Annotated in this window: 441 protein-coding genes, 4 tRNA genes, 1 other RNA gene, 4 pseudogenes and 1 riboswitch (1 of these 451 only partly in view); of the genes and pseudogenes, 306 read left to right on the top strand and 144 right to left on the bottom strand. The window is 65.2% G+C overall.

Features of this window, described 5'->3' with window-relative positions:
• The 3 genes from CH281_RS21695 to CH281_RS21685 form a co-directional block, all read right to left on the bottom strand.
• A protein-coding gene (locus CH281_RS21695) for a condensation domain-containing protein (RefSeq protein ID WP_094695477.1) crosses the window boundary here: on the bottom strand, positions 1–640 show its beginning. The gene continues 734 nt to the left of window position 1, outside the view; only the first 640 of its 1,374 coding nucleotides appear in the window; its start codon is at positions 638–640; the stop codon falls past the left edge of the window.
• Entirely contained in the window at positions 618–2,072 is a 1,455-nt protein-coding gene (locus CH281_RS21690) for a condensation domain-containing protein (protein ID WP_094695476.1), read from the bottom strand. The genes CH281_RS21695 and CH281_RS21690 overlap by 23 nt, the downstream gene beginning before the upstream one ends.
• 118 nt (positions 2,073–2,190) lie before the next feature.
• The gene (locus CH281_RS21685; RefSeq protein WP_032366281.1) at positions 2,191–3,639 is read right to left on the bottom strand and encodes a condensation domain-containing protein; all 1,449 of its coding nucleotides are present in this window, start codon (positions 3,637–3,639) and stop codon (positions 2,191–2,193) included.
• Between the two features lie 550 nt (positions 3,640–4,189).
• Here CH281_RS21685 and CH281_RS21680 point away from each other — a divergent pair.
• Positions 4,190–5,536 carry a hypothetical protein gene (locus CH281_RS21680; protein ID WP_094695475.1) on the top strand — a complete coding sequence of 449 codons (1,347 nt, stop codon included), beginning with the start codon at positions 4,190–4,192 and terminating at the stop codon, positions 5,534–5,536.
• Positions 5,537–5,541: 5 nt separating this feature from the next.
• Here the strand turns inward: CH281_RS21680 and CH281_RS21675 are convergent, their stop codons facing one another.
• Positions 5,542–6,819 carry a glycosyltransferase gene (locus CH281_RS21675; protein ID WP_094695474.1) on the bottom strand — a complete coding sequence of 426 codons (1,278 nt, stop codon included), beginning with the start codon at positions 6,817–6,819 and terminating at the stop codon, positions 5,542–5,544.
• A 142-nt stretch (positions 6,820–6,961) separates the two neighbouring features.
• On the opposite strand from CH281_RS21675, the gene CH281_RS21670 reads away from it, so the two are divergent.
• Together CH281_RS21670 and CH281_RS21665 are read left to right on the top strand one after the other, a co-directional pair.
• The gene (locus tag CH281_RS21670; RefSeq protein ID WP_094695499.1) at positions 6,962–8,335 is read left to right on the top strand and encodes a hypothetical protein; all 1,374 of its coding nucleotides are present in this window, start codon (positions 6,962–6,964) and stop codon (positions 8,333–8,335) included.
• 115 nt (positions 8,336–8,450) lie between these two features.
• Positions 8,451–8,894, top strand: coding sequence for a flavodoxin domain-containing protein (locus tag CH281_RS21665; protein ID WP_027496480.1), 444 nt, complete (start codon positions 8,451–8,453; stop codon positions 8,892–8,894).
• Between the two features lie 15 nt (positions 8,895–8,909).
• Here CH281_RS21665 and CH281_RS21660 read toward each other — a convergent pair whose 3' ends face one another.
• From CH281_RS21660 to CH281_RS21650, 3 genes are read right to left on the bottom strand one after another with little or no spacing between them, the layout of a single operon-like run.
• Entirely contained in the window at positions 8,910–9,578 is a 669-nt protein-coding gene (locus tag CH281_RS21660) for a Maf family protein (RefSeq protein ID WP_032408190.1), read from the bottom strand.
• 11 nt (positions 9,579–9,589) lie between these two features.
• On the bottom strand, positions 9,590–9,880 hold the full coding sequence (locus tag CH281_RS21655; protein WP_256983937.1) for an acyl-CoA carboxylase epsilon subunit: 291 nt from the start codon (positions 9,878–9,880) through the stop codon (positions 9,590–9,592).
• Between the two features lie 20 nt (positions 9,881–9,900).
• Entirely contained in the window at positions 9,901–11,541 is a 1,641-nt protein-coding gene (locus CH281_RS21650; RefSeq protein ID WP_032383493.1) for an acyl-CoA carboxylase subunit beta, read from the bottom strand.
• A 95-nt stretch (positions 11,542–11,636) separates the two neighbouring features.
• Here CH281_RS21650 and CH281_RS21645 point away from each other — a divergent pair, with 95 nt between their 5' ends.
• From CH281_RS21645 to CH281_RS21630, 4 genes are read left to right on the top strand one after another with little or no spacing between them, the layout of a single operon-like run.
• Positions 11,637–12,473 carry a biotin--[acetyl-CoA-carboxylase] ligase gene (locus tag CH281_RS21645; RefSeq protein WP_032390181.1) on the top strand — a complete coding sequence of 279 codons (837 nt, stop codon included), beginning with the start codon at positions 11,637–11,639 and terminating at the stop codon, positions 12,471–12,473.
• A gap of 47 nt (positions 12,474–12,520) precedes the next feature.
• The gene (locus CH281_RS21640) at positions 12,521–13,120 is read left to right on the top strand and encodes a PH domain-containing protein (RefSeq protein WP_027496483.1); all 600 of its coding nucleotides are present in this window, start codon (positions 12,521–12,523) and stop codon (positions 13,118–13,120) included.
• A 39-nt stretch (positions 13,121–13,159) separates the two neighbouring features.
• Positions 13,160–13,840, top strand: coding sequence for a response regulator transcription factor (locus CH281_RS21635; RefSeq protein ID WP_027496484.1), 681 nt, complete (start codon positions 13,160–13,162; stop codon positions 13,838–13,840).
• A 6-nt stretch (positions 13,841–13,846) separates the two neighbouring features.
• The gene (locus tag CH281_RS21630; RefSeq protein WP_027496485.1) at positions 13,847–15,166 is read left to right on the top strand and encodes a sensor histidine kinase; all 1,320 of its coding nucleotides are present in this window, start codon (positions 13,847–13,849) and stop codon (positions 15,164–15,166) included.
• Between the two features lie 12 nt (positions 15,167–15,178).
• On the opposite strand, the gene CH281_RS21625 is transcribed toward CH281_RS21630, so the two are convergent.
• Positions 15,179–15,733, bottom strand: a complete 555-nt coding sequence (locus tag CH281_RS21625) for a GtrA family protein (protein WP_032366285.1) — start codon at positions 15,731–15,733, stop codon at positions 15,179–15,181.
• Positions 15,734–15,900: 167 nt separating this feature from the next.
• On the opposite strand from CH281_RS21625, the gene CH281_RS21620 reads away from it, so the two are divergent.
• From CH281_RS21620 to CH281_RS21610, 3 genes are read left to right on the top strand one after another with little or no spacing between them, the layout of a single operon-like run.
• Positions 15,901–17,154 (top strand): 5-(carboxyamino)imidazole ribonucleotide synthase, encoded by a 1,254-nt coding sequence (locus CH281_RS21620; protein ID WP_027496486.1) that lies wholly within the window; start codon positions 15,901–15,903, stop codon positions 17,152–17,154.
• Positions 17,147–17,659, top strand: coding sequence for a 5-(carboxyamino)imidazole ribonucleotide mutase (gene purE, locus CH281_RS21615; protein WP_032391583.1), 513 nt, complete (start codon positions 17,147–17,149; stop codon positions 17,657–17,659). The genes CH281_RS21620 and purE overlap by 8 nt, the downstream gene beginning before the upstream one ends.
• Positions 17,656–18,045, top strand: coding sequence for a hypothetical protein (locus CH281_RS21610; protein ID WP_032372702.1), 390 nt, complete (start codon positions 17,656–17,658; stop codon positions 18,043–18,045). Before purE ends, CH281_RS21610 begins: the two co-directional genes overlap by 4 nt.
• 9 nt (positions 18,046–18,054) lie before the next feature.
• Here CH281_RS21610 and CH281_RS21605 read toward each other — a convergent pair whose 3' ends face one another.
• Complete coding sequence (locus tag CH281_RS21605; protein WP_094695472.1) at positions 18,055–18,765, bottom strand: TIGR03089 family protein; 711 nt, start codon at positions 18,763–18,765, stop codon at positions 18,055–18,057.
• Positions 18,766–18,820: 55 nt separating this feature from the next.
• Positions 18,821–20,251: an LCP family protein gene (locus CH281_RS21600; RefSeq protein ID WP_048320270.1), complete on the bottom strand. Its 1,431-nt coding sequence runs from the start codon at positions 20,249–20,251 to the stop codon at positions 18,821–18,823.
• A 195-nt stretch (positions 20,252–20,446) separates the two neighbouring features.
• Here CH281_RS21600 and CH281_RS26985 point away from each other — a divergent pair, with 195 nt between their 5' ends.
• The 4 genes from CH281_RS26985 to CH281_RS21580 all read left to right on the top strand — a co-directional run bounded on the left by CH281_RS26985 (position 20,447) and on the right by CH281_RS21580 (position 23,616).
• Positions 20,447–20,587 carry a hypothetical protein gene (locus CH281_RS26985; protein ID WP_155288785.1) on the top strand — a complete coding sequence of 47 codons (141 nt, stop codon included), beginning with the start codon at positions 20,447–20,449 and terminating at the stop codon, positions 20,585–20,587.
• A 143-nt stretch (positions 20,588–20,730) separates the two neighbouring features.
• On the top strand, positions 20,731–21,582 hold the full coding sequence (gene rfbD, locus CH281_RS21590; RefSeq protein WP_032370704.1) for a dTDP-4-dehydrorhamnose reductase: 852 nt from the start codon (positions 20,731–20,733) through the stop codon (positions 21,580–21,582).
• A 38-nt stretch (positions 21,583–21,620) separates the two neighbouring features.
• Entirely contained in the window at positions 21,621–22,532 is a 912-nt protein-coding gene (locus CH281_RS21585) for a glycosyltransferase family 2 protein (protein ID WP_027496493.1), read from the top strand.
• On the top strand, positions 22,522–23,616 hold the full coding sequence (locus CH281_RS21580; RefSeq protein WP_027496494.1) for a sugar phosphate nucleotidyltransferase: 1,095 nt from the start codon (positions 22,522–22,524) through the stop codon (positions 23,614–23,616). Before CH281_RS21585 ends, CH281_RS21580 begins: the two co-directional genes overlap by 11 nt.
• 40 nt (positions 23,617–23,656) lie before the next feature.
• On the opposite strand, the gene CH281_RS21575 is transcribed toward CH281_RS21580, so the two are convergent.
• Genes CH281_RS21575 through cofD form a run of 3 tightly spaced genes read right to left on the bottom strand, consistent with a single transcriptional unit; the run spans position 23,657 to position 26,577 of the window.
• A complete protein-coding gene (locus CH281_RS21575; RefSeq protein ID WP_032370706.1) occupies positions 23,657–24,205 on the bottom strand; it encodes an NUDIX hydrolase in 549 nt (182 codons plus the stop codon).
• Between the two features lie 6 nt (positions 24,206–24,211).
• Positions 24,212–25,564: a coenzyme F420-0:L-glutamate ligase gene (locus CH281_RS21570; RefSeq protein WP_032408195.1), complete on the bottom strand. Its 1,353-nt coding sequence runs from the start codon at positions 25,562–25,564 to the stop codon at positions 24,212–24,214.
• Positions 25,565–25,587: 23 nt separating this feature from the next.
• The gene (gene cofD, locus CH281_RS21565; protein ID WP_032408105.1) at positions 25,588–26,577 is read right to left on the bottom strand and encodes a 2-phospho-L-lactate transferase; all 990 of its coding nucleotides are present in this window, start codon (positions 26,575–26,577) and stop codon (positions 25,588–25,590) included.
• 778 nt (positions 26,578–27,355) lie between these two features.
• Between cofD and CH281_RS21560 the strand changes: the two genes are divergently transcribed.
• Positions 27,356–27,589, top strand: coding sequence for a WhiB family transcriptional regulator (locus tag CH281_RS21560; protein ID WP_027496498.1), 234 nt, complete (start codon positions 27,356–27,358; stop codon positions 27,587–27,589).
• 43 nt (positions 27,590–27,632) lie between these two features.
• Here the strand turns inward: CH281_RS21560 and CH281_RS21555 are convergent, their stop codons facing one another.
• Positions 27,633–28,118 carry a metallopeptidase family protein gene (locus CH281_RS21555; RefSeq protein WP_027496499.1) on the bottom strand — a complete coding sequence of 162 codons (486 nt, stop codon included), beginning with the start codon at positions 28,116–28,118 and terminating at the stop codon, positions 27,633–27,635.
• Positions 28,119–28,190: 72 nt separating this feature from the next.
• Between CH281_RS21555 and CH281_RS21550 the strand changes: the two genes are divergently transcribed.
• The 14 genes from CH281_RS21550 (at position 28,191) to secA (ending at position 46,968) form a co-directional block, all read left to right on the top strand.
• A complete protein-coding gene (locus CH281_RS21550) occupies positions 28,191–28,601 on the top strand; it encodes a DUF3499 domain-containing protein (protein ID WP_174557261.1) in 411 nt (136 codons plus the stop codon).
• Between the two features lie 205 nt (positions 28,602–28,806).
• Positions 28,807–30,189 carry a phosphomannomutase/phosphoglucomutase gene (locus tag CH281_RS21545; protein ID WP_052060877.1) on the top strand — a complete coding sequence of 461 codons (1,383 nt, stop codon included), beginning with the start codon at positions 28,807–28,809 and terminating at the stop codon, positions 30,187–30,189.
• Positions 30,190–30,260: 71 nt separating this feature from the next.
• Positions 30,261–31,403 (top strand): hypothetical protein, encoded by a 1,143-nt coding sequence (locus tag CH281_RS21540; protein ID WP_032408106.1) that lies wholly within the window; start codon positions 30,261–30,263, stop codon positions 31,401–31,403.
• Positions 31,403–32,638, top strand: a complete 1,236-nt coding sequence (gene manA, locus CH281_RS21535) for a mannose-6-phosphate isomerase, class I (protein ID WP_027496503.1) — start codon at positions 31,403–31,405, stop codon at positions 32,636–32,638. Before CH281_RS21540 ends, manA begins: the two co-directional genes overlap by 1 nt.
• A gap of 137 nt (positions 32,639–32,775) precedes the next feature.
• Positions 32,776–34,287 carry an amino acid permease gene (locus CH281_RS21530; protein ID WP_027496504.1) on the top strand — a complete coding sequence of 504 codons (1,512 nt, stop codon included), beginning with the start codon at positions 32,776–32,778 and terminating at the stop codon, positions 34,285–34,287.
• 299 nt (positions 34,288–34,586) lie between these two features.
• The gene (locus tag CH281_RS21525) at positions 34,587–35,690 is read left to right on the top strand and encodes an alkane 1-monooxygenase (protein ID WP_081371345.1); all 1,104 of its coding nucleotides are present in this window, start codon (positions 34,587–34,589) and stop codon (positions 35,688–35,690) included.
• A 120-nt stretch (positions 35,691–35,810) separates the two neighbouring features.
• A complete protein-coding gene (ahcY, locus tag CH281_RS21520) occupies positions 35,811–37,295 on the top strand; it encodes an adenosylhomocysteinase (RefSeq protein ID WP_027496506.1) in 1,485 nt (494 codons plus the stop codon).
• A 17-nt stretch (positions 37,296–37,312) separates the two neighbouring features.
• Positions 37,313–37,978 carry a dTMP kinase gene (locus CH281_RS21515; protein WP_032370710.1) on the top strand — a complete coding sequence of 222 codons (666 nt, stop codon included), beginning with the start codon at positions 37,313–37,315 and terminating at the stop codon, positions 37,976–37,978.
• A gap of 4 nt (positions 37,979–37,982) precedes the next feature.
• The gene (mtrA, locus tag CH281_RS21510; RefSeq protein WP_027496508.1) at positions 37,983–38,660 is read left to right on the top strand and encodes an MtrAB system response regulator MtrA; all 678 of its coding nucleotides are present in this window, start codon (positions 37,983–37,985) and stop codon (positions 38,658–38,660) included.
• On the top strand, positions 38,657–40,339 hold the full coding sequence (mtrB, locus tag CH281_RS21505; protein WP_032366296.1) for an MtrAB system histidine kinase MtrB: 1,683 nt from the start codon (positions 38,657–38,659) through the stop codon (positions 40,337–40,339). Before mtrA ends, mtrB begins: the two co-directional genes overlap by 4 nt.
• Positions 40,336–42,117 (top strand): MtrAB system accessory lipoprotein LpqB, encoded by a 1,782-nt coding sequence (gene lpqB / locus CH281_RS21500; protein ID WP_370878676.1) that lies wholly within the window; start codon positions 40,336–40,338, stop codon positions 42,115–42,117. Before mtrB ends, lpqB begins: the two co-directional genes overlap by 4 nt.
• A gap of 41 nt (positions 42,118–42,158) precedes the next feature.
• A complete protein-coding gene (locus CH281_RS21495) occupies positions 42,159–42,842 on the top strand; it encodes a ComF family protein (protein WP_032408108.1) in 684 nt (227 codons plus the stop codon).
• Between the two features lie 233 nt (positions 42,843–43,075).
• Entirely contained in the window at positions 43,076–43,744 is a 669-nt protein-coding gene (gene hpf, locus CH281_RS21490; RefSeq protein WP_027496511.1) for a ribosome hibernation-promoting factor, HPF/YfiA family, read from the top strand.
• Between the two features lie 320 nt (positions 43,745–44,064).
• Positions 44,065–46,968, top strand: a complete 2,904-nt coding sequence (gene secA, locus CH281_RS21485) for a preprotein translocase subunit SecA (RefSeq protein ID WP_032408109.1) — start codon at positions 44,065–44,067, stop codon at positions 46,966–46,968.
• Positions 46,969–47,013: 45 nt separating this feature from the next.
• Here secA and CH281_RS21480 read toward each other — a convergent pair whose 3' ends face one another.
• Positions 47,014–47,610, bottom strand: coding sequence for an Rv3235 family protein (locus tag CH281_RS21480; RefSeq protein ID WP_139278451.1), 597 nt, complete (start codon positions 47,608–47,610; stop codon positions 47,014–47,016).
• 174 nt (positions 47,611–47,784) lie between these two features.
• On the opposite strand from CH281_RS21480, the gene CH281_RS21475 reads away from it, so the two are divergent.
• The 5 genes from CH281_RS21475 (at position 47,785) to CH281_RS21455 (ending at position 53,804) form a co-directional block, all read left to right on the top strand.
• The gene (locus CH281_RS21475; protein WP_027496513.1) at positions 47,785–49,230 is read left to right on the top strand and encodes a WS/DGAT/MGAT family O-acyltransferase; all 1,446 of its coding nucleotides are present in this window, start codon (positions 47,785–47,787) and stop codon (positions 49,228–49,230) included.
• Positions 49,231–49,241: 11 nt separating this feature from the next.
• Complete coding sequence (locus tag CH281_RS21470) at positions 49,242–49,766, top strand: DUF6912 family protein (RefSeq protein ID WP_032366300.1); 525 nt, start codon at positions 49,242–49,244, stop codon at positions 49,764–49,766.
• 138 nt (positions 49,767–49,904) lie between these two features.
• Entirely contained in the window at positions 49,905–51,020 is a 1,116-nt protein-coding gene (locus CH281_RS21465) for a ferredoxin reductase (protein ID WP_027496515.1), read from the top strand.
• A 108-nt stretch (positions 51,021–51,128) separates the two neighbouring features.
• Complete coding sequence (locus CH281_RS21460; protein WP_032366301.1) at positions 51,129–52,424, top strand: fatty acid desaturase family protein; 1,296 nt, start codon at positions 51,129–51,131, stop codon at positions 52,422–52,424.
• A gap of 129 nt (positions 52,425–52,553) precedes the next feature.
• Entirely contained in the window at positions 52,554–53,804 is a 1,251-nt protein-coding gene (locus CH281_RS21455; RefSeq protein ID WP_032408110.1) for a fatty acid desaturase family protein, read from the top strand.
• Positions 53,805–53,852: 48 nt separating this feature from the next.
• Here CH281_RS21455 and rsgA read toward each other — a convergent pair whose 3' ends face one another.
• Genes rsgA through ybaK form a run of 3 tightly spaced genes read right to left on the bottom strand, consistent with a single transcriptional unit; the run spans position 53,853 to position 56,653 of the window.
• Entirely contained in the window at positions 53,853–54,887 is a 1,035-nt protein-coding gene (rsgA, locus tag CH281_RS21450; RefSeq protein ID WP_027496518.1) for a ribosome small subunit-dependent GTPase A, read from the bottom strand.
• Positions 54,839–56,155 carry a 3-phosphoshikimate 1-carboxyvinyltransferase gene (gene aroA, locus CH281_RS21445; protein WP_032408111.1) on the bottom strand — a complete coding sequence of 439 codons (1,317 nt, stop codon included), beginning with the start codon at positions 56,153–56,155 and terminating at the stop codon, positions 54,839–54,841. Before aroA ends, rsgA begins: the two co-directional genes overlap by 49 nt.
• Positions 56,156–56,161: 6 nt before the next feature.
• Positions 56,162–56,653 carry a Cys-tRNA(Pro) deacylase gene (gene ybaK, locus CH281_RS21440; RefSeq protein WP_032408112.1) on the bottom strand — a complete coding sequence of 164 codons (492 nt, stop codon included), beginning with the start codon at positions 56,651–56,653 and terminating at the stop codon, positions 56,162–56,164.
• A gap of 91 nt (positions 56,654–56,744) precedes the next feature.
• On the opposite strand from ybaK, the gene CH281_RS21435 reads away from it, so the two are divergent.
• Positions 56,745–57,521, top strand: a complete 777-nt coding sequence (locus CH281_RS21435; protein WP_027496521.1) for a sigma-70 family RNA polymerase sigma factor — start codon at positions 56,745–56,747, stop codon at positions 57,519–57,521.
• Between the two features lie 44 nt (positions 57,522–57,565).
• On the top strand, positions 57,566–57,853 hold the full coding sequence (gene rsrA, locus CH281_RS21430) for a mycothiol system anti-sigma-R factor (protein ID WP_027496522.1): 288 nt from the start codon (positions 57,566–57,568) through the stop codon (positions 57,851–57,853).
• Positions 57,854–57,922: 69 nt separating this feature from the next.
• Here rsrA and CH281_RS27575 read toward each other — a convergent pair whose 3' ends face one another.
• Positions 57,923–57,997: a 50S ribosomal protein bL37 gene (locus tag CH281_RS27575; RefSeq protein WP_370878772.1), complete on the bottom strand. Its 75-nt coding sequence runs from the start codon at positions 57,995–57,997 to the stop codon at positions 57,923–57,925.
• Positions 57,998–58,116: 119 nt separating this feature from the next.
• On the opposite strand from CH281_RS27575, the gene CH281_RS21425 reads away from it, so the two are divergent.
• Entirely contained in the window at positions 58,117–58,332 is a 216-nt protein-coding gene (locus tag CH281_RS21425; protein WP_027496523.1) for a biotin/lipoyl-binding carrier protein, read from the top strand.
• A gap of 21 nt (positions 58,333–58,353) precedes the next feature.
• The gene (locus tag CH281_RS21420) at positions 58,354–59,832 is read left to right on the top strand and encodes a sensor histidine kinase (RefSeq protein ID WP_027496524.1); all 1,479 of its coding nucleotides are present in this window, start codon (positions 58,354–58,356) and stop codon (positions 59,830–59,832) included.
• A gap of 151 nt (positions 59,833–59,983) precedes the next feature.
• On the opposite strand, the gene CH281_RS21415 is transcribed toward CH281_RS21420, so the two are convergent.
• Both CH281_RS21415 and CH281_RS21410 read right to left on the bottom strand, forming a co-directional pair.
• On the bottom strand, positions 59,984–60,238 hold the full coding sequence (locus tag CH281_RS21415; protein WP_032366305.1) for a WhiB family transcriptional regulator: 255 nt from the start codon (positions 60,236–60,238) through the stop codon (positions 59,984–59,986).
• A 266-nt stretch (positions 60,239–60,504) separates the two neighbouring features.
• Positions 60,505–61,458, bottom strand: coding sequence for a diacylglycerol/lipid kinase family protein (locus CH281_RS21410; RefSeq protein WP_027496525.1), 954 nt, complete (start codon positions 61,456–61,458; stop codon positions 60,505–60,507).
• A 124-nt stretch (positions 61,459–61,582) separates the two neighbouring features.
• Here CH281_RS21410 and CH281_RS21405 point away from each other — a divergent pair, with 124 nt between their 5' ends.
• Positions 61,583–62,014, top strand: coding sequence for a hypothetical protein (locus CH281_RS21405; protein WP_032408113.1), 432 nt, complete (start codon positions 61,583–61,585; stop codon positions 62,012–62,014).
• Here CH281_RS21405 and CH281_RS21400 read toward each other — a convergent pair.
• Both CH281_RS21400 and CH281_RS21395 read right to left on the bottom strand, forming a co-directional pair.
• Positions 62,011–62,487 carry a GNAT family N-acetyltransferase gene (locus CH281_RS21400; RefSeq protein WP_032372690.1) on the bottom strand — a complete coding sequence of 159 codons (477 nt, stop codon included), beginning with the start codon at positions 62,485–62,487 and terminating at the stop codon, positions 62,011–62,013. The two genes, CH281_RS21405 and CH281_RS21400, sit on opposite strands and share 4 nt — an antisense overlap.
• Positions 62,484–63,143, bottom strand: a complete 660-nt coding sequence (locus CH281_RS21395) for an acid phosphatase (RefSeq protein WP_052060878.1) — start codon at positions 63,141–63,143, stop codon at positions 62,484–62,486. Before CH281_RS21395 ends, CH281_RS21400 begins: the two co-directional genes overlap by 4 nt.
• A 196-nt stretch (positions 63,144–63,339) precedes the next feature.
• On the opposite strand from CH281_RS21395, the gene CH281_RS21390 reads away from it, so the two are divergent.
• Together CH281_RS21390 and CH281_RS21385 are read left to right on the top strand one after the other, a co-directional pair.
• Complete coding sequence (locus CH281_RS21390; protein WP_032408114.1) at positions 63,340–64,806, top strand: DHA2 family efflux MFS transporter permease subunit; 1,467 nt, start codon at positions 63,340–63,342, stop codon at positions 64,804–64,806.
• A 56-nt stretch (positions 64,807–64,862) separates the two neighbouring features.
• Positions 64,863–65,657, top strand: a complete 795-nt coding sequence (locus CH281_RS21385; RefSeq protein WP_027496529.1) for a ParA family protein — start codon at positions 64,863–64,865, stop codon at positions 65,655–65,657.
• 23 nt (positions 65,658–65,680) lie between these two features.
• Here CH281_RS21385 and CH281_RS21380 read toward each other — a convergent pair whose 3' ends face one another.
• Together CH281_RS21380 and CH281_RS21375 are read right to left on the bottom strand one after the other, a co-directional pair.
• Positions 65,681–66,934, bottom strand: coding sequence for an Rv3212 family protein (locus CH281_RS21380; RefSeq protein WP_032408115.1), 1,254 nt, complete (start codon positions 66,932–66,934; stop codon positions 65,681–65,683).
• Between the two features lie 9 nt (positions 66,935–66,943).
• Positions 66,944–68,500 carry a DEAD/DEAH box helicase gene (locus CH281_RS21375; RefSeq protein ID WP_238325164.1) on the bottom strand — a complete coding sequence of 519 codons (1,557 nt, stop codon included), beginning with the start codon at positions 68,498–68,500 and terminating at the stop codon, positions 66,944–66,946.
• A gap of 413 nt (positions 68,501–68,913) precedes the next feature.
• Here CH281_RS21375 and CH281_RS21370 point away from each other — a divergent pair, with 413 nt between their 5' ends.
• Positions 68,914–69,648, top strand: a complete 735-nt coding sequence (locus CH281_RS21370) for a ferritin-like fold-containing protein (RefSeq protein WP_032366312.1) — start codon at positions 68,914–68,916, stop codon at positions 69,646–69,648.
• A gap of 137 nt (positions 69,649–69,785) precedes the next feature.
• Entirely contained in the window at positions 69,786–70,013 is a 228-nt protein-coding gene (locus CH281_RS21365; protein WP_027496533.1) for a DUF3107 domain-containing protein, read from the top strand.
• Between the two features lie 83 nt (positions 70,014–70,096).
• Here the strand turns inward: CH281_RS21365 and CH281_RS21360 are convergent, their stop codons facing one another.
• The gene (locus tag CH281_RS21360; protein WP_027496534.1) at positions 70,097–70,750 is read right to left on the bottom strand and encodes a TetR/AcrR family transcriptional regulator; all 654 of its coding nucleotides are present in this window, start codon (positions 70,748–70,750) and stop codon (positions 70,097–70,099) included.
• Positions 70,751–71,086: 336 nt separating this feature from the next.
• Between CH281_RS21360 and CH281_RS21355 the strand changes: the two genes are divergently transcribed.
• From CH281_RS21355 to CH281_RS21345, 3 genes are all read left to right on the top strand, one after another.
• Positions 71,087–72,115 carry a DUF3152 domain-containing protein gene (locus CH281_RS21355; RefSeq protein ID WP_370878773.1) on the top strand — a complete coding sequence of 343 codons (1,029 nt, stop codon included), beginning with the start codon at positions 71,087–71,089 and terminating at the stop codon, positions 72,113–72,115.
• Between the two features lie 76 nt (positions 72,116–72,191).
• On the top strand, positions 72,192–73,358 hold the full coding sequence (gene moeZ / locus CH281_RS21350) for an adenylyltransferase/sulfurtransferase MoeZ (RefSeq protein ID WP_080729269.1): 1,167 nt from the start codon (positions 72,192–72,194) through the stop codon (positions 73,356–73,358).
• A 68-nt stretch (positions 73,359–73,426) separates the two neighbouring features.
• Positions 73,427–74,281, top strand: coding sequence for a TIGR02569 family protein (locus CH281_RS21345; protein WP_027496537.1), 855 nt, complete (start codon positions 73,427–73,429; stop codon positions 74,279–74,281).
• Here the strand turns inward: CH281_RS21345 and CH281_RS21340 are convergent.
• Positions 74,271–74,963: a FadR/GntR family transcriptional regulator gene (locus CH281_RS21340; RefSeq protein WP_027496538.1), complete on the bottom strand. Its 693-nt coding sequence runs from the start codon at positions 74,961–74,963 to the stop codon at positions 74,271–74,273. The two genes, CH281_RS21345 and CH281_RS21340, sit on opposite strands and share 11 nt — an antisense overlap.
• Positions 74,964–75,061: 98 nt before the next feature.
• Here CH281_RS21340 and CH281_RS21335 point away from each other — a divergent pair, with 98 nt between their 5' ends.
• From CH281_RS21335 to CH281_RS21310, 6 genes are all read left to right on the top strand, one after another.
• Positions 75,062–76,303, top strand: a complete 1,242-nt coding sequence (locus CH281_RS21335; RefSeq protein ID WP_027496539.1) for an MFS transporter — start codon at positions 75,062–75,064, stop codon at positions 76,301–76,303.
• A 224-nt stretch (positions 76,304–76,527) separates the two neighbouring features.
• Positions 76,528–77,931 carry a nitrate/nitrite transporter gene (locus tag CH281_RS21330; protein ID WP_032407092.1) on the top strand — a complete coding sequence of 468 codons (1,404 nt, stop codon included), beginning with the start codon at positions 76,528–76,530 and terminating at the stop codon, positions 77,929–77,931.
• A gap of 59 nt (positions 77,932–77,990) precedes the next feature.
• Positions 77,991–80,486 carry a nitrite reductase large subunit NirB gene (gene nirB / locus CH281_RS21325; RefSeq protein ID WP_094695471.1) on the top strand — a complete coding sequence of 832 codons (2,496 nt, stop codon included), beginning with the start codon at positions 77,991–77,993 and terminating at the stop codon, positions 80,484–80,486.
• A gap of 128 nt (positions 80,487–80,614) precedes the next feature.
• The gene (nirD, locus tag CH281_RS21320) at positions 80,615–80,992 is read left to right on the top strand and encodes a nitrite reductase small subunit NirD (RefSeq protein WP_032366318.1); all 378 of its coding nucleotides are present in this window, start codon (positions 80,615–80,617) and stop codon (positions 80,990–80,992) included.
• A 20-nt stretch (positions 80,993–81,012) separates the two neighbouring features.
• Complete coding sequence (locus CH281_RS21315) at positions 81,013–82,194, top strand: uroporphyrinogen-III synthase (RefSeq protein ID WP_094695498.1); 1,182 nt, start codon at positions 81,013–81,015, stop codon at positions 82,192–82,194.
• The gene (locus CH281_RS21310) at positions 82,191–82,925 is read left to right on the top strand and encodes a sirohydrochlorin chelatase (protein WP_080729270.1); all 735 of its coding nucleotides are present in this window, start codon (positions 82,191–82,193) and stop codon (positions 82,923–82,925) included. Before CH281_RS21315 ends, CH281_RS21310 begins: the two co-directional genes overlap by 4 nt.
• On the opposite strand, the gene CH281_RS21305 is transcribed toward CH281_RS21310, so the two are convergent.
• Genes CH281_RS21305 through CH281_RS21280 form a run of 6 tightly spaced genes read right to left on the bottom strand, consistent with a single transcriptional unit; the run spans position 82,882 to position 87,766 of the window.
• Positions 82,882–84,663, bottom strand: a complete 1,782-nt coding sequence (locus tag CH281_RS21305) for an NTP transferase domain-containing protein (protein ID WP_256983908.1) — start codon at positions 84,661–84,663, stop codon at positions 82,882–82,884. The two genes, CH281_RS21310 and CH281_RS21305, sit on opposite strands and share 44 nt — an antisense overlap.
• A 13-nt stretch (positions 84,664–84,676) precedes the next feature.
• Entirely contained in the window at positions 84,677–85,123 is a 447-nt protein-coding gene (locus tag CH281_RS21300; protein WP_228139195.1) for a PaaI family thioesterase, read from the bottom strand.
• Entirely contained in the window at positions 85,120–85,461 is a 342-nt protein-coding gene (locus tag CH281_RS21295) for an MGMT family protein (RefSeq protein WP_094695470.1), read from the bottom strand. The genes CH281_RS21300 and CH281_RS21295 overlap by 4 nt, the downstream gene beginning before the upstream one ends.
• The gene (locus CH281_RS21290; protein ID WP_032370927.1) at positions 85,462–86,238 is read right to left on the bottom strand and encodes an alpha/beta hydrolase; all 777 of its coding nucleotides are present in this window, start codon (positions 86,236–86,238) and stop codon (positions 85,462–85,464) included. It abuts the gene before it with no gap.
• 23 nt (positions 86,239–86,261) lie between these two features.
• Positions 86,262–87,038 (bottom strand): ABC transporter permease, encoded by a 777-nt coding sequence (locus CH281_RS21285; protein ID WP_094695469.1) that lies wholly within the window; start codon positions 87,036–87,038, stop codon positions 86,262–86,264.
• Positions 87,035–87,766, bottom strand: coding sequence for an ABC transporter ATP-binding protein (locus CH281_RS21280; RefSeq protein ID WP_094653065.1), 732 nt, complete (start codon positions 87,764–87,766; stop codon positions 87,035–87,037). The genes CH281_RS21285 and CH281_RS21280 overlap by 4 nt, the downstream gene beginning before the upstream one ends.
• A 136-nt stretch (positions 87,767–87,902) precedes the next feature.
• On the opposite strand from CH281_RS21280, the gene CH281_RS21275 reads away from it, so the two are divergent.
• Genes CH281_RS21275 through CH281_RS21260 form a run of 4 tightly spaced genes read left to right on the top strand, consistent with a single transcriptional unit; the run spans position 87,903 to position 96,457 of the window.
• Positions 87,903–89,024 (top strand): sensor histidine kinase, encoded by a 1,122-nt coding sequence (locus tag CH281_RS21275; RefSeq protein ID WP_167328709.1) that lies wholly within the window; start codon positions 87,903–87,905, stop codon positions 89,022–89,024.
• Positions 89,021–89,665: a response regulator gene (locus tag CH281_RS21270; protein WP_048320215.1), complete on the top strand. Its 645-nt coding sequence runs from the start codon at positions 89,021–89,023 to the stop codon at positions 89,663–89,665. Before CH281_RS21275 ends, CH281_RS21270 begins: the two co-directional genes overlap by 4 nt.
• Before the next feature lie 55 nt (positions 89,666–89,720).
• Positions 89,721–93,047, top strand: a complete 3,327-nt coding sequence (locus CH281_RS21265; RefSeq protein WP_094695496.1) for an ATP-dependent helicase — start codon at positions 89,721–89,723, stop codon at positions 93,045–93,047.
• Positions 93,044–96,457, top strand: a complete 3,414-nt coding sequence (locus CH281_RS21260; RefSeq protein ID WP_094695467.1) for an ATP-dependent helicase — start codon at positions 93,044–93,046, stop codon at positions 96,455–96,457. Before CH281_RS21265 ends, CH281_RS21260 begins: the two co-directional genes overlap by 4 nt.
• Here the strand turns inward: CH281_RS21260 and CH281_RS21255 are convergent.
• Positions 96,420–96,806, bottom strand: a complete 387-nt coding sequence (locus CH281_RS21255; protein ID WP_032407095.1) for a DoxX family protein — start codon at positions 96,804–96,806, stop codon at positions 96,420–96,422. The two genes, CH281_RS21260 and CH281_RS21255, sit on opposite strands and share 38 nt — an antisense overlap.
• 139 nt (positions 96,807–96,945) lie before the next feature.
• Between CH281_RS21255 and CH281_RS21250 the strand changes: the two genes are divergently transcribed.
• Positions 96,946–98,013 carry a potassium channel family protein gene (locus CH281_RS21250; protein WP_027496550.1) on the top strand — a complete coding sequence of 356 codons (1,068 nt, stop codon included), beginning with the start codon at positions 96,946–96,948 and terminating at the stop codon, positions 98,011–98,013.
• Positions 98,014–98,036: 23 nt separating this feature from the next.
• Positions 98,037–98,939: an NAD(+) diphosphatase gene (nudC, locus tag CH281_RS21245; protein ID WP_032391659.1), complete on the top strand. Its 903-nt coding sequence runs from the start codon at positions 98,037–98,039 to the stop codon at positions 98,937–98,939.
• 7 nt (positions 98,940–98,946) lie between these two features.
• Here the strand turns inward: nudC and CH281_RS21240 are convergent, their stop codons facing one another.
• A complete protein-coding gene (locus CH281_RS21240; protein ID WP_032407096.1) occupies positions 98,947–99,216 on the bottom strand; it encodes a mycoredoxin in 270 nt (89 codons plus the stop codon).
• A 112-nt stretch (positions 99,217–99,328) separates the two neighbouring features.
• On the opposite strand from CH281_RS21240, the gene CH281_RS21235 reads away from it, so the two are divergent.
• The 3 genes from CH281_RS21235 (at position 99,329) to CH281_RS26980 (ending at position 102,372) form a co-directional block, all read left to right on the top strand.
• On the top strand, positions 99,329–101,443 hold the full coding sequence (locus tag CH281_RS21235) for an ATP-dependent DNA helicase UvrD2 (RefSeq protein ID WP_032366325.1): 2,115 nt from the start codon (positions 99,329–99,331) through the stop codon (positions 101,441–101,443).
• A gap of 143 nt (positions 101,444–101,586) precedes the next feature.
• A complete protein-coding gene (locus CH281_RS21230; RefSeq protein ID WP_032366326.1) occupies positions 101,587–101,898 on the top strand; it encodes a hypothetical protein in 312 nt (103 codons plus the stop codon).
• 153 nt (positions 101,899–102,051) lie between these two features.
• The gene (locus CH281_RS26980; protein WP_027496555.1) at positions 102,052–102,372 is read left to right on the top strand and encodes a WhiB family transcriptional regulator; all 321 of its coding nucleotides are present in this window, start codon (positions 102,052–102,054) and stop codon (positions 102,370–102,372) included.
• Positions 102,373–102,406: 34 nt separating this feature from the next.
• Here the strand turns inward: CH281_RS26980 and CH281_RS21220 are convergent, their stop codons facing one another.
• The 3 genes from CH281_RS21220 to CH281_RS21210 form a co-directional block, all read right to left on the bottom strand.
• Positions 102,407–103,717, bottom strand: a complete 1,311-nt coding sequence (locus CH281_RS21220; RefSeq protein ID WP_032366327.1) for an ABC1 kinase family protein — start codon at positions 103,715–103,717, stop codon at positions 102,407–102,409.
• Between the two features lie 95 nt (positions 103,718–103,812).
• The gene (locus CH281_RS21215; RefSeq protein WP_032407098.1) at positions 103,813–104,700 is read right to left on the bottom strand and encodes a hypothetical protein; all 888 of its coding nucleotides are present in this window, start codon (positions 104,698–104,700) and stop codon (positions 103,813–103,815) included.
• A gap of 123 nt (positions 104,701–104,823) precedes the next feature.
• Complete coding sequence (locus tag CH281_RS21210) at positions 104,824–106,227, bottom strand: zinc-dependent metalloprotease (protein ID WP_032370729.1); 1,404 nt, start codon at positions 106,225–106,227, stop codon at positions 104,824–104,826.
• Between the two features lie 144 nt (positions 106,228–106,371).
• On the opposite strand from CH281_RS21210, the gene CH281_RS21205 reads away from it, so the two are divergent.
• Positions 106,372–107,397, top strand: a complete 1,026-nt coding sequence (locus CH281_RS21205) for a YlbL family protein (protein WP_032387460.1) — start codon at positions 106,372–106,374, stop codon at positions 107,395–107,397.
• A gap of 15 nt (positions 107,398–107,412) precedes the next feature.
• Here CH281_RS21205 and CH281_RS21200 read toward each other — a convergent pair whose 3' ends face one another.
• On the bottom strand, positions 107,413–107,979 hold the full coding sequence (locus tag CH281_RS21200; protein ID WP_094695495.1) for a PPA1309 family protein: 567 nt from the start codon (positions 107,977–107,979) through the stop codon (positions 107,413–107,415).
• Between the two features lie 288 nt (positions 107,980–108,267).
• Here CH281_RS21200 and CH281_RS21195 point away from each other — a divergent pair, with 288 nt between their 5' ends.
• Positions 108,268–111,228 (top strand): UPF0182 family protein, encoded by a 2,961-nt coding sequence (locus CH281_RS21195; protein ID WP_176458532.1) that lies wholly within the window; start codon positions 108,268–108,270, stop codon positions 111,226–111,228.
• Between the two features lie 143 nt (positions 111,229–111,371).
• Here CH281_RS21195 and CH281_RS21190 read toward each other — a convergent pair whose 3' ends face one another.
• Positions 111,372–111,941, bottom strand: a complete 570-nt coding sequence (locus CH281_RS21190; protein WP_032387187.1) for a transglycosylase family protein — start codon at positions 111,939–111,941, stop codon at positions 111,372–111,374.
• A 501-nt stretch (positions 111,942–112,442) separates the two neighbouring features.
• On the opposite strand from CH281_RS21190, the gene CH281_RS21185 reads away from it, so the two are divergent.
• Positions 112,443–112,519, top strand: a tRNA-Met gene (locus CH281_RS21185).
• A gap of 105 nt (positions 112,520–112,624) precedes the next feature.
• Positions 112,625–113,137, top strand: coding sequence for a putative immunity protein (locus CH281_RS21180; protein WP_032387188.1), 513 nt, complete (start codon positions 112,625–112,627; stop codon positions 113,135–113,137).
• Between the two features lie 2 nt (positions 113,138–113,139).
• Here the strand turns inward: CH281_RS21180 and CH281_RS21175 are convergent, their stop codons facing one another.
• Positions 113,140–113,760 carry a hypothetical protein gene (locus CH281_RS21175; RefSeq protein WP_218828718.1) on the bottom strand — a complete coding sequence of 207 codons (621 nt, stop codon included), beginning with the start codon at positions 113,758–113,760 and terminating at the stop codon, positions 113,140–113,142.
• Between the two features lie 5 nt (positions 113,761–113,765).
• Complete coding sequence (locus tag CH281_RS21170) at positions 113,766–113,954, bottom strand: hypothetical protein (protein WP_032366331.1); 189 nt, start codon at positions 113,952–113,954, stop codon at positions 113,766–113,768.
• Positions 113,955–114,027: 73 nt separating this feature from the next.
• Between CH281_RS21170 and CH281_RS21165 the strand changes: the two genes are divergently transcribed.
• Positions 114,028–114,567 (top strand): GNAT family N-acetyltransferase, encoded by a 540-nt coding sequence (locus CH281_RS21165; RefSeq protein WP_032387189.1) that lies wholly within the window; start codon positions 114,028–114,030, stop codon positions 114,565–114,567.
• On the opposite strand, the gene CH281_RS21160 is transcribed toward CH281_RS21165, so the two are convergent.
• The 4 genes from CH281_RS21160 to CH281_RS21145 all read right to left on the bottom strand — a co-directional run bounded on the left by CH281_RS21160 (position 114,540) and on the right by CH281_RS21145 (position 119,040).
• Positions 114,540–115,820 carry an RNA polymerase sigma factor gene (locus CH281_RS21160; RefSeq protein ID WP_032366332.1) on the bottom strand — a complete coding sequence of 427 codons (1,281 nt, stop codon included), beginning with the start codon at positions 115,818–115,820 and terminating at the stop codon, positions 114,540–114,542. The two genes, CH281_RS21165 and CH281_RS21160, sit on opposite strands and share 28 nt — an antisense overlap.
• Before the next feature lie 16 nt (positions 115,821–115,836).
• On the bottom strand, positions 115,837–116,181 hold the full coding sequence (locus tag CH281_RS21155) for a YciI family protein (protein ID WP_027496565.1): 345 nt from the start codon (positions 116,179–116,181) through the stop codon (positions 115,837–115,839).
• 184 nt (positions 116,182–116,365) lie between these two features.
• Complete coding sequence (locus CH281_RS21150; protein WP_032366333.1) at positions 116,366–117,586, bottom strand: acyl-CoA dehydrogenase family protein; 1,221 nt, start codon at positions 117,584–117,586, stop codon at positions 116,366–116,368.
• Positions 117,587–117,630: 44 nt separating this feature from the next.
• Complete coding sequence (locus CH281_RS21145; protein ID WP_032366564.1) at positions 117,631–119,040, bottom strand: acyl-CoA dehydrogenase family protein; 1,410 nt, start codon at positions 119,038–119,040, stop codon at positions 117,631–117,633.
• 144 nt (positions 119,041–119,184) lie between these two features.
• Between CH281_RS21145 and CH281_RS21140 the strand changes: the two genes are divergently transcribed.
• Complete coding sequence (locus CH281_RS21140; RefSeq protein ID WP_094695466.1) at positions 119,185–119,553, top strand: DUF1304 domain-containing protein; 369 nt, start codon at positions 119,185–119,187, stop codon at positions 119,551–119,553.
• Positions 119,554–119,598: 45 nt separating this feature from the next.
• On the opposite strand, the gene hisN is transcribed toward CH281_RS21140, so the two are convergent.
• Both hisN and CH281_RS21130 read right to left on the bottom strand, forming a co-directional pair.
• Complete coding sequence (gene hisN, locus CH281_RS21135) at positions 119,599–120,390, bottom strand: histidinol-phosphatase (protein WP_032387190.1); 792 nt, start codon at positions 120,388–120,390, stop codon at positions 119,599–119,601.
• Positions 120,391–120,449: 59 nt separating this feature from the next.
• Positions 120,450–120,941 (bottom strand): beta-class carbonic anhydrase, encoded by a 492-nt coding sequence (locus CH281_RS21130; protein WP_027496570.1) that lies wholly within the window; start codon positions 120,939–120,941, stop codon positions 120,450–120,452.
• Between the two features lie 202 nt (positions 120,942–121,143).
• Between CH281_RS21130 and prfB the strand changes: the two genes are divergently transcribed.
• The 19 genes from prfB (at position 121,144) to CH281_RS21035 (ending at position 138,889) form a co-directional block, all read left to right on the top strand.
• Complete coding sequence (prfB, locus tag CH281_RS21125; RefSeq protein WP_027496571.1) at positions 121,144–122,256, top strand: peptide chain release factor 2; 1,113 nt, start codon at positions 121,144–121,146, stop codon at positions 122,254–122,256.
• A gap of 3 nt (positions 122,257–122,259) precedes the next feature.
• Positions 122,260–123,159 (top strand): mechanosensitive ion channel family protein, encoded by a 900-nt coding sequence (locus tag CH281_RS21120; protein ID WP_027496572.1) that lies wholly within the window; start codon positions 122,260–122,262, stop codon positions 123,157–123,159.
• Entirely contained in the window at positions 123,156–123,605 is a 450-nt protein-coding gene (locus CH281_RS21115) for a hypothetical protein (protein WP_032387191.1), read from the top strand. Before CH281_RS21120 ends, CH281_RS21115 begins: the two co-directional genes overlap by 4 nt.
• An 86-nt stretch (positions 123,606–123,691) precedes the next feature.
• On the top strand, positions 123,692–124,381 hold the full coding sequence (gene ftsE, locus CH281_RS21110; RefSeq protein ID WP_027496574.1) for a cell division ATP-binding protein FtsE: 690 nt from the start codon (positions 123,692–123,694) through the stop codon (positions 124,379–124,381).
• Between the two features lie 66 nt (positions 124,382–124,447).
• Positions 124,448–125,353, top strand: coding sequence for a permease-like cell division protein FtsX (gene ftsX / locus CH281_RS21105; protein ID WP_032366335.1), 906 nt, complete (start codon positions 124,448–124,450; stop codon positions 125,351–125,353).
• Positions 125,354–125,436: 83 nt separating this feature from the next.
• Positions 125,437–125,910 carry an SsrA-binding protein SmpB gene (gene smpB, locus CH281_RS21100; protein ID WP_027496576.1) on the top strand — a complete coding sequence of 158 codons (474 nt, stop codon included), beginning with the start codon at positions 125,437–125,439 and terminating at the stop codon, positions 125,908–125,910.
• An 8-nt stretch (positions 125,911–125,918) separates the two neighbouring features.
• Positions 125,919–126,773 carry a DMT family transporter gene (locus CH281_RS21095; RefSeq protein WP_072692108.1) on the top strand — a complete coding sequence of 285 codons (855 nt, stop codon included), beginning with the start codon at positions 125,919–125,921 and terminating at the stop codon, positions 126,771–126,773.
• A gap of 31 nt (positions 126,774–126,804) precedes the next feature.
• Positions 126,805–128,265 (top strand): SDR family NAD(P)-dependent oxidoreductase, encoded by a 1,461-nt coding sequence (locus CH281_RS21090; protein ID WP_052057229.1) that lies wholly within the window; start codon positions 126,805–126,807, stop codon positions 128,263–128,265.
• Between the two features lie 65 nt (positions 128,266–128,330).
• Positions 128,331–128,701: a transfer-messenger RNA gene (gene ssrA, locus CH281_RS21085) on the top strand.
• Positions 128,702–128,817: 116 nt separating this feature from the next.
• Positions 128,818–129,510 carry an alpha/beta fold hydrolase gene (locus CH281_RS21080; protein WP_032387193.1) on the top strand — a complete coding sequence of 231 codons (693 nt, stop codon included), beginning with the start codon at positions 128,818–128,820 and terminating at the stop codon, positions 129,508–129,510.
• On the top strand, positions 129,489–130,775 hold the full coding sequence (locus tag CH281_RS21075) for an NAD(P)/FAD-dependent oxidoreductase (RefSeq protein WP_201010647.1): 1,287 nt from the start codon (positions 129,489–129,491) through the stop codon (positions 130,773–130,775). The genes CH281_RS21080 and CH281_RS21075 overlap by 22 nt, the downstream gene beginning before the upstream one ends.
• Positions 130,766–131,545 (top strand): DUF1365 domain-containing protein, encoded by a 780-nt coding sequence (locus CH281_RS21070; RefSeq protein ID WP_052057230.1) that lies wholly within the window; start codon positions 130,766–130,768, stop codon positions 131,543–131,545. Before CH281_RS21075 ends, CH281_RS21070 begins: the two co-directional genes overlap by 10 nt.
• A complete protein-coding gene (locus CH281_RS21065; RefSeq protein WP_032387195.1) occupies positions 131,542–132,843 on the top strand; it encodes an SAM-dependent methyltransferase in 1,302 nt (433 codons plus the stop codon). The genes CH281_RS21070 and CH281_RS21065 overlap by 4 nt, the downstream gene beginning before the upstream one ends.
• Positions 132,840–134,165, top strand: coding sequence for an SAM-dependent methyltransferase (locus CH281_RS21060; protein WP_052057231.1), 1,326 nt, complete (start codon positions 132,840–132,842; stop codon positions 134,163–134,165). Before CH281_RS21065 ends, CH281_RS21060 begins: the two co-directional genes overlap by 4 nt.
• 56 nt (positions 134,166–134,221) lie before the next feature.
• Positions 134,222–134,953, top strand: coding sequence for a DUF1295 domain-containing protein (locus CH281_RS21055; RefSeq protein ID WP_094695494.1), 732 nt, complete (start codon positions 134,222–134,224; stop codon positions 134,951–134,953).
• An 89-nt stretch (positions 134,954–135,042) separates the two neighbouring features.
• Positions 135,043–136,683, top strand: coding sequence for a phosphoglucomutase (alpha-D-glucose-1,6-bisphosphate-dependent) (gene pgm, locus CH281_RS21050; RefSeq protein ID WP_027496584.1), 1,641 nt, complete (start codon positions 135,043–135,045; stop codon positions 136,681–136,683).
• Positions 136,684–136,760: 77 nt separating this feature from the next.
• Positions 136,761–137,918: an MFS transporter gene (locus CH281_RS21045; protein WP_051365365.1), complete on the top strand. Its 1,158-nt coding sequence runs from the start codon at positions 136,761–136,763 to the stop codon at positions 137,916–137,918.
• 25 nt (positions 137,919–137,943) lie between these two features.
• Positions 137,944–138,690 carry a DsbA family protein gene (locus tag CH281_RS21040; RefSeq protein WP_032366341.1) on the top strand — a complete coding sequence of 249 codons (747 nt, stop codon included), beginning with the start codon at positions 137,944–137,946 and terminating at the stop codon, positions 138,688–138,690.
• A 126-nt stretch (positions 138,691–138,816) separates the two neighbouring features.
• Positions 138,817–138,889: transfer RNA gene (locus CH281_RS21035), tRNA-Ala, on the top strand.
• A gap of 114 nt (positions 138,890–139,003) precedes the next feature.
• On the opposite strand, the gene CH281_RS21030 is transcribed toward CH281_RS21035, so the two are convergent.
• A complete protein-coding gene (locus CH281_RS21030) occupies positions 139,004–139,348 on the bottom strand; it encodes a histone-like nucleoid-structuring protein Lsr2 (protein WP_027496587.1) in 345 nt (114 codons plus the stop codon).
• A gap of 549 nt (positions 139,349–139,897) precedes the next feature.
• Here CH281_RS21030 and CH281_RS21020 point away from each other — a divergent pair.
• Positions 139,898–140,983, top strand: coding sequence for an N-acetylmuramoyl-L-alanine amidase (locus tag CH281_RS21020; protein ID WP_256983894.1), 1,086 nt, complete (start codon positions 139,898–139,900; stop codon positions 140,981–140,983).
• 11 nt (positions 140,984–140,994) lie between these two features.
• Positions 140,995–142,053: a CobW family GTP-binding protein gene (locus CH281_RS21015; RefSeq protein ID WP_094695465.1), complete on the top strand. Its 1,059-nt coding sequence runs from the start codon at positions 140,995–140,997 to the stop codon at positions 142,051–142,053.
• Positions 142,054–142,058: 5 nt separating this feature from the next.
• Here the strand turns inward: CH281_RS21015 and CH281_RS21010 are convergent, their stop codons facing one another.
• From CH281_RS21010 to CH281_RS21000, 3 genes are read right to left on the bottom strand one after another with little or no spacing between them, the layout of a single operon-like run.
• Positions 142,059–142,472, bottom strand: coding sequence for a molybdenum cofactor biosynthesis protein MoaE (locus CH281_RS21010; protein ID WP_027496591.1), 414 nt, complete (start codon positions 142,470–142,472; stop codon positions 142,059–142,061).
• Entirely contained in the window at positions 142,465–143,472 is a 1,008-nt protein-coding gene (gene moaCB / locus CH281_RS21005; RefSeq protein WP_306903660.1) for a bifunctional molybdenum cofactor biosynthesis protein MoaC/MoaB, read from the bottom strand. Before moaCB ends, CH281_RS21010 begins: the two co-directional genes overlap by 8 nt.
• The gene (locus tag CH281_RS21000) at positions 143,469–144,659 is read right to left on the bottom strand and encodes a molybdopterin molybdotransferase MoeA (RefSeq protein ID WP_032372666.1); all 1,191 of its coding nucleotides are present in this window, start codon (positions 144,657–144,659) and stop codon (positions 143,469–143,471) included. Before CH281_RS21000 ends, moaCB begins: the two co-directional genes overlap by 4 nt.
• Positions 144,660–144,808: 149 nt before the next feature.
• Between CH281_RS21000 and moaA the strand changes: the two genes are divergently transcribed.
• Positions 144,809–145,891 (top strand): GTP 3',8-cyclase MoaA, encoded by a 1,083-nt coding sequence (moaA, locus tag CH281_RS20995; RefSeq protein ID WP_032372665.1) that lies wholly within the window; start codon positions 144,809–144,811, stop codon positions 145,889–145,891.
• 31 nt (positions 145,892–145,922) lie between these two features.
• Complete coding sequence (locus CH281_RS20990) at positions 145,923–146,168, top strand: MoaD/ThiS family protein (RefSeq protein WP_027496595.1); 246 nt, start codon at positions 145,923–145,925, stop codon at positions 146,166–146,168.
• 30 nt (positions 146,169–146,198) lie between these two features.
• Here the strand turns inward: CH281_RS20990 and nadE are convergent, their stop codons facing one another.
• The gene (gene nadE, locus CH281_RS20985; protein ID WP_032366345.1) at positions 146,199–147,044 is read right to left on the bottom strand and encodes an ammonia-dependent NAD(+) synthetase; all 846 of its coding nucleotides are present in this window, start codon (positions 147,042–147,044) and stop codon (positions 146,199–146,201) included.
• A 66-nt stretch (positions 147,045–147,110) separates the two neighbouring features.
• Between nadE and CH281_RS20980 the strand changes: the two genes are divergently transcribed.
• Positions 147,111–147,893 carry a fructosamine kinase family protein gene (locus tag CH281_RS20980; RefSeq protein ID WP_256983892.1) on the top strand — a complete coding sequence of 261 codons (783 nt, stop codon included), beginning with the start codon at positions 147,111–147,113 and terminating at the stop codon, positions 147,891–147,893.
• A 10-nt stretch (positions 147,894–147,903) separates the two neighbouring features.
• On the opposite strand, the gene CH281_RS20975 is transcribed toward CH281_RS20980, so the two are convergent.
• The gene (locus CH281_RS20975; RefSeq protein WP_027496598.1) at positions 147,904–148,503 is read right to left on the bottom strand and encodes a TetR/AcrR family transcriptional regulator; all 600 of its coding nucleotides are present in this window, start codon (positions 148,501–148,503) and stop codon (positions 147,904–147,906) included.
• Positions 148,504–148,607: 104 nt separating this feature from the next.
• On the opposite strand from CH281_RS20975, the gene CH281_RS20970 reads away from it, so the two are divergent.
• The 7 genes from CH281_RS20970 (at position 148,608) to nrdF (ending at position 154,862) form a co-directional block, all read left to right on the top strand.
• Positions 148,608–149,174: an NAD(P)H-dependent oxidoreductase gene (locus CH281_RS20970; RefSeq protein ID WP_027496599.1), complete on the top strand. Its 567-nt coding sequence runs from the start codon at positions 148,608–148,610 to the stop codon at positions 149,172–149,174.
• A 43-nt stretch (positions 149,175–149,217) separates the two neighbouring features.
• On the top strand, positions 149,218–149,340 hold the full coding sequence (gene ykgO, locus CH281_RS20965; RefSeq protein ID WP_027496600.1) for a type B 50S ribosomal protein L36: 123 nt from the start codon (positions 149,218–149,220) through the stop codon (positions 149,338–149,340).
• 402 nt (positions 149,341–149,742) lie between these two features.
• A complete protein-coding gene (locus CH281_RS20960) occupies positions 149,743–149,976 on the top strand; it encodes a redoxin NrdH (RefSeq protein ID WP_027496601.1) in 234 nt (77 codons plus the stop codon).
• A gap of 24 nt (positions 149,977–150,000) precedes the next feature.
• Entirely contained in the window at positions 150,001–150,462 is a 462-nt protein-coding gene (gene nrdI / locus CH281_RS20955; protein WP_027496602.1) for a class Ib ribonucleoside-diphosphate reductase assembly flavoprotein NrdI, read from the top strand.
• Between the two features lie 34 nt (positions 150,463–150,496).
• Complete coding sequence (gene nrdE / locus CH281_RS20950; RefSeq protein WP_032370748.1) at positions 150,497–152,662, top strand: class 1b ribonucleoside-diphosphate reductase subunit alpha; 2,166 nt, start codon at positions 150,497–150,499, stop codon at positions 152,660–152,662.
• A 91-nt stretch (positions 152,663–152,753) separates the two neighbouring features.
• A complete protein-coding gene (locus tag CH281_RS20945) occupies positions 152,754–153,848 on the top strand; it encodes a type IV toxin-antitoxin system AbiEi family antitoxin domain-containing protein (protein WP_094695462.1) in 1,095 nt (364 codons plus the stop codon).
• A gap of 48 nt (positions 153,849–153,896) precedes the next feature.
• On the top strand, positions 153,897–154,862 hold the full coding sequence (gene nrdF, locus CH281_RS20940) for a class 1b ribonucleoside-diphosphate reductase subunit beta (protein ID WP_027496604.1): 966 nt from the start codon (positions 153,897–153,899) through the stop codon (positions 154,860–154,862).
• A 24-nt stretch (positions 154,863–154,886) separates the two neighbouring features.
• On the opposite strand, the gene CH281_RS20935 is transcribed toward nrdF, so the two are convergent.
• From CH281_RS20935 to CH281_RS20920, 4 genes are all read right to left on the bottom strand, one after another.
• Positions 154,887–155,084 (bottom strand): hypothetical protein, encoded by a 198-nt coding sequence (locus CH281_RS20935; protein ID WP_027496605.1) that lies wholly within the window; start codon positions 155,082–155,084, stop codon positions 154,887–154,889.
• 3 nt (positions 155,085–155,087) lie between these two features.
• Positions 155,088–156,005, bottom strand: coding sequence for an SPFH domain-containing protein (locus tag CH281_RS20930; RefSeq protein WP_027496606.1), 918 nt, complete (start codon positions 156,003–156,005; stop codon positions 155,088–155,090).
• A gap of 98 nt (positions 156,006–156,103) precedes the next feature.
• Entirely contained in the window at positions 156,104–156,577 is a 474-nt protein-coding gene (locus CH281_RS20925) for an NUDIX hydrolase (RefSeq protein WP_094695461.1), read from the bottom strand.
• A 4-nt stretch (positions 156,578–156,581) separates the two neighbouring features.
• Positions 156,582–157,595, bottom strand: a complete 1,014-nt coding sequence (locus tag CH281_RS20920; RefSeq protein WP_094695460.1) for an iron-siderophore ABC transporter substrate-binding protein — start codon at positions 157,593–157,595, stop codon at positions 156,582–156,584.
• 373 nt (positions 157,596–157,968) lie between these two features.
• Between CH281_RS20920 and ctaD the strand changes: the two genes are divergently transcribed.
• The 4 genes and pseudogenes from ctaD to yczE form a co-directional block, all read left to right on the top strand.
• The gene (gene ctaD / locus CH281_RS20915; protein WP_027496609.1) at positions 157,969–159,759 is read left to right on the top strand and encodes an aa3-type cytochrome oxidase subunit I; all 1,791 of its coding nucleotides are present in this window, start codon (positions 157,969–157,971) and stop codon (positions 159,757–159,759) included.
• 149 nt (positions 159,760–159,908) lie between these two features.
• A complete protein-coding gene (gene serB / locus CH281_RS20910) occupies positions 159,909–161,135 on the top strand; it encodes a phosphoserine phosphatase SerB (protein ID WP_027496610.1) in 1,227 nt (408 codons plus the stop codon).
• On the top strand, positions 161,132–161,941 hold the full coding sequence (locus CH281_RS20905; RefSeq protein WP_094695459.1) for an aminoacyl-tRNA hydrolase: 810 nt from the start codon (positions 161,132–161,134) through the stop codon (positions 161,939–161,941). Before serB ends, CH281_RS20905 begins: the two co-directional genes overlap by 4 nt.
• Positions 161,942–162,016: 75 nt before the next feature.
• A pseudogene (gene yczE / locus CH281_RS27615) lies at positions 162,017–162,595 on the top strand (membrane protein YczE); the annotation flags it as partial.
• An 11-nt stretch (positions 162,596–162,606) separates the two neighbouring features.
• Here yczE and glgX read toward each other — a convergent pair.
• Positions 162,607–164,763 carry a glycogen debranching protein GlgX gene (gene glgX, locus CH281_RS20895; RefSeq protein WP_094695492.1) on the bottom strand — a complete coding sequence of 719 codons (2,157 nt, stop codon included), beginning with the start codon at positions 164,761–164,763 and terminating at the stop codon, positions 162,607–162,609.
• Between the two features lie 61 nt (positions 164,764–164,824).
• Here glgX and CH281_RS20890 point away from each other — a divergent pair, with 61 nt between their 5' ends.
• The 5 genes from CH281_RS20890 to CH281_RS20870 are packed head-to-tail and all read left to right on the top strand — an operon-like array spanning position 164,825 to position 169,655.
• Positions 164,825–165,646 carry an ABC transporter ATP-binding protein gene (locus CH281_RS20890; RefSeq protein ID WP_027496614.1) on the top strand — a complete coding sequence of 274 codons (822 nt, stop codon included), beginning with the start codon at positions 164,825–164,827 and terminating at the stop codon, positions 165,644–165,646.
• Between the two features lie 47 nt (positions 165,647–165,693).
• Positions 165,694–166,509, top strand: coding sequence for an NUDIX hydrolase (locus tag CH281_RS20885; RefSeq protein WP_094695458.1), 816 nt, complete (start codon positions 165,694–165,696; stop codon positions 166,507–166,509).
• A 24-nt stretch (positions 166,510–166,533) separates the two neighbouring features.
• Positions 166,534–167,313 (top strand): enoyl-CoA hydratase/isomerase family protein, encoded by a 780-nt coding sequence (locus tag CH281_RS20880; protein WP_032366354.1) that lies wholly within the window; start codon positions 166,534–166,536, stop codon positions 167,311–167,313.
• A 56-nt stretch (positions 167,314–167,369) separates the two neighbouring features.
• Positions 167,370–168,428, top strand: a complete 1,059-nt coding sequence (locus CH281_RS20875; protein ID WP_032370757.1) for a class I SAM-dependent methyltransferase — start codon at positions 167,370–167,372, stop codon at positions 168,426–168,428.
• Between the two features lie 54 nt (positions 168,429–168,482).
• Positions 168,483–169,655, top strand: coding sequence for a THUMP-like domain-containing protein (locus CH281_RS20870; RefSeq protein ID WP_094622406.1), 1,173 nt, complete (start codon positions 168,483–168,485; stop codon positions 169,653–169,655).
• On the opposite strand, the gene CH281_RS20865 is transcribed toward CH281_RS20870, so the two are convergent.
• Positions 169,643–170,971, bottom strand: a complete 1,329-nt coding sequence (locus tag CH281_RS20865; protein ID WP_094695457.1) for an outer membrane protein assembly factor BamB family protein — start codon at positions 170,969–170,971, stop codon at positions 169,643–169,645. The genes CH281_RS20870 and CH281_RS20865 overlap by 13 nt on opposite strands.
• A gap of 151 nt (positions 170,972–171,122) precedes the next feature.
• Here CH281_RS20865 and CH281_RS20860 point away from each other — a divergent pair, with 151 nt between their 5' ends.
• Entirely contained in the window at positions 171,123–171,884 is a 762-nt protein-coding gene (locus CH281_RS20860) for an acyltransferase (RefSeq protein WP_027496620.1), read from the top strand.
• Positions 171,885–171,937: 53 nt separating this feature from the next.
• Here CH281_RS20860 and CH281_RS20855 read toward each other — a convergent pair whose 3' ends face one another.
• Genes CH281_RS20855 through CH281_RS20845 form a run of 3 tightly spaced genes read right to left on the bottom strand, consistent with a single transcriptional unit; the run spans position 171,938 to position 175,559 of the window.
• A complete protein-coding gene (locus CH281_RS20855; RefSeq protein ID WP_094695456.1) occupies positions 171,938–173,185 on the bottom strand; it encodes a glycosyltransferase family 4 protein in 1,248 nt (415 codons plus the stop codon).
• Entirely contained in the window at positions 173,182–174,696 is a 1,515-nt protein-coding gene (locus CH281_RS20850) for a 1,4-alpha-glucan branching protein domain-containing protein (RefSeq protein WP_094695491.1), read from the bottom strand. Before CH281_RS20850 ends, CH281_RS20855 begins: the two co-directional genes overlap by 4 nt.
• A 23-nt stretch (positions 174,697–174,719) precedes the next feature.
• The gene (locus CH281_RS20845) at positions 174,720–175,559 is read right to left on the bottom strand and encodes a class I SAM-dependent methyltransferase (protein WP_032366359.1); all 840 of its coding nucleotides are present in this window, start codon (positions 175,557–175,559) and stop codon (positions 174,720–174,722) included.
• 173 nt (positions 175,560–175,732) lie between these two features.
• On the opposite strand from CH281_RS20845, the gene CH281_RS20840 reads away from it, so the two are divergent.
• The 10 genes from CH281_RS20840 to ligA all read left to right on the top strand — a co-directional run bounded on the left by CH281_RS20840 (position 175,733) and on the right by ligA (position 186,606).
• Positions 175,733–176,533, top strand: a complete 801-nt coding sequence (locus CH281_RS20840; RefSeq protein ID WP_094695455.1) for an electron transfer flavoprotein subunit beta/FixA family protein — start codon at positions 175,733–175,735, stop codon at positions 176,531–176,533.
• Between the two features lie 43 nt (positions 176,534–176,576).
• Positions 176,577–177,533: an electron transfer flavoprotein subunit alpha/FixB family protein gene (locus CH281_RS20835; RefSeq protein WP_027496625.1), complete on the top strand. Its 957-nt coding sequence runs from the start codon at positions 176,577–176,579 to the stop codon at positions 177,531–177,533.
• A 153-nt stretch (positions 177,534–177,686) separates the two neighbouring features.
• The gene (locus CH281_RS20830; RefSeq protein WP_032366360.1) at positions 177,687–178,505 is read left to right on the top strand and encodes a GNAT family N-acetyltransferase; all 819 of its coding nucleotides are present in this window, start codon (positions 177,687–177,689) and stop codon (positions 178,503–178,505) included.
• Positions 178,502–179,431: a lysophospholipid acyltransferase family protein gene (locus CH281_RS20825; RefSeq protein ID WP_179274249.1), complete on the top strand. Its 930-nt coding sequence runs from the start codon at positions 178,502–178,504 to the stop codon at positions 179,429–179,431. The genes CH281_RS20830 and CH281_RS20825 overlap by 4 nt, the downstream gene beginning before the upstream one ends.
• Before the next feature lie 82 nt (positions 179,432–179,513).
• Positions 179,514–180,752, top strand: a complete 1,239-nt coding sequence (locus CH281_RS20820; protein WP_072692098.1) for a cysteine desulfurase family protein — start codon at positions 179,514–179,516, stop codon at positions 180,750–180,752.
• Positions 180,752–181,840 carry a tRNA 2-thiouridine(34) synthase MnmA gene (mnmA, locus tag CH281_RS20815; protein WP_027496628.1) on the top strand — a complete coding sequence of 363 codons (1,089 nt, stop codon included), beginning with the start codon at positions 180,752–180,754 and terminating at the stop codon, positions 181,838–181,840. Before CH281_RS20820 ends, mnmA begins: the two co-directional genes overlap by 1 nt.
• Complete coding sequence (locus tag CH281_RS20810) at positions 181,837–182,856, top strand: methionine synthase (RefSeq protein WP_027496629.1); 1,020 nt, start codon at positions 181,837–181,839, stop codon at positions 182,854–182,856. Before mnmA ends, CH281_RS20810 begins: the two co-directional genes overlap by 4 nt.
• 155 nt (positions 182,857–183,011) lie before the next feature.
• Complete coding sequence (locus CH281_RS20805) at positions 183,012–184,199, top strand: GGDEF domain-containing protein (RefSeq protein ID WP_052053331.1); 1,188 nt, start codon at positions 183,012–183,014, stop codon at positions 184,197–184,199.
• A 25-nt stretch (positions 184,200–184,224) separates the two neighbouring features.
• Positions 184,225–184,407: a hypothetical protein gene (locus CH281_RS20800; RefSeq protein ID WP_027496631.1), complete on the top strand. Its 183-nt coding sequence runs from the start codon at positions 184,225–184,227 to the stop codon at positions 184,405–184,407.
• Positions 184,408–184,461: 54 nt separating this feature from the next.
• On the top strand, positions 184,462–186,606 hold the full coding sequence (gene ligA / locus CH281_RS20795) for an NAD-dependent DNA ligase LigA (RefSeq protein ID WP_370878680.1): 2,145 nt from the start codon (positions 184,462–184,464) through the stop codon (positions 186,604–186,606).
• A 30-nt stretch (positions 186,607–186,636) separates the two neighbouring features.
• On the opposite strand, the gene CH281_RS20790 is transcribed toward ligA, so the two are convergent.
• Entirely contained in the window at positions 186,637–187,287 is a 651-nt protein-coding gene (locus CH281_RS20790; protein ID WP_027496633.1) for an amino acid-binding protein, read from the bottom strand.
• Positions 187,288–187,579: 292 nt separating this feature from the next.
• Here CH281_RS20790 and gatC point away from each other — a divergent pair, with 292 nt between their 5' ends.
• From gatC to CH281_RS20775, 3 genes are read left to right on the top strand one after another with little or no spacing between them, the layout of a single operon-like run.
• Entirely contained in the window at positions 187,580–187,879 is a 300-nt protein-coding gene (gatC, locus tag CH281_RS20785) for an Asp-tRNA(Asn)/Glu-tRNA(Gln) amidotransferase subunit GatC (protein WP_027496634.1), read from the top strand.
• Positions 187,876–189,348: an Asp-tRNA(Asn)/Glu-tRNA(Gln) amidotransferase subunit GatA gene (gene gatA, locus CH281_RS20780; protein ID WP_032366363.1), complete on the top strand. Its 1,473-nt coding sequence runs from the start codon at positions 187,876–187,878 to the stop codon at positions 189,346–189,348. The genes gatC and gatA overlap by 4 nt, the downstream gene beginning before the upstream one ends.
• A gap of 6 nt (positions 189,349–189,354) precedes the next feature.
• Positions 189,355–190,437 (top strand): alpha/beta hydrolase, encoded by a 1,083-nt coding sequence (locus CH281_RS20775; protein WP_256983881.1) that lies wholly within the window; start codon positions 189,355–189,357, stop codon positions 190,435–190,437.
• Between the two features lie 16 nt (positions 190,438–190,453).
• Here the strand turns inward: CH281_RS20775 and CH281_RS20770 are convergent, their stop codons facing one another.
• The gene (locus CH281_RS20770) at positions 190,454–191,848 is read right to left on the bottom strand and encodes an alpha/beta-hydrolase family protein (protein WP_094695453.1); all 1,395 of its coding nucleotides are present in this window, start codon (positions 191,846–191,848) and stop codon (positions 190,454–190,456) included.
• Positions 191,848–192,489 (bottom strand): hypothetical protein, encoded by a 642-nt coding sequence (locus CH281_RS20765; RefSeq protein ID WP_032407037.1) that lies wholly within the window; start codon positions 192,487–192,489, stop codon positions 191,848–191,850. The genes CH281_RS20770 and CH281_RS20765 overlap by 1 nt, the downstream gene beginning before the upstream one ends.
• 220 nt (positions 192,490–192,709) lie before the next feature.
• Here CH281_RS20765 and CH281_RS20760 point away from each other — a divergent pair, with 220 nt between their 5' ends.
• From CH281_RS20760 to gatB, 4 genes are all read left to right on the top strand, one after another.
• Positions 192,710–193,897 (top strand): sensor histidine kinase, encoded by a 1,188-nt coding sequence (locus CH281_RS20760; protein ID WP_094695452.1) that lies wholly within the window; start codon positions 192,710–192,712, stop codon positions 193,895–193,897.
• Between the two features lie 10 nt (positions 193,898–193,907).
• Complete coding sequence (locus CH281_RS20755; protein WP_032391549.1) at positions 193,908–194,570, top strand: response regulator; 663 nt, start codon at positions 193,908–193,910, stop codon at positions 194,568–194,570.
• Between the two features lie 101 nt (positions 194,571–194,671).
• Positions 194,672–195,703: an ATP-dependent 6-phosphofructokinase gene (locus CH281_RS20750; RefSeq protein WP_032366581.1), complete on the top strand. Its 1,032-nt coding sequence runs from the start codon at positions 194,672–194,674 to the stop codon at positions 195,701–195,703.
• A gap of 70 nt (positions 195,704–195,773) precedes the next feature.
• A complete protein-coding gene (gene gatB / locus CH281_RS20745; protein ID WP_027496639.1) occupies positions 195,774–197,285 on the top strand; it encodes an Asp-tRNA(Asn)/Glu-tRNA(Gln) amidotransferase subunit GatB in 1,512 nt (503 codons plus the stop codon).
• Between the two features lie 72 nt (positions 197,286–197,357).
• Here gatB and CH281_RS20740 read toward each other — a convergent pair whose 3' ends face one another.
• Positions 197,358–198,506, bottom strand: a complete 1,149-nt coding sequence (locus tag CH281_RS20740) for a PQQ-dependent sugar dehydrogenase (RefSeq protein ID WP_048318244.1) — start codon at positions 198,504–198,506, stop codon at positions 197,358–197,360.
• A gap of 93 nt (positions 198,507–198,599) precedes the next feature.
• On the opposite strand from CH281_RS20740, the gene CH281_RS20735 reads away from it, so the two are divergent.
• The gene (locus CH281_RS20735; RefSeq protein WP_094695451.1) at positions 198,600–199,538 is read left to right on the top strand and encodes a DoxX family protein; all 939 of its coding nucleotides are present in this window, start codon (positions 198,600–198,602) and stop codon (positions 199,536–199,538) included.
• Positions 199,539–199,611: 73 nt separating this feature from the next.
• On the opposite strand, the gene ilvD is transcribed toward CH281_RS20735, so the two are convergent.
• The gene (ilvD, locus tag CH281_RS20730) at positions 199,612–201,453 is read right to left on the bottom strand and encodes a dihydroxy-acid dehydratase (RefSeq protein WP_032387209.1); all 1,842 of its coding nucleotides are present in this window, start codon (positions 201,451–201,453) and stop codon (positions 199,612–199,614) included.
• Between the two features lie 59 nt (positions 201,454–201,512).
• Positions 201,513–202,052 (bottom strand): PH domain-containing protein, encoded by a 540-nt coding sequence (locus CH281_RS20725; RefSeq protein ID WP_179274019.1) that lies wholly within the window; start codon positions 202,050–202,052, stop codon positions 201,513–201,515.
• Positions 202,053–202,309: 257 nt separating this feature from the next.
• Between CH281_RS20725 and CH281_RS20720 the strand changes: the two genes are divergently transcribed.
• The 5 genes from CH281_RS20720 (at position 202,310) to CH281_RS20700 (ending at position 208,666) form a co-directional block, all read left to right on the top strand.
• Complete coding sequence (locus tag CH281_RS20720; protein WP_032366369.1) at positions 202,310–204,268, top strand: acetolactate synthase large subunit; 1,959 nt, start codon at positions 202,310–202,312, stop codon at positions 204,266–204,268.
• Complete coding sequence (ilvN, locus tag CH281_RS20715) at positions 204,265–204,768, top strand: acetolactate synthase small subunit (RefSeq protein WP_008717436.1); 504 nt, start codon at positions 204,265–204,267, stop codon at positions 204,766–204,768. The genes CH281_RS20720 and ilvN overlap by 4 nt, the downstream gene beginning before the upstream one ends.
• 62 nt (positions 204,769–204,830) lie before the next feature.
• Positions 204,831–205,832, top strand: a complete 1,002-nt coding sequence (gene ilvC, locus CH281_RS20710) for a ketol-acid reductoisomerase (protein ID WP_170944858.1) — start codon at positions 204,831–204,833, stop codon at positions 205,830–205,832.
• Positions 205,833–206,016: 184 nt separating this feature from the next.
• A complete protein-coding gene (gene serA / locus CH281_RS20705) occupies positions 206,017–207,612 on the top strand; it encodes a phosphoglycerate dehydrogenase (protein WP_027496645.1) in 1,596 nt (531 codons plus the stop codon).
• Between the two features lie 43 nt (positions 207,613–207,655).
• The gene (locus CH281_RS20700; protein ID WP_032366372.1) at positions 207,656–208,666 is read left to right on the top strand and encodes a 3-isopropylmalate dehydrogenase; all 1,011 of its coding nucleotides are present in this window, start codon (positions 207,656–207,658) and stop codon (positions 208,664–208,666) included.
• Between the two features lie 83 nt (positions 208,667–208,749).
• On the opposite strand, the gene CH281_RS20695 is transcribed toward CH281_RS20700, so the two are convergent.
• Complete coding sequence (locus tag CH281_RS20695) at positions 208,750–209,985, bottom strand: MFS transporter (protein WP_032366583.1); 1,236 nt, start codon at positions 209,983–209,985, stop codon at positions 208,750–208,752.
• Positions 209,986–210,117: 132 nt separating this feature from the next.
• On the opposite strand from CH281_RS20695, the gene CH281_RS20690 reads away from it, so the two are divergent.
• Genes CH281_RS20690 through CH281_RS20680 form a run of 3 tightly spaced genes read left to right on the top strand, consistent with a single transcriptional unit; the run spans position 210,118 to position 213,431 of the window.
• Entirely contained in the window at positions 210,118–210,891 is a 774-nt protein-coding gene (locus tag CH281_RS20690; protein ID WP_032366373.1) for a fumarylacetoacetate hydrolase family protein, read from the top strand.
• Positions 210,892–210,898: 7 nt separating this feature from the next.
• On the top strand, positions 210,899–212,374 hold the full coding sequence (gltX, locus tag CH281_RS20685) for a glutamate--tRNA ligase (RefSeq protein ID WP_032366374.1): 1,476 nt from the start codon (positions 210,899–210,901) through the stop codon (positions 212,372–212,374).
• A 46-nt stretch (positions 212,375–212,420) separates the two neighbouring features.
• Complete coding sequence (locus CH281_RS20680; RefSeq protein WP_179274248.1) at positions 212,421–213,431, top strand: YihY/virulence factor BrkB family protein; 1,011 nt, start codon at positions 212,421–212,423, stop codon at positions 213,429–213,431.
• Here the strand turns inward: CH281_RS20680 and CH281_RS20675 are convergent.
• Complete coding sequence (locus CH281_RS20675; protein ID WP_032387212.1) at positions 213,383–214,954, bottom strand: bifunctional 3'-5' exonuclease/DNA polymerase; 1,572 nt, start codon at positions 214,952–214,954, stop codon at positions 213,383–213,385. The genes CH281_RS20680 and CH281_RS20675 overlap by 49 nt on opposite strands.
• A 240-nt stretch (positions 214,955–215,194) precedes the next feature.
• Between CH281_RS20675 and CH281_RS20670 the strand changes: the two genes are divergently transcribed.
• A tRNA-Gln gene (locus CH281_RS20670) sits at positions 215,195–215,266 on the top strand.
• 99 nt (positions 215,267–215,365) lie between these two features.
• Positions 215,366–215,438, top strand: a tRNA-Glu gene (locus CH281_RS20665).
• Between the two features lie 91 nt (positions 215,439–215,529).
• Here CH281_RS20665 and CH281_RS26975 read toward each other — a convergent pair.
• Both CH281_RS26975 and CH281_RS20655 read right to left on the bottom strand, forming a co-directional pair.
• Positions 215,530–215,697: a DUF5302 domain-containing protein gene (locus CH281_RS26975; RefSeq protein ID WP_157889886.1), complete on the bottom strand. Its 168-nt coding sequence runs from the start codon at positions 215,695–215,697 to the stop codon at positions 215,530–215,532.
• Positions 215,698–215,817: 120 nt separating this feature from the next.
• The gene (locus CH281_RS20655; RefSeq protein ID WP_057474109.1) at positions 215,818–216,546 is read right to left on the bottom strand and encodes an IclR family transcriptional regulator; all 729 of its coding nucleotides are present in this window, start codon (positions 216,544–216,546) and stop codon (positions 215,818–215,820) included.
• Between the two features lie 145 nt (positions 216,547–216,691).
• Between CH281_RS20655 and leuC the strand changes: the two genes are divergently transcribed.
• The 3 genes from leuC (at position 216,692) to CH281_RS20640 (ending at position 219,656) form a co-directional block, all read left to right on the top strand.
• Positions 216,692–218,146 (top strand): 3-isopropylmalate dehydratase large subunit, encoded by a 1,455-nt coding sequence (gene leuC / locus CH281_RS20650; RefSeq protein WP_032366379.1) that lies wholly within the window; start codon positions 216,692–216,694, stop codon positions 218,144–218,146.
• Between the two features lie 47 nt (positions 218,147–218,193).
• The gene (gene leuD, locus CH281_RS20645) at positions 218,194–218,811 is read left to right on the top strand and encodes a 3-isopropylmalate dehydratase small subunit (RefSeq protein ID WP_032366380.1); all 618 of its coding nucleotides are present in this window, start codon (positions 218,194–218,196) and stop codon (positions 218,809–218,811) included.
• A 149-nt stretch (positions 218,812–218,960) separates the two neighbouring features.
• Positions 218,961–219,656: an HU family DNA-binding protein gene (locus CH281_RS20640; RefSeq protein ID WP_027496655.1), complete on the top strand. Its 696-nt coding sequence runs from the start codon at positions 218,961–218,963 to the stop codon at positions 219,654–219,656.
• 120 nt (positions 219,657–219,776) lie between these two features.
• Here the strand turns inward: CH281_RS20640 and CH281_RS20635 are convergent, their stop codons facing one another.
• The 3 genes from CH281_RS20635 to cofC form a co-directional block, all read right to left on the bottom strand.
• Complete coding sequence (locus tag CH281_RS20635; RefSeq protein WP_032372640.1) at positions 219,777–220,712, bottom strand: NUDIX hydrolase; 936 nt, start codon at positions 220,710–220,712, stop codon at positions 219,777–219,779.
• A complete protein-coding gene (locus CH281_RS20630) occupies positions 220,712–222,832 on the bottom strand; it encodes an RNA degradosome polyphosphate kinase (RefSeq protein ID WP_228139401.1) in 2,121 nt (706 codons plus the stop codon). Before CH281_RS20630 ends, CH281_RS20635 begins: the two co-directional genes overlap by 1 nt.
• A 187-nt stretch (positions 222,833–223,019) precedes the next feature.
• Entirely contained in the window at positions 223,020–223,817 is a 798-nt protein-coding gene (cofC, locus tag CH281_RS20625; RefSeq protein ID WP_174557266.1) for a 2-phospho-L-lactate guanylyltransferase, read from the bottom strand.
• A 101-nt stretch (positions 223,818–223,918) separates the two neighbouring features.
• Between cofC and CH281_RS20620 the strand changes: the two genes are divergently transcribed.
• Together CH281_RS20620 and CH281_RS20615 are read left to right on the top strand one after the other, a co-directional pair.
• Positions 223,919–224,917: an NAD(P)H-dependent glycerol-3-phosphate dehydrogenase gene (locus CH281_RS20620; protein WP_027496659.1), complete on the top strand. Its 999-nt coding sequence runs from the start codon at positions 223,919–223,921 to the stop codon at positions 224,915–224,917.
• 73 nt (positions 224,918–224,990) lie between these two features.
• A complete protein-coding gene (locus CH281_RS20615) occupies positions 224,991–226,097 on the top strand; it encodes a D-alanine--D-alanine ligase family protein (RefSeq protein WP_032372639.1) in 1,107 nt (368 codons plus the stop codon).
• A 7-nt stretch (positions 226,098–226,104) separates the two neighbouring features.
• Here the strand turns inward: CH281_RS20615 and CH281_RS20610 are convergent, their stop codons facing one another.
• Together CH281_RS20610 and CH281_RS20605 are read right to left on the bottom strand one after the other, a co-directional pair.
• Positions 226,105–226,728 (bottom strand): DUF3515 domain-containing protein, encoded by a 624-nt coding sequence (locus tag CH281_RS20610; protein ID WP_032372638.1) that lies wholly within the window; start codon positions 226,726–226,728, stop codon positions 226,105–226,107.
• 3 nt (positions 226,729–226,731) lie between these two features.
• Entirely contained in the window at positions 226,732–226,980 is a 249-nt protein-coding gene (locus CH281_RS20605; RefSeq protein WP_032366384.1) for an Lrp/AsnC ligand binding domain-containing protein, read from the bottom strand.
• A gap of 233 nt (positions 226,981–227,213) precedes the next feature.
• On the opposite strand from CH281_RS20605, the gene CH281_RS20600 reads away from it, so the two are divergent.
• Genes CH281_RS20600 through CH281_RS20590 form a run of 3 tightly spaced genes read left to right on the top strand, consistent with a single transcriptional unit; the run spans position 227,214 to position 229,425 of the window.
• Entirely contained in the window at positions 227,214–228,173 is a 960-nt protein-coding gene (locus CH281_RS20600) for a thiamine-phosphate kinase (protein ID WP_371828214.1), read from the top strand.
• 38 nt (positions 228,174–228,211) lie between these two features.
• The gene (locus CH281_RS20595) at positions 228,212–228,736 is read left to right on the top strand and encodes a gamma carbonic anhydrase family protein (protein WP_032366386.1); all 525 of its coding nucleotides are present in this window, start codon (positions 228,212–228,214) and stop codon (positions 228,734–228,736) included.
• The gene (locus CH281_RS20590; RefSeq protein WP_032372637.1) at positions 228,733–229,425 is read left to right on the top strand and encodes a uracil-DNA glycosylase; all 693 of its coding nucleotides are present in this window, start codon (positions 228,733–228,735) and stop codon (positions 229,423–229,425) included. The genes CH281_RS20595 and CH281_RS20590 overlap by 4 nt, the downstream gene beginning before the upstream one ends.
• A gap of 5 nt (positions 229,426–229,430) precedes the next feature.
• On the opposite strand, the gene CH281_RS20585 is transcribed toward CH281_RS20590, so the two are convergent.
• Together CH281_RS20585 and rpmB are read right to left on the bottom strand one after the other, a co-directional pair.
• Positions 229,431–230,225: an enoyl-CoA hydratase/isomerase family protein gene (locus CH281_RS20585; protein WP_032366585.1), complete on the bottom strand. Its 795-nt coding sequence runs from the start codon at positions 230,223–230,225 to the stop codon at positions 229,431–229,433.
• Between the two features lie 145 nt (positions 230,226–230,370).
• Positions 230,371–230,562 carry a 50S ribosomal protein L28 gene (gene rpmB, locus CH281_RS20580; protein WP_008717389.1) on the bottom strand — a complete coding sequence of 64 codons (192 nt, stop codon included), beginning with the start codon at positions 230,560–230,562 and terminating at the stop codon, positions 230,371–230,373.
• Between the two features lie 283 nt (positions 230,563–230,845).
• Between rpmB and CH281_RS20575 the strand changes: the two genes are divergently transcribed.
• The 14 genes from CH281_RS20575 to smc all read left to right on the top strand — a co-directional run bounded on the left by CH281_RS20575 (position 230,846) and on the right by smc (position 248,316).
• Positions 230,846–232,513, top strand: coding sequence for a DAK2 domain-containing protein (locus CH281_RS20575; protein WP_082519306.1), 1,668 nt, complete (start codon positions 230,846–230,848; stop codon positions 232,511–232,513).
• A gap of 14 nt (positions 232,514–232,527) precedes the next feature.
• On the top strand, positions 232,528–234,807 hold the full coding sequence (gene recG / locus CH281_RS20570) for an ATP-dependent DNA helicase RecG (RefSeq protein ID WP_057474108.1): 2,280 nt from the start codon (positions 232,528–232,530) through the stop codon (positions 234,805–234,807).
• Positions 234,808–234,917: 110 nt separating this feature from the next.
• Positions 234,918–238,334, top strand: coding sequence for a pyruvate carboxylase (locus CH281_RS20565; RefSeq protein ID WP_032383422.1), 3,417 nt, complete (start codon positions 234,918–234,920; stop codon positions 238,332–238,334).
• Positions 238,331–238,903 (top strand): 16S rRNA (guanine(966)-N(2))-methyltransferase RsmD, encoded by a 573-nt coding sequence (gene rsmD / locus CH281_RS20560; RefSeq protein WP_027496669.1) that lies wholly within the window; start codon positions 238,331–238,333, stop codon positions 238,901–238,903. The genes CH281_RS20565 and rsmD overlap by 4 nt, the downstream gene beginning before the upstream one ends.
• A 27-nt stretch (positions 238,904–238,930) precedes the next feature.
• Positions 238,931–239,419 carry a pantetheine-phosphate adenylyltransferase gene (gene coaD, locus CH281_RS20555; RefSeq protein ID WP_027496670.1) on the top strand — a complete coding sequence of 163 codons (489 nt, stop codon included), beginning with the start codon at positions 238,931–238,933 and terminating at the stop codon, positions 239,417–239,419.
• A gap of 167 nt (positions 239,420–239,586) precedes the next feature.
• Positions 239,587–240,378: a DivIVA domain-containing protein gene (locus CH281_RS20550; RefSeq protein WP_045841865.1), complete on the top strand. Its 792-nt coding sequence runs from the start codon at positions 239,587–239,589 to the stop codon at positions 240,376–240,378.
• 91 nt (positions 240,379–240,469) lie between these two features.
• Positions 240,470–241,078, top strand: coding sequence for a YceD family protein (locus CH281_RS20545; RefSeq protein ID WP_027496671.1), 609 nt, complete (start codon positions 240,470–240,472; stop codon positions 241,076–241,078).
• Positions 241,079–241,261: a 50S ribosomal protein L32 gene (rpmF, locus tag CH281_RS20540; RefSeq protein ID WP_032397784.1), complete on the top strand. Its 183-nt coding sequence runs from the start codon at positions 241,079–241,081 to the stop codon at positions 241,259–241,261.
• Between the two features lie 26 nt (positions 241,262–241,287).
• A complete protein-coding gene (rnc, locus tag CH281_RS20535) occupies positions 241,288–242,070 on the top strand; it encodes a ribonuclease III (RefSeq protein WP_094695450.1) in 783 nt (260 codons plus the stop codon).
• A complete protein-coding gene (gene mutM / locus CH281_RS20530; RefSeq protein ID WP_045841863.1) occupies positions 242,070–242,936 on the top strand; it encodes a bifunctional DNA-formamidopyrimidine glycosylase/DNA-(apurinic or apyrimidinic site) lyase in 867 nt (288 codons plus the stop codon). Before rnc ends, mutM begins: the two co-directional genes overlap by 1 nt.
• Positions 242,937–242,985: 49 nt before the next feature.
• Positions 242,986–243,414: an OsmC family protein gene (locus CH281_RS20525; protein ID WP_027496674.1), complete on the top strand. Its 429-nt coding sequence runs from the start codon at positions 242,986–242,988 to the stop codon at positions 243,412–243,414.
• Positions 243,414–244,310, top strand: coding sequence for an SMP-30/gluconolactonase/LRE family protein (locus CH281_RS20520; RefSeq protein WP_057474107.1), 897 nt, complete (start codon positions 243,414–243,416; stop codon positions 244,308–244,310). The genes CH281_RS20525 and CH281_RS20520 overlap by 1 nt, the downstream gene beginning before the upstream one ends.
• Positions 244,307–244,582, top strand: coding sequence for an acylphosphatase (locus CH281_RS20515; protein WP_027496676.1), 276 nt, complete (start codon positions 244,307–244,309; stop codon positions 244,580–244,582). The genes CH281_RS20520 and CH281_RS20515 overlap by 4 nt, the downstream gene beginning before the upstream one ends.
• A gap of 59 nt (positions 244,583–244,641) precedes the next feature.
• On the top strand, positions 244,642–248,316 hold the full coding sequence (gene smc / locus CH281_RS20510) for a chromosome segregation protein SMC (protein ID WP_057474106.1): 3,675 nt from the start codon (positions 244,642–244,644) through the stop codon (positions 248,314–248,316).
• A 7-nt stretch (positions 248,317–248,323) separates the two neighbouring features.
• On the opposite strand, the gene CH281_RS20505 is transcribed toward smc, so the two are convergent.
• The gene (locus CH281_RS20505; RefSeq protein WP_032383417.1) at positions 248,324–248,956 is read right to left on the bottom strand and encodes an MSMEG_1061 family FMN-dependent PPOX-type flavoprotein; all 633 of its coding nucleotides are present in this window, start codon (positions 248,954–248,956) and stop codon (positions 248,324–248,326) included.
• A gap of 97 nt (positions 248,957–249,053) precedes the next feature.
• Between CH281_RS20505 and ftsY the strand changes: the two genes are divergently transcribed.
• The 12 genes from ftsY to trmD all read left to right on the top strand — a co-directional run bounded on the left by ftsY (position 249,054) and on the right by trmD (position 261,855).
• Positions 249,054–250,430: a signal recognition particle-docking protein FtsY gene (gene ftsY / locus CH281_RS20500; RefSeq protein ID WP_094695449.1), complete on the top strand. Its 1,377-nt coding sequence runs from the start codon at positions 249,054–249,056 to the stop codon at positions 250,428–250,430.
• 186 nt (positions 250,431–250,616) lie between these two features.
• Positions 250,617–251,921 carry an ammonium transporter gene (locus tag CH281_RS20495; protein WP_373453891.1) on the top strand — a complete coding sequence of 435 codons (1,305 nt, stop codon included), beginning with the start codon at positions 250,617–250,619 and terminating at the stop codon, positions 251,919–251,921.
• 72 nt (positions 251,922–251,993) lie between these two features.
• Positions 251,994–252,332, top strand: a complete 339-nt coding sequence (locus tag CH281_RS20490; RefSeq protein WP_019664269.1) for a P-II family nitrogen regulator — start codon at positions 251,994–251,996, stop codon at positions 252,330–252,332.
• Positions 252,322–254,853 carry a [protein-PII] uridylyltransferase gene (locus CH281_RS20485; RefSeq protein ID WP_027496681.1) on the top strand — a complete coding sequence of 844 codons (2,532 nt, stop codon included), beginning with the start codon at positions 252,322–252,324 and terminating at the stop codon, positions 254,851–254,853. The genes CH281_RS20490 and CH281_RS20485 overlap by 11 nt, the downstream gene beginning before the upstream one ends.
• A 226-nt stretch (positions 254,854–255,079) precedes the next feature.
• Positions 255,080–256,015, top strand: a complete 936-nt coding sequence (locus CH281_RS20480) for a M23 family metallopeptidase (protein WP_426376071.1) — start codon at positions 255,080–255,082, stop codon at positions 256,013–256,015.
• A gap of 153 nt (positions 256,016–256,168) precedes the next feature.
• Entirely contained in the window at positions 256,169–257,728 is a 1,560-nt protein-coding gene (ffh, locus tag CH281_RS20475; protein WP_032366589.1) for a signal recognition particle protein, read from the top strand.
• Positions 257,729–257,739: 11 nt separating this feature from the next.
• Positions 257,740–258,858 carry an amidohydrolase family protein gene (locus tag CH281_RS20470; protein WP_094695448.1) on the top strand — a complete coding sequence of 373 codons (1,119 nt, stop codon included), beginning with the start codon at positions 257,740–257,742 and terminating at the stop codon, positions 258,856–258,858.
• Positions 258,851–259,726: a CPBP family intramembrane glutamic endopeptidase gene (locus tag CH281_RS20465; RefSeq protein ID WP_080731228.1), complete on the top strand. Its 876-nt coding sequence runs from the start codon at positions 258,851–258,853 to the stop codon at positions 259,724–259,726. Before CH281_RS20470 ends, CH281_RS20465 begins: the two co-directional genes overlap by 8 nt.
• A gap of 171 nt (positions 259,727–259,897) precedes the next feature.
• Positions 259,898–260,377 carry a 30S ribosomal protein S16 gene (gene rpsP / locus CH281_RS20460; RefSeq protein ID WP_032372627.1) on the top strand — a complete coding sequence of 160 codons (480 nt, stop codon included), beginning with the start codon at positions 259,898–259,900 and terminating at the stop codon, positions 260,375–260,377.
• On the top strand, positions 260,374–260,616 hold the full coding sequence (locus tag CH281_RS20455; RefSeq protein WP_027496687.1) for an RNA-binding protein: 243 nt from the start codon (positions 260,374–260,376) through the stop codon (positions 260,614–260,616). Before rpsP ends, CH281_RS20455 begins: the two co-directional genes overlap by 4 nt.
• Positions 260,617–260,631: 15 nt before the next feature.
• Positions 260,632–261,171 (top strand): ribosome maturation factor RimM, encoded by a 540-nt coding sequence (gene rimM / locus CH281_RS20450; RefSeq protein WP_027496688.1) that lies wholly within the window; start codon positions 260,632–260,634, stop codon positions 261,169–261,171.
• Positions 261,172–261,174: 3 nt separating this feature from the next.
• Positions 261,175–261,855 (top strand): tRNA (guanosine(37)-N1)-methyltransferase TrmD, encoded by a 681-nt coding sequence (gene trmD / locus CH281_RS20445; protein WP_057474104.1) that lies wholly within the window; start codon positions 261,175–261,177, stop codon positions 261,853–261,855.
• Between the two features lie 5 nt (positions 261,856–261,860).
• Here trmD and CH281_RS20440 read toward each other — a convergent pair whose 3' ends face one another.
• Positions 261,861–262,817: a serine hydrolase gene (locus CH281_RS20440; protein WP_052057248.1), complete on the bottom strand. Its 957-nt coding sequence runs from the start codon at positions 262,815–262,817 to the stop codon at positions 261,861–261,863.
• A 68-nt stretch (positions 262,818–262,885) separates the two neighbouring features.
• Here CH281_RS20440 and CH281_RS20435 point away from each other — a divergent pair, with 68 nt between their 5' ends.
• From CH281_RS20435 to CH281_RS20345, 19 genes and pseudogenes are all read left to right on the top strand, one after another.
• Positions 262,886–265,237 carry a Tex family protein gene (locus CH281_RS20435; RefSeq protein ID WP_032366401.1) on the top strand — a complete coding sequence of 784 codons (2,352 nt, stop codon included), beginning with the start codon at positions 262,886–262,888 and terminating at the stop codon, positions 265,235–265,237.
• A 107-nt stretch (positions 265,238–265,344) separates the two neighbouring features.
• Complete coding sequence (locus CH281_RS20430) at positions 265,345–266,208, top strand: hypothetical protein (RefSeq protein ID WP_371828191.1); 864 nt, start codon at positions 265,345–265,347, stop codon at positions 266,206–266,208.
• A 133-nt stretch (positions 266,209–266,341) separates the two neighbouring features.
• Positions 266,342–266,683, top strand: coding sequence for a 50S ribosomal protein L19 (gene rplS / locus CH281_RS20425; RefSeq protein WP_027496692.1), 342 nt, complete (start codon positions 266,342–266,344; stop codon positions 266,681–266,683).
• Between the two features lie 184 nt (positions 266,684–266,867).
• Positions 266,868–267,659: a signal peptidase I gene (gene lepB / locus CH281_RS20420; RefSeq protein ID WP_032383412.1), complete on the top strand. Its 792-nt coding sequence runs from the start codon at positions 266,868–266,870 to the stop codon at positions 267,657–267,659.
• Entirely contained in the window at positions 267,656–268,417 is a 762-nt protein-coding gene (locus CH281_RS20415) for a ribonuclease HII (protein WP_082519304.1), read from the top strand. Before lepB ends, CH281_RS20415 begins: the two co-directional genes overlap by 4 nt.
• 37 nt (positions 268,418–268,454) lie before the next feature.
• Positions 268,455–268,760 (top strand): DUF2469 domain-containing protein, encoded by a 306-nt coding sequence (locus tag CH281_RS20410; protein ID WP_008717288.1) that lies wholly within the window; start codon positions 268,455–268,457, stop codon positions 268,758–268,760.
• A gap of 397 nt (positions 268,761–269,157) precedes the next feature.
• A complete protein-coding gene (locus tag CH281_RS20405; RefSeq protein ID WP_027496695.1) occupies positions 269,158–269,502 on the top strand; it encodes a histone-like nucleoid-structuring protein Lsr2 in 345 nt (114 codons plus the stop codon).
• A 351-nt stretch (positions 269,503–269,853) separates the two neighbouring features.
• On the top strand, positions 269,854–270,210 hold the full coding sequence (locus CH281_RS20400) for a YraN family protein (RefSeq protein ID WP_027496696.1): 357 nt from the start codon (positions 269,854–269,856) through the stop codon (positions 270,208–270,210).
• Positions 270,210–270,458, top strand: a pseudogene (locus tag CH281_RS20395) (magnesium chelatase domain-containing protein); the annotation flags it as partial. The gene CH281_RS20400 and the pseudogene CH281_RS20395, both read left to right, overlap by 1 nt.
• A gap of 29 nt (positions 270,459–270,487) precedes the next feature.
• Positions 270,488–271,891 (top strand): recombinase family protein, encoded by a 1,404-nt coding sequence (locus CH281_RS20390; RefSeq protein ID WP_094695447.1) that lies wholly within the window; start codon positions 270,488–270,490, stop codon positions 271,889–271,891.
• Between the two features lie 211 nt (positions 271,892–272,102).
• Positions 272,103–272,291: an excisionase family DNA-binding protein gene (locus tag CH281_RS20385; protein WP_094695446.1), complete on the top strand. Its 189-nt coding sequence runs from the start codon at positions 272,103–272,105 to the stop codon at positions 272,289–272,291.
• Positions 272,292–272,521: 230 nt separating this feature from the next.
• Positions 272,522–274,189, top strand: coding sequence for a phage/plasmid primase, P4 family (locus CH281_RS20380; RefSeq protein WP_179274247.1), 1,668 nt, complete (start codon positions 272,522–272,524; stop codon positions 274,187–274,189).
• Between the two features lie 349 nt (positions 274,190–274,538).
• The gene (locus CH281_RS20375; RefSeq protein WP_256983863.1) at positions 274,539–274,829 is read left to right on the top strand and encodes a WhiB family transcriptional regulator; all 291 of its coding nucleotides are present in this window, start codon (positions 274,539–274,541) and stop codon (positions 274,827–274,829) included.
• Positions 274,822–275,436 carry a hypothetical protein gene (locus CH281_RS20370; protein ID WP_094695444.1) on the top strand — a complete coding sequence of 205 codons (615 nt, stop codon included), beginning with the start codon at positions 274,822–274,824 and terminating at the stop codon, positions 275,434–275,436. The genes CH281_RS20375 and CH281_RS20370 overlap by 8 nt, the downstream gene beginning before the upstream one ends.
• Positions 275,437–275,552: 116 nt before the next feature.
• A complete protein-coding gene (locus CH281_RS27570; RefSeq protein WP_373453892.1) occupies positions 275,553–275,819 on the top strand; it encodes a helix-turn-helix domain-containing protein in 267 nt (88 codons plus the stop codon).
• Between the two features lie 21 nt (positions 275,820–275,840).
• A complete protein-coding gene (locus tag CH281_RS20360) occupies positions 275,841–276,464 on the top strand; it encodes a hypothetical protein (RefSeq protein WP_094695442.1) in 624 nt (207 codons plus the stop codon).
• A gap of 2 nt (positions 276,465–276,466) precedes the next feature.
• Positions 276,467–276,841 carry a capsid cement protein gene (locus CH281_RS20355; protein WP_094695441.1) on the top strand — a complete coding sequence of 125 codons (375 nt, stop codon included), beginning with the start codon at positions 276,467–276,469 and terminating at the stop codon, positions 276,839–276,841.
• Positions 276,842–276,857: 16 nt separating this feature from the next.
• Positions 276,858–277,736 carry a major capsid protein gene (locus tag CH281_RS20350; protein WP_094695440.1) on the top strand — a complete coding sequence of 293 codons (879 nt, stop codon included), beginning with the start codon at positions 276,858–276,860 and terminating at the stop codon, positions 277,734–277,736.
• A 14-nt stretch (positions 277,737–277,750) separates the two neighbouring features.
• The gene (locus CH281_RS20345) at positions 277,751–278,197 is read left to right on the top strand and encodes a phage protease (RefSeq protein ID WP_094695439.1); all 447 of its coding nucleotides are present in this window, start codon (positions 277,751–277,753) and stop codon (positions 278,195–278,197) included.
• Between the two features lie 387 nt (positions 278,198–278,584).
• Here CH281_RS20345 and CH281_RS20340 read toward each other — a convergent pair whose 3' ends face one another.
• Entirely contained in the window at positions 278,585–278,773 is a 189-nt protein-coding gene (locus CH281_RS20340; protein ID WP_094695438.1) for a hypothetical protein, read from the bottom strand.
• Between the two features lie 26 nt (positions 278,774–278,799).
• Positions 278,800–279,042 carry a hypothetical protein gene (locus CH281_RS20335; RefSeq protein ID WP_094695437.1) on the bottom strand — a complete coding sequence of 81 codons (243 nt, stop codon included), beginning with the start codon at positions 279,040–279,042 and terminating at the stop codon, positions 278,800–278,802.
• A gap of 103 nt (positions 279,043–279,145) precedes the next feature.
• Between CH281_RS20335 and CH281_RS20330 the strand changes: the two genes are divergently transcribed.
• From CH281_RS20330 to CH281_RS20290, 8 genes and pseudogenes are all read left to right on the top strand, one after another.
• Positions 279,146–279,370 (top strand): hypothetical protein, encoded by a 225-nt coding sequence (locus tag CH281_RS20330; RefSeq protein ID WP_094695436.1) that lies wholly within the window; start codon positions 279,146–279,148, stop codon positions 279,368–279,370.
• Between the two features lie 455 nt (positions 279,371–279,825).
• A complete protein-coding gene (locus CH281_RS20320; protein WP_179274246.1) occupies positions 279,826–280,407 on the top strand; it encodes a Panacea domain-containing protein in 582 nt (193 codons plus the stop codon).
• Complete coding sequence (locus CH281_RS20315; RefSeq protein ID WP_143544844.1) at positions 280,371–280,778, top strand: type II toxin-antitoxin system death-on-curing family toxin; 408 nt, start codon at positions 280,371–280,373, stop codon at positions 280,776–280,778. The genes CH281_RS20320 and CH281_RS20315 overlap by 37 nt, the downstream gene beginning before the upstream one ends.
• Positions 280,779–280,962: 184 nt before the next feature.
• Positions 280,963–282,228 (top strand): annotated as a pseudogene (locus CH281_RS20310) (YifB family Mg chelatase-like AAA ATPase); the annotation flags it as partial.
• Positions 282,225–283,346: a DNA-processing protein DprA gene (dprA, locus tag CH281_RS20305; RefSeq protein ID WP_057474102.1), complete on the top strand. Its 1,122-nt coding sequence runs from the start codon at positions 282,225–282,227 to the stop codon at positions 283,344–283,346. The pseudogene CH281_RS20310 and the gene dprA, both read left to right, overlap by 4 nt.
• Before the next feature lie 98 nt (positions 283,347–283,444).
• Positions 283,445–284,227 carry a siderophore-interacting protein gene (locus tag CH281_RS20300; RefSeq protein ID WP_094695432.1) on the top strand — a complete coding sequence of 261 codons (783 nt, stop codon included), beginning with the start codon at positions 283,445–283,447 and terminating at the stop codon, positions 284,225–284,227.
• A gap of 69 nt (positions 284,228–284,296) precedes the next feature.
• Positions 284,297–285,223, top strand: a complete 927-nt coding sequence (locus CH281_RS20295; protein ID WP_032366406.1) for a tyrosine recombinase XerC — start codon at positions 284,297–284,299, stop codon at positions 285,221–285,223.
• A 69-nt stretch (positions 285,224–285,292) separates the two neighbouring features.
• The gene (locus CH281_RS20290; RefSeq protein WP_373453890.1) at positions 285,293–286,648 is read left to right on the top strand and encodes a MinD/ParA family ATP-binding protein; all 1,356 of its coding nucleotides are present in this window, start codon (positions 285,293–285,295) and stop codon (positions 286,646–286,648) included.
• Positions 286,649–286,651: 3 nt separating this feature from the next.
• Here the strand turns inward: CH281_RS20290 and CH281_RS20285 are convergent, their stop codons facing one another.
• A complete protein-coding gene (locus CH281_RS20285; RefSeq protein ID WP_094695431.1) occupies positions 286,652–287,152 on the bottom strand; it encodes a M23 family metallopeptidase in 501 nt (166 codons plus the stop codon).
• A gap of 342 nt (positions 287,153–287,494) precedes the next feature.
• Here CH281_RS20285 and rpsB point away from each other — a divergent pair, with 342 nt between their 5' ends.
• The 6 genes from rpsB (at position 287,495) to CH281_RS20255 (ending at position 292,562) form a co-directional block, all read left to right on the top strand.
• Positions 287,495–288,385 (top strand): 30S ribosomal protein S2, encoded by an 891-nt coding sequence (gene rpsB / locus CH281_RS20280; RefSeq protein ID WP_094695430.1) that lies wholly within the window; start codon positions 287,495–287,497, stop codon positions 288,383–288,385.
• Between the two features lie 159 nt (positions 288,386–288,544).
• Positions 288,545–289,369: a translation elongation factor Ts gene (gene tsf, locus CH281_RS20275; RefSeq protein ID WP_027496703.1), complete on the top strand. Its 825-nt coding sequence runs from the start codon at positions 288,545–288,547 to the stop codon at positions 289,367–289,369.
• A gap of 164 nt (positions 289,370–289,533) precedes the next feature.
• Positions 289,534–290,262: a UMP kinase gene (pyrH, locus tag CH281_RS20270; protein ID WP_027496704.1), complete on the top strand. Its 729-nt coding sequence runs from the start codon at positions 289,534–289,536 to the stop codon at positions 290,260–290,262.
• 55 nt (positions 290,263–290,317) lie between these two features.
• On the top strand, positions 290,318–290,875 hold the full coding sequence (gene frr, locus CH281_RS20265) for a ribosome recycling factor (protein WP_027496705.1): 558 nt from the start codon (positions 290,318–290,320) through the stop codon (positions 290,873–290,875).
• A 36-nt stretch (positions 290,876–290,911) separates the two neighbouring features.
• Entirely contained in the window at positions 290,912–291,826 is a 915-nt protein-coding gene (locus CH281_RS20260) for a phosphatidate cytidylyltransferase (RefSeq protein ID WP_094695429.1), read from the top strand.
• Between the two features lie 16 nt (positions 291,827–291,842).
• Positions 291,843–292,562, top strand: a complete 720-nt coding sequence (locus CH281_RS20255) for a class I SAM-dependent methyltransferase (RefSeq protein ID WP_179274244.1) — start codon at positions 291,843–291,845, stop codon at positions 292,560–292,562.
• A 21-nt stretch (positions 292,563–292,583) separates the two neighbouring features.
• Here CH281_RS20255 and CH281_RS20250 read toward each other — a convergent pair whose 3' ends face one another.
• A complete protein-coding gene (locus CH281_RS20250) occupies positions 292,584–293,426 on the bottom strand; it encodes an HpcH/HpaI aldolase/citrate lyase family protein (protein WP_032366409.1) in 843 nt (280 codons plus the stop codon).
• A 90-nt stretch (positions 293,427–293,516) separates the two neighbouring features.
• A complete protein-coding gene (locus CH281_RS20245) occupies positions 293,517–293,957 on the bottom strand; it encodes a LapA family protein (protein ID WP_080732081.1) in 441 nt (146 codons plus the stop codon).
• A 166-nt stretch (positions 293,958–294,123) separates the two neighbouring features.
• Here CH281_RS20245 and rlmN point away from each other — a divergent pair, with 166 nt between their 5' ends.
• Positions 294,124–295,275 carry a 23S rRNA (adenine(2503)-C(2))-methyltransferase RlmN gene (gene rlmN / locus CH281_RS20240; protein ID WP_094622425.1) on the top strand — a complete coding sequence of 384 codons (1,152 nt, stop codon included), beginning with the start codon at positions 294,124–294,126 and terminating at the stop codon, positions 295,273–295,275.
• Positions 295,276–295,279: 4 nt separating this feature from the next.
• On the opposite strand, the gene CH281_RS20235 is transcribed toward rlmN, so the two are convergent.
• Complete coding sequence (locus tag CH281_RS20235) at positions 295,280–295,549, bottom strand: DUF2631 domain-containing protein (RefSeq protein ID WP_027496710.1); 270 nt, start codon at positions 295,547–295,549, stop codon at positions 295,280–295,282.
• Between the two features lie 217 nt (positions 295,550–295,766).
• On the opposite strand from CH281_RS20235, the gene puuE reads away from it, so the two are divergent.
• Entirely contained in the window at positions 295,767–296,666 is a 900-nt protein-coding gene (gene puuE, locus CH281_RS20230) for an allantoinase PuuE (RefSeq protein WP_032366410.1), read from the top strand.
• 1 nt (position 296,667) lies between these two features.
• Here puuE and CH281_RS20225 read toward each other — a convergent pair whose 3' ends face one another.
• A complete protein-coding gene (locus CH281_RS20225; RefSeq protein ID WP_032366411.1) occupies positions 296,668–297,189 on the bottom strand; it encodes a DUF1990 family protein in 522 nt (173 codons plus the stop codon).
• A 122-nt stretch (positions 297,190–297,311) separates the two neighbouring features.
• Here CH281_RS20225 and dxr point away from each other — a divergent pair, with 122 nt between their 5' ends.
• The 5 genes from dxr (at position 297,312) to CH281_RS20200 (ending at position 303,715) form a co-directional block, all read left to right on the top strand.
• The gene (gene dxr, locus CH281_RS20220) at positions 297,312–298,451 is read left to right on the top strand and encodes a 1-deoxy-D-xylulose-5-phosphate reductoisomerase (RefSeq protein WP_032407111.1); all 1,140 of its coding nucleotides are present in this window, start codon (positions 297,312–297,314) and stop codon (positions 298,449–298,451) included.
• 3 nt (positions 298,452–298,454) lie between these two features.
• Positions 298,455–299,666 carry a M50 family metallopeptidase gene (locus tag CH281_RS20215; RefSeq protein WP_032366412.1) on the top strand — a complete coding sequence of 404 codons (1,212 nt, stop codon included), beginning with the start codon at positions 298,455–298,457 and terminating at the stop codon, positions 299,664–299,666.
• A gap of 61 nt (positions 299,667–299,727) precedes the next feature.
• Positions 299,728–300,867 carry a flavodoxin-dependent (E)-4-hydroxy-3-methylbut-2-enyl-diphosphate synthase gene (gene ispG / locus CH281_RS20210; RefSeq protein ID WP_032370959.1) on the top strand — a complete coding sequence of 380 codons (1,140 nt, stop codon included), beginning with the start codon at positions 299,728–299,730 and terminating at the stop codon, positions 300,865–300,867.
• Between the two features lie 116 nt (positions 300,868–300,983).
• Positions 300,984–301,820, top strand: a complete 837-nt coding sequence (locus CH281_RS20205) for a GNAT family N-acetyltransferase (protein WP_032366413.1) — start codon at positions 300,984–300,986, stop codon at positions 301,818–301,820.
• A 104-nt stretch (positions 301,821–301,924) separates the two neighbouring features.
• Positions 301,925–303,715 carry a penicillin-binding transpeptidase domain-containing protein gene (locus CH281_RS20200; protein WP_094643009.1) on the top strand — a complete coding sequence of 597 codons (1,791 nt, stop codon included), beginning with the start codon at positions 301,925–301,927 and terminating at the stop codon, positions 303,713–303,715.
• Positions 303,716–303,737: 22 nt separating this feature from the next.
• On the opposite strand, the gene CH281_RS20195 is transcribed toward CH281_RS20200, so the two are convergent.
• Entirely contained in the window at positions 303,738–304,607 is an 870-nt protein-coding gene (locus tag CH281_RS20195) for a helix-turn-helix transcriptional regulator (protein WP_032370795.1), read from the bottom strand.
• A 139-nt stretch (positions 304,608–304,746) separates the two neighbouring features.
• Between CH281_RS20195 and map the strand changes: the two genes are divergently transcribed.
• Together map and CH281_RS20185 are read left to right on the top strand one after the other, a co-directional pair.
• Positions 304,747–305,622 (top strand): type I methionyl aminopeptidase, encoded by an 876-nt coding sequence (gene map, locus CH281_RS20190; protein WP_045841850.1) that lies wholly within the window; start codon positions 304,747–304,749, stop codon positions 305,620–305,622.
• A gap of 37 nt (positions 305,623–305,659) precedes the next feature.
• Complete coding sequence (locus CH281_RS20185) at positions 305,660–307,189, top strand: cobyric acid synthase (protein WP_094695428.1); 1,530 nt, start codon at positions 305,660–305,662, stop codon at positions 307,187–307,189.
• On the opposite strand, the gene CH281_RS20180 is transcribed toward CH281_RS20185, so the two are convergent.
• Genes CH281_RS20180 through CH281_RS20170 form a run of 3 tightly spaced genes read right to left on the bottom strand, consistent with a single transcriptional unit; the run spans position 307,173 to position 309,174 of the window.
• Entirely contained in the window at positions 307,173–307,868 is a 696-nt protein-coding gene (locus tag CH281_RS20180; RefSeq protein ID WP_027496720.1) for a hypothetical protein, read from the bottom strand. The two genes, CH281_RS20185 and CH281_RS20180, sit on opposite strands and share 17 nt — an antisense overlap.
• Entirely contained in the window at positions 307,865–308,815 is a 951-nt protein-coding gene (locus CH281_RS20175; RefSeq protein ID WP_094652998.1) for an ABC transporter ATP-binding protein, read from the bottom strand. The genes CH281_RS20180 and CH281_RS20175 overlap by 4 nt, the downstream gene beginning before the upstream one ends.
• Complete coding sequence (locus CH281_RS20170; RefSeq protein ID WP_176457871.1) at positions 308,812–309,174, bottom strand: GntR family transcriptional regulator; 363 nt, start codon at positions 309,172–309,174, stop codon at positions 308,812–308,814. Before CH281_RS20170 ends, CH281_RS20175 begins: the two co-directional genes overlap by 4 nt.
• Before the next feature lie 106 nt (positions 309,175–309,280).
• Here CH281_RS20170 and CH281_RS20165 point away from each other — a divergent pair, with 106 nt between their 5' ends.
• Entirely contained in the window at positions 309,281–309,847 is a 567-nt protein-coding gene (locus CH281_RS20165) for an alpha/beta fold hydrolase (RefSeq protein WP_032366419.1), read from the top strand.
• Between the two features lie 7 nt (positions 309,848–309,854).
• Here the strand turns inward: CH281_RS20165 and mtr are convergent, their stop codons facing one another.
• On the bottom strand, positions 309,855–311,240 hold the full coding sequence (mtr, locus tag CH281_RS20160; RefSeq protein WP_032400577.1) for a mycothione reductase: 1,386 nt from the start codon (positions 311,238–311,240) through the stop codon (positions 309,855–309,857).
• Complete coding sequence (locus CH281_RS20155) at positions 311,237–312,277, bottom strand: alpha/beta hydrolase (RefSeq protein WP_032383400.1); 1,041 nt, start codon at positions 312,275–312,277, stop codon at positions 311,237–311,239. Before CH281_RS20155 ends, mtr begins: the two co-directional genes overlap by 4 nt.
• 191 nt (positions 312,278–312,468) lie before the next feature.
• Between CH281_RS20155 and mqo the strand changes: the two genes are divergently transcribed.
• From mqo to CH281_RS20105, 10 genes are all read left to right on the top strand, one after another.
• A complete protein-coding gene (gene mqo, locus CH281_RS20150) occupies positions 312,469–313,989 on the top strand; it encodes a malate dehydrogenase (quinone) (protein WP_027496726.1) in 1,521 nt (506 codons plus the stop codon).
• 11 nt (positions 313,990–314,000) lie between these two features.
• Positions 314,001–314,477: a GNAT family N-acetyltransferase gene (locus CH281_RS20145; RefSeq protein WP_027496727.1), complete on the top strand. Its 477-nt coding sequence runs from the start codon at positions 314,001–314,003 to the stop codon at positions 314,475–314,477.
• 85 nt (positions 314,478–314,562) lie between these two features.
• A riboswitch (adenosylcobalamin-variant (AdoCbl-variant) riboswitch) is annotated at positions 314,563–314,655 on the top strand.
• 54 nt (positions 314,656–314,709) lie between these two features.
• Positions 314,710–316,647 (top strand): magnesium chelatase subunit D family protein, encoded by a 1,938-nt coding sequence (locus tag CH281_RS20140; RefSeq protein ID WP_373453889.1) that lies wholly within the window; start codon positions 314,710–314,712, stop codon positions 316,645–316,647.
• Between the two features lie 11 nt (positions 316,648–316,658).
• Entirely contained in the window at positions 316,659–317,279 is a 621-nt protein-coding gene (gene cobO, locus CH281_RS20135) for a cob(I)yrinic acid a,c-diamide adenosyltransferase (protein WP_027496729.1), read from the top strand.
• Positions 317,273–318,667 (top strand): cobyrinate a,c-diamide synthase, encoded by a 1,395-nt coding sequence (locus CH281_RS20130; protein WP_179274243.1) that lies wholly within the window; start codon positions 317,273–317,275, stop codon positions 318,665–318,667. The genes cobO and CH281_RS20130 overlap by 7 nt, the downstream gene beginning before the upstream one ends.
• The gene (locus CH281_RS20125; protein WP_052062837.1) at positions 318,658–319,047 is read left to right on the top strand and encodes a cobalamin biosynthesis protein; all 390 of its coding nucleotides are present in this window, start codon (positions 318,658–318,660) and stop codon (positions 319,045–319,047) included. The genes CH281_RS20130 and CH281_RS20125 overlap by 10 nt, the downstream gene beginning before the upstream one ends.
• 37 nt (positions 319,048–319,084) lie before the next feature.
• Complete coding sequence (locus tag CH281_RS20120; RefSeq protein WP_179274242.1) at positions 319,085–320,752, top strand: DUF7800 domain-containing protein; 1,668 nt, start codon at positions 319,085–319,087, stop codon at positions 320,750–320,752.
• Between the two features lie 72 nt (positions 320,753–320,824).
• Positions 320,825–322,507 carry an ATP-binding cassette domain-containing protein gene (locus CH281_RS20115; protein ID WP_032366426.1) on the top strand — a complete coding sequence of 561 codons (1,683 nt, stop codon included), beginning with the start codon at positions 320,825–320,827 and terminating at the stop codon, positions 322,505–322,507.
• 11 nt (positions 322,508–322,518) lie between these two features.
• Positions 322,519–323,754 carry a uroporphyrinogen-III C-methyltransferase gene (gene cobA, locus CH281_RS20110; protein WP_373453888.1) on the top strand — a complete coding sequence of 412 codons (1,236 nt, stop codon included), beginning with the start codon at positions 322,519–322,521 and terminating at the stop codon, positions 323,752–323,754.
• A 7-nt stretch (positions 323,755–323,761) separates the two neighbouring features.
• The gene (locus CH281_RS20105) at positions 323,762–325,249 is read left to right on the top strand and encodes an MFS transporter (protein ID WP_094695423.1); all 1,488 of its coding nucleotides are present in this window, start codon (positions 323,762–323,764) and stop codon (positions 325,247–325,249) included.
• 13 nt (positions 325,250–325,262) lie between these two features.
• Here the strand turns inward: CH281_RS20105 and mgtE are convergent, their stop codons facing one another.
• From mgtE to yaaA, 4 genes are all read right to left on the bottom strand, one after another.
• Complete coding sequence (mgtE, locus tag CH281_RS20100; RefSeq protein WP_048318325.1) at positions 325,263–326,609, bottom strand: magnesium transporter; 1,347 nt, start codon at positions 326,607–326,609, stop codon at positions 325,263–325,265.
• Between the two features lie 44 nt (positions 326,610–326,653).
• Complete coding sequence (locus tag CH281_RS20095; RefSeq protein ID WP_094695422.1) at positions 326,654–327,553, bottom strand: nuclear transport factor 2 family protein; 900 nt, start codon at positions 327,551–327,553, stop codon at positions 326,654–326,656.
• Positions 327,554–327,617: 64 nt separating this feature from the next.
• Positions 327,618–328,829 carry a DUF2786 domain-containing protein gene (locus CH281_RS20090; RefSeq protein ID WP_032407062.1) on the bottom strand — a complete coding sequence of 404 codons (1,212 nt, stop codon included), beginning with the start codon at positions 328,827–328,829 and terminating at the stop codon, positions 327,618–327,620.
• On the bottom strand, positions 328,826–329,569 hold the full coding sequence (gene yaaA, locus CH281_RS20085; RefSeq protein WP_027496738.1) for a peroxide stress protein YaaA: 744 nt from the start codon (positions 329,567–329,569) through the stop codon (positions 328,826–328,828). The genes CH281_RS20090 and yaaA overlap by 4 nt, the downstream gene beginning before the upstream one ends.
• A 70-nt stretch (positions 329,570–329,639) precedes the next feature.
• Here yaaA and CH281_RS20080 point away from each other — a divergent pair, with 70 nt between their 5' ends.
• Both CH281_RS20080 and CH281_RS20075 read left to right on the top strand, forming a co-directional pair.
• Entirely contained in the window at positions 329,640–331,391 is a 1,752-nt protein-coding gene (locus CH281_RS20080) for a proline--tRNA ligase (RefSeq protein ID WP_094695421.1), read from the top strand.
• 91 nt (positions 331,392–331,482) lie between these two features.
• Entirely contained in the window at positions 331,483–333,210 is a 1,728-nt protein-coding gene (locus CH281_RS20075) for an acyl-CoA dehydrogenase family protein (protein ID WP_032383392.1), read from the top strand.
• 3 nt (positions 333,211–333,213) lie between these two features.
• Here the strand turns inward: CH281_RS20075 and CH281_RS20070 are convergent, their stop codons facing one another.
• Positions 333,214–333,828 carry a TetR/AcrR family transcriptional regulator gene (locus CH281_RS20070; RefSeq protein ID WP_240933664.1) on the bottom strand — a complete coding sequence of 205 codons (615 nt, stop codon included), beginning with the start codon at positions 333,826–333,828 and terminating at the stop codon, positions 333,214–333,216.
• 83 nt (positions 333,829–333,911) lie between these two features.
• On the opposite strand from CH281_RS20070, the gene CH281_RS20065 reads away from it, so the two are divergent.
• Positions 333,912–335,369, top strand: a complete 1,458-nt coding sequence (locus CH281_RS20065; protein WP_094695420.1) for an MFS transporter — start codon at positions 333,912–333,914, stop codon at positions 335,367–335,369.
• Here the strand turns inward: CH281_RS20065 and CH281_RS20060 are convergent.
• Complete coding sequence (locus tag CH281_RS20060) at positions 335,332–335,772, bottom strand: ferritin-like domain-containing protein (protein ID WP_048318331.1); 441 nt, start codon at positions 335,770–335,772, stop codon at positions 335,332–335,334. The genes CH281_RS20065 and CH281_RS20060 overlap by 38 nt on opposite strands.
• On the bottom strand, positions 335,769–336,278 hold the full coding sequence (locus CH281_RS20055) for a hypothetical protein (RefSeq protein ID WP_032390115.1): 510 nt from the start codon (positions 336,276–336,278) through the stop codon (positions 335,769–335,771). The genes CH281_RS20060 and CH281_RS20055 overlap by 4 nt, the downstream gene beginning before the upstream one ends.
• 184 nt (positions 336,279–336,462) lie before the next feature.
• Here CH281_RS20055 and rimP point away from each other — a divergent pair, with 184 nt between their 5' ends.
• From rimP to CH281_RS20015, 8 genes are all read left to right on the top strand, one after another.
• A complete protein-coding gene (gene rimP / locus CH281_RS20050; protein WP_094695482.1) occupies positions 336,463–337,038 on the top strand; it encodes a ribosome maturation factor RimP in 576 nt (191 codons plus the stop codon).
• Positions 337,035–338,042, top strand: a complete 1,008-nt coding sequence (gene nusA / locus CH281_RS20045) for a transcription termination factor NusA (protein ID WP_027496745.1) — start codon at positions 337,035–337,037, stop codon at positions 338,040–338,042. The genes rimP and nusA overlap by 4 nt, the downstream gene beginning before the upstream one ends.
• Positions 338,043–338,138: 96 nt before the next feature.
• Positions 338,139–338,471 carry a YlxR family protein gene (locus CH281_RS20040; RefSeq protein ID WP_052053323.1) on the top strand — a complete coding sequence of 111 codons (333 nt, stop codon included), beginning with the start codon at positions 338,139–338,141 and terminating at the stop codon, positions 338,469–338,471.
• 97 nt (positions 338,472–338,568) lie between these two features.
• Entirely contained in the window at positions 338,569–341,502 is a 2,934-nt protein-coding gene (gene infB / locus CH281_RS20035; protein WP_032366434.1) for a translation initiation factor IF-2, read from the top strand.
• Positions 341,503–341,659: 157 nt separating this feature from the next.
• Complete coding sequence (locus CH281_RS20030; protein WP_027496748.1) at positions 341,660–341,950, top strand: DUF503 domain-containing protein; 291 nt, start codon at positions 341,660–341,662, stop codon at positions 341,948–341,950.
• 100 nt (positions 341,951–342,050) lie between these two features.
• Positions 342,051–342,539 carry a 30S ribosome-binding factor RbfA gene (rbfA, locus tag CH281_RS20025; RefSeq protein WP_027496749.1) on the top strand — a complete coding sequence of 163 codons (489 nt, stop codon included), beginning with the start codon at positions 342,051–342,053 and terminating at the stop codon, positions 342,537–342,539.
• A gap of 1 nt (position 342,540) precedes the next feature.
• On the top strand, positions 342,541–343,539 hold the full coding sequence (locus CH281_RS20020; RefSeq protein WP_032366435.1) for a DHH family phosphoesterase: 999 nt from the start codon (positions 342,541–342,543) through the stop codon (positions 343,537–343,539).
• A complete protein-coding gene (locus CH281_RS20015) occupies positions 343,536–344,864 on the top strand; it encodes an MATE family efflux transporter (RefSeq protein ID WP_032383385.1) in 1,329 nt (442 codons plus the stop codon). Before CH281_RS20020 ends, CH281_RS20015 begins: the two co-directional genes overlap by 4 nt.
• A 15-nt stretch (positions 344,865–344,879) precedes the next feature.
• On the opposite strand, the gene CH281_RS20010 is transcribed toward CH281_RS20015, so the two are convergent.
• From CH281_RS20010 to CH281_RS19995, 4 genes are read right to left on the bottom strand one after another with little or no spacing between them, the layout of a single operon-like run.
• Positions 344,880–345,974, bottom strand: a complete 1,095-nt coding sequence (locus CH281_RS20010; RefSeq protein ID WP_094695419.1) for a sulfate/molybdate ABC transporter ATP-binding protein — start codon at positions 345,972–345,974, stop codon at positions 344,880–344,882.
• Positions 345,971–346,780, bottom strand: coding sequence for an ABC transporter permease (locus tag CH281_RS20005; RefSeq protein WP_027496753.1), 810 nt, complete (start codon positions 346,778–346,780; stop codon positions 345,971–345,973). Before CH281_RS20005 ends, CH281_RS20010 begins: the two co-directional genes overlap by 4 nt.
• Positions 346,777–347,562: a molybdate ABC transporter substrate-binding protein gene (gene modA, locus CH281_RS20000; protein WP_032390121.1), complete on the bottom strand. Its 786-nt coding sequence runs from the start codon at positions 347,560–347,562 to the stop codon at positions 346,777–346,779. Before modA ends, CH281_RS20005 begins: the two co-directional genes overlap by 4 nt.
• 12 nt (positions 347,563–347,574) lie before the next feature.
• A complete protein-coding gene (locus CH281_RS19995; RefSeq protein WP_094695418.1) occupies positions 347,575–347,973 on the bottom strand; it encodes a TOBE domain-containing protein in 399 nt (132 codons plus the stop codon).
• 233 nt (positions 347,974–348,206) lie between these two features.
• Between CH281_RS19995 and CH281_RS19990 the strand changes: the two genes are divergently transcribed.
• From CH281_RS19990 to truB, 3 genes are read left to right on the top strand one after another with little or no spacing between them, the layout of a single operon-like run.
• Positions 348,207–349,130 carry a metallophosphoesterase family protein gene (locus CH281_RS19990; RefSeq protein ID WP_094695417.1) on the top strand — a complete coding sequence of 308 codons (924 nt, stop codon included), beginning with the start codon at positions 348,207–348,209 and terminating at the stop codon, positions 349,128–349,130.
• Complete coding sequence (gene npt / locus CH281_RS19985; protein WP_032370820.1) at positions 349,127–349,792, top strand: 4'-phosphopantetheinyl transferase Npt; 666 nt, start codon at positions 349,127–349,129, stop codon at positions 349,790–349,792. The genes CH281_RS19990 and npt overlap by 4 nt, the downstream gene beginning before the upstream one ends.
• Positions 349,793–349,827: 35 nt before the next feature.
• Entirely contained in the window at positions 349,828–350,760 is a 933-nt protein-coding gene (truB, locus tag CH281_RS19980; RefSeq protein WP_094695481.1) for a tRNA pseudouridine(55) synthase TruB, read from the top strand.
• A gap of 43 nt (positions 350,761–350,803) precedes the next feature.
• Here the strand turns inward: truB and CH281_RS19975 are convergent, their stop codons facing one another.
• The 4 genes from CH281_RS19975 to CH281_RS19960 are packed head-to-tail and all read right to left on the bottom strand — an operon-like array spanning position 350,804 to position 354,190.
• The gene (locus tag CH281_RS19975) at positions 350,804–351,556 is read right to left on the bottom strand and encodes a metal-dependent transcriptional regulator (RefSeq protein WP_370878688.1); all 753 of its coding nucleotides are present in this window, start codon (positions 351,554–351,556) and stop codon (positions 350,804–350,806) included.
• A 1-nt stretch (position 351,557) separates the two neighbouring features.
• Entirely contained in the window at positions 351,558–352,385 is an 828-nt protein-coding gene (locus CH281_RS19970) for a metal ABC transporter permease (RefSeq protein ID WP_205912357.1), read from the bottom strand.
• Between the two features lie 48 nt (positions 352,386–352,433).
• Positions 352,434–353,231, bottom strand: a complete 798-nt coding sequence (locus tag CH281_RS19965; protein WP_094695416.1) for a metal ABC transporter ATP-binding protein — start codon at positions 353,229–353,231, stop codon at positions 352,434–352,436.
• Entirely contained in the window at positions 353,228–354,190 is a 963-nt protein-coding gene (locus CH281_RS19960) for a metal ABC transporter substrate-binding protein (RefSeq protein ID WP_032370822.1), read from the bottom strand. Before CH281_RS19960 ends, CH281_RS19965 begins: the two co-directional genes overlap by 4 nt.
• Positions 354,191–354,293: 103 nt before the next feature.
• Here CH281_RS19960 and CH281_RS19955 point away from each other — a divergent pair, with 103 nt between their 5' ends.
• The 4 genes from CH281_RS19955 (at position 354,294) to CH281_RS19940 (ending at position 359,677) form a co-directional block, all read left to right on the top strand.
• Entirely contained in the window at positions 354,294–355,262 is a 969-nt protein-coding gene (locus tag CH281_RS19955; protein WP_027496763.1) for a bifunctional riboflavin kinase/FAD synthetase, read from the top strand.
• 136 nt (positions 355,263–355,398) lie between these two features.
• Positions 355,399–355,668 carry a 30S ribosomal protein S15 gene (rpsO, locus tag CH281_RS19950; RefSeq protein ID WP_027496764.1) on the top strand — a complete coding sequence of 90 codons (270 nt, stop codon included), beginning with the start codon at positions 355,399–355,401 and terminating at the stop codon, positions 355,666–355,668.
• A gap of 393 nt (positions 355,669–356,061) precedes the next feature.
• The gene (locus CH281_RS19945) at positions 356,062–358,323 is read left to right on the top strand and encodes a polyribonucleotide nucleotidyltransferase (protein WP_094695415.1); all 2,262 of its coding nucleotides are present in this window, start codon (positions 356,062–356,064) and stop codon (positions 358,321–358,323) included.
• A gap of 94 nt (positions 358,324–358,417) precedes the next feature.
• Positions 358,418–359,677 (top strand): M16 family metallopeptidase, encoded by a 1,260-nt coding sequence (locus CH281_RS19940; RefSeq protein WP_032390124.1) that lies wholly within the window; start codon positions 358,418–358,420, stop codon positions 359,675–359,677.
• Here CH281_RS19940 and CH281_RS19935 read toward each other — a convergent pair.
• Positions 359,658–360,230 (bottom strand): TetR/AcrR family transcriptional regulator, encoded by a 573-nt coding sequence (locus tag CH281_RS19935; protein ID WP_052067049.1) that lies wholly within the window; start codon positions 360,228–360,230, stop codon positions 359,658–359,660. The genes CH281_RS19940 and CH281_RS19935 overlap by 20 nt on opposite strands.
• 53 nt (positions 360,231–360,283) lie before the next feature.
• Between CH281_RS19935 and CH281_RS19930 the strand changes: the two genes are divergently transcribed.
• Positions 360,284–360,958 (top strand): lysophospholipid acyltransferase family protein, encoded by a 675-nt coding sequence (locus tag CH281_RS19930; protein WP_094695414.1) that lies wholly within the window; start codon positions 360,284–360,286, stop codon positions 360,956–360,958.
• Positions 360,955–361,752, top strand: coding sequence for an SDR family oxidoreductase (locus tag CH281_RS19925; RefSeq protein ID WP_094695413.1), 798 nt, complete (start codon positions 360,955–360,957; stop codon positions 361,750–361,752). The genes CH281_RS19930 and CH281_RS19925 overlap by 4 nt, the downstream gene beginning before the upstream one ends.
• 19 nt (positions 361,753–361,771) lie before the next feature.
• Here CH281_RS19925 and CH281_RS19920 read toward each other — a convergent pair whose 3' ends face one another.
• Positions 361,772–362,515: a polyprenol monophosphomannose synthase gene (locus CH281_RS19920; RefSeq protein ID WP_094695480.1), complete on the bottom strand. Its 744-nt coding sequence runs from the start codon at positions 362,513–362,515 to the stop codon at positions 361,772–361,774.
• Between the two features lie 86 nt (positions 362,516–362,601).
• Positions 362,602–363,369 carry a 2-phosphosulfolactate phosphatase gene (locus CH281_RS19915; RefSeq protein ID WP_094695412.1) on the bottom strand — a complete coding sequence of 256 codons (768 nt, stop codon included), beginning with the start codon at positions 363,367–363,369 and terminating at the stop codon, positions 362,602–362,604.
• Positions 363,370–363,439: 70 nt separating this feature from the next.
• On the opposite strand from CH281_RS19915, the gene CH281_RS19910 reads away from it, so the two are divergent.
• Positions 363,440–363,874 (top strand): hypothetical protein, encoded by a 435-nt coding sequence (locus tag CH281_RS19910; protein ID WP_094695411.1) that lies wholly within the window; start codon positions 363,440–363,442, stop codon positions 363,872–363,874.
• A gap of 125 nt (positions 363,875–363,999) precedes the next feature.
• Positions 364,000–365,457 (top strand): APC family permease, encoded by a 1,458-nt coding sequence (locus CH281_RS19905; protein ID WP_094622450.1) that lies wholly within the window; start codon positions 364,000–364,002, stop codon positions 365,455–365,457.
• 2 nt (positions 365,458–365,459) lie between these two features.
• Here the strand turns inward: CH281_RS19905 and CH281_RS19900 are convergent, their stop codons facing one another.
• Complete coding sequence (locus CH281_RS19900; protein ID WP_027496773.1) at positions 365,460–365,735, bottom strand: hypothetical protein; 276 nt, start codon at positions 365,733–365,735, stop codon at positions 365,460–365,462.
• Between the two features lie 100 nt (positions 365,736–365,835).
• Here CH281_RS19900 and CH281_RS19895 point away from each other — a divergent pair, with 100 nt between their 5' ends.
• Both CH281_RS19895 and CH281_RS19890 read left to right on the top strand, forming a co-directional pair.
• On the top strand, positions 365,836–366,471 hold the full coding sequence (locus CH281_RS19895) for an AMIN-like domain-containing (lipo)protein (protein ID WP_143544841.1): 636 nt from the start codon (positions 365,836–365,838) through the stop codon (positions 366,469–366,471).
• Between the two features lie 89 nt (positions 366,472–366,560).
• A complete protein-coding gene (locus CH281_RS19890) occupies positions 366,561–367,010 on the top strand; it encodes a hypothetical protein (RefSeq protein ID WP_094622525.1) in 450 nt (149 codons plus the stop codon).
• Between the two features lies 1 nt (position 367,011).
• Here the strand turns inward: CH281_RS19890 and CH281_RS19885 are convergent, their stop codons facing one another.
• Positions 367,012–367,725 carry an aquaporin gene (locus CH281_RS19885; RefSeq protein WP_218829789.1) on the bottom strand — a complete coding sequence of 238 codons (714 nt, stop codon included), beginning with the start codon at positions 367,723–367,725 and terminating at the stop codon, positions 367,012–367,014.
• A gap of 290 nt (positions 367,726–368,015) precedes the next feature.
• Between CH281_RS19885 and CH281_RS19880 the strand changes: the two genes are divergently transcribed.
• The 14 genes from CH281_RS19880 to nuoN all read left to right on the top strand — a co-directional run bounded on the left by CH281_RS19880 (position 368,016) and on the right by nuoN (position 383,653).
• The gene (locus tag CH281_RS19880; protein WP_027496775.1) at positions 368,016–368,375 is read left to right on the top strand and encodes an NADH-quinone oxidoreductase subunit A; all 360 of its coding nucleotides are present in this window, start codon (positions 368,016–368,018) and stop codon (positions 368,373–368,375) included.
• A 71-nt stretch (positions 368,376–368,446) separates the two neighbouring features.
• The gene (locus tag CH281_RS19875) at positions 368,447–369,001 is read left to right on the top strand and encodes a NuoB/complex I 20 kDa subunit family protein (protein WP_094695409.1); all 555 of its coding nucleotides are present in this window, start codon (positions 368,447–368,449) and stop codon (positions 368,999–369,001) included.
• Positions 368,998–369,702, top strand: a complete 705-nt coding sequence (locus CH281_RS19870; RefSeq protein ID WP_174557255.1) for an NADH-quinone oxidoreductase subunit C — start codon at positions 368,998–369,000, stop codon at positions 369,700–369,702. The genes CH281_RS19875 and CH281_RS19870 overlap by 4 nt, the downstream gene beginning before the upstream one ends.
• Positions 369,702–371,000 carry an NADH dehydrogenase (quinone) subunit D gene (gene nuoD / locus CH281_RS19865; RefSeq protein WP_032366449.1) on the top strand — a complete coding sequence of 433 codons (1,299 nt, stop codon included), beginning with the start codon at positions 369,702–369,704 and terminating at the stop codon, positions 370,998–371,000. The genes CH281_RS19870 and nuoD overlap by 1 nt, the downstream gene beginning before the upstream one ends.
• Positions 370,997–371,893, top strand: a complete 897-nt coding sequence (nuoE, locus tag CH281_RS19860; protein WP_094695408.1) for an NADH-quinone oxidoreductase subunit NuoE — start codon at positions 370,997–370,999, stop codon at positions 371,891–371,893. Before nuoD ends, nuoE begins: the two co-directional genes overlap by 4 nt.
• A 1-nt stretch (position 371,894) precedes the next feature.
• Positions 371,895–373,196, top strand: a complete 1,302-nt coding sequence (nuoF, locus tag CH281_RS19855) for an NADH-quinone oxidoreductase subunit NuoF (RefSeq protein WP_094695407.1) — start codon at positions 371,895–371,897, stop codon at positions 373,194–373,196.
• Positions 373,193–375,766, top strand: a complete 2,574-nt coding sequence (locus CH281_RS19850; RefSeq protein WP_094695406.1) for an NADH-quinone oxidoreductase subunit G — start codon at positions 373,193–373,195, stop codon at positions 375,764–375,766. The genes nuoF and CH281_RS19850 overlap by 4 nt, the downstream gene beginning before the upstream one ends.
• Positions 375,767–375,792: 26 nt before the next feature.
• The gene (gene nuoH / locus CH281_RS19845; RefSeq protein ID WP_032407118.1) at positions 375,793–377,073 is read left to right on the top strand and encodes an NADH-quinone oxidoreductase subunit NuoH; all 1,281 of its coding nucleotides are present in this window, start codon (positions 375,793–375,795) and stop codon (positions 377,071–377,073) included.
• Complete coding sequence (gene nuoI, locus CH281_RS19840) at positions 377,066–377,611, top strand: NADH-quinone oxidoreductase subunit NuoI (RefSeq protein WP_027496782.1); 546 nt, start codon at positions 377,066–377,068, stop codon at positions 377,609–377,611. The genes nuoH and nuoI overlap by 8 nt, the downstream gene beginning before the upstream one ends.
• The gene (locus tag CH281_RS19835) at positions 377,608–378,375 is read left to right on the top strand and encodes an NADH-quinone oxidoreductase subunit J (protein ID WP_032366452.1); all 768 of its coding nucleotides are present in this window, start codon (positions 377,608–377,610) and stop codon (positions 378,373–378,375) included. The genes nuoI and CH281_RS19835 overlap by 4 nt, the downstream gene beginning before the upstream one ends.
• On the top strand, positions 378,372–378,671 hold the full coding sequence (gene nuoK / locus CH281_RS19830) for an NADH-quinone oxidoreductase subunit NuoK (RefSeq protein ID WP_027496783.1): 300 nt from the start codon (positions 378,372–378,374) through the stop codon (positions 378,669–378,671). Before CH281_RS19835 ends, nuoK begins: the two co-directional genes overlap by 4 nt.
• A gap of 16 nt (positions 378,672–378,687) precedes the next feature.
• The gene (nuoL, locus tag CH281_RS19825; RefSeq protein WP_032407074.1) at positions 378,688–380,559 is read left to right on the top strand and encodes an NADH-quinone oxidoreductase subunit L; all 1,872 of its coding nucleotides are present in this window, start codon (positions 378,688–378,690) and stop codon (positions 380,557–380,559) included.
• Positions 380,556–382,094 carry an NADH-quinone oxidoreductase subunit M gene (locus CH281_RS19820; protein WP_032407075.1) on the top strand — a complete coding sequence of 513 codons (1,539 nt, stop codon included), beginning with the start codon at positions 380,556–380,558 and terminating at the stop codon, positions 382,092–382,094. Before nuoL ends, CH281_RS19820 begins: the two co-directional genes overlap by 4 nt.
• On the top strand, positions 382,091–383,653 hold the full coding sequence (gene nuoN, locus CH281_RS19815) for an NADH-quinone oxidoreductase subunit NuoN (RefSeq protein WP_045841815.1): 1,563 nt from the start codon (positions 382,091–382,093) through the stop codon (positions 383,651–383,653). Before CH281_RS19820 ends, nuoN begins: the two co-directional genes overlap by 4 nt.
• 11 nt (positions 383,654–383,664) lie before the next feature.
• Here the strand turns inward: nuoN and CH281_RS19810 are convergent, their stop codons facing one another.
• A complete protein-coding gene (locus CH281_RS19810; RefSeq protein WP_032370831.1) occupies positions 383,665–384,144 on the bottom strand; it encodes a DUF4188 domain-containing protein in 480 nt (159 codons plus the stop codon).
• A gap of 81 nt (positions 384,145–384,225) precedes the next feature.
• Between CH281_RS19810 and CH281_RS19805 the strand changes: the two genes are divergently transcribed.
• A complete protein-coding gene (locus tag CH281_RS19805; protein WP_027496788.1) occupies positions 384,226–384,819 on the top strand; it encodes a TetR/AcrR family transcriptional regulator in 594 nt (197 codons plus the stop codon).
• Here the strand turns inward: CH281_RS19805 and CH281_RS19800 are convergent.
• Positions 384,813–385,736 carry a YdcF family protein gene (locus CH281_RS19800; RefSeq protein WP_094695405.1) on the bottom strand — a complete coding sequence of 308 codons (924 nt, stop codon included), beginning with the start codon at positions 385,734–385,736 and terminating at the stop codon, positions 384,813–384,815. The two genes, CH281_RS19805 and CH281_RS19800, sit on opposite strands and share 7 nt — an antisense overlap.
• A 127-nt stretch (positions 385,737–385,863) precedes the next feature.
• A complete protein-coding gene (locus CH281_RS19795; RefSeq protein WP_032370974.1) occupies positions 385,864–386,118 on the bottom strand; it encodes a hypothetical protein in 255 nt (84 codons plus the stop codon).
• Positions 386,119–386,225: 107 nt separating this feature from the next.
• Here CH281_RS19795 and CH281_RS19790 point away from each other — a divergent pair, with 107 nt between their 5' ends.
• The 7 genes from CH281_RS19790 to CH281_RS19760 all read left to right on the top strand — a co-directional run bounded on the left by CH281_RS19790 (position 386,226) and on the right by CH281_RS19760 (position 397,278).
• The gene (locus CH281_RS19790; protein WP_032366611.1) at positions 386,226–386,741 is read left to right on the top strand and encodes a DinB family protein; all 516 of its coding nucleotides are present in this window, start codon (positions 386,226–386,228) and stop codon (positions 386,739–386,741) included.
• Positions 386,742–386,790: 49 nt separating this feature from the next.
• Positions 386,791–388,317, top strand: a complete 1,527-nt coding sequence (locus tag CH281_RS19785) for an aldehyde dehydrogenase family protein (protein ID WP_052060648.1) — start codon at positions 386,791–386,793, stop codon at positions 388,315–388,317.
• A gap of 24 nt (positions 388,318–388,341) precedes the next feature.
• Positions 388,342–389,853 (top strand): APC family permease, encoded by a 1,512-nt coding sequence (locus CH281_RS19780; protein ID WP_032407077.1) that lies wholly within the window; start codon positions 388,342–388,344, stop codon positions 389,851–389,853.
• 12 nt (positions 389,854–389,865) lie between these two features.
• Positions 389,866–391,413: a GMC family oxidoreductase gene (locus CH281_RS19775; RefSeq protein ID WP_032407078.1), complete on the top strand. Its 1,548-nt coding sequence runs from the start codon at positions 389,866–389,868 to the stop codon at positions 391,411–391,413.
• Positions 391,403–393,352: a putative nucleotidyltransferase substrate binding domain-containing protein gene (locus tag CH281_RS19770; protein WP_032407079.1), complete on the top strand. Its 1,950-nt coding sequence runs from the start codon at positions 391,403–391,405 to the stop codon at positions 393,350–393,352. Before CH281_RS19775 ends, CH281_RS19770 begins: the two co-directional genes overlap by 11 nt.
• 24 nt (positions 393,353–393,376) lie before the next feature.
• Positions 393,377–396,055 (top strand): MGH1-like glycoside hydrolase domain-containing protein, encoded by a 2,679-nt coding sequence (locus CH281_RS19765; RefSeq protein ID WP_238325087.1) that lies wholly within the window; start codon positions 393,377–393,379, stop codon positions 396,053–396,055.
• Positions 396,056–396,171: 116 nt separating this feature from the next.
• Positions 396,172–397,278 carry an alcohol dehydrogenase catalytic domain-containing protein gene (locus tag CH281_RS19760; protein WP_032407080.1) on the top strand — a complete coding sequence of 369 codons (1,107 nt, stop codon included), beginning with the start codon at positions 396,172–396,174 and terminating at the stop codon, positions 397,276–397,278.
• Positions 397,279–397,281: 3 nt separating this feature from the next.
• On the opposite strand, the gene CH281_RS19755 is transcribed toward CH281_RS19760, so the two are convergent.
• Entirely contained in the window at positions 397,282–398,070 is a 789-nt protein-coding gene (locus CH281_RS19755; RefSeq protein ID WP_032387271.1) for an ABC transporter ATP-binding protein, read from the bottom strand.
• 93 nt (positions 398,071–398,163) lie between these two features.
• Here CH281_RS19755 and dapB point away from each other — a divergent pair, with 93 nt between their 5' ends.
• Genes dapB through CH281_RS19740 form a run of 3 tightly spaced genes read left to right on the top strand, consistent with a single transcriptional unit; the run spans position 398,164 to position 399,850 of the window.
• Positions 398,164–398,922, top strand: coding sequence for a 4-hydroxy-tetrahydrodipicolinate reductase (gene dapB / locus CH281_RS19750; RefSeq protein ID WP_032387272.1), 759 nt, complete (start codon positions 398,164–398,166; stop codon positions 398,920–398,922).
• 50 nt (positions 398,923–398,972) lie between these two features.
• Positions 398,973–399,392, top strand: coding sequence for a hypothetical protein (locus CH281_RS19745; RefSeq protein ID WP_072692106.1), 420 nt, complete (start codon positions 398,973–398,975; stop codon positions 399,390–399,392).
• A gap of 5 nt (positions 399,393–399,397) precedes the next feature.
• Positions 399,398–399,850, top strand: a complete 453-nt coding sequence (locus CH281_RS19740) for a flavodoxin family protein (RefSeq protein WP_032366463.1) — start codon at positions 399,398–399,400, stop codon at positions 399,848–399,850.
• A 56-nt stretch (positions 399,851–399,906) separates the two neighbouring features.
• Here CH281_RS19740 and CH281_RS19735 read toward each other — a convergent pair whose 3' ends face one another.
• Positions 399,907–400,326, bottom strand: coding sequence for a hypothetical protein (locus tag CH281_RS19735; RefSeq protein WP_256983821.1), 420 nt, complete (start codon positions 400,324–400,326; stop codon positions 399,907–399,909).
• A gap of 170 nt (positions 400,327–400,496) precedes the next feature.
• Here CH281_RS19735 and CH281_RS19730 point away from each other — a divergent pair, with 170 nt between their 5' ends.
• Genes CH281_RS19730 through zwf form a run of 4 tightly spaced genes read left to right on the top strand, consistent with a single transcriptional unit; the run spans position 400,497 to position 404,727 of the window.
• Positions 400,497–401,867, top strand: a complete 1,371-nt coding sequence (locus tag CH281_RS19730) for an OFA family MFS transporter (protein ID WP_027496813.1) — start codon at positions 400,497–400,499, stop codon at positions 401,865–401,867.
• Positions 401,864–401,980 (top strand): MFS transporter small subunit, encoded by a 117-nt coding sequence (locus CH281_RS27610; protein ID WP_420030340.1) that lies wholly within the window; start codon positions 401,864–401,866, stop codon positions 401,978–401,980. Before CH281_RS19730 ends, CH281_RS27610 begins: the two co-directional genes overlap by 4 nt.
• Before the next feature lie 35 nt (positions 401,981–402,015).
• The gene (locus CH281_RS19725; protein ID WP_032366464.1) at positions 402,016–403,224 is read left to right on the top strand and encodes a winged helix-turn-helix domain-containing protein; all 1,209 of its coding nucleotides are present in this window, start codon (positions 402,016–402,018) and stop codon (positions 403,222–403,224) included.
• Between the two features lie 48 nt (positions 403,225–403,272).
• Positions 403,273–404,727 (top strand): glucose-6-phosphate dehydrogenase, encoded by a 1,455-nt coding sequence (zwf, locus tag CH281_RS19720; RefSeq protein WP_027496815.1) that lies wholly within the window; start codon positions 403,273–403,275, stop codon positions 404,725–404,727.
• A gap of 30 nt (positions 404,728–404,757) precedes the next feature.
• Here the strand turns inward: zwf and CH281_RS19715 are convergent, their stop codons facing one another.
• Positions 404,758–405,234, bottom strand: a complete 477-nt coding sequence (locus tag CH281_RS19715) for a hypothetical protein (RefSeq protein WP_032366465.1) — start codon at positions 405,232–405,234, stop codon at positions 404,758–404,760.
• Positions 405,235–405,360: 126 nt separating this feature from the next.
• On the opposite strand from CH281_RS19715, the gene thyX reads away from it, so the two are divergent.
• From thyX to CH281_RS19700, 3 genes are all read left to right on the top strand, one after another.
• Entirely contained in the window at positions 405,361–406,140 is a 780-nt protein-coding gene (thyX, locus tag CH281_RS19710) for an FAD-dependent thymidylate synthase (RefSeq protein WP_228139203.1), read from the top strand.
• Between the two features lie 99 nt (positions 406,141–406,239).
• Positions 406,240–407,148 carry a 4-hydroxy-tetrahydrodipicolinate synthase gene (gene dapA, locus CH281_RS19705; RefSeq protein ID WP_027496818.1) on the top strand — a complete coding sequence of 303 codons (909 nt, stop codon included), beginning with the start codon at positions 406,240–406,242 and terminating at the stop codon, positions 407,146–407,148.
• A 107-nt stretch (positions 407,149–407,255) separates the two neighbouring features.
• The gene (locus tag CH281_RS19700) at positions 407,256–409,007 is read left to right on the top strand and encodes a ribonuclease J (protein WP_032391499.1); all 1,752 of its coding nucleotides are present in this window, start codon (positions 407,256–407,258) and stop codon (positions 409,005–409,007) included.
• A gap of 3 nt (positions 409,008–409,010) precedes the next feature.
• On the opposite strand, the gene CH281_RS19695 is transcribed toward CH281_RS19700, so the two are convergent.
• Entirely contained in the window at positions 409,011–409,790 is a 780-nt protein-coding gene (locus CH281_RS19695) for a sulfite exporter TauE/SafE family protein (RefSeq protein ID WP_032366467.1), read from the bottom strand.
• A gap of 79 nt (positions 409,791–409,869) precedes the next feature.
• Between CH281_RS19695 and CH281_RS19690 the strand changes: the two genes are divergently transcribed.
• The gene (locus tag CH281_RS19690) at positions 409,870–410,493 is read left to right on the top strand and encodes a TIGR03085 family metal-binding protein (protein WP_032391498.1); all 624 of its coding nucleotides are present in this window, start codon (positions 409,870–409,872) and stop codon (positions 410,491–410,493) included.
• A 68-nt stretch (positions 410,494–410,561) separates the two neighbouring features.
• A complete protein-coding gene (locus CH281_RS19685; protein ID WP_174557253.1) occupies positions 410,562–413,252 on the top strand; it encodes a DNA translocase FtsK in 2,691 nt (896 codons plus the stop codon).
• Positions 413,253–413,338: 86 nt separating this feature from the next.
• Here the strand turns inward: CH281_RS19685 and CH281_RS19680 are convergent, their stop codons facing one another.
• Both CH281_RS19680 and CH281_RS19675 read right to left on the bottom strand, forming a co-directional pair.
• On the bottom strand, positions 413,339–413,623 hold the full coding sequence (locus CH281_RS19680; RefSeq protein ID WP_027496823.1) for a YciI family protein: 285 nt from the start codon (positions 413,621–413,623) through the stop codon (positions 413,339–413,341).
• 41 nt (positions 413,624–413,664) lie between these two features.
• Positions 413,665–414,252: an amino-acid N-acetyltransferase gene (locus CH281_RS19675; RefSeq protein ID WP_228139205.1), complete on the bottom strand. Its 588-nt coding sequence runs from the start codon at positions 414,250–414,252 to the stop codon at positions 413,665–413,667.
• A gap of 110 nt (positions 414,253–414,362) precedes the next feature.
• On the opposite strand from CH281_RS19675, the gene pgsA reads away from it, so the two are divergent.
• From pgsA to CH281_RS26970, 5 genes are all read left to right on the top strand, one after another.
• Positions 414,363–415,049 carry a CDP-diacylglycerol--glycerol-3-phosphate 3-phosphatidyltransferase gene (gene pgsA / locus CH281_RS19670; protein ID WP_370878690.1) on the top strand — a complete coding sequence of 229 codons (687 nt, stop codon included), beginning with the start codon at positions 414,363–414,365 and terminating at the stop codon, positions 415,047–415,049.
• Positions 415,050–415,268: 219 nt separating this feature from the next.
• Positions 415,269–415,610 carry a helix-turn-helix domain-containing protein gene (locus CH281_RS19665; RefSeq protein ID WP_032407083.1) on the top strand — a complete coding sequence of 114 codons (342 nt, stop codon included), beginning with the start codon at positions 415,269–415,271 and terminating at the stop codon, positions 415,608–415,610.
• 144 nt (positions 415,611–415,754) lie between these two features.
• Positions 415,755–416,564 carry a PspA/IM30 family protein gene (locus CH281_RS19660; RefSeq protein WP_027496827.1) on the top strand — a complete coding sequence of 270 codons (810 nt, stop codon included), beginning with the start codon at positions 415,755–415,757 and terminating at the stop codon, positions 416,562–416,564.
• A 45-nt stretch (positions 416,565–416,609) separates the two neighbouring features.
• Positions 416,610–417,479: a phage shock envelope stress response protein PspM gene (gene pspM, locus CH281_RS19655; RefSeq protein ID WP_236253812.1), complete on the top strand. Its 870-nt coding sequence runs from the start codon at positions 416,610–416,612 to the stop codon at positions 417,477–417,479.
• Between the two features lie 98 nt (positions 417,480–417,577).
• Positions 417,578–417,751 (top strand): hypothetical protein, encoded by a 174-nt coding sequence (locus CH281_RS26970; protein ID WP_027496829.1) that lies wholly within the window; start codon positions 417,578–417,580, stop codon positions 417,749–417,751.
• Positions 417,752–417,763: 12 nt separating this feature from the next.
• Here CH281_RS26970 and CH281_RS19650 read toward each other — a convergent pair whose 3' ends face one another.
• Positions 417,764–418,660, bottom strand: coding sequence for a diacylglycerol kinase (locus tag CH281_RS19650; protein WP_027496830.1), 897 nt, complete (start codon positions 418,658–418,660; stop codon positions 417,764–417,766).
• 268 nt (positions 418,661–418,928) lie between these two features.
• Here CH281_RS19650 and CH281_RS19645 point away from each other — a divergent pair, with 268 nt between their 5' ends.
• From CH281_RS19645 to CH281_RS19625, 5 genes are all read left to right on the top strand, one after another.
• Complete coding sequence (locus CH281_RS19645; RefSeq protein WP_032372827.1) at positions 418,929–419,510, top strand: TetR/AcrR family transcriptional regulator; 582 nt, start codon at positions 418,929–418,931, stop codon at positions 419,508–419,510.
• Between the two features lie 65 nt (positions 419,511–419,575).
• On the top strand, positions 419,576–420,748 hold the full coding sequence (locus CH281_RS19640; protein WP_032407123.1) for a glycosyltransferase: 1,173 nt from the start codon (positions 419,576–419,578) through the stop codon (positions 420,746–420,748).
• A 10-nt stretch (positions 420,749–420,758) separates the two neighbouring features.
• Positions 420,759–420,950 carry a DUF3046 domain-containing protein gene (locus tag CH281_RS19635; RefSeq protein WP_027496833.1) on the top strand — a complete coding sequence of 64 codons (192 nt, stop codon included), beginning with the start codon at positions 420,759–420,761 and terminating at the stop codon, positions 420,948–420,950.
• Between the two features lie 193 nt (positions 420,951–421,143).
• Positions 421,144–422,181: a recombinase RecA gene (recA, locus tag CH281_RS19630; protein ID WP_027496834.1), complete on the top strand. Its 1,038-nt coding sequence runs from the start codon at positions 421,144–421,146 to the stop codon at positions 422,179–422,181.
• Between the two features lie 12 nt (positions 422,182–422,193).
• The gene (locus CH281_RS19625; protein ID WP_032407084.1) at positions 422,194–422,745 is read left to right on the top strand and encodes a regulatory protein RecX; all 552 of its coding nucleotides are present in this window, start codon (positions 422,194–422,196) and stop codon (positions 422,743–422,745) included.
• Positions 422,746–422,841: 96 nt separating this feature from the next.
• Here CH281_RS19625 and CH281_RS19620 read toward each other — a convergent pair whose 3' ends face one another.
• The 4 genes from CH281_RS19620 to CH281_RS19605 all read right to left on the bottom strand — a co-directional run bounded on the left by CH281_RS19620 (position 422,842) and on the right by CH281_RS19605 (position 426,099).
• Complete coding sequence (locus CH281_RS19620; protein ID WP_027496836.1) at positions 422,842–423,714, bottom strand: amino acid ABC transporter permease; 873 nt, start codon at positions 423,712–423,714, stop codon at positions 422,842–422,844.
• Complete coding sequence (locus CH281_RS19615; RefSeq protein ID WP_027496837.1) at positions 423,714–424,391, bottom strand: amino acid ABC transporter permease; 678 nt, start codon at positions 424,389–424,391, stop codon at positions 423,714–423,716. The genes CH281_RS19620 and CH281_RS19615 overlap by 1 nt, the downstream gene beginning before the upstream one ends.
• A 96-nt stretch (positions 424,392–424,487) precedes the next feature.
• A complete protein-coding gene (locus tag CH281_RS19610) occupies positions 424,488–425,318 on the bottom strand; it encodes a glutamate ABC transporter substrate-binding protein (RefSeq protein WP_027496838.1) in 831 nt (276 codons plus the stop codon).
• A 52-nt stretch (positions 425,319–425,370) separates the two neighbouring features.
• Positions 425,371–426,099 carry an amino acid ABC transporter ATP-binding protein gene (locus CH281_RS19605; RefSeq protein WP_174557262.1) on the bottom strand — a complete coding sequence of 243 codons (729 nt, stop codon included), beginning with the start codon at positions 426,097–426,099 and terminating at the stop codon, positions 425,371–425,373.
• A 249-nt stretch (positions 426,100–426,348) separates the two neighbouring features.
• On the opposite strand from CH281_RS19605, the gene miaB reads away from it, so the two are divergent.
• Positions 426,349–427,899 (top strand): tRNA (N6-isopentenyl adenosine(37)-C2)-methylthiotransferase MiaB, encoded by a 1,551-nt coding sequence (miaB, locus tag CH281_RS19600; RefSeq protein WP_080733175.1) that lies wholly within the window; start codon positions 426,349–426,351, stop codon positions 427,897–427,899.
• Positions 427,896–428,483 carry an Rv2732c family membrane protein gene (locus CH281_RS19595; protein WP_027496841.1) on the top strand — a complete coding sequence of 196 codons (588 nt, stop codon included), beginning with the start codon at positions 427,896–427,898 and terminating at the stop codon, positions 428,481–428,483. Before miaB ends, CH281_RS19595 begins: the two co-directional genes overlap by 4 nt.
• A gap of 26 nt (positions 428,484–428,509) precedes the next feature.
• Here CH281_RS19595 and CH281_RS19590 read toward each other — a convergent pair whose 3' ends face one another.
• Positions 428,510–429,985 carry a DUF349 domain-containing protein gene (locus CH281_RS19590; RefSeq protein ID WP_230591205.1) on the bottom strand — a complete coding sequence of 492 codons (1,476 nt, stop codon included), beginning with the start codon at positions 429,983–429,985 and terminating at the stop codon, positions 428,510–428,512.
• Positions 429,986–430,137: 152 nt separating this feature from the next.
• On the opposite strand from CH281_RS19590, the gene CH281_RS19585 reads away from it, so the two are divergent.
• The 5 genes from CH281_RS19585 (at position 430,138) to CH281_RS19565 (ending at position 435,394) form a co-directional block, all read left to right on the top strand.
• The gene (locus CH281_RS19585) at positions 430,138–430,860 is read left to right on the top strand and encodes a class III extradiol dioxygenase subunit B-like domain-containing protein (RefSeq protein ID WP_045841803.1); all 723 of its coding nucleotides are present in this window, start codon (positions 430,138–430,140) and stop codon (positions 430,858–430,860) included.
• Entirely contained in the window at positions 430,853–431,794 is a 942-nt protein-coding gene (gene miaA, locus CH281_RS19580) for a tRNA (adenosine(37)-N6)-dimethylallyltransferase MiaA (protein WP_094622481.1), read from the top strand. The genes CH281_RS19585 and miaA overlap by 8 nt, the downstream gene beginning before the upstream one ends.
• Before the next feature lie 24 nt (positions 431,795–431,818).
• Entirely contained in the window at positions 431,819–432,688 is an 870-nt protein-coding gene (dapF, locus tag CH281_RS19575) for a diaminopimelate epimerase (protein WP_032372566.1), read from the top strand.
• A gap of 184 nt (positions 432,689–432,872) precedes the next feature.
• Positions 432,873–434,294 (top strand): GTPase HflX, encoded by a 1,422-nt coding sequence (gene hflX / locus CH281_RS19570; protein ID WP_051365137.1) that lies wholly within the window; start codon positions 432,873–432,875, stop codon positions 434,292–434,294.
• A 5-nt stretch (positions 434,295–434,299) separates the two neighbouring features.
• Positions 434,300–435,394, top strand: coding sequence for a hypothetical protein (locus CH281_RS19565; protein WP_032407087.1), 1,095 nt, complete (start codon positions 434,300–434,302; stop codon positions 435,392–435,394).
• On the opposite strand, the gene CH281_RS19560 is transcribed toward CH281_RS19565, so the two are convergent.
• Genes CH281_RS19560 through CH281_RS19545 form a run of 4 tightly spaced genes read right to left on the bottom strand, consistent with a single transcriptional unit; the run spans position 435,391 to position 439,529 of the window.
• Positions 435,391–435,648, bottom strand: a complete 258-nt coding sequence (locus CH281_RS19560) for an HPr family phosphocarrier protein (RefSeq protein WP_027496848.1) — start codon at positions 435,646–435,648, stop codon at positions 435,391–435,393. The two genes, CH281_RS19565 and CH281_RS19560, sit on opposite strands and share 4 nt — an antisense overlap.
• 43 nt (positions 435,649–435,691) lie before the next feature.
• Positions 435,692–437,746 carry a PTS fructose transporter subunit IIABC gene (locus CH281_RS19555; RefSeq protein ID WP_032366477.1) on the bottom strand — a complete coding sequence of 685 codons (2,055 nt, stop codon included), beginning with the start codon at positions 437,744–437,746 and terminating at the stop codon, positions 435,692–435,694.
• A gap of 8 nt (positions 437,747–437,754) precedes the next feature.
• On the bottom strand, positions 437,755–438,765 hold the full coding sequence (locus tag CH281_RS19550) for a 1-phosphofructokinase family hexose kinase (protein WP_032370129.1): 1,011 nt from the start codon (positions 438,763–438,765) through the stop codon (positions 437,755–437,757).
• Positions 438,762–439,529, bottom strand: a complete 768-nt coding sequence (locus tag CH281_RS19545; protein ID WP_027496851.1) for a DeoR/GlpR family DNA-binding transcription regulator — start codon at positions 439,527–439,529, stop codon at positions 438,762–438,764. Before CH281_RS19545 ends, CH281_RS19550 begins: the two co-directional genes overlap by 4 nt.
• A 242-nt stretch (positions 439,530–439,771) precedes the next feature.
• On the opposite strand from CH281_RS19545, the gene ptsP reads away from it, so the two are divergent.
• The 3 genes from ptsP (at position 439,772) to CH281_RS19530 (ending at position 444,027) form a co-directional block, all read left to right on the top strand.
• Entirely contained in the window at positions 439,772–441,439 is a 1,668-nt protein-coding gene (gene ptsP, locus CH281_RS19540; protein ID WP_032407126.1) for a phosphoenolpyruvate--protein phosphotransferase, read from the top strand.
• Between the two features lie 20 nt (positions 441,440–441,459).
• The gene (locus CH281_RS19535; RefSeq protein WP_032400221.1) at positions 441,460–442,731 is read left to right on the top strand and encodes a uracil-xanthine permease family protein; all 1,272 of its coding nucleotides are present in this window, start codon (positions 441,460–441,462) and stop codon (positions 442,729–442,731) included.
• A 153-nt stretch (positions 442,732–442,884) separates the two neighbouring features.
• Complete coding sequence (locus tag CH281_RS19530) at positions 442,885–444,027, top strand: acyl-CoA dehydrogenase family protein (protein ID WP_027496854.1); 1,143 nt, start codon at positions 442,885–442,887, stop codon at positions 444,025–444,027.
• Between the two features lie 79 nt (positions 444,028–444,106).
• Here CH281_RS19530 and lexA read toward each other — a convergent pair whose 3' ends face one another.
• Positions 444,107–444,790 (bottom strand): transcriptional repressor LexA, encoded by a 684-nt coding sequence (gene lexA / locus CH281_RS19525; protein ID WP_027496855.1) that lies wholly within the window; start codon positions 444,788–444,790, stop codon positions 444,107–444,109.
• Positions 444,791–445,189: 399 nt separating this feature from the next.
• Here lexA and CH281_RS19520 point away from each other — a divergent pair, with 399 nt between their 5' ends.
• On the top strand, positions 445,190–445,579 hold the full coding sequence (locus CH281_RS19520) for a hypothetical protein (protein WP_094652937.1): 390 nt from the start codon (positions 445,190–445,192) through the stop codon (positions 445,577–445,579).
• 99 nt (positions 445,580–445,678) lie between these two features.
• Complete coding sequence (gene nrdR, locus CH281_RS19515; RefSeq protein WP_094695404.1) at positions 445,679–446,125, top strand: transcriptional regulator NrdR; 447 nt, start codon at positions 445,679–445,681, stop codon at positions 446,123–446,125.
• Positions 446,126–446,155: 30 nt separating this feature from the next.
• Here the strand turns inward: nrdR and hrpA are convergent, their stop codons facing one another.
• Positions 446,156–450,052, bottom strand: coding sequence for an ATP-dependent RNA helicase HrpA (hrpA, locus tag CH281_RS19510; protein WP_094695403.1), 3,897 nt, complete (start codon positions 450,050–450,052; stop codon positions 446,156–446,158).
• Between the two features lie 97 nt (positions 450,053–450,149).
• On the opposite strand from hrpA, the gene CH281_RS19505 reads away from it, so the two are divergent.
• Positions 450,150–451,409, top strand: coding sequence for an aminotransferase family protein (locus tag CH281_RS19505; RefSeq protein ID WP_032391489.1), 1,260 nt, complete (start codon positions 450,150–450,152; stop codon positions 451,407–451,409).
• Here CH281_RS19505 and CH281_RS19500 read toward each other — a convergent pair.
• Positions 451,393–451,623 (bottom strand): hypothetical protein, encoded by a 231-nt coding sequence (locus CH281_RS19500; RefSeq protein ID WP_094652936.1) that lies wholly within the window; start codon positions 451,621–451,623, stop codon positions 451,393–451,395. The genes CH281_RS19505 and CH281_RS19500 overlap by 17 nt on opposite strands.
• Before the next feature lie 37 nt (positions 451,624–451,660).
• Between CH281_RS19500 and CH281_RS19495 the strand changes: the two genes are divergently transcribed.
• On the top strand, positions 451,661–452,335 hold the full coding sequence (locus tag CH281_RS19495; protein WP_027496861.1) for a hypothetical protein: 675 nt from the start codon (positions 451,661–451,663) through the stop codon (positions 452,333–452,335).
• Here the strand turns inward: CH281_RS19495 and CH281_RS19490 are convergent.
• The 7 genes from CH281_RS19490 to sthA form a co-directional block, all read right to left on the bottom strand.
• Positions 452,325–452,999 (bottom strand): PhzF family phenazine biosynthesis protein, encoded by a 675-nt coding sequence (locus CH281_RS19490; RefSeq protein WP_094695402.1) that lies wholly within the window; start codon positions 452,997–452,999, stop codon positions 452,325–452,327. The genes CH281_RS19495 and CH281_RS19490 overlap by 11 nt on opposite strands.
• A 96-nt stretch (positions 453,000–453,095) precedes the next feature.
• A complete protein-coding gene (locus CH281_RS19485) occupies positions 453,096–453,635 on the bottom strand; it encodes a carboxymuconolactone decarboxylase family protein (RefSeq protein WP_027496863.1) in 540 nt (179 codons plus the stop codon).
• Position 453,636: 1 nt separating this feature from the next.
• A complete protein-coding gene (locus CH281_RS19480) occupies positions 453,637–454,224 on the bottom strand; it encodes a peroxiredoxin (protein WP_032366622.1) in 588 nt (195 codons plus the stop codon).
• Between the two features lie 454 nt (positions 454,225–454,678).
• Positions 454,679–457,195, bottom strand: a complete 2,517-nt coding sequence (locus CH281_RS19475; protein WP_027496866.1) for a DEAD/DEAH box helicase — start codon at positions 457,193–457,195, stop codon at positions 454,679–454,681.
• Between the two features lie 65 nt (positions 457,196–457,260).
• Positions 457,261–458,301, bottom strand: a complete 1,041-nt coding sequence (locus CH281_RS19470; protein WP_027496867.1) for an alpha/beta fold hydrolase — start codon at positions 458,299–458,301, stop codon at positions 457,261–457,263.
• Between the two features lie 225 nt (positions 458,302–458,526).
• Complete coding sequence (locus CH281_RS19465) at positions 458,527–459,471, bottom strand: proteasome assembly chaperone family protein (protein WP_094695401.1); 945 nt, start codon at positions 459,469–459,471, stop codon at positions 458,527–458,529.
• Positions 459,472–459,652: 181 nt separating this feature from the next.
• A complete protein-coding gene (gene sthA / locus CH281_RS19460) occupies positions 459,653–461,068 on the bottom strand; it encodes a Si-specific NAD(P)(+) transhydrogenase (protein WP_032366488.1) in 1,416 nt (471 codons plus the stop codon).
• Positions 461,069–461,232: 164 nt separating this feature from the next.
• On the opposite strand from sthA, the pseudogene CH281_RS19455 reads away from it, so the two are divergent.
• Positions 461,233–461,373: pseudogene (locus CH281_RS19455) on the top strand (S-(hydroxymethyl)mycothiol dehydrogenase); the annotation flags it as partial.

Genomic DNA, 461,373 nt, shown 5'->3' with positions numbered 1-461,373 from the left:
CATGGCGATCCACTGCCGGCTCGGTTGCTTCGATACGGCAGTAGTCGACGAATCCTCCCACCGGACTCAGCTCGATGTTCGGATTCGACGGGCAGCGCCGGTACGTGTCGTACCAGGCGCGAACCTCGTCCACGGTCACCGCGATCGACAGCGCGTCGACGTTCGAGTGGTCGAATGCGCAGACCACCGTCGAGACGTCGGGCCGGTCGATCGCGACGCACGTGTACGACGGGAACCGTCGTGCGTCGCAACGTAACTCGAGTATTCGGCGGAGATGCTCACGTAGCTCGGTCGGGCAACCGAATTCGGTCCGGTTCGACACCGCGATCTCGACCGAACCGGGGCGATGGAGCATCCTGTCCAGGCCGTCGGTCGCCTGGACGAACGAGCTGCGCAGAGTGTCGTGTCGGTCGATCAGTCGAGCGAACGCCCACGCGAGAGCGTCGACATCGATGCGGCCGGGCACATCGAACGTGCCCGCGATCCATACTCGCCGAGCCTCGCCCAGATCGCCCAGATGAAACCGTTGATTGAACGACGGTGGAATCGGGGACCGTTGTGCATCCCCGGTGACGCCGGCAGTGAATTCGACGACGACACCGGCCGCGGGATGGTACTCAGTGATCGAGGTGACCCGCACCGACCCGCTCCTGAACCGAACCGGGCGTCAGGACGTAATCGCCTGTGCGCGCGATCTTTTCCAGTACCGATGCCAGGTGTGCGTGGTACCGCTCGACCGATTCGGCAGCGACGGCCGTGTCGGGGGTCTGCGCCACCAGATACAGATGCTCACCGTCGCGGTTGATCCACATCGACGCGTTGGAGGTCGCGCCCTCGCCGGTGAAATGCTTGGCACGAGTGTCCGCATCTCGCCCGACGCCGGGGAACCAGCGAAAGTCGATGTACGAGAGCATGTTCGGGCTCACGGCGAGTTCGCTTCCGAGCGTGCCGTCTGCGGCGAGAGCGCCGAGTACCGCATGGACCGGTGCTTCGGCGATCTGCTTGGCCCGCTCGAAACCCTCGTGTGCCGGGCCCGCGACGTCGGAGAAGCGCTCGTGACCGGCGATGTCGAACGCGACCGGCGCGAAGTTGACGAACCAACCCTGGGATTGTCCGTAGTCACCGTGGTGGCGAGTGCTCAGCACCGTGATTCCGAAGTACTCCGCGTTCCCCGCGAGCTCGAAGTCGGTGATGCCGACGGCGGCGAAGATTCCACTGCTCATCCGTGCGCCGGCGGCCTTGCACGCGGCATCGAACGCTGCCGTCAGTTCTCGGTCCAACAGGTGGCGTTCGACGATTCGGACCGGGGCGCGTTCGCCGGGTGCAAGCCCCAGATCGAGGGGGAACCGAGGCATACGGCCCTCGTGCCTGGTGAAGATGTCACGCCACGCGGCGATCTCGGGGGAGTCTGCACCGAACGTCGCAGCGCGGGCGCGCTCGTCGGCGGCGTACTCGAGGTGACTTCCCGCCGAAGCCGGTTGCGGAACATCCGCCCCGATCTCGATCGCGTACAGATCGGCCAGTTCGCTGATGACCAGAGCCTGTGAACCACCATCGGTGAACGCGTGATCGGCACCGTAGTACAACGTGAAGCTGCCCGGCCTCGATACCACTCCGACGACGAATCCCGGCCAGATGTCGGCGGTGGCCTCGGTCGAGAAGCGCTGCCGCACATAGTGTTGGAACTGCTCGTCGTCGGATGTCTCACCTGCGTCGACGGTATCGAAACGAGCAACTTCCTGGCCGCCGAGGTGTCGAACCACGTCGGTGCCGTCCACCTCGAACCAGCACCGCAGACCCTCGTGCCGCAGCACGTACGCAGTCAGCGCACGGCTCATCGCCTCGGTGTCGATGCCGCCGTCGATCTCGGTGGCCACCCCGGTGTACGCCGTGTGCACGTCACCACGTGCGCGCGCTGCCCACGATGCCTTCAGGTGGTCTTCCTGAAGAAACGACGGCGGAGTCGAATCGATCGGTGCCGCAGCGGCGCTCGCCTGTGCCGCCGCGGTGGGATGCCACTCGAGCAGTCGGCCGGGCGCGGGGTTCCAGCGGCCCATTGCGGTGATGATCATGTTCGCTTCACTCTTCCGGTCGGGGCGCAGTGGACGGAACGTACCGGCTGCCTACGCCGCCGTCTCCGTCCACTCCGCATCCACTTCTCCTGTGTGCACGCCTATTCTGCGTCCACGCTCATTCTGCGGCGACGACGACCGACGGCGGGGCCGCCGCGAGCACCGTATCGCTACCGCCGTCGGAGTCGATGACCGCCGTCAGAACCGCGACGAACTCGGTGATGAACCGATGGACATTGGTCGACGCGACATCCGAACTGGGGAAGCGGGCCGAGATGTTGAGCCCTTCGAGTGTGCGATTGACCCAGAAGTAGACCTCGTCGTCGGCGTGGCAGTTGCTCCTGAGCGCCCGCCCCTTGCGCCCCTGCCACTGGGCGGCGTCGGGCAGGAACCGCAGGTCGATGTACGAGACCACGAACCGGGGAATTTCGGTGGAGTCGAGGATCTTGGCGATCTTCGAGTACGGCATACGGGCCAGGCCCTTGTTCGCAGCGCCCGCGGTGGCCGCGGCCTCGAGTGCCTCGACGAAGGTGCAGGCGTTGTCGAGCTGGATCTCCATCGGAAGAATGCCGACGTACCACCCCACCGACGCGGCCCACTTCTGCTCGTCGCGGGTGTGCATCGGCATCACCGTGCGCAGAGACCGACTGCCGGACAGGCGAGCATTCGTCAGTGCGAGCGCCGCAAGAATTCCGGCCTGCATGTTGTAACCGGCGGCGCGGCACGCCGCATTGAAGCCGTCCGACTGTTCGGAGGTCAGAAGCCACGACGAGATGCTGCTCTGGGGCGCAGGGCCGGTGTCGGCGCGGGGCCGGTCGCCCGCCAACGGAAGCGGGAAAGCCGGGAAGCGGCCGTCCTCGACAGCGAGGAAGTCCTGCCACGTTCGCACGGCACCGTGATCCGCCGTCAGGGTGTCGCCGAGTGCCCGTTCGGACTGACTGAAGTCGACGTAACTACCCACCTCGGGCAATTCCGGGTCGATGCCGTCGAGGGCCTGCGCGTACAGCCGGTCGATCTCGTTGATCGCATAGATCTGGCTGTATGCGTCCATGACCGAATGATCGGCCGCGAAGGCGAGCAGGAACGATTCCTCGGGTCCACCGGCGAGAGTGCGGGACGCGTCGTCGGGTTCGATGGTGGCGAGAACGAAATGCGGCCATGCCGTCGGAGACACGGTGTCGCCGAACCACGACTGCAGATGGCCGAACACCTGCGTTTCCGATCGCGACTCCGCGTGTGGGCGATCTGTCACCTGCACGGCGTCGACCGGTGCGGTGAAGCGCTGCCACGAACCGGACTGCTCGTCACGACGAACCTTGGTTCGGAACGCCTCGTGCCGACCCATGTACGCGGCGATGGTGCGGCGTACGGCCTCGACGTCGTAGCGACGATGGATCTCGAATACCGTGCCGATCCAGGAGCCCGGCGCGCTGCGCTCGCAATGGTCCTCGTGCGTGAACGACAGCCCGCGGGGATCGAGAGCCCACTGGGCGTCGTCGACGCGGGGAACCCACTCGGTCAAGCGTCCGGCGGGAAGTGGATAGTCGGCGAGTTCGGTGTATTCCATGGTGTCCTCTTCCGTTCCGGGCTCGGCCAGCGGTATTCGGCAGTAGTGGTGTCTATCGGCATTCGATTACGGTCGAGTGGTGGATGTAACGGCGGAAGTCGTCGGTCCGGCTCGCTTTTATCGGGTGCACTCGCATTGCTTTCGACATTGAAAGAACAACTATTCGACGGATCGTGAAGTCGCCGTCCGGTCGACGTGAGTACGGCACTCACAATAGGGCGAAAGCGAAACTATTTCGCGACGCGTAAAAGTAATTCTTGTCACTGTCGAGGGGGTTGACCGACGGGTGGAACATCGGTCGGAAAACTGATTCTCGCACACGTCGGCATTGTGATTCCAGCGTAACCGCACGTCAGGGCCCGATGATTCGAGAGAGCCGATCCGGGTGACGGGTTCGGAACCCAGACCTCGGGCCGGACCGGCACCCCGAGACCGGAGTCACATTCGCGCGTCTGCTCGGTGGAATGGCACTTATTGCAAACATTGAATGAATCGCCCGACGAGAAACAGCACCACCTTCCCGTTTCTTTCGATGTAGTAGGTTCGGCGCGTGACTCGAATTGGATTTGCCGATCACCTTTTCTTGCGAATGCACCACGGCATCGGATTTCCCGTCTACAACCAGTTCCTGTGGTGGTTCGATGACGTCGTGCAGCGAGAAGACCTGGAAAGACTGCGTGACAACCTGTCCGACGGTCTGCTTGCGCGCAGGGTGGTGGCATCGGCAATTCCGACGGCCCGAGATCGGTGGGTGCCGTCGGCCGCCTCTCATTCACTGGATTTTCATCCAGAATTCATAGACCCGTCGATGGTGCGGCAATGGGCGGACGGCCGGATCGATCCCGATATCGATCCCGAGACCGGATTGGGTTGGCAACTCGCGGCGACGAGACTGAGCGACGGCGGCATGGTGCTGTCGTTGGTCGCCTCGCACATGGTCGCCGACGGTGGCGCCTTGATCGCTGCATTCCGTGCGGCGAACTCCGACTCCGTCGCGTCCCGTGTCGCCTCCGCCTCGGGCGGCCTCGCGACCCTCGCTTACGACGTCGGTGACGCCGTCGAGCAAATTCGGTCCGCGGGTGGATGGCTGGTGAACGCGGCGGTGCAGGCTCTGCCTCTGTCCGGACGCTCCGAGCCTGCCGGTGCCACCCAGTCGAGGCCGAAACCACACCGGGCAGCTCCCGAGCGAGCGGCTGCGGCGGACTGGACATCCCCGCACGTGGTTGCCGAGGTGGACGCCGATGCATGGCGATCGACTGCGGAACGCTGGGGAGGAACATCCAATTCGCTGTTCGTGGCGGTCCTGACTGCTGCGTCCGGACTTGCCGGCCGTGCTTCGGTGGGAGACACGGTGCAGTGGTCCCTGCCCGTCAGTGATCGCGGCGACGCATCCGACGCCCGGTCCAACGCCACCAAGATCGTCAAGATCGACGTGCCGATCGCCGACCCGACCGATCTGGACCTCCGCCCGATCCGCGCCGCCAGTAAATCGGCGTTCACGGCTTTCGCCGCTGCTCAGGCCGCCGGTGCCGCTCCGGGCGGCCTGTCCCAGGCACTCGTTCAAATGCTGCCCGACGCGGTGGTCGCACGAGTGCCGCAGCCCCGCGACGGTGCCGAAGGGCTGGCGTCGAACCTCGGTGCTCTTCCCGACGACTTCACGACGGTGGCGGGGATCGCCGCCCGGGCGGTGTCCGGTCGAGCGACGTTCGCCGGAGCCGACGCCGACTTCGCTCGTTCGCTCGACGGCGGTCTGACCGCATGGTCGAGCGAGACCGGCACCAGTGTGACCGTGACCGTCCACGCCATGGACCCCGACCGATGCCCGGACGAGCATGCACTGCGTGAACATCTGACCGAGGCGCTTCGGAGATGGGGACTCTCGGCACGCTTCTGGTGAGCGGGTCAGCGGTCGCGCGCTGCTGCTTCGGTGATGTCGGCGGCAGCGGCCGTCGCCGTTCGAGCAGGCGTCATCGTATCGGCTAGCGCTCGCGCGGCCAGCCGGGCGTCTTCGGTCATGAGATCGGAAATTCCCTGTTGTAGAACGGATTCGGTCAACGTCGAGAACTTCGTGCTCGACCCGGCTCCTACGCGCCGCAGCGCGGATCCCCAGAACGGTTGGTCGGCGCTGAACCAGCACACCAGGGTCGGCAGCCCGGCTCGTGCCGAGGCTGCAGTCGTCCCTGCGCCGCCGTGATGAACCGCGGCCAGACAGCGCGGAAAGACCGTCGCGTGATCGACCGATTTCACGACGAAGACGTTCGGGTTCGATCGATGGACGGCTGAATCGGACTCCAGCAGATCGCTCCAGCCCGCGCAGACCAGGGCGCGCACGCCCAATCGATCGGTGACGTTGTCGATCATGCGCATCAGTGCAGCCGGTTCGGGCACCGGCATGCTGCCGAAGCCGAAATACACTGGCGCAGTTCCTGCGTCGAGCCATCGGCGCAACGCGGGATCCGTCTCGGTGACTCCGTCGACCAGGCCGATGAAGCCGACGAACGGGCGTAGCGGGCCCCACTGTCGGGCAAGCCCGGGGAACAGCGCCGATTCGTAGGCCTGAATTTCGATACCGCCGTAGTGCGCCGACCTCACGGGCGTCGACTCCGTGGTGGGAGGCAAACCCAGTGATGCCCTCTGCGCGTTGTCGCGCTTCTTCATCGACTTCCAGCGCAGTGCCTCGAGGGCCGCCCACATCGACCGATTGACGACGGCAGGTGGGTTCACGCCCGGTGTGATCGACACTGCATCGTTGCGCCTGAGGGGGCAGTAGTGCAGGGACACAAACGCTGTGCCGTGCGCTTCGGCCACGTTCAGAGCCATCTCCTGACCGAGCGAGCCGGTGACGATTCCGTCGCACCCTGCCGCCATTCGGTTCAGCTCGGACGTCATGTCGTCCCAGCCGTGATGAGCCAGCTCGGACAGCGCAGCAAAGCGGGTCCGCGGGTTTCGAGACTTGATACGCACTCTGACCAGATCGGACTCCAACAGCTGCTGCGTGTCGGGCCCGAACGGTTGAACCTCGATACGTTCGGAGGATGCCGTGGCAGCCGACACGACATCGGTGAGATTGGGTGGGGCACCGAACAGCACGTCGTGCCCGCGATCTGCGAGTTCGAGCCCGAGAGCGATACCGGGGGTCACGTCGCCTCGGCTTCCGTTGAACGGCATCACGAACTTCACAGGCGCACTCGCAGACGTGTCGGCGTGGGGAACAGCCCCAACCTATCAGCACCGTCCGAACCGAGCCGATACGAAAACATATGGCGGGAAACACATTTGCGACCGTTCCACCTACGTGGGCGGGCAGGGATAGTCTCTCGTGGTGGAGAGATTGACGTACGACGACGACCTGTTCCTGCGCATGGAGTGCGTACTCGGAGTGCCGGTGGTCAATCAGATCGTGTGGCGGTTCGACTCGGCCGTCCCGCTCGACGCACTCGAATCCATGTGGCAGTTGCTTGCTACCGGCCCGTTGGATCGCTCCGTACGACGCTCGGCGGTGCCCGGTGCCCGCGATGGCTGGATCACGGCCCGCACGCCCGCCGCCCCGGTCGTCATCGGACACGCAATCGCCCGGGACGGCATCGATCTGTGGATCGAGAACGAGGCAGCAGTGACGCTGGACCCCATCGACGGACCTGCGTGGCGTTTGTCGGCGACCTCGGTCGACGGCGGCGGCACAGTGGTCTCTCTCGTCGGATCGCACGTGGTCGGTGACGGCGGTGCCCTGACCTCTGCGGCGGCAGCAGCTCTCGCCGGTCGGGCGACTCCGGACGACTTCGTTCGCGGCGGGCTCGACCACGATCCCCCGCGGTCGTCGGTACGCGCCGACATCGCGGACGGCGTCGGACAGATCGGTGCGGCATTGTCCGGGGTGGCGCGAGCGCTCGGACGTACCGCAGTGGACGCGGTACGTTCGCGAACCTCGTCCGACGAGGTAGCAACGTGCTCCACGGCACCCGGCCCGACGCCGAGCCGTGCCCTGGCCGTCACCGCGGCACGAGAAGGCAAGTGGGTACCGAGCACGGTGGTCGTCGACTGCGCATCGGGGGACTGGGCCGCGGCCGCAGCGAGCAGGGGCGGGAGCTCGAACAGTCTCCTTGTCGCGGTCGTGCTCGGCATTCTCACCGCGAGTGGACGCGTCGGTCCGCAGGACCGGGTACGGGTGGCCCTTCCTGTCAGCACCCGAACACCCGGCGACAGTCGCGCCAACGCGACGTCGGGGGTGTCCATTCACGTCGACGGGGGACAGGGCTACCGCGACGATCTGACGGCCATCCGCGCATCGAGCAAGCAGGCGTTCACCGACCAGGCCGACAGTACGGTGACATCGGTGTTCGAACTGCTCAAACCACTGATGCAGGTGTTGCCCGACGTCGTCGTCGCCAAGCTGGCGGCATCGGGCTCGGCACCGCTGTGCCTGTGCTCGAACCTCGGCGATCGCGGCAAGCGACTGCGCACCATCGGAGGCGTCGACGCCGCGGCAGTGGCGATGCGGTCGATCACCCAGAACACCGATGTGGCGTTGCTCCGTCGCACCGCCGGCGGGGTCAGTGCCTGGTGGAACGACTCGGGTGACCGCGCGACGCTGTGCGTCACCGGTCTCGACCCGGACGCGTTCCCCAGCAAAGAGCACCTGCGTGGGCTGGTCGAGGCCGAGTACACGAACTGGGGCCTGACTCCCGAATTCTGGTGACCTCGAGACAAATCACAACATCGGGCGTACGCGGATTTTCGGCGGGATCCCCGGTACGGCTATGCTTTTGCGACTGTTCGAGTGTTCGAGCGCATGTGAGAAAGGGGAGCGATCCATGGCAGTGGTCGTGTTGTTCGGGTCCGAGACCGGTACGGCCGAGGAGGTCGCCGACAAGATCGCGGACGTGCTCGGTGATCACGATGCCGAGGTGCGAGACATGCTCGAGTACGAGGTCTCCGACATCGACACGGACGACTTCCACGTCGTCATCTGCTCCACCTACGGCGACGGAGAGCTCCCCACCGGCGCGGAGCCGTTCTACGAGGCTCTCGTCGAGGATGCCCCCGACCTCGCAGGACTGCAGTTCGCAGTCTTCGGTCTGGGAGACAAGGTATACGAGGACACCTTCAACCGCGGCGGCGAGATCATCGCCGAAAAGCTCACCGAGCTCGGTGCGAAGCAGGTCGGCACCCATGCTCGGCACGACAGCTCGTCGAACATCAAGCCCAAGGCAATGGCCGAGGACTGGGCTCGCGAGCTGATCGATCTGTTGCCCTGAGGTAGGTCTCGCCGGTCAGATCCCGATGGGGTCGTCCGGCGAGCCGTCCCAGAGGGCGGCAAGCGACGTACCCACCCGCTCGAGAAGAGTACGAACCAGCGGCAAGCCGATGCCGATCACCGACGAGGGATCACCCTCGATGCTGTCGACGAACCAGCCGCCGAGACCGTCGAGCGTGAATGCTCCCGCGACCTGCAGCGGTTCGCCGGACGCCAGATACGCGTCGAGATCGACTGCAGACGGGGTTGCGAAACGAATCGTCGTCGAGCTGTGCGCTGCAGCCTGCGCCACCACGACTCCGGCGGTGACTCGCAGAACGGCATGACCGGTCAACAGCGCCCCGGTCGACCCGGCCATGGTCCGCCAACGCTCACGGGCCACCTCGACGGTGTGCGGTTTACCGTGCAGCTCACCGGCAATCGACAGCATCGAATCACACCCGACGATCACCAGATCCGCCGAAGAATCCGAGAACGTCTCGGCGACTGCGGCGGCCTTGGCCCGCGCGAGTTCGGTGACCACGGTGGCGGCGGACGCGGACGGCCCCAGTTCGGCCGTCACCGCGTCCTCGTCGACTCCCGACACCCGGACGATCGGCTCCACGCCGGCATTACGAAGAACTCCGAGGCGAGCAGGTGACGCCGACGCCAGAACGAGTCGTACCGAATCGGCCCGGGTCGTCACGGGCGGCACCGTCACCGCGAGTATCGGCCCGACGCGGCGTACGAATACGCCGACTGCGCCGCGAAGCCGCGGTGCATCGACGACGGTGCACCCCACAATTCCCGGGGCCGAGAATCCGCGCTCGATGCCGAATCGTTCTGCGCCGCAGTCAACACCGCCACCAGAGCCGCCACGTCCTCGTCGTCCGGATTGCCCTTGACGACCCGAATCGCCGCGGACATGCCTGAATCGGCAACGGCCTGACCGTCGTTCACGACGTCAGGACTCGTTTCGCTCACTGCGTCGTGATTCGTGTCTCTCACTGCGTCATGCTTCGCTTCGCTCATAGTGGGATGTTTCCGTGTTTCTTCGGGGGCAGGGTCACTTGTTTGCGTTCGAGCAGTCGCAACGCGGTCACGATCTGACCGCGGGTGTGACTGGGCGGGATGACCGCATCGAGATACCCGCGCTCGGCAGCGACGTACGGGTTGACCAACGTGTCCTCGTACTGCTGCTGCAACGTCAGCCGCAACGCATCGACGTCCTCACCGTTCTTCGCGGCCTCGAGCAACTGCTTGCGGTAGACGAACCCGACCGCACCCGAGGCACCCATCACCGCGATCTGCGCCGTCGGCCACGCCAAATTGACGTCGGCACCCATGTGCTTGGACCCCATCACGTCGTACGCCCCGCCATAGGCTTTACGGGTGATGACGGTGATCTTCCCGACCGTCGCCTCCCCGTAGGCGTACAACAACTTCGCTCCACGCCGGATGATGCCGTTGTATTCCTGCCCCGTCCCGGGCAGGAACCCCGGCACATCGACCAACGTGATGATCGGAACGTTGAAACAATCACACGTGCGGACGAACCGGGCTGCTTTCTCCGAGGCATCGATATCCAACGTGCCGGCGAACTGGGTGGGCTGATTGGCCACGATCCCCACCGACCGGCCGTCGATCCGACCGAACCCGACGATGATGTTGCGGGCCCGACCTTCCTGAACTTCGAGGAATTCGTCGTCGTCGAGGATCCGGCGGATCACCTCGTGCATGTCGTACGGAGTGTTCGGCGAATCCGGAATCAACGTGTCGAGCTCGAGGTCCTCCGCCGTCAACGAATCCTCGATGGATCCGAGAACAGGATCCGACGCCACCGTGCGCGGGGCATCGGCCCGATTGTTCGACGGCAAATACGACAGGAGGTCGCGGACGTAGTCGAGGGCGTCCTGCTCCCCGGACGCGACGTAGTGCGCGACCCCGGACTTCTCCATGTGGGTGTGCGCGCCACCGAGCTCTTCCATCGTCACGTTCTCCCCGGTGACGGTCTTGATGACGTCGGGGCCGGTGACGAACATCTGACTGGTGCCATCGACCATGACCACGAAATCGGTCAGGGCCGGGGAGTAGACGTGTCCGCCGGCGGCGGGGCCCATGATCACCGAGATCTGCGGGATCACCCCGGATGCGCGGACGTTGCGGTGGAAGATCTCCCCGTACAACCCGAGGGAGACCACACCTTCCTGGATGCGGGCCCCGGCGCCTTCGTTGATGCCCACCAACGGCCGCCCGGTCTTGATCGCCAGGTCCATCACCTTGACGATCTTCTCGCCGTAGATCTCCCCCAACGAGCCGCCGAAGACGGTCGCGTCCTGGGAGAACACACACACATCACGGCCGTCGACGGTGCCGTAGCCGGTGACGACACCGTCACCGAAGGGGCGATTGTCACCCAACCCGAAATTCTGTGATCGGTGCCGCGCCAACGCATCGAGCTCGACGAACGAGCCCTCGTCGAGCAGGGCCGTGATCCGCTCGCGCGCGGTCAACTTGCCCTTCGCGTGGACCCGCTCCACCGCCGCCTCACCCGACGGCATCTCCGCAGCCCCCAGACGTTTACGAAGATCGGCCAATTTACCCGCAGTGGTATGGATATCGGGTGCATCTGCCGACCCGGGTGCAGTGGAATCCTGGACGCTGGTCATGGGGCAACACTTTAACTGCGAGTGTGATCTGCGCCCCGACCGAGGGTGGTTCACGAGCCGACGTCGGTTGGTGCCGAACCCATATGCTGGTGGTCATGTGGACCAATCTGGATCGCCCACCGCTCGACGTCCGCGCACTCCGTCGAGCCTTGGTGGACGGACCGCAGGCCTCGTGGTCTCGGGTGGACGTGGTGACCGAGACCGGTTCGACCAATGCCGACCTCGTCGCTGCGGCGACAGATCGGGCGGACCGGACGGCCTTGATCGCCGAACATCAGGGGAGTGGGCGGGGCAGGCATTCGCGTCCGTTCTCCGGTGCTCCGCGATCGCAGATATTGCTGTCGATGCTGCTGAAGTTCCCGGGGATCGACCCGGCGGTGCTGGGTTGGCTGCCGCTGATGACCGGCGTGGCTCTGGTCGATGCGCTGCGTACCGTGGCCGAGGTCGATGCGCGGTTGAAGTGGCCGAACGACGTTCTGATCGGCGGTAGGAAGGTCTCGGGCATTCTGGCCGAAGTAGCCGCCCATGGGCCGAGTCCGACGGTGGTCATCGGCCTGGGAGTGAACGTCTCGATGACCGAGGCCGAGCTCCCGGTGCCCACGGCGACGTCACTCGCGCTCGAACAGGCCGCGGTGCTCGATCGAGACACCCTGGTGCGTGCGATTCTGCGCGGGGTGGCCGCCGAGGTGGATTCGTGGCGGGATGCGCACTGGGATACCGAGGCGCTGGCGCACCGATACAGAGATCGGTGCGGCACCATCGGACAGCGAGTGCGTGTCGACCTGCCCGGCGGCGAGCACGAAGTGGGAACCGCTGTCGATGTGGACGAACACGGCCGGATCGTGATCGAGGTCGAACGTGCCGGCTCCGCATCGCCCTCGGTTCTCGCAGTGGCCGCCGGCGACGTCACTCATCTCCGACCTGTCTCGTGAGACCATCTTCACCCGGGCAGATCCGGCGCGAATAGTCAGGAGTGCACGTGGGTTACCCACAGGATGCGTTGGCCGACGAGGAAGAGCTACTGCTTCACCGTCACCCGCATTGGAAGATGTTGATCCTGCCGTCGATCACGTTCGTGCTCGCCACGGGTCTCGCCGGCGTCGCCCTCGGTGTCGCAGGTGCCCGACTCGAATCCACGGCCGCCGATGTGGCCACGATCGCCGCGCTGGTGGTGTGGGCAGCGATCGTCGGGTGGCGATGCCTGGTTCCGCTCGTGAGCTGGAAGTGCACTCACTTCATCGTCACCGATCGTCGGGTCCTCGTTCGGCAGGGTGTGCTCACGCATTCCGGAATCGACATCCCCATGAGCCGCATCAGCAACGTGCAATTTCGCCACGGGCTGCTGGACAGGATGCTCGGTACCGGCACCCTGATCATCGCGTCGGCGTCGGACGACCCACTCGAGTTCGACGACATTCCGCAGGTGCAACGCGTCCATTCGTTGCTCTACCAGCAAGTATTCGACTCCATGGACTTTCGTCGCGAGTCCGTTCACGATCGGGACCGAGCATTCGAGCCGATGGCCGACGATGCACCGGCCGAGTCCAAGCCCGGTTGGCGCGCGGGGAAACGCAGGTAACACAGGCTGTTCTCACATTCGAACCGTAGGGTTGCCGACGTGACCGATGTTCTGCTTGCCGAAGACGACGAAGCTATCGCCGCACCCCTCTCCCGTGCCCTCGGGCGCGAGGGCTACACCGTGACCGTCGAACAGACCGGGCCGGCCACGCTACAGCGTGCTCTCGACGGCAAGTTCGACTTGCTGATCCTGGACCTGGGGCTGCCCGGAATGGACGGCCTCGAAGTGTGCCGTCAGGTCCGCGCCAACCGGTCCGAGGTGGCCGTGTTGATGCTCACCGCGCGCACGGACGAGGTCGACTTCGTCGTCGGCCTGGACGCCGGTGCCGACGACTATGTGGGCAAGCCGTTCCGGCTCGCCGAGCTGATGGCTCGGGTTCGAGCGCTCCTGCGTCGACGCGGTGCCGGCGAGGACGTTCCCATCGAGGTCGGTGCAATTCGCCTCGAACCGGCCGCCCGACGGGTGCTCGTCGGAGGTACCGAGATCTCGCTGGCCAACAAGGAATACGAGTTGCTCAAGGTGCTGCTCGATCACGCCGGCCAGGTGGTCTCGCGGGAGGTCATCTTGCGCGAGGTGTGGGGCGACGCGGAGTTGCGCGGATCCAAGACACTCGACATGCACATGTCCTGGTTGCGCCGCAAGATCGGCGACGAAGGACCGGTGGCGGAGCGTCGCATCGCGACCGTTCGCGGTGTCGGATTCCGCATCAACAGCGACTAGTCGTCGATGCGGCGTCGAATCCTGGTCTCCATTCTCGCTGTCGTCATCATGACTGCCCTGCTGCTCGGGCTGCCGCTGATGTATACGGCCTGGCTGTGGGTCGAGGACTTCACTCGAAACGATCTGCAGGCACGCCTCGACCGAATGGCCGCAGAGATCATCTCGCAGGAGGGGTCGGCCGGACTGATCGAGGGTCAACTCGACATCGGTTCGCTGCGTCTGGCGATTCCGCAGGGTGGCCGCCTCGTCGTCATCTATCCGACGCCGGAGGACGCCGCGTCCCGCGCCGACATCGGGCAGGCATCCGTCCCCCGGCCACTAGTCGAATCGTTGTCGATGGGGACCTCGGGATCACTGCGGCTCGAAGTACCGTCCGACGACATGCGTTCACTGCAGCGGCAGGCGCTCGGCGCGGTGACTCTGGTGGTCCTGGCGTCCGCGCTGGCAGGAACCGTGGTGGCCGTGCTGACGGCCAAGCGACTGGCCGATCCGTTGCAGGACGTCGCGCGGCGGGCCGCCCGACTGGCCGAGGGCGACTTTCGGCCGGATCCGCGTCGGCACGGCATTGCCGAGCTGGACCGGGTGTCGGAGGTTCTCGACTCGGCCACCGTCGAGATCGCGGGCAGGCTGCAGCGCGAACACACGTTGGTTGCCGACGTCTCGCATCAACTTCGTAGCCGCCTGACCGCCGTTCGACTGCGGTTGGACGAGATCTCCACCCATCCGGACCCCGCGGTGGTCGACGAGGCGAACGAGGCGATGGATCAGGTCGATCGGTTGACCCTGGCCATCGACGAACTCGTCCGCTCCTCCCGCAGCGACGGCGCCGCCGATGCGCACGAGGTATCGGTCATCGAGGAACTGACCGGCACGGTGGTCGAATGGCAGCGAAATTTCGACGATGCAGGTCGGAGTCTGGTGCTCAAGGGCGACGCCGACCTCCAGGCGTCGGTGACCGGCTCGCGTCTGCGCGAGGCCGTGTCGGTACTGGTCGACAACTCTCTGGTGCACGGCGACGGTGCCTGCACGGTTGCAGTGCGCGCCGTGTCCGCCGCCGAGGGGACCGACCGGCGGCGAGAGAAACTGGTCTGTGTCGAGGTGTCCGACGAGGGTCCAGGGGTGAGCAACGAACTGGCACCCCACATCTTCGACCGCGGATTCTCCGGAGCCGGTTCGACCGGAGTCGGTCTCGCGCTGGCCCGGGCCCTGATCGAGGCCGACGGCGGACGGTTGGAACTACAGCGCAGACGGCCGGCACTGTTCTCGGTGTTCCTGCCCGCTCGGCGCGAATCGTCGCCCGCGCTCTCGCGGCGCGAACCACGCTGACCGAACTGGGGGTCAGTCGAGCGCGTTCGATGCGTCGGTCGGATCCCCGTTGCGCTCGGCGTCCACTTCCAGGATGGTGCGCGCGTTGTCCTCGGGAAAAGCGAAGCGACGCAGCGCCCAGAAGCGGAACGCCATCTGGAGCAGGTTGCCGATGATGTAGTTCAGCACGAAGTCGATGACGACCACCATCGTCAGCGACTCGTTGGTGTCGCGGATGTCGAAGATGTTGTTCGCGATCCACAGCGGACCGGCGGCGATGAGCACTCCAATGCCGCTGATGGCGAAGAAGAGAAGCGCTTCGTGGTGGCGTTCGCGCCCGCCGCGGTGCTTGAAGGCCCACTCACGGTTGAGGAAATAGCTGAGCAGGGTGGCGAGCACGCCCGAGATGATCTTCGCGATCACCGGCTTCTGCTCGAGCACCGTCAGGCTCAGCGAGTAGAAGATGACGAGGTCGAACACCATCGTCGTACCGCCCACGATGGCGAACTTGATCAACTCGCTGTGCCGGATCGCAAGGTCCCTGATGGGCTTGGGTAAGCGCTGAAGCACGCTGTCGATCGTCGGCACAACGGTGAAGTCTACGAAACGAACGCCCGATCCGGCGAACCGACGCTCTGTTCATCAGCGTTTCCACAGTCTCGACGACAGTGTTTCCACGTTCTTCGCGACAACGACGACCGCCGTGCGACTGCCGGTTCGGCCCGAACCGGCAGGACATGACACCATGGTGAGCCGTGACAGGTACCGAACCGCGCCCCACCGCTGCGCGCCCGTCGTCGACCGGAATGCCCGTGGTGACGATGATCGGCGGAGGTCAGCTGGCCCGCATGACCCATCAGTCGGCCATCGAACTCGGCCAAACGCTGCGCGTGCTCGCCGCGGGCGCAGACGAGCCGGCTGCTCAGGTGAGCCCCGACGTCGTGTTCGGGCTGCACGACGACCTCGATGCGCTGCGCACGGCCGCGACCGGATCCAACGCCCTGACCTTCGACCACGAGCACGTGCCGACCGAGCACCTCGAGACCCTGGTCGCCGAGGGCGTCAACGTCCAGCCGCCACCGAGCGCGCTGATCTTCGCGCAGGACAAACTGCGCATGCGTCGCAAGCTCGAAGAGCTGGGCGCACCCGGACCGGCGTACGCGGAGGTGTCGTGGGCGCAGGACGCCATTGCGTTCGGTGACGAACACGGGTGGCCGGTTGTCCTCAAGGCGGTCCGCGGCGGCTACGACGGCCGCGGTGTCTGGATGCCCGCCGACGCCGAGGAAGCCGAAGAGATCGTCACTGCCCAGCTCGACCTCGGTGTGCCGCTCATGGTCGAGGAGAAGGTCGCCATGCGCCGCGAGTTGTCGGCGATGGTCGCGCGATCGCCGTTCGGTCAGGGTGCTGCGTGGCCCGTCGTACAGACCGTGCAACGACACGGACAATGCGCGGTGGTTCTGGCCCCGGCTCCCGACCTGGACGAGGACGTCGCCACGTACGCCGGTCGGCTGGCGCTCGATATCGCGGGCGCCCTCGGCGTGGTCGGAGACCTCGCGGTCGAGCTGTTCGAGACCACCTCGGGCAAGCTTCTGGTGAACGAGCTGGCCATGCGGCCGCACAACTCCGGTCACTGGACCATGGACGGCTGCCGCACCTCGCAGTTCGAGCAGCATCTGCGTGCAGTGCTGGACTACCCGCTGGGTGACACCGATCCACTGGCACCGTTGACGGTGATGGCGAACATCCTGGGTGCGCCCGAAGCGCCGGAGATGACGATGGACGAACGCCTGCATCACCTGTTCGCCCGCATGCCCGACGCCAAGGTGCACCTGTACGGCAAGACCGAGCGGAAAGACCGAAAGATCGGCCACGTGAACATTCTGGGCGCGAGGTCCGGATCGCTCGGCGACCCGGCCTACGTGGCGGCCGTACGTGAACGAGCCGAACGTGCAGCGCACTGGATGTCGCACGCCGAATGGACCGACGGATGGGACCCGCACCATGACTGACGAATCCGGTACCGCCGTCGTAGGCCTGATCATGGGCAGCGATTCCGACTGGCCGATCATGGAGGCCGCAGCAGAAGCGCTGGCGGAGTTCGGTATTCGTTTCGAGGTCGGCGTCGTCTCCGCGCATCGCACCCCTCAGCGGATGCTCGACTACGCCCGCGAGGCCGCCGGTCGCGGAATCAAAGTGATCATCGCCGGTGCCGGGGGAGCGGCGCACCTGCCGGGCATGGTGGCGTCGGCGACGCCACTGCCGGTCATCGGCGTTCCGGTACCGCTGAAGTATCTCGACGGCATGGACTCGCTGCTCTCGATCGTGCAGATGCCCGCCGGTGTGCCCGTTGCGACGGTCTCCATCGGTGGTGCTCGCAATGCGGGGTTGCTCGCCGTGCGGATCCTGGGAGCGTCCGATCCTGTTCTGCAGCAGCGGATGTCGGCCTTCCAGGCGTCTCTCGAGGCCATGGTTCTGGACAAGGACGCGGCACTGCGAACCACGCTGCTGGGATGAGTGCCGCGGCGTCGCGGCGCGAGCAGATTCGACGAGCCGGCCGCGGCAAGTGGCAGTCGGTGTCGGTGACCCGGCTGGCACTGCGCTACGCGCAGCTGTGGGGCGGAACGGCGCGTTTCGACGACGAGTTCTCGATCTTCGTGTGTTCCGGCCTGCGCGGCGGATTCGGCCGCGGCGGAACCACATTCGGTGGGGCCTACCTGACGGCGAACAACACCGCCCGTCGGGTGCTGCGGCACGAGGCGATTCACGCCGACCAGTGGGCGAGGTTCGGGCTGACCTTTCCGTTCCGCTACCTCGTCGAGGAAGCGCGTCACCGCGGCAGCGCCAATCGGTTCGAGATCGAAGCGGGACTCGCGGACGGCGGCTACCGCCCGACCGGATGAGGCGACAAGTCAGTCGAGGGTCGTCGTGACCTTCTCGGTGTCGATGCGTCGTTGCTTCGTGCTCTCGTCGGAGTTGGCCACCTGTACCAACGACGCTCCGGCCGCGAGCACCGAGAGCAGTCCGTCGATCAACTCGTCGGCGGTGGTCCAGGATGCACTGGACAACACTCGATCCGCGGCCGAAAGAGAACGGGCCTCGGCGCGTTCTCTTGCTGCGGCGAGGACGTCGTCCACCGAGCGGCCGTCCAATGCCGCGGACCCGGATCCGGTTGCCCTGAATTGGTCACCGTGTACGCGAACCGAGGTGGCGTAGTCGGTCATCCCGAGGGGCAGATCGGGGACTGCCTTGCCGAAGGCATCGAGCGAGAGCGCCAGAACCTCGTCGACGTCGGGTGCGTCGTCGAGGCGGTCGCCGTGCACCAGCGCGAGATCCGCGGAGTCGTCTGCACCGAGCACCACCTCGCCGCCGGTCCACCAGATTCCCAGAAGTACGGCAGCGGTCTGCCAGTGCGCCGGCAACAGCACGCACACGCGCGCGCCCTGATCGAGTGCGAACTCGTCACGGAGCAGGTTGGCAGTCTTGGCCGCCCAGTTCGCCAGTGTCACGGCGGACACCTCGACCCGCTCGCCGGTGGCATCGTCGTAGTACGTGATGCGGGGACCGGCCGGGTCTGCCGCCAGGATCGGCTCGAGCAGGGTTTGAGTCAGGTTCGAAGCCACACCACGACCCTAGTCGACGCCGACCCGCCCCGATTTCCGCGCTGCGTTCGTACTGTCAGTTCACGCACATGGGGCCGGTGGAACCCGCGTCGATCGGTGCCGCAGGTTCCTCGGGGACTGCTGTACCTGCTTCGGGTGCCACGGTTTCGGCCGTCGCGGCCTGACCCGAGCCGGGGCCGGCGTAGTCGTCGGCGAGCACGACCCGGACGGCATCGGCCGGCATGGTGTCGTCGGCGGTGATCTGCAGGCCACCGAGTGCGGCCGACACGGCGCGAGCGGCGTCGCTGTCCACGTCGGCGGTCTGGATGCGGCTCGTGGAGATGGACGAGCCCTCGTAGTTGCCGATGGTGCCACCGACGTACCCCAGCGCCGTCAACGATCCGGCCACACCGTTGGCCAGACCTTCGATACCGCTGTCGTTCGCGACGTCCACCGTCACCGTAGACGGATCGACGGCCGGGGCATCCGAATTCTCGGCGTTGGTCTCGGCGGAGTTCCCGTCCTCGAGTAGTCCGGCGACGTATTTCTTCACTGCTGCCGGGTCGACCTGCACGATGGATTCGCCGTAGTCGGTCGTCGCATTGATGTCGACCGCGGGAATGGTCTCGAACTTGACCTTGCCACCGGCGAGATCCTGCAGGCGAGTGGCGAACTGCAGGATGTCCCAGTCCGAATCGAGGGTGACCGACCGCTGCACCGCGGTACTGAGCTGACCGAGCTTGCTCGGATTGCTCAGCGTCTTGGCGCTGAGCACACTGCGTACGAGGGAGGCCATGAAGACTTGCTGGCGCACGATCCGGTCCAGGTCACCGCGGGGCAGATCGTGTCGTTGCCGGACGAAACTCAGCGCCTGCGAACCGGACAGGTTCTGCTCACCGGCTGCGAAGTTCGCACCCGACAGCGGCTCCTGCACCGGATTGTTCAGGCATACCGCTACTCCGCCGACGGCGTCGGTCAGCAGAACGAAACCGAGCAGGCCGACCTCTGCATAGTGGTCGACCGTGATGCCGGTCAGGTTGGCGACGGAATCGATCAGCGCTTCGCGTCCGGCCTCGGTGGCCTGCGGTTCGGCGTCGGCATCGGAGACTCCCTGCTCGACCAGTTCGAGCCGTTTGTTCTCCTTGGTCGCTCCGTACGCGGCGTTGATCTTGGACATTCCGATCCCGGGCACCTCGACGTACGAGTCGCGCGGAATGGAGATGGCAGTGGCCGACGAGCCGTCGTTCGGGACGCGGATCAACACGATCGTGTCCGTGTTCGACGCAACTTCCTCACCTGCGTTGAGCGAGGCGAGTTCTTCCGGTGACAGCGCGTTGCCGTGGGCGTCGGTGCGGCTGTCGGTGCCGACCATCAGGATGTCGACCGCGCCGTCCGCTGCGCCGCCCAGACCGAGGCCACCCGCAGTGGCGATGTTCGACCGCAGACTGTCCACACTGCGCCACGCGAAGCCGGTCACCAACAGGACGAGTACCGACAACACGGCCACCGCAACGTGCGTCGCCGGCCAGCGACCGCCTGCGCCCGGTCGGCGGGGTGCCTCGCCTGAGTCCGGTCGTCGGTCGTCGCCTCGGGGCCCACGCTGCGGTCGTCGTGTACGGCCGGCCGTGGTTCGTCGTGCGTCGCCGGCCGCGCCGCCTCGGCGATGCACGCCCGGTTCGCCGTCTGCGGAGGGACGTACAGGGTGATCCTGGGAGTCGCGCCCGCGGGATGCACGAGGGTCGGTGTCACGGCCGCGTCGCTCGCCGCGCAGGCCGTCGCCGTCGGCTCGCCGCGAGGTGCGCCGGTGTGGTGGGGGCGTGCGCTCACCTCCGTGCGTGCCTGAATCTCGTGGCACCTTCGACCCTTTCCTCGTTTCCGGCAGGCATGGACACCCACCGACAGACGTTCACTCCCCCCGACTCGAAGGTTACTGGCGATCGGCCGCGCTCTCGCCGAACCGACCGCGGCGTGCCACACTTGGCAACCGTGAATGCGATCGTGGTGACCGGTGCACACGGCCAGTTGGGCCGACGGGTGGTCTCGCTCGCCGCCGAGCGTGATTCCGACGTCGAGGTGCACGGCTATTCGTCCGCCGACCTGGACATCACCGACCCCGATGCCGTCGACGCCGTGGTGACTGCGGGTGCGACCGTCGTCAACTGCGCCGCGTACACCGCCGTCGATGCCGCCGAAACCGACGAGTCCAGGGCCATGGCCGTCAATGCCGACGGTCCTCGAAATCTCGCGCGGGCGTGCGGGCGTGTCGGTGCCCGACTGATTCACATTTCCACCGACTATGTGTTCGACGGCACAGCGACCGAGCCGTACGACGTCGACGCGGCGACCGCGCCGAAGTCCGTGTACGGACGCACCAAGTTGGCCGGGGAAACGGCGGTACGTGAGGAACTTCCCGAGGCCGTCATCGTGCGCACCGCATGGGTCTACGACAACACCGGCAAGAACTTCGTCACCACGATGCGAAGACTCGAAGGCGAGCGGGAGACCGTCTCGGTGGTCGACGACCAGATCGGATCGCCCACCTTCGCCCTCGACCTGGCCGCCGGTCTGCTCGAGATCGAAGCCGACGCGACGGTGACCGGCCGGACCCTTCACTTCACCAACGCCGGGCAGGCGAGCTGGTACGACCTCGCCCGGGCAGTGTTCTCGGGAATCGGTGCCGACCCCGACCGGGTGCGACCGTGTTCGAGCGCAGAGTACGTCGTCCCGGCACCTCGGCCCGCATACTCGGTGCTGTCACCGAATGCGTGGTCCGCAGCCGGGCTCGGTGCGCCCCGCCCCTGGTCCGAGGCTCTGACGGCGGCTCTTGCTCGGTCGTGATGCGGGATCGATGCTCGCCTCGGGCTAGTCTTGCCCGCGTGAGTTCCGACCTGGCCGTGGTGACGGTGACCTATTCCCCCGGCGAATACCTCGAGCAATTTCTGACGTCTCTACGAGAGGCCACGACTCGGCCCGTGCGAGTCATCATGGCCGACAACGGGTCGGTCGACGGCACTCCGGAAGCTGCCGAGGCGGCGTTCGCGGAAGCAGAATTGCTGCGTACCGGCGCCAACATCGGCTACGGCGCTGCCGTCAATCGGGCGATCGCCGCGGTCGACCCCGAGGTCGAATTCGTCGTGGTCGCCAATCCGGATGTCAGGTGGCACCCCGGGTCCCTGGACGGATTGCTCGACGCCGCGGCGCGATGGCCGCGCGCAGGTTCGCTGGGCCCACTCATTCGTGAGCCGGACGGGTCGCGATACCCGTCCGCGCGATCGGTGCCCGATCTGACGTCCGGGGCCGGCCACGCAATTCTGGGCAAGCTCTGGCCGACCAATCCGTGGACTCGGCGATACCGCCAGGAGAACGAGACGGTGTCCGAGCGGCCGGTGGGATGGCTCTCGGGATCATGCCTGTTGCTTCGCCGCGCGGCGTTCGACTCCATCGACGGGTTCGATTCGCGCTACTTCATGTACATGGAGGACGTGGACCTCGGCGACCGGCTCGGTAGGGCGGGTTGGCAGAACGTCTACGTACCCGAGGTCGAGGTCACGCACTCGAAAGGCCATGCGGCAGGACGGCATCCGGAAGTGATGCTGCCCGCACACCACACCAGCGCCTACCGATTCCAGGCCGACAGACACGACCGGGTGTGGCAGGCTCCACTACGATGGGCGCTGCGCGCGGGTCTCGGTCTTCGCTCGAAGGTCGTTGTGACTTCGGCGCTTCGGGCCCGAGCTCGTGAAGAACGACCGTCGGACGAGAGAACAGAGGCTGGACATGTCGGATAGTTCCCCATCGGTCGCCGCACGGACGGATGCAGTGATCTTGGTCGGCGGCAAGGGAACTCGACTGCGCCCGTTGACTCTGTCGGCACCGAAGCCGATGCTCCCGACTGCAGGACTCCCGTTTCTCACCCACCTGCTGGCCAGGATCAAGGCTGCGGGCATCGAACACGTGGTTCTCGGAACGTCGTTCAAAGCCGAAGTGTTCGAGCAACATTTCGGCGACGGGTCGGCGTTGGGCATCGAACTCGAGTACGTGTTCGAGACCGAGCCCATGGGCACCGGCGGCGGAATCAGAAACGTGTTGCCGCGACTGCGGGCGGACAACGTCATGGTGTTCAACGGTGACGTGTTGGGTGGTACCGATCTGACGGCAGTGCTCGATACGCACCGCACGACCGACGCGGACGTGACGCTGCATCTCGTTCGGGTCGGCGATCCCCGAGCGTTCGGCTGTGTCCCGACCGACGAGAACGGCCGAGTCACCGCGTTTCTGGAGAAGACCCAGGATCCGCCGACCGACCAGATCAATGCCGGTTGCTACGTGTTCAAGCGTGAGATCATCGAGTCCATCGCAGCCGACCGGCCGGTGTCGGTGGAGCGAGAGGTGTTCCCTGCCTTGCTCGCCGAGAACAAGAAGGTCTACGGGCACGTCGACAGTGCGTACTGGCGCGACATGGGTACGCCGGAGGATTTCGTCAAGGGATCGGCCGACCTCGTTCGTGGGATTGCGCCGTCGCCCGCACTGCACGGAGATCGCGGTGAGTCCCTGGTTCACCCCGGAGCGGGTGTCGCGCCGGGCGCACTGCTGATCGGTGGAACCGTCGTCGGACGTGGTGCCGAGATCGGCGCAGGCGCTCGTCTCGACGGCGCGGTGGTGTTCGACGGTGCGATCGTCGAAGCAGGGGCCGTAGTCGAACGGTCCATCCTGGGCTTCGGAGCCCGCATCGGACCGCGCGCACTCGTGCGTGACGCCGTCATCGGTGACGGTGCCGATATCGGAGCTCGGTGCGAGTTGCTGCGTGGGGCACGGGTATGGCCCGGAGTGAAGCTGCCCGACGGGGGAGTGCGCTTCTCCACCGACGTCTGATCGTCGTCCCGAGGAGTTGAGCGGGGCCGACCCGGGCGGATCAGCGATACGCCGCGAGCGCGACGAGATGGTCGATGGTCTCGCGCTCGGCCGAGTCGGGTAGTTCGTCCACCGGCCACCAGCGCAGGTCCGTCGATTCCTCGCTGCGCACGGCGCGCGCGCCGTCCGGGGCGCGCACCAGGAACCGCAGGTCCAGGTGCCGGGTCGGCTTACCCAGTGAGCACGTGATCGGGTGAGTGTGCGCCGAGAGCAACTCGGGATCGATCGACAGATCGGTAATTCCGGATTCTTCGGTCGCCTCGCGCAGCGCTGCGGCGACGACCGTCTCGTCCTCGGGTTCGCAGTGACCGCCCAGCTGAATCCACCGGCCCACCCGGGGATGCAGGGTCAACAGAACGTGCCGTCCCGACGCGTCGAGTACCAGCGACGACGCCGTGATGTGGCCGGCCTCGTTCGCGCGAAGACACGCGTCGGGATTGCTGTGCAGAAAGGCGATCACGGTGTGCCGAAGGGATTCGTCCCTGGAGTCGGTCGGTGCCCACCGATCGAGTGTCTCGGCCGCGGACTGCCACAGTGAGGAAGCGGACATCGTCGGTCAGAGCTCCACCAGCGAAGACCCGGGCGCGGCCGGATCTCGTACCGTCAGCGGCTCGCTGGGGTGTCCGATTGCGATGGCCCCCAATGCTTTCCAGTCCGCACGCAAGCCGAGCTCGGCGCGGACGGTATCGGCGGCGAAGATCGTCGAACCGATCCAGCAGCTACCGAGATCGCGAACGGCCAGGGCTACGAGCAAACCCTGAACGGCGGCACCGACCGCCACGGTGAACATGGTGTCCTCCGCTGCGCGACGCCTCTCGTCGGGATAGGTGTGCGCCCCGTCCGGCACACAGAACGGAATCACGATTTCCGGCGCATCGAACAGAATGTCACCGCGGCTCAGCCTGGCGGCGATGCGGTCCTCGGTCAGCCCGTCGCCGGCCAGATCGGCTCGCCACTGCTCGCGCATGGTCTCGAGCAGTCGGCGACGCACCGCGGGCGTTCTGATCCAGACGAATCTGACGGGGTGGGTGTGATGCGGGGCGGGGGCGGTGAGGGCGTCCGCGACGGCGTCACGGATCGAGTCCGGGTCGACTGCGTCGGGGGAGAACGATCGAACCGACCGCCGGCGGAGCAGGGCCTCGCGTCGACCACGTTCGAGTGCCTCGGCGGTTCCCAGCCAGAACAGATCGTCTTCGCCGCCGCGCAGCAGGGTGGCGGCGGTGGAGCCGTCGTCGACCGGTGACAGGCCGCGGACGACGGCTATCGGAACGCCACCCAGCTTGCCCTTCACGAGATCGCCTGCCGCAGCGAGCTCGTCGGCGATGGCGACTTCGGTGACGATCAGTTCGTTGCCCTGGCCGTCTTCTGCCCCGGCGTATCGATGGACGACCGCCAGGCCGGCAGACCCGATCGCGGCATCGGTCTGACCGATCCGCCAGGCCCGGCCCATCGTGTCGGTGATCACGACAGCCACGGTGACTCCGGCCGACTCGTGCAGTGCTCGCCGAAGAGCCGCCGCGCTGGCGTCGGGATTCTCCGGGAGCAGCGCCAGTTCGCTGCCGTCGACGTTGGACCCGTCGATACCCGACGCGGCTTGCACGATGCCGAGGCGGTTCTCGGTGATGAGCGTCCGGCCTTTTCGGGCGACGACGCGAACGGCCTCCTGATCGACGAGGACCCGGCGGGCTGCGTCCCGCTCCTCGGGGTCCTGCGGTGCGGGCACCAGACGTCCCTCGACCTTGGAGACGATCTTGCTGGTGACCACGAGGACGTCTCCGTCGCGCAGCCAGGGCGCTCGGTCGACGATCGCTGCGGCGAGATCGTCGCCCGGACGAAACTCGGGAAGTCCCGTGACCGGCAGGATTTCGATCGATCCGCCCGGTGCGTGGTCACCGGGAGCCTCCGGCATCGACGCCACCTCGCGTGGGGCGGTCACAGTTCGAGTCCGGCTGCGCGCAGGGCGGTGCGTGCCATCACCGCTGTGGTCTCCGGGTCGGTCATCAACAACGGAATCGACTGCACGTCGACTCCGTCGACCACCGCCGAGTCGGTGCTGTGCACCAGCCAGGCGTCGAGAATGCCGGTGCCGCTTCGGCTTCCGTAGAGGCGGCCGACGGCCTCGGCCGTCGTCTCGACGCCGATGACCGAGAGGCACTCGTCTGCCATGCCGCGCAACGGTTTACCGTCCACCACCGGGGACAGGCCGACGACCTTGGCGGCGGTGGTGCGCAGTGCGCCGCGGATGCCGGGTACGGCAAGAATTGCGCCGACACTGACCACCGGGTTGGACGGGGCCAGGATCACCGCGTCGGCCTCGGCGATCGATTCGGCGACTCCCGGTGCAGCAGTGGCCTGTTCGGCACCGATATGAGCGAAACTGTGCGTGGGAATCTGCGCGCGGTAGCGAACCCACCACTCCTGGAAGTGGATTGCGCGTTGTTGCTCGCCGCTGGGGTCGTCGGGGTCGGTGACCACGACGTGTGTTTCCGAGCGGTCGTCGGTGACCGGCAGCAATCGGACGCCGGGCTGCCATCGGTTGCACAGTGCCTCGGTGACGGCCGACAGCGGAAATCCGGTGCGCAGCATGCGACTGCGGATCAAGTGCGTGGCGATGTCCCTGTCGCCGAGGCCGAACCAGTCGGGATCTGCTCCGTAGGCGGCCAACTCGTCGCGGGCGTTCCAGGTCTCCGCGACCCGGCCCCAGCCTCGCTCGGTGTCGATTCCGTTTCCGAGGGTGTACATGCACGTGTCGAGATCCGGGCAGATGCGAAGGCCGTGCATCCAGACGTCGTCGCCGACGTTGACCACCGCCGTGATCTCGTTCTCGGGTTCGTCGCCGAGAAGGGAGTCGCCGAACAGGGATTTGAGCCCCTGGAGGAACCGTGCGCCACCGACGCCACCGACCAGAACAGTAACTTTCACAACATGCGAGCCTAGTGCGGTTGTCGCCCGCCCGGGTGAGCGCCCACCCGGACCGTCCGCGGGGCCGGGATCCGAGCCCGAGAACCGCCGCGACACGCACGGGACGCGCTCCGATTCGGGGAGACAGCCGATTTCGGGCATGGGATGGTATTGGATTTGTGCGATCGGCTTGACCGCGACACACCTGTACGTGTCTAATCACAGGTATGTCATTCAGCGTTCGCGGCACGAGTTCGACTGCAGCGAACCTGGTTTCGAACACTCGTTCCCTTCCTGTTCGTCCCTGAGTGGACGTGGAGTAGAGGTCGAGAGTTGGACGGGTGGAGAGTCGGCTCGGACGTACCAGCTCGATCGAATACCGGCGCGGGGCAAGGTATTCGAGATTACGAGGACCGAAAGTATCTGCGCTACCACAGGTGAGGAGGCGGAAGCGATGTATGACCAGCACGTGACACGTGATCAGCGGGGCGGACCCACTGCACACCTCAGCGCTGTCGACGACGCGCCGCAAACCGAGTCCGATTCCGGCGTGGATTCGAGCGTCTCCGTCGACGCCGGTTCTGCGTACGTGACCCCGTCGAACGATGCAGTCGACGGCGAACTCTCGAGTGACGCCGTGCAAATCGATCAGGACATCGACAGCCCCGATGTCGACAGCCCGGATGTCGACGACGTCGATAACGACGACTCGGACAACGACGCCGATTCGATGCCGTTCGTGGCCGAATCGGTTCCACCCGCCAAGCCGTTCCTCAGTCTCGTGGCGGGTTTCGACGAGATGTTCGAGGAGATCGAGGATCAGTGGCAGGAGCGCGCCCTGTGCGCTCAGACCGATCCCGAAGCCTTCTTTCCCGAAAAGGGCGGCTCCACCCGCGAAGCGAAGCGAATCTGCCTCGGCTGCGAGGTCAAGGACGAATGCCTCGAGTACGCTCTCGCCAACGACGAGCGATTCGGAATCTGGGGCGGACTGTCCGAGCGTGAGCGTCGTCGGCTCAAGCGCGGGATCGGCTGAGCCGAGCGCTCTCAGGAGGATCCACCCACGAGCCGACGCTGCATCACGGCTCGGCGCTGGCGGGGTCCACCTCGTCGGGATCGATGCCCAAATACGTCGCTACCTGCTCGACCAGGACCTCGAACAGTAGGTCCTCCAAATCTTCCGGGTGCTTGGCGCGCCGCTCGAGCGGACGCCGGAACAGCACCACACGGGCGCGTGTCGTCTCTCCGCGCTTGTCGATCCCTGCGGGGACCAGTCGCGACAGGGGTACCGGTCCTTCTGCGACCACCTCGGGCGGCCACGTGACCGATTCCGGGTCCAACGCCCTGATCTTGGGCACGTCGTCGACGGCGATGTCGAGCTTCGAGAGCTTGTCGTGCCACCGGTGGTCGATGCGCGCGAACGCGTCGAGTACCAGCCGGTCGAACTTCTCTGCACGTGATCGCCGGGCAGGTAGGTCCTCGGGCAGCACCGGTCCGCGGATGCCGCGGCCGTGCCGCGCAACGGACCGCGACGTGATCCTGCGCGCGGAAGAGAACTGAGGCATGGGGGCAGGTTATCGCGGCTGTCCGGTGTGTCGGTCGTTCGGTCGGTTGCACGTACCGGATACTCTGCACTCGTGAGATCACTGCGTGGCTGCTGCAGGCCTGGTTGCAACCGTTCTGCCGTTGCGACGCTCACATATGTCTACTCCGACTCCACTGCCGTCGTCGGTCCGCTGGCCACCGTGGACGAACCGCACTCCTGGGACCTGTGCGAGGTCCATGCCTCGACGACCACGGCACCCAAGGGCTGGGAGCTCGTGCGGTACGAGGGTGGTTACTCGACATCGACCCCCGACGAGGACGATCTGACCGCGCTGGCCGAGGCCGTACGCGAAGCCGGTCGGGGAGACCGGACGCGCTCCGAGGACCGAGACAGCGGTGACCGGTCGCCGGCTCGCCACCAGGACACCGAGCGACGGGCCACGCCTGCCGTCCGAACCGGCCGACGCGGACACCTCAGAGTTCTACCCGATCCCACGTCCTAGACCCCCTGCGCAGAACGCCGCGGCGGGGCGAGGCGCTGCGTCCGCCCGAATGAACGACGGGTCGACTGGCCCGCCCACCGGGCGTCTGGCAAGGTTTGCACCAGTACCGAAACGGACAAGCCGGTCTGCCGAGCTTCGGTGTTGATCGCCCCGTACCCAACGCTGGATGTCCGACGCCGGACGACCGACAATCAGGAGAATCTTCGTGGCCCGAACCGCAGAGTCCGTCAACGCCGTCATCAAGGCCTACGACGTCCGTGGCGTCGTAGGTGAGCAGATCGACGAGGCGTTCGTCCGAGACGTCGGTGCATCGTTCGCCCGGTTGGTACGCGACGAGGAGGGCGCGGCGCGGACTGTCGTCGTCGGACACGACATGCGCGACTCCTCGCCGGGCCTGTCCCGCGCTTTCGCGGACGGCGTCACCGCGCAGGGGCTCGACGTCGTGCACATCGGTCTCGCCTCGACCGATCAGCTCTACTTCGCGTCGGGCCTGCTCGAATGCCCCGGTGCCATGTTCACCGCAAGCCACAATCCGGCGAAGTACAACGGAATCAAGCTCTGCCGCGCCGGTGCCAAGCCGGTGGGGCAGGACACCGGGCTGGCCACGATCAAGTCGGAACTGATCGACGGCGTGCCGGACTTCGACGGCCCGGCCGGTACGGCAACGTCGCGAGACGTGTTGACCGACTACGCCGGGTTCGTTCGCGACCTGGTCGATCTTTCCGGCATCGGATCCATGAAGATCGCCGTCGACGCGGGTAACGGCATGGGCGGGCACACGGTCCCCGCGGTGTTCGCTCCGCTCCCGGTGACGATCGAACCGTTGTTCTTCGAACTCGACGGCAGCTTCCCCAATCACGAGGCCAACCCACTGGATCCGGCGAACCTGGTGGATCTGCAGCGCTTCGTCGTCGAGACCGGTGCCGACATCGGGCTCGCGTTCGACGGAGACGCCGACCGGTGCTTCGTCGTCGACGAGAAGGGCGATCCGGTCTCGCCGTCGGCCGTGACCTGCTTGGTGGCAGAACGCGAGCTGGCCAAGGAGCCCGGTGCGTCGATCATTCACAATCTCATCACCTCGCGTGCGGTGCCGGAGCTGGTCACCGCGCTCGGCGGCAAGCCTGTCCGCACCCGAGTGGGGCACTCGTTCATCAAGCAGCAGATGGCCGATACCGGTGCGATCTTCGGCGGAGAACATTCCGCGCACTATTACTTCCGTGATTTCTGGGGTGCCGATTCCGGCATGCTCGCCGCGCTGCACGTTCTCGCTGCCCTCGGCGCACAGGATCGACCGCTCTCGGAGATGATGGCTTCGTACGAGACGTACAGCGCGTCGGGTGAGATCAACTCGACGGTCGACGACGCAGCCGAACGCACCCAGGCCGTGCTCGACGCGTTCGCCGATCGGACCACCGGAATCGACCGTCTCGACGGCGTGACCGTCGACCTCGAGGGTGGTGCATGGTTCAACTTGCGTGCGTCCAACACCGAGCCCCTGTTGAGACTCAATGTCGAGGCGCGCACCCGCACCGAGGTCGACGCGTTGTCGACCGAGATATTGAGCATCGTTCGCTCCGGACTGGAATAGTGGTTACCTAGAGTTCACAAGTGGGTATGCAGGCATTTCGAGTCGGTGACGTAAGGGAAGGTGCCGAGGTCATGAGGGCAGTGACGTCTCTGGTCGATCTCGACGACGCCGGCGCGATCGTGGCCGCCGATCGGGAGGGCGCGCTCCGCAGCGCCGCGCTCGCGGGTGCTCAAGTACGCGCCGTCGCCACTGCGGTCGAAGAGTCGGTGCTGGCGCGCCTGGCCGACCTGCGACCTCGCAGCGTGGTGATAGTGACCGGCGACGGCCGCAGCAGCCGTGCCGCGTCTCTGCTTGTCGCTGCTCTCGGAAACCATTTGGGCGTTCCCCTGGTTCGTAGTACCGGAACTCCGCCGTGGATCGGGCCACTGGATGTCGTCGTGGTGGCCGGCGACGATGCAGGCGATCCGCGCTTGGCCGAATCGGTCGACGCGGCAGCGCGGCGCGGCGCGGAGGTCGTCGTCGTGGCACCGGAAGAGGGTCCCTTGCGTGCCGTGCGCGGTGCCAGGGTCATGTGGTTGCCGCCGCGCATAGCGGTGCGTGACCACAATGCGCTGATGCGCTACCTCGCGGCGTTCGTGGCCGTCCTCGGCGCGGTTGCCGGTGGTTCGTGGAAGGCGCTGCTGCCCAACCTTTCTCGGCTCGCAGATCTGCTCGATGCCGAGGCTGTGCGCAACAGCCCGTCCAACGAGGTGTTCCACAACCCTGCCAAAGCGCTTGCCAGTGGGTTCAGCGGCAAACGTGTGGTGCTCAGCGGTGCCGGGCCGGCTGCCGTCGAGGTGGCGCGGCACGGTAGCGAGGTGTTGCTGCGGGTGGCCGGTCTGATCGTGGCTGCGGGTGAGCTCGGCGATGTCATCGCTGCGTCCATCCGTGCGTCCATGGTCGAGTCATCGGGGCCGGTCAGCACCTTCGACTCGATCTTCCACGACGAGGAGCTCGACGGACCGGCTCCCGAACAGCCGATGCGGGTATTCGTCCTGGCGTCCGAATCCGATCGCGCGCTGACCGAACGACGCATTGCCGGTGTTCCGAATTCCGAACTGGTACTGACCGAGTCCGGTGAGGCGACGTCCGGCGGGGAGTTCGTGAGTTCGGGTTTCGAGGCCCGCGCGGCGTCACCCGATCCGGTTACACTCTCGATGCTCGACACGATGTCGGTGTTGGCAACGCGGTTGGACACCACTGCCGCGTACTTGTCGTTGATGGGCGGTAGCTAGTGCAACTCCTGCGAGGCGCAGTCCGGTCCTACGCTTGGGGTTCGCGCACTGCTCTGGCTCGTATCCAGGGTAGGCCGGTACCGTCCGATCATCCCGAGGCGGAGATCTGGCTGGGTGCACACCCGGCCGATTCTGCGCACGTGGTTCACGAGGGTGGCAGCACGCCGTTGCTCACCCTCATCGACGGGGATCCGGAAACACAGTTGGGCGGCTCTGCAGAGGACTTCTCGTCGCGGCTGCCGTACTTGCTGAAATTGCTTGCCGCAGAAGAACCTCTGTCGTTGCAGGCACATCCGAGCAGCGCGCAGGCGCGTGAGGGCTTCGCGCGGGAGAATGCCGCAGGTGTTGCGATCGATTCCCCGGTGCGCAATTACCGGGACGCCAATCACAAGCCCGAGCTGATCGTGGCACTCACCGAATTCGAAGCACTGGCAGGGTTTCGGCAACCGGCCGAGACGGTCGAGTTTCTCGATGCGTTGGCCGTGCCGTCCCTCGCGGGGTATCGCACGTTGCTCGCCGCTCAGCCCGACGCGTCGGGCCTCCGGACGGTGTTCACCTCGTGGATCACGTTGCCCGGGCAGTCCCTGGACGACCTGTTGCCTGCGGTCGCCCAGGGCTGCATCGATTATCTGTCGGGGCCTGCCCGCGCCGACGGCGGTCGATTCGCCGCCGAGGCACGGACGTTGCTCGAGCTGGGGGAGTCGTATCCCGGTGATGCTGGAGTACTGGCGGCCTTACTGCTCAATCGGGTCACCCTGACTCCCGGCCAGGGCCTGTACCTGGATGCGGGCAATCTCCATGCGTACCTGCGCGGAACCGGTGTGGAGATCATGGCCAACTCCGACAACGTTCTGCGTGGAGGGTTGACGCCCAAGCACGTCGACGTGCCGGAGTTGTTGCGCGTGCTGGACTTCGAGCCCGCCGACATCTCTCCGATCACGCCGGGTGAGAACGATCGGCCCACCTACCGATACCCGACGCCGGCCCCTGAATTCGTCCTCAGCCGGACGGCGGTCGGTCCGGGGGAGACCGTCGAGATTCCTGGAACCGGTCCGCGAATTCTGTTGTGCACCAGCGGTTCGGTGCTGGCGACGACCGGTGACACACACGCGGGGCTCACCGTGCCCCAAGGTAGTTCGGCGTGGATTCCCGCTGCCGACCGATCGGTCACCGTCACCGCGGACTCCGACGGTGCCGAAGTGTTCGTGGCGGCGGTCGGATCATTGCAGTCGTAAGGCGCGGCAAGTCGAGTGGCCGAAGTGTCCGACACGGGTGCCCGCTACCAATAAGGTGATGTCACAGTGAATTCTGGGACGGGTGGGTCCGATCGGATCGGCCGTCTGCAGAAGCGACGTGGCGATACGGAGGTCCGATGACCAAGGCAGACCGGCCCAGGAAGCCCCCGCGTACGACGGGGTGGTTCCGGACCAAGTCGATCGAACAATCGATCAAGGACACCGACGAACCGGACACCAAGTTGCGCAAGGAGCTCGGTTCGTGGGATCTGACCGTGTTCGGTGTCGCGGTGGCGGTCGGAGCCGGCATTTTCACGCTGACGGCGAGGACTGCCGGAAACGTTGCCGGACCGGCTGTTTCGGTGGCGTTCGTGTTGGCGGCCATCGCCTGCGGGCTCGCTGCCCTCTGTTACGCCGAGTTCGCCTCCACGGTTCCGGTCGCCGGTAGTGCCTACACGTTCTCCTACGCCGCATTCGGTGAGTTCATCGCCTGGATCATCGGCTGGGATCTGATCCTGGAATTCGGACTCGCCGCGGCGGTGGTGGCGAAGGCCTGGTCGCTCTACCTGGGAGACCTGCTCGGCACGTCGGCCCCGGTACTGCAGATCGGTTCGCTGAATTTCGACTGGGGCGCACTTCTCATCGTGGTGGTGTTGACGGTTCTCATCGCCTCGGGAACCAAGTTGTCCTCGCGCGTGTCGTTGGTGATCACAGCCATCAAGGTGATCGTCGTGCTGTTCGTCGTCGTGCTCGGTGCGTTCTACATCAAGGTCGCCAACTACGACCCGTACATTCCGCCGTCCGAGCCCGCGTCCACGGGTGAGGGGCTTCATCAGTCCCTGTTCTCCTTCGTCACCGGTGCGGGCGGTAGCACCTTCGGTTGGTACGGACTGCTGGCGGCGGCGTCGCTGGTGTTCTTCGCGTTCATCGGCTTCGACGTGGTCGCGACAACGGCCGAGGAGACGAAGGAGCCGCAGAAGGCATTGCCGCGCGGCATCCTCGGATCCTTGGCCATCGTGACCGTGCTCTACGTGGCGGTGACCTTGGTGCTGACCGGGATGGTCAAGTACACGGATCTGGCCGGCGACAGTGCCACGCTGGCAACGGCGTTCGAGCTGAACGGGCTGACGTGGGCCAAGAACATCATTTCGTTCGGCGCACTGGCCGGTCTGACGACGGTGGTCATGGTTCTCATGCTGGGGCAGACTCGCGTCCTGTTCGCCATGTCGCGAGACGGCCTGGTGCCGCGCGGTCTGGCCCACACCGGAAAGAAGGGCACGCCGGTTCGGACGACGATCCTGGTCGGTGTGGTGGTCGGACTGCTCGCCGCGTTCGTCCCTCTCGGCACGCTCGAGGAGATGGTCAACATCGGCACGCTGTTCGCCTTCGTTCTGGTGTCGGCCGGTGTGCTCGTCCTCCGCAAGACGCGTCCCGATCTCGAGCGCGGGTTCCGCGTGCCCTGGGTTCCGCTGGTTCCGATCCTGGCAGTGGCCGCATGCCTGTGGCTGATGCTCAACCTGTCGGTCGAGACGTGGTTGCGGTTCCTGGTGTGGATGGCAGCGGGTGTCGTCATCTACGTGCTGTACGGTCGCCGCCATTCGGTGATGGGTCTGCGCGAGGCGAAGAAAGTCGAGTCGCGACCCGAGTGAGACGCGGCCGAGTCGTCTTGCGAGGCCGGCCCCGACCGTCGATTGTGCGGGCGGGGCCGGTTTTCTCGGATCCGACGTGTCCGGGGTATGCGTCACACCCCTCGGTCCGAACGCCCGGCATGTTATACCCTCGAAAACAAACTGATAGGACCGCAAACATTCGGTGAGAGGGTGTGGCAACTGTGAGCGTGGACGGCCGGATCACCTCATCGGACGATTCGGGTGTCGCTTTCGGGGAGCGGAATTCGGCCGGGGCTGCACCTGCGGTTCGGCGGTGGGACAACAAGCGCTACCTGTGGATGCTGGGTCTGCTGGCACCGGCATCGGCGCTGTTGCCGTCCCAATTGGTGTACTGGACCGGCATGCCGGTGTTCTGGTGGAGCGGCGTCCTGGTGTTCTTCGTGATCATTCCGATCATCGATCTGCTCGCGGGCGAGGACGGTCACAACCCGGACGCGTCTGCGGCCGACAAGCTGCAGAACGACCGTTATTACCGCTGGTGCACCTACCTGTTCCTGCCCATCCAATTCATCGGTCTGATCGTCGCCTGCTGGATGTGGGCGTACGGAGGTCTGAGCGTGGTGGACAAGATCGGGCTCGCGGTGACGGTGGGCCTGGTCGCGGGAACCGGAATCAACGCCGCCCACGAGCTGGGCCACCGCGTCGAGCAGCACGAACGCTGGTTGGCGAAGGTGGCCTTGTCGCAAACCCTGTACGGACACTTCTTCGTCGAGCACAACCGCGGTCACCACGTGCGGGTGGCCACTCCGGAGGATCCGGCCAGTGCCCGGCTGGGAGAGAGCGTGTGGACGTTCGTGCCGCGCAGCGCTGTTCTCGGGCTGGCCTCGGCCTGGAAGCTCGAGGCTCGGCGGCTGCGTCGCAAGGGCCACTCCGTGTTTCACCCGTCGAACGCTCTGTTGCACACGTGGCTGCTCAGCGCCGTTCTCTTCGTCACGCTGATGGTCGTCTTCGGCTGGGCGATCGCGCCGTATCTGCTGATACAAGCCGTCGTGGGATTCGTGCTCCTGGAGATGGTGAACTACGTGGAGCACTACGCACTGCTGCGCGAGACGAACGAGCGAGGCAGATACGTGCGATGCGCACCGCGGCACAGTTGGAACAGCGACCGGCTGTGCACCAACATCTTTCTCTACCACCTGCAGCGACACAGCGATCATCATGCCAATCCGGGGAAGCGATACCAGACTCTGCTCTCGTGCGACGAGGCCCCGCAATTGCCCGCCGGGTACGCGACGATGGTTCTACTGGCAGCGGTACCGCCGCTGTGGCGTCGGGTGATGGACCCGCGGGTGCTCGACCACTACGACGGTGATCTCGTCCGGGCCAACATTCTGCCCCGAAAGCGCGAACGGATTCTGGCGCGAGCCCAGCAACACGGGTGACCGCGGGACCACTCGACGAGCCGTCTGAAGGGCATCGGACCGATTCGCCGGGCAGACGGTCGCCGCGCGCCGCGACCCGATAGCCTGGACGAAGACATTCAAGTCAACAGGAGAGGCAAGATGACGACCTCAGTTACGTCAGGATCGGCACTCACCGTGGAACACCGCGGTGGAATCGACTTCAAGGTCGCAGACCTGTCACTCGCAGAATTCGGCCGCAAGGAAATACGGCTGGCAGAGCACGAGATGCCCGGCCTGATCGCGCTTCGTCGCGAGTACGCCGACGTTCAGCCGCTCAAGGGCGCACGAGTATCCGGATCGCTGCACATGACGGTGCAGACCGCCGTGTTGATCGAGACGCTGGTGGCACTCGGTGCCGAGGTGCGTTGGGCCTCGTGCAACATCTTCTCCACCCAGGATCACGCTGCAGCGGCCGTCGTCGTAGGCCCGTACGGCACCGTCGAAGAGCCCAAGGGCGTTCCGGTGTTCGCCTGGAAGGGTGAGACCCTCGAGGAGTACTGGTGGGCCGCCGAGCAGATGCTCACCTGGCCCGAGCAGCCTGCCAACATGATCCTCGACGACGGCGGTGACGCCACGATGCTGGTGCTGCGCGGCGCTCAGTTCGAGAAGGCAGGCGTCGTTCCGCCGACCGACGACGACCAGGATTCCGACGAGTACAAGGTGTTCCTCGGCCTGCTGCGTCGCTCCCTCGAGGCGTCGACGACCAAGTGGACCGAGATTGCCGCATCCGTGCAGGGTGTCACCGAGGAGACCACGACCGGTGTGCTGCGGTTGTACCAGTTCGCTGCTGCCGGTGAGCTGTCGTTCCCGGCCATCAACGTCAACGACTCGGTCACCAAGAGCAAGTTCGACAACAAGTACGGCACTCGCCATTCGCTGATCGACGGCATCAACCGTGGCACCGACGTTCTCATCGGCGGCAAGGCCGTGCTGGTCTGTGGCTACGGAGACGTGGGCAAGGGCTGCGCCGAGGCACTCAAGGGCCAGGGCGCTCGCGTGACGGTCACCGAAGCAGATCCCATCAACGCCCTGCAGGCACTGATGGACGGCTTCGACGTGCGCACGGTCGACGAGTTCATCGAGCAGGCCGACATCGTGATCACCTCGACGGGCAACCTCAAGATCATCACGTTCGAGCACATGCGCAAGATGAAGCACCAGGCGATCCTGGGCAACATCGGCCACTTCGACAACGAGATCGACATGGCCGGCCTCGAGAAGGCTGCCGACGTCACGCGGATCAACATCAAGCCGCAGGTCGACGAGTTCCAGTTCAAGGACGGGCACTCGATCATCGTGCTGTCCGAGGGCCGTTTGCTGAACCTCGGCAACGCCACCGGTCACCCGTCGTTCGTCATGAGCAACAGCTTCTCCAACCAGGTCATCGCGCAGATCGAACTGTGGACCAAGCCGAGTGAGTACGACAACGAGGTCTACCGGTTGCCCAAGCACCTCGACGAGAAGGTTGCTCGCATCCACGTCGAAGCGCTGGGCGGCTCGATCACCAAGCTCACCAAGGAGCAGGCCGAGTACATCGGCGTCGACGTCGAGGGCCCGTACAAGCCCGAGCACTACCGCTACTGACCGAGAGAGTTCGGTCGTTGGGAAAGCTCTTCGTCATCGAGGGAGTCGACGGAGCGGGCAAGAACACGCTCGCCCGTCGGCTCGTCTCGGCGTGGGAACGCGACGGCCTGGCCGTCGTCCGGGTCGGGTTTCCCCGGTACGGAAGGTCGGTTCATGCCGATCTGGCGGCCGAGGCGCTGCAGGGGGAACACGGAGACACCGCGGGCAGCGTGCACGCCATGGCGCTGCTGTTTGCACTCGACCGCAAGGATGCGGCCGACGAGATCCGAAACTTGTTGTCCCGCAACGATATCGTGTTGCTGGACCGGTACGTGGCGTCCAACGCCGCCTACACCGCGGCGCGGTTGGAGCAGTCCGTCGACGGAGCGGCCGTCGAGTGGATCCGGTCACTCGAATTCGAGCGGTTCGGTGTGCCCGTTCCGGACGTGCAGGTGTTGCTGGACGTACCGGTGGCTCTCGCTGCGGAGCGCGCCGCCGCGCGTGAGAGTGCGGACGCCGCGCGCACCCGGGATGCCTACGAACGCGACGGCTCGCTGCAGACCCGAACCTCGGCCGTCTACGGCCGTCTCGCAGAAACGAACTGGGCGTCGCCCTGGCGAGTCGTGCGCGCCGACGTCGACCCCGATCGACTCGCCGCCGACATGTTCAATCAGCCATCCGCCGAGCCGAAAGTGACACGATAGAGCCATGAAGCCTCGGATTCTGGTTGTGGACGACGATTCGGCTCTGGCGGAGATGCTCACCATCGTGTTGCGCGGTGAGGGATTCGAGCCGTTCGTCGTCGGAGACGGCACCCAAGCGCTGGCGGCCGTCCGCGAGAATCGACCCGATCTGGTGTTGCTCGACCTGATGCTTCCCGGAATGAACGGCATCGACGTCTGTCGCGTGCTGCGAGCCGACTCGGGGGTCCCGATCGTCATGCTGACGGCCAAGACCGACACCGTCGATGTGGTGCTCGGTCTCGAATCCGGGGCCGACGACTACATCATGAAGCCCTTCAAGCCGAAGGAGCTGGTGGCACGCGTCCGGGCACGACTGCGTCGAACCGAGGACGAGCCGGCCGAACTGTTGTCGATCGCCGACATCGTCATCGACGTCCCCGCCCACAAGGTCAGCCGCGGCGACGAGCTGGTCTCGCTCACTCCGCTCGAATTCGATCTGCTGGTCGCCTTGGCCCGCAAGCCCCGTCAGGTGTTCACCCGTGAAGTTCTGCTCGAACAGGTGTGGGGCTACCGGCACGCCGCCGACACCCGCCTGGTCAACGTCCACGTTCAGCGCCTGCGCGCCAAGGTCGAGAAGGATCCGGAGAACCCGGAGGTGGTGTTGACCGTGAGGGGGGTCGGGTACAAGGCCGGACCGCCGTGATCGGTTTTTCCCACTCTCGGCGACGAATCAACGGCAAGTTCTCCCCGCTCCTGCGTTGGTTCAGGTCGCTGAGCACATCGCTGGGTCATGCCTGGCGAAGGTCACTGCAACTACGCGTGGTCGTCTCGACCCTGACGTTGTCGCTCGTGGTGATCCTGATTCTCGGCGTTGTTCTGACCAGCCAGATCACCGATCGGTTGCTCGAAGCGAAGCTGTCTGCAGCCACCGAGGAACTCGACCGCTCGCGCACCACGGTGGAGGGCAACCTCGCCGGTGCCGATGATTCGAGCGGCCTGTCCACCCGTCTCGAACGGGCGAGAGCAGCGTTGACGAACCAGGACCTCGACGCCGCGTCGACCACCGGGTCGGCAGGGTCCTTCGACCCTGTTCTGATCGTCGAGGGCGACGCGACCCGCGCGGAAGCGTCGGTCGGTCCGGTCGACCAGATACCGGCCAGCTTGCGCGACTTCGTCAAGAAGGGCCTGATCAGCTCGCAGTACGCCACCGTGACCGACAGTGACGGCGGATATTCCGGGTCGGCGCTCATCATGGGGTCGCCCACCGGTTCCGACATATCGGCGCTGCAGCTGTATCTCATCTTCCCGCTCGCCAGCGAAGACCGGACGCTCTCCCTGGTCCGCGGCACGCTGTTCATCGGGGCCGTGGTGCTGCTGGTACTCCTTGCCGCGATCGCGATGCTCGTCGCGCGGCAGGTGGTGCTACCCATTCGATCCGCGTCCCGCATCGCAGTACGTTTCGCCGACGGCAGGCTCAAGGAGCGCATGCCGGTTCGCGGTGAGGACGACATGGCGAGGCTGGCGATGTCGTTCAACGAGATGGCCGAAAGTCTGTCCAAACAGATCACCCAGCTCGAGGAATTCGGAAACCTGCAGCGCCGGTTCACCTCCGACGTCAGCCACGAACTACGGACGCCGCTCACCACCGTGCGGATGGCCGCGGATCTCATTCACGACGCCAGTGACGATCTCGAACCTGCCCTCAAGCGTTCCTCCGAGCTGTTGGTCAACGAGCTGGACCGGTTCGAGACGTTGCTCGGTGATCTGCTCGAGATCAGCCGCCACGACGCCGGTGTCGCCGAACTGGCCGCCGAGCAACTCGACCTGCGGATGTGTGCACGCGCTGCGGTCTCCACGGTGCGTCACCTCGCCCGCGAAACCGGTACCGAGGTGATCGTCGACATGCCCGAGACGGCGGTCATCGCCGAGGTGGACCCGCGGCGTGTCGAACGTATCCTGCGCAACCTTCTGGCCAACGCCCTCGATCACGGGGAAGGCAAGCCGGTGCTGCTGCGCCTGAGATCGGATGCCGACGCGGCAGCCTTCGTGGTGCGCGACCAAGGAATCGGTCTGCGCCCCGGCGAGGAGAAGCTGGTGTTCAATCGGTTCTGGCGCTCGGACCCCTCCCGCGTCCGGCGCTCCGGCGGTACCGGCCTCGGGTTGGCGATCAGCGTCGAGGACGCCCGGCTGCACGACGGTAAGCTCGAGGCGTGGGGTGCAGTCGGCGAAGGCGCATGTTTCCGGCTCACGGTGCCACTGGTCCGTGGCCACAAAGTGATCGGCTCACCTCTGCCGTTGAAGCCGAGCACCAAGAAATACGCTCAGGGACAACCGATCCCGGCCATCGGTGCGCAGCGGGCCGCGTCGGAGTCGTCGACGTGATTCGCTCGTCTCGTCGCCTGTCTCGCTCGGTTGCAGTCTGCGCCCTGATCGCCGCCCTCGTCTCCGGTTGTGCCAGCCTGCCCGAGTCCTCGAGCCCCCAGGCCATCGGCACGTTGACCGACGGTGCCGCGCCCACCAGCGCCCCGGCTCCCGAACCCGGACGTGAGCCCGACCGGCTGCTCGACGACTTCTTCGAGGCCAGCGCAGTGTCGGCCAACCGCCACCAGGCCGCCCGACAGTTCCTGACCGAGGACGCGTCGAACACGTGGGACGACGGCGCTCGTACCGTCGTCGCAGATCGGATCGACACCCTGTCGGGGCCCCGAACTGCAGACTCTGCGCAATTCACGATTCGGTCGACGACAGCGGGAATCCTGGCTCCCGGCGGGGAATATCAGGCCGGATCGGACACGTTCGACATCGCGATCGACATGACGCGCGTCGACGGCCAATGGCGCATCTCGAAGCTGCCACCGGGTGTGGTCATCGATCGCTCGGCGTTCATGGACACCTATCAGCAGCGATCCATCTACTTCGTCGATCCGCTCGGTGGGGTGTTGGTGCCGGATGTTCGGTGGACGAGCGGATCGCAGGATCAGCTCGCAAACCAGCTCGTGCAGCTGTTGATCGATGGACCCAAGTCCGCGCTGTCCGCAGCGGTGAGCAACGAATTGTCCGACGACGTCAGTATCCGGGGGCCCATCACCAAGGCCGACGGACAGACTACACAGGTCGGAGTCGGTCTCGGCGGCATCAGAATCGACTTCGGTGGTTTGCAGAACAAGGGCGACCGCGACCGAGAATTGCTTGCCGCACAGGTGATCTGGACTCTGGCCTCGGCGGAGGTGGCCGGGCCCTACGTGCTGCTCGCCGACGGACAACCCATCGACACGACCAAGCCGGACGGGTGGACGACGGCCGGGGTCGACTCCTTCGATCCACAGAGCTCCACCAACGAATCGGTCGGCCTGCACGCACTGGCCTCCGGTCGACTGCTCCGCGTCGAGCAATCCGCGACCACACCCGCCCCCGGGTACTTCGGGCAGGCACGGAATCTGCGCTCGGTGGCCTTGTCGAACGACGGAACACTCGTGGCCGGCGTCGCGGACACCGGTAGACCCGCTCCGGCACCGTCGAGCACATTGATGGTCGGTAGCTACGACGGTGGCGCGTTCCCGGTGGCCGAGGGGCAGTCGATCACGCGTCCGACATGGGGAGCCGATGACAACGCCGCCTGGGCGGTCATCGACGGCACCAACGTCATTCGCGCGGCCCGCGACCCCTCGACCGGTCAGGTATCGGTGATACCGGTCGATGCCCGCGCGGTCACCACCCTGGGAACTCGCATCACCGAACTCCGGCTGGCCCGCGACGGCGTTCGGGCCGCACTCATCGTCGACGGCGTGGTGTACGTGGCCACCGTGGTACGCGATCCGTCGGGCGTCTATTCGCTGACGGCCCCGCGCGCGGTTGCGATCGGACTCGGCAGTGACGCCACCAGCTTGGACTGGAGCACCGGCGAGGCCATCGTCATCGCACGGGTTGCTACCGATACACCGGTGGTCCAGGTGACGGTCGACGGCTCGAGGATGGACGCCCTGCCGTCGCGCAATCTCACCAATCCCGTTCTGGCGGTCGATGCGTCGCCGGAGACCGAGTACGTTGCCGACGCCCGCGCCGTGTTCGCACTCAACAATGCCGATCCGGTCGGCGACAGGTACTGGCGCGAGGTCACCGGCCTGGCCGGGGTGAAGGCCGTGCCGATCCTGCCCGGCTGACGTCCGGCGGGTGTCGGTGGCTACCGGCACACTTCACGGTCATGAGAACGCTTCTCGACCTCGTCCTGCCCCTCGAATGTGCCGGGTGTGGGGTGCCGGGGGAGCAGTGGTGTCGCCGTTGTGAACAGGCGCTGTCGGTGCCGCCTGTCCGGGTGCGTCCGCGGGTCGATCCGGGGGTGCCCTGCTGGGCGCTGGGCACGTACACCGGCCCTCGGCGCAACGGGGTGATCGCACTGAAGGAACGGGGCCGACGGGCCGTGTCCGTGCCGTTCGGGCGGGCGCTGGCCGGTGCGGTGCACCAACTGCGTGCTGCAGGCGAGATCGATCCACCGGAGCTGAGTCCCCTCGTTCTGGTGTGCGCTCCGTCCCGGGCGCGCGCAGCGCGAGCCCGAGGGGGCGATCCGGTGCTGCGGTGTGCGAGGAACGCAGCGACCGAGTTGGCACCGGAGCGAGTACCGGTTCCCCAGCTGCTGAAGATGGCCGGGGGAGTGCGGGATTCGGTCGGGCTCTCGGCAGGTCAGCGTCAGCACAACGTGGCGGGCCGGATCGAGTTGGTCGGACAGTCGCGCCCGGCTATCGGCCGGCCGCGGCCGCGAACCGACGAACTGACCGTTCTTCTCGTCGACGACGTGGTGACCACCGGGGCGACCCTGGCCGAATGTGCAAGAGTGCTAACCGATTTCGGGATCTCGTTGGCCGGTGCGATCGTGGTGGCCAGCGCGTGAACGCGAGTCGACGAGACACGCCGACAACCAATTCGGGGTGAACGGTGGCACACGCGTCGATGACCGACTAACGTCGCGGACACGCTCCATCACGACGGAGCGGACCGGTAGAACGACCCGTAGAAACACGGACGTGAGGTGATGCCCCGGACTCGAGATGCCGGAAGGTTCCCCATTCGGCATGCACACCTGCCACGTCCAACAGTGGGCGTGGCCGATATCGGGAGGTACACGTGACGACCCCTTCACAAGCCTCGGTTTTCTTCGACGAGAAGCCTTCGGAAGAACCCGCCAAGAGCAATGCCGACGTTGTGGTCAAGGGCCGCAACGTCGAGATACCGGACCATTTTCGGATATACGTGTCCGAGAAACTGGCTCGCCTCGAGCGCTTCGACCCCTCCATCTACTTGTTCGATGTCGAACTGCAGCACGAACGAAATCGCCGTCAGGCCAAAGCATGTCAACGCGTGGAGATCACCGCGAAGGGCAAAGGCCCGGTCGTTCGTGCCGAAGCGTGCGCAGACAGTTTCTATGCCGCACTCGAAGCAGTGACCTCGAAACTCGAAAGCAGACTCAGGCGTACCAAGGATCGGCGCAAGGTCCACTACGGCGAGAAGAGACCCGTATCCGTCGCCGAGGCCACCGCTGAACTCGCCGAAGACGACACACTTGCGCTCGATCCCGAGACCAAGCTGGATTCGTTCGAGGACGATCAGACCGGCCCCGGGCACATCGTTCGCACGAAGGTTCACTCGGCCGCACCGATGAGCGTCGACGATGCGCTGTACGAGATGGAACTGGTCGGCCACGACTTCTTCCTGTTTCACGACAGCGCCACCGACCGGCCTTCCGTGGTGTATCGACGGCATGCCTTCGACTACGGCCTGATCAGGCTCACCTGACCGAGCGTGACGGCGAACGGGTCGTTCGCCGTCCGTGAAATATCCGACCACTGCAGGCTCGACGCCGGACACACGATCCCCACGTCGAGCCTGCAGTGCTGTGTCGGGGTTGTCCGAATGCCGGCGTGGTGTCGTTCGGGGACCGACAGTGGGACTGCCGTACCCACAGCGAGACCGCCTACCATGGACGCGTTCGGGTTACTGCCGCGCGGACGTCACGGTGACGAACCCGTGCGCTCGTGCAGGTAGCAGTAACGCGTCGAGTAACAGATTTGTTCGTGTCAGTACCCGTGAACCGAGGATCGAGGACGAGAAAACCCGTGCCGTCGCTGTCGTTTTCCAAGCTGCTCCGTGTTGGTGAAGGTCGCATGGTCAAGCGGCTCAAGAACATCGCTGACCACGTCTCGACCCTGTCTTCGGACGTCGAGAGTCTCTCCGACGACGAACTGCGGGGTAAGACCGCCGAGTTCAAGGAGAGGTACTCGTCCGGGGAGACCTTGGATCAGTTGCTGCCCGAGGCATTCGCGGTCGCCCGTGAGGCATCGTGGCGGGTGCTGTCCCAGCGGCACTTCGACGTGCAGGTGATGGGCGGAGCTGCCCTGCACTTCGGCAACATCGCCGAGATGAAGACCGGCGAGGGCAAGACCCTGACGTGTGTTCTGCCTGCCTACCTGAACGCCATCTCCGGCGACGGTGTGCACGTGGTGACGGTCAACGACTACCTCGCCAAGCGTGACTCGGAGTGGATGGGCCGTGTGCACCGCTTCCTGGGTCTGTCGGTGGACGTGATCCTGTCCGGGATGACGCCGGTCGAACGCCGTGCAGCGTATGCCGCCGACATCACCTACGGCACCAACAACGAGTTCGGGTTCGACTACCTACGCGACAACATGACGCACTCGCTCGACGATCTGGTGCAGCGCGGACACAACTTCGCCGTGGTCGACGAGGTCGACTCGATCCTCATCGACGAGGCGCGAACCCCACTGATCATCTCGGGCCCCGCCGACGCGTCGAGCAAGTGGTACGGCGAGTTCGCCCGGATCGCCCCCATGCTGAAGGTCGACACCCACTACGAGGTCGATATCCGCAAGCGCACCATCGGTGTGCACGAGGCCGGCGTCGAGCTGGTCGAGGATCAGCTCGGTATCGACAACCTGTACGAGGCGGCCAACTCGCCTCTGGTGAACTACCTGAACAACGCCATCAAGGCCAAAGAGCTCTACACCAAGGACAAGGACTACATCGTCCGCGACGGCGAGGTCATCATCGTCGACGAGTTCACCGGTCGCATCCTGGTGGGACGCCGCTACAACGAGGGCATGCACCAGGCGATCGAGGCCAAGGAGAAGGTGGAGATCAAGGCCGAGAACCAGACCCTCGCCACGATCACTCTGCAGAACTACTTCCGCCTGTACGACAAGCTCTCCGGCATGACCGGTACGGCCGAGACCGAGGCCGCGGAGCTGCATCAGATCTACGGATTGGGCGTCATTCCGATCCCGACGAACCGCCCGATGGTCCGCGTCGACAACGGCGACCTGATCTACAAGACGGAAGAAGCCAAGTTCGACGCGGTGGTCGACGATGTCGTCGAGCGGCACGAGAAGGGCCAGCCGGTTCTCATCGGCACCACGAGCGTGGAACGGTCGGAGTATCTGTCCAAGCAGTTCACCAAGCGCGGCGTCGCGCACAACGTGCTCAATGCGAAGTTCCACGAGCAGGAAGCGACGATCATCGCCGAGGCCGGGCGACAGGGCGCGGTGACGGTGGCGACCAACATGGCCGGCCGTGGCACCGACGTCGTGCTCGGCGGCAACCCGGACATCCTCGCCGACCTGAAGCTGCGTAAGCAGGGCTTGGACCCGGTGGAGACTCCCGAGGAGTACGAGGCCGCCTGGGAGCCTGCTCTGGATGAGGTCAAGGCACAGGTCAAGGCCGACGCGGACACCGTGCGCGAGGCCGGTGGCCTGTACGTTCTCGGAACCGAGCGCCACGACTCACGTCGTATCGACAACCAGCTCAGAGGGCGCTCCGGTCGTCAGGGTGATCCGGGCGAATCGCGGTTCTACCTTTCGCTCGGCGACGAGTTGATGCGTCGATTCAACGGCGGCGCACTCGAATCGATCATGACTCGGCTCAACTTGCCCGACGACGTCCCGATCGAGGCCAAGATGGTGTCCAAGGCCATCAAGAGCGCACAGACCCAGGTCGAGCAGCAGAACTTCGAGATCCGCAAGAACGTCCTCAAGTACGACGAGGTGATGAACCAGCAGCGCACGGTCATCTACGAGGAGCGCAGGCGCATCCTCGAAGGTGCCGACATGGAGGGCCAGGTCGAGGGCATGATCACCGACGTGATCACCGCCTACGTCGATGGTGCGACGAGCGAGGGCTACGTCGAGGACTGGGATCTGGAGCAGTTGTGGACGGCTCTGAAGACTCTGTATCCGGTCGGTATCGACCACAAGGTTCTCTCGGGCGAGAACGAGGACGGCGAGAAGGGTGACCTGAGCCGCGACGAGCTGCGCGAGGCGCTGCTCGAGGACGCCCGCTCGGCCTACGCCGCTCGCGAGGCCGAGATCGACGGCATCGCAGGCGAGAACGGAATGCGGGAGCTCGAACGTCGGGTTCTGCTGTCCGTCCTCGATCGCAAGTGGCGCGAGCATCTCTACGAGATGGACTACCTCAAGGAGGGCATCGGACTGCGTGCGATGGCCCAGCGAGATCCACTGGTCGAGTACCAGCGGGAGGGCTACGACATGTTCCAGGGCATGCTCGACGGGCTGAAAGAGGAGTCGGTGGGCTTCCTGTTCAACCTCCAGGTCGAAGCAACCCCAGCCCCGGCAGGTCCGGCCGCGTCCGCAGGTCTCGCGGTTGCCCCCGGGTTGGCCTCACCCGTCGGATCCGGTCGCCCGGCACCTGCGGCAACGTCGGCACCTGCGGCCACGGGCGATCGGCCTGCGGCCAAGGCGGCCCCGGCCCCTGCCGCTCCAGCTCAGGCAGCTCCCACAGCTCTGCGTGCCAAAGGACTCGACGAGCGGGACGAACAGAGATTGACGTTCTCCGGCCCGGCCGAGGGCGGCGGTACGGCTGTGCAGCGATCGGATGCTGCAGCGAGCGCGGAGTCGGCGGCCGAGGGAACCCGACGCGAGCGTCGCGAAGCAGCGCGAGCGCAGAACAAAGCACCGAAGAAGTCGGCGCGCTCCAAGCGCAAGAAGTAGTCGGCCGGGTCGATCCGGCGCGACCTCGCCGGGCGACCCGTGTTCTCAACCCACTCGCAGCGAGGTGACCGTCCATCCTGGCCGCCGCGGGTCGACCGCCTGCTCGATTCGGCCCGCGAAGGCGAAGGTGCGTGGGCCGCGGGTGTACGAGCCGAATATCTCGGCCGACGTGTCCGATCTATAAGCGACGTGCACGCGACGCACCGCGGCGAATCCGAGTCGCCGTCCCGGTGGGGGCGTGCGGACGATGGTGCGAATCAGGTCGATCACGGGCGCAGTGAACAACGAGGACAGTTGCTCGGCACTGCGCCTGCGGTCGATCACCTCGATGAGCAACCGCATGGCGCGTTCGGCGCTCGCCCGCGCATCGGCGGGCACGTCTTGCACGATCGGTCGATGGGGTGCCTCGGCCCGGCGGCGGGGGCGAGTGCTGCGTACCGATGCCGGATGGCGTTCCGGTGGCCTGTGCGGGCTCTCACCCCGTCCCCAGGTGTGCACCGCGCCTGCCGAGAGTGGCGGCTCGAACTGGGTCGGCCGCGACAGAAAGCAGTGGTGCTCGGCGCGCAGCCGAGAGTCCGCCGGCGACGGTATCGGGCTGTCGTCCCCGGTGTCCGGCGGATCGTTGGATTCGATGACGCTCACACCGACATTGACGGTCGCGATCGATTTTCGGTTCCCGAGATCGGCGACACGTCGGTGCCCACCCGGCACTGGGACTCACGTCGCGAACCCACGTACTCTGAGTTCGAGCACACCGCGCAACAGGCGGTATCGATCGGGGCGCACCACGTGCGAGGACGGGGACCGAGACACGCGATGGCGACCAGACTGACGGCGCAGGATGCGTCGTTCTACTTTCTCGAGGCCGGCAGCAGTCCCATGCACCTCGGCTCGCTCGCCGTCTTTCGGACCCCGCGGAGCGGTTTCAGTTACGACCGACTGCTGTCGTTGGTCGAACAGCGACTGATGCTGGTTCCGCGCTACCGGCAGAAGGTCCGCGAAGTCGCGTTCGGTTTGGCGCGGCCGGTCTGGGTGGACGACGCGGATTTCGACATCACCTATCACATCCGTCGTTCGGCACTACCCAAGCCGGGGACGGACGATCAGTTGCACGACCTGATCGCGCGACTGACCTCACGGCCGCTCGATCGCACCCGACCGTTGTGGGAGATGTACCTGGTCGAGGGCCTCGCGAAGAATCGTTTCGCCATCTTCACCAAGTCTCATTCGGCCCTCGTCGACGGCGAAAATGCGCTCGACATCGGTCAGGTCATTCTGGACGCGAGCAAGAACCCCGCGCCGATGGCCGAGGAGCTGTGGATGCCTGCCCGTGAGCCCAAGGACTCGGTGTTGGTGCTCGACGCGCTCACCGAACTGGTGGTGCGTCCGGGCGAGAGCATCGAGACGTTGCGCGGCGCGGTCAACGGGGTTGCCGGTCTCGCGGGCGACGCATTGCGCGCCGCGGGCAAGGTCGCGGCCGTGCTGCGTACCGCGACACAGAGCGCCCCGTCCAGCCCACTGAACGCGCCGATCTCACGAAATCGTCGGTTCGCCGTGGCCAAGACCGAGCTGGCCGATTACCGCAGGATCCACGACAGATTCGACTGCTCGATCAACGACGTCGTGCTCGCAGTCGTCACCGGCGCGCTGCGAAATTGGCTGCTCTCGCGCGGCGAACCCGTCACGGCATCGTCCACGGTGCGGGCCATGGTGCCGATGTCGGTGTACGTCTCGTCCGATCGCGTCGGCTTCGGTGAGGGCAGCGACATGTCCGGTGAGCCGGCCGAGGACGATCGCAGCGAGGTGTCCTCGTTCCTCGTCGACCTCCCGGTGGGGGAGTCGAACGCCGTCGTTCGGCTGTCTCACATCGCGCACGCGACCGAGGCCCATTCTCATCAGAGCCGCGGTGTGACGGCTCAGACGCTGATGCGGATCAGTGGGTTCGCTCCGGCGAGCCTGCATGCCATGGGTGCGCGGGCGGGTAGCCGACTCTCGCAACGAGTGTTCAACCTGATCGTCACGAACGCGCCGGGCCCGCAGTTTCCGCTGTACGTCGGTGGTGCCCGGATGCTCGAGATGTACCCGGTGTCGCCGCTGTTCGAGAATCAGGCGTTGAGTATCGGGCTGACGTCGTACGACGGTTTCGTGTTCTTCGGGCTCAACGCCGACCGCGGAGCGATGCCCGATGTGGATGTGGTGACAGCGCTACTGCACGAGGCGCTGGAAGAGTTGGTCGACGCCAGCAACGAATCGAGAGTGTGAGGTCTTCTGCAATGCGTGTCTACGTTCCGGCGACGCTGGAATTCTTGAAAGTGCTCGCAGCCGAGGGCGAGTTCAGTCCGGTCTCGCGCACCGCATTCGCGGTGACGCCCACCTTGCGTGAGGCGTATTCGTCGGGCGACGACGAGGAGTTGTCCGAGGTCGCGATGGGGGAGGCCGCGCGTGCCTCGCTGCGCCTGATCGCCGCGGCCGTCGACGACGAGGCGGACACGGGGACGGTGGCCGACGGCGTGGTCTACCGACGGGCGGTGATTGCCGCAGACGTCGACGATCCCACCCTGCGTCCCGATCTCGACGACGCTGTCGTTCGGCTGAAGGAACCGCTGCGAATGGATCAGGTCGCGTCGGTGCACGTCGATCTGGAAGGGGCCGAAGAAGCAGTTGCCAAGGCTGTCTCCGCCGTGGATGCAGCGGACATGGGCGACGCCGACGCAGAATTTGTTCTCGGTGATGCCGAAGACCACACGCTGGCGTGGTACGCCCCCCAGGAACTACCGTTTCTGCTCGATCTGCTGTGATCCTGCTCTCGGCCACGACCTGGCGATATCCACGGTTGGGCTGCCTGCAGAGGTGACCAGGGGACTCAACCTACGGTAGCGTAACCTCGATGCCCGCACGCGGTTCGGTACGACGATCGAGGGGATGGGGAACACCCGATGGATCTGAAGAAGTGGTTGGAGGCCCCGGTGGCCGGTGTCTCGGCACCCAAGCGGCCGAGGCTGAACATGCTGCGTGGTGCTTTCACCCGCATCACCACTCCCTTGCTGCCAGACGACTACTTGCACCTCGCCAACCCGTTGTGGTCGGCCCGTGAACTGCGCGGCCGCGTCGTACGCGTGGAGAAGGAAACCGCTACCGCGGTGACACTGGTGATCCAGCCCGGGTGGGGCTTCAATTTCGATTATCAGCCGGGTCAGTACATCGGAATCGGACTGCATCTCGGCGGTCGGTGGCACTGGCGCTCGTATTCACTGACCTCGCCGCCGAACTGGGAAGACAAGCTGATCTCCATCACCGTCAAGGCGATGCCCGAAGGGTTCCTGTCGTCACATCTGGTGGGCGGCGTGCCGCAGGGGACCATCGTGCGACTGGCGGCACCGAAGGGCAATTTCGCACTGCCCGTTCCGCCGCCCGCCAAGATTCTCTTCGTCACCGCAGGTAGCGGCATCACCCCGGTCATCTCGATGCTCAGAGCACTCGATCGCCACGGCGACATGCCCGATACCGTGCATATCCACTCGGCCCCCACCGAGGACGAGGTGATGTTCGCGGCCGAACTCGCAGCCCTCGAGAAGTCGCATCCCGAGTTCACCTCTCACGTGCAGCTGACGCGTTCCGATGGCAAGTTCGCTCTGTCCTCGCTCGACGAGCTGTACCCCGACTGGCGTACCCGCGACACCTGGGCCTGCGGTCCCGCGGCACTGCTCGAAGAAATCGAGAAGACGTGGAAGCGCGAGGGCATCGAGCACAAGCTGCACCTCGAGCGGTTCGAGATCTCACGCGCCGATACGTCCGGTTCGGGCGGAACCGTCACGTTCTCCAAGTCCGACAAGAAAGCGGCGGCGGACGGGGCGACCACACTGCTCGAAGCGGGCGAAAATGTGGGTGTTCGGATGCCGTTCGGCTGCCGTATGGGTATCTGCCAGACGTGTGTGGTGCCGTTGACCGCAGGGCATGTGATCGACCTGCGTTCCGGTAAGGAACACAGCGAGGGTGACCGCGTCCAGACGTGCATTTCCGCGGCCGCGGGCGACTGCACATTGGAACTGTAGGTCTGTTTTTCGCACACTGCCTTCTCAGGCTGCTGGGTTACGCTCACGTAGGTTGCCCACGCTGAACCCCGGTATTTCGGGCGCCGCACACAACTGTTGGAGGACCCGGTGGCCATCACCGACATCAAAGAGTTCGCTCACCTGACCGAAGAAGACATGGAAGCGTTCGGGCGCGAACTGGACGCTATTCGCCGCGACGTCGAGGACAGTCGCGGTGAACGCGATGCCGCATACATCCGCCGGACCATTCGAGCTCAGCGCATGCTCGAGCTCGGCGGACGCGCCGTGCTGCTCGGCAGCAAGTACCGGCCGGCATGGCTCGTGGGGACCGCGATGCTCAGCGTCGCGAAGATCATCGAGAACATGGAACTCGGCCACAACGTGATGCACGGCCAGTGGGATTGGATGAACGATCCGGAAATTCACTCCACCTCGTGGGAGTGGGACCAGACCGGACCGTCGGAGCAGTGGAAGCGGGCGCACAACTACTCGCACCACACGTACACCAACATCGTCGGAATGGACGACGACATCGGCTTCGGCATCCTGCGGATGACCCGCGACGAGCCGTGGAAGCCGATCAACCTCGTTCAGCCGCTCGCCAACGTCGTGCTGGCGACGACGTTCGAGTGGGGCATCGCATTGCACGACTACGACGCTCAGAAGCAGCTCGACGGGGAACACGAAAAAGGCCTCTTCAAGTCACCGGCGGCCCGCGCTTTCGCGCGCAAGATCGCCAAGCAGGTCGGCAAGGACTTCGTCCTGTTCCCGGCCCTGTCCGGCCCGGCGTGGAAGTCCACGTTGACCGCCAACGCCACGGCCAACCTGGTTCGAAACCTCTGGGCCTACGCCGTGATCTTCTGCGGTCACTTCCCCGACGGCGCCGAGAAGTTCACGATCGGTCAGTTCGAGAACGAGACCCGTCCCGAGTGGTACCTGCGGCAGATGCTCGGTAGTGCCAACTTCGAGGCCGGCCCCGTCATGGCGTTCATGAGCGGAAACCTCTGCTACCAGATCGAGCACCACATGTTCCCGGACCTGCCGAGCAATCGGTACTCGGAGATCGCCGAGAAGGTGCACGCGCTGTGCGACAAGTACGACCTGCCGTACACGACCGGGTCGCTCGGTAAGCAGTACCTGTTGGCACTGCGGACCATCCACAAGCTGTCGCTGCCCGACAAGTGGTTGCGCGCAACCTCGGACAACGCGCCCGAGACATCGTCGGAGCGGCGTTGGCGCGTCGGCGATTCGCCGACCGTGCACGCACTTCGGATCGACCCGCTCACCGGCCAGCGCCGTGGACTGCGCTCGGCGATGCAGGAGGCGCGAGGAGCTCTGCGCAACGCGAAGAAAGAAGCCAAACGACAGGCGAAGGCGCTCCGGCGATCGGACGTCACCGCCTGATTGTGAATCGTCACACAGATTCACGCCCGTAACCTACGCGACCGTAAGTTACGATACGGTAGGTGACGGAAATGCACACGGCTCACTACCGCACGCTGTGTGTTCACAACTGCCAGGAGGCTGTTTCCCATGGCGATTTCGGACATCAAGGAATACGCGCATCTGACCGACGCCGACATCGAAGCATTGGGCCACGAGCTCGATGCGATTCGGCGAGACATCGAGGCGTCCCGTGGTGAACGCGACGCCCGGTACGTGAAGAACACGATTCGGCTGCAACGCTCGCTCGACATCGGCGGACGTGCAGTCCTGTTCGCCAGTCGCCGCCGCCCGGCATGGCTGGTCGGTACCGCCATGCTCGGGGTCGCGAAGATCATCGAGAACATGGAGCTCGGCCACAACGTCATGCACGGCCAGTGGGACTGGATGAACGATCCGGAGATCCACTCCACCTCGTGGGAGTGGGACAACACGGGGCCCTCGGCGCACTGGAAGCAGACGCACAACTACATCCACCACAAGTACACCAACGTGTTGGGCATGGACGACGACGTGGGTTACGGCCTGCTGCGTGTCACCCGCGACCAGCGTTGGAAGCCGTTCAACATCGGCAACCCGGTCTACAACCTGTTGCTGCAGCTGTTCTTCGAGTACGGCGTGGCGCTGCAGCACCTGGAACTGGGCAAGGTGGCCAAGGGCCGCGTCCCACGTGAGGAATTCGAGCAGAAGCGTCGCGAGGTTCTCGAGAAGGTCGGCAAGCAGATCGGTAAGGACTACGTCCTGCATCCACTGCTCACCGGACCTGCCTGGAAGAGCACGCTGACGGCGAACATCGTCGCGAACATGATGCGCAACGTGTGGACCAACACCGTCATCTTCTGCGGGCACTTCCCCGACGGTGCCGAGAAGTTCACCAAGTCGGACATGGAAGGCGAAACGCAGGGGCAGTGGTACTTGCGTCAGATGCTGGGCAGCGCGAACTTCAACGCGGGTCCGGTCATGGAGTTCATGAGCGGCAATCTCTGCTACCAGATCGAGCATCACCTGTTCCCCGATCTACCCAGCAATCGTCTGCGGGAGATCAAGGTTCGGGTTCTCGAACTCGCGGAGAAGTACGACCTGCCGTACACGACCGGTTCGATCGTGCACCAGTACTTCCTGTCCTGGCGAACCATCGCCAAGCTGTCGCTTCCGAACAAGTACTTGAAGGCGACCAGCGACGACGCGCCGGAAACCGCGTCCGAGCGTAAATGGGAACAGGCGCCTGCAGGTCTGTTCGCCGTCGATCCCGACACCGGAAAGCGGCGTGGCCTTCGGACCGCGATCGCAGAAACCAAGAAGCGCAAGGGAATTCGCAGACTGGTCGGCAAAGCAGCCTGACCGCCTCCGATTCCGAGCAGCGAAGCCTGGTACAGACCCCGTGGGTCTCTACCAGGCTTCGTTCGTTCGAACCGCTTCCAGCAGGAGCCGTACGGCAGCCACCCGTCGTGCTGCATCCCCGGTGAGCGTGTCGAGAGCGCACTCGGGATCTGCCGGCGGACCCAGGTGAGTGCAGCCGCGGGGGCAGTCCTCGATGGTCTCGGCAAGGTCGGAGAATGCGGCCACGACGTTCTCCGGCGAGATGTGCGCCAATCCGAACGATCGGATGCCGGGAGTGTCGACCACCCATCCGCCGCCCGGTAGCGGCAGCGCCACCGACTGCGTCGACGTATGGCGGCCCTTGCCGACGCCCGAGACCACCCCGGTCGCGCGATAGGCGTCGGGCACCAGTCTGTTGACAAGCGTCGACTTGCCGACACCGGAGTGTCCGATTAGCGCGGTGACCTTGTTCGTCAGCATGGCGGTCAGTTCGGTCAGGTCCTCGGACTGGCCCGCCAGTACCACCGGGACGTCCAGATCTGCGAACGACGCGGTGAACTCGTCGGGTGCAGCGAGATCGCTCTTGGTCAGGCACAGCACCGGTTCGAGTCCGCCGACGTACGCTGCGACGAGAGCGCGCTCGACGAAGCCGGTGCGGGGAGGTGGATCGGCAAGCGCTGCGACGATCAGCAGTCGGTCGGCGTTGGCCACCACGACGCGTTCGAACGGGTCGGTGTCGTCCGCGGTGCGGCGCAGCACCGTTCGCCGCTCGGCCACGCGCACGATTCGGGCCAGAGTGTCGACCTTGCCCGACAGATCTCCGACGATACCGACTTCGTCGCCCACCACGATCGGAGTTCGCCCCAGCTCGCGGGCCCGCATCGTCACGACCGGCCGAGACGGGTCACCGTCGAGTACGCAGCCCCAGCGGCCGCGGTCCACGGACACCACCATGCCGGCTTCGGCGTCGTTGTGTTCGGGTCGAGTCTTGGTGCGCGGACGAGAACTCTTGCCCGGCCGGATGCGGACGTCGGACTCGTCGTAGCGGCGCGCGGTCAGGATCCGACCCCGCTGGGTGTGGAAGCGGACAACATCGTGTCCCACAGGTTCTCGAAGCCGGGGAGAGTCTTGGCAGTGGTGCCGATGTCGTCGACCTCGACGCCCGGGACGCGGAGCCCGACGATCGCGCCGGCAGTGGCCATGCGGTGGTCGGCGTAGGAGTGCCAGGTGCCGCCGTGCAGCGGTGCGGGATCGATGCGAATGCCGTCGTCGGTTTCGACCGCTCGCCCGCCGAGGCGCACTATCTCGGTCGTCAGTGCGGCCAGTCGGTCGGTCTCGTGACCGCGTAGGTGGGCGATGCCGCGCAGGATGGACGGCCCCTCGGCCAGGGTGGCGAGCGCTGCGACGGTGGGGGTCAGCTCGCCGACGTCGTGTAGATCGAAGTCGATGCCGCGCAACGTGTTCGGACCTTCGACGGTCAGCACCCCTGCGCGTAGTTCGACCACCGCGCCCATCTGCGTAAGGATCTCGCGGAACACATCGCCGGGTTGAGTCGTCGACTCAGGCCAATTCGGTACTCGCACAACACCTTCGGTGACAGCGGCGGCAGCGAGGAACGGGGTGGCGTTCGAGAGATCCGGCTCGATGCTCCAGTCGACGGGGGTGACCGAACCGGGATGCACGCGCCAGGTGTTCGCGTCTCCGCTCGATTCCGGGGTGTCGACTCGGACACCCGCACGGCGCAGCATCTCGACGGTCATGTCGATGTGCGGCATGGACGGGACGGGCTTACCGATGTGATGGATCTCGATTCCCTCGTCGAACGCCGCGGCCGAGAGCATCAGGCCCGAGACGAACTGCGACGACCCCGAGGCGTCGATTCCGACGGATCCACCACGCAGCGAACCGGTACCGCGCATCGTGAACGGCAGCGCGCTGCCGTCGACGTCGGCACCCACAGCGCGCAGTGCGTCGAGGATGGTGTCGAGCGGCCGGATGCGAGCCTGCTCGTCTCCGTCGAAGGACACCACGCCGTCGGCGAGCGCGGCCAGGGGCGGGACGAAACGCATGACCGTTCCGGCCAGGCCGCACTCGACGGATCCACCGTGCAGCGTTCCCGGCGTCACGCGGAGAGACGTCGGATCGTTGCGGTCGGCGGCCACCTGCACGCCCAGTGTCTCCAGAGCATGGATCATCAAGTCGGTGTCGCGGCTGCGAAGCGCGCCGGTGACGGTCGACGGGCCGGATGCGAGCGAGGCGATGATCAGCGCGCGATTGGTGATCGACTTCGATCCGGGCAGAGTGACTGTCGCGTCGATGGGTCCATCGGCGGCGGGGGCTGTCCAAGTGCTCACCGGTCCATCTTCGCTCATCGGCGGTCAGTGTGCGGCGATGGGCGCGGTGACGGCGCGCGTGAGGCGGATCAGATCGGCCGGAGCGAGTTCGATCTCCAGGCCACGGCGACCTCCGCTGCACAGCACACGGTCGAACTCGAGTGCCGAGTCGTCGATGACGGTGGGCAGGGATCTACGTTGGCCGAGCGGAGAAATTCCACCGAACACGTAGCCCGACGACCGTTCGGCGGCAGCTCTGTCGGCCATCGCGACCTTCCGCGTGTCCAGAGCGGCTGCTGCCGCTTTCAACGAGAGCAGTCCGGTGACGGGGACCACCGCGACGGCCAGCGAACGATCTGCGCGTTCGACGACCAGGGTCTTGAACACCTGCTCCGGGTGCACGCCGAGGCGCTCGCCCAGAATCTCGGCGGCCTCGCTGCCGAACGACTGCGTGCGCGGATCGTGCTCGTAGGTGTGCACGATATGCGCCACCTTCCGTGCGGTGAGCAGCGCAAGAGCGGGAGTCGACGCAGCCATTCGTCGGACTCTATCGACTGCGGCGGGAACACCGCGGCGCGCGGCAGTGTTGTGACAGGGCAGATACGGATGCAGGCGGAAGGAATGACGAATGGCAGTGCTGACCGCGGGACGTCCCTTGGCGATCAAGGGGGTGATCTCGTCGCAGAAGCCGACTTCGGGCGCGGTAGCCTGGGTGGTGGAAGCTACCGAAGGGATCAGCGTGACAGAAGCCAGGACTCCCACCGAAGCGGACGAGAAGGCGATCGCCGAGCAGCGGGCAGCCGAGACCGAGGCCCAGCTGACCGAACGCTTCGAGCGTGACGCGTTGCCGATGCTCGACCAGCTGTACGGTGCCGCGCTGCGGATGACGCGCAACCCCGCAGATGCCGAGGACCTGGTGCAGGAGACGTTCGTGAAGGCCTACTCGGCGTTCCGGTCGTTCCGTGAGGGCACGAACCTCAAGGCGTGGCTCTACCGAATCCTGACCAACACCTACATCAACTCCTATCGCAAGAAGCAGCGTCAGCCGGCGCAGTACCCGACCGACGAGATCAGTGACTGGCAGCTCGCCGCGACCGCTGAACACACGTCCACCGGCCTGCGCTCGGCCGAGGTCGAAGCGCTGGACGCACTGCCGGACGACGACATCAAGGCCGCTCTGCAGTCGTTGCCCGAGGAATTCCGGATGGCGGTGTACTACGCCGACGTCGAGGGTTTCCCGTACAAGGAAATCGCGGAGATCATGGGAACGCCCATCGGAACGGTGATGTCGCGCTTGCATCGTGGGCGTAAGCAACTTCGAGGTTTGCTGGCGGGTGTGGCCCGCGACCGTGGATTCAACCGGGACGGCGCAGTCGACCGGCACGAGCAGGAGGTAGTCCAGTGACGCGCACCGGTGATTCCGGCGATGACATCATCGGCGGCGGTTCTGTGGGCGACGGCGGAGCCGACGCCGAATTCGAGCGACTGGATTGCTCGGCCGTGATCGCGGACGTATGGATCATGTTGGACAACGAGTGCGACGAGGCCAGCAGGCAACGGTTGCAGAAGCACATCGACGAGTGCGGATCGTGCTTCGAGGCGTACGGCATCGAAGAGAAGGTCAAGCGGCTGATCTCCCGTAAATGTGGCGGAGATCAAGCGCCCGCCGGGCTCCGCGAGCGACTCAGCGTCGAAATCCGACGTACGGTGCTGACCCGTAGCGTCGACTCCGAATAGCCAGATCGTACCGACGACGAAGGGCCGAGAAGCAGTGCTTCTCGGCCCTTCGTGGCTGGTGGCAGAACGTCAGCTGTTGGGACGTTTGCCGTGGTTGGCCTTGTTGCCCTTACGAGCACGCTTCTTACGTCCACGCTTTCCCATGATGGGCTCCTCTCGTTTGTTCACTACAGTCTCCCACGTGTGATTGGCTTACTGTGACGGGCATGGTCTCCGGTGTGTGCCCGCCGCGGTTCGAGGTGTCGTGAGAGAGGGGTTCGCCGGTGTCCGAGGATGTTCGTGCGGAGATGGTGTCGACGGTGTTTCAGGTGGTCGTGGCCCGCGGTGATGCCGTCGAGGTCGGTGACACGTTGGTCGTGCTGGAGTCGATGAAGATGGAGATTCCCGTGCTCGCCGAGACCGCAGGAACCGTCACGTCCGTGGACGTCGCAGTGGGGGATGTCATTCAACAGGGCGATCTCATCGCTGTGGTGTCCTGACCGACGGCTGCGTGAGAACCCGTGTCGACCCTCAGTGACCTGCTGGCCGAACACACCGATCTGCCCGGTGCCGCGGTGGACCATCTGCAGCGCGTCGTAGGGGAGTGGCAGCTCCTGGCCGACCTGTCGTTCGCGGACGTGTTGCTCTGGGTCGGTACCGACGACGTCTCGGACGGGTCGGCGGACGTGCTGTGTGTCGCCCAGTGCAGACCCACCACCGCGCCGACGGTGTTCACCCACGACATCGTGGGGACGACGATCTCCGAGTCCGAGCACCCCGAAGTGCTCGTCGCGTTGCAACAGCGAAAGATCGTGCAGGGTGGTGTTCTGACCCGCAGCGAGAGCATTCCCGTGCGGTGTGGAGAGCACGTCATCGCCGTGCTGACCCGTGACACCAATCCGGCCCAGCTTCGTCCGCCGAGTGCGCTCGAGGTCGCGTATCGGGAATGCGCGGACGATCTGTGCCTGATGATCAGTGAGGGAACGTTTCCGACGCCGGAAGAGCGAACCGACGTCAACTCGTCGCCGCGGGCCGGCGACGGCTTCATCCGCATCGATACCGAGGGAAGGGTGGATTACGCGAGCCCCAATGCGCTGTCGGCGTACCACCGGATGGGTTTGACGACGGAACTGTCGGGCCGTGACCTCGCGTCGGTGACGCGGTCTCTGGTGACCGACCCGTTCGATTCGCAAGAAGTGGCCGACCATATCCGGTCGTCACTGTCCGGCAACGTCGGGCACCGAATGGAAGTGGACGCCCGCGGCGCGACGGTTCTGGTGCGCACGTTGGCACTGCAGCCGCACGGTCGATCCGCGGGCGCAGCCGTACTCGTCCGAGACGTCACCGAGGTGAAGCGCCGCGACCGTGCGCTGCTCAGCAAGGACGCGACGATTCGCGAAATCCACCATCGGGTGAAGAACAACCTGCAGACCGTGGCGGCTCTGCTGAGACTGCAGTCGCGTCGCCTCGAGAACGAGGAAGCTCGCACCGCGTTGTCCGAATCCGTTCGCCGCGTGACGTCCATCGCGCTGGTGCACGAGATGCTGTCGATGTCGGTCGACGAAGAAGTGGATCTCGACGAGATAGTCGACAGGTTGGTGCCGATCATGCTCGACATCGCCACCGTCAACCCTCGGGTGCGGGTGGTCCGAGACGGCCAACTCGGTGTCTTCTCCGCCGAGCGGGCGACACCGCTGGTGATGGTGTTGGCCGAGCTGGTGCAGAACGCGATGGAGCACGGGTTCGACGCCGGATCGGTCGGCGTGGTGCGCATCGGTGCCGATCGTTCGTCGAAATGGCTCGACGTCGTCATCCACGACGACGGTCGCGGATTGCCCGCAGGGTTCTCGTTGGAGCGTTCGGACGGACTGGGGCTGCAGATCGTACGCACTCTGGTGTCGGTCGAACTGAACGGTTCTCTGGGCCTGCATCCGGCTCCTGGAGGTGGCACCGACGCCATGCTGCGAGTGCCACTGGGCCGTCGGGTGCCGCGAGCCTGACGGGCCGCTCGTGAACAGTGCGTTACGAACCGGCCGCACTGTGACGTGAGGACGCCCGATCTGTGGAAGCGCCCGCTATGCAGCCCGACATGCAGAAGGCCCGGTATCCGCTGAGCGGATACCGGGCCTACCGAGTGTTGTGTGTCTGCGTCTAGACGGAGCTACGTGCGCGCGTACGTGCGTTGCGTCGCTTGAGTGCACGGCGCTCGTCTTCGCTCATTGCGCCCCATACTCCTGCGTCCTGGCCGGATTCGAGTGCCCAGGACAGGCATTCTGCGGTGACGGGGCACCGAGTACAGACGACTTTGGCATCGGCGATCTGCGCGAGCGCCGGACCACTGTTTCCCACCGGGAAAAATAGTTCCGGATCTTCATCGCGACAAATTGCCTTGTGGCGCCAGTCCATCCTCTGCTCCTTACCGGGCGCCGAAGCGCCGTTTCGTTTCTCTTCTGTTTCACGAGTGGGTAACCAATGTTTCCGCACTGTTGCTTGTGAATGCTTTCACGAACTCAGGTGAAGTCAAGGGATACGCGCGTGACCGTGGTCAAGCTCACTCTGTTAGGCTCGCTTTAGCCTTCTGCGCTCCTTTCTACCCCGACTCGGCAGATATTGCTCGTGATTTCGCAGGAAATTGCCCATCGAGCATCTTCGCGCGCAGGTCACAGTGGGTCTCACGTGACGGGCGCGACAACATCCAATGCGTCGGGAGTTGAGAAGAACTCCGCCTCGGTGCGTTCACCCAGATAGTCTCCGTCCATCTGCAGCCCCATCGGTTCTGCAGACGTGATTCGAACACTCGGGACGTCGTCGACTCGAATCAACTTGCGAGACTTCGGTTCTGCACCTTTGGCCAACAGCTGACGCGACACCCGCAGCGTGGGGAACAGTGCCGTCGAGCGCATCGCGAACACACCGAGACCCGAATCGAAAGCGGTCCCGGGATTGGTATGGACCGGACGATCGTTCAAGAAGGTCCACGGACTCGAGTTCGACACGAACGCATAGTGCACGTTCTCGAACGGATCCCGCCCGGGAACCTCCACCGTCAACTGCGCCGGACGACGCTTGTGCTTGAAGAACTCCTGCACCGAGAACCGGAGATAACGCGTCGCCGACACCGGCGTACCGTCCTTCCGGCTCGCATCGATGGCCCGACACACTTCCGCGTCCAAACCCATCCCGGCATTGAACGTGAACCACCGGTTGTCGCAATGCCCCAGACCGACCGTCCGCCGCGCCCGCGCGTCCAGCAGACCGATCAACTGATTCGTGGCCGCTACCGGATCCGCCTCGATTCCGAGAGAGCGCGCGAACACATTCGCACTACCACCGGGAACGACCGCAATAGGCGGAATCGCGCCGATCGTCACCGCCTGCATCGACGTCGGCAACGGAACCCCGAGCAGACCGTTGATGACCTCGTTCACCGTGCCGTCACCCCCGTGAACGATCACCAGGCCCACCCCGTCCTCACGGGCACCCCGAGCCAACTCCGACGCATGATCACGATGCGTCGTCTGCGCCACCGTCACCCGCAACCGACTCGACAATGCATGAGCCAACAGATCCCGAGCTGCAGCCGTCGTAGAAGTCGCATTGGGATTGACGATCAGCAGCGCACGCACAGGAACAAACACTAACCGGGTGGCTCGGCGGACTCCACCGGCACCACCCGGCTCGTTCCGCAGGCTCCACTCCCGGCCCAGGGTCGTCCCGCAGGCTCCACTCCCGGTTGCCTAGGCTGGTCCCGTGTCCACCCAACCCGAGAACCTCACCCCACCGGCCACTTTTCGATCCGCCGGGGTCCTCGTCGCAGCACAAGGTGCCGTCTCGCTGGTCGCGGCCTTCGTTCTCGTCGTGCGCGCGGTCTCCGGAGAGGGCGACAACGCTGTCGCCAACGGGTACGGCACGGCCGGGTGGTTCGGCGTGCTGGGCCTCGGGGTCGGGGCTGCAGGCGTCGCCCTGGTTCTCGGCAAACGGTGGGGGAGGGCACTGGCAACCGTCGTACAGCTACTGCTGCTTCCCGTCGTGTGGTCGCTGCTCACCGGTTCACATCAGACCGTCTACGGCATCGTTCTGGGAATCGTCGTGGTTGCCGTGCTGGTGCTGCTGTTCAGTCCACCCTCGTCGCAGTGGATGGCGGCCGAGTACAGCGACGTCGACGACGAACCGCGTCTCTAGGACGCTTTCGCTGCCAGGTCCCTCAGGGCACCGTCGGTCAATCGGAATGTGGTCCACTCGTCCTGAGCCTGCGCGCCCAACGCTCGGTAGAACCCGATCGACGGGGTGTTCCAGTCCAACACCGACCAGGTCAGCCGCGTGTAGCCGTTGGCTTCGCACTCGGCCGCCAACGCTGCCAGCAGTGCGGTTCCGAACCCATGGCCGCGTGCGTCCGGCTGCACGTAGAGGTCCTCCAGATAGATTCCGTTGACCCCGTCCCAGGTGGAGAAGTTCAAGAACCACAGCGCGCACCCCACCACCACGCCGTCGTGCTCGGCGACGTGCGCGAACACCGACGGATTCTCACCGAACAGAGCCGACCGAAGGTGGTCGTCTCGGACCGTGCACAACGAGGACGCCTTCTCGTACTCCGCCAGTTCGTGGACCAACCCGCAGATGGCGGATACATCGTCTTCGGTGGCGCGGCGGATCATCGTGGACCTCCGGCCGGGTCGGTGCCGATCGAGCGATCGGTGGCTGCAGAGAGAATCGAGGGGTGAACATTGTGGGCGATGAGCTGTCGAAAGGAGTGCTCGAAACCGAGCAGTGAGTAGGCGGCCGGGGACAATGCGAAGCGCTTCCCTTCGGTGATGGACGCTTCCGTCCAGCCGGCGATCAGTGCTCTCGAGAAATGGCCGTGTCCCACCAGCACCACGTCCCGGCCTTCGAGCAGTGGAAGAACAACGGACAACACCAGTTCGACGCGAACAGCGATGTCACCGATCGACTCTCCGCCCGGGCACGGGTGCGTCCAGACGGTCCAGTGCGGCACTGTCTCGTGGATCTCCGACGACGTGATGCCCTCGTAGTCGCCGTAGTCCCACTCCGACAGCGCATCCCATGTTCGATCGACCTCGAGCCCCGCGAGATCGGCTGTTCGACGGGCCCGTTCGCGCGGGCTGCTGATGACCACCGGGTCGCGCAAATTCAGCAGAGTCAGCAGTGAGCCGGCCTCGACTGCCTGCTGCTCACCGTGCGCGGTGAGTGGAACATCGGTGTTTCCGGTGTGCTTACCCGCGAGGGCCCATTCGGTTTCCCCGTGACGGAGTAGAACGACTCGGCCGGCCTCGACGGCTCCGTGGTTGGTCATGCACACGATCATGCCTGCCGGTCGGGTGTGGGCTTCGTCATACCGAACCGGTGGATGTGTCCGAAAACGCGATTGAGTCCAGACCTACCGGACGGTTATTCTCTTCTGGATCTTCACCGTCGCAGGCAACGCAGTCCTGCCCGTCAGTGTGCTCACTGCATTGACCTCGTAGCTCTTCTCATCGATCTGGAGAACAATGACCGACTTGCAGAAGCCCGCGCCCTCCGGTGCCCCGGAGAAGCTCGACGGAGCGTTGCTGAAGATCGCCGGTGTCGTCGTTCTCGGCGCGATCATGTCGATTCTCGACGTCACCGTCGTCAGCGTGGCCTTGAGGACGTTCACCGACGTGTTCGAGACCACGTATGCCAACGCGGCCTGGACGATGACCGGGTACACCCTCGCCTTGGCCACCGTCATCCCGTTGACGGGCTGGGCTGCGGACCGTTTCGGCACCAAGCGTCTCTACATCACGGCACTGGTGCTGTTCGTTCTCGGTTCGGTGCTGTGCAGTTTCGCCTGGGACATCACGTCGTTGATCGTGTTCCGCGTACTGCAGGGCCTCGGCGGAGGCATGTTGATGCCCCTGGGCATGACGATCATGACGCGTGCCGCCGGCCCCGAACGGATCGGCCGGGTGATGGCCGTGCTCGGTGTGCCGATGCTGATCGGGCCCATCGCGGGCCCCATCCTCGGCGGGTGGCTGATCGAGGCCGCGAGCTGGCACTGGATCTTCCTCATCAACTTGCCGATCGGCATTCTCGCGCTGATCGCCGCAATCGTGATCTTTCCGCGAGACAATCCGACCCCGTCGGAATCGTTCGACTTCCGCGGGATGCTGATGCTCTCGCCCGGTCTGGCCCTGTTTCTCTACGGTGCGTCGTCGGTCGTCGAAACCGAGACCGTACTGGCCGTCAAGGTGCTGGTTCCGGTCATCGTGGGCCTGGTGCTGATCGTGTTGTTCGTCTTCCACGCTCTGCGCGTCGAGCATCCGTTGATCGACCTGAGGCTCTTCCGGAACCGCTCACTCACCGTCGCGGTCATCACGACCACCTTCTTCATGGTCGCGTTCATGGGCGCAGGGTTGCTGTTTCCCAGCTACTTCCTGCTCCGCGGCGAGTCCACACTGTCGGCCGGGCTGCTTCTCGCACCGCAGGGTATCGGCGCGATGATAGCCATGCCGATCGCCGGAGTGATCGCGGACAAGACCGGTCCAGGACGAATCGTGCTGATGGGCATGGTCCTGATCACCGCAGGCATGGCGGTGTTCACCCAGGTCGGCACCAGCACGTCGTACACGTTGTTGATCGGAGCCTTGTTCGTCATGGGGGTGGGGCTCGGCTCGACGATGATGCCCATCATGACTGCTGCGCTGCAGACGTTGACGAACGAAACAGTCGCCCGCGGTTCGACATTGATGAACATCGTCCAGCAGGCCGCCGGATCGATCGGAACCGCGTTGATGTCGGTGGTGTTGACCGCGCAGCAGAAGCCGGCGCTGACGGCCTCGAGCCAGCTCGAAGCATTCGACATCTCGGCGCGCGCGTTCGGGACCACCTTCATGGTCGCGTTGGTGCTCATCGTCATCACGTTCGTGCCCGCGTTCTTCCTGCCCCGAACCAAGCACGTTTCTCAGGAATCCGCGCCGCCGATCGTGATGCACTGACGCGCCCGGAACCGACAAACCTCGCTCGAGCGGCGAATCTAGGCAAGGATCAGGGCGTGACGACAATTCTTGCGGTAGCGAATCAGAAGGGCGGCGTGGCCAAGACCACTACGGTCGCCTCGCTGGCAGCCGCGCTGCACGCACTCGACCGACGCGTTCTGGTGGTCGATCTCGACCCGCAGGGATGCCTGACGTTCTCGCTCGGTCACAACCCGGACAAGCTCGACTCGTCGGTGCACGAGGTATTGACCGGGGACGCACAGGTCGAGGACGTACTGATCGAGACGGCGGAGGGGATCGTGCTGTTGCCCGCCACGATCGACCTCGCGGGTGCGGAGGCGCTGCTGCTCATGCGCGCCGGTCGCGAGTTCGCACTCAAGCGTGCTCTGGCACCGATTCTGCAGGATTTCGACGTGGTCGTCATCGATTGCCCACCCTCGCTCGGTGTTCTCACGCTCAACGGTCTCACTGCAGCGCAATCGGTTCTGGTCCCACTCCAGTGCGAGACGCTCGCTCACCGCGGCGTCGGACAACTACTGCGGACGGTGTCCGAGGTGCAGCAGATCACCAACCCCGACCTCGCACTGCTGGGTGCACTGCCCACCCTGTTCGATGCCCGTACCACCCATAGCCGTGACGTGCTCGGCGATGTTTCCGATCGGTACTCGCTGCCGGTCCTCGCTCCGCCGATCCCCAGGACGGTGCGTTTCGCGGAGGCGAGTGCATCCGGCGCAACGGTGCTGTCGGGGCGAAAGAACAAGGGCGCGCAGGCGTATCGCGAGCTGGCCGAGAACTTGTTGGCCCACTGGGAGGGCACAGCAGAACTGAAGACGTACGACCCTGCGGAGTAGCTCCTCCGATCGGCCGTCCTCGATCAACCCAGCGCGACCAGGTCGGAACCGCGCTGCTCGACGACGACATCGCCGATCACGGAGGTCTGCACCGGTCCGTCGTAGTCGCCGCGATCGATCGGAATCTCGGCAATCACCGTGCCGGTGGCGAGCTCGACCACCGCGATCGCGTCGGGCACGGGAACCAGTAGCCTGCCGGCCATGACGGCACCGCTGCCGAGGGCCCCGGGCATGGACCACGCCGGAGTCAGGTCGGTGGAGTTCAGTGCCTGCACTCCGGAGCCGGTGAACCAGGTGAACACCGAACCCTGTTTCGCTGCCGGCGAGGCGGGCGGTGCGGATGTTGGGCCGAGGCCCGCGGGGAGCGCGAACTCGGAGACGGCCGTGGCGGTGTCGTCGTAGAGCGCGATGCGCGCAGGGGCACCGTTTGCGGACGGAACATACAGCGCGACAAGGCTTCCCGTCAGAGCCAGGACGCGTCCGGATGTCGGCTCCTGCTCCGAGGTGACGAGATCCGGGACCACCGAGGATCCGTACTCCTCGGGTTCGCTCGCATCCTTGGGGGCAGGGTTGAGCAGAGACAGTCGTGCGGCCGGCTCACCCGGGCACTGTTCGAGTACCGCCGTCCGCGAATTGGACGACGTGGTGGACAGGAGCGTGCATCCGGTTCTCGGCTGAGTACCCGGGTTGACCGGAGCATCGACGCGCCCGTATTCGAGTGTGCGCACCATGTCCGAGCGCCACAGTTCCATCCGAGTGTCACCTCGCGAGGTCACGTAGGTGCCGTCGGACGAGAGGTACACCGAGTCGTCTGCGTCGGACGTGCGCTGTGCTGCGCGGACGCCGGTCGATCCGTCGAGCGTGGTCACCTGCGAGCAACCGCGGTCGTCGCGGTAGACCGAGACGGCAGTGTTCCAGGAGGCGATCACCGAGCACAGGGGTAGGTCTCGCGAGTACGACCACGCCGGGTCGCCGGAACGGGGGTCGTGGCCGACGACCGAACCGCCATCGGCGGTCACGACTGCCGAACCGGTCACGACCGGAACCGGCGTATGCGCCGAATCCGTCGCCGAACTCGGTGCCCGCCACAACTCGGACAGGGCGGCGGGCACGGAGGCGGCCGCCTCGGACGGCGCGAGTGGATTGTCGGCCGTGACAGAGGTGGTGCCCCGAGCGTCACCCGTGAGCCAAGCGACGCTCGCGGCCACGACCACCGTCACCGCGATGACTGCCGCGACGACGAGATCGGTTCTCGACCTACGTTCTGGAGCCAGCACGGCGGGAGACTACTCCGACGCGCTCGCCGTCGACGGTCCGGTCTCGGCGGACGATCCGCTCGTGCGGCGACGGCGTCGGCGACGAGGAGCGGTCTTGGTCGACGCTTCCGGTGTCGACGAATCGGTCGAATCCGACTGTGCCGCAACAGGGTTCGCGGTCGATGCAGAGGCGTTGGCCGAGTCGGTCGAGGTCGAGGCCTGGTCCCCGTCCTGTCCCGCGCGGGTGCGACGGCGGCTGCGTGAGCGGCGCGGCTTGCTCGGTGCGGACGCCTCTGCCGACGGTGCTGCGGACTCGGTGTCGGGGGCCTTGTCAGCGGCCTGCTCTGCGGCTCGCGCGGGTGCCGCCTTGCGTACGGTGCCGGTCGCATCGGTGGGGATATCGAGCTCGGCGAACAGATGCGGCGAGCTCGAGTAGGTCTCGACCGGATCCGGCATACCCAGATTCAGGGCCTTGTCGATCAGCTGCCAGCGCGGGATATCGTCCCAGTCGACGAGGGTGACGGCGATACCGGTGCGCCCTGCACGGCCGGTACGGCCGATGCGGTGGACGTAGGTCTTCTCGTCCTCGGGGCACTGGTAGTTGATGACGTGGGTGACGTCGTCGATGTCGATACCCCGGGCCGCGACGTCGGTGGCGATCAGCACGTCGATCTTGCCGGTGCGGAACGCCTTGAGAGCCTTCTCGCGTTGGACCTGCCCGAGATCTCCGTGGACCGCGCCGACCGAGTAGCCACGCTCGGCGAGCTCGTCGGAGACCTTCTGCGCCGTGCGCTTGGTGCGGGTGAACACCATCGTCGCGCCGCGGCCTTCCGCCTTGAGGACCTTGGCGACCATCTCGACCTTGTCGAGTGCATGCGCCCGGTAGACGTGCTGGGCGGTGCGATCGTGCACGGCGGAGGACTCAGCCTCTTCGGCCCGGATGTGCGTCGGCTGCGTCAGGAACGTGCGCGCCAGCGTGATGATCGGGCCGGGCATCGTCGCGGAGAACAGCATCGTCTGACGCTTGTCGGGGACCATGCCCAGGATGCGTTCGATGTCGGGAAGGAACCCGAGGTCGAGCATCTCGTCGGCCTCGTCGAGAACCAGGACGCCGACCTTGCCGAGGATCAGGTGGTTCTGCTTGGCGAGGTCGAGTAGACGGCCGGGGGTGCCGACGACGACGTCGACGCCGTTCTGGAGCGCGCTGATCTGAGCTTCGTACGGGCGACCGCCGTAGATGGAAAGAACCTTCACCGGGCCGTTCGCGGCGCTGAGGTACTTCGATGCATTCTCGAGGTCGGAGCTGACCTGAACACACAGCTCACGGGTCGGCACGATGATCAGCGCGCGTGGCGTGCCGTCGAGCGGGGTCGTTCCGGAATTCTCCGTGGCGAGACGATGCAGAAGAGGCACGCCGAAACCGAACGTCTTGCCCATTCCGGTCCTGGCCTGCCCGATGAGGTCGTCGCCCGCGATGGCCAGCGGAAGAGTGAGCTCCTGGATGGCGAAGGTGCGCTCGATACCCATGTCGGCGAGTGCACGAACGATGTCGGCGTCGACGTTCAACTCGGCGAACGTCGGTGGCACATGCGTGTCGTCCAGTTGGGCCGACAGGGTGGTGTCGCCGGTCTCGGATTCTTGGTCTACGACTATCTTGCTCAGGGGACTGGCCTTCCTCGTGGTCGAACGTACGCACAAGGAAGGGCACAGGCCTATTGCCGGCCGAAGTCGATGCCCTCAATCCGATGTGATGTCGCCGTCAGCCTCAGCGCGGCCGCGAACTGTGACGTTCGCTGCGGCGAAGCTCTCGAGGCGACCCGGATCAGGTGCGCACACATTATCGATGATCGCCGCATCGGCTTTCGGTCCGTGTGACAGGTCCGCGAGCAACGATCGACACCATGGTAGCTTGCCCGGCCCGATTCTCCACGGTCGACGGGTCGCGGCAGGTGTGACGCGCCCCGCGACGGGGCGTCGGACACGGGTCTACGATTCGTGGAATGGGAGCCCATTCGTCGGAGTCGTCGTCGCCCGCAGTTGCATCCACCGCCCTCGTCGGGTCGAGCGATCCGGACAGAGGGGAGCCCGCGATCGCACACGATCACCCGGGCGTTCCCGACTTGTTCGCCGTGCTCGCCTACGGCGAGATCTCTGCGTTCTACCGGTTGGCGGAGGACGCTCGAATGGCTCCGTCCATGGAAGGCCGGGTGGCGCTGGCGAGTATGGCCGCCGCCGAGATGAGTCATTTCGAGACGTTGGAACAGGCTTTGTCCAACCGTGGCCTCGACGTGTATTCGTCGATGGATCCGTTCGTGCGGGCTCTGGACGAGTACCACGCCTCCACCACGCCGTCGACCTGGTTGGAGTCTCTGGTCAAGGCATACGTGGGTGACGGAATCGCCGCTGATTTCTACCGGCAGATCGCGCACAGCCTCGCCCCCGACGTCGCGGAGATCGTTCGCGACGTGTTGGCCGAGACCGGGCACTCGGAGTTCGTCGTCCACGAGGTGTCCGAACGGGTCCGGGCGAGCTCCCAGGACAAGGCACGCCTGATGTTGTGGGGGCGTCGACTGCTCGGCGAGGCGATCACGCAGGCCCAGTTCGTGCTCGCGCAGCGCGAGTCGCTGACCGATCTCGTCATCACCGCGTCGGGCGACCTCAACGGGGTCGTCGCACTGTTCGATCGCATGCAGGAGCAGCATGCCGAGCGGATGTCCTCGCTCGGGTTGGACTGATCGGCTCGATCGGGCACCGGGCGGGGCGGGTCCCCGCCGGTGTTCGCTGACAGCACAGGCCTGGAAGCGGCTGCGGCACGCGGGCTGCACTAGCCTGGCGAGAACAGCGTCAGTTGTCGAGAGTTCGGAGGTTGACCGTGGAGGTCAAGATCGGTGTGTCGGAGAGTTCCCGTGAGCTCGTCGTGAACAGTGCGCAGTCCCCGGCCGAGGTCGAGGCGCTCGTATCGACCGCCTTCGCAGGTAAGGACGGAGTGCTGTCGTTGGAGGACGAGAAGGGACGCAAGTTCTTGATCCAGACCGCCAAGGTGTCGTACGTCGAGATCGGCCCGTCCGATCCTCGCAAGGTCGGGTTCGCAACCACCTGAGACGGCCGGTAACACCACACGCCCCTCGTTCTACTCGAACGAGGGGCGTGTGGCGTATGTGGGAGGGATGCCCGACCGGCTGGTTACGGAGACTGCAGCGGAACGTGCGACAAGCCGCCCCAGGCCAGTGAGACCGTGGTGTCGACGGCGTCTTCCTTGGAGATCGGCCGATCTGCTTCGAGCCAGTAGCGCGCGGTGAACTGGCTGGCACCGACTAGGCCGACGGCCAGCACTCGTGCTCGGTACGGATCGAGTCCGGAATCGTGGGCGACCAGGTCGAAGACGGCGTCGACGCATGCTTCGGTCGCCTGCTCCACGCGGGCGTTGACCTGAGGGTCACCCATCAGATCCGACTCGAAGACCAGACGGAAACCCTGGGTGTCGGTGTCGACGAAATCGTAGAACGCCAGAACCGCGGCGCGGACGCGTTGCTTGTTGTCCGTCGTCGAACGCAGAGCCTGACGAACCCCGGCGATGAGGGTGTCGACGTAGCTCTGCAGTACCGCCAGGTACAGCTCGAGTTTGCCGGGGAAGTGCTGGTAGAGAACCGGCTTGCTGACTCCGGCGCATTCGGCGATCTCGTCCATTCCCGACGCGTGATAGCCGCGGGTCACGAAGATTTCGCTCGCAGCAGCCAGCAGTTGCGCCCGACGGGCATCACGCGGCAGCCTGGCGCTGCGGCGGTTGCCGGTGGTGGCCGGACGGTCGGAGGACCTCCGGTCGTCGAGATCTGTCATCAAATATGTTCCCATCGCGTCGACAGCTGCGCTCGTCTTGGTTCGACAACGTGCGGTCCGGCGTGAACTTTCGGCGGGTGGCCTTCGGTTCGGACCGCTCGTAGCGCAGATCACGGGCAACGATACTCGTGGCCGTCGGCACCGCTGGGATCCTGGGGGATCCTTGTCGGAAACGGTCGATCTCGAATCACATCGGATGGTTTGTTTGTACGATGTTTGTCGTACCGAGAGCCCGATAGATCCGTCCCCGGTATCGGCGTGCCGAGCGGCGAGCGAGCAGGATTGTGAGATCGTGAGCGAGTGACTGACCGAGGCGAGCCGCGAATTCGCGGCGGTGTGCAGTCCGGCGGGTTCGACGAGCGGTCGGACGATCTTCCACGAGGCGTGGGTGGTCGTGGGTCGCATCAGCCCTTGCGCGCGCAGTGGGACCCGACGCAGCGCGAGGTCAAGGACCGCAGTCGCCGCCCCGAGCGTGACGTGCGTAAACAGACCAAGTTGGGAAAGTTCGCCGCCACCTACGGCTGGCGGGCGTACGCGGTACCGATCCTGATCGCCGTCACCGCGCTCGTGGTCGTCGATGCCGTTCGGGCCGGTGACCCGGTTGTCGGCACCGCCTCTCAGGGCACCTCGCAGGACCCAGGGTTCGGCACGCTGAGCTCCGATACGTCCGGAACCGGAATCATCGGGGTCCCGCCGCAGGCCGACGGCAACTTCGCGGAAACGATCTCGTCCGGTGAGCTGCCCGACGGTGGACCGTTCGCGGTGCAGGGGGCAGGCACCTGGCACACCGTCGCCGGAAGCACCGAGCAGGTCGGCCAGGGAACCGAGCGGGTGTTCACCTATACCGTCGAGGTCGAGGACGGTGTGGACACCGTCGGTTTCGGCGGCGACGAGTCGTTCGGCCGTCTGGTGGATCAGACGTTGGCCAACCCCAAGAGCTGGACCAACGACCCACGTTTCGCGTTCCGCCGTATCGATCAGGGTGACCCGGATTTCCGGATCTCCCTGACGTCGCAGATGTCCATTCGGCAGGCGTGTGGATACGACATCCAACTCGAGGTGTCCTGCTACAACCCCGGCATCGAACGGGTCGTGCTCAACGAACCCAGATGGGTACGCGGAGCGATCTCCTTCCAGGGAGACATCGGTTCCTACCGTCAATATCAGATCAACCACGAGGTCGGGCACGCCATCGGCTACCAGCAGCACCAGCCGTGCGAAACCGACGGCGGGCTGGCACCGGTGATGATGCAGCAGACGTTCGGAACGGCCAACGACGACATCGCGCGGCTCGACCCCGAGGGCGTCGTGCCCATGGACGGCAAGACCTGCCGGTTCAACCCGTGGCCCTATCCGCGCGGGTGAGCGATCGCGGATTAGATTCGAAGGCGGCGAACGCAATTGTGCGGTCGCCCCGTCGAGTCGAGGAGTGTCGCTGAGCGTGGTCCACCTACCGCCACTGGTCGAAGCCACCGGTGAACTGACCTCCGAGGAGGTTGCCAGGTACAGCCGTCACCTGATCATTCCGGACGTCGGAACGGACGGCCAGAAGCGGTTGCGGAACGCCCGCGTGCTCGTGGTCGGAGCCGGCGGACTGGGTTCGCCTGCGCTGCTGTACCTCGCGGCCGCCGGCATCGGAACTCTGGGCATCGTGGAATTCGACGACGTCGAGCTGTCCAACCTCCAGCGACAAGTCATCCATGGGCGGTCCGACGTCGGACGACCGAAGGCCGACAGCGCACGGGACTCGATCCTCGAACTCAACGACGGCGTCTCGGTGGTGCTGCACAGGGTCCGCCTCGACTCGTCCAACGCGATCGACATCTTCGGCAATTACGATCTCGTTCTCGACGGCACCGACAACTTCGCCACCCGATACCTCGTCAACGACGCGGCCGCACTGGTCGGTATCCCGTACGTGTGGGGTTCGATCTACCGGTTCGAGGGGCAGGTCTCGGTGTTCTGGGATGCAGCTCCGGGCGGCGTCGGGATCAACTATCGAGATCTGTACCCCGAGGCTCCGCCGCCGGGAATGGTGCCCTCCTGCGCCGAGGGTGGCGTCCTGGGCGTGCTCTGCGCCTCGATCGGGTCGGTGATGGTGACCGAAGCCATCAAGTTGATCACCGGAATAGGCGAGACGCTGCTGGGACGGCTGATGATCTACGACGCGTTGGCCATGAGCTACCGAACCGTCGGACTGGCCCGTGATCCGCACCGAACCCCGATCACGGAACTGATCGACTACGACGCCTTCTGCGGGGTGGTGCCGGCCGTCGAATCCGACGACGCCTCGATCAGCCCCGAGCAGCTACGGGCGATGTTGGATTCCGGACGCGAGGTCGCCTTGATCGACGTGCGTGAGCCGGTGGAGTGGGACATCGTCCGCATCGAGGGCGCTCGGCTGATACCACGCGGGCGAATTCTGTCCGGGGCGGCGTTGGCCGAGCTGCCACAGCAGGTACCGATCGTTCTGTACTGCAAAACCGGCATCAGGTCCGCGGAGGTTCTCGACGCACTCGTCGGTGCCGGTTTCACCGACGCAACCCATCTCGACGGCGGAATCGTGGAGTGGGCCAAGCAGATCGAGCCCGGCCTGCCCATCTACTGACGTGGCGGCTGGGCCGCATGCGCGCGTCGTCCGCAGAGCTCTGCCCGATCGGCGGTACCGTGGCGTTCGTGAGCTCTGTCGAACCTCCTCAGCACGTGATCTCTACGTTCGGGCTGCGCGATGTCGAGCCTGCGCCACTGGGTGCGGACTGGGACGGAGGGTGGCGTCTGGGTGACGTCGTGCTCTCGCCCGTCGCCGATCACGCTCGCGCAGCCTGGTCTGCGAAGGTGCGAGAAACACTGACTGTGGACGGTGTGCGCCTCGCTCGACCGGTGCGCTCGACCGATGGTCGATACGTCGTGTCCGGTTGGCGTGCAGATACGTTCGTCGCAGGCGAACCCGAGCCTCGCCACGACGAAGTGGTCTCGTTGTCCATGCGGTTGCACGCAGCGACCGCGCAGTTGGAACGTCCCCGCTTCTTGGTGCAGCCACCCGTCGCCCCGTGGGCCGACGTCGACGTGTTCGTCGCGGCCGACCGGGCCGCCTGGGAGGCCGTTCCGCTACGGACCGCTCGCGGTGCGGGTGCGCCGGAGCCGTCGTCGAGTGACGGCAAGAGCAGCCTCGAATTGGTCAAACAGCTTGCGACACTGCGTAAGCCCGTCGAATCGCCGGACCAATTGGTACACGGCGACCTGTTCGGGACGGTGTTGTTCTCCGGCAGCGATGCTCCGGGGATCAGCGATATCACCCCGTACTGGCGTCCGGCGTCGTGGGCTGCCGGCGTCGCCGTGGTGGACGCGCTCTCGTGGGGAGACGCCGACGACGGTCTGGTGGGCCGGTGGGACGATCTACCGGAATGGCCGCAGATGCTGTTGCGCGCGTTGATGTTTCGTCTGGCTGTGCACGCACTTCATCCGCGGTCGACGTCGGAGGCATTTCCCGGCCTCGCGCGCACGGCAGATCTGGTGCGTCTCATTCTGTAGGTTCGGGCGCGTGGCCCGGAGGGGCGGAGAGTTCGCGGAACAGCGACCGGGCGGAGGCGATTGCCCGGGCCGAATCACCGTCCACGATGGCGTCGACGAGGGCTGTGTGCTCGGCGACGTAGTCGTCGTCGTGAGCAGTGGCGTGTTCTCTGATCGTCTCGTGGATCACCGGTAGCAACGAGTCGTAGAACTCCAGGTAGATCGCGTTGTGGCTGGCGGCGACGATGCTCCGATGCAGGCGCGCGTCGATTCGTACGGCGTCGGCCAACGGCACGTCGCCGCTCGACCAGGCGACATTGCGGTTCTCGAGGGCGTCGTTCATCTCTCGGATGTCGTGCTCGTCGCGTCGATCCGCAGCCAATGCTGCTGCGGTCACCTCGAGAGTTTCCCGGAGCTCGGTGACGTCGCGATAACGGGCGTCCGAGAAGTACTTGCCCAGGGTGCCGCCGAGGTCCGAGCAGGTCATGACGAACGTTCCCGACCCCTGCCGTCGCTCGACCATGCCGGCGTGGACGAGTGCCTGAACGGCCTCACGAACCGTGTTTCGCCCGGTGCCGGTCATCTCGCACAGCTCCGGTTCGGTGGGAATTCTGCTGCCGACCGGCCATCGTTTCGACGTGATCTCGTCGCGCAGGGCTGCAGTGACCTGGGTGATCAGGCTCGATCGGTGGACCTGGCGCACGGAGGCTCCTCGTTCTGGGGGCGGTGCAGTGCTCGGGGTGCTGCGCCGACGATGATACTGCGTTGCACCCGATGATCCGGTCATCCTATGATTACGCGGTGAGTGCGCCTACCGTTTCCGAGACCACCCAGACCGGTACATCACTCGTTCGCGGCCGACTGCTGGTGTTCGCCGCCATCGTTCTTTCTGCGCTGACGCTGCGCGCCGCCGTGACGTCCATCAGCCCTCTGTTCGGCAGGATCGCAACGGATCTGCAGTTCGGGGATGCCGTCATCGGCGTCGTCGGGATGCTGCCGCCGGCGATGTTCGCCGTGTTCGGGTTGGCGACACCGCTTCTCGCCAAGCGCACCGGTCTCGAGCGCGCCGCCCTGCTCGCCATGGCGTTGACCACGATCGGGATGGCCACCCGGGCATTCGCGCCGAACACGGCGTCGTTGCTGGCGCTGTCCGCGATCGCCCTCGCCGGCATGGGTATCGGAAACGTCGTCATTCCACCTCTGGTCAAGCGGTACTTCTCGGATCGACTCGCAGTGGTCAGCACCATCTACATCTGTGCACTCCAGATCAGCACCATGATTCCGCCGCTGCTCGCGGTTCCGGTCGCCGATGCCCACGGGTGGCGGCTCTCCATCGGGGTCTGGGCGATCGTCGGTGTTGCCGCAGCATTGCCGTGGCTCGGTGTCGTGATCGCCCGACGTGGTCGCGACGAGAAGGACGTCTCTGCCGAGGCCGGTTCGGCGGCCGTGCACACCCGATCCGGCGGCCGCATCCATCGATCCTCGCTCGCGTGGGGAATGGTGATGATGTTCGCGATGACGTCGCTGATCACGTATTCGATGTTGACGTGGCTGCCGACGCTGTTGATCGACTCGGGTATCGGCGAGGGGTTGGCCGGAGCCTCGGTCGCCGCGTTCGGAGCGATGGGCCTGGTCACGTCGCTGGCCACGCCGACCCTCTGCGCAAAACTGCGAAATCCGTTCGGCCTCGTCCTGGTCGCCGCGGTGTGCTACCTCTGTGGGTTCTCCGGCTTGCACTTCTCGCCTGCCGCCGGAACGGTGATCTGGGTGTGCCTGATCGGCCTCGGCACGATGACCTTTCCGATGTCGCTGACGCTGATCAATCTCAGGACCCGCACCGCGGTGGGCTCATCCTCGCTCTCGGGCTTCACCCAGGGGCTGGGCTACGTGGTGTCGGCCACCGGACCGATACTGTTCGGCTTCCTGCACACCGTGTCCGGCGGTTGGGGATTGCCGCTGACGCTGCTCACCGGATGCGTTGTGATTCTGCTGGTCGGCGGCTATCTGTGCTGTCGACCTCGGATGCTCGAAGACTCCTGGTGACCCGGCTCGTCGACGCGTTCGATCTCACGTACGCGTCGACGAGCGGGTGAGAACGAGTTAATCAGCGGGTCACCGCACGCAGCGCCGCTGCAACATGGCTTTCCTATCTTGGTGTCACTCACCGAACCAGGAGGCCATACGTGACCAGCCTTTCTCGCAGCGCTTCAGCCGAAACCGGCTCTGCTGCCACCGCACCCGTTCCGCCCGGAACCGTTCCCGTCTCGGTGAATCACCGGATCGCGCATTGGAATTCCGAGGACGTGCAGGCGTGGGAAGGCGGCGGTAAGCAGATCGCCAAACGAAACCTGATCTGGTCGGTCGTCGCCGAACACGTCGGCTTCTCGATCTGGTCGATCTGGTCGGTGATGGTGTTGTTCATGCCGTTGTCGGTCTACGGCATCGATGCCGCGGGCAAGTTCTTCCTGGTGGCCGTCCCCACCCTCGTCGGTGCTGTCCTGCGCATTCCGTACACGTTCGCCACGGCGAAATTCGGCGGGCGCAACTGGACCATCTTCAGCGCTCTGGTGTTGCTGATTCCCACGCTGTTGACGATGTACTTCATGTTGAACCCGGCCTCGTACACCACGTACATCATCGTGGCGGCGTTCGCCGGAGTCGGCGGCGGTAACTTCGCCTCGTCGATGACGAACATCAACGCCTTCTATCCGCAGCGCGAAAAGGGTTGGGCCCTCGGACTGAACGCCGGCGGAGGCAACATCGGCGTACCGGTCATCCAGCTCATCGGTCTGCTGGTCATCGCTACCGTCGGCAACACCGCACCCGAGATCGTCTGCGCCGTGTACCTGGTGTTCATCGCGATCGCCGCCGTCGGTGCCGCGCTGTACATGGACAACCTCGACAACCAGAAGACCAACGGCCGCTCCATGATCGACGTGTTGAAGTTCTCCGACGCATGGTGGATCGCCTTCCTCTACATCGGCACGTTCGGATCGTTCATCGGCTTCAGCTTCGCATTCGGGCAGGTACTCCAGATCAACTTCCTGGCCGGATTGACCGACGGGGCACCCGCCACGGCGGCTCAGCAGGCCCAGGCCTCGCTGCACGCTGCACAGATCGCGTTCCTCGGGCCACTGCTGGGGTCGCTGTCGCGTCCGTTCGGCGGCAAGCTCGCCGACAAGATCGGCGGCGGAAAAATCACCCTGTACACGTTCGTGGCCATGACCTTCTCCACCGGAATTCTGGTAGCGGCCAGCACCTGGGACGACTCGACGCCCGGGGCGGCCAGCGGCACTGTGATGGTCCTCTTCGTCATCGGATTCATCGCACTCTTCTTGCTTTCGGGCCTCGGCAACGGGTCGGTGTACAAGATGATTCCCGCGATCTTCGCTGCAAAATCTGTTGCACTGCAGGGCATGACGGTCGAGGAACAGCAGCACTGGTCCCGCAAGATGTCCGGCGCACTGATCGGGATCGCCGGTGCCATCGGCGCACTCGGCGGTGTCGCCATCAACCTGGTGCTGCGGGCGTCGTACTCCGGTAGTGCGAAGTCGGCAACCACAGCGTTCTGGGTGTTCCTCGGCTTCTATGTGGTCTGCGCGATCGTCACGTGGGCGATCTACCTGCGCAGGACCGACTCCGCCGATGCCGACGCTCCGGTAGCCGTCTGACGCTCGGTGCAGGCGCGCTCGAAACATTCTGCACGGCAACGAAATCGGAAGGACCCGCAATGAAGAACGCGGTAGTGGTAGGGCACGGAATGGTAGGGCACAGGTTCGTCGAGGCGCTGCGGGCGCGCGACGAGGGTGCCGAGTGGAAGATCACGATCCTGTGCGAGGAAGCTCTGCCGGCGTACGACCGGGTGGGTCTGTCGTCCTACGTCGGTGCCTGGGACCACAAGGAACTTGCGTTGGCGGGCAACGACTATCCGGGCGACTCCCTGGTCGAGATGCGTACCGGGGTGCGGGCCGAACGCGTCGACCGTGACCACCGAACCGTCATCACCTCGGCCGGCGACACCGTGGACTACGACGCGCTGGTCCTCGCCACCGGCTCCTACCCGTTCGTCCCGCCGATCGCCGGACACGACCTGCCCGCGTGCTTCGTCTACCGCACCCTCGACGATCTGGACAGGATCCGTGCACGCGCCGACGCCGCTGGACCGGGAGCCGTGGGCGTGGTCGTCGGTGGCGGCCTGCTCGGCCTCGAAGCGGCGAATGCGTTGAAGAAGATGGGCATGACGCCGCACGTCATCGAGTTCGCGCCGCGATTGATGCCGCTTCAGGTGGACGAAGGCGGCGGTGCGCTACTGGCCCGCCTCGTCACCGATCTCGGATTGAACGTGCATGTGGGAGTGGGCACGTCGTCGATCACCGAGAACGACAGCGCCGGATTGACGGTCGAGCTGAGCAACGGCGATACGATCGACGCGGCGCTGCTGGTGTTCTCCGCGGGGGTACGACCGCAGGACCGGCTGGCTCGCGAGAGCGGCCTCGACGTCGGCGAGCGCGGCGGTATTCTGGTCGACATCGGCTGCACCACATCCGATCCCGACGTCTACGCCATCGGCGAATGTGCTGCGGTCGAAGGCCGATGCTACGGACTCGTCGCGCCCGGATACTCGACGGCCGAGGTGGTGGCCGACCGATTGCTCGGCGGCGCAGCGGAGTTCCCCGGAGCGGACATGTCGACCAAGCTCAAGCTCATGGGTGTCGATGTGGCGAGCTTCGGTGACGCGATGGCCGCAACTCCGGGTGCGCTCGAGGTGGTCTTCAGCGACGCGCCGAAGGGCACCTACGCCAAGCTCGTCGTCACCGACGACGCCAAGACGTTGCTCGGCGGCATCCTCGTCGGCGACGCATCGGCGTACTCGCTGCTCCGGCCGCTCGTCGGACGCGAATTGCCGGGCGATCCGGGTTCGTTGATCTCTCCGGCGGCCGAGCAGGTCGGCATCGGAGCGCTTCCCGACGACGCCGAGATCTGCTCGTGCAACGGTGTGACGAAGGGTGCGATCTGCTCGGCCATCTCCGACGGTGCGTGCGATCTGGCCGCGGTGAAGAGCTGCACCACGGCAGGCACCACCTGTGGAGGATGCTTGCCGTCGATCAAATCACTGCTGGCGGCATCGGGAGTGGTGCTGTCGAAGTCGTTGTGCGAGCACTTCTCTCAGTCGAGGGCCGAGCTGTTCGAGATCGTGCGGGCGACGAACACCCGAACTTTCTCGTCGTTGATTGCCAAGTACGGATCGGGTGCCGGCTGCGACATCTGCAAGCCCGTCGTGGCCTCGATTCTCGCGTCCACCTCGTCGGATCACATTCTCGACGGTGAACTGGCGTCGTTGCAGGACACCAACGACCACTTCCTGGCCAACATCCAGAAGAACGGCACCTATTCGGTGGTGCCTCGGATGCCGGGAGGCGAGTGCACGCCCGAGCAGTTGATCGTCATCGGTGAGGTCGCCCGGGACTTCGGGCTGTACACCAAGGTGACCGGCGGGCAACGCATCGACATGTTCGGTGCCCGCGTCGAACAGCTTCCCGAAATCTGGAAGCGGCTCGTCGACGCAGGCATGGAATCGGGTCAGGCGTACGGAAAGTCGCTGCGTACGGTCAAGAGCTGCGTCGGGTCCAGCTGGTGCCGCTACGGTGTTCAGGACTCGGTGGGAATGGCCGTCGACCTCGAGAACCGGTACCGCGGACTGCGCTCGCCGCACAAGATCAAGTTCGGAGTGTCGGGCTGCGCACGTGAGTGCGCCGAAGCCCGCAGCAAGGACGTCGGCATCATTGCCACAGAAGGTGGCTGGAATCTCTACGTGGGCGGCAACGGTGGCCAGTCGCCCAAGCACGCCCAGTTGCTCGCGTCCAACCTCGACGACGCCACACTCGTCAGCTACATCGACCGCTATCTGATGTTCTACGTCCGCACCGCGGACCGCCTGCAACGCACCGCACCGTGGCTGGAATCGCTCGATGGGGGATTGGACCACCTCAAAGCCGTCGTCTGCGAGGACAGCCTGGGCATCGGCGCAGAACTCGAGGCAGACATGGCACGCCACGTCGCCGGCTACAAGGACGAATGGGCAGGGGTGCTCGAGGACGAGGAGAAGCTCGGCCGGTTCGTGTCCTTCGTCAACGCTCCGGCCGAGGCCGATCCGACCATCGCGTTCGACGAGTCCGGCGCACGCAAGGTGCCCGTGCTGATGGGGATGCCGCGCATCGGAGCGTGACGTGATCGAGTGACGGGTTCCTGACAACTGACAGGTCACGAACCTGAGCGCATGTGCACAGGTGGGTAATCGCCGCTTAACGGCCAAGAAACACGGGCAGCGTCAAATAGCTGACCAGGAGGTACGTCATGACTGTCATCGATTCACATACTTCGGTACCGAACGATCTTTCGCGAGACTGGACCCCGGCCTGCACCCTCGACGCTCTAATCCCGGGCCGCGGGGTGGCGGTGCTGCTGCGCGGCGGCACCCAGGCGGCACTGTTCTTGCTCGACGACGGACGACTGTTCGCCGTGGGCAACATAGATCCCTACGGCCGGGCCGCAGTGATGTCGCGTGGTCTGGTCGGCGACCGCGGCGGCGAGCCCACGGTCGCGTCTCCGCTGCTCAAGCAGGTCTTCTCTCTCGTCGACGGACGTTGCCTCGACGATGCGGAGGTCTTGCTCGGCTCGTTCGAGGTCGCCACGGTCGAGGGTGTCGTGCTCGTCCGCGGCGGATCTACGTGACCGAAAATGCCGGGGCGGACATGCCCCTGGCCGGGTTCACCGTCGGGGTGACGGCGTCGCGTCGCGCCGAGGAGTTCGCGACTTTGCTCGAGCGGCGTGGGGCCAGTGTGATGCACGCGCCTGCGATCAGGATCATCCCGCTCGCCGACGACGCAGAGTTGGAACGCGTCACCGCGGCGATCATCGCTGCACCACCCGAGATCACCGTCGCCACCACGGGAATCGGTTTTCGTGGCTGGATCGAGGCCGCCGACGGTTGGGGGCGAGCCGAAGAACTCGGTCGTGCTCTGGGTGCGTCGCGACTGTTGGCGCGTGGTCCCAAGGCCACCGGTGCCATTCGAGCGGCGGATCTACGTGAAGAATGGTCGCCTGCCTCCGAGTCGTCCGCCGAAGTGCTCGAACATCTGCTCGCCGAGGGCGTCGAGGGCAAACGCATAGCGGTACAACTGCACGGCGCGACCACCGAGTGGGAGCCGGTTCCGGACTTCTGCGAGGTACTGCGTTGCGCCGGAGCCGAAGTGGTACCGGTGCCCGTCTACCGTTGGACGGCGCCCGACGATCAGAGTCCGATGGATCGCATGATCGAGTCGGTCGTCGTCGGTGAACTCGACGCCATCAGCTTCACCTCGGCACCGGCGGTCGCGTCGATGCTGATGCGTGCCGACGAGAACGGCGTACTCGAGCCTCTGCTGCAGTCGATGCGTACGCGGGTGCTCCCGGTGTGCGTGGGGCCGGTCACCGCAGCCCCGCTCGAACAGCTGTCGGTTGCCACCACTGCGCCTGCGCGTGCGCGCCTCGGCGCGCTCGCCCGTCACATCGCCGAGGAGCTGCCCAGGAGAACCGGTCGCCTGCACGCAGGCGGGCATGTGGTCAGTGTTCGGGGACGGTGTGTGGTGGTCGACGGGGAGGTGCGGCCCGTGTCCCCGGCCGGGATGGCGCTGATGAAGACGCTGAGTCGTAATCCGGGGCGCGTGGTCTCCCGTGAAGACCTGTTGGCCTCGTTGCCCGGAGGGGGTGGCGATACCCACGCGGTGGAGACCGCCATGACCCGACTCCGTTCCTCACTGGGGGCACCCAAGGCGATCCAGACCGTGGTCAAACGCGGCTACCGTATCGCGTTGGACTATATCGAGACCGAATCCGACTGCGATACACACGAACCCGCGGGGGCTGTTTCCGTGAGCGAGGGGAGTAAGTACTGATGGAACCCACCTTGGTGTTGGTCGCACACGGCACTCGAAACCCGCGCGGTGTGGAGATGGTCGCCGCGCTCGCCGACGCCGTCTCGAAGCAGATCGGTACTACGCGTGTCGCCTTCGTCGACGTGCTGGGACCGTCCCCGTCCGAGGTACTGCGCGACACTCCGGAATCGGCGGTCGTCGTTCCGGCATTTCTGGCATCGGGTTATCACGTCCACACCGACGTGCCGCGCGAGATCACGGACAGTGCGCACTCGTCGGTCGCCGTCACCCGTGCCCTCGGGCCGGACCCGGTGCTCGCACGAGTGATGGTCGATCGGCTCCGGGACGCCGGCTGGCGAGCCGGCCAGAGCATCGTGCTCGCGGCCGCAGGATCGTCCGATCCTCGTGCGTTGCAGGAACATCGGATCGCGGCAGCCATGCTCGCGGACGCGGCTCGGACGCCGGTGAAGATCGGATACGTGGCCACCAGTACGCCGACCGTCGCGCAGGCGGTGTCCGGGCTGCGGGAAGCCGGGCACGATCGAGTGTTCGTGGCGAGCTATCTGCTGGCTCGTGGGCTCTTCCACAATCGGTTGGCCGACGTGGGAGCCGACGGCGTCGGTGCGCCGCTCGGGGTGCATCCGGCCATCGTCGATCTCGTCGTCGAGCGGTACCACGAGGGTGTTCGGCTGCTGGCCGGTTCGGAATTCAGTACGGCAACGGAAGAATTGTCACCGGCTCGTCGTCGCTGACATCGGCGGGTATCACGGCGAGCGCATCACGGCCGACGAGGTGCGCCAAATGAGCTGTCCTGACCTTGGTGTCGGCTCGCCAGCGGGTACCGTCGGCCACCACGGGAACGATTCGAGGGATCGGGGCTCGAACCTCGGATGCATTGGACAACAACCCCGTTCGCGGTGAACGCGGAATGCGAGCGGTGAGTGCGTCGACGATCGCCGGTGCGGTCAGCAGCGCCGTGCTCACTGCCGCGAGCGGATTGCCGGGGAGGCCGAGGACAACCGTACCGTCGGGCAGGGTCGCGGTGATCTGGGATCCGCCGGGACGCACGCGCACTCGCCCGACCACGGTTTCGGCACCGAGGGCGGCGAGCGTGGAGCGTAGCTGATCGGCGGCACCTCCTCCGGTGGCTCCGACCACGACCACGAGGTCGATGTTTTCGGTACTTCCCAAGAGGTCGGCGAACGCGGTTGCCGTGTCGTCGAGCAGCAGTGCGTCCACGACGGCGATTCCACAGTGCGCCAGATACTCCGGCAGCGCCGATCCGAGTACATCCCTGGTCTCCCCGGGTGCCAGCGGACCCGATACCCGAATCTCGTTTCCGCTGATGACAATTCGTGCGCGAACCGGTCCCCGCACATCGAGTTCGGTCACCTCCGCGCTCGCGGCGAGTGACCGAACAGCAGTGTCGATCGCGGTACCCGAGGCAACCAACTCCGTTCCGGGAAGCCAGTCCTCGCCGCGGCGACGCGTGTCGTCGGTCGACGTCGCCGTCGGTGCGCGTTCTACGACGCCGGCCGGTGTCGTGACCGCGTGTTCGTCGCGAACGACCGCAGTGGCACCGGGAGGAAGCGCTGCGCCGGTCGCAATGCGTACCGCGCTGCCGTCGGCGAGTCGCGCGATGCCGGACGTCCCGGCGTAGGCGATATCGGGCCTCAGCGTCCACGGAGAGGGTCCGCTCACGGCAAATCCGTCCATCGCGGAGATGTCGACCGCAGGCAGTGCTGTTGCTGCCACCAACGGTTGCGCGAGCACGGTCCCAGCCGTGTCCTGCAACGGAATTCGATGAACCGGGAGGGCGGCTACTCGCTGTCGAATTCGTTCGTGCGCGGCGTCGATGTCGAGTACGTCCTCCGATTTCGACGAGGCTGCGGCGCGCGCGGCGACCAGATCGGCAGGGGTGTCGCAGTCCTCGATATCGGCAACCGTGACGACGCGGTGCTCGTTCGGTACGAGTGCGCGCATCGGGGCACCCTCGACGGTATCGAGCGCCGCCACCGCCGAGCGCAGCGCGCTGTAGCGCCAGACTCCGAGCAGGAACTGGGTGCGACCGGTGGCGTCGGCCGCGAACACTGCGTCGGTCTCGACTCGGTGGAACTGATCGATCAGTGACTGCACCGCAGAAGCATTCAGCAGTGGTATGTCCGACGCTACGACTGCGACCAGATCGGCTGTCCCGTCGAGTGTTTCGAGTCCGGCGGCCAGAGCTGCCACCGGGCCGCCGCCGGCGGGGAACTCTCGGGTCTGCACAACCGAACCCGGTACTGCGTCGCGTGTGGGGCCCACCAGTACCGTTCGGCGACAGTCCGAGACGGCCGCCACTGCAATGTCGACCAGTCGTCGTCCGCCGACGGTGAGCGCGGGCTTGTCGACTTCTGCCGATGCGGTGCCGGCAAGGCCTGCCATTCGCGATCCGCGACCACCCGCGAGCACGATGGCGTCGCATATCGGCTCGGTCGACGAGCCGCTCACCGGTGCGATCCCATCACGTCGGCAGCGGCACGTTCTGCAGTCGAACCTGGCCGCGCGCGATGGTCTTACCGCTGTCGGTCGCGGTGATCGTGACCAGCCAGAGTTGCTGAACGCGGCCCTGCTGCAACGGTTCCGCGAGAACGTCCACCCGTCCGCCTTTGCTGGCGCGTAGGAAATCGGTTCCGTTGTGCACTCCGACCGCGAACTCGCCGCGATCCTTGACCGCCTCACTCGCACCGATGCTCGCGGCGCTCTCCACAGCGCTGGTGTAGACCCCACCGTGCACGACGCCCCAGGGCGTGAAATGTTCCTCGGTCAACTCGATGTGCCCCGCTACCCGCGTGCCCGAGACCTCGTCGATCACCAGGCCGGCCGCGGCGACGAAAGTGCTCGCCTTGGACAGGGCGAACTTCGCCGTAGGGCGTGGATCGAACTGCCCGAGCCGATCTCCGATGTTCATCCTTCGAGATTAGTGGTCGACGTCGGAGGCTGGGGGAGCGCCCCGAAGTCGAAGCGACCGGACTTCAGCGACACTCGCCCGTCGCGGATCTCGACACCTTCACCGCGCAGCGTCTCGAGTTGTCTCGTCGCCAGATGCGCCGCAGGCTTTCCGCTTGCACCCAGGACACGGTGCCACGGCAGATCGGCGGAGTCGGTCCGCATGATCCACCCGACGATCCGGGGGCTGGACAGGTCGGCCGCCGCCGCGATGTCCCCGTAGGTGGCAACGGAACCGACGGGAATCGACGCGACCAACGCGCGTACCCGCTCCACCTGCGCCTCGGTGATCGGAGCCATCTACAGCAGGGATCGCACCAGCTCGGCCACGTCGGCCGGCTTGGCCTGGCCGACCATGTGATCGCAGTCGAGTTCGACGGTGCGCAGGTTCTCGCCGAGCTTGTCTCGGAGCGCGGACACGAATTCTTCGGTCACATAAGGAGGTTCGACGCGCATGGCCCGCACCACGATGGTCGGGACGCTCTCGGCGGGCACCACGATCGGACGAGCGAGCTCGCCCCACGTCGCAACGATGGCCGGAATCGACATTCGCCACGCGACCTTCCCGCCGTCGGCAGGGACCAGGTGATCGGCGACCTCACGGTCGAGCAACTCGGTGGGCACGTCGGCCCAAGCCCCGTGAATCTTCTCCGAACGCGCCTCGTCGGCGTCGGTGTAATCGGGGGACTTCGCAGTGGCCTCGGCGACCTCGAGCAGCTCCTCCGGCGGCAAGGCAATCGCAGGATCGAGCAGCACCAGCGCGCGCACCACCTCCGGGAACCGCTGTGCGAGATGCACGGCCAACGCGCCGCCGTACGAATGTCCGAGCACCACGACCGGACCGCGCGCATGGGCGTCGAGCACGGCCTTCAGCGCGGTGACCTGAGCGTCGATGTCCCACGGTGGAACGGACGGAGAACGGCCGTGGCCGATCAGATCGGGAGCCAGGATGCGGGCCTCGGGCAGGTGATTCTCGGCGAGGTCCCACCAACGGGCACCGTGGCCGGTCACACCGTGAACGGCGAGGATTTCGGGACCGTCTGCGGGTCCGAACGTATGCAGATTCAACTCGGGCACGTGAACCACTATGCCGCATCTGCTCAGGACCAACGAAACAACCGGATTGCACACGCGGTTCCGACGACCACGGTGGCCCCCAGCCCGATCGGTCCGGCTATGTCGATCGGGGTTCCGGCCCAGGCAGACCCCAGCGCAGTAACGGTGGCACCGAAGGGAAGAAGCTCTCCGACGGCGATCAGCGGACCGGGCAGGTCTGCGACGGGGCCGAACAGTCCGCCGCCGGCACCGAGTATCAAGAACAGGGTGAGGCCGATCGCGACGGCAGAGTTCGCTGTGGGTGCGACGGCCGCCACCACGATCCCCAGCGAGTACATCGCCGCTGCACCCAGCACCAGAATTGCCGCAACCAGGATCGGGTTGTGCGGGGGAGTGATTCCGAACAGCAGGGCCGCAGTGGACAAAGCGATACCGATTCCGAGTGTCGCTTGCACTGCGCTGGTGATCACCTGCGCAGCCAGCACCTGCGTCGGCCCGATCGGTGTCGTCGACAGCCTCTTCAGCACGCCGGACTTCCGATAGAGCGCAAGAAAGCTCGGCATGTTCACGATTCCGATGACGGCGACGATCATGGTCAGGGCAAGCGGCAGGACGAACCGATCGAATGCTGTGATTGCGCCCGGCCCGACGATTTCGGCCGACGTACCGGATCCGTTCATTACCAGTACGAGAACCGGGAGGGCGATGGGGACGATCAGGCCGGCCGTGTCCCGGGTGACCATGCGCAGTTCGGCCCCGACGAGTGCGCCGGTGGCGCGCAGGCCTGGACGAGGCGCAGCGTGGATGTCGCATGCGGTCATGCCGTCCTCCGTTCGGTCAGCGTCAGGAATGCGTCCTCGAGGGTGGCCCGGTGGTCGCCTCCGAGGCCGGCATCGGCGATCAGAGACTCCGGTGTGCCGGTGGCCGCGACGGCCCCTCGATCGAGGACGGTGATGCGATCGCACAGGCGGTGTACTTCGTACATGTGATGGCTGACCAGCAGGATGGTGACACCGTCTGCGCGGAGGTCCTCGATCAGTCGCCACACGGTGCGTCGTGCATCCGGGTCGAGTCCGGTGGTGAGCTCGTCGAGCATGACAACCCGAGGGGAGCCGATCAGTGCGAGGACCACCGACAACCGCTGTTGCTGGCCTCCGGACAACCGCTCGTACCGCACCCGGCGGTGCTCGTGCAGGCCCACCGCGCGGACGAGAGCGTCTCGATCGGCGGGTCGACGGTAGAAGGAGGCGAACAGATCGACCAGTTCCTCAACGGTGAGCGCGGTGTGAAGGTCGTTGGACTGCAGCTGTACTCCCAGAACCGCGCGTACTCGATTGCGGTCGGTGAAGGGGTCGAGTCCCAGAACTCGCACGGCACCGGAGCTCGGCTTACGAAGGCCCGCAATGGTTTCGACCAGGGTCGTCTTACCGGCGCCGTTGCGCCCGAGCAGGCCGTGCGTCTCGCCTTCGCGGACCGAGAGGCTGACGCCTGCCACGGCGGTGCGCTCTCGATAACGCTGGGTGATGCCTCGAACGTCTATCGCTGCCATCCGATGTTCCCTTCTCGATCGTGTCGATCTCGACGCTAGATCCGCCATGGCCTGCGCACAGGTGCCGATCGTCACCGAAGGGGATCGTGACTTTCGGCAGGGGCGTGCGGGTGGAGCGGGCGATAGGGTCGACAGAATGAGACGCCTCGGACCCGACGTTCTGGCCGGTGCGTTCGTGTCCGCGCTCGCGGTCGCGATGGGCGCTCTCGTCGTCTTCGATCGGTCGATCGCCGACGGTCTCTCGGTTCCGCGTTGGGCCTGGGCTGCGCTGTTCGCAGCCTTCCTGCTCGTGCAGACCGCGGGCATGTGGTGGGAAGACCGGCTGCCGGATCGTCTCGTCCGCGCGAGCTTCGCCACCCAGGTGATGCTGGCACCGGTTCTCGTGCTGACCGCCCCGACTGCAGGTTGGTTGCCCATTCTGTTGGTGTTCACCTCGACGTTCGCCGTGTATCGGGTGTCCGGCTCGTCGGTGGCGGTCATTGTTGCGGTCTACACCTGCTGTGTGGGGGTGTCGGTTGCGATTCGGGGTGGACGGATCTCGGAAATCGCGCTGATAATGTCGATCTACGGAGCGCTGCAGGTGGCCAGCGCGTTGTCGGTGACCGCACAGCTGCGACAGGCTCGGTTGCGCCGGGAACTTGCGGTCGCGCACGCCGAACTGCGCACCGCCAGTGCGTTGTTGAACGATTCCTCCCGTGCCGACGAGCGATTGCGCATCGCGCGCGAGCTGCACGATGTGCTCGGTCACCAGCTCACCGCACTGAGCCTCGAGCTCGAGGTGGCGTCCCATCAGGTCTCCGAGCCTGGGCGCGAGCATGTCGTTCGGGCCCGATCCATCGCACGTGACCTGCTCGGCGACGTTCGGTCGACCGTCGGCGAAGTGCGCAGCAGGACTCCGGTGCTGGGGGAGTCGCTCGATCGTCTGGTTGCGCAGCTGCCCGAACCGGTCGTGCATCTTACGGTCGACCCCGAGATCAGGGTCGACGAAGCTCGGGCGGTGGCGGTGGTCCGCTGCGTGCAGGAGATGATCACCAACACCATTCGCCATGCGAATGCCGATGAGATGTGGATCGAGTTACGCGCGGATTCGACCGGTGCGCTATCGGTCTCGGTGCGCGACGACGGCCGGGCGTCGGCCGACTTCGAGCCGGGGCACGGGCTGCAGGGAATCCGAGAGCGCATCGAAGGACTGGGCGGTACGGTCACCTTTTCGGTCGATCGCGGATTCACGGTCCACGCGACGGTGCCTGCCCCGTGATCACGGTCTTGATCGTCGACGACCACACTCTGGTTCGGCAGGGTATCCGCAGCCTGCTCGAACTGGATCCCGACATCGAGGTGACCGGTGAGGCGGACAACGGTGCCGCTGCGGTCGCGTCGATCGAACTCGATGCTCCAGATGTGGTGTTGCTCGATCTGCGCATGCCGCGCTTCGACGGCCTGTGGACGCTTCGGGTATTGCAGGACAGGGAAATACGGGTCCCGGTCTTGGTTCTGACGACGTTCGACGACGACGAGTTGGTACTCGGGGCGCTGCGTGCGGGTGCGAAGGGCTATCTGCTCAAGGACGTGACCTTCGAGCGGCTCGGTGGTGCCGTACGCGAACTCGCGGCCGGGCGAACCTTGGCGCAACCTGCCATCACAGAGAGACTGCTGGACGCTTTTCGGACCGGCAAGCACGGCCCGAGCGACGTCGTGATCGCCGAAACACTCACGGCCCGCGAGATCGACGTACTGCGCCTGGTGGCAAGTGGATACACCAATAGAGCAATAGCCGACGCGTTGCATCTGGCCGAGGGGACCGTGAAGAACCACGTGTCGTCGGCGATTCTCAAACTCGGGGCCAGAGATCGCACCAGCGCGGTTCTGCGTGCGCTGAGCGGCGGGTTGCTCGACTGATTTAGAACGCATTCTTGTCATGGCGCAATTTGGTGTGTCGGTGGTTCGTGATTGCATGTCCCGCATGAGCACGGACGGCAGACACGGCGCGACGGTCACCCTCGTCCGTGCACCCAGGGTGGCGCAGCCGCCCCGCCGGTGGACCGATTCCGCTGCCCGGTTGCTGGCGTGGACTCCCGATTCGGCGGCGGAGGCGGCTCAGGGCGCTCCTCGATGGAACCCCTGGCAGGTGCTCGGCGGGCCCGGCTCGGGAAAGACAGCGCTCGTGGCGGACTACGCAGTCTCCCGAATCGTGTCCGGCGATCCGGAATCGGTCCTGGTGCTCACTCAGTCGAAGCGCGCGTCCATCACGCTCCGCGAGCAGATCACCGCCGGTCTGTTCAGCGGCGATCACGCGCTGCGCGCCACGCGCGAACCGCTGGTACGTACGGTGCACTCCTATGCGTTCGCGGTACTCAGGTTGCAGGCCTCCCTCTACGGCAATCCGCCTCCTCGACTGCTGACCGGTGCCGAGCAGGACGCGGTGGTCCGCGAGATGCTGCGGGGCGACATCGAGGACGGCGCAACCGACTGGCCGGATCGATTGCGCCCGGCTCTCGGTACCGCAGGATTCGTCACCGCGGTGCGAGACATGATGCTCCGATCCGCAGAACGCGGAATCGGACCCGAGGATCTGGTCAAGCTGGGCCGCACGCACGGCAGACCCGAATGGATCGCCGTCGGCAAATTCGCGGCTCGATACGAACAAGCCATGTTGCTGCGCGGCGCAGTCGGCGTCGAAGCCGCAGGGGCCACGGCACCGGGCCTCGACGCGGCCGAGCTCATCGGCAGCGCACTGATGGCGTTCGCCACCGACCCGGATCTGCTGCGCAGTGAGCGCGCCCGCATCCGGCACCTCGTCGTCGACGATGCACAGCACCTCGATCCGCAAGCTGCGCAGCTGATTCGGTTGATCGGCACCGATACCGAATCGACCGTGATCGCCGGGGACCCCGATCAATCCGTCTTCACGTTCCGTGGAGCGGATCCCACGTTCGTGGCCGATCTGCTCGATGCGGACTCGCCTCGACGGGTGGTCCTGACGCGGAACTTTCGATCGGTGCCTGCAGTGGCGGAACTGACCGACATCGTGGCGGGGCGACTGCCCGGGCTCGGTCGGCACCGCAGTCCCGAGCCGGTGGCCACGGCTCGGTTCGGCGAGCCGGAGGCCCGGGTACACGTCGTGTCTTCGCCTGCCAAGGAAGCCGCGATCATCTCCGACGCCATGCGACGCGCGCACCTGATCGACGGAATGCCCTGGTCCGAGATGGCGATCGTCGTGCGGTCGGTCCCGCGTACCGTCGCGCCGCTGCGTCGCGCTCTGCACGCGGCCGGTGTCCCCATGATCACCCCGGCTTCGGAGTTGCCGTTGCATCGCCAGCACGGAGCGGTGGGCTTGCTGCTGGTGCTGCGGGCGATCTCCGACCCGTCGTTCGACGGAGAAGATGCGCTGGCTCTGCTGTCCGGCCCGATCGGGGGTGCCGATCCGGTAGGTCTGCGGCGGCTGCGCCGAGGTGTCCGCAGACTCGAACTGGCCTCGGGCGGCGAGCGCGATTCGGCCGAACTGCTCAGAGTCGTTCTCACCGGCGAGACGCGAGAGAAGTTCGGGTGGATCACTGGTCTGTCGGACGTGGAAGCGGCACCGCTGCGACGAGCACTGAGCGTCGTTCGTAAGGCGCGAGCGGTGGCTCGGGAGGGCCGCGGAGTCGAGGACGTGCTGTGGGCTGCGTGGCAGGCGTCCGGACTCGAGCGGCGTTGGGCCGCCGCGTCCGCGTGGGGTGGGTCCGCGGGTGCTCAGGCCGATCGAGACCTCGACGCGGTGGTCGCACTCTTCGACGCCGCGGCGGCCTACGTCGACAGGCTGCCGCGCGCGCAGCTGGGCGGATTCCTCGATTACATTGCGCAGCAACAGATTCCTACCTCGAGCTCGAATCGTTCGACTGCGCCGGCCGATGCGGTGACGCTGCTCAGCGCGCACTCGGCAGCCGGTCGCGAATGGGAACTGGTGGCGGTCGCCGGGGTTCAGGAGGGGCTGTGGCCGGGTCTGCGAGCGCGCGGCAGCCTCCTCGGAACCGACACGCTCGTCGATCTGGTGTCCGGCAAGGTCGACGCGGCTGCGGCCCTCGACGGACGACTGTCGAAAGCTGCACCGCTACTCGCCGAGGAACGCAAGCTCTTCCTCGTGGCGTGCAGTCGCGCGCGCTCCACTCTGCTCGTCACCGCCGTGGACTCGAGCACGGGCGATACCGATCTGGTCCGCTCCCGATTCGTCGACGAACTCCGGGGAGTCGACGGCGACGCAGATCCCGTCCCGCTGCCCGAAGGTTCCGAGCCGCCGACCCCGCACCGGGTGTTGGCATTACCGATGTTGGTCGCCGAGCTTCGCGGGGTCGTCTGTGATCCCGTTGTCGCCGAACATGATCCGGACAAGCGAGCGCGCGCCGCGCGGCACCTGGCCACACTCGCCGAGGCCGGCGTCCGAGGCGCACATCCCGACGAGTGGTTCGGAATTACGGGCCTCAGCACCAGCGAGCCCCTGTGGCACCTCGGCGATGGGCCGGTCCCGCTCTCGCCATCGACGGTGGAACAGCTCACCACGTGCCCGCTGCGCTGGATGCTCGAACGTCACGGAGGAAACGACGGCACCAACACTCACGCCGTCACCGGAACCCTCGTGCACACTCTGGTGCAGGCGGTGGCAGGCCGGATTCCACCGGACCAGCTCAGGCGGGCACTCGAGACGGCGTGGGATGCAGTCGATCTCGGATCACAGTGGTTCTCGCGTCACGAGCTCGATCGAACCGGGGCGATGCTCGACACGTTCGAGAATTGGCTGCAGGGCACCCGAGGCGAGCTCACCGAGGCGGGCGTCGAGGTACAGGTCGACGGCATTCTGGCCGCCCGATCCGAGGACGAGCCTGCGGTAGCCCTGCGCGGCCGGATCGATCGGCTCGAACACGATCCGGACGGCCGCCCGGTCGTCATCGACGTCAAGACGGCCAAAACGGTGATGTCCAAGGAAGATGCGCGCAACCACCATCAATTGGCCACGTATCAGGTCGCCGCTGCCGCGGGTGCGATCGAAGGTGAGCCCGCGGGCGAACCCGGGGGTGCCCGGTTGGTGTTCGTGGCCAAACCGCACAACAAGGACGGCGCGACGCAGCGGATCCAGGAGGTGCCGACACCGGAGAAACTCGAGGAATGGCGAGACACCGTCCACCGGGCGGCCTCGGCGACGCAGGGTCCCGTCTTCGAAGCCCGAGTCAACGACGGGTGCAGACATTGCCCCGTCAAATCCAGTTGCCCGGCCCACGAGACAGGACGGCAGGTGACCGAGCAGTGACCGCCTCGGCGACGCGCAGCGCAACCGTGCGGGTCTCACCCGTCGAACTGTCCCGCGCCCTCGGGCAGAAGCACCCGCCCACCGACGAGCAGGCTGCGGTGATCGCCGCCCCACCCGGTCCGACGCTCGTCGTGGCAGGCGCAGGGGCTGGGAAGACCGAGACGATGGCCGCGCGAGTGGTGTGGATGGTGGCCAACGGGTTCGTCGATCCGGATCAGGTACTCGGACTGACGTTCACCCGAAAGGCTGCGCAGCAGCTGACGTCCCGAATCCGCGCTCGGCTGGCGCGGCTCGCCGGGTCGGATCTGGTGCGCGCGCTGGATCCGAGTCTGGCACTGCGCGAACGTATTCTCGCCGCCGAGCCGGAGGTGAGCACTTACCACTCGTATGCCGGGCGACTGCTCACCGAGCACGGCCTGTTGCTGCCCATCGAGCCCTCCGCGACGCTGCTGTCGGAGACCGAACTGTGGCAGCTCGCGCACCGTGTGGTCAGCACGTGGGACGGCGATCTCGACACCGACCGAAATCCCACGTCGGTGACCGAGGCGGTACTCGCCCTCTCCGGTCAGCTGGCCGAACATCTGGTGGACCCCGACCAGCTGCGCGAGGCGCACGTGGCACTGGAGAAACTGGTGCACACACTCGGCCCCGGTCCACGTCAACGTGGCGGGCCGACCAAGGAGCTGCTCAACATCCTCGATGCCCAACATCAACGAATCACGTTGTTGCCCTTGGTGGAACGACTCGCGCAGACGCTTCGGCACGAAGGGGCACTGGATTTCGGTTCGCAGATGTCGATGGCGGCGCGGGTCGCGGCCGAACATCGCGAAGTGGGAATCGCAGAGCGGCAACGCTTTCGGCTCGTTCTGCTCGACGAATACCAGGACACCGGTCATGCCCAGCGGGTGCTGCTGTCCTCACTGTTCGGATCCGGTAGCGATGCCACTCTGGCGCTGACAGCCGTGGGCGATCCGATGCAGTCGATCTACGGGTGGCGAGGGGCGTCAGCGGCGAACCTGCCGCGGTTCGCCACCGATTTCCCGCAGGCGGACGGCAGCCCGGCACCGCGGCTCGAACTCCTCACCAGCTGGCGCAACCCGCCCGAGGCACTCGCTCTCGCCAATCTGATCACCGACCCCCTGCGCCGCGTCGGTGTACCGGTCCCGACCCTGCGGGCCCGGCCGGGCGCGGTGCCCGGCGATGTACGGCTGGCCGTCACCGACACCGTCCTCGACGAACGGGAATGGATCGCCGACCGAATCGCCGAGCACTACCGCGACGCCCTCGAACTGGACCGGCCTCCGCCCAGTGCCGCGGTACTCGTGCGGCGCAACGCCGATGCCGAGCCGATCGCCGAGGTGCTGCGTAGCCGTGGCCTACCCGTCGAGGTGGTCGGGCTCGGCGGATTGCTGCATGTGCCGGAGGTCGCCGACATCATCGCGATGCTGCGTCTGGTGGCCGATCCGACTGCGGGCAGCTCGGCCATGCGCATCCTCACGGGCTCCCGATGGCAGATCGGGGCCGCCGATCTGCGGGCGCTCGCTCAGCGCGCCAAGGAGCTCGAGATTCGGGGCGGCTACGGCACCGCGGGCCGTGTCGACGACCCACAGGCGCTCGACGCCGCGCTCGGAAGTGCCCTGCCGGGGGAACAGTCGGAGCAGGCCGGTCTGGCCGACGCCATCGCCGATCCAGGTTCGGCCGAACGATATTCGGAGGCCGGGCACCGACGCATCACTGCGCTCGCCGGAGAACTACATCTGTTGCGCGACCGAATCGGGCAGCCGCTGACGGAACTGGTCGCCGACATCGAACGCATCATGGGCATCGGCGTCGAAGCGCAGGCGCGGACACCGTTCGGTGTCGATGGTGCAGTCGGGCGCGAGCATCTCGACGAATTCGCCCATGTGGTGGCCGATTACGCCGACAATCCAACGGCCACGGTCACCGGATTCCTGTCGTTCCTCGCGGCGGCAGAGACTGTCGAGGACGGGTTGGCTCCGGGCGAGGTCGAGGTAGCCCCGCATCGAGTACAGGTGCTGACGGTGCATTCGGCGAAGGGCCTCGAATGGGAGGTCGTGGCCGTACCGCACGTGGCGACCGGAGTGTTCCCGTCCTCGAACGCCTCGTCGACCTGGCTCGGGGCGATGGCCGAACTGCCGCCGTCCCTGCGCGGCGACCGCGCTCTCGACGGTGAGGGTTCCGAGGGGGTACCGGTACTCGAGCTCGAGGACCTCTACAACCGAAAGGACCTCGAGGACGCCGTCAAGCGGCACAAGGATGCGCTCGCTCGGCGTCGGCTCGCCGAGGATCGTCGACTGTTCTACGTTGCACTCACCAGAACCGAACGGGTGCTGCTGGTCTCGGCGCATCAGTGGGACGAGACGTCCACGAAGCCTCGTGGCCCGTCCGAGTTTCTCGACGAGCTCCACCGGTACACCTCGACGGCAGGGGACGCCGTCGCGGTGGTCGAGCAGTGGGCACCGGCCCCCGAAGCCGGAGCCGTCAACCCGTTGGGGGCCGAGCCGCATACGGCATCCTGGCCGCGAGATCCGCTCGGGCCGAGGCGAGGCGCGATCGAGAGTGGTGCGGCCGACGTTCTGCGGGCCCTGGCCGACAAGGCCGACTCCCACCATGATTCGGACGAAGACGAGGACGAGGACGAGGACGACCCGGAGAAGTGGGGCTTCGACGTCCGGACCTTGCTGGCCGAGCGCTCGGCGCGGGCCGTTGCCGGGGTCGATGTCGCACTACCCGAAAACCTGTCGGTGACTCAGCTGGTCGACTTGGCGGCAGATCCGGATGCGCTCGCCTCGCGACTGCGCCGGCCACTTCCGTTTCCCCCGAATCCGTTGGCGCGCCGTGGAACAGCGTTTCACGCGTGGATCGAGCGACGGTTCGGCGCGACCCGCCTGCTCGATCTCGACGAACTACCGGGCTCCGCCGATACCGGTGCTTCTGCCGATGTGGACCTGGACACTCTTCAGCGGGCGTTCGAGGCCTCCGATTGGGCTCTGCGCAGTCCGGTGGAGGTAGAGGTGCCGTTCGAGACGTCGGTGGCAGGAACAGTGCTGCGCGGTCGGATCGACGCGGTGTTCGCCGACCCGGACGGCGGCTGGACCGTCGTCGACTGGAAGACCGGAGCCGAACCGTCGGCGTCCGAGCAGCAGGCGGTGGCGATGCAGCTGGCGGCGTACCGGCTGGCGTGGGCGGAGTTGATGTCCGTCGGTCGTGCCGAGCCGGTACCGCTCGATCGCGTCCGTGCGGCGTTCCACTACGTCCGCAGCGGTCGTACCATCTCGCCCGACAAGCTGCCTGACGCAACAGCTTTGGCGGCGCTGCTCGAAGGTCGATCCGTCGTGGACGACGTCGACACTACGGTGCCAGTCGACGAGCTTTCAGAGCCTCGGTGACCAGTGGGATCTGCAGGGGGAGACGAGCGATCATGGCGGCCTTCAAGGCCGGTGACGTCTTGGAGCTGCGTACGTACTTCCATGCGAGGTTGATGTTGGCGGGGAAGACCGCGACGAACAGGCCCGCTGCCAACGCACCGCCCATTCGACGGGTGCGGGGTGCGGCCAACGTGGCAGCCACAGCGAGCTCGGCTACTCCCGATACCTGGGTGTACGTCCGCGCCGAACCTGGAAGGGCGGTCGGTACCTGCGCATCGAAGAATTGGGGAGTGACGAAATGGAGTACTCCGGCGCCGGCGAGCAATCCCGCGAGACGCAGCGCTGCGGCCTGACTCGGTCTCTGTGTCATGCACACACCGTGCCACACGGTGCTGCATCCGCCCATCCGGTCCGCTCGAAGCGGTCGGTTGTCGACGCAGAAGCGCGGCATGGGGTTACGCTGCGTGCCGTGAATGATCTCGACTTCGGTGAGCACCTCGGTGGGCGACGTGGGAGGTAGGTTGCGCACGCGCCTGGGGGACAGCGGCGCGTTGACCGACAAGCCCGATTTCGCGCTGGTAGGTGTGCTGCGGGTTCCGGAAATCGAATCCAGCCCGTGGAGCGCGATCTACAAGCGGGTTCTGATGGCGTTGGGAATTCTCTTTCTCGCGGCGTTCGTCGTCTACCTCGATCGCGACGGCTACAGCGACAATCAGAACGGCGAGCTGTCGTTCCTCGACGCGTTCTATTACGCGACGGTGTCGTTGTCGACCACCGGATACGGTGACATCGCGCCGATGAGTCCGTCTGCGCGGCTGGTCAACATTCTGGTCATCACCCCCTTACGAGTCCTGTTCCTCATTCTGTTGGTCGGCACCACGCTGTCGGTTCTCACCGAGCGGTCTCGACAGGCATTCAAAATTCAGCGATGGAGACGCAGCGTGCGCAATCACACCGTGGTCATCGGTTTCGGTACCAAGGGCCGAACCGCAGTCGACGCGATGCTCGGCGACGGAGTGTCGGCCTCGGACATCGTCGTGGTCGACACCGACCAGACCGTGCTGGACGCGGCCTCGGCGATGGGTCTGGTCACCGTCCACGGCTCGGCCACCAAGTCCGATGTGCTTCGGCTCACGGGCGCTCAACATGCCGCGGCCATCATCGTGGCGACCAATCGCGACGACACGGCGGTCCTGGTGACGCTGACGGCCAGGGAAATCGCTCCGAAGGCCAAGATCGTCGCGGCGATCCGAGAGGCCGAGAACACGCACCTGGTGCGCCAGTCCGGTGCGGACTCGGTGGTCGTCTCGTCCGAAACTGCGGGTCGGCTGCTCGGAATTGCCACGTCCACACCGTCCGTCGTGGAGATGATCGAGGATCTTCTCACCCCGGAGGCAGGCTTCGCCGTCGCAGAGCGAGAGGTGGAGCGGGACGAGGTGGGCGGTTCACCGCGTCATCTGGCCGACATCGTGTTGGGAGTGGTCCGGGGCGGCAAGCTGTTCCGGGTCGGATCACCCGAGGTCGACGCGATCGAGGCAACCGACCGACTGCTGTACATCCGTCGCGTGGCCGACTGAGCAGGCCCAGTAGGGTCGTGAGCGTGCCGAATTTTCAGCTCGTCCATCCACCTCGACTGTCTCGATCACCGCTCGACCGGGCCGAGGAATTGCGCCGTGACACAGCGGCACTGGCCGCCGGTTGGTCCACGGCTCGCATACTCGACGTGGACGGTCGCGGCAGATTCGCAGTGGACGACGGTGGTCTGGTCTTCGTCGACGCCGCAGACGTGGCCACGGAACCGACCGAGGACGTGGTCTTCCTCGGGATTCATGAGGATCGTCACCTGTGGACCCGGCGCGTAGAACTCGTCCAGGGCACGTTGGGAGATCTGCGCACCGACGGTGAGCGCCTCGACAGTGTGTCGCTGTCGATGGTCACCGGGGCTCTGGCCATCCTCAATTGGCACGCCAGTGCGCGGTTCAGCTCGCTCGACGGCGCTCCGTCCGTTCCGTCGGCTGCAGGCTGGTCGCGGACCAGCACGTCCTCGGGTCACGAAGAGTTTCCGCGCACCGATCCTGCGGTGATCTGCCTGGTTCACGACGGCGCGAATCGAGTGCTGTTGGCGCGCGCACCGATGTGGCCCGAACGTCGGTTCTCGGTGTTGGCCGGATTCGTCGAGGCCGGCGAATCGCTGGAGACCTGTGTCGCGCGGGAGATCAAGGAAGAAGTGGGGCTGGACGTATCCGGCATCGAATATCTCGGCAGTCAGCCGTGGCCGTTTCCGCGTTCGGTGATGATCGGCTTCTCGGCCGTCGCCGACCCGGATCAGCCGCTCGCGTTCCAGGACGGCGAGATCGCCGAGGCGCACTGGTTCGAGCGGACCGAGGTCGTCGCCGCCCTCGAACTGGGCGACTGGGGATCGGAGTCGACGTCTCGATTGCTGCTTCCCGGATCCATCTCGATCGCTCGCGGGATGCTGGAGGCGTGGGCAGCGACGACCTGACGCTCGATCAGAGCGCCAGAGCGCGCTTGACCTCGGCGAGACTGGGGTTGGTTGCCGTCGATCCGTCCGCGAACTGCACGGTGGGCACGATGTGGTTTCCGTTGTTGACGCTGCCGACGAACTCGGCGGACTCGGGGTTCTGCTCGATGTCGATCTCGGAGTAGGCGATTCCCGCCTCGTCGAGCTGAGTCTTGAGCCGGCGGCAGTACCCGCACCAGGTGGTGGAGTAGACGGTCAGCGCGGCCGGGGTCTGTGGGGTGTTCTCGGTAGTGGTCACGCAGACAGTCAACAGCAGGGCGCAGGTGATTGTTCCGTGACGGCGGCCTCGGCGAGTCTCGGCGGCGTCGGGCCCGGACATCGCTGTCGGTAGGCACTGACACAATGGACCCATGGCTGACGACGCGATGACTGCCGGTCTCGATCCGGAGCAATCCGCGGCAGTGCTGGCTCCTCGTGGTCCGGTCTGTGTGCTCGCCGGGGCCGGAACGGGCAAGACTCGCACGATCACTCGACGCATCGCGCATCTCGTGTCCGCGGGGCACGTGTCCTCCGGCCAGGTGTTGGCGGTCACCTTCACCGCGCGGGCGGCCGGTGAGATGCGCGGCCGTCTTCGAGAACTCGGCGTCGGGGGAGAGGGACCTCCGGTGCAGGCTCGTACCTTCCACGCTGCCGCGATGCGCCAGCTCAAATATTTCTGGCCACAGGTCGTCGGCGACACCGGGTGGCAGTTGCTCGACCGTAAGTTCACCGTGGTCTCGCAGGCAGCGAACCGGGCCGGCGTCTCCACGTCCACCGACGCCATCCGCGACCTCGCGGGCGAGATCGAGTGGGCGAAAGGCTCGTTGATCGCCCCCGAGGACTACCCGCGCATAGCGGCGAGCAACCGACGCGACGTGCCCATGGACGCAGCCAAGGTCGCTGCGGTGTACGCGGGATACGAAGAACTCAAATCTCGCGGCGGCGACGGCATGTTGCTCGACTTCGACGATCTGCTGCTGCACACCGCCGCGGCGCTCGAAGAGCACTCTTCGGTGGCCGACGAATTCCGCGAACGCTATCGCTGCTTCGTCGTCGACGAGTATCAGGACGTGACGCCGCTCCAACAGCGGGTTCTCGACGCCTGGGTGGGCGATCGTGACGACCTCACCGTCGTCGGTGATGCGAATCAGACGATCTACTCGTTCACCGGAGCGTCCCCTCGCTACCTGCTCGACTTCTCTCGCAAGTATCCCGAGGCCACCGTTGTCCGTCTCGAACGTGACTACCGATCGACACCGGAGGTCGTGTCGTTGGCCAATCGCGTGATCGGTGCCGCGCGGGGTCGCATTGCGGGCACTCGGCTGCAGCTGATCGGTCAGCGTGATTCCGGTCCGGAGCCGGAGTTCTTCGAGTACGACGACGAGCCCGCCGAAGCGGACGGAGTGGCACGCGCGGTGAAGAGGTTGATCTCGAAAGGCGTCGAGCCTGCCGAGATCGCAATTCTGTACCGCATCAATGCGCAGTCCGAGGCGCACGAGCAGGCCCTGACCGAGCTGAAGATTCCCTATCAGGTTCGCGGCGGCGAGGGTTTCTTCACTCGACCCGAAGTGCGGCAGGGAGTCAATGCACTGCGCCAGGCTGCTGGCCGAGACGATCTACCCGACGGTTCTCGTGCCGGGGACGGCCTGACCGGTCTGGTTCGGGCCGTGCTGGCTCCACTGGGGTTGACCGCTACCGAGCCGACCGGTGCGCAGGCGCGGGAGAAGTGGGCCTCCCTGGGAGGTCTCGTGCAACTCACCGAGGAATTGCTGGTGCACGACCCCGAACTGACCCTCGACTCACTTCTCGGTGAACTCGCGGCTCGCGCCGAGGCGCGGCATCCACCGACGGTGCAGGGCGTGACGCTGGCCTCGTTGCATGCGGCGAAGGGGCTCGAGTGGGATGCAGTGTTCATCGTCGGGCTTGCCGACGGAACGCTGCCGATATCTCACGCGATCGGCAACGATCCCAGTGCGAACAACGAGGCCGCCGTCGAGGAAGAGCGTCGCCTTCTCTACGTGGGTGTCACCCGGGCGCGGGTCCACCTGCACCTGTCGTGGGCCCTGGCCCGTAACGAGGGTGGGCGCAAGTCGCGTCGCCGCTCCCGATTCCTCGTCGGATTGGTGCCCGAGGATTCGCCCGCGTCGCGCATCGCGGCACCCGCGGCCAAGAGGTCGGGGCCCAAGTGCAGAATCTGCGGTAAGCCGTTGATCGGCACGTCGGCCACGATGCTCGGACGATGCGATAGCTGCCCGTCCAACGTGGACATCGCCCTGCTCGACGCGTTGAAGTCGTGGCGCCTGGACAAGTCTCGTGAACTCAAGGTGCCCGCATACGTCGTGTTCAGTGACAACACGTTGACTGCTATCGCCGAACAGCAACCGCAGGACGAGCGTGGGCTTGTTGCGATACCGGGAATCGGGGCCAAGAAGCTCGAGCGCTTCGGCGAGGACGTGCTCACGGTGGTGCGGTCCTCCGACCGGTAACCGTCCGTCGAACAGTTGCCGTAAAACTGCTGGTCAAAAATAACTTGTGCAGATCTCGGCGGGGGGCTTAGTCTGTTTCTCGTGTCGCGGGAGACCGCACACTGCCCAGTCCGCCCACGAGACCAGAACAGGAGCTGAAGAACATGATCGACACATTCGACATCGCCGGTGCAAGAGCAACCGTCGTGCTCAGCCCTGTCTGCGGTGCAACGCCCTTCGGCGATGCACTGGTCGGTACGCCCGCTGCTGCGGCCGTAGCCGCCGGCTCGGTTGCGCAGACGTGGATTCGTCCCACCGCTTTCGGCCCGATGCACCAGTCCGCATCGGAAGCCCTCGGGTCGAATTCCGCCCCCGGCGTCCTGGCGTTGGCAGCACCCGCTGTGTACACCCATCGACGTCACCGCGCACCACGCGCGTCCGTGTTCGACAGCAGATACCGACTTCACTGTAGGTAGACGCTTCGATTTGCCCACCAGGCCACGGACCCGCACTCGCGGACCGTGGCCTTTGTCGTTCAGGTAGATCCTCTACCCGAGCGTGAGGCCGACATGGTTCGCATTACCCCTCGAACCGATAACGACGCCGCACGAAAAGTAGAGGAGACCGACGTGTCAACCGCCACGATCCGGACGACATGCCGACCAGAGTCCGAAAGCACCTACGCAGCAACAAGTTTCGCCGAATCGGCGGAGCTCGAGCTGTCGGTGCCTTGCCGAGCGGCGAACCCCGACATGTGGTTCGCCGACACCCCTGCCGAATTGGAGCAGGCCAAGGCGCTGTGCGCCGAATGCCCCATCCGCCGAACCTGTCTCAGCGCCGCATTGGATCGCGCCGAGCCGTGGGGCGTATGGGGTGGCGAGATCCTGGAACAGGGTGTTGTCATCGCACGCAAGCGTCCTCGCGGACGGCCACGTAAGAACGCGGCATGAAGCTCGATACGGAGGTCCGGCTTCACCGAGTGATTCACTCGGTGAAGCCGGGCAACCATTCCGTCAGAATTGCCATGTACGGCGCATAGGCGTCGAGCTGCGCGCAGATTCCCACCAGGCCACCCAGTACCCGGAAGATCATCACGTACTCCGGCGGCATGTTCAGCGAGCGAACGGTGCGGAACTGTGCGCTGTTGAAATCGGCTGCGGTGCCTGCCGCTTTCTGCAGCCACGCCCGAGTGAAGTGAAACGACTCGGTGTGAATCGGGTCTGTGAACGGGCGAAGGTAATCGGCAATTTCCTTCTCCGTCACCGTGCGACCCGGCACCACGAAGCCACTTTCGGTGCACAGTTCGACCAGTTCGTCGAACTTGTCGTCACGAGCGAGTGCGACCATCCGGCCGAGGACCGGAGGCAGGCCGTCGGGCATCGGAGCACATGCCCCGAAATCGATGACGCCCATTCGGCCGTCGTCGAGCATCATGAAGTTTCCCGGATGTGGGTCCGCGTGCAACAACTTCGCGCGTGCGGGAGACTCGAACGCGAACCGCGCGAGTAGTTCGCCGGCTCGATTACGCTCGTCCGCAGTTCCGTGCGCGATCACATCGGCCAGGGGTCTGCCCGTCATCCATTCGCTCACAACCACTTTCGGGGCGCTGGCGACGATCTTGGGTACCGCGAACCGAGGATCGCCCGCGAATTCCTTGCTGAAGGCGCGCTGATTGGCTGCCTCGATGCGGTAGTCGAGCTCGTCCTCGGTGCGCGCCGTCAGCTCTTCGAGCACGGGCTTGACGTCCGTACCGGCGAGCACCGTGCTGAACAGATTCGCGAAACGAGACAGAGTCTTGAGGTCCGACCGCAAGGCGTCGTCCGCACCCGGATACTGGATCTTGACCGCGACGTCGCGCCCGTCCGCCCACGTGGCTCGGTGGACCTGGCCGATGCTGGCCGAGGCGATTGCGGTGTCGTCGAAACTCTCGAACCGTGATCGCCACGCCGTACCCAGTTGTTGATCGAGTACGCGATGCACCGTCTTGGCCGGCATGGGCGGGCCCTGAGCCTGCAGCTTCGTCAGTGCCTCACGGTAGGGCTCCGAATACTCCTCGGGGACGGCGGCTTCCATCACCGACAGCATCTGACCGAGCTTCATGGCCCCGCCTTTGAGCTCTCCGAGGACGGAGAAGAGTTGCTCGGCTGCTTTGGCGGCCATGTCCGCGTCGATCTCGTCGCGGTTTCCGCCGGCGAGCTTCTTTCCGAAGCCCATCGCGGCACGTCCGGCCATTCCCAGGGGAATGCTGGCTAGTTTCGCGGTACGAGTGGATCCACGGCGCGGTATGTCTGACACAGCTCCATCATGGCTGAACCTTCCGACAAATGCTCGGACCGGTGAAACCGTGGCCTCGACTGCCGAGGTGGGCGGGTGGTCGAGTGACCGTGTCGTCAGTACCAGCAATCGCAATGCGGATGTCGCGTCCACTGTCTTTTGTGCACGGACGTACCGGTTGCCGCGAAACTCAGCTCCATCGTGCAGTCGGTGGTTTCGGGCATCGTTCCGTCCGTGCGATCGATGAGGGTCTCGAGTTGCGCGAACGCGAACGCCGCCGTGGCCAACACCGTGGCGGTACTCGCCTGGCCCACCGTGCCGAGCAGATGTGCGGACAGATGCGGCCACTCCGGATCGAGATCACAGCGGGTGAGATCGGCGCAGCGCAGGCAACTCGTCTGTCCGGGCACTACGAACGGGCCGACGATTCCTTTCCCGTCCCGCAGTCGCACCTGCAGGTGCGGGATCCTTTTCCGCACCAGATCGGTCACCAGACGAGGCTCGGCGACGAGGTCGTCGGTGAGCACGACCACGTCGTACTGCCACGAGTTCACGGCGAGGTGCGGATAGCGTGTCGGGGTCAGGCTCGTTCTGGTCACCGCGACACTGGTGCGCCGCAACCCGGCGGTCAGCGCATCCGAGAGCGGCCCGCGGCCCACGAGATGCACGGAACGAATGTCGCGCAGTTCACTCGACGGAGCGTCCGCGTTGCTCGCCGCCGGGCCACTCGTGCCGTGCACGAGCAGGCCGGAATCGTCCAATTCGGCGAGCATCGACGACACTCGGTTCGCGGACAAACCCAACGTCATTGCGTGACAGACGATGTGAGGCCTGGAACGTCCTGCCGCGAGAAGCCGCAGGATCTCGAGTATCGAGCCCGGTTCCGCACCGGGAGGGGGAGTGACGACGACGCTGGTCTCGGGGCTCCACCCCAATTGAACGGTTCCGTCCCGTCGCGGCAGGATGGCCACCGCGGGATCGAGTCGAACGGTCGATGTGATCATGAACCACACTGTGACACTCGGTCGAACGGCAAACGCCCGCTCGAAGCACGTTATCCACAGGGGAAAATGGGCTTCGAGCAGGCGTTCGACGGGGCCGACGGCATTGGTGTGCGCCGTCCCGGTTCAGGGTGTGGAAGAGCCCTTGTCCGGATGGTCGTCGCCGTCCTCCGAGGCGTCGTCCGTGCTGTGTTCCGCTCGTTCGGCGGCCTCCTTTGCCTCCATCGCCTCGAGTTGCGCGATGGGGTCGTCGAAGCTGGAGGTGCCGCCGCCGACGACTCGGTCGATGAACGCCGCCGGATTGTCCAGGTCGGATGCGTCGGGCAGGAGATCCGGGTGTGCCCACACCCCGTCGCGGCCCTCCACGTCCGCGGCGGCCAGTAGTTGGCGCCACAGATCGGCGGCCTCGCGCACCTTGCGGGGACGCAACTCGAGACCGACCAACGTCGCGAACGTCTGCTCTGCCGGGCCGCCGGAGGCGCGGCGACGGCGAATGGTCTCGGCGAGGGCAACCGCGCCGGGGAGACGGTCGCCGAGTGCGGCCGTGACCACGGTCTCCACCCAGCCCTCCACCAGTGCCAGCAACGTTTCGAGACGTTCGAGAGCGTGCTTCTGCTCGGGTGTGGTCTGCGGCTCGAACGAACCCTGCTGCAGCAGCGCTTCGATCTTCGACGGATCCGTCAGCGCCGACGGGTCGAGCCCGGCAGCGGCTTCCTCGATTGCCGAGAAATCCATGCGGATGCCGCGAGCATATTCCTCGACAGTGGCGAGAACTCGCTGGCGCAGCCACGGGACATGGCTGTACAGCCGCTGGTGTGCAGCCTCGCGGGCGGCCAGGAACACCAGCACCTCACGCTCGGGCTGTTCGAGACCTTCGCTGAACGACGCGATCGCCGACGGTAGCAACGCGGCGGTGCCCGACGGGCCGAGCGGGAGACCGATGTCGGTGGAGGTGAGAACTTCCTTCGACAGTTGGCCCAGTGCCTGACCGAGTTGCGAGCCGAACGCCATTCCGCCCATCTGGGTCAGCATGCCCATCATCGGTCCGGCCATCTGCTGAGCCTCCGGCGGCAACCCCGAGGTCCACATGCCCGAAATCTGCTCGGCGACCGGATCGCACAGCCGCTTCCAGGTGTCGATGGTGTTGTCCAGCCAGTCGACCGGCGTCCACGCTGCAGTCTTGGTGGCACCGGCAGGCAATGTGGTGGCACCGTCCAGCCAGAGCTCGGCGAGGTGCGCGGCCTCGGTGATGGCCTCACGCTCCCCGGCCGACACCGGGCTGAAATCGCCCATCTGCTGTCGGGCCAATTGCTTGGCGAGGTCGTAATTGACCGGTCCGGCCGACGATCCGCCCGACCCCGCGGCACCCATGCCGCTGAGCATCTGGCCGAACTGGGTGAGCATCTGGCCCAGTTGTGCAGGGTCGAAGCCCTCCGCCCCGAACCCGAAACCGGCGGGGTTACCCGACCCGTCCGGATCCTTCTTCTTGTCCGGGTCGTCGTCGGAAGCACCGAAACCAAAATTGCTCATGGCTCAACGGTACAAGCCATGAGCACTCGGAGCGCGAAAGATCGTCACGCTGACGGCGAACAGAACGGCTTCGTCGCATCGTGCGTCGGGCTCCGGCAGGGGCGGTATCCACGCCGCCGCACGTTCGGATCTAGTGTCTACCGAGTGAACCGAAGGATCGCCACACTCGTCGCAGCGCTGGTACCGGTCGTGGTGCTGGGCGTCACCGGCTCGGTCGTCACCGTTCCGTTCGCGGCACTCGGCCCCGGGCCGACGTACAACACTCTCGGTGACGTCGACGGCGTGCCCGTAGTCCAGATCGACGGCACCGACGTCGACCCCACCGCAGGCCATCTGAACATGACGACGGTGGCCGTGCGGGATCAGCTCAATCTCTTCGAGGCTCTCGGGTTCTGGGCCAGTGGGCGTCAGGGACTGGTGCCTCGTGAGGAGGTGTACCCACCGGACAAGTCGAAAGAGGAAGTGCAGGAGGGTAATCAGGCCGATTTCGAGCAATCGGAATCCAGTGCTGAACTCGCCGCTCTGCATCACCTCGACCTCCCGGTGTCGCTGTCGGTGACGAGCGTGGCCCAGGACGGCCCCGCCGCAGGCGTGCTGAACATCGGAGACACTCTGGTTGCGGTGGGCGGCACCCCCGTCTCGACGGCAGGCGCGGTTCGCGAGGCCGTCAGCGCCAAGGCACCCGGCGATTCGCTCGACATCGACTACGTGCGTGATGGTGCCCCTCGTACGGGTTCCGTTGTGCTCGGGGCCAGGCCGGACGACCCGTCCAAGGGATATCTCGGTGTGACGCCCGAGGAGCAGCCCGACGTTCCGTTCGACGTGAAGTTCAATCTCGCCGACGTCGGTGGTCCGTCCGCCGGCTTGATGTTCAGCCTCGCGGTGGTGGACAAACTGAGTCCCGGCGAGCTGAGCAACGGCGAATTCGTGGCGGGAACCGGCACGATCGACGCAGCGGGAACGGTCGGCCCCATCGGCGGTATTCCCTACAAGCTGATAGCAGCTCGCGAGGCAGGGGCCACCACGTTCCTGGTGCCCGACGCCAATTGTGGTGAGGCGCAACAGAATGTGCCCGACGGTCTGCGCTTGGTGCGAGTCGAATCGCTGGACAACGCGATCGACTCGCTCCGAGCGATCGGGTCGGGCGAAGACGTTCCGACGTGTAGCTGACCCGCTCGGTCGTATTTATTCGTCGTCGACCACATCGAACGTCGCGTACAGACCGTGGACGACGTTGGGTGCCAGGTCCTCGGCGATGCGTAGGTCGATGGGAGCGAACGGATCGGCGTCCTCGTCCGGATGCAGTTGCAACAACGTCAACGACGGCCCGTCCTTGAGCACTGCCACGATCAGCCGCGCGTCACGCTTCTCAGGATGGTTCTCGGCGGCCGATCGCGCCGCGTTGTCGGCCGCGTCGGGATCTGCGAGAAGCGGCATCAGCGCATCGTCGAGTGCCGACTCCGCCGCCGGGGGGAGTACGACGATCTCTTGGACGAGTGCGCATCCCACGACGCCCTCGGGCCACGTCGACGTGGCGAGGAATTCGTCGAGGGCGGGGGAGCCGCCGGTGATGTCCTCGGGCAACGAATGCTGCTGGATCGGTGTGAGTGCAGCACCGTCGGCCAGATCGTCGAGCAGGCCGGGTTCTGCCGCGGCGAGGGCAGCGGTGGGCACCAGCGCGAACATCTGGGGCGACTGGCCCCACCCGCCCGCGTCGACGAAGTCCGCCACCTCACGCGCGCACCGAGCCAATGCCTCGGCGACGCCGGGTCCGCCCGACTCGGGGTCGAAGTCGTCTCCGAAATGTTCCTGGCCGGGCAGTCCGTCACTGTCGTTGCTCACCGCACTATCCTCGCATCCGAATGGTTCCACGAATGTCGATGCTCCTGACCTGCGGTCCGGCGGGGCCGCAGTACGGGCGTCACAGCCGTAGGATCAACGTACGTACAGTAGGGCGAAACGGACATGCGGCGCACGCGAGGTGCGCCGTGACAGTCATCTGCGGCGCCATCGGCGTCGCCCGAAGTTGGAGTGTGGCACGTGGGCATGAGGCCCCCCACCGGTATGCCGTCGTTGTCGCGGCGAAGCCGGATCTTGCTCGTATTGGCCTTGGTAGTAGCAGCTTTGCTGCTCATCGGTCCGCGGTTGATCGATATCTACACGAACTGGTTGTGGTTCGGAGAAGTCGACTTCCGCGGCGTCTACACCACCACTCTGTTGACCCGGTTGGTGATCTTCCTCGTCGTCTCGGTCGTCGTCGGGCTCATCGTCTTCGGCGCGCTGGTCGTCGCGTATCGCAATCGCCCGGTGTTCGTTCCGGTGGCCGGACCCAACGATCCGATCGCTCGATACCGCACCACGGTGATGAGCCGATTGCGGTTGTTCGGCATCGGAATCCCGGTCGTGTTCGGTTTCCTGTCCGGCATGATCGCGCAGACGAACTGGGTCACCGTGCAGCTGTTCCTGCATGGCGGCGACTTCGGCCAGACCGACCCGCAGTTCGGCCTGGACGTCGGGTTCTACTCGTTCGATCTGCCGTTCTACCGCTTCATCCTGAACTGGCTGTTCGTTGCCATCCTGGTCGCATTCTTCGCAAATCTGGTGACGCAGTACGTCTTCGGCGGCATTCGTCTCGCCGGCCGAGAAGGAGCGCTCACCCGTGCGGCGCGGATTCAGCTCGCTGTGCTGGCCGGCACCTTCGTCCTGCTCAAGGCCATCGCCTACTGGTTCGACCGATACACGTTGTTGTCGAGCAGTCGTAAGGAGCCGACGTTCACCGGTGCCAGCTTCACCGACATCAATGCGGTGCTGCCGGCGAAGCTGATTCTGTTGGCCATCGCGGTCATCTGTGCTGTTGCCTTCTTTGCGGCCATCTTCCTTCGTGACCTCAGAATCCCCGCCTTGGCCACAGCGCTGTTGGTGTTGTCGTCGATCCTCATCGGTGCCGTCTGGCCGTTGGTGATGGAACAGTTCTCGGTTCGTCCGAACGCGGCCGACAAGGAGAGCACGTACATCGAGCGCAACATCGCGGCAACGAGGTCTGCGTACGGCTTGACCGATGACGTGGTCTCGTACCGCGACTATTCGGGTGAAGCGTCGTTGAGCCCGAGCGAAGTGGCATCGGAGTCGGCCACGATGTCGAACATCCGGTTGCTCGATCCGAACATCCTTGCGCCGACATTCACTCAGCAGCGTCAGATCCGTAACTTCTACGGATTCCCCGACACACTGGCCGTCGACCGCTACCCGGACGCGGACGGCAACCTCCGCGACTACGTCGTCGCCGCGCGTGAGATCTCACCGCAGACTCTCGACGCGAACCAGCGTGACTGGATCAACCGCCACACCGTGTTCACGCACGGAAACGGCTTCGTTGCTGCTCCTGCCAACTCCGTCGACGAGGCTGTCGCCGACGAGTCCAGCGGCGGGCGTGGTGGTTATCCCAACTACCAGGTGAACTGGATCGAGAACAACGCCGAGGGAACCGTGCGTAAGGACGGCCCAGGTGACCTCGATCAGCCGCGCATCTACTTCGGCCCGGTCATCGCGAATTCCGACGCCGACTACTCCATCGTCGGCTCGGCCGGCGAACCCCGTGAGTACGACACGGACAGCAAGAGCTACTCCTACACCGGTGCAGCGGGTGTCGACGTCGGCAACTTCTTCAACCGACTCGTGTTCGCGAGCAAGTACGCCGAGCGCAACATCCTGTTCTCGAGTGTGATCGGTGACGAATCGAAGATTCTGTTCAACCGTGATCCCCGGGACCGTGTGCAGAAGGTCGCGCCCTGGCTCACCACCGACGGTTCGACGTACCCGGCGATCGTCGACGGCAAGCTCGTCTGGATCATCGACGGCTACACAACGCTGGACAACTTCCCGTATGCCCAGCGGATGTCGCTCGAGGATGCCACTGCCGACAGCATCGAGTCGACGACGACGCGCGCACTGCCGAGCCGGGAAGTCTCGTACATCCGGAACTCGGTCAAGGCCACCGTCGACGCCTACGACGGCACTGTCAAGCTGTACGAGCAGGACGAGAACGACCCGGTGCTCAAGGCATGGGAAGGCGTGTTCCCCGGAACGGTCATCCCCAAGAGCGAGGTGTCTCCGGAATTGCGGGATCACTTCCGGTACCCGGAGGACCTGTTCAAGGTTCAGCGTGAACTGCTGACGAAATACCACGTCAACGATCCGCGAGAGTTCTTCACCAACAACGCGTTCTGGGAGGTTCCGACCGACCCGACCGCGGAGAACACTGCCGCCAAGCAGCCTCCGTACTACGTCGTCGCGTCCGATATCTCCAACGAGGAGAACCAGGCCTCGTTCCAGCTGACCAGTGCGCTGGTGGGGTATCGCCGAGAAGTGCTGGGCGCGTATGTCAGCGCGGATTCGGATCCGGAGAACTACGGCAAGATCACCGTGCTGAGGCTGCCGACCGATACGTCCACTCAGGGCCCGAATCAGGTACAGAACCAGATGACGACCACGACGGACGTCTCCGAAAGCCTCGGCATCGTGCGCCGGGAGAACACTGTCGAGTTCGGCAATCTTCTGACCCTGCCTGTGGGCAACGGCGGTCTGATCTATGTGGAGCCGGTGTACGCCTCGCGCACCAACGAGGCGTCGGCGTATCCGCAGTTGATCCGGGTGTTGGTCTCGTACGAGGGTCGTGTCGGTTACGCCGCCACGCTGCCCGAGGCCATCGAGCAGGTGTTCGGGGCCGGTGCCGGACGGACCGTCACGGCGCCGGGGGAGACCGACGGCAGTACCCAGCCGGGTGCCGTACCCGAGACGACCCCGTCCGAGGGCGGTTCGACGCCGGCGAATCCGGCTCCGTCCACCGGTGGGTCGACCACCAGGGACGCCGCTGTCACCGGGTTGAACGACGCACTCTCCGCCGTGCGGACTGCACAACAGAGCGGCAACCTGGCGCAGCTCGGCACCGCGCTGGAGAACCTGCAGAAGGCGGTCGACGCGTACAACGGGGCCGGTAGCTGATCGGCACTGTTCCACCGGGTTGACTGCAACGACAGAGCCGCCTCACCGAATCGGTGAGGCGGCTCTGTCGTTGTTCGCTACATCGGATGCGCTGGGCATCCACTGCGAGCGGAACGAGGCAGTTCTAGCGAACTGCCGGTGAATCAGCGTCCGATGGGCGCGAGCACTGGAGCGTTCGCAGCAGCGAAGTGCTGGAACTGAGTGCTCAGGCCGTACTGGTCGGCGAGCTTGGATGCTGCATCGAATGCGCCCTGAGCGGCCTGTGTAGCTGCTGCGACCTCGGGTGCGACGGCAGGCGCGGGGGCCGGTGCCGGTGCCGGTGTTGCCTGAGGAGCCGGTGCCGGTGCCGCTTCGGGCTCGGCTGCCGAGGTGCCGGTGGTCAGCTGCTGACCACAGACGGGCCATGCGCCCGGTCCCTGGCTCTGCAGGGTGTTCTCCGCGACGCGGATCTGCTCGGCCTTGGAGGCGTTGGCCGGGGATCCGGTTCCGCCGTTGGCCGTCCAGGTGCTCTGCGAGAACTGCAGGCCGCCGTAGTAGCCGTTTCCGGTGTTGATGCTCCAGTTGCCACCGCTCTCGCACTGTGCGACGCCGTCCCAGTTGTGGGGGGCTGCGTTGGCGGTTCCGGCAGAAACGCCGAGCGGAATGGCGACGGCTGCGCCGGCGATGGCGGCCAATCCGAGTGCGCGCTTACCGAAGTTGTTCTGAGTGGTCATGCGGGGTGAATCCTCTCCGCGCTCGACTGGCGCGACTGGCCTGCGAATCGTTACGCCGGTGGTGATGGCGATGACGACCAGGCACTTCGTATCGTCGCGGCTCTGCCCCCGTACGTATTGGGGACCACACCCGCGGGGCAGAGCGAAAGAAGCGGCGGGGTGGTGCAAGCCCAGCGGTTTAGGGCCGTCCGTGAAGGTAGTCGAGGATTCACTCACCGTCACTGAGCGGATATGGGATGCCACCCGTCCACATAGTGGGATTGGGCCCCCTGTTCGTGCAGCTCGAGCCGCATTGTGGCGGGAATGTTTCACCTTCGTGACCCGACCGTTATGTGATCCGAAACACGTAAGAAAAGAGACCCGGAGCACTATTTCGAGGGGCTGCGAACGTGCTGTTCGGGTCGGCTCGGCCGTGTGTCGAGCCTGATCGGCTGGACCGAGCACCCCGTGGTCACGTGATTTGCATTCGTCGTACACGCAGGGGTAACTTCGTAGATGCAACGCGGGGTGGAGCAGCTCGGTAGCTCGCTGGGCTCATAACCCAGAGGTCGCAGGTTCAAATCCTGTCCCCGCTACCACTCGAAAAAGCCCGAGACCACACGGTCTCGGGTTTTTTGTGCTCTGATAGCCACCGTGCAATCACGTTGGACTGCCCGATGCCCGTGCGAAGAGGGCGACCGAGGATGATCCTGCCCGCTGTTCGAGATCCCCGGCTCGTCACCGCCCGGCGCGGGGGACTGCTGTCCGATGGCGATCATCGGGCCCTGGCACTCTGGGCTGCTGCCTGTGCCGAACACGTGCTGCCTCTGTTCGAGAGCTCGGTTCCGTCGGACGCCAGACCGCGGGAAGCCATCGACGGGATCGGCGCGTGGGTACGCGGTGAGCTGCCGATGATGGAGACCCGCGCCCTCGGCGGACACGCGATGGGCGCAGCGCGTCCCCTTCGCGGAGCGGCTCGATTCGCCGCCCACGCCGCAGGCCAGGCCGCATGCGTGGCGCACGTGGCCGAACACGACCTCGGAGCAGCGGCGTACGCCATCAAGGCAGTTCGAGCTGCGGCACCGTCGTCGAGCGCAGCAGCCGCGGCGTATGCGGAAAATGAGTGGCAGAGGGAACAGCTGCCGGACAGCGTGCGGGCTCTGGTGTTGGAGGACCAGCACAGGAGAAACAGCATCTGCTGGTACGTGTTCGAGTAGATCTACAGAACCGTGACCGTGAAGGACTGGGTGTCGACGACCAGAGCACGAAGATCGTGCGGCCTCAGCTGATCTGCGGCGAGCAGTGACGTATCGGGACGAAACCGGATCGTGGTACCGGTCCGATCCGTAGGGGCAGTCGACACCAATTCGGTGACGGGCAACCCGTGCTGGTATCGACGGGTCCACGAGCCCTCACTGCGACGGTTGGTGTGCTCGAGCACCTCCGACAGCGCTGCGACAGTCGACATTCCGCGGCGGGCATGTCCGTCCGCCAACAGCACTGGCTCCAGCCTGTCGAAGAAGCGAACATCTGCAGTGCTCACAACGGGCTTGCGAATTGCGAGTCCGCGGTCTAACCGTGTGTCGGTACCTCGTCCGAGGTCCGTTACATCGATCGTGCCGTCCGAGTCGAACGTGATGGTCGCGTGACCGCCTCCCTGATCCTCGGCTTCGTCCACCGCATACGCGAGGACTTCGAGAATTAGGTGCAGCACTCCACCCGGCGCGTACTCACCGGAGCGGCTTCTGATGTGCGAGAGGTGATCTCGATCGACGTCCATCGACCAGTCGTGCGTCGTGGTGGACCAAGTGCTCCGACCGGACACGGAGGGGTCGGGCACCGACGTCAGTCCGAGACCTGCTCCCGTGCATCGTCACTGGTGACGATGTCATCGTCGTCGGTGGTCGCAGCATCCTCCGGCTCGTCTGCGGTGAGGTCGACGGTGTCCGCGCCCTCGAGAGCCGTCAGTTCCTGTTCAGCCTCTGCGATGAGGCCCTTGGCATTCTCTTCGACCTTCTTGATCCACTCGGCCATGACTGTCACCCTTCGCTCGATCGTCTACCACCGGTCTACCAGACTCGAGCCCTCTAGGATCATCGGTGTGCGAATGAAGACCCCACGACTGGTTCTCGACGAGCCTGCAGATGCGGATCTCGACGCGCTGTACGAGATCTGCAGTGATCCGCAGTCGTGGACACACTTTCCGGGCTTGCGGCACGCCGATATCGGTACGACCGAACGTATGGTGCAGAACTGGACTGCGCAATGGCGTCGAGATGGATTGAGTACGTGGATCGTTCGTGAGCACGGCAGCGACATGATCAGCGGCTACGGCGGGTGTTCCATCCGACAGAATGCCTTCTGGAATCTCGGCTACCGTCTCCATCCCGACGCGCAAGGTAAGGGGTACGCCGCAGAGATGAGTCGAACCGCAGTCGAGTGCGCGTACCGAACTCGGCCCGAAATGCCGGTCGTGGCATATCTTCTCGAACACAACCTCTCCTCCGCTCGCGTGGCAGAGCGCGCCGGCCTGAAGCTGGTATCCCGTGGACCCGATATCGGCAACCCCGATCCCGAGGCCATCCGACTGGTGTACGCAGACCGACCGCTGACGGCCGATCAGGTGGATGCTGTGCTGTCCGCCTGATCCCGTGCGTCGGCAACCTCGGCCAGTCGTCTTCTCAGCAAACGCTTCTCCGGTGCCGTTCGCGCGAAATCCAGTGCTCTCCGGTAGTGCACGGCGGCCTCGTCCATCCGGCCCAGTCGGTGCAGCAGATCGGCTTTCGCCATCGCGAACGGGTGGTACCGGCGCAGGGCCGGCTCAGCGGCGATGGCGTCCAACAACTCGAGCCCGGCCTCGGGCCCTTCGGTCATTGCGACGCCGACGGCCCGGTTGAGCGCGACCACCGGTGATGGTGTGAGTGCCATCAACACGTCGTACAGAGCCACGATCTGAGGCCAGTCCGTGCTCGCGGCGTCAGCAGCCTCGTCGTGTAATGCCGCGATGGCGGCCTGAACGGAGTACGGGCCGGCCGGCCCGCGGGTCAGGGCCTCGCTCACGAGTTCCGTTCCCTCGGCGATGAACGCGGCATTCCATACGCGCCGGTCCTGATCGGCCAACAGCACGATCTCGCCGTGTTCGTCGATCCGGGCGCGGCGTCTGGCGTCGGTCAGCAACATCAGCGCCAGCAAGCCGGTCACCTCGGACGTGCCCGGCAGAGCCGCGTGCAGAACTCTGCCCATACCGATCGCTTCGTTCGAGAGATCGACGCGTCCGACTCCATCGCCGGATGTCGCCGAGTACCCCTCGGTGAAGATGGAGTAGACGACCTCGAGCACCATGGGCACTCTTTCCGCCAGCTCGTCCGGTCCCGGAACGCGAAACGGAATGCGACCCGTGCGAATCTTGTTCTTGGCCCGCACTATTCGCTGTGCAGCCGTGGCAGGAGGGATGAGCAGTGCGCGCGCCACCTCTGCTGTGGACAGACCCGCGAGACACCTCAGCGTCAGGGCGAGTCGGTCCTGGGCAGCAAGAGCCGGGTGGGAGCACGTGAAGAACAACTGGAGGCGATCGTCGGGCACACGATCGTCGAGCGCATTCGAGCCGGACGGGTTGTCGCGGTCCGAGTCGATCTGCAGTACGGCGATTTTCGCAGCCAGTGTCTCATCGCGTCGGAGGCGGTCGACTGCCTTGCGCCGGGCTGTGGTGAGCAACCAGGCCCCTGGCTTGGTCGGTATGCCATCGATCGGCCAATGCTTCAGAGCGGCCTCGATGGCATCCGACGTCACCTCCTCCGCGAGGTCGAGGTCACGGTAGCGCTGCACCAACGACGCGAGCAGCATCGAGCGCTCGGCACGGAAGACCGATGCGATCGTTCGACTGACCTCGATCTCGCTCACCCAGCGATCCCGCGCGTCAGAATTCTGCGAGCGGGCGCACGACGACGGTGCCGCCGTCCTTGGAGCCGGGGCAGCGGGCCGCCCACTCGAGCGCTGCATCGAGGTCGGGAACGTCGATGACGTCGTAACCCCCGAGTACCTCGTGCGACTCGGCATACGGGCCGTCTGTAACGGTCCGTTCGCCCGTGCTCGGATCGACGCGTACCGCGGTAGCAGTGGTCAAGTCGGCCAGCGCGTGCCCGGCAACGTAGACCCCGGCCTCCTTCAATTCCTTCTCGTACGTCATCCAGTCCTCCACACTGCTGCAGCCGGGTGCAGCACCGGGGGAGGTGTCGGCGTTGATCAACAGGATGTACTTCATGGTGCGCTCCTTGGCTCGGTACCTCGGTGTCGCGGCGCGATTCGCCGTACACGAAGACGACGATCGAGACATCACGATATCGACACGGACCCTCGACATTTCTTCCAAGCGCACGAAAGCGGCACCGGACGCACAGTCCGGTGCCGCTTGTCGATCACGTGCCGACTCGATGACGAGCCACTGTTTACTTCAGCTCGGCCGAGGACTTTCCGAGTACGCGACGGGCAACGATCAGCTGCTGGATCTGCTGCGTGCCCTCGAAGATGTCGAGAATCTTGGAGTCACGGCTCCACTTCTCGAGCAGTGGGCGCTCGGAGTAGCCGTAGGTACCGGCCAACTCGACTGCTTTGAGGGTGATGTCGACTGCGGAGCGTCCGGCCTTCGCCTTCGACATCGACGCCTGCAGCGAGTTGGGCTCCTTGTTGTCTGCCATCCATGCCGCGCGCAGTGCGAGCAGGTGCGCGGCTTCCCAGTCTGCTTCGAGTCGCAAAAATTCTGCGGCCGCCGCGTGCTGGTTGTAGGCGGGAGTCTCGTACGAGATGTCGACTCCGGCATCGACCAGGATCGACCGCAACTCCTCGAGTGCGGCACGGGCGACGCCGATCGCCATTCCAGCAACCAGAGGGCGAGTGTTGTCGAACGTCTGCATGACGCCCGCGAAGCCCTTTTCGACGTTGACCTCGGCGGTGCCGAGCAGGTTGTCCTTCGGGATGCGGCAATCCTCGAGCAGCAGGGCTGCGGTGTCGGACGCCTTGATGCCCAGCTTGTGCTCGAGGCGGGCAACCGACAGGCCCGGGGCGTCACGCGGGACGACGAACGACTTGATGGCTGCGCGGCCGAGAGACTTGTCGACCGTTGCCCACACCACGATGTGGGTGGAACGCTCACCGGCGGTGACGTAGATCTTCTCGCCGTTGAGCACCCACTCGTCGCCGTCGAGGACAGCGGTGGTGGTGACCGCCGCGGAGTCCGAGCCGAAGCTGGGCTCGGTGATGGCCATCGAAGCCCACACCTTGCCGAAGCGCTCGAGCTGCTCGTCGGTGGAGACCGCGGCGATAGCGGAGTTGCCGAGTCCCTGGTACGGGATCGACAGCGTGAGGCCGACGTCGCCCCAGCAGGTCTCGATGACGTTCACCAGAGCGGACATGTTGCCGCCGTTGGAGTTGGCTGTCTTGCTGGGCTTGGCCGACTCGCTGTCCTTCTCGCGGCCACCAGCGGCTCCGCCGATTTCGCCACCGGCGTCGGACATGCCTTCGACCATGGACGCCATGGTGTCGAGCTCCACCGGGTACTCGTGCTCGGCGAGGTCGTACTTGCGGGAGATGGGGCGGAAAATCTCGGCAGCGACCTGGTGAGCCTGATTCGCCTGCGCCCGAAGCTTCTTGGGAAGTTCAAGATTGATCATCGTGTGTGTCCTTGGGTGAGTGCCATGGAATTCGGGTCGGCGAGCTAGATGAGAACGATGCCTTCGGCGACGCCGACGGACCGTAGATCGCGGTACCAGCGCTCGACCGGATGTTCCTTGGTGAAGCCGTGTCCACCGAGCAACTGCACACCGTCGGAGCCGATCTGCATTCCCTTCTCGGACGCCAGGCGGCGTGCGAGGGCCGATTCACGAGTGAACGACAGTCCCTGCTCGGCGCGAGACGCGCCACGCAGCGTGACCAACCGCATGCCGTCGAGCTCGATGGCGATGTTGGCGACCATGAAGGCCACGGCCTGGCGGTTACTGATCGGCTCGCCGAACGCAACGCGCTCGTTGACGTACGGAACGACGTAGTCGAGTACGGCCTGGCTCGTACCGACGGCCAAGGAGGCCCAGCCCAGACGGGCCAAACCGATGGCGGCGCTGTACTCGGCGGCGCGCTGGTCGGCGTCACCATCACCGAGCAGAGCCGACTCGGGCACTGCCACGTCGGTGAGGATCAGGCGACCCAGGCCCGCGGCGCGCAGACCCATGCTCGGATCCGCTTCGACGACGAGGCCCTTGGAATCGGACTCGACGATGAAGAAAGTCGGGCGACCTTCGAGTTCAGCGGCGATGACGAACAGCTCGGAGCTGCCGGCCGCAGGCACGAGGCTCTTGACTCCGTTGAGCTTGTACCCGCTGGGGGAGCGAACGGCCTTGGTCTGCAACGCGTACGGATCGAACAGTGCGCGGGGCTCGTTGACGACCACTGCTGCGTTCGGCACCTTCTCGCCGACGAATGCCGGGAGGTACGTCTTCTGCTGCGCGTCCGTTCCCCACTGAGTGAGGGCGACCGCGACACCGCTGGGCGCGAGGATCGGCAGGGCCAGGCCCATATCGCCGTGAGCGAGAGCCTCGGCGACGAGGGAATTGGTGACCGCACCGCGCTCGCTGGCGGCACCGTCGAGTTCCTCGGGAACGTTGATGAGCGTGATGCCGAGTTCGGCCGAGCGACGAACCAGGTCCTCGGGGGAGGAGGCGTTGTGATCGGCCTCGAAGGCGGCCGGCCGGAGGATTTCCTCGGCGAACTCCTTGACCGTTTCGACGATCATGCGCTGCTCGTCGTCGGGCGTCAGGTCGAAGTAGCTCAGGTTCTTCGCGGCACCGTCGTCGAGACGCTTGGGCTTGCCGCCTCCGGTGACCTTGGCGAACGTACGGTTGGCGGCACCGAGAGTCTTGAAACCGGTTTTGGTGCTCTCGTACGTGACGCGGTCGATCGTCTGTCGGAGGTTGTACTTCTCCGCCAGTTCGGACCCGGTGATGGCCGTCAGAACGCGCATGGCGGTTCCGATCGCATCTCTCTTGAACGGGTTGAGGCCAACCGCAGAAGTATCGCGGGGCACCTTGGGGGCCTTCGCGTCGACCACACTGTCTTGCTTGCTCATGATCACCAGTTCCTCGGCGTCGGGCACGGACTTCACAGATCTTACTCCCGAGTAAGTTAGCTGTCTACTGTCGAGTAAGTACTGGTGGCGCACAACACCGTGGCGGGTCTTTCGTATCCTGCGTCGTACCGATGTGACAGGCTGTTTCCTGTGCATCCGATAGCTCAGGTCTTCGCCGCCCTCGCCGCGGTACTCCATGTCGTCATCTTCGTCATGGAAAGCGTGCTCTGGTCCAAGCCGGCCGTGTGGGCGAAGTTCGGTGTCGCCAGTCAGAACGACGCAGACATCACCAAACCGATGGCCTTCAATCAGGGGTTCTACAACCTGTTTCTCGGCATCGGCATCGTGGTCGGCCTCATCGTGGGCGGTTCGGCCGGCGACGCGATCGTCTACTTCGCATGCGCCAGCATCGTCGGCGCGGCTCTGGTGCTCGCCACCGGCGGAGCGAAGTACTTCCGGCCCGCGTTCGTGCAGGGAATCACTCCGCTCCTGGCCCTGGTCCTGGCCGCAGTCCTCTGACTCCGCGCTGCTCTCACGGTCCGTCTCCGGTGAGTGCCGACCGAATCACACAGCGGGGGAGAGGCGGCCGAGGATGTCCTGGTGCAGCAGCCCGTTCGTGGCTACCGCGCTCCCGCCGTGCGGCCCGACGCGTCCATCGAGCGAGGTGAACGTCCCGCCCGCCTCGCGCACCAGAACATCGAGTGCCGCCAGATCCCACAAGGAGACCTCCGGCTCGGCGGCGATGTCGAGGGCTCCTTCGGCGAGCAGGCAGTACGAGAAGAAATCGCCGTAGGCGCGAACTCGCCACACGTCATCGGTCAGTCCGACGAAGCGGTCTCTCGTTCCGAGGTCGGCCCAGCCGGACAGGCTGGAGAAGCTCAGGCTGGACGCGGCCAGTGAATCGACTTTCGACACGTGGATTCGACGGGCGGTTTCGTCGCCGACGCTCGTCCACGATCCCAGCTGCTCGGCGGCCCACCATCGGCGATGCAGCGCCGGGGCGCTGACCACTCCGACTGCGGGGACGCCGTCCTCGAGCAGCGCGATCAGCGTTGCCCACACGGGTACGCCGCGCACGAAGTTCTTGGTGCCGTCGATCGGATCGACGACCCATTGGCGGCCGCTGAACGTAGCCGTGCCACCGAACTCCTCGCCGAGCAGAGCATCGTCGGGACGCTCCGATCCGAGCTGCGCCCGAATCATCGTTTCCACGGCCAGGTCTGCGTCGCTGACCGGTGTGAGATCCGGCTTCGAGTCCACCGTCAGGTCCATGGCGAGGAATCGTCCACGGGTGATGACGTCGGCTTCGTCGGCGAGCCGGAGGGCGAGATGCAGATCGGCAGAGTAGTCGGTCACCGCAGAAGACTATCGCCGCGCACGGGCCTGCTCGCACGCGGCAATATGGGTGGCCGGGCCTATCCGGTGACTTCGTTCAACTTTCCGGTGGCAACATCGAAGACGAACCCGCGAAGCGACTCGTGCTTCGTGACGAACGGGCTGAGCTCGATGCGCGCCAAGGACTGCCGAACGTCGCGGTTCAGATCGGGGAACGACTCGGCAGCCCAGTTGGGCTTCAGACCCGTTTCTTCCTGGAGGTCGTTCTTGAACTCGTCGTCGGTGAACGTGAGCATGCCGCAATCGGTGTGGTGGATCAGGATGATCTCCTTGGTGCCGAGCAGCCGCTGGCTGATGGCCAGTGAACGAATCTCGTCGTCGGTGATCACCCCACCCGCATTGCGGATCACGTGTGCTTCCCCGTCTGCCAGGCCGAGAATCCGATAGACGTCGAGCCGGGCATCCATGCACGCGACCACCGCGACGTGCTTCGACGGCGGCAGCGGTAGGGGACCGTCGAACTGGGCGGCGTATGCCTTGTTGTTCTCGAGGTACTGGTCGGTGACGGTCATACGAGACTCCTCTGTCCATCGAATGTCGCTGGCACCGTGCGGCGGCAGGGATGTCGACATGCGCATATGCCGACTCGTCGAAAGCTAACAGCGGACGAGGTGCCCGAACAGGGTTCGAATCAGCACGGTTCGAACACCTGGATGACCATGCGTCTTCGGGGGCGGTCGGGGACGGGTTCGTGTGCCGGTAACCTTGACTCTCGTGCATCCCGACGTTTCTGCAGACCTCGCCGAGCTCGACACCACTCTGTCCACAGTCGAGTCCGTTCTCGACGTCGAGGAGCTGCGGCGACGCATCGACGAGCTGGAACATCAGGCCGCCTCACCCGACCTGTGGAACGACCAGGAACACGCTCAGCAGGTGACCAGCCAGCTCTCCCATGCGCAGGCCGAACTGCGCCGCGTCGAGGAGCTCCGGCAGCGCCTCGAGGACATGCCGGTTCTGTACGAGTTGGCCGAGGGCGAAGAGGGCGAGGCCGCCGCGTCCGCCACCGCTGACGCCGACGCCGAACGCGCCTCGCTCCGAGAGGACATCGCTGCCATGGAAGTTCGAACGCTGCTGTCCGGTGAGTACGACGCCCGCGACGCCCTCGTGAACATTCGCTCCGGTGCCGGCGGAATCGACGCCGCCGACTGGGCGGAAATGCTCATGCGCATGTACATCCGCTGGGCCGAGAAGCACGGGTACGGCGTCGAGGTCTACGACACGTCCTACGCCGAAGAAGCCGGAATCAAGAGCGCGACGTTCGCCGTCAAGGCGCCGTACACCTACGGAACGCTCTCGGTCGAGCAAGGCACGCACCGGCTCGTCCGGATCAGCCCGTTCGACAACCAGGGTCGACGCCAGACGTCGTTCGCGGAGGTCGAGGTGCTTCCGGTCGTCGAGACCACCGACCACATCGAAATCCCCGAGAACGACATTCGGGTCGACGTCTATCGCTCGTCCGGGCCAGGTGGGCAGTCGGTCAACACCACCGACTCCGCCGTCCGGTTGACGCATATTCCGACCGGAATCGTCGTGACCTGCCAGAACGAGAAGTCGCAGCTGCAGAACAAGGTGTCGGCCATGCGCGTGCTGCAGGCCAAGCTGCTCGAGGTCAAGCGCAAGGAAGAGCGGGCCGAGATGGACGCGCTCAAAGGTGACGGCGGCAGCTCCTGGGGTAATCAGATGCGCTCGTACGTGCTGCACCCGTACCAGATGGTCAAAGATTTGCGTACCGAGTACGAGGTCAACAATCCGTCTACTGTTCTCGATGGAGACATCGACGGCTTCCTGGAATCGGGAATTCGCTGGCGAATGCGAGGGGAGCAGTAACCGATGACGGCCTGGCTCAACGTGACGCCCGAGGTCAAGCTCAACGGCCTCGGAATCGTGCTTTACATCCTCGGCGGGCTACTGGCCGCGCGGTTCGTCACGTGGACCGGCTCCCGGATCACGGCCCGCATCGACCAGAACTACCAGCACAGCGACGCGCTCGTCCGGTCGGAGGCCGCCAAACACCGTCATGCCCTGGCACAGGTCATCACCTGGGTGCTGGTCACGCTCATCTACATCCTGGTCACCATCGAGGTGCTGCGCCGGTTCGGCTTCGGGGTCGGTGGACTCGTGGCACCCGCAACTGTCATCGGTGCAGCCCTCGGTTTCGGTGCTCAGCGCGTGGTGCAAGACATCCTCGCCGGCTTCTTCATCATCACCGAGCGCCAGTACGGCTTCGGTGACGTGGTGCAGATCGCCGTCAACGGCTCCGCCGAGGATGCCGAGGGCACCGTCGAGGACGTCACGCTCCGAGTGACGCGGGTCCGTAGCGTCGACGGCGAGGTCATCACCGTGCCGAACGGGCAGATCGTCAAGGCGATCAACCTGTCCAAGGATTGGGCTCGCGCCGTCGTCGACGTTCCGGTCCCCAGTACCGCCGATCTGACTCAGGTGAATGCGCTGCTGCGTGCGGTCGGCCGCGATGCGTTCGCAGATTCACACTTGCGTCCGCTCCTACTCGACGAACCGACCGTGATGGGCGTGGAGAGCATCGAGGTGGGGCAGGTCAACGTGCGCTTGGTCGCGCGGACGCTGCCGGGCAAGCAATTCCAGGTGGGACGAGAGCTGCGTGTGAGAGTTGCCGCTGCGCTGCAGCCCGAGGGCATCAACGTTGCCCCCGACGTCAGCACGGCCGGAGTTGCACCGGAATCATCGGGACGAGATCGAACGGAAGACCAGTGAGTACACCCGATACCGGAACCGAACGCTCGCAACGACATTGGCGGCAGTGGCGCATTCCGGCCAAGATCTACGGCCGCGTCCGAACCTCCACCGTGGCGTTCGGAATCTGCTTCGTGCTCACCGCTCTGCTGTACGGGCAGGTCAGCGCAGATATCGCCGAGAGGAACGGGGAAGCGGTTCAGGGGCCGGTTGCGGTGAGCCCGGACGAGCTCACGCAACCGAGCGAATCGCAGACGTACGTACCGACGCCCTCACGTCTGTCGACCACCACCACACCCAGCACGACCACCGAGCCGGAGTCGTCGACGAGCGCCGACGACACCGGTACCCAGTCGACGACGACCACCGCCCCGCCGACCACGACGACTGCCCCGTTCGGCGTGCCCATCCCGCCGGCGATTCAGTCGCTCATCCCGTCCCGGCCTGCACCGACGTCGTCGCGCTGAGGCATCCTTTACCGGCCCTCGGGACTCGCCGCGGCACCCGCTCGCTTCCGGCGGTTACCGACGGGTAAGGACTACACTGGCGACCCGTGATCAGCACCTCGAATGTGTCCAAGTCCTACAAGACCTCGACCAGGCCCGCTCTGGACAAGGTGACGGTCTCCATCGACAAAGGCGAGTTCGTGTTTCTGATCGGGCCCTCGGGTTCGGGTAAGTCGACATTCATGCGCTTACTGCTCAAGGAAGAGACGCCGACGTCCGGCGATATCCACGTAGCGGATTTTCACGTCAACCGGCTCGCTGCTCGTCGCGTCCCGCGGCTACGACAGAGCATGGGGTGCGTGTTCCAGGACTTCCGACTGCTGCAGCAGAAGACCGTGGTGGAAAACGTCGCGTTCGCGCTCGAGGTGATCGGCAAGCCTCGATCGATGATCAAGCGCACTGTTCCCGAGGTGCTGGATCTGGTGGGACTCGGCGGCAAGTCCGACCGTCTGCCCAACGAGTTGTCCGGTGGTGAGCAGCAGCGTGTGGCGATCGCCAGGGCGTTCGTCAATCGACCGCTGGTGCTGCTCGCCGACGAGCCGACCGGAAACCTCGATCCGGACACCAGTCAGGACATCATGCTGCTGCTCGAGCGCATCAATCGCACCGGAACCACCGTGCTGATGGCGACCCACGACAACCACATCGTCGATTCCATGCGTCGACGCGTCGTGGAACTGGACAACGGACGAGTCGTTCGTGACGAGGCCCGAGGGGTCTACGGCGTCGGCCGCTGACTCCGACCACCGAACTCGACCGCTCAGACTTCTCGACCGAACGAATCGAAGGGCTCGGATTCCGCGATGCGCGCAAGTTTCATCTTCAGTGAGGTCTTCACCGGGCTTCGCCGCAACATCACCATGACGATCGCCATGATCTTGACGACCGCTATTTCCCTCGGTCTGTTCGGCGGCGGATTGCTCGTGGTGCAGATGGCAGGAAAGACCCAGCAGATCTTCCTCGACCGGGTGGAGGTGCAGATCTTCCTCACCGACGACATCTCTGCCACCGACGCAGATTGTGCCCAGGAGACGTGCGCTACGTTGCGCTCGGATCTCGAGAACACACCCTCCGTGGTCTCGGTGCAGTACCTCAACCGCGAGGACGCGGTGAAGGACGCGACCGAGCGAGTGTTCAAGGACCAACCCGAACTGGCCGAGTTGGTCAGTGCCGACAGTTTCCCGGCCTCGTTCAAGGTGCGTCTGAGCGACCCGGAGCGATTCGGAGTGATCAACGACAACTTCGAGAACCGTCCGGGTGTGCAGAGCGTGCTCAACCAGCGAGACCTGGTGGAGCGGTTGTTCAGCGTCCTCAACGGAGTACGCAACGCAGCGTTCGCGATTGCCACCGTGCAGGCGATCGCTGCGATCCTCCTGATCGCCAACATGGTCCAGATCGCTGCGTTCACCAGACGAACCGAGGTCGGAATCATGCGGCTGGTCGGCGCCACCCGGTGGTACACCCAGCTGCCGTTCCTCCTCGAAGCCGTGGTCGCAGCTCTGGTCGGTTCGGCGCTGGCGATTGCCGGGCTGTTCACCGCGAAGAACATGTTCATCGACGACGTCCTCTCCGACGTCTATCAAGCCAATATTCTGGCCCGGATATCGAACAGTGACGTGCTGTTGGTCTCGCCGTTCCTGGCACTCGTCGGAGTGGGAATGGCGGCGGTCACCGCCTACATCACATTGCGCCTCTACGTGCGCGAATAAATTCGGTTGCCCATCGGTTCTATGCTGGAGCGGTTGCCGACGATACGGCGTCACGCATCGAACGCTCGAGAAAGGGCCCTGCAGTGAGAGAGAAGGGCCGCAAGGCCATTGCGACCAATCGCAAGGCACGGCACAACTACTCCATACTCGACGTCGTCGAGGCCGGAGTCGCGCTCGTCGGCACCGAGGTCAAGAGCCTGCGCGACGGCAAGGCCTCCCTCGTCGACGCCTTCGCGACCGTCGACGACGGCGAGATCTGGCTGCGCGGGCTGCACATCGCGGAATACACGCTCGGAAGTTGGACCAACCACGCGCCGCGTCGAAACCGCAAACTTCTTCTCCATCGTCGCGAGATCGACCGCCTGGCCGGCAAGGTCAAAGAGGGAAACCTGACGTTGGTGCCGCTGTCGATGTACTTCTCGGACGGCAAGGTCAAGGTCGAACTGGCGTTGGCCAAGGGCAAGCAGGACTACGACAAGAGACAGTCGTTGGCCAAGCGCACCGCCGAACGCGAAGTCACCCGCGAGCTCGGGCGTCGAGTGAAGGGCATGCGCTGACCGCTGTTCTGCTCGCTCTGGTAGCTGCCGTGGGCTACGGGGTGAGCGATTTCGTCGGCGGTGTCGCGTCCCGTCGAGTCGCCGCCCTGCGGGTGGTCATCGTGTCCTACCCGCTGTCACTCGTCATCGTGTTGCTCGTCGCTCCGTTCGTCGGCGGGACCATCGAACTCCCCGCGATGCTGTGGGGCCTGGCGTCGGGTGTGGCGGGCGGCGTCGCCGTGTGGTGGTTCTATCTCGCGCTCGCGGCCGGGCCGATGGCAGTGGTGTCCCCGGTGACGGCAGTGCTGGTCGCCGGGATCCCGGTTCTGGTCGGGTTGTCGATGGGCGAGCGTCCCGGCGTCATCGCCTTCGTGGGCATCGCCGTTGCCCTGGTGGCCGTCGTGCTGGTCAGCAAAGAGTCACCGGACGAGGTGACCGGCGAGGTCGCGGGCGGCCGCGACATGAAGTTCACCCGCACCGTGGCCTGGCTGACGGTCGGGTCGGGTGTGACGTTCGCCTTCGCCTTCATCTTCCTGCATCAGATCGGTGACGGCAGTGGGCTGTGGCCCCTCGCGGCGTCCCGCGCATCGGCCACCGCCGTGGTCTGGGCCGTCGCGTTGGCATCGGGGCATTTCGCACCGCCACACGGCAGCGTGCTCAAACTTGCCGCGTTCGTCAGCGTGCTCGACGTGGTCGCCAACGCCGCGATGATCTACGCGTACGAGGGCGGTCTGCTGTCGTTGGTGAGCGTCATCGCCTCGCTGTATCCGGCTGCGACGGTGTTGCTGGCGATGGTGATGCTCGGCGAACGGGTCGGCGCACTGCAGAAGGTGGGAATGGCGTTGGCGCTCGGGGCAATCGCGATGATCGCGCTCGCGGGTTGAACTTGCCCGCGCACGGGTAATGAACCCGTTTATGACTGCTTCCGGTTCTACCTCCGATGTCCCCACGTCCGAGAACGCGTCGTCTCGGCCGCGTGTGCTGGTCACCGGTGCCACGGGATATCTGGGCGGTCGTCTGGCACCGCGTCTGCTCGACGAGGGTTACCGGGTCCGCGTGTTGGCTCGGACCCCGAGCAAGCTCGACAACGTTCCGTGGGCGGCGGATGTCGAGATCGTCCAGGGTGACCTGAGTGATCGGGAGTCACTGAAGGAGGCGCTCAGCGACGTCGACGTCATGTACTACCTGGTGCACTCGATGGGCACCGCGGGCCATTCCGATTTTGCCGACACCGAACGCGACAGCGCCGAGAACGTAGCCACCGTCGCTGCGGATTGCGGCGTCGGCCGCATCGTGTACCTCGGTGGCCTGCATCCGCCGACGGGAGAGCTGTCGCCACACCTGAAGTCACGCGCAGAGGTCGGTCGAATTCTGATCGAGTCGGGTGTCCCGACGATCGTGCTGCAGGCAGGCGTCGTCATCGGTTCCGGTTCGGCCTCGTTCGAGATGATTCGCCACCTGACCAATCGGTTGCCGGTGATGACCACCCCACGGTGGGTACACAACCGAATTCAGCCGATTGCCGTACGCGACGTGCTGCACTACCTCATCGGGGCCGCGAGCGCTCCGGTCACCGAGTCCCGCACGTACGACATCGGCGGGCCGGACGTCATGCAGTACGGCGAGATGATGAACATCTACGCCGACGTGGCCGGTCTGCGCCAGCGTCGCATCATCGTGCTGCCGGTGTTGACGCCTCGCCTGGCCGGTCACTGGATCGGGTTGGTGACGCCGATTCCGCGCGGATTGGCGATGCCGCTCATCGAATCGTTGCAGTACGACGCCGTCGGTCACGAAATGGATATCGACGCCGTCGTTCCACGTCCGGCCGAAGGCTTGACGGGCTACCGAGATTCGGTGCGGCTGGCTCTACGCAAGATCGACGACGGCGAAGTCGAGACACGGTGGACCGACGCCACCGGAACTGCGGCCCCGTCGGATCCGCTGCCCTCCGACCCCGATTGGGCTGGAGAGGTCGTCTACACCGATACCCGGGTGGCCCGAAGCAGCGCGCGTTCGAGCGCCATTCGGCCCGCGCTCGAACGATTGGCCGACGCCGAGGTGCTCACCGGTTGGCACCGTGACGCCACGGGGCCGGATGCGTCCGCCTCGGGAACCGAGCACACCACCCGGCTGAAGTCGTCACGACGGCTGCCTGGTGAGGCGTGGTTGGATCTCACGGTCGGTGGCACCGCCAAGCAGCCGACGATCGAACAGCGACTCGTGTTCTTTCCTCGCGGACTGGCCGGGCGAGCCGTGTGGTACGCGTCGTTGCCCGTACGCAGGGCCGTTGCTCGTCGAATGCTGCGGACAGTAGTGGATCGAGTCGAGTCCGACGCCGGTGCAGCCGCGGCGCAGGGACCTGCCGGCCGTTAACGGGATGAATATGGCCGATCGACGCGTTACACTGAACAGCCCGGGCACGGTGTCCGGGAACATACGGGGCTGAACGGTTTCGACTTTGTATGTTGAGTCAGGGGAAGCGTGTCGGTGCAGGCGAGAGACCACCGTAAGCGTCATCGCAACCTTATAAGCGCCGATTCCAATCAGCGCGACTACGCACTCGCTGCCTAAGTAGCGACTGCGTGTCTGTCAGTCCGGGCTTGCCCTCGGCCCGGGTACTGGCATCAGCTAGAGGGCTCACCGATTCATCCGGCCGCGGGATGATGAGGAACATCAAACAGTGGCTGGGATCGTCATCCTGACTTGTTCGCGAGATCGGGAGATCCAAGTAGAGGCATAGCGGACTGCACACGGAGAAGCCCTGGCAATGCAGCAGAGGACCCGGGTTCGATTCCCGGCAGCTCCACTGTGAAGGCCGGGCCGAGAGACTTTCTCTCGGCCCGGTCTTTTTTTGTGTCGGACACCTCACAAACACTGCTGTCGACCCGGTCCCACCCGGAGGGGGCTCGGTGCCGAATAGAGGGCATGAGCAACCAGCGGACCCCAGTTCTCTACGCGGGAAAGCGGCTGTCGTCGCCGTCGATGGTGGTATTGGTTCTGAGCGGTGGCAAGGACGTGAGTCGCGCGCGCAGCAGGCCGTGGCACCTGGCGGGGTTGAGAATGTGGCCCTTCACCTGGACGCTTCGGCGGGCCGGACGTAGCCGCGATATTTCGGTCCAACAACTGCGATATCGGTTCCGCGGCTGGAACGCCCCCGAACGGACGCCGGTAGAGGACGCGCGGTGGGCGCTGCGCCGCATTCGTGACCGCAATCCCGGAGTTCCTGTGGTTGTGGTGGGGCACTCGATGGGCGGGCGCACAGCTGCTGCGCTGATCGACGACCCGTCGATCGCGGGTGTCGTTGCGCTTGCTCCGTGGTGGCCGCAGGGTACGGAGGCCGACGGATTCGACGAGAATCGCACGCTGCTCGTGGTGCACGGAACTGCCGACCGGTGGACCGACGCGCGAACCTCCCGTCGTGCGACCGAACGCGCGATGGCGAACGGTGCCGACGCCGAATATCTCTCGGTGCCTGGAGGCCATTTCATGCTGCGTGATCCGCGCGTGTGGTCGCGCGTCACTCGTGACTTCGTTCTCCGTATCGCCGACGAGTCAAGGGCGCGAGCCGATTCGAGCGAATCCGGTGCGTCGACGGGCTGCAGGGGAGAATCGTCGTGACCCGCCGTGTTGCCGTCGTGGGTAGCGGGGTGGCCGGCCTCACGGCGGCATACGCGCTGTCCAAGAACTCGTCGGTGACGTTGTACGAGGCCGACTCTCGGCTCGGCGGCCATGCGGACACCCACTTCGTGGACGGCCCCGGTGGTCCGGTGGGCGTCGACACCGGGTTCATCGTGCACAACGACCGCACGTATCCGACGCTGCTCCGTCTGTTCGACGAGCTCGACGTGCCGACGCAGGATTCGGACATGAGCATGTCCGTTCGGTGCGACGGTTGCGGGCTCGAATACTCGGGCGGACAGGGAATGCGGGGCATTCTCGCGCAGCGGACCGCGGTCCTCCGGCCTCGCTTCGTCTCGATGCTGCTCGACGTCAAGCGTTTTCATCGTCTGGCGACCGAGCTACTCGAGCGCGAGGACGCCGCGGACACCGAGACGACGCTCGCTCAATTCTTGGAGCAGCACTCGTTCTCCGCATACTTCGAATCCCACTTCATGACACCGTTGGTGTCCGCGGTGTGGTCGTGCGATCCGGACACTGCTCTCGCCTACCCGGCTCGCTACCTGTTCACTTTTCTCCGCCACCACGGAATGCTCACCGTCACAGGATCTCCCACCTGGCGTACCGTCACCGGCGGGTCGATCGAATACGTTCGTCGGGTTGCGGAGCACATCGACGAGGTGTTGCTCGACAATCCGGTACATGCTGTCTACCGGTCCGGGGATTCGGTGCAGATCCGGGACGGCCACGACGACCTGCGCACGTTCGACGCCGCCGTGATCGCAGTCCATCCCGGTGCCGCGCTGAAGATGCTCGCGGAGCCGACTGCGCTCGAACACAGCGTTCTCGGAGCTATGCCGTATTCGGTCAATCACACTGCACTGCACACCGACTCGTCGGTGCTGCCACGAAACATCAGAGCGAGAGCGTCGTGGAACTACCACCTCCCGTCCTGTAGCGCCAAACCCGATCGAGTTCTGGTCAGCTACGACCTGACGAGGTTGCAGCGATTGGGTGACAGCGATCGAAGGATGCTGGTCACCCTCGGGGGAGCAGATCGCATCGACCCGAACACGGTGCTCGACGAGATGACCTACGAGCACCCGCAGTACACCCCCGAATCCGTCGCAGCGCAGCGACGGCTGCCCGAATTGGACACCGATACGGTGTCGTTCGCCGGGGCGTACCACGGGTGGGGATTCCATGAGGACGGTGCGTTGTCCGGAGCGCGCGCCGCGCAACGGGTGGGGGCCTCGTGGCTCTGACGTCGGTTCTGCCGAACACCCGGGCGCACGGGGCGGCGCTGTATCTCACTCGGATCGATCACGTCCGACGAGCACCGATACGAAATACGTTCTCGTACAAGAGCTACAGCTGGTTCGTCGACCTCGACGCACTTCCCGAACTGCCGCGGATCCTGCGGCCACTCGCATCATTCGATTCCCGCGACCACATGGGTGACCCTGGTGCCACCATTCGCCAGAACGTCGATGCCTTCTTGGCAGAGAGCGGAATCGATCTCGGCGGCGGTCGCATCACGATGTTGGCCAGCGCGCGGGTGTTCGGGCACACGTTCAACCCATTGACTGTGTACTGGTGTCACGACCGCGACGGAGACCTCCGCTGCGTGGTGGCCGAGGTGCACAACACCTACGGCGAGCGATACCGGTACCTGTTGGACACCGGTCGCCACGGTGAGGCACGGACTTCCAAAGAGTTCTACGTCTCACCGTTCAACGACGTCGACGGCGAGTACTCCATGCAGCTGCCCGAGCCGGACGCCACACTCCGGCTGTCGATCGTCCTCGAACGTCTCGGTCACCCTCCGTTCGTGGCGACCGTCGTCGGCCGTCGCAGCCAGGTGACGACGCGATCGATTCTTCGTACCGCACTCGAGATCCCGATGGCACCGCTGCGAGTGGTGATACAGATTCGCTGGCAAGGCATTCGGCTCTGGGCGCGGGGTCTGAAGATCGTGCAGAAACCTGCCCCTCCGGGGGCGCGGAGAGTTCAGAAGGAAGGAGCTCACAGATGACGACGGTGTCTCGAACCGATTCCGTGTCGCACCCGTCCGGCCCCGGGCCGCGCCCGCTGGTCGATCCTCGGGTCTGGCCCCAGATCGCCCACGTTCCCGGTGGCGTGAAAGTTGCGGTAGCCGCGCCCGTTGCCGACTTTCTCTTCCGTCGTGCGGTCGCGGGATTGCAGGTCCGAGTCGCGATGCCGGACGGCACAGTGCTCGGGGCCGGATCGTCCGACGCACCGTTGATGACGGTCTATCGGCCACACGACTTCGCCGCGCGCGTCGGCGACAGCGGCCTCATCGGATTCGGTGAGGCATACATGGCCGGAGACTGGGATGCCGAGGATCTCACCGCTGTGCTCGAGGTCTTCGCTCGTCGAATGGCGTCGCTGATTCCCGAGCCCTTGCAGCGACTCCGTGGGCTCTACATCCCGAAACCTCCACGGAGTGAGCGCAATACGACGAAGAACACTCGATCCAACATCTCGCGTCACTACGATCTGTCGAACGAGCTGTTCGAGCTCTTCCTCGACGAGACCATGACCTACTCGAGTGCGTTGTTCGCCGGATCGGGACCCGACGACAGCGTGGAGCTCGCCGACGCCCAGCGCCGAAAGATCGACCGGCTACTCGATCGCGCAGGCGTCGGCGAAGGAACCAGGGTCCTCGAGATCGGCACCGGATGGGGCGAGCTGGCCATTCGCGCGGCCGCTCGCGGCGCGACGGTCCGGTCGGTGACACTGTCGGTGGAGCAGCAGGAGCTCGCGCGTAAGCGTTGCGCGGCAGCGGGATACAGCGATCGAGTACAGATCGATCTCCTCGACTACCGGTTGGTGGACGGCCGATACGACGCCATCGTGTCGGTCGAGATGATCGAGGCCGTCGGTCATCAGTACTGGGCAACCTACTTCGAGACGATCGATGCACATCTGGCACCGGGCGGACGCGTGGCGATCCAGGCCATCACCATGCCGCACGACCGGATGCTGGCCACCCGCAATACGTACACGTGGGTGCACAAGTACATCTTTCCCGGCGGGTTCCTGCCGTCGGTGCGGGCCATCGAGGAGGTGACCGAGCAGCACACCTCGCTTCGGGTTCGTGAGCGCCTGTCCATGGGTGATCACTACGCGCGAACCCTGGCCCTGTGGGACAGTCGCTTCCGTGAATACCGCAGCGAGGCAGCGGATCTCGGGTTCGACGATGTATTCGCGCGAATGTGGCACTTCTACCTCTGCTATTCGGAGGCCGGATTTCGATCCGGGTACCTCGATGTTCAGCAGATCGTGCTCGATCGAAGGGACGACCGATGACCACCTCGACAAGTACCGTGGACCGGACCGATCGCAGCGTCGGTGTTGCACACCGAATTGCCGAGTTGATGGAACCCCTGGTGGGTGGCCCGCTTCCCGTCCGGCTGCAGGCGTGGGACGGATCCGTTGCCGGCGACGCCCTGGCACCGAAAGTGCTGTTGCGGAGCCCCAGCGCTCTTCGTCGATTGCTGTGGAGCCCCGGTGAACTCGGTGCTGCGCAGGCGTACGTCACCGGGGAGTTGGACGTCGACGGCGATCTTGCCGCGGCTCTCGATCATGTCTGGGGTGTGGTCCGTGAGCGCCGGCTCTCGGCAGTACGACCGGGGCCGGCATCGTTACTGCGGCTGGCGCGGCTGGCCAAGGATCTCGGCGTGTTCGGCCGCCCACTACCGCCACCCGCGTCGCAGGCCTCGGTGAAGGGGCGGCTGCACTCGTTGCTTCGCGACCGCGCTGCGATCAGCCACCATTACGACCTGTCGAACGACTTCTACGAACTGGTCCTCGATTCGCACATGGCGTACTCGTCGGCGTACTGGACCTCGAATTCGCCGGAATACACCCTCGATGATGCCCAGCGCGACAAGCTCGACCTCGTGTGCCGAAAGATCGGGCTCGACAAACGATCCGGGCAACGGTTCCTCGACGTCGGCTGTGGCTGGGGGTCTCTCAGCCTGCATGCGGCACAGGAATACGGAGCGCAGGTCGTCGGAGTGACCATCTCGCGCGAACAAAAGGCCTTCATCGACAAGCGAATCGCCGACCGAGGACTGCAGGACAACGTCGAGATCCGAATCCAGGACTACCGCGAAATTCCGGACGGGCCCTTCGACGCGGTGGCGTCGATCGAGATGGGTGAACATGTGGGGGAGGCCAATTACCCGACCTACACCGCCGCACTGCATGCCAACGTCAAGCCCGGCGGACGAGTACTGATCCAGCAGATGTCGCGAAGAGAAGGCGACAACCCCGGCGGCGGGGCATTCATCGAATCGTTCATCGCGCCCGACATGTTCATGCGCCCCGTCGGGCGGACCGTGGCCATGATCGAGGAGGCCGGACTCGAGGTTCGGGACGTCCATGCGCTTCGGGAGCATTACGTGCGGACCGTCGACGTCTGGACCGAGCGCTTCGAGTCGCGGTACGACGACGTGGTGGCGATGGTCGGGGAAGAGGTCGCGCGCGTGTGGCGGCTGTACCTGATCGGCGGGGGAATGGCATTCCGGGACAACAGGATGGGCGTCGACCAGATCTTGTCCGTTCGCCCGGTCGAGGGGTCGTCCGGGATGGAACCGGTCCGCCCGGTGTGGGTGGCCGCGCGGTGAATTGGTCCGACTTCTTCACCGTGTCACTGGCGAGTCTCGGCGGTACTGCTGTCCTGATGATCATCACCGCCCTCGTCGGTGCCCGTATCGGACGACACAATGTCGTGGATGTGACGTGGGGTGGCGGCTTCGTTCTGATCGCGCTGATCTCGGCTGCGACCGGAACCGGTGATCTGTGGCGACGACTCCTGCTGGTCGTGCTCGTCGGAGTGTGGGGGCTTCGTCTTGCGCTGCACATGGTGCAGCGCTCACGCGGACACGGTGAGGATCCGCGGTACACCGAGCTGCTGTCCAAGGCCACCGGCAACAGAACCTGGTACGCCCTGCGGAAAATCTATCTGACGCAGGCGGTTGCGCTGTGGTTCGTGTCCCTTCCACTGCAGGTATCCGCCGTCTCACACGGATCGGTTCTACCCGTCGTCGTACTCGGCGTAGTGATCTGGCTACTCGGATGGACGTTCGAGGCAGTGGGCGACGCGCAATTGAAGGCGTTCAAGGCGGACGCGTCGAACAAGGGCAAGATCATGGACCGAGGTCTGTGGTCCTGGACGCGGCATCCCAATTACTTCGGCGACTCGGCAGTGTGGTGGGGACTGTTCCTCGTCTCGGCCTCGGCGTGGCCTGGGGTGTTCACGATTCTGTCGCCTGTCGCGATGACGTACTTCTTGGTGTTCGCCACCGGGGCTCGGCTGTTGGAAAGGAGCATGGAGAAGCGTCCGGGGTATCGCGAATATCAGCAGCGAACCAGCTATTTTCTGCCACGGCCACCGAAACGGCAGAGCAAGTAGCTCGCGGGTGGGGCAGCGGCGTTAGGGTTGAACGAGAAATTCGGTTCGTCGACCGGATTCGGTTCGTTCGAGGATTGAGGAGGCGCATCGTGGCGCACGAGAGAGCTGGAACCACTGCACTGCCGGAGGATCTGGTCGATCTCTCGCAACTCGTCACGGCGTACTACTCGCGCATTCCGGACGTGTCGGAGCCGAGTCAGCAGGTCGTGTTCGGGACCTCGGGTCATCGAGGTTCGAGCCTGGATTCGGCGTTCAACGAGGCGCACATCGTCGCGACCACGCAGGCCATCGTGGAATATCGTTCCGCGCAAGGCATCACCGGGCCACTGTTCATCGGTCGAGACACCCATGCATTGTCCGAGCCCGCGTGGACGACGGCTCTGGAGGTGTTGGCAGCCAACGACGTCGACGTTCTGGTGGACTCTGGGGATCGCTACACCCCGACGCCCGCCGTCAGTCATGCCATTCTCCGGTACAACGAGTCGGGGCCGACCGCGAAAGCCGACGGCATCGTGGTCACACCGTCCCACAATCCGCCGCGTGACGGCGGGTTCAAGTACAACCCTCCGCACGGTGGACCGGCCGACAGCGATGCGACGTCGGTGATCGCTGCCCGCGCCAACGAGCTTCTCCGCGAGGGCATTACCGGAATCAAGCGCGTGACTCTCGCGCAGGCGTTCGCGGGAAGCGTCTCGCGGTACGACTTCCTCGGCACCTACGTGGACGACCTCCCGAACGTGCTCGATCTCGATGCGATCCGCGCCGCCGGAGTTCGCATCGGTGCGGATCCGCTCGGCGGTGCCAGTGTCGACTACTGGGATGCGATCGCCGAACGACACAACCTCGATCTGACCGTCGTCAATCCGTTGGTCGACGGCACGTTCCGCTTCATGACGTTGGACACGGACGGCAAGATCAGAATGGACTGCTCGTCGCCGAACGCGATGGCATCACTGATCGCAGCCCGGGATCGATTCGACATCGCCACGGGCAACGACGCCGACTCCGATCGACACGGCATCGTCACTCCCGACAGTGGTCTGATGAACCCCAATCACTACCTCGCGGTCGCGATCGACTATCTGTTCACCCACCGGCCCGGGTGGTCACCGACGGCGGCAGTCGGCAAGACGCTGGTGAGTTCCTCCATGATCGATCGCGTCGTCGCCGGTCTCGGACGAAAGCTGCTCGAGGTCCCGGTCGGGTTCAAGTGGTTCGTGCCGGGCCTGCTCGACGGCGAGCTCGGCTTCGGCGGCGAGGAGAGCGCCGGTGCCTCGTTCCTGCGGCACGACGGCCGAGTGTGGACCACAGACAAGGACGGAATCATTCTGGCGCTGTTGGCCTCGGAGATCACCGCGGTCACCGGATCGACACCGTCGCAACGCTACGCAGAATTCACAGCCGAGTACGGCGATCCGTCGTACGCCCGCGTCGACGCTCCGGCAACCAGGGAGCAGAAGGCTGTGCTCGCCAAGTTGTCGCCCGACCAGATCACCGCCACCGAATTGGCGGGGGAGCCGATCACCGCGACGCTGACCGAGGCTCCCGGAAACGGGGCCGCACTGGGAGGGCTGAAGGTGACAACGGAGAGCGCCTGGTTCGCAGCTCGTCCGTCGGGAACCGAGGACGTCTACAAGATCTACGCGGAGTCGTTCCAGGGCAAGGAACACCTCGCCGAGGTCCAGGCTGCAGCACGTGAATTGGTCTCGTCCGCTCTCGAGAGCTCGTGACCGACTCACCGACACCCGACCACGACAGCTCGGCCCCCGAGCCGGCATTCCAACCCGGAGGCAAACTCCCACCGGAGATCTGGGTACTGGTCTCGGCAGCGTTCGTCATCGCCCTCGGATTCGGCATCGTCGCGCCTGCCCTGCCGCAGTTCGCTCGAGAATTCGGCGTCGGATACACGGCCGCGTCGGCAGTGATCAGTGCCTTCGCTCTCATGCGGTTGCTGTTCGCGCCTGCGAGCGGCGCTCTGGTTCAGCGGCTCGGCGAACGACCCGTCTACCTGATCGGACTGTTGATCGTGGCGGTCTCCACCGGTGCGTGCGCTCTGGCTCAGACGTACTGGCAGCTGCTGGTGTTTCGCGGACTCGGCGGGATCGGGTCGACGATGTTCTCGGTGTCTGCTCTCGGACTGCTGATCAGAATCAGTCCACCTACCAGTAGAGGCCGCATCTCCGGGCTGTACGCGACCGCTTTCTTGCTGGGAACCATCGGTGGTCCGCTCGTCGGCGGCGCGCTCGTCGGTTTCGGTCTGCGGGTGCCGTTCGTCATCTATGCCGTGGCTCTGGTGATCGCCGCTGCCGTCGTGTACTTCACCCTCGGCAATTCCGATCTGGTCAAGCCGGAGAAGGGAACTGCGCCGCCGACGATGTCGTTGCTCGCTGCTCTGCGAATCCCGTCCTATCGGGCCGCCCTGGCGTCGAATTTCGCGAACGGATGGGCCGTGTTCGGTGTCCGGGTGGCGCTGGTGCCGTTGTTCGTCGTCGAGGCAATGCAGCGGTCCGAGGTGTTCGTCGGGATTGCTCTCACGGTGTTCGCAGTGGGTAACGCTCTGGTTCTCACCAGTGCCGGTCGCCTGTCCGACGTACGCGGACGCAAACCGTTCATGCTGGGCGGTTTGGCGGTGTGCGGCCTGGGAACGGTCGTGATGGGCTATGTCCACGATCCGGTGTTGTTCCTCGCGGTGTCGTTGATCGCCGGAATCGGATCGGGCCTGATGAGTCCTGCCCAGCAGGCCTCGGTCGCCGACGTGATCGGCTCCAAGGCGCGTGGAGGACCCGTGCTGGCTGCCTTCCAGATGGCGTCCGACGTGGGCGCTGTGATCGGCCCGATCGTGGCCGGAATGATCGTGGAACGGGTCTCGTTCGGTCCGGCTTTCGCCGTGACGGGCGCACTGCTTCTACTGGCGGGGTTGTGGTGGTCGCGCGTTCCGGACACCCTCGAGCGCGAGCGCAGCTGACGGATACGTCCGTAGTATTCGCTCTGTGAGCGAGAAGAAGACATCCAGCACGAAACACACTCCGCAGGCCTCGTCGAACACCGTGACGTACATTCTGGGCGGTATTGCATTCCTCGTGGTGGTCGCGGTCGTCGTGGTAGCGATCCTGTGGCAGCGAGGCAGCGACGCGCCCCGGAACGACGGGTACGGATCGGTCAAGAATCCCGAGGTCGAATTGTCGTTGCCGGGAGACGGTGTCGTCGTATTGGCTCGTCCGGGCGCGCAGCGCGTCATCGATATCTACGAGGACCCGATGTGCCCATTCTGCAGTGATCTCGAGGTGAAGCACGGCCAGGAATTGGCTCAGAAAATCGACGACGGCGTTGTCTCGGTCAACTACCACCTGATCAATTTCCTCGATGCGAGCTCGGCCTCGGGTGACTATTCGACGCGGGCCGTTGCGGCGTCGCACTGCGTGGCCGCCACCGAGAATGCGCGGGTCTACTCGGCTTTCCACGCCGCGCTGTTCGACCCGGAATTCCAGCCGGAGGAAGGAAGCGACTCCGACCGAACCGATGCCGAGCTGGCGGAGCTGGCAACGTCGAACGGAGCGAGCGATCTTGCGGTGGAGTGCATCACCACGGGCGCTCAGCGTGACGCAGCGGTGGCGGACGCGACGACCGGTCGGGACGCCTTGGCCGCATCGGGCGCACGCGGAACTCCGGGTGTTCTGGTGGACGGACAGGTGGTCGACGCGCTGGGCGACTCGGAATGGTTGGCTACGGTCGGCTGATCGGGGTCGAGCGCGGGGGCCCGTACCGGAGCATCGAGTACGGGCCGCACCAGCTGATTTGTTGCTGCCGCGAGCCATGGTGTAACTTCGTTCGAGCAACCGCATGAGCGGGAGCACGCAGTACTCGGGGCTATGGCGCAGCTGGTAGCGCACCACACTGGCAGTGTGGGGGTCAGGGGTTCGAGTCCCCTTAGCTCCACCGAGAAAGCAAAAGCGCCGCCCATCGGGCGGCGCTTTTGTTGTGTCTATGGCTTCGGCCACCGAATCGGCGTCTGCAGCGTGAGTCCTGAGACGCCGATTCGGAAGGCGGGAGTCAGTGAGCTGCGTCGAACGCCTGCTCCACTTCGGCGGGTATTCTTCCGCGCGCAGAAATGTTGTGGCCGTTCGCCTTCGCCCATTCTCTGATGGCTTTGGTCTGATTGGCGTCGCGCTTCGCCCCGGTGGCCGGGGAAGTCGACTTCTTCTGTCGCTTTCCACCCACCTTCGTCGAGTGCTCGATGTAATAGTCGAGCTTGCGGTGGAATTCTTTGGCGTTCTTGTCGCTCAGATCGATTTCGTAGCTGACTCCGTTGACCGAATAGGTTATGTGTTCGCCACCGGATTCGATCGGTTTTTCGTCGATGTCATCGACTAGTTGCACATAGACTTTTCTGGCCATGCTGAAGCTCTCCAATGGTGCAGGGAATGATGCGGGGGGATGTCCAGATCGAACTGTGTCGACTATACGGCCGAACAATGTGTATATCCATGCTGGCCGATCGATTGTTACCGGTTTCGCAGCATTGCCACAGAATCTGCAGATGTATTCGTCGAAACCGACGTGGCGCAGGCATTAAGTGTGTGCGCAGTGCGAGGGATCGCTGTTGCGGTGAACAAAGACAAACTGTCCGGTATTGATAGGAAATTCGTTCTCGGGGTCGGTTCGAGCCGGCGGCCGATTTCGGAGTTTCGCGGCACTGGTGTCGCCGTCGTGGGAAACATGAGAAGGCTGGGCAGATCGCAACGAATCGATCACGAAATGCACTCCTTTGGCTAACGAAATTCGATCAGGGACTCGAATGGTTCGATTTCTGGTTCACTCGAGCAGCAAGTGTCTGTTGTGACGCACGGTAGCTCCTGATGCCAATGGGAACCGCGTGGCTCGACGGCGTCCGAGGTGCCGAGAGGGGAGTGGCGCGACCGGCTCCACCGGAGCGCCCACGAGTCGATGAAATCTTCACGAACAGCCGGGTCGGCTGCGGTGACGCTGATGTGCGCAGGTCTACTGGGTGCTGGAGCGCTCGTCGGCGCACCGGCATCGGCCGACCCGTCCACGCCCGCCACCGCGCCGTCGGCGACACCCGGCACGGAATCGGCCGGACGAGAGTTGACGGGAAAGACGGTCTTCCTCGATCCGGGTCACCAGGGCACAGCTCACTCGGAGAATCTGCAACGGCAGGTCGACGACGGGCGCGGCGGTACCAAGGATTGCCAGACCACGGGCATGACCACGGTGGACGGGGTGCCGGAGCACACCATCAACTGGAAGGTCTCGGAGCTGGTTCGGTCCAGTCTGGAGAGTCTCGGTGCGACGGTGAAGACCAGCCGCGTCGACGACACCGGATGGGGCGGGTGCGTCGACGATCGGGCTCGCGCTGCCAGCGCGTCCGGAGCCGATGTGGCCGTCAGCATTCATGCGGACTCGACGAGCACGACGACCGACACCGACAAGCACGGATTCCATCTGATCGTGCCGACACTGCCGATTCCGAATGCGGCGGCCGATGCGGCTCAGTCCGAGGGCGGGCGCTCGGCCTCGAAGCTGATGAGAGATTCCTACGTTCGCGCCGGGTTCGATCCCGCCAATTACTCGGGCGTCGTCGGCGGGATCCAGGAACGATCCGACGTCGCGGGGCCCGCACTGACGACTGTTCCGTTGGTGTTCGTCGAGATGGGCAATGGTTCCAACCCGGACGACGCGGCGGTGCTCGAGGGCTCGGACGGTCAGGTGAAGCATGCGATCGCCATCTCCACCGGCATCATCGACTATCTTCTCGGAGCCGAGGCTGCCTCGTCGCCGGACGTCGCAGTTCCCACCGCCTCTGCGCCGACACCGACGAGCGCGACTGTCCCCGCAGCTACGTCGACGTCCGTAGCGGGTCGTAGTGCCTTGTCTCGACTGCTCGAAAGCGTCTCGCCGTATGTCGAATCGTTCGGTGTCGACGGATTGAAGGGATTGGTGACCGACGAGAACGTCAGCAGCGTCTCCACCTTCGCTCGAGGCCTCCTGAATCGAATTCTCGCCGCCCGGTAGTCTCGACCGGCGTGGCGCGTCGACGAATTCCGGTGGTGATCGTTGCCGGCTTTCTGGGTGCAGGCAAGACCACTCTGCTCAATCATCTGTTGCGCAACGATGCGGGAATTCGGATCGGCGTCGTGGTCAACGATTTCGGTGCGGTCAACATCGATTCCATGCTCGTTGCAGGACAGGTCGATTCGATGGTGTCACTGGGCAACGGATGCATCTGCTGTGCGGTGGACATCACTGACATGGACGCGATGTTCGATGCGCTGGCACACCGCCGCTCGCGCATAGACGTGATCGTGGTGGAGGCCAGCGGATTGGCGGAGCCACGGAATCTCATTCGAATGGTGCGCGGTAGCGAGAACGAGTTCATCGTGTACGGCGGATTGGTGGGAGTCGTCGACGCGGTCGAATTCGCGGTTACCCGCACCCTGCATCCCGAAATCGATCAGCATTTGCAATTGGCGGATCTGGTGGTACTGAACAAGTCCGACGCCGTCGAGGATTCGGAGCGCTCTGCGGTGGTGTCGACGGTTCGGTCCATTGTCGGCGACGTCCCTGTCGCAGCTGTGTCGTTCGGACGCGTCGATCCTCTGTTGTTGTTCGACCGGCCCCAGAACGGGCCGGTCGAATCCGCACTACCCGTGCAATTGTCCTTCGACGAACTTCTCCGCGAGCACCCCGACGACGACAGCTGCCACGAGCACGGACACCACCGACACCTGCATGCGCAGTACTCGCATACCGAGTTCGTCAGCACAGCAGCGATGGAGCCGCGTCGGCTGATCGATTTTCTCGAGAACCCGACCGGAAACCTCTACCGCATCAAGGGTGTCGTGCATTTCGACCTGCCGGGACACCAGCAGAAGTTCATCGTGCAGACGGTGGGGCGACACATCCGGTTCGAGAGTGCAGCGTGGTCACGGGGTGAAGCCCAGCAGACATCACTGGTGCTGATCGGCACCGAACTCGATGCGGACGCGGTCGAACATCGACTGCGGGCCTGCGTGCGCGGCCCTGACGACGCAGTCGACGCCTCGGCCATGTTGCCGGTCCATCGATACCTCGAGCCGGCGTAGGTCTTCTACAGTCCGACCCATTCGGTGCGCCCGCCTTCGAAGCCCTGCCGTTTCCAGATGGGTACCTCGGCCTTGATGCGTTCGACCAGTCGGGCGCACGCCTCGAACGCCTCGGCGCGATGAGCCGATCCGACTGCGGCCACGAGCGCGAGATCGCCGACCCGCAAGTCCCCGACGCGATGCACGGCAGCGACCGCAAGACCGGTTTCGGACGAGACCTCCGAGCAGCATCGGCTCAAGAAGCGTTCCGCATCGGGGTGGGCGCGGTATTCGAGAGTTTCCACGGCGTGGCCACCGTCGTGGTCACGAACGATTCCGCTGAACAGCACCACGGCACCGTGGTGCGAATCCTGTACCGCGGCTTCTACTTCGGCGGTCGTCAGCGGCTCGTTCGAGATGCGGGCGACGAGTTCAGTCATCGTGGGGTCCTCCTCCTGAGATCTGGGCGAGTACATGATCGAGGAGCGGATCGAGAACGGCCAAGCCGTCTTTCACGCCTCCCGGTGATCCGGGCAAATTGACGACGAGGGTACGTCCGATCAACCCGGACACTCCGCGACTCAGCACCGCGTGCGGCGTCGCGGAGGTTCCCTTGGTGCGGATCTGGTCTGCTATTCCTGGCATCTCGATGTCGAGCAGTGCCGCCGTGGCCTCCGGAGTTGCATCGGTAGGGGAGACGCCGGTTCCGCCGGTCGAGATGATCAGCGACGGCTCGCCGCGTAGCGAGTCGCGCAGCCCGGCCTCGATGTCGGCATCGGCGTACACCAGCGGGCCGCGCACCGCGAAGCCCCGATCGGTCAGCCAGGATGCGATGGACGGGCCGGTGGTGTCCGGGCGGGTTCCGCGAGCACCGCCGGTGGAGGCCACGAGCACGACCGCCGACTTCGTCCCCTCCGACGGCCGAGCGTCGTCGTCGGGGGCGGTCGCCTTTGCATCACGCTGCCAATGCCCGTGCTTACCACCGTCTTTGGTGATCAGCCGGACGCCGTTCATCGTCGCACCCGGGTCGACCGCCTTGACCATGTCGTGCAGAGTCAACCCGGCAACCGCGACGGCGGTGAGGGCTTCCATCTCGACGCCGGTCTTACCGGTCGTGCGCGCGGTGGCCTCGACCGTGATGGAGGTGTCGGTGAATCCGAAGGAGATCTTGACCGACGAGAGCGCGAGCTGATGGCACAGCGGAATCAGGTCGGACGTGCGCTTGGCAGCCGAGATACCGGCGATCCGAGCGGTCGCCAGGACATCGGCCTTCGGCATGCCGTCCGCCTGCACCAACCCGATGACCTCGGGCGTGGTGACGAACTCGCCGGCCGCCACAGCCGTTCGGGAGGTCTCTTTCTTGTGCGCCACATCGACCATGCGGGCACGGCCCTCGTCGTCCAGGTGCGACAGGGGGTTCTGCGGAACTTCGGTGGTCACAGCGGCCATACCTCCACGGGTGATCCTGCGGCGAGTTCGGTTGTCTCGGCGGCGATGTCGATGAGCACGTCGGCCCACGCCAGTGCGGCCACCAGGTGGGACCCCGGTCCGGCGACCAGTTCGACCCGGCCGTCGTCACGCAATTTCCCGCGGAGCAGTTGACGCCTGCCCGGCGGCGAGGTGATCGACTGGAACAGAGTCGCAGGGCCCGACAAGACCGGTGGCAGGCCGGCCGATCGTCGAACGATGTTGCGCGCGAACATGATGTACGACACCACGGTGCTGACGGGGTTGCCGGGGAAACTCAGGACCGGGGTGCCGTCGAACATCGTGATGCCCTGCGGTCCACCCGGTTGCATCCGAACCGATCCGAACTGTCCACCCAGCGGCGCGAGAACGTCCTTGACCACCTCGAAGTCGCCCATCGACACTCCACCGGAGGTGATGATGAGCTCCGCCGATGCGGCTGCGGAGGTGAGGATGCTTCGGAAGCGTTCCGGATCGTCGGTGCTGCGTGCGACGGTGACCACGTCGGCACCGCTCGCGCGCAGGTGCGCGGCAAGAGTGATGCCGTTCGAGTCGAAGATCTGACCGGGCGAGAGCGTCTCGCCTGCGTCGGCCAACTCTGCTCCGGTGGTCACCACGGCCACCCGAGGACGCGACCGTACGTCGACGGTGGCCAGTCCGACGGCCGCGAGAACCGAGATGTGCCGGGGCTCGAGCACTCTGCCCGCGTCGATCAGGACCGTTCCCGCGCGTACGTCGCTACCCTGTTCGCGCACGAATTCGCCTGCGACGCGGGCTCGTTCGACGGTCACCGCACCTGCGGTGGTCACCGTGGTGTCCTCCACGGGGACGATAGCGTCCGCTCCGTCGGGTATCGGTGCGCCGGTCATGATCTTGGCTGCGCTACCGGGCGTGAGCGTCGACGGTCGGGTGGGTCCGGCAGCGATGATCGTCGATACCGGAAGCGTCACGGGCGCAGACTGCACCGAGCGAGAATCGACCGCATAACCGTCCATCTGCGAATTTCGGAACAGAGGTAGATCGACGGGGGAGGTCACATCGTGGAATGCCACCCGCCCCAGTGCGTCGGCCAGCGGTACTCGTTGGGCTGCTCGGGTGCCCAAGTCTGCGAGCAGCGACTCGATCGCTGCTGCGTGCTCCTCGACGGATACGGCGCTCACAGTGCAGGTCCGGTGATCGCTCGAGTGTGCTCAGCCGTCATGGCTGCCAATCCTAGGCACGCCGACACGACGGGCGCGTGTGGGCTGCGGCATACTGGGTAGACAAGCCGATGTGAGACATGCAGGAACAGACGGATTCGAGGTGTGAGGTGACGGTTGACAGTGTCACGTCCCTCGGGATCCCACGTATAGGTTCAGCTTCCTCGGGGTCGTCGTTCGGCCCGGTCGACGATCGTCCCGACGTGCCGCATCTGATCGATCGATTCGGGCGGGTGGCACGCGATCTGCGCATCTCGATCACCGAGAAGTGCTCGCTGCGGTGCACGTACTGCATGCCGGAGGAGGGGCTGCCGGCGATCCCCACAGCCGACCTGCTGACCGCTGGCGAGATCGCTCGGGTCGTCTCGGTTGCCGTGCGCCTGTTGGGAATACGCGACGTGCGTTTCACCGGCGGCGAGCCTCTGATGCGTCGAGATCTGGACGAGATCCTTCGTTCGTGCTCCGCTGTGGCGGACGGCGTGCCGTTGTCCATGACCACCAATGCCGTCGGTCTCGAACATCGTGCGCAGGCCCTCGCCGAGGCCGGTCTGACGCGCGTCAACGTGTCGTTGGACTCGGTCGATCGCGAACAGTTCGCGCGCTTGACTCGACGCGATCGTCTGCCGTCGGTGCTGGCCGGCATCCGGGCGGCCAAGAAGGCGGGCATCGGTCCGGTGAAGGTCAATGCCGTACTGATGCGAGATACCCTCTCCGGGTCCGTGGATCTGCTCCGGTGGTGTCTGGACGAGGGGGTCGCGCTTCGATTCATCGAGCAGATGCCACTCGACGCCGATCACGAATGGGCCCGCAACAACATGATCGACGCCCAGACGTTGCTCGACGAGCTGTCCACTGCGTTCGATCTACGTGAAGTGGGTCGCGCCGATCCGTCCGCTCCCGCCGAAGAATGGAGCGTGGACGGCACGGAGGCGACCGTGGGAATCATCGCGTCCGTCACGCGCTCGTTCTGCGGCGACTGTGATCGAACGAGGCTCACTGCCGAGGGGACCATCAGGTCCTGCCTGTTCAGCGACGACGAGACGGATCTTCGCGCGGCGCTGCGGGGCGGTGCCACCGATGACGAGTTGGCAGCAGTATGGCGCGGAGCCATGTGGAACAAATGGGCCGGGCACGGTATCGACGCCGAGGGCTTCGTGCCACCGACCCGCAGTATGGGAGCAATCGGTGGTTGAGACACAGCCCAGCACGACCGGTAGTCGAACGATGCAAGTGGAGGTGCGGTACTTCGCAGCCGCCGTCGACGCGTCCGGCTGCGAGTCCGAACACCTCACTCTGCCGGCCGGTGCGACGCTGGGAGAATTGCGCGAGGCCATCCGTTCTCGGTACGGCGCCCCGATGGAACCGATTCTACGGGTGTCGGCGTATCTGGTCGGAGACGAGTTGACCCGCGATCTGGGTCGGTCCGTAGGCAGCAGAGTCGACGTACTGCCGCCGTTCGCCGGCGGCTGATCGTCACCGATCGCCGCCGACGAAGGTCGGTCAGTGACCGTTCTTCCACCAATCGTCGAACGGTGTCACCGGAACGGTTCGCTTGTGCCGCGTCGCGGCGAACATCTTCTCGAGTTTGTCGGCCACTTCCTCGGTGACGTCTTTGCCTTCGAGGTAGTCGTCGATCTGCTCGTATGTGACGCCGAGTGCTTCCTCGTCGGGCAGAGCCGGTCGATCGTCTTCGAGATCCGCGGTGGGGACTTTGCGCCAGGTACTTTCGGGCGCACCGAGCTCGCGCAGCAGCGCAGCGCCTTGTCGCTTGGTCAGGCCGGTCAGTGGCGTCAGATCCACCCCGCCGTCCCCGAACTTGGTGAAGAAGCCGGTCACCGCCTCGGCTGCGTGGTCGGTGCCGACCACCACATAGCCGAGTTCGCCGGCGATCGCGTACTGGGCGACCATGCGTTGACGTGCTTTGATGTTGCCGCGCACGAAATCTCGGACCTCGCCGGTTCCCAGAGCCTCGGCGGTCGCAGCGGCTGCGGCATCGGAGGCCTCCTTGATGTTCACCGTCACCGTGCGGTCGGGATCGATGAACTTCAGTGCGATCGCCGCGTCGTCCTCGTCGGCCTGCACACCGTAGGGGAGCCGTACGGCGACGAATTCGGCCTCGTGCCCGTCGGCACGTAGTTCGGTCACCGCCCGTTGTGCGAGCTTGCCGGTGAGCGTGCTGTCCTGTCCGCCGCTGATCCCGAGTACGAAACCGGAGGCCGGGGTCGACGCGAGGTAGTCCTTGAGGAAGTCCACGCGCCTGCGGACCTCCGTCACCGGATCGATGGTCGACTGTACCGCCAGCTCACGCATGATTCCGGAGCGCAATTCCGAGTTGATGTGTCCCATCCGATCATCCTAATGACGAGTGCGGGTACGCGTTCGGGTCGAGAAGGATGCGTAGTGTCGTTCGACGTGAGCGGATCCACGGATACCTTCGTCAAGCGAGATACCCGCGCGCACCCGGACTTCTTCGAGGCCGAGGCGACGGGACTCGCGTGGCTCGGTGAGACAGGGGTGCCGGTCGTCGGTGTTCTCGATCACGGACCGACGTTCATCGAACTCGAACGGTTGACGGCCGCGCGTCCCACCGAGATCGCGGCCCGTCGATTCGGGCGCGCACTGGCCCGTATGCACGACGGCGGCGCGGCCGGATTCGGGGCTCCGCCGAATCGCCCGGACGGCACACCGTTTCCCGGGCAGTTGTTCATCGGCTCGCGGCCCATGACCAACACTGTCCACGCCAGCTGGGGTTCGTTCTACGCCGCCGAGCGAGTGCTGCCGTTTCTGCGGATCGCGGTCGACGCCGGAAACGTGACGCAGTCCGAGGCGGCGACCGTCGAGGTGGCGTGCGAGCGGGTGGCGGACGGCGAGTTCGACGACGGTGAACCGCCCAGTCGAATCCACGGAGACCTGTGGAACGGCAACGTCTTCTGGACCGATGCGGGTGTCGTGCTGATCGATCCCGCGGCACACGGCGGCCATCGCGAAACGGATCTGGCGATGGCGGCACTGTTCGGCTGTCCTCATCTGGACGCCATGGTCGACGGCTACGAGTCCGTGCACCCGCTGCGGACGGGGTGGCGCGACCGGACCGCCCTGCACCAGTTGCATCCTCTGGCCGTACATGCGGCCGGACACGGCCGTTCGTACGGAACTGCCTTGCATTCGGCGGCACTGTCGATACTCGCGACGTGACCGACAACCGCTATGGGACGCGAGTTGCTCTGCGCACCAGATCTTCCCACCCGTCGGCCAGACGATCCATCGTCATTCCGAGGTCTCGGTACTGGTGCAGCACCAACGTGGCTTCCAGGGGGGTGAGCAGCCAATAGGTGAGAAGTTCCAGGTCTCCCTCCACGCCGGCTGCACGGAGCAAAGACAGAACGTGTGTGAAATTGACCATGTGCGCCGGAGCCGAATACCGAGCGTCGGCCGAGCTTTCCGCGGCCCGCAGCACCTCACCCTGAACCCTGACGAACTCCAGCCGTGCCCGACCGAACGCGACGAGGCGGTCGATGGGATCGGCACCGGGCCCGAGCGGCGGTTCGCCGAACATGAACGAGCTCTGCAACATCTTCTCGGTGTGATCCAACAGGGCTCGCATCAACCCGGCGCGGTTGCCGAAGCGCCGGAACACGGTGCCTTTGCCGACGCCGGCCCTCGTTGCCACGGCCTCCATGGTGACGGCGTCGGCACCGAGGGTCGCCACCAGCTCCGTCGCGGCGTCGAGGAGCAGCCGGCGGTTGCGGGCAGCGTCACAGCGTTCGGAGTCTTCGCCTACTACGGGCAGCATCGGACCGGTCACCTGTTCAGGGTACCTCGCTGAGGAATACAAGTGGACCGCGGTCCGTTTGGATGGTATGAATTGACACGACGATCACGTCATCCGAACTTTCGAAGGAAGATTTCATGTCAGACGCACACGTACTCGTTCTCGTCGGAAGCCTGCGCGCCGAATCGGTGAACAAGCAGATTGCCGAGACTGCAGTCACCGTCGCACCGGCCGATGCCGAGATCGTGGTCTACGACGGGCTGGGCGACGTTCCCTTCTACAACGAGGACATCGACGTCGATGGCTCCGTGCCTGCGGCCGCCCTCGCTCTGCGCGCCGCTGCCGAGAAGGCTTCTGCGCTGCTGTTGGTCACGCCCGAATACAACGGCACCATTCCGGCCGTGCTGAAGAACGCCATCGACTGGCTCTCACGTCCCTACGGTGCCGGTGCCATGGTGGGCAAGCCGGTCGTGGTCATCAGCGCATCGCCGAGCGGCAACGGGGCCAAGTGGGCCCACGAGGACACGAGCAAGGCCGTCCGCATCGCCGGCGGATCCGTACTCGAGGACGTCCAGCTCTCCATCGGCGGCACCATCGACAAGTTCGGGGCCGCCCACCCGCGTGAGAACGCCGAGGTGTCCGGTGAGATCGGCCATGTCGTGGCCGAGTTGGTCAAGGCGTCGAAGGAACTCATCAGCGCGTGACCGCTTGATAGTATCGGGAATCGTTTTCATGTAGCCTGGTCTCATGAAGGTGAGAAATTCTCTGAAATCGCTCAAGAACAAGCCCGGCGCCCAGGTGGTTCGCCGCCATGGGGTCGTGTTCGTGATCAACAAGAAGGAGCCGCGGTTCAAGGCGCGTCAACGCTGACACTCGCGTGATCCACGTGACGGCCCCTCGGAGCAATTCCGAGGGGCCGTCGTCGTGCGCGGGTGTCTTCGGTGATCGTCACTGTCGGGGCGACGGTCGGTAGTGACGAAAGACACCTCGTTTTGTGACGTCCGACACGCCGATGTGGGGTGGACGAGCGTCGGTCGCACGGCCGTGACCAGCGAATACCACGCATGTTGTTCGCAACATCTCGTGTTCTAGGCAGATGGGGGACACTAGGTGTAGTGTTTGACCCGCCGAGAGACCACAACTCGAAGAGCCCGAACGACGTGGGTTCGAGCAGGTCGCAGTCGCCCTGAGCGGGAGATGTTCTCGGTGCCACACGCAGAGCACATCGTCGCCATCGGTGCACCCGACGGCGACAACGGAAAGAGGGACACCATGAGCATCACCGTTTACACCAAGCCCGCCTGCGTCCAGTGCAATGCCACCTACCGCGCCCTCGACAAAGCGGGTATCGAGTACTCCGTCATCGACATCTCGCAGGACCCCGAGGCACGTGACTACGTCATGGCGCTCGGTTACCTGCAGGCCCCCGTCGTAGTCGCCGGTGACGACCACTGGTCCGGTTTCCGCCCGGATCGCATCAAGACCCTCGCGACGAACGCTGCTTGAACAGATCGAGAAAGTGAGTGAGCGGTGAGTTCACAACAGCAGTCCTCGAACTCACTCGTCTACTTCTCCAGCGCGTCGGAGAACACGCACCGTTTCGTATCGAAGTTGGATATCCCCGCGACGCGCATTCCCTTACGAGATCCGGACGGCACGTTTCGCGTCGACTCTCCCTACGTCCTGATCGTGCCGACGTACGGCGGAGGAACGACGTACGCCGGCCGCGACACCAACTACGTCCCCAAGCGTGTGATCAAGTTTCTCAACGACAAGCACAATCGATCGTTGATCAGAGCCGTCATCGCTGCCGGAAACACCAATTTCGGTGACTCCTTCTGCTTTGCCGGAGACGTCATCTCGCAGAAATGCGCGGTTCCGTATCTCTACCGCTTCGAATTGATGGGCACCCCCGAGGACGTAGTGCGAGTCCGCGAGGGACTCGAAGACTTCTGGGAACGGGAAGTCCGTCGCGCTGCCCACACGCACTGAGCATCAACCACCACAGACCAGTAGGAGCACCGCCGTGGCACCGACCATCACCGACGCAGCACCCGCACCCGCGACCGTTCGCAGCGACGGTGACATGGACTATCACGCGCTCAACGCGATGCTCAATCTCTACGGGCCCAACGGTGAGATCCAGTTCGAGAAGGACCGCGAAGCTGCCAATCAGTACTTCCTGCAGCACGTCAACCAGAACACCGTGTTCTTCCACGACCTGGACGAGAAGCTGGACTACCTGGTCGAGGAGAACTACTACGAGCCCGAGGTTCTGGACCAGTACTCACGTGAGTTCGTGAAGTTCCTGATCAACCACGCGTACTCGAAGAAGTTTCGATTCCCGACCTTCCTCGGTGCGTTCAAGTACTACACCTCCTACACGCTCAAGACGTTCGACGGTAAGCGCTACCTCGAACGCTTCGAGGACCGTGTGTGCATGGTGGCATTGACGCTGGCGGCCGGTGACGAAGCCCTGGCCACCGATCTCGTGGACGAGATCATCGCCGGCCGATTCCAGCCCGCGACGCCCACCTTCCTCAACTCGGGCAAGAAGCAGCGCGGCGAGCCCGTCTCGTGCTTCCTGCTCCGCATCGAAGACAACATGGAGTCCATCGGACGATCCATCAACTCCGCGTTGCAGCTGTCCAAGCGCGGCGGCGGAGTTGCATTGCTGCTGAGCAACATTCGCGAAGCAGGTGCGCCGATCAAGCGGATCGAGAACCAGTCGTCCGGTGTCATCCCGATCATGAAGCTGCTCGAGGATTCGTTCTCGTACGCCAACCAGCTCGGGGCACGCCAGGGCGCGGGCGCGGTGTACCTGCACGCGCACCACCCCGACGTGTACAAGTTCCTCGACACCAAGCGTGAGAACGCCGACGAAAAGATCCGCATCAAGACGCTGTCCCTCGGCATCGTCATCCCGGACATCACGTTCGAGCTGGCGAAGAAGAACGAGGACATGTACCTGTTCTCGCCGTACGACGTCGAGCGCATCTACGGAGTGCCGTTCGCCGACATCAATGTCTCGGAGAAGTACTACGAGATGGTCGACGACAAGAGGATTCGCAAGACCAAGATCAAGTCGCGTGAATTCTTCCAGACTCTCGCCGAGCTGCAGTTCGAGTCCGGCTACCCGTACATCATGTACGAGGACACCGTCAATCGTGCGAACCCGGTGAAGGGCAAGATCACTCACTCCAACCTGTGCTCGGAGATTCTCCAGGTCTCGACGCCGTCGACGTTCAACGACGACCTCTCGTACAGCCATGTGGGCAAGGACATCTCGTGCAACCTGGGCTCGCTGAACATTGCCAAGACGATGGATTCGCCCGATTTCGGTAAGACCATCGCGGTGGCGATCCGTGGTCTGACTGCGGTGTCGGATCAGACCCACATCTTCTCGGTACCGTCGATCGAGCAGGGCAACAACGACTCTCACGCGATCGGCCTGGGTCAGATGAACCTGCACGGCTACCTCGCCCGCGAGCGCATTCACTACGGCTCGACCGAGGGAATCGACTTCACCAACATCTACTTCTACACGGTGTTGTTCCACGCCATCCAGGCGTCGAATCAGCTGGCCAAGGCTCGCGGCCAGTACTTCAAGGGTTTCCCGGATTCCAAGTACGCGTCGGGAGAGTTCTTCGACAAGTACACCGACCAGGTGTGGGAGCCTGCGACACCGAAGGTCGCGAAGTTGTTCGCCGACTCCGACGTCGCCATCCCGACCCAGGCCGACTGGGCCGCACTGAAGGCGTCGGTGCAGGAGTACGGAATCTACAACCAGAACCTGCAGGCCGTTCCGCCGACCGGCTCGATCTCGTACATCAACAACTCCACCTCGTCGATTCACCCGGTGGCGTCGAAGATCGAGATCCGCAAGGAAGGCAAGATCGGCCGCGTCTACTACCCGGCACCGTACCTCGACAACGACAACCTGGATTACTACCAGGACGCGTACGAGATCGGCTACGAGAAGATCATCGACACCTACGCTGCCGCAACGCAACACGTCGATCAGGGCCTGTCGTTGACGCTGTTCTTCAAGGACACCGCCACCACCCGAGACATCAACCGCGCGCAGATCTACGCATGGCGCAAGGGCATCAAGACGCTGTACTACATCCGTCTGCGTCAGATGGCCCTCGAGGGCACCGAGGTCGAGGGCTGCGTTTCCTGCATGCTGTAGGGCTTCGCCGTCGTGCGCGTTTTGCGTACCTGGAGGGGCGCAAAACGCGCACGACGGAAGTTGTCGTACCCACTGGGCAGGATGGCCGGCCATGGAACATGGTCGGGGGGACGGTCGAGAACTTCAGGTTCTGATCGACACGCAGTGGGGGCTGTTCACGCAGTCGCAGGTCACGAAGTTGGGGTACAGCCGAAATCGAGTCCGCAAGCTAGTGGAGAGTGGCGCGTGGATAGTTGTTCTGCGCGGCGTCTACTCGATCTTCACCGGGCCGTTGACTCGGGATCGGATCCTGATGGCAGCGCTTCTGTACGGAGGTGGGCACGCAATGCTGAGCCACCGCTCCGCAGCCGAAGAATGGGGATTGCGACGGCCCGATCCCGATTCGGCCGTCCACGTCACCGTGCCGTACGGAAAGTCCGCATGCAATCAGCGCCCGACGCTGCGCTCGGTCCCCAGGGTCGGAACGAGGCTGGTGGCGGGCATCGGACTATCGCTGCATCCCGGAGTGGTGGTGCACCGATCTCGTGCGCACCGGCACATCGGCGTACCAGGGGATATGCCGCGAACGACGCTGGTGGACACTGCACTCGATCTGGCGGTGTCGGAACCTACGCCGAGGCAGGCTTTCCACAGCTTGGTGTCGTCGGTGACTCAGCGGCGAATTCGATTGACGGACGTTCGGAAGCAGATCGCTGTCCGCAGGCCGTACCGGTATCTCACAGCGCTGACCGAAGCCGTCGACTTGCTCGCGAACGGCGTTCAGTCTGTTCTCGAACTCGAATATGCGACCAACGTCGAAGAGGCTCACGGGCTCCCTGCTGCCGAACGGCAGAGCGAGATAAAGGTCGACGGGCGGACACTCTACGAGGACGTCGTGAACCGAGTTGGATCTCGTACGCTGACCGTGCGCCTGGACGGTCGTCGGTTCCATTCGATGCAAGAGGTCGCATTCCGCGATCGGCGACGTGACAATGCTTCGGAACTCGCCGGGCGTGCGCGACTCGTTTTCGGGTACGAGGAGGTCAGCAGCGATCCGTGCGGCGTCGCAGGAGACGTGGCGCAGGTTCTTCGACGTGAGGGCTGGGAGGGCGAACTCACGTCGTGCGCGTTGTGCGCCCCTCCAGGTACGCAAAACGCGCACGACACAGATCTTGTGTTAGCTATTGATGTCGGACACAACGGGTAGTGTTCAAGCAAGCCAATATTCGGCAGATTCTCTCGGTAGATAGGACACATGGTGAAGCTGATCGATCGCGTTTCCGCAATCAACTGGAATCGGGTCCAGGACGACAAGGACTCCGAAGTCTGGGAGCGTCTCACCAGTAATTTCTGGCTGCCCGAGAAGGTGCCGGTGTCCAATGACATCCCGTCGTGGGCCACTCTGACCGCCGTCGAGAAGCAGCTGACGATGCGCGTGTTCACTGGACTGACCCTGCTGGACACGATTCAGGGGACGGTCGGTGCCGTCAGCCTCATTCCCGACGCCATCACTCCGCACGAGGAGGCGGTGTACACCAACATCGCGTTCATGGAGTCGGTGCACGCGAAGAGCTACAGCTCCATCTTCTCCACCCTCAGCTCCACCCGCGACATCGACGATGCGTTCCGCTGGTCCGAGGAGAACGTCAACCTTCAGCGCAAGGCCGAGATCGTGCTGAACTTCTACCACGGTGACGACCCGCTCAAGCGCAAGGTGGCGTCGACTCTGCTCGAGTCGTTCCTCTTCTACTCCGGCTTCTACCTGCCGATGTACTGGTCCTCACGGGCCAAGCTGACCAACACGGCGGACCTGATCAGGCTGATCATTCGCGACGAGGCCGTCCACGGGTACTACATCGGATACAAGTACCAGAAGGGTCTCGAGAAGGTCAGCGAGGAGCGGCGCGAGGAACTCAAGAACTACACGTTCGAGTTGCTGTTCGAGTTGTACGACAACGAGGTCGAGTACACCCAGGATCTGTACGACGAGATCGGTCTGACCGAGGACGTCAAGAAGTTCCTGCGCTACAACGCCAACAAGGCACTGAACAACCTCGGCTACGAGGGTCTGTTCCCCAAGGACGAGACGGATGTGAATCCGGCAATTCTGTCGGCACTGTCACCCAACGCCGACGAGAACCACGACTTCTTCTCCGGCTCGGGATCCTCGTACGTCATCGGAAAGGCCGTCAACACCGAAGACGAGGACTGGGACTTCTAGAAACCCATCCTCGCGCCGGGCCGCTCACTCCTTCGGTGGGCGGCCCGGCGCGCGAATGTCTTTGGCCTCCTTCGGCATTCGGCCCTGCTCGCTCAGTGCTCGACGCAGTAGGAACTCGATCTGAGCGTTGGTGCTTCGGAGCTCGTCGGAGGCCCAGCGGGCAAGAGCGTCGTGCACCGCTGGGTCCAGCCGAAGCAGAATTTTCTTACGCTCGACGGCCATGGCTCACTGGTACAGCGATCCGGTGTTGACGACGGGCTGGGTATCGCGATCGCTGCACAACACGACGAGCAGATTCGACACCATGGCCGCTTTCCGCTCCTCGTCGAGTTCCACGACGTGTTTCTCCTCGAGCTTCGAGAGTGCCATCTCCACCATTCCCACCGCACCTTCGACGATCTGCTGACGCGCTGCGATGACAGCTCCGGCCTGCTGGCGTCGCAGCATGGCCTGCGCGATCTCCGGAGCATAGGCAAGACGGTTGATGCGGGTCTCGATCACCTCGACGCCGGCCGATCGCACCCGCGCGTGTACTTCCTCCGACATGGCGGCGGTGATCTCGTCGGCGTTCTCGCGCAACGACATTCGTCCTTCGGCGTCGTACGGGTAGCTACCGGCGATATGACGGACGGCCGATTCGGTCTGGACGGCGACGAACTCCTCGTAATCGTCGACCTGGAAGGACGCCAGGGCGGTATCGGCAACCTGCCAGACGACGATGGCAGAGATCTCGATCGGATTGCCGTCGGCGTCGTTGACCTTCGATTGGCCGGTCTCGTGGTTGCGAATTCGCGTCGAGATGGCCCTGCGGTACGTCAACGGATTGGTCCAGCGCAGCCCCGGTGTACGCAGCGTCCCGCTGTACGAACTGCCGAGTAGCTGCAGAACGCGAGCTTGATTCGGTTGCACCAGAGTCAATCCCATGAGTGCCGGCAGCGAGAGCACGAACAGGACGACTCCGACGACCGTGAGCCCCACCACGGAGAAGACCAGTCCGAGAGCGAACGCGGCGATTCCGCCGAGAAACAGCGCGAGACCGACGCCGAGCATCGACCAGCCCGGCAGATCCCAGCCGGTGCGCTCGGCGATGGTCGTGGTCGGTGTACCCGTCGGCTTCTCGGCGACGGTAGCGGGTGCGGACATGAGAACCTCCCTCTCGATGTTGATAGTAAAGTGATATCACATTACGAATCGAAACAGGGACGGTTCGGTGGAGCTGTGTACTCGGTGCGGCAGGGGAGTCAGCGTCGAAACCATGCCGACGGGTCGTCGGCGATGGCTTTCTCGATTCGCAATCGCGAAGTGGCCGTGAGGTTTTCGGGTAGGCCATCGAGTTCGAACCAGGCCACGTCGAGGTTCTCGTCGTCGGCGACATGAGGAGTGCCGCCGGTGTGGCGAGCGAGGAACGTGATGTCCAGATATTGCGCGACGTCGCCGTTGGGGTAGGTGATGGGCTCTGTCACGTCGACGCTCGTCAGGCGCACGATCGTGGCGTCCACACCGGTCTCCTCACCGATCTCACGCAGCGCGGCGGGTGCAGGTTCCTCGCCGGGCTCGAGGATTCCGGAGACCACGGCCCAGGTGTTGTTGTCTGCCCGCAGAGTCAGCAGCACGCGCCGATCGTCGTCGAGAACGACAGCACTGACACCGGACAACCAGAGCGGTGACGTACCGACGACGCTGCGCAGCGCCTGAACGAAGTCCGGGATAGGCATCGCGTCAGGACACGTAGGCGTTCAGAGAAGCGGACAGGTCGGCCAGAACGGCCCGCGCCGCGACGACCCCGCTGCCCGACCAGACCGTGTCGTTCACCACGAACACCCGCCCGTCGGTGACCGAGCCGAGAGCGTGCCACGCGTCGCCGTCCATCACCTCACGGCCGAAGGTCTCGCCGTCCGGGCCCGCGAATCGCGCGTAGACGATGTCTCCCTCGACGGGCTCCAGGTTCCCGGACTCGACCGAGAAACCACCGTCACGCTGATTCTGTGGCCGCCCCACGCCGACCTCGGCAAGCACCTGGCCCGCGAACGAGTCCAGACCGTCGACCTCGATGGAGTCGGCATCGAATCGGACGACCGACGCCTGCGTCTGGGTCGCGTCGATCTCGCGTCCGACGCGTTCGGCATCCGCGGAGAACGACGCGAGCTGGTCGAATCCTGCCTGGCCTCGACCCAAGGCGGCTGCGGACTGCAGAAAAGTGTCTTTCCATCCTTGTCCGGTCGCGGTGAACACGGTCGGCGCGATGGCAGTCAGCGAATCGTAGGTATCGGATCCGAGAGAATCGGCCCCCAGGATCAGGTCCGGGTCGAGGGCGGCGATCGCATCGAGGTCGGGGGCACCGACCGGGCCGACCGACGGAACCGACGCCAGGCCGGTACCCAGGTACAGCGGTTGGTCTCCGTCTCCCCGGAAGTCGGGGTCGAGCGTGGCAGCGCCGACGACGCGTTCCCAGATCCCGACCGCGCAGCTGGCGTCGAGGCCTGCAGCGTCGAGGACGACGATGCGCTGTGGATCGGCCGGGATGGCACTGATTCCCTCGGCGTGCCCGACGGGGCGCGTATCGCCCTCGACTCCCGTCGGGTCGAGTGGGGCAAGTGCGGGACACAGTCCGACGGTGTCCCGGTTGTTACCGACCACCCCCGCTCCGGCAATGTTCGTCGTACTGCGAACGATGGTGGATGCGTCGTCCTCGGTCGCGGAGTCGGAGCATCCGGTCAACGCCACGGCTGCCATCAGACAGACAGCGGCCGCCGTGCCCGTGGTGTGTGGCGCGAACCGGCGGGGGAGTCGTGGTCGAAGTGGCAACGCGGAACTTCTTTCTGCGGGTCGGGTGGTCTCACACAGTAACGGAAATCGCCTCGCGCAGAGCACTGCCGCGGACCCTTCCCGGCCATCTGTTCGGGAGGTGTTCCAGGGTGTGTCGGAGGGCTCGTAAAGGCCGACGGCGCAGGCAGATCGCCCCCCGAACCATGGTTCGATCGAATCCAATACGACACACGGTAGGACCGGTTCGGCAAGCGTCGGTCCGACGGTCTACGATTCGAGTAGCGCACGACTAGTGACGTCGCCTCGTGATTCGGGGTCGGACGCGCAATCAGGAGGATCTGTGACTGCCCTAGCGCCTAGGCCCGCTCCCGCGGTGGATGCTGCTCGGCCTTTCCCGCCGCGGATGGGACCGAAGGGTTCGTTCATCCACAAGGCGGTGACCACAACCGATCCCAAGGTTCTCGGGATCATGTACATCGCGACGTCGTTCGCCTTCTTCCTCGTCGGTGGACTGATGGCGCTGTTGATGCGCGCCGAGTTGGCCGTGCCGGGGATGCAGTTCCTGTCCAACGAGCAGTACAACCAGCTGTTCACGATGCACGGCACCATCATGTTGCTGCTGTACGCAACGCCGATCGTGTTCGGCTTCGCCAACTACATTCTTCCGCTGCAGATCGGTGCGCCGGACGTGGCGTTCCCGCGTCTCAACGCGTTCTCCTACTGGCTGTACCTGTTCGGTGCGCTGATCACCACGGCCGGCTTCATCACCCCGGGTGGCGCGGCCGACTTCGGATGGACGGCGTACACGCCGCTCACCTCTGCTCTGCACTCGCCCGGTGTCGGTGCCGACCTGTGGATCATGGGCCTCGCCGTCGCCGGTCTGGGAACCATCCTCGGTGGCGTCAACATGATCACCACCGTGATCTGCCTTCGCGCTCCCGGTATGACGATGTTCCGGATGCCCATCTTCACCTGGAACATCCTGGTCACGTCGATTCTGATCCTGCTGGCGTTCCCGCTGCTGACCGCCGCACTGCTCGGCCTTGCCGCCGACCGCCACCTGGGCGCGCATCTCTTCGACCCGGCAACGGGCGGAGTGCTGCTGTGGCAGCACCTGTTCTGGTTCTTCGGGCACCCCGAGGTCTACATCATCGCGTTGCCGTTCTTCGGAATCGTGTCCGAGGTGTTCCCGGTGTTCTCCCGCAAGCCGATCTTCGGTTACTCGGGTCTGATCTACGCGACGATCGCCATCGCTGCACTGTCGATCGCCGTGTGGGCCCACCACATGTACGCCACCGGCGCGGTACTGCTGCCGTTCTTCTCGTTCATGACATTCCTCATCGCTGTTCCGACCGGTGTGAAGATCTTCAACTGGGTCGGCACGATGTGGCGCGGACAGGTCACGCTCGAAACGCCCATGCTGTTCTCGATCGGCTTCCTGATCACGTTCGTGTTCGGCGGGCTGACCGGTGTGCTGTTGGCTTCGCCTCCCATCGACTTCCAGGTCACCGACACGTACTTCGTCGTCGCCCACTTCCACTACGTGGTGTTCGGCACCGTGGTGTTCGCGACCTACGCAGGAATCTACTTCTGGTTCCCGAAGATGACGGGCCGGATGATGGACGAGGCTCTGGGCAAGTGGCACTTCTGGCTGACGTTCTTCGGATTCCACGCCACGTTCCTGGTGCAGCACTGGCTCGGTAACGAAGGCATGCCGCGTCGCTACGCCGACTACCTGCCGTCCGACGGCTTCACCGAACTGAACATCATCTCGACCATCGGTGCGTTCATCCTCGGTGCCTCGACGCTGCCGTTCGTCTGGAACGTGTTCAAGTCGTACCGATACGGTGAGGTCGTCACAGTCGACGATCCGTGGGGTTACGGAAACTCGCTGGAGTGGGCCACCTCGTGCCCGCCCCCGAGGCACAACTTCACCGAGCTGCCCCGGATTCGTTCCGAGCGTCCGGCGTTCGAGCTGCACTACCCGCACATGGTCGAGCGGATGCGGTCCGAGGCGCACGTCGGTCCTGGTGCTCATGGTGGCAAGACCACCGCGGTACTCGAACAGGCCCGCCGGGCTCCGATCGCGACCAGCGATCACGAAGGTTCGGGCGACCCGGATCCCCGGTAGTCCACAGCACAGCGAGAGCCCCTCCCGGCTACCGGGCGGGGCTCTTCGCTTGCGACAATCTTCCCTGCGCGTCCGGCCCGTTCGGCGGCAGTCGCGGGACACGAGCAGGGCACACCAGTAATGGGGGGACAGTGCGAAAGGGAGATTCGGTGAGATCGAGCGACACTGCGGTGTTGGTAACGGTGACGGGACCCGACAAACCAGGTGTCACATCGGTGCTGTTCGCGGCCCTGTCGCGGCACGACGTCAGCCTGCTCGACGTGGAGCAGGTGGTCATCCGCAACAGGCTGACCCTCGGTGTGTTGCTGACCTGTCCACGCGATCCCGAGGCGCTCCAGGAAGAACTCGAAGACGCGATGGCCACCGTGGGCGTCCATGTCGATGTCGAGATCGACGCGGCACAGAACGGTGGACGCACGCTGGCCACGCATGTCGTCGTCGTGCTCGGCCGTCCGGTCACCGCGCGAGCATTCAGCACCATCTCGAGAGAATTGGCCCGGCAGGGGACCAACATCGATTCCATCCGTGGGATCGCGGACTACCCGGTGACGGGCCTCGAACTTCAGGTCACCGCCACCGACACCTCGCCTGAGGCAGACCTCCAGCTACGCACCGGCCTCGCCGCGATCGCAGCGGGAATCGGCGTCGACATCGCAGTGGAACGAGCCGGCATCGCACGGAGGTCGAAACGACTCATCGTGTTCGACGTGGACTCGACGTTGGTCCAGGGCGAGGTCATCGAGATGCTTGCCGCCCGGGCCGGGCGCGAAGACGAGGTACGTGCCGTCACCGAGGCGGCGATGCGCGGGGAGATCGACTTCGCGGAGTCGTTGGAACAGCGTGTCGCCGCGCTGGCAGGCCTCGACGCATCCGTCATCGACGACGTCGCCGACAGCTTGGAGCTGACGGCAGGGGCTCGAACGACCATCCGGACGCTTCGGCGTCTCGGTTTCGCCTGCGGTGTCGTATCGGGTGGGTTCCGCCAGGTGATCGAGGGATTGGCTCACGAACTCGAACTCGACTATGTGAAGGCCAACACACTCGAGATCGTCGACGGGAAGTTGACCGGTCGCGTCATCGGCGACGTCGTCGACCGTGCTGCGAAGGCGACCGCACTGCGGGAGTTCGCCGCCCAAGCCGGAGTGCCGATGGAGCAGACGGTCGCGGTCGGCGACGGTGCCAACGACATCGACATGCTCACCGCGGCCGGGCTCGGCGTTGCGTTCAACGCCAAGCCCGCGCTACGCGAGATCGCCGATACTGCGATCTCGCACCCGTACTTGGACGCCGTCCTGTTCATTCTCGGGGTCACCCGAAACGAGATCGAAGCCGCGGATGCCGTCGACGGGGGAGTCCGCCGCGTCCCGATCCCATGACCGACGCCCCCGCCGTCGGCGACTCCGTCGATCGGGACCGTGCCGGGTCGACGTCCGACACGGCTGAACCCGAGCAGTTCTCGGACGCCAACACGTTCGCCTCGCGTCACGCCGAATTGGCCCGCGGCTACGGCGGTGCCGAGGATCCCGAGGACCCGTCGGAGGTTCTGGCGATGCCCATGGTGCTGCACATACCCAAGGCCGATCCGCCGGTGCGCAACGACCTACTCGAAGCCGCCGCCCGCGCCGTCGTGGCGCTGTGCCTCGACCCGCGGGTCGGTGTCGACGCCTCGTGGCACGAGCCTTTCGTCGTGTGGACCTCGGCGCGGATCAGGAAGGTGGCCCGCCGTGCCCGCGGCGCACAATGGACTGCGGCGCAGGAAGTTCCGGGTGTCACGGTCGAGGTCGGGAACGCTTCGGCCCGTGCTTTCGTGCCGGGTCGCGTCGGCGATCTGGATCCGCGCATCAAGCGTCTTCAGATCGGCGGCACCGACGTACCGGCCGAAGAAGAGTCACCGCCGAGCGCCGGTCCGGTGCTGTGGATCGACGCGTCCCTGTCGATGACGGTGGGCAAGGCCGCGGCGCAGGTGGGTCATGCGTCGATGTTGCTGGCCGGCGCGATGAGCCTCGACGACTGTCGAGCCTGGGCCGATTCCGGTTTCGCCTGTTCGGTTCGATCGGCGGATCCGGAGCAGTGGACGCTCGCGCTGGACGAGGTCCGCGCGGGTCGCGCCGTCGCAGTCCGAGATGCTGGTTTCACCGAAGTGGCTCCCGGTTCGACGACCGTGATCGCTGTCCGGACGTAACGCAGCATCGGCCGGGGGTCCACTGTCGCGCAACTGGCTATCGAACGAGGTATCCAGTGGCCGGACACTGACACCATGCCTTTCTCACCGCTACGCGTCGCCGGCCGTCGTCTCCCGTCTCGCCTGACGGCGCTCTACGTCGGGCTGTGGCTGTACGGCGCGTCCATGTCGCTGATGATCGCCGGTGGGCTCGGCGTCAACCCCTGGGATGTGTTCCACCAAGGTCTGTCGCGGCACCTGTCGCTCAGCTTCGGAACCATCACTGCCATCACCGGCGTGGCGGTGCTCCTGATGTGGATACCGCTGCGGCAGCGTCCGGGTTTGGGGACCGTGAGCAACGTGATCGTCATCGCTGTCGCCGTGGATACGACGTCGGCGATCCTGCCCCATCTGGACGGGCCGATCGTTCGGACACTGGCAATGGTGTCGGGCATCGTCGTCAATGCCTTCGCCACGGCGCTCTACATCGGTGCGGGAATGGGCCCGGGCCCCCGAGACGGTTTGATGACCGGGTTGGTGGCGCGCACCGGATGGTCGATTCGCCTCACTCGCACGGGAATCGAACTGACAGTGGTACTCACCGGCTGGCTGCTCGGCGGAACTCTCGGTGTGGGTACGGTGCTCTACGCGCTCGGGGTAGGACCGCTCGTGCAGCTGTTCATGACTCACCTACCGGCGCTGCGGAACACGAGAACGGTGGAGCCGGTCACCGAAATCTTCGAACCTGCCTCCAGTGCAGTGGTATCGGGTGGGACGCCGTCCACGCGAGAGGAATCGAGGACGGGCACGAATCGAGACGACGACCAACTGGGGCAGGCCAGCGTGATCTCCGCGGGACCGCCGGAATGCAAGATCAGCAACGAACTCGCGTCGTCCACCTGCCCGCCGTCGGAGGCGTAGGAACGCACGTCGGACCCGTCGACCCAGGCGGAGATCGTGCGCACCGAATCGTCGTTCCATCTGTCGTGATCGAATTCGATTCCGGCGGAATCGAACCAGACGAGGTCCGGTCGACCGGTCGGCGTCGCCCGGCCGGTGAAGAACTCCTGCTGACGCAGTGTCGGGGCGCTCGCACGTACGCGCAGCAGGCGCGCCACGAAGCGAATCATGTTCTGGTCCGCGCTGTTCCAGTCGACGGCCCAGGCGTCGGATGCCGGTGCATCGTGAGATACGCAGTAGGCGTTGTTGTTTCCGCCCTGGCTGTGGCCGAGTTCGTCACCTGCGAGCAGCATCGGTGTTCCGGTCGACAGCGTCAGGGTGGCAAGCAGGGCACGGACGTGTCGTCCACGGTCTCCGAGGACGGAGGGATCGTCGGTCGGACCCTCGACGCCGTAGTTGACCGAGGAGTTGTTGTCGGTGCCGTCTCTGTTCTCTTCGCCGTTGGCTTCGTTGTGCTTTCGTTCGTACGAGACCAGATCGTGTGCGGTGAATCCGTCGTGTGCGGTGACGAAATTGATCGACGCCCACGGCAGTCGACCGCTGCCGGCATAGAGGTCCTCGGAACCGGCCAGGCGGGAAGCCAATTCGCGCACTCCGTGATGGCCGGCCCAGAATCCTCGTACGGTATCTCGGTAGCGGTCGTTCCACTCGGACCACATGACCCCGAAGTTGCCCACCTGATATCCGGCACCGGTCGCATCCCAGGGTTCGGCGATCAACTTGACGCCCGACAGCACCGGATCGGTACCGATCGCGGTCAACAGCGGTGCACGAGAATCGAATCGCCAACCGCCCGGTCGGCCGAGCGTACTGGCCAGGTCGAATCGGAATCCGTCCACGCCCATGTCCTGCACCCAGTACCGCAGGCTGTCGCACACCATGCGAACCACGGCGGGAGACGCCGAATCGAGTGTGTTGCCGCAACCGGTCAGGTCGACGTCGGATCCGCGACCGTCGAGCAGGTAGTACCCCGGCGCGTCGAGACCCCGCCAACTGATCGACGGCCCGTCGACCGCGGATTCACACGTGTGGTTGTAGACCACGTCGAGGATCACTTCGATCCCTGCGCTGTGCAACGCGTCGACCATCGTCCGGAACTCGTCCACTTCGTTGCCTCGCACGGCGGCGAAACGCGGATCGGGAGCGAAGTACGCACCCGTGGAGTAGCCCCAATGGTTTCGCATCCCTCGAGCGCGCACGCCGGGTTCGGTGAACGTGGTGTGGACCGGCAGCAATTCGACCGACGTGATGCCCGTTCGAGCCAGGTGTTCGAGTACGGCCGGTTGCGCGAGCCCGAGGTAGGTGCCACGAAGGTGTTCGGGTACGCCGTTGTGGCGCGCGGTGAACGACCCGACGTGCAATTCGTAGAGCACGGTTCTGTCCCAGGGAACGGCAGGCCTCACCGGTCGGTCGCCGTTGTCCGACGGTCCGCGGACGACGCCGAGCGGGAGGTGGCCGAGGGAATCGCGACTGCTGGGGGCTCCGAACGGGTCGTCCTCGTAGGCCAACAGGGCCGCGGGATCCCCGAAGTCACCGGACACCTGTCGGGCGGACGGGTCGAGCAGGATCTTGGCCCCGTTGAATCGTCGGCCCGAGTGGGGATCCCAGATGCCGTGCGCGCGAAAGCCGTACCGCACGCCTGGCCCGACGTCGGGGACGAAGGCATGTCTGATGCCGAAAGTCCGGTTGGTCAACTCCACGCGCCGCTCGCCGCCGTCCGGGTCGATCAGACATACCTCGACGCCATCCGCACCGGGAGCGTGGACTGCGAATTGCGTACCAGTGGGATGCGCAGTGGCACCCAGGGGGAACGGCTGCCCGGGCGGGTTCACGCGAGTGACCCCGTCGACGGGACGGCGGGAGGTGCGAGGTACATCGTCAATGGGCGACACGCGTGCACATCCTGCCGTGTCTGCGCGGGGAGTGTGCGGGAGGATAGGAGCCGTGTCTGAACCGGATCCCGACCTGCTCGTAGATTTCACCGATGTCGTAGTCCGCCGAGGTGGCGTGACGTTGGTGGGTCCCGTCACCTGGAAGGTGGAACTGGACGAACGGTGGGTCGTACTCGGGCCCAACGGTGCAGGTAAGACGTCGCTGCTCCGTATCGCTGCCGCCGAGATCCATCCCACGTCCGGTGTCGCTCACGTCCTCGGTGAGGTGATGGGCAGAACCGATGTCTCGGAACTGCGTCCTCGAATCGGCTTGTCGTCGTCCTCGTTGGCGCACCGAATCCCTGCCGACGAACTGGTCTCCGATCTGGTCGTGTCCGCCGGCTACTCCGTGCTGGGGCGCTGGCGGGAGAAGTACGACGCGATCGACACCGAACGGGCCGTCGAGATGCTCGAGAGCCTCGGGGCCGAGCATCTGGCGACGCGGACCTACGGCACCCTGTCGGAGGGTGAGCGCAAGCGTGTACTGATCGCCCGTGCCCTGATGACCGACCCCGAACTGCTGTTGCTGGACGAGCCCGCTGCCGGCCTCGATCTCGGTGGCCGCGAGGAATTGGTAGCCCGGTTGGCCGATCTGGCCGCCGACCCCGACGCTCCCGCGACCGTGCTGATCACCCACCACGTGGAGGAAATCCCGCCCGGCTTCAGCCACGCACTGCTCCTCAAGGAGGGCGGCGTGGTTGCTCAGGGCCTGGTCGACGACGTCATCACGGCGGAGAACCTGACCGAGGCATTCAGCCAGTCGATCACCCTCGATCGCGTCGACGGTCGCTACTTCGCGCGGCGCACGCGCGCTGCCGGGGCGCACCGCCGCTAGAGCGGACCCCGTGCCCGGGCGCACCGGCTCAGCGGTACGTTGCGGAGATGAGCTCGAGCACCGCCGCCGATTCCGTTCCAGCACGTGATGCGTCGACCGTCATTCTGATCCGTGACGGCCGATCACAACCCGGCATCGAGGTGTTCCTTCTCGAACGCGTCGGCGGGATGGCGTTCGCGGGCGGCATGACGGTATTTCCCGGTGGCGGTGTGGATCCGTCGGATGCGGCTGCGGACATCGAGTGGGCAGGTCCGCCGCCGTCGTGGTGGGCCGACCGGTTCGGTACCGACGAGGGGAAGGCGCAGGCGCTGGTGTGCGCAGCGGCGCGCGAGACGTTCGAGGAGTGCGGCGTGTTGTTGGCCGGTCCGACGGCGGATTCGGTGGTCGCCGACACCGCCCCGTTCTCTGCGGAACGCGGTCGACTGGAACGCCGGGAGCTGTCGTTCGCCCAGTTTCTCACCGACCACGATCTGGTGCTGCGAGCAGATCTGCTGCGGCCGTGGTCGCACTGGATCACCCCGATCGGTGAAGCCCGACGTTACGACACGAGGTTCTTCGTTGCCGTGCTCCCCGAGGGTCAGAACGCCGACGGTGAGACCAGCGAGGCCGCGTCGGTGAGCTGGCGTTCGGCCGAGGACGCGTTGACGGACTGGCGTTCGGGGACCACCGTCCTGCTGCCACCGACGTGGAGCCAGCTCGATGCGCTCGGCCGTTTCGAAACGGTGGCCGACGTTCTCGATCACGAGCAGACGATTGCGGCGGTCCTGCCCGTCCTGACCCGGGAGAACGGCACCGTCCGAGTGGAGTTCGACGGCGAGGACGCGTACTACGCGGGCACGGTGCATCCCTGGTCGGATCGCTGAACTCGGGCGCGGTAGCCTTCGGCCATGGCTGAGTTCGTGACTCTCGAAGTATCCGACGGTATCGGCACCATTCGCTTGGATCGCCCACCGATGAACGCGCTCAATCGTCAGGTGCAGGAGGAGATCCGGGCTGCGGCACGCGAGGCCACCGTGAACTCCGACGTCAGAGCGGTCATCGTCTACGGCGGCGAGAAGGTGTTCGCGGCCGGTGCCGACATCAAGGAAATGGCGGCAATGTCCGTCGTCGAGATGACCGATATCGCGGCGGAACTGCAGTCCGCCCTCGGCTCGCTCAGCACGATTCCCAAACCGGTCGTGGCCGCAGTGACCGGATACGCACTGGGCGGTGGACTAGAGGTCGCGCTCGGCGCAGACCGACGCATCGCCGGAGACAATGCCAAGCTCGGCGTTCCCGAGGTGCTGCTCGGAGTCATTCCCGGGGGCGGCGGCACGCAGCGCCTGGCCCGTCTGATCGGGCCCAGTCGCGCCAAGGACATGGTCTTCACCGGCCGTTTCGTCGGAGCAGAGGAGGCCCTGCGCATCGGTTTGGTGGACGAGGTGGTCGCGCCGGACGAGGTGTACAACGCGGCACGCGCATGGGCGGGGCAGTTCACGACCGGAGCGTCACGCGCTCTGGCTGCGGCCAAGGCGTCCATAGATCAGGGGCTGGACGTCGACCTGACCAACGGACTGCGCGTCGAGGCACAGCAGTTCGCGGCTCTGTTCGCCACCGAGGACCGCACCGTCGGGATGGAATCCTTCATCGCCAACGGACCGGGAAAGGCCGCTTTCACCGGGCGTTGAGCATCGAGGTCGGTGGACGAACTTGTTCCATGGCTACCGGATAGTAGGCTCGCCTCATGACTGCAAGCCCCCACGACGGTGCGAATCGACCGACTGCTTCTGTGACGCCTCTCGTCTCGGCCGAGGCGCGAGACCGCGAGGTCGATCCGGCACCGAATCCGCACGCCACGGCCGAGCAGGTCGAGGCAGCGCGGTCGGACACCAAACTGGCGCAGGTGCTCTACCACGACTGGGAAGCCGAGACCTACGACGACAAGTGGTCGATCTCCTACGACGAGCGCTGCATCGATTACGCCCGAGGCAGGTTCGATCAGGCGGTGTCCGGTGACGCATCGGCTCGAGCGGCTCTGCCGTACGGTCGTGCGCTCGAATTGGGTTGTGGCACAGGTTTCTTCTTGCTCAACCTGATGCAGGCCGGGATTGCCGACAAGGGCTCGGTCACCGACCTCTCACCCGGAATGGTCAAGGTCGCGCTGCGCAACGCCGAGCACCTCGGACTCGATGTGGACGGCCGGGTGGCCGACGCAGAAACGATTCCGTACGACGACGACACCTTCGATCTGGTGGTCGGTCACGCCGTGCTCCACCACATCCCGGACGTCGAGCAGTCTCTGCGAGAAGTTCTGCGCGTTCTCAAGCCGGGTGGACGCTTCGTCTTCGCAGGCGAGCCGACCACGGTGGGCAACTTCTACGCTCGCTGGCTGGGCCGTATCACCTGGGAAGCGACCACTCGTGCCACCAAGCTGCCGTTCCTGGCGGATTGGCGCAAGCCACAGGAAGAACTCGACGAGTCCTCGCGAGCTGCAGCACTCGAGGCCGTCGTGGACCTGCACACGTTCGATCCGACCGACCTCGAGAACATCGCGTTGTCGGCGGGTGCCGAGGCCGTTCAGGCGAACACCGAAGAATTCGCTGCCGCTCTGCTCGGGTGGCCGGTGCGCACGTTCGAGGCTGCCGTTCCGGCAGGCAAGCTCGGCTGGAACTGGGCCAAGTTCGCGTTCAACGGGTGGAAGACGCTGAGCTGGGTCGACGAGAAGGTCTTGCAGCACGTGGTACCGCGAGGCATGTTCTACAACGTGATGATCACCGGAACCAAGCCCGCGCCCCGCGCTTGATTCGTTCCACCACCGTCGGCCGTACGGCCGACGCTGCATCGATCGGTCCCAACCGTGGGCTATGACTTCACCGGCACCGACCTCGACTTCCTGCGAAGCGAGGCCGGTGCCGAGGCACTCGGTGCAGTCGACCGACTCGAGCTCGACGCGCGAACTTCTCTGCGCGATATCGCCTCGGTACGTGCCCGCTACCCCGAGCACGTTGCGGCCCTCGTCGAGACGGTGACGGTGCGGCGGAAAGCGCGGGCGAAGCTGCTGGGATCCGACGGCTGGCTCGTCACCGACGACGCGGTGCAGCAGGCGACGCCGACGACCGTCGCTCGCAGGCGCGCGGACCGCCTGGCCGGACGGCGGGTGCACGATGTCACCTGTTCCATCGGCAGCGAGCTGGCGGCGTTGGTCGACACGACCGAACTTGCTGTGGGAAGTGACCTGGACCCGATTCGGGTGCGCATGGCTGCCCACAACGTGCCCTCCGCGACGGTGCTGCGCGCCGACGCACTGACCCCGACGACACGGGGGACCGTGATCGTGGCCGATCCCGGACGACGCGTCGGTGGTCGTCGACGGCACGATCCCGCAGCGCTCGAACCTCCGTTGCCGGATCTCCTCGACGCGTATCGGGGGCGAGATCTGGTCGTCAAATGCGCTCCCGGGCTGGATTTCGATGCCCTCGATTGGCCCGGTGAGATCGAGGTGGTCTCCCTCGACGGGGGAGTACGCGAGGCGTGCCTATGGTCGGAAGGTCTCGGCGACAGCGGAATTCGGCGTCGTGCCGCGGTCCTGCGATCCGACGGAAGTGCACTCGAGATCACCGACGCCGAGTCGGACGAGATTCCCGTTCGGCCGCCCGGTGAATACATCGTGGATCCGGACGGTGCGGTCGTGCGGGCCGGACTGGTGCGGCATTACGGTGCCAAATTCGGCCTCTGGCAATTGGATCCGAGGATCGCGTACCTGACGGGCGACGCCGTACCCGTCGGCGTGCGTGGTTTCCGAATCCTCGAACAGTCGAAGTTCTCGGAGAAAGTGCTTCGGCAGCAACTCAATCGACTGGGGTGTGGCGCGGTGGAGATCCTGGTGCGCGGAGTCGACGTGGATCCCGCGTTGCTCAGGCCCAAACTCAAACTGCGGGGTCGGGTCTCGCTGTCGGTCGTCATCACTCGCATCGAGCGCTCGGCCGTGGCGTTCGTCTGCGAGCCGGGCGCGGTCCGTCAGCCGGTGTAGGTGAAGATCTCGCCCAGGTAGCTCGCCGTGACGACCTGCCCGTCGGGACCGACGGACGTGCCCACGGTGGTGCCGACGACATCGGGTAGGGGCTGCGAATCGATACTGTCGCCCGTCGCCGCGTCGAACGTGAGCAGAGCCAGCCCGTCGCCGTCGCGAACGACGGTGTGGCCGCGCCCGTCCGCGGATTGTGCTGCTGCCCCGGCCTGTTCGACGTCGTCGCGAACCCACACGCGCTCGGCCGAGTCGCCGTTGTCTCGGAGTCCCATCAGGGTGCCGTCGCCGCCGGCCGGGACGATGGTGCCGTCCGAGGCGATCGATGGACTGCCTCCGATTCCGAGTCCCGTGCCCTCGGTCCACTTCTGTTTCCCGTCCGAGGTGTCGAATGCGGTCAGTCGCCCGTCGACGTCGGCGATGTAGACCGTCGATCCGTCCTCGGAGAGCACCGGGCTCGATGCGACGCCTGCTGGGAGGAGGTCCGAGGACCACCGTTCGACGAGTCCAGGTGCGCCGTCGCGGGAGTACTGCAGCGAGACGAGTTGCGGCGCAATCGAACCCGGTCGCCACAGGGTCAGGTAGATGGCGTCGCTGTCGCGGTCCACCGCGGGCGCGGCAGGCACAGCGCATTCGGATTCACCCGAACTGCACTGGGCGAGTCCGGTGTCCATCGGCTCGAAGTCCGCATCGGGGTCGGTCAAGAAGTCCGGGGCCGGAACGAGATCGAGAATGGGTACTCGCAGTTGGCCGTTCTGGGAATCGAGGACACTGACCTGACCCATCTGGGTGATCGACAGCACGCTGCCGTCGCCCAAGAACTGGGCGGATTTCGGAACACCGTATACCGGTGTACGCCAACGTAATTGCCCGTGATCGTTGTACGAGTTCAGCCCGCCTTCGTCGCCGATGTAGACGTTGATCGCAGAATCGACGGTGGGGGTGGCGGTCACCACGGAAGGGCCGATCCGGTTGCACCAGCGTTTGCGGGCGGACTCGATCTCGAACGAGAACAGATTGCAACCCGATTCCGTTGCGGCAGTGACGAACATCTGACCGTTCGAGCCGATCGATACCGGTGACGTCACGGTGCCGCCGGTGGGTCGAGTCCAGTCCAGCGTCAGTGGAGCACCGACCGATACGTCCGTCGAGCCACTGTTGCGGAGGTTCGCGTGCGCCGCGGGCCAGGAGTCGGGCGAGAGCGGTTCGATGGCAGCAGGTTCCGTGCTGCACCCGGCAAGGGTCAACAGGACCGTCGCAGCCACTGCAGTCAGACCCTTGCCTGCTCCGGACGTCGAACCTGCACCGAACCCGACACGCATTCGAGCACTCCCCATGATGTCCGTTGTGCCCTTTCGATCGGCGGTCGCTCGGCCTGCTGCGCCGATGCCCGGGCATCGGTCGAGAGACAACACTAGCCCGCTGACGGGTGCCGGCAGAGAGCGGGCGAGCGAGAAACTAGGGTGAACGTCCATGACGAGTATGTGGAACGCGCCGCTGCGAACACGCTGGCGCGGGTCGAGACGACGCGACAGCGAGCAGGCGCGGTTTCTCACGCGGGCGTCCCTCGACTGGGTGCTCGCCAACAAGGCCTACACCCCCTGGTACCTGGTTCGGTACTACCGTCTGGCCAAGTTCAAGCTCGCGAACCCGCACGTGATCCTGCGGGGCATGGTCTTCCTCGGCAAGAACGTCGAGATTCACTCCACCCCTGAACTGTCTCGCCTCGAGATCGGTCGGTGGGTCCACATCGGCGACGGCAATGCCATCCGGTGCCACGAGGGTTCGCTCCGCATCGGAGACAAAGTGGTGTTCGGCAAGGACAACGTCGTCAACACCTACCTCGACATCGAGATCGGCGCGTCGACGCTCGTGGCCGACTGGTGCTACATCTGCGATTTCGACCACCGGATGGACGACGTGAACATGCCCATCAAGGACCAGGGAATCGTCAAGGGCCCGGTACGAATCGGACCCGATACCTGGATCGCCGCCAAGGTGACGATCCTGCGGGAGACCAGAATCGGGCGAGGCTGCGTCCTCGGTGCCCATGCCGTCGTCAAGGGTGAGATTCCGGATTACAGCATCGCCGTCGGTGCCCCGGCCAAAGTCGTCCGCAATCGCAAGACGGCGTGGGAGGCCGGCGCAGCCGAGCGAGCGAAGTACATCGCGGCACTCGAGGACATCGCGCGCAAGAAAGCTCTCGGTCAGGCCGAGGCGGCGCGGGAGAGCTGAGCCCCATGTGAGTGGAACCTCGTAGTGGACTACGAGGTTCCACTCACATGGGGTCAGCTGCGATCGGGCAGGGCGCGTTCGACGATGTGCGGGCGACCCAGCGGATGGCGAACCTTGCGCTTGGCTTCGAGGTACACCCGAGCCGTCGACTCCGCGACGTGCTTCCAGTCGAAGTCGACGGTGAGACGTTCCCGAGCGGCGACGGCTCTCTCCTGCGCCGCATCGGCGTTGTCCAACACCCGCCGCACCGCCGCCGTCAGCGCGGCCACATCACCCGGAGCGAAGGACAGCCCGGTGACGCCGTCGACGATCGCCTCGCCGAGTCCGCCGGCCGTCGATGCCACCAACGGAATGCCTGCTGCCGCGGCCTCGAGGGCGATGATGCCGAAGGGTTCGTACCGGCTGGGAAGGACGATGGCGTCGGCGCCGTGCAGCCATCCGAGCAGATCGGAGTGGTTCAGGTTGCCGAGGAACGACACCGACCTGGCGACGCGGTGGGTGCGTGCCAGACCTGCCAGCCACCCGAACTGAGTGCCTTCGCCGGCGATGTGCAGCGTGGTGCCGGGGTGACTTCGTCTGACGCGTGGCAGAGCGGCTATGGCGTCCTGGATGCCCTTCTCGTATTCCAGACGACCGACGAAGAGCAATTTCGCGGGCTCGGAGCGGGGCTGTCGGCGTCGGAAACTCCACGCGGATCCGTCGATGCCGTTGTGAATGACCGAGACCGCCGACTCGGCGACGTCGAACAGGGCTGTGACCTCGTCCTTCATCGACGCCGAGCACGCGATGATCGCGTCGGAATCGTTCGCGAGCCACCATTCGATCGAATGGACCTGGCGGTTGACGGTGCCCGAGATCCAGCCGCTGTGCCGTCCGGCCTCGGTGGCATGGATGGTCGAGACCAGCGGCACGTCGTAGAACTCGGCCAGAGCGATGGCCGGGTGCGCGACCAGCCAGTCGTGGGCGTGGACGACATCGGGCTGCCAGCCGTCGCCGAGGCCGGGTTTACCGAGGGCGACCCCTGCCCGCACCATGGCGTGCCCCATCGCCAGAGTCCACGCGAGCATGTCCTCTCCGAACACGAAGTGCGCCGGATCCTCGGCGACGGCGACCACCAGTACGCCGTCCTCGATGTGGTGGGAGGTGGGATGGGTGGACGCGTCGGTGGCGGTCGGTCGACGCGAGAGGACGACGACCTCGTGCCCGCAGCGCACCAACTCGGTCGCCAGGTGATGAACGTGGCGACCCAGCCCGCCGACCACCACGGGTGGGTACTCCCACGACACCATCAGAACTCTCATCTACGCCCCCCTGGGCCTTCTCGGCGTGCACCGGGCAGTCTGCGTGCGTCCAGCGCCGCGAACAGTCCGTCTGCGTGATTCCATTGCTGCGCCAATTCTTCGGCTCGGGCCGGGTGCTGCTGCGCGGCAGCGATTTCACGTAGCGCATGTGCGTGGACGTGAGCTCGCTCTCGGGCGTATCCGGCCGCGGAGTCCTTGCTGACCATGAACGCCCAGTCGCTGGCCACGGCCATGAGTGTCTCACGCAGAATCTGATCGTCGACTCGATTGCGCAGTTCGGGGCCACCCGCCCGGCTTCGGACGGCACGGGAGGCGTCGACGGCATCGAGCGCGGTCCGGGACACCTCGGCGTTGAGTTTCACCAGGTCGGCGACGTCGTCGCCTGCCCACACGCGCCAGTCCTTGCCCGATCCCCAGGAAGAATCCTGCAGTTCGAGTGGGGCTCCGACGTATCCCCGTTCCCGGGCATCGTTCAACGTTCCGACGGTGACTCCCGCGGCGGGCAGTGCGCGCATCAACTTCTCGAGCCACTGTGGCCCCTCGTGCCACCAGTGTCCGAACAGTTCGGTGTCGAAGGCGGCCACCACCACGGCATCGTGGCCGATCCGCTCGGATTCGGAGATCAATCGCCGACGCACCACGTCGACGAAGTCGGCGACGTGACGGTCCACTGCTGCCGCGGCACGCTCGGGTTCGTAGGGAGCCTTGTCGTTCGAGTCGACGGTGCGGCCGGTGACCCGGGCCGGTTTGAGTCCGGTCGCGTGGTCGTAGGTGTGGAAATCTCGGTAGGCACCGTGGCCCGGGTAGCCGGACTTCGGTGACCAGACGCGGTAGCTGACCGGGAGGTCGCGCCCGAACGCGACGACGTCCGAATCCCACACGGGCCGGCCGAGGGAGGTGTCGCCCCGCATGGCGGGGCCGTCGACCATGAAGTGCGAGACACCTGCGGCCGCGTATTCGGTTTCCATACCGGGGGTGAATCCGCATTCCGGTGCCCAGATACCGCGGGGCGTGGTGCCCCATCGGGCGGCGGCGTCGCGTAGGCCCTCGCTCAGGGAGAACCGCCGCAGTCTTTCGTCGAGCAACGGTTGGAACGGGTGCGCGAGCGGCCCACCCAGCAGTTCGACGATACCCGTGTCGATCAGCGGACGAAGTACTGCCGAGCCGCCGTGTCGCCATCGCGTCTCGAAGCGGTCCAGAGCTGCAGCGGATGCCCGGTGTTCGCGTATCGAGAGCGCGGGGTCGGTTGCCTCGTGCGCGCGTAGCTGCCAGTTTCCGAGCCAATGGTGCATGCCGGCCAGGCAATGTGGATCGTCGAGCTGGGCCGCGAGTACCGGAGTGACGCCGAGCGAGAGGACGTCGGCGTAACCGTCGTCGGCCAGCCGTTCCAGTGCCGCGGTCAGTGGGAGGTAGCAGTCGGCCCAGGACTGGTACAGCCATTCCTCGCCGACGGGCCACCTGCCGTGATTGGCCAACCAGGGCAGGTGGGAGTGCAGAACGAGGGAGAACATGCCCGGCACGGTGGCACCGGATGTCACCCGATCACCGCAGCCGAGCTCTTTCGGGCGACGGCGACCAGGTCGAGGCTGTCGTCGATTCGATCGGCCGCGATGTCGAAGTCGGCGATGGTGATCGCGGCGACGTCCTCGGCGAGTTCGGCAGGCCAGGGTTCACCGGCGAGTGCTCGTTCGATCTGCGCGTCGATGAAGGATCCGCCGTGTTTGGCGTCGAGGGCGGCCAGCGTGCTTCCGTGCCGGACTCCGGTGAGTTCGGTGACCTCGAGGCGGGCGGCGACGAGCAACTCGGTCAGTTCTGCCGCGTCGAGTTCGCGGGTGTGGAAGGGGTTGAGGGGAGTGTCGCGTCCGGGCGAGAAGGTGATGCGGTTCGGTGTGCTGATCAGCAGCGTGCCGCCGGGCTCGAGGACGCGGTGCACTTCGGCCAGGAACGCTCCTTGATCCCAGAGGTGTTCGATGACCTGGAAGTTGACGACGACGCCGACCGAGGAATCCGCGAACGGAAGGCGGTCGAGATTGCCGCGCACCATCGTCACCGCGGGGTAGCGGGCGTGGACGTGCGTCGCGGCCGAGACGTCGTAGTCGAGGCCGACGACGCAGGCCGCAACCTCGGCAATCATGTTGGCTCCGTAGCCTTCTCCCGATCCGGCTTCGAGCACCGTGCGGTCGCGGCACCGCTCTGCGAGGGCACGGTAGACCACCTCGTGACGGCGGAACCAGTAGTTCTCCTCGGCGATGCCGGGCACAGTTCGCTCGCCGGTGAGGGGGAGTGGTTCCGGTGCCGGTGTCCGAGCCGATGAATCGTTCACCGACGGAAGGTTAGTGCCTCCGGCGATGAGGTAAGCCAACGTGGTCTCCATAACAGTCGGGGTGCGGATGTATGGTCGATCGGGCAGGGAGGTAAGTTACCCACCAGTAACTACGGTGGGGTAACCTCGTAGCGGAACGTAGAACTGCACCAACCGTTCGACTTGCAGCAACCGTTAGAACACTCACGATCAGCAGAACATGACCAGGAGGTCGACGCAGACCCATGACGAACATCGTTGTTTTGATCAAGCAGGTTCCAGACACATGGTCCGAGCGCAAGCTCAGCGACGGTGACTACACCCTCGATCGCGAGGCTGCAGACGCCGTTCTCGACGAGATCAACGAGCGGGCCGTCGAAGAAGCCCTGCTCATCAAGGAAGCTCAGGGCGGTGAGGTCAAGGTTCTGTCCGCAGGCCCCGATCGCGCCACCGACGCGATCCGCAAGGCTCTGTCGATGGGTGCGGACAGCGCGGTACACCTCAACGACCCGAGCCTGCACGGCTCCGACGCCATCCAGACCGGGTACGCCCTGGCTGCGGCACTGGGCAACGTCGCGTTCGAGAACGACGAGCCTGCCGATCTCATCATCGCGGGTAACGAGGCCACCGACGGCCGCACCGGCGCAGTTCCGGCGATCATCGCCGAATACCTGCAGATCCCGGCCCTGACGCAGCTGCGCAAGCTGTCCGTCGCAGACGGCAGGGTCACCGGCGAGCGCGAGACCGACGAGGGCATCTTCGGACTCGAAGCCACGCTGCCCGCCATCGTGAGCGTCACCGAGAAGATCAACGAGCCTCGGTTCCCGTCGTTCAAGGGAATCATGGCCGCCAAGAAAAAGACGGTGCAGACCATCACTCTGGCCGACATCGGTGTCGAGGACGGCATCGTCGGCGTCGACAACGCCGGAACGACGGTCACCTCGTCCACCCCCAAGCCTCCCAAGACTGCCGGCGAGCGGCTCACCGACGAGGGCGACGGCGGCGACAAGATCGCCACCTACCTCGTAGGCCAGAAGATCATCTGATCCCGCCCCACCGAGCAATCGAAGACCAACGAGGAGCAAAGTCATGGCAGAAGTACTCGTGCTCGTGGAGCACGTCGAAGGAACACTGAAGAAGGTCAGCTCCGAGCTGATCACCGCGGCCCGCGCACTGGGTGAGCCGTCCGCGGTCGTCACCGGCCCGGTCGGTACCGCCGACAAGGTCGCCGACGCATTGACCGAGGCCGGTGCCGAGAAGATCTACGTCGCCGAGTCCGACGACGTCGACGGTTTTCTCGTCACGCCGAAGGTCGACGTCCTGTCGTCCCTCGCCGAGTCGGTCTCGCCTGCGGCGATCATCACCGCAGCGACGATCGAGGGCAAGGAAGTTGCCGGCCGCCTCGCCGCCCGTCTGGGCTCGGGCTACCACAACGACGTCGTCGCGATCAACGGCGACGGCAGTGCCGTCTACTCCATCTTCGGTGGTGCGTTCACCGTCGAGGCCAAGGCCAACGGCGACGTCCCCGTCCTCTCGCTGCGCCCCGGCGCAGTCGAGGCAGAGCCGAAGGCCGGAGCGGGAACCCGCGAGACCGTCGAGGTCCCGGCGCAGGAAGAGGGCACCGTCAAGGTCACCTCGCGTGACCCGATCGTCGGCGGCGACCGTCCGGAACTGACCGAAGCAACGGTCGTCGTCTCCGGTGGCCGTGGCGTCGGCAGCGCCGACAAGTTCACCGTCGTCGAGGATCTGGCAGATTCGCTGGGTGCCGCAGTGGGTGCCTCGCGTGCCGCCGTGGACTCCGGTTACTACCCGGGCCAGTTCCAGGTGGGCCAGACGGGCAAGACCGTCTCCCCGCAGCTGTACGTTGCACTGGGCATTTCCGGAGCCATCCAGCACCGTGCCGGCATGCAGACCTCGAAGACCATCGTCGCGGTGAACAAGGACGAGGAAGCACCCATCTTCGAGATCGCCGACTACGGCATCGTCGGTGACCTGTTCAACGTCGCGCCTCAGCTGACCGAGGCCGTCAAGAAGCACAAGGGATAGCCTCTCGGCGAAAATCTCTGCTCGACGGGCCCTCATCGCGATTGCGGTGGGGGCCCGTCGCGTTTCGACGGGCGCAATCGTGTTCATGCAAACTCTTCCGACACTTCTCCTCGGCGATGCCCGGTAGTCTTCCCCACTCGTTAGACACACCTCATGACCACTTCCGTCATGAGCTCGACCGCATCGATCGTCCCGGCCACCGACCGCTATTCGCTCGTGTTGTCCACCGACCCCGAACACCGACTCGCGGCGCAGCGCCTGCGCTACGACGTGTTCGCCTCCGAGCCCGGCTTTGCCATACCCACCGACACGGACGGTCTGGACGCCGACCGGTTCGACGATTTCTGCGACCACCTTCTCGTTCGCGACCAGTGGACCGACACGTTCGTCGGTTGCTATCGCATGTTGCCGCCGCAGGCCGCGGTGTCGGCAGGCGGCTATTACACCGCAACCGAATTCGACATCTCCGCGCTCGATCCCGTCGGCATGAACATCGTCGAAATGGGAAGGGCCGCAGTTCATCCCGACCACCGATCGGGGTCGGTCCTCGGCCTGATGTGGGCGGGAATCCTGCACTACCTCGACGTGACGGGATACGAGTGGGTGATGGGTTGCGTGTCGGTTCCGATGCAATCGGCTCCCGGGGAAGCGGTCGGGGCCAACGTGCGTGGTGTTCGCGACCGGCTGTTGGATCGACACGCGACAGCGGTCGACAGGCGGGTCGTGCCCTACCACCCCGTGGTCGTCGACGGCGTCGATCTCCTCGACATTCCGGCGGCGAAGCGAGCGTCCATGCCGCCGTTGATGAACGGTTACCTCCGGCTCGGTGCCTCCATCTGCGGTGAGCCCGCCCACGACCCGGAATTCGGAGTGGCGGATTTCGTCGCGCTCCTCGGCCTGCACGAGGCCAACACCAGGTATCTGGACCGTCTTCGTTCTGCAGCAACGACATTCGAGTCGGGTGCCCGATGATACAACCCCTGGTTCGCGCACACGCCTGGATGCCGTCCTCGCCGTGCAGTGACGGGTGTCTGCCGAAGAATCCGCCCACGGTGCGTCGAATCGTCCTCGTTCTGCGCATCGTTGCGGCAATCGCGGCCTTCGCGCTGTTGCCGCTGTTGGTCGTCCTGGGGGTGCCCTTTCCCCGGGTTCGGCATGCATTGACGCGGCTGGGCGCTCGGATGCTGCTATCGGCCATCGGCATCGATCTCACCGTGCTCGATACACGCTCGGAGCGAGAGCGGTCGCGTACGGCAGGTGGTGCCCTGCACGTCTCCGGACACATTTCGTGGACCGACGTCGTCGTCCTCACGGCAGTGCGCCCGTCGACGTTCGTTGCGCGAGCCGATCTGGTGGACTGGCCGCTACTCGGGCGACTGGCCCGGGCCATGAAGGTGCTTCCCATCGATCGCGCACGACTGCGTGAGCTCCCGGCCGTTGTCGACCAGGTTGCCGACCGAATCCGCGCGGGCGCTTCGGTCGTCGTGTTCCCCGAGGCCACCACCTGGTGTGGGTTGGCCTACGGATCGCTTCGCCCGGCCCTGTTGCAGGCTGCCATCGATTCCGAGACGTGGGTGCAGCCCATCCGGCTGCGCTATCTCGATCGACACGGCGAACCGACCACCGCGACGTGCTTCGTCGGAGACGAGACGATCGGAGCGTCGATCGGCCGCATCTTCCGGCTCGCCGGACTGCGCGCCGAGGTCGAGTTCACCGCCCCGGAAGCGCCCGGCGGCAATCGACACGACCTCGCGCGGCGCTGCGAGGTGGCGATTCGACGCGACGACGGAGTAGAGCCTGCGGAACGACCCCGGAAGGACGTCTACGACCCGACGGTGCACGAGGTGATGGCCGAAGCCGAGCGAAGCCCCAGCGCGCCGACGGTTGCAGCCGCCTGATCCACAGCTGAACCGGGCGACCGTGGACCCACCTCGCGCAGGTAGGTCTGCGGTCGCTCGACCGGGTATCGTCGAGCGCGTTATGCCTTCTGTGCGCAGTACGCCTGCCCCCGCCCCGCCGCAGCCATCGGTGTACCTCGATCACGCCGCGACCACTCCCATGTTGCCGTGTGCGATCGAGGCGATGAACTCGGTGTTCGGCACCGTCGGGAACGCGTCGTCGCTGCACACCTCGGGCCGGTCCGCCCGTCGCCGAGTCGAAGAATCTCGCGAGTCGATCGCCGCGGACCTCGGTGCGCGCCCGTCCGAGGTGATCTTCACCTCCGGTGGTACCGAAAGCGACAATCTCGCCGTCAAGGGCATCTTCTCGGCCCGTCGAGACTCGAACGCCGCACTGACCAGGATCATCGCCAGCTCGGTGGAGCATCACGCCGTGCTCGACGCGGTGGAGTGGCTCGTCGCGCACGAAGGGGCGACTGTCACCTGGCTCCCGGTCGACGACGAGGGCCGGGTCACCCCCGATGTGCTGCGCGCCGAGCTGGCTCTGCACGCAGACGAGACCGCGCTGGTGACGGTCATGTGGGCCAACAACGAGATCGGCACCGTCATGCCGATCGTCGAACTCGCAGCGGTGGCCGCGGAGTACGGCGTTCCGATGCACAGCGACGCCGTGCAGGCCGTACCGCACCTACCAGTGGGATTCGCCGACAGCGGTCTGTCCGCCCTGAGTATCGCCGCGCACAAGTTCGGGGGCCCGCAGGGCGTCGGAGCCCTGTTGCTGGGCCGTCAGGTCCCGTGCGTGCCGCTGTTCCACGGTGGTGGTCACGAACGTGACGTCCGGTCCGGCACGCCCGACACGGCCGGCGTCGTCGCGATGGCGGCCGCACTGCGCTCGACGGTGCAGAATCTGTCGCTGCACGGGGAACGAACTCGCGCGTTGCGTGATCGACTCATCACCGGGGTTCGCGAGGTGGTGCCCGACGCCATCCTCAACGGCCCGGAGGGCGACGGGCGGCTCGCCGGAAACGTGCACTTCACCTTCCCCGGGTGCGAGGGGGATTCGCTGTTGATGCTTCTCGACGCCGCGGGCATAGAATGCTCGACGGGATCCGCCTGCACGGCGGGTGTGGCGAGCGCGAGCCATGTTCTGATCGCGCTCGGGTGCGATCCGGGCGTGGCCCGCGGATCCCTTCGGTTCTCTTTGGGAACCGGCTCGTCCGATTCGGACATCACCACTGTGCTTGCGGCCCTGCCGCAGGTCGTCGAACGTGCTCGTGCCGCCGGACTCGCCGGCGTCGGAGCTCGAGGAGGAAATCGCTGATGCGTGTTCTTGCTGCCATGAGCGGGGGAGTCGACTCCGCAGTCGCCGCGGCTCGAGCCGTCGACGAGGGGCACGACGTCGTGGGCGTTCATCTGGCGCTGTCCACCGCTCCCGGGGCGCTGCGGACCGGCTCTCGCGGGTGCTGCTCGAAAGAAGACGCCGGGGATGCACGCCGAGCTGCCGACGTCCTCGGAATACCGTTCTACGTCTGGGACTTCGCGGATCGGTTCAAAGAAGACGTCATCGACGACTTCGTCGCCTCGTACGCCGCGGGGGAGACTCCCAACCCGTGCCTGCGGTGCAACGAGAAGATCAAGTTCTCCGCGCTCGCGGACCGCGCGTTGGCACTGGGCTTCGACGCCGTCGCGACCGGGCACTACGCGCAACTGCACGACGGAGTTCTGCGGCGTGCGGTGGACGCCGACAAGGATCAGTCCTACGTGCTGGCCGTCCTGAACCGCGGGCAGCTCTCGCGTGCGATGTTCCCCATCGGCGACACCCCCAAGTCCGAGATCCGCGAGGAAGCAGCCGAGCGGGGTCTCGCCGTCGCCGACAAGCCGGACAGTCACGACATCTGCTTCATTCCCTCGGGCGACACCCGGGCCTTCCTCGGCGCACACATCGGCGTTCGTCCCGGCAAGGTCGTCGACTCCGAGACCGGAGCCGAGTTGGCGGACCACGACGGTGTGCACGGCTTCACCATCGGCCAGCGTAAGGGTCTCGGGGTGGAAGGACCGGCCGTGGACGGCCGTCCGCGCTACGTCACCTCGATCGAACCGGACACCGGCACCGTCATGGTCGGTTCGGCGCAGAAGCTGGACGTCTGGTCCATCACCGGAGACCGCGCAGTGTGGACCGAGGGCACCGCGCCCACCGGGCCCATCGAATGCGTCGTACAGGTTCGGGCGCACGGCGGGCTGACCGACGCGGTTGCCGAGGCCGTCGGCGACGGGATGGAGATCCAGCTCCGGGCACCCTTGACCGGTGTCGCCAAAGGGCAGGCAGCGGTGTTGTACCGCAAGGACATTCACGGTGACATCGTGATCGGCAGCTCGACCATCTCGGGCACCCGATCCGAGCGCGAGTGACCCCGAGCACGTTCGGAGGGCTGGCGACCGGCATAGGTTCGTGGCCCGGCACCGACGTTCGTGAGGCCGTCGCCATCGTCCTCGGCGAGCTGGGTGAACTGCCACACGTGGTCGAACTGCCAGGGCGCGGGCTCGGTGCCGACATGATCGGCCGCACCGGAGCCATCATGGTCGACGTCGAACTCGACGTCCGGACGTCGGGCTACCGCGTCGTACCGCGTCCGATGCTGGCCGGTCGCCGTGCGACCGACTTTCTCACCGAGGATCTGGACGTGCTCGAGGAACTGTGGGAGGTCGCGGGACTACGCGGTGCCGGCCGGACCATCAAGGTGCAGGCTGCAGGACCGTTCACCATGGCCGCGCAGGTCGAATTGCGGCACGGACACCGCGCGCTGACCGACCGCGGCGCTCTACGGCACTTCGCGGAATCCCTCGGCGAAGGGCTGCGCCTGCACTGCGCAGAAGTGGCACGCAGACTCTCGGCGAACGTGGTGGTCCAACTCGACGAACCCAGTCTCGCCGCCGTTCTCGCGGGCAGTCTGACCGGGATCACCGGTATCGACTCGGTGCGCGCGATCCCGGAACCGGAGGTTCTGGACCTGCTCGACTCACTGATCGACACCATCGCGTTACCGGTCGCTGTGCACTGCTGTGACGGGGGAGCTCCCGTCGATCTGCTGCGCCGAACCCGAGCCGTCGCGGTGGCCGTGGATGCACACGAGCTGCGCCGAACCGACCTCGATGCGCTGGGAGAGCTGCTCCAGGCCGGCAAGACCCTCGTACTGGGATCGGTGCCGTCGGCAACCCCGGACCGACCACCCTTGTGGCGCGAGTGCGCCGAGCCCGGTGTGAAGTTGGTCGACAGCCTCGGCTTCGATCGTTCGATACTCGCTTCGCAGGTGTCGGTGACGCCGTCCTGCGGCTTGGCCGGAAGCACGCCCGAGTGGGCTCGTCGAGCAACGGCTCTCACCCACGAGGTTGTCGCGGCTTATCGGGACGCACCCGAATCGTTGTGACCACGGACCGGGACATTGTGACGAAACACAGTGTGCCGAGTCGGAATGCCTGGAGCGTCCTGCGGCTCCGTCCCGGGTCGTTCGGGACGCACAACAGGTGTGACATCATTCACACGGCCGTCGGGGGTCTGCTTTGAATCGGTGGGAGTTCGTACATGGCATCAGGTGGTCGCGGCTTCGATGAAGTCGCCTCCCTCCGACGTTCCGGCCGGCATCGACGCGGAGTTCTGGCCAAACTCGCCGCCGCCACGTCGGATTGGTACCGGGCTCCGCACGACTTCGAATGGATCCTCAACCACCGGTCCACTCGTCCACTGACGGGAATCATCCGGGTCGTCTTCGGCACCGCCGTCCTGATGTATGCCCTCACGTCGATTCTCATGTTGTTCAGCGATCTCGGCCCCACCGGCTCGCCGGCAATCGGGTGGGTCTTCTTCGTCCTGTTCACGCAGGTACTCGTTGCCGCACGGTGCGTGTTCGGCCCGATCCCCGGGAAGAAGTTCTTCGTCGGGTTCCTGGCGTTCGGCGACATTCTGACGACCTCGGTGCTGGTGTTGTACGCGCCGGTCGCGTCCTTGATCGGAACGGTGCTGTTCGCCGTCACCGGAGCGTTCTGTACGTATTTCCTCAGTCCTCGATTGCTCGTAGCCCACCTGGTGTGGACGGCGACGTTCATCATCGGCTTCGGTATTCGCACGTTCCTCGCTGTGATGGACGGCGAGGTGGTTGCCGTCGACGGACCGGCGGTCGCGACGGCGACGGTGGTGCTGTTGCTGGCAACGGTGGCGGTACCGGTGTTCGCGCAGGTGGCGTGGACGACGTTGTCCAACGACGCCAAGCGGTCGGTACTCGATCCTCTGACCGGGGTGTACAACCGCCGCGGTATCGACAGTGAACTGCTCGACCTGTGGCAGCTCGCGAACAAACGCGGACTGTCGATGGCGTTCCTGGTGGTCGACATCGACAAGTTCAAGGCCGTCAACGACCGCTACGGCCACAGCCGGGGCGACGAGGTCATCGTCCGGGTCGCGGATCGGCTGCGCAGACTCGCCCGCCACCACGGCGGAGTGCTCGCGCGAACCGGTGGCGAAGAATTTCTGCTGGCCGTCGTCGGACATGCGCAGAGCACCGTCGACCTCGGCGTCGATGTGGTGCGCGTGCTGTGCGACCACCGGGACGACATTCCGGTCACGGCGAGCGTCGGTATGGCACTGCTGCGTGAGGACTCCGCGCTGTGGGACGTGGGCACCTCCGTCGTGGGACGAGCGGCTCGCACGGCGGACGCGGCGATGTACCGGTCCAAGCAGTCCGGCGGGAACAGTGTGGTCGTCGACGAGATCTGACACGGGGATCTGCGATGATCGAGACATGTATCGACTCTCGGACGCCCAGCGGCGCGGTCTGCCCGCCGGTGTCCTGCTCTCGGTGATGGCCTCCGTCCTCGGCGGTATCTACTCCGACGACTTCCTGACCGGATTCGCGCTGACTGCCGGAATCTGCGCGGTGGCGTTGATCGCCGCCACCCTGCTGCTGGGCCTGATGGGCAGATAGCCTTCCGGACGCAGGATCGTTTCGATGTCGGTGCCGTCGGATAATCTTCGTCACGTGCCTGAGCCGACCGAACTGCCTGCAGGAACCGACGATGCCGCCGAGGCTGCCGGAGTCGAACTCGATCCTGCCACCCCTGCCGACCGCGAGCGGTGGCAGACACTGGCCGAGGAAGTACGTGGACATCAATTCCGCTACTACGTACGTGATTCGCCCATCGTCTCGGACGGTGAATTCGATGCCCTGCTGCGCGAACTGAACGATCTCGAACAAGCCCACCCGGACCTGCGTACGGCCGACTCACCGACCCAACTCGTGGGCGGTGGTTTCGCGACGGAGTTCACCGCCGTCGACCATCTGGAACGAATGCTGAGCTTGGACAACGTGTTCGATCACGACGAGCTCCGTGCGTGGGCCAAGCGGGTCGAGACCGAGGCCGGTCCGGATCTGCACTACCTGTGCGAAGTCAAGATCGACGGTGTGGCGTTGAACCTGGTGTACGAGAACGGCACTCTCGTGCGCGGTGCGACCCGAGGTGACGGGCGGACCGGCGAGGACGTCACGCTCAATGCTCGGACGATCGACGACATCCCCGATACCTTGACCGGCAGCGCCGAATATCCGATTCCGGAGCTGCTCGAGGTGCGCGGTGAGGTGTTCTTCCGGCTCGAGGACTTTCAGGCGCTCAACGCGGCGCTCGTCGAAGAGGGCAAACCCCCGTTCGCCAATCCACGGAACTCGGCGGCGGGCTCGCTGCGCCAAAAGAACCCGGCCGTGACCTCGAAGCGGCGTCTCGGCATGATCTGTCACGGATTCGGACGGATGGTCGGCTTCACCCCCGATTCGCAGTGGCACGCCTACGAGGCTCTGCAGGCGTGGGGTCTGCCGATCTCGACCCACACGACGCGCGTGCAGGGCATCGATGCCGTCGTCGAGAAGGTCGAGTACTGGGACAAGCACCGCCACGACGTCGAGCACGAGATCGACGGCCTGGTGGTCAAGATCGACGAGATGTCGTTGCACCGTCGGCTCGGAACGACGTCGCGAGCACCGCGGTGGGCCATCGCGTACAAATACCCACCTGAGGAAGTCACCACCACCCTGCTGGACATTCGCGTCAGCGTCGGCCGAACCGGTCGAGTGACTCCGTTCGCGTACATGACGCCGGTGCTCGTCGCGGGGTCCACGGTGTCTCTCGCGACCCTGCACAACGCGTCGGAGGTCAAGCGCAAGGGTGTTCTGATCGGTGACACCGTCACGATTCGCAAAGCGGGAGAGGTCATTCCGGAGGTGCTCGGCCCGGTCGTCGACGCCAGGACCGGCGACGAGACCGAATTCGTCATGCCCACCGAATGCCCGGAATGCTCGACGCCGTTGGCACCGGCGAAGGACGGCGACGCGGACCTGCGCTGCCCCAATTCGCAGTTCTGCCCGGCGCAACGCCGTGAGCGTGTGTTCTTCGTGGCCGAACGGCAGCGTTTCGACATCGAGGGTCTCGGATACGAAGCGGCGACGGATCTTCTGGCCACCGGTGCGATCGAGGACGAGGGCGATTTGTTCTCGCTCACCGAAGAAGACCTGATGAAGACTGCGATCTTCCGCACGAAATCGGGCGCATTGTCGGCCACCGGGCGCAAACTGCTCGACAATCTGTCCTCCGCCAAGAATCAGCCTCTGTGGCGAGTGCTGGTGAGCCTGTCCATTCGCCACGTCGGCCCCTCCGCTGCACGAGCCCTCGCCGGAGAATTCGGCAGCCTCGAGCGCATCGAAGCAGCGTCCGTCGAGGAGTTGTCGGCGGTGGACGGGGTGGGCGGCACCATCGCGGCTGCTGTGTCCGAATGGTTCGAGGTCGACTGGCACAGGGCCATCGTGGAGAAATGGCGGAATGCCGGTGTGCGGATGGAGGACGAGCGAGACGCCTCCATCGAGCGAAATCTGGAAGGCCTGTCGATCGTCGTCACCGGTTCGCTCGACTCCTACTCGCGCGACGAGGCCAAAGAAGCGATCTTGCTGCGGGGTGGAAAGGCCGCAGGTTCGGTTTCGAAGAAGACGGCGTTCGTCGTCGTCGGTGAATCGCCCGGTTCGAAGCACGACAAGGCCGTCGAGCTCGGCGTACCGGTCCTGGACGAGGCAGGGTTCACGCGTCTGTTGACCGAGGGCCCGGACGCAGTGTCGGAGCCGACGACGGACACCGACGCGTAGCAGTAGGGGAGACCGGGCGAGTTCCGGTGATCAGGTAAGGACGGTTGCGACGATCCCGGCGAGGTAACCGAGCCGGGCTACCTCCGACGGCCTGAACTCGGGCCCTCCCGGCCGGCCGAGCATCAGCACGGTGCCGGTGGTGCCGAGGGGAGCGGCAGCGATCTTGGTGTCCATGTCCCGCCACACCTGAGGTACCCAGTCTGCGTCGGAGTCGAGTGCAGCGGGAGAGGTCAACGGGAACCAGGGCAGTTCGGCGGCGTGTGTTTCGGGTGCGCCCGGGCTACCGACCAGGCGGAACGGACCGTGCGCGTTGGTGGCCACCACGGTGCTCCAGCCCACGCGCAGAACGCGGGGAGCGCCGTCGACCAGAACTTGCAGACGGTCGTCGGATGCCGCTGCGACCCGGTCGATCAGTTCCAGTTCGCGATGGGTGTCGAGAACGCCGGTGTACGGGCGGATCGAGTCGACGCGGACGTCGGTGAGGTTCTCGGCTGCAGTGATCAGTGTGTCGGGAAGCGAACCGGGCGCAACGTCGACCACCAGGTCGTCGACCGCGTAGCCGTCGCCGCGTTCGATGACGTCGAGCGAGAGGATGTCCGCTCCGACCGAGCCGAGGGCCACGGCCAGCGATCCGAGGCTGCCCGGCCGGTCGGGCAGCTGCACGCGGAGCAGGTAGGACATGGCACGCTCCCTTTCGACGTCTGGCGTAGTTCAGGGAACACTGTGCACCCCCGGCGCGAGCAATCTTTGCATCTTCGACCTGGCCGGCTCGACACGCAACGCGGGACGTGACAATTCTGACACTCGTGCGGGCGAGATCGGCGGCCGATCGAGACCGCTGACCGGGAGTGAGGTCGGCGAAACGGTGCGCACTAGGCTGGACCGCGTTCGCGGACCTGTGCGGTTCGCTCTGCGCAAATACGGGGCCGGTTCCTGCAGGCCCCACTCCTACTGTGTGAAAGGGGTCTACGCGGTGCCCGATATCTCCCGCGACGAGGTCGCTCACCTCGCCCGGCTGTCGCGCTTGGCTCTCAGCGACGCCGAACTCGACGAGTTCGCCGGCCAGTTGGATTCGATCCTCCATCACGTCAAGACCGTCGCCGAGGTGGCGACGGACGACGTTGCGCCGACAGCCAACCCCAGCGACATCGTCAATGTGACGCGTCCCGACGTGATCGTTCCCGGTCTGACGCCGGAGCAGTCGCTGTCCGGTGCACCGAATGCCGAGGAGGGCCGTTTCGCGGTGCCGCAGATTCTGGGAGAGAGCGAATGACCGACCTGACCAAGCTCGACGCGTCCGAGCTCGCCGACCGTATCCACTCGCGTGACGTCAGTGCGGTGGAGGTGACCCGGGCACATCTGGATCGGATTGCCGAGGTCGACGGCGACCTTCACGCTTTTCTGCATGTGGCGAGCGCGCAGGCGCTGGCCGCGGCCAACGACGTCGACGCCGGGCTGGCCGCGGGCTCGGCACCGGCCTCACCGCTCGCCGGGGTGCCGTTGGCGCTCAAGGACGTGTTCACCACCACCGACATGCCGACCACCGCCGGCTCGAAGATTCTCGACGGGTGGGTGTCGCCGTACGACGCGACGCTGACCTCGAAGCTGCGAGCCGCGGGCATTCCGGTTCTCGGCAAGACCAACATGGACGAGTTCGCGATGGGCTCCTCGACCGAGAACTCCGCGTACGGACCGACCAAGAACCCCTGGGACACCACCCGGATTCCGGGCGGCTCGGGAGGCGGAAGCGCGGCTGCGCTCGCCTCGTTCCAGGCACCGTTGGCCATCGGCACCGACACCGGTGGATCCATCCGGCAGCCCGCGGCACTGACCGGCACCGTGGGAACCAAGCCGACGTACGGCAGCGTCTCGCGGTACGGACTCATCGCCTGCGCCTCCTCGCTGGATCAGGGTGGACCCTGTGGTCGTACGGTGCTCGACACCGCGTTGCTGCACGAGGTCATCGCGGGTTACGACCCGCGGGATTCCACGTCGGTCGACACCCCGGTTCGTCCCGTCGTCGAGGCGGCCCGAGAGGGCGCTCGCGGCGACCTGACCGGAGTGAAGGTGGGTGTGGTCAAGGAGTTGCACTCGGACAACTATCAGTCCGGTGTCATCTCGTCCTTCGACGCCGCAGTGGCCGCATTGACCTCACTCGGTGCCGAGGTGGTCGAGGTGTCGTGCCCCAACTTCGTCCACGCATTGGCTGCGTACTACCTAATTCTCCCGTCCGAGGTGTCGTCCAACCTGGCTCGGTTCGACGGAATGCGGTACGGCCTGCGTGCGGGCGACGACGGCCACCACAGCGCCGAGTCGGTCATGGCCACCACCCGCGCTCAGGGGTTCGGGCCGGAGGTCAAGCGCCGCATCATGATCGGCACCTACGCGCTGTCGGCCGGTTACTACGACGCGTACTACGGGTCGGCCCTGAAGGTCCGCACCTTGATCGCGCAGGATTTCGACGCGGCATACGAGAAGGTGGATGTGCTCGTATCGCCGACGACCCCGACGACGGCATTCCCGTTGGGCGACAAAGTCGACGACCCGATGGCGATGTATCTCAACGATCTGTGCACCCTGCCCACCAACCTCGCCGGCCACTGCGCGATGTCGGTGCCGTCCGGTCTGGCGTCCGAGGACGGTCTGCCGGTGGGTCTGCAGATCATGGCTCCCGCGTTCGCAGACGAGCGGCTCTACCGCGTCGGCGCTGCGTACGAGGCTGCCCGCGGCGATCTGCGGTAGTTCGAGGTGCTGCATCGGTGGGCCGCCCGGTTGGCGCATCTGCCCTTGCTCGGTGGAGCGGTCCCGGTCATCGGATTGGCGGCGGCCACGGTGCTGGCGATCGTGGCCGCCGGTGCGATCGTGGTTAGCATCCGCCGTGGCCGTCCGCTCGGCTCGCCCGTCGGTGGGCTGAGCGCACTGGGCCTGGCAGCGGCGCTCCTGGTGGCGACCGCCGTACTGACCAACCTGACGGTGACGCGGTACCCCACGGCCGCGTCGGCACTCGGGCGTGCGCCGGTCGTGCACGTCGAAGGACACGGCCGGTTGTTCGACGTGGAGGTGCCCGGCACGGTGTCGCAGTTCCGTGCTCGTCCGGCGACGGTCTATCTCCCGGCCGCGTACGACGACGGGGCGGACGACCTCCCGGTACTGGTGTTGCTCACGGGACAGCCCGGCCATGTGGTCGACTGGATCGAAGGTGGTCGACTACCGCAGACGATGGACGCGTTCGCGGCACGTCACGGCGGCGTCGCCCCGGTTGTCGTCGTCGCAGACGGGCTGGGGGACACCGAAGCCAACCCGATGTGCATGGATTCGGACCTCGGTAATGCTGCGACGTATCTGACAGTCGATGTCCCGCAGTGGGTTCGGTCGAACCTCCACGTGTCCTCGGACCCGCGATCCTGGGCGGTCGGCGGGTACTCCTACGGCGGAACCTGCGCCCTCCAGCTCGCGACGACGGAACCGTCGGCGTACCCCACATTTCTCGACATCTCCGGTGAGGACGAACAACGTCGTGGCACCAGAGCGGAGTCGGTCCTTGCTGCGTACGGGGCGGACACACCGGCCGACGAGGATCGGTTCGATCGTTCTACGCCTTTGAACGTACTCTCCCGCAACAGCTTTCCCGACTCTGCCGGTGCCTTCGTCGTCGGAGCCGACGACGAGGAGTTCAGGCCGCAGACCGAGCGGGCCTACCGGGCAGCCGCCGCCGCGGGCATGGATGTGCACTACAGCGAGCTGCCGGGAGGACACTCGATGCAGGTCTGGGCTCCGGCGCTCGATCAGGAGATGGACTGGCTCGGCAATCGGCTCGGTCTGCTCGGCTGAGGTTCAGCACTCCCTTTCAGCGGCAGCGAGCCATGGCCTCACCCTGGTCGGTCCCGTATCTATGGCCGTGGCCCGACGTGACATCCAATGCGGCGAGCAGGTCGACGGATGTCTGCAGGAAGCCGACGACAGGCAACCACGGCGGCCGTGGGGCGTCGAGCGTGAACGTCGTCGTATCCGGCGGCGACCACAACAGATCGAGAGACCATCGCGCGACGGGGTCCGAGGAGTTGGCGAGGACTGCGGCACCGTCGGTGTCGACCGATCCCGCGGGCGGGCCGGCCCAGACCGCCCCGCAGAGTGACGAAATGTTCTGTCGCACAGCAAGGTACGCATCACTTCCTGCAACCGAACCCAGGCTCTGGCCGTACACGACGACTTTCGGTGTGGTCGGCTCCGCCGCCGCTCGGGTGGCGACCGCTCGAACCACGGCGTTCGCGGACCGGCGGGCGTCGTCCTCGGCGAACAGGAAGGTCGCCCAACTCGGCTTGTCGGAGTACTGCACCGCCACCGTCGCGACGTCACCGCCGAACGTTCTTTCGGCCCCGGTGATCGCATTCTCGTCCACCCAGCCGGACCCGGTGGGAATCGCGACCACGACGACGCTGCGTTCGAAGGCTCCAGCCCGTTCCATCTCGGAGACGGCCAGTGCCACACGCTCGTCCGGTGTCGCGGCCGACTCGAGTCCCACGTACGTCCGTACGGTATCGAGATCCTGCCCTCCCGACGCGAACGCGCGGCCCTCGCGTCCCAGCGTGCGCCACGGCGCCGAGGATCCGGGACCGCCGGATCTCGTCTCCGATGTCGGGGCGGCCACTGCGTCGTCCATCGCCGAGTTCGAGGCCGAGTACGAGGCCGACAGAGTGGACCGCACGAACGGAACGGCCAGGGTGTACGACAATGCAGCGACCGTGACGAGCAGTGCCACGCAACGGTTCCGGCCCAGAGCGGAGAAGATTCGCCGGAGCGCGCTACCGGCTCCGCACAGTACGAGCGCAACGCACAGGGCACCCCCGGTAACGTCGACGGCGTAGCTCCAGCTCACCGGCTCGACGTCCATCGCGGCTCGTAATCGATTCTGCCACTGCATGTTCGAGGCCAACGCGACGCCCGAGATCAATGCAGCAGTGACGACGGTCCACGCTCGTAGCCGTAGCGACGCGGGCCGTCGTGGCCCGAACACCCGTCGGCCCGCACATGCGACCGTCAGAGCGAGTGCCACCATGAATCCGGTGAACAGGGCCGCAGTGACGGCGGAGCGGGGCAGAAGTGACGGAGCCGAGGAGATCGCCACAGCCGCTGCAACGGACACCGACGTGCCGAGTCTCGGCAAGCGAAGACGGTTGGGCGACTCGACATCCGATGCGACTGGGGTCTCGACCTCGCGGTCCGGGATGGCCGTGGTGGACATCAGCGTCGGTCCGTGCGGGTCGGGGTCATCGACACACGTCGGTACCGCGCGACAACGGACGCGATCAGCAGCGTCAGCGCCAGCACGGCTCCGAACAGTGTCAGGGGCATGGCGGGTTCGGCGACCGGTGCACCGAACGATTGTCGCCAGGAATTGAGGTCGACTGCCGTTGCCGCCACGACCGCAGCTGCGTCGCAGATCTGCCGGGACCCGTCGTCGGTGCGATGGTGACAGGCGTCGTGCATGCGACTGTCGAGTTGGGCGTCGATCGCCCTGCGCCACTGTGGGTCGACGGTCGTGCCCGTCGCGTTCGCGTAACGGAGGAGGTCGTAGCCCAGGTCGTGGGCTCGGCACGCAGCCTCGAACTCGGGTGGCAGTGGGATCGGGGACGAGCAATCCCCGCCGGGATTGCTCGCCATCCCGTCCTGCACCGCGGGCCGGTAGCCCATGACGTCTGCGAAGTCGCTCGGGATGGTCGACGCAGCGTCCTCGGCGGGTTCGGTGACCAGTGCACGAACGGTCTGTGCCACGGGGGAGCGACGGTCCTCGGTGGGTGACGACGTTGCTGCTCCCGTCGTGGCGGTCACGACGACGATGGCAGCTGCCACGCACATCAGGGTGCGAGATATGTTCCGGCTCATGAGGATCGACGCTAAGTTCGGCCGGCCGAGGCAAGCATCGCTCCGAGGTTCGGCTGTGGTGAGTGCCCCCGGGACCGGTTCGACGCGGTCCTGATACCTCCGAGCCATGCCGAACCGATACCCCGGTACGAGGACGCCGGCGGTCGATGCTGCCTAGGCTCGAGACGTGCGAAAGAAAAGGTCGACGAGTCTCGAACTCGGGGTACGTGCTCGGCGCCGGGTGCCCGAGCAGATCGGCGGCGTCCGTTCAGTCGACGTGCTGATCATCGCGGTGACGGCAATTCTGTACTCGATCGCGTGGCCGACACTGACGGTCACGCATCAGGTTTCGGTTCCGTTGCTACCGTTCGTCGCAGCGTTGGCAGCGTTTCCGTTCGCTCTGATCAGACTCAATCCCGCGATGGGGTGGGCGGTATCGTCGCTGTCCGCGTTGGTGATTCCGGCGGCGTTCGACCGCGTTCCGGATTACGACTACCCGTGGCAAGTGGTGCACATCCTCGTCCTGTTGGCGTTGCTGTTCGCGGTCGCGCTGCGTTCTCCGGCGCAGGTGCTGTTGGTGGCGTGGTTGGCCAGCATGCTGGTGTTCTTCGCGTACATGCCGGGCTCCGACGGAATCGGGTGGTCGGTGGGCCTGACTGCCGTGGTCGTGTTCGGGCTGCTGATCCGGTGGCTCGTTCTTTCGCGCAGGCAGCTCGCGCAGCAGGAGGAGGTCAGCGAACTCGAACGCACTCGCCGCACGATTCTCGAGGAGAGGGCGAAGATCGCCCGCGATCTGCACGACGTCGTGGCACACCACATGTCGATGGTCGTCGTTCAGGCCCAGAGTGCGCCGTACCGACTGGACGACGTGTCACCGGCCGCGGCTCGAGAATTCGAGTCGATCGGCGCGAGTGCACGCGAGGCGCTCAACGAGATCCGGGGGATGCTCGGGGTACTGCGTAGCGATGGAGCGCAGATGCAGGACGCGCCCGCGCCGAGTGCACTGGATCTCGAACGCACATTGCAGGCAAGTCGCAGAGCGGGCATGAATGTGCGGTGGGCCATCGCCGGTACCGTCGAATCGGTCTCGGAGACAACAGGACTGGCCCTGTTCCGTATTCTGCAGGAATCGCTGTCCAATGCCGCGCGCCATGCGCCCGAAGCCGAGGTGGAGGTGGATATCGCGATCGGCCCTGCCGTCGTGGACATGACGGTGGTCAACGCACCGGCTCCGAACCCGAGCATCTCCCGCACTCCCGGAAGCGATTGCGGCGGGCACGGAATCGCGGGAATGCGCGAGCGAGCGCAGGCCGCACACGGCCGGCTGCATGCCGCCCCTCTGCCCGGCGGTGGGTTCGAGGTTGCGGTTCGTGTGCCGACCGGAATGTCGACTCCGCCGGCAACGGCTGACGCCGGCGACGCGGTTTAGGCTGTCACGCGTGGTTACAACGGTGTTCATCGCCGACGATCAAGCGATGGTGCGGCAGGGGTTCGGTGCACTGCTCGGCGCTCAGGACGACATCTCGGTCGTCGGCGACGCCGACAACGGTCGCACCGCGGTCAGCGAGGTAGCGCGGCTGTTGCCGGACGTAGTGCTGATGGACGTGCGCATGCCCGAGATGAACGGGCTCGACGCGGCCCGCGCGATCCTGTCCGCGTCGCACGCGTCGCCGGTCCGTGTCCTGATGCTGACGACCTTCGACATCGACGATTACGTCTACGAGGCCCTGGCTCTCGGGGCCAGCGGATTCCTCCTCAAGGACGCGGCGGCCGAGGAACTGATCAGAGGCGTACGAGTCGTCGCGGCAGGCGATGCGCTGCTGGCACCGTCGGTGACCCGACGCCTTATCTCCGACGTCACGACCCGTCGCGGAGCGCGGAGGAACACTCCTTCCCGCCTGGCCGATCTGACGCCGCGCGAGCGCGAGGTTCTCGAACTCATCGCGACCGGCATGTCCAATGCGGAAATTGCAGGTGCGCTGTTCTTGGCCGAACAGACGGTCAAGACCCATGTGGGCAAGGTCCTGAGCAAGCTCGGGCTACGCGACCGCGCGCAGGCGGTCGTGCTGGCCTACGAAACCGGTGTCGTCACGCCCAAGTGAGGCCGACCGGTACCGGCGCGCGCGGGGACCCACGCCCGATTAGGCTGATGTTCGTCACTTCGGTCCGCTCCGCGGGCCTGCGAGCAGAGAGGCCAAAATCGATGCGCATCGGAGTTCTGACCGGAGGCGGCGATTGCCCAGGGCTCAATGCGGTGATCCGCGCTGTCGTTCGCACCGCCGACGCGCGATACGGCTCCACGGTCGTCGGATTCCAGGACGGGTGGCGCGGGCTTCTCGAAGACCGTCGGGTCCAGCTGCGCAACGACGACCGCAACGACCGGCTGCTCACCAAGGGCGGCACCATGCTCGGGACGGCTCGAACCAACCCCGACGTGCTGCGGGCCGGTCTAGACCGAGTCAAGCAGACCCTCGAGGACAACGGCATCGACGTGTTGATTCCGATCGGCGGTGAAGGAACTCTGACGGCAGCTGCGTGGCTGTCGGAGGAGGGCGTACCGGTGGTCGGTGTCCCCAAGACGATCGACAACGACATCGATTGCACCGACGTCACATTCGGCTTCGACACGGCGCTCACCATCGCCACCGATGCGATCGACCGACTGCACAGCACCGCCGAATCGCACCAGCGAGTGATGCTGGTGGAGGTGATGGGGCGACACGCAGGCTGGATCGCGTTGCACGCGGGATTGGCCTCGGGCTCGCACATGACTCTCATCCCGGAGCAGCCCTTCGACGTCGAAGAGGTATGCACGTTGGTGCGCAAGCGTTTTCAGCGGGGCGACTCCCACTTCATCTGCGTCGTGGCCGAAGGGGCCAAGCCCGTCGAAGGGTCGATGCAATTGCTCGACGGCGGTATCGACGAATTCGGTCACGTCCGATTCACCGGAGTCGCACATCAGCTCGGCGTCGAGATCGAACGTCGCATCAACAAAGAGGTACGCACCACGGTGCTCGGTCACGTGCAGCGCGGCGGCACTCCCACTCCGTACGACCGTGTGCTCGCAACGCGATTCGGTGTCAACGCCACCGATGCTGCGCATTCCGGAGACTTCGGAAAGATGGTGTCGCTGCGCGGTGCCGAGATCGGCCTGGTGTCGTTGGCCGAGGCCACCAAACAACTCAAGCGGGTCCCTCAGACCCGGTACGACGACGCGGCAGCGTTCTTCGGCTGACCCCGAGGCGATCGGTGCCCGAGGACACGTGGTTACTCGGGTGGCGAATACAATGCATAAACTACGGAGCATGACTGCTGCAACCGTCGATCTGATCGATTACGACGATGTGCTCGCCACGTTCGACCCCGTGCTCGGCATGGAGGTCCACGTCGAGTTGGGTACGGCCACCAAGATGTTCTGTGGTTGCCCCACCGCGTTCGGTGCGGAGCCCAATACGCAGGTGTGCCCGGTGTGCCTGAGCCTCCCCGGCGCACTGCCGGTGGTCAACGCTGCTGCGGTGGAGTCGGCGATCCGTATCGGGCTGGCGCTCAATTGCTCGATCACTCCGTGGGGACGGTTCGCGCGGAAGAACTACTTCTACCCGGATCAGCCTAAGAACTACCAGATCTCGCAGTACGACGAGCCGATCGCCACGGAGGGTTACCTCGACGTCGTGCTCGACGACGGCAGCACGTTCCGCGTCGAGATCGAGCGTGCCCACATGGAGGAAGACACCGGCAAGTCGACGCACGTCGGTGGCGCAACCGGACGAATCGAGGGCGCGTCGCATTCGTTGCTCGACTACAACCGCGCCGGTGTGCCCCTGGTGGAGATCGTGACCAAGACCATCACCGGTACCGGGGCGCGGGCACCGGAGGTGGCGCGGGCGTACGTGACCGCATTGCGTGACCTGTTGAAGTCGTTGAACGTCTCGGACGTGCGGATGGATCAGGGTTCGTTGCGCTGCGATGCCAACGTCTCGTTGATGCGGAAGTCGGCCACCGAGTTCGGTACTCGCACCGAGACGAAGAACGTCAACTCGCTCAAGAGCGTCGAGGTCGCCGTGCGCTACGAGATGCGCCGTCAGGCTGCGGTGCTCGAATCCGGCGGCGAGGTGACGCAGGAAACCCGACATTTCCAGGAGTCCGACGGCACGACCACGGCGGGCCGGAAGAAGGAGACCGCGGAGGACTACCGCTACTTCCCGGAACCCGACCTCGCTCCCGTGGCCCCGGATGCGGCGTGGATCGAGGAGCTGCGAGCCACTCTGCCCGAGCTGCCGTGGTTGCGCCGCGGGCGAATTCAGAAGGACTGGGGCGTCTCCGACGAGGAGATGCGCGACTTGGTCAACTCGGGTGCTCTCGAACTCGTGGCGGCGACCGTCGACGCGGGCGCGTCGGCGCAGGCTGCGCGGTCGTGGTGGGTGTCTTACCTGGCGCAGCAGGCCAACATCGCCGGCGTCGAATTGGGGGATCTGGCGATCACTCCGGCTCAGGTGGCCGAGGTGGCAGCCTTGGTGGCCGACGGCAAGGTCAACAACAACGGTGCCCGTCAGATCGTGGACGGCGTCTTGGCCGGTGAGGGCGAGCCCGCAGAGGTGATGTCGGCGCGGAACCTGGTGTTGGAGAAGGACGACACCAAGCTCCAAGCCGCCGTCGACGAAGCACTTGCCGCGAACCCCGGTGTGGTGGACAAGATTCGCAGTGGCAAGGTCCAGGCCGCCGGTGCCATCGTCGGCGCGGTGATGAAGGCGACGCGGGGACAAGCCGATGCCGCCCGAGTCAAGGAACTCGTGCTGGCGGCGTGCGGTCAGTCCTGATCGACGCATGAGCAGGGCGGCCGGGCAGCGATTGCTGCCCGGCCGCCCTGGTCGTTCGAAGGAGCTGTCGGATCAGTCGAAGCCGCCACCACCGCCGGCAGGGAACGGCACCTTGACGACGCGGTCGTCGGTGGGGCCGACGGCAGTGCCGTTCTTGTTCACCGTCCCCACCAGAATCTGACCGTCGCTCGTGCTGGTCGCCCCGTTCAACTGCCCGTACTTGTCCTGGATCAACAGGGTCGGCTCGGCGGACACCGCTCCGGTGTTCGGGTCCGTGGCCAGTGCTGCAACAGCTTTCGCTGTGGTGAGAGCAACCGCGACGCCGCTCTGACCGGCGGCGCACCCGGCCACACCCGGACGGTCGGGCCAGGTCCACACCGGGGAGAACACTGCTCCCAGCTTGTCGATGCGCTGCAGGCGATCCTCGGTGGCGGTGCGGTCGGTGACGTAGATGTTCCCGCTGCCGTCGGTGCACACGTCGCCCGCTGTACCGATGCCACTGAGCGCGATACCCGGACGCGGGGGAGTGGGAGTGGGCGACAGTGATGTCACGCGTAACAGCTTGCCGGACAACGAGTTCGGGTTGGCGGCGGCCACGGCATCGCCGTTGTCACCGGTCAACACCAGAAGTTCGTTCGGCGTGTAGAACTCGAGGGAACCTCGGACTCCCGCGGCCCCGCGGGGGATCCCGGTCAAGATGTCCTTGGGTACGTCCCCCTGCGCGAGCCGAACGACCCGCGTATCCGACGCCGTCGTGATCAACGCGTAGAGCAATTTGTCCTCGGCGTACGTGGGCGAGAGAGCAATGTCGAGCAGACCCCCGTCGCCCGTGCCGTCGACGGGGATCGTGGCCACCTGCTGTGGCGTCCGGCCTGCGGTGACCTCCATGATGCGGCCGGTCCTGCGTTCTGCCACGAGGCTGCTCTGGCCGTCGGGAAGAGCTACGAGTCCGCCCGTGGTGTCGAGGCAGGTGGCGATCACTGCCGGGTCGGGATCCACGCACGGTCCCGAGACGGGCTGTGGGGCGTTCGGACCCGCCGGGGGCGAGGTCTCGCTGGGTGTGGTGGGTTTGAGCTCGGCAGCTCCGACATCCGGCGCGGGGGTGAACGGGGACGAGTTGGAGTCGTCGAATCGGGCGCACCCGGCGAGCAGAACAGCCGTCGTCGACAGGGCGACGACAGCCGCGCGGGCAGTTCGTGACGATGCTCCGAGCGGCTTCATGGTTCGAACGTTACGGAACGTCGAGTTCGACGCGCCACGCGGCCGTGAGCGTCAACGTCGGTGGCGCGGGGTTGTCGGCCTTAGTGTGGGGAGGTGACCGATACACCGCGTGACCCCAACCAGCAGGATCCCTCGTACGAACCGGCCGAGAGCCCGTACGACAACCCCACCGAGAAGATTTCGCCCACGCGTTCGGGTTCCGACGCGTCCGGTGCATCGACCACAGCGTTCGGTGCGCAGCGTTCGGATCGTCTGCCCCGAACCGACGACGAGTTGGACTTCCCGAATTCCTCCGCATCCGACAAGCGGAGCACCGATGCGGCACCGACAGAGAAGATCCCGACGTACCGCCCGTCGGCCTTCGCCGACTCGCCGACCCAGACGCCTACGACGGCCGGTGCCACCTCGAACGCGTACTCGGATCGTCCGACGGAGTATCTCGGTGAGTCCTCCGATTCGGCAGTCGCCGCCCCGGCAGCCCCGGTGCGCACCGAGACCGTGGAAGTTCCGGCCCGACGCGGCACCACCGATCTGGGCCTGTTCGTCCTACGCGTCGCCATCGGAGCAGTGTTCCTCGGGCACGGCTTACAGAAGCTCGTCGGATTGTGGAACGGTCCCGGGCTGGACGGATTTCAGAATCTCCTGGAGGAGTCCGGGTTCCGATACCCGGAGATCCTCGCCATCGCGGCCGCGGCCGGCGAAACCCTCGGCGGCGCACTGCTGATCCTGGGACTGGCGACGCCGCTGGCCGGTGCAGCTGTGTTGGCGACCATCATCAACGCCTGGTGCTTCAAGCAGGTGGCGGAGCCGGGGCTGCAGTTCTCCGGTGCCACCGGCGTGGAGTACGAAACCGTTCTCGGCTTCGCGGCCGCGGCCATCATTCTCACCGGACCCGGAAAGATCGCGTTCGACGGCCGCCGCGGCTGGGCGACCCGCCCGCGCATCGGATCGTTCCTCGCACTCGCAGTGGGAATCGCTGCGGGCGTATGCATCTGGATCTTCCTCAACGGAGCGAATCCGGTCGTCCGCTGATCCGGTCGACAACCAACCTTGTGAGTGGTTCCTCGTAGCCTGCTACGAGGAACCACTCACATGCTTTTTCTGCTCAGGGCACGTAGCGCACAGCACCCTTGTCCGCGGATGTCGCCAGTGCGGCGTAGGCGCGCAGCGCCGTCGTGACCGGGCGCTGTCGGTCGACCGGCTGCCACGGCCGCTCGGACGCGAGCATCTTCGCGCGTCGAGTCTCCAGAGTTTCCTCGTCGACGAGGATCTCGAGCGTGCGCGTGGCGACGTCGATGCGGACCTGGTCGCCGTTCTCGACGAGGCCGATCACGCCGCCGGCCGCAGCCTCGGGGGAGATGTGTCCGATGGACAGGCCCGACGTACCGCCGGAGAACCGTCCGTCGGTGATCAGGGCACAGACCTTGCCCAGACCGGCACCCTTGAGGAACGCCGTCGGGTGCAGCATCTCCTGCATTCCCGGTCCACCCTTGGGTCCCTCGTACCGCACGACGAGCACGTCACCGGGTTGGATCTTCTTCTGCAGGATGGCCGAGACGGCTTCTTCCTGAGACTCGACGACCAGCGCAGGTCCCTGGAACGAGAAGAGGTCCTCGTCGATGCCCGCGGTCTTCAGAATCGCGCCGTCGACGGCAATGTTGCCGCGCAGCACCACCAGACCGCCCTCGACCGTGTAGGCGTGTTCTAGATCGCGGATGCAACCACCCGCGGCGTCGGTGTCGAGGGAGGACCAGCGATTGCTCGTGGAGAACGGTTCGACGGTTCGGACACCGCCGGGAGCGGCATGGAACAGCTCGATCGCCTCGTCGGATGCGGCACCGGAGCGGATGTCCCACGTGTCGAGCCACTCGTCGAAGCTCTTCGTGTGGACGGTCGAGACGTCGGTCTCGAGCAGATTCGCACGCCGCAGTTCACCCAGCAGGGCGGGAATTCCACCCGCCCGGTGCACGTCTTCCATGTGGTAATCCGAATTGGGGGACACCTTGGCCAGACACGGCACCTTGCGGCTGATGCCGTCGATGGTGTCGAGATCGAAATCGACCTCGCCCTCCTGCGCCGCCGCGAGCGTGTGCAGCACGGTGTTGGTCGAGCCGCCCATCGCCACGTCCAGTGCCATCGCGTTGCGGAATGCCGCCGGGGTGGCGATGTTGCGGGGCAGCACCGACTCGTCCTCGTCCCGGTAGTACTTGATCGCCGCCTCGACGATGGTCGTGCCGGCCCGGGTGAACAGGGCGCGGCGGGCCTCGTGGGTGGCCAGAGTGGAGCCGTTGCCGGGCAACGCCAGCCCGAGCGCTTCGGTGAGGCAGTTCATCGAGTTGGCGGTGAACATGCCCGAGCAGGACCCGCATGTAGGGCACGCGCTGCGCTCGACCTCGTCCAGGCCCTCTTCGGATACGGCATCGTTCGCGCTGGCAGAGATCGCGGTGATCAGGTCGGTGGGTGCCTGCGCGACCCCTCCGACGACCACCGCTTTACCGGCCTCCATCGGCCCACCGGAGACGAACACCGCCGGGATGTTCAATCGCATGGCCGCGTTGAGCATGCCGGGGGTGATCTTGTCGCAGTTGGAGATGCACACGAGTGCGTCCGCAGTGTGGGCGTTGGCCATGTACTCGACCGAGTCGGCGATGATCTCGCGGCTGGGCAGCGAGTACAGCATGCCCCCGTGCCCCATGGCGATTCCGTCGTCGACGGCGATGGTGTGGAACTCGCGAGGGACTCCGCCTGCCGCGCGGACGGCGTCGGCGACGATCTCGCCGACGTTCTTCAGGTGAACGTGGCCGGGTACGAACTGGGTGTACGAGTTCGCGATGGCGACGATCGGTTTACCAAAATCCGAATCGGTCATTCCGGTGGCGCGCCACAGCGAGCGCGCGCCCGCAGCATTGCGTCCGACAGTGGTGACCCGTGAGCGTAGCGGCGGCATAGTGCAGTTCCTCGTTCGTTGCAGCGGTGATCGCATTGAGGAGATTACTCGGCCGCTCGTCAGCGATCCTTCGGTGCCTGTTCGTCGTCGTGCTCGGCATTCTCGGCCTCTGCGCGTGCCTGATCCTCCGCCGCAGCTGCCGCGGCATAGGGGTCGGTGATGCGACCGCCGCTGGCGGCCGCGAGTTGGGGGAGCCGATCGAACCGCACGAGCGGAAGTGACTTCTCCGTCTTGTCGGTGAGCACCACGCGTGCCCAGCGGCGATCGGGGAAGTGCAGTCCGACCACGGACTCCCACTCGATGACGTCGGAGCCGATGAAACGGCGGGCCGTGATCGCCTCGGGAGTGATGACGGTGCGCACACGCAGCACCCAGATGCACGCGACGATCGGCAGAATCAGCAGCCAACCCAGTGCGGCGGGCCAGCTCGCCGCAGGCAGAGAGGTACTGAACAGGAGCAACCCGACGCCGATCAGGGCCAGACGCGGGAGGCGGATGACCTGCCTGCTCGACGGCGGTGGCCCGTCGGCACTGTTCGGTTGCTCGGAACCGGTGTGGGATGATGGCCGAGGTGGTTCGGACTGCTGCGAAGACGACACCCATTCATCTTCGCATTGCATCTACGCGATCTCACATAATGGGATTGCGTCGTGACGAGTTTGACTCTTCCCTGTGCGCGCGCCTACCGTTCAGTGCGTGAAGCGGAATTGGATACTCGTAATCGGCCGGCGCGTCAACGCCTGAGCCGGTTGTTCAAACTCGCATCGACGCGCCACCCTCGTACAGCTCACGCTGACGGGGGTTTTTTCTTGCCCAGAGATCGCCCAGCAATTTCACATTCCTGAGGAAGCAATCAGTGAGCGCACCAACCGCACGCCCAGGGCCCACGACACGTAAGTCGGGGACAGCCACGAGCCCGTCGACCAGCAACCCGTCCGCAGACGCGGCGACCAACGGATCGCGACGCCACGTCGCACCCGAGAAGGTCAGCGGCGCACAGTCGGTCGTACGAGCTCTCGAAGAACTCGACGTCGACACCGTATTCGGCATTCCCGGTGGCGCGGTTCTCCCGGTCTACGACCCGCTCTTCGACTCCGTCAAGGTGCGCCACGTGCTCGTTCGCCACGAGCAGGGTGCGGGTCATGCCGCCACCGGCTACGCCCAGGCGACCGGCAAGGTCGGCGTCTGCATGGCGACGTCCGGCCCGGGCGCGACCAACCTCGTCACCCCGTTGGCCGACGCGCAGATGGACTCGGTTCCCATCGTCGCGATCACCGGTCAGGTCGCCCGCAGCCTCATCGGTACCGATGGGTTCCAGGAAGCCGACATCTCGGGTATCACGATGCCCATCACCAAGCACAACTTCCTGATCACCGACGGTGCGGACATCCCGCGCATCATGGCCGAGGCGTTCTACATCGCCGCGTCGGGTCGTCCCGGTGCCGTCCTCGTCGACATCCCGAAGGATGTGCTGCAGGCGCAGACCACGTTCTCGTGGCCGCCGGAAATGCGTCTGCCCGGCTACCGCCCGGTCACCAAGCCGCACGGCAAGCAGGTTCGCGAAGCGGCACGCTACATCGCCGATGCCAAGCAGCCGGTGCTGTACGTCGGTGGCGGCGTCATCAAGGCCAACGCCTCGGCAGAACTGCTCGAGCTCGCAGAACTGACCGGCATCCCGGTCGTCACGACGCTGATGGCGCGCGGGGCATTTCCCGACACCCACCAGCTGAACCTGGGCATGCCCGGTATGCACGGCACCGTCGCGGCGGTCGCCGCTCTGCAGCGCAGCGACCTGCTGATCACGCTCGGTGCCCGGTTCGACGACCGCGTCACCGGTCAGCTCTCGTCCTTCGCTCCCGATGCCAAGGTCATCCACGCCGACATCGACCCGGCCGAGATCGGCAAGAACCGATACGCGGACGTGCCGATCGTGGGCGACTGCGGCGAGGTCATCACCGAGCTGATCGAGGCCCTGCGGGCCGATCGCGCCACCGGAACGACTCTCGACCTCGAGCAGTGGTGGGTCTACCTCGACGGCATCCGCAAGACGTACCCGTTGAGCTACGACCGTCCGTCCGACGGTTCCATGTCTCCCGAGTTCGTCATTTCCTCGGTCGGCAAGTTCGCCGGTCCCGACGCGATCTACTGCGCCGGCGTCGGCCAGCACCAGATGTGGGCCGCGCAGTTCATCAACTACGAGAAGCCGCGCACGTGGCTAAACTCCGGTGGTCTCGGCACGATGGGGTACGCGGTTCCGGCCGCCATGGGAGCCAAGATGGGCCTGCCCGACGCCGAGGTGTGGGCGATCGACGGCGACGGCTGCTTCCAGATGACCAACCAGGAGCTTGCTACCTGCGCGGTCGAGGGAATCCCGATCAAGGTCGCGCTCATCAACAACGGCAACCTCGGCATGGTTCGGCAGTGGCAGACCCTGTTCTACGAGGAGCGCTACTCCAACACCAATCTCGGAACTCACGGTGCCGTGCGCATCCCCGATTTCGTCAAGCTGGCCGAGGCTTTGGGCTGCGTCGGTTTGCGATGCGAGCGGGAAGAGGACGTGGATGCGGTGATCGCTCAGGCACGCGCCATCAACGATCGTCCGGTCGTCATCGACTTCATCGTCGGTGCCGACGCCCAGGTGTGGCCGATGGTGGCCGCCGGAACGGGTAACGACGAGATCATGGCCGCCCGCGGCATCCGTCCGCTGTTCGACGAGGACGAGACCGTGGGCAGTGAGCCAGGACTCGACGACGCGATGGAGCGCGAGCAGGCGCCGCACCCGATGAACAACGACGCGAAAGGCACGGACCTGTGAGCACCAGCCATACCCTCAGCGTTCTCGTCGAGGACAAGCCAGGTGTGTTGGCGCGCGTGGCCGCGTTGTTCTCGCGCCGCGGCTTCAACATCTCCTCACTCGCGGTCGGCGGCACCGAGATTCCCGATATCTCGCGCATGACGATCGTGGTGACGGTCGACGAGTTCCCGCTCGAGCAGGTGACCAAGCAGCTCAACAAGCTGATCAATGTCATCAAGATCGTCGAGCAGGACGACGATTCCTCGGTGGCGCGCGAGTTGGTCCTGATCAAGGTCCGCGCCGATGCCAGCGTTCGGAGCGAGGTCATCGAAACGGTGAATCTGTTCCGCGCCAAGGTCATCGACGTCTCTCCCGAGGCGGTGACGGTCGAGGCGACGGGCACCCGCTCCAAGCTCGACGCGTTGCTGAAGATGTTGGACCCCTATGGAATTCGAGAAATAGTTCAGTCGGGAGTCGTTGCCGTCGGACGTGGACCGAAATCGATCACTGCGTCGCGTTAGCGGCCCCGGTGACGAACATGCGTAAAACCCAAGAGGAAAGGTAACAACCAGTGGCAGTCGAGATGTTCTACGACGACGATGCTGATCTGTCGATCATCCAGGGCCGCAAGGTCGCTGTGATCGGCTACGGAAGCCAGGGCCACGCGCACTCGCTCAGCCTGCGCGACTCCGGCGTCGATGTTCGCATCGGCCTGGCGGCAGGCTCGAAGTCCCGTGCCAAGGCGGAGGAGCAGGGCCTGAAGGTCGGAACTCCCGCAGAGGTGTCCGAGTGGGCCGACGTGATCATGGTGCTCGCACCCGATACCGCTCAGGCCAAGATCTTCTCCGAGGAGATCGAGCCCAACCTGAAGGACGGCGACGCGCTGTTCTTCGGCCACGGCCTCAACATTCACTTCGACCTGATCAAGGCTCCGGAGTTCGTGACCGTCGGCATGGTTGCCCCCAAGGGCCCCGGCCACCTCGTGCGTCGTCAGTTCGTCGACGGTAAGGGTGTGCCCGCGCTCATCGCCATCGATCAGGACCCGAAGGGTGAGGGTCAGGCCCTCGCGCTGTCGTGGGCCAAGGGCATCGGCGGCACCCGCGCAGGCGTCATCAAGACCACGTTCAAGGAAGAGACCGAGACCGACCTGTTCGGTGAGCAGGCCGTGCTGTGCGGCGGCACCGAAGAACTCGTCAAGACGGGCTTCGAGGTCATGGTCGAGGCCGGCTACGCACCCGAGATGGCGTACTTCGAGGTGCTGCACGAGCTCAAGCTCATCGTCGACCTCATGTACGAGGGCGGCATCGCCCGCATGAACTACTCGGTGTCCGACACCGCGGAGTTCGGTGGGTACCTCTCCGGACCGCGCGTCATCGACGCAGGCACCAAGGAGCGCATGAAGGCCATCCTGGCCGACATCCAGTCGGGCGAATTCACCCGTCGCCTCGTCGCCAACGTCGAGAACGGCAACACCGAGCTCGAAGGCCTGCGCAAGGCCAACGCCGAGCACCCCATCGAGGTCACCGGCAAGAAGCTGCGCGACCTCATGAGCTGGGTCGACCGCCCGATCACCGAGACGGCCTGATTCTCATCGAATCGCGTTGTCACGCAATCTGATCGAAGGGCACCCCCGGATTGCCGGGGGTGCCCTTCGGTGCGTGAGTCCGGTGGCGTCACCGTGTGACGTCTCGGGCCTCTAAACTGTTCGTGCTGCACAGCCCGCCGAATTTTTCCGACCACGTCTCGAACCGATATAGGGAGTTTTTCACGTGAGCCAGCCAGGCCGTCCTGTCGTTCTGATCGCCGACAAACTTGCGCCGTCCACCGTCGAGGCACTGGGCGACGGCGTCGAGGTTCGCTGGGTCGACGGTCCGGATCGCCCCGCGTTGCTCGCTGCAGTTCCCGAGGCCGACGCCATTCTCGTGCGGTCCGCGACCACGGTCGACGCCGAGGTGCTCGCTGCCGGGACCAACCTCAAGATCGTCGCCCGCGCCGGTGTCGGCCTGGACAACGTCGACGTACCCGCAGCCACCGAGCGCGGCGTCCTCGTCGTCAACGCACCGACCTCCAACATCCACACGGCCGCCGAGCATGCGGTGACGTTGCTTCTCGCGGCCGCGCGCCAGATCCCCGCTGCCGACGCCACTCTGCGTCAGCACGAGTGGAAGCGCAGCAAGTTCAACGGTGTCGAGATCTTCGGCAAGACCGTCGGCGTCGTCGGACTCGGCCGTATCGGCCAGCTGTTCGCGCAGCGTCTGGCCGCGTTCGAGACCCACATCATCGCGTACGACCCCTACGTCTCGGCAGCGCGCGCGGCGCAGCTCGGAATCGAACTGGTGAGCCTGGACGAGCTGCTCGAGCGGGCCGACATGTTCTCGGTGCACCTGCCGAAGACGCCGGAGACCAAGGGCATCATCGGCAAGGAAGCCCTCGCCAAGACCAAGCCCGGGGTCATCGTCGTCAACGCCGCACGCGGTGGACTGGTCGACGAGCAGGCACTGGCCGACGCCATCACCTCCGGTCACGTGTTCGCCGCGGGCATCGACGTCTACGCCTCCGAGCCGTGCACCGACAGCCCGTTGTTCGAGCTGCCGCAGGTCGTCGTCACTCCCCACCTCGGGGCATCGACCACCGAAGCGCAGGACCGAGCGGGCACCGATGTGGCCAAGTCCGTATTGCTGGCTCTCGCAGGCGAATTCGTGCCCGACGCGGTCAACGTCAAGGGTGGGGCCGTCGGCGAAGAGGTATCGCCGTGGCTCGAAATCGTGCGTAAGCAGGGTGTGCTGCTCGGAGCCCTGTCCGACGAACTTCCCACCTCGTTGTCGGTGGACGTTCGCGGCGAACTCGCGAGCGAGGACGTGCAGATCCTGAAACTGTCCGCGTTGCGCGGACTGTTCTCGGCCGTCATCGAGGATTCGGTCACGTTCGTCAACGCTCCGTCGCTCGCCGAGGAGCGCGGTGTCACAGCAGAAGTGACCACCGCTCCCGAGAGCGAGAACCACCGCAGTGTCGTCGACATTCGCGCCGTCTACGGTGACGGATCGGTCCTCAACGTTGCCGGCACTCTGACGGGCACCTCGCAGGTCGAGAAGATCGTCAACATCAACGGCCGCAACTTCGACCTCCGCGCCGAGGGCAAGAACCTCATCGTCAACTACGCGGATCAGCCCGGCAGCCTGGGTCGAATCGGCACTCTGCTCGGCGACGCCGGAATCGACATCCAGGCCGCAGCACTGAGCCAGGACTCCGAGGGCGACGGTGCCACCATTCTGCTGCGCGTCGACAAGGACGTTCCGGCAGAGCTCAGCGCGAGCATCGCCACCGCTGTGGGTGCCTCCACCATCGAGCTGGTCGACCTGTCCTGATCGCTCGCAGCCGATCGGACCGACACGAACTACGAGGAGTGAAATGAAGCTGGCCGTCATCGCCGGGGACGGAATCGGACCGGAGGTCGTCGCCGAAGCGCTTGCCGTTCTCGACGTGGTCGCACCCGGAGCCGAGAAGACCGAGTACGACCTCGGGGCGCGGCGTTACAACGCCACCGGAGAGTTGCTGCCGGATTCGGTGTTGGCAGAACTGCGTGAGCACGACGCAATTCTGTTGGGAGCCATCGGCGATCCGTCGGTGCCCAGTGGTGTGCTCGAGCGTGGGCTGTTGCTGCGGGCGCGATTCGAGCTCGATCACCACATCAATCTGCGGCCGGCCAAGTTGTACCCGGGCGTGGTCGGTCCGCTGGCCGGGGACAAGCAGATCGATGTCGTCGTCGTTCGGGAGGGTACCGAGGGTCCGTACACCGGAAACGGTGGTGCGCTGCGCGTCGGCACGCCGCACGAGGTGGCCACCGAGGTCAGCGTCAACACTCGTTACGGCGTGGAGCGCGTGGTGCGCAACGGTTTCGAGCGGGCGCTGACCCGCAGGAAGCACCTGACGCTGTTGCACAAGACCAACGTGCTCACGTTCGCCGGTAGCCTGTGGGCCCGCACGGTCGAGGCAGTCTCGGCGGACTTCCCGGACGTCGAGGTCGCGTATCAGCACATCGATGCCGCGATGATTCACCTCGTCACCGATCCCGGCCGGTTCGACGTGATCGTCACCGACAATCTGTTCGGCGACATCGTGACCGACCTCTCGGCTGCCGTCACCGGCGGAATCGGTTTGGCCGCAAGTGGAAACATCGACGCCACCGGTACCAACCCCAGCATGTTCGAGCCGGTGCACGGTAGTGCGCCCGACATCGCGGGACAGCAGAAGGCCGATCCGACCGCTGCCATCCTGTCGGTGTCCTTGCTACTCGATCATCTCGGCGACGCGGCGGGGGCCGCGCGAGTAGAAGCCGCTGTCGCAGCGGATCTCGCCGAGCGGGGAACCACGGCCGCGTCGACGAAAGAGATCGGCGCTCGGATCGCCGCTCGCCTGTAACTCTCACGCCACGACATGCCACGGTGGGCCGACAGCCCACCGTGGCATGTCGTGTATCACGGGCAGGTCACCCCTTGGGCACGTCAGCGGGCGCGGTCTGCACCGGCGCCGGACGTCTCGTCCGTGGGCTCGGGTGCCGGATCGTCGGGCACGATCGGTACGGAGAGCGCGGGAAAGACCGCCGACACCAGGAACGCCACGGGGAAGCTGATGGCCGCGATCGCCCCGAACACCGGCGGCACAGCCGAGGCGAACACGTACTGACTCGTGTTCTGTACCCCGAGAGCGCGTCCGCTCCAATACGGTCCCGAGATTTCCGCGACAGCAGTGAACGCGAGGCCGTTCGGGGCAACGGTGGCGACGGACGCGACGACGAGCAGGACGATGGCGGCGGGGGAGTCGAACCAGTCGGCGATGCCGAGCCCGAGCATGCTGGCGGCGGCCGTCACGGCCACCCACCGCAAAGGCCGCATGCGGCTACCGACACGATCGGACAGCGCGCCCACGCTCATCCGACCCAGTGCGCCGAGAATCTGGGTCAGCGTGACGAGGACACCCGCGGCCGCGGCCGTCCAGCCTCGGTCGGTCATCAGCCACACGAGCGCATACGTCCACACCACGTACTGCGGCACCACCAACAGGATGGACGTGGCGTGAATGCGCCACAGTTGGCTGCTGTTGCGGTACGGATTGTCGAGCAGACCCTGCGCCGCCGCATCGGTGCGATTCGGACGGGGAGGGTCGACCACGGCCAGGCACAGCAGAGCGCTCGCAGCGCAGACGGCAGCGGGCACGAGCAGGGCCGCGCCGACGCCGTGGTCACGTGCGACAGGCGGGATGGTCAGTGCCGCGACGGCCACGCCGAGGGGAACCGACATCTGTCTGATGCCCATGGCCAGCCCACGACGGTGCGGCGGAAACCACCCCACCACGACGCGTCCGCTCGCGCTGTTCGCGCTGGCCGCAGACATACCGCCGATCAACAGCAGGGCGGCGAGCGCCGGAATGGACGTGCTGACCACAGCAGCCAGGCTCGCGGCAGCGGTGAGCCCGAGCCCGATCACCAGAACGAGACGTTCGCCGATGCGGTCGACGAGCACGCCCCATGCGATGAGGGTCAGCATGATGCCCACGGTGGGCATCGCAACCACGAATCCTGCAGTCGCAAGTCCGAGTCCCCGGTCGTCGTGCAGGGCCGGAATGAGAAATGCAGCACCGTTGATGAAGACGGCACCGGCAGTCTGCGCGAGCATCCCGAGCACGAGCATGAACCACCGTCGCGTCTCGCCGATACTGGACAGCTGCTTCGTGGCGCTCATTCCGGCCTCTCGTCTCACTATGTGAACACATAATCTTGCTATCTGGATACAGATCGAAACATTACACCGGCGAAAGATCGACGGACCGGACGGCATCGGCGTGCGAAGAATGGCGGTCGATAGACTTTCGACATGCGTCTCGGTCGAATTGCAAGTCCTGATGGTGTGGCATTCGTGAGTATCGAAGGTGAGGGGGATGCCCGGACGGCCAAGGAAATTGCCGAACATCCTTTCGGCACACCGACGTTCACGGGTCGATCGTGGCCACTGGCCGACGTGCGACTGCTCGCACCGATCCTCGCCAGCAAGGTGATCGCCATCGGTAAGAACTACGCCGCGCACGCCGCCGAGATGGGTGGTGAAGCACCGGAGACTCCTGTCATCTTCATCAAGCCGAACACCTCCATCGTCGGTCCGGGTGCGCCCATCGTGCTGCCTCCGTCGTCGAACGAGGTGCACTACGAAGGCGAACTCGCCATCGTGATCGGTCGTCCGTGCAAGGACGTGCCCGCCTCCAAGGCGTACGACGTGGTGCTCGGATACACCGTCGCCAACGACGTCTCGGCACGCGACCATCAGAAGCACGACGGGCAATGGACCCGGGCGAAGGGGCACGACACGTTCTGCCCCCTCGGGCCGTGGATCGAGACGTCCCTCGATCCTTCCGACCTCGAGATCAAGACCGAGGTCGACGGCGTCGTCAAGCAGCAGAGTCGTACTTCGCTTCTACTGCACGATATTCCGAAGATCATCGAGTGGGTGTCCGCGGTGATGACCCTGCTGCCCGGAGACGTCATTCTGACCGGAACGCCCGAGGGTGTCGGCCCCATCACCGACGGAGACAGTGTGTCGATCACCGTCGAGGGAATCGGTACCTTGACCAACCCAGTCGCAGCGAAGAAGTAGGACAACGATGACCACAGCAGCAGATGTCCGCGTTCGGTTCTGCCCGTCGCCCACCGGCACACCGCACGTCGGTCTGGTCCGCACCGCCCTGTTCAACTGGGCGTTCGCGCGACATCACGGCGGCACCTTCGTCTTTCGGATCGAGGACACCGACGCCGCTCGCGATTCCGAAGAGTCCTACGCAGCGTTGCTCGACGCGCTGCGATGGCTCGGTCTGGATTGGGACGAGGGCCCCGAGGTGGGCGGTCCCTACGAGCCCTACCGCCAGTCGCAGCGACGAGACCAGCATGTGGCTGTCGTACAGCAACTGCTCGATGCCGGCGAAGCCTACGAGTCGTTCTCGACGCCCGAGGAAGTCGAAGCGAGGCACAAGGCCGCCGGGCGTGACCCCAAGCTCGGCTACGACAACTTCGACCGCGACCTGACGCCGGAGCAGCGGCAGGGATTCCTCGACGAGGGCCGTGGGGCCGTGGTGCGGCTGCGCATGCCCGATCACGATCTGACGTGGAACGACCTCGTACGCGGCGAGACCACGTTCAAGGCGGGGACCGTACCGGACTTCGCCTTGACTCGCGGCAACGGAGTTCCGCTGTACACGTTGGTCAATCCGGTCGACGACGCACTGATGAAGATCACGCACGTGCTGCGCGGCGAGGACCTGTTGTCGTCGACGCCTCGACAGCTCGCACTGTACGAGGCCCTGATCCGAATCGGTGTGGCCGACCGCACCCCGGAGTTCGGACATCTGCCGTTCGTGATGGGCCAGGGCAACAAGAAGCTGTCCAAGCGTGACCCCGAATCGAACCTCTTCATCCACCGCGACCGAGGCTTCGTCCCGGAGGGGCTGCTGAACTACCTGGCGCTGCTCGGGTGGGGCATCTCCGACGATCACGACGTGTTCTCGCTCGACGAGATGGTGGCGGCGTTCGAGATCTCGTCGGTCAATTCCAACCCTGCGCGCTTCGACCAGAAGAAGGCCGACGCGATCAACGCCGAGCACATCAGGATGTTGGCTGCAGACGACTTCGCGGCACGGTTACGCGAATTCCTCGTTGCTCGAGGGCATCTCACCGAGCCGGTCGACGAGAAGATGTTCGCTGTCGCGGCGGATCTGGTGCAGACGCGCATCGTCGTGCTGTCGGATGCGTGGGGCCTGCTGAAGTTCCTCTTCGTCGACGACGCGGAGTTCGAGATCGATCCTGCAGCGGCGGCCAAGAATCTCGGCGCAGACGCGGCACCGGTACTCGACGCCGCCATCGAAGCACTGACCGCAGTGACGGTTTGGTCGACGGCCGAGCTGGAAGTCGCCCTCAAGGACGCGCTCATCGAGAAGATGGAACTCAAGCCCCGCAAGGCCTTCGCGCCGGTTCGGGTGGGAGTCACCGGCTCCCACATCAGCCCGCCGCTGTACGAGTCCATGGAACTTCTCGGCCGCGAGAGGACCCTCGCTCGTCTGACCGCCGCACGTACCCTTATCGCGTGACGGCGGTGCGACGTCGGCCGTCGAGGTCGGTCGGAGACTTTCGCACATGAGCGTCGCCGACCGACTGGATCGACTGCAGCGCAGGCGTCCGGTTCTCGGATTTCCGATTGCGGTGGTCTACAAGTTCGTCGACGATCAGGGTGGTTACCTGGCCGCGCTGATCACGTACTACGCATTCGTCTCGCTCTTTCCTGCGCTGCTGCTGTTCTCCGTGATTCTGGGCATCGTGTTGATGGGCAACCCGGAGTTGCAACAACAGATCCTGAACTCGGCACTCGGTCAGATCCCGGCGATCGGGGAAGAACTGGGGCGTCCCGAACGGATAGGTGGCGGCACGGTCGGTCTGACGGTGGGTATCCTCGGGTCGCTGTACGGCGGACTCGGCGTGTCCGTTGCGCTGCAGAACGCGATGAACACCGCATGGGCCGTACCGAAGAATCTTCGGCCCGATCCCATTCGAGCCCGAGTGCGGGGATTGGGTTTGCTGAGCACCGTGGGTCTGGCGGTAATGGCGATCACCGCACTCAATGTGCTCAGTGCCGCAGGATATTTCGGTCCGGAATCCGGTCTCGTCGTGTTCGTGATCGGAACGCTGCTGTACGTCGGGGTGTTCGTCGTTGCGTTTCGGCTCGCCACAGTGCGAGCGGTGTCGATCGGACAGGTACTCCCGGGAGCCATAGCAGCCGGTCTGACGTGGCAGCTGCTGCAGACCTTCGGCGGTGTGTACGTGAAGTACGTCGCTGCAAGTGCGACGGTGACGAACGGTGTCTTTGCGGTCGTGCTCGGGCTGTTGGCCTTTCTGTACGTGACCTCGGTATCGATCGTGATCTGCATCGAGATCAACGTGGTTCGTGTCGACAGGCTGTTCCCGCGGGCCCTTCTGGCCCCGTTCACCGACGACGTCGACCTGACCGAAGGTGACAAACTCACCTACACCGGACAGGCAGAAGCGCAGCGCAGTACTGCGTTCGAGGAAATAGACGTGACGTTCGAGGACCCACCGAGCGCTCAGTCGGACTCCGGCCCGAACTCCGGCTCGGCAGCCGGGGCACCGTAGAAGCGGTCGATCCTGGTCTCCATCGGGAAGAGCACTGCCGTGTCGCCGAACATCAGACGCGTAGCCGACTCTGCCGCCGCCGCAACGGCCTCGGACACCCACGGTGCGTCTCCGAGTGGACAATGCACGACTACTTCGTCGTGCTGAAAGAACACCAACTCACTTCTGCTCGACCGCAATCGCCCGCGCAGATCTGCCAACAGGCACAGCGCCCACTCGGCTGCGGTCGCCTGCACCACGAAGTTGCGCGTGAATCGGCCACGCGCGTGGGCGTCACCGGTGGACCACCATTGCGGCGTAGGGGGAGGGCACGCTCGGCCCAGCCACGACCGGACCACCTCGCCCCGCTCACCGGCCCGCGCCGCCTCTTCCACGACCGCCACCGCGTCGGGGAATCTGGCGCGTAGGCGGGTCAGCAACGCACGAGCCTCACCCGACGTCGCGCCGTACAGCACTCCGAGAACAGCGACCTTGGCGTGCGCACGATCACCGTCGAACGACTCGGCGGCGACGGGGGCGTAGAGATCCGCTGTTCCCGCAGCGGCGACCATGCGAGGGTCACCCGACATCGCGGCGAGAATGCGGGGCTCGAGCTGGCCGGCGTCGGCGGCGACGAAGGTGTACCCCGAGTCGGCGATCACGCTGGCGCGCAGCGGTTTCGGGATCTGCAGACCCCCACCGCCCCGGCTCGCCCAGCGGCCGGAGACGACGGCCCCCGGCACGTAGACCGGCCGGAAACGATCTCCGCGAACCCACGCGTCCAGCCACGTCCACCCGTTGGTGCTGTGCAGTTTCGACAGATCTCGGTGGCTAAGCAACAGCGGCACCGCAGGATGGTCGATGTCTCGGATCACGTGTGCTCGAGTGGATGTGAGCTCGATACCGGCGCGCGCGAACGCGGCGACCACCTCTGCGGGTGAACCGGGGTTCACGCGGCGCCCGAACACCGACGAGATCTCGTTCTCGAGCTTCACCAACGCAGGAGGAGTCGATCCGTCGACCGGCCTCGCACCGAGGGTCGCGTCGAGGTGCCGCCGATGCGCAGCGGCCGAGAACGGCAATCCGTCGAAGGTCATCTCCGCCGCGGCCAGACCTCCGGCCGACTCGGCGGCCGCCAACAGCTGCAGCCCCCGATCGTCACCGATCTCCTCGATCTGACGGCGGTAGTGGGCGAGCACTGCCACCGGATCGGCATGCGGGTCGGCGTCGAACAATCCGGGTCGCAGGTCTGCGGGTGTGGACGGTGTCGTGGTGCGCCCCGTTCGCATCGCCAGAATGGCACCGACGAGGGCGAGATCGTGGCAGCGCCGGACCCGCACCCCTGCGTCGAGCAGTCGCGGGTAGATGCGGCTCGTGTCCTCCCACACCCAGCGGGGAGCGTGCTCTCGCTCGACAGCGGCCACGGAGCCCACCAGATCGTCGGTCACCTCCTCGGCAGGGGAACTGCCGCCGGACGGGGAGCCGTCCTCCTCGAGGCGGATCAGCACGGCCCGGTTGCCCTGGGGAACGAGCAGCACCTTCATCGGCGTCTGCGAAGTTCGAGAACGCTCACGAAACAGGAGTCTGCTGCATGCTCTGCGGCCGACGATGCGCGGGTTCTGCGTTCACGCGATGGTGTCCGAGCGGGCCTCGCGGGCGGTCGAGGGCGGTTATCAGGGCTCTGAGCAGCCGATTTGGAGAATGGGTAGTGACCTTTGATAGTCTCTATCCCGGCTCGAAACGCAGTGCACATCGATCGGATGCGTACTTCGATTCAAGTCCATTGGGGTATGGTGTAATTGGCAACACAGCGGTTTCTGGTACCGCCATTCTAGGTTCGAGTCCTGGTACCCCAGCGAGCAGGTGAGTGGCGATTTTGCCGCCGATGCCGAGGCAGTTAAGCTACCTCAGCATCACGTGTTCGATACAGCGTCAACAATGCAGGTGAAGTTCCTGGCCCCGTCGTCTAGCGGCCTAGGACGCCGCCCTCTCAAGGCGGTAGCGCGGGTTCGAATCCCGTCGGGGCTACGAAGACAGAACCCCCTCGATCTCCGGATCGAGGGGGTTCTGTCGTTTCGGTGTGACCGTCGTTGCTGTCGTGCGGTGGTGTCGCTTCGCGTCAGACGCTCTTGCGGCGGAACATCTTCTGGTGATCGGCCGGACCGTGGACATTGTTCACCTTGGGGCCACCGTCCTTGTGGTCGACGGAATTGTGCGACTTGCTGTTCTTCTGTTCGAGAACCTCGCGGAACTTCTTCTTCAACTCTTCGCTGCCGGATTCTGACATGGGGCACTCCTTGCAGTCGGCGACCGGCCGGGTGGGCCGTTCGAGACGAACGTACTCCACTTCTGCGGCCTCTTCAGCCGGTTTTTGGTGGGTGCCGCGCGATCGGCCTCGGTTCGGCGGTCAGAGGCGCTTGTGCAGCGCGTCGGCGGCGGCGAGCAGGTCTGCCGCCCAGCGTGCGCCCGGCTTGCGTCCGATGCGGTCGATCGGGCCGGACACCGAGATCGCCGCCACGACAGTGTCGTTGATGTCGCGAACGGGAGCCGAGACGCTCGCGACCCCCGGCTCACGTTCACCTGCGCTCTGCGCCCACCCTCGCCTGCGGATCTCCAGCAGCACCCGTTCGCCGAATTCGGCGTCCGGCAGCACTGTGCGTTGAGTCTGCGAATCTGCCCATGCCAGAAGAACTTTGGCACCGGAGCCGGCTGTCATGGGTAGCCGGGCCCCGACGAGCACGGTATCTCGGAGACCGGTCGGGGGCTCCATGGATGCGACACAGACGCGAACGGTCCCCTCGCGGCGGTAGATCTGCACGCTCTCTCCGGTGATTTCGCGAAGCCGAGGCAGTACCGATGCTGCGGCGTCGAGTAGCGCATCCGACGCGCTCGCCGCCAATTCCCCCAGCCCCGGACCGGTGCGCCACAATCCGTCGGAATCGCGCACGAGGAGGCGGTGGGTTTCGAGTCCAACCGCGAGCCGATGCGCAGTGGCGCGGGGGAGCGCTGTGCGGGCACACAGGTCGTTGAGAGTGCAGGGTGTCTCGGCCACTGCATGCAACACGGCCATGGCCTTGTCGAGGACACCGATACCGCTCGATTTGTCGACGGCGCCGCTCAGGCTATGCTGTCTCATAGAACGATATTAGCCTCCCGAATGCTGAGATTGCACAACCGCGAGAAGTCCAGCGTGCCGTGGGGGACGATGTCGAGACGATCACGCGAGGTGGACCAGCCCGTCCGCCGGCGCGACGACAGGGAAGACGAGGTCTGCGACAGCGATGTCCGAAACGACGAAATCCGATGCGTCCGTAGCACAAGCGCCGAAGACGCTGGCGGAGAAGGTGTGGGACCAACATGTGGTCGTCCCCGGTGGGGGAGAAGGCGGTGCACGTGAGCCGGATCTGATCTACATCGATCTGCACCTCGTACACGAGGTCACCAGCCCCCAGGCATTCGACGGTCTGCGGTTGGCCGGCCGCGAGCTTCGTCGCCCGGACCTGACGATCGCAACGGAGGACCACAACGTCCCGACGGCCGACATCTTCGCGCCGATTGCCGATCTCGTCTCACGCACCCAGGTCGATACTCTGCGCCGCAACTGCGAGGAATTCGGAGTTCGGTTGTACCCGATGGGAGATCTCGATCAGGGCATCGTCCACATCATCGGCCCGCAGCTCGGTCTGACCCAGCCGGGTATGACCATCGTGTGCGGAGACAGCCACACCTCGACGCACGGTGCATTCGGTTCGATCGCAATGGGAATCGGCACCAGCGAGGTCGAGCATGTGATGGCCACCCAGACTCTGTCTCTGCGACCGTTCAAGACCATGGCCATCACCGTCGACGGAGAACTGGCTCCCGGTGTGACGAGCAAGGATCTGATTCTCGCGGTGATCGCCAAGATCGGTACCGGCGGCGGTCAGGGATACGTGCTCGAATATCGCGGTGAGGCCATCCGCAAGTTGTCGATGGAAGCCCGAATGACCATCTGCAACATGTCGATCGAGGCCGGGGCGCGCGCGGGCATGATCGCACCCGACGAGATCACGTACGAATACCTGAAGGGACGGCCGCATGCGCCCCAGGGGGCGGAGTGGGATGCGGCGGTGGCCGCCTGGAACGAACTGGCAACCGACCCGGATGCAGTGTTCGACAACGAGGTACACATCGATGCGAGCACTCTGACGCCGTTCGTCACCTGGGGAACGAACCCGGGTCAAGGTGCTCCGTTGGGAGATGCCGTGCCCGATCCCGAGGCAATGCTCGACGAGGGCGAGCGCGTATCGGCCCAGAAGGCCTTGCAGTACATGGGTCTCGAAGCCGGTACACCGATCCGCGAGATCTCCGTCGACACCGTGTTCGTCGGCTCCTGCACGAACGGCCGCATCGAGGATCTGCGTGCGGTGGCGTCCGTCCTCGAGGGCCGCCGCGTCGCAGACGGCGTGCGAATGCTGGTGGTACCCGGGTCGATGCGGGTGCGCGCGCAGGCCGAAGAGGAAGGGCTCGGTGAGATCTTCACCGCAGCAGGTGCCGAGTGGCGGCAGGCCGGCTGCTCGATGTGTCTGGGAATGAACCCCGATCAGCTCACCTCGGGAGAGCGTTCGGCATCCACGTCCAACCGCAATTTCGAGGGGCGTCAGGGCAAGGGTGGTCGCACTCACCTCGTGTCGCCTCTGGTTGCGGCGGCCACTGCAGTTCGCGGAACCCTGTCCTCTCCGGCGGATCTCGCGTAGCAGCGAGCCCTCCGACCGGATCGATCGAACTCACAGGAGAAATTTCGATGGAAGCTTTCACTCGACACAAAGGCATCGGCGTTCCGCTCCGGCGGTCCAATGTCGACACCGACCAGATCATTCCGGCGGTCTATCTCAAGCGCGTGACGCGCACCGGATTCGAGGACGGATTGTTCGCCGGTTGGCGGTCCGATCCGAACTTCATCTTGAACCTCGCGCCCTACGACCGCGGATCGGTTCTCGTGGCCGGGCCGGACTTCGGCACGGGATCGTCACGCGAGCACGCTGTCTGGGCGCTGTCGGACTTCGGTTTCAGGGTCGTCATCGCATCCAGATTCGCCGATATCTTCCGCGGAAACATGGGCAAGGCCGGCTTGGTGGCGGCCGAGGTGGAGCAATCGGACGTCGAATTGCTGTGGAAAGCCTTAGAAGAACAGCCCGGTCTGGAGCTCGTCGTGGACCTCGTCGACAAGACGGTCACGGCTGGAACCTTGGTGGTGCGCTTCGCGATTGACGACTACACGCGGTGGCGTCTGCTGGAGGGTCTGGACGACATCGGACTGACATTACGCCAGGTAGAGGCCATTACGGAGTACGAAAAGTCAAGGCCTTCATACAAACCCCTCACCCTTCCGGCAAGGATCGAGGAGCCTTCGAAAAGCTGACGGACGGGGGGTCCGACACGCTTTGCGGCCGTGAAGCATTCCGCGACACCGAAATGAAAATTGGCGTGGCGCATAGACTCTTGACGACTTGGGGTTTACCGTTGTAGTAGTCGGTCCGACGATGGGCCACAATATAGCGGAGGAAATCCATGAACAAGGCAGAGCTGATTGACGCCCTGACCGAGAAGTTGGGGTCTGACAGGCGGAGCGCCACAGAGGCTGTCGAGAACATCGTCGACACCATCGTGCGCGCGGTCCACCGCGGCGAAAGTGTCACGATCACGGGCTTCGGCGTGTTCGAGCAGCGTCGTCGCGCGGCGCGTGTCGCCCGTAACCCCCGCACCGGTGAGACCGTTCGCGTCAAGCCGACCAACGTACCGGCATTCCGTCCGGGCGCGCAGTTCAAGGCCGTCATCGCCGGTGGACAGAAGCTGCCCGCAACCGGACCTGCCGTCAAGCGCGGTTCGGCAGCAGCTCCGGCCAAGAAGACTGCGGCAGCGAAGAAGACCGCCGCCAAGAAGGCAGCGGTGAAGACGACCGCCCGCAAGGCCACCACCGCGGCAGCCAAGAAGGCGGCTCCGGCGAAGACTGCCGCCAAGAAGGCAGCTCCCGCAAAGACCGCCGCCAAGAAGGCAGCTCCCGCAAAGACAACCGCACGCAAGACCACGACGGCTGCTGCCAAGAAGGCTCCGGCCAAGACGACCGCACGCAAGGCCGCAACCACTACGGCCCCTGCCAAGAAGGCTCCGGCCAAGACAGCGGCCAAGAAGACCGTCGCCAAGAAGGCTCCGGCCAAGAAGGCTCCGGCCAAGAAGGCACCCGCGAAGCGCGCTGCAAAGAAGTAGCGCTCGACCGGCACCGGTCATCCAGGACCGGGTCGTTCTCGCACTCCACAGAAGGCCCCGACCGGAATTTCGGTCGGGGCCTTCTGCTGTGTTCGTGATCCGAGGATCCTCGGATGCGACTCAGTCGTCGGCGACCAGGTTCGGTAGCGGGCTGGCGATGTGGTCGGCCGCGACGAGCCGACCGTCGTGGCGCGAGAGCACCCACACGCTCCCTTTTCGATTTCTGTTGGCAGGCAACGTGATGCCGTCCTTGTCGGCCCACCATCGCATGAGATCGGGGATCACCTTGCCTTGGCTGCAGATCACCGGTGTGCTCATGGTCTCGGCGATGTCGCGAGCCCGTTGGCGGCCCTTGCGGGGGTCCTCGGCGTACCCCTCCTCGGACAGCAGATGCTCCGGTTCGACCTGCACGCCCAGTGATTCGGCAAACGGCGCGACCGTCTGTTCGCACCGGACGCGGTCGGCCGCATACACCGAGTCGCCGCCGAACGCGCCCAGCAGTGAGACGAGTGCCTCGGCCTGACGTCTACCGGTCTTGTCGAGGGGGCGATCGGCGTCGTTGCCCTTGTATCGCGACCGCGAGCCGGCACTGCCGTGCCGGACCAGCAGCACGGTGGACGTAGCGGCCGGCTTGGCGACGAATCGTCGAAGAATCTTGTGGTCCATGGGATACGAGAGTTCGCCGCCGATCTTGTCGGGTGCGATCCAGCGGAGTTCGTCCACTTCGTCGTTCGGGACGAATTCTCCGCCGGTTGCCTCGGCAGCCCAGTAGAGCACCTTCTTCATGCGACGGTGGCCGGGAATCGGGTAGGTGACGTAGGACAGCGACCGTCCGAGAGTCGAGTCGAAGCCCGTCTCCTCCTTGACTTCTCGGACAGCCGCGTCGACCGCTGTCTCCCCGGGATCGAGCTTTCCCTTGGGAAAAGACCAGTCGTCGTACTTCGGCCTGTGTACCAGAGCTACTTCCACCACCGAGTCGTTCTCCGGCGATCGTCGCCACAGAATCGATCCGGCCGCGAAGATGTTGGCGCGGGGGGAGCCATCGGAAGTGCCCATCAGGACGCCTGATTCCTCCGGCTGCGCATCAATTCCACCTGGTGTTCTCGGACACTTTCGCCTTGCGCAGGCGACGCGACCCAGCCACCGTCCGGCCCCAGTTCCCAGCAGCGGGTGGTGGGGTCGAGGGCCGAGTCGAAGATGTCACCGAGTTGCTTGGTCAGCTTCGGATCCTTGACCTGGGCCATCACTTCCACTCGCCGGTCGAGGTTTCGGTGCATCATGTCGGCGCTGCCGATCCAGAATTCGTCGGCACCCTGGAAATGCAGAACCCGTGAGTGTTCGAGGAACCTACCGAGAATGGACCGAACTTCGATGTTCTCCGACAGGCCCGGTACGCCCGGCTTGAGCGCGCAGATCCCGCGTACGACCACCTTGACGGGGACCCCGGCGACCGATGCGCGGTAGAGAGCGTCGATCACCTGCTCGTCGACAAGAGCGTTGGCCTTGAGGCGAATTCCGGCTGCGCGGCCCGCCTTGAGGTGCTCGACTTCTGCTTCGATGCGCTCGACGATGCCGCGTCGCACGCCGTACGGGGCCACGAGGAGATTGCGGTACTTGGACTTTCGCGAGTATCCGGTGAGCGAGTTGAACAGGTCGGTGAGGTCCGCACCGATTTCGGGCGACGACGTGAGCAATCCGACGTCCTCGTAGATACGCGCCGTCTTCGGGTTGTAGTTGCCCGTGCCGATATGGCAGTACCGGCGGATGACCGAACCTTCTCGGCGGACGACGAGGCAGGTCTTGCAGTGAGTCTTCAACCCGACGAGGCCGTAGACCACGTGCACCCCGGCTTTTTCGAGCTTGCGTGCCCACTCGATGTTCGCCTGCTCGTCGAATCGTGCCTTGATCTCGACGAGGGCGACCACCTGCTTGCCGGCCCCGGCCGCGTCGACGAGTGCGTTGACGATCGGCGAGTCACCCGAGGTGCGGTACAGAGTTTGCTTGATCGCGAGGACCTGCGGATCGGCCGCAGCTTGTTCGATGAAGCGCTGCACGCTGGTGGAGAACGAGTCGTACGGGTGATGCACCAGAACGTCGCCGTCGCGCAGCGTCGAGAACACGCTCTTCGGGGTTTCGCGCTCACCGAACGCGGGATGTGTTGCCGGGACGAAGGGAGCGTCCTTGAGATTGGGGCGGTCGACGCTGTAGACCTGCCACAGGCACGACAGATCGAGCAGACCGGGAACCTGAATGACGTCGCCCGGATCGACGTCGAGTTCGCGTAGCAACAGTTCGAGCATGTGCTCGGTCATGTCGTCGGCGATCTCGAGGCGGACGGGAGAACCGAAACGCCTACGCGCCAGCTCTCGTTCGAGTGCCTGCAGGAGATCCTCGTCGCGGTCCTCTTCGACCTCGAAATCGGCGTTGCGAGTAATGCGGAACGCGTGGCTCTCGACCACCTCCATGCCGGGGAACAACACGTCGAGGTGCGCCGAGATCAATTCCTCCATCGACAGGAAGGCGTCGATGCGATGGCTCCCCTCACCGCGCTTGACGCGCACGAATCGGTCGACGTTGTCGGGTACCTTCACACGGGCGAAGTGCTCGCCGGTTGTGGAGTAATCCTTCACCGTCACAGCGAGATTCAGGCTCAGGCCGCTGATGTACGGGAAGGGGTGCGCCGGGTCCACTGCCAGCGGGGTGAGGACCGGGAAGACCTGTTCGGTGAAATAGTCGGACAGACGCGCACGCTCGTCGCTGTCGAGATCGGACCACCGGATGATTGCGATGCCCTCGGCCGTGAGCTCGGGCAGGATCGAATCGAGCAGTACTCGGGCGTGTTTGAGAGCGAGCTCCTGAGTGCGCTGCCCGATGACCGCGAGCTGCTCACGCGGGGTCATGCCATCGGCCGATCGAACCGACAGTCCGGTCTCGTCGCGGCGTTTGAGCCCTGCGACACGAACCATGTAGAACTCGTCCAGATTGGACGCGTAGATGGCCAGGAACTTGGCACGCTCGAGTAGCGGCAGGGACGAGTCCTCTGCGAGCGCGAGAACGCGGGAGTTGAAATCCAGCCAGCTCAATTCCCGGTTCAGGTACCGATTTTCGGGAAGCACCATGGCAGCATCCACCGATTCCGGAGTGGCGGCAGGAAGGGCGGAGGGAATGCTCGGCATCGTTGCGGTCACCGGGGCACTCCACACCGGCTCCGCACCGTTGCTGTCCGCACCGTTGCTCTCCGCGGTCTCGATCGCCGGATCTTCGGTCGCTGGCTGCGCGTCGTCTGTGCTCACAGCACGATCATCCCCCATACCCGCCGTCGGTGAAACTCCGATGACCGAACTTGTTCGCACGTTCACCGAATCACGCGGTGGTTGCGGATTCCTCGTCGCTCCAACCGAGTGAGCGGAGTACGGCTGTCGTCTCCGGTCCGACCCCGAGTCGATGAGCCCGACGTACGTCGTCGACGGTGTCGACGTCGAGTCGAAGTCCCGGCCACGTGCCGTCCAGTGGTCGCGCTCCCGACAAGGTGTGGCGGCGTGCGGAATCCGATCCGAACAGCGGCGCGAGCTCGTCGGCAGAATTCTTCAGGATCAGCGCTGCGGTTCCGGTGCCGTGATGGTCGACCACGACCGACCTGCCGCCGGAGACTGCCGTCGCATACGCCTGCGCGAGTTCGGCGGGACGAAGCGCAGGCAGATCCGCTTGCAGCGCAACGATGTCGACCCGATCGGCCGGGGCCGCGCCGGGGTTCCCGTGGCGATCGCGTGGTGCGTGATCGACTCGCAGTGCGGCCGCAGCAGCGGAGAATGCGGCATTGAGACGGGCTTCGGGATCTCGAGCGCCGGAAGCCGACGGTTCGTCCAGCACCCGGGCACCGATTTGTCGCGCGGTGTCGGCGACGACCGGATCGGGTGTGACGACGGTGACCGAATCGACCACCGATACCGAACCGGCCGCGGTGACCGTGTCGACGAACATGGCGAGCACCAATCGGGTCCGGTCGGCCCCGGAGAACTCGGACGCCAGACGGGACTTCGCCGCTGTCAGGTCCTTGACCGCGATGACGACTCCCACCGCGCGGCGCAGCGCATCGGACGGCCGACCCTCGCGGTCGTCGTCGCTGCTTCGAATTGCGCCCATGGTGTTCGATCCTGCCAGCGTCACCGATGTCTGCCGACTCCGACCGCCCGGGCAGGTCTGCGCGTTAGGGTGATGCGCGCGTAGGCAGGGCATCGGCGAGCAGGTGAGAGGTTGGCGGCATGAGCAGAGCAGCGGTACTGGGGTCCGGGTCGTGGGGTACCGCATTCGCCAAAGTGTTGGCCGATGCCGGAACCGATGTCACCATGTGGGCGCGCCGAGAGGAACTCGCTGCCTCGATCAGCGAACGGCACGAGAACGCGGACTACCTCCCCGGAATCGAACTGCCGTCGTCGATCCGCGCCACGAGCGATCCGGCGACCGCCCTCGACGGCGCGGACATCGTGGTGCTCGCGGTGCCGTCGCAGAGTCTGCGCGCGAACCTGGGGGAGTGGACGGATGCGATCGCACCGCACGCGACACTGCTGTCTCTGGCCAAGGGCATAGAGACCGGAACGCTCATGCGCATGAGTCAGGTGATTTCACAGGTGACCGGGGCCGATCCCAGCCGGGTGGCCTGCCTGTCCGGGCCGAATCTGGCGCGCCCGATCGCCGAGGGGCAGCCGGCCGCGACGGTCATCGCGTGTTCCGACTCGCAACGAGCCCTTGAGATTCAAAAAGCTTGCGCCACAGGTTATTTCAGGCCGTACACCAACTCCGACGTCATCGGTGCCGAGATCGGTGGCGCGTGCAAGAACGTCATCGCCCTCGCCTGTGGAATGGCCAGCGGAGTCGGCTACGGCGAGAACACCCTCGCGTCGATCATGACCCGAGGCCTGGCCGAGATCATCCGGCTCGGAGTCGCGCTCGGGGCCACACCGTCGACGCTGTCCGGGCTCGCCGGTGTAGGAGATCTGGTCGCCACCTGCTCGTCGCCGCTCTCGCGCAACCGTACGTTCGGTGAGCGGCTCGGTTCGGGCGGCTCCCTCGAGAGCGCGCAGGAAGCAGCGCACGGGCAGGTGGCCGAGGGCGTGAAGTCCTGTACGTCGGTGCGCGCGCTCGCCGAGAGCTACGACGTCGAGATGCCGTTGACCGATGCCGTGCACCGTGTGTGTCACGGGGGAATGTCGGTTCCGGACGCGGTGGGCCACCTGCTGGGGCGTCGAATCAAGCCCGAGTGAGGTCACGTTCGCGACGTGTGCACGAACAGGGCGAATCCGCGTTCGCGGGGAGACGGCGGTACGGTTTGTCACCGTGAGTACTCCCCGAATCAAAGTTGCCGTCGTCTTCGGTGGCCGCAGCAGTGAGCACGCGGTGTCCTGTGTCTCGGCGGGTAGCGTGCTCGCGAATCTGGACCCCGATACCTACGAGGTTGTCCCGGTGGGGATCACCCCCGACGGTGCCTGGGTGCTCGGCTCCAGTGATCCGGATGCGCTGACGATTCGGGATCGAGTACTGCCGACGGTGGACAAGTCCGGTGCCGCACTCGCGCTGAGCACCGATCCGGGACGCGCAGGCGCGCTGATCGCTCTCGGTGAGGGCGACGCCGGACAGGTCCTGGCTGCGGTCGACGTCGTGTTTCCGGTGCTGCACGGGCCGTACGGCGAGGACGGCACCCTGCAGGGAATGCTCGAACTCGCCGGAGTCCCGTACGTGGGTCCCGGAGTGTTGGCCAGTGCCGCAGGCATGGACAAGGAGTTCACCAAGAAGCTTCTGGGAGCCGACGGACTACCGATCGGCAGGCAGGTCGTGCTGCGACGCGGCACCGATGACCTGACCGAAGCCGAACGCGACCACATCGGTCTTCCTGCCTTCGTCAAGCCCGCGCGAGGCGGATCGTCGATCGGAATCTCGCGCATCACCTCGTGGGATCACCTGCAGTCGGCGATCGGCGTTGCCCGCGAGCACGACCCCAAGGTGATCGTCGAAGGAATGATCCACGGCCGCGAGGTCGAATGCGGCGTACTCGAATTCCCCGACGGCAGCGTGCGCGCCAGCGCGATCGCCGAGATCCGGCTCCCCGACGCGGACAAAGACGATCACGCCTTCTACGACTTCGACACCAAGTACCTCGACGATGTCAGCGAATTCGACATTCCTGCCGCACTCGACGACGACATCAGCGATCGTATTCGCGAACTCGCAGTCTCGGCCTTCCGCGCACTGGACTGCCAAGGACTGGCGCGGGTCGACTTCTTCGTCACCGAGGAAGGCCCGGTGATCAACGAGATCAACACGATGCCCGGATTCACGTCGATCTCGATGTACCCCAAGATGTGGGCCGAGAGCGGAATCGACTACTCGACCCTGATCAGCACCCTGATCGACACCGCTCTCGCACGCGGTACCGGCCTGCGCTGACCCGGCGCTACTGCAACGGTGCCGGGTCGAGGGGCTGCTGGGGTAGTGCTGCCGACACTGCCGACGAGGCATCCTGCAGAGGTGTCGGGCCGGAGTCGCCGGGAATGGTGAGAGCGATGTACGTGCCGCGATCGACGACGAACCACGTGCTGGCGTCGATGCCGTCGTTCTCACCGGACACCTCGAACCACTGGACGCCGTCGATCACCTGAAGTGGTGCGGCCACGTCGAATCCGACAGGGCGAGGCAGCCCGCAGCGAAGCACGACCGGCTCGGCGTTCTCCTCGGCCGATACCCAGGCTCGGACTCCGACAGGTGCCGGGTCGGCCAGGTCGGCGCGGCTGTAGTCGCCCAGCTCGTCGGGCAGCGCATCGAGGAGGGTCGAGCACTGTGCGCTCGCGGCGTCGGGTGCGTCGACCGGTCCCAGCGCTACCGGATCGTGGGCGGGGGAGCTGTTCACCGCTATCGCGGCCACGAGAACTCCCACCACCAACGCGACCGGCAGAGCGATCGCGGTGGCTATGACCGCAGGGTGGCGCTTCTCGTCGGCCGCTGCTGCATTCTCGGACCGGGTGCCGGCGTCGTCGCCGTTGTCTTTGTCGTGGTTGTGGTCGTGGTCGGCAGAATTCATGCGCTACCGAACCGTCGAGGTCGACTGCGGGGCGACGGGACAGGTGAGGGTGCGCGTGATGGCATCGACCTTCTGAATTCGGGAGACGATGTCCGCGATCTCGGTGTCGGATGCGCCGTCGGCCCTGACGATGACGTCGTAGGGTCCGACCACAGCCTCTGCGGATACGACGCCGTCGACCGACTCGATCTGCCGCGCAACGGTCGTGGCACGGCCGACTTCGGTCTGAACGAGAACGAAGGCTTGCACCATCGGTGGTCCCTTTCCTTGCTGGGACGATCGACTGTAAGTTGAGTCGACTGTACGTTGAGTCGGTTGCGTACTCACAGCACGAAACCGGCTGCGCCGGACCGGGCCCGGGCACCGCTAAAGGTACCGCAGGCGCGGTGCCGGTTTCGCGGGAGACCGACGTCCGAATTGCGCTCTGAGGGAGGAACATCATCGACGACACCGGCCCCTCGGGGACCACCGCCGCCGAACCGACGGTGGCCCAGATCGGCGAGTTCGACGTCATCGCCCGGGCCGTCGCCGATCGAGTGCAACCGACGTCGACCATCGTCGGCCCCGGCGACGACGCTGCCGTCGTCAGTGCATCCGACGGCAGGGTGGCCGCCACGACAGATATGTTGGTGCACGGCAGACACTTTCGGCTCGATTGGTCGACTCCGGTGGAGATCGGCCGGAAGGCGATCGCGCAGAACGGGGCAGACATCGCCGCGATGGGTGGGCAGTGCTCGGCATTCCTGGTTGCTCTCGGCTGCCCGGCGGACACACCGGTGAGCGTGACGGACGGTCTGAACGAGGGCATGTGGCGCGAGGCGTCGGCTGCGGGTTCGGCGATCGTCGGCGGTGATGTGGTGCAATCGGATCAGCTGGTGATCTCGATTACTGCGCTCGGTGATCTTCAGGGCAGGGCTCCCGTACTGCGATCGGGTGCGCAGGTCGGTGATGTGATCGCGTTCGCGGGGCGGCTCGGGTGGTCCGCGGCCGGACTCGCTCTGTTGCTCGCGGGCGGCGATCGCTCCGGGCACGACGCGGTTCTCGATGCACACCGCGTGCCCTCCCCGCCGTACCGTGCCGGTATCGAGGCCGCCGAAGCAGGCGCGACATCACTCACCGATGTGTCCGACGGGTTGTCGGCCGACCTGGGTCATATCGCCGACGCATCCGGGGTATCGATGGTTCTGGAACCCGAGCGTCTTCCGATCGCCGACGAAGTCCGTTCGGCTGCAGAGCTGTTGGGGGCAGATCCCCTCGAGTGGGTACTCACCGGCGGCGAGGATCATGCTCTCGTCGGCACGTTCCCCGGCCTCGCTACTGTTCCGACGGGGTGGATCGTGATCGGCCGCGTCGAGTCCGCGTCGAATGCAACCGCCGGTGGCGTCACTGTCGCCGGGCACCACCGCGTGGGCAGATCCGGTTGGTCGAGCTTCGACCGAGAGTGAGCTCCGACCGGGTCGATGGAGTCGGCTAAGTTGCAAGGATGGCTATCTATGCGCTCGGCGATCGCGAACCCGATATTCACCCGGACGCCTATGTCCATCCCGATGCAGTCGTCATCGGAGCGGTGACCTTGGCGGCGGGATCGTCGGTGTGGCCGACGGCCGTGCTCCGAGCCGATTACGGCACGATCTCCGTCGGTGCGGGCACCAACATCCAGGACGGGACCGTCATCCACTGCACCCCCATCGACGCGACCGTGATCGGTGCCGGATGCGTTCTCGGTCACAACGCGCATGTCGAGGGTGCGACCATCGGCGACAACTGCCTCATTGCATCGGGTTCCGTGGTGCTCAACGGCTCGAGGATCGGGGCCGGTTCCATCGTGGGTGCGGGTGCGGTGGTGCCGTTCAAGTTCGTCGTTCCCGAACGCAGCATGGCGCTCGGTGTTCCAGCGAAAATCCGTGAGGGCTTCGAGGTTCCGGAGGGGCACGTGGACATCAACGTGCAGATGTACTCCGCGAACGCCGCGTACTACCGCGACGCGCTGCGCCGGATCGACCGGTGACGGCCCGCCCGCTCGCCGAGAGCGTAGATCCGGGTTGGGCCCGTGCCTTGGCTCCGGTCGAGACGAATGTTGCTGCGATGGGCGACTTTCTGCGAGCCGAGCTCGCCGCCGGAAAGCACTACCTCCCTGCCGGCGAGAGCGTTCTGCGTGCTTTTCGGTACCCGTTCGACCGGGTTCGGGTGCTGATCGTCGGCCAGGACCCGTACCCGACCCCGGGTCATGCAGTGGGGCTGAGCTTTTCGGTCGCCCCCGACGTGCGTCCCGTTCCGCGCAGTCTGGCCAACATCTTCAAGGAATATTCGGACGATCTCGGTCTGCCGACGCCCAGCAACGGTGATCTCACGCCGTGGGCGGAGCAGGGTGTGATGCTGCTCAACCGAGTGCTCACGGTCGAACCGTCCGCAGCGGCGTCGCACCGCAAGAAGGGCTGGGAAGCGGTGACGGAGCAGGCAATTCGTGCTCTTGTTGACAGAGCCGAGGATCCCCGGGCTCCTGGCCTGGTGGCGATTCTCTGGGGCCGTGACGCGGCGACGCTCAAACTCATGCTGGGATCGGTGCCGTGCATCGAGTCGGCCCATCCGTCACCGCTGTCCGCATCACGGGGATTCTTCGGATCCAAGCCCTTCAGTCGCGCCAACGAATTGTTGGTCGAGGGCGGGGACGAACCGATCGACTGGACGTTGCCGTGACCGGCTCAGGAAAAATCGGGGCGACGCTTCTCGACGAATGCGTCGACGCCTTCCACTCCTGCAGGTGAGACTGCGGCCGCCGAGATCGAGGCGGCCTCGGCATCCAATTGCTCTGCCAGAGTTGCGGTGTCGGACGCCGCGAGCAGCTTCTTGATTCCCTGATACGCCGAGGTGGGGCCGACGGCGAGGGTTCGGGCCAGTCGTTCGGCCTCGCTGTCGACGAAGTCGTCGCCCACGAGGCGGCTGAGGATTCCGAGACGCACCGCATCCTCACCGTTGAGAATCGAATCGTTCAACAGGATGTCCATTGCGTGGCCGGATCCGACGATGCGGGGCAGGGTCCAGGACATGCCACCGTCCGGCGTGAACCCGATGGCGGGGTAGGCCGGTCGAAGCTTGGTCGACGGTCCGCCGATGGCGATATCGGTGAGACACACCAGGCTCATGCCGGCGCCGGCCGCCCAGCCGTGTACACCAGCGACGATGGGAACCGTCACTGCTGCCAGTTCGCGAACGAAGGCGTGGAACGCATCGGCAACCGAGCCGACGAAGGCACCGCGATCGTCGGCACCGGCGAAGTCCCGTACGTTGCCGCCGGCGCAGAAGTTCGGCCCGCGGCCGATGAGCAGGACGCTTCCTACAGATGTGGCACCGGTGTTCACCTCGTGCAGTGCCTGCGTTCCCGAGGTGATGCCGTCCAGGTCGAGAGAGGAACCGCCCGCCTCGGTGGCGACGACGATGTGCAGCACCCCGTCCTCGATGCTGACCTTGCTCGAGCTTTCGCTGTCCGAATGAGTCACGTTCGGCACTCTATCGGACGTCCAACTGTTTGCCCGAATGCGCAGGAACATCGACAGACAACTGTGCCCCGCATCCGAGTGGATGCGGGGCACAGTTCTCGCACGCGGTCGAGGCCGTGGAGGAAATCGAAGAGCGGGGCCGAAATCAGCCCCGAACCACCTTGCCTGCCTTCAAGCAGGAGGTGCACACGTTCATGCGCTTGGAGTTGCCAGGCGCAACCTGAGCGTGAACGGTCTGAATGTTCGGGTTCCAACGACGGTTGGTCCGTCGGTGCGAGTGCGAGACCGACTTACCGAAGCCGGGCCCCTTGGCGCATACGTCGCAGACGGCAGCCATAGTCGCGAACTCCTTGTTAGATGTTGAGCGTTACATGTGGTCGAAGACATCGAAACGAACTACGAGCAGATGCAAGGATTGCAATGCGTGAAGATCGCCTCGAGGCAACCCTGCAAGAATAGCGGCGTCCCACCCAATCACCAAACCGCCACCGCAGACGAGGTGTACCGGCTCACGCGCGCCGCGCTGACGATTCTGCCCGACTAAGCTTCGGGCACTGTCCGCGGCCGACATCGTCGGGCCCGGGCGCAGGTACGGACGGAACGCAGGGGAGGCGCTCGAGGTGGTCGACGTACTCGAATCCATCGATGCCTCGGACCTGCGCCGGTGGGCCTATCGCTGTGTGGATTCCCTCACTGCTCGGTGCGACGAGATCGACGCACTGAACGTCTTCCCGATTCCGGACTCCGATACCGGCACCAACCTGATGTTCACGTTCCGGGCTGCGGTCGAGTCCATGCGCAGTGCCGGGCCGGCCGCAGGCGCGGGTGCGATCGGACGGGCTCTGGCGGTGGGAGCCGTATCGGGCGCGCGAGGAAATTCCGGGGTCATCGTCTCGCAACTCCTGCGCGCCGTGGGTGAGGCCGCAGCCGACGGTCCGCTGGACACCGTGTCGATCCAGGCCATGTTGCGGCGTGCACGAGTTCTGGTGGCGGGCGCGGTCAGTGTCCCCGCCGAGGGCACCATGCTCACGGTGCTCGAAGCCGCTGCCCACGAGGCCGCTGCTCACGACGCGAACGTCGATCTGGCCACGCTGGTGGTCGATATCGCGGAGGCCACCGCTCGCGCTCTCGATCGCACGACGGACCAACTCGCACCGTTGCGAGAGGCGGGCGTCGTGGATGCGGGGGCGCTGGGGTTGTCGGTGATCTTCGACGCGTTGGTCGAGGTCGTGACCGGCCGCACCCCTCCGAGGCGACGCTATCGCCGTCCTCAGGACCACGAACGGGTGATCGAAGTCGGTGTTTCGAACGCACACGGAGCCTCCGACGGGGCGGCGGCTCGTTCGCAGTCCCGGCCGCTCGGCTACGAGGTTCTCTACGTCGTCCCCGGCATCGACGACACCCGCGCGGCAGCGCTGCGTGCAGCGCTGTCGGACCTCGGCGATTCGGTCGTGGTTGCCGGAGACGGCTCCGGGGCGTACTCCGCTCATGTGCACACCACCGACCCGGGCGGTGCCGTCGAGTGCGGGATCGCGGCGGGAAATATTCGAGGAGTGCGCATCTCGTGTTTCGGACTGGCCGAGTACTCCGTCGACGCGAACGTCGGTGAGCACGAGCCCGAGGCTATGTCGGTGGGTCGCGATATTTTGGCCCTGGTCGCCGGTGACGGTGCCGCGGCTCTCTACGTACAGGAAGGTGCGACGGTGGTGCGATGCGACGAGCCCATCGATTCGTCGGTGTTGCATCGCGCCATCGTGGGCATGAAGCACCGCGAGGTTCTGGTGCTGCCGAACGGGGCGCTGTCCGCTCAGGAGCTCGTTGCCGTCGGTGCTGCGGCCAGGGCCGACGGTAAGGACGTGTCGATGTTGCCGTGCTCGGCGATGGTGCAGGGGTTGGCTGCGCTCGCAGTGCACGACGCGGCCAGAGCAGCCGTCGACGACGCGTTCGCGATGTCCGATGCTGCAGCGGGGACGAGGTGGGGTTCGTTGCGCATCGCCGAGCAACGCTCGCTGACCTGGGTCGGTATGTGCGAGCCGGGTGACTGTCTCGGTCTGGCCGGGCAGGAAGTGGTGATCGTTGCCGAGCATCCGCTCGATGCCGGATGCAGACTGCTGGACCAGCTGTTGGCCACCGGCGGTGAGATGGTGACGATGTTGCTCGGGGCACTGGCTCCCGCGGATCTCGGAGGTCGGCTCGCCGACTATGTGGCGGGTGCGCATCCCGGCGTCGACGTGGTGGTCTACCCGGGCGGGCAGCCCGGGGATCTCGTGCAATTCGGAGTGGAATAGGGAATCTCGGAACAATGGCAACGCTGGTGGATCGGCTCGACGATGTCCTCGGAGCGGCGGCTGCGGCACCGCTGGCCGAGGTGTTCGGCATCCATACCGTCGAAGACCTGCTGCGGCACTACCCGCACCGCTACATGACGCACGGTTCCGAGCTCGGCGAGAAGGAACCCCCCGAGGGGGAACACATCACCATCGTCGCCACCGTGGAATCGGCCACCCTGCGTTCGATGAAGAACCGCAACGGTCAATTCCTTGCCGTCACCCTTGCGGCCGACGGGCAGCGGATCGAAGCCACGTTCTTCAGCCCGCACAAGCTCAAGCACGTGGTCGTGCCCGGCCGGCGGGGCATGTTCTCGGGCAAGGTCAAGTATTTCGGTCGGCGGTGGAACCTCACCCACCCCAGTTACGTGATCCTCGGGGGTGACGACAACGACGGGGCCATCGTCCCCGCGGGTCGCATCGTCGGCGGTGGCACGCTGGCCGGCCTGGCGCGTGGCTCGGTCGATTCGTCCGGAGCCGTCGACATGTCGGTGTTCGACCGCGCCTTCGTCCCTATCTATCCCGCGGCGAAGGACGTCGAGAGCTGGACATTCATGCGCTGCGTCCGGCAGGTACTCGACCAGCTGGACGACGTGGTCGATCCGCTCCCGGAATCGGTGCGCCGCGAGCGAGGCCTCATCGACATCGACGCCGCGCTGCGTTCGGTCCACTTTCCCGATACCGCGGCGGACAAGGACGCCGCTCGGGAACGATTGAAGTTCGACGAGGCATTGGCTGTTCAATTGGTACTCGCGGACCGACGACGCGACGCGTCCGACCGGGTAGCCGCGCGGTGCCCACCGATCACCGACGGCATCGCGGCGGAGTTCGATCGCCGGCTGCCGTTCGAGTTGACGGTCGGTCAGCACCAGGTTGCTGCGGAGATCGCCAACGACCTGTCGGGCCCGCATCCAATGTCGCGTCTGTTGCAGGGCGAGGTCGGCTCGGGTAAGACCATCGTCGCGTTGCGTGCCATGCTGCAGGTGATCGACGCCGGACACCAGTGCGCACTGTTGGCACCGACGGAAGTGCTTGCCTCCCAACATGCGCGATCGATCCGATCGATGCTCGGCACGCTGGCCGCCGGTGGCGAGCTGGGATCGCACGAGCTGGCCACCAAGGTGGCTCTGCTGACGGGGTCGATGTCCACTGCGGCAAAGCGATCGGCCCTGCTCGATGCCGTGACAGGTGATGCCGGGATCGTCATCGGCACCCACGCTCTCATCGAGGATCGGGTCGAGTTTCTCGACCTCGCGATGGTCGTCGTGGACGAGCAGCACAGATTCGGTGTGGAGCAGCGAGATGCCCTGCGCGCGAAGGCTCGTGGAAACACCAGCCCGCATCTCCTCGTGATGACGGCGACACCTATTCCGCGCACGATCGCGATGTCGACGCTGGGGGACCTGGAGACGTCGGTACTGACGGAGCTTCCGCGCGGCAGGTCGCCGATCGTCAGCAACGTCGTCCCGGCCAGATCCAAACCGGGGTGGGTGGATCGAGCCTGGCAACGGATTCACGAGGAGGTCGCGGCGGGCCGGCAGGCCTACGTGGTCTGTTCTCGTATCGGTGACGGCGATGATGCGGACACGGGCAAGAAGAGCGGAGCGGCGAAGAAGGCTGCGCCGAAAGTGGAAGACGGGCCGGAGACCACGGCTGCCGTGGATCTCTACGAGACGCTCTCGGCCGGTCCGATGGCCGATCTGCGTGTGGGGCTGCTGCACGGTCGACTGTCCGGTGATGACAAGGACATCACCATGTCGGAATTCAACGCGGGTGAGATCGACGTGCTCGTCTGCACGACGGTGGTCGAGGTGGGCGTGGATGTACCCAATGCCACGGTCATGGTGATCATGGATGCCGACCGCTTCGGCGTCAGCCAGCTCCACCAGTTGCGCGGCCGAATCGGCCGCGGCGGGCATCAGGGGCTGTGCATCATGATCAGCTGGCTCAGTCCGGGCGGTGGGTCGTTCGCTCGGCTCGAGGCTGTGGCCGCCACCAACGACGGGTTCGAGCTCGCCAAACTGGACCTGGCGACCCGCCGAGAAGGTGACGTGTTGGGAGCCGCACAGTCGGGCACGGTGACCGGACTTCGGATGCTCTCGTTCATCGACGACGAGGACATCATTTCCGACGCCCAGGATTGTGCCCGGTCGTTGTTCACGCGGGACCCGTCTCTGGCCGACAATCCCGGCATCGCGTCGATGATGCGTTCGGCGTGGCGATCCGACAGAATCGACTACCTCGACAAGTCCTGACCCCGTCGCAGTCCGCACTGCACCGTTTCAGTAGCCGAAATTGAACAAAAGTTCCCGCATCGTGGGATCAGTACGCCTCCGGGGCTGTGTCTGCCGGGTAAGTTGAGCCAATGTTCTCCAAAGTTTTGGTTGCCAACCGCGGCGAAATCGCTATCCGCGCCTTCCGTGCGTCCTACGAACTCGGTGCCTCGACGGTGGCGGTGTTCCCGTTCGAGGATCGAAACTCGGTGCACCGAACGAAGGCCGACGAGGCTTATCAGATCGGGGAGAAGGGCCATCCCGTTCGGGCGTATCTCTCGGTCGACGAGATCGTCGCCGCCGCCAAGCGCAGCGGTGCCGATGCTGTGTACCCCGGCTACGGATTCCTTTCCGAGAACCCGGATCTCGCCGCCGCGTGTGTGGAGGCGGGCATCACGTTCGTCGGGCCCTCCGCCGATGTCCTCGAGCTGACCGGCAACAAGGCGCGTGCGATCGCCGCTGCGAAGGCCGCGGGACTACCGGTGTTGGCGTCGTCGGAACCGTCGTCCGATATCGACGAATTGGTCGCGGCATCGGAATCGATGACTTTCCCGCTGTTCGTCAAGGCCGTGGCAGGTGGCGGTGGTCGCGGAATGCGCCGCGTGGCCGAGCCCGAGCAACTACGCGAGTCCATCGAAGCTGCTGCGCGCGAAGCGGAGTCGGCGTTCGGCGATGCGACCGTGTTCCTCGAGCAGGCAGTGATCGACCCCCGTCATATCGAGGTACAGATCCTTGCCGACGGCCAAGGCAACGTCGTCCATCTCTTCGAGCGCGATTGCAGTGTGCAGCGTCGACACCAGAAGGTGATCGAGCTGGCCCCGGCACCCAACCTTCCTCAGGAATTACGCGAGAAGATCTGCGCCGACGCCGTGGCGTTCGCCAAGCAGATCGGCTATTCCTGCGCCGGTACCGTCGAGTTCCTTCTCGATACCCGCGGCAATCACGTCTTCATCGAGATGAATCCGCGAATTCAGGTGGAGCACACCGTCACCGAAGAAGTGACCGATGTGGACCTGGTGCAGTCGCAGTTGCGTATCGCCTCCGGTGAGACGTTGGCGGACCTGGGATTGCAGCAGGAGAACATCGTGTTGCGCGGTGCAGCGTTGCAATGCCGCATCACCACCGAGGATCCCGCCAACGGATTCCGGCCCGACGTCGGCCGCATCACTGCCTACCGCACCCCGGGCGGTGCCGGCGTGCGCCTCGACGGTGGCACGACGTTGGGTGCCGAGGTCGGTGCCTACTTCGACTCGATGCTCGTCAAGCTCACCTGTCGCGGCCGTGATTTCGACACTGCCGTGGCGCGTGCCCGACGTGCGGTGGCGGAGTTCAGAATTCGCGGTGTCGCGACGAACATCCCGTTCCTGCAAGCGGTTCTGGTCGACCCCGATTTCACCGCAGGACGCGTCACCACCTCCTTCATCGAGGAACGTCCGGAACTGCTGACGTCGCGTTCCTCGGGTGACCGTGGCACCAAAATTCTGACCTACCTGGCCGACGTGACGGTCAACAAGCCGCACGGGGAACGTCCCTCACCGGTGTACCCGCACGACAAGCTGCCCGAGGTCGACTTCTCGGCTCCCATTCCCGACGGCTCCCGGCAACGGCTGCTGGCGCTCGGGCCGGAGGGGTTCGCCCGCGATCTGCGCAATCAGAAGGCGCTCGGTGTCACCGACACCACGTTCCGTGATGCCCATCAGTCGTTGTTGGCAACGCGTGTGCGCACCAGTGGTCTGCTCGGCGTAGCGCCGTACGTGGCGCGAACGACGCCGCAGTTACTCTCGATCGAGGCCTGGGGAGGGGCGACGTACGACGTGGCGTTGCGCTTCCTGCACGAGGATCCGTGGGAGCGGTTGGCGAGCTTGCGAGAAGCCGTGCCCAACATAGCGATTCAGATGTTGCTGCGCGGCAGGAACACCGTCGGATACACCCCGTACCCGGAGAAGGTCACCCGTAGCTTCGTCGCCGAGGCCACCGACACCGGAATCGACATCTTCCGTATCTTCGATGCGCTCAACAACGTCGATCAGATGCGTCCGGCGATCGATGCAGTGCGCGAAACCGGTACGGCCATCGCAGAAGTGGCACTGAGTTACACCGGCGACCTGTCCAATCCGAACGAGAACCTGTACACGCTCGACTACTACCTGAAGTTGGCCGAGCAGATCGTCGATGCCGGCGCGCACGTGCTGGCCATCAAGGACATGGCGGGTCTGTTGCGTGCCCCCGCGGCCAAGACGCTGGTGACGGCGTTGCGGTCCAACTTCGATCTGCCGGTGCACGTGCACACCCACGACACTCCCGGCGGACAGCTCGCTACCTATCTCGCTGCCTGGGAAGCCGGAGCCGACGCGGTCGACGGTGCCTGTGCTGCGATGGCAGGAACCACCAGTCAGCCCGCGCTGTCGGCGATCGTCGCCGCGGCCGCGCACACCGAGCGCGACACCGGTCTCGACCTGCAGGCCGTCTGCGATCTCGAGCCGTACTGGGAGGCCGTGCGAAAGGTGTACGCGCCCTTCGAGTCCGGGCTGCCGGCACCGACCGGTCGCGTGTACACCCACGAGATTCCGGGCGGCCAGCTGTCGAACCTACGCCAACAGGCTATTTCGCTCGGTCTCGGTGATCGCTTCGAGACGGTCGAAGCCAATTACGCTGCGGCCGACCGCATGTTGGGTCGATTGACCAAGGTGACGCCGAGCTCGAAGGTCGTCGGCGATCTGGCTCTTGCGCTCGTGGGTGCGAATGCGTCCGCCGAGGAATTCGCCGAGGACCCCAGCCGGTACGACATTCCCGATTCCGTTGTCGGGTTCCTACGCGGCGATCTCGGAACACCCGCCGGTGGCTGGCCCGAGCCGCTGCGCACCAAGGCGCTCGAAGGCCGAGGTGCGGGCAAGCCGGTGACGCCGCTGACCGACGAGGACGAAAAGAACCTCGACGGGACGTCGGCGCAACGCCGTACCACTCTGAATCGGTTGCTCTTCCCCGGCCCCACAGCGGAACTCGAAGCTCATCGAGAGAAGTACGGCGACACGACCCGATTGTCGGCCAACCAGTTCTTCTACGGTCTGCGTCAGGGCGAGGAGCATCGAGTCACGCTCGAGAAGGGCGTCGAACTGCTCATCGGACTCGAAGCGATCTCCGACCCGGACGAACGCGGTATGCGCACCGTCATGTGCATCCTCAATGGGCAGCTACGTCCGGTGTCGGTGCGCGATCGGTCCATCGCGAGCGAAGCACCCACCGTCGAGAAGGCAGACCGCTCCAATTCCGGACACATTCCGGCTCCGTTCGCCGGGGTGGTCACCCTGGCAGTCGAGGAGGGCCAGAAGATTTCGGCCGGCGACACCATTGCCACGATCGAGGCGATGAAGATGGAGGCAGCGATCACCGCACCGCGGGGCGGCTCGGTCACTCGTCTGGCGATCTCGGGCGTACAGCAGGTGGAGGGCGGCGATCTGCTCGTCGTCATCGGTGGGGGGTCGACGGGCGAAGAGGCCGGGAGCGAATGACCCGGATCGTCGCGGGCGTTGCCGGGGGTCGTCGATTGGCGGTCCCCGGCCAAGGCACCCGGCCCACGTCGGAGCGGGTTAGAGAGGCACTGTTCAGTGCGCTCGAAAGTCGGATGGAGCTCGACGGGGCCGCGGTGTTGGATCTGTTCGCAGGGTCGGGTGCGCTCGGACTCGAAGCACTCTCACGTGGGGCCGCGTCGGCGGTGCTGGTCGAATCCGACGCACGGGCGGCCGCGGTAGTGCGCAAGAACATCGAATCGGTCGGCCTGACCGGAGCTTCGGTCAAATGCGCGCCGGTGGCCTCGGTCCTGGCCGGCACCGCCGACGCGGCCTACGACCTGGTGTTGGCAGATCCGCCGTACGCCGTCACGGATACCGCCGTGGCCGGCCTCCTCGAGCGGCTCGTGAGCGGGGGATGGCTCTCGGTCGACGCGGTGGTCGTGCTCGAACGGTCGTCGCGTTCGCCGGAGACCGTATGGCCGACCGGGCTCGTGCCGGAGAAGTCGAAGAAGTACGGCGAGAGCCGAATCGAGATCGCAATCCGGTCAGGAGTGGAGCCTGCGGAATGAGCTGTCTGAGCTGATAGGTTCGCGGGCATGACTGGCGCACTGTGTCCTGGATCCTTCGACCCGGTGACCATCGGTCACCTGGATATCTTCGAGCGCGCGGCGGCCGCCTTCGACGAGGTGGTGGTGACGGTGATGGTGAACAAGAGCAAGAAGGGCATGTTCAGCGTCGAGGAGCGGATCGAGATGCTCGAGGTCGCGACCGAGCATCTGCCTAACGTTCGGGTCGGTTCGTGGTATGGCCTGCTGGTCGATTACGCACGGCAGGAGGGCTTTTCGGCGATCGTGAAGGGTCTTCGGAGTGCTGTCGACTTCGATTACGAGTTGCAGATGGCGCAGATGAACCGGACGCTGACCGGAGTGGACACGGTGTTCCTCCCTGCGAATCCGGCGCACAGTTTTCTGTCGAGCTCGTTGGTCAAGGAGGTGGCCACGTTCGGGGGAGACGTCACCGGTATGTTGCCGCCGTTCGTGCAGGACCGGTTGATGTCGCGTATCGCCGAGCGTGCCGCCCAGTAGTTCGATGGCGCAGTAGTTCGATGGCCCAGTAGTTCGAAAGGGCGACACACCGGGTGGGTATAGCGCAGACCGGCGTATCGGCGGGCAGACTGAACAGCGAAGAACTGTGGGTGTCGTCTGCGGAGCAGATGCGTTCGCGGTGGCAGATTCGACGATTGGGGTAAACGGTGTACCGCGTATTCGAGGCGCTCGACGAGCTCGTCGCCATTGTCGAGGAGGCGCGCGGCGTTCCGATGACTGCCGGGTGCGTCGTCCCTCGCGGCGATGTCCTGGAATTGCTCGACGACGTACGTGACGCCATACCCGGCGAGCTCGACGATGCGCAGGACGTGTTGGATCATCGCGACAAGCTGGTGGGTGACGCGCGGGCGACGGCGGAGAAGACCGTCACCAGTGCGAACGCCGAAGCTCAGGACACGGTGGAGAACGCACGCGACTCGGCGGACCGCATTCTCGCCGACGCCAAAGCCCAGGCCGATCGCATGGTGTCCGAAGCGTCGGCGCATGCCGATCAGCTCGTGGCCGATGCCGAAGCCGAGGCCGAGCGAACGGTTCTCGAAGGCCAGCGTGAGTACGAGGCGCTGACCGTTCGCGCTCGCACCGAGGCCGATCGGATGATCGAGTCCGGTACGGCGTCGTACGAGCGGTCGGTCGCAGACGGCACCGCCGAACAGAACCGGCTCGTCTCGGAGACGGAGGTCGTTCAGGCGGCCCACGCCGAGTCGGCTCGGGTGATCGACAGCGCACACGCCGAATCCGATCGGATGCGCAGCGAGTGCGACGTCTACGTCGACACCAAGCTTGCAGAGTTCGAGGAGTTCCTCAGCGGCACCATTCGGTCGGTGGGTCGCGGTCGGCAGCAGCTGCGCACCGGCTCGGGCGTCCCGGACTACGGCAACGAACCGTACGGTGACACCTCCTACGGAAGTGCAGACCAGGGACGTCGTAGTCGGCACTGACCCGTCATGATTTGCTCACGTATGCGCAGATGCGTATCGTTGTGTGGTTGCTTACCGACAGTAGGCACACCGACAGTAAGGAAGATCAGCCGTGCCCCCGCCCAAGAGAACGACGCGTCCCGAACTGGACGCAGGATTCGTTCTGGACATTCTCAACCTCGGTCGTCGACCCGGGTCGACGAAAACCATCGAGCGGACGGTTCCGGCTCCTTCCCGAATCGGCCTCGATGCCATCGCCATCGAAGCCGGTGTACCGGTCTCGCTCGATCTGCAGTTGCAGGCGGTATCCGAGGGCGTTCTCGTCACCGGTTCCGTGCGAGCTGCCACGGCCGGTGAGTGCACGCGCTGCCTCGACCCGGTCACTGGCAATGTCGACGTCTACCTCACCGAGCTGTTCGCTTACCCGAACAGCATCACCGAGGAGACGACGGATGCGGACGAGATTCACCGCATCGTCGACGACCTGATAGATCTCGAACCCGTCATCGTCGACGCGGTCGGTCTGGAGCTTCCACTCCACCCCGTCTGCAGTGACGAGTGCGAGGGATTGTGCCCAGAATGCGGCGTTCGCCTGGCGATTGCTGAATCCGGCCACAGTCACGATACAATTGATCCTCGCTGGGCTGGACTTGCAGCCAAATTTGGCGTGGATCCAGAACCGAGCACAGAACTTGTGAACAACGAAGCCGAGGAGAAGTAAGTGGCTGTCCCGAAGCGCAAAATGTCGCGTTCCAACACGAGGTCGCGTCGTGCACAGTGGAAAACCACTGCGCCCACCCTCGTGACGTGCCCCAACCGTGGTTGCGGCGAGAAGACGCTGCCCCACATCGCGTGCCCTTCGTGCGGTACCTACAAGGGCCGCCAGGTCGTCGCAGCGGTCTGATTCCCGCTCAGGTGACAAACGAAGTAGTGGACCGACACAACGGCGGGCCACAGAACAATAGCTCCGCTGCCGTCAGCGGCGGGGACGACCGAGAGTCGCTCCTCGCCGCTATCGGTGTTTCTCTGTCCGAACCCTTGTTGACGCTGGCTCTGACGCACCGGTCGTTCGCCTACGAGCACGGTGGTCTGCCGACCAACGAACGGCTCGAGTTCTTGGGCGACTCCGTGCTCGGCTTGGCGGTCACCGAGCACCTGTACGCGGTGCACCCCACCAAGTCCGAAGGACAGCTGGCAAAGATCAGAGCCAGTGTGGTCAACATGCATGCGCTCGCCGAGGTGGCTCGTGATCTCGGTGACGGCGGCCTCGGTCGTCATCTGTTGCTGGGTAAGGGCGAAGAGCAGACCGGCGGGCGCGACAAGCCCAGCATCTTGGCCGACGGTATGGAGTCCTTGCTGGGTGCCATCCACTTGCAACACGGAATCGATGTTGCCCGCACCGTGGTTCTGACACTGTTCGCCGGCTTGCTCGATCGGGCTCCCAAGCTCGGTGCGGGTCTGGATTGGAAGACCAGCCTGCAGGAGTTGACTGCGGAACGTGCATTGGGTGTCCCCGCGTACGAGATCTCGTCGACCGGACCCGACCACGACAAGGAATTCACGGCCACTGTGCTCGTCGGCGGATTCCCGCGCGGCGTCGGGGTGGGCCGGTCGAAGAAGGAAGCCGAGCAGAAGGCTGCCAGCACGGCGTGGAACTCGTTGTCGGACAATGAGACTCCTGTCGTTGCCGACTCCGCATCCGACTCTTCCTGATGCCCGAACTGCCTGAGGTCGAGGTGGTCCGGCTCGGCCTGGAATCCCACGTGGTCGGCAAGACGGTGCGCTCGGTGGAGGTGCTACATCCTCGCGCCGTGCGGCGACACGACCTCGGCGGCCTCGATCTGATCGGCCAATTGCGGGGCCAGCGCATCGCTTCGGCCCAGCGGCGTGGCAAGTATCTGTGGCTGGTGATGGCACCCGGCGATTTCGCGACCGTCGTCCACCTGGGTATGAGCGGGCAGATGCTCGTGCAGCCTCCCACTGCCCCGGACGAGAAGCACCTGAGAATTCGAGCTCGCCTGGACGACGGTAGCGACCTCCGCTTCGTCGACCAACGGACCTTCGGCGGTTGGGCACTCGCTCCGATCGTGACGGTGAACGGGACCCAGGTACCCGAACCGGTCGCGCACATCGCCCGCGATCCTATCGACCCACTGTTCGATGCCGAATCGGTGGTGAACGTGTTGCGCGGCAAGCACACCGAGATCAAGCGGGCACTGCTCGACCAGACCGTGCTGTCCGGTGTCGGCAACATATACGCAGACGAAGCGTTGTGGCGCGCGAAGATTCACGGCAATCGAATCGCAGAAACACTGACGCGTCCCGCGCTGCGGCGTCTGCTGACCGGGGTCCACGCGGTGATGGGGGAGGCCCTCGCTCAAGGCGGAACCTCCTTCGATGCGCTGTACGTCAACGTCAACGGGCAGTCCGGCTATTTCGACAGGTCGCTCGATGCCTACGGGCAGGAAGGACTGCCCTGTTCGAGGTGCGGCGCACCGATCCGGCGCGAAAAATTCATGAACCGCTCCTCGTTCAGCTGCCCCACCTGCCAGCCGCGGCCGCGACACCTCCGGACCTGACCTCATTCCGCAGGCTCCACTCCTGAACCGCCCGCCTAGTATTTCGGTCATGGCAGAACAGAGCACGCCGACCAACCTCTGGGTCGAGCGCACAGGCACACGTCGATACACCGGTCGCAGTTCGCGGGGAGCCGAGGTGCTCATCGGGTCCGAATCGGTCGAGGGTGTTTTCACTCCGGGGGAGCTGCTCAAGATCGCCCTCGCGGCGTGCACGGGCATGAGCTCCGACGTCCCGCTCTCTCGTCGACTCGGTGACGACTACTCCGCCACCGTCGAGGTGTCCGGGGCCGCCGACCGCGAGAACGAGCTCTATCCCGAGTTGAACGAGATCCTTCGAGTCGACCTCAGCGCGATGGACCCCGAGGCGCAGCAACGCCTGCTGACCGTCGTCGAGCGTGCCATCGACAAGGTGTGCACGGTCGGGCGGACCTTGAAGGCCGGAACGACGATCAACCTGGACATCGACGTGGACGCCTGATGAAGTCTCGGGCGATCCTCACCGCGGCGTTGCTCTGCGGCGCGTCGATCGCCGCGGCCCCGGCCGCACAGGCGTCGAGTGCGTGTACTCCGTGGTCGGTGAGCACAGTGGCGTCGGGATTCGGGATGCTCGAGAATCTGGAGTTCGACGGCCGCGGCTCGATGATCGTTTCCGAGACGTCGCCGATCGGACCGGGTGCTCTACGTAGCGTCGCGCCGAACGGAGACCGGGGCACTCTGGTGTCGGGCGTCGAGTCACCCGGCGGCTTGGTGCGGGACGGAGACACCCTGTACTTCACCACCGGAAACAGTGCGGCCGCAGGACTTTTCGATTCCTCGACCGGAACGATCGACGCGCTCGATCTCGATACCGGTGGTCGCTCGACGTACGCGTCGGGCCTGGCGATGCCCAACGGACTGGCGAGATCGGAGACGGGTGATCTCTTCACCACCCGTAATCTGGGTGTCGCTGCAGGCCTGAGCCGGATCGCGACCGATCGCACCGTGTCGACGGTACGTACGGATCTGGGGTCTGCCAACGGGATTGCGATTGCGCGCGGAAAGATCTACGTGGGCAACACGTTCGATGTCGAGCCCGTCGTGTACGTCCTCGACGAGCAGGATCCGTCCGGTTCGGTCTCGCGTGTTCGCGTCGACGGATTCGGACCACTCACCATGTCGGACGACCTGACCGTGGGTGTCGACGGAATGATCTATCTCGCACAGAATCTCGCGGGACGAGTTATTCGCATCGACCCGACGTCGGGGTCGTCGTGTGCCGTGGCGACAGGTGTGCCGCTGACATCCGCGGTCGCGTTCGGCGGGGTGGGATTCGACCCGACGTCGTTGTACGCAACGAGTTTCGACGGATCCGTCCGAGAGTTGAGCCCGGCATGAACGACGAGCGTCTGACGGCGTGGGTGCACGGCCTGGTGCAGGGCGTCGGGTTTCGGTGGTGGACTCGATCGCGTGCTCTCGAACTCGGTCTCGTCGGTCATGCGACCAACCACGCCGACGGACGGGTGCTGGTGATCGCCGAGGGACCGCGCGATCGTCTCGACGCGCTTCTCGAACTGCTACGCGGCGGTGGAACCCCCGGCACGGTGACGCTCGTCGTCGAGAGTTGGGGGTCGGCCCGCGGTGATCTGAGCGGTTTCGTCGAGCGCTGACCTGCACTACCGGAGGCTGGGCGCGCGGGTGGGCACCTGGCCGGTAAAGTACGGACGCTATGTATCTGAAGAGTCTGACGCTCAAGGGCTTCAAGTCCTTCGCTTCGGCGACGACTCTTCGATTCGAGCCCGGTATCACCTGCGTGGTCGGACCGAACGGCTCCGGTAAATCGAATGTCGTGGACGCTCTGACCTGGGTGATGGGCGAGCAGGGTGCCAAAGCCCTGCGCGGCGGCAAGATGGAAGACGTCATCTTCGCGGGAACCTCGGGTCGAGCGCCGCTGGGTCGGGCCGAGGTGACGCTGACGATCGACAACTCCGACGGAGCGCTGCCGATCGACTACTCCGAGGTATCGATCACCCGCCGCATGTTTCGCGATGGTGCGGGCGAGTACGAAATCAACGGAAGCTCCTGCCGTTTGATGGACGTCCAGGAGCTGCTGAGCGACTCCGGTATCGGGCGCGAGATGCACGTGATCGTCGGGCAGGGCCGGCTGGCGGCGATTCTCGAATCCCGCCCGGAGGACCGGCGAGCATTCATCGAGGAAGCTGCCGGCGTTCTCAAGCACCGCAAACGCAAGGAAAAGGCGGTCCGCAAACTCGACGCGATGCAGGCCAATCTCGCGCGACTGAACGATCTGACGACCGAACTGCGTCGGCAACTCAAGCCGTTGGGTCGGCAGGCCGAGGTCGCACGTCGAGCGCAGACGGTGCAGGCAGACCTGCGCGACGCTCGCCTCCGGCTGGCGGCAGACGATTTGGTGGCCAGGCGAGAAGAATTCGCCAACCAGACGCAGGACGAGGAAGCGGCTCGCGAGCAGTATGCGATGGTGCAGGACGCCCTCGAGGCGGGGACCGTAGCCCTCGCCGAACACGAGCAAGCCGTCGCTCGCCTGACGCCCAGCGCCGAAGCAGCCGGGCAGACGTGGTTTCGACTTTCCGCGCTGGCCGAACGAGTCAACGCGACTGTTCGCATCGCGCACGAGCGGGCCCGGCACCTCGACTCCGTGCAGAGCGCCGGCCGAGGGCAGGACCCCGACGAGCTGGAGGCACAGGCCGAGCGGGTTGCCGAAGAAGAGATGGAACTCGTCGAAGCCGTGGAGATGGCGCGGGAAACCCTCGAGGCGGCCCGCGAACAGTTGGCCGAACGAGAGTCGGCGGCTGCGGCTGCGGAACGGGCGCACCTGGCGGCCGTGCGTGCGGTGGCCGATCGCAGGGAGGGCTTTGCACGCTTGTCCGGGCGGGTCGATACCTTCCGGACCAAGGTCGAATCTATCGACGCCGAGGTGGCACGCCTGTCGGTGGCCATCGACGAGGCCCGTGAACGGGGCGAGGCGGCCCAGCGCGAGTTCGAGAGCGTGCAGGACCAGATCGGTACCCTCGACGCCAGCGAACTGAGCTTGGACACCCACTACGAGCGCGCAGTGGCTGCGCTACGTCATGCCGATGCGCGTGTCTCGGAATTGCAGGCAGAGGAACGCACCGCGGGTAAGCGGGTGGCGTCCTTCGAAGCGAGGATCGAGGCGCTGACGATGGGCCTCGAACGAAAAGACGGTGCCGGCTGGTTGGTGGAGAACGAACAGGACGGACTGTCGGGACTGCTGGCCGGGCACCTGACGGTCGAGCCGGGATACGAGATCGCGGTCGCAGTCGCGATGGGACCGGCGGCCGACGCTGCCCATGCAGAGTCCTTCGCCGCTGCCCGCGATGCAGTCCTGGCGCTCCGCGCCGCGGACGGTGGTCGCGCAGCCATAGTGCACAGCAGTTCCGTTGCAGTGCAACCACTCTCACGTCCCGAACTTCCTGATGGCGCGCGGTGGGTGCTCGATCTCATCGACTACCCGGACCGCCTGGCCGGTGCCATGACGGCATTGCTCGACGGCGTGGTTGCCGTCGACTCGCTCGACACCGCGCACCGACTCGTCTCCGACAACGGCCGACTGCGCGCGGTGACCAAGGACGGCGACGTCGTAGAACCCGGGTGGGTGACCGGAGGATCGGACCGACGGCCCAGCACGCTCGAAGTGCAATCCGCCATCGACACCTCGACCGTCGAGCTGGCTGCGGCCGTGCGAAGGGCCGAGGAACTCGATGCTGCGCTCTCTGGTGCACTCGCGGAACAGCGCGACCGACGTGAATCGGCGGAGCAGGCTCTGGCTGCCCTCAACGAATCCGATGCCGCTATGGCAGCTGTGTACGAGCAGCTGGGCAGGCTCGGTCAATTGGCGCGGTCTGCTCATGCCGAGTCGGCACGGTTGACGACGCAGCGTGATTCGGCAGAGACGAGTCGCGAGGAAGCGGTCGCTCGGCTGGCCGAGCTCGAAGACAGCCTGCGATCCGCCGAGGACGAACAATCCGGGTTCGTGGGAGACGGTGAGAGCGGCGACGCGGCCACCACGATGGAGCGTGAAATGGCGGCGGCCGCGCTCACCGAGGTTCGCGCCGTGGAAGTCGAAGCTCGGCTGAACGTGCGCACCGCGGAGGAGCGTGCGCAGTCGGTCCGGGGACGGGCAGATTCGCTACGCCGGGCGGCGCGAGCCGAGCGGGAGGCCAGAGCCAGGGCCGAGAGGGAGAGCGCGGCTCGGCGTCATGCTGCCGCGGTCGCTGCCGCAGTGGCGGAGTCGGGTGAAGAGCTCGCGACTCGTCTCGGGGCGGTCGTCGCTGCTGCCGCACGACGGCGCGACGAGCTCTCGGCCGAACGGACAACGCGCACAGCCGAACTCGACACGGTGAAGGAGCAGGTTCGGGCACTGCAGGGACAGTTGGCCTCGATCACCGACGCGGTGCACCGCGACGAGGTGGCGCGTGCCCAGGCCGCTCTGCGCATCGAGCAACTCGAGACGACCATTCTCGAACAGCACGGGATCGGGCTCGACGATCTGGTGGCGGAATACGGCCCCGACGTCCCGCTGCCTCCGACCGAACTCGAAATGGCCGAGTACGAGGCGGCCAAGGAACGCGGTGAGCAGGTGGTGGCACCCGCCCCGATGCCGTTCGACCGCGCCACTCAGCAGGCGCGTGTCAAACGCGCCGAACGGGATCTGGCCACGCTCGGCAAGGTGAACCCGCTGGCTCTGGAAGAGTTCGCGGCACTGGAAGAGCGATACAACTTTCTGTCCACCCAGCTCGAGGACGTCAAGTCCGCGCGCAAGGACCTGCTCGGGGTCGTCGCCGACGTGGACGACCGCATCCTGCAGGTGTTCACCGAGGCCTGGCTGGACGTCGAGCGTGAATTCACCGGTGTCTTCGCCAAACTGTTCCCCGGGGGCGAGGGACGGCTGATTCTGACCGACCCGTCGGACATGCTCACCACCGGAATCGAAGTGGAAGCACGGCCGCCCGGCAAGAAGGTCAAGCGGCTGTCGCTGCTGTCCGGCGGCGAGAAGTCGCTGACGGCCGTTGCGATGCTCGTGGCGATCTTCCGTGCTCGACCGTCGCCGTTCTACGTGATGGACGAGGTCGAAGCAGCGCTGGACGACACCAACCTGCGGCGACTCATCGGTTTGTTCGAGCAACTCCGCGAGAAGTCGCAACTGATCGTCATCACGCACCAGAAGCCGACGATGGAAGTGGCCGACGCCCTCTACGGCGTCAGTATGCGCGGTGACGGCATCACCACCGTCATCTCGCAGCGGCTCAATCGCGAGCGCGTCGCCGTCGATGCAGTCGAACCTGCCGTCGAGGCCGCCGAACCGGACGTGTCGGTGCCCAGCGACACCGATTCCGCGACGTGAGGCCGCGCTACTTCTCGGGGTAGAGCTGCTCGGCGTAGGAGGGCCCGTAGTACTCGCGGAGTTCTTCCACCGTTTCGGGTGCCTGCGGAATCAACGCTTTCGTCAAGGACGCGACATCGGGAATGGAGTCCGCATCCCACGTGTCCGGCTGCCACAACTTGGACCGCATGAATGCCTTGGCGCAGTGGTGGAACACCTGCTCGATGTCGACGACGAGGCACATGATGGGTCGGTGGCCCTTGACCTGCAGTTCGTCGAAGAACGGTGCGTCGGTCACCAGCGACGCGCGACCGTTGATGCGCAGGGTGTCGCCGCGCCCCGGCACGAAGAAGTTCAGGCCGACGAACGGATTCTCGAGAATGTTGCGGTAGCCGTCCATTCGACGATTACCGGGCCGTTCGGCCAGTGCGATCGTGGCCTCGTCGACGACGTGGACCAGGCTGCCGGGCGGATCACCCTTGGGGGAGACGTCGCACCGCCCGCTCGCGTCCGAGGTTCCCATCAGGCAGAAAGGCGAGGCCGCGAGCCAGTGCACGTCGAGTGGATGCAGGGTCCGGCGATCCTTGTTGGCCGCCCGAAAGCTGGGTTCGCCGAACATGGCGGTCAGTTGGTCGGCGTCGCGCACCGCGGTCCACGTCATGGCGACGATGCTATCGACACGACCCGGACGGCGGACAGTCCATTTCGGCGATGCACCACCGATGCGCTCGGTCGTGACCACCTGAGAGGATGGTCACGTGAGTAATCAAGCGTGGATCATCGTCGCGGCGATCGCTGCCGTCCTGCTCGTCGTCCTCGTCGCCGGGTTCGTTCTGTCCCGTCGCCGGAGAGTGTCCCTCAAGTCGGACGAGGCCGCCCGAATCGAGGACGCGGCCACCAAGGACAGATCCGGTGGCTACACCGCCGGCAGCGGTTTCTCGTTCAGTCAGGGCACTGCGACCGCCGAGCCCGTCCCGCCTGCCCCGAAGCCCGTCCCGCCTGCCCCGAAGCCTGTCGAGACCTTCCCGGTCGAGCCGACGCCGGTGCCACCCACCCACACTCGGGACGAGCCGGAGGTCCTCGACCCCGAGGTTCCGGTCGTCGAGCCTCAGGTGCCGGTTGTCGAGCTCGCCGAGCCGGCCGAGCCCACCGCGCCTGCGGTGCCGGAACCCGCCCCGGACGCCGAGGCACCTGCTCCTCGACTGGACACCATCGATCCGACCGAAGGTCGGTTGGACCGTCTTCGTGGACGTCTGGCTCGTTCCCAGTCCGCGGTGGGCAAGTCCCTGCTCGGATTGCTCGGCGGCGGAGACCTGGACGAGGACTCCTGGGAAGAAGTCGAGGACACGCTGCTGATCGCCGACATCGGCTCGGCCACGACGACGGAGATCATGCGCACGCTGCGCGAGCAGATGGCAGCTCGCAGTATTCGTACCGAAGCCGATGCGCGAGCCCTGCTGCGGGAAATTCTGGTGGCGCAACTGCATCCGGAGTTCGATCGTTCGATTCGCGCGCTTCCGCACGACGGCGCGCCTGCGGTGTTGTTGGTCGTCGGAGTCAACGGCACCGGCAAGACCACGACCACCGGCAAGCTCGCCCGTGTCCTGGTCGCGGACGGCCGGCGAGTGCTCCTCGGTGCGGCCGACACGTTCCGCGCTGCTGCCGCGGATCAGCTGCAGACCTGGGCCGAGCGAGTCGGTGCCGAAGTGGTGCGCGGTAAGGAAGCCGCCGACCCGGCCGCCGTTGCCTTCGACGCGGTGAGCAAGGGAATCGAGAACGGAGTCGACGTGGTGCTGGTCGACACCGCAGGTCGCCTGCATACGAAGTCCGGTCTGATGGACGAGCTGAGCAAGGTCAAGCGCGTCATCGAGAAGCGGGCCCACGTCGACGACGTGCTGCTCGTTCTGGATGCGACGGTCGGCCAGAACGGACTGACTCAGGCGCGCGTCTTCGCCGAGATTGTGGACATCACCGGTGTCGTGCTGACCAAGCTCGACGGAACCGCGAAGGGCGGCATCGTTTTTCAGGTACAGCGGGAACTCGGGGTACCCGTCAAGCTCGTCGGTCTCGGCGAAGGTGCCGACGATCTGGCTCCGTTCGAGCCAGGGGCGTTCGTCGACGCACTGCTCGGTTGATCGACCTCGCCGGGCTCCGGCGAACCGGGTAAAAAGCACAAACGCCAGCACGAAACCTTTTAGCAACAGAATTCGGTCATGCGTTCACATGCCCGAAACACCCGAGTGTCACGGATGAAACTTCGTGAAACCACTCTTCTTGCGTAACGGCGCGCCAACCGGTGTGCAGGAGAATGGAGGGTGTACGTGAGTCCCGAGGATATGTTGGCCAACTCCGGCAACGCCGCGTGGATGCTGATGGCAGCATCGCTGGTACTGCTGATGACGCCGGGCTTGGCGTTCTTCTACGGCGGTATGTCGCAGTCGAAGTCCGTGTTGAACATGATGATGATGTCGTTCGGAGCTATGGCCGTCGTCTCGATCATCTACTTCCTGTGGGGATGGTCGATGTCCTACGGCACCCAGGACATCGGCGGTGTCTTCGCCAACCCGTTCGAGTTCTTCGGACTCAAGGATTCGATCACCGACGCGGACGGCAACTACATCGCCGGCGCATGGGGTTACGCCAACGTCATCGACGTAGCGTTCCAGGTCACGTTCGCCATCATCACGGTCGCCCTGATCAGCGGCTCGATCGCCGGTCGAGTCAAGTACGGCACCTGGCTCGCCTTCGCAGGAATCTGGGTCACCCTCGCGTACTTCCCGCTGGCACACATGGTCTGGGGCGGTGGACTGCTGTCGGGCTCCGAGAAGGGCTTGGCTGCAAAGATTTTCGGAACGATGGTCAACGACGACGGTGACACCGTCGCCAACGTCGCACCGATCGACTTCGCCGGTGGAACCGTCGTGCACATCAACGCCGGTATCGCAGGCCTGATCCTGGCGATCATCATCGGCAAGCGAGCCGGATTCGGCAAGGTCGCCTACCGTCCGCACAACCTCCCGTTCGTCATGCTCGGCGCAGCGCTGCTGTGGTTCGGCTGGTTCGGATTCAACGCCGGTTCGGCATTCGCCGCCGACGGCATCGCAGGCGTGGCCTGGGTCAACACCACCGCGGCCACCGCAGCGGCCATCGCAGGCTGGCTCATCACCGAGCGCATCCGCGACGGACACGCAACCAGCCTCGGTGCCGCATCGGGCATCGTCGCAGGTCTGGTCGCCATCACCCCGGCCGCCGGTGCGCTCACCCCGGTCGGAGCCATGATCCTCGGCGTCATCGCCGGCGTGCTGTCGGCTCTCGCCGTCGGACTGAAGTTCAAGTTCGGCTACGACGACTCGCTCGACGTCGTCGGCGTCCACCTGGTCGCAGGCCTGTGGGGCACCATCGGAATCGGCTTCCTCGGATCCGAGACCGGCCTGTTCTACGGTGGTGACTACAAGCAGCTCGTCGTGCAGATCGTCATCGCGTTGTTCGCATTGATCTTCACGGCAATCGTGACCGCGGTCATCGCCTTCGCTCTGAAGCCGCTGGGCTGGCGCGTGACGGACGAGGAAGAGGCGAACGGCATCGACGAGGCCGAGCACGCCGAGACTGCATATGATTTCGCCTGACAAGGTAGAGATAGAGATGAACGCTGCACCGTACGACAACGGGCACTCGAGGTCTTGTGAAGGGAAGCAAAAATGAAGCTGATCACGGCAATCGTCAAACCGTTCACCCTGGAGGACGTCAAGACGGGGCTGGAACAGGCCGGCGTGCTCGGAATGACCGTCAGTGAGGTTCAGGGCTACGGCCGCCAGAAGGGCCACACCGAGGTCTACCGAGGTGCGGAGTACTCGGTCGATTTCGTTCCGAAGGTGCGTGTCGAGGTAGTCGTCGACGACGCCGCAGTGGAGAAGGTCGTCGAGGTCATCGTCGAAGCAGCCCGCACCGGCAAGATCGGGGACGGCAAAGTGTGGGTTTCCCCGGTGGATTCGGTCATCCGAGTCCGTACCGGAGAACGTGGCGCCGATGCGCTCTGACCCCACAGGGTCTCGGTCCGGGGGCCCCGGTTCTGGCGCACGCGCGCCAGAACCGGGGCCTTCGGTCTCTACGGGCTCCGCATCGAAGGGCACGAGCGATGCAGCTGCGGATCTCGCTCGGGCCAGAAAGCAACTGCTCGACGGCGGCACCCGCAACCGCCGACTCGATGCGCCCTCGCTCAGGCAGGCGCTCGTCGATCTTCACGAGTTCTGGCTGACCACCAAGGGCGCAGAACTGGGCGTGAAGCCGGATTCCGGTTTCGCGATAGTCGCAGTAGGAGGTCTGGCGCGTCGCGAACTGCTGCCGTACTCCGACCTGGACTTGATTCTGTTGCACGACGATCTCGACCCCCGCATCGTGGCCGACGTCGCCGACAAGCTCTGGTATCCGTTGTGGGACGCCCACATCAAGCTCGATCACAGTGTGCGTACCGTGCCGCAGGCCCTGCAGGTTGCCGCGGCGGACATGACCGCGGCACTCGGCATGCTCGAAGCACGACACATCGCCGGTGACGTGGAATTGAGCAACCTGTTGATCGGTGGCATACGTCGGCAGTGGCGCACCGGAATTCGCGGTCGCTTCGACGAGCTGATCGGCCAGACTCAGGGGCGCTGGGCACGAAGCGGCGAGATCGCACACCGTGCCGAACCCGACCTCAAGAGCGGCCGCGGCGGGCTGCGCGACGTGCAACTGCTCGACGCCCTGTCGATTGCTCAATTGACCGATGGCATGCCCGGGTTGGGACCCGAATCACCCGGCGGCGGTTTGGCATTCGCGCACGGGCGACTTCTCGACGTGCGTACCGAACTGCACCGGGTGGCCGGTCGTGCCCGAGATCAGCTGCGTGCGCAGGACGCCGACGAGATCGGTGCTGCGCTTCGCATCGGCGATCGGTTCGATCTCGCTCGTGTGCTCAGCGATTCGGCACGCACCATCAGCTACTCCGTCGATGTGGGTTTGCGTACCGCCGGCAATTCGCTTCCACGACGCGGTCTTTCGCGTCTACGTCGCGTACCCGTTCGCCGTCCGCTGGACGAGGGAGTCGTCGAGCACGCGGGTGAGGTGGTGCTGGCACGCGACGCACGACCGAACAAGGATCCGGGTCTGATCATGCGGGTTGCGGCAGCGTCGGCTCAGACCGGCATGCCGATGTCTGCCTCCACGCTCAACCGCCTGTCCGACAGCGCCCCCGAACTCCGTGAGCCGTGGCCCAAGGAAGCACTCAACGATCTGTTGGTGCTGCTGGGATCCGGCCGCAAGGCCATCGCGGCCATCGAGGCGCTCGATCGAACTGGATTGTGGGGCAGGCTGATTCCGGAATGGGGTGCGGTTCGAGATCTGCCGCCTCGAGATGCGGTGCACACCTGGACGGTGGATCGACACCTGGTCGAAACTGCCGCGTACGCAAGTGCATTGACCACACGTGTCGCTCGTCCCGATCTGCTGGTGCTCGGCGCGCTCGTCCACGACATCGGAAAGGGACGCGGCGGCGACCACAGCGTCGTCGGTGCCGATCTCGCCGTTCAGATCGGTAACCGGCTCGGCTTGTGGCCCTCCGACGTGGCCCTGCTGACGGCAATGGTCCGCTATCACCTCCTGCTGCCGGAGACTGCCACCCGGCGCGATCTGGACGACCCGGCAACCGTGCAGACCGTCGTGGATGCGCTCGGTGCGGACACCGTTCTGCTGGAGCTTCTGCATGCGCTCGCCGAGGCGGACTCTCTCGCGACCGGACCCGGCGTGTGGGGGGACTGGAAGGCGTCGCTGATCCGTGAACTCGTTCGTCGTTGTCGGCTGGTGATGGCGGGAGAGACTCTGCCGTCGCCGGATCCGCTCGACCCGGCGCACATCGAGTTGGCCTCGCGCGGGGGAGTGCACGTCGACATCACGCCCACCGACGGTCTGCACACCTTCGTCGTGACCGTGGTTGCACCCGACACTCCAGGACTGCTGTCCGACGCGGCCGGAGTGCTGGCACTGCATTCCTTGCGGGTGCTGTCGGCCTCGCTCGGCAGTCACGACGGTTCGGCGATCAACTCGTTCGATGTCGCACCGTTGTTCGGTGCCCCGCCGCAGGCGGGGTTGATCCGGCAGGAGATCATCCGTGCGCAGGCGGGCGAGCTCGACCTGGTCGCCGTACTCGACGCGAAGGAACGAGACGCCCGCGTCGAGACCTCGGACGAGGACGGCGAGGATTCGGCTGTGCCGGTCCTGTACGCCCAGGCTCCGCCTCGGGTGCTGTGGTTCGACGACAACGAACCGGGTCAGGTCGTGCTCGAACTGCGAGCCGAGGACCGCCTCGGCCTGCTGTGTCGATTGGCGAGCGCAATCGAGCAGCAGGGATTCGATATTCGCTGGGCGCGGGTATCGACGCTGGGTAGTTCTGTGGTCGATTCCTTCTGCATCGACTTGGCCGGCGCGGACAGTCGGGCTGTGCGCGAGGATCTCGAACGCGCGCTCCTCGCCGTCGTGCCATCGCCGGAACCGCCCAAACCCCCGGAAAAGCCCGAGGGCACTTGACCGTTGGTCGGAAGTTCGTCGGAAACCGACATGCCGTGGTGACATTTCACGAACTTCCGGCCGATGGGTTTACCCCCGAGACCGATTTGTTATGTTCGTCACCTGACGCAGCAGGCCCTTCGGGCCGAACTGCCGGCTCCGCTGCTCGAACGTCTCGTCGTTCCTGCAGGCTCCAATTCTGACATTTCGAGAGGCGCGCACTGTGGGATCACACCGACGGTCGAACATCTACGTACCGGCCGAGACGGCATCGGGTACGCCCGGTGGCAAGCATCGCGCCGCGGAGGAAGTTCAGGACACCGGCAGGCGTGCGGCCACCATCGTCGCCGCAACCGGCGCCATCGTCGTCGGCGCGACCACCATGGGCGCGGGCACCGCAGGCGCGGCACCCGTCCCGGAACCGCCCGCGGCCGGATTCCCCTTCGCCGTCCCGGAGGGTGTGCTGCCTGCCGGATTCGAGCTGCCCCAGTTCGTGCCACCGCAGTTCGTGCCACCACAGTTCGAGTTGCCGCAATTCGCGCCGCCTTTCGGTGCGCCGCCGCAGGCCGCACCGGACTTGGCTCCGGCCCCACAGACCGATCCTTCGGCAGTCCCGTCGGACGCCTCGACACAGGCACCGACTCCGGGACCGCTCGCCGCTCTCGGCCCCGAGGTGGACGCCGCGGCCCAGCAGTGGCTCGACGACGTCGGACTCGGTGGAACGGGTGCCGGGCCGGCGTCGCCGCTCGAGAGTTTGCGTTCGTTGAAGAAGGCGACGGTCCAGCCCGTCGCCGGAGTGTTGACGTCGAACTTCGGTTCGCGGTGGGGCACTCAGCACAGCGGGCTGGACATCGCCGCCCCGATCGGCACGCCCATCTACGCTGCAGCCGACGGCACGGTGTCCGATGCGGGACCGGCGTCCGGTTTCGGGCTCTGGGTCAAGGTTCTGCACGACGACGGCACCGAGACCATCTACGGACACGTCAACGACTTCTCGGTGCAGCCCGGTCAGCGGGTCACAGCCGGAGAACAGATCGCAACTGTGGGCAATCGCGGTCAGTCGACCGGCCCGCACCTGCATTTCGAGGTGCACGATCCCGCCGGCGTCAAAGTCGATCCCGCACAGTGGCTCTCCACCCGCGGCGTCGCTGTGACGTGGAGCGATTCGGCAAGCAAGGCCTGACCGGTCGCACCGCACCGAACGGACTCACTGCCCGACGCCCTGAGCGAGGATAAGGTGGGCTGGCGTTAGTCTGGTGACAACGCCGGACTCGGTCTGGTGACAGTGCCGGACTCGGCTCGTTTTCGGTGATCGGCTAGCTCAGGAGTGCAATCGGTGTTCGAATCCCTTTCCGACAGGTTGACCGGGACTCTCAAGGACCTGCGTGGCAAAGGTCGACTGTCCGGTGCGGATATCGACGCCACAGCCCGCGAGATCCGACTGGCCCTGCTCGAGGCGGACGTGGCGTTGCCCGTCGTGCGGGAGTTCATCAACCGCATCAAGGTCCGCGCCAAGGGTGCCGAAGTATCGGGCGCACTCAACCCGGCTCAGCAGGTCGTCAAGATCGTCAACGAGGAACTGGTCGGCATCCTCGGCGGCGAAACACGCAGACTGGTGTTCGCCAAGAACCCGCCCACCGTCATCATGCTGGCCGGCCTGCAGGGTTCCGGTAAGACGACTTTGGCGGGCAAGCTCGCCAAGTGGCTGAAGGGTCAGGGTCACACCCCGCTTCTCGTCGCCTGTGACCTGCAACGTCCCGGTGCCGTCAGCCAGCTCCAGATCGTCGGCGAACGGGCAGGCGCGGCAGTCTTCGCCCCGCACCCGGGCACGTCCATCGGCGGTGGCGAGAACGCGCTCGGCGTGTCGGCCGCGGACCCGGTCGAGGTGGCCCGCGCCGGAGTGGCCGAGGCTCGCAGCAAGCAGTACGACGTGGTCATCGTCGACACCGCAGGCCGTCTCGGTATCGACACCGAGCTGATGAGCCAGGCCGCCGGGATTCGCGACGCGGTCGAGCCGGACGAAACCTTGTTCGTTCTCGACGCCATGGTCGGCCAGGACGCCGTCAGCACCGCCGAGGCGTTCCGCGACGGAGTCGGCTTCACCGGTGTCGTGCTGACCAAGCTCGACGGCGATGCCCGCGGCGGCGCAGCACTGAGCGTGCGCGAGGTGACCGGGCAGCCCATCATGTTCGCGTCGACCGGCGAGAAGCTCGAAGATTTCGACGTCTTCCACCCCGACCGCATGGCCAGTCGCATCCTCGGCATGGGCGACGTGCTCAGCCTCATCGAGCAGGCCGAGCAGCACTTCGACGCCGAGCAGGCCGAGGCCACCGCCAACAAGATCGGCTCCGGCCAGCTCACGCTCGACGACTTCCTCGAGCAGATGATGGCCGTCCGCAAGATGGGGCCCATCGGAAATCTGTTGGGAATGTTGCCCGGCGCGGGCCAGATGAAAGAACTGGCCAATGTCGACGAGAAGCAGCTCGACCGGGTGCAGGCGATCATTCGCGGCATGACGCCGCAGGAGCGCACCGACCCGAAGATCATCAATGCCTCCCGACGACTGCGGATCGCGAACGGCTCGGGCGTGAAGGTCTCCGACGTCAACCAATTGGTCGATCGGTTCTTCGAGGCACGCAAGATGATGTCGGCGATGGCCGGTCGGATGGGCATGCCGGGTGCGCGAAAGCAGGTGCGCAACAACAAGAAGGGCAAGAAAGGCAAGAAGGGTGCTCGCGGGCCCACACAGCCGAAGATCCGCGGCGGGTTCCCCGGAATGCCGGGTGGAATGCCTGCCGGAATGCCCGACCTGTCGTCGATGCCCAAGGGCCTCGATCAATTGCCGCCGGGACTCGAGGGAATCGATCTCTCGCAGCTGAAGCTGCCGAAGAAGTAAGCGGGCCTGCGGTGTCGGCATTGCGGGTGCGGGGACGCGGGCTGCCGGACGAGTCCCCGATCGACCTGTGGATCGACGGCGGCGTCCTGTCCACGGAGCCCATCGCCGATGCCGACTTCATCCACGACGGCGGGTGGATACTGCCCGGGCTCGTCGACGCGCACTGTCATGTCGGCATCGAGTACGGCGGAGGACACACCGACCTGGCCGGGTCGATCGCGCAGGCCGAGACCGAACGAGACGTCGGGGCTCTGCTGCTGCGTGACGCGGGATCTCCGGTCGACACGCGGGCGTTGGACGACCACGACGATCTGCCACGCATCATCAGGGCGGGGCGGCACATCGCCTCCCCGAAGCGATACATCCCTGGCCTGGCGATCGACATCGAGGACGAATTACAACTTCCCGAGGCGGTGGCGCAACAAGCGCGATTCGGCGACGGGTGGGTCAAGCTCGTCGGTGACTGGATCGACCGCTCGGTGGGAGACCTCCGGCCCCTCTGGAACGACGCGATCCTCGTCGACGCCATTGCCGCGGCCCATGCGGAAGGGGCACGCGTCACCGCGCACGTCTTCGGGGAAGACGCGCTCCCCGGACTGATCGCGGCAGGCATCGACTGCATCGAACACGGCACCGGCCTGACCGACGAGACCATCGAGATGATGGTCGAGCACGGGACAGCGTTGGTGCCGACGTTGATCAACATCGAGACCTTTCCCGGCATCGCGGACTCGGCCACCCGCTACCCGGTCTACGCCCGGCACATGCGCGCGTTGCATGCGCGAGTCGGCGATACCGTCGGCCGTGCCCACGACGCAGGTATCCCGATCTTCGCCGGAACCGACGCCGGCGGATCCATCGCGCACGGCCGCATCGCCGACGAGGTGGACGCTCTGGGACGCGTCGGATTGTCACCGACCGACGCGCTCGGTGCTGCTTGCTGGGACGCCCGGTCGTGGCTGGGGCGAGGCGGGCTCGAGCACGGTGCGCCCGCCGATCTCGTCGTGTACTCCGACGACCCGCGCGGGGGAGCGGACGTGTTGTCCAACCCCGAGCTGGTGATTCTGCGCGGCCGCGTGACCGATCGTCGTGGACGCGCCGCGAGTGGATCGGGATACGTCGATGGTTGATCCGCGGCAAGGCCCGGACCGATTCGATGCCGACCAGTTCGGCCGCACACCAGGAGGCGCGGGGGAATTCGACGTGAACCGGCCCAGCTGGGCGGGAATGGCACCGATGAATCACGTGCAACAGCAGGGCTCGGGACTGTCCGAGACCTACTGGCGTGCCGAAGCAGCGGCCGAGGAGCGCAGACCCGGCCAACGGTGGGGACTGCCGGCGGCCGCCCTCGTGCTCGGCCTCAATCTTGCCGGGTTCCTGCTCCTCGGCCTGGTCGTGTCCTCGGAGTCCTCGCCGCTGTTCGTCGTGGGGATCATGATCCCGAGCCTGCTCGCCGCAGGACTGGCGGTGGCGGTGACGATGTCGAGGGGCAACGGCCCCGTCGTCGACTTCGGGCTACCGAGATCCGTTCACGAACTCGTCGGTCATATCCGATCGGGTCTGGCCTGGGGCGGAGTCGCCCTCGTCGGTGGAGTGCTGCTCGCACTCGTGCTGCTCTCGCGTATCGATTTTCAGGATCAGGCACCGCTGGGCGGTATGGCAGACATCGCCGTGGGGTGGAAAGTCGTTTTCGCCGTGTGGATTTGGATCGGCGCACCGATCTGCGAAGAAACGATGTTCCGCGGCATGTTGTGGGGAGCTCTCGAAAAGCGCACTCGACCCATGCCGATGGCGTGGCTGGGCAACCGCTGGGTGGTCCTGGTGATCACGGCGGTGATGTTCGCGATCTGGCACCGAGAATGGTGGCGCTTCGTCGTCCTGCTGTGGGGAGGACTCGCCATCGGCATCGCGAGAATGAGAAGTGGCTCGATCGTCGCGTCGACCACGGCTCACTCCGTCAACAACACCTTTCCGGCTTTGGTGATTCTGCTGGCCTGACCGGGCGATTGAGGGTATCGGGTGGTCGTCTGGCAGAATGGACCGCTGTTCGCCCGTCTCCGGTTACGTACCGCGCGGCGGTCACGACAACTCCAACGCAAAACCGGGTTCGCATGCCGTGCGAACCGCTGAATTGCGCAGTGACCACTCCTCGAAAGGCTTCACCAGAACATGGCCGTCAAGATCAAGCTCATGCGTATCGGCAAGATCCGCACCCCGCATTACCGCGTCGTCATTTCCGACGCCCGCACCCGCCGTAACGGCCGTGCAATCGAGACCATCGGGACGTACGAGCCCAAGCAGGACCCCAGCGTCATCGAGATCAACTCCGAGCGTGCGCAGTACTGGCTGGGCGTCGGCGCGCAGCCGACCGAGCCCGTCGAGGCACTGCTGAAGATCACCGGCGACTGGCAGAAGTTCAAGGGCCTACCCGGCACCGAGGGCACCCTCCGCGTCGCCGAGCCCAAGCCGTCCAAGCTCGACCTCTTCAACGCTGCGCTGGCGCAGGCGGATTCCGAGCCCCAGGGCGAGGCCACCACCGCCAAGAAGAAGAAGGCACCGAAGTCGGACGATTCCGCTGCCGCGGACACCACCGACGCTGCAGCAACCGAGACGGCAAACGCGCCGGCCGCCGAGGCTGCTGAGAAGTGAGTGCCGTTGTCGCCGATGCCGTCGAACATCTCGTTCGCGGCATCGTCGCCAATCCCGATGACGTTCGCGTCGAGATGATCACCGGCCGTCGTGGACGCACCGTGGAAGTTCACGTGCACCCCGACGACCTGGGCAAGGTCATCGGACGCGGTGGTCGCACCGCTACGGCGCTGCGCACTCTCGTCTCCGGAATCGGTGGTCGCGGCATCCGAGTCGACGTCGTCGACACGGACCAATAGGTCACGTAACCCATCATGGAGCTGGTCATCGGTCGTGTCGCCAAGTCGCACGGCATCAAAGGTGAAGTGGTTGTCGAGGTTCGCACCGACGACCCCGACGACAGATTCGCCGTCGGCACTGTTCTGCGTGGCCGCAAGCCACGATCGAATGCACAGCCCGTGACACACACGGTGGACGCCGTCCGGGAACACTCCGGGCGGCTTCTGCTGCGTCTGAACGGCATCGACGACAAGACCGCAGCGGACGAACTGCGCGGGATTCTCTTCGTCGTCGAATCCACCGATCTCCCGCCGTCCGACGATCCGGACGAGTTCTACGATCACGAACTCGAAGGCCTCACCGTGGTACTCACCGACGGTTCGGTCGTCGGTACCGTCCGCGAGGTCCTGCACTCGGCAGCAGGCGAACTGCTGTCCATCACGCCGAGTGCTGACGAGGAATCCGGTCGTTCCGAGATACTCGTACCCTTCGTCTCGGCCATCGTGACCTCTGTGTCGTTGGCAGACAAGACAATCGAGATCGATCCGCCCGAGGGCTTGCTGGATCCGGAGTAGTTCGTGCGCCTCGACGTCGTCACCATCTTCCCGGAATACCTCACCCCACTGCGTACTGCTCTGCTCGGTAAGGCGATCGGTCGCGGGCTGGTATCGGTGGACGTTCACGACCTGCGCTCCTGGACCCACGACGTGCACAAGGCCGTCGACGATTCCCCGTACGGCGGCGGGCCGGGAATGGTCATGAAGCCGACCGTCTGGGGTGACGCACTCGACCACGTGCTGACCGACGAGTCGCTCCTCGTCGTCCCCACTCCCGCAGGGGTGCCGTTCACGCAACGTACGGCCGAAAGATGGTCCACCGAACAGCATCTCGTGTTCGCGTGCGGTCGCTACGAAGGCATCGATCAACGCGTGTTCGACGACGCTGCACGCCGCGTTCGGGTCGAGGAAGTCAGCATCGGAGACTACGTTCTCATCGGCGGCGAGGCGGCAGTACTGGTCATGGCCGAGGCCGTCGTCAGATTGATGCCGGGCGTACTCGGAAATCAGCAGTCGCACCAAGAGGATTCGTTCTCCGATGGGCTGCTGGAAGGTCCGAGTTACACCCGGCCGGCCCGATGGCGAGAACTCGACGTCCCCGAGATTCTGTTGTCCGGCGACCACGCGAAGATCGCCGCCTGGCGTCGAGAACAATCTCTGCGCAGAACAGCGGACCGACGCCCGGATCTACTGACGGACTGACGTTTTCAGCTGATTCTGCCGTCGGGGAACAACATCGACACGAAGCCGGTCAGGGTGTCCCGTGCGTGCAGTGCGCTGGCGTCGTCGCTCACGTCGACGACGGCCGTGTCCGGGTAACTTTCCATGTCGTCGGCGTAGAAGATGTCTTCACGGGACGACAGGGCCAGTACGTAGCGATTGTCCGCGCCGATGGTTCCCGTCGACAGATGGACCCAGCGATCGGACACGCAGCACATCCAGCCCTGCTTGACTGCATGCACGGTCTCGCCAGGTAAGCCGTCGACGATCCCGAAGTGTTGCTTGTAGCCGTCGGCAGCTACGGGGGCCGAGCGTCGCAGCATTCCGATGATGATGTCGGTCGACGCGGTGGTCAGGCCGCCGCTGCCGTTCAGCAGCCCGGCGTAGTAGCCGACCAGGTCACTGGGAGTCGTTTCCGTGTTGTACCACTGGTCGTCGCCGGGAGCGTCGGTGTTCCTCAGGGCATATCGCGCCGCGACTGCGCGGACGATCTCGGACGAACCGTATCGATACCAGAGCGTGTATGCGGCATTGTCGTCGGAGAACTCGAGCATGCTGGTCATCGTGGCCAGCTCGTCGGCGGAGACGGGGCGGTTCTGCGACTGCGCCTCGAACATCACCTCGTCGGCAATGAAGAGCTTGGAGACCGACGCCGTTTCGATCGGCTCGTCGGCATCGCTGCTGTAGTAGGAACCGGTCTCTCGATCCAGCAACGCGAAGTTCACATCGGCACCTCGGGCTTGCGCCGATTCCACCGCCATCGGAATACGCGCTTCCAAGGCCACGCCGTCGACCTTCTGGATATCCGGGAACGGTGATGCCGATGTCTCGGCCGAATCCCTGCCACCGGGATCGCCGGCCTGATCATCGGGCGGTACGGAGCACGCGCTCAGGACCAACAGTGCTGCGCAGGTGGCGGTCAGTAACCGAGCCCCCCTGACCATCTACAGAACTCTCCCGCACATAGAACCGCTGACCGACCTGTCCCACACTAGCGGTAGGGTCCATCGCCGTGACCACTGCTCTGAAATCTGTGAACAAGCGCATAGCCGAAGAACTCGATGTTCGCGAAGAACAGGTTCGTGCCGCTGTAGAACTCCTCGACGGCGGGTCCACGGTCCCGTTCATCGCGCGCTACCGCAAGGAGGTCACCGGCACACTCGACGACGCGCAATTGCGCCAACTCGACGAGCGACTTCGATACCTCCGAGAACTCGACGAGCGGCGAGATGCCGTCATCGAATCGATTCGTTCGCAGGGCAAACTCGACGACGCGCTCGAACAGTCGCTGATGCTGGCCGAGACCAAGGCCCGCGTCGAGGACATCTACCTGCCGTTCAAGCCCAAGCGTCGGACGAAGGCACAGATTGCGCGGGAGGCCGGCCACGAACCCGTCGCAGATGCCTTGTTCACCGATCCGTCCACCGACCCGGCGCAGTTCGATCAGGAGCAGCTCGACGGGGCACGAGCAATTCTCGTCGAGCGTTTCGCCGAGGATGCCGACCTGGTGGGTGAGCTGCGTGAACTGATGTGGACCTCCGGCAAGCTGGTCGCCACCGTGCGCAAGGGAAAAGAGGAGGAAGGCGCGAAATTCTCGGACTACTTCGAGTTCTCCGAACCGTTCACGAGCCTGCCCTCGCATCGAATCCTCGCGACGCTACGCGGTGAGAAGGAAGAGATTCTGTCCCTCGGGTTCGAACCCGAGCGGGACGAGCCGACTCCCGGTGTGCCCAGTGTCTACGAGGGGCGTATCGCCACCAAGTTCGGAATCGCAGATCGCGGCCGCCCGGCCGACAAGTGGCTGCTCGATACCGTTCGCTGGGCATGGCGCACCAAGATGCTGGTCACCGTCTCACTCGATACGCGCATGAGACTGCGCCAGTCGGCCGAGAAGGACGCCGTGGACGTGTTCGCGAGCAACCTCAAAGACCTCCTGTTGGCTGCACCCGCCGGAAACCGCACCACGATGGGACTCGACCCCGGCTTTCGCACCGGAACCAAGGTGGCGATCGTCGACGCCACCGGCAAGGTCGTCGACTACGACACGATCTATCCCCACAAGCCGCAGGGCAAGTGGGACCAGGCCGTGGCCACACTCGCCGGGCTCGCGGCCAAGCACAAGGTGGAGCTCATCGCCATCGGAAACGGTACGGCGTCACGCGAAACCGATTCTTTAGCAGCAGAATTGATTGCAAAATTCCCGGCGGCGAATTTGACCAAGGTGGTGGTGTCCGAGGCGGGTGCCTCGGTCTACTCGGCGTCGGCGTACGCCTCGAGTGAGCTGCCCGAACTCGACGTCTCCATCCGCGGCGCGGTCTCGATCGCTCGCAGGCTGCAGGATCCGTTGGCCGAGCTGGTCAAGATCGACCCCAAGTCCATCGGTGTCGGCCAGTACCAGCACGACATCTCCGAAACTCTGCTCGCCCGTTCTCTCGGGGCTGTGGTCGAGGATGCGGTGAACGCGGTGGGTGTCGACGTCAACACAGCGTCGGTGCCCTTGCTGTCGAGGGTCTCCGGTATCGCCGGTTCGCTCGCCGAGAGCATCGTGGCGCACCGCGACCAGAACGGTCCGTTCTCCAGCCGTAGCACCCTCAAGGACGTACCGCGCTTGGGTCCCAAGGCTTTCGAGCAGTGCGCCGGGTTCCTGCGCATCTCCGGGGGAGAGGATCCACTCGACCGCTCCAGCGTGCACCCGGAGGCCTATCCCGTCGTGCGCCGCATCGTCGGCAAGGCGGGCGTGGGCGTGCGCGAGGTGGTGGGCAACACCGCACTCCTGCGCCGCCTCGACCCCGCGGAATTCGTCGACGAACGATTCGGGCTGCCCACTGTCACCGACATCATCTCCGAGCTGGAGAAGCCTGGACGCGATCCGCGTCCGGAGTTCAAGACCGCTACTTTCGCAGCCGGTATCGAGAAGGTCGCCGACCTGAAGCCGGGGATGACGCTCGAAGGTGTCGTGACGAACGTGGCGGCGTTCGGTGCTTTCGTCGACGTCGGCGTGCATCAGGACGGACTCGTTCACGTCTCTGCGATGTCGCACAACTTCGTCAAGGACCCGCGTGAGGTCGTCAAATCCGGCGATGTGGTGCGGGTCAAGGTGATGGAGGTCGACATCCCACGTCAGCGCATCGGCCTGAGTCTGCGGTTGGACGACGAGCCCGGTGCGAGCGGTGGCAAGGACGCACCTCGTGGGCAGCAGGGTGACCGCTCGCGCGGTACGTCCTCGAGCAAGGGCAACGGCCGTCAGAGCAATGGCGGCCAGGGCAACCGCCCGCAACGCGACCGACGCGGCGGTGGCCCCGCAGCGACACCTGCGGCAGGTTCCATGGCCGACGCGTTGCGCAAAGCGGGCTTCGGGAAGTAGCGCTCGGACTTTCCCGGTCGATGCCGACCCCGGCGGCGACGAACGAGAATAGGCTGATTCGGCGATATCCGTTGTTTCGGGCGTGCGGCGGGAAGGACGTGGAGCGCGTGAGGTGGTTGGAGCACGGTGTCGTCGAGCACGGCCGCCTTCCGTTGCTCTGCTTCCTGCTCGGCCTACTCGTGGGATTTTTGCTGATTCGCCTGAGCGTCAGAATGATTCGCGCGGATGTGAAGTGGTGGCCGGGCAACATCACCCCTGGCGGTCAGCACATTCACCATGTCGTGTTCGGAATCGTGCTGATGCTGTTGGCGGGGATCGGCCTCATCGCGGTGTACGTGGACGGGTCGCAGACGATCGGTGCCGTGCTGGCGGCGATCTTCGGCAGCGGTGCTGCCCTCGTGCTCGACGAATTCGCACTCATCTTCTATCTCCGCGACGTCTACTGGTCCGAGCAGGGCCGAACATCCGTCGATGCGGTGTTCGCAGCCGTCGCCTTCACCGGGTTCCTGCTACTGGGACTTCACCCGTTGGAGTTGCTCAGCCCCGCCGATTTCTGGGCCGATCCCGATCCCTGGGTTCGCGGAACACTCGGTGTGCTGGCACTGCTCAACCTGAGTCTGTGTGTCGTCGTGCTGCTCAAGGGCAAGATCTGGACCGGGCTGATCGGGCTGTTCGTTCTGCCCATCCTCATTCTGGCCGCCGTCCGACTCAGCAGGCCGAGTGCGCCCTGGGCGAGGTGGCGCTACACGAGCAGACCGAAGAAGATGGAGCGTGCGCTGCGGCGAGAGAAGAAGTGGCGCAGGCCGCTGATACGGGCCAAGATCTACCTGCAGGATGCGATCGCGGGCAAGCCCAGCATCGTTCATGCGGTCGAGGCCACCGAGGACGAGCTCGCGCGGACCGTGGTGCCCGCACCCCAGGCCGGAACCGTGGCCCAGTCCTCGGTCGGGGCGATTTCCTCGAACGCCTGACGGTCTGGCACAATAGGCGGGTTGCCTCTCGCGAGGCACACACCTCACTCGGAGTACGAACCAGTTGTGCCGCCCCGGTGGCGAGCCGCTCGGTTCCTCTGCTCAAGCGCAGAACGCAAGGATGGCACAACCGATGAACACCCTGGACTTTCTCGACAATCAGTCGCTGCGTAGCGACATCCCCGATTTCCGCCCCGGCGACACGCTGAACGTGCACGTCAAGGTTATCGAAGGCTCGAAAGAGCGTATTCAGATCTTCAAGGGCGTCGTGATTCGACGTCAGGGCGGTGGCGTCCGCGAGACGTTCACCGTTCGTAAGGTGTCGTTCGGCGTCGGCGTGGAGCGCACTTTCCCGGTGCACAGCCCCAACATCGCGCAGTTCGAGGTCCTCACTCGCGGCGACGTTCGTCGCGCGAAGCTGTACTACCTCCGCGATCTGCGTGGCAAGGCCGCCAAGATCAAAGAAAAGCGCTGACCCGGTCGTATCGACCGCTTCGAGCAGCAACCATGCCGCGTCACCGAACATCGGTGACGCGGCATGGTGCGTTGGAGCCGCCGCCCTGATGTTTCGGACGCACCGGTACGAGCGATGCTCGGTGAAAACGCCGCAGGCGCGGACCGACCGGCCCGCGGGCGACGGTTCCGGCTAACCTGTCCAGGTGACGCAGTCCCCACAGGATCCGACCCCACAGGGTTCGACGAACGAGCCCGACGACGAGTCTCCCCGGAACAAGCGTGCGGATCGCAAGCAGCGGTCCTTCTGGCGCGAACTTCCCATCCTCATTCTGGTAGCTCTCGTGCTGAGTTTTCTGCTTCAGACGTTCGTCGCCCGGGTCTATCTCATCCCATCCGAATCCATGGAACCGACACTGCACGGCTGCGCCGGCTGCACCGGGGACCGCATCGTCGTGGAGAAGATCGGCTATCGATTCGGCGATCCGAAGCCCGGCGATATCGTCGTGTTCCGCGGCCCCGATTCCTGGAACGACGAATTCGTCTCGCAGCGCTCCGACAATTCGGTCATCCGCGGGGCCCAGGAAGTGGGCTCTTTGATCGGAGTCGTCGCTCCGGACGAGAACGATCTGGTCAAGCGGGTCATCGCCACCGGTGGCCAGACGGTCGAGTGCTGTGACGCTCAGGGACGGGTGCTCGTGGACGGAAAGCCGTTGGACGAGCCGTACATACAGATGGATTTCCCGTTCGTTCCGGACACGATGACGTGCGACACCGAATTGAAATCGGGCCGGTGCTTCGACCCTGTCACGGTGCCCGAGGGCAACATCTGGGTCATGGGCGACAATCGCAGCAATTCGCGAGACTCGCGGTATCACGTCACCGACGAGTTCACCGGCACCGTTCCGCTGGACAACGTGATAGGTAAGGCCGTGGCCATCGCGTTGCCGCCATCGCGAACCGGCCTCCTGGACTCGCCGGACATTCAGGGTCGATGACGGCACGTCCTCGTCCCGCGCCTCGTGCGCGCGCATCTCTGAGCCGCTCGTCGTGGCCGCCGCGTCCGATCATCAGGAGGGCGGCGGGGCTGCGGACCATGGAATCGGCACTCGAACGCAACGGGCTCGGTCCGGTTGCGGGTGTCGACGAGGCAGGCCGGGGAGCCTGCGCGGGGCCGTTGACGGTCGCGGCGTGCATCCTGGGCTCTCGGTCGCACACTGCCCTCGCGGACCTCGACGATTCCAAGAAGCTGACCGAGCGTCGCCGGGAGGAGCTCTTTCCCCGGATCAAGAAATTGGCACTGGCATGGAGTGTGGTGTTCGTCGACGCGGCCGAGGTCGACCGCATCGGGGTGCACGTGGCGAACATCGAGGGAATGCGCCGCGCGGTGGCGGGCCTGGGCCTCACTCCCGGGTATGTCCTCACCGACGGCTTTCGGGTTCCCGGACTTCCGGTGCCGTCTCTACCCGTCATCGGAGGGGATGCCACAGCTGCCTGCATCGCTGCGGCCAGTGTGCTGGCCAAGGTGTCCAGAGACCGGTTGATGGTGCAGATGGACACCGACATTCCCGGTTACGGATTCGCCGTGCACAAGGGGTACAGCACACGTGCGCATTCGACCGCGATGACCACGCTCGGCCCGACCCGGGAGCATCGAATGTCCTATGCCAACGTGGCTGCCGCGGCAGCCGGTCGCTCGCGTAGCGAGGTCGACGCACTGGGGCGAATGGACTGCACCGACGACGGTGCGCCATGATTGAATTTCACGCCCGACTGGAGGATGAAAGAGACCGATGAGTGCCGAAGATCTCGAAAAGTACGAAACCGAGATGGAGCTCTCGCTGTACCGCGAGTATCGGGACATCGTCGGACAGTTCAACTATGTCGTCGAAACCGAGCGTCGTTTCTATCTCGCGAACTCCGTCGAACTCATTCCGCACAATGCCGACGGTGAGATCTACTTCGAATTGCGGATGTCGGACTCGTGGGTATGGGACATGTACCGACCGGCTCGTTTCGTCAAGCACGTGCGGGTGATCACGTTCAAGGACGTCAACATCGAAGAGCTGGACAAACCTGATCTGCGTCTCCCCGAATAGTCGGTTCCGGGTCGGATCGGCAGGTGTGCCCGGTGCCTGACGGGTGCACCTGGACGGTTCCGCTCGGCGGATTCCCCGTGTGAAGTGTTCCGAAGCGCACCGATCAGCGAAAAGCTGGACAACCGACCGAATAATTCCGCGTGTGCTGTTTCGGGCTGGGGCCCGTTGCCGTGTTACGTCGAGCGCGGGAGAATCGTCGAAATGTGAGCGCCGAATTCTGTTGTCTCCCATAGTGTTTCGATTTAATGATGCAAATAGCTTCTGGTATTCACACGTTTTCGTACCGAATGTTTTCGACCCTACGCCGATGTGAACATCGTTGGGTCTTTGCCTCGGTCCGATAATCGGTGGTAGAACTTGAATTACCACATTCTCCCAGACGCGTAAGAGGTACGAGATGGCACGCAAGACGCTTGTCCAGATGATCGACGATGTCGACGGTTCAGTAATCAAAGAAGGCCAGGGGGAGTCGATCGAATTCGGTATCGGTGGAAACCAGTACCGCATCGACTTGAATCTCAAGCATGCGAACGAACTGCACGAGCAGCTGGCTTTCTGGATCGAGCACGCCGAGAAGATTTCCGGTCGCCGCCCCCGTAAGACCGGTGCCGCGCCGGCACCGGCTCGAGGAAAGGTCGATCTGCAGGACATCAGAGCGTGGGCTCGCGAGAACGGCCACGAGGTCAGCGCCCGAGGTCGAATCAGCCAGGAAGTTCAGGCCGCCTACGAGGCTGCGCACTGACCGCCTCCCAGCCTTGATATGCCCGCTGTCTTCGGTCAGCGGTAGTTCGGTCATCGAATTCGATTACCGATTCCGTGCTTCAGCTCCGTCCGTGCGGTAATCCGGACGGAGCTTTTGCATGTTCGAACCATTTGTCGGGCGATCGACAGGGCATGAACGCCGGTAAGCACACAGGTACGACAAAACAGGTGTTTCGGCCCTGCGATTCGACGGTTCTCTCCACAGGATTGCGCGTGTCCACAGGGCAATGCGGCACCTGCACTTTCTCGGAATCACCTCCTTTCGGTCGTGTCACCGTCATGGCGACCGGATCCGGCCGTGCTGTGCGGCCGCAGAGTGGAGGAATTCGACATGCCGACCAATCAAGAACTCGGGGCCCGCGGTGAGGACCTTGCTGCACGCCATCTCGAGCACATCGGCCTGGAGGTGATCGAGCGGAATTGGCGGCATCGTTCGGGGGAGCTCGACATCATTGCGCGCGAGGGCGAGACGATGGTGTTCGTCGAAGTCAAAACGCGTTCGGGAATCGGTTACGGAACGCCGGCGGAAGCGGTGACGTACACCAAGCAGACTCGGATCAGAGGATTGGCGTTGCAGTGGCTTTCGCTTCGCGGAGGGCCGTGGGTCCACATCCGATTCGACGTGATCGCCATCGTGATCGGTCGCGGTGACGACCCTGTTCTCACTCACGTCAGGGCGGCGTTCTGATGCCCCTGGGACGAGCCCATTCGGTGGCGGTCAACGGCGTCGACGGAGTATTGGTGGAGATCGAAGCCGATATCGGTCAGGGTCTTCCGGGGACCCATCTGGTAGGACTGCCCGATACCGCGCTGAACGAATCGCGTGATCGGGTCAAGGCCGCGGTGAAGAATTCGGGTGGTACCTGGCCGGACAGTCGAGTGATTCTCGCGTTGTCTCCGGCGACGTTGCCCAAGGGTGGCTCGGTGTACGACCTTACGTAGGTACAGGTAGTACCGTTCTAAACATGCAGGCCATCGTGTACACGCGCATATCGAAGGACCGTAGCGGCGCTGGCCTAGGCGTGGATCGGCAACGGGCGGACTGCCTCGAGCTGGCGGCGAAGCTGGGGTGGACTGTCGTCGCCGAATACTCGGACAACGACATCAGCGCGTACTCCGGGCGTCGGCGTCCGGGGTACGAATCGATGCTGGACGACGTGCGGACCGGCAAGGCCCAGGCCATCGTGGCGTGGCACCCGGACCGACTGCACCGCCGGCCGCTCGAACTCGAGTCGTTCATCGATCTGTGCGAGACGCACCGGACGGAGATTCGTACCGTCCACGCCGGGACGATGGATCTGTCCACGGCGTCGGGGAAGATGCTGGCCCGGATGCTCGGTGCCGCCGCGCGCCACGAGGTGGAACATTCCATCGAACGACAGAAGCGCGCGAAGCAACAGGCCGCGGTAGCGGGCACGTTCCGCGGCGGCCGACGGTCCTTCGGCTACGAACCCGACGGGATGCACACAAGGGCAGCCGAAGCCGGGGCCATCCGTGACGCCGCGCCGCGCCTGTTGGCCGGGGTATCGCTGTCCCAGATTGCGCGGGAGTGGAACGAGGCCGGGCTACGGACCTCGTTCGGCGGCAACCCGTTCGATTCGCGGGAAGTGAAGAAGGTCATGCTCCGGCCCCGCAACGCCGGCCACGTCCTGCACGAGGGGAAGCGGGTCGGCCTGGGCGCGTGGGAAACGATCATCGACCCCGACACCCTGGCCGCGCTCGAGTCGTTGTTGATGGATCCGTCCCGCGGTCACTCCGCTGGGCGTGAGCGTCGCTATCAGGGCTCCGGGGTGTACCTGTGCGGCAAGTGCGGCCTGACGATGCTGACGGCGTCGCAGAGTAGCGGGAAGGGCAAGCCGAAGGCTCGGGCGTACCGGTGCCGCGGCGGCGCTCACCTGGCCCGTGTGGCGGCACCGCTGGACGATTACGTGACGGCGCTCGTGGTCGGACGACTGGCGGCCCCGGATGCCGCGATACTCCGGGGCGACGACGCGTCGGGCATCGACGTCGAAGGACTGAAGTCTAAGCGCGCTGGAATCCAGGCGCGCATGGACCAACTGGCCGAACTGTTCTCCGCTGGCGATATCGACGCATCCCAGCTCCGGGCCGGGACGTCGAAGATGCGCGTCGAACTGGACACCATCGAGGCCGACATCGCCAAGGCCCGTCAGTCGTCGGCACTGGCCAATCTTGTTCTGGGCGGCGACGACATCGCCGAAGCCTGGGAGGCGCTGTCAGCGGACGTACGCGGCAAGGTGATCGATGCGCTGATGACGGTGACGCTGCTCCCGGCACCGCGCGGCCGTCAGCCCGGCGGCGGATATTTCAATCCGGAGTACGTGGAGATCGACTGGAAGACTTTGTCATAGTCACCACGACTATTGTGCCGCAACAGATTTCGACTCTTGCGCACGGATGCGCGCACATGCTTAACTATGGGTGTGCGGGTCCACGGCCCGCACGGTGACCGTCGAGTCACCGGATCTGACAACGCTGCCGCGAAATCTCGGGCCGCTGTGACAACCGCCGTGGGGTGACTTCGCAGGGTGCCGGGTGTAGAGAACTACACCTGGAGCTGTCATGTCCCCACCCGCTAGGCCCGGCGTTGCGTCGGTCGCCACGGCCGCCGAATACATGAACTGCCATCCGGCCACGATCCGGCGAATGATCGCCACGGGGTCGCTTCCCGCGTACCGCGTCGGAACGAGTCGGACGCTACGGATCCGTTTCGAGGATCTGGACGCCATGCTGACGCCGGTCCAGAAATGAAGGCCGCCGATCGTCGCGTCAGCGACCACGTCGCCCGTGTCCTGGCATCCGCGCCACCGTTGACCGACGCCCAACGTGACCGCATCGCATCACTGCTGCGCACCGGGAGCCGTCCGAATCATGCTGTCACGCACTGAATATCGAATCCCATCGCAGACGTGTACTGACCGCAAATGCAGAATCCCGGCGCTGCCGAGACGCCGGGATTCCAAGATACGAACGGTGATTCGATGAAACGAGAATACCCCGCAGCCGCACTGATGGCACAGGTCACCGCGAAGCCGGAGCCTGGGCTGTTCGAGTCGCTGGAAGATTTCACACTGACCCAGACGACACCCGGTAGACGGGAATGGGTCGAGGCCACGCACCACACGATCGCGCTGCACCTGAGCAAACTGCTGTCGGGCCGCGTGAAGTACGAAGTGACCGGCGAACGGTCCGGGCAGTGGTTCGTCTGGACCGGTGAACGATGGTCCCGCAGCGGCGACGCCGCCGCCCAGGTCCACGCCGCGTTCCAGCGGTTGGTGGCAGGGAGCGCGGTGGTTGCCGAACGCGTCGTCCCGACGCAACGGATCGTCCCGTACCGAACCGTCAAGCTGACACCGGAAACGGCCATGGCGAAGGTGGAGTCGGGCGAACTGACCACCGACGGCCAGGGCAACTACCACAGCGCGAAGACCGGGAAGCCCGTCACGACGGAAATGGTCGAGGACAAGAAGTGGGCCGGGGCGACGTCGAACCTGGACGGCACGATCCGGCAGCTGAAGTCGATGTGGAACACCCGCGTGCTGGACGGCGACGTGTGGGACGAAGACGGCTATCTGCTGAACACGCCCACCGGGACCGTCGACCTACGCACGGGGGAGGTTCGCGACCACCGGAGCCTGGACCTGATTACGAAGGTCACGAACGCGATGTACGACGAGGACGCCGAAGCGCCGCGGTTCCGTCAGTTCATGGACGAAATTCTCCCCGACGCCGAAGTTCGCGGGTACGTCCAGCGCGCCCTGGGTGCCGCCCTGTGCGGCGACTACAACGAACACCACATGATCTGTTTCGTCGGCGTGGGCCGCAACGGCAAGTCGGTCCTGTTGGAAATTCTGGCCGACGTGCTCGGTTCCTACGCCGGACACCTTCCGGGCCAGGTGCTCGTGGAACGACAGGGCGAAGCCCATCCCACCGAACTGATGGTGCTGGACGGGGCGCGTCTGGTCACGTCGTCGGAGACGCGTTCGGGGCAGCGGTGGAACACAGAGCTGCTGAAGAAGATGACCGGCGGCGACACCCTCCGGGCGCGTGGGATGCATCAGGACTTCCGCGATATCCGGCCCACGTACACGCTCGTGGTCGCCACGAACCATCGCCCGGACGTCGGCCCCGGCGAACAGGCGTTCTGGAAGCGGTACCGCGAAGTGCCGTTCACGCGGAAATTCGAGGGCGCACAGGCGGATCCGCGGCTGAAGCACACGATCGTGTCCGATGAGTCGAACGGCGTGCTGTCGTGGTTGCTCGAGGGCTGGAAGGACTACGAGTCCAACGGGTTGCAGGAACCGGAGTCGGTCACCGAAGCCAGCCGTAACGCCGCTGCGAACGCGTCCACCTTCGCCGTGTTCGCTCGTGAATGCTTCGAACCGGCAGACGGGCACGACGTGACCGCCGGGGACGTGTTCACCGCGTGGCGCAACTACCGGGCCGTGGAGAGCGACAACCCACGGGAGCGGCCGACGCGGTCGAAGGACATCGGCCCGGCCCTGGTCGGAGAACTGGCCGACATCAACATCACTGCGAAGCACCTGCCCCGCCAGGGCGGCAATCGGCCGGCGAAGTTCGTGGGGATCCGGTTCACGGACCGGGCGCTGGAACTGCTGAAGACGCCCGACCCGTATTCGTTCGCATGAGCGGCGTGATCCGGTGCCCCCTAAATCCCCCTTACGGACCCCTACCGGGGCCACGGGGGCACCGCGAAACATGCAGGTCATCGACCGTTTCGCCCAGGCGTTTACCCCCTAAGCCCTCTAAATCCCAGAAAGTTGGAAACCTGGTGAAATTTTCTACTTTTTCTATACACGTAACTAACTCGAGGTTTAGGGGGCTTAGGGGGAATCGGTCCAATTTCGGGGCATCGGCCCTGGTCAGCGGCGTCGGAGTGGTGCCCCCTAAGCGGGATTTTAGGGGGCAAGTTTCAGCGGTTCGCGCGTTCGTTCTCGGAACGCAGCCGGAACGAGCGACAGCGAACGGGGCCGTCCGGTGACCGTCCGGCGATCGGCTCGTGTGGTTCACGTCCTGGCCGGTTCGACCCCGGACCTTCCCGGTGCGCTCTGTCGTGGCCGCTGGCATCTGTTCGACCCTGCAGGCCATGGCGAAGTACCGGAGTCGGTGACGACACGGCAGGCGCAGGCCGTGGCCCTGTGCTCGAGCTGCCCCGCGCTGGCGCAATGCCACGCGTGGATCCTCACCGAACCGCGACGGCTACGTCAGGGCGTCGTGGCCGGACACATCTATTCCTACAAAACCTCGAAGGACGAAGCTGATGACTGAACGATCCGACGGCCCACTGTTCGACCTCCCGGCTTCGGCCTCCGACCCGCAGGCTTACCGTGACGCCGCCGCCCGTGTCGCAGCCATCCGGGAACGTAGCCGCGGCCATTCCCTGGTCGACGTGGAGCGGGCGCTGGGAGCGGAACTACTGGCATCGACGGAGGCTGACCGGCTGACCGAAACGCAGGACAGGGAAGACGTCCCGTTCGAGTTCCTGCAGGCGCGGCTGGGCGCGCGGCTGACCGTGGCGCTGATCGGGTGGCTGATGCGTCGTCATCCTCGTGTGACCCGAAGCGACAGGGAAGGGCCGACGGCGTGGACGAACGCTGAACTGGGCGAACCGCTGACAGGGCTGTCAGCGGACGATCTGGCCCGCGTGGGTGTCACCGATTCACCGACCGACGATCCGGCCTGCCTGGCCGCGTTCGACGGCTTCGGTACGGCCTATCCGGATCGGGTCCGGCTGATCACCCAGGCGCGCGCACGGTACGAGGACGGGTGGATATCGAAGACGGACGACGACCTGCGTCAGTTGCGTCGGACGGCGCTGTGGAACGGCCAACTGGCACAGCGCGACATCGATGCCTGGAAGGCGGGGAAGCGGTGACCGTGCGTGCGCTCGGGCCGGATGCGATCCTCGTGGACCGGGCAGCGGCGGCGAAGTTGGCGGACGCGCTGGACGCGTTGAACACTCGTGATCCGGACCGGGGATTAGTACCTTCGATGCGGGTATTGCGGGACGAGCTACGAACCGCCACAACGGCATTCGTTTACGCCGACGTAAACGATGTTTGGCGCGAACTGATTTCGTCTGCACGATTGCCCCATGACCTCGTGGACACGGCAGAAGCGGCGCGGATCCTGCGCTGTGGCGAACCGAACGTCCGGCACCTGGTCCGCAAAGGGCGGATCGACGCCGAACGGATCGGTGGCCGTTGGCTCGTCCACCGGTCGGACGTCGAGCGGTTCCGGACGCGCCGCACTCGGTGACGCTGCGATCGGGGCGCTTCGGTGACGCGCCCCGATCTACGCACCGTGCGGAACGTGGAGCTGCTGAAGGTCGGCCGCTACGACATATCGAACCGTGAAGGCTGGACCGTCACCCGGCCCATGCTGGCATCGATCCTGTCGGCGTTCCGGGACGGCGGCGTTCGTCGTCCTCCGCTGAAGCTGGGCCACGTCGAAGACGAGGTCGGCCAACCGTCCATCGGATGGATCGACGGGCTCCGGCTCACCGACAGCGGCGACACCCTCGTCGGTGACTACGTCGGCGTTCCCGGTCCGCTGGCGGCGAACCTGAAGGGCCTGTTCCCGACGAGGTCGGTGGAAGTGGCCGACAACTGGACCGCGCCGAACGGTCGCGTGTTCCCGGCGTTCCTGGCCGCCGTCGCGCTACTGGGCGCGGAGGATCCCGGCGTTCCCACACTGAAGTCCCTGAACGAAGTCACGGCCCTCTACGACGGCGGCGCGTCACGCGTGCCCGCCATGGCAACGACCGGGATCCGGCTCGTCCGGGCTTCGGCCCCGCAATCTGCACAACTGACAACGGCCCAGCGCGTACAGCTACGCGCCGCCGCGTCACGCCGTCGGCAACGCCGCGCGGCTTCGATCCTGCACACGATGGAAGGGAACTGAACATGTCGATCGATATCGATATCTACGGCCCCGGTCGCGACATCAGCGCCCAGGCCACAGCGGACGTGATCGGCGGCCGCGCCGTGGCAATCAGCGGTAACCGCGTATCGGGTGGGAACCTGGCCGTCGCCCCGGCCCCGGCAGGTGCGCGCATCTTCGGAATCGCGAAGCACGACGCCGCGACGGGCGGCCTCGTCTCCGTCTCCCGCGGCAACAGCCGTGTGGTCCGTGTTCGGGCCGGGGGAGCGATCGCGGCAAACGCCGAAGTCGAGGTCGGCAGCGCCGGCCAAGTCGTCACCAAGGCCAGCGGCGTGGCCGTCGGCTTCGCTGTCACCGGAGCCGCCAGCGGCACCGACGCCCAGATTTCTCTCTACTGAAAGGTGTTGTGCTGCAATGGCTAACGCACTCATTCCCGAACTGAACGGCCGCCGCCTGACGGTGGACGTCGCACTGAAGAACCCGTCGGTGATCCGTGACCGGGTCGCCGCACTGGCCGACAATCAGCTGCTGCTGCCGAAGTTCTTCAGCCCCTACGGTGCCCGCGTCGAAGGTGGCGGTCTGCTGTACGCCTCCGCTCGTGTGGCCGATCTGTATGTCGCTGGGGACGTGGAGAAGCGCACTCCCGGTTCGGAGTACATCACCGTCAAAGGTGTCGACCCGGAGCCGAAGCTGGCACCGGTCGAGGACTTCGGCGGCAAGTTCAAACTGACCGACGAGGAAATCGACCGCAACGATGTGTCGCGGCTGGACAACTACACGACCCAGCTGGCGAACACGATCACGCGCAAGCTCAACGCCCGCGCCATCGAGGAACTCGAAGCGCACCTGTTGCCGGAGAACGTCATCGTCGGCCACGAGTGGGCCACGGTCCAGCTCGACGGTGCCGCACCGACAGGCGCGTCGGAGCGGCCCACCGCCGACTTCGCCGAAGCGCAGGCCGCTGCCGATCGCCAGGAAATGGGCGTGACTCACGATCTGATCATCATGGGCCCGGACCTGGCCGCCACGCTGCGAACCCTGTACGGCCAGAACCTGAAGGACGTCCTCGAGTCGTTCGGCCTGACTCTGTTCGTCAGCCCACGAGTGGCAGACGGGGTGGCGTACGTCCTGGCCCAGGGTGAAGCCGGATCCGTCGGGTTCGAGCGGCCCCTGACCATCGAATCCTGGGACGACCGGTCCGTCCGGTCGCGTTGGGTCCAGGGCTACGCGGTTCCGGCCATCGCGGTCGAACGGCCGTACTCGGTGAAGAAGCTCGTCGGACTCACGGCATAAGGGAAGGGACAGACATGGATTTCACACCCGAACAGATCACCCGGCTACTCGAGGCACTGGGCCTGGGCTCCGACGTGACCGACGCCGAACTCGTCGTGGTCGCTGTCGAAGAACTGGTGACGGCTCCGCCCGTGGCTGCCGCGTCGGCCGCCGCTGCAGGCGGCGTCGTGCTGGACCCGGCGGCGTACGACGTGCTGAAGGCCGACGCCGATCGTGGTCGCGCATTGGCCGCGGCGTCGAAGGTCCGTGAAGCGAAGGACGCGGTCGATTCGGCTATCAGGGCCGGGAAGTTGCCGCCCGCGCGCCGTCAGCACTGGCTGGACGTGATCCAGGCGGATCCCGCTATGGCGGCAACGCTGAAACAGATGCCCGTGGTGATCCCGCTCGAGGAACTGGGCCACTGCGACCCCGGCGCGAACGACCCCGACGGGCTGACAGAGCCCGCGGGTTGGTTCCGCTGACCTGAAAAGCTGCACTGTCTGGTGTTTGTTCCTTCCGGACCGCCGGACAGTGTTGTGCCGCGTTGGGGTCGGTGCCCCCTGCGTACCGCGGCACGCCGGAGCGGCCGCCGCGTTGGTGGAACAGCGCGAACGCCACTCCCACAGCCCCGACTTCCGTAGCGTCTTACTCCACTTCTTCGCTACGGGGGCCGGGGCTGTTCCATGTTCAGGCCCAGGCTGCTGACCAGGCGATATGTGGCCATCCTGGCGGTCTCAGGCCCCTGACCAGGGGATTTATCGGGGTACCCCCTGGGACACCCCATCAGCGGTTATTGTCCGCATATATACGCGCGGCGTGCCAGGATCGGGTTGGGGGACTAATACCCAATTCCGTTGTGCAGCAACAGTTTACGAAGATCGAAGCTGGTAGATCCGCGCCCGTGACAGGCTGGTGGCTTCGGCGATGTCCTGCCAGCTCTCACCGTCGGCGAAGGCGCGACGGATCCGGTCACGGATCTGTCGGCTCGTCCGGGCCTGCAGATCGGCCAGGGTCGTCTGTTCGCGGGCCAGTTTGCGGTAATCCGACGCCAGGGTCATGGCCCCAGTCTAGGGGGTCTGGAACTTTACTGACCTGGTGTGAGTCCCCATTCTGTCGGTGACACCTGCCCCCAGTTCTCGGGATCGGCGGTCGTCAGTTCGGCTTCCGAACATTTGAGTATCTGTGCCAACGCGCGCGAATGGTCGTTCAACGGGATCGTTCGTTCCAGCTGACGTTCGAGGTCGGGAATGCCGGACAGCTTGCCGGCCTCTTCCACAGTCAGCCCGGCGTCGGCACACTTCTGGGTCACGGCCCGCTTGTTCCACATGTCAATCAGTCAACGCCGGTCGGCGTCGGATCGGCGTCGTTCGAGTGAATGAACGTGGCCGGCATCGCCTGTTTTGTCGGACTCGACTGGCACACTGCCGCCCATGGCACTCACAAATAATTCGCGTCAGAAGTTCCTCGTCCAGACAATTCCGTTCGGAATGGGCAAGCTGTATCGGCACGAGTACGAAGGCAGGTTCGAGCTGGACCCCTCCGGCGCACTGTTGATTCAGGAATCGAGCGGTAAGCAGCTGGTGTGGGGGCCGGGTGTGTGGCAGCGCATTGACCTAGCGATCGGCACCGACACCGACACCAGCACGGAAGGCTGAACCATGGCACTCGAAAACACGGCTGTGAAGTCGTTCAAAGTTACCTACCAGGGTAGTAATGGGCGGGGCTCAACCGTGTTCACGGACTCGAAGTACGAGGTTCACGCGTCCGGGGCGCTGTCTGTCTACGAGCGCGGTGACGAGCCGAAGACAACTATCTTCGGGCCAGGTATGTGGGTTCGCGTCGAAGATCCGGCCCCGCCGGAGAGGGCGACATCTGTCGCGCGGAGGCTTCGGTAGACGAGGCGGTCGGTTGAATCGCGCGGGGTCGCCGGATGGGTGCAAGCCGCCCTGAACGGTCGACTTGTTCGCTTAGCGAACGAGTTTCGACTTATGTGACCCCGCGCGGCTATCGCATGAGGGAATGACTTCGTGTCGTACCATGTTGATAAAGTCAAGACAGCCTGTGGATAACCTGTGGATGAAAACGCTGACGGAAGGGAGTGGTTCCAGTGGTGAACGCTCTCGATGTCGGTGCCTACATCTACCAGCGCTGCGGTTGGGTGGATGCGTGGAGCTTGGAGAAGTTGACGTACTTCGTCCAAGCGTGGCATCTCGCCTGGGACGGCCGACGGCTGTTCGATGACGAGTTCGAAGCTTGGCCCGCTGGGCCGGTGGTGCCGAAATTGCATCAGGTGAACAAGTACGACCGGCCGGCGGTCGGCGGAATCTTCGGGACGGAACTCCCCGGAGCTAAGCCGCAGGAAATCGTCGGCCAGTCGCAACTGATTGTCGATGCGGTGCTGGACTTCTACAGCCAGCACGACAGGTACACGCTGATCGAAATGACGCATCAAGATCTACCGTGGAAGAAGGCGCGGGGGGATCTGAACAAGCACGCGAAGAGTAACGAGGTGGTGACCGTGTCTGACATGCGGCGCTGCTATACGTCGAAGATGCTGAACTCCGACGAAACGGTACCGGCTGCGCCCAATTTGCAGCCTGTATCCGTCTCCGGTGGGGAGCCGTTTCAAAGTGCTGTCGACCGCGAAATTGAGCGGTGGACACAAACACTCTCCTTGCTTGCGGAGCGTTGAGCTTCTGCCTACCTGTTGAAGACGTCATCGAGACGAACAGGAAGATGATCGGTGCCCAGCACGTCCTTCTGGATCGAGGGAAGCTAGAAGGCGCGCTGGGCCGCCCGATGCACACGTTCGATGGCCAACTACTGATCCCGGCGTTTATGGCGCGGGCCGCCACGTTGTTGGATGGACTCGTGTCTGCCCACGCGTTCGGCGACGGCAACAAGCGAACTGCGTGGATATCTTCGATGATTTACCTGGGAGCGTTCGGCGCTACCATCAGCAACGCGGCGCAGGCCGAAGCGGCAGATTTCGTGGAGGCTGTTGCTCTCCACCAATACGACGTTGCCGGAATCACTACATGGTTTGGGGACCGACTCATCTGAGGGTCCGCGGCAACTAGGATCGCTGATTCGATCCTGTTACTTATTTCTAGCGATCCTAGTTGCCGCGGATGGCTAGGTTGCATTTTGCCTGCTCAGGCGGCGTGTCGCCGTTGCTTGGGAAGTGCCCTCCGGGGAGCGGGACGGGTAGCACATCAGACAATTTTAGAACAGTTACAAGTGCACCTTTGACCTCGCGCTGGCATTGTCGGTCCTCGACGCCGCCAAGGCCATTCCGCGGGGAAGCCTGTCGGAGACGGTGTTTCTGGGTGAGTTGGCTCTGGACGGCAGGTTGCGTGCGGTCCGCGGGGTACTGCCCGGAGTGCTCGCGGTGAAGGCGGCGGGGTGGCAGCGGGTGGTGGTGCCGAGTCGGTGTCTGCCCGAAGCGGGTCTGGTGGACGGTATCGAGGTGTTGGGTGCCGATTGCCTGGCGGATGTCGTTGCGTGGCTTCGTGGTGAGCAGGCGCTGGAATCGCCCACCCCCACCGACTGGCATCAGGAGAGCTATCCGGATCTCAGTGACGTTGCCGGTCAGGCGGATGCCCGATGGGCGTTGGAGGTCGCTGCGGCCGGTGCGCATCACATCATGTTGACCGGCCCACCGGGAATCGGGAAAACAATGCTCGCGCAACGTCTTCCGGGGATTCTCCCGCCGCTCACCGAGTCCGAGGCGCTGGAGGTGACCGCGATCCATTCGGTGGCGGGGCTGCTGACGAGTGCGCGGCCGCTGATCACATCGCCGCCGTTCATCGCCCCACACCATTCGACGTCGGTGAGCGCGTTGGTCGGAGGAGGTACCGGAATGGCCAAACCGGGCGCAGTCAGTCGCGCGCATCGCGGAGTCCTGTTTCTCGACGAATGCGCCGAGATGAGCATCCGGGTACTCGAAGCGCTGCGAACCCCACTCGAAGACGGTGAAATTCGGATTGCGCGTCGAGACGGGGTGGCCCGGTACCCGGCGAGGTTCCAACTCGTCCTGGCGGCCAATCCGTGTCCGTGCGCCCCGGCGCGGCAGGCCGACTGCGTGTGCGCGCCCACTGCTCGCCGCAAGTACTTGGGAAAACTGTCCGGACCGCTCCTCGACCGGGTCGATCTCCGAATTCAGATGATGGGAGTCGCGACCGGGGCGCTGGTCGATGACATCGGAGAAGGAACGGCCGATATTCGCGCCCGCGTGACGGGAGCGAGGGATGCTGCCGCTCATCGTTGGTCGGAGTTCGGGTGGAGGACCAATGCGGAAGTGCCCGGACCCGCACTGCGTCAACGGTTTCGGCTCGCTCGGTCGACGCTGGTACCGATCGAGCGGGCATTGCGCAATGGATCGCTGACCGCGCGCGGCGCGGATCGTGCGATTCGGGTGGCGTGGACTCTGAACGATCTCGCCGGCGGCACCGTGCCCGGTGCAGACGAGGTCGGTGCCGCACTGGATTTTCGAGACAGGGGAGTGGCATGACCTATGACGCACGTCGGCTGGCGTGGGCGTATCTGTCCCGGGTGGCACAGGGTCCGCATCGCACGGTGACGGACCACGCCGCTGCCCACGGCCCCGAGGTCACCGCCGCAGCCGTACGCGCCGGACACTTGGGTGAGCGACTGGCAGCACGGGCTCATGTCGACACTGCAGCAGCAGATCTGGACCACATGGCCGCTCTCGGTGGACGGCTGATCACCCCTGACGACGACGAGTGGCCTGCGTGGCGTTTTCTCGGCTTCGATGGGTCCGGCCTTACCGCGGGTGTCGACACCTCGCCGCCGATCGCACTGTGGGCGTTGGGAAACCGGTCTGTCGGAGCAGACACCGAACGATCGGTGTCGATAGTCGGAACCCGAGCGTCGAGTCCGTACGGCGACCGCGTCACTGCCGAGATCTCCGCCGATCTGGCGCTGGACGGCTGGACCGTCGTGTCGGGTGCTGCCTTCGGTATCGATGCGGCAGCGCATCGCGCGGCACTCGGAGTCGAGGGGACGACGATGGCGGTGCTCGCCTGCGGCGTCGACCGGGCATACCCGGCGGGCCACTCCCGCCTGTTGCGTCAGATCGCCTCGAGCGGTGTCGTTCTCAGTGAATACGCGCCCGGAACCACTCCGGCCAAGCACCGGTTCCTGGCGCGCAACCGACTGGTGGCGGCTCTCGGTTCGGCGGTGGTGGTCGTCGAGGCGGGATGGCGGAGCGGGGCGCGCAACACCGCGGCGTGGGCGGCGAAACTGGGGCGCCCCGTTCTTGCGGTGCCGGGGCCGGTCACTTCTCCGACGTCGAAGGGATGCCATCGCATGATTCGTGAGGGTGAGGCCGTTCTGGTGTCGAGCTCGCACGATGTGGTGGCCGAGGCCGGGGCGCTCGGCTCGCCGGAGGAACCCCGTCCCGATCTGTTCCGGGAAATCGATGCGCTGTCCGAGACCGCACTGTTGATCTACGACGCGCTGCCGGCCACGGGAGCGTTGTCCACCCGTGAACTGTCGGAGAGTTCCGGAGTTCCGTTGTCGAAGGTCCGCGCCGCGCTACCGGTGATGGAGATGGACGGCTTCGTGAGCAACGACGAGACCGGGTGGGCCCGGGTGGTGCGCGGCTGAGGTGACGGCCCTACCGAGGCCCGGTGAAGGTAGGGTGTTAGGTAATGCTTAGTCGGTGCAGTGAGCATCGGCGTCGTTCGCTCGAAGAGGGGTCTGTAGTGCCGCGTAAGAAAACCACGTTGACCGTAGTGCGCACGGAAGCGCTGACCCCGCACATGCACCGGGTGTATCTGGGTGGTCCAGGCTTCGAGGAGTTCGACGCCATCGATAAGACCGATGCGTACGTCAAGCTGTTCTTCGGAACCGAGGACGAACCGATCATGCGGACCTACACCGTTCGATCCGTCGACACCGACGCGCGGGAAATCGCCATCGACTTCGTGGTGCACGGCGACGAGGGCGTCGCCGGACCGTGGGCCACACGCGCGAAGCCGGGCGACGAGATGTCGTTCTTCGGGCCGTCGGGGGCATACGCGCCTCGCCCCGACGCCGATTGGCACCTGTTCGCAGGCGACGAATCGGCTATCCCGGCCATCTCGGCTGCGGTCGAGGCCCTCCCGGAAGACGCCATCGCCAAGGTGTTCATCGAGGTCGGCTATCGTCACGACGAGATCTACATGGAGACTCTCGCAGTCGTCGACGTCACCTGGGTGCACCGGGGCGCGTCGTCGAACGAGATCGGCGACGACCGGGCCGGAGACAACGCACCGCTGATCGAGGCCGTCAAGAACACCGAATGGTTACCCGGGCAAGCGCAGGTGTTCGTCCACGGTGAGGCGCAGGCCGTCATGCACAACCTCCGTCCGTACATCCGCAAGGAACGTGGGGTCGGGGCCGAGTGGGCGTCGATCTCGGGTTACTGGCGTCGGGGGCGGACCGAGGAAACCTTCCGAGCCTGGAAGCGTGAGCTGGCACAGGCGGAGGCGGGAGTCGACGCCTGATCGCGCACCGACGTCCACCCGACGGCGTGTCCGGTTGTCGAGCGAGACGTCAGCGCCCAAGCTGAGCCGATGACCGATTCGCTGCCGCCGCACCTGGAGGTGCACGTCGAGGAGTTCGCCGAACACCTGCGCCTCGGACGGGAACGGTCGGAGCACACCATCCGGGCCTACGTTGCCGACGCGCGTTCGTTACTGGCGCACCTGGCCGCGTCCTCACCGGGCGCGACGATCGCCGATCTGGATCTGCGTGTCGTGCGCTCGTGGTTGGCGGGGTACTCGGCGGCCGGCGCGGCCCGGACATCGATGGCCAGGCGCACCTCGTCGGTGCGAACGTTCGGGGCGTGGCTCGAACGGGTCGGGGCTGTGAAGGTCGGCCCCGCGCAGCGTCTCGCGTCCCCGTCGGGTTACCGCACCCTGCCCGGAGTGCTGCGTCACGATCAAGCGACGCGAGCGCTGGACGCTGCCGAGTCGGGTGCCGCCGAACTCGATCCCATAGCGCTGCGCGATCGACTCGTCGTCGAACTGTTGTATGCGACCGGGGTCCGCGTGGGGGAGCTGTGCGGTCTCGATGTCGACGACGTGGACACCGATCGACGAGTCGTTCGGGTGGTGGGCAAGGGCAACAAGGAACGGTCGGCACCGTACGGTCTGCCGGCCGCGCAGGCACTCGACGCCTGGCTCACCGACGGCAGGCCTGCCCTGGCCGTCGATCGATCCGGACCGGCCCTGTTGCTCGGGCGTCGGGGTGGACGACTCGACCAGCGACAGGCCAGGTCGGCGGTGCATGCTGTGCTGGAGACAGTCCCCGGCGGCCCCAGCCTGGGACCGCACGGCCTCCGCCATACGGCAGCCACGCATCTGCTGGAAGGAGGTGCCGATCTCCGGGTGGTGCAAGAACTGCTCGGACATGCATCTCTTGCCACGACGCAGATCTACACTCACGTATCCGTCGAACGGTTGCGGGCGGTGCACGATCAGGCGCATCCCAGAGCATGAGCGTCGAGCTGGGCGGCGCATCGTTTGGTAGCGTCTGCCCAGGATCGACTACACCGAATACGGGGGACCGTGGACCGCGACCGACCGCAAGGTAAATCGGAGCCGTGGTCGACGCATGGCCACAGTGCGCCGGTGAACGGGGCACGACCCGGCAGTGCAGTCGACGGCAGTGCAGTCGCCGGCCGGGGTGACGATGCCGCCGGATCCGCACCGTCGGAACCGATGTCTACTCCGCGCTCCACGCCCCGGCAGCCCCCGCCGTGGCAGACGCCCGATTCTGCGCAGCGACCTCCCGTGCCCCCGCGGTACAACCCGCCCGTGCCGCTTCGACCGGGCCCGCCGGCCGCCTATCCCGAGGCACAGATGCTGCCCGTTCCGCCCGTTCCGCCCGTCGGGGACGATCGGTCGCAGGCTCAGCCGGCCCAGCAGGCACCCTGGTCCGCGCAGCCGTGGGCAGGTGCCCCGAATCCGTATCGTCCGAGCAGTCAGGACCTGGGTGCCGAATCGCTGCTGAAACGACCCAAGCGCACCTCGTCGTCGGGGTGGCGTCGCGGTGTGCACCGGTTGACCGGTGGCGTCATCAACCCCGGCGAGTCGACGGCCGAGGAGCGCTACCGCAACCAGGTCGATCGCATACGCCAGCCGGTGCTGGGGGACTACCGCATCGCGTTCCTGTCGCTCAAGGGCGGGGTCGGCAAGACGACGACCACTCTGGGTCTGGGGTCGACGTTCGCGTCGCTGCGCGGAGATTGCGTCATCGCCGTCGACGCGAACCCGGATTTCGGGACACTCGGAGAGCGGGTACCGCGTCAGACCGCGTCGACTGTTCGCGACTTGTTGGCCGCAGCCCCGAACATTCGCCGGTATTCCGACATTCGCGCTCATACCTCGCAGGCACCGAGCCGACTGGAAGTGTTGGCCGGTGAGCGGGATCCCTCGGCGTCGGAGATGTTCGGCGAAGAGGACTATCGCGCGGTCATCGACATGCTGCAGGTCTATTACAACCTGATCCTCACCGACTGCGGAACCGGCATCATGCACTCGGCGATGAACGGGGTGCTGCAGCTGGCCAATGCCCTGGTTCTGGTCAGTTCGCCGGCCGTCGACGGGGCACGCAGTGCAGCCGCGACTCTGGACTGGCTGGAACTGCACGGATACGGCCATCTGGTCGAGCGCACGGTCGTGGTGATCAGTTCGGTCCGACCGGGTTCGTCCGCGGTCGACATGAACTTGTTGCAGCAGCACTTCCTGGAACGCTGCCGCGCGGTGCTGGTGGTTCCGTTCGACGAGCACCTCGCCGAGGGGGCCGTGGTCGATCTCGAGAAGCTGCGTCCCCAGACCAGGAGCGCTTTCGTCGAGCTTGCCGCCATGGTCGCGGACGACTTTCCTGCCGCGTCCGGTCGTCACTCCGGCCCTGCGCGCTGACCGTCACCGACCCGGCTCCGGCACGGGTTTCAATCTGATCGGACGGGCACGCACCAGGGCAGTCGGATCGAGGTATTCGCGGCCCCGCTTGATGCCCCAGTGCAGGCACGTCGCCGCGCAGCCGTCGTGTCCCGACGTCAGCGAACCCAGGACTTGGCCGCGTCGTACTCGTGCTCCGGCCCCGACCGCCGCCGTCACGGGTTCGTACGTCGATCGAAGTCCGCCCGGATGGTCCACCGACACCACCGGCTTACCGGCCACGACGCCCGCGAACACGACCGTGCCGTCGGCGACGGCCAGAACCGAGGTGCCGTCCGCCGCGGCGAGGTCGACCCCGCGATGGCCGGGGAGCCAATCGTGTTCCGGGCGGTCGAACGGTGTCACGACGCGAGGGTGCGGCCGAATCGGCCACGCGAACGAGTCCGATTCGGCTGCCGCGGCCGGCGTGGTCAGCACGATCGCGGCAAGAACGCAGGCGATGCAGCCGGTACGAAGAGTGTTCACTCGTCGACGATGGCCTGTGAATGTGCTGGAAAACGAGGCCCGGCACGAATTGTGGACAACCGAAAGATTCGTCCACAGGCACCGGAATCTCTTGACAGTCGGGCCTGGTTATGACGGGGGCCGCCGCAGGTCTACACTCCTTGTTGCGGCCTGTGCGTGCACGGGTCGACTTCGCGCGTCCGCGTCATCGTATCGACTGCCTCGGCAGAGTTCACGATACGAGAACCGGTTGTCGGCGGTCCTGATCCCCCTGTGGTTCAGGTCCGACAACTTCGGCGGTCGCCAGGGCAGAGGTCACCGACACTCTGCGTCAACCGAACCATGAAAGAGAGTTATTCAGCCATGGCTGTAGTAACAATGAAGCAGCTGCTCGACAGCGGCACACACTTCGGACACCAGACCCGTCGCTGGAACCCGAAGATGAAGCGATTCATCTTCACCGACCGCAACGGCATCTACATCATCGACTTGCAGCAGACTCTGACCTTCATCGACAAGGCCTACGAGTTCGTCAAGGAGACGGTCGCCCACGGCGGCACCGTTCTGTTCGTCGGCACCAAGAAGCAGGCACAGGAGTCCATCGCCGCTGAGGCAATTCGCGTGGGCATGCCCTACGTGAACCAGCGCTGGCTCGGTGGCATGCTCACCAACTTCCAGACCGTGCACAAGCGCCTGGTCCGCCTCAAGGAGCTCGAGGCAATGGAGCAGACCGGTGGCTTCGAGGGACGCACCAAGAAGGAAATCCTCATGCTCACGCGTGAGATGACCAAGCTCGATCGCACCCTCGGCGGCATCCGCGACATGGCCAAGGTTCCGTCGGCCATCTGGATCGTCGACACCAACAAGGAGCACATCGCCGTCGGCGAAGCGCGCAAGCTGAAGATCCCGGTCATCGCGATCCTGGACACCAACTGCGATCCCGACGTGGTCGACTACCCGATCCCGGGTAATGACGACGCGATCCGTTCCGCTGCGCTGCTGACCAAGGTCGTCGCATCCGCAGTGGCCGAAGGTGTGCAGGCCCGTGCAGGCCAGAACACCGCAACCGACGCCAAGCCCGAGGTCGGCGCAGGCGAGCCGCTCGCAGAGTGGGAGCTCGAGCAGCTCGCACAGACGTCCCCGGCCGCTGACGCTCCGGCAGCAGAGGCTCCCGCAGCCGATGCGCCGGTCGCCGACGCCCCGGCAGCAGAAGAAGCACCGGCAGCAGAAGAAGCACCGGCCGCTCAGGCTTGATCGAATTCGGTCCCGGTTCACCCTCAAGGGTGGGCCGGGGCCGCTTCGGTATGTCAGGGTTGTGATCGGTCCGGCTCCACAGCGAGCCCGTCGATCACGCTTCGAGAACAGCACTTTCGTCAACGCCCGTATTCAGACTTTTGAGGAGGCTCGCCCACGATGGCGAACTACACTGCCGCCGACGTCAAGCGGCTCCGCGAGCTCACCGGCTCCGGAATGATGGACTGCAAGAACGCACTCGCCGAGAACGACGGCGACTACGACAAGGCCGTCGAGTACCTGCGTATCAAGGGTGCCAAGGACGTCGGCAAGCGCGCCGAGCGCAACACCGCCGAAGGCCTCGTCGTCGCCGAGGGTGGAGTGCTCGTGGAGATCAACTCCGAGACCGACTTCGTGGCCAAGAACGACGAGTTCCAGACGTTCGCCGCGTCCGTCGCGGCGACGGCTGCAGCAGGCGAGCCTGCTGATGTCGACGCTCTCAAGGCACTCGACCTGAACGGCAAGACCGTCGAGACGGCTCTGAACGAGTTGTCGGCCAAGATCGGCGAGAAGCTCGAAATTCGCCGCGTCGTGTCCTACGACGGCAACACCGCGACCTACCTGCACAAGCGCAGCGCGGACCTGCCGCCTGCCGTCGGCGTGCTGGTCGAGTACACCGGTGACGGCGACGCCGCCGGCGATGCTGCGCGCGCTGCAGCGATGCAGATCGCAGCGCTCAAGGCCAAGTACGTCACCCGTGACGAGGTTCCCGAGGATCTGGTCGCCGCCGAGCGTCGGATCGCAGAAGAAACCGCGCGCGAAGAGGGCAAGCCGGAGCAGGCTCTGCCGAAGATCGTCGAAGGTCGCGTCAACGGATTCTTCAAGGACGTCGTTCTCACCGAGCAGAAGTCGGTTCAGGACGGCAACAAGACCGTCAAGGCCATCCTCGACGAGGCCGGCGTGACCATCACCCGTTTCTCCCGATTCGAGGTCGGCGCCAGCTAGTCTGCGCTCGATCCGATCGAGGCGATGCCGTTCATTCGATTTCATCGAGTGGACGGCATCGTTCGTGCGCGAGGCAGGTCGGAGCCGTGTCCACCGATCGGGTGCCGATAGGGCAGGATGATCGGTGAGTAAACCGTAGTGTTCGACGAGTACCGAGGAGAGCTATGACCGATCCGGCCCCTGACCGTCCCGGGTTCCGACGCGTGATGCTCAAACTGGGTGGGGAGATGTTCGGTGGTGGCCAGGTGGGGCTCGATCCGGATGTCGTGAACAACGTTGCCGAGCAGATCGCCGAGGTGGTGGCCACCGGAGTTCAGGTTGCCGTGGTGATCGGTGGCGGAAACTTCTTCCGCGGTGCCGAATTGCAGCAGCGGGGGATGGACCGATCTCGCTCGGACTACATGGGCATGCTCGGCACGGTCATGAATTGTCTTGCGCTGCAAGATTTTCTGGAAAAGCAGGGTGTTGCCACCAGAGTCCAGACCGCGATCACGATGGGCCAGGTGGCCGAGCCGTACCTCCCGCTGCGCGCGCGACGGCACCTCGAGAAGGGGCGTGTCGTCATCTTCGGCGCAGGTATGGGCATGCCGTACTTCTCGACGGATACCACGGCGGCGCAGCGGGCGCTCGAGATCGGTGCCGAGGTGCTGTTGATGGCCAAGGCCGTCGACGGTGTCTACTCGGCCGATCCACGGCTCGATCCCGACGCGACGATGTTCGACACGATCACCCACCGAGAAGCCCTCGAGCGAGGCCTCAAAGTTGCCGACGCGACTGCCTTCAGCCTCTGCATGGACAATCAGATGCCGATGTTGGTGTTCAATTTGCTGATTCAGGGAAACATTGCTCGCGCCGTGTCGGGCGAGAACATCGGCACGCTGGTCACGTCGTGAATGCCGCCGACGCGACCGCGAACGAACCGAGAACGAAGACGATGGAGGACAGATCGTGATTGACGAAGCTCTCTTCGACGCCGAAGAGAAGATGGAAAAGGCCGTATCGGTTGCCCGTGACGATCTGTCCTCGATCCGCACCGGGCGGGCCAACCCGGGAATGTTCTCGCGCATCGTCATCGAGTACTACGGTGCCCCGACGCCGATCACCCAGCTGGCCAGCATCAGCGTGCCGGAGGCGCGATTGGTGGTGATCAAGCCGTACGAGTCGAATCAGCTCGGGCCGATCGAAACCGCTATCCGCAATTCCGATCTCGGCGTCAACCCCACCAACGACGGCAACCTGATTCGTATCGGCGTGCCGCAGCTGACCGAGGAACGACGCCGTGAGTTCGTCAAGCAGGCCAAGGGCAAGGGCGAGGACGCCAAGGTGTCCATTCGCAACGTGCGCCGCAAGACGATGGAAGAGCTCAAGCGCATCCAGAAGGACGGCGAGGCGGGCGAGGACGACGTCGTACGTGCCGAGAACGAGCTCGACAAGACCACCGCGAAGTACACCGCCTCGGTCGACGAACTGGTCAAGCGCAAAGAGGGTGAATTGATGGAGGTCTGACCTCCTTCGATAGTTGCGCAACACGGTGGAACGACGATGAATATCGAGGAGTTGACGACAGTGGTGGGACCGGATCGGCAGGAGGGCAGCGGCACGCCCGCTGGCTCGTCCGGGGTCGCCGCCACGAAGTCCGCCGGCAAGGCGGGTCGAAATCTGCCTGCCGCGATCGGCGTCGGCGGCAGTTTGGGTATCGGGTTGATCCTCGTGCTCGTGTTCGTGCCGCTGGTATGGATCGGTGTCGTAGCCGTGGCGTTGGCCGTCGCGACGTACGAGGTGTCCAAGCGGCTCCGCGAGGGCGGTGTTCTCGTTCCGCGCATCCCGCTGATCCTCGGTGGTCAGGCCATGATCTGGCTGGGCTGGCCGTTCGGTGCCGTCGGAGTGCTCAGTGCGGCTGTGGGCACCGTCTTGGTCTGCATGGTGTGGCTTTTGCTGAGACAAGGCTTCGGTACTGCTCCCAAGAACTATCTCGAAGAACTCTCCGTCACCGTTCTGGTGGCGTGTTGGCTACCGCTGTTGGCCTCGTTCGCCGTTCTGATGGTCCTGCAGGACAACGGTGCCGGTCGCATCCTGGTCTTCGTCATCGGCGTCGTGTGCTCGGATGTCGGTGGTTACATCGCCGGTGTGCTGTTCGGCAAACACCCGATGGCGCCGGCCATCAGCCCGAAGAAGTCCTGGGAAGGGCTGGTCGGATCGCTCATCTTCTGCGTCATCGGTTGCCTGCTGACGGTGACCCTGATTCTCGAGGCCAACTCGATGATCGGTGTCCTGCTGGGAGTCGTGCTTGTCGTGACGGGAACTCTGGGCGACCTCATCGAATCGCAGGTCAAGCGCGACCTTCGAATCAAGGACATGGGCTCGTTGTTGCCCGGCCATGGCGGCATCATGGACAGACTCGACTCGTTGCTGCCCTCTGCATTCGTTGCGTGGCTCGTCTTCACCGTGTTGCTCTGACCGACTCCGCCGGACGATGAGCGGTGATCGCGGCGGGGTGATTCCCAGTCCCAACATCTGGCACTGGCCGCATCTGTACGAGGCGGAGAACAGGGCTCAGGACGTCGACGGCGCTGTGTTCGCGACCATTCGATCGACCGTCGATTGGACGGCCGAGAACGTCGTGGACGTGGGCTGCGGCAGCGGTTTCCATCTTCCGATGTTCGCTGCGGACGCCCGGTACGTCATCGGTGTGGAACCGCACGCCCCATTGGTGGCCGCAGCCCGCACGCGCGTCGAGTCACTTGCGAACGTCGACGTGCGTGCGGGTAGAGCGGACGCGCTGCCCGTCGACACAGGTTCGGTCGATCTCGTCCACGCGCGAACCGCGTATTTCTTCGGCCCCGGCTGCGGCCCGGGTATCAGCGAAGCGATGCGAGTTCTGCGGCCCGGAGGGGCGTTGGTGGTCGTGGACCTCGACGCGACGGCGTCTCCGTACGGGGACTGGATGCGTGCGGATCTCCCGCACTACGATCCGGCGGCCGTCGAGGCGTTCTTCGATGCCCAGGGATTCGAGATGCGACGCGTCGACACGAGGTGGGCGTTTCCCGACCGCCGGGTTTTGCGGGATGTGCTGGGAATCGAGTTCTCACCGCGGGTAGCGCGCGCTGCGGCACGGCAGGTCGACGGCCTCACCCTGAATGTGCGCTATCGCATCCACGTTCGATACAAGCCGACCGGCGTCGAGCCGATCTGAGCCTGGCTCGGCAGCGAGCGATCAGGACGCGGCAGAGATTCCGAAGATTCGAGCCAGTTCGTTGATCTTGAGAGCCTTTGCCAGACGCGGCAGATCGCTGCCGTCCTTGACGTGAGCACCGTCGGCACCGAGAGCGTCGATGACATCGTGGGCCCAGGACACGTCGGTCGGGGAGGGGGCCAGTTCGCGGTTGACGATGGCCACCTGATCGGTGTGCATACAGAGTTTGCCTGCCATGCCCATCGAGAGCGTCAGGGCTGCATCGCGCCCGAGGATGCTGTCGTTCGCGGTCAGTGTCGGACCGTCGATGGGTCCGGGCAGTCGTGCGACGCGCGAGGAGACGACCAGTCGCGAGCGCGGGTAGGCCATGGCGAGCGGGTCGTCGCTCATGCCCGTGTCGCGTCGGAAGTCGCCGCTGCCGAAGGCGAGACGGAATGTCGAGTCCGCGCGCGCGATTTCGGTGGCGGCCTCGAGTCCTGCTGCTGATTCGACCAGCGCGAGGATCGGGGTGCCGTCGGCGAGGCGGGCGGCTGTCGCCTCGACCTGACCGCCGCTCTCGGTCTTCGCGAGCATGACCCCCACCAGGCCGGGCAGCCCGGACAACGCGGCGAGATCGTCGGCCCAGTACGGGGTCGTCGCGTCGTTGACGCGCACCCAGGCCGAGTTGCCCTCGCTGAGCCAGCGCACGACGGTCTCGCGAGCGGCAGGCTTCTTCGCTGGAGCGACTGCGTCCTCGATGTCGAGGATGACGGCGTCGACACCGGACGCGACAGCAGCGTCGAAGGTATCGGGCTTGGTGGCCGGAACCAACAGCCACGATCGTGCGCGGTCGGGTGCAACGCCGGATGCCACCGGTGTCTCCATGAAAGTAGTCACGTCATGCTCCTCGAGTGAAGTCGGGCACCGCCAACCTTATCGATTCAGAGCATCGGTGCCAGCTTCTGTACATAGTGTTCACGAACCGTGACGCTGGTTCTTCTTCGCTGCGCGCCGGACCTGCAGGATTCGGGCGCCGCCGGCCATGGCCATCACCAGCGCACCCGCGATCGCGGCCAGCAGCATGCTGATTCCGAGGGGTAGGTCGAGCTGCCAGGCGAAGATCTGCACGGTGACCGAGTCGAGGTTCTGCACGATGAACACCAGGAGGATTACGAGGACGACGGCCCCGACCACCAATCCGGTCCAGAGAGCGGCCGTGCGAGTGTGGGCTACGTCTTTGGGCGTGTGCTGCGGTTCCGGAACGTACTCCGGGTCCGGTGCGGAATGGCCGTCCGAATCCGGGGTCGTGATCGGGGCGAGTTCGCCCGACGGGGCCACCGATTCGTCGAACCCCGGCTTGGTCGACGCCGATGTGTCGAACGGTGCCTCGTTGTTGTCGTCTGCTCTGGTGGCCATGTCGATGATCCTTTCGCACGCGTGGTCCGAATGCACGCGCAATCGGTCCCGGCGTCGATACCCGTCAGGGCACCGTCGAAAACCGTCGCGAATAGGACTGTGAGCAGAACGGGTGGACAATGGTGGGTATGGAGTTGAGCCAGCAGGAACGACGCGGGGGTCGAGCATGAGTGATTCCGCAGCCGCAACGGACAGCACGACCGAGCAGAAGAGACCGAATCTTCCGCTGGTCTTCACAGCTCCGCGTCGGGGAATGCCGTCGCGTCACCTCGCCGACCTGGACAAAGAGGGCCTGCGTGAGGCAGTGAAGGCACTCGGTCTACCGGCATTCCGGGCCGACCAACTTGCGCGGCACTACTACGCGCGGCTCGAGGCCGACACCACCAAGATGACCGATCTTCCGGCCGAGGCTCGGGAGAAGGTCGGTGCCGATCTCTTTCCCACCTTGCTGACGCCGATCAAGCACTTGGCGTGTGACGACGGTGACACTCGAAAGACGCTGTGGAAGGCCAACGACGGGACTCTTCTCGAGAGTGTTCTGATGCGGTATCCGGATCGCGCGACGCTGTGCATCTCGAGTCAGGCCGGTTGCGGAATGGCATGTCCGTTCTGCGCGACCGGTCAGGCCGGCCTGACGCGGAACCTGTCGACGGCGGAGATCGTCGATCAGGTCCGTTCGGCGGCCGCAGACATGCGCGACGGCGTCGTCCCCGGCGGTCAGGGTCGTCTGTCGAACGTCGTGTTCATGGGCATGGGCGAGCCGCTGGCCAACTACAAGCGCGTCGTCGCGGCAGTGCGCAAGATCGTCTCACCAGCCCCCGACGGGCTGGGACTGTCACAGCGTTCGGTCACCGTGTCGACGGTCGGCCTTGCTCCGGCCATTCGAAAGCTGGCCGACGAGGGTCTGTCGGTGACCTTGGCCGTGTCTCTGCACACGCCGGACGATGAGCTCCGAGACACGTTGGTCCCGGTCAACAATCGTTGGTCGGTGGCGGAGGTTCTCTCCGCAGCCCGGTACTACGCCGATCAGACCGGCCGACGCGTCTCGATCGAGTACGCGATGATCCGGGACGTCAACGATCAGCCGTGGCGAGCGGACATGCTGGGCAAGAAGCTCCACAAGGCGCTCGGATCCCGGGTACACGTCAACCTGATTCCCCTCAACCCGACTCCGGGTAGCGAGTGGGATGCCAGCCCGAAGCCGGTGGAGCGGGAATTCGTTCGCCGGGTCATCGCGCAGGGCGTCTCGTGCACCGTCCGCGATACCCGAGGGCAGGAGATCGCGGCGGCGTGCGGTCAGCTCGCCGCCGAGAACTGAACCGCTAGCGGGGCTTGCGGCGGACGATGACGTCGCGCACGACGAGTCCGACCAGCGCCACGGCGAAGCCGACCAACCACAGGTCCTCGACCTTGCCGGTGTGATTTCCGATGATCATGAACAGCAGGAACGCGGCAACGACGATGGCTGCGACGCGCATCGCCTTGTTCGACTCGCCGCTCCAACCCCATGCGGCGGACGGCACCTCGGGCACCTCGTTGCGGGTATCGACGACCGGGTCGTACGAAGCGGATTCCAGTTCGGTATTTGCCACCGGTCGATCCTCTCGGGTGATGCGTTCACGTGGGTCCCGGCACGAACGGTGCCAGACGCGTTGTCGGAACAATATTGGCATACGACCGCCCGTCGTAGTGATCAGGGTTGCATCGCTCACCCAGCGCGTGTGTGGGCTCGAATGAGAGACTGCGGCAGTGACCTCCGAGCGCCTTCCCCATCGTCCGAGTCGGTCCCCGCTGAGCTATCCCCGCGACATGGTCGGTTACGGCCGCACGCCGCCGCTCGCCCAGTGGCCGGATGAGGCGAACATCGCCGTCCAGTTCGTCCTCAATTACGAGGAGGGTGCCGAGAACAACGTGCTCGACGGCGACACGAAGTCCGAGACGTTTCTGTCGGAAATGATCGGCGCACAGGCGTTTCCGAATCGACACATGAGCATGGAATCGCTGTACGAGTACGGATCCAGAGCCGGAGTGTGGCGCGTGCTGCGCGCATTCGAGAAGCGTGGGTTACCGCTGACCGTGTTCGCGGTCGCCAAGGCCATGGAGCGGAACCCGGAAGTGGTTGCGGCACTGCTGGAGTTGGACCACGAGATCGCATGTCACGGCTTGCGGTGGTTGTCGTATCAGCAGATCGACGCGAACGTCGAGCGCGAGCACATGGCGGAGGCCGTGACCATCCTGCGCGAGCTGACGGGGTCTGCGCCACTGGGGTGGTACACCGGGCGCGACTCTCCGAACACCCGATCGCTCGTGGTGGAGCACGGCGGATTCGTGTACGACTCCGACTCCTATGCAGACGATCTGCCGTACTGGGAGAAGGTGCCCCGAGACGGCGGGGTCGTCGATCACCTGGTGGTGCCGTACACCCTGGACACCAACGACATGCGTTTCGCATCGCCGGGAGGATTCTCGACGGGCGACGAGTTCTACGCGCATCTACGTGACGCCTTCGACGTTCTCTATGCCGAGGGCGCGAGTGGGAGTCCCAAGATGCTCTCGGTCGGACTTCACTGCCGGCTGGTGGGCAGGCCGGCCCGCATGGCTGCACTGGAACGTTTCCTCGATCACGTGCAGTCGCACGACAAGGTCTGGGTCGCGAAGAGAATCGACATCGCCGAACACTGGCGAGCTGTGCACCCGCCAGAGGCCTGAGTCAGTCGGCCTGTCGGCACGCGGATGCCAGCGCGCTCAGATAGCGGTCGGTGAATGCTGCCTGGACGCGTCTGCCCACCGGGCCGCCGAGCTTGGTGTACCAGCGACCGGGACGCGAGAACGCCGATATGTGGGCGGTGACGGCACCGTCCGCGGGGGAGTAGTCGACGTAGAAGAGTTCTTCGCCGGACTCGGGATGCCCGTCGAGTGTTCCGTAGGCGAAACCCTGACGGTTCGCCTCGTCGATGACGTAGACCACACGACACGGAATGCGCACCGGTCCGAGTGTGAGAACGACCACCGAGTCGGGCACAGCGGTCTCGGCCTCGGAACGGACCTTCAGTCCTGCTCCTCGGTGCATGTCCCATCGCATCAACGCATCGGCCGCCGCCACGAAGTCGTCCAGCCCCGATCCCACGACCCTCGACATCGTGACGTGGTGGTATCCGGTGGGCAGTGGGCCGGCGGTGGCCCCCGCATCGTCGTAATTGAACGGTGCCGAGCGGTACTTCGAGAAGTCCATGCACCCCAGCGTGCCAGCCTGCGTCGGCACATAGGGGTTTCTCAGCCTCGGTAGGCAACAATGGACCGGTGCCAGACCATCGTGAGCGAACGACCAACTCGGATCGCCCCGAGCCGATACGTGTGCTGTTGCTGGGAAGTACCGGGTCGATCGGAACCCAAGCGCTCGACGTCATCGCCGCCAACCCGGACCGCTTCGTCGTGGTCGGGCTGGCTGCGGGCGGTGGAAACATCGAACTGCTCCGTCGCCAGATTGCGGAGACCGGTGTCCGACGGGTAGCCGTCGCCCAGCCCGAGGCCGCCGCCGAGCTCGACTTCCCCGGAGTGCTGAGTGGTCCGCGAGCAGTGACCGAGCTGGTCGAGTCGACCCCGGCGGACGTCGTGCTCAATGCCCTCGTGGGTTCTCTCGGCCTCGAACCGACCCTGGCCGCGCTGAACAGCGGTGCGCGCCTGGCGTTGGCCAACAAGGAATCCCTGGTCGCCGGAGGCGAGCTGGTTCTCGCCGCCGCAGCCCCCGGTCAGATCGTGCCAGTCGACTCCGAGCACTCCGCGCTTGCCCAGTGCCTGCGCAGCGGTTCGCGCGGCGAAGTGGATCGACTGGTTCTCACTGCATCGGGTGGTCCGTTTCGAGGGTGGAGCGAGACCGAACTGAAGTCGGTCACGCCGGAGCAGGCCGCCGCACATCCCACCTGGTCGATGGGACCGATGAACACGCTGAACTCGGCGACACTGGTCAACAAGGGTCTGGAACTGATCGAGGCGCACCTGCTGTTCGGTGTGCCCTACGAGAAGATCGATGTCACCGTGCACCGGCAGTCCATCGTGCACTCGATGGTGACGTTCGTCGACGGTTCGACCATCGCTCAGGCCAGTCCACCGGACATGAAGTTGCCGATCGGGCTGGCCCTCGGCTGGCCCGATCGAGTGCCGGACGTCGCCCGTGCACTCGACTTCACGACCGCATTCTCCTGGGACTTCGAGCCACTCGACGACCGAGTGTTTCCGGCGGTGCAGCTGGCGCGTGAGGCCGGGATCATGGGTGGGTGCATGACTGCGGTGTACAACGCGTCCAACGAAATCGCTGCAGAAGCGTTCCTGAATGACAGGATCGAATTTCCGCAGATCGTCGAGACGGTGCGCGCGGTACTGGGCGACGGCGGGCAGGACTGGTCGACGGCTCCCAGGGACGTCGACGACGTACTCGCGGCGGACTCCTGGGCCCGGGCCCACGCCCGTGAACTACTGAAACCGAAAGGCCTCTGACACATGGTGTTCGCTCTGGGTGTCGTGCTGTTCGCCGTCGGAATCGGGGTGTCGATCGCGCTGCACGAAGCGGGACACATGTGGACCGCGAAAGCGCTCGGCATGAAGGTTCGCCGCTACTACATCGGGTTCGGCCCGAAGATCTTCTCCTTCCGACGCGGCGAGACCGAATACGGCCTCAAAGCCATTCCGGCAGGCGGGTTCTGCGACATCGCCGGCATGACCGCCATCGACGAACTCGCGCCCGACGAGGTCGAGCGTGCGATGTACCGCCAGAAGACATGGAAGCGCATCGTCGTCATGGTCGGCGGCATCGCGATGAACTTCGTGCTGGGAATCGTTCTGGTCTACGTGTTGGTGCTCGGCTGGGGCACGCCGGATCGGGTGACGCCGACAACGACGGTCCAGGGCATCGGTTGTGTCAGCACGTCCCAGACCGAGGACGGTGAACTTGCGCCGTGTTCGGGAGACGGTCCGGCTGCCGAAGCCGGACTGCGCACGGGCGACATCATCACTGCGGTGAACGGTCAGCCGACAGAGACTTGGTCCGACGTCGTTCTCGCCATTCGGGACTCGACCGGGTCGGCCGATCTGACAGTCGATCGCGACGGTGCTTCGCAGACTCTGAGCGTTCCGATCCTTCAGGTTCAGCGCTACGTCGTCGATCCTGAGACCGAAGCGAAGAACTCGACAACCGTGGGAGCGATCGGCGTCACCGGCGGTCCACCGCCGAACATTCGATACAACCCGATCGAAGCAGTGCCCGAGACCTTTGTTTTCACCGGGGACATCTTCGTGCAGACCGGGAAAGCGTTGGTGCAGTTGCCGAGCAAGGTGGAGGCGCTGTGGGATTCGATCTTCGGTGGTGAACGAGGGCTCGACACGCCGATGAGTGTCGTCGGAGCAAGTGTCATCGGTGGCCAGGCCGTGGAAAACGACAACTGGCAGACGTTCGTCGGGCTGCTGGCGTCGCTCAACTTCTTCCTCGGTGTGTTCAACATCGTGCCGCTGTTGCCACTCGATGGTGGCCATATCGCCGTGACCATCTACGAGCGCATACGCAACATTTTCCGCAATCGTCGCGGCCTGCCCGACGGTGCGCCGGTGGACTACATGAAACTGATGCCCGTCACCTACGTGGTCATCATTGTTTTCATCGGGTTCTCTCTCTTGACGCTCACGGCGGACATCGTCAACCCGATTCAATTGTTCTAAGTAGACTCGACAGTCGTAGCTAGGAAAGAAGGCCACTGTGTCCGTGTCAGTCGGATTGGGAATGCCCGCACCGCCGGTGCCCGTACTCGCGCCACGTCGAAAGACCAGGCAGCTCCAGGTCGGGTCGGTGGGTGTCGGAAGCGAAAGCCCCATCTCGGTGCAATCGATGTGCACCACCAAGACCCACGACATCAACGCCACCCTGCAGCAGATTGCAGAGCTGACGGCGTCGGGTTGCGACATCGTTCGTGTTGCGTGCCCCACACAGGACGACGCCGACGCGCTGTCGATCATCGCCAAGAAGAGCCAGATTCCGGTGATCGCCGACATCCACTTCCAACCGAAGTACATCTTCGCGGCCATCGACGCCGGATGTGCAGCGGTGCGCGTCAACCCGGGCAACATCAAGGAGTTCGACGGCCGTGTCAAGGAGGTCGCCAAGGCGGCCGGTGACGCGAACATTCCGATCCGCATCGGTGTGAACGCCGGCTCTCTCGACCCGAGGCTGATGAAGAAGTACGGCAAGGCGACACCCGAGGCGCTCGTCGAATCCGCGCTGTGGGAAGCAGGCCTGTTCGAGGAGCACGGTTTCGGCAACATCAAGATCTCCGTCAAGCACAACGACCCCGTCATCATGGTCGCTGCGTACGAGCAGTTGGCGGCACAGTGCGACTACCCACTGCACCTCGGTGTCACCGAAGCGGGACCGGCTTTCCAGGGGACCATCAAGTCCGCTGTGGCCTTCGGGGCCTTGCTGTCCAAGGGCATCGGCGACACCATCCGAGTTTCCCTGTCGGCACCGCCGGCGGAGGAGATCAAGGTGGGAAACCAGATCCTGCAATCGTTCAATCTGCGCCCGCGCAAACTCGAGATCGTGTCCTGCCCCTCGTGTGGGCGCGCACAGGTCGACGTCTACACCCTCGCCGACGAGGTGACTGCGGGACTCGAAGGCATGGAGATCCCGCTACGCGTCGCGGTCATGGGCTGCGTCGTGAACGGGCCGGGCGAGGCCCGCGACGCCGACCTCGGTGTCGCGTCGGGCAACGGCAAGGGCCAGATCTTCGTCAAGGGCAAGGTCATCAAAACGGTCCCCGAAGCGCAGATCGTGGAGACGTTGATCGAGGAAGCGATGCGCATCGCCGAGGAGTTCGAGAAGGACGAGATCGCCAGCGGTGGCGCGCCGGTGGTCACCGTCAGCTGAGCGGGTACACCTGTTCGGCGTCCGGTTTGCCGCTCTGCCACCGGGGGAACACATTGTCTGGAATGATTCGCTTCAGAATCGGTGCGTACGCGGTAGGTGGGTCAGGAGGTCGGTAGGTGCTCAAGCTCCTCGGCGCGAAGCCTCTCGGTAATCGGGACGTCGCGCACGTGCTCCGGGTGCTCGACGCCGACCCCGTTGCAACCTGCATGGTTGCCGCGCGCGTGCAGGAATCGGGCCTCGATCCGAGGTCGTTCCACGGCGAGATGTGGAGCAGAGGCGGTCCGGACGAGTCGCTGTGCTTCTACGGTGCGAATCTGGTTCCGTTGCTCGGTTCCAGCGACGATCTTCGTTCCTTCGCGGACCGCGCGTGCCGTGGGCCGCGTCTGTGCTCGTCGTTGGTCGGCAGAGCGGAGTTGACGCTTCCGTTGTGGGAAATGCTCGAGACGGATTGGGGTCCGGCGCGAGAAGTGCGCGGTGAGCAACCGTTGTTGGCCACGTCGGTACCGTCGTCCATCTCGCCTGATCCTCTCGTTCGGCTCGTTCGACCCGACGAGCTGGACGTGTATCTGACCGCGGCCGTTGCCATGTTCATCGAAGAGGTCGGCGTCGACCCGCGACTGAACGACGGCGGTAGGGGATACCGGCGTCGGATCGCCAGTCTCATTGCAGCGCAACGTGCCTGGGCCAGATTCGAGGACGGCCGCGTGGTGTTCAAGGCCGAGATCGGCTCGCAGTCCGGGACGGTCGGGCAAATCCAGGGGGTATGGGTGCACCCGGACCGACGCGGGCACGGCCTGGGTGCATCCGGAACGGCGACCGTGGTGAACTCGGTCGTCCGCCAGGGGCGTACTGCGAGCCTGTACGTCAACAGCTTCAACTACGTCGCGCGCCGGGCCTACGCGAAAATCGGTCTGACGCAAGTGGCGACGTTCACCACGGTGCTGCTGGACTGAGAACGGTCGCTCGATCGGCCTGTCCCGAAACGCGATTCGTTGCCGTGGTCGACGCACCGGCCGTATTACGATGGGGCGCAATGAGATCACGTGATGCGACCTGGATGCGCGGACGGCTGGGCGTGGTGACCGTGATCGGTGCCGTCGTCGGTGCCTGCCTCACTGGGTGTACACCCAAGCCCGACGGTCCGGAGCCCGCAGCTCAGGCATTCCTCGCGGCCTTCGAGGCCAACGACATCCCCACGGCCGCCGCCGATACCGACAAGCCGGACGCCGCAGCCACTGCGCTGCGCGAGGCGTGGACCAATCTGCAAGCAGAGGCCCTCGACGCCGAGACGACGTCGGTTCGAGTCGACGGCGACACCGCCACGGTCGGCTACACCTACCGTTGGCAGCTGCCCAAGGATCGGGTGTGGACGTACGACGGCCAACTGAACATGGGTCGGAGTGCGGGAGAGTGGGTGGTGCGGTGGACCGCCTCGGACATCCACCCGAAGCTCGGTGACACGCAGACCATGGCCTTGCGCTCGACGGCTGCACCACGCGCTCGCGTCAACGAGCGCTCCGGCACCGACGTCCTGGTGCCCGGGGTCGTACATCGAATCAAGTTCGACGCCTCGGCCGCGAACAACGTCGTGGCCTCGGCGACGGCGTTGTCGACACTGCTGACACCGTTCGACGCGTCGATCACGGCCCAGTCGATCGTGGAGTCGGCGACTTCCGTCGACGGCGACTACCCGGTGGCGCTGCTGCGAGACAGCGACTTCGAACCCATCTCGGCGGCGCTGACCGAGATTCCCGGTGTCACGGCGTCCGACGAATCGGATCTCGTGTCCACCGACCCCACCTTCGCGCCGGACCTGGTGGGCCAGGTCAAGAAGGCCGTCATAGACGACGTCGACGGCAAGGCCGGCTGGAGCGTGGTGACCAGCAACCGCAACGGCGTCGACATCGACGTCCTCACCGACACCCCGCCCGAGCCGGCACCGTCCTTCTCGATCAGCCTCGATCGGAATATTCAGGTCGCGGCCCAACGAGCAGTGAACGCCAGGGCCGAGCAGGCCATGACGGTGGTCATTCAGCCGTCCACCGGGGCCATCCTCGCTGTGGCGCAGAATCCGGCCGCCGATCGGGACGGTCCGGTCGCGTCGGCCGGTCTCTACCCACCGGGTTCGACGTTCAAGATCATCACCGCCGGGGCGGCGATCTCCAGCGGACTCGCGACCCCGGGGAGCACCGTTCCGTGCCCCGGTCGTATCGAGATCGGCGAACGAAGCGTCCCCAACTACAACGAGTTCGCCCTCGGTGACGTGACCATGAGCACCGCGTTCACCCGATCGTGCAACACCTCCTTCGCGAAGCTGGCGAGCGAGATGTCGCCCGACGCGTTGACTGTGGCCGCGTCCCAGTTCGGCGTCGGTCCGGACTACGACGTCGTGGGCTTGCCGACCGACTCGGGTTCGGTCCCGCCCGCGGACGAACTCGTCCAGCGCACCGAGGACGGATTCGGCCAGGGCAAGGTGGTCGTCTCGACCTTCGGGATGGCACTGGCCGCCGCGACGGTTGCCCACGGCTCCACACCGGTTCCCAATCTTCTGGTCGGACGGGAAACCGCCATCACCGGCGATCATCCACCGATAGAACCTGCCATGGTCGACGGGTTACGCGGCATGATGCGCTCGGTGGTCACCAGCGGCACCGCAGAGCGCATCGCCGACCAGGGCGAGGTGTACGGCAAGACCGGAGAAGCAGAGGTCGAGGGCGGATCGCACTCGTGGTTCGTCGGTTACCGAGGCGACATCGCCTTCGCGACCTTGGTGGTACGCGGCGGCAGCTCGGACAATGCGGTCGCCGTCACCCGGGAGATGTTCGAGCAGCTTCCGCCCGGGTACTGAGCGCTGCACCGGTGGGCCGGGTTCAGCCCGACAGCAGCCCGAGTCGACGACACGCGAGAACCGCTTCGTATCGAGTGTGCGAGTCGGTTTTTCGCATCACGCTGCGGAGATAGGACTTGACCGTCTCGGCACCGATCGACAGCCGTGCCGCGACTTCGACGTTGGTGCAACCGAGCGCGACCTGCGAGATGACGTCGATCTCGCGTGGCGTCAATGCCTGCGAGTCGCCGGAGTCGCTGTCCTGGTTCGCCGTCCGACCGAGTGTTGCTGCCAGTCGCGCGGTGACCGCGTCCAGTCTGTGTTTGACCGCCGCGTCTCCGATCGACCGAGCGAGCTCGGCGAGCTCGTCGTGCACACCGCGCAACTCGGCCGTTCGCGAGAGGTGCCCGTCCGACGTGGCCCGCGCACTCTCCATGAGGCGCACCCTGCGGTCGACCTCGTCGCGGATGGCGATCTCCTGACCGAGGCGCCGGGCTGCGGCGGTCATGATGTCGCCGACTCGATCACCGAGGGGGCCGCGCTCTCGCACCGCTGCGTACATCACCATGCGGGCTGCTCCGGCGACGACAACCGGCACCGCCAGGATCGACTTGAGGCCCTCGCCGAGGACCGGCCGGTCGAAGTGGTGGGTGATCGACATCGACGCGCCGTAATCACTGACGGCCGCGGGCCGACGTTGGTCCATGACCCGGCCACCGAGACCGGACCTGGGCGGGATGGCGAGCCCGTCCAGCCCACGCGTGCGGGTGCCGTGAAATTCGCTCAGGTGCAGCGTTTCCGAGGACACTTCCCCGCCGAACACGACGGGCACGGCGGACGTCGCGGCGACCTGGCGTAGTTCGGCGCGAAGGGCATCGCCGTCCCGGGGGCGCAACAGACTGGAATGGACCACGACGCTTCCTTCCTCGGTTCGGGTACGTCGACGGCGAACGTGACCCAGATCATATCCCGTCGCGCGGTTGCGGATTCGGTGGCCTCGACCAGCAGCGCTGGTTCTTCTGGACACGGTTGCGGCGACTACTCTGGACGGCATGTCTGTCACTGCCGAGAGCAAGCCCCGTCAGCCACTCGTGCCAGGCGTCGTCTCGCCCGTCCTCTCCGTGCCGAAGTCGATCGAGCGACCCGAATACGCGTGGAAGTCGACCGTGAACGAAGGCAGCGAGCCGTGGGTGCAGACCCCCGAGGTCATCGAGAAGATGCGCGTGGCGTCGAAGATCGCGGCTCGCGCTCTGCAGGAAGCGGGCCGGGCCGTGGCACCGGGAGTGACCACCGATGAGCTCGACCGTATTGCACACGAGTACATGGTCGACCACGGCGCATACCCGTCCACGTTGGGCTACAAGGGTTTTCCGAAATCGTGCTGCACCTCGCTGAACGAGGTCATCTGCCACGGCATCCCCGATTCGACGGTGATCGAGGACGGGGACATCGTCAACATCGACGTCACCGCGTACATCGACGGTGTGCACGGCGACACCAACGCGACGTTCCTGGCGGGTGACGTGTCCGAGGAGGCGCGCCTGCTCGTCGAGCGGACCCACGAAGCGACGATGCGGGCCATCAAGGCGGTCAAGCCGGGGCGCGCCCTGAACGTGGTCGGGCGAGTGATCGAGTCCTATGCGCACCGTTTCGGCTACGGCGTGGTGGAGGACTTCACCGGCCACGGCATCGGTACGACGTTCCACAACGGCCTCGTCGTGCTGCACTACGACCAGCCGTCGGTGGAGACCATCATCGAGCCGGGCATGACGTTCACCATCGAACCGATGATCAACCTGGGCACGATCAACGCCGAGATGTGGGACGACGGCTGGACGGTGGTCACGCACGACAAGAAGTGGACCGCGCAGTTCGAGCACACGCTCGTGGTGACCGAGACGGGTTGCGAGATCCTGACACTGCCGTGAGCGGAGCCTGCGGAGTGAATAGAAATTTGATCCTGCCGTGAAAGGCGCTCTGTTGGTCGCCGGCACTACCTCCGATGCAGGCAAGAGTGTGTTGGTCGCCGGCCTGTGTCGGATGTTGGCGCGGCGGGGTGTTCGGGTGGCCCCGTTCAAGGCGCAGAACATGTCGAACAACTCGGTCGTCACGTTGGACGGCGGCGAGATCGGCCGGGCTCAGGCAATGCAGGCGGCTGCTTGTGGCCTCGAGCCCAGCGTGCGGTTCAATCCGGTGTTGCTCAAGCCCGGCAGTGATCGGACGTCGCAGTTGGTGGTGCGCGGGCGTGCGGTGGCCCAGGTGAGTGCGAGCAACTACATCGAACATCGGCAGGCGCTCCGGCATGTGGTCGCCGACGAGTTGTCCTCGCTACGTGCCGAATTCGACGTGGTGATCTGCGAGGGTGCCGGTTCACCGGCCGAGATCAATCTACGCGCCACCGATCTGGCCAACATGGGGTTGGCGAGGGCGGCGTCGCTGCCGGTGATCGTGGTGGGCGACATCGACCGCGGGGGAGTGCTGGCACACCTGTTCGGGACGGTGGCGGTGTTGTCACCCGAGGATCAGGCTCTCGTGGCAGGGTTCGTGATCAACAAATTTCGGGGTGATCCGGCTCTGTTGGCACCGGGGCTCGACCAGTTGCGGACGTTGACCGGGCGGCCGACGTACGGAGTCGTTCCGTTCGCCGACGGGTTGTGGATGGACGCGGAGGATTCGCTCGGCACAGTTCCCGATGCGCCCGTGGGCAGGCCCCGTCCTCCGCTCGGCTCGCAGTGGCTGCGGGTGGCGGCGGTGCGATTACCGAGGATCTCCAACACGACCGATGTCGAGGCGCTGGCGTGCGAGCCCGGAGTGTCGGTGCACTGGGTCACCGAGCCTTCTCGGCTCGAGGATGCGGATTTGGTGGTCGTCCCCGGCAGCAAGTCCACGGTGTCGGATCTGGAATGGTTGCGGCGCACCGGTCTTGCTCGTGCCCTTTCCGAGCGCGCCGCTGCGGGGATGCCGGTTCTCGGCATCTGCGGCGGTTACCAGATGTTGGGCCGAACCATCTCCGATTCCGTGGAGTCGGGCGTCGGAACGGTCGAGGGACTGGGATTGCTCGATCTCGACATCGAATTCGCGGCCGAGAAGGTACTCATGCAGGTGAGTGGTCGTTCCGTCGCATTCGGCTCGGATCCCGTGCGGGGGTACGAAATTCACCATGGACGAGTGGTCCGGAACGGAGACGATGCCCTGCTGACGACCGCGGGGGGCGTCGGCGAGGGCAGTGTGCGTGGCGGTGTCGTGGGAACTCACTGGCACGGACTCCTCGAATCCGATGATTTCCGTCGATCCTTTCTCGCCTGGGTGGCAGTGAAGGCGGGTCGCGCAGGATTCGAGGTTGCGTCCGACACGTCGGTTGCGGCCCTTCGAGAACAGCAGTTGGATCTGCTGGCGGATCTGGTGGACAGCAACATCGATATCGACGCCGTTCTCGATCTGATAGAGAACGGCGTCGACGGCTCGACGAGAAAGATCGTCACGCAGATGCTTTGAGCAAGCCCATCCAACTCACGGTCGAGAAGATCCCGGTGATCACGAGCGGAACGACCACCAGCAGAAGCACGCGTGGGGTGTCGGTGAAGAACGTCCCGACGTCGGGCCACCAGTTCTGCCACGTGATCACGATCGCGCCGCCTCCGAAGACGACGAGGCCGGCGAGTCCGAGCGTGAACAGACCGTTCGTGCGGAAGCGCCGGTAGACGACTCCGACGAACGCCCCGATGGACCCGATCAGTAGTAGCCCGATCACCAGAGTCAGCCACTGCAGGAGCGGGTTGTCGGTGGCGTAGCGGGCAAGACCGAACATGCGGATCTTCAGCCCGAAGCCGCCGGTCGCGGCTTCGACGACCGACAACAGGTAGACGATCGTGCCGAGGGCGACCGATTGTGCTACCCCCACCAGTGCTGTCGCAGTGAGGAATTCGCGACGCGTGATGCTCAGGCTCAGTGCGTACGGGAAGCACTGGGTGATAGCCGTGACGTAGAAGGCAATAGCGAACCCATAGACCGAGAACACGCCGCCGCTGAAGCTGAAATCCGAATCGCTTTCCGGAACTACCGAGAAGATGCCGTAGGTGATCACGAACACTGCGACGAGAATTCCCAGGGGCCACGCGAATGTGGTTGCCCAGGAGGTGTTGTGGACCCGAGCTACGTTCAATATTCGCTTCATGACAAGGCCTCCTCGGCGGTGGTCGACTCGTGGATAGAGCCGGAATGGGCAGTGGTTCGATCGATGATCAACTGCTGCAACGGAATCGGTTCGATGCTGAGACCGGACGCCACGCCGAGGGATTGCTGGTGATCGTTCAGTCGCCCGTCGATCGTCGCTCGGGCTGTCGAGCCGAGAGCAGTTCTGTGCAAGATTCGATGCTCTGCAGCGAACCGGTCGACAGCCTCGGTCGGACCGGTGATCTCGAATGCTCTCTCGCGCAGATCGTCCGACTCGGCGTCGAGCAGAATTCTTCCCTTGTCGATGAGAATCACGTGCTCGATCAGATTGCTGACCTCGTCTATGAGGTGCGTCGACAGAACGACCGTTCGGGGGTTCTCCGCGTAGTCGGCCAGCAGCCGGTCGTAGAACATGTGTCGTGAGACTGCGTCCAGCCCCAGGTAGGGCTCGTCGAAGAAGGTGAGTGGCGCTCGGGACGCGAGACCGATGACGATTCCGAGTGCTGACGTCATTCCGCGAGAGAGCTTCTTGATCTTGCGACCCAACGGGAGGTCGAAATCGCGCAGCAATTCGGCGGCGAAGTCGTTGTCCCAGTGCGGAAGAATGTGGGAGGCCTGCGCAATGGCGTTCTTGACCTTCAAATCGTCGGGATACTTCTGGCTTTCCTTGACGAAGCACACGTGACTCAGAGCCTGTGGGTTCTCCCACGGGCGTTCGCCGAATACCGAGATCTCACCATCACTTTCGCGCATCTGGGCGGTCATCATCTGCATGACGGTGGTCTTGCCTGCTCCGTTGCGGCCGAGGAAGCCGTAGATCTTGTTGCGTTCGATCTCGAAGCTCACGTCGTCGACGGCGGTGAACGAGCCGAACTTCTTGGTCAGGTGTGTGGCCGACGCAACGACGCGGCGGAGTTCGTCGGGCGTACCGATATCGTGGATGCTCATCGCGATGCCTCCCAGTTGTCGAGCATGGTCTTGAGTTCGTCCACGGTCATTCCGAGCTTGCGTGCCTCGGTGACCAGCGGGTCGATGTACTGACGGGCGAACAGATCGCGTCGACGGAACCGGAGTGCGTCCCGTGCGCCTGTGGTGACGAACATTCCGATCCCTCGTTTCTTGTAGACGACGCCGTCGGCGACGAGCTTCGCGAGCCCTTTGCCCGCTGTGGCCGGATTGATGCGGTGGAACGCGGCGAGCTCGTTGGTGGAGGGAACCTGTTCTTCCTCGGCCAGGGAGCCGTCGATGATCGAGTTCTCGACGAGCTCGGCGATCTGCAGGAAGATCGGCCTGCCCTCGTCCATCAGAGACACCGCCGCGGCGGCGAGGTTCGGTACCTCACTGGTTCATTACTCATGTAACTAACCATAGAACCGGTGCGTGGTTCTGGCAAGAGGCAGTACCGTCGTCCCCATGGAGTTCACGCATGTGAGTGCTGCGGGCGGGTCTGTTTCGGTACGAGTAGCGGGACCGGACAGTCGGCACGCCGTGCTCCTGTTGCCGGACATCGGCGATTCGGTCGATGTCTACGACTCGGTCAGCGAGCGGTTGCACAACTCGGATCTGAAAACCGTTGCGGTGGAAGACATCGACGGAGTGGGGGATGACGCTGTTCTCGCCTTGCTGGACGAGCTGAAGCTGTCGTGGGTCCACCTCGTCGGGAGCGGTGCCGGTGCGGAATCGGCCTGGAGGCTGGCGGCGAAGACCTTCGGCCGGTTTGCCAGCCTCATCGCCGTGGATCGTTGCCACCCGGCGATCGCCGACCATCGGGGCATCGTGCGGGACGCCGATTGCCCCGCAATCGAGTTGCCGACGACGCTGGTCATCGGCAACTCCGAGATGCGTCCGTCCGCCGACAACAGCGGCCGCTTCGTCTACTCGGACTTTCGGGTCGTCGCGCTCGACGGCGTCGAACATGTCGCGGCCGACGCCCCGGCGGCGCTGGCCACGGAGATCGTGCTCCGCACCAGCCCCTGGTGATCGAAACCTACAGGTCGAGGCCCAGGAGGGCGTTCTCGACCACCTCGGGCAGTCCTGGGTGGATCCAGTACTGACCACGGGCCATGTCCTGGGCGGACAGTCCGAAGCTCATCGCCTGGATGAGCGGCTGGATGAGAGTCGGGGCCTGAGCTCCGATGATGTGAGCCCCGAGTATCTTGCCGGTGCCCTTCTCGGCGATGATCTTGCACAGCCCTTCGCTGTCCTCCATCGCCCAGCCGAAGGCGACGTCGCCGTAGTTCTGGACCTTCACCGTGATGTCGAGCCCTGCGTCTCGGGCCTGTTCCTCGGTCATACCCACCTCCGCGATCTGCGGATCGGTGAACACGGCAGCGGGAACGAAGCGGTGATCGTAGGTACGCAACGCGGACGTGTCGCCGTGCCAGGCGTCCTGCAACAGGTTGTGCTGGACGACGCGCGCTTCCTGATTGGCCACATGCTTGAGCTGATACGGCGAGGAGACGTCGCCCAGTGCGAACACGCCCTCGGCGGTGGTGCGGCCGAACTCGTCGACCACGATGCGGCCCTCGTCGTCCAGCTCGATCCCGGCAGCACCGAGATTCAGTCGGTCGCCGTTGGGCTGGCGGCCGACGGCCACGAGAAACGCGTCTCCGAGGACCTTGGTGCCGTCCGAGAGTTCGACGCCGTGCAGTCCGCCCTCGGAAATCCCGCGCGTGTCACCGGAGTCGAGGTGAACGTCCCACTTGGCCCGGGCGAGCTCGGTGAATCGCTTCGCGATATCGGCATCCAACGCGCGCAGCAGCGAATCCTTGCGGGCGACGATCGACACCTTCGACCCGAGTGCGGAGAAGACGTGCGCGAATTCGGCTGCGATGTAACCGGATCCGAGGATCACGAGGTGTTCGGGCAGTGCCGGTAAACGCATGACGTCGTTGTTGGTGTGGTAGTCGACACCGGAATCTTCGATCGATTGCGGCACGATGGGACGCGAGCCGGCCGCGATGACGATCCGGTCGGCCGTGATGGTCGTGCCGGTTCCGGTGTCGATGGTGCGCGGCCCGACAAAGCTCGCGTGACCTTGGAACAGCGTCACGTTGGGGCTGCCCTCGGCCCGGTATCGCTTACCGCCCTCGGAGATGGGGTCGATGCGTCCGAAGACCCGCTCGACGATGTCCGGCCAGCGGACCGCGTCGACGTGTGCATCGATGCCGTACTTGGCGGAATCTCGCACGGTACGGGCGACCTCGGCCGCGTAGACATACATCTTGGTGGGGATACAGCCGACGTTGAGGCAGGTTCCGCCGAACGTCGAATTCTCCTCGATCAGGGCGACCTTCTTGTCGTCGAACCTCTGATCGACGATCGAGTTTCCCGAGCCGGAGCCGATGATGACGACGTCGAAGTGCTCAGTCATGAAATGTGTCCGATCTCGGTGTGGTCCTTGCCCGACGCGTGGTCGGTCTTCTCTCCTCGGTGCAACCACTCGAGCCATTCGTCCATTTCCTCGAAGGCCTGGGCGCGAGGGCCCTCGGTGGACAGGAAGACGTCGTGGCGTGCGCCCTCGATGGGGACGATGGAGGTTCGATCACCCAGGCAGCCGGCCCAACGGGCGATCTGCCGGACGTCGAGAACGGCATCGGCCGCGTCGACGGCCGAGCTGTAGCGGCGAGAGAAATGCGTCACTTTCGAGCGGAGGATCAGCGAGGGAATTCCGATATCGAGGCCGCGGTGCAGCTCGGCATGCCCGTGCCGGACCGCACGGATCCAGCCGAAGGTGATGGGGAAGCCGGCGAGGGGTTTCCAGTCCAGGTCGTAATCCCACTCGCCCTGCTCCGATGCCGCGAGGGAAAGGCCGTAGGTGTCCAAGCCGCCCCCGGGAACCGGCGTCTTGGCCCGGAATCTGCCGATGACGTCGATCGCCGCGGTACCGACGCTACGTATTGCAGGCGGACCCTGCAGGTCGAACCAGGGGCTGTTGAGGACGACGCCTGCCAGGCCCAACCCGGACGAGCCGCCTTCCTGACGGTTGAGACGGTTGAGCCACAGCGGCAACACGAGGCCACCGGTGGAGTGCGCCATCAGCAGCACCGGCGCGTCCGCGCGCTCGGCGCGCACCAGGCTCAGCGCCTCGTTCAGCTCGGCGTCGTACATCGCCAGATCGGTCACGAAGTGTGCGGTCTGGCCCTCACGGCGCGATCGTCCACATTTGCGCAGGTCGAGCGCGTAGAACGCGTATCCCTTGGCGGCGAAATGCTCGGCGATGTGTCGCTGGAAGAAGTAGTCGGTGAATCCGTGGACATAGATCACCGCGCGGTCGAAGTTGGCGACACCCGGCGGTTGATACCGCACCAGAGTGGCCTCGACCTGGCCCTCGCCGTCCGGATCGTCTCCGAGTGGGATGGTCGTCTGTTCGTAGCCGTCGCCGAGGACATCGGGAACCCAGGTAGTCACAGATCACAACTGTAGTGGGCGCCGCCGACAGCGTCCGAGGAGCACAATCGAGAGCAGGTTGACGTGGTGTCCGATGGGGTAGGCCCAGCTAGTAACCTGACCGCATCGGGTGAGTAACCCTCTACAGAAGAGTTCTCGGACCGATACCGCCACCGGCCGAGACCTTTACAGACAAGGAAGTCGATTCTCCAGTGTCCACAGATGAGCAGGGTAAGCGGATCAAGACCGACGTCGTTCTGGTCGGTGCCGGAATCATGAGCGCCACCCTCGGTGCGCTGCTCCGTCAGCTCGAGCCGAACTGGTCGATCGACGTCTACGAACGTCTCGACGCCGCAGCGGCCGAGAGCAGCGACGCGTGGAACAACGCGGGCACCGGGCATTCGGCGCTCTGCGAGCTCAATTACACGCCGCAGAACAAGGACGGCAGCGTCGATATCGCCAAGGCGCTCAACGTCAACGAGCAGTTCCAGGTCTCGCGGCAGTTCTGGGCCCACGGCATCGAGACCGGCGTCCTCTCCGACGCCAAGAACTTCATCAATCCGATCCCGCACGTGAGCTTCGTGCACGGCGAGGACAACGTGAAGTACCTGCGGGCGCGCTACGAGGCGCTCGTCGGCAACCCCTTGTTCGCCGGCATGGAGTACATCGATTCCAAGGACGAGTTCACCGCGCGACTGCCGCTGATGGCTCGTGGCCGTGACTTCTCCGATCCGGTCGCGCTCAACTGGAGTCAGGAAGGCACCGACGTCGACTTCGGTGCACTCACCAAGCAGCTGCTGAACTACCTGTCCGCGGCGGGTGGCACCGTGCACTTCGGGCACGATGTGCGCAACATCACCAAGCAGTCCGACGGCACGTGGGACGTCAAGGTGGCGAACCAGCGCACCGGTGCCAAGAAGACCGTCAACGCCAAGTTCGTGTTCGTCGGGGCGGGCGGCGGCGCGCTGCACCTGCTGCAGAAGTCGGGCATCGCCGAGATCAAGGGCTTCGGCGGATTCCCCGTCAGCGGCGAATGGCTGCGATGCACCAATCCCGAACTGATCGAGCAGCACTCGGCCAAGGTGTACGGAAAGGCCTCGGTGGGAGCACCGCCGATGTCGGTGCCGCACCTCGACACGCGCGTCATCAACGGCCAGCAGGGATTGTTGTTCGGACCGTACGCGGGATGGTCACCGAAGTTCCTCAAGCAGGGCAAGATCACCGATCTGCCCGGCTCGGTCAAGCCGGGCAACCTGATGTCGATGCTCGGCGTCGGCGTGACCGAGCTCGGGCTCGTGAAGTACCTGGTGAGCGAGTTGGCTCAGTCGCAGGCCGATCGGGTCGAGACTCTGCGGGAGTTCGCGCCGACCGTCGTCGCCAAGGACTGGGAGCTGGTCACGGCCGGTCAGCGTGTGCAGGTGATCCGGAAGAAGGGACGCGGTGGCGTTCTCGAGTTCGGTACCGCTGTGGTCAACGCTGCCGACGGCAGCATCGCGGGCCTGCTCGGTGCCTCTCCCGGCGCATCGACAGCCGTACCGGCCATGCTGGACGTGCTGCAGCGGTGCTTCGGAGACAAGTACGACGCGTGGCAGCCCAAGCTCAAGGAAATGGTCCCGTCCCTGGGGGTCAAACTGGCTCAGAACAGCTCGCTGTTCGACGAGGTCTGGGCCTGGACCTCGAAGACGCTGGAGCTGGAAAGTTCGCGTGAGCTCGCACAGCACACGGGTGTGTGATAGCAAAAGGTATGAATACGCAAGCAGCAGCTCTCAAACGATCGTGGGCACTAGACCTGTCCAACAGCACGTTGTACGACCTGTTGAAGCTGCGTGTCGAGGTGTTCGTGGTCGAGCAGGCCTGCGCCTATCCGGAGTTGGACGGACGCGACCTGCTGACCGAGACGCGGCACTTCTGGCTCGAACGAGACGGTGAAGTGGTGTGCACTCTGCGTCTGCTCGAAGAGCACGACGACGGCGAGAAGGCGTTCCGTATCGGCCGCCTGTGCACCCAGCGTTCGGCCAGGGGACAGGGACACACCACGCGAATTCTGCGGGCCGCCCTGGCCGAGGTCGGTTCGGCACCGTGCCGGATCAACGCGCAGAGCTACCTCGTCGACATGTACGCCAAGCACGGCTTCCTGCCCGACGGCGAGGAAGTACTCGAGGACGGTATTCCGCACACTCCGATGCGTCGCGGTGGCGGCACCGCCTGGAGCGAGGCGTAACAGCCCGTTCGGATCCGAAGCTACGAATGCCACACACGTCCAGGCGTGTGTGGCATTCGTTCGTTCGGCGGTAGTGTTCCGTTCGAAGTCGAGTGCGGAGAAGTCCTGTGAGAATCAGGCGCGGTCCCGCCACTGTGATCAGGAGTGTTCTCCTGTCAGCCAGATCGCCGCCCGGCTTCGTGTAGTCCACCGAACGCTCGGCGCGGAACTCCGAGCACGAAGGGAATTGGTTGTGCAGCGAGAGAGCAGTGTCCCCGAACCGGGGTATCCGTTCAGTGCGATCGTCGGTCAGGATCAGCTGCGGTTGTCGTTGATCCTGTGCGCGGTGCACCCCGGTATCGGCGGTGTGCTGGTGCGCGGCGAGAAGGGGACCGCGAAATCGACGGTGGTTCGGGCGCTCGCAACTCTGCTGCCTGCCGTCGAGGACGAGGACGGTGCCCGCCCGGCCAAGCTGGTCGAGCTTCCGGTGGGAGCGACCGAGGACCGCGTGGTGGGGTCCATCGACCTCGAGAAGGTACTGCGTGACGGGGAACGAGCATTCCAACCCGGCCTGCTCGCAGCGGCACACCGCGGCGTTCTCTACGTCGACGAAGTGAACCTGTTGCACGACCACCTCGTGGACGTCCTGCTCGACGCGGCGGCGATGGGTCGCGTACACGTCGAACGAGACGGCGTATCGCATTCTCACCCAGCACAATTCGTCCTCGTGGGCACGATGAATCCCGAGGAGGGAGAGCTCCGGCCACAGTTGCTCGACCGATTCGGTCTGGCGGTCGAGGTCACCGCGTCGCGTGATGTGGACGTGCGCATGAACGTCGTGCGCAGGCGAATGAACTACGAGCGTGATCCCCACGCGTTCGCGGCAGCGTACGTCGACGAAGATGCCGCCGTTGCAGCGCAGATCGTGGCTGCACGCACGATCCTCGATGATGTGGTGTTGAGCGACAAGGAACTTCGGCGCATCGCCGCGCTGTGCGCATCGTTCGACGTCGACGGTATGCGCGCAGACCTGGTGGTCGCGCGTACGGCCTCGGCCCACGCCGCGTGGCGAGGCGCGAGCGAGGTGACCGAGGAGGACGTGCGCGTCGCGGCCGAATTGGCGCTACCGCACAGGCGTCGACGCGACCCCTTCGACGAGCCGGGTATAGACGACAAGCAGCTCGACGACGCCATGCGCGACGCCGCCGAACAGGCCGGGCAGCAACCCGATCCCGAGCCGGAGCCGGATCCCGACGGTGATGGAGGAGCACCGAAGCCCGACGCGGCCGAAACTCCCGACGCGCCGTCGAGTACGGAATCCGACACGCCGCAGGAACCGGCCGACAGCCAGGAAAAGGCCCCGACCGGTGCGGGCAGCGATCGGCAGGCGGGAACACCGGGCGCGCAGTTCAAGGCGCGGCTCATCGAGCTTCCCGGGGTCGGTGAAGGTGCTCCGGGTAGGCGCTCGCGGTCGAGGTCCTCGTACGGACGGTCGGTTCGTCCCACCGTCGAACCGGGCCGGGGTCTGCATCTGATCGGTACGTTGTTCGCGGCAGCCGAGCAGCAGGTGGTGCGTGGGCGCACGTCCGGGCGGCTGCGACTGGCGCCCGAGGACCTGCGCGGAGCCGTCAAGGAGGGGCGCGAGGGCAACCTCATCGTCTTCGTCGTCGACGCGTCGGGATCCATGGCTGCGCGAGACCGACTGTCGGCGGTGACGGGTGCGGTGCTCTCACTGCTCCGTGACGCCTATCAACGGCGCGACAAGGTCGCGGTCATCACCGTGCGCGGCACCGAGGCCGAGACGGTACTGCCGCCGACGTCCTCGGTCGATGTCGCTGTGACGCGGCTGCGAAAGATGAAGACCGGGGGCAAGTCTCCGTTGGCGCAGGGATTCCTGACAGCGCGGGAGTTGGTGCTGCGCGAGAAGGTTCGAGAGCCGCTGCGGCGCGCGTTGGTGGTCGCTCTGACGGATGGGCGTGCCACGGGCGGCACCGATCCCGTCGGTCGGGCGCGAATCGCCGCCGGCCGCATCGCTGCGGACAAGATCGCGTCGGTCGTCGTCGACTGCGAGTCGGGCATGGTGCGCCTGGGATTGGCCGCGGACTTCGCCGGCTGTCTCGGAGGCGGATACGTGGCGCTCGCGGACCTGTCGGCCGAGCAGGTCACCGCCGTCGTTCGCGCAGCGGCGTAGGGGGACACGCGATGCCACAGGGAGTACCTGCTCCGGGAACCGTTCCGGAGGACGGCCTCACGACTCGTCAGCGCCGCAATCTGCCGGTGCTCGCCGTCCACACCGGTCCCGGCAAAGGGAAGTCGACCGCTGCGTTCGGAATGGCGTTGCGAGCCTGGAACCAGGGTTTCGACGTCGGCGTGTTCCAGTTCGTCAAGAGTGCGAAGTGGAAGGTGGGCGAGGAAGCGGCATTTCGTGCTCTGGGCGACGCGCACGAGAGCACCGGAATCGGCGGCGCTGTGGAATGGCACAAGATGGGCGAGGGGTGGTCGTGGACTCGCAAGAAGGGCAGCGAGGTCGACCACGCCGACGCCGCGGCCGAAGGCTGGCGTGAGATCGCACGGCGCATCGAGCAGCAATCCCATCGCTTCTACGTGTTGGACGAATTCACCTATCCACTCAAGTGGGGCTGGGTCGACGTCGCGGAGGTGGTCGAGGTGCTGACACATCGGCCGGGCAACCAACACGTCGTCATCACCGGCCGCGACGCTCCGCCGGAGTTGATTGCGGCCGCCGACCTCGTCACCGAGATGACCAAGGTGAAGCACCCGATGGATGCGGGTCGCAAAGGGCAGCGGGGCATCGAATGGTGAACCGGTCGTGTCCGGCCGTGGTGATCGCGGCACCCGCGTCGGGCAGCGGAAAGACGACGGTCGCCACCGGACTGATGGGTGCCCTGCGCGGTGCCGGCCGTCGGGTCGCTCCGTTCAAGGTCGGCCCGGACTACATCGATCCCGGTTACCACTCGCTCGCCGCGGGCCTGCCCGGTCGAAATCTCGACGCAGTCATGGTCGGTGCCGACCGCATCGGCCCACTGTTTCTACACGGCAGCAGCGGCTGCGACATCGCGGTGGTCGAAGGCGTCATGGGCCTGTTCGACGGCAAGATCGACATGACCGGTCCGGGGGAGGCGTCCGCCGAGGGCTCGACCGCGCGAGTGGCGGCCATGCTCGGCGCGCCGGTGGTGCTCGTGGTCGACGCACGCGGGCACAGTCAATCCCTCGCCGCCGTGCTGCACGGATTCTCCACCTACGACTCGAGTGTGCGGATCGGCGGTGTGATTCTCAACCGCGTCGGCAGTGATCGGCACGAACAGGTGCTCCGTCAGGCCTGCGAACGAGTGGGTGTTCCGGTTCTGGGCTCCCTGCCGAGGATGAGTGAATTGGTCGTTCCGTCACGGCATCTGGGGCTGATCACCGCGGTGGAGCACGGCGGTGCCGCTACCGATGCGGTCGACGCGATGAGTGCATTGGTCGCACAGTTCGTGGACATCGAGGCGGTCGAGGCTCTGGCGCGTTCGTCGGTGCCCGTCCCGGCCTGGAACCCTGCGCTCGAGGTCGGACCGTCCGGCGGCGCACCGGTGATCGCTGTCGCCGGCGGCCCGGCGTTCACCTTCGGCTATACCGAGCACGTCGAACTGCTCCGGGCTGCCGGCGCAGATGTTGCGGTCTTCGATCCGCTGCGCGACGGATTACCCTCGGGCACAGCAGGAGTGGTACTTCCCGGCGGGTTCCCGGAAGAACATGCCGCCGCCCTCGCGGCGAACGAAGTTCTACTCGCCGATATCAGGACAGCTGCAGCCCGCGGATTGCCCATACATGCCGAATGCGCCGGGTTGCTCTATCTCGCACGGAGATTGGACGGCCACGCCATGGCCGGGGTAGTCGACGTCGACGCGGAATTCGGGAACACGCTCACCCTCGGATACCGCGATGCCGTCGCCCTCGAATCGTCGACGCTGTTCGACGCGGGTAGCCGCGTCACCGGCCACGAATTCCACCGAACGAAACTGGTGGACGTCCGAGAGAGCGCACCGGCGGCGTGGGGTTGGCACAAGCACGGGGTCGACGGCAGAACCGCCGCACGCGAGGGTTTCGTGCAGGGTGGTGTCCATGCGTCGTATCTGCACACGCACGCGGCGGGAAACCCCGAGTCGATCACTCGATTCGTCTCTGCCGCACACGACTACGCGTGCGTGTGAGGCGCGGCGTCGTCATCGGAATCGGCACCAGAGCAGGGGTCGGACCCGACGAGGTACTGCAGGCGATCACCGAGGTGATCGACGAGAACTGGTCGGTGGTGAGCATCGCATCGATCGACCGAAAAGCAGAACTGGTGGCAGCGATCGCGTCGAGAATGGGTGTTCGAGGAGCGACGTTCTCGGCGGCGGACCTGTCTGCAGTCGTCACCGAATCCGGGTCGGACCGTGTGCGAGACGCAGTCGGTACTGCCAGCGTCGCGGAAGCGTCGGCTCTGTTGGCCGGCTCGGCGCGGCGGCTGCTTGTTCCGAAGGCAGTCGGTGCCACCGTGGTCGTCGCGGTCGCCGCGACGGACGAAGAACCGGCGGATCTGCCGCACTGACTGGCGAAAGCGAGCCGACGAGGGCACTGTGGGTCGAATGAGTTCCGACAGTCTGGTTCTACTCGGCCCGATCGTTCGTTATGTCGGCACCGAGACCGCGACCCTGTGGTTCGAGATGGCGCACCCGTGCACCGTCACCGTTGTCACCGATGTCGGCGTCCGAGCATCGGAACGAACGTGGGGAGTGCACGGTCACCACTTCGCGCTCGTTCCACTCGAGGGCCTGCCCGCCAACGCGCCGGTGAGCTACGAGGTGTTCGTCGACGAGCGCAGGGTGTGGCCGGAGGACGGCAAGCGAGCCAGCATCCACACCGTGGACGCAGCGGGGCCGGTCACGCTCGCGTTCGGGTCGTGTCGGCGCGGCGACGACTACAGCGCGAAGTCTCTGAAGACGATCGGTGCCGATGCACTCGCCGGGCTCGGATCTGCCCTCATCGAGCAGGATCCGGGCCAGTGGCCCCAGGCCCTGTTGCTTCTGGGTGACCAGGTGTACGCCGACGACCCGTCGCCCGAGATCGTCGAACGACTGCAGGCGCGGCGGGAGTCGGGAGAGGGACCGACCAGTGCCATCGGCACCGACGCGGAGAACGAGATCTGCGACTTCGAGGAGTACTCGTGGCTTTATCGGGAATCGTGGGGACTCGAGCCGGTGCGGACGCTGTTGGCGAGCATCCCGTCGTGCATGATTCTCGACGATCACGATCTGCGCGACGACTGGAATTCGTCGGCCTCCTGGCGTCGTGACATCGAGACCCGGCCGTGGTGGAACGACCGCGTGATCGGGGCGTACTCGTCGTACTGGGTGTATCAACATCTGGGCAATCTCTCGCCGAAAGAACTGGCGGGGGACGAGATGTACGCCGCCGTTCGCTCCGCCGAGACCGATGCGGATCGCGAGAAACTGTTGGCCGACTTCGCGTTACGTGTCGATCGAGCCCCCGAGACCGGCCGGTGGAGCTTCTATCGAGATTTCGGCGACACCCGTCTGATCATGATCGACTCACGCTGCTCACGAAATCTCGACCCCGACAACCGCGAAATGGTCGACGAGAAGGAATGGGCGTGGGTCCGCGAGCGCGCACTCGAGACGACGCCCCGACACCTGCTGTTCGGATCGTCACTGCCGTACCTGATGCTGCCGGCACTGCATCATCTAGAACAGTGGAACGAGGCTGTGGCACAGGGGAGTTGGGGGCCGAGGTCGGCCAAGGTGGCCGAAAAGATGCGAATCGGACTCGACCTCGAGCACTGGGCCGCATTCACCAACTCGTTCAACGACATGGCAGCCCTGACGCGTGAGCTCTCGCGCGGTGACGACAAGCCCGCGTCGATCATGTGGCTCTCGGGAGACGTGCACTGCTCGTACGTCGCGAACGCCGACTTCGGTGTCGGCGGGCGCGACGTGCCTGCGACGTATCAGCTGACCATGTCCCCGTTCCGCAATCCGCTGAATCTGCCGATCCGCGCGGTCAACAAACTGGCCGTCAAACGCCCGGCGGCGAGGATCCTGTCGAAGCTCGCGCGGGCCGCCCACGTGGGCCCGTCGGGTGTCGAGTGGCAGGCCGAGGCGGGCCCGTGGTTCGACAACGGGGTCATGCTGCTGACCCTGCACGGCGACTCGGCGCGACTGCAGGTCCACCATGCCCACGTCGACGACGCCGGGAAGCAGGTCCTGACACGAACGTCCAGCCTGGCGCTCGCCTAGAGCAGGCATCCCCGCCATGCTCGGGTGAAAACGATTGGCCATCGAGGGGCTTATGAGGTTGGCTGGTTCGTTGTGGCCCATCTCGAACTCAACGACATCGTGTACTTCCTGCCCGACGGACGGCAGCTGCTCAACGGAGTCGGCTTCCGGGTGGGCGATGGTGCCAAGACCGCACTGATCGGGCCCAACGGAACCGGTAAGACGACGTTGACGCGCATCGTTGCGGGCGACGAGGCTCCCGACGAGGGCGCGGTGTCGAGCTCCGGTTCGCTCGGGGTGATGCGGCAGTTCGTCGGGCAATTGCGAGACGACTCGACGGTGCGTGATCTGTTGCTGTCGGTCGCGTCCCCAGCCGTGCGGTCCGCAGCTGCTGCGCTCGACGCCGCCGAGAACACGATGATCGAGGTCGACGACGAGAAGACCCAGATGAAGTACGCGCAGGCCCTGTCCGATTGGGGCGACGTGGGCGGCTACGACCTGGAACCGTTCTGGGACAAGGTGACCACGGCTGCGCTCGGTATGCCGTTCGATCGCGCGAAGTGGCGCGCGGCTTCGACGCTCAGTGGCGGTGAGCAGAAGCGGCTCGTGCTCGAGTCGTTGTTCGCCGGCACCGACGATCTGCTGCTGCTCGACGAGCCGGACAACTACCTCGACGTGCCCGGCAAACGTTGGCTCGAAGCGACCATTCGCGACTCCGACAAATCCGTCCTGTTCATCAGCCACGACCGGGAGCTCATCGCCAACGCTGCCAACCGGATCGTGACCCTCGAGCCGGGGGTGAGCGGGGCCACCGCGTGGGTGCACGGCGGTGGGTTCGCGACGTATCACGCAGCGCGGGAAGACCGGAACGCGCGACTCGACGAACTGCGCAGGCGGTGGGACGAGGAATTGGTCAAACTGCGCGCGCTGGTGTTGCGTCTGCGCGAGAAGGCGAAGTTCAACGACGGCGTCGCCGCCCGCTACCACGCATCGCAGACGCGACTGGCCAAATTCGAGGAGGCCGGACCGCCCGAGGCCGTGCCGCTCAAGCAGCACGTCACCGTCCGGTTGCGTGGTGGTCGAACGGCCAAGCGTGCTCTCGTGTGCACGGCCCTGGAACTGACCGGCCTGATGAAACCGTTCGACACCGAGATCTGGTACGGCGATCGCGTGGCGGTATTGGGTTCCAACGGCTCGGGCAAATCGCACTTCCTGCGTCTGCTCGCCAACGGCGGCACCGATCCCGAGAAGGAGCACGAGCCGGTCCAGGAACTCGCACTCGCGCCCGTTCCGCACACCGGGACAGCGGTACTCGGGGCCCGGGTGCGGCCCGGTCTGTTCGCGCAGACGCACACGCGTCCGGATCTTGCCGGCAACACGCTGCTCGAGATCCTTCACATGGGCAACGAGCACCGGGACGGCATGGGCCGTGAGGCCGCCGGCCGCGCGTTGGACCGATACGGTCTGGCCCGCGCGGCCGAACAGTCCTACGACAATCTGTCGGGCGGGCAGCAGGCACGTGTGCAAATTCTTCTGCTCGAGCTCTCCGGTGCCACGCTGCTGCTGCTCGACGAGCCGACCGACAACCTCGACCTGATGTCGGCCGATGCGCTCGAAGACGCCATCGCGGCATTCGAGGGCACCGTGATCGCGGTGACACACGACCGGTGGTTCGCCCGCAGTTTCGATCGATTCCTGGTGTTCGGTGCCACCGGGCAGGTTTACGAAGCAGCCGAGCCCGTATGGGACGAGAAGCGAGTCCAGCGCGCGCGGTAGCGTTTCCTCTCGTGAACGCGACTGACTCTCCCTATCTGGTCGGCCTGAATCTCGAAGGGCGGCGCGTCGTCGTGGTCGGTGGCGGCACCGTCGCACAGCGTCGACTACCGCTGTTGATCTCGTCCGGAGCAGTGGTCCACGTGGTCACCCGCGAGGCCACTCCGGCCGTGGAGGCAATGGCGACAGCAGGGCAGGTGACGCTCGAACTGCGCGATTACCGCCACGGCGATCTGGCCGACGCCTGGTACGCCATCGCCTGCACCGACGAGGCCGAGACCAATATCGCCATTGTCGCGGAAGCGACCGCGTCCAAGATTTTCTGTGTCCGTGCCGACATCGCCAAGGACGGCACAGCCGTCACTCCGGCGTCGGCCGAATGGGACGGCCTCACGCTGGGAGTGCTGGCAGGCGGCGAACATCGCCGATCGGCCGCCGTGCGCAATGCCGTCGTCGAAGCGCTGCAGTCCGGCGTCGTGGCCGACTCGGCGCACGCGCCGCTGACCGGTGTCGCGCTCGTGGGCGGCGGCCCGGGCGACCCGGATCTGATCACCGTCCGCGGCCGCAGACTGCTGGCATACGCGGACGTCGTGGTGGCCGATCGGCTGGCTCCACCCGAGTTGCTCGCCGAACTCGGACCACACGTCGAGGTCATCGACGCTTCGAAGATTCCGTACGGCCGGGCAATGGCGCAGGAAGCCATCAACCAGGCGCTGATCGACGGTGCCAAGGCCGGCAAGTTCGTGGTTCGGCTCAAGGGCGGTGACCCGTACGTCTTCGGTCGCGGTTACGAGGAGCTCGAAGCGCTGGCCGCCGAGGGCATTTCGGTCACGGTGGTACCGGGCATCACCAGCGCGATCTCGGTTCCGTCCTCGGCCGGAATCCCGGTGACGCATCGCGCCGTCACCCACGAATTCGTCGTCGTGAGCGGTCACGTGGCCCCCGATCATCCCGATTCTCTGGTCGACTGGGACGCGCTGGCCAAGCTCAAGGGCACAATCGTGTTGCTGATGGCCGTCGAGCGCATCGGGCTGTTCGCCGATGTACTCGTGGCGGGCGGCCGCCCGTCGGACACCCCCGTCATCGTCGTTCAGGAGGGCACCATGCGCACCCAACGTGAAGTTCGGGCCACGCTGAGCACCGTCGCCGACGCGGTCCGCGAGGCCGAAATCAGGCCGCCGGCGATCGTCGTCATCGGCACTGTGGCCGGGTTCTCTGTACACGCCGGTAACGTGAACGCTCGTGCCTGAGTCATCGATGTCCAACACCTCCGCCACCGAGATCAAGTACCCGGTGACGACTCGAGCGTTCGGGATGGCAATCATCGTCCTGAGCGGGCTGCAACTGATGGTGGTTCTCGACGGCACCGTCGCCAACCTGGCCTTGGCTCCGCTGCAGGCCGATCTGGGTCTGTCCGACGCCGGGCGCAACTGGGTGTTGACCTCCTACGCGTTGGCCTTCGGTGGGTTGATGTTGCTCGGCGGCAGGCTCGGCGACGCCTTCGGGCGAAAGAAGATGTTCCTCGCCGGCGTCGTCCTGTTCACGATCGCCTCGTTGCTGTGCGGACTGGCAGTCAACGAAGCCACGCTCGTTGCGGCGAGGGCACTGCAGGGGGTCGGTGCCGCGGTGGCGTCGCCCACGGCCTTCGCGCTGGTGGCCACGACGTTCGCTCCGGGCCCGGTGCGTAATCAGGCCATCGCCATCTACGCCGCCATGACCGGTGTCGGGTCCATTGCCGGGCTCATCATCGGCGGCGCTCTGACCGAGGTGTCGTGGCGCTGGATCTTCCTGATCAACGTACCGATCGGCATCGTCATCGTCGTGCTCGCCGTCGTGTCGCTGCAGGAGACCGTCGGGGCGAAGCTCGCCCTGGACGTGCCGGGTGCGATCCTGGCGACCCTGGGCTGCACGGGTGTGGTCCTCGCGCTGAGCGAGGGTACCGAGCTGGGCTGGTCGAGCCCGATCGTCATCGTGTCGTTGATCGCCGGACTGCTGTTCCTCGGATTGTTCCTGTTGGTCGAGCGACGGGCCGAGAACCCACTGCTGCCGTTCTCGTTGTTCGTCAGTCGCGATCGAGTGGCGACCTTCGTTGCGATCTTCTTCGCCGGCGGGGTCATGTTCTGTCTCGCGGCGTATGTGGCGTTGTTCGTGCAGGACATTCTGGGCTACAGCCCGCTGCATGCCGGCCTGGCGTTCGTGCCGTTCGCCTTCGGTCTCGGTGCCGCAGCGTTCCTCGCGTCGCAGCTGGTGACTCGGATCGCTCCGCGCTGGCTGATTCTCTGTGGTGCGGTCATCATGGTCGGCTGGCTGCTGGTGTCTGTGACGACGATGGACGCGGATTCGGCGTACTTCCCAGGGTTGTTCTTCCCGGTGATCGGGATCGGCTTCGGCGTCGGTCTGACGGTCGTTCCGCTGCCGCTGTGCGCCATCGCGGGCGTGAGCCCCACCGAAATCGGTCCGCTGACGGCAATCTCACTGGTCGCCCAGACCCTCGGCGGTCCTCTGGCGCTGGCCGTCATCGGGGCACTGGTCACGTCGCGAACACTGTCCCTCGGCGGCATATCCGGGCCGGCGACTCTGATGAACGACAGTCAGCTCGACGCACTGAGCTCCGGATACATGTTCGCGCTGTTCTGTTGCGCGGTCTGCGCCGTGATCGCCGGCGTCGCCGCACTGTTCATCCGATTCACCCCGCAACAGGTGGCCCAGGCGCAGGCCGCGCAGGAAGACGCCCAGAAGGGCTGACGAGCGGGTCCGATCAGACGCCCAGTACGGCTTTGGCGATGAGGAAGTAGACGATCAGGCCGGTCGCATCGCAGAAGGTCGAGATGAAGGGCGTCGAGAACACCGCGGGGTCGACGCCGATCTTCTTGGCGATCAGCGGCATCGCACCGCCGACCGTCGCGGCGAGCGTGCATATAGACAGCAGCGTCGTGCCGATGACCAGGCCCAGGTGCCAGTCGTAGACGAGTCCGGCGATGACGAACCCCAACGTTCCGAGCATCGCTCCCATCGTCGCGCCGACGCGGACCTCGCGGAACAGCACAGCAGCGATGTCGCGCGGGCGGACGTCACCCAGGGCGAGCGCGCGGGTCACCGTGGTCGCGGCCTGCGAACCGGTGTTCCCGCCCGTGCCGGTGAGCAGGGGAATGAACAGCGCGAGGGTCACCACCGCGGCCAGTGCATGCTCGAAGATCTCGAGCACCTGCACGGTGAGGATGGCCGACAACGCCAACACGAGCAGCCAGACCACGCGCGAACGAACGATGGACAGGACCGGCGTCGACAGGTACGGCCGACGCAGCGGTTCTGCACCGCCCGCCCTGGCGGCGTCCTCGTCCTCGGCCTCCTCGAGAATGCGAGACGACTGCTCGAGGGTGAGGATGCCGATCAGGCGCTGTTCGGAATCGACCACCACCACCGCCGGACTGCGATGCTCGAAACACAGACGTGCCGCGACCTCCGCCGACGAGTCCGCCCGCACCACCGGATGCGACGAATGGAGCTCTCCCACCGGCGTGGTCGATTCCGCCGTCGCGAGATCGGCGAGCGTCACCACACCGAGCAACGTACGACGGTCGTCGGTGATGGGCAGCAGGTACACCGATTCTGCGTCGGGACCGGTCCGTCGCACCGCGTCGAGAGCCTCGGCTGCCGTGGTGTCGCTGCGTAGGCGCACGTACTCCGGGCTCATTCGACGGCCTACCGAACCGCGGTCGTAGCCCAGCATCGGTGCGGTGAGCGCCCGTTGGGCGGGCGACAGGCCGAGCATCATGCGATGCGCGATGTTGGAGGGCAGCTCGTCGAGCAGTTCCACTCGGTCGTCGGGATCGAGGTTCTCGAACAGGGCGATGACGTCGTCGCTACGCAAACTCTCGAACAGCTCGCTGCGAATGGTCGCGTCGAAGCGCTCGAACACGACGACGGCCTCGTCCTTGGGCAACAGCCGAAAGAGAACCGCCCGCTGCGCCGAGTCGACCCGTTCGAGCATTCTGACCGCGTTCGTCGTGGACAGACCCGCCATCAGGGTCGACAACGCGGCCACGTCGCGCTCGGCCAGTAGTTCCGATGTCCTGGTCACGATGTCGTCGAGAGTCTCGGGCACCGGTCCATTTTGCCTTGCCGGCGGTCATCGACCGACAGCGGTCGCTACTCCGGAACGACGTCCCAGTGCTCGACGATGGCGCCGTCGAACCGGAAGATGTCTCCCGCGACGAAGGGGTCGGATTCTGCTGCGCCCGGCGCTTTCGCGAACGTCCACACCAGATCGCCGTCGGCCAGCGAGACGACCGATTCCGAGGCAGGGAACTGCGCGCCGCCGGCGAAGAACTGTTGCAGTGCCGCGGTGCCGTTGCCCGCAATCGGATTGTGTTGCAGGTAGGACGGGGCGAAGTCGGTCGCGAGCACGGACGCGTCGTGTTCGCGGAAGAGCGCGTCGTAGGTAGCCGTCACCGATATGCGTCGGCGCTCTTCCTCGTCCTCGGTCGGCTCGGTGGGCGCGGTCGGGTAGCGGTAGAGGTCACTGAACATGGTGTTGCCGCTCATCGACGTGGCCGGCACGGATTGCGTCATGGCCCAGTGCTCGGTGACCTTGCCGCCGTCGAAGGCGAAGAGGTCGATGTTCGCCTCACCGGTGGTCTCGGATGCCGGATCAGCGGTGGCCTGCCAGTGCACTGCCACCCATCTGCCATCGGCCGCGACACGCTTGACGACGGCTCGTGCACCGGGAATCCGTGTCCGGGTGGCCTCGAATCGGGCGACGATCGCGTCGGGCCCCACCACTGGTCCAGATCGATCGACGGCGTTCTCCGCCACGACCGACGCGGCGGCGGCGGGTTCTTCGGCCGTGAACGCAGATTCGAAGAGCGTCAGCGCTGCTTCTTCGTTGCGTGATTCGGTGACGCTGTCGGAGCGGTCGTCGGGTGACTGCGCGGAGACGGAGACGTCGTTCGGCTCCGGGGTGGAGGGCGACGTACCGCACGCCGTGATGGCGGACAGTGCGACCAGAACGGGCACGGTGAGTCGAGCAGCTGCGCGTGTTCGGTTCATGTCTGCTCAACTGACTTGAAGCTACAACAGTTCCCGAATCGGACAACGAACCTCGTGGACTGTTTCAGCGGGACAGATCGGCTCGGTCGGCCGCGGCTCGTCCCGAGTCCCATCCTTCGGCATCGAGGCGCGGGCCGCGCATCGGCTTGGCGGTGGGAAAGAGGCGGTCGAACTCCGCTTCCACGGCAACGGTCTGTGCCGCGAGAATCGGCAGCAGGTCGCCCGATTCCTGTCTCGCCTCGTCGAGGGCATGCGCGTCGGCATCGGTGAGACGATCTCCGATGCGGATGGCGTATGCGTAGAGGAACGCCTTGCCGAATGCGGCCGAGCCGGCCTTCTTTCGCTTCTTGGCTTCCGGGGAGTGGCCGAGAGCTCGGGTTGCCTGCACCAGCAGTGAGGTGAAGACGAGCTCGGCCTGTTCCACGTCCACCGGCGCGCCCACCAGCGTCGCAACGGCGTACTCCGCGTCCCAGATCGTCTTGACCCGGTTGGCAGTACCGGCGACGTGCAAGAGCTGGGCTTTGGCGGGTGCGTGCGGACCGTCGATGTGCACCCGTCGACCGCGAACGTCGAGATGACCCTCGGCCAACAGCAGCGTGTCGATCGAGTATCGCGTCATCAACTCCTGCGCCTTGGCGGTCAGCGTCTCGGCTTCCTCCGCGAAATCGGTGGCATCGGCCTTGGCCAGCAGACCGCGAATCTTGGCCAGCATCTTGCTGTTCGGTGAATCCGAGCCGGTGGTCGTCGGCACCGACGAGCGTGTGCGGGGCCATTGCGAGGGCTTGGCACCCAGTTGCGGCCAACGGGGGAGGGTTTGCCACTGGCCGAGCAGAGTGAGCACGTCGAGCCACTGATCGCTGGCGGCGATGTAGTCGGACTTGCCGGACGCCACGAGGTACGCCGTGAGGAAGTCGGGAGTGGCGTCGACTCGGGCTGCGACCGTCGGGAACTGTTCGCAGATCGCCGACATCTGATCTACCCAATCGTGCGGGGCGCGGGAGTCCGCTTCGATGAGATCGGCATGGTGCAGCAGTGCCGCGGCAGCGAGATTCGTCACGGCCACCGTGTGCTGACGCCGGACCACATGCATCAGATCCAGTGGTTGCCAGCCGTTTTCGTACAGTGTGCCGATCATGTTGGTCAGTGCCAGCGTGCCGAGTTCGTTCGCGTGCATCGAGACCAGACGGTCGGCGATGTCGTCGGCGATGCGTTGACTCTTGTTCTTGCCGACCGACGCCTCGGCTCCCTGTCTGAGCAGTTCCGGAACGGCGCTCATTCGGTGAGCACGATCAGTTCGGTGTCCGACGCCACTTCGACTCGAAGACCCGCCTTCGACGCCACGCGCGCAACAGCTTTCACATCTTTGGGCTCGGCCGTGGTCAGGGTCAGCGCGCGGGCGAGCAATCCCTTGTGATGCTTGTTGAAGTGGCTCACCACCGACCGACTGCCGTCGGGCTTCTCGGTGAGCACCGTTGCCGTGATCGCCCCGGGGATGGGCCCGAGCTGTTGATAGGTGCCGGACCGGAGGTCGACGACGATTCCCTCGGCCTCGGTGAGAAGGGCCTCGGACAGTCGAGGCTTCCAGTGCGCTCGCAACGTCCCGAAGTTCGGAATGGACGACCCGCCGGAGAGTCGATAGGACGGAATCGGGTCGGACGCGCGAACGGCCCCGAACAGTGCCGACCCGATCCACAGCCTGGCATCCGCACGCGCGCGTCCGGCACGGGTGAAGGTCGACGCCCCGAGAGCGTCGTACAACACTCCTGTGTACCGGCGCAGGGCGGGAGTGGTGGGCGAGGCGAACAGGCGAGCGTTCCGTTCGATCTCGTCCACCTGGGTCGGACCGAGACCGAGAGCGGTGATGGACGCGTCGACGTCGTCGGAGAGCCGGACCAGGGCGTCGGCAAGCGTTCGGCGGAGCGGAAGCAGGGACGGCAACGACAACCGGTCCAGATCGAGAGGTGCTCCGGAACCGCCGTCGGACTTCGTCTCGGAGGGAGGCAGCAGAATCAGCACGGGGGTCAAGGCTACTCACTTCGCGGCCGCCTATCCGCAGGCGCTGCACCACCGACTAGTCTGACAACCCGTGATCACCCGTCTTTCGCAGCTGTTCCTTCGTACCCTTCGTGACGACCCGGCCGACGCCGAGGTCGACAGCCACAAGCTGTTGGTTCGCGCCGGCTACGTTCGTCGTATCGCGCCGGGCGTCTATTCGTGGCTGCCGCTGGGTCTCCGAGTGCTGCGACAGGTCGAACGCGTCGTGCGCGAGGAAATGAACGCCATCGGGGCGCAGGAAATTTCGCTGCCCGCCCTGCTGCCGCGTGAGCCGTACGAGACGACGAACCGGTGGACCGAATACGGGGACGCATTGTTCCGGTTGCAGGATCGCAAGGGCAACGACATGCTGCTCGGTCCGACCCACGAAGAGTTGTTCGCGTTGACGGTCAAGGCCGAATACAACTCCTACAAGGACCTGCCGGTCACGCTGTACCAGATTCAGACCAAGTATCGCGACGAAGAGCGTCCTCGCGCCGGCATTCTGCGCGGACGCGAGTTCGTCATGAAGGATTCCTACTCCTTCGACATGGACGAGGACGGACTGAAGCGGTCCTACGCCGCACACCGCGACGCCTACCAGCGCATCTTCGCCAGGCTCGGGGTCAGCTACGTCATCGTCGCCGCGACGTCCGGCGCGATGGGCGGAAGTGCGTCCGAGGAATTCCTGGCCGAGAGCGACATCGGCGAGGACACCTACGTTCGGTGCATCGAATCGGGATACGCGGCCAACGTCGAGGCCGTCACTACCCCGGCACCGGACCCCATCGCCATCGAGGGGCAGCCTGCCGCGGTCGACTACGAGACGGGCAACACTCCCACCATCGCGACGCTGGTCGAGTGGGCGAACGGCGCAGATCTGGGTCGTGCCGTCACCGGTGCCGACACGCTCAAGAACATCCTGCTCAAGGTGCGGTCCGCCGGTGGCGAGTGGGAGCTGCTGGCCATCGGCCTGCCCGGTGACCGTGAGGTGGACGAGAAGCGTCTCGAAGCATCGCTAGAGCCTGCCGAATTCGCATTGCTGACCGACGCGGACTTTGCTGCTCACCCGTTCCTGATCAAGGGATACATCGGGCCACGTGCGCTGCAGGCCAACGGAGTTCGCTACCTCGTCGACCCCCGGGTGGTGAACGGAACATCGTGGATCACCGGTGCCGATGTGCAGGGCAAGCACGTGGTGAACCTCGTGGCCGGCCGCGACTTCGTTCCCGACGGCACCATCGAGGCCGCCGAGGTGCGTGACGGGGACATGTCACCCGACGGACAGGGGCCGCTGGTCAGCGCTCGCGGAATCGAGATCGGGCACATCTTCCAGTTGGGCTACAAGTACACCGATGCATTCTCGGTCGACGTACTCGGCGAGACCGGCAAGCCCGTGCGACTCGTACAGGGTTCCTACGGCGTCGGTGTCTCCCGTCTGGTGGCCGTCATCGCCGAGCAGATGCACGACGACAAGGGCCTTCGGTGGCCGTCGGAAGTAGCACCCGCCGACGTACATCTGGTGATCGCGAACAAGGACGAGGACGCGCGCGCCGGCGCAGAATCCATTGCGACGCAACTCGATTCGCAGGGCATCGAGGTTCTATTCGACGACCGTAAGGCCTCGCCCGGCGTGAAGTTCAAGGACTCCGAACTGATCGGCGTTCCGCTCGTCGTCGTCCTCGGCCGCGGTTGGGCCGATGGCAAGGTCGAAATCCGGGATCGATTCTCGGGTGAGAGCCGTGAACTCGACATCGATTCCGCGGTCGACGAGATCGTCGCCGCGGTGCGCGCCACCACGTAACAGCCCGTCCCGATCTCTCCACGCTCGATCTCCCCACGCGCCGGTCTACTCGCTGGTAGCTTCGGGTCACACGACTAGGAGAGGTCACACCGTGGCTCAGTTTGCGCTGTTCGATCCGACAACTTTCGATCCCGCCGAGCTCGACGAGGAGTCTCGTCGTCAGCTCCGCGCACTGATCGATTGGTTCGAGGATCGAGGTAAGGCCAGGCTGCTCGCCGACGATCTCGAGGGAGTCTGGCCCGCCGACTTCCTCGAGTTCGTCGCAGCCCAGAAACTGTTCGCCACGTTCTCGACGCCGGCCGAGTATGCGAACGGGTTGCCCAACGCTCGTTGGGACGCTGCCCGCAACGCTGCTCTGAGCGAAATTCTCGGGTTCTACGGCTTGGCCTACTGGTACACCTGGCAGGTCACGGTGCTCGGCCTCGGCCCGATCTGGATGAGCGACAACGACGACGCCAAGCGCAGGGCCGCGCGAGAGCTCGACCGCGGCGGCGTCATGGCATTCGGATTGTCCGAGCGCGCGCACGGTGCCGACGTCTACTCCACCGACATGCTGTTGACGCCCGCCGTCGAGGGTTCCGACACCGTCGAATTCACGGCATCGGGGGAGAAGTACTACATCGGTAACGGCAACGTGGCGGGCATGGTGTCGGTGTTCGGTAGACGCACCGACATCGACGGGCCGGAGTCGTACGTCTTCTTCGTCGCCGACAGCTCGCATCCCGCGTATCGGTTGCGCGAGAGCGTCGTTCACGGCCAGATGTACGTCAGCACCTTCTCGCTCGAGAATTATCCCGTTCGCCGCGAGGACATTCTGCATACCGGACCCGACGCGTTCTCGGCTGCACTGAACACCGTCAACGTCGGCAAGTTCAACCTCTGCACCGGCTCGATCGGCATCTGCGAGCACGCGTTCTACGAGGCGATCACACACGCCAACAATCGGATTCTGTACGGCAACCGTGTCACCGAATTCCCCCATGTGCGCAGTGCATTCGTCGATGCCTACTCGCGGCTGACCGCCATGAAGCTGTTCAGTGCGCGTGCGCTGGACTACTTCCGCGCTGCGGGTCCCGGCGACCGGCGCTACCTGTTGTTCAACCCCATGACCAAGGCCAAGGTGACGTCCGAGGGCGAGACGGTGGTCCGCTTGCTGCACGACGTCATCGCCGCCAAGGGGTACGAGAAGAACACCTACTTCCGTGAAGCCGCGCAACTGATCGGAACACTGCCGAAACTCGAGGGAACGGTGCATGTCAACGTCGCCCTGATGCTCAAGTTCATGCCGGCATACATGTTCTCGCCCACCGATCAGGCGGAGGTCACCAGGTTCACCGACGCCGTCGACGACGGATTCTTCTTCGCCCAAGGCCCCGCTCGCGGCGCGAGTTCGGTTCGGTTCCACGATTGGAACCCGGTGTATCGCAAGCATTCCGGTGTTCCCAACGTGGGTCGTTTCTACGAGCAGGCCCAGGCGTTCGCGTCGTTCCTCGCCGAGTGCGCCCCCGACGAGTCGCAGCAACAGGACCTCGACTTCCTGCTCGTGGTGGGGCATCTGTTCTCACTCGTCGTCTACGGCCACCTGATCCTCGAACAGGCCGACGAGATCTCCACCGACATGCTGGACCAGATCTTCGACTTCCAGATCAGGGACTTCTCCGGCTACGCCGTCGCGCTGTACGGAAAGCCGTCGTCGACCGATGCGCAGCAGAAATGGGCGCTGGACGCCGTACGCAAGCCGGTGGTGGACGCAGCAAGATTCGAGACGGTCTGGAACGACGTCGTCACGTACGACGGTCGGTACGAGATGCGTCCCTAGGCGTCACAGCTGTCCGGAATCGGCTGGGACGAGCTTGGTTCCGAACGCGCACATCGTCATCTCGTGCAGTCCCTCGCTGTCCTCCGGATGCTCCGGTGCCTGCATCGACAACAAGACGTTGAGCAGCATTCCGTGCGCGATGAACTGCCGAGCCTGATCTTCCGAACACCCGGTACCGCTGCGGATCTGGTTGTAGATCGCGCCCATTCCTTCTCGTGCCTGGCGGCCGATCTCGGGTACCGACCCTGCACCGAACCCGTGCATCATGACCATCAAGAGGTCGCGATCGGCCACCAGATCGGCGTAGGCACCGCCCAGGTCGGCCCAGGTCTCGTCGTCCGTCGGGTCCAGAGGCCCCGAAGCGAGCACTGCGTCGAATGCCGTCATGATGCCGTCGATGGAGCGTTGGAAGACCAGCCGAAACAATTCGACTTTGGTTCCGAACATCCGAACCACATACGGCTGCGACACGCCCGCTTCCTTGGCCACCGCATCGGTGCTCGTCCCGGCAAAGCCCCCGCGTGCGAACGCTCGTGTCGCGGCGTCGAGGACGAGTTCTCGACGGTCGGCCGCGTCCATTCGGGTTGCTCGGGGCTTGGGCGTGGGAGTGTCGGACATATTGACAGGTTATCAGTCGATAACTTACGGTCGCATCATAAGTAATCATTCGATGCTTACAAACTCGAGACGGGACGTTCGCCATGACCGCTACAGCCTCTCCGCCTGCAGTGCACCCCGCCGCTCGGTCGATTCCCGTGTGGCTGGGAATCGTCGCCGCATCCCTGCCCATGTTCATGGCGACCCTCGACAATCTGGTGATGACCAGCGCGCTGCCGGTGGTTCAGCAGGATCTGAATGCGTCGGTCGGACAGCTGCAGTGGTTCCTCAACGCCTACACACTGAGCTTCGCGACATTCATGCTCACTGCAGCAACCTTGGGCGATCGCTGGGGCAGGCGCGCGGTGTTCCTCGGCGGGATAGCGCTGTTCACCGCGGCCTCCGTGGCCAGCGCGCTCGCCACGAGTCCGGCAATGCTCATCGCCGCGCGGGCGATACAGGGCCTCGGTGCCGCGGCGATCATGCCGCTGTCACTGACTCTGCTCGCAGCTGTCGTCCCGATTGCCAAGCGCGCCATGGCAATCGGAATCTGGGGCGGTGTCTCGGGCCTCGGTGTCGCACTCGGGCCTGTCGTCGGTGGTGCGGTCGTCGACGGTATTTCCTGGCAAGCGATCTTCTGGATCAACGTCCCGGTGGCGCTCGTCGCGGTACCGCTGGCGTACATCGCCCTGACCGAGTCGACCGGACGCAGGCAACCTCTCGATCTGCTGGGTGTGGTGCTCGCGGGCGGCGGGGTGTTCTTGCTCGTGTGGGCGGTGGTCCACGGCAACGACGACGGATGGGCATCGACCACCGTGCTCGCGAGCTTCGTCGGCTCTGCGGTGCTTCTCCTCGCGTTCGTCTCCCGAGCATGGCGAACCCCGTTCTCGGTACTGCCGTTGACGCTCTTCCGATCACGCAGTTTCACGCTGGCGAACATCATCGGAATCACGTTCTCGCTCGGCATGTTCGGGGCCGTGTTCCTGCTTGCTCAGTACCTGCAGATAGTGATGCACTACAGCCCGTTCGAGGCGGGTCTTCGCACATTGCCCTGGACCGCCGCGCCTATGGTGGTCGCACCCATTGCGGGTCTCGTGGCCGATCGAGTCGGCCTGCGCGGCTTGTTGGTGTCCGGACTGGCGTTGCAGTCGCTGTCACTGGTGTGGATGGCACTGATCCTCGGACCCGACACCGCCTACCTGTCGATGGTGCCCGCGCTGCTGATGGCCGGAGTCGGCATGGGTTTGACCTTCGCGCCCTCGGCAACCGCAGTGTTGCGAGACATGGACGACGACGATCACGCCACGGCGAGCAGTGCGAACTCCACTGTGCGGGAAGTGGGAATTGCGCTCGGAATCGCCGTCCTGACGGCGGTGTTCATCGGAAACGGAGGATCACTCACCCCCGCTGGATACACCGACGCGTTGGCACCCGCTCTACTCGTAGGCGCAGGGGCGGTGGCGATCGGATTGGTTGCGGCACTGTTCATGCCGGGTCGTTCCGCCGGTCCGGCGGACGACGTGGTCACGGCTGACCGGGAAAAGCCGTCGACGACGGGATGACACCCAGGATCTGCTGCCATGTGGCCAGTCTGATCGCGGCCTCGGTCAGTGCCTGGACGCCCATCTCGCGAGTGCCGCCGGATCGACTGCGCTCGACGGCCGAACGCCACGCCACACTCGTGTCGATCTCTGCCTGAACAGCGAGCTGCACAGCCGAGATCGCATCGGTCACCGGAAACGGCGACGCGTATGCCGGATCGGGCAGGGGCGCTGTGACGCTGGCTGCGCGGAGTGCGTCGATGGTCGAGTCTCGACGCGCTCGGTGTGCCGCGGTGCACGCGGCCACCATGTCTGCTCGGGTCGGGTTGGAGAACGCCGCGACGATCCCGTACGCGAAGACGGCTGCGTACTCGGCGACGAGTGCATCGACGAGCCCCTGTTGTTCGGGTCCGAGATCGCTCATGCGAGTACCACCTGAGCGAACACCGTGCACGAGGCACTGATCGACCCGAGAAGGCCGGCGCGATAACCGCTTTCGTCGCGGGCGGCGGTCGCCGCACTGCGTGCCGAGGCGGTCAGCGCATCGCGCACCGCGACGAGATCGGGTGGCGGCGCGGACTGGGCCGCGGTCGTGGTCGTCGTGGCAGTCGCCGACGAGGTGTCGGTGGTCGCTCCGGTGGCCCGGGCGATCTCGGTCTCGAGTGCATCCGCATGTTCGGTCCGCTGGGCCGCGACCACGCCGAGAGCTCCTGCGTAATCGGGAGCGACCGTTGCCGCCGAAGACGCAGCCGCGGCGTCGGAGCGAGCGGAGCGCAACTGTGCCGTCAGAGAATCGAGTGCGGGACCGGAGATTTCCTCCGCGCCGCAGGCCGTGACGGTCGACGCCGTGGCCGCAGTGAGGACGGCGGCACCGGCGAGCCGGAACAGCCCACGTCTGTTCAACGAGAGAGGGGCGGTCGGCGTGGGCACCCCGATATCGTGCCAGACCCTCGACCGTGTCGGACCCTCGAGGCGACACGGCCGTGCCCGTGTGTCGCCTCGGCCATGCGTGGTCGCGAGCACCACCTGCGGGGCGGTAGTCTGTTGGTTCACCAAACGCGGTCCGGCGCACCTGCGCCGCATTGCCGACAACTACACACGAGGAGTTCGCGACATGCCTGTTCCGTCCCAGGAAAGGGTTGTCGAACTGCTCGGCGACCTGGTTCGAGATCGGGGCTACGACCTCGAGGACGTGAACGTGGTCGCTGCCGGTAAGCACAGTGCCGTGCGCATCATGGTCGACCGTGAAGACGGCGTCGACCTCGACGCGCTGCCGGAGTTGAGCCGGGTGATCTCCGATGTGTTCGACGGCGTGACCGATTTCGGCGAAGCGCCGTACACCCTCGAGGTCACCACTCCCGGAATCGATCGCCCGTTGACACAACCACGGCATTGGCGTCGCGCGCGTGGTCGCAAGGTGCGGATCGAACTCGCCGACGGCAAGGTCGAGGGCCGCGTCGGACTTCTCGACGGTGACTCGGTTGCCCTCGTGATCAAGGACAAGGGAGTTCTCTCGACAAGATCGATCGCGCTGGCCGATGTTGTGAAAGCTATTGTGCAGGTAGAATTTTCGCGGCCGACCGCAGAAGAGATGGATCTTGCGGGCGGCGTGGTGGGCGGTAGGCCGTCACCCGCGAACACCGACGAAATCGTGAATGTGGAAGCACCGGAAGAAGGGTCGGACAAGTGAATATCGATATTGCAGCTCTGCGCGCCATCGAGGCGGACAAGGGCGTTCCGATCGAGATGGTGATCTCGACGATCCAGACCGCGTTGTTGACCGCCTACCGGCACACCGAGGGGCACCAGTCCAACGCGCGAATCGACGTCGATCGCAAGACCGGTTCCGTCCGGGTGATGGCCAAGGAGTTCGACGCCGAGGGCAATCTGATCTCCGAGTGGGACGACACGCCGGAAGGCTTCGGCCGGATCGCTGCCACCACCGCTCGTCAGGTGATTCTGCAGCGTTTGCGCGATGCGGAGCACGAGCGCTCCTTCGGGGAGTACTCGACCCACGAGGGTGAAATCGTCAACGGCGTCATCCAGCGCGATACGCGCGCCAACGCCAAGGGCACCGTCATCGTCCGGATCGGCAGCGAGGCGAACGGGGCCGACGGCCTGCTTCCGCCCGCCGAGCAGGTTCCGGGGGAGACGTACGAGCACGGTGAGCGCATCAAGTGCTACGTCGTCGGAGTCGCGCGGGGCAACCGCGGCCCGCAGATCACGCTCTCGCGCACACACCCCAATCTGGTGCGCAAGTTGTTCGCGCTCGAGGTGCCCGAGATCGCCGACGGTTCGGTCGACATCGTGGCGGTAGCGCGTGAATCGGGGCACCGCTCGAAGATCGCGGTCGCGTCGACGGTCTCGGGCCTGAACGCCAAGGGTGCATGTATCGGGCCGATGGGGCAGCGCGTGCGGAATGTGATGAGCGAACTGGCCGGCGAGAAGATCGACATCATCGACTTCGACGAGGACCCGGCGACGTTCGTCGGGAATGCACTGTCGCCGTCGAAGGTTGTGTCTGTGACCGTGGTGGACGCAGCCGCTCGCGCGGCGCGCGTGGTGGTCCCGGAGTACCAGTTGTCGCTGGCGATCGGCAAGGAAGGGCAGAACGCTCGACTTGCCGCTCGATTGACCGGTTGGCGTATCGACATCCGCAGTGACGCGGCGGCACCCGAGACGACCAGCGCCTAGGGCCGGAATGCGGAGATCGAGGCAATACAGCGGTAGAGTGGTCGATGGTTCGGTAACGACCTCTCCGCTCGGAGACGTGAACGCGAGAATCCGGTTGTGACAAGCCGGCCGATTCGTACATGTGTCGGGTGCAGGGAGCGAGTGCCGGCCGCCGATCTGTTGAGGATCGTGGTTCGAGAAGCTGGTTCGTACGAATTCGCTCTCGTCCCCGACATCCGGCATTCGATGTCCGGTCGTGGTGCTTGGTTGCACTACAACCGAGAATGCCTGCACAATGCGGAACGTCGCCGAGTCTTCGGCCGCGCGTTTCGGATATCGGGAAATGTGGAATCGTCCGCAGTATCGGACGTGCTCGACGAGCACGAACGGCTGCACGGCGAGAACACGACAAGAGCAACACCCGTCGACAAGAACAGGCAACAGCACTGATGAGCACACCGTGAAGCACCAACGATGAACGTCCATCGGAGATAACCCGAGGTCGTGCGGGCACCAAGCCTCGCTCGGCCTCTCAGTGAGGAGAGCAGTGGCAGGCAAGGCCCGCGTGCACGAGTTGGCAAAAGAACTCGGTGTCACCAGTAAGGAACTACTCGCACGGCTCAAAGAGCAAGGCGAGTTCGTCAAGTCCGCATCATCCACAGTCGAAGCCCCCGTGGCTCGTCGACTTCGTGAATCCTTCCCGTCCGCAAACGCGGACGCGCCGGCGTCCGGTGCAGCAGCACCCAACGGTCGCGCAGCAGCAGATCGTGCGTCGGATTCCGCCGCGAAGCCCGGCGCAGCAAAGCCGAGTGGACCTCGTCCCGGACCCAAGCCGGCATCCCGCCCGGCCGAGCCCGAGGCCCCCGCTGCACAGGCACCCGCAGCGCAAGCTCCGGCAGCGCAGTCGCCCGCTGAGGTAGCTCCCGCTGCCCCGTCGGCACCGGCCGCTGCGCCCACGCCGGCACCGGCTGCGCCCACCCCTCGTCCGGCAGCACCCGCTGCTCCGGTCGAGCAGGCACCTGCCGCGTCGGCCGAGGCAACCGCGTCGGCTCCGGCCGCCCCCAAGCCCGCTGGTCCTGGCCCCAAGCCCGGCCCGAAGGCTCCGCGCGTCGGAAACAATCCGTACTCGTCGGCTCCGGTCGAACGACCGGCCCCGCGACCCGCTCCCGGTGCCGGTGCTCCCCGCCCCGGCGGCGGACGACCGGCTCCCGGACAGGGCGGACCCCGCCCGGCCGCACCGGCAGGCGGCGCTCGTCCGGCTCCCGGACAGGGCGGCCCCCGTCCCGCACCGGGTCAGGCCGGACCTCGGCCCAGCCCGGGCTCCATGCCTCCTCGCCCCAATCCGGGTGCGATGCCGACTCGTTCGGCACGTCCCGGCCCCGCAGCAGGACGTCCCGGTCGCCCCGGCGGCGCACCGGGTGGACGTCCGGGCGGCGGCGGTGGCGGTGGTTACCGCGGCGGTGGCGCTCCCGGCGCTCCCGGTGGTGCACCGGCAGGTGGCGCTCCCGCAGGTGGCTTCCGTGGCCGTCCCGGCGGCGGTGGCCGTCCCGGTCAGCGTGGCGCAGCCGCAGGTGCGTTCGGTCGGCCCGGCGGAGCAGTCCGCCGCGGTCGCAAGTCGAAGCGGGCGAAACGCGCCGAGTACGAGAGCATGCAGGCTCCCGCAGTCGGCGGCGTCAGGCTGCCCCGCGGCAACGGCGAGACCATTCGTCTCGCCCGCGGAGCATCGCTGTCGGACTTCGCAGACAAGATCGACGCCAACCCCGCTGCACTCGTGCAGGCACTGTTCAACCTCGGTGAGATGGTCACCGCGACGCAGTCGGTCAACGACGAGACGCTGGAGCTTCTCGGCGGCGAGATGAACTACGTCGTGCAGGTCGTCAGTCCCGAGGACGAGGATCGCGAACTGCTCGATTCGTTCGACCTCACCTACGGCGAAGATGCCGGCGGCGAGGAAGATCTCGAGCAGCGTCCCCCGGTGGTCACCGTCATGGGCCACGTCGATCACGGTAAGACTCGACTGCTCGACTCGATCCGTAACACCACGGTGCGCGAAGGCGAGGCCGGCGGCATCACGCAGCACATCGGTGCGTACCAGGTGTTGACCGAGCTCGAAGGCAACGAGCGTCTCGTGACCTTCATCGACACCCCCGGTCACGAGGCCTTCACGGCCATGCGTGCTCGTGGTGCCAAGGCCACCGACCTTGCGATCCTCGTGGTCGCGGCCGACGACGGTGTCATGCCGCAGACGGTCGAAGCCATCAACCACGCCCAGGCGGCCGACGTGCCGATCGTGGTCGCGGTCAACAAGATCGACAAGGAAGGCGCGAACCCGGACAAGATCCGGCAGCAGCTGACCGAATACGGTCTGGTCGCCGAGGAATACGGCGGCGAGACGATGTTCGTCGACATCTCCGCCAAGCAGGGCACCAACATCGATGCCCTCCTCGAAGCGGTGCTGCTGACGGCCGATGCGTCACTCGATCTGCGTGCCAACCCGGACATGGATGCCCAGGGTGTCGCCATCGAGGCACACCTCGACCGCGGTCGCGGTCCGGTGGCCACCGTGCTCATCGCCCGCGGAACGCTGCGCGTCGGTGACTCGATCGTCGCCGGCGATGCCTACGGCCGCGTGCGTCGCATGGTCGACGAGCACGGCGAGGACGTCACCGAAGCGATGCCGTCCCGGCCCGTTCAGGTCATCGGCTTCACGTCGGTGCCCGGTGCAGGCGACAACCTTCTGGTCGTCGACGAGGACCGGATCGCCCGTCAGATCGCCGATCGCCGTAATGCCCGTAAGCGCAATGCTCTGGCGGCCAAGAGTCGCAAGCGCATCAGCCTCGACGATCTCGATGCAGCTCTGAAGGAGACTTCGCAGCTCAACCTGATCCTCAAGGGTGACAACTCGGGAACCGTCGAGGCGCTCGAAGAGGCCTTGCTCGGTATCCAGATCGACGACGAAGTCGAGTTGCGCGTCATCGACCGCGGTGTCGGTGGCGTCACGGAAACCAACGTCAACCTGGCGTCGGCATCCAACGCGATCATCATCGGCTTCAACGTGCGGGCCGAGGGCAAGGCAACCGAACTCGCCAACCGCGAGGGCGTCGACATTCGGTACTACTCGGTGATCTACCAGGCCATCGACGAGATCGAGAAGGCCCTCAAGGGCATGCTCAAGCCGATCTACGAAGAGGTCGCTCTGGGCCAGGCCGAGATCCGCGCGCTGTTCCGTTCCTCGAAGGTCGGAAACATCGCCGGTTGCCTCGTCACCTCCGGTACGATCCGTCGCAACGCCAAGGCGCGCCTGCTCCGTGACAATGCGGTCGTGGCCGAGACCGTGACGATCTCCTCGCTTCGCCGCGAGAAGGACGACGCAGTCGAGGTTCGTGAGGGATACGAGTGTGGTTTGACGGTGACGTACTCCGACATCAAGGTGGGCGATGTCATCGAGGCGTACGAGCTCCGTGAAAAGCCGCGCGACTAGAACAGGTCTGGAGCTGAACAGCTCCGTTCCCGGTCGCGTCGGCTCGGTGGTGAAGCCAGGGGAGTGACACTGCACTCCGGGGACGAGCCGGTGGTGGTACGACATATGTACCGCCACCGGCTTTGTCGTCGGAGCTGATCGAAGGGGCGACGTCAGCGTGTATCTGGGTGCTTTGGAGTTGGACGTGTTGTTGGGGGACGTGCGTTCGCTCGCCGAGAAACGGTCGATGGTGGAACCGGTTCTCGGCGATCTGCAGAGGCTGGGAGTGTCTGCCGCCGAAACCGGTGAGCGAGAACGTATTCGGCGTTCGATGTTGGGCGTGGCAGCGGCGGGCACGAACGTCGACCTGTTGCACGACAAGCTCGACGAGTGCGAGCGGCACGTCGCCGAGCGTCAGGATCTGGAACTGTTGGCAGTACGCCGAAGAATTTTCGGCCCCGAGGATTAGATCGGGGAGTTCGTCGAACGTGTTCGGCGAATGTTGGAGCGTAATCGCCGAGACGTCGCACTGCAGTGACGTCCGGCCATGAAAGAGGAGTGTGATTGTCGTGGTGGATCAGGCCAGGGCTCGTAAGTTGTCCAAGCGAATCGCCGCTATCGTTGCGACGGCGATCGACCACGAGATCAAAGATCCACGGTTGGCGTTCGTGACCATCACCGACACGAAGGTGACGGCCGACCTGCACGACGCCACGGTGTACTACACCGTGATGGGCGAGGATCTCGATACCCCGCCCGATCTGCAGGGAGCTGCGGCGGGTCTGGAGAAGGCCAAGGGCGTTCTCCGCTCGAAGGTCGGAGCCGGTACCGGTGTGCGGTTCACTCCGACGCTGACGTTCGTGACGGATACCGTCCCCGACACCGCCCGGCACATGGAAGAGCTGCTCGAACGCGCTCGCGCAGCCGACGAGGAGCTGGCTCGCGCCCGGGCGAACGCGAAGCCTGCCGGAGACCCGGACCCGTACAAGGCTCCCCGCGAGGAGTCCCCCGCGGATCGCGGCGATGCAGAAGCCGTCGAGCCAGCCGAAGCCGACTGAGATGTCCGATGGCTCTGGTTCGGAGTTCGAGCTGGACGAGGATCTGGCGCGTGCGATCGAGATGCTTGAGCGCGCTTCCTCGGTGACCGTGCTCTGCCATGTCCAGCCGGATGCCGACACGATCGGCAGCGGATTGGCAATCGGTTCGGTACTCGAACGTCGCGGCGCGCAGGTGCAGGTGGCGTTCGCCGCGCCCGCGTTTCTGCCGCAATCGATGGAAGAGCTACCGAACCGGCATCTGCTGGTGGAGCCGGAGAAGGTGGCCGAATCGGTCGATCTGGTGGTCACCGTGGACGCCGGAAGCCGAGGTCGACTCGGTTCGCTCGGCGAGCGACTCGACTCCGCATCGGAGTCCCTGGTCATCGACCATCACCGGAGTAATACGCGGTTCGGAACACTGAACGTCGTCCACGCGTCCGCCGAGTCCACCACGGCCGTGATCGTCCGCCTGCTGGATCGGTGGGGTGTCGACATCGATGCGGACCTGGCGCATCTGCTGTTCGCGGGTCTGGTCACCGATACCGGGTCGTTCCGGTGGGTGCGGCCGGGTTCGCATCTGCTCGCGGAGAGGTTGCTCGCGACCGGCATCGACGGTGCACGTATCGCCCGTCGCCTCCTCGATACGCACCCCTTCGACTGGCTGCCGATGCTCGGGGCGGTACTGGGTTCGGCCGAGTTGCTGCCCGACGCGGCGGGCGGACGGGGGCTCGTGTACGCCGTCATCCGGAGCGAGGATTCGGCCGGTCTGAGGTCGGAGGAGATCGAGAGTGTCATCGACATCGTGCGGACCACCTCCGAGGCGGAGGTGGCCGCGGTGTTGAAGCAGCAGGATTTCGGGTCGGTCTGGGTGGTGTCGCTCAGATCCAAGACGCAGGTGGACGTATCTGCAGTGGCGACCGGGCTCGGCGGCGGTGGGCATCACAACGCCGCGGGCTACACCGCGACCGGTGAGCTCCCCGACGTGATCGATGCGCTCCGTGAGGCCTTGTCGGCGTCGTGAGTTCCACCCCTGTCACGGCTCGCAGAATTCTCGGGCTGTCGCTTCCATCGCTCGGAGTTCTGGCCGCCGAACCCCTCTACCTCCTCTTCGACGCGGCGGTCGTCGGCCGGCTCGGCGCGTTGGCTCTGGCCGGCCTGGCGATCGGGGGGCTCGTCCTCGCTCAGGTCAGCACGCAGCTGACCTTCCTGTCCTACGGAACCACTGCGCGTGCGGCGCGCATGCACGGTGCCGGTCGTGAGCGCGACGCCGTCGGGGAAGGGGTGCAGGCGACGTGGCTGGCGGTGGCGATCGGTCTCGCGATCGTCCTCGTGGTCCAGTTGTTCGCCGCCCCCGTCGTGTCGCTACTGGCCGGTGGCGGTGACATTGCCGCGGAGGCACTGCTGTGGCTGCGCGTGGCGCTGGTGGGGGTGCCGTTCATTCTGATATCGCTGGCCGGGAACGGCTGGATGCGCGGCGTGCAGAACACGACGACACCATTGCGGTTCGTCGTGCTCGGTTTCGGCGTGTCGGCGGTGCTGTGTCCACTCCTCGTCCACGGCCTGCTCGGATTTCCCCGGCTCGAATTGGTGGGCTCGGCCGTTGCGAACGTCATCGGCCAAGGCGTCGCAGGCGCTCTGTTCGTCGGTGCCCTCGGGCGGTCGGGTGTGCCGTTGCGCCCGCGCTGGTCGGTCATGCGGGCGCAGCTGGTACTCGGCCGCGATCTGATCGTGCGCAGTCTCGCGTTCCAGGCGTGCTTCCTGTCTGCCGCAGCGGTCGCGTCGCGATTCGGTGCCGCGTCGGTGGCGGCAAATCAGGTGGTGCTGCATCTGTGGAACCTGGTGTCGTTGATGCTCGACTCGTTGGCGATCGCTGCGCAGACACTCGTGGGAGCGGCCCTGGGTGCGGGCAGGACCGAGGATGCGCGTGCGCTCGCACGCCGGTTGACGGCATGGTCGACGGTCTTCGCGGTGATCCTGGCCGCGGTGTTCGCCGCCGGGCAGCCGGTCGTCCCGGGATTGTTCACCACCGACGTCTCGGTGATCGATCAGATGCAGGCGATCTGGTGGATCTTCGTGGCGATCATTCCGGTGGCCGGTGTGGTGTTCGCGTTGGACGGGGTGCTGTTGGGCAGCGGCGATGCCGCGTTCTTGCGTAACGCCACGATGGCGTGTGCGGTCGTCGGGTTCCTGCCGTTCATCTGGTCGGCCCTGGTGTTCGACTGGGGTGTCGTGGGCATCTGGCTGGGTCTGGGTGTCTTCGTCTGCCTGCGCATGGTCGCGGTCGCCGGTCGAGTGCTGTCGGGTAAATGGCTCGTGACCGGTAGCGATCGGCAACTGCGAGACTGATCGCGTTCGCATGCATCACCGCCGTGACACCAGGGCCGGATGCAGCACCACCTCGCGGCTCTTGACGACGAAGAACACCCGTCGGCCGGGTTCGAGGCCCAGCTCCGATACCGCGGCGGCGGTGATGTCTGCCGCGATACCCGGTGTGCCGTCGGGGTGCGGACGAGCTCGGACGCGGATGCCCGAGCCCTGCACTTCCATCTCCTCGATGACTACTTCGAAGACGTTGCGCGGGCTGGCGTGCGGCGCGGTGAGGTGTACCGAAACCGCAGCGGGGGAGAAAACTGCGACCACCGGCGTCCCCGAACCGTGTTGCCCCGAGCCGTGCACGACGGTGTCCCACGGCGTGCGCAGCGCGGTGGTGTCGCCGACGGTGAGTGCGTGGCCCGAGATCAGATTGACCCCGGCCATGCGAGCACCGAACTCGCTTCGCGGGGCGGTGAGAACGTCGGCGACCGAACCGCGTTCGACGACGCGTCCACCGTCGACGACGGCAACGGTATCGGCGAGTGCGACGACGTCGAGCAGATCGTGGGTGACTATCAGTGCCGTACGACCGTTCTCTCGGAGTACGGTGCGCAGCAGTCTTCGGATGGCCGGGGCCGTGTCGACGTCGAGCGCGGCGAGCGGTTCGTCGAGCAGGAGGAGTCGGGGATCGGCGGCGAGTGCGCGGGCGATGGCAACCCGCTGAGCTTGGCCCCCGGACAGCTGTGCCGGGCGGCGCTCGGCCAGGTGAGAGGCTCCGACTGCGTCGAGCCATCGATCGGCCACTGCCCCGGCCGTCCTCCGGTCGGCGCCGGAACTACGTGGTGCGAATGCGACGTTCGTCCGTGCGGTCATGTGAGGAAACAGCAGTGTCTCCTGTGCCAGAGTCGCGATGCCGCGGGCGTGCACCGGAACGGCCGTCCTTGCGGTCGTGTCGGTCAGAACGTCCTCGCCCAGGCGGACGATGCCGTCGTCGGGTGGCACCAGGCCCGCGACGAGCTGCAGCAGTGTGGATTTACCTGCGCCGTTCTGTCCCAGGATCGCCGTTGTTTCACCCTCGGCGACATCCAGCTCGAGATCGACGCCCCGGGCCGCGACGGTGGCGCGCAGGTGTAGCGAACTCATGGTGTTCCCGTCGTTCGAGTACCGCGAGCGGCCAGGACCACCACTGCCGCGACGACGACGAGGACGAGCGACAGGGCTATCGCTGCGTCGGGGTCGGACTCGCGTTGCAGATAGATTTCGAGGGGCAGGGTTCTGGTCACTCCCTCGAGAGAACCGGCGAACGTCAGGGTCGCGCCGAACTCTCCCAGTGCGCGCGCGAACGCGAGAACGATTCCGGACGTCAACCCGGGCAGGATCAAGGGGAGGGTGACGCGGCGCAGGACCGTCGTAGGGGGAGCGCCCAAGGTTGCGGCCACCACGTCGTATCGGTCACCGGCAGTGCGCAGCGCGCCCTCGACGCTGACCACCAGGAAGGGCAACGATACGAAGGCCTGGGCGAGCACCACGGCCGTCGAGGTGAACGCGATCCGGATTCCGAAGGCATCGAGATGTTCGCCCAGTAGCCCCTGGCGACCGAACGTGTAGAGCAAGGCGATACCGCCGACCACCGGGGGGAGCACCAGTGGGAGGACGACGAGGGAACGCAGCGTCGACAGACCGCGAAACGAACTGCGGGCGAGGACCGTTGCCATCGGCACACCCAGGAGCACACACAACACCGTGCTCGCCGAGGCCGTCTTCAGACTCAACAGCAGTGCGGCTACTGCGGACTCGGACGTGATGAGCCCGAAGAAGTTCGTCCAGTCGATTCGGGTGAACATCGCGGCCAACGGCGCGACGACGAGAAGCGCTCCGGCAGCGGCAGGGACGAATATCCATCCGGGTACACCGACGGTCGGACCTGTGCCCGCGGCGTGCCCGGTCACGGTGCCGCGAAACCGGCCTGCGTCAGCACTTCACGGCCGACCGGTCCGGCGACGAAGTCGGTGAAGGCGCGGGCCGTGTCCACGTTGTCGGATCCGCTCAATGCTGCGATCGGATAGGTGTTGACCGCCCCGCTCGATTCCGGGAAAGGCACGGCGGTGACGGCGTCTGCGGCCCCCGTTGCATCGGTGACGTACACCAGTCCGGCGTCGGCCTGACCGGAGGTGACCTTGCCCAGAACGTCGGTGACGGACGACTCCTCGCTGACTGCCGGGATGTCGGTTCCGGTGGCGTTCTCGACGGCTGCCGTGGCCGCGCCGCACGGCACCTGCGGCGCGCAGATCACCGTCAGCACATCGGGTTTCGCCAGATCGGCGAACGACCGGACGGCCTTGGGGTTACCCGGGGCAGTGACGATGGTGAGGGTGTTGGAGGCGAAATCCACCGGGTCGCCGGCGACGAGGCCGGCATCGACGATCGTGCTCATGTTCTTGGTATCGGCAGAGGCGAACACGTCGGCAGGTGCACCGTTGACCAGTTGCGCGGCCAGATCGGAGGAGCCCGCAAAGCTGAAATCGACGGTAGTGCCGGGATGTTCCTGCTCGAAGCGGGTGCCGAGGGCGGTGAACGTCGAGCGCAGTGATGCCGCCGCGAACACGGTCAGCGTGCTCGAACCCCCGTCCTGCGGAGCGTCCTCGGCAGCGGGGTCGGCCGCGCACCCTGCAAGCATCAGGGCGACCGCGACCAGAGCACCGTGAACCGCTCGAATGTTTTTCACTGACATCGTCCTTCGGTTCTAGGGAGTTTCGACAATGACGGTCGTGGCCTTGACGACCGCGACGGTGATGGAGCCCGGTTCGAGCCCCAATTCCTGGACCGACCGGGTACTCATCAGGGACACGATGGTGAACGGCCCACACTGCATGCGGACCTCGCTCATGACCGCGTCGGAGACCACCTCGGTGACCAGCCCCACGAGTCGGTTCCGGGCCGAGCTACCGCCCGATGCCACCTCGGGCGGGGGAGCGGCGTGCTCGCGGGCGTACTGCGCGAGAGCGCGCGCGTCGACGACCTTGCGGCCCGTCTCGTTGTCGCGGGAGGGTAGGGTCCCGCTGTCCATCCACCGGCGGACGGTGTCGTCGCTGACTCCGAGCAGTGCGGCGGCGTCGCGTACCCGTATCGGCGGTGCCGTCATCGCACGGTGCCGTTTCCTGCAGCTATCCGCAAAAGCGTCATGAAAGGCACCATATACCCGAATCTGCGGTCGCTACTGTGTGGATCCTCCTTTCGGAGCCGTCGGACGAACCGCAGCGGTTCACCCCCGCGTGCACCGCTGCGGAATCTCCGGGGAGTATTGGAGGTTGGTACGTTCTCGGGCGGTTGTGGCGATTCGACGTCGGCGGCCGAGTGCATCGGAAGGGATCATCAGTGGCAGCCAAGTTATGGGCAGTGAGCGACATTCATGTCGGACATCGAGGCAATCGACCTGTCACCGAGGACATTCATCCCGAGTCACCCGAGGATTGGCTGATCGTCGCCGGAGACGTCTCGGAGAAGACCGACGACATCAAATGGGCGCTCGAGCTGCTGCGCAGCCGCTTCGCGAAAGTGATCTGGGTTCCGGGCAATCACGAGTTGTGGACGACGGTGAAGGACCCCGTTCAGATCCACGGAGCGGCTCGGTACGAGTACCTGGTCAATCTGTGCCGCGAGATCGATGTCGTCACTCCCGAGGACCCCTACCTGCTCTGGGAAGGCGAAGGTGGACCCGCGACGATAGTGCCGATGTTCCTGCTCTACGACTACACGTTCCTCCCGCAGGGTGCGCGGGACAAGGAGCACGGGCTGGCGATCGCGCGCGAGAAGAACGTCGTCGCCACCGACGAGTTCCTGCTGTCCTCTCAGCCGTATGCGACGCGCGATGCCTGGTGCCATGCCCGCATCGACGCCACCCGCGAGCGCCTCGACGCGCTGGACACCACGGTTCCCACCGTGCTCATCAACCACTTTCCGATGGTGCGTCAGCCGACCGAGGTGTTGTTCTACCCGGAGTTCGCCCTGTGGTGCGGTTCGACGCTGACGGCGGACTGGCACACCAGGTACAACGCGATCTGCTCGGTGTACGGTCACCTGCACATCCCGCGGACCACCTACTACGACGGCGTCCGCTTCGAGGAGGTCTCGGTGGGTTACCCGCGCGAATGGCAGCGCCGTGGACTGCCGAGCAACGTTCTGCGCCAGATTCTTCCGGTTCCCGAGTATCCGCCGGGCACGTTGAACAAATGGGGCGGGCACTTCACCGTGACGCCCGAGATGGAGGCAGAGGTCGAGAAGATGAGGGCAGGCCAGTGATCGAATCGATTCTCCCCAATGGTGTTGTCTCGGCCGAATTGTTCACCGATCCACCGGGTTTGATGCCGCACCCACTCGAAGCGCCGTTGGTCGCCAAGGCGGTGGACAAGCGCAAGCGTGAGTTCACCTCGGCTCGACACTGCGCGCGTGTGGCGATGCAGAAGCTCGGTGTGGAGCCCGCGCCGATCATGCGCGGCACCTCCGGCGCACCGCAGTGGCCGAAGGGAGTGGTGGGGTCGTTGACGCATTGCGACGGCTACCGCGGTGCCGTTCTGGGCTACGCCATGCAGGTTCGCTCGGTGGGAATCGATGCCGAGCCACACGGACCTCTTCCCGACGGCGTGCTCGACGCGGTCAGCCTCGAAGCCGAGCGCGAGTGGCTCTCGACCGCGGGCCGAGAAGACGTCCACTGGGATCGAGTGTTGTTCTGCGCCAAGGAGGCGACGTACAAGGCTTGGGAGCCGCTGACCGGTCGCTGGCTCGGGTTCGAGGACGCGCACATCACGTTCGAGCGCACCGGCAGCGGCGACGACATCTCGGGAACGTTTCGATCCGAACTGCTGGTCCCGGGCGACACTGTATCCGGACCTCCGTTGACGGCTTTCGACGGTCGATGGATGGTGTCCGACGGTTTGGTGATGACGGCGATCTCGGTGATGTGACGACCGGCTCGTCGCGCCTGGCACAATGCACTCTCGTGAGTGCTCGCGGAAAGATCTCGTCCGGTCTCGTCGGTGCCGGTGTGTTGGTGGTCGACAAGGGGCCGGGCGTCACCAGTCACGATGTCGTCGCGTCGTGCCGAAAGTTGTTGCAGACCAGAAAGGTCGGTCATGCGGGGACGTTGGACCCCATGGCGACCGGGGTGCTGGTTCTGGGCGTCGAGCGGGCGACCAAGATGCTCGGACTGCTGACGCTGACGACCAAGTCGTACACCGCCACCGTGCGACTGGGGCGCAGTACGACGACCGATGACGCCGAGGGTGAGGTGCTCGCCGACGTCCCGGCCACGAATGTCTCGGATTCGGATATTGCGGCCTGGGTCGCCGCACTCACCGGTGACATCGAGCAGGTTCCGGCCAGTGTCAGTGCCATCAAGGTCGACGGTCAGCGGGCACACAAGCTCTCGCGCGCCGGTGAGGAGTTCACCCTCGCCGCTCGCAAGGTCACTGTCACTCGCTTCGACGTGACGGCTCGCCGCGATGTCGTCGATTCCGATGGCCGGTTCGTCGACCTCGATGTCGAGGTGGACTGCACGTCGGGGACGTACGTGCGCGCGCTCGCACGGGATCTCGGCGCAGCACTGGGCGTCGGCGGCCACCTGACGGTTCTGCGCAGAACCAGGGTCGGGCCGTTCACGCTCGACCACGCCGTGACGCTCGAGGAATTGGCCGAGAATCCCGCTGTGGGTCTCGATATAGACGAGGCCGCGCGCACCGCATTTCCGCACCGACAGATCGATGCCGCCGAAGCGGAGTCGCTCAGCCAGGGACGCTGGCTCGATCCCGTCGGAATCGAGGGGGTCTACGCGGCTGTCGATCCCACCGGGCACACCATCGCGTTGCTGCAGGAAAAGGGCAAACGGGCGAGCTCGGTGATGGTGGTGCGGCCGGCAACACTGCGCGGGTACTGATTTCCCGTTCGGATCGGCCCTGCGACCGAGGGGACTGCACCGATCAGGTGGCCGGAACCATCCAGATCGCTTCGGCGGCGCGGTGACCGAGATCGATGGACTCCGTGCTGCCGCGTCGGGCGAGTTCGATCGCCACCGTGCCGGCGTAGTCGCGTCGTTCGACCACGGTGATCGGTAGATCGAGCTCGATGCCGACCGAATCGAAGTACCGGAGCATTGCGGGGTCCGAATCGGAGATACGAGCCACTCGTCCCGACTGACCGTCGAGGTACTCGCTCAGTCTGGTTGCGGACGGCGTGTCGATCGACCCGTTGGCCGACGGAATCGGGTCCCCGTGTGGATCTCGTTCGGGGTGGCCGAGTTTGGCGTCTATCCGATCCATCATCAGATCGGATACCGCATGTTCGAGGATTTCTGCCTCGTCGTGGACCTCGTCCCAGCCGTACCCGAGTTCGCGAACGAGGTAGGTCTCGATGAGGCGATGTCGACGGACCATGCCGATGGCCGCCAGTCGGCCCTTCTCGGTGAGTGAGATGGCACCGTACCGGGCGTGGTCCACCATGCCCTGATCGGCGAGTTTGCGAATCGCCTCGGACACCGTGGATGCGGATACGCCGATTCGTTCGGAGAGCATCTTGGTGCTGACGGAGTCTTCACTCCATTCGCTGGCCGTCCAGATGACCTTGAGGTAGTCCTGCGCAACTGCGGACAGCTGTACGCCCTCGTCGGCCGGAGCTGGATCGTCTTTTCGTTGCGCCACGTCGCCGAGCTTAGGCAATCCAATGGAAAAAGACATCTCACCCGGCCGGAGCCACCGTCACCTGTCCTCGGCGGCGCAGAGCGCGCGTGACGATGCCCTGCGCCGGGCTGAACAGGTAGGCCAGCACGAACACCAGGCCTTGGGCCAGCACCACGCTGCCACCCGAGGAGACGTCGAGATAGAAACTGGCGTAGATACCGACCAGGGCGCAGCCCACCGAGATGGCGGGGGCAATCATCAGCATGCGGCCGAAGCTGTGGGTGAGTAGGTATGCGGTTGCGCCGGGTGTGATCAGCATGGCGACGACCAGGATGACGCCGACGGCCTGTAGCGCCACGACGGTCGTCAGCGCGAGCAGCGTCAACATCGCGGCCGAGATCACGCTCGGATTGATACCGACCGCGCGAGCCTGCGTGCGGTCGAAGGCGAACAGAGTGAAATCGCGACGCTTGATCACCATCACGGCCAACGCCAGCCCGCCGAGCACGAACACCTGGATCATGTCCGACTGCGACACCCCGAGCAGGTTTCCGAACAAGATGTGGTTGAGGTCGATCTGGCTCGGAAACTTGGAGATCAGGACGACGCCGAGGGCGAACAACGTGGTGAACACGACGCCGATCGCGGCGTCCTCCTTGACGATGGTGGTGTTGCGAACCACCCCGATGGCACCGACCGCGATGAGTGCGAACAGCAGCGCGCCGATGGCGAACGGCGCACCCAGCAGATAGGACAGGGCGACGCCGGGGAGTACCGCGTGCGATACGGCGTCCCCCATCAGTGACCAGCCGATGAGTACGAGCCAGCAGCTCAACACTGCGCAGACGATCGAGGCGGTGACGGTCACCAACAGCGCACGCTGCATGAAGGTGTATTCGAGAGGATTGACGACGAAGTCGATCAGGTACACGGTTCAGCTCACTTCCGAAGTTGGAGAGCTCGCGCCCAGTTCGTCGATCCTCGACGGGTCCATGCCGAAGGCCAGTGCCAGGTTCTCCGGGCGCAACACCTCGGCTGGACTGCCGTGCATCAGGACCCGCTGCTGCAGCAGGATCGCCTCGTCGCACAGTTCCGGAAGGGCGTGCAGATCGTGGGTGGACACGAGGACGGACGCACCCTGAGCGGCCAGTTCTCGGAGGAGTCGCGTGATCGTCGCCTCGGTCTTCTTGTCCACTCCTGCAAACGGCTCGTCGAGGAGCAGCAAGGACGCTTCCTGAGCGATGGCGCGGGCCACGAATGCCCGTTTGCGCTGTCCGCCGGAGAGTTGCCCGATCTGTCGATCGGCGAGCTCGGTGAGATCGACCCGTTGGAGCGCCGCGTCCACCGCAGCTCTGTCTGCCGCACGAGGGGTTCGGAGAAAGTTCTGTTTGCCGTAACGACCCATCATCACCACGTCCCGGACGCTGATGGGGAATGTCCAGTCGACCGATTCGGCCTGGGGCACGTAGCTGACCGTCCCGGCTTTGCGGGCCCGAGCGGGGTCGCCCCCGAAGACCGTGATCGAACCGGCATCGGTCTTGACGACGCCCATGATCGCCTTGAACAGCGTCGACTTACCCGATCCGTTCATTCCGACCAGGCCGCAGACGCGTCCGGGTGCGAGGGTCAGGCTCGCGCCGACCAGTGCCACGACGTCTCGGTACCGAACGTCGACAGCGTCGACGGTCAGCGCGGCACCGTCCCGGTTCGCACCCGAGATGTGCCGGGTCATCGCGTGCCCACCAACGCGTCGGCGATCAGCCGCGCGTCGTAACGCAGCAGATCGAGGTAGGTGGGCACGGGTCCGTCGGCGGCGCTGAGGGAGTCGACGTACAGCTTTCCGCCGAAGCGGGCACCCGTGTCCTCGGCGACCTGGAGCTGAGCCTTGTCCGAGACGGTCGACTCGCAGAAGACGGCAGGCACGTCGTTGTCACGTACGAAATCGATGGTGCGGACCACTTGTTTGGGTGTCCCTTCCTGTTCGGCATTGACCGGCCACAGATACGCCTCTTGCAGGTCGAAGTCGCGGGCCAGATAGCCGAACGCGCCCTCACACGTCACCAGAGCACGTTGCTGCGCCGGAAGTTGGGCCAGATCGGATTCCAGTTCGTCGCCGACCGACCGCAGCTCGGTGATGTACGCGGCGGCGTTGGCGCGGTATTCCTCGGCATGGACAGCGTCGAGCGCCACGAACGCGTCGGCGATGTTGGTGATGTAGGTCTCCGCCACGACCGGCGACATCCAGGCATGTGGATTGGCCTTGCCCGCATACGCGTCGTCGCGGATGTAGACGGGTTCCACGTGTGCGCTGACGACCGCGTGCGGTGCGGGCACCCGCTCGACGAACTTTTCGAACCACGCCTCGAGTCCCAGACCGTTGTCCAGGATCAGATCGGCGCTTTCGGCAGTGCGTAGGTCGCCGGGTGTGGGCTCGTACCCGTGAATCTCGGCTCCGGCCTTGGTGATCGACTCCACACGGAGATGGTCGCCTGCAACGTTCGCGGCCATGTCGGCCAGCACCGTGAACGTCGTCAGCACCAACGGTCTGCCGTCGTCCATCGACGTCGGCTCGTCGTCGCCGACCGCGCGAGCGCATCCGCTCGACGTCGCTACCAGCAGTCCCGCCACGGCCCAGCTCGCAACGATTCGACCCACGCGAGATCCGCGAGATCGAAGAAATAAGTTAGGCACCCCGAAATATTTACCGTGGGGACACCCTTTTGTCCATACCTGCCGCACGCGACACGCCTGTCCGAGGATGACCGAGCGGCCGCCGGGCCGTAGGCTTCGCGGTGTGCAGAGATGGCGAGGTCTCGACGATGTACCTGCCGACTGGGGCCGATGTGTGCTCACGATCGGTGTGTTCGACGGCGTTCACCGCGGACATGCGCAGTTGATCGGTAGAGCAGTGGCCGCAGCTCGGGAACGCGGCGTACCCAGTGTGCTCATGACGTTCGACCCCCACCCGATGGAAGTGGTCCGTCCGGGTAGTCACCCCGCGCAGTTGACGACGTTGACCCGGCGTGCCGAACTGGCCGAGGAACTGGGCATCGACGTGTTCTGCGTCATGCCGTTCACGCCCGAACTGATGAAACTCACCCCCGAGCGATACGTGCACGAGATCCTCATCGAACGCCTGCACGTTGCAGAAGTGGTCGTCGGCGAGAACTTCACCTACGGGAAGAAGGCGCTCGGGACGGTCCCCATGCTGCGCAAGATCGGCGAACGGTCCGGCTTCGCAGTCGACGGAGTCAACCTGTTGGCCGAGCATGCCGTCACGTTCTCGTCCACCTACATCAGGTCGTGCGTGGACGCCGGGGACGTCGCGGCAGCAGCTGCAGCGCTCGGCCGCCCGCATCGCGTCGAGGGTGTCGTCGTGCACGGCGACGGACGCGGCCGTCAAATGGGCTATCCCACAGCCAATGTCGCTCCGCCGATGTACTCGGCCATACCGGCGGACGGGGTCTACGCCGCCTGGTTCACCGTGCTCGGTCCGGGTCCGATCATGGGGACGGTCACTCCGGGGGAGCGGCACCCGGCGGCTGTGTCGGTGGGCACGAATCCCACGTTCTCGGGACGCACCAGGACCGTCGAGGCGTTCGTGCTCGACGGCGAGGGAGACCTCTACGGGCAGCACGTGGCCGTCGACTTCGTCGAGCGACTGCGCGGAATGGAGAAGTTCGATTCCATGGAGGCTCTCGTGGAGGAGATGGGCCGGGACGCCGACCGGGCCCGCTCGATCCTGGCCGCCAGCGCAGCCTGATAGGCTGACTCCTCGGTGTTCGCTGCGGTCCGCGGCGGCTGCACCGGCTTCGATACCGCCCGGATGATCATGCATCGTCCACGGCGGGGCCCGTTGCTTCCTTTCACGCGGACGTCATTGATCAGGAGTAGTACCAGTGGCATTGACCACCGAACAGAAGAAGGCCGTTCTCGGCGAGTACGGCTTGCACCCCACCGACACGGGTTCGCCCGAGGCGCAGGTTGCAATGCTCACCAAGCGCATCGTCGACTTGACCGAGCACCTCAAGATGCACAAGCACGATCACCACTCCCGCCGCGGCCTGTTGCTGCTGGTCGGACGTCGTCGTCGTCTGCTCAAGTACATCGCGAAGGTAGACGTCACTCGCTACCGTTCGCTCATCGAGCGTCTGGGTCTGCGTCGATAATTTCGATCGACGCGAGGATGTTGCCGATGCATGGTTCGACGCGCCGGTGTACACCCGACTCGCAGCAATAGTGCAGTAGCCAACGAGGCAGTGCTTAGACTGTTCCTCGTTGGCTTTCTGTGTTTGTACCGCAACATCAGGATAGTCAGCACGACCAGCGGATACACGGTATCCGCACACCGCCGTGTATGCCTGTCACGCCGTGGTGTCGGTCTTCGGTAGTGGCTTTTCGGATACGAGATCCGGAGGGCTTCGATCGATGGCCGCCTCCGCGCAGCCGCGTCCCGAGACGAACTCTCGGAGATGGACGGCACAGGTATGCCGCCACAGCCAGGAGGGCTGGTGGTGTGTCCACGCGGGCACGGCAAAGACGAGAGGACGAGAACAGAACACATGTCGGACACCACAACATTGGACGCCGAAGAAGGCGTCTACGAAGCAACAGCGATCATCGACAACGGCTCTTTCGGTAAGCGGAGCATCCGCTTCGAGACGGGTCGCTTCGCACAGCAGGCCGCAGGCGCAGTCGCCGCGTACCTCGACGAGGACACCATGCTGCTGTCGGCAACGACGGCGGGCAAGCACCCCCGTGAGGGATTCGATTTCTTCCCGCTGACGGTCGACGTCGAAGAGCGCATGTACGCCGCGGGCCGTATCCCCGGATCGTTCTTCCGCCGCGAGGGCCGTCCGTCCACCGACGCCATCCTCACCTGCCGCCTGATCGACCGGCCGCTGCGTCCGACGTTCGTCGACGGACTGCGCAACGAGATCCAGGTCGTCATCACGGTCATGAGCCTCAACCCAGCCGATCTGTACGACGTCGTCGCGATCAACGCCGCGTCGGCATCGACCCAGATCGCCGGTCTGCCGTTCTCCGGTCCGATCGGCGGCGTTCGCGTCGCGCTGATCGACAAGCAGTGGGTTGCGTTCCCGACCAACGAGCAGCTCGAGAAGGCCGTGTTCAACATGGTCGTCGCCGGCCGCATCGTCTCCGGCTCCGGTGCCGACGCCGACGTCGCGATCATGATGGTCGAGGCCGAGGCCACCGAGAACGTCATCGAGCTCATCGAGGGCGGCGCTACCGCACCCAACGAGGCAGTTGTCGCCGAGGGCCTCGAGGCCTCGAAGCCCTTCATCGCAGCCCTGTGCACCGCACAGCAGGAGCTCGCGTCCAAGGCCGCCAAGCCGACCGGCGACTACCCGGTCTTCCCGGCGTACCAGAGCGACGTCTTCGAAGCCGTCGAGAACGCCGCGAAGATCCCGCTCAACGAGGCACTGACCATTGCCGGCAAGGCCGAGCGCGAGAACAAGCTCGACGAGGTCAAGGCTCAGGTCCTCACCTCGGTCGGAGACAGCTTCGCCGGCCGCGAGAAGGAGATCGGTGCCGCGTTCCGCGCACTGACCAAGAAGTCGGTTCGCCAGCGCATCCTCACCGATCACTTCCGCATCGACGGCCGCGGCATCACCGACATCCGGTCGTTGTCCGCCGAGGTCGCGATCATCCCGCGTACCCACGGATCGGCTCTGTTCGAGCGCGGCGAGACCCAGATCCTGGGCGTCACCACCCTCGACATGGTCAAGATGGCGCAGCAGGTCGACTCGCTCGGGCCCGAGACGTCCAAGCGCTACATGCACCATTACAACTTCCCGCCGTACTCCACCGGTGAGACCGGCCGCGTCGGTTCGCCGAAGCGTCGCGAGATCGGTCACGGCGCACTCGCCGAGCGCGCTCTGCTGCCGGTTCTGCCCAGCCAGGCAGAGTTCCCGTACGCCATCCGCCAGGTCTCCGAGGCATTGAGCTCCAACGGCTCGACCTCGATGGGCTCGGTCTGCGCATCGACTCTGTCGCTGCTCAATGCCGGTGTGCCGCTGCGTGCCCCGGTTGCCGGTATCGCGATGGGCCTCGTGTCCGACGAGGTCGACGGCGAGACTCGCTACGTCGCCCTCACGGACATCCTCGGTGCCGAGGACGCGTTCGGCGACATGGACTTCAAGGTCGCCGGAACCAAGGACTTCGTCACCGCCCTGCAGCTCGACACCAAGCTCGACGGCATTCCCTCCAAGGTGCTCGCCGGCGCGCTGTCACAGGCGAAGGATGCTCGCACGACGATCCTCGAGGTCATGGCCGAGGCCATCGACACCCCGGACGAGATGAGCCCGTACGCACCTCGCGTCACCGCGATCAAGGTGCCGGTCGACAAGATCGGCGAGGTCATCGGGCCCAAGGGCAAGATGATCAACTCCATCACCGAGCAGACCGGTGCCAACATCTCGATCGAAGATGACGGCACTGTCTACGTCGGTGCAGCGGACGGCCCGTCCGCACAGGCCGCGATCGACATGATCAACGCCATCGCCAACCCGCAGCTGCCGAAGGTCGGCGAGCGATTCCTCGGAACCGTCGTCAAGACAACGGCTTTCGGTGCATTCGTTTCGCTGCTCCCGGGCCGCGACGGACTGGTGCACATCTCGAAGCTCGGTAACGGCAAGCGCATCAACAAGGTCGAGGACGTCGTGAGCGTCGGGTCGAAGTTGCGCGTCGAGATCGCCGATATCGACAACCGCGGCAAGATCAGCCTCGTTCCCGTCGAAGACGACAACGCAGCTGCTCCCGCCGACGCTCCCGAGGCACCCGCCGAGGTCAGCGCTGAGTAAGAAGCAAGCGAGCCGAACGGTACGTCCCCTCGGGACGTACCGTTCGGCCGTTCCAGAGACCAGCGGCACCGACACGGGCGTTCGACGCACGACTCTGCCCGGCGGCCTTCGGGTCGTCACCGAGTTCGTTCCCGGCGTTCGCTCGGCATCGGTCGGTGTGTGGGTCGGCGTCGGCTCGCGCGACGAGCAACCCAGCGTCGCCGGTGCCGCGCACTTCCTCGAACATCTGCTGTTCAAGTCGACGCCGACGCGTAGTGCGCTCGAGATCGCCCAGGTGATGGACGGTGTCGGGGGAGAGCTGAACGCATTCACTTCCAAGGAGAGCACGTGCTTCTACGCGCACGTGCTCGACGAGGACGTCGCGCTCGCGATCGATCTCGTCAGCGATGTGGTGCTTCGTGGTCGGTGTAGATCGGCAGATGTGGACGTCGAGCGTCAGGTGGTCCTCGAAGAGATCTCCATGCGCGACGACGATCCCGAGGATCTCCTGGGAGATGCTTTCCTGGAAGCGATGTTCGGTGATCACCCGATCGGGCGTCCGATCATCGGATCTGTCGAATCCATCGAATCGATGACCCGTTCCCAACTGCATTCGTTCCATGTTCGCCGCTATACGCCGCAACGGATGGTCGTCGCCGTCGCAGGCAACGTCGATCACAAGCAGATCGTGTCGTTGGTACGTCGCGCCTTCGCGGGTCATCTGGAAAAGGGCCTGCGGCCGGCCGAAAGGCGTAGCGGTTCAGCGCGATTGCGGCAGAATCCGACGCTGAGCCTGACCACCCGGGACAGCGAACAGGCGCATCTGTGCCTGGGCGTGCGGGCGTTCGGACGTCACGAGGGACACCGCTGGGCATTGTCGGTACTGAATTCTGCTGTCGGCGGTGGGCTCAGTTCTCGCCTGTTCCAGGAGATCAGGGAAGAGCGCGGACTGGCTTACTCGGTGTACTCCTCGGTGGATACGTTTGCCGACAGCGGGGCGTTCTCGGTGTACGCGGGATGTCAGCCGGAGAACCTGGGCGAGGTCACCACGGTGATTCGCGAGGTGCTCGCCAAGGTTGCGGCCGAGGGCATCACCGATGCCGAGTGCGCTCGCGCCAAGGGTTCGTTGCGCGGTGGATTGGTGCTGGGACTGGAGGATTCGGGTTCTCGGATGAACCGTATCGGTCGCAGCGAACTGAACTACGGCAATCACCGCGACATCACCGACACGTTGGCGCGGATCGACAGTGTCGGCAACGACGAGGTACGCGAGGTAGCGGCCGTGTTGCTCGACCGGCCTTTCGGTGCCGCAGTGGTAGGCCCCTACAAGAACGTCCGCCAGCTGCCGGCGTCGGTCAAGTCCCTGGTCCGGTAGCGTCGGCGATCACGTCGCGCACTGCGCATCGGATCAGGTCCGGCACTGCCGAGGTGTCGGTGATCGGCTCGAACGCTCGAGTGGCGTGGAGCGCCGCAATTCCGTGCACGGAGGTCCACAGTCTCAGTGCTGTGAACTGTGGATTCTCCGGCACGACGGCATCGAGTGTCGAGGTGAGAGCCTCGAACAGGGGTCGCGACTGTCCGCGCAGATTCTCGCCGGAGCCCTCGAGCAGGTCGTGTCGAAAGATGAGCGCGAACATCGCGGGGCGCTGCGCCGCGAACTGCACGTACGCGTGCGCCATCGCATCCAGTGCATCTCGGGGCGAATCCGACTGCTGTGCAGCAGAATTCAGTGCGGTCTCGAGATCGACCAGACCGACTCGGGCCACGGCCGCGGCCAAAGCGCTCAGTGTCGGAAAATACCGTCTCGGTGCGCCGTGCGATACGCCGGCTTCACGCGTGACCGCTCTGATGGTGAGCCCGCCCTGTCCCTCGTTTTCGAGCAGGCGGACGCCTGCGTCCACCAGTCGAGTCCGAAGGTTGTCAGCCACGTAGACATTGTCTACTCTCAGCCGTGACGATGTCCAGCCGAGAGGATCGATCAATGTGGTATCTGCTTTTCAAATATGTGCTGATCGGCCCGATCCTCCGAGTTCTCGGCCGTCCGTCGGTGGTCGGCGCAGGCAATATCCCGAAGGCGGGACCGGTGATCATCGCCGGCAACCACCTCACCGTCGTCGACTCGTTCTTTCTCGTCCTCCTGGTTCGTCGCCGAGTCACGTTCATCGCCAAGAGTGAGTACTTCACCGGCCGGGGAATCAAGGGCGCGGCGCTTCGCTGGTTCTACAGCGCGACAGGTCAGGTTCCCGTCGACCGCCGCGGGGCAGATGCTTCGGCTCCGGCGCTCGATGCCGCGAAAAGTATTCTGCGACAACGGAAGGTGTGGGCGGTGTACCCGGAAGGGGCGCGATCTCCCGACGGCCGGTTGTACAAGGGCAAGACCGGGCTGGCAAGAGTAGCGCTCGAGTCCGGAGCGCCCGTCGTGCCGGTGGTGATGCGCGGGACGCTCGGAGTGAACCCGGTGGGTTCGAGGATCTGGCGGCCGGGCAAGGTGCTGATGCTCGTCGGCGAACCAATGGACTTCACGAGATACGCTGGGGGACAGAACAGTAGGGCCATTCTGCGGGCGGTCACCGATGAGGTGATGACTGCGCTGGCGAACCTGTCGGGGCAGGAATACGTCGACGTCTACGCCGCGACAGTCAAGGACGCGGCATGACCTCGGACGTGCAGGCGCGTGGAAGAACAGTCCTCGTCACCGGCGTCGGTCGGAGGGAAGGAATCGGCTTCGCCATCACCCGCAGGTTGCTGCGGGACGAGCGCGCCCGCGTCTTCGCGCAATCATGCGATGCCTACGACGTCAGTGAACCGTGGGGAGTGGGAACGCCGGGAGCGGTGCAGGTTCTCGCCGAGTTGTCCACTGCGCCAAGCAGACTCGGGAATCTGGACATCGATCTCTCCGATGTCGAAGCGCCTGCCGTCCTGTTCGATGCTGTCGAATCCAGGTTCGGTGCCGTCGACTCGTTGGTGATCAACCATGCGCGATCACAGCTGGGCGAACTGGGTTCTCTGACGGCAGAGAACCTCGACCTGACGTGGGCGGTGAACGTGCGCGCGTCGTTGCTTCTGGTGCAGGAATTCGCGCAACGGTACGTCGATCATCCTGACGGCGGACGCGTCGTGCTGTTCACGTCCGGGCAGGGAGAGGGGCCGATGCCAACCGAGATTCCCTATGCGGTGACCAAGGGTGCCATCGCCGCGATAACACCGACCGTGGCCGATTCCCTGATCGAACGTGGCATCACCGTCAACACGATCAATCCGGGTCCGACCGATACCGGTTGGGCAAGTGCGGATCTGAACGAGTTCGTCTCGCGCCACATGCCGCGCGGGCGGTGGAACTCACCGGACGAGGCCGCAGCGGTCGTGGCGATGTTGCTCTCGCCCGATTCGGGCTCGATCACCGGTCAGGTCATCGGCGCCGAAGGTGGCTTCCGACGCTTCACGCCGTGATCACGGCGCGGCGCCTCGGTCAGAGCTTCTTCTTGTTCCGCAACAACTTCCAGGGCACCAAGGCAGATTCGAGCTGGACCGACAGGCTCATCTTGGATTCGCCCTCGCTACGCTCCTCGAACGTGATCGGTACCTCGGCGAGAGTGAGCCCGTGTTTGACGGTGCGGTAGTTCATCTCGACCTGGAACGCGTACCCGTTGCTCTCCACCGACGCAACGTCGATCGTACGGAGCGTGCGGGCATGCCATGCCTTGAAGCCGGCGGTGGCGTCCTTGACTCCGAGACGAAGAATCGTGTTCACGTAGAAGTTGGCCCACGCCGACAGCGCCTTGCGGTGCCACGGCCAGTCCGCCGCGACCGAACCGCCGGGGACGTAGCGCGAACCGAGCACGACCGCGGCGTCGGTGCTCAGCAGCTTGTCGATCATCGCCGGAATCACCTCGGTGGGGTGCGACAGGTCGGCGTCCATCTGGATCACGATGTCGGCTCCCTCGTCGAGGGCCCGTGTCATGCCGGCCACGTATGCGCGGCCCAGACCGTTCTTCTCGGTGCGGTGCAGAACGGAGACCTCGAGGGGACCGTCGATGGCGAGTTTGTCGGCGATGTCGCCGGTTCCGTCGGGGGAGTTGTCGTCGACCACGAGAACACCGAGCCCCTCGACCTTCAGCCCGGCCAGCAGTTCGACCAGCTTGGGGAGGTTCTCGCGTTCGTTGTACGTCGGTACAACGACGGTGGTCTTCGGGGCGACTCGTTCCGTACTCACCACCGTATGATCCGTGATTCCGTGTTCCGATCAAAATTTCGGACACGATCGGCCGCGTCGGTGCGGGTTTCGGAGGCCCGATGGGGCTATCGGCCTCGGTGCTCGACGAAGGTATCGCCGCGCAGTATCGGCACGCAGGAACTCGAGTCGACCTCGGCGGCGATGTCGACGTCCTCGGGGTGGCCCATCGCTATGAGCTCCCGCCCCGAGCCGCATCGCCGCAGCTCGGTAGCTATATCCGCCGCGGCCGCGTGCCACGCGGTCGCAGCGACCACCGCCTCGGGGGATGGATCGAACAGGCCGGACTCCACGAGGGGTGCCAGCACGGCTCCGGCACCCCACAAGTCCTCCACTGCGGGCCGCAACGACGAATCGGGCCATCTCTCACCGGCGGCTATGACGGCAATCACGCTGTGGGGATGGTCGTCGACGACCCACTGCGCGATCGCGGCGGCGTTGCGGAGCGATGCGCCCACGCACGTGTCGACCCGGGCGGCGAGTGCGTGGGCGATCGTGGAACCGTTCGGCGACGGCAACACGAGTCGTCTCGGTGGCGGTGCGGCGGCGCGCACGGTGGCAGGACACAAGCTGACGTCTCCCGGCGTGGCAACCGAACGGCCGACTGCGAGAACGGCGTCGTGGTGCTCGGCCAGGTGGGTGGCACGGTCGTCGCGCCATCGGCTGGGTACGACCTCGATTCCGGCGTCCATCGCCACCGTCAGAGTGGTCGTGAACGACAGGACGTCCACGACGACGGCGATGTCGGCACCGGCGACCACAGCGTCGATCGCGGATAGGCCCCACTCGAAGCGCAATGCGCAGTCGTTCTGAGTGTGGGCGGAGTCGGCCGGCATTGCGGAACCGTAACCAACATTGCGTCCGGTGCTACGTTCGGCCCGGACAGCGGAACCAGGGGAGGCGCGGATGCAGCTGGAGATCGACTCGAAAGTGATCGTGTTCGCGTCGGGTGTGTTGCTGATGTGGGCGTTGGCGCTCGGAGTGCTCAAGTACCACCAGATGTCCACGTCGAGCGACGGAACCGCGCACCGATACGTCGACATCGCGCATCGGGCAGCGTTGATGTACTCCTTCGCTGCTCTCGTTCTTGCGGCTCTCGCGCACTACAGCGCCTGGCCGACGGTGGTCGACCTGACCGCAGCGGTGGTGGTGCTGGTGTTCTTCGTCGCCGCGATCGCCGGCTACACCGTGCACGGGATCCGGCGAGACACCGAGAATCAGTTCGTCCATCCCGTTCCGGGGACGCACCTGTTCATGCTCGCTCTGATCGTCGGCGAGATCGGCGGGACCGCGGTACTGCTGGCCGGATTTTTCGCCGAACAATTCTTGGGACGGTCCTAGTGTCGCTCGGTCCCGAGGACGGTTGTGACGCAAGGATTTCCGATTTGTCCGGATAACCGACAATCGCGAAAACAAACACCACCTTTCCTCCGGCGCGGAAACAGTGGATGGCTTAGCGTCGGGAAATGGGAATGTTTCGCACGAAGTCCGTCGACGAGATCGAGAGCGACGTCGACGACGAGGGGTCCGGCAGTCTGCGCAAGCAGCTCGGGTTACGCGATTTGGTCGGTTTCGGGGTCGGCATCGTCATCGGAACCGGCATATTCACGCTCACCGGTGTACAGGCCAAAGAAAATGCCGGCCCGGCGGTCGTGATCTCCTTCGTCATCGCCGGTGTCGTGAGTTTGCTTGCCGCACTGTGTTATGCGGAACTTGCATCGGCCGTGCCGACGGCGGGCAGTGCGTACACGTACGCGTACGCCACCCTGGGGGAGCTGTTCGCGTGGATCATCGGATGGGATTTGATCCTCGAATTCGCTTTGGGTGCTGCCGTTGTCGCTCGAAGCTGGTCCGGCTACCTCGCGGATCTCTTTTCTCTGCCACCCAGCTTGTTCACGGAGGAAGCGCCGGTGAACGTGGGGGCTGTTGCCATCGTCGCGGTGCTGGGCGTCATTGCCGCTGTGGGAGTCAAGGAGTCGGCGCGAGTGACCAACGTGCTGGTTCTGATCAAGGTCGCCATCTCGGTGTTCATCGTGGTCGCCGGCCTGTTCTTCGTCCAGAAATCGAACCTGGTTCCGTTCGTACCCGAGTCCGTGCCCGCCGAGGCCGGTGGCTCGACGCTCGATCAGCCCCTGATGCAGGCCGTGGCCGGAATCGCACCCTCGGCGTTCGGATTTGCCGGCGTCGTCACCGCTGCAGCGGTCGTGTTCTTCGCCTACACAGGATTCGAGGCCGTTGCCAATCTCAGTGAGGAGGCCGAGCGGCCCGCCCATGATCTGCCTCGTGCACTGATCGGCACGCTCGTGGCATGCACGTTGCTGTACATGATGGTCGCGTTCGTCGTCACCGGCATGGTGAAATACACCGAGCTCGACGACAGCGCACCCATTGCCAAGGCGTTCGATTCTGTGGGTGCAGGCTGGGCTGGAGTTCTGGTCTCGATAGCGGCCGTGGCGGGTCTGACGTCGGTCATTCTGGTCGAGTTGGTGACCATCAGCCGAATCGGCTTCGCGATGGGCAGGGACGGTTTGCTACCCAAGTCGGTTGCGAAGGTGTCTCCCCGTTTCGGGACTCCGACCCGGTTGACCGTCGGCGTCGTGGTGTTCGTGGCGCTGCTGGGGGCCCTGGTACCGCTGAAGGAACTGGCCGAGATGGTCAGCATCGGAGCCCTGTTCGCGTTTCTGCTGGTCTCGGCGGCAGTGCCGATCCTGCGTCGGACCAAGCCGGATCTCGAGCGGCCCTTTCGAGTTCCGCTGTCTCCCGTCGTGCCGATTCTGTCCGGGCTCTCGTGCGTCTACCTGATGGCCAACCTGGTGGTGGAGACGTGGATACGGTTTCTGGTCTGGTTGGCCCTCGGTCTGTTGATCTACTTCGCCTACGGGCGCCGCAACGCGAGGTTGGCGACCGAGGTGGTCGACCGATAGACCTACCGTCGGTCAAGGTAGAGCTCCGCCGTCTCCGTTGCCACGGCCGCGACCGCCGAGGCGAGGCCGGGCTCGAGATCCAGAGCCGTCGCGAGTGGCTCGCCGCGAAGATTCGACGATCGAAGCAACTCCCAGGCCCGCTCGACCAGTCGCACCGAGGTCGGGTGGTCCAATTCCGGTCGGTTGGACCGCAGCGCGGTGGCCGCCCAGTCCGCGTCGAACGTCCCGTTGGGAGGTCCGAACACGCGTTCACCGGACGAATAGCTCGTGGGCTCCATGCTCGACGACGCTAGCAGGATTTGCGGCAGGTGGGACCGTGACCGAACTGCGGCCGATCGACACTATCGAACCGATCGGTTTCATCTGTACGGTGAGTCGATGAGCGAGGGGTATCGCAGGCTTGTGGCGGCCGGGTGGGTCGTAGCACCACTGCTTGCTGCTGTGCTGCTCGTCGGTTGCTCCGCCGGTGAGGCCGCTCGCCCGACGCCCGATGCGTCACCGCCACCGAACTTCGAGACCGCCACCGGCTCGCTCGTGGTCGGTGACCCGTTCACCGCGCCGACCGCCCCGACCGAAACGCTGCCGCCGGTCGTGCCGGGACTGTCGCTGGAGGGAATTCGTCACCCGTCGGGCTCACCCGTGGCGGTGACGGACGTGGTGTTGGGAGCCTCCTCCGTCGAGTATCGACTGCGCGGCAACGGGCCGGTGTCCTACACGGTGCGCTACGTCGACGAGGCCGTCCGATACGGAACCAGTGAGCCGGTCGCGCTTCCCGGGCGAGCCGTACTCCAGGTCGACATCGCCGGTACCTCGACCGAGCCGGATGTCACGGTCGTTCCGTATGCCGGGCCGGATCGGATTCGCAACGAGCCGGACTCCGCCGTGGTGGCAGTCGACTTCCTGGCCGATGCCGATGGAATCTCACAGTCCTTCGTCGCCGTGGCGTCCGACCGTCCGGACTTCGCGGTGCACAGCACCGAGGAACCGGCGGCCGTGGTCGTCACCATCTCCTGAGCTGCCGCCACACGACGTCGACGACGCGAAAGTACCTCTGCGACGTGCGTTCGGGCCCGGTCCACCGGGGGCCGCGCTACCATCGCGGTGTGTCCGACGCCACAGCGGGAGCAAGTTCGGCAGGTCAGGTGCGTGTGCTCGTGTACAGCAGTAACGCGGCCACGCGCGCTCAGGTGATGTCTGCGGTGGGCACCCGGCCCGATCCGGCGCTCGGCGTCGTCGACTTCGTCGAGGTTGCCACCGCGGCCGTGGTGATCGAGCACCTGGACGCGGGGGGAATCGATGTGGCGATCCTCGACGGTGAGTCCTCGCCCGTCGGCGGGCTGGGTTTGGCCAAGCAACTCAAGGACGAGATCGACGACTGCCCGCCGGTGCTGGTGCTCATCGGACGCCCCGACGACCGGTGGTTGGCCGACTGGTCGCGCGCCGAGGCCGCAGTTCCCCATCCAGTGGATCCGATCCGACTCGGGCGCGCGGTGGTCGATCTGCTGAGGCAGCACTCGGGTCGCGTCGGTGCCAGGGTCTCTCGATCGCGGTAGATCAGACCGTTTTCTCCGATGCGGGCACCGTCAGCACGAACCGGTGTATCGAGCCGGCGACAGCAGCTCCGAGCATGGGGAACACCACGAACACCCACAGTTGTGACAGGGCAGGGCCGCCGGCGACGAGGGCGGGGCCGAGGGCCCGAGCAGGGTTGACCGAGGTCGAGTCGATTCCGATGCCCAGCAGGTGAACCACGGTCAGGGTCAGGCCGATCGGGATACCGGCCGCCACGACGGGGTGAACGGTGGGGGCCGTGGTGGCGAGTACGACGAGGACGAGCAGGCCGGTCGCGATCGTCTCGAACACCGCGACCGACGCCACGCCATACGCTCCGGGCGAGGAGCTGCCGAATCCGTTGGTGCCCAGACCGTCCGACGACATGTCGTATCCGGGACGGCCTGACGCGACGAACAGTACGATCAGCGCGCCGATCACTGCACCGACGGCCTGGGCAGCGATGTAGAACGCAGCCTTGACCGGGGTGATGGCGCGAGCTATCAGGGCGCCAATTGTCACGGCCGGGTTGATGTGGCATCCCGAGATCGCGCCGATCGCGTAGACGAGGGCAAGCAGTGTGAGCCCGAACGCCAGGGCGATGCCCGGGGTTCCGACGGTGTCGCCCGCGATGACGGCGGTGCCGACGCCGAATATCACGAGCAGGGCAGTTCCCAGTCCCTCGGCGGCGAGCGCCGAGATGGAAATCGACTTCATCGTCTCTCCTCAGTGGTGGCGGCAGCCCGGGTCGGGTGGCCGGAAATGTTCGGTGATTGGTCGTCCCTCGCGGTGTGGACCGCATGTGAGGCAAGAGTGATGTGGATCACATCAATGATTGGGTCCGAGGGTGGGTGGCCCATGCGTGTCAACGGTTTACGAAACTGGGCTGCTCGAAATCCCGCGAGATCTGTACCGAAGCCATACTGTGTGGTTCAGGTCACATTGGTACGGCCGTCGCATTTACTTTCGCGGCGGCGCGGTCGTCGATCGAGGGAGCGGATGCCCGAATGAACGCCTACGTTCCGATTCTCGTCCTGGGTGCCGTCGCAGTCGCGTTCGCGGTCTTCTCGGTGATGGTCGGCACGATGGTGGGACCCGCCCGATACAACCGAGCGAAGTTCGACGCGTACGAATGTGGGATCGAACCCACGATGCATGCGCCTACGGGACAACGATTTCCGGTGAAGTTCTATCTCACCGCGATGCTGTTCATCATCTTCGACATCGAGATCGTCTTCCTGTATCCCTGGGCCGTCCACCTCGACGTTCTCGGTGCGTTCGGGCTCGTCGCGATGGCGTTGTTCGTCGTGAACGTGTCGGTGGCCTACGTGTACGAGTGGCGGCGAGGCGGGCTCGGTTGGGACTGACCACACGATCTCGGATACGACGACGGAACGATGCACTGTTCTCATTCTGCGGAAGCGAAAGAGCGTGATCGATGGGACTCGAAGAGAAGCTACCCAGCGGATTCCTGCTGACCACCGTCGAGGGGTTGGCCGGGTACGCACGTAAGGGCTCGCTGTGGCCCGCCACCTTCGGGCTCGCATGTTGTGCCATCGAAATGATGGCCACCACGTCCGGCCGTTTCGATCTCGCGCGATTCGGAATGGAAGCGTTTCGCGCGTCCCCCCGGCAGGCGGATCTGATGATCGTGGCCGGCCGCGTCAGCCAGAAGATGGCTCCGGTGTTGAGGCAGGTCTACGACCAGATGGCAGAACCGAAATGGGTTCTCGCCATGGGTGTCTGTGCATCCTCGGGCGGAATGTTCAACAACTACGCGGTGGTCCAGGGAGTGGACCACATCGTGCCCGTCGACATCTATCTGCCCGGGTGCCCGCCTCGGCCCGAGATGCTGCTCAACGCAATCCTGGAGTTGCACAAAAAGATTCAGCAGATGCCGTTGGGTATGAACCGGGAACAGGTGCGAGCGGCCGCCGAGGCGGCCGCACTCTCGTCCACCCCGACGATCGATCTGAAGGGTTTGCTCCGATGACGGCGCAGCCGCCGGGTGGGATGTCTCAGCCGCCAGGAAAAATGTCTCAGCGGCCACGCGGGATGTTCGGGGTTCGCGGTAGTGGCGACACGTCGGGCTACGGCCGATTGGTGCCGCCGGCGGCAGCGGAGGACACCGCGACGCGGCCCTACGGCGGCTACTTCGATGCCCTCGTCGATCGGTTGGCCACCGTCCTTCTTGCTGTGAACCCCGTCGCTACGTTCGACGCCGCCGTCGAACGGGTGGTGATTCATCGCGGCGAATTGACGCTGCATCTGGTGCGGGAGTACGTGCCTGCCGTCGCCCAGGCGCTACGGGACGACGAAGAATTGCGATTCGAATTGTGTACCGGCGCATCGGGTGTGCACTATCCGGACCTGATCGGCCGGGAGTTGCACGTTGTGTACCATCTGGTCTCCATCACGCACGGCCGTCGGCTCCGACTCGAAGTTGCCGTCCCCGACGACGATCCACACAGTCCGTCGCTGTGCGGGGTGTATCCCACCAACGACTGGCACGAGCGCGAGGTCTACGACTTCTTCGGCATCGTCTTCGACGGTCATCCTGCATTGACGCGGATCGAGATGCCCGACGACTGGGTCGGTCATCCACAACGCAAGGACTATCCGCTGGGCGGAATTCCCATCGAGTACAAGGGCGCTCGCGTCGCGCCTCCCAACGAGCGCAGGTCGTACAACTGATGAGTGCAACGGACGAAACCATCTACGCGGTCTCCGGACAGGACTGGGACGACGTCGTCGAGTTGGCCCGCGGATCGAGTACCGAGCGGATCGTGGTCAACATGGGCCCGCAGCACCCGTCAACACACGGCGTGCTGCGGTTGATTCTCGAAATCGAGGGCGAGACCGTCACCGAGGCTCGTTGCGGGATCGGGTATCTGCACACGGGAATCGAGAAGAATCTCGAGTACCGAAACTGGACCCAGGGCGTCACGTTCGTCACCCGCATGGACTACCTGTCGCCGTTCTTCAACGAAACCGCATACTGCCTCGGCGTGGAGAAGCTACTGGGTATAACCGACGACATTCCCGAGCGCGCCACGGTGATCCGGGTGATGCTGATGGAGCTGAATCGCATCTCGTCGCATCTCGTCGCATTGGCCACGGGCGGAATGGAATTGGGAGCGGTCACCGCGATGCTGTTCGGGTTCCGTGAGCGCGAGCTGATACTCGACGTCTTCGAGGCCATCACCGGCCTGCGCATGAACCACGCCTACATCCGGCCGGGCGGACTGTCGCAGGACCTACCCGAGGACGCGGTCGGCAGGGTACGTGAGCTCCTTCGCGTGCTGCCGGGACGCCTGCGCGACCTCGAACTCATGCTCAACGACAACCCGATCTGGAAAGCCAGAACCGAGAACGTAGGTTATCTGGATCTCACCGGATGTATGGCGCTGGGCGTCACCGGTCCGGTGCTGCGTTCGACCGGACTGCCCTACGACCTGCGACGGTCCGATCCGTACTGCGGGTACGAGAACTACGAGTTCGACGTGGTGACCGACACCGGATGCGACTGCTACGGGCGATATCTGATTCGCGTCGAAGAAATGAAGGAATCGCTCAAGATAGTCGAACAGGCCCTCGACCGCCTGCGTCCCGGCCCGGTCGTCATCGACGACAAGAAGATCGCGTGGCCGGCCGAGCTGGTCTCGGGACCCGATGGCCTGGGCAACTCTCAGGAGCATGTGCGGACCATCATGGACACCTCGATGGAATCGCTGATTCACCACTTCAAACTGGTGACCGAGGGAATGCGGGTCCCGGCCGGCCAGGTGTTGTCCTCGGTGGAGTCGCCGCGAGGGGAGCTCGGGGTACACATCGTCAGCGACGGTGGAACCAGGCCGTACCGAGTGCATTTCAGAGATCCGTCCTTCACCAACCTGCAAGCGGTGGCGGCAATGTGCGAGGGCGGAATGATCTCCGACGTCATCGCCGCGGTCGCCAGTATCGACCCGGTGATGGGTGGGGTGGATCGATGACCGCGCAGCCCCAGTCGGAACCGGTTCTGATCCAACTCGGAGCCCGGCCGGACGAACCGGTGCAACTGGCCACGCCGGGTGCACGAACGTCGTATCCCGCCGAGGTGCTCGCCCGGCTGCACGCCGACGCCGATATCGTCGTCGCGCGCTATCCGCAGGCCAGATCGGCCCTGCTGCCGCTGCTCCATCTCGTGCAAGCCGAGGACGGCTGCCTCACGCCCGCTGGAATCGAATTCTGCTCGGAGGTACTCGAACTCACCGGGGCGGAGGTGACTGCAGTCGCGACCTTCTACTCGATGTATCGACGCGAACCCACCGGGACGTACCGCGTCGGCGTGTGCACCAACACGCTGTGTGCTGTCATGGGCGGCGACGCCATCATGGACGCGCTGCGTGATCAGCTGGATGTCGAGCACGGAGGTACCACCGCCGACGGCACGATCACCCTCGAACACATCGAGTGCAATGCCGCATGCGATTACGCCCCGGTGATGATGGTCAATTGGGAGTTCTTCGACAACAGCACCCCGTCGTCTGCGCGGGATCTGGTCGATGCACTTCGATCCGGCACCCAGGTCACACCGACGCGTGGAGCACCGCTGTGCACGTTCCGCGAAACCGAGCGGATTCTCGCCGGATTTTCCGACGATCGGCCCGAGGCACTCGAAGCGACCGGTAGTGCAGGCGATGCCACCCTGGCCGGACTGCGATACGCGCGCGAACACGCGATGTCGGCACCCGAGGCCGGGGCACGACCGAACGACGATCACCCGGATTTCGGCGCCGCGGCCGCACCGGAGACGGTGCGAGACAAGCCCGCACCGGCACCCTCGGCGACTGTGCCACCACAACCGAACACCACCGAGACCGATCCACCGACGAACGGAGCGTGACATGGCCCTGACGCCGGTGTTGAGCGAGTTCTGGGACGAGAAGAATTCCTGGACGCTCGACGTCTACCGCAGCCACGACGGATACCGCGGGCTCGAGAAGGCCCTCGCGATGGACCCCGACGACCTCATCGCCTTCGTCAAGGAATCCGGATTACGCGGTCGCGGCGGCGCAGGATTTCCGACCGGAACGAAGTGGAGCTTCATCCCGCAGAACGACGGTAAAGAGCATTATCTGGTGGTCAATGCCGACGAGTCCGAGCCGGGTACCTGCAAGGACATGCCCCTGCTGATGGCGAGCCCGCACACGCTGGTCGAAGGAATAGTGATCGCCGCGTACGCAATTCGCGCATCCCATGCATTCGTGTACGTCCGCGGCGAGGTAGTGCCGGTGCTACGCAGGCTGCAGGCTGCGGTCGCCGAGGCCTACGCGGCGGGCTATCTGGGAAAGGGTGTTCTCGGAACGAAATTCGACTTGGAGTTGGTGATCCACGCCGGAGCCGGCGCGTACATCTGCGGCGAGGAAACAGCCCTCCTCGACTCGTTGGAAGGTCGGCGCGGACAACCTCGGCTGCGGCCACCGTTCCCCGCAGTGGCGGGCCTCTACGCACGCCCGACTGTGGTGAACAACGTCGAATCGATCGCCAGCGTTCCAGTGATCCTGCGCAAGGGAATCGAGTGGTTCCGATCGATGGGTACCGAGAAGTCACCCGGCTTCACGCTGTACTCCATCTCGGGCCACGTCTGCCGTCCAGGCCAGTACGAGGCACCGTTGGGGATCACGCTGCGGGAGTTGCTCGGCTACGCGGGCGGGATCAGACCGGGACACGAACTGAAGTTCTGGACGCCGGGAGGATCCTCGACGCCGATGTTCACCGGCGAGCATCTCGATGTCCCACTCGACTACGAGGGCGTCGGTGCCGCCGGATCAATGCTGGGCACCAAGGCCTTGCAAATATTCGACGAGACGACCTGCGTGGTGCGAGCGGTGCTGCGCTGGACCGAGTTCTACGCACACGAATCCTGCGGCAAATGCACACCGTGCCGGGAAGGCACGTACTGGCTGGTACAAATCCTGCGCCGCCTCGACGGTGGAACCGGCACCGAGGCCGACCTCACAACCTTGCTCGACATCGCCGACGGCATCGCCGGAAAGTCCTTCTGCGCGTTGGGGGACGGTGCCGCCAGCCCGATCGTGTCTTCGCTGAAGTACTTCCGTGACGAATACATCCGTCACGTCACCGAGCAGGGATGCCCATTCGATCCACACCGATCGACCCTGATGGCAGAGGAGCTGACGTCATGACTGCAGCAGCACATGGTCGCTCCGCAGGCTCCACTCCTGCATCCCCGGGTCGTTCCGCAGGCTCCACTCCTGCCAATCCCGATCAGTCGGTCACCCGAGTAGAGATGGTGACACTGACCATCGACGACCACGAGATCAGTGTTCCCAAGGGCACGTTGGTGATCCGCGCGGCCGAGTTGATGGGCGTACAGATTCCGCGATTCTGCGATCATCCGCTGCTCGATCCGGTGGGTGCCTGCCGCCAATGTCTGGTCGATGTCGAGGGGCAACGCAAGCCGTTGGCGTCCTGTACGACGACCGTGGCCGAGGGCATGGTGGTGCGCACTCAGGTGACGTCGGAGGTCGCGGGCAAAGCGCAACGTGGCGTCATGGAATTGCTGCTGATCAATCATCCTCTCGATTGCCCGGTGTGCGACAAGGGCGGTGAGTGTCCACTGCAGAATCAGGCGATGGCCGCGGGTCGCACCGAGTCCAGGTTCACCGAGACCAAACGTACGTATCCCAAACCGATTCCGTTGTCGGCCGAGGTTCTGCTCGATCGCGAACGCTGTGTCCTGTGCGCTCGATGTACTCGCTTCGCGGCGCAGGTTGCCGGTGATCCATCCATCGAGCTGCTCGAACGCGGTGCCGTGCAACAGGTCGGCATCTTCGGCACCGAGCCGTTCGACTCCTACTTCTCGGGAAACACCGTCCAGATCTGCCCCGTGGGTGCACTGACGAACACCGAGTATCGGTTCCGAGCGCGCCCGTACGATCTGACGTCCTCGCCGAGCGTGTGCGAACACTGCGCAGGAGGCTGTGCGCAACGCACGGATCATCGTCGTGGCAAGGTCCTCCGCCGGTTGGCTGGTGACGATCCCCAGGTCAACGAAGAGTGGAACTGCGACAAGGGCCGGTGGGCATTCAAGTACGCCAGCGAGCCGGACCGCATCGGCGCACCGATGGTCAGAGACGAATCGGGGGCTCTGGTCGAGACGTCCTGGTCGGCTGCATTGGCGGCGGCGGCAACGGGACTGGCTGCGTCGATCGGGAACGCTGCGGTACTCGTGGGCGGAAGATCGACTGTCGAAGACTCCTACGCATACGCCAAGTTCGCGCGAACAGTGCTGCACACCAACGACATCGACTTCCGCAACCGTGCTCACAGCGCCGAGGAAGCGGAGTTCCTGGCCGGTCGTATAGCGGCGACGGGGCTGGGCGTGACCTACTCGGATCTCGAAAACGCTCCTGTGGTGTTGATGGTGGGGTTCGAGCCGGAAGAAGAGTCACCGCTGATGTTCCTCAGGTTGCGCAAGGCGCGCCGGACGCGCGGCGTGGTCGTGGCGTCGATCGCACCCTGGGCCAGCCGCGGTCTGCGCAAGCTCGACGGGGTGCTCCTGCAGTCGATTCCCGGCGAGGAACCACAGTGGCTCGACGCACTGCACGTCGGTGACCGGGGTACCGAATCGATCGCCCAGCTCCTCCGGAGCCCGGGAGCGATCGTGCTCGTGGGCGAGCGGCTCGGTTCCGTTCCCGGTGCATTGTCCGCAGCGTCGAAGTTGGCCGACGACACCGGAGCGAACCTGGCATGGATTCCGCGACGGGCAGGAGAGCGCGGTGCCCTCGACGCAGGCGCGTTGCCGAACCTGCTGCCGGGCGGGCGGCCCGTCGCCGACGCCGCCGCCCGCGCCGAGGTGGCAGCCGTGTGGGGAGTGACAGAACTGCCTACGGACGCGGGCCGAGATACCGCGGCGATACTGGCGGATGCCGGGCCTGACCGCGCCCTGATCACCGCAGGGATCGACCCGGACGATCTGCCCGATCCGCAGGGTGCGCTCGACGCGGTGGACCGATCGGCATTCGTGGTCAGCCTCGAACTACGCCACAGCGCCGTCACCGAGCGGGCCGACGTGGTGTTTCCGGTGGCACCGGTGGTCGACAAGCCCGGAACCTTCGTCGACTGGGAGGGCAGGCCTCGCACGTTCGACACGGCACTCGGTGCCGGCGCAGTATTGCCCGACCAACGCGTTCTCGACGCCATTGCCGCGCAGATGGGAGTCGAACTGTCGCTACCCGACGCGGCGGCGGCGCGCGGCGAGTTGGCACGGCTGGGAGCCTGGAGCGGATCACGGATTCCTGTGGCCCGAGTGGCACCACGGCGAGATATGCCGACGCTCTCCATCGGCCAGGCAATTCTGGCCACCTGGCGAATGCTCATCGATTCGGGACGGATGCAGGACGGCGAGGACAATCTCGCGCAGACCGGCCGGGCACCCGTGATCAGGCTGTCCGAGACGACGGCGTCGAGCATCGAAGCGTCGCCCGGCGACCTGGTCAGGGTCGAGACGGGCCGGGGCTCGATCACGTTGCCACTGAAAGTCACCGATCTACCCGACAACGTGGTGTGGGTGCCGATGAACTCACCGGGGTCTTCGGTGTACGGCTCACTCGGCGCGGAGTCGGGTGCGGTGGTGAGGATTCGCAGGGATCAGCCCGCGGAGCGACCTGAGGGTGCAGGAGTGGAGCCTGTGGAACGACTCGGGAGTGCGGGAGTGGAGCCTGCGGAACGACCCGGGGGTGGTGCATCGTGATTGTCGCAGCGCCGACCGATCTGTCGATGTTCGGCACCGACCCGTGGTGGCTGGTGGTCGGCAAGGCCCTGGCGGTCTTCGTTTTTCTTGTGCTCACACCGCTCGTGGCCATCTATGCCGAGCGCAAGATCATGGCGTGGATGCAGATGCGCGTCGGGCCCAATCGGGTGGGTCCGTGGGGACTGTTGCAGTCTCTGATGGACGGGATCAAGCTCGCTCTGAAAGAGGGAATCACTCCGACCGGCGTCGACAAGCCGATTTACATTCTGGCTCCGATCATTTCGGTGGTCCCTGCCTTCATGGCCTTCGCGGTGATTCCGTTCGGTCCCGAGGTGTCGGTGTTCGGCACTACGACTCCGCTTCAGATGACCGACCTGCCGGTGGGGGTTCTGTACATCCTCGCGGTCACCTCGGTGGGTGTGTACGGGATCGTCCTGGCCGGTTGGGCGTCGAGTTCGACGTATCCGTTGCTGGGTGCACTGCGTTCGACGGCTCAGGTCATTTCCTACGAGGTTGCGATGGGGCTTTCGTTCGCTGCGGTGTTCCTGTACGCGGGCACCATGTCGACGTCCGGAATCGTTGGTGCGCAACAGAGCACCTGGTACGTGTTCCTGTTGTTGCCGTCGTTCCTGGTGTACGTGACGGCCATGGTGGGTGAAACCAACCGCGCGCCGTTCGACTTGCCCGAGGCCGAGGGGGAGTTGGTGGGCGGGTTCCACACCGAATATTCCTCCTTGCGTTTCGCGATGTTCATGCTTGCCGAGTACATCAACATGGTCACGGTGTCGGCGCTCGCGACCACGTTGTTCCTGGGTGGCTGGCGGGCTCCGATTCCGTTGAGTCTGTGGAGCGGTGCCAATTCCGGGTGGTGGCCGGTGCTGTGGTTCGTCGCCAAGGTGTGGGTGTTCCTGTTCGTCTTCATCTGGTTGCGGTCGACGTTGCCGCGATTGCGTTACGACCAGTTCATGAACTTCGGCTGGAAGATCCTCATTCCCGTCGCTCTGATCTGGGTGATGGTGATCGCGACGGTGCGGGTTCTGGGGGCCGGGCGATACGACGTACCTCTGGTCACATTCGTGGTGTCGACGATCTTTGCAGTCGCCGTCCTGGGTTCGCTGCTGCTCTTACTGCGCCGCCGCGCGCGCACACGAAACCTGCCGCCTGCTGCACCCGTCGCACCGTTCGACGCTGCGGCGGGCGGGTTTCCCGTACCTCCCATTCCGAAGCAGGGCACGAACATCGCGAGCCGGCACGCCGGCGCACGGTCCACCGTGGCCGCGTCCCAGAAGGAGAACGCCGATGCCTGAATTCCTCGGTCCTATAGCAGGTTTCGGTGTCACCTTCGCCACCATGTTCAAAAAGCCCGAAACCGAGCTGTATCCGGAGGAGAAGAAGCCGACCGAGATGCGCTATCACGGCCGCCATCAGCTCAACAGGTACGCCGACGGGCTCGAGAAGTGCATCGGTTGCGAACTCTGTGCGTGGGCCTGCCCGGCCGACGCGATCTATGTCGAAGGTGCCGACAACACCGAGACCGAACGGTTTTCGCCGGGCGAGCGATACGGCGGGGTCTACCAGATCAACTATCTCCGGTGCATCGGCTGCGGACTGTGTGTCGAGGCCTGTCCCACACGGGCTCTGACGATGACCAACGAATACGAACTGGCCGGTGACAACAGAGCCGACCTGATCTACGAGAAGGATTCGCTGCTGGCACCGCTGGAGCCGGACATGGTGCCGCCGCCGCACGCGATGGCACCGGGGCGTTCGGCAGAGGACTACTACCGCGGTGCCGTCACCGGTGCCGAGAGCGAGGCCGACACCGATCGAGGGCCGGTTCGATGACTGCCACCGTTCAGCTCGCGCTCGAGGCAACCTCCACCGGCGAGGCCGTGCAGTTCTGGACCCTCGGTGTCGTTGCGGTCATCGGTGCACTGGGTGTGGTGATGAGCACGAAGGCCGTCTACTCGGCACTGTTCCTCGCGGCCACCATGGTGGTTCTCGCTACCTTCTACATGGCCCAAGGGGCCCTGTTTCTCGGTGTCGTGCAGATCGTCGTCTACACCGGCGCGGTCATGATGCTGTTTCTGTTCGTCCTGATGCTCGTCGGGGTCGATACCTCGGAGTCGTTGACCGAGACACTGCGCGGGCACCGTATCGCGGCCGTTGTCATCGGAATCGGCTTCGGGCTGTTGATCATCGGGGTGCTGCTGCGCGACTCGGCCCGCGCCGGGCGACTCGATTTCGCCGGACTCGACGCGGCCAACTCCACCGGAAACGTAGAAGGCCTGGCCGAGCTGATCTTCGTCGAGTACGTCTGGGCGTTCGAGCTGACCGGCGCGCTGTTGATCACGGCCACCATCGGGGCGATGATTCTGGCGCACCGGGAGGCTCTGGGACCGGTGAAGGGTCAGCGGGAGATGTCGCAGGACCGGTTCCGTGACGGCTCCAGGGTGACGCCGCTGCCGAGCCCCGGTGTGTTCGCTCGTCACAACGGCGTCGATCGACGGGCTCTGCTCCCGGACGGAAGCGAGTCGGACTCGTCCGTCAACGCACTGTTCGCCGATCGAGGCATCGAGTACAAGGTGGACGGGGGTGACACGCGATGAATCCAGAGAATTACCTCTACCTGTCGGTTCTGCTGTTCACGATCGGCGCGGCGGGAGTCATCGTCAGGCGCAACGCCATCATCGTGTTCATGTGCATCGAATTGATGCTCAACGCAGTCAATCTCGCGTTCGTCGCGTTCTCTCGCATGCACGGCAATCTCGACGGCCAATTGTTCGCGTTCTTCACCATGGTGGTAGCTGCAGCCGAGGTGGTGGTGGGCCTGGCGATCATCATGGCCATCTTCCGTTCTCGTCGCTCGATCTCGATGGACGAGAACAATCTGATGAAGAACTGACGGGGGAGCAGAAACGATGTCGATCCTGTGGCTTCTCCCGGCTCTGCCGGCGTTCGGTGCGGCCGTCCTGCTGCTCGGTGGCCGGCGCTGCAACTCGTGGGGCCACCTTTTCGCGACGGCCGCCGCGGTGTCGTCGTTCGTCGTTGCGGCGCTGGTGTTCTCGTCGATGCTCGGACGGGACGAGTCGGACAGAACACTGACTCACACGCTGTTCCGCTGGGTGCCCGTCGACCAATTGCAGGTCGACTTCGGCATGCGTGCCGATCAACTCTCGATCTGTTTCGTCCTGTTGATCACCGGGGTCGGATCACTCATTCACGTGTACTCGATCGGGTACATGAGCCATGACCCGGAGCGGCGACGCTTCTTCGCGTACCTCAATCTGTTTCTCGCAGCCATGCTGCTGCTGGTGCTGGCAGACAATTTCCTCGGCCTCTATCTGGGGTGGGAGGGTGTCGGTCTGGCGTCGTACTTGCTCATCGGATTCTGGCAACACAAGCCATCGGCAGCGACGGCTGCTCGAAAAGCGTTCGTGGTCAACCGCGTCGGCGATATCGGCTTGGCCATCGCCCTGATGATCATGTTCGTGAACTTCGGGTCTGTGCAGTACGACGTGGTGTTCGCGGGAATCGGGAACGCGGGTGAATCGGTGGCGACCGCCATGGCACTGATGTTGCTGCTGGCGGCCTGCGGGAAGTCGGCCCAGGTGCCGCTGCAGTCGTGGCTCGGCGACGCGATGGAGGGCCCGACGCCGGTCTCCGCACTCATCCACGCGGCGACGATGGTCACCGCCGGGGTGTATCTCATCGTCCGATCCGGACCGGTGTTCGAGGCCTCGCCGGTGGCGCGGGCGGCGACCGTCACGGTCGGCGCGGTGACGTTGCTGTTCGGTGCCGTCATCGGTTGTGCGAAAGACGACATCAAGAAGGCGCTCGCCGCCTCGACGATGAGTCAGATCGGGTACATGGTGCTCGCGGCCGGACTCGGCCCGTCCGGCTATGCCTTCGCCATCGTGCTGCTGCTGTCGCACGGATTCTTCAAGGCAGGCCTGTTCCTCGGGGCCGGCTCGGTGATGCACGCGATGTACGACGAGACCGACATGCGACGGTTCGGCGGGCTCCGTGCCGCGATGCCGATCACGTTCGTCACGTTCGGTCTCGGCTACCTCGCCATCATCGGAGTTCCGCCGTTCTCCGGTTTCTTCGCAAAGGATCCGATCATCGAGATCGCGTTCGCGGCCGGGGGAGCGGCAGGTGTGGTGCTGGGCTGCGTCACGTTGCTCGGTGCGGGCTTGACGGCCTTCTACATGACTCGGGTGATGCTGATGACGTTCTTCGGCCCGAAACGCTGGTCGGCGCAGGCAGACCCGCACGAAGCGTCGGCGACGATGACAGCCCCCATGATTCTGTTGGCCGTCGGCTCGGTGGCATCGGGTGCCTTCCTTGCGGTGGGTGGACGCCTCGAGACGTGGCTGGAACCGGTGGTGGGATCGGCGCACGAAGAACACGCGATACCTGCCTGGGTCGTGACGGTCGCAGTTTTGGCGGTGGTACTCGTGGGTGCCGGCGTCGCGTACCGGAAGTACATCGCTCGTGACGTTCCCCCGATTCCACCCGAGGACGTATCGGTGCTGACCAGAGCCGCACGCGCTGACCTATACGGCGACGCCTTCAACGAGGTAGCATTCATGCGGCCCGGTCAAAAGCTCACGAACACAATGGTATTCGCCGACAAGGCGGGTATCGACGCGGTCGTGGACGGGGTGGGGAGATCGATCGGCGGAGTATCGACTCGATCGAGGCGGCTGCAGACCGGATTCGTACGGTCCTATGCGTTGGCGATGTTCGCGGGGGCAGTTCTCGTCGTGCTGATGGTGGTGGTCCTGTGACGTTCCCCTGGCTGACCGTCCTGTGGGTTCTGCCGATTCTCGGCGCGATTGTCGTCGCCCTGGTGCCGGCCGATCGTCCGACAATCGCGCGTGGTGTCGCCGTGGGGTTCGCTGCCGGCACACTCGTGGTGTCGGTGGTACTCGCCGTGGCATTCGACTCCGGTGGCGATCGCTACCAGTTCCTCGAAGATCATTCCTGGATAGGGGCATTCGGTGCGCGCTACACGCTCGGCCTCGACGGAATAGGCCTCGTGCTGGTGTTGCTCACCACCGTTCTGACCCCATTGCTCCTCGTCGCGGGCTGGCACGACGGCAGCCGTGTGGCGAACTACGGATCGCGCCGGGTCTCGCACACCTACATGGCGTTGATCCTGGTGGTCGAGTCCATGGTGCTCGTCTCGTTCCTCGCGTTGGACGTATTGCTGTTCTACATCTTCTTCGAGGCGATGTTGATTCCGATGTACTTCCTCATCGGTGGTTTCGGTGGTACCGAGCGCACGCGTGCCGCGGTGAAGTTCCTGCTGTACAACCTGTTCGGTGGCCTGGTGATGCTGGCTGCCGTCATCGGGTTGTACGTCGTCACGGCCAGGCCCGACGGCCCGTTCGACGGCGGGACGTTCGATTTACGCGCGATCGCGGATGCGGCGTCATCGGGGGGACTCGGTGTGGATCCGATGGTTCTGAACGCGCTGTTCCTCGGCTTCATGTTCGCGTTCGCGATCAAGGCACCGCTGTGGCCGTTCCACACGTGGCTACCCGACGCTGCAGTGCAGTCCACCCCGGCGACTGCTGTGCTGATGATGTCGGTGGTGGACAAGGTCGGCACCTTCGCCATGCTGCGCTTCTGCCTCGAGCTCTTTCCCGGTTCGTCGCAGACGTTCGCCCCGTGGATCATCACGCTCGCAGTGATCGGAATCGTGTACGGCGCGATACTGGCGATCGGTCAGACCGACATGATGAGACTCATTGCCTACACCTCGATTTCGCACTTCGGATTCATCATCCTCGGCATCTTCGCGATGACCGGTCAGAGTCAGGCCGGTGCCACGCTGTACATGGTCAACCATGGAATCTCCACCGCCGCATTGTTCTTGATCGCAGGCTTTCTCGTGTCCCGTCGTGGTTCACGCGCGATCGCCGACTACGGCGGCGTCCAGAAGGTCGCGCCGGTGCTCGCCGGAACGTTTCTGATCTCTGGTCTGGCCACGCTCTCGCTACCCGGTCTTGCCCCGTTCATCAGCGAATTCTTGTTGCTGATCGGCACATTCGGTCGCTACGGCGTCGCCGCAATCGTGGCCACCGGTGCGCTCGTGCTGTCGGCGATCTACATTCTCTGGCTCTACCAACGGGTGATGACGGGGCCCGTCCGAGAGGGCAGCGACAAGATCTCCGATCTCGTTCCCCGTGAGGCGTTGGTGGTGGTCCCGTTGCTCGCGCTGCTGATCGTGTTCGGGGTGTACCCGAAACCGGCACTCGACATCATCACTCCGGCAGTGCAATCCACGATCGTCGACAGTGCAGGAGGTCAACGATGACCACTCCCGAAGTGCAGTACGGTCTGCTGTCGCCCATGTTGATCGTCTTCGGTGTCGCGGTTCTCGGGGTTCTCGTCGAGGCGTTCGTACCGCTACGTGCTCGTCGCGCAACCCACGTGGGTCTCGCTCTGGCAGGGCTGGTCGGCGCCCTCGCGGCAGTGCTCGGCCTGGCCGGCACCGAGGCAGCCGCGATGAACGGGGCCGTCGCGATCGACGGACCGACTCTGTTCCTGCAGGGAACCATTGTGCTCGTGGCAATTCCGGCCATTGCACTGTTGGCGGAGCGCACCGTCGCCGTCACCGGGGCTGGGGCCGAGCGCCGCATCGACTCGTTCACTCCGCAGGCCTCGACCACGCCGGGCAGCGTGGCAGAGAAGCAGGCCATCGATGCAGGCGTCGCCCAGACCGAGGTCTTTCCACTGGCGATGTTCGCGATCGGCGGCATGCTGCTGTTTCCGGCGTCCACGGATCTGCTGACGATGTTCGTGGCGCTGGAGGTGCTGTCGTTGCCGCTGTATCTACTGTGCGGACTGGCGAGACGACGACGACTGCTCTCTCAGGAAGCAGCCCTCAAATACTTTCTGCTGGGCGCGTTCTCGTCTGCGTTCTTCCTGTTCGGAGTCGCGTTCCTCTACGGCTACGCCGGGACGGTCCGATTGGACGGCATCGCCGACGCCATCACGGCAAACGGCCAGGGCAGATCACTCGCGCTGATCGGAACCGCCTTGCTTGCGGTGGGTCTGCTGTTCAAAGTCGGTGCCGTGCCTTTCCATTCGTGGATTCCCGACGTCTACCAGGGTGCCCCTACTCCGGTGACGGCGCTGATGGCCACCGTGACCAAGGTGGCGGCCTTCGGTGCGATTCTGCGAATCTTCGGAATGGCGCTGCCCGGTCTCGAGTCGAGTTGGCGTCCGATGTTGTGGGTGATCGCCATCGCGACGATGGTGCTCGGTTCGGTTGTCGCGGTGACGCAGACCGACGTCAAACGAATGCTGGCCTACTCGTCCGTGGCGCACACCGGGTTCATCCTCACCGGAGTGACTGCGCTGGGTAGTTCGGGTGATGTACGTGATTCGGGGGTGTCGGCCACGATGTTCTACCTGCTTGCCTATGCCTTCAGCACGCTGGGTGGATTCGCCGTCATCGGTCTGGCCCGAGACGAACGCGGTGAGGTGAGCGACCTGGAGCGATGGGCGGGTATCGGTCGCCGCTCGCCGCTCGTCGCCGCTGTGTTCGGCTTGTTCCTGCTTTCGTTCGCCGGGATCCCGCTCACCAGTGGGTTCATCGGTAAGTTCGCGGTGTTCAGCGCAGCCTCGGGTGCGGGGGGAGCCGCACTGGTCGTGGTCGGAGTGGTGTGCAGTGCGATTGCAGCGTTCTTCTACGTGCGCGTGATCGTGCTGATGTTCTTCACCGAACCCAGCGAACGGACCGCCACGGTGGTGCGTCCTACCGCGCCGGTGGCCTGTGCGATCGGGGTGTCGGTGATCGTCACCGTGGCACTGGGAGTCTTTCCTCAGCCCGTTCTCGATATCGCCGCGCGGGCCGGGAACTTCCTCTAGCTCGTACAGGCCTACTTAGCGGACTTCATTCGCTGCTTCCACGTGTGCGAGCCGGTGCCCACGGGGATTCCACCGATGGCTCCCGCGAGGCCGAATGTCGGCATGTTGACGTAGATCGCTTCACTGTCCTGGGCTGTCGCGGTATAGGTTTCGTGCCATACGCCGACATGGCCGGTCGCAGCGACCGATCGGTTGAAGGCACGCCATGCGGGGGCATGTGGTGCGTCGGGATCGGAGGCGAATCGCGTCAGGTCTTCCGCGTTGCGCCAGTAACTGACGAGCATGGTGGTGCGGCCCAACCACGAGTGGTAGCCGAGCAGTCCGGAGGTGGGATCCTGCTCGAGGTGGCTGAGCATCCGCGGCATCGCGCGCGCGGCGGGAAGCCAGGAGCGAACGGCAAGGGGATTGTTGATGCGCATTCCGATGAGGAAGACCGTGACGGTGTCGCGGTCGGATTCGACCGTGGTGCGGCCGTCGATGATGGATTGCATGACGTGTTCCCGTCTGTTCGTTTCGGGGCCGAGCGCATGGCGTGACACTGTTATAAAACACTGTTGTGATAGATTTCGCAAGTGGCGAGACCCAGAATTCACGATGCCGAACTGCGCACCCGGCTACTCGAAGCCGCAGCGGAAACCGTTGCGCGCCATGGCGTCGACTCGTTGTCGTTGCGTAAACTCGCGGCCGCGCAGGGCACCTCGACCACGGCCATCTACTCGCTGTTCGGCGGTCGAGCGGAGCTGCTGGTGGCTCTGTTCGGCGCGTCGTTCTCGAGTTTCGGTGACGCGCAACGCAGCGTTCCTGTCACCGGGGAATCCGAGGTCGACCTGCGCGAACTGGCATTTGCGTACCGCCGCTGGGCCATGGCCAACCCACACCTCTACGCAGTGATGTTCGGCGGAGTGCTCGGTTCGGTCGACGTATCCGATCAAGCACACCTCGCGGCCGCCGCGATGGATCCGCTTCGGGCGGCGGTGGCGAGCGCCGTCGAGGCAGGCACGATGAGCGGCGCGTCGGTGGACGTGATCAGCCACTCGTTCTGGGCGATCGTGCACGGTCTGGTGTCGCTCGAGTTGTCGATACCCGGGATGGCCGACGACGAGGATCGTCGGGTGATGTTCGACGCCGGGGCGGCGTCTGTGCTGCGCGGGTGGATGCGTCAGTAGGTGCGCGGTATCCCGATGATCTTGGTGGCGTCGACGGTCATGCCCAACCGTGCTGTCGGAGCGAGCGCGGGCAGGGCCGGAAGATCGTCGGGGGTGGATGTGGCGGCACCGATCACGTCGGCACCGGCGATCTCGAAGTCGGAGATCGCTCGCCGAAGATGGCTGGGAGTTGTTGCGAGCACCAGATTCACAGCACCGATCTCAGTAGCCAGTGGGGTGGCGCGCTGCGCATTCTGCACCGTCGAATTCGCAGTGGACTCGGCGTGAATGCGGTCGGCCGCAATCTCGTTGTCGATCAGCCACTTCTTCATCGCTTCGGCTTCGGTGACGCCGCGCTGCGGATTTCCGCCGGTGACGATAATGGGTGATTCGGGGGAACGCTCGGCGACCGCGGCAGCGGATTTCAGTCGCTGCACCAATTCCGGTGCCATACTGCCGTCGTCGTTCAGGCCCAGGCCGAGCACCACGATTGCCGTCCTCACGCCATCGGTCGCAGGCGTGAAGTCGATCGCCTCCGTCGCCGCCTCGTCGATGACTTCGATAGCCCGATCCACCGCATCGGCAAGCGGGGGAGACAGGGCGCGCAGGCGGGCCGAGTGCTGCGCTCGCGCGTCGGCATCATCGGTTGCGTTGGCGTAGAACGTCTGCAGTGCTGCGACATTGGCATCGTTCGGTGCGGCGGTGGCAACCGCGTCCAGTGCGGCGAAACCGGCCTCGTAGCGACCCTTGACCAGAGCATTCTGCGCATCGTTGTACTGCTGCGCGGCGGCCGAACGTACTGCGTCGGCAATCGTTGGGGTCGAGATCGGCGCAGCGGGCTCGGCCGTCGCCGAACTGGATCCCAGGGCGAGCCCGAACACGGCGACACAGGAGACCACGGCAACGCGAATCGACGGTTGTTGTCGGCCGGATCGCATTGTCGGCTGCCCTCCTGAACGGTGACGGGTTTTCGTCACCCTAGCTCAGTTCGGTGCCAGTGTGGCTGGTGTGATCCGAGTTGCTCGAGTTACAGGATTGTACTTCGGTGTCGGCTGAACTCGATCGTCACATCGTGACCGGAGCGCGTCCGCGGTCAGCTGGTTCGATGGTCACCTCGGCGTCGGGAAGGAAAACTCGCTCGGTCGTGGTGGTTCCGTCGACGCCATCGGTGACCGTCACCGCCACGTTCTCGGCAACCTGCCCAGCGCTTTCGATGAACCCGGTCGCGACACCCTCCTCGATGAGGAGATGATCACCCACCAACAGAAGAAGCTCATCCGCCGTCACCGTTCGCCTGCCGCCCACATCTTCGATTGTCATGAATCCCACCGTAGTGTGAATTGTCCGAATGGGTTGTTGCTGGGGCTTCGCACTCTGTTTCGGGCGGGTCGTTCGGCAGGAGCCACTTCGTGCTCGACAATCGCAGTATGAGCTTCACCGCGCCCACGCCCGATCCCGTCGACGGTCCGCTCGTCGGTGACGACAGACCCATTCTCGAAGGAATGCTGCGTTGGCATAGAGCCACGTTGTCGAACATCTGTGCCGGTGCCGATGCCGAACAGCTTGCGCAACGCCCCTTCTCGCACTCGACGCTCTCCCTCCTCGGACTCGTCCGGCACCTCGCGAAGGTCGAACGCATCTGGTTTCGAGAGCGACTGGCGTCGATGTCGTTCGATCCGATGTACGACGCTGCGTTGGGTAAGGATTCCGACTTCCTGGGCGCGACGGCATCGAGTGCAGAGTCGGACTTCGCGCGATTCGCTGCCGAGTGCGAGGCCTCGGACGTGGTCGCTGCCCAATACTCGTTCGAGGATCCGGTCGACTGTCGCGGCGGGCCGATGTCATTGAGGATGGTCTACGTGCACATGATCAGTGAATATGCGCGGCACAACGGGCACGCGGACATCATCCGCGAACAGATCGATGGAGTCACCGGCCGCTGAGGCATACCGTAGACACACCAACAGGCCCCCACACGGAAGAAGGTGTCGAGTGACCGACTCCGATGCAGGATTCGACCCGAGCTCACTGCGGCCGTCGTTGTTCATCGACGGGCAATGGCAGGAAGCCGGTGACGGCGGGACCCGCGACATCGTCGATCCGTCCAACGGCAGCGTGGTGGCCGTCGTCGACGAGGCGACACCCGACGATGCCCTGGCTGCGGTTGCCGCGGCGCGGGCAGCGTTCGACGACGGCCCCTGGCGCTCGGTGACGGTGGGTGAGCGCAGTGATCTGCTCAATCGCATCGCGGACTTGCTCCAACGGGACAAGGCGAAGTTGGCGCATATCGAGACCCTCGATACCGGAAAGACGTTCGGCGAGAGTGAGATCGATATCGACGACGTCACCTCGGTGTTCCGCTTCTATGCCGATCTCGCTGTGGTGCAGGCAGATCGACTGATCGACGTCGACCGTCCGGAAATTCTGAGCCGAGTGGTGCACGAGCCCATCGGTGTCTGCGTCATGATCGCACCCTGGAACTACCCGCTGTTGCAGATCTCGTGGAAAATCGCCCCCGCCTTGGCTGCTGGGTGCACCATGGTGCTCAAACCCAGCGAGGTGACGCCACTGAGCACCATCGCGTTCACCAAGCTCGTGGAAGAAGCGGGAGTGCCTGCCGGTGTGGTCAACCTGCTGCAGGGCAGCGGCGCAACGCTCGGAGATGCGCTCACCAGGAACCGCGACGTCGACTTCGTCTCCTTCACCGGCGGACTCGCCACTGGCAGGCACATTCTTGCCGCGGCCGCGGAGAACGTCACGAAGGTGGCGGTGGAACTCGGGGGAAAGAATCCACACATCGTGTTCGCCGACGCGGTGGCCGACGAGCAGTCGTTCGCCGATTCGGTCGACAACGTACTGACCGGAGTGTTTCTGCATTCCGGTCAGGTGTGTTCGGCCGGTACCCGATTGATCATCGAGGAATCAGTGGCCGACCGGTTCGTGGCCGCCGTGGCAGAGCGCGCGAAGACCATCGTGATGGGGCCGGGTATGGACCCGGCCAGTGAGACCGGACCGCTGGTGTCGCAGGCGCAGCGCGAGAAGATCGAAGGCTTCGTGGCGACGGGTATCGAGGAGGGGGCCACCTTGGTCATAGGAGGTACCAAGCCGGACGATCCGTCCTTGAGCAAAGGTAGCTATTTCCTGCCCACCATCTTCGATCACTGCGATCGGTCGATGAATATCGTGCAAGACGAGACGTTCGGGCCCATACTCACTGTGGAGCGATTCGACACCGAGGCCGAGGCGCTTCTACTGGGTAACGATACGAATTACGGTCTCGCCGCGGGTGTTCGGACGTCCGACGCCGCGCGAGGCGAAAGAATGGTGCGTGGGCTTCGTCATGGAACGGTGTGGCTCAACGACTTCGGTGTCTACACGGCGGCCGCGGAATGGGGCGGCTTCAAGCAGTCCGGGAACGGCCGCGAACTCGGACCGTCCGGTATGTCCGAATATCAAGAAGCGAAGCATATTTGGCACAACACCTCACCTACAGCGGCGGGGTGGTTCGGTACCCGATAGAGCACGATGGGAAAGGCCACAGGCATGGCAATACTGAACGACAATTCGAGCGGAATGGACGATTTCGGCTACAAGGAATCGCTCGACCGCAGTCTCGGCAAATTCGCCAGCTTCGCCGCAGGCGTCAGCTACATCTCGATCCTCACCGGCACCTTTCAGCTGTTCTACTTCGGCTTCGGCACCGCCGGACCGGCATACCTGTGGTCGTGGCCTGCGGTCTTCGTCGGTCAGCTCTGCGTGGCACTGTGCTTCATGGAGTTGGCAGCGAAGTATCCGGTGGCGGGATCGGTGTACAACTGGGCGAAGCTGTTGGGCCGCAGGATCGTCGGTTGGTCGGCGGGCTGGTTGATGCTCACGGCATCGATCGTGACACTGGCCGCCGTTGCCCTCGCTCTGCAGCTGAATCTGCCACGTATCTGGAGCGGATTTCAGATCATCGGTGACGGCTCGGGTGCCACCGACTTCGCGGCCAATGCAGTGCTGCTCGGTGCGATTCTGATCGCCATCACCACCACGATCAACGCGCTGGGCGTTCGATTGATGGCGATGATCAACAGTGCGGGTGTGTTCATCGAACTCATCGCGGCCGTGCTCATCGCGATCTTGCTCGCGGCCAACATCACTCGGGGACCCGAGGTGTTCTTCTCCACCAACGGCTACGGTGCCGGTGAGAGCGGCGGCTACCTCGGTGCCTTCCTGGTCGCGTCGCTGGCGTCGGGATACGTCATGTACGGATTCGACACCGCGAGCTCGCTCGGGGAGGAAACCGTCGAACCTCGGCGCACCGCTCCCAAAGCGATCTTTCGCGCCATCCTCGCCTCGTTCGTCATCGGTGGAGCCATCCTGGTGTTCGCCGTCATGGCCGCGCCGGACCTGAACGATCCTTCCCTCGGCAGCCCCGACGGCAGCCTGCAATCCATCGTCGAATCGGTGATGTGGGGCCCGCTCGGCACCGTCTTCCTCATCTGCATCGTCATTGCGGTCTTCGTCTGCTCACTGGCAGTACACACCGCGGCGATCCGGCTCACGTTCGCCATGGCGCGAGACAACGCGTTGCCCTTCGGCGAAAGCCTGGCCAAGGTGAATCCGAAGACGCAGACCCCGGTGGTGCCCGCGGTGACCATCGGAGTGCTGGCCATCGTGATCCTCGTCGTCAACATCGGTCAGCCGCAGATCTTCACGGTCCTCACCTCGATCGCGATCATCATGATCTATCTCGCGTATCTGATGGTCACCGGACCACTGTTGGTCAAGCGCATCAAAGGCGAGTGGCCGCCGGAGGATCTCAAACCCGGCGGATACTTCACGATGGGTAAGTTCGGCCTGCCGGTCAACATTGCGGCGGTGGTGTGGGGTGCCGGGATGGCGCTCAACCTCGCCTGGCCGCGCGAGGCCGTGTACGGAACCCCCTGGTACAACACGTTCGGTGCGTTCGTCTACATCGGTGGCATCCTGGGCGTGGGCCTGCTGTGGTACGCAATCAAGGGGCGCAAGCACATCGGCACTCTGAAATCACATGCCTCCACGGGCAACTAGAAGGAGCGTGCAGTGACAGACACCCAGTTCGATTACGTCGTCGCGGGAGGTGGCACGGCGGGGTGCGTCCTGGCCGCGCGGCTGAGCGAGGATCCTTCCGTCAGCGTCTGCCTGGTCGAGGCAGGTCCCACCGACGTCGGCGACAAAGCGATCCGGGAACTCGTCGAGTGGATGCATCTGCTCGACTCCGGCTATGACTGGGACTACCCCGTCGAACCGCAGGAACGTGGCAACAGCTTCATGCGGCATGCGCGTGCGAAAGTGCTCGGCGGTTGCTCGTCGCACAACTCCTGCATCGCTTTTCATCCGCCGGCGGAAACTCTCGACGATTGGGCCGCGGCCGGTGCGACGGGCTGGGGCGCGTCGGACATCCTGCCGTTCGTTGCGCGCGTAGAGAACAACGACACCGGCCGCGGTCACGACGGACCCGTTCGAATCCGCGACGTGCCGCCGCACGATCCATGCGGTGCAGCAGTGCTCGAATCGGCCGCCGGAGTAGGGCTTCCCACCGTTGCATTCAACCGCGGGACGCCGGTACTCAACGGTGCCGGCTGGTTTCAGATCAACGCGGGTGAGGACGGGTCGCGTATGTCGACGTCCCATGCCTACCTGCACCCGATCATCGGATCGCGGCCCAACCTCGAGGTGCGCACCGACTGCTGGATCAGCGAGATTCTGATCGACGAGTCGCTGACCGCTACGGGTGTGCGGTACCAACGCCCCGACCTGACCGGTTACGACACCGTGTCCGCGCGACGCGAAGTGATCGTCACCGCCGGTGCCATCGACACTCCGAAGTTGTTGATGCTCTCCGGAATCGGACCGGCGGCACAGCTGCAGGAGATGGGAATCACCGTTCGGGTCGATTCACCGGGAGTGGGAGAGAACCTCGACGACCACGTCGAGGGGCTGGTGTTCTGGGAGGCGAGCAAGCCCATGGTCACCACGTCCTCGCAGTGGTGGGAGATCGGCGTGTTCGCGCAGACCGACTCGTCGCTGAACTACCCGGACATCATGATGCACTACGGCAGCGTGCCGTTCGACATGAACACTCTCCGGTGGGGTTATCCGAGCACCGACAACGGGTTCTGTTTGACGCCCAACGTCACCCAGGGTCGTTCTAGGGGAACTGTTCGGTTGCGCAGCAGGGACTTTCGCGATCGCGCAAAGGTGGATCCGCGCTATTTTACCGATGCCGACGGCCATGACGACGCGGTGATGCTCGCCGGTCTGAAGCTGGCGCGCGCTATCGCCGCAGACGGTCCACTCGCGGGTTGGATCGAACGCGAACTCGCACCCGGGCCCGATGCCGTCACCGACGATGATCTGCTCGACTACGTGCACAAGACCCACAACACGGTCTATCACCCGGCAGGCACGGCGCGGATGGGATCGGTGGACGACACCATGGCCGTGCTCGATCCCGAGTTGCGCGTCAAGGGCGTTTCGAACCTGCGCGTGGTCGACGCGTCGGCGATGCCGAAGCTGCCGTATGTCAATCCCAACATCACGGTCATGACCATGGCGGAAAAGTGCGCCGACCTGATCCGTGGCGGATAGATCGGAGCTTGCCGACTTCCTCGGCGCGCACCCACCGTTCCAGGGCGCGTCACCTGCGGTACTGACCGACATCGCCGGAGCAGCCGTCGAACTCGACTATGCCAGTGGCGCATGGGTTGTGGGCCCGACGTCGAAGCTCGATGTGGCCGACACCGTGTGGGTGGTGCGTACCGGTCGAGTGGTGATCGTGCACCACGACGACACCTCGCCCGCCGCCGTACCGATCGACACCATCGGTCCGGGCGGGGTCTTCGGTTTCTCGGCGTTGCTTGTCGGCGGGACGGTCGAATTCTGTGCGCGCGCAACCGAGCCGAGCACCGTTCTTCGGTTGCCCGGAGAGCTGATTCGACCGCTGTTCGCAACGCCGACCGGGCTGGCGTTTCTGGCCGACGCCGTCACCTCGGCCAGCACGCATCGCGGTGGGGCGGCCGAGGGTAGTGCCGGCCGCGCCGTCGGCGAACTGCTCTCGGCCCCAACGGTGTTCGTCTCCGTCGGCACCTCCGTCCGAGACGCAGTTCGGCACATGACCGAACAGGGCAGCTCGTACGTCCTGGTTCCGCTGCGAGGTTCGCGCTACGGAATATTCACCGACCGTGACCTCAGGGTGCGGGTGGTCGCCGCGGGAATCGGCGTCGACACCCCGGTCGAGCACGTCATGACGTCGCCCACCGAGACGGTCACCGCGGACCGGTTGGCCGGCACCGTCCTGATGGACATGCTCGAGCTGGGACTGCGGCACATGCCCGTCGTGTCCAGCCGAGGCGAGGTTCTCGGCGTCGTCGAGGACTCCGATCTGCATGCCGCGTCCACGCGTCGCAGCTTCGTGGTTCGTCGCGCGGTGACCTCGGCAACGACATCGGCCGAACTCGCCGACGCAGGAAGGCTCGTTCCGGGATTGGTGGCGGACCTGTTCCGGGGTGGGACCGACGCCCTGGCCGTCAGCGCGATTCTGTCCGTCGTGGTCGACAGCCTCGTTCGCCGAGCCGTGGAGATCGAATGGGCGGCGCGGCCCGAAGTACCGCGACACAACTTCGCCTGGATCACCCTGGGCAGCGTCGCCCGACGGGAGGCGATGCCCTCCTCGGACGTCGACAGCGCTTTGACTTGGTCGGATACCACCGCCGACCCCTACGTGCGTGGACGATCGAACTCGGTGCCGAGAACTCGCGACGAAGTGCTGATGGGCCTGGCCGCTCGGGTACACGCGAGCCTCGACGGTGCCGGGTTGCCGTCCGACACCAACGGTGCGGTTGCGAGTTCGCCGAGATTCGCACGCTCGGCCGGACAGTGGGAAAGTGCCGCGGCCCACTGGCTCAGCAACCCCTTCGGCGATCGTGGCAAAGCAGGAACCTCTGGTCGTTCCGCAGGCTCCACTCCGGCTGGGGACTCCGGCCTCATCATGTCCTCGCTGATGATCGACGGCAGGGTGGTGTGGGGCCCGCGGGAGTTGAACACCGTTCCCGACGCCTATCGCCGACTGCTGGTGGACAACCCCGATGCTCTGCGACTGCAACTCAGAGATGCCCTCGCCGGACGGGCCAGGCTGCGTTCGCTGCGAGACGTGCTGGCGCGGCGCGGCGGTACGTTCGACCTCAAGGCCCATGCACTGACTCCCATCGTCAATCTCGCTCGGTGGGGTGGACTGTCGGTGGGAATGGCCTCGGCCTCGACACCGGCGCGTCTGGCGGCCGCGTCGGGCAACGGGATGCTCTCCGAACGGGACGTCACCACGTTGACCGAGGTGTTCGCGTTGCTTCAACGGCTGCGGCTGTCACACCAGATCGATCAGGTGACGGCAGGCCATCGGCCCGGTGATGTGCTGATCATGGCCGATCTCTCACCGCTCGAGCGCAGTCTGCTCACCGACGGCATCCGAGAGATCGCCGCGGTGCAACGCCGAGTCGGGTACCTCGCCGCCAATGTCGGCGTGCATCGCTGACCGGGAAGCACCAGACTGTGTGCCGTGACCACCAATCCCGTGAGCGTTCCCACCCCGTCCACCGTCGAACACAACCGTTTGGCGGAGTCACCAGGGGTCAGCGGGCCATGGCGTCAGTGGGGACCGTACCTGGCGGGACGGCAGTGGGGCACGGTGCGAGAGGACTACTCAGAGGACGGAAACGCGTGGGCGTCGTTTCCGTTCGATCAGGCGCACAAGCGTGCCTACCGCTGGGGTGAGGACGGAATCGGTGGAATCTGCGATCGATTCGGTTTCCTGAATTTCGCGTTCGCCCTGTGGAATCGCAAGGATCCGATTCTGAAGGAACGACTCTTCGGGTTGGCCAACGAGGAGGGGAATCACGGCGAGGACGTCAAGGAGTATTTCTGGGCGATCGACGGCACCCCGACGCACAGTTGGATGCAGTGGCTCTACCGCTACCCGCATGCGGAGTATCCGTACGCGCACCTGCGCGAGGAGAGTGCCCGACGCGGCCGAGACGACCGCGAATACGAACTGGCCGATACCGGGATCCTGGACGAGAACCGGTTCTTCGACGTTCAGGTCACGTATGCGAAAGCGTCGCCCGACGACATCTGCATCACGATCTCCATCACCAATCACGGACCCGAGGCGGCATCGGTCGATCTGCTGCCGCAACTGTGGCTGCGCAACACCTGGTCGTGGGGGCGCGACGATCGCGGCGGATCGCTCACCCAGCTGACCCGACCGGAACTGCTGGCCGGCGGCCTCGAGGGCGTTGCCGCCGATCACGGCTTTCTCGGTCGGTACTACCTCAGCGCCGAAGGTACGCCGGCGGTCCTGTTCTGCGACAACGAAACCAACGCCGAGGCCCTGTGGGGGCAGGAGAACATCTCCCCATATCCCAAGGACGGCATCGGCCGACATGTCGTCGACGGCGAACAGGGTGCGGTGAACCCCGAGCAGACCGGAACGAAGGCTGCATTCTGGTATAGATTCGACGACATCGCCTCGGGTGCAACCGAATCGGTGCGACTGCGCTTGTCGCCCCATCGGCCGGACGAGCAGACGTTCGGTGCGGGATTCGACGCGGTCACCGGTGACCGTCGTGCGGAGGCGGACGAGTTCTACGGCGCAGTGATCGGTGCGGACCTCACCGATGCCGATCGACACGTGGCGCGGCGGGCATATGCGGGGCTGTTGTGGACCAAGCAGCTCTACCGCTACGACGTCGAGCAGTGGATCGAGGGCGACAAGGTGGGAGCCCCGGCGCCGCACTCGCGTCAGGACCCCAAGGGCCGTAACGCCCATTGGCGTCACCTCGCACTGGCCGATGTGATTTCGATGCCCGACGAGTGGGAATATCCGTGGTTCGCCGCCTGGGACTTGGCCTTTCACGCTATTCCTCTCGCACATGTGGACCCGGACTTCGCTAAGGAGCAGTTGGTCCTGATGTGCAGGGAATGGGCCATGCATCCCAACGGCCAACTGCCGGCCTACGAGTGGGAGTTCGGCGACGTCAACCCCCCGGTCCACGCCTGGGCGGCCTGGCACGTCTATCGGATCGACGGGTACCGGGATCGCGAGTTCCTGGTCCGGGTGTTCACGAAGTTGCTGCTCAACTTCGCGTGGTGGGTCAATCGCAAGGATTCGGAGGGGTCGAACATCTTCGAGGGCGGGTTCCTCGGTATGGACAACATCGGATTGTTCAATCGCTCCGCTCCGCTGCCGCCCGGTTTCCGTCTGGAACAGTCCGACGCCACGAGTTGGATGGCGTTCTACTGCCAGCAGATGTTCAAGATCGCACTCGAGCTCGCGCGCCACGACAGCGCCTGGGACGACGTCGCGACCAAGTTCTTCTCGCACTTCCTCTCGATCGCGAAGGCGGTCAACTCGTTCGGTTCGCAGCACATTTCGCTGTGGCACGAGGAAGACGGATTCTTCTACGACGTTCTCGTGCAACCCGAGGGCGACGCGGTACCGATGCGAGTGCGATCCATGGTCGGTCTGCTTCCCATTCTCGGGGCCACGGAAATTCCGCCCTGGGTCGAGGCGGAGTGCCCGGACCTCGCGGCGCGGCTGCGGTGGGTTCAGCACCGTCGGCCGGAAATGGTCTCACCGCTGCTGGCGCGTCGGGAAGGCAACGAGGTGCGCCTTCTGCTCACCCTCGTGCAGCCCGAACGTCTCAAGCGGATCCTCTCTCGCATGTTCGACTCGGAAGAGTTCCTGTCGGACTTCGGTATTCGTTCCTTGTCGGCTTCGTACCGCGAGCCGGTCACGTTCGACGTCGACGGTCGAAGCCTGTCCATCGAGTACGAGCCGGGGGAGTCACGGACCGGAATGTTCGGGGGCAACTCCAATTGGCGAGGGCCGGTGTGGTTCCCGGTGAACGTGCTGCTGGCGGACAAGCTGCGCGCCTACGGGCGCTACTACGGCGACTCGTTCACCATCGAAATCCCCACCGGATCGGGCAACCACCGCACCCTCACCGACGCTGCCGACTTGATCGACAACGGTCTCGCCGGACTGTTCCGTCCGGTCGACGGTAAGCGGCCTGCCGACGGTCAGCGGATCGAATCGAGTTCGGATCCACTGTGGAGTGAGCACCCCACGTTCAACGAGTACTTCGACGGAGACACCGGCGAGGGACTCGGAGCAACACACCAAACCGGCTGGACGGCGTTGGTTGCGCACCTGCTCAGGCCCCGTCTGCCGCTGTGAGGGCCTGCGGCCCATGTGAGTGGAACTTCGTAGTGGGCTACGAAGTGTTTTCGGGTCGTTCCGCGGGCTCCACTCCAAATCCACGCACATGCGGCGCAGCCGCATAGTCTGGCGGGATGAAGATTCGCGGCGCTGTACTCGAAGAAATCGGCCGATCTCGTCCCTTCGCGGACTCGCATCCCATCACCGTCTCCGATCTCGAACTGGGCTCACCGGGTGACGGGGAACTGCTCGTCCGGATCGAAGCCGCCGGACTGTGCCACTCGGATCTGTCGGTGGTCGACGGTAATCGCGTTCGTCCGGTACCGATGCTGCTCGGCCACGAGGCCGCGGGCCGCGTCGAGGAAGTCGGCGCGGGCGTCGACGACATAGCAGTCGGAACCCGTGTGGTCATGACGTTCCTGCCGCGCTGCGGTGACTGCGCGGGGTGCGCCACGGACGGCCAGATGCCCTGCGTCGTGGGAAGCGCGTCGAACAATGCGGGCACGTTGCTCGGCGGAGACATCAAATTGCATCGAGACGGTGCCGAGATCAAGCATCACCTCGGAGTCTCCGGCTTCGCCACACACGCAGTGGTCAGTAGAAAGTCGGTGGTACCGGTCGACGACGACATCCCAGCCGACATCGCAGCGGTCCTCGGTTGTGCAGTGCTCACCGGCGGCGGCGCTGTCCTCAACGCCGGAACTCCGAAGCCAGGGCAGTCGGTGATGGTGGTCGGCCTCGGCGGAGTGGGCATGGCGGCCGTACTGACCGCGGTATCGATCGGTGCCGGTGAGGTCATCGGTGTCGACGGCGTCCCCGACAAGCTCGTCGCCGCAACCGATCTGGGTGCAACACAGGTCTATTCACCTGCGGATCTCGCAGAGAAGGGGATCAAGGCGGACATCGTCATCGAGGCAGCGGGAAACGCCCGTGCATTCGAAACTGCTGTCGCGGCAACGGCTCCCGGTGGAAAGACGATCACCGTCGGCCTACCTGCTCCCGACGCCCGTTCGTCGATCTCACCTCTCGGTCTGGTAGCCGAGGCGCGCACGATCATCGGTAGTTACCTCGGCTCGGCCGTCCCGGCGCGCGACATTCCGACGTACGCCCAGATGTGGCGCGAGGGTCGACTGCCCGTCGAGAAGCTGATCTCCTCGCGCATCACGTTGGACGAGATCAACCGCGGCATGGACGAATTGGCCGACGGCAACGCCATCCGTCAGGTCATCGTTTTCGACTGACCGTCAGCGGTGGGCCGCGGTGGCCACCCACCGCCCGCGACGGCGAGAGATGTCGATCGGATGGTCGAAGCACGTGCTGATGTTGTCCGTCGTCAGCACCGTGTCGACAGGCCCCTGAGCGTGCACGCGCCCGTCGCGGATCAGCAATGCGTGGGTGGTCGAGGTGGGGATTTCCTCGAGATGGTGGGTGACCAGGATGCTGGCGAGCCCGGGATGTTCGGCACGCAGCGAGTCCAGCGCCGTCAGGAGTTGTTCGCGGGCAGCGAGATCGAGGCCGGTGGCGGGTTCGTCGAGTAGCAGCAGCGCCGGATCGGGCAGCAGTGCGCGAGCGATCAGTGCCCGGCCCCGCTCGCCCTGGGAGAGGGTGTGCCACGACGCGTCCACGCGGTGGGCAACTCCCAGCGACTCGACGAGCCGGTTGGCGCGAGCGACCTGGTCCTCGGTGGCCGACCACCTCGGGATCAGATCGGGCGTGTTGGTCAGTCCCGTCAGGACGACCTGGAGCAGAGTCAGCGGGGCCTCGATCTTCAGACGAGGGTCGACGTGTCCGATGTGCGTGCGTAATTCGCGCATGTCCACGCGGCCCAGGCGGTGGCCCAGTACGTGCACCGCGCCCCGCGTGGGATGGACGACGGCTCCCAGCAAGCTGAGCAGGGTGCTCTTGCCGGCACCGTTGGCACCGAGCAACACCCAGTGCTCGCCTTCGTCGACCCGCACGGTCGCATCGCTGAGGAGATAGCGGCCGCCACGGACGAGATCGACGCGGTCGGCGAACAGAACGCTGGACTTCACCGACCGACCGTAGCTGCCGGTGTCGGGGGCCTGGAAGTAGGCTCGGTCTTCGGTAGGACGACAAGACGACGACGAAACGAGTGTGGGAACGACGTGAGTGCAACGGCACCTGTTCGAGTAGGGGTACTGGGGTCACGCGGCAAGGTCGGTCAGGCGATCTGCGCCGCAGTCGACGCAGCCGGCGATCTGGAGCTCGTGGCAACTGTCGACCAGGGCGATCCGCTGGCGAACTTCGTCGACAGCGGTGCGCAGGTGGTCGTGGATTTCACCCATCCCGATGTGGTCATGGACAACCTGCAGTTCTTGGTCGAGCACGGCATCCATGCCGTCGTCGGCACGACGGGTTTCGACGAGCAGCGGCTCGAGCAGGTTCGTGAGTGGTTGGCCGGATCCCCACAGACGGGTGTGTTGATTGCACCGAACTTCGCCATCGGAGCGGTGCTGTCGATGCGCTTCGCTCAGCAGGCAGCCCGATTCTTCGATTCCGTCGAGGTGATCGAGCTGCACCACCCGAACAAGGCCGATGCGCCCTCGGGGACCGCGTACCGTACCGCCGCGCTGATCGCCGAAGCGCGGGCGGCAGCGGGCACCCCGAAGAGTCCCGATGCGACGACGACGGAGCTCGACGGTGCTCGCGGAGCCGACGTCAACGGGGTGCGCGTGCACTCCATCCGACTGGCGGGACTCGTTGCGCATCAAGAGGTTCTGCTGGGGACACAGGGGGAGACGCTGAGCATCCGACACGACTCGCTGGACCGGACGTCCTTTGCGCCCGGCGTACTGCTCGGAGTCCGAGAGATCGCTGCCCGTCCGGGGCTGACCGTCGGCCTCGACCCGCTTCTGGATCTGTGAGCTGATCGACAGTGAACAAAGCGACCAAAGTCGTCGCCATCATTGCAGTGATGGTGTTGATCCTCGGCTTCTACTTCTTCCTGCTCGGACAGCGCGGAGTGACGTTGATCCAGAACGGCGGGGTGGCCAGTATTGCCCTGGGGATCGGGGTGATTCTGCTGCCGATCGTCGGGTTGTGGATCGTGTGGGCGACGCTCAAAGCAGGATTGGACCATCAGCGGCTGGCGTCGCGCATCCGAGAGGAAGGCCTCGAACTCGACGTCGACGATCTGCCGAGGAGGCCGTCGGGGCGCATCGAACGAGACGCGGCCGACGAACTCTTCCAACAGGTCAAGGCCGAATGGGAAAAAGACCCCGACAACTGGCGCAATTCGTATCGGCTGGCGCGGGCCTACGATTACGCGGGTGATCGCGGGCGAGCTCGCGAGACGATGAAACGTGCTGTGGCACTGGAACGTGCCGAGAGCTGACGGACATGGCGCGCACTCTGCTGATCGTTCACCACACTCCGAGCCCGCCGATGCGGGAACTGCTCGAATCGGTCCTCGCCGGAGCCCGTGATCCCGAGATCAGCGGTGTGGACGTGCGCAGTGTGCCTGCGCTCGGCGCGACAGTCCCGGATGTGCTTGCCGCCGATGGCTTTCTCTTCGGTACCCCGGCGAACTTCGGTTACATGAGTGGTGCCCTGAAACACTTCTTCGACACCGTCTACTACCCGAGTCTCGATGCGGTATCCGGAAAGCCCTACGGTGCGTGGGTGTACGGAAACAGTGACACCGCTGGTGCCGGGCGGGCAATCGAAAGTATTGCAGCGGGTTGGGGATTGGACAAGGTTGCCGAGACCGCTCACCTGGTGGACAGCGGCAAGGAGTCGCGGGAGCGCTGCTACGAGCTCGGCGGGACGATCGCAGCCGGTCTGTCCGACTGACTGCGGCCCGAGTCGGCGTGTACGTCTCGGCACGCTGCGGCCGCGCGAGTACCGACTCAGTCCGACTCGACAGGGGAGTGGGATCGCAGCACGTCGTCGGCTGGGATCGACAACGGAATTTCCAGAAGTCGTTCCGGCCAACTCGGGTACGCGGGTCTGATCCAGACACGGTTGTCGTCGAGCTGAGTCATCAACACCCGGCGCCACTGCCAATCGTCCTGCGGTGTCAGCAGATCGGTCTCGGGCTGCAACGGCAGTGGGGCTTTCGTCCAGTGCGGCAACGACAGGGACGCCAGTCCGCGTTCCTCCAGGGCGGCAATCGCGTCCACCAGCGACACACCCAGCGCAACAGTGATACCCACCGGATTGACGGCATCGACCAGGTATCCCTCGTCGTGTTCGTCGTACGGGGCCGATTCACCCGCGCTGTGTGCGACGGTCCATCCGATCACCTCGCCGTCCGAGGCTCGTTTCACCGGCAATCTGCTACGCCACCGCTCGACATCCACTTACTCGAGGATACGCGGCTCGATGTAGTGAGTTCGGTGAAGAAACTATGTCCGATTGTGAGCAGGCAGGGTCGTGCTCGTGTTTGACTGCAGGGGATAGTCGACATTTGTACCGCTCTCCATATCAAGGGATTTCGATGACCCTCCCCATTCTCGACCGCTCCAGAATCGTTGCTACGCCCGAGTGGAGTCGCTGGCTGATACCCCCGGCAGCCCTGTCGATACACCTGGCGATCGGATCTGCGTACGCCTGGAGCGTCTTCAAGAACGCCATCTCACAGCCCGACGCCCTGGGGCTCAGCGGAACGGTCACCGCCATACCGTTTCAGCTCGCCATCGTCATGCTCGGCCTGTCGGCCGCGATCTTCGGCACCAGAGTGGAGAAGAACGGCCCGCGTTGGGCGATGGCCGTTTCACTTGTCTTCTTCGTATCGGGACTGCTGATTTCCGCACTCGGCATGGCACTCGGCCAGTTCTGGCTGGTGATCTTCGGATACGGCTTCATCGGCGGTATCGGCCTCGGAATCGGATACATCTCGCCCGTGTCGACGCTGATGAAGTGGTTCCCGGACCGGCCGGGAATGGCGACCGGTATCGCGATCATGGGCTTCGGCGGCGGCGCCCTGATCGCGTCACCTCTCACCAGCCAACTGATGGTGAACTTCGGCGGCTTCACCGATGGTTCGATCGCCAAGACGTTCCTCACCCTCGGCGTCGGGTACGCGGTGTTCATGGCGCTGGGAGTCGTGCTGATCAGAGTCCCGGCCGAGGGGTGGACACCGAAAGGCTGGACGCCTCCCGCGGCGTCGGCGATGATCTCGACGCACAACGTCTCCGCGGCCAACGCCGTCAAGACTCCGCAGTTCTGGCTCCTGTGGGTGGTGTTGTGCTTCAACGTCACTGCCGGCATCGGCATCCTCGAACGCGGCTCCGGGATCTACCAAGACTTCTTTCCGGACGCCACCTCCCCGGAATCGTTGGCCGCGGCGGCCGCTGGTTTCGTAGCGTTCCTGTCTCTGACCAACATGATCGGTCGCTTCGTCTGGTCCTCGGTCTCGGACGTGGTGGGTCGCAAGAACATCTACCGTCTGTACCTCGGTGTCGGCGCGCTCCTGTACCTGTATATCGCCCTGTTCACCAACACGAACAAGATCCTCTTCATGGTGTCGGCGCTGTTGATCCTGTCGTTCTACGGCGCGGGATTCGCAACCGTTCCGGCCTATCTCAAGGACCTCTTCGGTACGTACCAGGTGGGCGCAATCCACGGACGACTGCTCACCGCATGGTCGGTGGCAGGTGTTCTGGGACCACTGATCGTCAACGCCATCGCCGACGCCGGCGAGGCGGGAACCACCGGCCGGTACCTCCCGGCCTTCTACGTGATGATCGGATTGTTGGTCGTCGGGTTCCTGGCCAACGAAGCCATCAAACCGGTGGCGTCGAAATTCCATGAATCCGATTCGGCCGACGCCGCCGATTCGACGACCTCGACAGGAGCCAAGGCATGACCACCGCGCGAATGCAGGGAACGATGGTGATCGCATGGCTCTGGGTGTCCGTGCCGTTCGCCTACGGACTGTACGAGCTGATCCTCAAGGCCAAGAATCTCTTCAGCACCTGAACCACCGTGTCGGTGGATCGTGACAGGGTGGCCCGATGCGAGACATGAGCGCTGCCATGGCGCGCCGCACCGCCTTGGCCGCCCAAGGACTGGCGTCGGCCCGATCGCGCACGCGGCCGGCGAGCAAGAGCGCGGTGCACGGAGCCATCGACACCACCGGGTTGTTGCAGATCGATTCGGTGTCGGTGGTGGTGCGCGCGCACTACGCGCCGGTGTTCAGTCGCGTCGGTGCCTACGACAGAAAAATCCTCGACGACGCCGCCTGGACCGACACCACCCGACGCCCGAGGCGGTTGGTCGAATACTGGGCGCACGAGGCAGCGTTGCTCCCGGTGGAGGACTGGCCGCTGATGCGGTGGCGTATGGAGTTGTACCGACACGGTCGATGGGGTGGAGCCGCCCGCATTCTCGATCGTGAACCCACACTGGTGGACGATGTTCTCGCCGTGATCGCAGAGCACGGCGCGGCCAGTGCGGGTGAGATCGAGAAGCATCTCGACGTCGAGAAGCCCGGGCGCAAGGGTCCCTGGTGGGATCGAAGCGACGTCAAGGTCGTGTGCGAGCAACTCTTCGCTGCCGGAGTGGTCAGCGTGCCGGCACGGTCCGGGTTCGTTCGGCAGTACGAGCTCAGCGAACAGGTGCTTCCCGACGCTGTTCTCCGCAGGCAGGTCGACGAAGCGGATGCGGTGCGGGCCCTGATCGAAAAGTCCTCTCGTGCACTGGGAATCGGCACCGAGCCGGATCTGCGGGACTACTATCGGCTCTCCCAGAAGCAGTCCAAGGCCGCAATCGCCGACCTCGTGGAAGACGGCGTCCTGGAGCAGGTATCCGTCCGAGGGTGGAACGCGCCGGCCTATGTGCACCGCGACGCCAGAACACCGAGGACTGCCACCGTCGCAACCCTGTTGTGCCCGTTCGATCCGATGATCTTCTATCGGCCGCGTGTGGAGAGAATCTTCGATTTCCACTATCGCATCGAGATATACACCCCGCAGCACAAGCGAATTCACGGGTACTACGTATTTCCCTTCCTGCTGGACGGCCATCTCGTGGCGCGCGTCGATCTCAAGGCCGTGCGGGCCAACTCGGAACTACACGTCATAGCGGCGTACGTCGAAGGCGACCGCGATCCACGCGACATCGCACCCCGGTTGCGCGACGTCCTGCACGAGATGGCGGAGTGGCTCGAACTCGAACGCGTGGTGGTGGGTACCCGAGGTGATCTCGTCGCTGCGCTGCGATGACATGATCCGGCGTGCGCTCGATCCGGATCGATGCCAGTATTTTCGAGCATGACCACTTTTCCGACAGGCATCGACACCGAACTCCCACCCCAGGTCGTCGTCCTGTTCGGGGCGACCGGGGATCTGGCCAAACGGAAATTGCTCTCCGGGATGATGCACTTGGCGCTGTCCGAGCTGGCACCGAACATCCGCGTGGTGGGTACCTCGCTCGAGGAGATGTCCACCGACGAATTTCGCGCCCTCGCTCGCGAATCGATCAATGCGTACTCCAGCCGCAAAGTCGGCGACGAACAGTGGCGGCAGTTCGCGTCGCGGCTGACGTACGTCTCGCAGAAAGCCGGGCCGGCGGCGCTGGGTGCCGCGGTAGCCGAGGCCGAGATCGAACTCGGAGGCAACGCCAGGCGGTTGCACTACCTGTCGGTTCCGCCGAGAGCTGCACTGGCCGTTGTGGATACGCTCGCCTCCGCAGACCTGGTCAAGCGATCGCGCATCATCATGGAGAAGCCGTTCGGAACCGATCTGCAGAGCGCAATCGACCTGAACGCTCGCCTGCACGAGACCTTCGACGAAGAACAGATCTATCGAATCGATCACTTCCTCGGCAAGGAACCGGCGCAGAACATCCTGGCGTTCCGTTTCGCCAACGGGCTGTTCGAGCCGATCTGGAACCGCAACTTCATCGATCACGTTCAGATCGACATCCCGGAGGAGCTCGCCCTCGACGGTCGGGCCGGGTTCTACGAGTCCACCGGTGCGTACAAGGACATGGTCGTCACTCACCTGTTCCAGGTGCTCGCGTTCATGGCGATGGAACCGCCGACGGCACTCGAACCGCGTGCGATCGGTGAAGAGAAGAACAAGGTGTTTCGATCGATGGTCCCGCTGGACCCGAAAAATGTTGTGCGCGGACAATATACGGGCTACCGCTCGGAGGAAGGTGTCGCCCCCGATTCCGACACCGACACGTTCGTGGCACTGAAATGCGAAATAGACAACTGGCGCTGGGCCGGTGTGCCGTTCTACCTCCGTAGCGGGAAACGTCTCGCCGAAGGCCAACGCATCATTTCGATAGCGTTCCGAGAGCCACCGAAGAGCATGTTCCCTGCCGGTTCGGGCGTCGGAGCGCAAGGTCCCGACCACCTCACCTTCGACCTGGCGGACGCATCCAAGGTGTCGCTGTCGTTCTACGGCAAGCGGCCCGGGCCCGGGATGCGGCTGGACAAACTGAGCATGCAGTTCGCCACTCACGAAACCGAACGCGCCGGCGACGTGCTCGAGGCCTACGAGCGGTTGATCCTCGACGCCATGTACGGCGACCACACCCTGTTCACGACGGCGGAGGGTATCGAACGACTGTGGCAGGTATCGGAGCCGTTGCTGGCCGATCCACCGCCGGTGCGCCTGTACTCACCGGGGTCGTGGGGCCCCAACGCAATTCATCAACTCATCGCGCCGCATGCCTGGCGGCTGCCGTTCGAGCGACAGTGGAGAGAGAAGAAGTAGAGGCGCGTGAAGAAACAGGGGAGAGAGCCCTCAGTTGTTCCAACCGCGGTCCTTGCGCATCTGATCTCGTAGCGCGCCCTGAACTGCTTGGGAGAGCCACGAGTTCAGGGACACCCCGCTGTTGTTCGCTGCGTCCTCGGCTCGTTCCTTGATCTGCTCGACGAGTCGGAGCGTGACGCGTCGTACCTCGCCCGAGACGTCGTCCATGGTCGGATACTCCTCGGCAACAGGCTCTTTCGGCTCGCTGGCGTGGTCCGATGTCGAATCGTTGCGTCGAACGTCTGCGTGTGCCTGTCCACCGTCCAGGCGGACGACCACGGTTCGATCGTCCAGTGCGTTCGACACCTCGGCCGCGAAGTCCGACAGGGCGGTCAGCAGCATCAACCGCGCCGACGCTTCCGCGGTCTTGCCGAGGGCCTCGGCTGTCTGCCGGGTGTGTTCATCGCCCAACGCCGCCGCGGCCATCAAATCGGTGCGCAGAGTGTCGGTGTACTGGCTCAGTTCCATGACGCCAGTGTGACGTCATAAATGGCGTCAGTCAAGGCGGCGGGTGATGTCAGCTCGACGTCACGAAGGCATCAGCGGTGGCGTCGTGCGCGGCAGGGTGCGGTCGTCGCCGTTTAGGGTTGGGCGGTGTCGTCAGAAATCAGAGGTCGAGCTGCGCCTCGAACAGTCGCGCTGAACGTGCAGTTGGTGGCCCGAACCGAGTTCGTCCCACCCGCCGACATCCCGTGGGAGACCGACGCGGACGGTGGGCAGGCGTTGGTGGAATTCGCAGGCAGAGCGTGTTACCAGAGTTGGTCGAAACCGAACCCTCGCACTGCGACCAATGCGTCGTATCTGCGTCATCTGCTCGACGTCGGACACCTGTCGGTGCTCGAGCACGCGAGCGTGAGCTTCTACATCACCGGTATCTCTCGGTCGTGCACACACGAGTTGATTCGGCATCGACATTTCTCGTACTCGCAGCTGTCGCAGCGCTTCGTGCCCGAACACGATGCCAACGTGGTGCTTCCGCCGGCCGTGGAGGGCGATCCCGAGCTCGAGGCCCTGTTCGCATCGGCGACAGAGGCGAGTCGGGCCGCGTACAGCGAGTTGCTCGCTGCCCTCGACGGCAAACTGGAGTCGGTCACCAATGCTGCCTTGCGGGGCAAGCAGGCGCGGCAGGCCGCGAGATCGGTTCTGCCGAACGCGACCGAGACCCGCGTGGTGGTGAGTGGGAACTATCGCGCTTGGCGGCATTTCGTGTCGATGCGGGCCTCGGAGCACGCGGACGTCGAAATCCGCCGCGTCGCCGTCGAATGTCTGCGTAAGCTCGTGGACGTGGCACCCGACGTGTTCGGCGACTTCGAGATCACGACCCAGCCGGACGGAACGGAAGTCGCACGCAGCCCCTTCGTCACCGAGGTCTAGGAATCGCGTTCGAGGCTCGAACGGACCGGCGCGGACCACCGGTGTCAGCGGGGAGTCCCGCTGCGTAGGAGTGGGTAAAGCACCGGGTAATCTGCTGCCATGACCTACGGTGACGCCGCTCCTTCCGTTGCGCCTGTGTTCGGTACGGTGCTCACCGCAATGGTGACCCCGTTCACGGCCGACGGGAAGTTGGATATCGACGCAGGCGTTCGGCTCGCGCATCATCTCGTCGAACAGGGAAACGACGGGCTGGTGCTGGCCGGGACGACGGGTGAGTCGCCCACCACCACCGAGAACGAGAAGCTCGAGCTGTTGCGCGCCGTGATCGCGGCTGTCGGACATCGGGCTCGGATCATCGCCGGGGCCGGGAGCAACGACACCGCACACAGTGTCGAACTGGCCCGTGATGCCGCTCGCGCCGGTGCGCACGGCCTGCTCGTGGTCACCCCGTACTACTCCAGGCCACCGCAGGCGGGCCTCTACGCCCACTTCACTGCGGTCGCCAACGCCACCGATCTGCCAGTGATGCTCTACGACATTCCGCCTCGATCGGTCGTCCCCATCGAGACCGAAACGTTGCGTCGGCTCGCCGAGCACCCCCGCATCCTTGCCGTCAAGGATGCGAAGGGCGATCTCAACGCCGGTGCCGAGCTGATCGCGTCGACCGGTCTGCAGTTCTACTCCGGCGACGACCCGCTGAACCTGCCCTGGCTCTCGGTCGGTGCCACCGGGTTCGTCAGCGTCATCGGGCACCTCGTTCCGGCCCGTCTGCGCGAACTCCACACCGCATTCATGATGGGCGACATCGCCCGCGCCCAAGCGATCAACGTCAGCCTCATCCCGGTCATCCGTTCGGTGGCACGCCTCGGCGGCGTCAGCGCATCGAAGGCAGGCCTGCGCCTCATCGGACTCGATGTCGGCGAACCACGACTTCCCCAGGTGCCACCGAGCATCGATCACATCGAATTGCTCGCAGCCGAGCTGCGGGCGGCAGGAGTTCTTGTATGACACGACCTAACAGATCGCGCGGACGCGCAACCCGAAACGCCGGACCGCCGTCCGAGCGTCCCGCTCCCAAGCAGGGCCAACCTTCGGGTGCCCGCCAGGGCAAGCCGATGGTGCAGAATTCCGCTCGGACGCAGCGTCCCGACAAGCGTCGTGAGTTCGACCCGACCGAGCGTCTCGGCACACCGCCGAAGGCTCCGTTCAAGGGCCTACGAGTGGTCGCGCTCGGCGGAATCGGCGAAATCGGTCGCAACATGACTGTCTTCGAGCATCAGGGCAAGATGCTGATCATCGACTGTGGCGTCCTGTTCCCCGAGGACCAGCAGCCGGGCGTCGACCTGATCCTGCCCGACTTCAGGCACATCGAGAACCGCATGGCCGATGTCGAGGCGGTGGTGCTGACGCACGGTCACGAGGACCACATCGGCGCAGTCCCGTTCTTGCTTCGACTGCGTCCCGACCTGCCCGTCGTCGGATCGAAGTTCACCCTCGCGCTGGTCGCGGCCAAGTGCCGTGAGCACCGGCTGCGGCCGAATCTCGTCGAGGTGATCGAGGGTCAACACACACAGCACGGGCCGTTCGACTGTGAGTACTTCGCGGTGAATCACTCGATCCCCGATGCTCTGGCCATCGCCATCAGGACCGATGCCGGTCTGGTGCTGCACACCGGAGACATCAAGCTCGATCAGCTGCCGCTCGACGGTCGTCTGACAGACCTGGCCGGTTTCTCACGGCTCGGTGACGAGGGCGTTGACCTCTTCCTGGTCGACTCCACCAATGCCGAGGTGCCCGGATTCGTCACGCCGGAACGGGAGATCGGCGGAGTGCTCGACACCGTCATCGGCAAGGCGAAGCAGCGCGTCATCGTCGCGTCGTTCGCCAGTCACGTGCACCGCATCCAGCAGGTCATCGACGTGGCCGAGCGATACAACCGTCGAGTGGCGTTCGTCGGTCGTTCCATGGTGCGCAACATGCAGATCGCCCAGGATCTCGGTTATCTACGGGTGCCCGACGGCCTCGAGGTGAATGTCGATACCGCCGCGACGCTCCCGGACGACCGGTTGGTGCTCATCTCCACCGGTTCGCAGGGCGAGCCGTTGTCGGCGCTGTCCAGGATGGCTCGCGGCGAGCACCGTCAGATCAACGTCAAGGCCAACGATCTCGTGGTGCTGGCGTCGTCGCTGATCCCGGGCAACGAGAACTCCGTGTTCGCGGTGGTCAACGGCCTCGCCAAGCGTGGCGCGACCGTCGTGACGCAGCAGAACGCGAAGGTGCACGTCTCGGGTCACGCATCGGCAGGCGAATTGCTGTACCTCTACAACGCAGTGCGGCCGACCAACGCCATGCCGGTACACGGCGAGTGGCGTCACCTCCGGGCCAATGCGGCTCTGGCGAAGGCGACCGGCGTATCCGAGGACCGGATCGTCCTCGCCGAGGACGGCGTCGTTGTCGACATGGTCGACGGGCTCGCCGAGATCGTGGGGCAGGTCCCAGTCGGTCACGTCTACGTCGACGGCTTGTCGGTCGGCGATGTCGGAGATTCGACGCTGTCGGATCGTCTGGTGCTCGGCGAGGGCGGCTTCATCGCGATCAGCGTTGCCGTCGATTCGGCCACCGGCCGTGCAGTGACCGCACCCGAGGTGTCCGGTCGCGGATTCTCCGACGACCCGGCGGCCCTGAAGGAGGCCGGCCAGCTGGTGGAGGCCGAGCTGCAGCGGCTGGCCTCGGACGGAGTGTCCGATACCCACCGGATCGCTCAGGCCGTCCGCCGCGTCGTGGGCCGGTGGGTAGCGGACAAGTATCGGCGTAAGCCGATGATCGTTCCGACGATCATCGCGGTCAAGCCGCAACCGCATTCCTAGAGTTCAGACGAGCAGTCGCCACAGGCCGATGAGGCCGAGGACGACGATGGCACCGCGCAGGGCCGCCGGCGACAGCCGGCGGCCGTAGCGTGCTCCCACAGCTCCGCCGATGAGGGAGCCGACCGCGATCAGACCGGCGGCCTGCCAGCTGATGTCGTCGAATCGAAAAATCGTGAAAGCAACTGCTGCAACGACATTCACCACCAGCGAGAGCAAGTTCTTGGCAGCGTTCATGCGCTGCATGGATTCGGGGAGCAGTGCGCCCATCACTCCGATGAGCAGGATTCCTTGTGCTGCAGTGAAATAGCCCCCGTAGATGCCGACCAGCAGAGTGCCGACGGTGACCAGCGCCATGCGGCCGCGGCCGATGTGGCCGGCCGCCTTGCCGGCCGCCTCAGACCGACGTTTGGCCCAGGCCTGGATCTTCGGTTGTGCGACAACGAGAATCAATGCACCGATGAGCAACACCGGAACGACAGAGGCGAATACTTTTTCGGGCAGATGCAACAGCAGCCACGCGCCACCGAGTGCGCCGAAGAAAGAGGCGGGAAGCTGCCAACGCAGTCGGTGCCATTGCCCGCGAAGTTCCCGGCGATACCCCCAGGTACCCGATACGCTTCCCGCCACCAGTCCGATGGCGTTGGACATCGTGGCGACCACCGGGGGATAGCCGAACGCGACCAGAGTGGGGAACGTGATCAACGTGCCCGAACCGACGACGGCGTTGATTGCACCGGCCCCGAGGCCGGCGAGCAGGATGACGAGAATTTCCGATACCGGCACTGTTGGGAGGTTACCCAGACGAAGGAGTCGGTCTCCCGGCAGGATGCCGCTCCTTCGGTGTAGCCGTAGCCTGAAGTACGTGAGCCTTGCCCAGGATGAACGTTCCCAGCTTGTCAGAACCCTTCTCGACGTCGGTCCCGATGCGCCGACACTGTGCGGTAAGTGGACTGCTGCCGATCTGGCCGCGCACCTCGTCGTTCGCGAACGGCGGCTCGATGCGTCGCCGGGTATCTTTCTCGGTCCGTTGTCCGGATACACGGAGCGGGTCCAGCGTTCCGTTGCGAATCGACCGTTCGCGTCGGTGGTCGAGGACGTTCGGACCGGGCCGCCGATGTGGTCGCCGTTCGCCCTGCTGGATCCGCTGATCAACCTCGGTGAGATGTTCGTGCATCACGAGGATCTGCGCCGCGCGGAAGGGAACTGGACCCGACGGGTTCTGCCCAGCGCGGTCGAGTCCCGACTGTGGCCCCAGGTGCGGTTGATCGGACGAGCAGGGCACCGCTCGGCACCGGTTCCGGTGCATGTCCGCACCCCGGACGGCCGACAGGCCACCTTCAAGGGTGGCTCGGGCCCGGGTGTGACGGTGGTGGGGGAACCCTCCGAACTCCTTCTCTATGCGTTCGGTCGGGACCAGGTAGAGGTCGTGTACGAAGGCTCGGCGGACGATGTCGCCGCCGTGAAGGCGCTCGACCTGAGTTTCTGACGCACATCCGTCGTTGTTACTGGTGTTGCGGATGGTTTCGACGGGGCTGTTGCGACTAGCCTGGGGTCATGGCAGGAAAGACCAGCACCTCCACCGCCAGGGCCGGATCCAGCGGATCCGGCTCCTCGCGCGCGTCCGGTACCTCTCGTAAGTCCGGTACCGGCCGCACGGCTCGAACCGTCACGACACCGAAGAAGCCCACCGCACCGCGCAACCCGGCGACCACGCGGGTAAGCGCATCGTCTCGCGGTAAGGCACCCGCGAGAGGTGCTGCGTCGCGGCGGCCCCCCATGAAGAAGAAGTCCCGCGGTGCGCTCGACGCGATCGGTCGCGGAATCGCGTCTACGTGGTCGATGGCGGCACGAGGTGTCGGTGCCACCACACGCACCGTCAGCAAGGCCGCGGACATCGAGCACGGTCACCGACGTGACGGAATCGCCCTTGGGCTCATCGCCGTCAGCGTCGTCGTCGCCGCAAGCGTGTGGTTCAGTGCCGGCGGCCCGGTCGGTGAGTGGATCGAGGTAGGGATCCGTGCCGTCATCGGCGACGCCGGCTATGTCGCACCCGTGCTGGGGGTCGCGATCGCCGTCGTGCTGATGCGTTCGGAGCCTCGCCCCGAGGTCAGACCACGCCTGGTTCTGGGCTCGATACTGCTGGGCTTGCCCGTTCTCGGGCTGTGGCACATGGCGGCGGGGTCACCGACCGACGCCACCGGTCGGTCCGAGGGAGCGGGCTTCGTCGGCTACGTTGCGGGCGGACCCATCGCCGACGGCCTGACGGTGTGGCTCGCCGTACCGTTGCTGCTGCTCGCCGGCCTGTTCGGCGTGCTGCTGCTCACCGGCACCACGGTACGAGACGTACCGGACCGGATGCGGGCACTGTTCGGTACCGATAGTCGAGGCGACGAATACGACGAGTACGACCCGGCCGATTTCGGTTCGGAATTCGGCGACGAGGGCTACGGCGACTACGACTCGAACTTCGACGCCGACGGATACCCGGTGCACGGCACCACCGACCCGTACGACAACTACCCGACCGAGGAGTACATCCCGGTCGTCAAGCCATCACGCGCTCGCAAGACCCCTGCACCGGCACCGGAGGCCCCCACCGAGGTCATGACGCCTGCCGCGGCCGCACCGGTCCCGGTGCCCGAGCCTGCCGCGCCCCCGCGGCCGAAGCCCAAGCCGATCGTCAAGGCCGCCGAACCCAAGCCGGCTGCCGACGACGACAAGATCGTCGTCGATCGCGTCGTCGACGGCGACTACACGCTGCCGTCGTTGTCGCTGCTCATCGACGGCGATCCGCCCAAGACGCGCAGCCAGGCGAACGACGCGATGATCGAGGCCATCTCCGAGGTACTCGAGCAGTTCAAGATCGACGCTGCGGTCACCGGATTCACCCGCGGACCGACGGTCACCCGCTACGAGGTGGAGCTCGGACCGGGCGTCAAGGTCGAGAAGATCACTGCGCTGGCTCGCAACATCGCCTACGCGGTCGCGACCGACAACGTGCGATTGCTCGCCCCGATCCCCGGCAAGTCCGCCGTCGGTATCGAGGTGCCGAACTCGGATCGCGAGATGGTCCGCCTGGCCGATGTGCTGACCGCCCCGTCGACCCGCAAGGATCACCACCCTCTGGTGATCGGCCTCGGCAAGGACATCGAAGGCGATTTCGTCAGTGCCAACCTGGCGAAGATGCCGCACCTGCTGGTGGCGGGATCCACCGGTTCGGGTAAATCGAGCTTCGTGAACTCGATGCTCGTGTCGCTGCTGGCACGGGCGACACCCGACGAGGTCCGGATGATTCTGATCGACCCGAAGATGGTCGAGTTGACGCCGTACGAGGGCATCCCGCACCTCATCACGCCGATCATCACGCAGCCGAAGAAGGCTGCCGCGGCCCTGGCCTGGCTGGTCGAGGAGATGGAGCAGCGCTACCAGGACATGCAGATCAACAAGGTCCGGCACATCGACGACTTCAACAAGAAGGTGCGGTCCGGCGAGATCACCGCACCGTTGGGCAGCGAACGCGTCTACCGGCCGTACCCCTACATCCTGGCCATCGTCGACGAGCTTGCCGACCTGATGATGACCGCTCCTCGCGACGTCGAGGAAGCGATCGTGCGCATCACCCAGAAGGCGCGCGCCGCAGGTATCCACCTGGTGCTCGCCACGCAGCGTCCGTCCGTCGACGTCGTCACCGGTCTGATCAAGACGAACGTGCCCTCACGTCTGGCATTCGCCACGTCGTCGTTGACCGACTCGCGAGTCATCCTCGATCAGCCCGGAGCCGAAAAATTGATCGGCATGGGCGACGCGCTGTTCCTGCCGATGGGTGCGGGCAAGCCGACGCGTCTGCAGGGTGCGTTCATCACGGACGAGGAAATCTCGGCCGTCGTCGACTTCGCCAAGAATCAGGCCGAGCCCGAGTACAACGACACCGTCACCGCCGCGAAGGTCTCGGACAAGAAGGACGTCGACCCCGACATCGGTGACGACCTCGACGTGCTGCTGCAAGCCGTCGAACTCGTCGTCACCAGCCAGTTCGGTTCCACGTCGATGCTGCAGCGCAAGCTACGGGTCGGATTCGCCAAGGCAGGACGACTGATGGACCTCATGGAGAACCGCGGCGTCGTGGGTCCGAGCGAGGGCTCGAAAGCCCGCGAAGTACTCGTCAAGCCCGACGAACTCGACGGATTGCTGTGGTCCATCAAGGGCGGGGACCCGGACGAGCAGCCGGCGTCCGAGGAGTTCTGACGGGCTCTACACCTGCGTGAATGGACCATTGCAGCCGTCTGGGCGGTGCAATGGTCCATTCACGCAGAACGGGTGGGCGAGCAGACTCAGGCCGTGAACGCGCCCATCACCGGTGTCCATTCGTGGAAGTCTGCCGACTCGATGAGGTTCTCGACCGCGAAGGGATCCTGGGCGAACAGTGATTCCACGGATGCGGCGTCCGGGCCGTCCACGAGCAGCAGAGCGCCGCTGTCGTCGGCGAACGGGCCACTGGAGACGAGCGTCTTCTTCTCCAACAAGTCGGCCAGCCACGCCCGGTGTGCGGCGCGATGGGTGTCGCGGCCCTCGGTGGTCGTGGGGGAGTACGTGTAGGTGACGGCGATCAGGGGCATGGAGCTCACTTCCGGATTCGAGGGGTGTCCGGAGAATTCTGTCAGAGCGAGAGCAGCATGCGCGTGTTGCCCAATGTGTTCGGCTTGACGTAGCTCAGGTCGAGAAACTCTGCGACGCCGGTGTCGTAGGACCGGCACATCTCCGCGTACACCTCGGCAGTGACGGGCGTTCCCTCGATTTCGGAGAAGCCGTGCCGGGCGAAGAAATCCACTTCGAAGGTCAGCACGAACACCTTCTGCAGCGCGAGCTCGCGTGCCACCTCGATGAGTTTGGCGACGATCAGGTGGCCGGCTCCGTGCCCCTTGGCTGCGGGGTCGACTGCCACCGTGCGTACCTCACCCAGGTCCGCCCAGAGCACGTGCAGAGCTCCGCATCCGATGACTTCGCCTGCGCGCTCGGCAATCCAGAACTCCTGCACTGCCTCGTACAGCGTCACCAGGTTCTTCTCGAGCAGGATTCGGCCCGCGTAGATGTCGATCAGCCGCTTGATCTCGGGAATGTCGGAGGTTCGGGCTCGACGCACGACCAGGGTGGCGTCGCCGATGGACGTGCCGTCCACGGTGTCGGAATACTCGTCGGATTCGGGATCGGCAGTGTCGCGACTCGCCCGATTCGGCCCAGAAGTCATGTGGTGAACAGTAGTCACCGATGCAACCGATAAACTTTCCGTGTGTCGTTCAGCGAGCAGTGTCCCCGTCTCGACGGGTCGGTGCTGCCCGAACGCCGACACACCATCGAATGTCCGGTCCGCGGCCGAGAAGCGGCTTCGTGACCGGCCCGACAGCGCCGGGCCACGGTGTTCCATCCGGCGGTGCCTCGCGCAGTGCGGGGCTGCCGCACGGCAACGCTGCTCCGGGCGGATCGGACGCCGTCCCGCTGCTCAACATCGCCAACGTGCTGACCGTGCTGCGCATCGCTCTGGTTCCGGTCTTTCTTGCGGCACTGTTCGTCGGAGACGGTCACGACACCTCGTGGCGGTTGGCGGCGACGGCGATCTTCGCCGCAGCGGCCATCACCGACCGGATCGACGGCCAACTCGCCCGCAAGTACGGACTCGTCACCGATTTCGGGAAGATGGCCGACCCCATCGCCGACAAGGCGCTGATCGGCGCTGCCCTTGTCGGGCTGTCGATGTTGGGCGATCTGTCCTGGTGGGTGACGGCGATCATCGGGGTACGCGAAATAGGCATCACCGCGGTCCGTTTCGCCGTCATTCGTCACGGAGTCATTCCGGCCGGTCGTGGCGGCAAGGTCAAGACACTGGTCCAGACATTCGCGATCGGCGTGTATCTGTGTCCGCTGCCCAGCGCAGTCGATCCAGTGGCGCTGGCGCTGATGGCTCTGGCGGTTCTGCTGACCGTGTACACCGGCCTGGACTACGTGGTTCAGGCGATTCGGTTGCGCCGGGGTGTGTCCTCGGTGTGAGTGCATTCGACGGGCGTCCACGAGGCGATGCGGGAAGTTGCAGTTCCGACAGCCGTGTCGGAGCCCCTTCGGCGCGTGTCGGAGGCGACGGGCATATAGGGTCGGGAACCAATCGGGCCGGCTGGGACGTTGACCCTACGACGGCTCCGAACGAACGATACGAACGTGGTCGTCTCGACGGCACAGTCGTCGGCAACAGCACCAACGAGGAGGAGCGAGATGGCGCTGCTATTGCGTGAAGCACTCGGCGACAGTTTGCGGCGTACTCGCGTCGCACAGAGCCGCACCCTGCGTGAAGTCTCCAACACCGCGCGCGTGAGCCTCGGCTACCTCTCCGAGGTGGAACGTGGCCGGAAGGAAGCGTCGAGCGAACTTCTCGCTGCGATCTGCGATGCCCTGGCCGTGCCTCTTTCCGATGTGATGAGCGACGTGAGCGTCACGCTGTCGGATGCATCCACTGCCGCTGTGCGTTCCGACGAATCGGCTGTGGCCACCCGCATCGACGGTGATACGCGGGTCGTGATCCCGGCACCTGCTGCCAGAGCTCTTGCCGCCGCCTAAGATCGAACGAGTAGCCGATGTCGGCTGCCGGCCCCACCGAGTCACCCGTACTTCACTGCACTGACAGGTTCATTTCGGTCACTGCGAGAGCAGCCGACCCGCACGCGGCCACCGCGGCGCAACAGATGGAGGCAGGACCACCCCATGGCTAATCCTTTCGTCAAGGCCTGGAAATACATGATGGCCCTCTTCAATTCCAAGATCGACGAGAAGGCCGACCCCAAGGTTCAGATTCAGCAGGCGATCGAAGACGCGCAGCGGCAGCACCAGGCGCTGTCTCAGCAGGCGGCGTCCGTCATCGGCAATCAGCGTCAGCTCGAAATGAAGCTCAGCAGGCAGCTGGACGAGGTCGAGAAGCTCAACGCCAACGCGCGTCAGGCCGTGACGCTGGCCGATCAGGCCGCTACTGCGGGTGACGTCGAGAAGGCCACGCAGTACACCAACGCGGCCGAGGCGTTCGCGGCTCAGCTCGTGACTGCCGAGCAGAGCGTCGAGGACCTCAAGGTTCTGCACGACCAGTCTCTGCAGGCTGCCACACAGGCCAAGAAAGCCGTCGAGCAGAACGCGATGGCCCTGCAGTCGAAGGTCGCCGAGCGCACCAAACTGCTCAGCCAGCTCGAGCAGGCGAAGATGCAGGAGAAGGTCAGCGAATCGCTGCGCTCGATGGACAGCACGTTGTCGGCACCGGGAAACACCCCGAGTCTCGATGCGGTGCGCGACAAGATCGAGCGTCGCTACGCAGACGCGCTCGGTTCCGCCGAGCTCGCTCAGAACTCCGTGTCCGGACGGATGCTCGAGGTTCAGCAGGCATCTGTGCAGATGGCCGGTCACAGCCGGCTCGAGCAGATCCGTGCCTCCATGGCCGGTGACTCCCTGCCCACGGGTAATTCCGCCGCCAAGCCGTCGATCGCCAAGGCCCCGGACGCAACGCCCGAGCCGCCGGCACAGGCGTGATCGACCGAACGCGAAGTTCGTTCGAGTAGACAGTAGTTCGGACACATGAGCAACAAGAATCACGAACCCGGCCGGTCGCGTAAGCGGCCGGCCGTTTCGTTGGACAGGGAGACTGTGACAGCCGCCGTTGCCGAATCCGGAGCGGTGGTCCGGTCTCTGGCCGAGACAGCGCGGGCCGCAGGAACCTCACTGCTCGATGCCGCCGGCCGTCGTAAGGACCCACGTGCCAAGCACCTGAAGAAGATTCGACGGGCTCGCCGGCGAAGTATCAGGTTCGGGGCCGCGTCGACGACCACTGCGGTGAGTACTGCGGGGATCGCAGCCTTGTCGGCTCCGGAATGGACTCTGTTCGTCGGTGGTGGTTCTGCCGCGCTCTTGGCCGTTCCTGCTGTGTACGCCTTCGGTCGTTTGCGGCGACTGCGAGGTCAACCGGTTCCGGTGGGACTGCCCGGCAGGCGTTCGTTACCGCAGCGTGGATCTGCCGCCTTCGAGCCGATGTCACGATTGGCGGGCGCAGAGCAGAGTCTGTTCGAGCTGCTCGGAATTCTGGCGCGATCGGGCACCATCGCCCCCGAGGACGTCGAAGAGATGATCGGCGTTGCCTCGGATGCGGTGAGGGGCTTGGAAGGTGTTGCCGTCGATATTGCGGCCCTCGAACGTGCGGGAGCGGCAAGCTCGTCGACACGCACGCATCTGCGGCCCGGAATCGAGGCTGCGGCAAGCGATCTCGCTGCCGGAGTGGATCAGTACGAGGATCTCGTCGCCGCTGCAGCACGGATGACCGGACCGGCCGGGTCCACGTCGAAGAACGTGGTGGAATCTCATCGCCGAGAATTGTTGTCTGCCACCGATCGACTGCAAGGGTGGGCCGACGCGCTCACCGAACTCGACGAAATCCGGTCACGACACCGGTGAGAAGATCAGGGTTCACCCCGATGTGTTCGCCGTGATCGGCTGCCAGTATCGACATAACGCGATACGACCCGGTGCGCGTCACACGGTAGGAGCCGTTCATGTTCTGGAAAATTCTCGGATTCATCGTTCTCGTCTGGATCGCACTTGCCTTGCTGGGCAGCATCATCAAGGGCTTGTTCTGGTTGGTCGTGGCCGGGGCCATCGTCTTCGGGCTGGTGTGGCTGTACAAGGCCATCTCCTCCGGTCACGACCGTTCGTCGCTGAAATACTGACTGCCGACCGCGTTACGTGCGCAGTGGGGAATCCGCTCCGACGAACACTCGCAACGCACGCGGCACGCATTCGATCGTGACGGGTAATTCTGCGATGCGTTCGCCGTCTGCGTACGCCACCATGTCGTCGCAGTGCACTGTCACGTTCCGGGCGCTGTAGACCTCGACCTCCGGAAGGTCGACGTGGGCACCCCGATACAACGTCGGCGACAGCGCAAGCAATCGCGTTCGACTCACATCCCGGACGACAGTGATGGCGAACAGCCCGTCGTCCACTCGTGCGGTCGGGCAGATGGCCATGCCGCCGCCGTAGCTGCTGCCATTTCCGACGGCGACGAGAACGGCATCCAGGTGCAGCTCGGCGTCATCCAATTCTATTGTGTACGAGAGTGTTCGGAGAGCAGCCAACTGCAATATCATGGCCGCGTTGTACCGCAGCGGGCCGGCAAGCCACTGCAGGCGGCCGGCGCGCTCGGTGACCAGTGAATCGAAGCCGCTCGACAGGACCGTACCGAACCAGCGCGTCCCGACCCTACCGAGATCTATCGACGTCACGACTCCGTCGACCACGAGATCCGCTGCGCGGGTGGGATCGTCGAGGGGGACCCCGAGCGTCCGGGCCAAATCGTTGCCTGTGCCCGCAGGAATCAGTCCGAGCGGAGTGTCGGTTCCCGCGATCACCTGTAACGCAAGATTGACGACCCCGTCGCCGCCCACGGCAACGACGGCATCCGTCCCGCACCCGACGGCTCGCTTCAACAACTCCAGCGCATCACCCGCCGTTCGGCCCTCGACGGTCGAGACGTCGAGTTCACGCTCGCGCAGACGCGTCACGGCGCGCCGTGCTGCGTGGACTGCTCGACCACCGCCGGCCGTGGGATTGGTCAGAACGGTCACCGATCGCGTCATGCAAGCTCGAATTCGTCGGTCACTCGATCAGCTTGCCAGGGTCGAGGTTTCCTGCGCAGGTCGGCGGCATGATCGGCACCCGACAATGGCACCGAAGAATACGGACGGACGGGCCGACGGTCACTGTGCAACACGGTGTCGCTGTTACTGTGAGGTATAGTAACGACACGAAATGTTTCCGAGTGAAGTACTTTACTTCCGACCGTTGTGCGAAGGGTGATCTGTGATCGAGCAGCAGGTGTCGACTCCCGCCTCGGTCGAGTCCTCCCTGGAGGCAGCACCCGAGAAGTCGGTGGAGGACACCGTTCTCGACGCCGCACGCTCGTGCATCCTCGAACGAGGAGTCAAGCGCACGACCCTCGCCGAGATCGCACGACGCGCCAAAGTCAGCAGGCCCACGGTGTATCGGCGGTGGGCCGATACCCGAGCAGTGGTGTCGAGCCTGCTCACCCGTGAGATCGCTGCCCTGATTCCCGACTTCGACGCCACCGCGTCCGGACGCGAGCAGATCGTCGTTGCTGTGGTTCAGGCGGGAGATCGAATAAGGCAGCATCCGCTGTTCGTCAAGATTCTGCGGTCGGACTCGGACGTGCTCGCGACCTACATTCTGCACCGCCTCGGTACCAGCCAATCGTTGATCATCGATGCGGTGGCGCGTCTTGTCGAAGCGGGACAACGTGATTCGTCGATCCGCGACGGGGATCCGAATACCCTGGCGACGCTCGTCCTGCTCATGGTCCAGTCCGCCGTCCAGTCCGCCGAGATGGTGTCCGAACGGGTTCCGGGTGGCGAGGTGGTACGCCAGATGGCGGACGCCGTCGACGCCTACCTTCGTCCCGACAAAGCCTGACCGTCGGTGCCGCTGCCCGGCACCATCGGTGATCGTCCAGCGCGGCGATGTGGCACGCTGAGCGCGTGCGAGTAGCAGTGGTGGCCGGCCCGGACCCAGGACATGCGTTTCCCGCTATCGCCTTGTCGCTGTTGTTCGAGCGGGCGGGTGACGATCCGGTCCTGTTCACCGGAAGCCGGTGGGTCGGCGACGCCAGAGCGGCCGGTCTTCGCACGCTCCCACTGGGTGGCCTGCTACCGCGACCGGAGGACGACGATCTCGATGCCGGGCAGCGCATTCATTCGCGCGCAGCCTTTGTCGCGACAGAACTGTTGCCGGACCTCGATCGCGAGAACGTCGATCTGGTGGTCTCCGATATTCTCACGGCCGGAGGCGGAATGGCTGCCGAGCGATTGGGAATTCCCTGGGTCGAGCTCTCGCCCCACCCGCTGTATTCGCCATCGAAGGGGTTGCCGCCCATCGGAAGTGGGCTCGCGCCCGGACGCGGTGTTCGGGGTCGTCTTCGCGATACGGTGATGCGCGCGTTGACGGCGCGCTCTATCGCCCGCGGGCAGCAACAGCGCGCCGACGCCCGAGTGAGCATCGGACTCCCCGCACGCGATCCCGGGCCGGCTGCTCGGCTCATCGCCACCATTCCCGCACTCGAAGTGCCGCGGCCCGACTGGCCGAGGGATGCCCATGTGGTGGGGCCACTGCTGTGGGAGCCCACCGACGAATTGCTCGACGTCCCCGCCGGCGATACGCCGCTGGTGATGGTGGCCCCGTCGACGGCGTTCACCGGGGCCGAGGGAATGTTGGAGATGGCTCTGAAGGGATTGGACGGCACAGGCGTCCGGGTAGTGGCCTCGGTGCTCGACGGGGGCCCCGACGACGTGCCGGAATGGGCGAATGCCGGACTCGGTCGCCAGGACGAATTGCTGCGCCGCGCCGATGTCGTGGTGTGCGGAGGTGGTCACGGCATGTTGGCCAAGGCGCTCATCCACGGAGTTCCAGTGGTCACCGTGCCGGGCGGCGGCGATCAATGGGAGCTGGCGAACCGGGCCGCTCGGCAGGGGAGTGCCGTACTGGTGCGTCCCGCCACCGCGGGTGCAATTGCCGACGCCGTGTCCGCCGTGCTGTCCGACCCTCGTCATGCGGCGGCAGCGACCTCGGCGGCTGCAGGCGCGCATCACGTCGAGGATCCTGTCTCGGTCTGCCGCGAGGTGCTCGCCGGTAGCGACGCCGAGGGCGGGCGTTAGGCTGATCGATGTGCGTCTGACCGAATTTCGTGAACTGCTCACCGAGGAGTTCGGCTCCGTTCGAGGCAATTCCCTGCTCGCCGATCATGTGCTGTCCGGTATCGGACGGACGGGCGCGCAGGCCATCGAAGACGGTGTCGACCCGCGGGAAGTATGGCGGTCGATCTGTTACGAGTTCGATGTGCCCAAGGAACGTTGGTAGCTCCACCGCATCGGCTCGAGTCGCTCGGCGTGTCGAAAGCTGTGGTAGTTGACTCGAACACGTGTTCGCCTATGCTGATGTCAACGGTTGCTGGCCGGTCTCGAAGAACTTCTTGTCGGTACCCCGTTCTAGCGTTACCGCCAACAAGCTGATCGACAGACACAGCTGAACGAAACGACACAGGGAGCTCACGATGGCTGCATACGACCGCGACAAAGCGCTCGATCTCGCACTCGCGCAGATCGACAAGAATTTCGGTAAGGGCTCGGTGATGCGCCTCGGCGACGAGGTCCGTCAGCCCATCGCCGTCATCCCCACGGGATCGATCGCGCTCGACGTGGCACTCGGCATCGGAGGTCTGCCCCGCGGCCGAGTCATCGAGGTCTACGGTCCTGAGTCCTCGGGTAAGACCACCGTCGCATTGCACGCGGTGGCCAGCGCTCAGCGTGCCGGCGGAATCGCCGCGTTCATCGATGCCGAGCACGCGCTCGACCCCGACTACGCAAAGAAGCTCGGTGTCGACACCGACGCACTGTTGGTCTCGCAGCCCGACACCGGTGAGCAGGCCCTGGAAATCGCCGACATGTTGATTCGCTCCGGTGCCCTCGACATCCTCGTCGTCGACTCGGTGGCCGCACTGGTACCGCGCGCCGAGATCGAAGGCGAGATGGGTGACAGTCACGTGGGTCTGCAGGCCCGTCTGATGAGCCAGGCGCTGCGCAAGATCACCGGTGCCATGAGCAACTCCGGTACCACCGTGATCTTCATCAACCAGTTGCGCGAAAAGATCGGCGTCATGTTCGGTTCCCCCGAAACCACCACCGGTGGTAAGGCATTGAAGTTCTATGCCTCGGTACGTCTGGACATCCGTCGGATCGAGACGCTGAAGGACGGAACCGAGGCCATCGGTAACCGCACCCGTGTCAAGGTCGTCAAGAACAAGGTCGCGCCGCCTTTCAAGCAGGCCGAATTCGACATCATCTACGGCAAGGGCATCAGCCGTGAAGGCTCGTTGATCGACATGGGTGTCGAGCACGGGTTCATCCGCAAGTCGGGCTCGTGGTTCACCTACGAAGGCGATCAGCTCGGACAGGGCAAGGAGAACGCCCGTAAGTTCATGCTCGAGAATCCCGATGTGCGTGACGAAATCGAGAAGAAGATCATGGAGAAGCTGCAGATCGGTGCGGACGTCACCGCAGAGGAGCCCGCAGCTGCTCCGGTCGACTTCTAACCTGGGTTCGCTGTGCAGCAGCGAGACAACGGCGGCGGCACCGAAGCGCAGGCGAAAGACGTCTGCCTTCGGCTGCTGACCGACCGGGCACGCAGCAGACACGAACTCGAAGCCAGCTTGGCCAAGAAGGGTTTCACCCACGAGGTCTCCACCGCAGTGCTCGACCGACTCGAGAAGGCGAAACTCGTCGACGACGAGTCGTTCGCGGAGCAGTGGGTTCAATCTCGGCACAAGTACTCCGGCAAGGGCAAACGCGCCCTGAGCATGGAGCTGCGGAACAAAGGCGTCAGCAACGAGCTGGCCGTGAACGCCCTGGATCTGATCGATGCCGAAGACGAGCGGCAGCGTGCTGCGGAGTTGGTGCGCAAACGATTCCGAACGCTGCATCTGCCGGATCCGAACGGGCCCGACGCACGAGCCGAACGCGACAAAGTGGTGCGCAAGTTGGTCGGGATGCTGGCCCGCCGCGGCTACTCGCAGGGAATGGCATTCGCCGTGGTCAAGGAACAACTCGATCGCGTGGGAGCCGACACCGAAGACTTCGACGGCCCAGATTCGATGTGATCGTCCACATCGAGTCCAGGTAGTCGAGAAACAGTATGGCCCGCAACACCATCGGTGTTGCGGGCCATACTGCTGTGCAGCCGAACGGTGCGGAGCTCAGGCCGCTTGACCGCCGTCGAGTGCAGGCACAACAGCGGCGGTGCCGCCCTTACGCTTTCGCGATCGCAGACGCCGCTCGACCACGGTCGCCAGTTTCGTCAACGCCGAGTTGATGATGATCATGATGACGGCGACGATGATCAGCGACGGGAGGTAGTTGCTGTAGAACGCGCCGACCTGCTGACCGGAACGGACGACTTCGACGTACCCGATGATGTATCCCAGCGCCGAGTCCTTCAGTGCCACCACCATCTGCGAGATGATGGCGGGCAGCATCGCGGTCACGGCCTGGGGGAGCAGTACCAGGGTCATGACCTGGCTCTTGCGCATGCCCAGCGCCGAGGCGGCTTCGCGCTGACCCTTAGGCAGTGAATTGACTCCGGCACGTACGATCTCGGCGATCACCGATCCGTTGTACAGAGTGAGGCCGGTGACCACCGCGGCCAACGCCAGGTACTTGACCTTGAAGACCTCGTAATCGGCGTACACCGCGTACAGGAAGATCATCAGGATCAGCACGGGAACTGCACGGAACAATTCGACGATCGCACCGCTGACGATTCGTACAGCGCGGTGATCCGAGAGGCGGCCGATGCCGAGGACGGCACCGAGAATCAGGGCGAACACGATCGACAATGCCGCCGCGACCAGAGTTCCCTGAATACCGGGCAACAGATACGTGGTCCACGTTGTCGATTCGAGGAACGGGTCCCACTTCTCGGCAGTGAGCTGCCCCTTCGAGTCGAGGGCGCGGTAGATCAGAAATGCGATTCCGAGCGAGATCACCGCGACGACGACAGTCAGAATGCGGTATCGCAGTACCGCTTTGGGTCCGGGAACGTCGTACAGAACTGCTACTGCATCACTCATCATGACACCGCCAATCGCTTGCTGATGTAGCCGAACAGCAACCCGGTCGGGAGCGTCAAGATCATGAAGCCGAGCGCGAAGATTCCGCCGACGACGAAGATCGCGGCCTCGTTCTCGATCATGTTCTTCATCAGGAACGACGCCTCGGCGACGCCGATGACCGATGCGATGGTCGTGTTCTTCGTCAACGCGATCACGACGCTTCCCAGCGGGCCGACCACCGCGCGGAACGCCTGAGGAAGAACGACGATCGAGATGTTCTGGGTGAACGTCATTCCCAGCGAGCGGCCCGCTTCGGCCTGCCCCACCGGGACGGTGTTGATGCCCGATCGCAGTGACTCGGCCACGAACGACGCGGTGTAGATGCTCAGCCCGAGGATTGCCAATCGAAAGTTGTTGTCGTCGAGTGACGTCGGTGAGGACTCCGACGCCAGAGAAACGCCCATTGTCTGATATAGCCCGAACGAGGTGAACAGAATGATCAGGGTCAAGGGGGTGTTACGAAAGATGGTGACGTACGTCGCCGCAATTCCGCGCGCAATCGGAATGGGTGATACGCGCATCGCGGCGATGATCGTTCCGATGACCAACGCACCGACGAGGGATGCCAACGTCAGGTAGATGGTCGAGAGGAACGCGTCGATCAGTTGATCGCCGTACTTGCTCAATAGGTTCACGGTGCTTGTTGATCCTCACGGCTCGGCGAGATCGAGCCGTCGTGTCCCGCCCGCGACGAGCGGAACACGACGGCGTGGTCGATCAGTAGCAGTCGATCAGTAGCGGTCGACGGTGGGCGGGCTCGGCAGCGGGTAGCCCGACGCGCCGACGGTGTCGTTGAACGCCTGCTCCCAGGCACCGCTGGTCACCATCTCTTCGATGGCGTCGTTGATCTTGTTGCGTCCGTCGGTGTCGTCCTTGTTCAGGCCGATGCCGTAGTTCTCGGTGGTGAAGGGCTCACCGACCACCTTGAACTGACCGGGGGACTGAGCGGCGTAACCGGCAAGGATGATGTCGTCGGTGGTGACGGCGTCCACGGTGCCGTTGCGCAGTGCTTCGACGCAGGCGGAGTAGGTGTCGAACGGCTGAAGCTGGACTCCCGGGTACTCGTCGGCGATGTTCTGTGCCGGGGTGGAACCGGTGACCGAGCACAGCTTCTTGCCCTCGAGTGAATCGGGACCGGTGATGTCGGTGTTGTCCTGCTTCACCAGGAGCGACTGACCTGCTACGAAGTACGGTCCGGCGAAGCCGACCTTCTCCTTGCGGGTGTCGGTGATGGAGTAGGTGGCGACGATGTAGTCGACCTCACCGTTCTGGATCAGCGTCTCGCGCTGCGCGGACGGGGATTCCTTGAATTCGATGTTCGCCTCGTCGACACCGAGCTTGCCTGCGACGTACTTGGCCACCTCGACGTCGAAGCCGCTGAACGAGCCGTCCGGATTGCGGAGGCCGAGGCCCGGCTGATCGAACTTGATGCCGACGATGAGGCTGCCGTTCTCGGCGCTGCTCGAGATGGTGCGCGCTTCTTCGCCGCCGCCACAGGCGGTGGCGACGATGGACAGAGCGGCGATGGCGACACCGAGGCGAAGCGGTCGGGTGATTCTCACAGTGAATGTCCTTCGGATTGGTCGTACGTAATGGGGTGAGCGGTGAATCTGATCAGTGACCCAGGATCTTGCCGAGGAAGTCCTTGGCGCGTTCGGACTTCGGGGACTTGAAGAAGGTCTCCGGGTCGGTGTCCTCGACTACGGCACCGTCGGCCATGAAGATGACTCGGTCGCCTGCCTTGCGGGCGAAGCCCATCTCGTGGGTGACGACGAGCATTGTCATGCCCTCCTTGGCCAGCGAGGTCATGACGTCGAGTACCTCGTTGACCATCTCCGGATCCAGGGCCGAGGTGGGCTCGTCGAAGAGCATCACTTTGGGGTTCATGGCGAGTGAGCGGGCGATGGCCACGCGCTGTTGCTGACCACCCGACAGCTGAGCCGGGTACTTGTCTGCCTGGTTGGCGATGCCGACGCGTTCGAGCAGAGCCAGTGCGCTCTTCTCGGCCTCGTCCTTCTTGAGCTTTCTCACCTTCATCGGTGCCAGCATGACGTTCTGCAGAATGGTCTTGTGTGCGAAGAGGTTGAACGACTGGAACACCATGCCGACATCCGCACGCAGTGCAGCGAGGGCCTTGCCCTCGGCGGGGAGTAGATCCCCGTCGACCTCGATGGCACCGGAATCGATCGGCTCCAACCGGTTGATCGTCCGGCACAGCGTCGACTTGCCGGATCCGGACGGACCCACGACGATGACGACCTGGCCGGCCGGCACTTCGAGATTGATGTCCTTGAGTACGTGCAGATCACCGAAGTGCTTGTCGACGGATTTGAGCGAGATCATCGAAGGGGCGCCCGGCGGTGGTGTCGCTGCCGGGGCGTCGGTGGCGTGCGTCATAGGTGGAAACCCTATGCGTAGTTTCCTCGCCGACCGGCGTTTTCGCCCGCAGTCTTCGATTATGTAATGGAAACTTTACTGTCGGCGCGCATAGCGCCTGCACAGTCCGCGGAGGGCCCCGTGACCCCGGCGTGTCCGCCCGTGCGATGGACGTACCCTGAAGAGGTGCAAACGAGTGTTTTTTCGACCGTGGACGTGACCGATCGCGGGAGCGTCGACCCCGAGACGGCCAGTGCCCCATCGGCGGCAGGTGCCCGCAGCTACGAGGTGCGCACACACGGCTGCCAGATGAACGTTCATGATTCCGAACGCCTGTCCGGGCTGCTCGAAGAGGCCGGTTACGTGCCCGCCGACGCCGGTACCGACCCAGATCTCGTGGTGTTCAACACGTGCGCTGTACGTGAGAACGCGGACAACAAGCTGTACGGAAACCTCGGCATGCTCCGGCCTGCGAAGACGCGAAACCCCAACATGCAGATTGCCGTCGGCGGTTGCCTGGCACAGAAGGACCGCAACACCGTCGTGGACAGGGCTCCGTGGGTGGACGTGGTCTTCGGTACGCACAACATCGGGTCGCTGCCGGTACTGCTCGAGCGCGCCCGGCACAACGAGCAGGCTCAGGTCGAGATACTCGAGTCTCTCGACGCCTTCCCGTCCACCCTGCCGGCCAAGCGGGAGTCCGCGTACGCCGGCTGGGTATCGATTTCGGTGGGCTGCAACAACACCTGCACGTTCTGCATCGTTCCGGCGCTGCGCGGCAAGGAGATCGACCGCAGGCCGGGCGACATCCTTGCCGAGGTACAGGCTTTGGTGGACCAGGGCGTGCTCGAGGTGACGCTGCTGGGGCAGAACGTCAACGCCTACGGTGCCTCGTTCGCCGACCCCGATCTGCCTCGCGACCGCGGGGCGTTCGCCGCGCTGCTGACCGCGTGCGGATCCATCGAAGGACTCGAGCGAGTGCGGTTCACGTCTCCGCATCCGGCCGAGTTCACCGACGACGTCATCGAGGCGATGGCATCGACCCCGAACATCTGTCCCACTCTGCACATGCCGCTGCAGTCCGGCTCGGACCGAATCCTCAAGGCGATGCGCAGGTCCTATCGACAGACGAAGTTCATCGGCATCATCGACAAGGTTCGCGCGGCCATGCCGCACGCGGCCATCACCACCGACATCATCGTCGGTTTCCCCGGTGAGACCGAAGAAGACTTCGAGCAGACGCTCGAGGTGGTGCGGCGTGCGAAGTTCGCCAACGCGTACACCTTCCAGTACTCCAAGCGGCCGGGCACCCCGGCGGCCGACATGCCCGATCAGGTACCGAAAGAGGTTGTACAGGAACGGTATCTGCGGTTGATCGCGTTGCAGGAGGAGATCGTCCTGGCCGCGAATCAGGCCCTGATCGGCACCGAGGTCGAATTGCTCGTCGCCACCGGTGAGGGGCGCAAGAACAACGCAACTCATCGGATGAGCGGACGCGCCAGGGACGGCCGACTGGTGCACTTCGCCGTCGACGCCGAGCGGGCGGGCGACATTCGCCCGGGCGACGTCGTCACGACGACCCTGACCGCCGCGGCCCCGTACCACCTGATCGCCGACGCCGGAGTGCTGACGCACCGACGGACCGCGGCAGGCGACGCCCACGAACGCGGCATCATGCCGAAGACGGCCCCGATCGGGGTCGGTCTCGGACTTCCCTCGATCGGTGCCCCGGCACCGCTTCCGGTTCAGACAGGATGCACCGTATGACAGACACAGATGGACCCGATCGCGTCGTACCCTCGCGAACCGCCGAGGAACTCGGACGAACCGAGCGGGCGGTGATGACCGAGCTGGATCCGGGAGCGCGAGCCATGGTGGTGGCCGGGCTGGTGCTGGTCCTGTTGGTCACGTTCGCGTTGCCGCACACCGGATCGGCCACCGGCTTCGACGTGCTGACGGGCAGCGACGCAGCAGCCGCGGAATCGATTGCCCTGCCGTCGCGCGTTTTCGTCGTGCTGGTGCTGACGTTCGGTGTGGTGATGTCGGTGTTGGCGCTGGTCACCCGCGTCTGGGCGCTGGCCTGGGCCGCCCTCGCCGGGTGTGCGGTGTCGTCGGTGTACGGGATGCTCTCGATCTGGACGCGGCAGACCGTGCCGGACAACCTGCAGGGCGGCGGACCGGGCATCGGTCTCGTCATTGCGTGGATCGCGGTGATGGTGCTGACGTTCCATTGGCTCAAAGCCGTATGGAACAAGACCAACTCTCAGCTCGCCGCTCAGGAACAGCGCCGTATCGCGGCGGCGTCGGGCGAACAGAAGCTACGCCTGTGGGACGGCCACTCGAACCCCTGAGTTCGTGTGGCCGCCCGCACTGCAGGTCACAACTCGTCGACGGCACTTTCCGCGGCATCGGCCCATTCACGCCACTGCTGGGCCTGCGCACGCGCCCGCTCGGCGTCCTTGGTCTTGCCTGCCGCCGTCGCCTTTGCCGCTTGATCCTCGAACTGTGCCACTCGCTCACGGAACTGAGCCGCGCGGGCAACCGCCTCGGGGTCGGACCGACGCCACTGAGACTCCACGGCGTCGTGGACGGACTTCTCGATCGCGCGGAGCTTGCCTTCGAGTTCCTGCATCTTCTCGCGCGGAACCTTGCCGATGGCGTCCCACTTGTCCTGCAGATCGCGCAGCGCCGCACGAGCAGCGTCCAGGTCCTTGCTCGGATCGATATGTGTCTTCGCCAACAACGCTTCCTTGGCCTCGGCGTTGGCCTCGAATTCCGCGTCCCGCTCCGACGCCGCGGCGTTGCGTGCCGCGAAGAACACGTCCTGGGCGGCCTTGAAGTTCTTCCACAATGCGTCGTCGGCGTCCCGCGGAGCTCGGCCCGACGCTTTCCACTCCACCAACAGGTCTCGGAATGCGGCTGCAGTGGGACCCCAATCGGTGGACGAGGACAACGCTTTTGCGCGCTCGACCAGCTCTTCCTTGCGGGTCTTGGCTGCTCCTCGCTCCCGATCGAGATCGGCGAAATGCGCTCCACGACGCCGGTTGAAGTTCTCCCTGGCCTTCGAGTACCGCTTCCACAGCGCATCGTCGATCTTTCGATCCACCCCGCGGATCGTCTTCCATTCGTCCAGAATTTCGCGCAGCCGATCCCCGGCATGCTTCCACTGCGTCGATTCACTGCCGATCTGCTCGGCCTCGGCGGCGAGGGCTTCCTTGCGGGCAGTGTGCTCGGCGCGTTCGAGCTCTTTCTCCTGCTTGGCGACCGCCGCTGCTGCGTCGGAGTGCTCGACGACGGCGTGGAGTCGGCGAGCCAGCAGATCGAGGTCGCCGATCACCGCAGCCGTCGGCAGGCTCTCCAGCAGCGCCGAGGCCGCAGCCTTGGTTTTCTTGGCATCACCGGTACCCGACGTCAGCCGGGCTTCGAGCAGTCCGACCTCGGTGGCCAGATCGTCGTAGCGCCGCCCGAAATGCGCGAGGCCTTCCGCTGCGTCGCCCGCTTGCCAGGAGCCGACCTGACGCTCGCCGTCCGAGGTGCTCACCCACGCGGTGCCGTCGTCGTCGACCCGGCCGTACTTGCTCGGATCGCTCGCCGGCGCGACCACGGTGGGCACATGCGCGGCCGTCGGGTGTGGCTTGGCTGCCGAGGAGCCACCGGGGCGGGGTGCGCCGGGACGAGGAGAAGCAGAACTCGGTCCGCCGGGCTTCGGTCCGCCGCCGGGCTTGGGGCCGCCACCTGGCTTGGGTCCTCCGGTCGAAGGTGTAATGGTCGCGTCACCGCCGGAGTGATCGGCGGGTGCAACCGACGACGGGGCGTCGGGGGTGGTGGGGGTACCGGCGTTCGGGTCGGTCATTGTTCCTCATCTCTGCCGCGCGTCACGGCTGCCTACGATCGCGATCTGGACACCATTGAACTCGGTGACGACCGATCGGACCATTGAAACAGCTCAGACGGTTCGAGGTGGACTCGTCCGGCCAAGTCGCGTCACCGACTAGCGTGATACGTGTGTTCTGTGCCGCGGCCCTGGTGCCCTCTCCGCCGTTACTGGTCCCCGAACTGATGGGCCGGGCAGCAGCCGAGGCAACCGAGCTTCGAGCCGCTGCTGTGTCTGCTGTCGAGCAGCTGTCCGCGGTGGCCGACCGGTGGCTCGCGGTCGGCGTCGACGACGGCGAGGGGCGGTACGACGAGACGACGGTCGGCACCATGCGTGGGTACGGCGTCGATGTGGAGGTGCGGCTGTCCGGTTCGCCGGCACGGTCCGGGCCGGACCCCGAGTTGCCGCTGGCGGTTCTCCTCGCCGGCTGGCTGCGCGGGGCGGCGGCGGCCGACAGGGCAATCGAGGTCCGCACGGTACCCGCGGACGCGAGCGCACGGTGGTGCTCGCACACCGGGATGGAACTGCGCCGCGAACTCGACGCGTCCGACGACAGGTGGGGAGTGTTGGTGCTGGCAGACGGCGCGAACACCCTCACCCCGAAGGCACCGGGGTCGTTCGATTCGCGCGCCGCGGACGTGCAGCGTCGCATCGACGATGCTCTTGCCACCGCCGACGTCGACGCCCTCGCGGAGCTCGACGAGGGCCTCTGCGCAGCGATCGGCGTGCGGGGCCGACCGGCCGTGCAGATGCTCGCTGCACTCGTGGGAACCGACGCCGTCTCGACGACCGAGCTGTATCGGGGCGCACCGTTCGGTGTCGGATACTTCGTCGGAGTCTGGTCCCGTGGCTGACGAAACCGGGGCGACCGCCGAGGATTCGGCCACGACACCGGTGGCGGTGATCGGACCGACCGCTGCGGGCAAATCGGACCTGGCGCTGGACCTGGCCGAGGAGCTGGGCGGGGAGATCGTCAACATCGACGCGATGCAGCAATACCGGGGGATGGACATCGGTACCGCGAAAGTGACCGTGCCGGAGCGCCGCGGCATCGTGCACCATCAGCTCGATGTGCTCGAGGTCACCGATATCGCGACTGTGGCGCGTTACCAATCGGCTGCCGTCGCCGACGTCGAGAACATTCGATCCCGTGGCCGTCGGCCGATCATCGTGGGCGGCTCGATGATGTACGTCCAATCACTGCTCGACGAATGGGCCTTTCCTGCCACGGACCCGGTCGTCCGGGCCAAGTGGGAGGCGGTGCTCGAACGCGACGGAGTCGACGCGATCCACCGCGCTCTGACGGAGGTCGATCCGGACGCTGCCGCGTCGATCCTGCCCACGGACGGACGGCGAATGGTGCGGGCCTTGGAAGTGGTCGAATTGACCGGTCGGCCTTTCGCGGCCTCGGCCCCCGTCATCGGTGAACCGCGCTGGGGCACGGTGGTGCTCGGCGTCGACCGCGACACCGCAGAGTTGGACGAGAGGATCGATCTGCGTACTCGGCGCATGTTCGATTCCGGGTTGCTCGACGAGGTCGAAGGGTTGCTGGAGCTCGGCCTGCGCGACGGGGTGACGGCCTCACGGGCGATCGGATACGCCCAGGCGCTCGATGTGCTGGCCGGGGAGTACGACGTCGACCATGCACGTGAGCGGACGTTCATCGGCACCAGGCGCTATGTGCGCCGTCAGCGGTCGTGGTTCCGCCGCGACGAACGAGTGCGGTGGCTCGACGGCGCATCGCCCACCCTGCGGTCGGATGCGCTGTCCGCGATCGAACTCGGCTAGGTCGGTCCCCGTAGACTCGCCGACATGGAATTCGCCAAGGGCCACGGAACGCAGAACGATTTCGTCGTGCTGCCGGATCCCGGTGCCGAGCTCCAACTCACCAGGTCGGCGGTCACGGTGCTGTGTGATCGACGGCAGGGGATCGGCGCCGACGGGGTACTGCGTGTCGCGCGCGCCGGGGTGCTGCGGGACGCGGGTGTACTCGATCGAATCCCGGCCGGTGTCGAGGCCGACGACTGGTTCATGGACTACCGCAACGGTGACGGCACCATCGCCGAGATGTGCGGAAACGGGGTCCGAGTCTTCGCGCACTACCTGCGAGTCCACGATCTCGAGCAGCGCGATCAATTCGTGGTCGGCTCTCGCGCAGGCGCACGTGCGGTGACGGTGCACTCGTACGACGAGACCGATGCCGACGTGACCGTGGCCATGGGCGACGTCACCCTGCTGGGTTCGAGCGCGACGACCCTGGCCGGTGCAGCGTACGAGGGGATCGGCGTCGATGTCGGCAACCCGCATCTGGCCTGCGTCGATCCCACGCTGAACCGCACCGCGTTGCGGGCGCTGGACTTCACCGCTCCGCCGACTCTCGATTCCGAGTTCTTTCCCCACGGTGCGAACGTCGAGATTCTGACCCGGCTCGACGACGGTGCAGTCGAGATGCGCGTCTTCGAACGCGGCGTCGGAGAGACACGCTCGTGTGGCACCGGAACCGTCGCTGCCGCCGCTGCCGCGCTCAGTTACGAGGGGCTCGAGACCGGAGACGTGAGTGTCGGTGTGCTCGGCGGTCGGGTCCGAGTGGCCATCGACCACGTCGGTGCAACCCTGCGCGGACCGTCGGTACTGCTCGCCCGGGGAGAGGTCGACGACCGTTGGTTCGCCGGTCAGTCCTGACCGTCGCGCCGGCTCCGAGCGAAACCCGCGTGCACACGCTGGGCTTTTCGTGGATCATGGGAGTTGTATGACGAACTCACATGAAACATCACCTGCGGGCGAACCGGTCGACCATGATGCCGACGGTTCACCCGATACCGCATCTGCATGGACCCGCGAGGAGTCCGACGCATGGTCGAGGCGGATGGCGCGCTCACCCCTCGACGATGACTCCCCGTCCTCGGGCGATATGCAACTCGAGGAGCGGACTGCGCTGCGACGAGTCGCCGGACTGTCGACCGAGCTCGCCGACGTCACCGAGGTCGAGTACCGGCAGTTGCGCCTCGAACGCGTCGTACTGGTCGGAGTATGGACCACCGGTACTGCGGCACAGGCCGAATCCAGCATGACCGAACTGGCCGCGCTCGCCGAGACTGCAGGCTCCGAAGTACTCGAGGCGCTGATGCAGCGCCGGGACAAACCCGACGCTGCAACCTACATCGGCTCGGGTAAAGCCAAGGAACTGCGCGACATCGTGCTCGCGACCGGGGCCGATACCGTGATCTGCGACGGCGAACTGACGCCCGCCCAGCTCAATGCGCTGGAAAAGGTCGTCAAGGTCAAGGTCATCGATCGAACCGCACTGATCCTCGACATCTTCGCGCAGCACGCGACGTCACGAGAAGGCAAGGCACAGGTCGCCTTCGCCCAGATGGAATACATGTTGCCCAGGCTCCGCGGCTGGGGTGAATCCATGTCGCGTCAGGCGGGTGGACGCGCCGGTAGCAACGGCGGCGTGGGTCTTCGTGGACCGGGTGAGACGAAGATCGAGACCGATCGCCGACGCATCCGTGAGCGCATGGCCAAGCTCCGCCGTGAGATCAAAGGCATGAAGCAGGCTCGCGACACCAAACGCGAGCAGCGGCTCAGTGGCACGGTGCCGTCGATCGCGATCGTCGGATACACCAATGCGGGCAAGTCGAGTCTGTTGAACGCGCTGACCGGTTCCGGTGTGCTGGTTCAGAATGCGCTGTTCGCAACCCTCGATCCGACGACCCGGAAGTCGACGCTCGAAGACGGCCGCGCCATCGTGCTGACCGATACCGTCGGATTCGTCCGGCACTTGCCGACCCAGCTGGTCGAGGCCTTCCGCTCCACGCTGGAGGAAGTGACCGACGCCGACCTGTTGCTGCACGTGGTCGACGGTTCCGATCCGCTACCGATCGATCAAATCAAAGCAGTACGCGAAGTGATCACCGAGGTGGTCCGCGAGCAGGACGCGAAGATGCCACCGGAGTTGTTGGTGGTCAACAAGATCGACGCCGCAGATCCGGTCCAGCTGACGCAGTTGCGTGGCCTGCTCGACGGCGCACGATTCGTCTCGGCCAAGACCGGTGAAGGCATCGATGCACTGCGGGATCACCTCGGCGACATTCTGTCCGAGCCCGATGTGTTGGTCGACGTCCTCGTCCCGTACACCCGCGGCGACCTGGTCGCCCGGATCCACACCGACGGCCGAATAGTGCAATCGACGCACGAGGCGGACGGCACGCGCGTCGAAGCTCGTGTGCCGCAATCACTTGCGGCCGCCCTCGTCGAGTTCACCGCGACCGTACCCAGCGCCTGAGTTCGGTGAATCCGCGCGCAGTGGTGCGTGGTGGTGCCGCGGCCGTGGTCGGCACGGCGATCGTGCTGACCTGTGCATCGACCGCCCTGGCCGCGCCGGTCGACGTTGCAACCTACTGTCTACCAACCGATCCCGGACTCGACGAGCTGTCCGGTGCGACGGTGCTCGACGGCACCGTGTACGGGATCGGCGACAGCGGTGCCGATGATCGGGTGGCGGTGCTCGACGCGAATTGTGCGGTGCAGCGCTGGATCGACGTTCCCGTCGACCCGTACGACGTGGAGGACATGGCGTCGTACGACGGCTCACTGTGGTTGGCCGACATCGGCGACAATCAGTTGCGCCGCGACACTGTGGCACTGACGCGAATGGACCCGGAAACAGGCGCGGGCGAGCTGTATCGACTGGCCTACCCCGACGGCGCACACGACGCCGAGACACTGCTCATCGAACCCGGCGGTCGGCCGGTGATCGTCACCAAGGAACTCTCGGGTGTCAGCGGGGTATACGTACCGACCGGAGACGAATCCGTCACCGATCTGAGCAGTCCGGGCCCGACGCCGCTGCGCAAGGTCGGTGAGATGGCTTTCACGGCCACCGGTACGGCCGGTGGGCCGCCGTTCGTGGTCGGCTCGATCCTGGCTACCGGGGGAGCGGTGAGTGCAAACGGATCGACCGCCGTGGTGCGCACGTACACCGATGCGTATGTGTTCCGTCCGCCCGACGGGGACGTCGCGTCGGCGCTGGTCGACCCCACCTCACCCCGAGCCGTTTTCGCGCTACCGGCTCAGCCACAGGGCGAGGCGGCGACGTTCCTGGACGACGGTTCCCTTCTGCTCGCGTCGGAAGCCGGGTTCGCACCGACCGACGGAACGCTGCCGCCCATTTTGAAGATTCCGAACCTGACGTCGGTGGAGCTGTCGACACCTTCGGCTACGCCGGCGTCGCCGACCCGCGATCCTGCTGCTCCTGCGGCACCCGCACAGACGACGACAGCGACGGACTCGGAATGGCAATTCCGAGCTGCCGTCGCTGCCGGGGTGGTGCTGATCGCCGGAGCGGTGGGATTCACCGTCCGGCGATCGATGCGCTCTGGTTAGGCGTCCAGGTCTGCTTCGACGAGTGCTGCAACCTTGTCGAGTGCTGCTTGGTCGTCGCTGGTGACGGTGACTTCGGTGCCCTTGGTGGCGCCGAGCGTCATGATCATCAGGGCCGAACCGGCGTCCACCGGCTCGGAGTCCGCTGTTGCCAGCGTGACGTCGACTCCGGCTTCGGCTACGGCATCGGCGATCAGTGCTGCGGGGCGGGCGTGCAGGCCGATCGAGGATCCGACTGCGACTGTGGTGCTGGGCATGTGCTGCTCCTTGCGTAGTGGGTTCGTTGGATCGTATCGAGCGTCAGACGGTGGCGAGTGCCGGGTCGAGTTCGGCGTCGGTCGGTGCGTTCTTGCCCTTGATGAACTGCTTGGCGGAGACCACCAGGAATGCGGAGACGATGGTGCCCACGGCCAGCGAGACGATGAACCACAGGATGTTTCCGATGGCGAAGAACACGAAGATCCCGCCGTGGGGCGCGCTGAGGGTGACGTTGAAGGCCATGATCATGGCACCGGTGACTGCGCCGCCGGCCATCATCGAGGGGATGACGCGGAACGGATCGGCCGCGGCGAACGGGATGGCGCCCTCGGAGATGAATGCTGCTCCGAGGAACCATGCAGCCTTACCGTTCTCGCGCTCGGCCTCGGTGAACAGACGCGAACGAACGGTCGAGGCCAGTGCCATGGCCAGGGGCGGCACCATTCCGGCCGCCATGACCGCTGCCATGATGCGCAGTGAGGCGGTGTCGGTGACCGACAGGCCTGCAGTGGCGAAGGCGTAGGCCGCCTTGTTGACCGGTCCGCCGAGGTCGAAGCACATCATCAGGCCGAGAATGATGCCGAGGATGATCACCGAGGAACCGCTGAGTCCGTTGAGCCAGTCGGTCAGTCCACTGGTGATCGCGGCGAGCGGCTTGCCGAGCAGCAGGAACATGATCGCGCCGACGATGAGGGTGGCGAACAGCGGGATGATGACAACCGGCATAAGGCCACGCAGAACCGCGGGGATCTTCCACTTGCTGATCCACAGTGCGACGAAGCCGGCGATCAGGCCACCGACGAGACCGCCGATGAAGCCTGCGCCCACCAACACGGCCACTGCGCCGGCGGTGAAACCTGGTGCCAGACCTGGTCTGTCGGCTATGGCATAGGAAATGTAACCGGCCAGCGCGGGCACCAGGAAGCTGAAGGACAGCGCGCCGATCTGGAACAGCACGGCACCGAGGTAGGCGGCGATTCCGCCGTCGGGCAGCGAAGTGATGGAGTTGTTGACGACGATGTCCTCGGCGACATCCTTGATTTCGTACCCACCGAGCAGGAATCCGAGGGCGATCAGGAGTCCACCGGCGGCGACGAACGGAATCATGTAGCTGACACCGGTCAGCAGGATCTGACGCAGGCGGGTGCCCCATCCGAGCTCACCGGCAGAGTCGGTGGAGCCGGCCGCGACAGCGGTGCCGCCGACGCGAGCAGCATCCGGATTGAGAGCTGCGCGGAGCGCTTCGGTGACCATGACGTCGGGCTCGTTGATGGCGCGCTTGACGCCGGAAGAGATGACGGGCTTACCGGCGAATCGCTCACGGCCCTTGACGCCCACGTCGGTGGCGAAGATGACGGCCTCGGCACCGGCGATGAGTGCGGGGTCGAGGGGCGTGCTGCCGCTCGAGCCCTGAGTCTCCACGTGCACCGTGACACCCGCGCGCTCGCCTGCGGCGACGAGTGAATCGGCAGCCATGTAGGTGTGCGCAATTCCGGTGGGGCAGGCGGTGATTGCCACGATGTGCTTGGGCGAGGCGGATGTTGCCGTCTCGGGGGTGGCTGCAGGCGCACTGTGCTTCGCGGTGTCGACCGGCGCAGCTGCAGCGGTTGCGGCAACCGGCTTGGCGGCCGGGTTGATGACTCCGTCGACCAGCGAGACGATCTCGGCGGGCGAGGACGCGTTGCGCAGTGAGGTGACGAATTCGGGCTTGACCAGTGCCCGAGCCAGGCTGGAGAGCAGCTTCATGTGCGCCGAACCGGCTCCGGCCGGTGCAGCGATGAGGAAGACGAGGTCGGCGGGGCCGTCGGGGGCGCCGAAGTCGACCTTGGGGTTCAGGCGGGCGAAGCCGAGCGAGGCGCTCGTGACCGCCTCGGAACGGCAGTGCGGAATTGCGATGCCGCCGGGCAGGCCGGTGGCCGACTGGGCTTCGCGCGCAAGGGCTGCGTCGCGCAGGGCGTCGGTGTCGGTTGCGCGACCCGCGTGGGCCAGCACGCCTGCGAGGCGTTCGATGACGGCAGCTTTGGATTCGCCCAGATCGGCGTCGAGGAGGATCAGATCCTCGGCGATGATCGGCTGATCTTCGGTGGGGGTGGACATGGGGACTCCTAGAGACGGTTCGAAGAAGGGGAGAGCGTGGACGGGGTGACGGACGTGGAGATGTCGAGCGCGCGAACCGTCACCGAAGTCGGATGGGTCTGCTCGGGCAGGGGAAGCGTGGTGCCTGGAAGTGCGGTGGCTGCCGTTCCGTAGGCGACGGCGCGGCGAAGTTTGTCTGCGTCGGAACAGTTCTCGACGTCGGCCAGAATGTAGCCGGCCAGCGAGGAGTCTCCTGCGCCGACGGTGCTGACGGCCGTGATCGGAGGTGGGCTGGCGTACCAGGCACCGCCCTGGGTGACCAGGACTGCTCCGGCGCTGCCGAGCGTCGCCAGTACGGCACCTACTCCTCGGCCGAGAAGGATCGTCGCGGCGGAAACAGCGGCCGACGGATCACCCTGTGCCGCAGCGCTTTCCAACTCCTCGGAATCGTACCCGGTGAGCTGGGCGAGTTCCTCCGAATTGGGCTTGATCAGGTCGGGTGCCGATTCCGGAAACCGATCCGCGAGAGCGAGCAGCGGCTCGTCGGAGGTGTCCACCGCAACTTTGGCCGTGGTAGCGCGAAGGGCGACAACCAGTTCCGCGTACCACTCGACGGGCAGGCCGGGAGGAAGCGAACCCGACAGCACCACCCACTCGGCATCGACAGCGAGCGTGAGAATCCGGTCTCGCAGCTCGGCGCGTGTCTGCTCCGACACCGTTGCACCCGGCTCGTTGATCTTGGTGGTCGTGCCACCGATTTCGCTGACGGTGATGTTGGTGCGCGCCGGTCCGGACGTCGGAACTGCCGAGTATCGAACGCCTTTGGCGGACATCGCGTCGAGTAATGGATCGCCGACGTTGGCCGGCAGGACGGCCAGCGCCTCTACTCCCGATCCGCCGATGACGCGAGCGACGTTGACGCCCTTGCCACCCGGGTCGACGGCCGAGGACGACGCCCGGTGCACTCCGCCGCGGGTCAGTGGCGTCTCGAGCGTGACCGTGCGGTCCATGCTCGGATTGGCCGTGAGCGTGACCATCATGCGATCACCACCTCGATTCCTTTGTTGCTGAGTTGTTTACGGTCTTCGTTCGAGATGTCGCTGTCGGTGACGATGACGTCGATGGTGTCTACTCGGGCGAAACTCACCAGGTGCTCGCGGCCGATCTTCGACGAATCTGCCAGCACGACAACATGGTTCGCGGCGTCGACCATGGCGCGCTTGACCGCGGCTTCGTCGCTGTCGGGGGTGGACAGTCCGTGTCCGACGCTGATGGCGTTGGTTCCGATGAACGCAACGTCCACCCGTAGCCATTCGAGGGCGCGCAGTGCCTCGTCGCCCACAGCGGCCTGTGTCGTTCCTCGAACACGCCCGCCGAGCAATCGAAGACTGATGCTCGGCATGGTTGCGGCCCGGGCTGCGATCGGTACGGAATTGGTGACCATGGTGAGTTCGCGATCGTGCGGTAGCAGTCCCGCCAGGCGGCCGGTGGTGGTGCCCGCATCGAAGACCGCACTGCCGCCGACGGGTGGGAGGAACGACAACGCAGCCGCTGCGATCGCGTCCTTCTGGTCCGCGCGGGTGAACTCTCGTTCCGAGACGCCCGGCTCGAGTGTGGTCAACGCCGAGGCGGGTACCGCTCCACCGTGAACGCGGCGTACCACTCCCAGTCGATCGAGGGTGGCCAGATCGCGTCGCACGGTCTCGGTGGTGACGCCGTAGTTGGCGGCCAGGTCGTTGACGGAGACGCGTCCTTGCGTGCTGATCAGCTCAGCGATGGCGTGCTGTCTTTCTTCTGCGTACACCTGCGTCTCCTTCCCGGTTGATGTTGCTTTATGTTGTTTTACGCCCGTGTGTGTTGACATGTCAAGGGTTTGGAGTAATCTCGGTCACAACATCATCGGGAAGCCAGGTGCGGCACACTCATCTGACATCCGGGACGACAGACGTACACGCAGGATCCGAGGAGGACCACATGACGGGATCGGTCAGCACCGCATCGACCGGACACACCGATGCAGCACCTGCTGCAGATGGGACGTCGTCGATCGGAGCGGAGTCCACGACACTGCGCGGCACACCCGTCGTGCCCGGAGTCGGCTACGGACCCGTCATCCGTCCCGGGGCACGTCCGGCCATCCCGGCCGACACCGGTGAGGTGGCCGAAGCCGATCGGGAGTCCGAGAAGGCGGTGTTCGATGCAGCGGCGAACGCCGTCGCCACTCGATTGCGCGGACGCGCGGAGCTGGCGACGGGAGCCGCTTCGGAGGTGCTGTCGGCCAACGCCGCGATGGCAACCGACCGCGGATGGCTCGGTGCCGCTCGCGCCTCGATCGCCAAGGGCAGCACCGCCGTCACCGCCACTGCTGCCGCGACCGAGAAGTTCGCCGCCATGTTCACCCAGCTCGGCGGATTGATGGCCGAACGAGTGACCGATCTGCGCGACATTCGCGATCGCGTCATCGCCGAAATTCTCGGTGTGCCCGAGCCGGGTGTTCCCGTGCCGGCCGAACCGTCGGTACTGTTCGCCGACGACCTGGCACCCGCCGACACCGCGGGCCTCGACCCCACCCTCATCGTCGGCCTCGCCACCTCACTGGGCGGCCCGACCAGTCACACCGCGATCATCGCGCGGCAGCTGGGGATTCCCTGCATCGTGGCCGTCGCAGGCCTCGACGACATCGCCGCCGGCACGCATGCATCCGTGGACGGAACCAGCGGACGCATCGAACTGGAACCGGATGCCGACACCGCCCGCGCAGCAGTCGTCTCGGCCAGGGACGAATTGGACCGAGTGTCTCGGTGGACCGGGCCGGGCGCGACCTCCGACGGACATTCCGTCGATATCCTCGCCAACGTCCAGGACGGAGCCGGTGCCCGCGCAGCGCGCTCCAGCGCAGCCGACGGGGTGGGATTGTTCCGCACCGAACTGTGCTTCCTGGACCGCGATTCCGAACCGACCGTCGACGAGCAAGCCGAGATCTACGGCCAGGTCCTCGACGCGTTCGCAGGTAAGAAGGTCGTCGTCCGCACCCTCGACGCCGGCTCGGACAAACCACTTCGATTCGCCAACCACCCCGACGAGGCCAATCCGGCGCTCGGCATCCGCGGTATCCGTATCGCCGAAGCCGACCGCGGCATCCTGTACCGCCAGCTCGACGGCATCGCCGCGGCAGCCAAGGCGACCGAGTCCTCGCCGTGGGTGATGGCACCGATGATCGCCACCGCGCAGGAAGCACAGGACTTCGCCGCGGATGTGCGCGAACGCGGACTGACCCCGGGCGTCATGATCGAGATTCCCGCTGCCGCTCTGCTCGCCGAGCACATCCTCGAGCACGTGGACTTTCTGTCCATCGGTACCAACGACCTGGCTCAGTACACGATGGCCGCCGACAGGATGTCGGCGCAGCTGGCCGGTCTGACCGATCCGTGGCAACCGGCCGTGCTCGCACTGGTGGCGCACACGGCCGCGGCCGGCGCGAAGGTGGGCAAGCCCGTCGGTGTCTGCGGCGAGGCTGCCGCCGACCCCCTGCTGGCCTGTGTGCTGGTAGGAATGGGCATCACGTCGTTGTCCGCGGCCTCCGCCGCCGTCGCCCACGTCGGGTCCAAGTTGGCGACCGTGACCCTCGATCAGTGCAAGGCCGCCGCTGCCGCTGCACTGAAGACCGACAGCACCGCCGCAGCCCGTGAGGCAGTGAGCGCGATCCTCGGGTGACGCAATAGTCTCTTCCCATCATGAGAACTATGGGTTGGACGCTGCACGGAAACGGACGAACCGTCGACGCTGGGGCGGTGGTCGCGCCGGACGAACGGTTGTCGTGGCCACGCACTGTCGGCATCGGGATGCAGCACGTCGTCGCGATGTTCGGGGCGACACTGTTGGTTCCGACCATCACCGGGTTCCCGGTCTCGACGACGCTGCTGTTCTCGGGCATCGGTACCGCGCTGTTCCTGATCATCACGCGCGGGCGGGTACCGAGCTACCTCGGGTCGTCGTTCGCCTTCCTGGCTCCACTCGGTGCGACCGCAGCCGATGGTCCGGCTGCGCAACTCGGTGCCGTTCTCTGTGTCGGCGTCGTGCTGGCTGCGATCGGCTTCGTCGTGAAGTTCGCCGGAGCGCGGGTACTCGACGCAGCGATGCCGCCCGTCGTCACCGGTGCGGTGGTCGTATTGATCGGGCTCAATCTGGCCCCTGCCGCGACGACTTCGTTCGAGGCGCAACCGCTCGTCGCGGCCGTCACCCTGGTGGCGATTCTCCTCGCGACGGCCGTCGGTCCCGGTCTGGTGGGTCGGCTCGGAATCCTGCTCGGCGTCGTCGTGGGCTGGGTATTCGCTGCCGTCACCGGCGGTATCGCGCAACCACGACTCGATGCTCTGAGCGCCGCGAGCTGGATCGGGTTACCCGAGTTCCGTGGCCCGTCCTTCCAGCTGTCGGTGATTCTGGTGGCGCTGCCGGTGGTGATCGTCCTCGTCGCCGAGAACGTCGGACACGTCAAAGCCGTCGCGGCGATGACCGGAAAGAACCTCGACGACGTTGCCGGTGACGCTCTGATCGCCGATGGGTTGGCGACCACCCTCGCCGGGGCCGCCGGTGGATCGGGAACCACCACGTACGCGGAGAACATCGGCGTCATGGCCGCTACCCGCGTGTACTCGACCGCCGCGTACTGGGTTGCCGCGATCACCGCGATCGTGTTGGCGTTCTCGCCCAAGTTCGGTGCGCTGATCTTCACCGTCCCGGACGGTGTCATCGGTGGAGCGACACTCGTGCTCTACGGACTCATCGGACTGCTCGGCGTTCGAATCTGGACCGACGCCAAGGTGGATTTCACCGATCCCGTGAACCTCACCGTCGTCGCCGCCGCACTCGTCGCCGGAATCGGCGACCTGACGCTCTCCGTCGGATCGGTCGAACTCGGTGGTATCGCGTGGGGATCGCTGGGCATCCTCGTGGGATACCCGATCGTCTCGGCGTTGGCCCGAGGGAGAACGACTCGACGACGCTAGCAGGGGCGGTCACGGATCGCGCACGTTTTGGTCATCGACCCTCGGTGCACCGCGAACGTACTGTTGAACCGTGACGTCAGTCGCACCGACGACCGCGCTGTGACACCCCTTTCTCGCGGTCGACGACGGTGCGCACCGAACAAGGAGACCCGCGTGGAACGCACACTTTTCGAGCCCGAGCACGAGCTGTTCCGGGAGTCGTACCGGAAGTTTCTCGAACAGCACGTAGCCCCCAATCACGCGAAGTGGGAAGAGCAGAACATCGTCGACCGCGGCGTCTGGGTAGAGGCCGGCAAGCAGGGCTTCCTCGGGACTGCCGCACCGGAGGAGTTCGGCGGCGGCGGCGTCAAGGACTTCCGCTACAACGCCATCGTCACCGAGGAAACCACCCGCGGCGGCTACAGCGGCATCGGCTTCACCCTGCACAACGACGTCGTCGCGCCGTACTTCATCGAGTTGGCCAACGACGAGCAGAAGCAGCGGTGGCTGCCCGGATTCTGCTCCGGTGAGCTGATCACCGCGATCGCCATGACCGAGCCGGGTACCGGTAGCGACCTGCAGGGCATCAAGACCAAGGCCGTTCGGGACGGCGACGACTGGGTACTGAACGGCTCGAAGACGTTCATCACCAACGGCATCAATGCCGATCTGATCATCGTCGTAGCGTGCACCGACCCCGAGAAAGGTGCCCAGGGCTTCAGCCTGTTGGTCGTAGAGCGCGACATGCCCGGATTCGAGCGTGGTCGCAACCTCGACAAGATCGGCATGAAGGCCCAGGACACCGCGGAACTCAGCTTCACCGACGTTCGGGTTCCTGCCGCCAACCTGCTCGGCGAAGAAGGCATGGGCTTCATCTACCTGATGCAGAACTTGCCTCAGGAGCGGCTCTCGATTGCCGTCGTCGCCGCTGCGGCCATGGAATCGGCACTGGAGATGACCATTCAGTACTGCCGTGACCGCAAGGCATTCGGTAAATCGATCGGAAAGTTCCAGAACACGCGATTCGTGTTGGCGGAACTCGCTACCGAAACCACCGCCACCCGCATCATGGTCGACAAATTCATCGAACTGCTCAACGACGGCAAGTTGACCGTGCAGGAAGCTGCCATGGCCAAGTGGTGGACCACCGAGAACCAGGTCAAGCTCATCGACCGGTGCCTTCAGCTGCACGGTGGGTACGGCTACATGAAGGAGTACCCGATTGCCAAGGCGTACATGGATTCTCGGGTACAGACCATCTACGGCGGCACCACGGAAATCATGAAGGAGATCATCGGTCGCGGACTGAATCTCTGATTCTTTCCATCGTTCAGGACCGACGAGAAGGGCCGCAGCATCTGTGCTGCGGCCCTTCTTCGTTGTGTCCGAACAGAGTTCAGAGCTTGCGCATCACGGTGACGACCTTGCCGAGAATGGCGGCATTGTTGCCCGGGATCGGCTCGAACAGTGGGTTGTGCGGCATGAGCCACACCTCACCCTTGGAACGCTTGAACGTCTTGACCGTGGCCTCACCCTCGATCATCGCCGCGACGATGTCGCCGTTGTCGGCCACGGACTGTTGACGCACCACCACCCAGTCACCGTCGCAGATCGCCGCGTCGATCATGGACTCGCCGACGACCTTGAGCAAGAACAGCGATCCCTGACCGACCAACTCGCGGGGGAGCGGGAACACGTCCTCGACGGCTTCCTCCGCCAGAATCGGACCACCCGCGGCGATCCGTCCGAGAACCGGCACGAACGTCGGCGTCGGCAACCGATCCTGCTCGTCGGACGCTGCCGAACCGTCCACCGCCGCCGCGGCCTGGTCGGCCTGCACCTCGTCCAGTCCGCGGACGTCCACAGCGCGAGGGCGGTTGGCGTCGCGCCGCAGGAACCCCTTGCGTTCGAGGGTGCGAAGCTGATGTGCGACGGACGACGTCGACGTCAGGCCCACGGCATCGCCGATCTCTCGAATGCTGGGTGGGTATCCGCGCTCGGTGACCGAGGCCCGGATGACCTCCAACACCTTCCGTTGGCGCTCGGTGAGCCCTGCACTGATGTCGGTGCCCACCTCCATGGCCTTCGGGGTCGGCTCGGCAGCCGGCTTTCCGGCTGCAGCCTTGCCGACCGTCGAGGATCCGGCTCGCGTGGAACCAGCTTTCGTGGAACCCGTCGTACTGGAACCGGTGATGGACCTCGTCGAGGTCTCGTCCTTCATGCTGTCGGCCTCCTGCTGATGCGGCTGGATTCGGTCTACGCGGTATCGATCCACGCGGACTGGAGTTGATGATGTCGACTCGTGTGGCGTGTGGTTTCTGACACGAATCTAGCGTGTATCAGCTGTTGAATCAAACATCTGTTCGACTCGTGTCGCGTTTTCTACAGACTTTGTCGGAGGCGCGTGATAGAACTTCGAACAAGCGTCCATCGAACGCCTGATCGAACAATCGATCCAACGAGCGAAGACGAGGTTCCGATGACCATCACCACCGATCGTCCCACCACTGCCGGTATGCGTTCGCGATCCGGTGTCGTCGAGCGTCGTCGGCGCTCGCGGCCCGTGCTGCAGAACTACGCGCGTCGGACGCAGAACGGCCCGTGCTTGCCTGTCGTGGACGAGTCCTGGACCGACGTCACCGATCGCGAGATGGCGGATCGAGACTTCGACGACACCTCGGCCCATTTCGCGAGCCAGACCGTGCGCCCACGCTCTCTCGTTCTGTGGATCTTGGCTGTGGTCGTCGTGGCCGGCGGTCTGATCGGCATCGCGAATCTGAGCGCGACCACACCCGACGCGGCCACTCAGCCTGCCGGCGCGGTCATGGTTCACGACGGAGCGCTCGTCGAGTACGCACCCAGCAGATGACCACCGGCACCATGGTGCCCAGCGTGGCTGAGTATCCTCGAAGACTGCCCCGACGCGCACGTTCGTCGTCGGAGTATCGGCTACGACGGAGGCTCCCTCATGCATTGCCCGTTCTGCAGGCACCCCGACTCACGCGTGGTGGATTCGCGTGAAATGGACGAGGGTCAGGCAATACGGCGACGCCGGTCCTGCCCCGAGTGCGGTCGACGCTTCACCACCGTGGAGGCTGCCGTGCTCGCCGTCGTGAAACGCAGTGGTGTGACCGAGCCGTTCAGTCGGGAGAAGGTCGTCAAAGGAGTTCGTCGCGCCTGCCAGGGCAGAGACGTCGACAACGACGCGCTGAACCTGCTGGCTCAGCAAGTCGAAGACAATATTCGCGCGGCCGGTTCGGCCGAGATTCCCAGCAACGAAGTGGGCCTGGCCATTCTCGGACCGCTACGCGATCTCGACGAAGTGGCCTACCTCCGTTTCGCATCGGTCTACCGCTCGTTCAGTTCGGCAGAGGACTTCGAGAAGGAAATTCACGAACTCCGCAAACATCGATAGTCCGCCGACGTCGAGTGAACCGCGGGCCGATCAGCGAGACTGATCGGCGATCGCCTTCTCGATGCGCTTCTCCGATACCGGATACGCGGTGCGAATTCCCTGCGCGAACAGCCCCACCCGCAGCTCCTCGATCATCCAGAACAGCTCCTGCACACCCGGGCTGTTCTTCCTGCTCTCCGGGAGCGAATCCAACAGCCGCCCGTACGAGCTGTACACCCGGTCGAGAACGTCCATCGCCGCAGCGTCGCGGCCCGCGCTGCTCGGCAGAGTGGACAGCCGCTTCGTCGCCGCAGCGAGATAGCGTGGCAGATCGGCCAACCGTCGAGAACCGAACTCGGTGACGAAACCGCGAAAGATCAAGCCGTCGAGCTGCTCTCGGACATCGTCGGCCGGCTCACCCGATGCGCTCTGCAACTGGGCCGACAGAGCCAACGCGGCCGTCAGGACCGGTCGAACCAGTGCGAGAACAGCAGCAGTACGCCGCGGAACCTCCGCGTCCACCAGTGCCCTGAGCTTGTCGAACTCGGCCGGATCGCGAACCGGTCCGCCGTGCGCGTCCATCGCTTCTTCCACAGCGAGCGCACGGCATTCCTCGAGCAGCGCATCGACGCCGCCGTACGGGTTCTGGCCGAGCGCAAGACGTTCGGCGGTCGGCAGCCCGGCCAACAGCGCCTTCGTTCCCTTCGGTGCCGTGGCGAGCAGCAGAGTACGGGTGCCCGCGCGCATGGCTGCTCGTTGCTGGGCGGGGGTACTGAGCACTCGCACCGCCACGCCCGAACCCTCGGGTACCAACGCCGGGTACCCGGTGACCTTCTGCCCGCCCACGTCTCGGGTGACCGTGGGTTCCAAGCGGCCCAACGTGCCCGAGGTCCACGCCAGCGTCGGGGCGCGCTCCGCGTCGCCGACCGCACGTGCGACCTGTCGGCCGACCTCACCGGCCAGACCGGCGCGCAGCGCAGTCAGATCCTTGTTGCTGCCGAGCACGGTCCCGGACGGGTCGACCGCGGCGAACGTCATTCGCAGGTGATCGGGTAGCGCCGCAGTGTCGAAGTCCTTCGCGGTGATGTGGCACTGTGCGGCCCGTGAGAGTTCTCGGGCCAGAGCCGTCACGAGTGTTTCGGCCCGCGGTTTCATCACCGCCAACGCTGCCGCAGCGAAGTCCGGAGCCGGAACCACATTGCGTCGCAATGCCTTCGGTAGTGTCTTGATCAAGGCGGTGACGAGCTCGGCGCGCATCCCTGGCACCAGCCAGTCGAAGCCGACCGGCTGTACCTGAGCGAGCAGTGCGATGGGAATCCGCGCGGTGACGCCGTCAGCGGCCGTGCCGGGCTCGAATTGATACGTCAGTGGGAATTGAATGTCACCCTGTCGCCACGCGTCCGGATACGCACCCGTCAGTACAGACGCGGCGTCCGAGTTGACGACGGTGTCCGTAGTGAAGTCGAGCAGGGACGGATCTTGCCGGCGGGCCTTCTTCCACCAGGTGTCGAAGTGTCGCGCAGACACGGCTTCCGGGGCGATGCGGGCGTCGTAGAAATCGAACAGTGCGTCGTCGTCGACGACGATGTCCCGTCGCCGAGCACGATGTTCGAGCTCGCCGACGTCGTCGAGCAGAGCCCTGTTCTTGTGAAAGAACCCGTGCTGGGTCTTCCATTCGCCCTGAACCAGGGCATGCCTGATGAAGAGCTCGCGAGACGCCTCGGGATCGATGCGGTGATAGTTGACCGGGCGCTGCGTCACCAACGGGATGCCGTACAACGTCACCCGTTCGTAGGCCAGCGCCGATTCCCGTTTGATCGACCAGTGTGGTTCGGAATACGTGCGCTTCACCAGATGCGGTGCCAACCGTTCGGCCCATTCCGGTTCGATGCGGGCGGCCATCCGGCCCCACAATCGTCCGGTCTCGACCAGTTCTGCAGCCATGACCCAGCGCGGTGGCTTCTTGAACAGACCTGACCCGGGGAAGATCGCGAAATGTGCTCCGCGGGCACCCAGAAATTCACGCTTGTCGCCCTCTCTCAGGCCGACGTGCGAGAGCAGGCCGGACAGCAGGGACTGATGCAGTGCATTCTCGCTCGACTCTGCGTCGGGCACTGTCCATCCGAGGCCGCGGGTGATCTGGCGGAGTTGTCCGTGCAGGTCCTGCCATTCGCGGATCCGCAGGTAGTGCAGGAACTCGGTGCGGCACATGCGTCGGAACTGGTTGGAAGACAGCTCGTCTCGCTGCTGCCGCAGATACTTCCACAGCTGCACGTACGCCAGGAAGTCCGAATTCTCGACCGCGAAACGGGCATGCTTCTCGTCTGCAGCCTGTTGGTGCTCGGCGGGACGCTCGCGCACGTCCTGAATCGACAACGCCGCCACCACCACCAGAGCGTCACGAAGCGATCCGTTGCCGTTGGCCTCGACCAACATTCGTGCCATTCGAGGATCGACAGGAAGGGCAGACAGTTCGCGGCCGATCGGGGTGAGCTCGGCAGTGCCGTCCTTGGTGGCCGGCTTCAGTGCTCCGAGTTCTTCCAGCAAGCCGATACCGTCGCGGATGCTGCGTGGATCCGGCGGCTCGACGAAGGGAAACGCGTCGATCTTGCCCAATCCGAGCGCGGTCATCTGCAGAATGACCGAGGCCAGATTGGTGCGCAGAATCTCCGGCTCGGTGAACTGCGGACGAGACTCGAAGTCTTCCTCCGAGTACAACCGAATACAGATCCCGTCGGCGACGCGTCCGCAGCGACCCGCCCGCTGGCGCGCGGACGCCTGTGAAATCGGTTCGATGGGCAGCCGCTGCACCTTGGTGCGCAACGAGTATCGCGAGATGCGCGCGGTGCCCGGGTCCACGACGTAGCGGATGCCGGGGACCGTCAGCGACGTTTCCGCCACGTTCGTCGACAGCACGACCCGGCGTCCCGAGTGCGGTGAGAACACCCGATGCTGTTCGGCGGCAGAGAGTCTGGCGTACAGCGGCACGATCTCGGTGTTGCGGAGATTGCGATCGGCCAGCGCGTCCGCGGTATCGCGAATTTCGCGTTCACCGGACAGGAACACCAAGATGTCGCCGTCACCCTCGGACATCAGCTCGTCGACGGCCTGGCAGGTGGCATCGACGGGATCGAGGTCGATCGTCGTTTCTCCCGCGTCGACCGTCAGGGGCCGATACCGCATCTCGACCGGGAACGTACGGCCGGATACCTCGATGATCGGTGCTGCGACTCCGTCACGTGCGAAATGTTGCGCGAATCGCTCCGGATCGATGGTCGCCGACGTGATGACGATCTTGAGATCGGGTCGCCGGGGGAGCAGTTGCGCGAGGTATCCCAGGATGAAGTCGATGTTCAGGCTGCGCTCGTGCGCCTCGTCGATGATGAGGGTGTCGTACTGGCGGAGCAGTCGGTCGCGTTGGATCTCGGCCAGCAGAATGCCGTCTGTCATCAGCTTGACGAGGGTCGAATCGGAGGATTGATCGGTGAATCGAACCTTGTAGCCGATCGATTCGCCCAGTGGTTGACCCACCTCCTCGGCGATGCGCTCGGCAACGGTGCGCGCCGCCAACCTTCGGGGCTGCGTGTGACCGATCGAGCCGCGGATTCCGCGCCCCAGTTCGAGGCAGATCTTGGGAATCTGGGTGGTTTTGCCGGACCCGGTTTCACCGGCGACGATGACGACCTGGTGGGCAGCGATCGCTGCGGCGATGTCGTCCTTGCGCGCGCTGACGGGCAACGCCTGCGGATATTCGAGGGTGGGCACTGCCGCCTGGCGTGTGGAGATGACGGCTTCTGCGCGAGCTACGTCGCGTTCGAGCGCGGCGACGGCGTCCTCGGTGCGGGCCTTGTCGAGACGTCGTCGGAGCCGGTTCTCGTCGCGGATGGTGAGCTGTGCAACACGTGCGGCGAGTGCTCGTCGATCACCGGACGAATTCGAGGTAGACATACTCGTACCAGGATATCCGTTACGCGGTACTCACCCGAACTCCGTCCGGGAACGAACCGATGCACTCGCCGAATTCGACGTGACTACTGTGTAGCGCATGTCTTCCGACCTCGATCCAGCCGCCTCCACACACACCTCCGCGCTGTGGCACGGCTTCGCCGACATGGGCAACGTCACCGCCAATGGGCCGTTCGTCGTCTCGCGCGGCGAGGGTGCGTACATCTTCGACAACGAGGGCAACCGATACCTCGACGCCACCGCCGGTCTGTGGTTCACCAACGTCGGTCACGGTCGCCGCGAGATCGCCGACGCCGTTGCAGCGCAGCTGAGCTCGATCGCGCACTACTCCAACTTCGGCGACTTCGTGCCCGAGACCACGTTGGCACTGGCCGATCGTCTCGCCGCCATCGCACCGGTGCCGGGCAGCAAGATCTTCTTCACCTCGGGCGGATCGGACTCCATCGACACCGCGGCGAAGCTTGCGCGCCGCTACTGGGTCGAAATGGGACGGCCGTCCAAGAAGATCATCGTCGGGCGGCAGAAGGCCTACCACGGCATGCACGTCGCGGGCACCGCGCTCGCCGGCATTCCGGTCAACAAGGAGAACTACGGCGAGCTGATGCCGGACGCCAGAACAGTGGCGTGGGACGACGCGAAATCGCTTCTCGCGCTGATCGAAGAGGTCGGAGCCGAGAACGTCGCCGCCTTCTTCTGCGAACCGGTGATCGGAGCGGGTGGAATCTACTTGCCTCCCGAGGGCTACCTACGTGAGGTACGGCAGATCTGCCGCGACAACGACGTGCTGTTCGTCGCCGACGAAGTGGTGACCGGATTCGGCCGGATCGGCGGTAGTTGGTTCGCCTCCACCCGCTTCGAGCTCGAACCCGACCTGATGACGACCGCCAAGGGGTTGACGTCGGGCTACGTCCCGATGGGCGCCGTGTTCATCGCTCCGAAGATCGCCGAACCGTTCTTCGCAGGCGGAGTCTGGTGGCGTCACGGCTACACCTACGGTGGCCACGCAGGTGCAGCCGCCGCAGCGATGGCCAATCTCGACATCATCGAGCGCGAGGACCTGCTGAGTCACTCCAAGCGCATCGAAGCCGCACTGCACACCCACCTCGCGCCCCTGGCCGACCACGATCGGGTCGCGGAAGTCCGCAGCGGCATCGGCGCTGTCGCAGCCGTTCAGCTCGCCGACCCGGCGGAGGCATTACCGTTCGTGAAAACGTTGAGAGCTCATGGTGTTTCGGGCCGCGCGGCCGGACAGGGTGCAATGCAGATCTCGCCGGCGTTCGTCATGACCGACGCCGAGATCGAGGATATGGCCTCGCGCATCCTCAGTGCGCTCGGCTGAACCGAAGTCTGCTCAACAGCTGCTTCCCCCGCGAGAGCGGGGGAGCAGGTACGGGTTCCGGCTCGGCGGAGATCGCCGCGAACCGCCGGTGCAGCTGATCGCGCACTTCGTCGGGCGCATACGCGCGCCGCTTGCGCTCGGACCGCACCACCAACGCCCCGGTGGCCGCAACCCCGGCCATCCCGGCGAGACCGAGAGCTTTCCAGACGTTCATGCGGCAACCGTACCGCCACGAGATCTAGGGTTGGTCCATGAATCCGTCGCGAATCAGCCTCGATACCGCTGTGGATGCCACCAGAACCGGCGATATCTGGATCTTCCGTGGCCATTCTTCGGCGGACCGCGCAATTCAGGCTCTGACGAACAGCCCGGTCAATCACGTCGGTATGGCCGTCGTTCTGGACGACCTGCCGCCGCTGATGTGGCACGCAGAGCTCGGAAAGTCGTTGCAGGACATGTGGACAGGAAACTTCCAGCGTGGAGTGCAGCTGCACGACCTACGCGCTGCCGTCACGCACTGGGCCCAGCGGTATCAACAGCGTTGTTGGCTGCGGCAATTGGACGGATACGCCGGTCGTTCCCCCGGCTCCACTCCGGCCGTGACGAAGGAGCAGGAAGACGCGCTGCTTCGCACCATCGCGCGGATGGACGGAACGGCTTTTCCGACCACCGCGGCGCTCGCCGGTCGGTGGTTCCGTGGACGCGTGCCGGCGCTCCGGAAGAACGCGCAGGAGAGCGCTGCGCTCGAAACCGCGTACTGCGCCGAAGTCGTTGCGATGACCTACGACTCGATGGGTCTGTTGACGGGAAACAAGAAAGCCAACTGGTTCGATCCAGGAAAGTTCTGGAGCGGCGACCGTCTGCCACTGGCGGAAGGGGTGCGTCTGGGTGAGGAAATCGAAGTGGACGTGCCCGTCACACCGTGATCGAGTCGTCGTCGACGCTTCGGCCCCCGAGCTCCACCCACCCGTCCTCGTCGACGGTGGTCCACAGCTCAGACCCCGCACCCTGGACGATGTTCAGGCCCCGACCGAGCTCGGCAGTGAGCCGGACGGCGGCAGCACCTGTTGCCTCGTCCTCGGCGATTCCCATCATCGGCGCGAACATGCGCGAGCGCAGTTCGGCGCGCTGCTCGTCGGTCCAGGCCCAGATGTAGTGGTGGCCACTGTCGTAGGTGTTCGGATCTGCCGCTGCCACCTCGGTTGCGTCGTGGACCTGATGAAACGTGAACTGCGGAGCCCACTCGGCGCGTGCACGCACCCAGGTGAGCTCGCCGTCGTAGCGGATGTCGAGCGTGGCAGCGGGGACGGTGAGCGTCTGCACCGAGTGTCCGTTGTTGCGAAGCCACCAGGACAATCCGACCGTCGGATGTCCGGCGAACGGGAGCTGCGTCGCCGGGGTGTAGATCGTCGCCGACGCGGTTCCGGGTGATGAGCGATCGACGAACACCGTCTCGCTGAAACCCAACCGGGTGGCAATATCCTGCCTGTCGCTCTCGCCGACAGCGCGCGCGTCGACAATCCCCAGTAGATTGCCGAACCTGCCGTCGGCATCGGTGAACACTCGGACGACGGACACATCGATAGCCATGCGGGGACGTTACCAATGCGTCGTCGAGGCGTCACGATCGACGACGAACGGGGACCCGCCGCAGCGGATCCCCGTTTCGACCTGTTCAGCGGAACCTCAGACGGAGGCACCGTCGAGTACGCGGCCGGCCTCGACGGCCTGCGCGACACCCGCGACGATCGATGCGGCGCGAATCGCCTCGAAGATCTTCTCGCGGTCGACGCCCTCGGCGCGCAGAGTCTTCTCGTGCGCCTCGAGGCAGTGGTTGCATCCGTTGACGGCCGAGACCGCGAGCGACCACAGCTCGAAATCGGCCTTCTCGACGCCAGGGTTGCCGATGATGTTCATACGCAAGCCGGCGCGTAGATCGTCGTACTTTCCGTCCAGGTAGCCCTTGGTGCGGTAGAAGACGTTGTTCATACCCATGATCGACGCGGCACCCAGAGCGGCGTTGTACGCCTCGGCCGACAACGAGTCGGCGGCGTCCTCGGCGATCTCTTTCAACGTGGTCGCGGACTTCGACGCGGCGGCCACCGAAAGCAATGTGCCCCAGAGCTGTTGCTCGCTGAGCACGGTGGACCGCACGATCGAACCGAGGTTGAGCTTGAGATCCTTCGCGTATTCGGGGACGGCGTTCTTCAAATTGTCGATCGACATGTCAGACGCTCGCAGTCAGTAGTTCGCCGGCGTCGATGGTGGGATCGCCCTTCTTCCAGTTGCAGGCGCACAGCTCATCCGACTGCAGTGCGTCCAGTACTCGAAGAACCTCGTCCACATTGCGACCGACCGATCCGGCGGTGACCGAGACGAACTGGATCTCGTTGTTCGGGTCCACGATGAAAGTGGCCCGGTCGGCGACGCCGTCGGCATTGAGAACACCGGTGGCAGCGGCCAATTCGCGCTTGAGATCCGAGAGCATCGGGAAGGGGAGCGTCTTGAGCTCGTCGTGCTGCGCGCGCCACTGGAAGTGCACGAATTCGTTGTCGACGGAGGCACCGAGGACCTGCGCGTCACGATCTTCGAACTCGTCGTTGAGCTTGCCGAATGCTGCGATCTCGGTGGGGCACACGAACGTGAAGTCCTTGGGCCAGAAGAAGACGATGCGCCACTTTCCGGCGTGGTCGTCGCTGGTGACGGTGGTGAAGTAGTCGTCGGGCTGCTGCGCGTTCACCTTGGACAGGTCGCCGCCGATGACGGCGGTGAGATTGTATGCGGGGAACTGGTCGCCGATTGTCAACAGTGCCATGTGGTCTCCTCGTGTCGAAATGATCGCGTCGGTTCCGTCGGGAAGCGGTTCGGCTCGGTGGCGATTGTGCAGCCGCACGAGCTCGACCGACCTGGACGAGTGTGCCAAAAATGGGCCGAAAGGTAAACGTGATGAGTGGCACTGGACCGACAGGCGTGCCCGATCGACGCTGTCGACCGACGCAGTCTTGTGCGCGCTCCGTTCATTACCGCCACTTCGTAACGGCGACAACGCAATTGAAGTCGACCCCGTTTCGAGTCGTCGAATACTCGGTACCTGTCCAACCTGCCGAATGTACGGAGCATTTCGTCTCCGTCGTACTGCCCGGTCGTGTACTCGGCGGACGCCCCCCGACCTTTGCCGCGCAACGCAATTCGGGTCGAGAGCACGGAACGGGTCGGCCATAGCCGACTTCGCGACGCTCGCAGGCCTTCTCGCGCACGAGGCGCATGCATCAGCCGGGCGTGACGACGATCTCGTCGAACACGATTTCTCCGGCCGCGTCGGATTCGGCGAGGTCGATGACAGCATCGAGGGACCAGCCGTGGTCGCCGTCCGGATCTTCGAGTACTTGGCGGACCGTGGTGGATTCCGCACCGACGTTCAGGGTGAACAGCGCCGGCCCGCGAGCCGAGGGGCCGGTGCCGATGAACCCGTACTCGGCGAAGAACGGCTCCAATTCCTCCTCCCAATCCGGCCCGTCGTCCAGGTCGTCGAGCGCGTTCCACTGACGACGCGCCGCCAGATCGACCCTTCGAAAAATCGCGTTACGGGCCAGGATTCGGAAAGCCCGTGGATTCGCCGAGATCGGACGCGGCGCATCGGACCCGTACGCCTCGACCAGGGCTTCCGGTTCGGCACCGGGGTCGGTCAGGTTCTCCCACTCGTCGAGCAGGCTGGAATCGACTTGCCGAACCAGCTCGCCCAGCCACTCGGTGATGTCTTGGACCTCCTCGGTGCGCGATTCCGGCGGAACCGTCTGGCGCAGAGTGCGGTACGCGTCGGCGAGGTAGCGCAGTACCAAGCCCTCCGAGCGCATGAGGCCGTAGTGACTGATCAGCTCCGCGAAGGTCATCGCGCGCTCGACCATGTCACGGACGACGGACTTGGGCGACAGGCCCACCTCGGAGAGCCACGGGTGAGACCCGCGGTAGATCTCGAAGGCCGGAACGAGCAGCTCGGCAAGGGGTTTCGGCCAGGTGACCTCTTCGAGGAGTTCCATCCGCTCGTCGTACTCGATGCCGTCGGCCTTCATCTGGGCCACCGCTTCGCCGCGTGCGGCATGTTGCTGCGCCATCAACACCTGCCGAGGATCGTCGAGCGTCGACTCGATGATCGACACCACGTCGAGCGCGTGGGTGGGGGAGTCGACGTCGAGCAACTCGAACGAGGCCACCGCGAACGTCGACAACGGCTGATTGAGCGCGAAGTCCGGCTGCAAGTCCACCGTCAGCCTGGCATGGCGCCCGTCCGCGTCCGGCTCGGCCAACTGTTCGACGATTCCGGCCTCCACCAGGCCGCGGTAAAGCGACAGCGCACGCAGGATGTGCTTGCGCTGAGCCGGCCGGGTCTCGTGGTTGTCCTCGAGCAGATGACGCATCGCGTGGAAGCAATTGCCCGGCCGCGCAATGACATTGAGCAACATCGCATTGCTGACCGAGAACCGGGACGTCAACGGCTCCGGGCTCGCCGCGATGATGCGCTCGAACGTCGGCTCGCCCCACGAGACGAAGCCGTCGGGTGCCTTCTTGCGCTGTACCCGCTTGAGCTTTTTCGGGTCGTCACCGGCTTTGGCCACGAGCCGAGCATTCTCGATGTCGTGCTCGGGTGCCTCGACCACGACGGTGCCGAGGGTGTCGTACCCCGCGCGGCCCGCGCGTCCCGCGATCTGATGGAACTCACGCGCCCGAAGCTTGCGTGTTCTGATGCCGTCGTATTTGGTGAGTCCGGTGAACAGCACGGTCCGGATGGGAACGTTGATGCCCACGCCCAACGTGTCGGTACCGCAGATCACCTTCAACAGACCGTCCTGCGCCAGTTTCTCCACCAGCCTGCGGTACTTGGGAAGCATGCCGGCGTGATGCACCCCGATACCGTGACGAACCAGTCTGGACAGCGTCGACCCGAAGCCGGTGGTGAAGCGGAAATTGCCGATGGCCTCGGCTATCGCGGCCTTCTCTTGCTTGGACGCGACATTGATGCTCGTCAGGGCCTGAGCGCGTTCGAGTGCCGCTGCCTGGGTGAAGTGCACGACGTACACCGGAGCCAGGTGCGTCTGCACCAGCTCCTCGATCGTTTCGCCGATCGGGGTGGTGACATACGAGAACATCAACGGGACAGGCCGCTCGGTGCCGGAGACGACGGTGGTCGTGCGGCCGGTACGTCGGGTCAGATCGTCGCGGAAGAACGAGACGTCGCCCAACGTCGCCGACATGAGCAGGAACTGGGCGTTCGGCAGTTCGATCAGAGGTACCTGCCAGGCCCATCCCCGGTCCGGCTCGGAGTAGTAGTGGAACTCGTCCATGATCACTTGGCCGATGTCGGAGTCGGCGCCCTGCCGCAGTGCCAGGTTCGCGACGATCTCGGCAGTGGCGCAGATGATCGGCGCACCGGAATTGACCGACGCGTCGCCGGTCATCATGCCGACGTTCTGCGCTCCGAAGATCTCGCACAGGGCAAAGAACTTCTCGCTGACAAGCGCCTTGATCGGCGCGGTGTAGAAACTGCGAATGCCTGCGGCCATGGCCGCGAAGTGGGCACCGATGGCGACCATGGACTTTCCGGAACCGGTCGGCGTGGCCAGGATGACGTTGGATCCCGAGACCAGCTCGATCAGCGCCTCTTCCTGCGCGGGATACAGCGTCAGGCCCCGGTCCGAGGCCCAGGTGGTGAACGTGTCGAACAGGACGTCCGGGTCCACGCCGTCGGAGGTGGCGGCGGAAACGTCGGGTATCAGTTCGGTGAGGAGCACCTCTACAGGCTATGTGTCGGTGACGGCGGTTCCCGAATCGACACCGAACGCCTGCGACGGGAGCGTCAGGTCGCGCTTCGCTCGTCGGACCCCATGGCCCCGAGCACGGCCATCCTGGTGCTCGAGCTGCCGCTGATCATGTCCTCGCCGACGCCGGTGATGAGCAAGTTGCGCCAGCGCACCTCGTCGAAACTGAGCGAGGGAGTCGAGTCGATGAAGTCCTCGAGGACCTGAAGGAAGCGCATCGGATCGTCGCGAAACGGGAAGTGTCCGGAATTGTCGAACACTTCCAGCTTCGAACCGGGCATGGCGGAATGAGCCAGCCGGGCGTGCGCCACCGGGATCACCGAGTCCTGCTCACCCCACACCAGCAGCACCGGCAGATTCTCGGTGAGATAACAGCGGTCCAGCATCGTGACCACCTGGCCACGCCAGTCCACCACGGCACGCAACGTCCGTAGGTAGGCCTCGTACGTCGTCGGCGCAGGCAGTTCGCTCAGCACTCGGATCAGATCGGGGGTGTCGTGCAGCATCGACCCCGGTCGCAGTGGGGAGCTGTGCAGTTTGCTCAACAGGCCGCCGGCCAGCTTGACCGCCGGTATCGCGCCCGGCAAGCGCAGCAGCTTCACCGCCTCGGAGAGGAACGGCATCGACGCCAGTCGCAGAAGGGGGTGCACGTCCTTGGTCACTCCGCCCGAGGACACCAACGCGAGGCGATCGACCATGTGCGGGAACTGATAGGCGAACTGCATCGCCACCCCGCCGCCGAGCGAATGGCCCACCACGGTGACGTGCTCGATGCCCAGGACCGACAACAGATCGCGCATACCGTTGGCGTACGCGGCAACGGAATAGTCGGCCCGAGGTTTGTCGGAGCGGCCGTGGCCGAGGAGATCGGGTGCGATCACCGTGTAGCTCTTGGCGAGGTGCGGGATGACCTCGTTCCACGTCTCGGAATTGTCACCGATCCCGTGGATCAGCAGCAGCACAGGGCCCTCACCGGCCATGCGAAAGGCCCGCCGATAGCCGTGAATGGTCCGAAAGATCAGTCGCGGTTCCTCGTCGGGAACCGGCCGGAGCTTACGACTGCGCGGAGTAGTGGACATTCGCGCCTCCTGATTCCCTGGTGCGCCGACGTACGGCGCAGTACGGCGTCGCTGCTCACGAGAGCGCAGCAACACAGACGACGGTTGTGTGTTGCTACGACTCTCGCACGAGATCGCGCTCGGGGCAGAGCATCGGGCGTATTGCGGGTTACAGGTATGTTGCGATCCGCCGGGGCTGTCGCATATGACTGGATCCCACTGCTTTCGCTGTGACCAGCTCCACAATTACCGGGGTGCTTGCCCGTCTCCGTCGTCGAGGCCGGCCTGCTCGGCCAGGAACCGCTCGAACTCGGCACCCAGCTCGTCGCCGCTGGGGAGCGGCTCGTCACTGGCCAACAGCGTGGACTGTTGTTCCTGCGCGGCGACATACGTGTCGTACTGGCGCTCGAGCGCCTGTACGACCGACTGCACTTCCTCGTTTCCGGTGATGTGCTCGTTGACCTGCTCCCGGACGCGAGCCGCGGCCTCGCCCAACGCTGCCAACGGTAGATCGAGCTCGGCGGCTTCACCGACGTTCTCGAGCAGCGTTTCCGCAGCCCCCGGGTAGTCCGTCTGCGCCAGATAATGCGGGACGTGTACCGAGAAGCCCATCGATTCGTGGCCGTGCTGCGCCATCCGTAGTTCGAGCAAGGACGATGCACTACCGGGCACCTGCAGCTCGCCCGCCCAGCTGTTGCCTTCCTTGACCAACGCCCTGTCGCTCGCGTGCGCGGTGACGCCCAGCGGGCGGGTGTGCGGAATGGCCATCGGAATGGAGCCGAGACCGATCGTGCGCCGCACTCCGAGCTGCTCGGCAAGCAGCCGCACTGCCGTCGTGAACTTCTCCCATCGCAGATCGGGCTCCATGCCTGCCAGAAGAAGGAAGGGGGTCCCCACGTTGTCCTTGACGGCATACAAGTTGAGCTCGGGAGCGTCGTAATCCGAGAAATGATCGGACTTGAACGTCATGGTCGGCCGACGGGACCGGTAAACGATCAACTCGTCGACATCGAAGGAGGCCACCAGCTCGGTTTCGAGACTCTCCCGCAGATGGGTCGTCGCAAGCTTCACGGCATGGCCGGCGTCGGAGAATCCTTCCAGCCCGTGCACCAGCACGGGCCCGACTCCGTCGTTGGAGAAAATCTGAGGTGCCGGAAATTCCAGCTCGTACATCTTCGACTGTTCGGTCATGGCCGGGCCCCTTTCGGATCGACTCGTCGATGCCTCGACGCGAGCATCGGGTCAGAATACGCGGACCGTCTGCTCGAGCCGCATACACGCCGACGTCGATCGTGGTGAATCACTACCCGACAGAACAACCGCGGAACCGTCGTTCATTCCCGGTCGGCGATTCGGTCCCCGCGTCGACGCATCAGCGGTCGAAATTCGCCAGGGCTCGGATCTTGTTGGTGACGTCCAGAGCGGCGACCTTGTACGCCTCGGACAACGTCGGATAGTTGAAGACCGCGTCGACCAGGTAGTCGACGGTGCCGCCGCATCCCATGACGGCCTGACCGATGTGCACCAGATCCGTGGCTCCCGAACCGAAGATGTGCACGCCGAGAATCGAACGGTCCTCGGTGGAGACGAGCAACTTGAGCATTCCGTACGAGTCCCCGGCGATCTGGCCACGGGCGAGTTCGCGGTATCGCGACACACCGACCTCGTAAGGAATGGATCCCTTCGTCAGATCGACCTCCGTCGCGCCGACGTACGAGACCTCGGGGATGGAGTAGATGCCGATCGGTTGGACGTCGGTGAGCTGCGCGCTCGGTTCCCCGAACGCGTGATACGCCGCCAACCTGCCCTGATCCATCGACGTCGCCGCCAACGCCGGAAACCCGATGACGTCGCCGACGGCATAGATGTGGTCCACCTTGGTCTGAAAATGCTCGTCGACGAAGATGCGCCCACGGGCATCCGCTTCGAGGCCCGCGTTCTCGAGTTCGAGGGCCGTGGTCAGCCCCTGGCGACCCGCCGAGTACATCACCGTCTCCGCCGGGATGCGTTTGCCGCTGGCAAGGGTCGTCACCGTGCCGTTCGGCCCGACGTCCACCGCGGTGACTGCTTCACCGAAGCGGAACGTCACCGCGAGATCGCGGAGGTGGAACTGCAGGGATTCGATGATCTCGCGATCGCAGAAGTCGAGCATCGAATCGCGTTTCTCGACGACGGTCACCTTGGTGCCCAGGGCGGCGAACATCGAGGCGTACTCGATGCCGATCACGCCGGCACCCACGACGACCATCGACGCCGGGATGAACTCCAAGTTCAGAATGCCGTCGGAGTCCAACACCCGGTAGTCGTCGAATGCGACGTCGGCGGGTCGCGCGGGGGCGGTGCCGGTGGCGATCACCACGTTGGCGGCCGAGACCGTGATGCGCTCGCCCCGGGCCTCGTCCTCGACGACGATGGTGTGTGCATCCAGAAACTTGCCGACCCCGGTGATCAGCTCGATGCGGTTACGGAGCAGTTGCGAGCGCACCACCTCGATTTCCTTACCGATCACATGCTGGGTTCGGGCCAGCAGGTCGGCGGGAGTGATGTCGGCCTTGACGCGGTAGCTCGCGCCGTACAGCTCTCGCTGATTCATCCCCGTCAGATAGAGGACGGCTTCTCGGAGTGTCTTGGACGGAATGGTTCCGGTGTTGACGCACACGCCGCCGAGCATGTGGCCCTTCTCCACGATCGCCACTCGCTTTCCGAGCTTCGCGGCCGCGATCGCGGCCTTCTGGCCTCCGGGGCCCGAGCCGATGACCACCAGGTCGTATTCCATGGGTGCAGACATCGTTCATAGGTACCGCTCGCACGAGAAGACTGTGTGCCCGCTCGGTCACGAGCGTGTGAATTCCGCGGCTCGTCCCACCGAACGAATGCAGATGTCGCCACGTGACGATGCGTTGTGCGAGGCTGAACCGAGCACGCAACACACGATTTTCAGTGGAGGAATACATGCCGCAGCAGGTCCGCGCCGTCGTCGCCAAGAGCAAAGGCGAGCCCGTCTCGATCGAGACGATCACCATTCCCGATCCCGGCCCGAACGATGTCGTGGTCACCATCGCCGCGTGCGGGGTGTGTCATACCGATCTGCAT

The organism is Rhodococcus sp. 06-221-2 (genome assembly GCF_002258365.1).
Lineage (GTDB): Bacteria > Actinomycetota > Actinomycetes > Mycobacteriales > Mycobacteriaceae > Rhodococcoides > Rhodococcoides fascians.
Note: the sequence above shows the minus strand (reverse complement) of the source record. Positions and strands in the feature narration are given on the sequence as shown.

Coding starts and splice junctions, on each gene's coding strand:
- CH281_RS21690 (WP_094695476.1), bottom strand. CDS start 2,072: ATGATCATCACCGCAATGGGCCGCTGGAACCCCGCGCCCGGCCGACTG.
- CH281_RS21685 (WP_032366281.1), bottom strand. CDS start 3,639: ATGGAATACACCGAACTCGCCGACTATCCACTTCCCGCCGGACGCTTG.
- CH281_RS21665 (WP_027496480.1), top strand. CDS start 8,451: ATGGCAGTGGTCGTGTTGTTCGGGTCCGAGACCGGTACGGCCGAGGAG.
- CH281_RS21650 (WP_032383493.1), bottom strand. CDS start 11,541: ATGACCAGCGTCCAGGATTCCACTGCACCCGGGTCGGCAGATGCACCC.
- CH281_RS21645 (WP_032390181.1), top strand. CDS start 11,637: ATGTGGACCAATCTGGATCGCCCACCGCTCGACGTCCGCGCACTCCGT.
- CH281_RS21630 (WP_027496485.1), top strand. CDS start 13,847: ATGCGGCGTCGAATCCTGGTCTCCATTCTCGCTGTCGTCATCATGACT.
- purE (WP_032391583.1), top strand. CDS start 17,147: ATGACTGACGAATCCGGTACCGCCGTCGTAGGCCTGATCATGGGCAGC.
- CH281_RS21610 (WP_032372702.1), top strand. CDS start 17,656: ATGAGTGCCGCGGCGTCGCGGCGCGAGCAGATTCGACGAGCCGGCCGC.
- CH281_RS21580 (WP_027496494.1), top strand. CDS start 22,522: ATGTCGGATAGTTCCCCATCGGTCGCCGCACGGACGGATGCAGTGATC.
- CH281_RS21575 (WP_032370706.1), bottom strand. CDS start 24,205: ATGTCCGCTTCCTCACTGTGGCAGTCCGCGGCCGAGACACTCGATCGG.
- CH281_RS21570 (WP_032408195.1), bottom strand. CDS start 25,564: ATGCCGGAGGCTCCCGGTGACCACGCACCGGGCGGATCGATCGAAATC.
- CH281_RS21560 (WP_027496498.1), top strand. CDS start 27,356: ATGTTCGAGGAGATCGAGGATCAGTGGCAGGAGCGCGCCCTGTGCGCT.
- CH281_RS21555 (WP_027496499.1), bottom strand. CDS start 28,118: ATGCCTCAGTTCTCTTCCGCGCGCAGGATCACGTCGCGGTCCGTTGCG.
- CH281_RS21540 (WP_032408106.1), top strand. CDS start 30,261: ATGAGGGCAGTGACGTCTCTGGTCGATCTCGACGACGCCGGCGCGATC.
- CH281_RS21530 (WP_027496504.1), top strand. CDS start 32,776: ATGACCAAGGCAGACCGGCCCAGGAAGCCCCCGCGTACGACGGGGTGG.
- CH281_RS21525 (WP_081371345.1), top strand. CDS start 34,587: ATGCTGGGTCTGCTGGCACCGGCATCGGCGCTGTTGCCGTCCCAATTG.
- ahcY (WP_027496506.1), top strand. CDS start 35,811: ATGACGACCTCAGTTACGTCAGGATCGGCACTCACCGTGGAACACCGC.
- mtrA (WP_027496508.1), top strand. CDS start 37,983: ATGAAGCCTCGGATTCTGGTTGTGGACGACGATTCGGCTCTGGCGGAG.
- CH281_RS21495 (WP_032408108.1), top strand. CDS start 42,159: ATGAGAACGCTTCTCGACCTCGTCCTGCCCCTCGAATGTGCCGGGTGT.
- CH281_RS21475 (WP_027496513.1), top strand. CDS start 47,785: ATGGCGACCAGACTGACGGCGCAGGATGCGTCGTTCTACTTTCTCGAG.
- CH281_RS21470 (WP_032366300.1), top strand. CDS start 49,242: ATGCGTGTCTACGTTCCGGCGACGCTGGAATTCTTGAAAGTGCTCGCA.
- CH281_RS21465 (WP_027496515.1), top strand. CDS start 49,905: ATGGATCTGAAGAAGTGGTTGGAGGCCCCGGTGGCCGGTGTCTCGGCA.
- CH281_RS21455 (WP_032408110.1), top strand. CDS start 52,554: ATGGCGATTTCGGACATCAAGGAATACGCGCATCTGACCGACGCCGAC.
- aroA (WP_032408111.1), bottom strand. CDS start 56,155: ATGAGCGAAGATGGACCGGTGAGCACTTGGACAGCCCCCGCCGCCGAT.
- ybaK (WP_032408112.1), bottom strand. CDS start 56,653: ATGGCTGCGTCGACTCCCGCTCTTGCGCTGCTCACCGCACGGAAGGTG.
- CH281_RS21435 (WP_027496521.1), top strand. CDS start 56,745: ATGGCAGTGCTGACCGCGGGACGTCCCTTGGCGATCAAGGGGGTGATC.
- CH281_RS21415 (WP_032366305.1), bottom strand. CDS start 60,238: ATGGACTGGCGCCACAAGGCAATTTGTCGCGATGAAGATCCGGAACTA.
- CH281_RS21400 (WP_032372690.1), bottom strand. CDS start 62,487: ATGATCCGCCGCGCCACCGAAGACGATGTATCCGCCATCTGCGGGTTG.
- CH281_RS21395 (WP_052060878.1), bottom strand. CDS start 63,143: ATGACCAACCACGGAGCCGTCGAGGCCGGCCGAGTCGTTCTACTCCGT.
- CH281_RS21390 (WP_032408114.1), top strand. CDS start 63,340: ATGACCGACTTGCAGAAGCCCGCGCCCTCCGGTGCCCCGGAGAAGCTC.
- CH281_RS21370 (WP_032366312.1), top strand. CDS start 68,914: ATGGGAGCCCATTCGTCGGAGTCGTCGTCGCCCGCAGTTGCATCCACC.
- CH281_RS21360 (WP_027496534.1), bottom strand. CDS start 70,750: ATGACAGATCTCGACGACCGGAGGTCCTCCGACCGTCCGGCCACCACC.
- nirB (WP_094695471.1), top strand. CDS start 77,991: ATGAAGAACGCGGTAGTGGTAGGGCACGGAATGGTAGGGCACAGGTTC.
- nirD (WP_032366318.1), top strand. CDS start 80,615: ATGACTGTCATCGATTCACATACTTCGGTACCGAACGATCTTTCGCGA.
- CH281_RS21315 (WP_094695498.1), top strand. CDS start 81,013: ATGCCCCTGGCCGGGTTCACCGTCGGGGTGACGGCGTCGCGTCGCGCC.
- CH281_RS21300 (WP_228139195.1), bottom strand. CDS start 85,123: ATGAACATCGGAGATCGGCTCGGGCAGTTCGATCCACGCCCTACGGCG.
- CH281_RS21295 (WP_094695470.1), bottom strand. CDS start 85,461: ATGGCTCCGATCACCGAGGCGCAGGTGGAGCGGGTACGCGCGTTGGTC.
- CH281_RS21285 (WP_094695469.1), bottom strand. CDS start 87,038: ATGACCGCATGCGACATCCACGCTGCGCCTCGTCCAGGCCTGCGCGCC.
- CH281_RS21280 (WP_094653065.1), bottom strand. CDS start 87,766: ATGGCAGCGATAGACGTTCGAGGCATCACCCAGCGTTATCGAGAGCGC.
- CH281_RS21275 (WP_167328709.1), top strand. CDS start 87,903: ATGAGACGCCTCGGACCCGACGTTCTGGCCGGTGCGTTCGTGTCCGCG.
- CH281_RS21265 (WP_094695496.1), top strand. CDS start 89,721: ATGTCCCGCATGAGCACGGACGGCAGACACGGCGCGACGGTCACCCTC.
- CH281_RS21255 (WP_032407095.1), bottom strand. CDS start 96,806: ATGACACAGAGACCGAGTCAGGCCGCAGCGCTGCGTCTCGCGGGATTG.
- CH281_RS21235 (WP_032366325.1), top strand. CDS start 99,329: ATGGCTGACGACGCGATGACTGCCGGTCTCGATCCGGAGCAATCCGCG.
- CH281_RS21230 (WP_032366326.1), top strand. CDS start 101,587: ATGATCGACACATTCGACATCGCCGGTGCAAGAGCAACCGTCGTGCTC.
- CH281_RS21215 (WP_032407098.1), bottom strand. CDS start 104,700: ATGATCACATCGACCGTTCGACTCGATCCCGCGGTGGCCATCCTGCCG.
- CH281_RS21210 (WP_032370729.1), bottom strand. CDS start 106,227: ATGAGCAATTTTGGTTTCGGTGCTTCCGACGACGACCCGGACAAGAAG.
- CH281_RS21190 (WP_032387187.1), bottom strand. CDS start 111,941: ATGACCACTCAGAACAACTTCGGTAAGCGCGCACTCGGATTGGCCGCC.
- CH281_RS21180 (WP_032387188.1), top strand. CDS start 112,625: ATGATCCTGCCCGCTGTTCGAGATCCCCGGCTCGTCACCGCCCGGCGC.
- CH281_RS21170 (WP_032366331.1), bottom strand. CDS start 113,954: ATGGCCGAGTGGATCAAGAAGGTCGAAGAGAATGCCAAGGGCCTCATC.
- CH281_RS21165 (WP_032387189.1), top strand. CDS start 114,028: ATGAAGACCCCACGACTGGTTCTCGACGAGCCTGCAGATGCGGATCTC.
- CH281_RS21155 (WP_027496565.1), bottom strand. CDS start 116,181: ATGAAGTACATCCTGTTGATCAACGCCGACACCTCCCCCGGTGCTGCA.
- CH281_RS21150 (WP_032366333.1), bottom strand. CDS start 117,586: ATGATCAATCTTGAACTTCCCAAGAAGCTTCGGGCGCAGGCGAATCAG.
- CH281_RS21130 (WP_027496570.1), bottom strand. CDS start 120,941: ATGACCGTCACCGACCAGTACCTCGAGAACAACAAGGCATACGCCGCC.
- CH281_RS21120 (WP_027496572.1), top strand. CDS start 122,260: ATGACGGCCTGGCTCAACGTGACGCCCGAGGTCAAGCTCAACGGCCTC.
- ftsX (WP_032366335.1), top strand. CDS start 124,448: ATGCGCGCAAGTTTCATCTTCAGTGAGGTCTTCACCGGGCTTCGCCGC.
- CH281_RS21090 (WP_052057229.1), top strand. CDS start 126,805: ATGACTGCTTCCGGTTCTACCTCCGATGTCCCCACGTCCGAGAACGCG.
- CH281_RS21080 (WP_032387193.1), top strand. CDS start 128,818: ATGAGCAACCAGCGGACCCCAGTTCTCTACGCGGGAAAGCGGCTGTCG.
- CH281_RS21065 (WP_032387195.1), top strand. CDS start 131,542: ATGACGACGGTGTCTCGAACCGATTCCGTGTCGCACCCGTCCGGCCCC.
- CH281_RS21060 (WP_052057231.1), top strand. CDS start 132,840: ATGACCACCTCGACAAGTACCGTGGACCGGACCGATCGCAGCGTCGGT.
- CH281_RS21055 (WP_094695494.1), top strand. CDS start 134,222: ATGATCATCACCGCCCTCGTCGGTGCCCGTATCGGACGACACAATGTC.
- CH281_RS21030 (WP_027496587.1), bottom strand. CDS start 139,348: ATGGCCAGAAAAGTCTATGTGCAACTAGTCGATGACATCGACGAAAAA.
- CH281_RS21020 (WP_256983894.1), top strand. CDS start 139,898: ATGAAATCTTCACGAACAGCCGGGTCGGCTGCGGTGACGCTGATGTGC.
- CH281_RS21010 (WP_027496591.1), bottom strand. CDS start 142,472: ATGACTGAACTCGTCGCCCGCATCTCGAACGAGCCGCTGACGACCGCC.
- CH281_RS20990 (WP_027496595.1), top strand. CDS start 145,923: ATGCAAGTGGAGGTGCGGTACTTCGCAGCCGCCGTCGACGCGTCCGGC.
- nadE (WP_032366345.1), bottom strand. CDS start 147,044: ATGGGACACATCAACTCGGAATTGCGCTCCGGAATCATGCGTGAGCTG.
- CH281_RS20970 (WP_027496599.1), top strand. CDS start 148,608: ATGTCAGACGCACACGTACTCGTTCTCGTCGGAAGCCTGCGCGCCGAA.
- ykgO (WP_027496600.1), top strand. CDS start 149,218: ATGAAGGTGAGAAATTCTCTGAAATCGCTCAAGAACAAGCCCGGCGCC.
- CH281_RS20960 (WP_027496601.1), top strand. CDS start 149,743: ATGAGCATCACCGTTTACACCAAGCCCGCCTGCGTCCAGTGCAATGCC.
- CH281_RS20945 (WP_094695462.1), top strand. CDS start 152,754: ATGGAACATGGTCGGGGGGACGGTCGAGAACTTCAGGTTCTGATCGAC.
- nrdF (WP_027496604.1), top strand. CDS start 153,897: ATGGTGAAGCTGATCGATCGCGTTTCCGCAATCAACTGGAATCGGGTC.
- CH281_RS20935 (WP_027496605.1), bottom strand. CDS start 155,084: ATGGCCGTCGAGCGTAAGAAAATTCTGCTTCGGCTGGACCCAGCGGTG.
- CH281_RS20930 (WP_027496606.1), bottom strand. CDS start 156,005: ATGTCCGCACCCGCTACCGTCGCCGAGAAGCCGACGGGTACACCGACC.
- CH281_RS20925 (WP_094695461.1), bottom strand. CDS start 156,577: ATGCCTATCCCGGACTTCGTTCAGGCGCTGCGCAGCGTCGTCGGTACG.
- CH281_RS20920 (WP_094695460.1), bottom strand. CDS start 157,595: ATGGCAGCCGTGGCGTTGACCGGATGCTCCGACTCCGCGACCGAGGAC.
- CH281_RS20905 (WP_094695459.1), top strand. CDS start 161,132: ATGACCGACGCCCCCGCCGTCGGCGACTCCGTCGATCGGGACCGTGCC.
- CH281_RS20885 (WP_094695458.1), top strand. CDS start 165,694: ATGAGCTCGAGCACCGCCGCCGATTCCGTTCCAGCACGTGATGCGTCG.
- CH281_RS20880 (WP_032366354.1), top strand. CDS start 166,534: ATGGCTGAGTTCGTGACTCTCGAAGTATCCGACGGTATCGGCACCATT.
- CH281_RS20875 (WP_032370757.1), top strand. CDS start 167,370: ATGACTGCAAGCCCCCACGACGGTGCGAATCGACCGACTGCTTCTGTG.
- CH281_RS20865 (WP_094695457.1), bottom strand. CDS start 170,971: ATGCGTGTCGGGTTCGGTGCAGGTTCGACGTCCGGAGCAGGCAAGGGT.
- CH281_RS20860 (WP_027496620.1), top strand. CDS start 171,123: ATGACGAGTATGTGGAACGCGCCGCTGCGAACACGCTGGCGCGGGTCG.
- CH281_RS20855 (WP_094695456.1), bottom strand. CDS start 173,185: ATGAGAGTTCTGATGGTGTCGTGGGAGTACCCACCCGTGGTGGTCGGC.
- CH281_RS20850 (WP_094695491.1), bottom strand. CDS start 174,696: ATGTTCTCCCTCGTTCTGCACTCCCACCTGCCCTGGTTGGCCAATCAC.
- CH281_RS20845 (WP_032366359.1), bottom strand. CDS start 175,559: ATGGAGACCACGTTGGCTTACCTCATCGCCGGAGGCACTAACCTTCCG.
- CH281_RS20840 (WP_094695455.1), top strand. CDS start 175,733: ATGACGAACATCGTTGTTTTGATCAAGCAGGTTCCAGACACATGGTCC.
- CH281_RS20835 (WP_027496625.1), top strand. CDS start 176,577: ATGGCAGAAGTACTCGTGCTCGTGGAGCACGTCGAAGGAACACTGAAG.
- CH281_RS20830 (WP_032366360.1), top strand. CDS start 177,687: ATGACCACTTCCGTCATGAGCTCGACCGCATCGATCGTCCCGGCCACC.
- CH281_RS20825 (WP_179274249.1), top strand. CDS start 178,502: ATGATACAACCCCTGGTTCGCGCACACGCCTGGATGCCGTCCTCGCCG.
- CH281_RS20820 (WP_072692098.1), top strand. CDS start 179,514: ATGCCTTCTGTGCGCAGTACGCCTGCCCCCGCCCCGCCGCAGCCATCG.
- mnmA (WP_027496628.1), top strand. CDS start 180,752: ATGCGTGTTCTTGCTGCCATGAGCGGGGGAGTCGACTCCGCAGTCGCC.
- CH281_RS20805 (WP_052053331.1), top strand. CDS start 183,012: ATGGCATCAGGTGGTCGCGGCTTCGATGAAGTCGCCTCCCTCCGACGT.
- CH281_RS20800 (WP_027496631.1), top strand. CDS start 184,225: ATGTATCGACTCTCGGACGCCCAGCGGCGCGGTCTGCCCGCCGGTGTC.
- CH281_RS20790 (WP_027496633.1), bottom strand. CDS start 187,287: ATGTCCTACCTGCTCCGCGTGCAGCTGCCCGACCGGCCGGGCAGCCTC.
- gatA (WP_032366363.1), top strand. CDS start 187,876: ATGACCGACCTGACCAAGCTCGACGCGTCCGAGCTCGCCGACCGTATC.
- CH281_RS20770 (WP_094695453.1), bottom strand. CDS start 191,848: ATGTCCACCACGGCCATCCCGGACCGCGAGGTCGAGACCCCAGTCGCA.
- CH281_RS20765 (WP_032407037.1), bottom strand. CDS start 192,489: ATGAGCCGGAACATATCTCGCACCCTGATGTGCGTGGCAGCTGCCATC.
- CH281_RS20750 (WP_032366581.1), top strand. CDS start 194,672: ATGCGCATCGGAGTTCTGACCGGAGGCGGCGATTGCCCAGGGCTCAAT.
- gatB (WP_027496639.1), top strand. CDS start 195,774: ATGACTGCTGCAACCGTCGATCTGATCGATTACGACGATGTGCTCGCC.
- CH281_RS20740 (WP_048318244.1), bottom strand. CDS start 198,506: ATGAAGCCGCTCGGAGCATCGTCACGAACTGCCCGCGCGGCTGTCGTC.
- ilvD (WP_032387209.1), bottom strand. CDS start 201,453: ATGCCGCCGCTACGCTCACGGGTCACCACTGTCGGACGCAATGCTGCG.
- ilvC (WP_170944858.1), top strand. CDS start 204,831: ATGTTCTACGACGACGATGCTGATCTGTCGATCATCCAGGGCCGCAAG.
- CH281_RS20700 (WP_032366372.1), top strand. CDS start 207,656: ATGAAGCTGGCCGTCATCGCCGGGGACGGAATCGGACCGGAGGTCGTC.
- CH281_RS20695 (WP_032366583.1), bottom strand. CDS start 209,985: ATGAGCGCCACGAAGCAGCTGTCCAGTATCGGCGAGACGCGACGGTGG.
- CH281_RS20690 (WP_032366373.1), top strand. CDS start 210,118: ATGCGTCTCGGTCGAATTGCAAGTCCTGATGGTGTGGCATTCGTGAGT.
- gltX (WP_032366374.1), top strand. CDS start 210,899: ATGACCACAGCAGCAGATGTCCGCGTTCGGTTCTGCCCGTCGCCCACC.
- CH281_RS20680 (WP_179274248.1), top strand. CDS start 212,421: ATGAGCGTCGCCGACCGACTGGATCGACTGCAGCGCAGGCGTCCGGTT.
- CH281_RS20675 (WP_032387212.1), bottom strand. CDS start 214,954: ATGAAGGTGCTGCTCGTTCCCCAGGGCAACCGGGCCGTGCTGATCCGC.
- CH281_RS26975 (WP_157889886.1), bottom strand. CDS start 215,697: ATGTCAGAATCCGGCAGCGAAGAGTTGAAGAAGAAGTTCCGCGAGGTT.
- CH281_RS20655 (WP_057474109.1), bottom strand. CDS start 216,546: ATGAGACAGCATAGCCTGAGCGGCGCCGTCGACAAATCGAGCGGTATC.
- leuC (WP_032366379.1), top strand. CDS start 216,692: ATGTCCGAAACGACGAAATCCGATGCGTCCGTAGCACAAGCGCCGAAG.
- leuD (WP_032366380.1), top strand. CDS start 218,194: ATGGAAGCTTTCACTCGACACAAAGGCATCGGCGTTCCGCTCCGGCGG.
- CH281_RS20640 (WP_027496655.1), top strand. CDS start 218,961: ATGAACAAGGCAGAGCTGATTGACGCCCTGACCGAGAAGTTGGGGTCT.
- CH281_RS20635 (WP_032372640.1), bottom strand. CDS start 220,712: ATGGGCACTTCCGATGGCTCCCCCCGCGCCAACATCTTCGCGGCCGGA.
- CH281_RS20630 (WP_228139401.1), bottom strand. CDS start 222,832: ATGCCGAGCATTCCCTCCGCCCTTCCTGCCGCCACTCCGGAATCGGTG.
- CH281_RS20620 (WP_027496659.1), top strand. CDS start 223,919: ATGAGCAGAGCAGCGGTACTGGGGTCCGGGTCGTGGGGTACCGCATTC.
- CH281_RS20610 (WP_032372638.1), bottom strand. CDS start 226,728: ATGAATTCTGCCGACCACGACCACAACCACGACAAAGACAACGGCGAC.
- CH281_RS20605 (WP_032366384.1), bottom strand. CDS start 226,980: ATGGTGCAAGCCTTCGTTCTCGTTCAGACCGAAGTCGGCCGTGCCACG.
- CH281_RS20595 (WP_032366386.1), top strand. CDS start 228,212: ATGGCTATCTATGCGCTCGGCGATCGCGAACCCGATATTCACCCGGAC.
- rpmB (WP_008717389.1), bottom strand. CDS start 230,562: ATGGCTGCCGTCTGCGACGTATGCGCCAAGGGGCCCGGCTTCGGTAAG.
- recG (WP_057474108.1), top strand. CDS start 232,528: ATGGCAACGCTGGTGGATCGGCTCGACGATGTCCTCGGAGCGGCGGCT.
- CH281_RS20565 (WP_032383422.1), top strand. CDS start 234,918: ATGTTCTCCAAAGTTTTGGTTGCCAACCGCGGCGAAATCGCTATCCGC.
- rsmD (WP_027496669.1), top strand. CDS start 238,331: ATGACCCGGATCGTCGCGGGCGTTGCCGGGGGTCGTCGATTGGCGGTC.
- coaD (WP_027496670.1), top strand. CDS start 238,931: ATGACTGGCGCACTGTGTCCTGGATCCTTCGACCCGGTGACCATCGGT.
- mutM (WP_045841863.1), top strand. CDS start 242,070: ATGCCCGAACTGCCTGAGGTCGAGGTGGTCCGGCTCGGCCTGGAATCC.
- CH281_RS20525 (WP_027496674.1), top strand. CDS start 242,986: ATGGCAGAACAGAGCACGCCGACCAACCTCTGGGTCGAGCGCACAGGC.
- CH281_RS20520 (WP_057474107.1), top strand. CDS start 243,414: ATGAAGTCTCGGGCGATCCTCACCGCGGCGTTGCTCTGCGGCGCGTCG.
- CH281_RS20515 (WP_027496676.1), top strand. CDS start 244,307: ATGAACGACGAGCGTCTGACGGCGTGGGTGCACGGCCTGGTGCAGGGC.
- smc (WP_057474106.1), top strand. CDS start 244,642: ATGTATCTGAAGAGTCTGACGCTCAAGGGCTTCAAGTCCTTCGCTTCG.
- CH281_RS20505 (WP_032383417.1), bottom strand. CDS start 248,956: ATGACGTGGACCGCGGTGCGCGACGCCGACCAACTGACCGCCATGTTC.
- CH281_RS20490 (WP_019664269.1), top strand. CDS start 251,994: ATGAAGCTGATCACGGCAATCGTCAAACCGTTCACCCTGGAGGACGTC.
- CH281_RS20485 (WP_027496681.1), top strand. CDS start 252,322: ATGCGCTCTGACCCCACAGGGTCTCGGTCCGGGGGCCCCGGTTCTGGC.
- CH281_RS20465 (WP_080731228.1), top strand. CDS start 258,851: ATGGTTGATCCGCGGCAAGGCCCGGACCGATTCGATGCCGACCAGTTC.
- rpsP (WP_032372627.1), top strand. CDS start 259,898: ATGGCCGTCAAGATCAAGCTCATGCGTATCGGCAAGATCCGCACCCCG.
- rimM (WP_027496688.1), top strand. CDS start 260,632: ATGGAGCTGGTCATCGGTCGTGTCGCCAAGTCGCACGGCATCAAAGGT.
- CH281_RS20440 (WP_052057248.1), bottom strand. CDS start 262,817: ATGGTCAGGGGGGCTCGGTTACTGACCGCCACCTGCGCAGCACTGTTG.
- rplS (WP_027496692.1), top strand. CDS start 266,342: ATGAACACCCTGGACTTTCTCGACAATCAGTCGCTGCGTAGCGACATC.
- CH281_RS20415 (WP_082519304.1), top strand. CDS start 267,656: ATGACGGCACGTCCTCGTCCCGCGCCTCGTGCGCGCGCATCTCTGAGC.
- CH281_RS20410 (WP_008717288.1), top strand. CDS start 268,455: ATGAGTGCCGAAGATCTCGAAAAGTACGAAACCGAGATGGAGCTCTCG.
- CH281_RS20405 (WP_027496695.1), top strand. CDS start 269,158: ATGGCACGCAAGACGCTTGTCCAGATGATCGACGATGTCGACGGTTCA.
- CH281_RS20400 (WP_027496696.1), top strand. CDS start 269,854: ATGCCGACCAATCAAGAACTCGGGGCCCGCGGTGAGGACCTTGCTGCA.
- CH281_RS20390 (WP_094695447.1), top strand. CDS start 270,488: ATGCAGGCCATCGTGTACACGCGCATATCGAAGGACCGTAGCGGCGCT.
- CH281_RS20385 (WP_094695446.1), top strand. CDS start 272,103: ATGTCCCCACCCGCTAGGCCCGGCGTTGCGTCGGTCGCCACGGCCGCC.
- CH281_RS20380 (WP_179274247.1), top strand. CDS start 272,522: ATGAAACGAGAATACCCCGCAGCCGCACTGATGGCACAGGTCACCGCG.
- CH281_RS20370 (WP_094695444.1), top strand. CDS start 274,822: ATGACTGAACGATCCGACGGCCCACTGTTCGACCTCCCGGCTTCGGCC.
- CH281_RS27570 (WP_373453892.1), top strand. CDS start 275,553: ATGCGGGTATTGCGGGACGAGCTACGAACCGCCACAACGGCATTCGTT.
- CH281_RS20355 (WP_094695441.1), top strand. CDS start 276,467: ATGTCGATCGATATCGATATCTACGGCCCCGGTCGCGACATCAGCGCC.
- CH281_RS20350 (WP_094695440.1), top strand. CDS start 276,858: ATGGCTAACGCACTCATTCCCGAACTGAACGGCCGCCGCCTGACGGTG.
- CH281_RS20345 (WP_094695439.1), top strand. CDS start 277,751: ATGGATTTCACACCCGAACAGATCACCCGGCTACTCGAGGCACTGGGC.
- CH281_RS20340 (WP_094695438.1), bottom strand. CDS start 278,773: ATGACCCTGGCGTCGGATTACCGCAAACTGGCCCGCGAACAGACGACC.
- CH281_RS20335 (WP_094695437.1), bottom strand. CDS start 279,042: ATGTGGAACAAGCGGGCCGTGACCCAGAAGTGTGCCGACGCCGGGCTG.
- CH281_RS20330 (WP_094695436.1), top strand. CDS start 279,146: ATGGCACTCACAAATAATTCGCGTCAGAAGTTCCTCGTCCAGACAATT.
- dprA (WP_057474102.1), top strand. CDS start 282,225: ATGACCTATGACGCACGTCGGCTGGCGTGGGCGTATCTGTCCCGGGTG.
- CH281_RS20295 (WP_032366406.1), top strand. CDS start 284,297: ATGACCGATTCGCTGCCGCCGCACCTGGAGGTGCACGTCGAGGAGTTC.
- rpsB (WP_094695430.1), top strand. CDS start 287,495: ATGGCTGTAGTAACAATGAAGCAGCTGCTCGACAGCGGCACACACTTC.
- tsf (WP_027496703.1), top strand. CDS start 288,545: ATGGCGAACTACACTGCCGCCGACGTCAAGCGGCTCCGCGAGCTCACC.
- pyrH (WP_027496704.1), top strand. CDS start 289,534: ATGACCGATCCGGCCCCTGACCGTCCCGGGTTCCGACGCGTGATGCTC.
- CH281_RS20260 (WP_094695429.1), top strand. CDS start 290,912: ATGAATATCGAGGAGTTGACGACAGTGGTGGGACCGGATCGGCAGGAG.
- CH281_RS20255 (WP_179274244.1), top strand. CDS start 291,843: ATGAGCGGTGATCGCGGCGGGGTGATTCCCAGTCCCAACATCTGGCAC.
- CH281_RS20250 (WP_032366409.1), bottom strand. CDS start 293,426: ATGGAGACACCGGTGGCATCCGGCGTTGCACCCGACCGCGCACGATCG.
- CH281_RS20245 (WP_080732081.1), bottom strand. CDS start 293,957: ATGGCCACCAGAGCAGACGACAACAACGAGGCACCGTTCGACACATCG.
- rlmN (WP_094622425.1), top strand. CDS start 294,124: ATGAGTGATTCCGCAGCCGCAACGGACAGCACGACCGAGCAGAAGAGA.
- puuE (WP_032366410.1), top strand. CDS start 295,767: ATGGTCGGTTACGGCCGCACGCCGCCGCTCGCCCAGTGGCCGGATGAG.
- CH281_RS20225 (WP_032366411.1), bottom strand. CDS start 297,189: ATGGACTTCTCGAAGTACCGCTCGGCACCGTTCAATTACGACGATGCG.
- CH281_RS20215 (WP_032366412.1), top strand. CDS start 298,455: ATGGTGTTCGCTCTGGGTGTCGTGCTGTTCGCCGTCGGAATCGGGGTG.
- ispG (WP_032370959.1), top strand. CDS start 299,728: ATGCCCGCACCGCCGGTGCCCGTACTCGCGCCACGTCGAAAGACCAGG.
- CH281_RS20200 (WP_094643009.1), top strand. CDS start 301,925: ATGCGCGGACGGCTGGGCGTGGTGACCGTGATCGGTGCCGTCGTCGGT.
- map (WP_045841850.1), top strand. CDS start 304,747: ATGTCTGTCACTGCCGAGAGCAAGCCCCGTCAGCCACTCGTGCCAGGC.
- CH281_RS20180 (WP_027496720.1), bottom strand. CDS start 307,868: ATGAAGCGAATATTGAACGTAGCTCGGGTCCACAACACCTCCTGGGCA.
- CH281_RS20175 (WP_094652998.1), bottom strand. CDS start 308,815: ATGAGCATCCACGATATCGGTACGCCCGACGAACTCCGCCGCGTCGTT.
- CH281_RS20165 (WP_032366419.1), top strand. CDS start 309,281: ATGGAGTTCACGCATGTGAGTGCTGCGGGCGGGTCTGTTTCGGTACGA.
- mtr (WP_032400577.1), bottom strand. CDS start 311,240: ATGACTGAGCACTTCGACGTCGTCATCATCGGCTCCGGCTCGGGAAAC.
- CH281_RS20145 (WP_027496727.1), top strand. CDS start 314,001: ATGAATACGCAAGCAGCAGCTCTCAAACGATCGTGGGCACTAGACCTG.
- cobO (WP_027496729.1), top strand. CDS start 316,659: ATGCCACAGGGAGTACCTGCTCCGGGAACCGTTCCGGAGGACGGCCTC.
- CH281_RS20130 (WP_179274243.1), top strand. CDS start 317,273: ATGGTGAACCGGTCGTGTCCGGCCGTGGTGATCGCGGCACCCGCGTCG.
- CH281_RS20120 (WP_179274242.1), top strand. CDS start 319,085: ATGAGTTCCGACAGTCTGGTTCTACTCGGCCCGATCGTTCGTTATGTC.
- CH281_RS20105 (WP_094695423.1), top strand. CDS start 323,762: ATGTCCAACACCTCCGCCACCGAGATCAAGTACCCGGTGACGACTCGA.
- CH281_RS20095 (WP_094695422.1), bottom strand. CDS start 327,553: ATGAACCGAACACGCGCAGCTGCTCGACTCACCGTGCCCGTTCTGGTC.
- CH281_RS20090 (WP_032407062.1), bottom strand. CDS start 328,829: ATGAGCGCCGTTCCGGAACTGCTCAGACAGGGAGCCGAGGCGTCGGTC.
- CH281_RS20070 (WP_240933664.1), bottom strand. CDS start 333,828: ATGTCCGACACTCCCACGCCCAAGCCCCGAGCAACCCGAATGGACGCG.
- CH281_RS20065 (WP_094695420.1), top strand. CDS start 333,912: ATGACCGCTACAGCCTCTCCGCCTGCAGTGCACCCCGCCGCTCGGTCG.
- CH281_RS20060 (WP_048318331.1), bottom strand. CDS start 335,772: ATGAGCGATCTCGGACCCGAACAACAGGGGCTCGTCGATGCACTCGTC.
- rimP (WP_094695482.1), top strand. CDS start 336,463: ATGCCTGTTCCGTCCCAGGAAAGGGTTGTCGAACTGCTCGGCGACCTG.
- CH281_RS20020 (WP_032366435.1), top strand. CDS start 342,541: ATGTCCGATGGCTCTGGTTCGGAGTTCGAGCTGGACGAGGATCTGGCG.
- CH281_RS20010 (WP_094695419.1), bottom strand. CDS start 345,974: ATGAGTTCGCTACACCTGCGCGCCACCGTCGCGGCCCGGGGCGTCGAT.
- modA (WP_032390121.1), bottom strand. CDS start 347,562: ATGTCAGTGAAAAACATTCGAGCGGTTCACGGTGCTCTGGTCGCGGTC.
- CH281_RS19995 (WP_094695418.1), bottom strand. CDS start 347,973: ATGACGGCACCGCCGATACGGGTACGCGACGCCGCCGCACTGCTCGGA.
- CH281_RS19975 (WP_370878688.1), bottom strand. CDS start 351,556: ATGTCTTTTTCCATTGGATTGCCTAAGCTCGGCGACGTGGCGCAACGA.
- CH281_RS19970 (WP_205912357.1), bottom strand. CDS start 352,385: ATGCAGCGTGCGCTGTTGGTGACCGTCACCGCCTCGATCGTCTGCGCA.
- CH281_RS19965 (WP_094695416.1), bottom strand. CDS start 353,231: ATGACCCGGCACATCTCGGGTGCGAACCGGGACGGTGCCGCGCTGACC.
- CH281_RS19945 (WP_094695415.1), top strand. CDS start 356,062: ATGTCGGACACCACAACATTGGACGCCGAAGAAGGCGTCTACGAAGCA.
- CH281_RS19930 (WP_094695414.1), top strand. CDS start 360,284: ATGTGGTATCTGCTTTTCAAATATGTGCTGATCGGCCCGATCCTCCGA.
- CH281_RS19925 (WP_094695413.1), top strand. CDS start 360,955: ATGACCTCGGACGTGCAGGCGCGTGGAAGAACAGTCCTCGTCACCGGC.
- CH281_RS19915 (WP_094695412.1), bottom strand. CDS start 363,369: ATGCCGGCCGACTCCGCCCACACTCAGAACGACTGCGCATTGCGCTTC.
- CH281_RS19910 (WP_094695411.1), top strand. CDS start 363,440: ATGCAGCTGGAGATCGACTCGAAAGTGATCGTGTTCGCGTCGGGTGTG.
- CH281_RS19905 (WP_094622450.1), top strand. CDS start 364,000: ATGGGAATGTTTCGCACGAAGTCCGTCGACGAGATCGAGAGCGACGTC.
- CH281_RS19900 (WP_027496773.1), bottom strand. CDS start 365,735: ATGGAGCCCACGAGCTATTCGTCCGGTGAACGCGTGTTCGGACCTCCC.
- CH281_RS19895 (WP_143544841.1), top strand. CDS start 365,836: ATGAGCGAGGGGTATCGCAGGCTTGTGGCGGCCGGGTGGGTCGTAGCA.
- CH281_RS19885 (WP_218829789.1), bottom strand. CDS start 367,725: ATGAAGTCGATTTCCATCTCGGCGCTCGCCGCCGAGGGACTGGGAACT.
- CH281_RS19880 (WP_027496775.1), top strand. CDS start 368,016: ATGAACGCCTACGTTCCGATTCTCGTCCTGGGTGCCGTCGCAGTCGCG.
- CH281_RS19875 (WP_094695409.1), top strand. CDS start 368,447: ATGGGACTCGAAGAGAAGCTACCCAGCGGATTCCTGCTGACCACCGTC.
- CH281_RS19870 (WP_174557255.1), top strand. CDS start 368,998: ATGACGGCGCAGCCGCCGGGTGGGATGTCTCAGCCGCCAGGAAAAATG.
- nuoD (WP_032366449.1), top strand. CDS start 369,702: ATGAGTGCAACGGACGAAACCATCTACGCGGTCTCCGGACAGGACTGG.
- nuoE (WP_094695408.1), top strand. CDS start 370,997: ATGACCGCGCAGCCCCAGTCGGAACCGGTTCTGATCCAACTCGGAGCC.
- nuoF (WP_094695407.1), top strand. CDS start 371,895: ATGGCCCTGACGCCGGTGTTGAGCGAGTTCTGGGACGAGAAGAATTCC.
- CH281_RS19850 (WP_094695406.1), top strand. CDS start 373,193: ATGACTGCAGCAGCACATGGTCGCTCCGCAGGCTCCACTCCTGCATCC.
- nuoH (WP_032407118.1), top strand. CDS start 375,793: ATGTTCGGCACCGACCCGTGGTGGCTGGTGGTCGGCAAGGCCCTGGCG.
- nuoI (WP_027496782.1), top strand. CDS start 377,066: ATGCCTGAATTCCTCGGTCCTATAGCAGGTTTCGGTGTCACCTTCGCC.
- CH281_RS19835 (WP_032366452.1), top strand. CDS start 377,608: ATGACTGCCACCGTTCAGCTCGCGCTCGAGGCAACCTCCACCGGCGAG.
- nuoK (WP_027496783.1), top strand. CDS start 378,372: ATGAATCCAGAGAATTACCTCTACCTGTCGGTTCTGCTGTTCACGATC.
- nuoL (WP_032407074.1), top strand. CDS start 378,688: ATGTCGATCCTGTGGCTTCTCCCGGCTCTGCCGGCGTTCGGTGCGGCC.
- nuoN (WP_045841815.1), top strand. CDS start 382,091: ATGACCACTCCCGAAGTGCAGTACGGTCTGCTGTCGCCCATGTTGATC.
- CH281_RS19810 (WP_032370831.1), bottom strand. CDS start 384,144: ATGCAATCCATCATCGACGGCCGCACCACGGTCGAATCCGACCGCGAC.
- CH281_RS19800 (WP_094695405.1), bottom strand. CDS start 385,736: ATGCGATCCGGCCGACAACAACCGTCGATTCGCGTTGCCGTGGTCTCC.
- CH281_RS19795 (WP_032370974.1), bottom strand. CDS start 386,118: ATGACAATCGAAGATGTGGGCGGCAGGCGAACGGTGACGGCGGATGAG.
- CH281_RS19790 (WP_032366611.1), top strand. CDS start 386,226: ATGAGCTTCACCGCGCCCACGCCCGATCCCGTCGACGGTCCGCTCGTC.
- CH281_RS19780 (WP_032407077.1), top strand. CDS start 388,342: ATGGCAATACTGAACGACAATTCGAGCGGAATGGACGATTTCGGCTAC.
- CH281_RS19760 (WP_032407080.1), top strand. CDS start 396,172: ATGAAGATTCGCGGCGCTGTACTCGAAGAAATCGGCCGATCTCGTCCC.
- CH281_RS19745 (WP_072692106.1), top strand. CDS start 398,973: ATGGTGTTGATCCTCGGCTTCTACTTCTTCCTGCTCGGACAGCGCGGA.
- CH281_RS19740 (WP_032366463.1), top strand. CDS start 399,398: ATGGCGCGCACTCTGCTGATCGTTCACCACACTCCGAGCCCGCCGATG.
- CH281_RS19730 (WP_027496813.1), top strand. CDS start 400,497: ATGACCCTCCCCATTCTCGACCGCTCCAGAATCGTTGCTACGCCCGAG.
- CH281_RS27610 (WP_420030340.1), top strand. CDS start 401,864: ATGACCACCGCGCGAATGCAGGGAACGATGGTGATCGCATGGCTCTGG.
- CH281_RS19725 (WP_032366464.1), top strand. CDS start 402,016: ATGCGAGACATGAGCGCTGCCATGGCGCGCCGCACCGCCTTGGCCGCC.
- zwf (WP_027496815.1), top strand. CDS start 403,273: ATGACCACTTTTCCGACAGGCATCGACACCGAACTCCCACCCCAGGTC.
- CH281_RS19715 (WP_032366465.1), bottom strand. CDS start 405,234: ATGGAACTGAGCCAGTACACCGACACTCTGCGCACCGATTTGATGGCC.
- dapA (WP_027496818.1), top strand. CDS start 406,240: ATGACCTACGGTGACGCCGCTCCTTCCGTTGCGCCTGTGTTCGGTACG.
- CH281_RS19700 (WP_032391499.1), top strand. CDS start 407,256: ATGGTGCAGAATTCCGCTCGGACGCAGCGTCCCGACAAGCGTCGTGAG.
- CH281_RS19685 (WP_174557253.1), top strand. CDS start 410,562: ATGGCAGGAAAGACCAGCACCTCCACCGCCAGGGCCGGATCCAGCGGA.
- CH281_RS19680 (WP_027496823.1), bottom strand. CDS start 413,623: ATGCCCCTGATCGCCGTCACCTACACGTACTCCCCCACGACCACCGAG.
- CH281_RS19675 (WP_228139205.1), bottom strand. CDS start 414,252: ATGACTTCTGGGCCGAATCGGGCGAGTCGCGACACTGCCGATCCCGAA.
- pgsA (WP_370878690.1), top strand. CDS start 414,363: ATGTCCGGTCCGCGGCCGAGAAGCGGCTTCGTGACCGGCCCGACAGCG.
- CH281_RS19665 (WP_032407083.1), top strand. CDS start 415,269: ATGGCGCTGCTATTGCGTGAAGCACTCGGCGACAGTTTGCGGCGTACT.
- CH281_RS19660 (WP_027496827.1), top strand. CDS start 415,755: ATGGCTAATCCTTTCGTCAAGGCCTGGAAATACATGATGGCCCTCTTC.
- pspM (WP_236253812.1), top strand. CDS start 416,610: ATGAGCAACAAGAATCACGAACCCGGCCGGTCGCGTAAGCGGCCGGCC.
- CH281_RS26970 (WP_027496829.1), top strand. CDS start 417,578: ATGTTCTGGAAAATTCTCGGATTCATCGTTCTCGTCTGGATCGCACTT.
- CH281_RS19650 (WP_027496830.1), bottom strand. CDS start 418,660: ATGACGCGATCGGTGACCGTTCTGACCAATCCCACGGCCGGCGGTGGT.
- recA (WP_027496834.1), top strand. CDS start 421,144: ATGGCTGCATACGACCGCGACAAAGCGCTCGATCTCGCACTCGCGCAG.
- CH281_RS19620 (WP_027496836.1), bottom strand. CDS start 423,714: ATGAGTGATGCAGTAGCAGTTCTGTACGACGTTCCCGGACCCAAAGCG.
- CH281_RS19605 (WP_174557262.1), bottom strand. CDS start 426,099: ATGATCTCGCTCAAATCCGTCGACAAGCACTTCGGTGATCTGCACGTA.
- CH281_RS19595 (WP_027496841.1), top strand. CDS start 427,896: ATGACAGACACAGATGGACCCGATCGCGTCGTACCCTCGCGAACCGCC.
- CH281_RS19590 (WP_230591205.1), bottom strand. CDS start 429,985: ATGACCGACCCGAACGCCGGTACCCCCACCACCCCCGACGCCCCGTCG.
- dapF (WP_032372566.1), top strand. CDS start 431,819: ATGGAATTCGCCAAGGGCCACGGAACGCAGAACGATTTCGTCGTGCTG.
- hflX (WP_051365137.1), top strand. CDS start 432,873: ATGGCGCGCTCACCCCTCGACGATGACTCCCCGTCCTCGGGCGATATG.
- CH281_RS19560 (WP_027496848.1), bottom strand. CDS start 435,648: ATGCCCAGCACCACAGTCGCAGTCGGATCCTCGATCGGCCTGCACGCC.
- CH281_RS19555 (WP_032366477.1), bottom strand. CDS start 437,746: ATGTCCACCCCCACCGAAGATCAGCCGATCATCGCCGAGGATCTGATC.
- CH281_RS19550 (WP_032370129.1), bottom strand. CDS start 438,765: ATGATGGTCACGCTCACGGCCAATCCGAGCATGGACCGCACGGTCACG.
- CH281_RS19535 (WP_032400221.1), top strand. CDS start 441,460: ATGAGAACTATGGGTTGGACGCTGCACGGAAACGGACGAACCGTCGAC.
- lexA (WP_027496855.1), bottom strand. CDS start 444,790: ATGGAGGTGGGCACCGACATCAGTGCAGGGCTCACCGAGCGCCAACGG.
- CH281_RS19520 (WP_094652937.1), top strand. CDS start 445,190: ATGACCATCACCACCGATCGTCCCACCACTGCCGGTATGCGTTCGCGA.
- nrdR (WP_094695404.1), top strand. CDS start 445,679: ATGCATTGCCCGTTCTGCAGGCACCCCGACTCACGCGTGGTGGATTCG.
- hrpA (WP_094695403.1), bottom strand. CDS start 450,052: ATGTCTACCTCGAATTCGTCCGGTGATCGACGAGCACTCGCCGCACGT.
- CH281_RS19505 (WP_032391489.1), top strand. CDS start 450,150: ATGTCTTCCGACCTCGATCCAGCCGCCTCCACACACACCTCCGCGCTG.
- CH281_RS19500 (WP_094652936.1), bottom strand. CDS start 451,623: ATGAACGTCTGGAAAGCTCTCGGTCTCGCCGGGATGGCCGGGGTTGCG.
- CH281_RS19495 (WP_027496861.1), top strand. CDS start 451,661: ATGAATCCGTCGCGAATCAGCCTCGATACCGCTGTGGATGCCACCAGA.
- CH281_RS19490 (WP_094695402.1), bottom strand. CDS start 452,999: ATGGCTATCGATGTGTCCGTCGTCCGAGTGTTCACCGATGCCGACGGC.
- CH281_RS19485 (WP_027496863.1), bottom strand. CDS start 453,635: ATGTCGATCGACAATTTGAAGAACGCCGTCCCCGAATACGCGAAGGAT.
- CH281_RS19480 (WP_032366622.1), bottom strand. CDS start 454,224: ATGGCACTGTTGACAATCGGCGACCAGTTCCCCGCATACAATCTCACC.
- CH281_RS19470 (WP_027496867.1), bottom strand. CDS start 458,301: ATGTCCACTACTCCGCGCAGTCGTAAGCTCCGGCCGGTTCCCGACGAG.
- CH281_RS19465 (WP_094695401.1), bottom strand. CDS start 459,471: ATGACCGAACAGTCGAAGATGTACGAGCTGGAATTTCCGGCACCTCAG.
- sthA (WP_032366488.1), bottom strand. CDS start 461,068: ATGTCTGCACCCATGGAATACGACCTGGTGGTCATCGGCTCGGGCCCC.